Here is a 461,373-nt window from a genome sequence, read left to right as displayed (position 1 = left end):
CGGGCGTCCACTTCCCGCACCGTGAGCGAGGGGTCCGACGCCGGAGGGACCGGCCGGCTGAGGATCTTCCAGCCGATGCCGAGCCGCCCCTGCGGCAGGCGGCCCGCCAGATACGGGATGACGATCGGCACGTCGTCCGACTCCGCGCCCCGGAACAGCTCGGCGAGCAGCGCGATCTTCCGGGACCGCGCCGAGGTGGCGGCGACCTCCTGGGACACATGAGCGAGCCGGCTCAGCAGCATGCAGCCATGGTGCAACGCGGAGGCCGGGTCCACACCCGTACGGGTACGGAACGGGACCTCATGCGTGCGGGTACGCAGCGAGGCCTCATCCGTCCGGGCATGAATCGGGTCCCCGGTCGTGGGGCATGGACCGGGCCAACGGTCGTTTGGTCGCGGATCGGGTCAACGGGTCGTGCGGTCCCGGACCGGATCCAGATCCGTAGGGACACGGCTGCGGACCGGGTCAACGGTCGTGCGGTCGCGGACCGGATCCAGGTCCGTAGGGGCACGGCTCGGGTCCCCGCCCGTACGGGTACGGAGATGGCTAGTGTCCTGCGCCATCAATTCGTCGTTAGTTCTTGGTGCCCCACTGCCGCCGACTTGGCCGAATACTCGCAGGCCGGGGCTGGATGGGCGGACAACCAACCCGGCCGGGCAAGGCGCGAATCCACCGACGAACTTCTGGCGCAGCGCACTAGTGCCGCGTCGGCCGAGGTTCGCCCCGTCGCGACGCGCGGCACGCTCGCCCACTGCCTCAAGGGCGTGGGAGGTGCCCCATTCGCCGCACCGGCCGAAAGCCCAAGTACCTCCAGTACGAGGACTTCCGGCCGGCACTCCCCCAGCCTTCGGCCGGGGGGACCCCCCAGAGCACGCACCGGACGCCGCTCCTCAACGGGCAAACCCTGGCTGACGCGGCACTAGCCGCGCCCTCGTGCGACGGCCGCGTCGAGGTCCGCGAAGAGCAGCTCCCCGTTGAGCGTGGCCGCCGCCCGGTATCCGCCGGCCGCCGCGTTCACGACCTGCTCCGCGAAGCCGATCGCGTTTCCCGCCGCCCAGACGCCGGGCACCGTCGTCAGCCCCGTCTCGTCGACCACCGGATATGTGCCGAACGGCGTCTCCCGCAGCTCGGCGCCCAGCCGTTCGAACAGACCGCTGCGCGGGACGGCGCGGGGCGCGACGAACAGCACCGAGCGGTCGTGTGCCGTGCCGTCCGCGAGGCGCACCCCGGTCAGCCGGTCGTCGTCGATCACCAGTCCCGCGACCTCGCCGGGCACCACGGCGACCCCGGCCGCGGCGAGCCTGCTCAGATCCTCGTCCGACAGCTCGTCCTTGCCGACGATGTGCAGGAACAGCGTCACGTCCTTCGACCACTGGCTGACCATCAGCGCCTGGTGCACGCTCATCGGCGTGGTGCCCAGCACGCCGAAGGCCTCGTCGCGGACCTCCCAGCCGTGGCAGTACGGGCAGTGCAGCACGTCCCGCCCGAAGCGCTCGGCGACCCCCGGCACCGGCGGCAGTTCATCGGCCAGGCCGGTGGTGATGATCAGCCGGCGCGCGTGCACCGTGGGGCCGGTCGCCAAGGTGACGTCGAACTCCCCGGCGCCGTCCCGGACCACGTCCACCGCCCGGTCCCGGACGAGCTCGACCCCGTACCCCTCGATCTCCCGCCGCCCCTCGGCGAGGAACTCGGCCGGCGGCATGCCGTCCCGGGTCAGATAGCCCTGCATGTGCGCGGCGGGCGCGTTGCGCGGTTCGCCCGCGTCGACGACGAGCGTGCGGCGCCGGGCGCGCCCCAGGACGAGCGCGGCCGACAGCCCCGCCGCGCCGCCGCCGATGACTACCGCTTCGTATGTCTCGGTCAAGGTGACCACCTCCACGGAAAAGGTCGCCCGCCCCTGGCCGGATTGACAAATGGCTTTGCCGATTCTGCAATATGGGCATGAGTGACGACGCGGAGACCGATCAGATGGATGAGGTGCTGGCCGAGGTCGGCCCGCGGCTGCGGCGGATCCGCAAGGAGCGCGGCGCCACGCTCGCGGGGTTGTCCGAGGCGACCGGCATCTCCGTGAGCACGCTGTCGCGCCTGGAGTCCGGGCTGCGCAAGCCCAGCCTGGAGCTGCTGCTGCCGATCGCCCGTGCCCACCAGGTGCCCCTCGACGAGCTGGTGGGGGCGCCTGAGGTGGGTGATCCGCGGGTGCGGTCCAAACCGATCGTGCGGTACGGCCGTACGCACTGGCCGCTCACCCGGCAGCCCGGCGGACTCCAGGCGTTCAAGGTGCTGGAACCACAGAGGTCGATGGCACCGGAACCGCGCACGCACGAGGGGTACGAGTGGCTGTACGTGCTCTCGGGGAGGCTGCGGCTCGTGCTCGGGGACCACGATGTGGTGCTCGGTCCCGGGGAGGCTGCCGAGTTCGACACCCGCGTACCGCACTGGTTCGGGTCGACGGGGGAGGGGCCCGTGGAGTTCCTGAGCCTGTTCGGGCCGCAGGGTGAGCGGATGCATGTGCGGGCCCGCCCCGCCCGGTCGTAGCGGGCCGGGTCGTCGCGTGACGGACGCGACTGTTCCCTGATGGGCAAGCGACCGCTTAGTATGCTGCCGAGCCCGGTCAGACAGAGCAGTCCCGTGGAGGCCCCGCATGCAGGCATGGCAAGTGCACGAGCTCGGCGAGCCGAGTGAGGTGATGCAGCTCCAGGAAGTGGAGCGTCCGCAGCCCGGCGAGGGCCAGGTCCTGGTCAAGGTACGCGCGGCGAACGTCAACTTCCCGGACGCGCTGATGTGCCGGGGGCACTACCAGGTCAGGCCCCCGCTGCCGTTCACGCCCGGCGTGGAGATCTGCGGCGAGACCGAGGACGGGCGCCGTGTGCTCGCCAATCCCGCACTGCCGTACGGCGGATTCGCCGAGTACGCCGTCGCGGACGCCGCCGCGCTGCTTCCCGCGCCCGACGCCCTCGACGACGCCGAGGCGGCCGCGCTGCACATCGGCTACCAGACGGGGTGGTTCGGTCTGCACCGGCGCGCCGCGCTGGAAGCCGGCGAGACGCTGCTCGTCCACGCTGCCGCCGGAGGGGTCGGCAGCGCGGCCGTGCAGCTGGGCAAGGCGGCAGGCGCCACGGTCATCGGCGTCGTGGGCGGCGCCGAGAAGGCCGCGGTCGCCCGCGAGCTGGGCTGCGACGTGGTGATCGACCGGCGCAGCGACGACGTCGTCGCCGCGGTGAAGGAGGCCACCGGCGGCCGCGGTGCCGACGTGATCTACGACCCGGTCGGCGGCGAGGCCTACACGCAGTCCGCCAAGGTCGTCGCCTTCGAGGGCCGGATCGTGGTCGTGGGCTTCGCCAGCGGCACCATCCCCAGCCCGGGACTCAACCACGCCCTGGTGAAGAACTACTCGATCCTCGGCCTGCACTGGGGCCTGTACAACACCAAGAACCCGAAGCTGGTCCAGCACTGCCATGAGCAGCTCACCGAGCTGGCCGCCCGGGGCGCGATCAAGCCGCTGGTGAGCGAGCGCGTGCCGCTGGACGGGGCCGCGGCCGCCGTGCAGCGGGTCGCCGACGGCGTCACCACCGGCCGGGTCGCGGTCGTACCGTCGCTGGAGAATGGAGCCGCCGCATGACCGACGAAGCCGAACTCAAGCGCCGTACGGCCGAGTTGCTGGCGGCTCACCCGCCGGCGACCACCGGCCGCGCGGACTTCCTGAAGGCCCGTTTCGACGCGGGCCTCGCCTGGGTGCACTACCCGGAGGGACTCGGCGGCCTCGGTGCCCCGCGCTCCCTCCAGGCCGTCGTGGACACCGAACTGGAGGCCGCAGGCGCCCCCGACAACGACCCGCGGCGCATTGGCATCGGCCTCGGCATGGCGGCGCCGACGATCCTGCGCTACGGCACCGAGGAGCAGAAGCAGCAGTACCTCAGGCCCCTGTGGACGGGCGAGGAGGTCTGGTGCCAGCTGTTCAGCGAGCCGGGCGCCGGGTCCGACCTGGCCGCGCTCGGCACCCGCGCGGTCCGCGAAGGCGACGGCTGGGTGGTCAACGGGCAGAAGGTGTGGACCTCCAGCGCCCACGTCGCCCGCTGGGCCATCCTCATCGCCCGCACCGACCCGGACGTGCCCAAGCACGCCGGCATCACGTACTTCATCTGCGACATGACCGACCCTGGCGTCGAGGTCCGTCCGCTGCGGCAGATCACCGGCGAGGCCGAGTTCAACGAGGTCTTCCTCACGGACGTCCGCATCCCCGACTCCCGCCGCCTCGGCGAGGTCGGCGACGGCTGGCGGGTCGCGCAGACCACGCTGAACAACGAACGCGTCGCCATCGGCGGCATGCGGCTGCCCCGCGAGGGCGGCATGATCGGCCCGGTCTCCAAGACCTGGCGCGAGCGCCCGGAGCTGCGTACCCACGACCTGCACCAGCGCCTGCTCAAGCTGTGGGTCGAGGCCGAGGTCGCCCGGCTCACCGGCGAACGCCTGCGCCAGCAGCTCACCGTCGGCCAGCCCGGCCCCGAGGGATCCGGCATGAAGCTCGCGTTCGCCCGTCTCAACCAGGAGATCAGCGGCCTGGAGGTCGAACTCCTCGGGGAGGAGGGCCTGCTGTACGAGGACTGGACGATGCGCCGTCCGGAACTGGTCGACTTCACCGGCCGCGACGCCGGCTACCGCTACCTCCGCTCCAAGGGCAACAGCATCGAGGGCGGGACCAGCGAGGTCCTGCTCAACATCGTCGCCGAACGCGTTCTGGGACTGCCGTCCGAGCCGCGCACCGACAAGGACGTCGCCTGGAAGGACCTGGCTCGATGACCGATCTGCTCTACACCGAGGAGGAAGAGGCGCTGCGCGCCGCCGTACGCGACCTTCTCACCGACCACTGCGACGCGCCGGGCGTCATCGCCCGCACCGAATCCGGCACACCGCATGACCCCGCGCTGTGGAAGTCGCTCTCGGCCGCGATGGGCCTGGCGGGTCTGCTGGTGCCCGAGGCGCAGGGCGGCCAGGGCGCCACGCACCGCGAAGTCGCCGTGGTGCTGGAGGAGTTGGGGCGCGCGGTCGCGCCCGTGCCGTATCTGACGAGCGCCGTCGTCGCGACGGAGGCACTGCTTGCCTGCGAGGGCGAGGAGTCCGCCCGGCTGCTGACGGCGCTTGCCTCCGGCCGCACGGTCGGGGCGCTCGCCGTCTCCTTCGCGACCGCCCCCGGTGCCCCGTTCAAGGCCGTACGCCATGAAGGCGGCGCCCTGCACGGGGAGTTGACCGGCATCGCGGATGCGGCGGCAGCCGATGTGCTGCTGGTTCCGGCGGAGGACGGCGCACTGTACGCGGTGGACGTCGGCGCGGTGACGGTCACTCCGCAGGTGTCCCTGGACCTGACCCGGCCGGTCGCGACGGTCACCTTCGACGGGGCGCCTGCGCGGCGAGTGACCTCCGACGCCCCGGCGGCTGTACGACGTGCCCTGCGCGCGGGTGCCGGTCTCCTGGCCTCCGAGCAACTCGGCCTGGCTGACTGGACGTTGACCGAGACGGTCCGCTATCTGAAGGAGCGCAAGCAGTTCAACCGACCCGTCGGCGGCTTCCAGGCGCTCAAGCACCGGCTGGCCCAGCTGTGGCTGGAGGTCGTCAACACGCGTGCCGCGGCCCGCAACGCCGCCGACGCACTCGCCACCGGCAGCGAGGAAGCCGATGTGGCGGTCGCCGTCGCCCAGGCGTACGCGGCACCGGTCGCCGTCCATGCAGCGGAGGAGGCGCTCCAGTTGCACGCCGGGATCGGCATGACATGGGAGCACCCCGTGCACCTGTACCTGAAGCGGGCGAAGGCCGACTCGATCGCCTACGGCACGGCGGGCGCCCACCGCGAGGCGCTGGCCGCACTGGTCGACCTCCAGGCGCCCACCCGCTGACGCACACCCGTGAGAAGCCCGCCCCGACCGGGGCGGGCTTTTCCGTGTGAACTGATCCGCCGAAGTGAACGCACAGCGGCAGTCCGGCCAACTCCCCGCACGCCAGGGCTCCCTGGGCCCGTTCGGAACGCATACTCTCCCCCAGTCTCGACTTCGCTCGACCGGGGGCACCCCCACGGCTTCCGTACGGCACTTCCAGGGAGGCAGAGCATGGCCCTTACCAACCGCCGCAGAGCCCTCACCACCCTCGGCGCCGCCCTCGCGGGCTCCGTCGCGCTGCCCGCCGCGTACGCGCGGGCGAGCGAGCAAAAGCACGGCCCGCGCCCGCTGTGGCGCGCCCACGCGCACAACGACTACGAGCACCCGCGCCCCCTGTTCGACGCCCTCGACCACCGCTTCGGCAGCGTCGAGGCCGACATCTACCTGGTCGGCGACCAACTCCTCGTCGCCCACGACCCCGTCGAACTCGACCCGACCCGCACGCTCGAATTCCTCTACCTCGAACCCCTTGCCGCCCGCGTGAAGGCCAACCACGGTGCGGTGTACCGGGGTCACCGCACGCCGCTGCAACTCCTCATCGACATCAAGACCGAGGGGTCGTCGACCTACCTCGAACTCGACCGCCATCTGCGCCGCTACCGGCATCTGTTCACGACGTACGCGCACGGTCGCGTGTACCCCGGGCCGATCACGGCCGTGATCTCGGGCGACCGGGCCGCCCGTACGCCCATGGAGGCGCAGCGTGTGCGTCGCGCCTTCTACGACGGTCGGCTCGCCGACCTCGGCAGCGCGGCGCCCGCTTCCTTCGTCCCGCTGATCTCCGACAACTGGACGCTCAACTTCACCTGGCTGGGCGACGGCCCGTTCCCCGACGCCGAGCGCGAGAAGCTGCGCGGCATCATCGCGGCGGCCCACGCGCGCCGCCAGAAGGTCCGGTTCTGGGCGACGCCCGATGTGGCGGGCCCGACCCGTGACGCGCTGTGGGGCGAACTGCTCGCCGCCGACGTCGACTACCTCAACACCGACGACCTCGCAGGCCTCGAAGCGTTCCTCGACGCCCACGAACGCACGTACTAGCCGGCGCAGACATCACACGTTCGGAGGACACGTCAGCCGCCCGGACGGACCCTCCGCTACGCGACACTTGCGGCCGAAAGCCGCGATGTGGGCGTGGCGGAGGAGGTTGACGATGGCCATTTCCATCTCTGTGGTGCTGTTGCTCCTGATCCTGGCAGTGGTCTTCCTGCGCAACGGCGCATTGAAGATCTCGCACGCCTTGGTCTGCGTACTGCTCGGCTTCTATCTGGCGAGCACGAGCATGGCGCCGACCATCCACGAAGGGCTCACCGCGACGGCGAACATCGTGAGCAGCCTGCGACCGTGACGTGCGAGGCCGTCATGCGCCATGCCGGGCCGTCACGGTCGTGAGAACACGCCGATGCCGTTCGGAACGGGGCGTTCGGCGCCCCCGCTGGGGTGGTTGAGAACGCTGACGGCGGCCGCCCCCGGCTGCCGGGCGACCATCGTGGTGGAGCCTCCGCCGTCGAGGCTGAAGGCATCGTCCGCGCCCAACTCCCGCATGGCCCACGTCACTTCGGCGATGGTGAGTCCGTTGCGGAACTCGGGCGCGCCGTCGAGGGCGAGGAGCAGCAGGCGTCGCCCGTGGTGCGAGATGCCCACGGCAGTCCGCACGGCCGAGGCCGTGTTGTCCAGGCCGGGAAGCGGCGAGCCGTGGACGAGCATCGGGTAGCCGCCGAGCGCGAAGCGGTACGGGATCCTGGTGGCCTTCGCCACCAGACGGTGCCGCACCGTGACCGGTTCGCCCACCGGCAGCTTTCGCAACTGCTGGGCGCCTGCCTCGCGGCCCACCAGCACCGTGGTGCCGGGAGCGATGGGGCCGCCGCCGGGAGTGTCGGCCGCCGACACGATCCGACCGTGTTCGACCGTCACCTCATAGGTGTCGGTACTGCACGGCGCGGCCCGGTCGATGTCCGTGCCGCAGGTGGCGCGCACCCGGGAGACGGGGCCCCAGTCCGAGGTGAACGCGCCGATCGAACCCTCGGGCAGCGCGTACTGGTTGAGACCGTCGAGCGGCCACCGCCCCTCGTCACTGCGTACGGAGCCTTCGAGGGCCATGCTGTCGAGCCGGGCCCTGCGGTCGACGCCCACGCCGAGAACGTCCTCGGTGGTCGTGCCGGGCGGCAGAGCGGGTCCGAAGCGCTGACCGTTCGGCACCGCCGCCTTGAGCTCGTGTCCGCTCGCGATCGCCGGGCCCACCGTCGCGCCCGTCGCCTCGACCCCGGGATGCTGGGTCTCCGTGATGTTGAAGAAGTCGCCATTGACACCCGCGACGGCACCTCGGGAGTCGGCCAGCTGGGAGACGGGCGCCCGGGACGCCACGGCTCCGGGATGCAGAAGGTCGACCCGCACCCGTGGATTGCGCAGATCGACCGTCAGCACATGTGCGTGCGCCACACCCTTGGCGGCCGGGATGTCCAACTGCGTGTATTCGACGCCGGGGGCGAGGGCAGTGCCCTTGGCCTCCTCCGCGCCGCTGGCCGGTGCCGCCCCCACCAGGGCGGTACCGGCCAGCGCACTCCATGCCGCGACAGCTGTCAGTGCCGTTCTGAAACGTCCGTTGCGACGCGTCACCGTGCCCCCTGATGTCTCGTCAACTCTCCCAGGAATCAAGGAGAGTGCACCAGATGGCGGTGACCGTGTCGGTGGCTAGACACCGACAACGCGCGAACGGATGAGAAAACGCACTCCTTCGGGTGCCTCGAGAGAGAAGCCACTGCCGCGGCCCGGCACGACATCGACGATCAGTCGGGTGTGGCTCCACACCTCGTACTGACTCTTCGACATCCAGAACGTCACCGGCTCCTCGACCCCCTCGACCGTCAACTCGGCGAGCAGCACGTCGGAGCCGCCGGTACGGAACTCGCCCTCGGGGTAGCACATGGGCGCGCTGCCGTCACAGCAGCCGCCGGACTGGTGGAACATCAACGGTCCGTGGACCGCCCGCAGCCGCCGCAGCAGGTCGGCGGCGGCGGGGGTCAATTCCACGCGCGGGACTTCCTCGTTCACGCCAACCACCCCAAGCAAGCCGGTTCTTGGTCACCGGACCGTCGTCGGTCCGGTGACTCAGCGAACATCGTGCGAGGTTGCGAGAGGGTTGCGCGACGCCGCCGATCGGAATGAAGCAGATGATCTGCCAACAGCTCGCCGGATGACGAAGCCGGCGCACGCTGCACGGCTTGACGTGCATGCAGTCGGCCCTCAGCCGCCTTGAACGAGCCGGAGCGAAGGGCGCACGGTCGGAGCCGGCTGAGCTGGTTGCCGGCATAGGGGGTCAGCGCCGTCTTGGCGTCGCGTCGTCGTTGAGGTGGGCATGGGCGGCTTCGGTGAACGCATGCACCGCGTTCAGCACGTCCAGATGGTGGTTGCGGTACTCATCGGGAGCAGGGTCGCCATCAGGCTTGCCGAAGAAGGTGTGGGGGACCTCGCCCCAGAGAGCGCGGACATGCACGCTGTGGCCAGCGTTCTCGATGCGCCCCGCGATCTCTGTGATGTGCTCAGGACCCTCGAGTTCGACAACGGCTGCAGCCAGTCGTAACGGCTCGGTTGGCACCTCGGCTCGGATGAGGCAGGCTGACGGTCGGCCTCTTCTCGTCTCTCCCTCGGTGGGCAGGAGATGCCCAATCGGTCACAGGCTGGTAGCGAGCACTCTCCTCGACTCATTCCGAGCACGCCGTGGACGACGTGTGGACGGCGAGAGCAACGAACCGTGGCCCTATGGCCGTCCATGCAGGTCAGGCGGGATGTTCCAAGACGATGTTCGGGGGACTGCAAAGCTGCCGGTCGGTGTCACAGGGCGGGGCGAGCCGAATCAGGGCGGGCCTGCGGGGGGTGTCGTAGTCGTCTGGTCGACTTGGCCCATGATCCCCTCTCCTCGCTCGGCCGAACTGGACATTCGCCGGATGGGCACTCGTTGAAGGGGCCCCGATTGCGCCGGCTGAGTTTCCGGCCGGCTCAGGAGGCGAGATTCTGGTAGTACGCCGACCGAGGAGCTTCGAACAAAAGCGGGCTGAAGCACATCTCATGCTTCGTAGAGCTCTCCGCAGGCTCTTTCGGCCCTCAGCGCGACGGGCACCGTCGCGACTTCCCGAAGGAGGCAGACGATGGAACTCCCGTCGTACCGTGCCCGCAGAAATGCGACAGCACCGCCGCGGCTCCCCGGCCGGGCCAGGAACGCAAGAAGACTGAGCGCTGCCGCCGTGGCCGCGTTGCTTCTGGCGGGCTGTGGTGCGTCCGCCCCCAAGGCGCCCGCGCACTCCAATGGCCCCACCGCGCCCCTCGCCCGGCCTGCCCGCTTCCCTGCGTCCTTCGCTCCGGACCGCGCCGCAGCCGCCACCGCGTGCACCAACAGCACGAAGTTGGCCGGGTGGTCGAACCGCCGGCTGGCCATGCTGACCATCGCCGTCCCGGTGTCGGAGACCTCGATGTCCGACGTCACTTCCGAGGTGAGCGCCGGTGCCGGCGGTGTGCTGCTGTTCGGCAGCAAGGCGCCGTCCGACCTCGGCTCCCGGCTGACCGCCCTGAAGACCCACGTACCGGGCCACCTGGGCCTGCTGGTGATGACCGACGAGGAGGGCGGCGGCATCCAGCGCATGGCGAACCTCGTCGGATCCCTGCCCTGGCCCGCCTACATGGGCACGCACTGGACCCCCGCCCAGATCCAGCAGAACGTCACCAAGGTCGCGACCAAGATGTCGGCCGCCCAGGTGAACATGGACCTCGCGCCGGTGGTCGACGTCGACGGCAGGAACGAGGCCCCCAGCCGGACCAACCCCGACGGATGGCGGTCCTTCAGCGGCAGCACGTCGGTGGTTTCCCAGGACGGTGTCGCGTACATGAACGGTTTGCGCGCCGGCCACGTGATACCTGTCGTCAAGCACTTCCCGGGCCTCGGCGGCTCCAGCTACAACTCCGACTTCGGCCCCGCCCGCACCCTGCCCTGGTCCACCCTGCAAAAGGTGGCCATTCCGCCGTTCACGGCGGCCATCAAGGCCGGTGCCCCGGCCATCATGGTCTCCAACAACATCGTGCCGGGTCTGGGCACCAATCCGGCGAGCCTGTCACCCACCGACATCACCTCCGAGCTGCGCGGCAAGCTGGGCTTCAAGGGACTGGTGATCACCGACTCACTCAGCGCCAAGGCGATCTCCGCCGCCGGCTTCAGTGTCCCCGCCGGCGCCGTCCAGGCCCTGCGCTCCGGCGCCGACATGGTCCTGTTCGACCTGGGGAGCAACGCCAGCTCCCAGACGTCCTCGATCGCCACGGCGATCACCAATGCGGTGGCCGGCGGACACCTCGCCCGCAGCCGCCTCATCGACGCGGCGGGGCACGTCCTGGCCGTCCGGCACGTGAATCTCTGCTCCTGAGCCCGAGTGGACGGAGCCTTCAGCCGGCCAGGCCGACCACACCCCTCAACGCCCGCAGGCACAGCCGTACTGCAAGCCGCTCACTGGTATGCCCCTGATGTTGAGGCGGCTCATGGGGTATTTATGGGGCAGTAGCGTGCCTGGAAGCGTAAAAGGCCAGGTCAATGCGTGATCACCGCGCGGCCTGTAAATCTGCTGGGGTGGAGAGCCGGGGCCGTCCTGGGGCCGTCCGAGGGCGACCAGCAACAGCCGCCAATGACCACCAACGACCAAGGGGGGCGCGGCACTGCCGCGCCCCCTCGGCGGCGGGGACGCCCGGTGGGCGCTGCGCCGCGACTGGCGCGCGGGCGCCGGGGCGCTGCGCCGCGACTGGTCCAGGCACAGGTACGGCACGTGGGCGGCGTCCTATTCGGCACAGCATCAGCACCGACAGCGTGCCCAGGACCGCCATCATGAAGCGCCGGCCGAACGGGTTGGGCCCGAACATCCACTCGCCGAGGGCGATCACCCACTTACCCGTCGGTGGGTGCGCGACAAAGGCCCCGGTGTCGGAGAGCGGGATCACCTGAGGGTGCGCCAGGATCTGCGGGTCGGAGATCTTGCGGTCCGGCCAGGTGCCCTCGTAGCCGAGCCGCAGCAGGGCCCAGGCGTCCTTGGCAGTAGGTCTCATCGAAGATGATGTTCTGCGGTCGATCGAGGTGCCAGAAGCGGATCGCTCCGGCTGTGACGGCGACGAGCACCGGCCCGAGCCGGCCCATCGCCTTCGCGACGCGGTACGCCAGTACCGGGCGGTGGCCGTTCATCACCATGGTGAACCTGCGCGTCGACCCCGCATCCGAAGCGGCCGACCGCATCGAGAAGACCCTGAGGGCGCCGCTCCCGCGCCAGTTCGGCCACACCACCGTATCCGGCCCCCACACGATCGCCTGGCTCGGCCCCGACGAGTGGCTCGTGCTGTCCCAGGCCGACGAGACCGCTGTGGCCGCCGAGTTGCGGGAGGCACTCGGAGGTGACCCGGGCTTGGTGGCGGACGTCTCGGCGAACCGCACCACGCTGGAGCTGAGTGGCCCGGCCGCCCGGCAGGTACTGGAGAAGGGCTGCCCGCTGGACCTGCATCCCCGGTCCTTCGGTCCCGGCCAGGCAGTGTCGACCACGGTCGGCCCTGTCGCGGTGCTGCTCCGGCAGGTCGACGACGTACCGACGTACCGCCTCTTCCCCCGGTCCTCGTTCGCTGTGTAGGGGGCGTCTTCGGCCTGTTTGGAAGGCGAGCGGGCGGCAACGGCCGCCGGCCACCAGGCGGATCTTCGTGGTCAGTCCGCCGCGGGAGCGTCCGAGGGCGTGATCATGCGACTCGCCGGCCGGGGCCCGTTTGGTCGGGCTCCGGCGGCGTGCTGGTGAGCGCGCACGATCGTGGAGTCGACGGCGACGACCCGGTCGAGGTCGCCCTCGGCGTCTGCCTGCGTGAGCAGAGCGGTGAAGATCCGTTCCCACGTGCCGTCGATCGCCCACACCCGCAACCACCGCCCCGTGCTCACCGACGAGAATCCGCCGAACATGCCCTGAGTGCGGCCCGGTCGGCGGTGCCAAAACGCCCCGGAATTGCCGGTGCCTGCCGCCCGGAGAACTCCCGTTACCGCAGGTCACACGGCACGTCTTCGTCGTCAAGGCACCTGTGGGCGGTTACCGGGCCGTGGATCCAGCTTCAAATGTTGAGCACAATTTCCACACATCACTCTCTTCAGGAGGGTTCCGATGGTCTAGATTGACCTTGCTTCGCATGCTGGGACACGAGGCGACAAATGATGATCTATAGGTCCGGCGTTACGGACAGCCATTAACGGCGTCTCCGGCGCCAGACGTGGGGGTGATCAATTCTTGGAGCCCGAGAGGAGCTTTGGGTGCGGGGAGCACCCGAGGTTTCGACGGGTTTCCGCGCACCTCGAGAGTCCGGCAGGACATGCGAGCTTGCTGCCGCAGGGCGGGTGTTCAAGTAGCCCTGAAGTAGCCGGGGATGTGACGTGCCGGGGGCGGGGGCCTCCCGAGGGGAGGAACAGCGCGGCACGGGGGGCGGGGGCCTCCCGAGGGGAGGAAGCGTGCGGGGGGCGGGGGCCTCCCGGGGGGAGGGACAGTGTTGGGCGAACACGTCGTACCACTGGGGACCGGGGGGGTTCTGTGCGGCAGGGGGGAGTAGTCGACCCTTTTTCGTCGGCGCGCGGGCGTCTGACGAATGAGGCGATCAGCCGGTCCGGGAGCGACTGGGAGCAGCGGTACCGCCGTACCGTGATCACCAGCGACACCGTGGTCACCGCCATTGTGGTGGCGGCGATCGGCGAATTCTTCGGGGCCCGGGACGCGGCCAACTGGCATGAGAAGTGGGGAATTCTCGCATTCGGCACCGAGCTGCTGGTGCTGGGAGCGCTTGCGGTGAGCCGGTCGTGGGCTCCGGCCGTGCTCGGCCAGGGTGCCGAGGAATTCCGCCGGCTCGGACGCTCTCTGTTCACGGCGACCGTCGTACTCGCGCTCGGCGGGATCGCCCTCACCTCGCGCAACATCAAGCTCTGGATCTTTGTCGCGATCCCCGCGATCGCGCTCGTCACCATGACCGCGCGGTATCTGCTCCGCCTCTCGCTGCACAGACAGCGGCAGGAAGGGCGGTGCCTGAGACCGGTGCTCGCTGCCGGGAGCCCGGACACGGTGCGCGACCTGATCACCCGAACCCGCAAGTTTCCGCACCTCGGATGGCGCGTGGACGGAGTGTGCACGACGGACGGTCGCGGGCTCGACGGTGACCAACTGGACGGAGTGCCGGTCGTCGGCCGGCTGACGGACGTCGCCAAGCACGTCGAGCACGACGGCTACCGTGTCGTCGCGGTCACACCGGACCCGCACTGGACACCGGACCGGCTGCAGCGGCTGGCCTGGAACCTCGAGGGCAGCGACGCCGAGATGGTCGTGGCCCCCGTGCTGATGGAGGTGGCCGGCCCGCGGCTGCACGTCGACGCCGTGCTCGGGATCCCGCTGCTGCGGGTCAGCATGCCGACCTTCACCGGGGGGCGCCGGGCGATCAAAGGGGTCGTCGATCGGGTGGGCGCAGGGATCCTGCTGATGCTGTTCGCGCCGCTGATGGTGCTCGTCGGGCTGCTCGTGCTGGTGGACAGCCGGGGCGGGGCGCTCTACAGCCAGCGCAGGGTCGGCAAGGACGGCCGCGAGTTCACCATCCTCAAGTTCCGCACCATGGTCGCCGGGGCTGACCGGGCACGTGCCGAGCTGGCCGACCGGAACGAGGGCGCAGGGCTGCTGTTCAAGCTCCGCCGGGATCCGCGGGTGACCCGGGTGGGAGCAGTGCTGCGCCGGTACTCGCTCGACGAACTCCCGCAGCTTTTCAACGTGCTCACCGGATCGATGTCGCTCGTCGGTCCGCGGCCTCCGTTGCCGGAGGAGTCCGCTGCGTACGGCCCGGACATCCGGCGGCGGCTGCTGGTCAAGCCCGGCCTCACCGGCCTGTGGCAGATAAGCGGACGCAGCGACCTGCCGTGGGAGGAGGCGGTCCGGCTGGACCTGCGGTACGTGGAGGACTGGTCGCTCGCCCTGGACACAGTGATTTTGTGGAAGACGCTGCGTGCGGTGCTCCACGGGCAGGGGGCCTACTGATGCGCGGGGGTCGTCCGACCGAAGCGCGGACCGCAGGCCACAAGGGCCTGCAGTGGGGGACCGCAGGCCACAAGGGTCTGCCTGGGGGGAGAGACGGGGCATGAGAGTCAGCGTTTTCGGGCTCGGCTACGTGGGCTGTGTGTCGGCCGCGTGCCTGGCCAGCATGGGTCACGAGGTCATCGGGGTGGACGTGAACCAGGTGAAGGTCGACCTGGTCAACGACGGCAAGGCCCCGGTGGTCGAGGAACGGATCGGCGAGCTCATCGCCGAGGTCGTGCGGACCGGAGCGTTGCGCGCCACCGGCGACGTCCGCGAGGCGATCACGGACAGCGACGTGTCGCTGGTCTGCGTGGGCACGCCGTCGGAGCCCAACGGCAGTCTGTGCACCACGTACTTGGAGCGGGTCACCGAGCAGATCGGCGCCGCGCTGGCCGAGCGGGGTGGGCGGCACACCGTCGTGTTCCGCAGCACCATGCTCCCGGGCACCTGCCTGAACCTGCTGGTACCGATCCTGGAGAAGTACGTCGGCGGCACGGCCGGGGTGGACATCGGGGTCGCGGTCAACCCGGAGTTCTTGCGCGAGGGCACGAGCGTGCGGGACTTCTTCGACCCGCCCAAGACCGTCATCGGCGAGCTCGACCCGGCAAGCGGCGACGCGGTGATGGCGCTGTACGACGGCTTGCCCGGCGAGGTGTTCCGGGTGCCGGTCCCGACGGCCGAGGCGATCAAGTACGCGGACAACGCGTTCCACGGCCTCAAGATCGGCTTCGCGAACGAGCTGGGCGCGGTGTACCAGGCGCTCGGTGTGGACTCGCACCAGGTGATGGACGTGTTCCTGGCCGACCGCAAGTTGAACATCAGCCCCGCCTATCTGCGGCCCGGCTTCGCCTTCGGCGGCTCCTGTCTGCCCAAGGACCTGCGCAGCCTGGTCCATGCGGCGCAGCGGGCCGACGTCTCGGTGCCCATCCTCTCCCACGTGCTGCCCTCCAACTCCGACCATCTGCAGCGCGCGGTGGAGCTGGTCGAGCGCACCGGCAAGCGCCGGGTGGGCCTGTTCGGGCTGTCCTTCAAACCCGGCACCGACGACCTCCGCGAGAGCCCGCTCGTCGAACTGGCGGAGAGGCTCCACGGCAAGGGGTACGACCTGCGGATCCACGACGCCAACGTGAGCCTCTCCCGGCTGATCGGCGCGAACCGCGAGTACATCGAGACCCGGCTGCCGCACCTCGCGCAGCTGCTCGCGGACTCCGTCGAGGAGGTGCTCGACCATGCCGAGGTGTGCCTGGTCGGGACCAAAGACCCGGCTGTCCTCGCGGCTCTGCCTCATGGCGGTGCCTCGGTGATCGTCGACCTCATCCGCCTTCCCGACGCCGAGGCGCGCCGGGCCGAACCGGGGTACATAGGCCTTGCTTGGTAACGCAATCAGCGGTGACGGGTTGGGGCGGCGCGCGCTGATCCTGGTGGAGAACCTGTCGGTGCCGTTCGACCGGCGGGTGTGGCAGGAGTGCACGACGCTGCGCGACGCGGGCTGGGAGGTGCACGTCATCTGTCCCCGGGGGGAGAAGCGGGACACGGAGCCGGGGGCGGTGATCGACGGTGTGCGGATCCACCGCTACCCGTTGCGCGCCGCCACCGGAGGACCGGCCGGCTACCTGCGGGAGTACGGATCGGCGTTGTGGCACACGGCGCGGCTGGCCCGCAAGGTCGGCCCGGTCCACGTGGTCCACGCCTGCAACCCGCCCGACCTGCTGTTCCTGTCGGCCCGGTGGCTGAAGCGGCGCGGCGCACGGTTCGTCTTCGACCAGCACGACCTGGTGCCCGAGCTGTACCTCTCCCGGTTCGACCGCGGCAAGGACCTGCTCTACCGCGCCGTGTGCGCGCTGGAACGGCGGACCTACCGGGCCGCGGACGTCGTGCTCGCCACGAACGAGAGCTACCGGGACGTCGCGGTGCGCCGTGGCGGCCGGCGCCCGGAGGATGTCTTCGTGGTGCGCAGCGCGCCCCAGATCGACCGGTTCCAACCGGTGCCACCCGAGCCGGAGTTGAAGCGCGGCAAGCCTCATCTGCTGTGCTATCTGGGCGTCATGGGCCCGCAGGACGGCGTCGACTACGCCTTGCGGGCCCTGGCGAAGCTGCGCGACGAGCTCGGGCGGACGGACTGGCATGCGGTGTTCGTCGGAGCGGGCGACGCCTTCGACGCGATGGTGGAACTGTCCCGGCAGCTCGGGCTCACGGAGCAGGTGCAGTTCACCGGGCGCATTCCGGACGCCGACCTGGTGCGCTATCTGTCCACCGCGGACGTGTGTCTCTCTCCCGACCCGCGCAATCCGCTCAACGACGTGTCGACCATGAACAAGGTCCTGGAGTACATGGCGATGGGCCGGCCGATCGTCTCGTTCGACCTGAAGGAGGCGCGCGTCTCCGCCGGTGACGCCGCCGTCTACGCGCCGGCGAACGACGAGGCCCAGTTCGCGAAGCTCATCACGGTGTTGCTGGACGATCCGGAGAAGCGGGCCCGGATGGGCAAGATCGGCCAGGAGCGAATCGGCGGGCAGCTCTCCTGGAGTAACTCCCAGGCATCGCTGCTCGCCGCCTACGCCGCCGCCTGCCGGGACCGCACTGCGGTGTCGGCGGGCGACCCGGCGCGCACAAGGAAGAAGAGGCAGCGCAGTTGAACGAAGACACCATCCGCCTCGTCACGATCGGGCGGATACTCCGTCGGCGGTGGCGGCTTCTCGCCGTCCTCGCCGTGGTGGGCGCACTCGTCGGCTACGGCACCTCGGTGCTGGTGTTCCCGCCGCGATACACCGCGTCGGCACCGGTACTGCTGCCAGGGATCTGGGAGGAGCGCGAGCTGCTCACCCAGGTCGACATCGCGACCAGTTCGGCAGTGGTCGACCGTGCGGCCGCCGCTCTCCACTGGTCCGGCGTCAGCGACACCGAGCTGCAGAAGAACGTGAGCGCCAAGGCCGCTGACGGGAACATCATCACGATCTCGGGTACGGCCGACACTCCGGAGCGCGCGCAGCGGCTCGCCGACCGGGTGGCCCAGCAATTCGTGCAGTTCACCGCGCAGATCGCGGGCGGCGGCACCGACGCCGGAGCGACCACGGAGACCGAGGCGCTGCGGAAGCAGGTGGCGGAGACCAACCGCCGCATCACCGACCTGGCCAAGGCGGCCGATCCGGGGCAGACCGTGGAGAGCGTGCAGGCCCGCACCGCGCTCGAGAATCTGCGCACCTCGCTGGAGGACGCCATGAAGAAGCTGGCCGAGGCCAATCCGGCGACCAACAAGGCAGGCATGGTCGTCATGGGTCCGGCCGCCCGGCCGACCGGTGAGGCTTCGCCGACGAGGATTCAGCTCATCGTCGGCGGGGCGCTGCTGTTCTTCCTGCTCGCGGTCATCGGCCATCTCGTCACCGCACGGATGAACCGCCGACTGCGCACCGAACCGGAGATCGCCGCGGCACTGGGCTCGACGCTCCTCGGCACCGTCGACGTGCCCGGTGAACGGCACGCGCAGCGCCCGGAAGGCGCGGGCCCACGAGCCCGGATCAGCCGACTCCTCGGCATCGACACCCGGTGGGACATACCGGCCCCGCAGAAGTCCGGCGACGAGGCCGGCCGACGGCTCCGCTACCGGCGGGTGTGCGCTCGCCTCCGGGAGCAGCTGCCGGCTCCCCGGCGGCTGCTGGTCGTCGTACCGGACGGCGACGAGATCGCCCGCCGGGCCGCCGGACAGCTCGCTACCGAGGCCAAGGGCGATCCGGTGCTGCGGGTGGTGGAGGTGTCGGTCGACCGGCCGATGGTGCCGGACCACGACACCGAGTCCGGCGCCCTGGTGGTCCTCAGCGCGAGCAGCTGGACCGCGGAGGAGCTCACCGGCATCGCCGAGGCCTGCGCGGACGGTGGGCACGAGGTCGTCGGCGTCGTCCTCGCCGGCACGGTCGAGGCCCGCCCTGTGCGGTCTGCCGACCAGCTTCCGGACGACGCCACTCTGACGTTCGCGGTGCCCGGCCACGTGAGGGGAGGATCAGCGTGACGACGAGCACGACTTCGGAGGCGCCGGCCTCCGCCCCGCTCCTCGACCTGCAGGCGCTGGTGGTGGCGGTGCGCAGGCGCCGTCGCCTGTGGAGCGCCATGGCACTCCTCGGCCTGCTGGCCGGCGCGGCGGTGGCGGTCCTGATACCGCCGCCGCCGAGCGCGATGACCAAGGTGCTGGTCGCGCACGCGGAGGACCAGCCGAACGACACCGGAACGCTGATCCGTACCGACGTCGCGGTGCTGCAGACCACACGGGTCGCCGACATGGCCCTGAAGTCCCTCAAGTCCCCGGAAAAACCCGAGGACTTCATGCGGGACTACCGGGGAACCGGCCTGACCAACAACCTGCTGCAGATCGATGTGACCGCCGACAGCGACGCGGAGGCGGTGGCCCGGGCCAAGGCGCTGGCCGACGCGTTCGTCACGGACCACGTGACGCGGATGCAGGAAACCGCGAAGGCCGAGGCCAAGGCCCTGCTCGACCAGCGTGACCGCACGCGTGACGAGCTCGCCCAGGTCAACAAGGAGATCGGCGACCGGTCGCCGGACAGCGACCCGACAGCGTCGGCGAGCATCGAGTCGCTCTTCGCCCGCCGGGCCGAACTCAACTCGCGGATCGCCGATTTCGACCAGCGCGCCGCGGATGCGCGTACCGGCACGCCCAGCGTCATCGCCGGCACGCAGGTCGTGGACGCGGCGCGCGCGGTACGGCACTCGCTGCCCAAGGCAGCGGTCACCGACGCCGCGATCGGGCTCGTCCTCGGCCTCTTCCTCGGGCTCGCGCTGGCCGCGGTCGGCGTGGTGGTGGCGGACCGCCCCGTGCTGCGCCGGGACATCGCGGCGAACCTGGGCACCTCCGTCATCGCGGAGCTGCCCCGCCGGTCGGGCAGGCCGTGGCAGCGCCGACGGACCCGGGTGGCACGCGAACGGCTCACCGCGTCCCTGGCCCGCACCGTGCGCGGCTCCGCGGAACCGGTGTCGCTGCTGGAACTTGGCTGTGCGCGCAGCACGAGCGTGATCGCGCTGAACGTCGCCAGGGCACTGGCGGCCGAGGGACCCGTAGCCGTCATCGACGGTCTGCCCGGCCCGCAGCTCTCCGGCCGCCGCCCGAAGCCAGGAGATCCCACTGTGCTCAGCGGCGAGCAAGCCACGGCCGTGCCGGATCAGGGGCACCTGCTCGGCGTCGGCTCGGTCGCACCCGGCACCGCGTGGACCGACCTCCAGTACCTCGGTACCCAGACCGTGCTCGTCGTGCGTGCCGGGCACGGCAGCGCGGCGTGGCTGCACACCGTGGCCCGGCAGCTCGCGGACCAGAGCATTCCGGTGATCGGTGTGGTGCTGATCGACCCCGATCCGCGGGACCGGACCGACGGCACGCTGTGGGACGGGCTGCACATCGCGCTGCGCGGCCAGAACGAGCGGCTGGCCCGGCGGAACGGGACGGGCCGGCGGCGGACGGAGCGGCTGCCGATGTGGGCGGCACGGGTCCCGGACAGCAACGAGGAGGTGCGGTAGCACATGTGTGGCATCGCAGGCACTTATCGATGGCCGGACGGGAAGATCGTTACCGACCGGCTCACCGACACCCTCGCCCACCGTGGTCCGGACGGAGCGGGCCGGTACAGCCACCCCGTCGGTGACGGCGAAGTGCACCTCGGGCACCGCCGGCTGGCCATCATCGACCTGTCCGAGACCGGCGCCCAGCCGATGGTCAAGGACGGCCTCGTCCTTACGTACAACGGCGAGCTGTACAACGCGCCCGAGCTGCGTGCCGAGCTGGCAGCCGCCGGGGTGCGCTTCCGCGGTACCTCCGACACCGAGGTGCTCCTCGAGGCCTGGCGGCGCTGGGGCACGGACTGCCTGCCCCGGCTGCGCGGCATGTTCACGTTCGGGATCTTCGACGAGCGAACCGGTGAACTGGTGCTCGCCCGCGACCAGCTCGGCATCAAGCCGCTGTTCCTGCTCCGGCGCGGCGAGGGCCTGGTGTTCGCCTCCGAGCTCAAAGCGCTCGCCACCGCGACCGGCGGATCGCTGGAGGTGGACCATGCGGCGCTGGTGGCCTCGCTGCTGTACTACTGGGTGCCGGACTCGCGGTGCGCCTTCCGCGAAGCGGAGAAGCTGCCGCCGGGGAGCTGGCTGAGGTGCCGGCCCGACGGCCGGGTGCAGCGCGGCCGGTACTGGCACCTGAAGGACGTCGCCGCCGAGGGCCGGGAGCGGGCCCGGGCCGGCGAGCAGCCGGACATAGCCGCCATCGTCGAGGAGTCGACTCGGCGCCACCTGCTCTCCGACGTACCTGTGGCGACCTTCCTCTCCGGCGGTCTTGACTCCAGCTACCTGACCGCGCTGGCGGCCCGCGACCAACCCGGGATCTCCGCTTACACGATCGGGTTCCGCGCCGAGGACGCCAAGTTCGAGGCGATGCCGGACGACCTGCGCTATGCCCGGCAGGTGGCCGAGCGGTTCGGCGTCGACCTGCACGAGATCGAGATCGCCCCGAACGTACTCGACCTGTTGCCGCAGATGACGTACCACCTGGACGAGCCGATCGGCGACCCCGCCGCGATCAACACGTTCCTGATCTGCTCGGCCGCCCGGGAGGCCGGGGTCAAGGTGATGCTCTCGGGGATGGGCGCCGACGAGCTGTTCGCCGGGTACCGCAAGCACATGGCCAACCTGCTCGCGCTGCGCTACCAGCGCGTCCCGCGGGCCCTGCGGCGCGGGGTGTCCAGGGCCGTGGACCGGCTGCCGGTCGCCACGTCCCGCCGGGGGTACCGGTCGGTGCGCTTCGCGAAGCGGTTCCTCTCCTTTGCCGATCTGCCGGAGGAGACCGCGTTCCGTCGCAGCTACACCATGTACGACCAGGACGAGCTGCTCGCCCTGGTCGATCCGGACCTGGCCGGGACGGTCGAGGACGTGCTGACCGAACATGCGGACATCTACCAGGACAACGACCTCGACGACTTCGTCAACCGCATGTGCCTGGGCGACGCCCGGATGTTCCTGCCGGGCCTGAACCTCGCCTACACGGACCGGTCGAGCATGGCCGCGTCGACCGAGGTGCGGGTTCCGTATGTGGACGTCGAGGTGGTCAAGGCGGCGTTCGCCGTGCCCGGCGATCGCAAGATCGTCGGACGGCAGGGCAAGGCAGTCCTCAAAGAGGCGGCCACCTCGATCCTGCCCCGGGAGATCGTGTACCGGCCCAAGGGCCTGTTCAGCGCCCCGCTGCGCGCCTGGATGAGCCGGGATCTGGCACCGCTGGTGCGCGAGGTGGTCAACGACGGCGAGCTCGTCCGCTCCGGGTTCCTGCGCCGCGACGCGCTGGCGCGGATGGTCGCCGAGGACGCCGCCGGGCAGCAGGACTTCTCCAAGCATCTGTGGCATGTGCTGACCCTCGAGTACTGGTATCGCGACGCGACCTCCGGGTCGGGACAGAACTCCCCCGTGACGGCGTAGAAACAAGAGGACTTCGGTGAAACAGGTCGTACAGAACTACAAGAGCGGCGAGCTGGCGGTGCTCGACGTGCCGGTGCCGGGGTGCAAGCCGGGCGGTGTGCTGGTCCGCACCGCCTACTCGCTGATCTCCACCGGGACCGAGCTCATGAAGGTGTCCGAGGCCGGCATGTCGATGCTGGGCAAGGCCCGCTCTCGGCCCGACCAGGTGGCCAAGGTCATGCAGAGCGTGGCCACCAACGGGGTGCCCGCCACCTACCGCAAGGTGATGGGCAAGCTGGACTCCTACACACCGCTGGGCTACTCGCTGTGCGGGGTCGTCGAGCAGGTCGGCGCCGGGATCGACGATGTGAAGGTCGGCGACTTCGTGGCCTGCGCCGGCAACGAGCACGCGTTGCACGCCGAGCTGAACTGGGTGCCGAAGAACCTCTACACCCCGGTGCCGGACGGCCTCGCGCCGCGGCACGCGGCCTTCGGCACCGTCGGGTCGATCGCGATGCAGGGCGTCCGTCAAGGCGAGTCACAACTCGGCGAAGTGGCACTCGTCATCGGCCTCGGACTGATCGGGCAGCTGGTGGTCCAGCTCCTTGTCGCCTCGGGAGTCCGCGTCGTCGGGGTCGACCCCGACCCGGTGCGCTGCGAGCTCGCCGAGCGCCTCGGAGCCGCGGCCTGCGGCGATCCCGCGTCCGCGGCCGTGGAGGCTTCCGTCGCCGAACTCACCGGCGGTCACGGCGTGGACCAGGTGTACCTGGCAGCCGGCGGCGGCAGCAACCAGCCCGTCGAGCTGGCCGCCCGGCTCTGCCGGGACCGCGGCCGGGTCGTCGACATCGGCAAGTGCCGCCTGGACCTGCCGTGGAACGCGTACTACGAGAAGGAACTCGACGTCCGGTTCTCCCGCAGTTACGGCCCCGGGCGCTACGACCCGGAGTACGAGCTCGAGGGGCGCGACTACCCGATCGGCTACGTGCGCTGGACCGAGCGCCGCAACCTGGCGTGCTTCCTCGATCTCCTCGCCCGCGGCAGCGTCGACGTGGAGCCCCTGGTCTCCCACGTCGCCGACTTCGACGACGCCGTCGAGACGTACCAGCGCCTGAAGGACGGCGACCTGAAGGCCGTGGCCGTGCTGTTCCGGTACCCCGAACAGGAGGCCGAGAAGGCCGAGTCGGTGGCCCCGGCGGTGGCCGTGCCCGCGGTGAACGTGAAGCCGAGTCCGGCCCGGGCCGCCAATTCGCCGGTGCGTCTTGCGTTCGTCGGTGCGGGAAACTACGCGACGTCGATGCTGCTGCCGCACCTGGCACAGCGCGACGGCGTGAAGTTGTCGACAGTCGTCACCACGACGGCGCTGTCCGCGGCCAACGCGCAGCGGAAGTTCGGCTTCGACGAGGCGACCACCGATCTCGACGCCGTGCTCGGCGACAAGTCCATCGACGCGGTGTTCGTCGTCACCCGGCACAGCTCGCACGCCGAACTGACCCGCAGAGCGCTGCTGGCCGGCAAGACCGTGTTCGTCGAGAAGCCCTTGGCCCTCACCGAGGACGAGCTGGCCGGCGTGCTCGCGGCGGTGGAGGAGTCCGGCAACGACCGGCTGCAGGTGGGCTTCAACCGCCGGTTCGCGCCGCTGCTGCAGGAGGCCAGGAAGCGGTTGGGCGCCCGGACCGGTCCGGCGAACCTCCGCTACCTGGTCAACGCGGGCCGACTGCAGCACGGCAGCTGGTACCTCCAACAGGGCACCGAGGGCTCACGGTTCGCCGGCGAGGGCGGACACTTCATCGACACGGCGAGCTGGCTGCTCGAGGCCGACCCGGTCTCGGTGTACGCGGTCGCCACGTCCGGCAACGAGGACCTGCAGGTCGTGCTGCGCTACCCGGACGGGTCCACCGCCACCATCAGCTACGTCACCACCGGCCCGGCCGGCTTCCCCAAGGAGACACTGGACCTGGTCGCGGACGGCCGCGCGCTGCGGCTCGACGACTTCGTCCGTGCCGCTGTTTACGATGGCCGCCGCAAGGGGTGGGTCAGTTCGCGGCTGCCCAAGGCCCGGGACAAGGGCCAGTCCGCCGAGCTGGCCGCGTTCATCAAGGCCGTGCGGACCGGCGGGCCGATGCCGGTGCCGCTGGAGTCGCTGGTCGCCACCACTGCGGCCACCCTCGCCGTGCAGGCCGGTCTGGCCGGCGGTGCGCCGGTGACGTTGGCGAGGGCCCGATGACCATGAGCGCGGGCTGGTACCTGCGGCGGCTGTCCCGGATGGGACCGCGGGAGGTCGGCGGCCGGGTGGGCGACGCGGTGCGCAGGCGGCGGTGGCGGTCGGCGCGGCCCGACTGCCCGAGCGTGACCGGCGCCCGGTTCACCGCGGTCCTGCCCGCCGGGACGATCGCCGCCGTACCTCCGGACGCCGCGAAACGTCTCATCGCCGAGGCGGACCGGCTCATGTACGGGCACGCCGAGTATTTCGGGGTGGTCCGCGACGACCTGGCCGACCCGGACTGGTGGTGCGACCCGAAGACCGGGCGCCGGGCTCCGTGGGGCTACGCCTTCGACGTGCCGTACCGGAACGAGGACGCGGTCGGGGACATCAAGCAGATCTGGGAGCTGTCCCGGCACCAGTACCTCACCGTGCTTGCCGCCGCCTACGCGATCACCGGGAACGAGCGGTACGCCGAGCGCGTGGCCGAGCACTTGCGGTCGTGGTGGGCGGCCAACCCACCGCTGCGCGGCGTGCACTGGATCAGCGGCATCGAGCTGGGCATCCGGCTGCTGTCCTGGGTGTGGATCCGTCGGCTGCTCGACGGCTGGCCGGGCGCGGCCGGGCTGTTCGAGGACAACCCGGTGGCACTGAACCAGATCTGGCACCACCAGCGCTGGCTGGCCGCCTTCCCCAGCCGGGGGTCTTCGGCGAACAACCATGTCATCGCCGAGGCAGCCGGGCAGTTCGCAGCGGCCTGCGCGTTCGGGTGGTTCCCCTCCTCGGAGCGTTGGCGAGCCGGTGCGCTGCGGTCCCTGGAGCGGCACCTGCGAAGCAACACCTACGCCTCCGGCCTCAACCGCGAGCTGGCCACCGAGTATCACGGACTGGTGCTGGAGCTCGGCCTTTCGGCGGTGGCCGAGGCGGATGCCGCCGGCGTTGCGGTCCCCGCGTCCGTCCGGCTTGTGCTGCTGCGGATGACCGACGCGCTCGCAGCCATCGTGGACAGCCGGCTCCGGCCGCCGCGCCAGGGGGACGCGGACGACGGTCACGGACTGGTCGTGGACGGTGCGGGCACCGACCGCTGGGCCTCGCTGCTGGCCACCGGGGACGCCGTGTTCGGCCGGCTCGCCTGGTGGCCGGCGGTGACCGGCACCGATGTGCGCACCCCGCTGCTGGCCGCGCTCATCAAACCCACTGAACTGTCCGTGACCCGCCCGGCGAGCCGACCGGCCCACTTCGCCGACGCGGGCATGACGATCCTGCGCGGCCCGGAAGAGATCTGGTGCCGCTGCGACGGTGGTCCGCACGGCTTCCTGTCCATCGCCGCACACGCCCACGCGGACGCGCTGTCCGTGGAGGTCCGGCACGACGGGGTCGACGTGCTCGCCGACCCGGGGACGTACTGCTATCACGGGCAGCCCGAGTGGCGGCAGTACTTCCGGTCGACCCTCGGCCACAACACCCTGCAGGTGGACGGCGGTGACCAGTCCGTCTCCGGCGGCCCGTTCCTGTGGACCCGGCATGCCCAGACCCGTGTCCTGGCCGCGGACACATCCGGCGAGGATGTGGCCCGCTGGTCTGCCGAGCACGACGGCTACCAGGGCTCCGTGCACCGCCGCCGGGTGGAGCTGACGGCCGCGAGCCAGGAGCTGAGGGTGGCCGACGAGGTGAGCGGCCCGCGCCGGACCGTGAACCTGGCATTCCACCTCGGCCCGGCGATCACCGCGGACCTGGTGGGGAACCGGGCACAGCTCACCTGGACCCGGGACGGCGAGGACCGCTCCGCCGTACTCGACCTGCCCGCGCAACTGTCCTGGCAGGCGCATCGCGGCGAGACCGACCCGCCGCTGGGCTGGTACTCCGCCGGATTCGGGCGCAAGGAACCCGCCACCACCCTGATCGGCACCGGTTCCACCGACGGCACGGAGGGCTTCACCACCGTGCTCAGGTTCCGCGGCTAGGGGGGCGAGTGGGGATCAAGAGGCGGCCCTGGGCGTTGGCGGCGGCACCGCTGGTGCTGGCCCTGCTGGCGGCGACCGGCTGTGACAGCACGCCGGCCGCCCGCGCGAACCCGACCGCCGTGCCGACCACGTCCGGGGCGCGGTCCACGTCCCTGGCCCGGGTGTGCGCCAACCCTGCGGCCGGGCCGGCCAAGGCACCGGCGGGTGCGGTGACGGTCGACCCCGCGGTGGTCGGTGACCTGGCGGCGAAGACCAAGAGCAGTCCCCCGAACACCACGTTCTGGCTTCGACCGGGCAAGCACAGGCTCGATCCGGACCGCTACGCCCAGGTCGTTCCCAAGAAGGGGGACCACTACCTCGGTGCGCCGGGCGCGGTGCTCGACGGCGGGAAGAAGAACCAGTACGCGTTCAGCGGCAGCGCCCGCGACGTCACCATCCGCTACCTGACCGTGCAACGTTTCGTGGCGCCGTCGGACGAAGGCGCGGTCAACCATGACTCGGCCGACGGGTGGGTGATCGAGGACGCGACGATCCAGGACAACTCCGGTGCCGGGCTGATGGCCGGTGCCCGCCAGCAGGTCCGCGCCAGCTGCCTGCGCGACAACGGCCAGTACGGCATGAACGCGTACAAGGGCAAAGGCCGTATCAGCGGCCTGGTGGTCGTGGGCAACGAGATCGTGGGCAACAACACCGGCGACTGGGAGCGACGCAAGCCGGGCTGCGGCTGCACCGGAGGCATCAAGTTCTGGGCCGTCAATGGCGCCGATGTACGCGGGAATTGGGTGCACGACAACCGCGGAACCGGGTTGTGGGCGGACACCAACAACAACGACTTCCGCATCGAGAACAACGTGCTCGAGGCCAACGACGGTGCCGCGCTGATCTACGAGATCAGCTACAACGCGGTCATCCGGAACAACACGATCCGGCGGAACAACTGGGTCGAGGGCCGCAAGGCGGCCGACAGCGGCGACAGCTTCCCGTTCGCGACCGTCTACCTGTCCGAGTCGGGCGGCGAACCACGGATCGAAGCCGGCACCGACAAGATCGAGATCTACCGGAACGTGCTGGAGAACAACTGGTCCGGGATCACCTTGTGGGAAAACGCCGACCGGTTCTGCAACAGCCCGGCCAACACCTCGTCCGGTGACTGCACGTTGCTGGTGAAGAAGACCGACCGCTGCGCGAAACCGGCGATCGCCAAGGCACCGCTCTACGCCGACTGCCGGTGGAAGACCCAGCGGGTGGACATCCACGACAACCGCTTCGTGCTGGACAAGTCCGTCGTCAAGTGCACGGTGAAGTGCGATCGCATGGCGGTCCTCGCCAACTACGGCACCTATCCGGACTGGTCGCCGTACCAGGGCGAGGGCGTGGCCGACGCGATCACCACCAAGCAGCACAACCGCTGGCACGACAACGTCTACGTCGGACCATGGAAGTTCGTCGCCCACGACCCGAGCCGGGTACTCGACTTCGAGAGCTGGCAGGGCATGCCCTATCAGCAGGACGCGGGCAGCACCCTCGACCCACGGGCGGGTGGTTGAGATGAGCCAAGACCTGCGGCGCGGTGGGCTGCCGGGCGGACCCGACACGGCGGGCACGCAGCCCGGCGCGGAACCGCGCCCTTCCGGCACACCGAGGATCGTCGGGATCGTCTGGGGGCTGCTGGTCCTCAACACGCTCGGCTCCGCCGGGGCGAAGACCATCGTCCCGCTGCCCCGCTCCCTCATCCAGATGGTCACCATGGGCGCGCTGGTCACCGCGTTCGCGCTGGCGCTCGCGATCAATCTCCGGCTGCGCATCCGAGCCAGTGCGTACGTGTTCCTGCTCACCCTCCTACTGGTGACGAGCGTGATCTCCAGCGCGCACCTGGAGTCCGGGTTCGGCGCGCTGTTCCGCTGCTTCCGGCTGGCTCTCTTCGTCGGCACGCTGTGGCTGCTCAGCCGCTGGTGGGACGGCGGCCTGACGTTCGTCCGGCACCACATCCGGATGTACTTCGCGGTGCTCGGGTCGGTGGCCGCCGGCCTGGTCGTCTCACCTGGCGCGGCCCTGCCCGACCTCTACGGCGGGCGGCTTGTCGGCGCATTGTGGCCGCTCACCCCGCCGCAGATCGGCCAGTACGCCGCGGTGATCATCGGGCTCACCGTGCTGCTCGTACTGGGCCGCCGGACCGACAGGACCAGCGCGGTGGTGGTCATCGTGCCGTCACTCGTCCTGCTCGCGCTGACCCATACCCGGACGGCCACGCTCGGCCTGCTCCTCGGGCTGGTGTTGGCGATCGGCTCGCTCATCCTGACCAGCGCCGCGGCCCGCCGCTTCTTCACCTGGGCGGTGCTGTGCGCCACGGTGGCCGCGGTGGGGTTCGCCTCCGTGCTCCAGGCGTGGTTCCTGCGCGGACAGAGCAAGGAGAACTTCTCCAGCCTCACCGGTCGGGCCAAGGTCTGGGACGCCCTGCTGGCCGCGCCCCGGTCGACCGGGGAGAAGTTGTTCGGCGTGGGCCTGGGCGACAAGTCGTTCGGCGGGCTGCCGATCGACAACAGCTGGTTGGCCGTTTACAACGAGCAGGGTCTGATCGGCGTCACCTTCGTCGCGGCGATCATCATCGTGCTGGGCGGCGTCGCGTTGCTGCGGCCTCCGTCGCTGCAGAGGGCCTGCGCGATCTTCCTGATCAGCTACTGCGCGATCGCGTCGTACACCGAGGCCGGTCTCGGCGACGCTTCGCCGTATCTGCTGCATCTGGCCCTGGCCGCCTCGCTGTTGGCGGCACCTGCCGAGGCCACACCCCTCGCGCTGCCCGACGTCCCTCGACGACACGTCCCGCGCTGGACCCCGAGATCGGAGGTGACCTGAGCATGCACGTCCTCGTGGTGCACAACCGCTACGCCTCGGCGCAGCCGAGCGGGGAGAACAAGGTCGTCGACCAGGAGGTGGAGCTGCTGCGGGCGGCCGGCCACCGGGTCGAGGTGTTCGAGCGGCGCAGCGACGACATCGCCGGCCGGTCCCTGCTCGGCAAGGTCGCGGTGCCGCTGCTCGTGCCGTGGAACCCGGCGGTCCGCACGGAACTCGCCGCCCGGCTCCGCGCCGAGCGGCCGGACATCGTCCACGTCCACAACGTCTTCCCGCTCTTGTCGCCCGCGGTGCTCGCCGCCTGCGCCGACGCAGGTGTGCCCGCCGTCGCCACGCTGCACAACTACACCCAGGTCTGCCCTCCCGGCACACTGCAGCGGGACGGCCGGCCGTGCACCGAGTGCGTCGGGTCGACGCCGCTGCCCGCCGTCCGGCACGGCTGCTACCGGAACTCCCGTCTCGCGACGGTGCCGCTCGCGGTCAGTCTGTCGGCCAACCGGCGGCGGTGGTGGTCCGGCGTGGAGCGGTTCTTCTGCATCTCCGCGGCGCAGCGCGACGTCCTGGTGCGGGCCGGCATGCCGGCCGAGCGGCTGGCGGTGAAGCACAACTTCGTGCCGGAGCCGGGCACTTGCCGAGTGGGCGGGGGCGAGCAGCTGCTCTATCTCGGCCGGCTCGCGGAGGCCAAGGGCGTACGGCTGCTGATGGCCGCGTGGGACGAGATCGCGGCTAGCGGTGGTGTGGGCGTACCGCTCGCGATCGCCGGCACGGGGCCACTGGAGCCAGAGGTGACCGCCTGGGCGGCGGGCCGGGACGACGTGCGCTACGTCGGCCTGCTGGACCCGGCGGAGTGCCGGAAGGCCATCGCGCAATCGGTCGCCGTGGTGGCTCCCTCGACGTGGCTGGAGGCGTTCGGCCTGGTGGTCGTGGAGGCGATGGCGGCCGGGGTCCCGACCGTCGCCGCCGGTCACGGCGCCTTCGTCGAACTCGTCGAGGACGGCGTGACCGGGCTGCTGCACCAGCCGGGCGAGCCCGCCTCGCTCGCGTCCTGCATACGCCGGATCGCGGCCGAGCCGGCCCGCAACCGGGAGATGGGCCAGGCGGCCCGGCTCCGTTACGAACAGGGTTTCAGCCCGGCCGTCGGGCTGGAGCGCCTGGTGGAGGAGTACCGCACCGCGATCGCGGGTCGGTCAGCACAGACTCGCGGCGGGGACACCCGCGCGAGCAGGGGGGATGGGGACAGTAGATGACACGATGCCGACTCTGCGGCTCTGCGACGCTGGCGAGCGTCGTCGATCTGGGGGCGACCCCGCCGTGTGAGAGCTTTCTCGCCGCGGACCAACTGGACGAGCCGGAGCCGGCGTACCCGCTGCACCTGCGGGTCTGCACCGACTGCTGGCTGGTGCAGATCCCTCCGCTGATCACGCCGGAGGAGACGTTCAGCGAGTACGCGTACTTCTCCTCCTTCTCGACCTCCTGGGTGGAGCACGCGCGCACGTTCGTCGCCGACGCCGTACAACGGGTGGGTCTGGGCCCCGACGCCTTCGTGGTCGAGGTCGCGAGCAACGACGGATACCTGCTGCGGCACGTGGTGGACCGGGGGATCCGCTGCCTCGGCATCGAGCCGTCGGTGAACGTCGGCGCCGCGGCGCGGGACGCAGGTGTGCCCACGCTCACGGAGTTCCTGTCCCCGGACACCGGCTCGGCCGTCCGCGCCGAGCACGGCCCGGCGGATCTGGTCGTGGCCAACAACGTGTACGCGCACATCCCCGACGTGGTCGGGTTCACCCAGGGGCTGCGCGCCCTGGTCGCCGACGACGGCTGGGTCTCCATCGAGGTGCAGCACCTGCTGACCCTGATCGAGGAGAACCAGTACGACACGATCTACCACGAGCACTTCCAGTACTACACGGTCGCGTCCGCGATCCGAGCCCTCGCCAGCGGCGGACTCGCGCTCGTGGACGTCGAGTTGCTGCCCACGCACGGCGGCTCGATCCGGCTGTGGGCCCGGCCCACCGAGGTGGCCGGCGAGCCGACCTCGCGGGTGGCCGACGTACTGGCCCGGGAGAAGGCCGCCGGGCTGCAGGAGCTGTCCGGGTACACCGAGTTCTCCGACCGCGTGGCCAAGGTGCGCCGGGACCTCCTCAAGTTCCTCATCGAGGCGACCGAGCGCGGCGAGACGGTCGTCGGCTACGGCGCCCCGGGCAAGGGCAACACCCTGCTCAACCACTGCGGCATCCGGCCCGACCTGCTCCCGTACACGGTCGACCGCAACCCCTACAAGCACGGCAGGTTCACTCCGGGCACCCGCATCCCGATCCTGCCGCCCGAGCAGATAGCCGCCGACAAGCCGGACTACGTGCTCGTCCTCCCGTGGAACCTGCGGGCCGAGCTTGTCGAGCAGCTGTCCTTCGTGCACGACTGGGGCGGCCGGCTGGTCTTTCCCATCCCGGAACTGAGCATTGTCGAGGTCAAGGCATGAAGGTCGTACTGTTCTGCGGCGGTTACGGGATGCGGATGCGCAGCGGAGCCGCCGACGACGTGCCCAAGCCGATGGCGATGGTCGGCCCCAGGCCGCTGATCTGGCACGTCATGCGCTACTACGCGCACTTCGGGCACACGGAGTTCATCCTGTGCCTCGGGTACGGGGCGCACCACATCAAGGACTTCTTCCTCAACTACGAGGAGACGACGTCCAACGACTTCGTGCTGCGCGGCGGGCGGACCGAGCTGCTGTCCACGGACATCTCGGACTGGACGATCACGTTCGTGCAGACCGGCATCGAGTCACCGATCGGGGAGCGGCTGCGTCGCGTACGCCACCACCTGGACGGCGACGAGATGTTCCTCGCGAACTACGCCGACGTCCTCACCGACGCCCCGCTGCCGGAGATGATCGAGAAGTTCGCGCAGCGCGACGCCGGTGCGTCGATGATGGTGGTGCCGCCGCAGTCCTCGTTCCACTGCGTGGAGTTGGGCGAGGACGGCCTGGTGGGCGGCATCACCGCGGTGAGCGAACTGCCGCTGTGGGAGAACGGCGGTTACTTCGTGCTCCGCCAGGAGGTCTTCGACCACATACCGGAGAACGGGGACCTGGTCGCCGACGGATGCGCCCAACTGGCCAAGCAGGGCCGACTGGTGGCGCACCAGCACCGCGGCTTCTGGAAGCCGACCGACACCGTGAAGGAGCGGGCCGCGCTCGACGCCGCCTACGCCCAGGGCGACCGTCCGTGGGCCGTGTGGGAGCAGGGGGTGCGTGCGTGATCCGGCTCGGGGCCGGGCGTCCGGACCGGATCGTCGCCGTGGGCGCGCACTGCGACGACATCGCCATCGGCGCCGGTGGCACGCTGCTCGCCATGTGCCTCGCGCGGCCCGGCCTCCGGGTCGACGCGCTGGTGCTCTCCGGCGGCGGCAGCGACCGCGAGCAGGAGGAGCGGGCCGCGCTCGCCGCCTTCTGCCCCGGCGCCGACCTGCGGCTGACCGTGCTCAAGCTGCCGGACGGCCGCATGCCCGAGCACTGGGGCGAGGCCAAGGCCGCCGTGGAGGAACTGCGCGGACAGACCGACCCGGATCTGATCCTGGCCCCGCGCACCGATGACGCCCACCAGGACCACCGCGGCCTGGCGAAGCTGATACCCACCGCCTTCCGCGACCACCTCGTGCTCGGCTACGAGATCGTCAAGTGGGACGGCGACCTCGGCCGTCCGGCGGCGTACCAGCCACTGTCGCCGGAGATCGCCGAACAGAAGGTGCGGCTGCTGCAGGAGCACTACCCCTCGCAGCGGCACCGGCCCTGGTACGACCGGGAGGCCTTCCTCGGCCTCGCGCGGATCCGCGGCATCGAATGCCACGAGCGATACGCCGAAGCGTTCGCCGTCACCAAACTCACGCTCAACCTGGGGGGTTGAACCATGCGCGTACTGCTGACCGGACACCAGGGATATCTGGGAACCGTCATGGCCCCGGTCCTTGCCGCGGCCGGGCACGAGGTCGTCGGCCTCGACGCCGGCCTGTTCGCCGACTGTGTCCTTGGCCCGACGCCCGCGGACCCGCAGGGGCATCGGGTGGACCTGCGCGACGTCACGGCCGAACACGTGGCCGGGGTGGACGCCGTGATCCACCTGGCCGCGCTCTCCAACGACCCACTGGGATCGCTGGCGCCGGAGCTCACCTACGACATCAACCATCACGCGTCAGTGCGGCTGGCCCGGCTGGCCCGCGACGCCGGAGTGCGGCGCTTCCTGTACGCGTCGACCTGCTCGGTCTACGGCGCCGCCGGCGGCGACGACCTGGTGGCCGAGGACGCCCCGCTGCGCCCGGTGACGCCGTACGCGGAGTCCAAGGTGCGGGTGGAGGACGACCTGCACGCGCTGGCCGACGGCGACTTCAGCCCGATGTTCATGCGCAACGCCACCGCCTTCGGCTACTCGCCCCGGCTGCGTGCCGACATCGTGCTGAACAACCTGGTGGGCCACGCGCTGCTGTCCGGCGAGGTGCTGGTGCTCTCCGACGGCACCCCCTGGCGCCCGTTGGTGCACGCCGTCGACATCGCACGGGCCTTCACGGCCGCGCTGACCGCGCCGCGGGAAGCGGTGCACGACCGGGCGTTCAACATCGGCAGCGAGATCAACAACGTCACGGTCGCCGAGATCGCCGAGCAGGTCGCCGAGGCGGTGTCCGGCTCCAAGGTGGTGATCACCGGGGAGACCGGTGCCGATCCGCGGTCGTACCGGGTGGACTTCTCCCGGTTCCGCGCCGCGGTGCCCGGCTTCGACTGCGAGTGGACGGTGAAGCAGGGCGCGCTCGACCTCGCCGACGCCTACCGGCAACACGGGCTGACCCGGGAGGACTTCGAGCAGCGCTTCACCCGCCTCGCCGTGCTGCGCGCGGCGTCCGACGCCGGCACCGTCGACGACACCCTGCGGTGGCGCCGATGACCACGGCCGGCGAACAGCCGAGGACCACGCTCGGCGAAGAGATGTACGCACTGGTGGAGCGGATGTACCCGCTCTGCCGGAGCATCACCGGCGACGGTGTCCGCGCCACCCTGGACATCGTCGGCGAGTACATCCCGCTGCAAGTGCACGAGGTGCCGACCGGGACGCAAGTGCTCGACTGGACGGTGCCGCAGGAGTGGAACATCCGGGACGCGTACATCGCCGACACGGCCGGCAACCGGGTCGTCGACTTCGCCGAGTCCAGCCTGCACGTGCTCGGCTACAGCGTGCCGGTGTCGGCGACCATGCCGCTGTCCGAGCTGCGCGGACACCTGCACACCCTGCCGGACCAGCCGTCCTGGGTGCCGTACCGCACCAGCTACTACAAGCCGGAGTGGGGATTCTGCCTGGCCCAGGAGACCTTGGACGCCATGCCGGACGGCGAGTACGAGGTGCGCATCGACTCCACGCTCGCCGACGGCCACCTCACCTACGCCGAGCACGTGGTCCCCGGGCAGGTCGCCGACGAGGTGATCGTCTCCTGCCACGTCTGCCACCCGTCGCTGGCCAACGACAACCTGGCGGGCATCGCGGTGGCGACGTTCCTGGCCCGGGCGCTGGCACAGCAGACGCCGTACTACACCCACCGATTCATCTTCGCGCCCGGCACCATCGGGGCGATCACCTGGCTGGCCCGCAACGCGGAGCGGGTGGAGCGGGTCAAGCACGGGGTGGTGCTGGCCTGTGCCGGCGACCCGGGCTCGTTGACGTACAAGCAGAGCAGGCGCGGCGACGCGGAGATCGACCGGGTGATGCGGCACGTGCTGGCCGCCTCCGAACGCCCGCACCGCGTCACCGAGTTCACCCCGTACGGCTACGACGAGCGGCAGTACTGCTCGCCCGGGTTCAATCTGGGCGTCGGCTCGCTCACCCGGACCCCGTACGCCGGCTACCCCGAGTACCACACCTCGGCGGACAACCTGAACTTCGTCTCCCCGGAGGCGATGGCGGACACCCTTGCAGTCTGCCGCGAGGCATTCGCCGTCCTGGACCGCAACCGGCAATACCTCAACCTCAGCCCCTACGGCGAACCACAGCTGGGCCGACGCGGGTTGTACGACGCGCTCGGCGGCCGCAGCGACACCAAGCAGGCCCAGATGGCCATGCTCTGGGTCCTCAACCTCTCCGACGGCGAGCACAGTCTGCTGGACGTCGCCGAGCGGTCCGGGCTGCCGTTCGACACCGTCGCCGACGCGGCCGACGCCCTGCACGGCGCCGGGTTGATCAAGCCATGACGCCGATGCCCATCGAGGGGGAGAAAACGACCGCACCGGCCGGATCCGCCAAGCGGGCGCTCGTCGGCCGGCTGTCCTGGGGACTGGCCGACCAGGCGGCCTCCAGCATGTCCAACTTCGCGGTGGGCATTTACGTGGCCCGCTCGCTGGGAGTGACCGCGTTCGGCGTGTTCAGCCTGGCCTGGGTGACCTACGGCGTTGTGCTCAACGTCTCCCGCGGGCTGGCCACCGATCCGCTCGTGGTGCGCTTCAGCGGTGTGTCGGACGCGTCCTGGCGCGGGGCGGTGGCCCGGTCGTCGGGTACCGCACTCGGCGTGGGTGCAGCCATCGGCGCGGCGTGTCTGGTGGCCGGGCCGGCCCTCGGCGGCCGCGTGGGGCCCGCGTTCGTCTGCCTCGGCGTCATGCTGCCGGGGCTGCTGCTGCAGGACGCCTGGCGGTTCTCGTTCTTCGCCGCCGGCGCCGGGCGGAAGGCGTTCGTCAACGACGTCGTGTGGGGCGTCGCGCTTGTCCCGGCCATGGTCGTGGCGGCCCGCGTGGGCAGCGTGGCCGCTTTCGTGCTCGCCTGGGGCGCGTCCGCCACGGTGGCGGCGGGGTACGGCTACATCCAGTCCGGCATCCGGCCCCGGGTGACCGAGGCCCGCGGCTGGCTTCGCGAGCAGCGCGATCTCGGCTACCGGTACCTGGTTGAGAACACCTGCCTCAGCGGCGCGAGCCAGCTGCGGGCGTACGGGCTCGGCGCGATCGTCGGGCTCGGCGCGGTGGGTGCGGTGCGGGGCGCCGAGCTCCTGCTCGGCCCGTTCCTCGCCGTACTGATGGGCCTTTCGCTGGTCACCGTCCCGGAGGCGGCACGGGTGCTGCGACGAGCCCCGCAGCAGCTGGGGAAGTTCTGCCTCCTCCTTGGCGGCGGGCAGGCCGTCGGCGCGCTGCTCTGGGGCGGGGCGCTGCTGCTGATGCCGGACCGGCTCGGCGAGTTCGCGCTCGGCGATGTCTGGCACTCCGCCGCACAGCTCATCGCGCCGGTCACCCTCGGCGTCGCGGGCGCCGGCCTCGGCACCGGCGCGGCGGCCGGGCTGCGCGCGCTCGGCGCCGCCCGGCGCAGCCTGCGCTCCCAGCTGTTCGCCTCCGCCTGCTACGTCAGCGGCGGGCTCGGCGGCGCGGCCGTCGCCGGCACGGTCGGCTCGGCCTGGGGCGTCGCCACCGCGACCGTCAGCGGCTCGGCCGTGTGGTGGCTGCAACTGCGATCCGCCCTGCGCGAGCACCGCCACAACCCCATCCCCGAAGTGAGGACCTCATGACCGCCCAACCCAGGCTGACCATCGGCCTGCCCGTGTACAACGGCGAGGAATACCTGGCGGAATCGCTCGACGCCCTGCTCGGCCAGACCTACGAGGACTTCGAGCTGGTCATCTCCGACAACGCCTCGACCGACGGGACCGAGGACATCTGCCGCAAGTACGCTGCGCAGGACGCGCGCATCCGATACCTCCGCCTGCCCCGGAACATCGGCGCCACGCCGAACCACAACCGTGTGTTCGCCGAGTGCCGCAGCGAGCTGTTCAAGTGGGCCTCGCACGACGACCTTTACGCCCGCGATCTGCTGCGGAGCTGCGTCCAGGCGCTGGACGAGCGGCCGGACGTGATCCTCGCGCACGCCGACCAGGCGGTCATCGACGGCGACGGCCAGGTGAAGGTCCCGTACGAGTACACGCTCGCCACCGACTCACCGCACCCGCCGGAGCGCTTCCGCAGCATGCTGTTCGAGCCCGGCGGTGACGACTTCTACGGGGTGATCCGGGCCGACGCGCTGCGCCGGGTGAAGCCGATGGACAGCTACCACCACGCGGACCGCACGTTCGTCGCCGAGATCGCCCTGCACGGGCGCTTCCACCAGGTGCCGGAACTCCTGTACTTCCGCCGCGACCACCCCACCCGCGCCGAGCGGGCGAACCCGAGCAAGCGCTCCCGCTGCGTCAACCTGGACCCGCGCCGGGCGGGCCTGCTGCACCCGACGCCCCGGCTGCTCACCGAGTACATCTGGGGCTTCGCCTCGGCGGTCCGGCGGGCCCCGTTGCCCGCGGCCGACCGGCGCGCGTGCTACCGCCACCTGGCCGCATGGATGACCAGCCGGGTCCGGCCGGGCGCCGGCGAGCGGGTCGAGGACCGCGCGCCGGTCGACCCGGCCAAGCTGACCGTCTCCGTCGACGCCCTCGTCGCCGGCCGTGAAGGGAGGCGGGCATGACGTCCGCGGATGAAACTCCGGTGCGCGTCGGGGTGTTCGGCCTGCTCGGCTCCGGCAACCTCGGCAACGACGGATCGCTGGAAGCCGTGCTCGGATACCTCCGCGCCGATCACCCGGACGCGGTCGTGGACGCGCTGTGCGGCGGACCCGAGGCGGTGACGGCGAAGTTCGGGATCCCCGCGACGCGGCTGCACTGGAACCGCGCGGAGTACCGGACCGCGTCCCGTGCGGGCGCGATCGCGTCCAAGGGACTCGGTAAACTCGTCGACGTCTTCCGCACCGCCGCCTGGGTGCGCCGGCACGACGTGGTGATCGTGCCCGGCATGGGCGTCCTGGAGGCCACGCTGCCGCTGCGGCCGTGGGGTTTCCCGTACTCGCTGTTCCTGCTCTGCGCGAGTGGCCGGCTGCTGGGCACCCGGGTCGCGCTGGTCAGCGTCGGCGCCGCCGAGATCCGCAACCGCCCGACCCGGGCCCTGGTGGGCTGGTCGGCACGGCTGGCCGCGTACCGGTCGTACCGGGACGCCCAGTCCCGCGACGCGATGCGGGCCATGGGCGTGGACACCGCGCGCGACGGGGTCTACCCCGACCTCGCGTTCTCCTTGCCGACACCGCGGGTGAGCACGCCCACGGGCTCGCCGGGGCCCGTCTGCCTCGGTGTCATGGACTTCCATGGCGGCAACGACGACCGCGCCCGGGCCGAGGAGATATACCGGCGCTACCTCGACGGGACGATCCGGTTCGTCCGCACGCTCGTCGAGGAGGGCAGGCCGGTCCGGCTGCTCACCGGCGACCAGTGCGACTTGTCGGTGGTCGCCGCGATCCTCGACGCGGTCGGCTCACCGCTGGTCACCGCGGCCGAACCGGCCTCACTGGCCGACCTGATGAACGAGATGGCGTCCGCCGACACCGTGGTGGCCGTCCGCTACCACAACCTGATCTGCGCGCTGAAGACCGGAACGCCCGTGCTCGCCCTCTGCTATGCGGCGAAGAGCGACGCGCTCATGGACCGGATGGGTCTCGGCGCGTACTGTCACCCGGCACGCGAGGTCGACGCCGACCGGTTGCTCGAACAGTTCCGGGACCTGGAGAAGCACGCGGTGGAGCTACGGCAGACCCTCACCGAGCGGAACCGGGTCGCCGCACAGCAACTCGCCCAGCAGTTCACCGCTTTGACCACGACCCTGTTCCCGGCGAACGACCACGCCCACGCCCCGCGGAAGGCTCCATGAAAGCGACCGAAGTCCCGGAGATCGCCGGCGCATACCTGTTCGAGCCGACGCCGTACGCCGACGAACGCGGCTTCTTCTGCCGCACCTTCGACACCGATGTGATCCGCTCGGTGGGCCTCGACCCGCACGCATTCGTTCAGGACAGCGTGTCCCGCTCGGTCCGGGGCGTGCTGCGCGGCCTGCACCTGCGCTCCGGCGCCGGCGAGGCCAAGCTGGTGCGGTGCTCGTACGGGAGGATCTTCGACGTCGTCGTGGACCTGCGGCCGGACTCGCCGACCTACCGCAACCGGGCCTTCTTCGAACTGTCCGGCGAGACGCAGACGACCCTGTACATCCCGGCGGGGTGCGCGCACGGCTTCCAGGCGCTGACCGAAACCGCCGACACCTCGTACCGGATCGACCGCCCGCACGATCCGGCCGAGGACGTGACGATCGCCTTCGACGACCCGGAGCTCGCCATTCCCTGGCCGCTGCCGGCCACATCGATGTCCCAGCGGGACCGGGAGGCGCCGAGCCTCGCCGAGGTCCTGAAGCACAAAGAAAGTTGAGGTCGGCGTGGACGCCGAAGACACCGCAGAGCTCGTTCTGCCCCGGTCGCGGATGGCGAACGAGCGGCTGCACGCCCTGATCCCCGGGGGCGCGCACACCTACGCCAAGGGCGACGACCAGTACCCCGAGAACCTGGCCCCGGTCATCAGCCACGGTCGCGGCGCCCACGTGTGGGACGTCGACGGCAACCGCTACATCGAGTACGGGTCCGGCCTGCGATCGGTCAGCCTCGGCCACGCCCACCCACGCGTGCTCGAGGCGGTGCGGCGGGAACTCGACCGCGGCAGCAACTTCGTCCGGCCGTCCATCGTGGAGGTCGAAGCCGCGGAACGCTTCCTGGCCACGGTGCCCACCGCCGAGATGGTGAAGTTCGCGAAGAACGGCTCCGACGCCACCACCGCCGCGGTGCGCCTCGCCCGCGCCGCCACCGGGCGCCCGCGGGTGGCCCTCTGCGCCGACCATCCGTTCTTCTCCGTCGACGACTGGTTCATCGGCACCACGCCCATGTCCGCCGGGATTCCGGCGGCGACCAACGAGCTCACCGTGGCGTTCCCTTACGGGGACCTGGCCGCCACGGAGGAGCTGCTCACCCGGTACCAGGACGAGGTCGCCTGCCTGATCCTCGAACCCGCCACTCACGCCGAGCCGCCGCCCGGGTACCTCGCCGGCCTGCGCGAGCTGGCCGACCGACACGGCTGCGTACTGATCTTCGATGAGATGATCACCGGCTTCCGCTGGTCCGAGGCGGGTGCTCAGGGCCTGTACGGCGTCGTCCCCGACCTCTCCACGTTCGGCAAGGCGCTGGGCAACGGATTCGCCGTCTCCGCGCTGGCCGGGCGCCGCGATCTGATGGAGCGGGGCGGGCTGCGTCACTCCGACGACCGGGTGTTCCTGCTGTCCACCACACACGGTGCGGAAACGCACTCGCTGGCCGCCGCGATGGCCGTGCAGACCATCTACGCCGAAGAGGGCGTCACCGCGCGGCTGCACGCCCTCGGCGAGCGGTTGGCCGCCGGTGTCCGCGACGCCGCGGCCGGCATGGGCGTCGGAGAGCACATCGTCGTCCGGGGCCGGGCCAGTAACCTGGTCTTCGCCACCCTCGACGAGAACGGGCAGCCGTCGCAGGAGTACCGCACCCTGTTCCTGCGACGGCTCCTCGCGGGCGGGGTGCTGGCCCCGTCGTTCGTGGTGAGCAGCGCGCTCAGCGACGCCGACATCGATCACACCGTCGACGTGGTGGCCCAGGCATGTGCGGTGTACCGGAAGGCACTGGACGCCGCTGACCCCACCCCCTGGCTGGCCGGACGACCGGTGAAGCCCGTGTTCCGCCGCTTGGCGTGACGTGACGTCAGCGACGCTCCCGCCGACCGGCGTCGGCCATCCGATCGAGCAGCCGGTCAGCCATCCGATCGACCAGCCACGCGGTCGCCGGTATCACGGCCAGCGCGGTGCACCAGCCGCCGAGGACGTCGGTCGGATAGTGCGCGCCCAGGGCGACCTGCGCCCAGCCCATGGCGGCGCCGGCAACCAGCGCCGCGGCGAGCACGAGTAACGTGCCGGCCGTCCTGCCGAGGCCGAGCCGGCCGGTCGCGAGCAGCGCCACCACGAGGGCGAGCGCGGTGGCGAAGGCGGTGTGCCCGCTCGGATAGGACAGGTTGCCGTCGCCGTGGATGGTGCGTCCTACCAGGTGCTTGAGCAGCGTCGCCGTCCCCACGGCCATGGCGGCGCCGGCAACGAAGAGCACCGCCGCGCGAGGACGCCGAAGCAGCAGGCAGCCCGTCACGATGGCCACGATCAGCATCGCCGATCCGGCGGGCTCCCCCAAGAAGTCCAAGGCCAGAGCGACGCGCCGCCACGGCGGCCGCACACTGTCCGCCGTCGGCTGGATGATCCACCTGTCCACCCTGCCGGGCTCGCCGTGGCCGGCGTACAGGACCCCGATCACGCCGACCACCAGCGCGGCGAGGACCGCGATCGGCCCGAGCCACGCGCGCAGCGACCGGGGCAGCACCGCGGGCGCCGACCGGCCGGTCACCCGCCCACCGCGTCCGGTCGACCTGCGGTGGTGACCTTCTGACACTGACCGAGGCGGAGCTGGCGACCGCGTCCCACGACGGCGGGCTGTTGTTTCAGGACGACCCCGGTGCCCGGAAGGGTCCGGGAACGCCTGGGCCCGTGCCAAGGGTGCCGCCCGCCGACACGGCCGGGATCGTCAGCCTGTACGGGCTGCGCGGCTGGACCGAGCAAGATGATGAACCCGTCAAGCGCGAACTGGGCTGAGCCGACTTCCAGGTCCGCTCCTGCCAGGCGATCCAACCACAGCCCCCCGTCGTGTCCGACTCCCCCTCCAGCGATCATAACGGCCCCGCGGACACGCGTCCTTGGCCTGTACTACTCCGCGGGAGCGGGCTACGACCTGTCAGGTCCCGCCGAGGGCCAGGAGGGCGCCGGCGGCCTGGACACGGCCGCCACCGGCACCCACAGCCTGCTCGGCGGTCCCCCGCTGGACCGGTCGCCGGCCGAAGTGGCCGGCGAGCCGGACCAGATGGGGAACTTCGGTGACTTCGGAGGGTTCGGCGAGTATGGAAGCGAGGGCCCGGGTTCGGACCTCGGCGGGTTCGGGGAGCACGTCGGCGGTGGCGCCGAGGGGGGCTTCGGCGACTTCGGCACCGGGGGCGACGGCGGGTTCGGTGGCGCCGAGGGGGACTTCGGCGGGTTCGGTGGCGGTTCCGAGGGCGGGTTCGGCGGTACCGGCGGCGGGTTCGGCGATGGCGGTCTTGGCACCGGCGGCTTCGGTGACAGTGGTTTCGGTGACGGCGGTGTCGGCTCCGGTGGGTTCGGCGACCTCGGGGGTCATGGCGGCTTCGGCGGTGCAGGCGGGGAGGGCGGCGGGGACGCCGGTCACTTCGGCCACGGCGGTATCTATGACCGTGACGGCGGCGAAGGCGGCGAAGGCGGCGGCGGTGGTGAGGGCGGCCCGCTCACCGCGTGCCCCCGCCGCCGTTCCGGCTGGGCCCTCAAGCAGATCCCCACCGAACGTGGCGCACCCCCCTGGGTGCTCAGCAGCACCCGAACCGGCCGCTATCTGGAACTGGACGAGCGCCAGGTCTTCCTGTGGCACGCCGTCGACGGCGAGAACACCGTACGGGACCTGCTGTTCGCCTACGCCGACCGCTACGGCGAACTCGGCCTGCCCCGCATCGAGTCCGCGCTGGCCGCGTTCGCCGTCCCACCGCCCTGGACACTCAGGCGACCGTCCTCGGCAAGCGCAACCGTGTCACCTCGCCTCCGGTGACGGTCGGGGAGGACTCCGGCGGGATCCTGCTCCGGTTCGGGCCCGGGATCCCGGTGGAGGAGCAGGACGTCCTGCGTGCCCGATGGCGGACCGAGGCAGCGATTCCCGCCTCCCCCCGCTCGCGACGCGGACGACGAGGCTGGATCGTCACCACCGCCGTCGTCGCGATCGCCGCCGTCCTGCTCTGGCTGCTGCTGCGCCCGGCCCCCGCTCCCGAGGTCGTATCCGTCCGGGTCCAGGCCCCCGCCGGGCCGTTGCACTGCGGTCAGACGGCCGACCTGATCGGTGTCGTCACCACCGCCGGGCACGGCGGTCCCGTCACCTACCGGTGGCTGCGCGCGGACGGTCAGGACTCGGGCGAGCTGGTCCGCACCGCCCACCGCGGTGAGCGCCGGGTCAGGGTGCACCTGCGCTGGACGGCCCGCGGTCCGGGCCGCTTCCGGGGGACCGCCCGCCTGAGGATCGCGCACCAGCCGGCCCCGATGGAGGCGAAGGCGAGCTTCGCCTACGTCTGTCCTTGAGGCGTCTGCCCTTGGGAATGGTCTCGGGGTGAGCCGCGTCGCATCGGAGCGGGCGAGGCTTGCTATGCAACGAGTTGCATAGAAGGATCGGAGGCATGGCACTCGAACACGCGATCCTGGTGTCGCTTCTGGAGAAGCCAGGATCCGGCTATGAGCTGGCCCGGCGCTTCGAGCGGTCGATCGGCTACTTCTGGACCGCGACCCACCAGCAGATCTATCGCGTGCTCAAGCGCATGGAGAACGACGGTTGGGTCGACGTCCGGGACGTCCCGCAGCAGGGCCGGCCGGACAAGAAGGAGTACTCCGTCGCCGACCTCGGCCGGGCCGCGCTGTCCTCCTGGTTGCAGGATCCGATCGAACCGGAGAGCGTCCGCCACGACCTGGCCGTGAAGATCCGCGGCGCCGCGTTCGACGACCCGGCCGCCCTGATCCGCGAGGTGGAGCGGCACCACCAGGCGCACCGGGACCGGTTGGCGCACTATCTCGCAGGAGAGGCGCGCGACTTCACGCCCGAAGCAAGCACGGCCGGTCCTGGTGCGCCGCTCGACGCGGAGCGAGAGCTCCAGCACGTCGTCCTGCGCGGCGGCATCGCGTACGAGCGGATGATGATCGACTGGCTGGACGACGTGCTCGCCACGCTGGCCCGGTTCGGTCCGGGCTGCTGATCGCCGCCGATCCTCCCGATCCCCCCGATCCGGCCAGTCCAGTCGTCCGACGCCCCTTTCCCGCCCGTCCACCAGCCGAAAGGCGTCATCCCATGGCCAACCAGCTGCTGTTCAACCCGCGCACCTACGACCCCGCGCATTTCGACCCCGAGACGCGCCGCTTGCTGCGTGCCACCGTCGACTGGTTCGAGGAACGTGGGAAGGCGCGGCTGATCGAGGACTACCGGACCCGCGCCTGGCTCGGCGACTTCCTCGCCTTCGCAGCGAAAGAGAACCTGTTCGCCACCTTCCTGACGCCGTCGTCCGCCGCGGGGGAGGGGGAACCGGACAAGCGGTGGGACACCGGCCGGATCGCCGCGCTCAATGAGATCCTGGGCTTTTACGGCCTCGACTACTGGTACGCCTGGCAGGTCACGATCCTCGGCCTCGGCCCGGTCTGGCAGAGCGACAACGCCGCCGCCCGCGCCCGCGCCGCTGAACTCCTCACCCAGGGAGAGGTGTTCGCATTCGGTTTGTCCGAGAAGGTCCACGGTGCCGACATCTACTCCACCGACATGCTGCTCGAGCCCGACGGCCACGGTGGCTTCCGTGCCACCGGCTCCAAGTACTACATCGGCAACGGCAACGTCGCCGGACTCGTCTCCGTCTTCGGCCGCCGTACCGACGTAGCGGGCCCCGACGGCTACGTGTTCTTCGCCGCCGACAGCCGTCACCCGGCCTATCACCTGGTCAAGAACGTCGTCGATTCCTCGAAGTTCGTCAGCGAGTTCCGGCTGGAGGACTACCCCGTAGCGGCCGGGGACGTCCTGCACACCGGCCGCGCCGCCTTCGACGCCGCCCTCAACACCGTCAACGTCGGCAAGTTCAACCTGTGCACCGCCTCCATCGGCATCTGTGAGCACGCGATGTACGAGGCCGTCACCCATGCCCACAACCGCATCCTCTACGGCCGTCCCGTCACCGGCTTCCCGCACGTGCGGCGCGAGTTGACCGACGCGTACGTCAGGCTCGTCGGCATGAAGTTCTTCAGCGACCGTGCTGTCGACTACTTCCGCTCCGCCGGCCCGGACGACCGCCGTTACCTGCTCTTCAACCCGATGACGAAGATGAAGGTGACCACGGAGGGTGAGAAGGTCATCGACCTGATGTGGGACGTCATCGCGGCCAAGGGCTTCGAGAAGGACAACTACTTCAGCCAGGCGGCCGTGGAGATCCGCGGCCTGCCGAAGCTCGAGGGCACGGTCCACGTCAACCTGGCGCTGATCCTGAAGTTCCTGCGCAGCCATCTCCTCGACCCGGCCGAGTATCCCGGTGTGCCGACCCGCCTCGACGCGGCAGACGACGACTTCCTCTTCCGGCAGGGGCCGGCTCGTGGCCTCGGCGCGGTGCGCTTCCACGACTGGCGGCCCGCCTTCGACGCGTACGCGCACCTGCCCAACGTGACCCGCCTGCGCGAACAGGCCGACGCACTCTGCGAGTTCGTCGCCACGGCCGCTCCCGACACGGAGCAGAGCCGTGACCTCGACCTCGTCCTCGCGGTCGGTCAGCTCTTCGCCCTCGTCGTGCACGGACAGCTCGTCCTGGAGCAGGCCGCCCTGACCGGCCTCGACGAGGACGTGCTCGACGAACTCTTCGCCGTCCTCGTGCGGGACTTCTCCGCGCACGCCGTCGAACTGCACGGCAAGGACTCGGCGACCGAACAGCAGCAGGAGTGGGCGCTGGGTTCGATCCGGCGGCCGGTCGTCGACGAGACACGCACGGAGCGGGTCTGGCAGCGGGTCGAGGCGCTGTCCGGCGCGTACGAGATGGCCCCGTAGGCGCGCCCTGCGCATCAACACCGGTGGCCGGGCCGCGTGGGCCCGGCCACCGGTGTTGATGGCTCAGCCCCGTGCGCCGCACGTGCCGCGACGGGTGTCGCCGGGTGTGCGACAGCCGCTCGAGACCCATGGCGCAGGAAGTTCGCGACTGATCGCACCGGGCGAGGGCGAGCCGGTGAGGGTGGAGACGATCATCGTGCCCGATCCGGCCCGGAGAAGCGATGGTCCTCGTCCAGGCCTGCGGCCGGCGTCGTCACGGCCGGCAAGGGATGGCCCGATGACGGTGCCGTCCATGAGGTCTACTCCCGGAAGCGGCGTGCGGCCCAGGCCACACGGCCGGTTCCTATCCCACCTGTCCTGGTCCGCATGCTGCGCGAACACATAGAGCACTTCGGCGTCGCACCGGATGGGCTCATGTTTCGTAACGCTGCCGGCAACTACATCGATGCTGCTGCGTATGGCATGACGTGGAGTCGGGCACGTGAGGCATCGCTCACCCTCGACGAGCTTGCCCTTGAACTGGCACAGCGCCCCTACGATTCTCCGCCACGTGGGCATCTCCTTCCGGCTCGCCTCCGGAGTCGACCCGGCCGAATGCGCGCGCAGGGCAGCGCACAGCATCCAGGTGCTCTTCCGCTACTACGTCAAAGTCCTCGCTGAGGCACGTCATCTCGCGAACCGTCTGATTGAGGACTCCATGAGTCGGTGGGACGACTACGAGGACGCGGCGGAGGGCGCGTTAGCCCGGACTTGGCCCGGACTTGGCCCGGAAATGCCCCGGAACAGCTGGTCAGAGGTGGGATACGGGTGGGATGAATCGGGAGTAAGGGCGAATTTCATCTCGTCCCCCAGATGTTGTGGGGGGAAGGGCGCCTGCTGGGCATCTGTCCTGGTCAGGCGCCCTTTCTTGTGCCTGTCTGCGGCGGTGCTGTCGATTGATCATGACGGCCGAGCCGGTCCGCCGTTCTCCTCCTCGTCGCCCCGGTCGCCGGGAAGCGTTGATGGGCCGCCGGTATCCGGTGCGATCCGTGCCGCCATCTCGGCGAGCCGTCTGCAGGTTTCTTCGATTTTCTGCTGGGTCTCGTTTCGTTCGGTGATGACTGCGGCGAGGAGCAGCGCGGTCATCGCGGCGGCGCCGTTGAACGCCTGCAGCGCGATCATGTTGGTGATCAGGGTGTGACCGGCGAACGGGCCTGTCCCGCGGGTGGCGGCGAGGATCGCACTGGTGGATACGGCCAGCGCGCAGGGTGCGGCTGCGGCGAGTTGGAAGCGGAAGGCGGCCCAAGCCAGAAGTGGGAAGGCAAGGAAGGTCAGCGGGGCGGGGGCATTTTCGAGGAAGCCGACGCCGATGGTGGCCACGACGAGCAGCGCTCCCTCTTCCCACCGCGAGGGTGGCGCGTGCCTCGGCCAGTGTGCCGAGCGGAGGACGAGCAGCACCGGCGTGACCACCAGAACGCCCATCGCGTCGCCGGTCCACCACACCCACCACGTCGGCCAGAACCCGCCGGCGGGCAGCACACGAGCGAGGCTCAGGGTGCCGCTGCCCACCGTCGCGCTGATGAGCATGCCGGTGAGCCCGCCGAGGAAGACCAGTGCGAGCGCGTCCCGGAAGCGGTTGATCCGGGTGCGGAACCCGGCGCGGCGAAGGAGCGCGTAGGAGCACAGGGGCGCGAGTGTGTTGCCCGTCGCGATCGCGAGTACGGCGGGGATCGATGGCCCGAGTGAGATGTTGATCAGGAAGGCGCCGAGTGCGATGCCGGGCCAGATCCGCAGGCCGAGGAGGAGCAGGCCGGCCAGGGCGATGCCGGTCGGTGGCCACAGCGGGGTGACCTGGCCGCGCACGAGCTGCTGGAGCAGTCCCAGCTTGCCCGAGGCGTAATACAGCGCGGCGACGGCCCCGATCTGCAGTGCCGTCATGCCACCGCGCCGGAGCCTGTCACAGTGAACGGGAGTCATCGGGAAGTCTTCCGGTCGGCCTCGGCCGGTCGTTCCCCGTCCGCTGACCTCGCCGGATCCACCACACCGCTGCTCATCTGTGTGACCTTTCGAAATGTGCTCTGCCGGGATTGCTTCGGGCGACCGCTCGGGGGGTGGCGCGCTCTGACGGTTCCTCTTCAGCCGTGTCGCCGTGGGCTGTCCGATGCTTCAGTGCGGGGTGCGCAGGGCGAGGATGGCCATGTCGTCGTGCCCGTCGCTGGGATGGTGGTCGGCGAGGGCCTGCACGAAGTCCTGCAGGGGCAGGGCGGCGTGCGTGGTGGCGAGTTCGGCGAGTTCGTTCAGGCTCTCGTCGATGGGGTGGTCCGGGTGTTCGATGAGGCCGTCGGTGAAGAAGACCACGGTGGCTTCCCGGGGCAGGGGGTGAGTGTGGTCGGGGCGCTCTTGCTCGCTGTTGACGTTCAGTGGTAGTCCGGGCTCGGCGAACAGGTATTCCGCCCGGCCGCCGGGGGTGATCAGCAGAGGCGGGACGTGGCCCGCGGTGCTCCAGTGCAGCCTCCAGGCGGACCCGGCGGGTTCGATGCGCGCCAAGCTGGTGGTGGTGACGGGGTTGTCGGTGATGGCCTCAAGGGTCAGATCGAGCTGGGCGAGGACCGCGCTGGGCGGAGTACACATGGCGAACAGCAATGCGCGCAGCATGTTGCGGGTGGAGGCCATGGCAGCGGCGGCGTGAAGGTCGTGGCCGACCACGTCGCCGATGACAACCGCCACCGCGCCGTCGGGCAGCAGGATGGCGTCATACCAGTCGCCGCCGACATGGTGGGGTTCGGCGGCGGGCCGGTAGATGGCGGCGGCGTCGAAGGGCCGCATGTCGGGCAGCGTCGGCAGCAAAAGCCGCTGGAACTGTTCGGACCCGGCACGCACCTGTTCGAGCAGACGGACGTTTTCAATCGCGATACCGGCGGCGCTGGCGAGGGCAACGACAATGTTCTCGTCGTGCACGTCGAAGGGCTGTCCGTCGCGTCGCCCGGAGAGGTAGAGGTCCCCGTAGATCGCGCCGCGGACACTGACGGCGACGCCGAGCAGGGTGCGCATGCGCGGGTGTCCGGGCGGGAACCCGACAGAGGCCCGGTGGGAGGGGATGTCGTCCAACCGCAGAGGTTCGGGGTGATAGATCATGTGTCCGAGCACGCCCAGGCCGCGCGGAAACCCCACCTCGGCCAGGGCCGCGCGTTCCTGCTCGGACAGACCGGCGGCGATGAACTGCTTCAGATACTCGCCGGACTCGTCCAGAACTCCTAGTGCCCCGTAGCGGGCGCCGACCAGGTCCATGGCGGTGGTCACGATGCGATGCAGCACCCCGGGCAACTCCACCTCCCGGGTGATGGCCACCACCGCATCCAACAGACTCTGAACCCGGTCCTTGGCGGTGGCCAGGGCGCGCAGCTGCTCGTCGATCCGGCCCAGCTCGGCGTCCAGCCGCGCCATCAGGTCAGGACGGCGCGGCTGCTTCGCCCCCTCGCTCTCCTCGCCGCCGGCCATCACGACCGCCTGGCAGACCGGTACTCGCTCTCAGTCGCCTTCAGCCGGTAGGAGGCCGTGCCGGGCTGGATCAGGGGCCCTTTGAAGGTGAGCCGGTCGGCGATCGCCGCGCACAGACGGGGGTCGGTGAAGGTCTTGTCCCACTCGCTGAGCGGGGTGTTCGGGGCCACCGCGGTGGCCTTGCGTTCCTCCCGCTCGGTGAAGATCTGGAACAGCAACTTGGCGCCTGGCTTGGCCAGGTTCAGATAGCCGAACTCGTCCAGACACAACAGGTCGACCTTGCTGTAGCCGGCGATCACACCCGACAGGCGCTTGGCAGCGTTCCCCTCGGCGAGCTCGTTCACTGGGGCCGAGGTCGTGGTGTAACGGGCAGTCAGGCCCGCTTCGGCGACGGCTGTATCGGTACCGATCAGCAGGTGGCTCTTGCCCGCGCCGCTGTCAGCGATCACAACCAGAGGGCGGCCTTCGGGCATCCGGGCAGGGTTCCTCGGCTCGCCGATGGGCGCGGGCGCAACGTCGGGGTTCTTCTCGAACTCGAAGTCCTCCAGCCTGAGCGCCTTGGCCACCGTGTTCCGCGACACCCGGTACTTCTGGGCCAAAGCCCGCACCGGCATCTCCGGGTTCTGCCGCTTGTCCTGGCTGAACCGCTCATACAGCCACTCACGCGATCTGTGCACCCACAGTCTCCTGACGCGACCGTGATCAACTCGCACAGGGTGACCCGGCCAAGCAGTCCAACCAGCCCATTACGCCAAAAGCGGCATGTCGCACACCGTCATACAAGCTGGCTCCAGATCTCGTTGCCGGAACAGGGGCTCCCATTCCTCACGCCCCACGGACGTGCGTGGCCGGGGCGTGGTGGTTCTCCACGCTCTGGCCACACACGTCAGTGGAGTCCGGTCACAGGCGCACGAGGACCTTGAGGGCCTCGCGGTCGGCCATGGCGCGGTAGCCGTCGGGGACCTCGTCGAGGCCGATGGTTCGGTCGAAGAGGCGGCCCGGGTCGAGGCGGCCGTCGAGGATGTCCGGCATGAGCTCTTCGATGTAGGCGCGGGCCGGGGAGATGGTGAGGGGGACGAGCGGCTGACGCACGTCGTGGGCGCCGAACGCCTTGACGGTGGTGGACACGGTGAATCCTTCGAGCGGAGTTGTGCTGAGGGGAGCGGGTCAGGCTTCGGGGATGGCGCGGCCGTAGGTGGCGAGGGTGACGTTCTCGGGTTCGGGGCCGCCGCGCCGGCCGGTCTCCAACGCGTCGAGGGCGGTGAGTTCGTCTGCTGTGAGCTCGAAGTCGAAGACGTCGATGTTCTCGGCGATGCGGGTGCGCTTGGTGGACTTGGGGATGACCGAGCGGCCCTGCTGGAGCCCCCAGCGCAGCAGCACCTGGGCGGGGCTCTTGCCGTGCGCCTTGGCAATGCGGGTGACGGCCGGGTCCGCAAGGACGCTCCTGCGGTCCTCGCCGTAGCCCGGGTAGAAGGTGATCCCTCCGATGGGGGACCACGCCTGGCTGAGGATGTTGTGCTGGTCGTCGAAGTCGAGCACGGCGCGCTGCTGGAAGTAAGGGTGGATCTCCAGCTGGTTGACCGCCGGGACGATGGAGGTGGCGTCAAGCAGCGTGGTCAGGTGGTCGACCATGAAGTTGCTGACACCGATCGCCCGGACCTTACCGTCGGCCAGGAGCTTCTCCTGGGCGCGGTAGGCGGCGAGGGTCTTGTCGAACTCGGACGGCAGGGCCTGGTGCAGGAGCAACAGGTCGATCCGGTCGACGCCGAGCTTTGCGGCGCTCTTCTCGAAGCCGTGCAGGGTCTCGTCGTAGCCGTAGTCGCTGATCCAGATCTTCGTCTCGATGAAGATCTCGTCGCGCGGCACACCGGAGTCGCGCAGTGCCTGGCCGACCTCACGTTCGTTGCCATAGGCGGCGGCAGTGTCGACGTGCCGGTAGCCGAGGTCGAGCGCGGCCTTGACAGCGGCCTGGGTCTCGTCGGGCGGGGTCTGGAAGACACCGAGGCCGAGGGCGGGCATCTCGACGCCGTTGTTGAGGGTGAGGGTCTGCATCACAGGGACCTTTCGTAGTGAGTAACCCGTGCGGGCACGATGAGGGCGAGGACGGTCACGACCGCCACCGCGAGCAGGACGGAGGAGCCGGTCAGGGCCGTTCCCGAGCGGGCCGCGATATCGGCGGCCGCGTGCCCGGTGGAGACGGAGGCGGCGACGGCGGTCAGGATGCTCAGGCTCAGGGCGCTGCCGGTCTGGTGCACGGTGTTGACCAGGCCCGATCCGGCCCCCGCGTCCTCGGGGGCGACGCCGTCGACGCCGCTGGAGGTCAGCGGGGCCAGCGTCAGGCCCAGGCCGGCGTCGATGAGCACCATGGGCAGGGCCACGCCCGTCAGGTAGGGGGTGTGCAGGCCGAGGCGGCTGAGCCACGCCATGCCCAGCGTGGTCAGGACAACCCCGGTCAGGAGCACGAGCGGCCTGGCGGCCCGTTCCAGCAGCCGCGGGACCTGGACAGCGAAGACGAAGTTGACCAGCGTCATCGGCAGGAACGCGAGGCCGGCCTGCAGCGGTGTCCAGTGGTAGACGCTCTGCACGAACTGCGCGGTGAAGAAGAACCCCATCATCGCGCCCATGTAGAGCATCCGGGTGAGGTAGGCGCCGGAGCGCTCGCGGCTGGCGAACAGCCGCAGGGGCACGATCGGCTGCGCGGCCCGCCGCTCCACCCGGACGAACAGCCCGAGCAGCACCACGCCGGTCACCAGCGGTGCCAGGGTCAAGACAGCGGTCCAGCCGAAGTCGGCGGCGTCCACGATGCCGAGGACCAGTGCGGTCGAACCCGGTGTCGCCAGCACTGCCCCGACGATGTCGAAGCGGCCTTGCCGGAGTTCGGTCTCTGGCAGGAACCGCAGGAACCGCAGGGCCAGCACCAGCGTCGCGTGGACCGGAGTCCCGGCTCGCGCCGCCGCAGGTGCCGCCGTGCGCTGTGTGGTGATGGTCATCGCGTCACCAGCCCCGTCGTCAGCGTCCTGCCGTCGGTTCCGGTGATCGCCCACGCGGCGCCGAGGCGCGCGGAGGCGTCCACCGTGCTGATCACGGACTGCCTGTTCACAGCCGCACCAGCACCTTGAGTGCCTTGCGCTGTTCCTTCAGGTCGGTTTCATCGGGCCCATCAAGGACTCGCACTCCTTGGCCTTCTCCAGGGAACCGCGGGTGGAAGCGCGGGTGGGAGTCACTCCTTTTCCAGGTAATGGCAGTACCTCGCAGGCGCTCGCCGACGCACCTACCGTGAGGGTGCAGGCCAGATCCACACCGCCCGAGCAAGAGGAGGCCCCCGTGCCCTTCGCCGACCGCGCCGAAGCCTTCACCCACCCCACGTTCGACGCCGACCGGTCCGAGGACACGCCCCGCCGCCGCGTCGCCCATCAAGCTCCCGAGGTCTGACCATGACTGAGAGTGACAAGAAGAAGAATCTGGCCGCCGAGGTCCGTGAGTTCCTGAGCACCCGACGCGCTCGGATCACTCCGGAGCAGGCCGGGCTGCCGGCCTTCGGCGGGAAGCGCCGTGTCGCGGGCCTGCGCCGTGAAGAGGTCGCTCTGCTGGCGGGCATGAGCGTGGACTACTACGTCCGGCTGGAGCGCGGAAACCTCAGCGGAGCCTCCGACTCGGTCCTCGAAGCTCTCGCGCATGCTCTGCAACTCGACGAGGCCGAGCGCACCCACCTCTACGACCTGGCCCGCGCGGCCACTCCCTCGGGCAGACGGCCCGCGGCGACCGCTTCCCGGGTGCGTCCGACGATCCTGCGGCTGCTCGACTCCATGACCGACGTACCGGCGTACGTCCGCAACGCACGGTTCGACATCCTGGCCACCAACGGACTGGGCCGCGCGCTGTACGTACCCGTCTTCGACTCGCCGCTGTTCGCTCAGCGCGGGCCGGTCAACAGTGCTCGTTTCATGTTCCTGGACCCCGCGAGCAGGGAATTCTGGGTCGACTGGGACAAGGGCGCCGACGACGCAGTGGCCTTCCTGCGGACCGAGACGGGCCGGGCACCGCACGACAAGGCGCTGACCGATCTGATCGGCGAACTCACGACGAAGAGCGGTGACTTCGCCCGCCGGTGGGCACGCCATGACGTGAAGTTCCACCGCTCCGGCGTCAAGAACCTTCATCATCCGCTGGTCGGCGATCTCGCGCTGCCCTACGAGGCGATGGACCTGCCATCCGACCCCGGTCTCCGCCTCAACTTCTACACGCCCGAACCGGACTCCCGGGAGCGGGAGGCTCTCGGCCTGCTCGCCAGCTGGGCGGGCACCGGCACCGTCGTGGCCTCCCGGAACGACTGACCACCATCGATCGAGGAGAACCACCCCATGCAGTACCGACCGCTCGGCCGCACCGGCGTCCAGGTCAGCCCGCTGTGCCTGGGCGCGATGATGTTCGGCCCCTGGGGCAACGAGGACGAAGCAGACTCGGTGCGGATCATCCACCGCGCCCTCGACTCAGGCATCAACTTCGTCGACACCGCGGACGTGTACTCCGCCGGCGTCTCGGAGGAGATCGTCGGCAAGGCCCTGAAGGACCGCCGCGAGGACGTGTTCCTGGCGACCAAGTTCTTCATGCCGATGGACCAGGACGACCCCAACCAGCGAGGCGGCTCGCGGCGCTGGATCATCCGCGAGGTCGAGAACTCGCTGCGGCGGCTCGGCACCGACCACATCGACCTGTACCAGGTCCACCGCCCCAGCCCCGACACGGACGTGGCCGAGACCCTCGGCGCCCTCACCGACCTCGTCCGCCAGGGCAAGGTCCGCTACATCGGCTCGTCGTCGTACTCCGGCTCCCAGATCGTCGAGGCCCAGTGGGTCTCGCGGGAGCGCCACCTGGAGCGGTTCGTGACCGAGCAGCCGCCGTACTCGATCCTGGTCCGCGGCATCGAGGAGGACGTCCTGCCCACCGTGCGCCGGCACGGTATGGGAACCCTCACCTACAGCCCGCTCTCCGGCGGCTGGCTCTCCGGCCGCTACCGCAGGAAGGCCACTGAGGGCCCCGCCTCCGCGGCGCGCCCCCAGGCCCGTTTCGACATGAGCACCCTCGCCAACCAGCGCAAGCTCGACGCCGTCGAACAGCTGGCCGTCCTGGCGGAGAAGGCCGGCCTCACGCTCATCGAGCTCGCCGTCGCCTTCGTCATCAAGCACCCCGGCGTCACCTCGGCGATCATCGGACCGCGCACCATGGAGCAGTTGGAGGCGTTCCTGCCCGCCGCCGACGTCACGCTGTCTTCCGACGTGCTCGACGCCATCGACGAGATCGTCGCCCCCGGGGTCACGGTCAACCCGGTCGACAACAGCTACGGCGACTTCGAGCTGCGGGCCGACCAGCGGCGACGCTGACAAGATCCGGCCCGGAGGCCCGGGGCCGGATCGCCTTCGGAACGGCCTCTGCCTCCTTGCCACCTCTGGCTCCCTGGAGAGGCGTCGCCACCTTCCGGGACTGCGGGTGCGCCGCGGGGAGGGAGGTCAGTTCTCTCGCGGCCGCCCGGCGAGGGCTTCCTGTGTCGCGGCCCAGGAGGCGAGCAGGCGCAGGCCCTCTTCGGAGGGTGAGCCGGGTTCGGCCGTGTAGATGGTGACGGTGAGGCCGGGTTCGGCCGCCATCTCCAGGCCCTCGTAGGCGAGGGTGATGTCTCCGACGGCCTCGTGGTGGAAGTTCTTGGTGCCGGTGCCGTGGTGGCGGACGTTGTGGGCACCCCAGCGGGTGCGGAAGTCGTCGCTGAGGGTGGAGAGTTCACCGACGAGGTCGTGCAGCTCCTTGTCGTGGGGGTTGCGGCCGGCCTCGGTGCGCAGGATCGCGACGGTGACGTCGGCGGCCAGCCCCAGTCGGGGTAGAAGCGGCGGGACGCGGGGTCCAGGAAGGTGAAGCGGGCGAGGTTCGCCTGGTTGTGGGGGTTCGCGTAGACGTCGCTGTAGAAGGCGCGGGCGAGGGCGTTGGCGCCGAGGATGTCCATGCGGCCGTTGCGGACGAAGGCGGGGCCTGCGGTGATCGCGTCGAGCGTCCACTGCAGGCTGCTGTGCGGGGTCCACTGCCGGGCGGGGCGTCGGCGTCGTGGGCGGGTGAGGGTGTCGGAGCCGTCGGCGGCCTGGGCCAGATGGAGGAGGTGGGCACGTTCGGCGTCATCGAGCTGGAGGGCGCGGGCGACGGACTCGAGGACGGCGGGGGAGGCACCGGCGAGGTTGCCGCGTTCGAGCTTGGCGTAGTACTCCACGCTCATGTCGGCGAGGGCCGCGACCTCGCTGCGGCGCAACCCGGGGACGCGGCGCCGGGTCCCGGAGGGCAGTCCGGCCAGCTCGGGGGTGATCTTGCCCACAGGGCGCTTGCCCTCACCTGCGACGTGACCGACGAGTCCCAGGTCGCCGCCGCCGTCGACCGCACGGTGGAGACCTTCGGACGGCTGGACATGGCCTACAACAACGCCGACATCCAGATCCCGCCCGCCGACGCCGCCGAGGAAGCGGCCGAGGTCTTCGACCGCGTCCACGCCGTCAACCTGCGCGGCATCTGGGCGAGCATGAAGCACGAGCTGCGTCACATGCGCGCCCAGGGCAGCGGAGCGATCGTCAACTGCTCCTCCCTGGGCGGCCTGGTCGGCATACCCGGCCGCGCCTCGTACCACGCCAGCAAGCACGGCGTCATCGGTCTCTGACCGGCAGCGCCGCCCTGGAATACGCCCCGCGCGGCATCCGCATCAACGCGATCTGCCCCGGCACCATCGACACCCCCATGGTGAGCGACATGATCGCCAAGGGAGAACTCGACCGCGCCGAGGCCGAAGCGAACCAGCCCATCAACCGTCTCGGCACCGCCGACGAGATCGCGCAAGCCGTCCTGTGGCTGTGCAGCCCCGGCGCCGGCTTCGTCGTCGGCGTCGCGCTGCCCGTCGACGGCGGCTACGTCGCCCAGTGACCATCGGGCCGGCGAGCGGCTCCCCCGGCGGGGTCGACCCGCTACGCAAGAAGGAGTGACAACATGCCCAAGCAGTCCGCGCCCAAGGAGCTGGAGGCGATCGCACCCAAGCTCGTCGAGGTCACCAACGAGGTGCTCTTCGGTGACGTATGGGAACATCCCGGGCTCTCACCGCGCGACCGCAGCCTGGTGACCGTCAGTGTCCTCGCCGCGCTCTACCGCAGCGAGCAGTTGCCCTATCACCTGGGCGTGGCGCTGGAGAACGGCCTGAGCGTCGAAGAGCTCTCCGAGGCCATCACCCACCTGGCCTTCTACGCCGGCTGGCCCAACGCCATGACCGCGATCAACCATCTCAAGAAGCTCACCGAAGAGCGCGACGCCTGACACCCGCACACCACTGCCCCGCAGCAAGGAACAGCTTCCGTGGAAATCGTCACGCAGACCCCGACCGCCAAGGCCCCCGCCGAGCGCTTCACCGGCGATGTGTACCTCAACATGATCGAGACCCCCGCCGAGCCGGCCCGGCTGGCGACCGCCCTGGTCCGCTTCACCCCCGGTGCGCGCACCAACTGGCACTCCCACGCCAACGGCCAGACCCTCTACATCACCGACGGTGTCGGCCTCGTCGGCACCCGTGACGGCGACGTCGTACGCGTGAGCGCCGGCCAGACGGTCAAGTGCCCGCCCGGTGAGGAGCACTGGCACGGCGGCACCGACACCACCCTCATGGCGCACATCGCCATGGTCGTGGGCGGTGCCGACGGCGACGGCACCACCTGGCTGGAACCGGTGACCGACGAGCAGTACGCCGAAGTGCTCGCCACCGTCACCCGCTGAGAGCCAATGCGACGGTCGGTGCGCGAGGGATGGGACGCACGCCCTGCATTCGATCTGATGCGGTGCCAGGAGGCGTTCTCATGGACTCGCGGCGCTCATGAGCGGGCGGCTCGTGGGGTGATGCCCTTCGGCGCCGTTTGGTCCACGACTGGTCCGGGAGAGACTCCCTTGGATGTCAGACAGTAGCGCGAAGACTCCGATCGACCACAGAGTGTAGCCGTTATTTCAGGTTGCCTGGAGCGCAGCGATGCCTCCAGGCAACCGACTTCAGGCTCTAGAAGAAGCCAAGCTTCTGAGGGCTGTAAGAACAAAGAATGTTCTTCGTCTGCTGGTAGTGCTCCAGCATCATCTTGTGGGTTTCGCGGCCGATGCCGGACTGCTTGTATCCGCCGAACGCGGCGTGCGCCGGGTACGCGTGGTAGCAGTTCGTCCAGACGCGGCCGGCCTGGATCGCGCGGCCCGCCCGGTAGGCGGTGTTGATGTCCCGCGTCCACACGCCCGCCCCGAGCCCGTACAGCGTGTCGTTCGCGACCTTGATGGCGTCGTCGAAGTCGTCGAACGACGTCACCGAGACGACCGGGCCGAAGATCTCCTCCTGGAAGATCCGCATGCGGTTGTCGCCCTCGAAGATCGTCGGCTGGACGTAGTAACCGCCCTTCAACTCCCCATCGTGCTCGATGCGTTCACCGCCGGTGAGGACCTTGGCACCTTCCTGCCGACCGATGTCCAGGTAGGAGAGAATCTTCTCCAGCTGGTCGTTGGAGGCCTGGGCGCCGATCATCGTGTCGGTGTCGAGGGGATGACCGGGCTTGATGAGTTCGGTGCGGGCGACCGCCGCTTCGAGGAATTCGCGGTAGTGGCCGCGCTGGATCAGCGCGCGGGACGGGCAGGTGCACACCTCGCCCTGGTTCAGCGCGAACATCGTGAAGCCTTCCAGCGCCTTGTCGCGGAAGTCGTCGTCGGCCGCCCACACATCGTCGAAGAAGATGTTCGGAGACTTGCCGCCGAGCTCCAGCGTGACCGGCTTGATGTTCTCCGAGGCGTACTGCATGATCAGCCGCCCCGTCGTGGTCTCGCCCGTGAACGCGACCTTCGCCACCCGGGGGCTCGACGCGAGGGGCTTTCCCGCCTCCACGCCGAAGCCGTTGACGATGTTCACCACGCCCGGGGGCAGCAGATCCGCGATCAGGCTCATCCAGTAGTGGATCGAGGCCGGGGTCTGCTCGGCGGGCTTGATGACGACCGCGTTGCCCGCGGCCAGCGCCGGGGCGAGCTTCCAGACCGCCATCAGGATGGGGAAGTTCCACGGAATGATCTGCGCGACCACACCGAGCGGCTCGTGGAAGTGGTACGCGACCGTGTCCTCGTCGACCTCGCCGAGCGAGCCCTCCTGGGCACGGATCGCGCCCGCGAAGTAGCGGAAGTGGTCGATCGCGAGCGGGATGTCGGCCGCCAGGGTCTCGCGCACCGGCTTGCCGTTCTCCCAGCTTTCGGCGACGGCCAGCTTCTCCAGGTTCGCCTCCATCCGATCGGCGATCTTGAGCAGGATGTCGGCGCGAGCGGTCACGGACGTCCGCCCCCAGCCGGGCGCCGCCGCGTGCGCCGCGTCCAGCGCGCGCTCCACGTCCTCGGCGGTGCCCCGCGCGACCTCCGTGAACGGCTGCCCGTTCACCGGACTCGGGTTCTCGAAGTACTGTCCGCGAGCCGGCGGTACGTACTCTCCGCCGATGAAGTGGTCATAGCGCGCCTGGTAGGAGACGATCGCGCCCTCGGTGCCGGGCGCCGCGTAACGGGTCATGCTGGTCTGCCTCCCGGAGAAGCGCTGCCCGCCGTTGGGCAGCTCTCGCCGCGAGGCTAGGAACCCGGACGTTGCATGGACGTTGCGCGGCGCCCTTTCGCCCGCGTGGACGGGGGCTTCGGGCGTCCGTCAGGGTCGCGCCGGTCGCTCCCTCCCGCGCGGTGCGCGATGCAGCAGACCGGGAGGCGCCGACAGCTCGGACTCCAACGCCTCCAGACGCGCCCGCACGGCCGCCGTCGGCCGCACCGCCGCCAACGCCCGCCATACGTCGAGGTCGTCCTCGCCCCACGGTGCGCGGGCCCAGTCGGCCAGCAGGTCGGGATCGCGGCGGGCGATGAGCGCCGAACGCAGTCCGTCGGCGAGCCTGTGCCGCAGCCGCACCACCGCCGGGGCACCCGAACCCGGCAGCACCGGCCCGGCGTACGCCCCCGCGGCCGCGGTGACCGCCCCGGTACCGAGCCGCCGCTCCACCACCGCGACATCGGACTCGACCGGCGCCGTCAGCCGATAGGGGCGCGAACCCAGCAGGCCCGGACCAAGGACCCGGCGCAGCCGTGCCAGTTCCGCGCGCAGCGTCACCGGCGTCACCGACTCGTCCTCGTACAGCGCGCACAACAACTCGTCGCCCGTCAGGCCTTCCGGGTGCTGGGCCAGCAGCACCAGGATCTCGCTGTGCCTGCGGCTCAGCCGGATCTTTTGGCCTCCCGCGAGCAGTTGCGCCTCGTCGCGGCCCAGCGCGGTCAGTTCCACGGTGTCGGCCATGGCCGTCGGTGGTGTGAGCAACGCCAGTTGGGACTCCGCCGCGCGCGCCACCGCCTGGACGAAACCGAGACTGTGCGGATGCGCGAGCCCGTCCCCACCGGTGATGTCCACCGCGCCGAGCACCCGCCCGGTGCGCGGATCGTGCACGGGTGCCGCCGCGCACGTCCAGGGCTGGACGCGCCGGATGAAGTGCTCCGCCGCGAACACCTGCACCGGCCGGTCGACGGCAACGGCCGTACCCGGCGCGTTCGTACCGACCGCCGTCTCCGACCACCGCGCACCCGGCACGAAGTTCATCCGCCCCGCCTGCCGCCGTGTCGCCGGATGGCCCTCGACCCACAGCAGTCGACCCTGCGCGTCGCACACTGCCAGGAGGTGCTCTCCGTCCGCCGCGAACGTCCCCATGAGTTCCCGGAACAGTGGCATCACCCGGGCCAGCGGATGCTCCGCCCGGTACGAGCCGAGATCTCCGTCCGTGAGCTCCACGCTCGCCGTGCCGTCCGGAACGACACCGGCTCGCGCCGAACGCCGCCACGAGTCGGCCACCACGGAGCGGACCGGCCGCGGCACCGTGCCCGCCTCGGTGAACGCCTCGTGGGCGCGACGCAGGATCCGCACCCGCTCGACGGGATCGGACCCTGGTTCCAGGGCCACCCATGGATCGGTCAATTCGGCCTCCCGGAAGGCGATGCGGCTGGGACCATCGTCACTTCCGGTGCGGGCGCGGACAAGCTGTGTGACCGTGCTCCGCACCCGCCGCCCACATCACCGTCGCCTTCCGGACACCCTCGAGGGCTCATCGACCCCTTGGGTCAGGCGAAGTTGACGAGTCTTATGTAGCGGGTCCAGTCCCAGTTCGGCCCCGGATCGGTGTGGTCGGTGCCCGGTACCTCGTAGTGCCCGATGATATGGGCGCGGTCCTTGGGGATGCCGTACGTGGTGCAGATCGCGGCGGTGAGCTTGGCCGACTCCTCGTACAGGGCGTTGGTGAAGTAGGCGGGCCGGTCCACCCAGCCCTCGTGCTCGATGCCGACGCTGCGCGTGTTGTAGTCCCAGTTCCCCGCGTGCCAGGCGATGTCGTGCTCCCTGACGCACTGCGCGACATGTCCGTCGGCCGATCGCACGAGGTAGTGGGCGGACACCTTCTTCTGCGGGTTCTGGAAGATGGACACGGTGTCGGAGTAGGTCGCCTGCGTGACATGAATGATCACGTAGTCGAGCGGATAGGCCGTCGGCCGGTCGGACGCCGTGTAGTTGGACGCGCTCGCCTGTGCCCATTCGGCGCCCGGATAGTCCACCGCCGCAGACTGTGCACTGGCCCGGGTGTCGGGAAGTAAGGCGTAGGGGAGGGCGGCGAGGGCTGCGCCTTTCAGCAACCGCCGCCGGCTCGGGGACGATCTGGCCCGTTCCATGGAGTGTCTGCCTTTCGATGGTGGGGGGGGTGGCGACGCTCGGCTCAGCGTCGGAGTACCGCTGCTGTGTCGCGCAGCTGTGCGTGCAGTCCGCGATGCGTCTCCCGCGCGGGCAGCCATTCCTTGCGGAGTTTGGCGACGCATGTGTAGTTGGTGTCGCAGACGTTGGCGAGCGGCGACTCGACCGCCTGGGTCGCGAACTGGTACGCGTCCAATTCGCTGAACCCGTAGTCACGCACCAGCCACTGCACCAGGTCGAGCTGGGATATCCGGAACGCGTCCTCCAAGGGGCGTGCCGAGCCGGTCGAGATGATGTGCGTGTCGGACTCGATGCGCGGCCAGGGGGTGGCCACTCCCTTGAGCAGTTCGACGATCACCACTGTGTTCATCGCGCACTCGACGGCGACTCCACAGGTCTCGCCCTCGCCCTGTCGTGCGTGCCCGTCACCGAGGCTCAACAGGGCGCCCTCGACGTTCACTCCGAGGTAACAGGTCACGCCGGCCCGCATCTCCGGAGTGTCCATGTTCCCGCCGTGCGCGTCGGGCACCAGCGCGGAGCGAACCTCGAGGTTCGCGGGTGCCACTCCGACGGTTCCGTGCATCGGATCCATCGGCAGCTCGATCCGGATGTCACTGTCACGCGCGCTGAACAGGGCGGTACGCCGCTCCCGGTCGAGCTGCCAGATCCACACGGTCTCCGGCAGCGGCGGCTGCAGCGTGGCCGTGGTGTGCGTGGAGGTGAGGGCGCCGAAGAGGGGAACCGTCGTCGATGCCGCCCAGTCGCGGGCCGGTTCGATCGAGACGAAGTGGATCGCCACCGTGTCGCCCGGCTCCGCCCCCTCCACATGGAAGGGTCCCGTCTGCGGGTTGAGGAACGGAAACTCGCACACCTCGGACACCAGGTCCTTCTCGGAGCGCACCCGTCCGGCGAAGCAGTCCTCGGTGTAGAGGTCAAGGACCGTGCCGGGCGCGATAAGGGCCACGGGCGGCGCGCCGCCGAACGTCCACGCGTACTCGCCCGGTGCGGGGCGCACGGTCAGGATCCGGGGGTCGCTCATGACTGCACAGCTCCGCTCTGCCGGGGCTCGGGGGTGGGGGAATCGTCGAAATGGACACGGGCGGTCTCGGCTATGCGCCCGGGGTGACGGCGCAGCAGGAAGATCAATACCATGACCCCCGCGATCATCCAGGCACCGACGACCGGACCCGCGTATGACACGGGCGCGGTCAGCTCGGACACGAAGTCGAAGACCGGCAGGCCCGCCGCAGTCAGCAGCGCGGGGACGAAGGCGACGATGCCGAGCAGCGGGAACAGCAGATGCCGCACCGGTTTGAACAACTCTCGCCTGCGGCGCAGGAAGTAGCCCGCGCAGGCGAGGTTCACCACGATGTACACGCCGATCACGACCGTGACGATCACTGTGGCGAGCAGCAGGAAGGCGGTCACGGGGTCGTAGGAGAAGCCGAGCCCCAGCATGGCCGCGAGCGCCACGGCCCACTGCACGGCGATTCCGGCCACGGGGGAGCGATGCCTGGGGTGCACGCGTGCGAAGAGCTGCGGGAACACCCGGATCCGCCCCAGGGCGAAGGCAGTACGCGTGGAGACATTGGCGCAGGCGTTGGCGTTGGCGATGGTCGAGTTGACCACCGCGAGGAACACGAGCACCCAGAACAGGCCGAACGAAGCGCGGGCCACGCCCTCCCAGGACGCGGCGCCGGAGGCTCCGAACCCGGCGAAGCGGTCGGGTCCGAAGTACACGGCCATGGCGTAGGTCGTCAGGACGTAGAAGAGGCCGATCGCGAGTGCCGCGCCGAGGACGGCGCGGTGCATCGTGCGGCGCGGGTCCTTGGTCTCCTCCGCGAGCGGTGCCGCCGCCTCGAACCCGGCGAAGGCGAGCACGGTGTACACCGATCCCGCGAACACGCCGCTGATGCCTTGGTATCCCTCGGCCGTGTGCGAGGTGCCGAACACCGACGATGTGTTGTCACCGCCCGCCTTGACGATCAGCCATACGGCGAAGACCACGAAGACCAGCACTTCGAACACTCCCAGGACGGTTCCGAAGCGGGCCGAGGCGCGCACTCCGAAGTACCCGGCCGCCGCGATCACCGCCGCGCCCGCGAGCGACCAGGGCCACCACAGGTCGCCCGGATACGAGGACCACTCCTGGTGCAGCGTGCCCGCCGTGGTGAACCCGAGCTGCAGGAGCAGCAGCGGAGGCACGAGCGCCTCGACGAACACATAGCCCCAGCCCACGAGGAATCCGACGGCCGGGTGGAGCCCCTGTGCCGCGTACGTGGCCACCGATCCCGCGGCGGGCAACTGCCGTGCCAGCTCGGCCACGCACGACGCGGTGAACAGGCACGCCACCAGAGCGATGAGCAGGGACAGCGGCAGACTGCCGCCCGCGAAGGCCGCGCCCGACGGAATGGACGCGGCGACCGCCGCCGCCGGCGCCATGGCCGTGATGCTCTGGAAGAGCACCTCTCGCAGCCCGATCGCCTCACGCCGCAGTCCTGGAACCCTCTCCCCCGACATGTGAACCCCCCGATTCGCCCGGACACGCGGCCAGCCGTCCGACGGCTGCGCCTCGCGTGAATTACGGTACGGCGCTTGCCGGTTGGGCAGGAAGAGTGAGGCGTGAGTCGGTGGACAGGCCCGGGACTGTGGACAACTCGGCCACCCGAAAGAGGGAATTGGTGCCGGACGGGGCGTCTCGCGACTCTCGACGCACGCCGCCCTTTTCGCCTGTCGGCTGCGCTCGCCCACCTGCTCGCTACGCCCGGCCGGCCACCACGGCCGGATCGTCGAGTACTGCCCGCACCACCGAGTGTGCCGCGCCCAGCAGTGGTCCCTCGGGACCCAGCCGTGAGACGAACACGGCACAGGCGGGACCTGCTGTGCGCCGCGCCAACTCGTCTTCCAGCGACGGCAGCAGCCATGGCGCGAGACCGGACAGCGCTCCCCCCAGCACGACGGTCTCCGGGTCCAGCAGATTGACCGCCCCGGTCAGCGCGATGCCGAGCGCTGTTCCGGCCTCGCGCAGGGCATGCCTTACCTCCGTGTCGCCGTGGGCGGCGCGTTCGGCCAGCAGCCCGACCCGGTCCTCGCCCGGCTCCAGACCTGCCGCACGCAGGACGGCTTCCTCACCCGCGTACTGTTCGAGGCACCCGCGTCCACCGCACGGGCACTCCGGCCCTTCGGGGTGGATCGGCACATGCCCCAACTCGCCCGCGAAGCCGCGCGTTCCGCGCAGCAGCCGACCGTCCACGAGCACCGCCGCGCCGATGCCGATCTCCGCCGACACATGCAGAAAGTCTCGTGGAGTCGCCTCGCCGAGCCAGAGTTCCGCGAGACCACCGAAGTTGGCCTCGTTGTCCACGGTCAGCGGCAGCTCGTTGGGCAGCAGCGTGCCCAGGTCCGTGTCGTGCCAGTCGAGATTGGGGGCGCGGACCACGGTTCGGGCGTCGCGGGCCACCAGACCGGGCACGGCCACCGCGAGGCCCGCGGGCCACAGCCCCTCCCGCTCCGCCTCGGCGATCACCTGACGTATCAGCGTCGTCAGTTCCTGGATCACCGGCTCGGGCGGCCGCCCGCGGTTCGTGCCGTGCCGCACGGCCCGGGCCCGTACCTCGCCCCGTAGATCGACCGCACACACCGCGAGATGGTCGACGCCCACCTCCGCCCCGATCCCCGCGGGACCTTGCCCGCTGACGGCGAGGGCCGAGCCCGGCCGCCCCACCCGGCCGGGCCGCTCGGGGCCCAGCTCTTCGAGGAGTCCCGAACGGATCAGCTCGTCCACCAGCGTCGACACGGCCGCTCGCGTCAGGCCGATGCGCGAGGCGACGGCGGCGCGCGACAGCGGCCCCTCGGCCTTGACGGTGTGCATCACCCGGGAGAGGTTGCGGCGACGCATGCCCTGCTGGGTGTCGGGCAGCCGACGGCCGGAACCGGTCGGGTGAACCTCGTGCAGCGGTGCGGTCATGCCTCCGTCAGTCCTCGTCCGGACGGTCCCCTCGGGCGGTCCTTGTCAGTGTCCGGTCAGTTCCGGTTCGGCTCCCGCTCCAGCAGCGGGGCCGCGTCGGAGAGTACCCCGGTGATCCTCGCGAGCGTCTCCTCGTCCCGTTCCACGGCGTCGAGCACGGGCCCGCGGGCGGTGTTCCAGCGCCGGGCGACGGCGGCCGGGTCCTCGCCCGTCAGCAGGCCCGCGGCCTGAGCGGCGGCTCCCAGCGCGACCAGTTCCTTGGCCTCGGGCACCTGAACGGGCCGCCCCGACAGCCGGCGAACCGTCTCCTGCCAGGCCGTTCCCCGGGCGCCGCCGCCGATCAGCAGCAGCGGAGCGGAGCGGTCGGCGTCCTCGTCGAGCACCAGGTCGAGCGCGCCCAGCAGCGAGTGGACCGCGCCGTCGTACGCCGCCTGGAGCAGCTGCCCACCCGTCGTGTCGTGCCGGAGTCCGTGCAGCAGTCCGGAGGCGTGCGGCAGGTTCGGCGTGCGCTCACCGTCCAGGTAGGGGAGCAGCGTCACGCCCGCGCCCGGCTCGACGGCCTCGCGGTCCAGGCCCAGCAGCGCGGCGACTCGGTCGACGGCCAGGGTGCAGTTCAGGGTGCAGGCCAGCGGGAGCCAGTCGCCGCGCGGGTCGGCGAAGCCCGCCACGGTGCCGCTCGGATCGGCGGGGCGTCGCGTCGAGACGGCGTACACCGTGCCGGAGGTGCCGAGACTCAATACCGGGGTGCCGGGGCGCAGCCCGAGGCCGAGCGCGGCGGCCGCGTTGTCGCCGGTGCCCGCGGCGACCAGTGTGCCCCTGGAGAACGGCAGCTCGTGGCCTGCATGCACGGTTCCGGCCACCTCACCGGGCCGGACGATGCGCGGGAGCAGCGCAGGGTCGAGGCCGACGTGGGCGAGAACCTCTTCGTCGTACGTCTCGGTCGCGGACGCCCACCAGCCCGTACCGGAGACATCGCCCCGGTCGGTCGTGCCTTGTCCGGTGAGACGTTCGGTGAGGTAGTCGTGGGGGAGTCGTACGGCCGCGGTCGCACGGACGGCGTCCGGCTCGTGCTCGGCCAGCCATGCCCACTTCGTGACCGTGAACGACGGACCGGGCACACTGCCGGTCCGTTCGGCCCAGGCCTTCGGGCCGCCCAGCTCCTCGACGAGCCGACGCGCCTGCGGCGCCGAGCGTACGTCGTTCCACAGCAGGGCGGGGCGTACGGGATCGCCCTGGGCGTCGAGCGTGACGAGCCCGTGCTGCTGGCCGCCGATCGACACCGCAGCGGCCTCGTGTGCCGCCTCCCCGCATTGGTGCAGGGCCTCGCAGAGCGCGTCCCACCACTGCCGCGGGTCGCTCTCGCGGCCCGCCCCCGTGGAGACGGTGTGCGGCGCCTGTCCGCTCGCCACCACCTGGCCGGTCGACGCGTCGACGACCAGGGCCTTGGTGGACTGGGTGGATGTGTCCACCCCGACGACGAGCGGACCCTCGGCTGCTGACATCGGGCTCTCCCTCTTCCGCGGCTCCGCGGGATCGGCCTGTTCTTGAGGTACCCAGGACCAGCGTGACCCGGGTTTCGCACTTCGTCTCTTCCCAGAGATGCCTTCGCATACTAATTTGTTAACTGCCATGACGAAATAGTCGGAGCTAGCAAGGAGCCGCGGCATGAACTACCAGCCCACCCCCGAGGACAGGTTCACCTTCGGCCTGTGGACCGTCGGCTGGCAGGGAAGGGACCCGTTCGGCGACGCCACCCGGCGCGCCCTGGACCCGGTCGAATCGGTGCAGCGCCTGGCCGAGCTCGGTGCCTACGGAGTGACCTTCCACGACGACGACCTGATCCCCTTCGGATCTTCGGACAGCGAGCGCGAGTCGCACGTCAAGCGGTTCAGGCAGTCCCTGGACGCGACGGGTCTGAAGGTGCCGATGGCCACCACCAACCTGTTCACGCACCCCGTCTTCAAGGACGGCGCGTTCACCGCCAACGACCGCGACGTCCGCCGCTACGCGCTGCGCAAGACGATCCGCAACATCGACCTGGCGGTCGAGCTGGGCGCCCAGACGTACGTCGCCTGGGGTGGCCGGGAGGGCGCCGAGTCGGGCGCCGCCAAGGACGTGCGCGTGGCCCTCGACCGTATGAAGGAGGCCTTCGACCTCCTCGGCGAGTACGTGACCTCCCAGGGCTACGACCTGAAGTTCGCGATCGAGCCGAAGCCGAACGAGCCGCGCGGCGACATCCTGCTGCCCACCGTCGGCCACGCTCTCGCGTTCATCGAGCGCCTGGAGCGCCCGGAGCTGTACGGCGTCAACCCCGAGGTCGGCCACGAGCAGATGGCCGGGCTGAACTTCCCGCACGGCATCGCGCAGGCGCTGTGGGCGGGCAAGCTCTTCCACATCGACCTCAACGGCCAGTCCGGCATCAAGTACGACCAGGACCTGCGCTTCGGTGCGGGCGATCTGCGCTCCGCGTTCTGGCTGGTCGACCTCCTGGAGAGCGCCGGCTACGAGGGGCCGAAGCACTTCGACTTCAAACCGCCGCGCACCGAGGACTTCGACGGAGTCTGGGCGTCGGCCGCCGGCTGCATGCGCAACTACCTGATCCTGCGCGAACGTTCCGCGGCCTTCCGCGCCGACCCCGAGGTCCAGGAGGCGCTGCGCGCCTCGCGCCTGGACGAGCTGGCGCAGCCCACCGCGGCGGACGGTCTGGAGGGGCTGCTCGCCGACCGCGCGGCCTTCGAGGGCTTCGATGTGGAGGCGGCCGCGGCGCGCGGGATGGCCTTCGAGTGTCTGGACCAGCTGGCGATGGACCACCTGCTGGGTGCACGGGGCTGATCGGGTTCCCTGGGGTGTGTGGACCTGCCGTGGGTGTGGAGGCGCGGTCCTGCCGCCCGGCGCATCCGTGAGGTCCGGACCTGCCCTCCGGCGGGTCCGGACCTGGCGTTCTCCTTCTGTGGATCTCTGCGCGGAATTCGCCGGAATCATGCGATCCATGGCATGAGTCCGTATCAACTTCCGCGCGGGGGTCGCGTCATGACCGGTTCGAGGCGACTCTTGACGGTATGGCCATGCCGCCCGTACCGCCCCAGCCCCCTCGGCCGCCGGGAGACACGTCGCCTCCTGGAGGTGGTGGTTTTGGCCCTCCGTCCGGAGGCTACGGACCTCCCCCCGGCGGCTATGGTCCGTCGCCCGGCGGCTACGGTCCCCCTCCTGATGGCTACGGACCGCCGTCGCAGGGCGGTGGCCTTCCTCCCGGACAGGGCGGCGGGGGCTGGCAGTCGCCGCCTCCTGGATCGCCCGGTGGGCCCGGTGGCCATCGAGGCGGAGGGCGGCGCCGCAACCCCCTGTTCCTCGTGCTCGCCGTGATCGTGGCCGTAGGAGCCGTCGTCGCCGTGGCCGTGGTGGTCTTCGGTGGCGACGGCAAACAGGACAAGAAGTCGCCCACCGAAAGCACACGCCGCTCACCCAGCCCCTCGCTGAGCATCCCGTCCGAACTGCCCTCCCTGCCGTCAGAGGTGCCCAGCGTCGTGCCGACACTGCCCTCGGAGGTACCCGGTGGAGTCGTACCGAGCGACCTCCAATCGCTTTTCCCGACCCTCGCGAACGACGAAGTGCCGTACTACATGCTGAAGAAGGGCGACTGTTTCGACACGTTCGACAGCCTGCCCGGCCAGGCCGCCGAGCGCTCGTGCACCAAGCCGCACGACGCCGAAGTCGTGAAGGTGGCCGAACTCAACGGCAGTTACTCGACCGACGCCGCCCTCAAGAAGGCCGCGTCGGCGCTGTGCGAATCGATACTGGAACGCACGGCGGCCAGGCAGCCCGCGGGCACCGTACGCGGCACCCTGGTGCAGTATCCGGACTCCAGCGGCTACAAGATCGGCATCGACAATGTCGCCTGCAGCCTGGCGGCGGACATCGGCAAGGGCACCAACAAGCTGACGAAGCCCCTGAAGTGAGCGCCACGCGCGCGTGGCCGCCGTTCATCGCCCACGCGCGCGTGCTCTACGAAGAGCGTCCGAGGTCAGATCCCGTGCGGCAGCCGTACGTACGTGACCGTCGTCTCGATCCCGCTGTCCACCAGTCGGCCCTCGCGTCGAACGCACCCGCCCCGTCGGTCATCCCGAAGTCGTTGTCGTTGATGAGGGCGAGCGTGTCGTGGTCCACCCGCGCGACGCCCTCGATCTTGCCGGGCACCCCTTCGACCGTGCCCAGGTCCACGACCAGGCGCTTGCTGAGCACCGGGACGCCGGCCGCCGCCGGATCGTCGTGCTGTTCCAGGGAAGGCGACGTCGTGTCGGTGTCCCACGCGTCGCCGAGAATGTCCGCGTCACGCGTGAGCTTCACCAGCTGCAGGCGGGCGGCCTTGTCGGTGCGCTCCTCGACGAGCAACCGGTCACTGCCGACGGCCACCACGGAGGAGATCTTCAGCTCGGAGGTGTCGTCCTCGCTCGGATCGACCACATTCACCGGGTCGAAGCGGTACGCGTACTCGGCCGTCACTGCCCGCTTCTTGGGCGAGAAGCGCAGCAGCCGCGTCGTGCGCGAGGTGCCTCCCGCGTCGCCGTCGGGGAGCCAGAGCGGGCTCTGCAGGGCCATCACCAGCTCGCCGTCCGGGAGTTGGGCGAGCCCTTCGAAACCACGGTTGATCTTCCGGTGCAGCAGGATGGCCGGTAGCGCCTCGACCACCGGGTAGTCCGTACCCGTCAGGTTCAGCCCCTTGGGCACGTAGCGCGTAAGCACTTCCCCTTGCGCGGAGACATGGATCAGCGAAGGGCCGTACTCGTCGACGAGCCAGAAGGTGCCGTCCTGGGCCCGCACGATGCCCTCGGTGTCCACACCGTTCGCGTCGTACGTGAGCGGAGTCCGGGCGTCATAGGAGTACGGCGCTTCGTCGCGCCCCGCCTGATTGGGCAGCCCGCCGACGGGCTTCCCGGAGGCCGTGGTGATCGGGATCGCGTCGAGCACCTTCACCGTGTCACCGCACACCCTGATCTTCACGATCGCCGGATCGAAGCCCGGCACCGGGAACGTCCGCCGCTTCTTGCCGTCCACCTTGATCTGGCCATTGGGCCCGCGGTCGGTGACCGTCCAGAACTCGCCCTTGCGCCCGGCCGGATAGATGTCACTGCCGATTCCCCCGAGGTCCACGCCCCGGTCGTCGGCCACCGTCCAGGGCAGCAGCGTGTTGCTGAACACGCCCAGAGGGATGTCGCCGAGCGTCGCGGTGCGGCTCACTCGCGACTGCGACGGGGTGCCCGCGGCGCTCGCGGTGCCGGACACCACGAAGGCGGCCAGCGCGGCGAGCGGCACACTCGCCGCGACGGATCGGTGGACGCGGCGCCGGCCGACAGCATGCGGGGACATCGAGCCTCCTGGGGCACAAGTTCGCTGACAGCGGCCAGAGTTGGCCCCCGCACCGAACGTCGCGCGACCTGGAGGTGAACTCAGGGCGTCAACCATTCATCGGGTTTCCTTCCGCCGTGGCGAGCGCCGTTGCCGGATCCTTCGCTGCCGGTCCGGCCGGGGCCCAGCGGCCCCGCTCTTTGCGATACGGCCACCACCGACCGTCGCGCCCCAGACGCAGCTGAGCGGAGGCGCCGTCCGTCGTCCAGCGGTTGCCTGCGGCGCGCAGCCGCGGCCGCTCGTCCTCGTCCCAGGCCGACTCCAGAGCCGCACGCGCGCGTGTCGGCGATACCGCCTCCACGGCCCACTCGTCCTCGAGAACGGACAGCGCGGCCACACCCCCGTACCGCCAGGCACATATGGCGAGTTGCAGCTCCTCGCGATCGCGTCCCGACCCCTCGGCGAGGCGCTGGGTGATCGCCTTCTCCGGGCCGTCCGCTGCCAGCCGGACCGCGTCCTGGCCAAGTGTCAACTCGGCCTCGACCGCACGCTGTCCGTGTCCGGAAGCCAGTGCCTCCGCGAGCAGCCGGTACGCCTGGCCCGCGGCGGCGGCCGCGAGGAACTCCACGCCGGTGGGGTCGACTCCTGGGGCGGGCATGGTCTCCATGTCCAGGGAGGGCGGCCGCCCGGGCTCGTCGGGCAGTTCCGGAAGAGCCGGCAGCGGCGGCAGGATGTTCTGGGCGGCGTACGCCTCGGCGGCGTCCACGCCTTCCCGGCCGGTGACCGGCGACTCCCGCGCGGGCGCGCTGGTGAGCTCCTGGAGCTCGTCCAGCAGGCGGCGTTCGCCGCGCCCCCGCATCAACAGCAGAACGAACGGATCCTCGTCCAGCAACCGCGCCATCTGGTAGCAGAGGGCGGCCGTGTGCCCACAGTGGTCCCAGGCGCCACAGTCGCACTCCGCCTCCAGATCGCCGAGTGCCGGCAGGAGGTCGACTCCGGCGGCCGCCGCGTCCTCGACCAGATGCGGCGGCATGTCGCGGTCGAGCAGCGCCGCGATGTGCCCCGCGCGCTCGGCGGCCATGTCCAGGAAACGGTCCCAGTGCTCCTCGGGCAGCTCCTGCAGCAGGACATCCGCACGGTGTGCGGTGCGGTCGCGGTCCTGGACGACGGCCGTGATGCGCCCCGGACGCACCGACACGGCGCCCACCGCCCCGGCGCGCGCGAGCCTGCGGCCCGTCTTCACCTGCCCCGAGTCCAACGCCGCGTCCTCCAGGGCCTTCAGCCACGCTCGGCCCCACCAGGTCTGCGCGAAACCCCGCCCGGGCTCGGGCGGCAGCGCGGCGAACGTACGCTCCTCGGTGCGATCCGTCATCGTGCGCCCCCTCGCAGCTCCACCAGGTCGGCCAGCTCCGCGTCGGTCAGCTCCGTGAGCGCTGCCTCACCGGCGCCCAGGACGGAGTCGGCCAACTGCTGCTTGCGTCGCAGCATGTCGGCGATACGGTCCTCGATGGTTCCCTCGGCGATGAGCCGGTGCACCTGGACGGGCCGGCTCTGGCCGATGCGGTAGGCGCGGTCCGTGGCCTGTGCCTCGACGGCTGGGTTCCACCAGCGGTCGTAGTGCACGACGTGTTCGGCCCGTGTCAGGTTCAGTCCCGTGCCCGCAGCCTTCAACGACAACAGGAAGACGGGGATCTCGCCCTCCTGGAAGCGCTGCACCATCGCCTCGCGCTCGTTGATGGGCGTCCCTCCGTGCAGGAACTGCGTCGACACACCACGCGCGTTCAGGTGACGCTCGATGAGGCGCGCCATCCGGACGTACTGCGTGAAGACCAGAACACTCGCGCCCTCGGCGAGGATGGTGTCGAGCAGTTCGTCCAGCAGCTCCAGCTTCCCGGACCTGTCCGGGATCTTCGGCCGGTCCTCCTTGAGGAACTGGGCCGGGTGATTGCAGATCTGCTTCAGCCCGGTCAGCAGCTTCACGATCAGACCGCGCCGCGCCATGTTGTCCGCGCCCGAGATCTCCGCAAGAGTCTCGCGCACCATGGCCTCGTACAGACCCGCCTGCTCGTTGGTGAGGGCCACGGCACGGTCGGTCTCCGTCTTCGGCGGCAGCTCGGGCGCGATGCCCGGGTCCGACTTGCGGCGGCGCAGCAGGAAGGGGCGTACGAGCTGGGCGAGCCGGTCGGCCGCCGCGGGATCGAGGCCGTCCTCGACGGCTTGCGCGTAGCGCGAGCGGAACGTGCCGAGGCTGCCGAGCAGACCTGGTGTCGTCCAGTCGAGGATCGCCCACAGTTCGGAGAGGTTGTTCTCCACCGGGGTGCCGGTGAGCGCCACACGCGCGCGTGCGCCGATGGTGCGCAGCGCCCGCGCCGTCGCCGAGTAGGGGTTCTTCACATGCTGGGCCTCGTCCGCGACCACCATGCCCCACGCCACCTCGTCGAGCCGCGACGCGTCGAGCCGCATCGTGCCGTACGTCGTGAGCACGAACTCGCCGTCGGCCAGACCCTCCAGTCCGCGCCGAGAGCCGTGGAAGCGGCGTACGGGGGTGCCGGGAGCGAATTTCTCGATCTCGCGCTGCCAGTTGCCCATCAGGGAGGCCGGGCAGACCACGAGGGTGGGGCCCGCAGCGGACTCGTCGGTCTGCCGGTGCAGATGCAGGGCGATCAGCGTGATCGTCTTGCCCAGGCCCATGTCGTCGGCCAAACAGCCGCCCAGTCCCAAAGAGGTCATCCGGGCCAGCCAGTTGAGGCCCCGCGCCTGGTAGTCCCGCAGCGTCGCGCGGAGCGCGGCGGGCTGCCCGACCGGCTCCTGTCCCTCCGGGTCCGCCAGCCGCTCCCGCAGGGTCGCCAGCCATCCCGTGGGACGGACGTCGACCCGGCGGCCGTCGACCTCCGTGGAGCCCGTCAGAGCGGCGCTCAGCGCGTCGATGGGCGTGACCTTGCGGCCCTGCTGCGCCTGGGCACGGCGCACCTCGCGCGGATCGACGAGGACCCATTGGTCGCGCAGCCGCACCATGGGCCGGTTGGCCTCGGCCAGCTGGTCCAGCTCCTGGCGGGTGAGTTGCTGGTCGCCCAGCGCGAACCACCAGTCGAAGGCGAGGAGCGCGTCCGCGGACAGGAACGAGGGCGCGTCCGAGGTGGCCTTGCCCCGGCCCTCTCCCTCGTCCAGTGGGCCGATGACCGCCCGGGTCGTCAACTTCCGTGCCAGCTCCGTCGGCCAGTACACGTCGACACCGGCGAACGCCAGCGTGCGCGAGGCTTCGCCGAGGAGCTCGGCCACTTCCTCGTCGGCGAGCTCGACGGTGTCCGGCACGGCTGCCGAGAGCAGGGGAGCGAGCGGGGCCCAGGCCCGGGCCGCGCGGCGCAGCGCGAGCAAGGCGTCCCTCCGCGCGCGTGGGCCGAAGCCGGCGGATCCGGCCCAGACTGCGGAGGCATCCGCGACGAGGGCCGGATCGCTCGCGCTGTGCAGTTGCAGCACCGCGCGGAACGGCAGCCGCGTCTCGTCCGACACCGCCGACGCCAGCCCCGGCACCTCGACGCGCAGGGAGATCCGTACGTCCGCGTCGTGCATGGCGGCGACATCTTCGGCCCAGGCGCGCTGCTCGGGCATGTGCTGGGGCTCCGGCGCCGCGAAGGGCGGACCGCCCGCCGCGAACGCCGCCGCGGGTGAGCGGGGCAGCGCGTCGGCGACCGCGTCCAGGAAGGCGCGCAGCAACCGCTCGGGCTCCGGCAGCCGCAGCGGTTCGGCTTCGTCCACCGGCGCCGCGTGCGCCTCGGGCGGCATGGCTGCCGCCAGCTCACGGATCCGCTCCAGATCCTCCGCGCGCAGCGGACCCGCACGCCACACGTCGTGGTCACCGGACGACAGCCCCGGCAGCAGCAGTCCGCGCGCGGCGAACTGGAGGGCGAGCACGGCGGCCGTGCCCCAGAACGCGGTCGCCCGCTGAACCTGTGCGACGGCACGCGCGCGCGTGAGGACCGGCAGAGCGGCCCGTACAGGAAGCAGCACAGCGGGCACGGTCACGAGCTCGACGCCCTCGTCCGCGGGCAGCACGACGGTCAGCTCCTCGGCGGAGCCGGACGCCACCGGGGGAGGGGAGTCGCCTTCAGGGCGCCAGAACGCGACGTTGCCGGTACGGGAGGGATCGGAGGGCACGAACACGGTACAGCAGTGGGCCAGTTCGGAGATCTCGGCGGGGGTTGCCGCGGGAATCCTCTGCACAGCGATGGCGTATTCCTCAAACTTGACTACTGGGGGCCGGGTCGCCGAGGGTACAGCACCCGGGAGGGCAGGCGGGCACGGCCGGCCATTTGACGTGGGTCACCTCGTGCGGGGTGTAGCCAGCACCCCTGCCGTGCGCCAGGAGACCCCCGTATCGACACGGGTGGTGGTGCCATGGTCGCCGAAGGTCACTGATTCGTACGTTTCATCAGGTCAGCCCGTTGTCTGAGAGACCGGAGACCCGCCATGCCCCAGACCGCCGCAGTCCTCGCGGAAGACCCTCCAGGGGCGAGCGTCGGGCAGACCCCTGGAAGCGAGTTCGCGCCCCTCTTGCGTACGGTCAAGGACCGGGGTCTCCTGAGGCGGCGTCACGGCTGGTACGCGCGCGAGATCGCCGCGAACGCGCTGGCCCTGGCGGCAGTCGTGACCGGCATCGCCCTGATCGGCAACTCCTGGTGGACGCTGCTCCTCGCCCCGGTGCTCGCCGTCCTCGCCGCCCGAACGGCGTTCATAGGCCACGACGCGGGCCACTCCCAGATCACCGGCGACAAGTCCGTCGGCCGCCTGATCGGCCTGATCCACGGCAACCTGCTCCTGGGGATGAGCTACTCCTGGTGGAACGACAAGCACAATCGCCACCACGCCAACCCCAACCACATCGACAAGGACCCCGACGTCGTCGCCGATGTCCTGGTGTTCACCAGTGAGCAGGCCAAGGACCGGTCCGGCTTCCGGCGCTGGCTCACCCGCAACCAGGCCTGGCTCTTCTTCCCGCTCACCCTCCTCGAAGGCGTCGCCCTGAAGGTCCATGGCTTCCAAGACCTGCGCAGGCAGCCGCCGCGTGAGCGGGTCGTGGAGGCCCTGCTGCTGATGGCCCACGTGGCCGCGTACGCGACGCTGCTGCTCACCTCCATGTCGCTCGGGAAGGCCCTGGCCTTCGCCGCCCTCCACCAGGCGCTGTTCGGCCTGCACCTGGGCATGGCCTTCGCACCCAACCACAAAGGCATGGAAATGCCCGACCCGGACGGCGAGTGCTGGGGACATCTGCGTCGCCAAGTGCTCACCTCGCGCAATGTCCGCGGAGCAGTTCTCACGGATTGGTTCCTCGGCGGCCTGAACTACCAGATCGAGCACCATTTGTTCCCTAGCATGCCCCGCCCCCATCTGCGCCTTGCCCAGCCCCTGGTGCGCGCGCACTGCCAGGAGTTGGGTATCTCCTACACGGAGACCGGGCTCGTCGACTCCTACCGGCAGGCCCTCCGCCACATGCACGAGGTCGGGGAACCTCTCAGGGTTGAGTAGGGGGCGCGCCTCAGGGACGTATCAGGGTCGCGGTCCGGAACCGTGGGAGACAGAGACCCGTTCTCAGGACAGAGAGCGGCAGCAGCCGCGAAGGAGGCGACGCACATGTCGAAGAACGCGAAGATCGCTGCGGGAGGTGTGGCGGTCGGGCTCATCCTGCTGATCTGGTTGCCCTGGTGGGCCGCCTTCCTGATCGTGCTGGGAGTCCCGGCGGCCGCATACCTTGCGCTGGACCCCTCGCAGCGGCGCAGGCTGCGCCGCGTCACGCGCAAGGAGCTCGGCCGCTGAGGAGCCACCGCCCTGGTGCTGCTCCGTCCAGCGCGCCCGAGTTCGTCGCATCGCCGCTCGCGGACGTGCCGTCGGTACGGTCCGCGATCGGCGATGCGACGCGAGGCGGATCCACCGACCTCGGCCCGTTCGAGGGGCCACTTCGACTCCCCACCCGTCCCACACACGCAGGAGCGCCCTGACGCTACGCCCGCCCGCTCACCCCGCACGCGTACGAATCCCTCCAGCGCCCTCGACGCCGGTGACCTACGAACGGCACACGACGCCGTTGCTGGCACGCCTCGCCCCGAGCGACACCAGGGCGGGCCGCCACGACACGTACCGGGCGGGCCGTCGGGCGCCGCCTCGCGGTGGCCCGGGCTGCGCTCGCGACCACGGCTCGTCGAAAACGCTGGCGAAGACGCGACCGTTGACGCGTGCCGCGTTCTGCCCGTCCGGCTGACCCTGGACGCGAGCGATGCCATAAGGGTGCTCGGCGATGCGTTCACCGACCCGGAGGACCCCGCAAGGTGCGGGACGCAGCGGCCTGCCGAGTCGCCGTGCCACGCGGTTGCGCGTGGCACCGCACCTCAGCTCGGGCGTACCGCCATCTTGTCGAGCGCCTCCAGGAGACCGGGCAGTTCCGGTCCACGACCGACGGGTAGGACCTCTCCGGGCTCCTCGTCGAGGAGGACGAACGCTATGTCGTCGGTCCTGGCGACCAAGGACCAGCCGGGGCCGTCGGCCCGCAGGGTCCGGGCGTCGCCCGTGGCGAAGGACGAGCGGACACGACCGAGCGGAGGCGGCGTTTCCACGTATGAGCGGGCCTCCGCGAGCACCCGGCGGACACCGCTGCGTGCCTCGCCGTCGACACTCGCCTCCTGAGCCGCTTCCTCGGCCCGGGCCACGTCGGGCTCGGCCTCGCCCTCCGACGTGACGAACTCGCTGTCGTCGATCTGCTCCCGCCAGGTCGCCCACTGCAGCGCGATCTCGTCGGCGCCGAGCCGCCGTTGGGCAGGACCCCAAGTGGCGGTGTCCGGCGGACTGAGCGGGGGCTGCTCCGTGAGCTCGGGCGCCGGGTCGTGCGGGGCCGGCACCCCGGGGGCCGAGACGGCGACCTCGAGCGGCCAGCCGGGCAGCGCGGAGACGACCGTGCGCTCGTCCGGCGACAGGTCGTGCTCCATTCCGCAGTCCCAGGACGCGATGGCGACGGCGACCAGCGAGACGTCGTCGACGACCACCGTCCACCGCGCGCCCTCGCCGTCCTGGCCGAGCACGAGACCGTACCCGTCGGCGAGAGGCGCGAGACCGAGCGCCGCACATGCCTCCGGGTAGTCGTCCCCCAGTACGCTGGGGAACTTCGCGGGTGTCAGCAACACCGCCGTCAGCACATAGAGCGCGTCGTCGTCCAGTGCGTCGTCGTCCCCGGTGGCGACGGCGCCATCGTCCGTCCCGGCCATCCCTGCCTCCCCATCGCTACGTTCGTCGGCGCACCATAATGCGACCGGAAGGCGCTTGTCACGGGCCCGAAGCACACGCGGAGCTGCAGTTATCCGGCTGGACAGGGGCGAAACGACCGTTCCGGCCCCGAGGTCAGGCCACGGGCAGTCCGAGCAGCGTACGGGCCACCGTCTGCGGCGACTCGTCGCGTTCTCGTGCCAGGGCTATCACGGCCCGGCAGGCGAGCTCGTTCACCCCGAACGACAGCGCCTCCGGCGACACCCATGCCGCCGCCTCGTCGATCTGGTCCTGGTCGTCCTCGGCGCACGCCGACACATAAGCCGCGGCCGCCTCGAACAGGTTGTGCGCACGCTTCTCGGACCGCGGCGCCGCGGTCCGGGACTCCTCGGACCGCTCGGTCCCCTTGTTGCGCCACTGCTTGCGGAGTCTGCCGAACATGCCGGACATCAGGCCACCTTCCCCCTGTGCGATGGTCATCTCCGATCGTTCATCTGCTGCTACTCAACGTAGAGTTGGAGCCGCGGCGACAGAAGGGGGACAGCCCGGTGAAGCGTTACGAGCGGCTCGAACAGATTCGGCGGATGGATCCGGAGAAGGAGGCGTCGGAGATCTACCGGCTCACCTCCGCGTACTAATTCCCCTGGGACTTCACCCGCGCCCTGGAAGTGGCCCTCTACCGCACCTACGCCGTCCCCGGCATCGGCCGGCTCCTCGCCGAGACGGCGGAACTCACGGACCGCGCACAGAAGCGCTACGACGACACGGCGCTGCTCCTCGATGCCATCGTCGAGCACGGCTTCGACGGTGAGCAGGGCCGCACGGCGATCCGCCGCATCAACCAGATGCACCGCAGCTACGACATCAGCAATGAAGACATGCGTTATGTACTCTGCACCTTCGTGGTCATGCCCAAAAGGTGGATCGAGGCCTACGGGTGGCGCAAGCTGTCGCGCCACGAGATCGTCGCGTCAACCGTGCACTACCGCACCCTGGGGCGGCACATGGGTATCCAGGACCTTCCTGAGACCTACGAGGAGTTCGAGGCCTGTCTCGACGCCTACGAAGAGGCGCACTTCGGGTGGGACGAGCGTGCACGCCGGGTCTCCGACGCGACGCTGGACCTGATGGCTTCCTGGTACCCGCGTCCGCTCGCGCCGCTGCTGCGTGCCTCGACCCTGGCCCTGCTCGATGAATCGCTGCTGCAGGCCTTCCGGTACAAAGCCCCGGGTGCCACGACGCGCGCGTTGGTCCGCCGCGCGGTGCGCGCGCGTGGTCGACTGGTTCGGCTGATGCCGCCGCGCCGTGCGCCGCACTTCGCGAGGCAGAACTGGGAGATCAAGGGCCACCCGGACGGCTACCGCGTCGCAGAGCTGGGCACCTGTCCGGTGCCCGGTGTGCGGGGTTGCCCCGTCTCACCGGCCACCCGCGCCGAGTGAGTCGATCGTGGCCCGCAGCCAGGTCAGTTCGGCCCGGCTCGTGGCTCGCGCGATGGTGAGGATGCCGCGCCGGAAGGGGTCGTCCAGCTCCTCGGCGGACAGCGGCCGGTCACCTTCGTAGAAGAAACTCGCGGGCTCCTCCAGGAAGGCGAGTCTGCGCCGCAGCACGGCGGCCTGGGCCCCCGGGTCCTCCAGGTGCCTGAGGAAGGCGAGCACCGTGAACCAGCGGTTCTCGTCGGTGATGTCGCGCTGTACCGGGTCCGCCAGCCGGCGGCGCAGCTCGCTTCTGCCTTCCTCCGTGAGCGTCAGAACATGACGAGGAGCGGCCACGGCGCCGGGCTGGGGCGCCCGCACCAGCAGGTCCGCCTTCTCCAACCGTTTGATCGCGGGATACAGCGTGCTCTCCGCCACGGGTTTCACATGCCCGGTCAGCGCGCTGATGCGCTTGCGCAGCTCGTAGCCGTGCAGGGGGGCGTCGTGCAGAAAACCGAGGATGGCCAGCTCCAGCATGCCCGCATTCTGCCGCACTTTCCTTGTACCTCGCTTCCGCTATACATCGGTACCGATGTATCCTCCTGGAGACGTGGAAAACCACGAAGCGGCGACACAGGGGAGTGCGCGATGCGGCAGGCCGAGTTCGACGGCAACGGAAGCCAGATCCGCTGGACGGAGGCGGCGGGCGCGGAACCGGCGCGGGTGTACGTGCACGGGTTGGGGGCGGCCTCGACGGTCTACCACGCCCATTTGGCGGCCCGGCCCGAACTGGCGGGCCGTCGTACTCTGTTCGTCGACCTGCCCGGTCACGGCATCAGCGACCGGCCCGCGGACTTCGGCTACACCCTGGAAGACCACGCGGACGCGTTGGCGGTGGCCCTGGACGCGGCCCACCTCGCCGGCACGGAGCTGGTCGCGCACAGCATGGGCGGCGCCGTCGCCATCGTGCTCGCCCACCGGCGGCCCGAACTCGTCTCACGGCTGGTCCTGGCGGAGGCCAACCTCGACCCGTACCCTCCGCTCACCGCGGGCAGCAGCGGCATCGCTTCCTACGAGGAGGACGACTACGTCGAAAACGGCGGTCACGCGCGCGTGCTGGCGAAGGTCGGTCCCTCCTGGGCTGCCACCATGCGACTCGCCGATCCGCGCGCCCTGCACCGCACGGCGACGGGGCTCAGTCGCGGCACGAACCCCACGATGCGCCGGATGCTCGAAGAGCTGACGGCGGACCGCGTCTACCTTCAGGGTGAGCTGAGCGGTGAACTCCCGGGCAGCGAAGGCCTGGAGGCCGCCGGAGTGCGCGTCGTGACCGTGCCCAGGGCCGGACACAACGTCATGTTCGACAACCCCGATGCCGTCGCGGTGGAGATCGCCGGAAGGGGCTGACACTCCAGCCACAGGGCGGGGCTGACGCTCCGGCCCAGGGAGAGGCTGACGCCACAGGCGGGCCGTAATGGGCTGACGCCTCACCCGCGGGTGACGCGGCCGCCGCGTCACCCGCGACGTACGGCCAGTGCGAGGAAACGGGCGTCCTCGTCGACGTACGACGTCATGGCCCAGCCGGAACCGGCGAGGAGGGGACCGAGGTTGCCCTCCGCACGCAGGTCGTCCGGGGTGATCTGCCGGCCCTGACGGGCCGCGAGCGCCGCCCGGCCGATCGGGTGGAAGAGGGCGAGGGTGCCGCCCGGCCGCACCACGCGTGCCAACTCCTTCAGGTTCTCCGCCGGGTTCGGCAGGTGCGCGACAAGCCCCGCCGCGAACACCGCGTCCAGCGAATCCGTGCGGAACGGAAGCCCGGCGACGTCGGCGAGCAGCAACTGCCCGTCGCGGTTCCGCCCGGCCCGTACGGCGGCCTCCAGCATGGCGGGCGTCAGATCGGCCCCGATGACCACTCCGGAGGCCCCTACGGCCGCTCGTAGCGGTGGCAGGGCGCGGCCGGTGCCGCAGCCCGCGTCGAGCACGCGGTCGCCCTCGCGCAGACCGAGTTCGGCGACCGCGGCCGCGTACGCCGGCCCGTCGTCGGGGAACCGCTCGTCCCAGTCCGCCGCGCGGGCCGTGAAGAACTCCTGGACGTGTGTGTGGTCGTCGCTCATGTTCCGCATGATCCCTCACCGACACGAAAGACGTCGCGGTGCACACGTTCGCGCGTGACGCGATCGTTCAGGTACATCTCTTCGTCATATTCCAACAGCTTTCGAAATGCGCCCCCGTTGTGCGCCCCTGCTCGGACTAGCGTCCCTGGGCCATGGGACACCTGGACCACGCCGCCTTCGGCTGGCTGACACCCGTGCTGTCGTACGTGATGGCCTGCATAGGCGCTGCCCTGGGGCTGCGCTGCACGGTCCGCGCGCTCGGCGCCACCGGGCGGTCACGCCGCAATTGGCTCCTCACCGCGGCCTCCGCGGTCGGCACCGGCATCTGGACCATGCACTTCGTGGCGATGCTCGGCTTCAGAGTCACCGGTACGGAGATGCGCTACAACGTGCCTTTGACCATCCTCAGTCTGCTCGTCGCCATGGTCGTCGTCGGCGCGGGCGTCTTCGCCGTCGGGTACGGCCGCGACCGGGGCCGCGCACTCGTCCTGGGCGGGCTCACCACTGGGCTCGGCGTCGCGAGCATGCACTACCTGGGCATGGCCGCGCTGCGGCTGCACGGCCAAGTGCGCTACGACCCGGCCCTGGTCGGGCTCTCCGTCGTGATCGCCGTGGTCGCGGCGACCGCGGCCCTGTGGGCGGCGCTCAACATCAAGTCGCCCGTGGCGGTCGCCGTCGCCTCCCTCGTCATGGGCGGCGCGGTGAGCAGCATGCACTACACCGGAATGCTGGCGGTGAGCGTGCACGTCAGCCCCTCCGCGCAGGCCCTGCCCGGGGCCACGGCGATGCAGTTCATCTTCCCCCTCGCCGTCGGCCTCGGGTCCTTCCTCTTCCTGACGTCGGCGTTCGTCGCGCTGTCGCCGACGTCCGACGAACGCGAAGCATCCGCATCGGCCCAGCGGCCGGTCGAGAGCGTCGCCCGCTAGCGGCGGGCCCGGAGCCACGACGGCCCGGAAGGCACGCCCCGAACCTTTCCGATCGAGGAGGCCATGCGCACATCCCGTAGGACCCCCACAGCCGGCGCCGAGCCGCCGCCCCAGCCCTTGGCGCGCGGTCGCCGTGCGCACGCCGGCCCGCCGGCCGACGAGCGCACGGAAACCGACGAAACCCTCGCCGGGCCGCCGCCAGAGGCACCCACGCGCGCGGGACGGTGGCGCATCAGGCCCCGCACCGTACGAGCCAAGATCGTCTGCCTGCTGATGGTGCCGGTCATCTCCTTGCTCGCCCTGTGGGCGTACGCCACGGTGAGCACTGCTCAGGACGTCGCGCGGCTACGGCAATTGCAGCGCGTGGACTCGACGGTCCGAGCTCCGGTCGACGCAGCCGTCGCCGCCCTCCAGGCCGAGCGTGTGGCCGCCGTCCGCTACGCGACCGACCCGGCCACTGAACAGCCGAACGACCTCAAGGTACTGGCGCGGCGCACCGACCGGGCGGTGGCGAAGCTGCGACTTGGCGACCACAACACGGTCGCCGACGGTGCCGACCTGCCGGCGGGAGTGGCGGGGCGCCTCGAAGCCTTCGTCACCGCAGCCGAACAAGTGCGGTCCCTGCGCACTGCCGTGCTGGACCGCCGTACCGGATGGGACGAGGCATACGGGCAATACACCAAGACCGTCGCGACGGCCTTCGGCGTGGGCGGCGCGCTCACCGGCATCCAGGACGCCGACCTCGGTTCCGACGCGCGCGTGCTACTCGAATTCTCCCGGGCCGGGGAAGCGCTGGCCCAGGAGGACGCGGTGCTGTCCGGCGCCCGGGCCGCCGGGACCCTCGATGGGGAACGGCTGCGTCTGTTCACCGGTGCCGTCGTCACCCGCCGTACCCTGACCGATTCGGCCGTCGCGGATCTGCGCGGGCCCGAACGAGCCGCCTGGCACGACCTCGTGGAGGGGAGCGCGTACGCCGACGTACGCGCCGCCGAGGACAAGGTGCTTGTCTCCCGCCCCGGTGGCAAAGCGATCGACGCCGCGCCGGAGGCCGACTGGAACACGGCCCACACGCGCGTGCAGGACGGAATGCGCACGATCGCGGCGAACGCGGGCCGCGGTGTCGCGGACCGGGCAGACCCGTTCACACGCGGTCTGCTCACCCCCGCCGGTGCCGCGGTCCTGTTCGGGCTCGCTGCCGTCGTCGCGTCGCTCGTCATCTCCGTACGCATCGGACGCGGTCTCGTCGTCGAATTGGTGAGCCTGCGCAACAGCGCCCTCGAGATCGCGCGCCGCAAACTGCCGCAGGCCATGCGCAGGCTGCGAGCGGGCGAGGAGATCGACGTCCGCGCCGAGGCCCCGCCCGGGCCGCCCGCGGAGGACGAGACCGGACAGGTCGCGGAAGCTCTCGGCACCGTGCACCGAGCCGCCCTGCGCGCCGCCGTCGAACGCGCGGAACTCGCCAGCGGAATTTCCGGGGTCTTCGTCAATCTCGCCCGCCGCAGCCAGGTTCTCGTGCACCGCCAACTGAGCCTGCTGGACAGCATGGAGCGCAGGTCGGAGGATCCGAACGAACTGAGCGACCTGTTCCGGCTCGACCACCTCACCACACGGATGCGGCGCCACGCGGAGAGCCTGATCATCCTCTCCGGAGCCGCACCCGGCCGGGCCTGGCGCATGCCGGTGTCACTGACGAACGTGGTCCGCGCAGCCGTCTCCGAAGTCGAGGACTACGCGCGCGTGGAGGTACGACAACTCCCCGAGGCATCCGTGGCCGGAGCCGCGGTGGCCGACCTCACGCACCTCCTGGCGGAGATCGTCGAGAACGCCGCGCAATTCTCGCCGCCGCACACCCGCGTGCGGATAACCGGCGAGCCCGTCGGCAACGGCTACGCGGTCGAGGTCGAGGACCGGGGGCTCGGCATGGGCAAGGAGACCCTCGCCGAGGCCAACCGGCGCATCGAGCAGTCCGAGGCGCTCGACCTGTTCGACAGCGACCGGCTAGGCCTCTTCGTGGTCAGCAGGCTGGCGGCCCGGCACGGCATCAAGGTGCACCTGCGGACCTCGCCCTACGGCGGAACCACCGCGGTCGTTCTGCTGCCCACGGCCCTGCTGCACGGCGGCGCGGCGGAACGTTCCACCCGCAGGGCGGACATCGACAGGCCCGCGGAACGGGAGTACGCGCGCGTGTCGGCCGCCCAGGAACAGGACTCCGTCCAGGCCATCACCGAGCGGCCCGCATTGGTGCCCCCGGTGCAGGCAGCCCCCGAAGCTCCCGTGAACGGCTCGTCGGACAACCCACCACCTGGCGTCACCACGCTGCGGCTGCACCGTCCCCCGGACGACGCCGAAGGCTCCGACGACCTTCCACGCCGTGTACGGCAGGCGAGCCTCGCCCCCCAACTGCGCGAACACCGCTCCGAGGAGCCGGCGCAAACGCAGGGTCCCCAGAGCGACGACCGGCGCACCCCCGAACTCGTACGGGACCGCATGGCGGCCTACCGCGACGGCTGGGCACGCGGCGGCGGCAGGTCAGCAGGCCTCGGCGCCACCCCCGACCCGCAAGCGGGCAGCGACAGCAGCGAAGGAGACCCCGCATGATCCAGGATCCGAGCATGAGGGCCGCCCAGCGGTCCGGCGAACTCGACTGGCTGCTGGACGACTTGGTGCTGCGTGTGGCCGAAGTGCGACACGCCGTGGTGCTGTCGAACGACGGGCTTGCGGTGGGCGCGTCCACCGGCCTCAGGCGCGAGGACGCCGAACACCTCGCCGCCGTCGCCTCCGGCTTCCACAGCCTGGCCAAGGGTGCGGGGCGCCACTTCGGCGCCGGCGGAGTACGTCAGACGATGGTGGAGATGGACGACGGCTTCCTGTTCGTCGCCGCGGCGGGGGACGGTTCCTGCCTCGCCCTCCTCACCGCCGTCACCGCCGACATCGGCCTGGTGGCGTACGAGATGGCGCTGCTGGTCAAGCGCGTCGGCGAGCACCTCTACACGCCGCCGCGCGCCGCCGCACAGCCGCCCGCAGCCGGATGACCGAGGACGGTCGGTGCAGATGACCGAGGACACGCCGGGCAGTCAGTGGTACGACAACGAGGCCGGACCACTCGTTCGTCCCTATGCGATGACGGGTGGGCGTACCAAACCCGGCCCCACCGGGGTGCGCTTCGACCTGATCGCCCTGGTGACACTCGACGCGGGCGCACCCGACGTCGACGAAGACACCTCGCTCGGTCCGGAACATCGGGCGCTGATCGAACTGTGCCGGATCGAGACGCAGTCGGTGGCCGAACTGGCCGCGGACGCCGACCTGCCGGTGGGCGTGGTCAGGGTGCTCCTCGGTGACCTGCTGGAACTGGGCTGCCTCACCGTCAGCCGCCCCGTGCCGCCGGCGCAACTGCCCGACGAGCGGATTCTCCGCGAGGTGATCGAGGGACTGAGAGCGCTCTAGATGAATCATCTCGGCTTGGCCTTGGACCTCTATGTGCCCACATCCGGGCACCGATGGGGTGCGAGCCGGTCAGAACGGTCAAATTGCGGTCCAATCCCTCGAAGGGGAGCCGCAGTTGCCATGATGCTGACTTCGCACACCCGCACAGATGTACCGACGCACACCCGCTCAGATGTGGCGCGCGCCCTGCACAGATGTACCGACGTCGACCGTTGCCGGCACTCCCGAGAGAAGTGATCGATGGTCTCCGAGAACTCCGACGCCTCGGGTGGCGAGATGACCGCCCTGGCATTGAAGATACTGGTCGCCGGCGGATTCGGCGTGGGCAAGACCACCCTGGTGGGCGCGGTCAGTGAGATCAGGCCGCTGCGTACCGAGGAACTGCTCAGCGAGGCGGGTCAGTCGGTGGACGACACCGACGGCGTGGACCAGAAGGTCACGACGACGGTCGCCATGGACTTCGGACGCATCACCATCAGGTCCGGCCTCTCGCTCTACCTCTTCGGAACCCCGGGGCAGGACCGGTTCTGGTTCCTGTGGGACGAGCTGTCGCAGGGCGCCCTCGGCGCCGTCGTCCTCGCGGACACCCGGCGGCTCGAGGACTGCTTCCCCGCGGTGGACTATTTCGAGCACCGGCACATCCCGTTCGTGGTGGCCGTCAACTGCTTCGCGGGCGCCCGCGCCTACGGCGCCCAGGACGTGTCTCGCGCCCTTGACCTCGACCGGGGCACGCCCGTGGTCCTCTGCGACGCACGTGACCGCGACTCCGGGAAGGAGGTGCTGATTCGTCTCGTCGAGTACGCCGGGCGGGTGCACACTGCCCGGCTGCTCGACTCCGTCGGCTGATGTGAAGAGCGACCGCACCGGAGGCTTCCGTGGCCGCTCCGGTGCGGACCGATGTTCTCAGTCGGCCACGGAGGCGTAGGCCAGGACCTTCTCGATCCGTACGCGTACGAGGAGTTCACCGGGAACCCCGTTGCGTTTCCCGAACTCCTCGGCGCGATCGTCTCCCATGTACCGCGCGCCGATCCGCGCCGCCCAGTGCCGCAACTCGTCGAGGTCCTCCGAAAGCTCGGCCCGCCCCTCCAGCACGACGAAGTCGAAGGGCGGCCGGTCGTCGTCCACGCACAGCGCGACCCGGCCGTCCCGGGCGAGGTTCCGTCCCTTCACACTCTCCTTTGCGGTGTTGAAGACCACGTCGTCGCCGTCCAGCAGAAACCAGATCGGCGTCACGTGCGGACTTCCGTCGGCTCGGACAGTGGACAGCTTTCCGGTGCGGGTGCCGTGCGAGACGAACGCCCGCCATTGCTCCTCGGTCATCTTCTCTGCCATGCCGCCCATCCTCCTTGCTCGGACGGCGGCTGTGGGGAAGGCTGGCTGGTCAGATCCTCCGTACAGGGGGAAGGACACCACGGGGAGACCGGATCATGGCGCAGAACACGGGACTTGGCTGGCTGCTGGACGACCTGACCGAGCGCGTCGAACACATACGGCACGCGCTGGTGCTGTCCAACGACGGACTGGTGACGGGCGCGAGCACAGGGCTGCGGCGCGAGGACGCCGAACACCTCGCCGCGGTCTCGTCGGGCCTGCACAGCCTGGCCAAGGGCTCCGGCCGTCACTTCGGCGCGGGTCAAGTGCGCCAGACAATGGTTGAGTTCGACGATGCGGTGCTCTTCGTCACCGCTGCGGGCTCCGGAAGCTGTCTGTGCGTCCTCAGTGCCGCGGAGGCCGACATCGGTCAGGTCGCCTATGAGATGACGCTGCTCGTCAACCGCGTCGGCGAACATCTCCGCGTGGACGAGCGGCAGCCCGAAAGTACACCCACTGTAGACCTCTGACCTGCGCATACGCTGCCGCGGTCTCAGTTATCCACAGGCTCGCCGCGATGTCCGCCGAGCCGGATACGGTTTTTCTCGAAGCTAGCGCACGCCAGCGCGAGCAACTCGCTCCACGGGGGAGAACCGTCATGTCCGGCACCACGACTACACAGTCCGCCACGTCGTCACTCAGCCGCGCCGCACGAGAACTGGAACTCAGGCGCGGCGAGTTCGACCTCGCCCTGCACCTCGGATGCGTCCGTTCCGTTCCCGACGAGGGCGGAGGAGGACGTCGCGTCACACGTGCGGAGGTCGACCGGGTGCGCTCCGAGGACGGCTTTCCCGAAGCGTTGCGGGAGCGCGTCAGGACTGTCGGCACCACGGAGGCCGCTGCCCTCATGGGTGTGACGACCGCCAGGTTCACGCGCTTCGCGCGACTGGGACTGGTGGTACCGGTGACGTTCTACTTGAACCGGTACAGGGCTGTGGTGTGGCTGTATCTGGCCGAGGAGCTTCGGCAGTTCGCGGCCGACAAGCAGAACGCACCACTGCTGAGCGGCCGTACGCCCGAAGGACTCCGCGACCAGTTGGAGGGCGGCCTGGACCTGCGCCCGCGCAACTGGCGGGGACGGCACATGGGATTCCTGCTGCGGCAGACTGAGGACCCCTGGGCGCGGACCGCGGTCGTGGCATCCCTGCTCGATCCCGTTCAGGTGGCGGAGATCGTCAGGGATCCGTACGAGCGCGCCTACCTGAAGCGCTTCCGGCCCGAGCGGCCCTCCCACGGGGCGCCGGACTCTCCCGCCGCGCACTTGGCATCGAGGATCATGACGGCCCAGGATCCCGACGAGATCAGCTGGCTCCGGGCCGACCTGGGCCAGGCTCTTGCCGAAGCCCGAGAGCTGCGCCCCGCACCTCGCCCGACCCCGAAGGTCTCACCTTCCGTGGCCACACCACTGGTGACCTCACCACCGGTGACTTCGCGGCCTGGGCAGTCCGCTCGGGAGGATCGGCCCACGACGGAGGAAACCGAGCGGCCACGAAGGCTGCTCGGGTGGCTACGGCGCAGAGACGCCTGACTGCCCGACGTCTTCCGGCAGCGCCGCGAAGCCCCTTCCCGGGACGGTCGAACGCTTCCTTACAGCGCCCGGAACAGCCCCTCCTGGACGACCGAGACGAGCAGCCGTCCCTTCAGGTCGTAGATCCGTCCGCGGGCGAGCCCGCGTCCGCCCGTCGCGATCGGGGACTCCTGGTCGTACAGGAACCACTCGTCCGCGCGGAACGGCCGGTGGAACCACATGGCGTGGTCCAGCGAGGCCATGTCGAAGCCCCGCGGACCCCACAGCGGTTCCACCGGGATGCGGACGGCGTCCAGGAGGGTCATGTCGCTCGCGTACGTGAGGGCGCAGGTGTGCACGAGCGGATCGTCGCCCAGCGGCCCGACGGCACGCATCCACACCGCGCTGCGCGGCTCGGCGTCCTTGGTCTCCTCGGGTGTCCAGCGCAGCCGGTCCACATAGCGGATGTCGAACGGTTGGCGCCGTGCCATGCGCTCCAACGCCTCGGGGAGCGCGCCCAGATGCTCCTGGATCTCCTGCGTCACCGTCGGCAGCGACTCGGGGTCCGGAATCTCGCGGGCCGGCGGCAGCTGGTGCTCGAAGCTCCCGATCTCAGGCTTGTGAAAGGAGGCGGTCAGATTGAAGATCGTGCGGCCCTGCTGCACGGCGGTGACGCGGCGAGTGGTGAAGGACCGCCCGTCCCGGACCCGTTCGACCTGGTACACGATCGGCACACCCGGTCGGCCCGGGCGCAGGAAGTACGCGTGCAGTGAGTGCACCGGCCGGTCGCCCTCGGTGGTGCGCCCGGCGGCGACCAGCGCCTGCCCCGCCACCTGGCCGCCGAAGACGCGTTGCAGTGACTCCTGCGGGCTGCGGCCACGGAAGATGTTGACCTCTATCTGCTCCAGGTCGAGCAGGTCGACGAGCCTCTCGGCCGGGTTCGTCATGTGTGGGATTCTCCTGTGCTCACAGCTGACCGACGTCGGTGACCTTGACGATGGCGCGACCCTCCGCGTCGGAGGCCGCGAGGTCGACCTCCGCGCTGATGCCCCAGTCATGGTCGCCGTTCGGGTCGGCGAAGGTCTGACGGACGCGCCACAGACCGTTCTGCGGCTCCTCCACGATCGACAGCAGCTTCGGGCCGCGCGCGTCGGGGCCGGTGCCGAGGTCCTCGTACTCGTCCCAGTACTTGTCCATTGCCTCGCCCCAGGCGTCGGCGTCCCAGCCGGAGTCGCCATCCATCTCACCGAGCTCGTCGACATGATCGAGAGCGGCGAGCTCGACGCGGCGGAACATGGCATTGCGGACGAGGACGCGGAAGGCGCGGGCGTTCGAGGTGACCGGCTTGACCTGATCGGCCTTCTCCTGGGCCTCCTCGGACGTCATCTCCTCGGGGTTGGCGAGCTGCTCCCACTCGTCCAGGAGGCTGGAGTCGACCTGGCGCACCATCTCGCCCAGCCAGGCGATCAGATCCTCCAGGTCCTCGGACTTGAGGTCGTCCGGGACGGTGTGCTCAAGGGCCTTGTAGGCGCTGGCGAGGTAGCGCAGGACAATGCCCTCGGTACGGGCGAGCTCGTAGAAGGAGACGAACTCCGTGAAGGACATGGCTCGTTCGTACATGTCACGGATCACGGACTTCGGGGACAGCGGATGGTCACCGACCCACGGATGGCTCTTGCGGTAGGTGTTGTACGCGTGGAAGAGCAGTTCCTCCAGCGGCTTGGGGTACGACACGTCCTGGAGCCGCTCCATGCGCTCCTCGTACTCGACGCCGTCCGCCTTCATCGCGGCCACGGCTTCGCCGCGTGCCTTGTTCTGCTGGGCCGCGAGGATCTGTCGCGGATCGTCCAGCGTGGACTCGACGACGGACACCATGTCGAGGGCGTAGGAGGGGGATTCGGGGTCCAGGAGCTCGAACGCGGCGAGCGCGAAGGTCGACAGCGGTTGGTTGAGCGCGAAGTCCTGCTGGAGGTCGACGGTGAGGCGCACAATGCGGCCCGTGGCGTCCGGCTCGTCGAGCTTCTCGACGATGCCGCCGTCGAGGAGCGAGCGGTAGATGGCGATCGCCCGCCGGATGTGCCGCAGTTGCTGCCTGCGCGGCTCGTGGTTGTCCTCCAGCAGATGCCGCATCGCCTCGAAGGCGTTGCCGGGCCGGGCGATCACCGACAGCAGCATGGTGTGCGTCACCCGGAAGCGCGAGGTCAGCGGTTCGGGCTCGGAGGCGATGAGCTTCTCGAAGGTGTTGTCCGTCCAGCCGACGAAGCCCTCGGGAGCCTTCTTGCGCACGACCTTGCGGCGCTTCTTCGGGTCGTCGCCCGCCTTGGCGAGAGCCTTCTCGTTCTCGATGACGTGCTCGGGCGCCTGGGCCACGACGAAGCCGGCCGTGTCGAAGCCGGCTCGCCCGGCGCGGCCGGCGATCTGGTGGAACTCGCGGGCGCGCAGCGTCCGGACCCGGTTGCCGTCGTACTTCGTCAGTGCCGTGAACAGTACGGTACGGATGGGGACGTTGACACCGACGCCGAGTGTGTCCGTGCCGCAGATGACCTTCAGGAGACCGGCCTGGGCGAGTTTCTCCACCAGCCGACGGTACTTGGGCAGCATGCCCGCGTGGTGCACGCCGATTCCGTGGCGCACGTAGCGGGAGAGGTTGCGGCCGAATTTGGTGGTGAAGCGGAAGTTGCCGATCAGCTCGGCGATCTGGTCCTTCTCCTCCCGCGTGCACATGTTGATGCTCATCAGCGCCTGCGCCCGCTCCACGGCCTGGGCCTGGGTGAAGTGCACGATGTAGACGGGAGCCTGCTTGGTCGCGAGCAGTTCGGTGAGTGTTTCGGTGAGCGGAGTCAGCACGTACTCGTAGGAGAGAGGCACGGGTCGGGTCGCCGAGCGGACCACCGAGGTGGGGCGGCCGGTGCGCCGGGTCAGGTCCTTCTCGAACATCGAGACGTCGCCGAGCGTCGCCGACATCAGGATGAACTGCGCCTGCGGCAGTTCCAGGATCGGAATCTGCCAGGCCCAGCCGCGATCGGCCTCCGCGTAGAAGTGGAACTCGTCCATCACGACCTGCCCGACGTCAGCGTGCTTGCCGTCCCGCAGGGCGATCGACGCGAGTACCTCGGCGGTGCAGCAGATCACGGGGGCGTCGGCGTTCACGGAGGCGTCGCCGGTGAGCATGCCGACGTTCTCGGTGCCGAAGATCTTGCAGAGCTCGAAGAACTTCTCCGAGACGAGCGCCTTGATCGGTGCCGTATAGAAGGTGACCTCGTCACGGGCGAGTGCCGCGAAATGCGCACCCGCGGCGATCATGCTCTTGCCCGAGCCGGTGGGGGTCGAGACGATCACGTTCGCGCCCGAGACCACCTCGATCAGCGCCTCCTCCTGATGGGGGTAGAGGGTGAGACCGCGTTCCCCGGCCCACGACTCGAAGGCTTCGTAGAGGGCGTCGGGATCTGCGGTCTGCGGCAGCTGATCGATAAGGGTCACGCCCCCATCTTGCCTGTCAACCCGCTCGATGGGGGAATCGGATGCTGGTCGGAAGATCACGGAGGCTACGCTGTGGCGCCGACGAAGCGTCAGTGCGCACGGGCAACTGGACAGCGGTACAAGAGGAATGGGGCGGGGAACGGCCATGATGGGACCAGCACACTCACTGTCGGGAGCCGCGGCCTGGCTCGGTGTCGGAGCGGCGGCCGCCGCGTCCGGCCACACCATGCCCTGGCCGGTCCTCCTGGTCGGCGCCCTGATCTGCGCCGGCGCCGCGCTCGCCCCCGACCTGGACCACAAGGCGGCCACCATCTCGCGCGCCTTCGGGCCGCTCTCGCGGGGTCTGTGCGAGATCGTCGACAAGCTCTCGTATGCCGTCTACAAGGGGACGAGGAAGCAGGGCGACCCCCGGCGCTCCGGCGGCCACCGCACGCTGACGCACACCTGGCTGTGGGCGGTGCTGATCGGCGCGGGCACCTCGGTCCTGGCGATCACCGGCGGGCGCTGGGCGGTCCTGGCCATCCTCTTCGTGCACATGGTGCTCGCCATCGAAGGGCTGCTGTGGCGGGCCGCCCGCGGTTCCAGCAGCGACATCCTGGTCTGGCTGCTGGCCGCGACGAGCGCCTGGATCCTCGCCGGGGTCCTGGACAAACCGGGCAACGGCGCGGACTGGCTGTTCACGGCACCCGGTCAGGAATACCTGTGGCTCGGGCTCCCGATCGTCCTGGGTGCCCTCGTGCACGACATCGGGGACGCGCTGACGGTGTCCGGCTGCCCGATCCTGTGGCCCATCCCCGTCGGTCGCAAGCGCTGGTACCCGATAGGCCCGCCCAAGGCGATGCGCTTCCGCGCCGGCAGCTGGGTCGAGCTCAAGGTGCTGATGCCGGTGTTCATGCTGCTGGGCGGGGTGGGGTGCGCGGCTGCGCTCAATTTCATCTGAGGGGGAGGCCCGGGGGCGGGAGCGTGCTCGGGGGCGTGCCACGAGGACCGTGGCGGGAGGGACGTGCAGTGGTCCGCTAGTAGTGGCCACGTTGCGCGGCAGGTCGATCGGACAGCGATGCGGGATCTTGAGCCCCGTCCGGGCGGCGAGGAGCGGGCCGCCGTGGGGGGCGTCGTGGGGCGGGCGTCGGTGTGGGGACAGGAGTGGGCGGCCTTGTGGACGAGGGCGGGGAGCCGTACGAGGCGCGGTTGGCCACCGGCGTCGTACAACCGCAAGGTTTCGGGGCCGCCGGTGATGTCACGGCTGGTGATGAGGTCGTCGAGGGTGACGCACAGGATTTCCGCAGACCGCAGACCGCAGACCGCAGACCGCAGACCGCAGGCCCGGGCCGGCCGACCTGTAGGTGGCCGCGGACTCGGCCAGCTGGGGGCTGCGGCGAGTCGGGCCGGCGGCGCTCGTCGGGGGCGGCGAGCAGGACCGCGGCCTGCCAGGGGTCGAGGCGGGAGGCGATGAGCTGCGCGTTGCGCGGCTGCACGCGATCACTTGATGTTCGGCCGCTCCCTAGGCGGTATCGCCCCCGCCGGTTTCCTGCCCTCCACCCCCGTACCGCCGCTCGAACTGAGCGATCCGTCCCTCCGTGTCCACGGTGCGGGCCTTCCCGGTGTAGAAGGGGTGGCTCTCCGAGGAGATCTCGACGTCCACGACCGGGTAGCTCTCACCGTCGTCCCATTCGATGGTCTGGTCGCTCGTCGCGGTGGAGCGGGTGAGGAACGCGTATCCGGCGGCGCGGTCGCGGAAGACGACGGGGTGGTAGTCGGGCTGCTTGTCCTGCTGCATGGGTGCTCCTTGGTGGGGAGTGGCGGGACCGGTCAGCCGGACAGCGAGTCCTCGTCGACGATGTGCATCGCGGCCTCCTCGGCCGAGGCCGCGGCGCCGTCGATGCCCACGTCCGAGGCGATGAGTCCGCTCTCCTCGTCCTCGTGCGCTCCTTCGCCGGGGGCCACCAGGCGGCCGGAGCGAAGGTCGCCCACCTCGTTGTCGAGGGGCTCGCCGTCGGTGCCCTGGCAGTCGCCGATGCCGTCTCCGTCGGGTTCTGTGATGTCGGGAAGTTCCTCCGCGAGGCGCTGGTCCAGGGTCTCGCCCTCGTGGCGCTCCGCAGCGGTCACCCCGGTGTGCTCCACCGCCCACGGCCGCTCAGGCGGCGACCAACCCCGGTCGAGGGGATCGCCGACGCCGTCGGCGAGCAGCGTGTCCTCGGCGTCGAGCAACCCGGCGTCGTCCTGTACCTCGGATCCGTCGGGCTGGTAGACGTCGTCTCCCCATCCGTCGGCGCTGTCCACGGCTACCTCCAGGGGGTGCGGGCGGGGTCCGCTGCCGCCGCGTTCGTCGGCGGGCGCGCGGGCCACGGGACACGGGTGTCGCCCCGCGCGAACCGGGTGGTTCGCCAGAGTCCCCCGAGCCGTTGTCCACTTCCAGCCTTCCACCCCCCTTCGGCACTGCGCAACGCCACACGGTCCGACCATGGGAACGGCCCGCCCACGAACGGACGGGCCGGAGGCCGAAGCGGCCTCGCCCCTTACAGAAGGGACGGGCGCCGACGCGGCCGCACCCGGGACGGAGCCGCACCAAGCCCGGCTCGCTCACCCGTGCCAGGACCGCCACAGCGCTGCGTACGCACCCTCCGCCGCGACCAGCTGGTCGTGGCTGCCCAGCTCGCTGATCCGGCCGTTCTCCACGACGGCGATGACATCCGCGTCGTGCGCGGTGTGCAGCCGGTGCGCGATGGCGACCACGGTGCGGCCGTCGAGCACGCGGGCCAGCGAGCGCTCCAGATGGCGGGCCGCGCGCGGGTCGAGGAGCGAGGTCGCCTCGTCCAGGACCAGCGTGTGCGGATCGGCCAGCACCAGCCGGGCCAGCGCGATCTGCTGGGCCTGGGCCGGAGTGAGCGCGAGCCCGCCCGAGCCGACCTCGGTGTCCAGGCCGTCGTCCAGCGTCCGGGCCCAGCCGTCCGCGTCGACCGCGCCGAGCGCGGCCCACAGCTCGGCGTCGTCGGCACCTGTCCGGGCGAGCAGCAGGTTGTCACGCAGGGAGCCCACGAAGACGTGGTGCTCCTGGTTGACCAGGGCCACGTGGGAGCGCACCTCCTCGGCGGGCATCTTGGCCAGTTCGGCGCCGCCGAGAGTGATCCGGCCGTCCCGGGGCGCGTAGATCCCGGCGAGCAGCCTGCCGAGCGTGGACTTGCCCGCGCCGGACGGGCCGACCAGGGCGAGCCGGGTGCCCGGCGCGACCTCCAGGGAGACCTTGCGCAGGACGTCCACTCCGGCTCGGTAGCCGAAGTGCACCCGGTCCGCGTGCACGTTGCGCCCGTCCGGAGCCACCCCCGGGTCGCCCGCGGCCGGCTCGATGTCCCGGACACCGACCAGTCGGGCCAGCGAGACCTGGGCGACCTGCAGCTCGTCGTACCAGCGCAGGATCAGGCCCACCGGGTCGACGAGCATCTGCGCGATGAGCGCGCCCGTCGTCAGCTGGCCCACGCCGATCCAGCCCTGGAGGACGAAGACCCCGCCGATCATCAGGACCGAGCACAGCACCGTCACATGCGTGAGGTTGATGACCGGGAAGAGGACCGACCGCAGCCAGAGCGTGTACCGCTCCCACGCCGTCCACTCCTTGACCCGGCGGTCCGACAGGTCGATGCGGCGCTCACCCAGGCGGTGCGCCTCGACGGTGCGCCCGGCGTCGACCGTCTCGGCGAGGACGGCGGCGACGGCGGCGTAACCGGCGGCCTCCGAGCGGTAGGCCGATGGCGCCCGTGTGAAGTACCAGCGGCAGCCGACGACCAGCAGCGGCACAGCGACCAGTACGGCGGGGGCGAGCGGTGGCGCGGTCACGGTGAGTCCGCCGAGCAGCAGCGCCGCCCACACCACACCGATGGCCAGCTGCGGCACGGCCTCGCGCATCGCGTTGGCGAGCCGGTCGATGTCCGTCGTGATGCGGGACAGCAGGTCGCCCGTCCCGGCCCGCTCCAGTACGCCCGGCGGCAACCCCACCGATCGTACGAGGAAGTCCTCGCGCAGATCGGCCAGCATCCGCTCGCCGAGCATGGCGCCGCGCAGCCGTACCTCTCTGACGAACACGGCCTGTACGACGAGCGCGGCGACGAACAGTGCGGCGATGAGCTCCAGATGGAGCTCGCGCGTGTGGTCCGAGACCCGCTCGACGACCGCGCCCAGCAGATAGGGCCCGGCCATCGAGGCTACGACGGCCACGGTGTTGACGGCGATCAGGAGCAGGAAGGCCCTGCGGTGCCGTTGGAACAGCTCGGCCACGTAGGCGCGTACGGTCGCGGGCGCGCCGACGGGCAGGGTGTTCGCCGTCGTCGGGGCGGCCGGGTCGTACGCCGGTGGCGCCACGCCGATCATGCGGTCTCCTCGATTTCTTCCAGTACGCCCTCAAGAGCGGCTTCTTCGTCGGTCTCCCGGGTCACCACGGCGCGGTATCGCGGCTCGCTGTGCACCAGTTCGCGGTGCACGCCGACCGCCGCGACCTCGCCGTCGTGGACCAGGACGACGCGGTCCGCGTGGTCCAGGAGCAGCGGCGAGGAGGTGAAGACCACCGTCGTGCGCCCGGCGCGCAGGGCGCGCACGCCGTCGGCGATCCGGGCCTCGGTGTGCGAGTCGACGGCGGACGTCGGCTCGTCCAGGATGAGCACCTCGGGGTCGGTGATCAGCGACCGGGCCAGCGCCAGACGCTGGCGCTGGCCGCCCGACAGGGAGCGTCCGCGTTCGGTGATCCGGGCGTCCATCCAGTCCTCGGCGTCCATCGACCCCTGGGCGAGCGCGTCCAGGACGTCGCCGCACTGCGCGGCGGCCAGTGCGGCCTCGGCGGTGACGGAACCAGATGCGGGCACGTCGAGCAGCTCGCTCAGCGAGCCGGACAGCAGTACCGGGTCCTTGTCCTGGACGAGGACGGCACTACGGGCCGAGTCCAGCGGCAGTTCGTCCAGCGGTACGCCTCCGAGCAGCACCGAGATGCCCTCGTCGGACGGGTGCCCACCCAGCCGCTCGGCCAGCAGCCCCGCCGCGTCCGGGTCGCCGCACACCACGGCGGTGAGCCGTCCGGCGGGTGCGAGCAGCCCGGTCGCGGGGTCGTACAGATCGCCTTCCGGCACCTCCGCCGAGCGGGATCCGTCGCTGTCCATGGCTCGTTCGAGGGACAGCACCCGGGCGGCCCGCTTGGCGGACGGGCGGGAGAAGGAGTAGGCCATCGCGATCTCTTCGAAGTGTCGCAGTGGATAGGTGAGCAGCATGACCGCGCTGTACACGGTGACCAGTTCGCCGACCGTGATCCTGCCGTCGCGGGCCAGATGCACGCCGTGCCAGATGACGGCGATCAGCAGCAGACCGGGAAGCAGCACCTGGATGGCGGAGATGAGCGACCACATCCGGGCGCTGCGCACGGCCGCCCGTCGAACCTCCTGGGAGGCAAGCCGGTAGCGGTCGAGGAACAGCTCCTCGCCGCCGATGCCACGCAGTACGCGCAGGCCCGCGACGGTGTCCGAGGCCAGTTCGGTGGCGCGTCCGGCCTTCTCGCGTTGGAAGTCGGCGCGCCGGGTGGCGCGGGGCAGCAGCGGCAGCACGGCGAGCGCCAGGACGGGCACGCCCACGGCGACGATCACGCCGAGCGCCGGCTGGTAGACGACCAGACCCACGCAGACCAGCACCACGGTGAGCCCCGCCGCCATGAACCGCGACACGGCCTCGACGAACCAGCCGATCTTCTCGACGTCGCCGGTGGAGACCGCGACGACCTCACCGGCCGCGACACGCCGCGTCAGCGCGGGGCCCAACTGGGCGGTCCTGCGGGCCAGCAGCTGCTGGACACGCGCGGCTGCCGTGATCCAGTTCGTGACCGCCGCGCGGTGCAGCATGGTGTCGCCCAGCGCGATACAGACACCGCAGAGCACCATCAGCCCGCCCGTCAGAGCGAGGTGGCTGCCGGAGCGGTCGACGACGGCCTGGATGGCCAGGCCGACACAGAACGGCAGCCCGGAGACGGCCACGAAGTGCAGCAGACCCCAGGCGAGGGCCTTGAACTGCCCGCCGAGCTGGTTCCGGAAGAGCCACCGCAGGAATCGGGGACCCGAGCGCGCGTCCGGCACACCTGGGTCGGGATACGGAAGGTCTTGAATCTGCATGACGTCCCAGTGGCTCGTGTCAGGGAGTGGAGGGGGCCGCGATGTCGGCAACCGGCCAGCCATGAAGGCCGGCAACAAACCGTGAAAGGTTCGCGTCACAGCGTGGTCGAAAGCAAACGATTTTCCGCCGCGGGGCAAGCAATCGGCCTCGACCGCCCGTGAAGGGATGAGAAGCGGAGGCGGGTGGTCGGTCCTATAAGTGGGTAGTGCGACGATGGACCGCATGCGAAGGAACGGTGCGATACGTGCGGGGCTCGCCGCGACGGCATGTGGTGTCCTTGCGGCCGTCCTTTCGGCCTGCGGTGGCTCGGGCGGCGGGAGCGGGGCGAAGAGCCAGGGAGGGTCTGGCGGGAAGGCCGTCCAACCCCCGGCGCGTAGTGTCGATCTGCAACGCATCCCCGAGGTCGGCGACCGGTTGCAGCAGCGGATCCCCTCCGACTCCCGCCAGGTCGTGGCGGTCTACGGGGAGGGTGAGGACTCCGCGGACTCCACGGTCGTGCTGTACACGAAGACCGGCTCGACGTGGGACAAGACCCGCAGATGGGCCGCGCACAACGGGAAGAAGGGCTGGACCCGCGATCACCACGAGGGCGACAAGCGCAGTCCCGTCGGCGTGTTCACGCTCAGCGACGCGGGCGGTGTGCTCGCCGACCCGGGCGCCCATCTCCCGTACACCCGGTCGGCGTCGTTCCAGGCCCCGCGCGACTGGGCCAAGTCCCACTGGCACGACTTCGACTACGTCATCGCCATCGACTACAACCGCGTCAAGGGCACCGCACCCAACGATCCGACCCGACCCGACGGCCAGTCGAAGGGCGGCGGAATCTGGCTGCACATGGACCACGGCAGCGGTACGTCGGCATGCGTGAGCCTGTCCAAGTCGGCCATGGAGTATCTGCTGCGCACGCTCGACCCGAATCAGCATCCTGTCGTGGTGATGGGGGACGAGGCGGACCTGAACTCGTAGCCCCGGAGCGCCCTTGCGGGACGGGCCAACTGCCCCGTAGAACACGGCACATGAGAAGACGGCTCATCATGTCCATGCTCGCCGGGGTGACCCTCGTGGCGAGCGCCTTCCTTGGGTCCGACCCGGTCTCGGCGACCCAACTCGCGGACCCGCCCGCCGAGTTCGGCACCGACTGGCACGACCCCCTGACCGCCGCCCCGCCGATCAGCAAGCCCGCCACCAAGTCCTGCGAAGTGACGGTCGCCGAGACGCAGTTCCGCGACTTCACGCCGTACAGGGGCGCCTACACGCCGCCGAGCGGCTGCGGTGACCGCTGGAGCAAGGTCGTGCTGCGGCTCGACGGCAAGGTCAAGGGACGGCAGTTCGACCGGCTCGGCTATCTGCACATCGGCGGCGTCGAGATCTTCCGTACATCCACTCCGGAACCCTCGCCCGACGGCATCCAGTGGTCCGTCGAGAAGGACGTGACGCGCTACAGCGACACGTTCCGGCAGAGCCGCGACGTCGAGATGCTCATAGGGAACGTCGTCGACGACACCTATACCGGCGTCCTCGACGTCAAGGCCACGCTCACCTTCTACGCCGCCGAGAAGCCCTCCACGAAGCCCACCGAGAACCCCGGGGCGAAGCCGGCGCAGCAGCCCGCCGAGCCGTCGTCGGCGACGACCCCCGACCGCGTCCTCACCCTCCGGAACGGCGCCCTCACCACACCGCGCAACAGCGAACGTATCGTCGCCGAGGTGTACGCGACCGGATCCGGCGGTGGCTGCGAGGAGTACTGGTACCTGACGGTGCCGGCCTCCGCGCCGTACTCCTGCCAGGCGGACAAAGGCCCCTACCGCGAGGTGCAGATCAAGGTCGACAATCAACTCGCGGGTATCGCCGAGCCGTTCCCGACCGTATGGACCGGCGGATGGTCCAACCCCTTCCTCTGGTACGTGATTCCGGGCCCACGCGTCTCAAGCCCATCGAGTACGACCTGACACCCTTCGCCGGGCTCCTCAACGACGGCCGTCCGCACCAGGTCGACGTCTCGGTCGTGGGGGTGCCCGAGGGGCAGACCGGCTGGAGCACCCCGGTCAACGTCCTGGTCTGGCAGGAAGCGAAGCGTGCGCACGTGAGCGGTGCGCTGACCGAGGCAAGGGCAGGCGACCTCGCCAACTCGTCGGCGTACACACCGGGTTCGGAGAATCGACTCGACACCGAGGGCGGGCACCGGCTGACGGTCGCCGGGTATGTCGACACCTCGCACGGCCGGGTGGAGACCACCGTCAGCCGCACGCTGGCGAACACCTCCGTGCACCGCTGGACGGACGGCGAGAACACGGACGGACTCGAGGCCACCTGGACCGACGACGAGACGGTCACCGTCGACGGACGCGGACCGGTCAGGACAACGCGCACGCACCGCACGTACGCGATGGACGGAACGACGACGCTCGGCGCGGACGACCGGCTGCGGACCGTCCTGACACTCGGCGACCGGGCGACCGTCGTGGAGACGCGCGCCGGGCGACGCACCATGTGGTCACGGTTCGACGACTCCTACACGGGCGACGCGACGTATACGGCGAACGTCCCGCGCGACCAGCGTCACGCGGTCGGTACGACGAGCGAGCGCTATCGGCTGTACGGCTCGGCCGGGTGCCACGACCGGAGTCTGACCACCGTTCAGGGAGTTCTGACAGAGGACCGCGGCGGCTGCGGAGACTCCTGAGGGGGCCGGTGAGGCTCCCGAGAGGGGACTGCGTCTCTGTTCCATGATTGATGCTGACCAGCAAGGGCATGGCGGGCGTGCCGGGTTCGGGGTTCCTCGCGCTGTCGGCGACCGCGTCCTGCCTCGGCGTCATCCCCGCCGGAGCCGTCGCGCTCCTCCGCGGTGTCGACCGGATCATGGGCTGGATGCGCGTCGCCACGAACCTCCTCGGCGACTGTGTCGTGGTCTTCGCGATGTCCCGCTGGAAGGGCGCGCTCGACACGGAGCAGGCCAAGAAGGTGCTCGACGGGGAGATCGCGTTCGTGCAGGACGAGGGCGAGGGCGAGGGCGAGGACGGGCCGGTGGCAGGGGCGGAGGTGCCTGCTCGGCCCGAGCCGGCTGCGGCCGACGCCGCTCGGGACACCCGGCTCGACGCACCCGTCCAGACGGCCAAGGAGCCCGCGCCCGAAGTCGGTTGAGGCTCCCGGGACGGGCCGCGCGCTCCACCTCCAGCAATACGGAGTGGGAGCCACGGCCCGTCGCGTGGTCCATTCCCGCCTCGCACGTGCGAGGCGCCGATAGGCACATCGAACGGGCGCGAGCCCACGAAACGCGGACTCCTCGCGGCTGGCCGACTCGGCGAGTTCGTCTCGGAGCATGCGGCAATCGCCCGCGAAGGCGCAGAACCCGGCGTCGTCGGGGAGACCAGCTCCTCGGCACAGACCTCCCCCGGCGCGCGCGGCTGTGCCTCACCGCCCGAGTGACGCATGGGCTACCGCTTCAGCAGCGGTGCTCCACGCTGGGCACGCCATCCACCAAGGTGTCCAGCAGTCCGCCGAGCACCTCGCGCTGCTCGTCCGTCAAGGGAGCCAGGATCTCCTCCGCGGCGGACCGGCGCGCGCCGCGCAGCTCCCGCAGCGCCATGCGCCCCTCGTCCGTGACTTCGATGCGGATCACCCGCCGGTTGGTGGGATCGGGGACCCGGCGCACCTTGCCGCTCGCCTCCAGGCCGTCGACCAGGGTGGTCACGGCACGGGGCACCACTTCGAGGCGCTCGGCAAGATCGGCCATGCGGGGCGGCGCGCTGTAGTGCGCGAGGGTGCGCAGCAGCCGGGACTGCGCCGGAGTGATGCCCAGCTCGCGCTGCTCCAGATGGCGCTTCTGGATGCGGTGCACACGGCGGGTCAGCCGCAGCAGCTGCTCGGCGAGCAGGCCGTCGGCATCGGGGGTGCTCATGTGGGAACAATATCAGGACCTGGTTCATTGTGAGTATAGGTAACAATGAGCTATGCTCCGTCAGTCGTCGTCGCCCCTCGACCCGAGAGGCGCTCTCACCACCCCGTAGGAGCCCATGCGTCCCGACCAACCCACCTGGACCCCGCCACCTGCCGACGCGGAACAGCCGCGGCAGGTGCGTCGCATCCTGAAGCTCTTCCGGCCGTACCGCGGCCGCCTCACGATTGTCGGCCTGCTGGTCGGCGCCGCGTCCCTCGTCTCCGTCGCCACGCCCTTCCTGCTGAAGGAGATCCTGGACGTCGCGATCCCCCAGGGCCGTACCGGCCTGCTGAGCCTGCTCGCGCTCGGCATGATTCTCAGCGCCGTCCTCACCAGCGTCTTCGGGGTGCTGCAGACCCTCATCTCCACCACCGTCGGCCAGCGCGTCATGCACGACCTGCGCACCGCCGTCTACGGCCGGCTCCAGCGCATGTCGCTAGCCTTCTTCACCAGAACGCGTACGGGCGAGGTCCAGTCGCGCATCGCCAACGACATCGGCGGAATGCAGGCGACCGTCACCTCCACCGCCACCTCGCTGGTCTCCAACCTCACCAGCGTCGTCGCCACCATCGTTGCGATGGTCGCCCTGGACTGGCGGCTCACCGCCGTCTCGCTGCTCCTGCTGCCGGTCTTCGTATGGATCAGCCGCCGGGTGGGCAATGAACGCAAGAAGATCACCACCCAGCGCCAGAAGCAGATGGCCGCGATGGCTGCCACGGTCACCGAGTCGCTCTCCGTCAGCGGCATCCTGCTCGGCCGCACCATGGGCCGTGCCGACTCACTCACGAAGTCCTTCGCGGAGGAGTCCGAGAGCCTGGTCGACCTCGAGGTGAGGTCGAACATGGCGGGGCGCTGGCGCATGTCCGTCATCGGCATCGTCATGGCCGCCATGCCCGCCGTCATCTACTGGGCCGCGGGCATCGCGTTCCAGGTGGGCGGTTCCGCCATCTCGATCGGCACCCTCGTCGCCTTCGTCTCGCTCCAGCAGGGCCTGTTCCGGCCGACGGTCAGCCTGCTCTCCACCGGCGTCCAGATCCAGACCTCGCTCGCGCTCTTCCAGCGCATCTTCGAGTACCTCGACCTGCCCATCGACATCACCGAGCCCGAGCGCCCGGTCCACCTCGATCAGGTCAAGGGTGAGATCCGCTTCGAGGGCGTCGAGTTCCGCTATGACGACAAGAGCGGCCCGATCCTCGACGGCATCGACATCACCGTCCCCTCGGGCGGCAGCCTCGCAGTCGTCGGCCCGACCGGCTCCGGCAAGTCCACGCTCAGCTATCTGGTGCCCCGGCTGTACGACGTCACGGGTGGCCGCGTCACGCTGGACGGCGTCGACGTACGCGACCTGGACTTCGACACGCTCGCGCGCGCGGTCGGCGTCGTCTCCCAAGAGACGTACCTCTTCCACGCCTCGGTCGCCGAGAACCTGCGCTTCGCCAAGCCGGACGCCACCGACGAGGAGCTGTACGCGGCGGCGCGCGCGGCCCAGATCCACGACCACATCGCGTCCCTGCCCGACGGGTACGACACGGTCGTCGGCGAGCGCGGCCACCGGTTCTCCGGCGGTGAGAAGCAGCGTCTCGCCATCGCCCGCACGATCCTGCGCGACCCGCCGGTGCTCATCCTCGACGAGGCGACCAGCGCCCTGGACACCCGCACGGAGCACGCCGTTCAGCAGGCCATCGACGCCCTGTCGGCCAACCGCACCACGGTCACCATCGCACACCGGCTGTCCACCATTCGGGGCGCCGACCAGATCGTGGTCCTCGACTCCGGCCGCACGGTCGAACGCGGCACGCACGAGGAGCTGTTGGAGCAGGAGGGGCGCTATGCCGCGCTTGTCCACCGGGACGCCCAACTGGCGCCGACAAGATGACGATATGCCGGGTTTGATGGCATTCGCGCGTTAACGTGCCCGCATGCAGATGAACACTCCGCCACGGAGCACGATTCGACTGACGCGCCGGGGCCGGATCGCCCTCATCGCGACCGGAGCCGTCGTGGCGGCCACCGCCGTGGCGGTGCCGCTGCTGACTGTGGGAGGCGGCGCGGACGCGCCCCCTGCGTCCCTCGTCATTCCGGAGGGCTGGCGGGCCAGTCAGGTCTACGCGGCCGTCGACAAGGCCCTCCGGGTGCCCCCGGGCACCACCAAGAAGTCCCTCGGAAAGGCCAATCTGAAGCTGCCGAACGACGCCGAGGGCAACCCCGAGGGCTACCTCTTCCCGGCGACGTATCCGATCGACAAGAAGGCGACTCCGCAGTCGCTGCTGTCGTTCATGGTCGACACCGCGAATCAGAGGTTCAACAAAGCCCCTGTCGCCGCCGGGGCACAGCGCAACGCGATGAACGTCTATCAGGCGATCATCATCGCGAGCATCGTCCAGGCCGAGGCGGCGACCAAGGCGGACATGGGCAAGGTGGCCCGGGTCATCTTCAACCGCCTGGAGCGGGGCATGCCGCTGCAGATGGACTCCACCATCAACTACGCGCTGAACCGTTCCACCCTGAACACCAGCCAGAACGACACGACGCTCAACAACCCCTACAACTCGTACCAGCGCATGGGCCTGCCGCCCACGCCGATCGCCAACCCCGGCGAGGACGCGATGCGTGCCGCGACCAACCCGCCCCTGGGGGACTGGCTGTACTTCGTGACCGTCAAGCGGGGCGACACCCGCTTCACGGCCAGCTACGAGGAGCACGAGAGGAACGTCGCCGAGTTCAACCGGGTCCGTAGCAGCGCGTCCCACAGCGCTGCCCCCACCGGTTCCCCCACCGGTTCCCCCACCGGTTCCCCCACCGGTTCCCCCACCGGTTCTCCCAGTGGTTCTCCCGCCGTCACCCCCACGGGGACCCCCAGGGGCACCCCCACCGGCTGAGCGGCCGTACGGGGCGTCAGACGATGACCGGCACTCCCGCCAGCAGTCGCCTGATATCCCGTACCGCCGCGCGTCCGGCCCGGTTGGCGGCGATGGTGCTGGCCGAGGGCCCGTACCCGACCAGGTGGATCCGCGGATCGGCGACCGCGCGCGTCCCCTCGACGCGGATACCGCCGCCCGGCTCGCGCAGTCGCAGCGGCACCAGATGGTCGATGGCGGCCCGGAAGCCGGTCGCCCACAGGATGACGTCGGCGTCCACGTGACGACCGTCGTCCCACTCGACGCCGTCAGGCGTGATCCGGTCGAACATCGGTCGGCGGTCCAGTACGCCGTCGTCCAGGGCCTGCCGGATCGCCTCGTTCAACGGCAGTCCGGTCACCGAGACGACACTCTTGGGCGGAAGCCCCTGGCGGACGCGTTCCTCGACGAGCGAGACGGCGGCCCGGCCGAACTCCTCGGTGAAGGGACCCTCGCGGAAGACGGGCGGGCGCCGTGTCACCCAGGTCGTCTCCGCCGCGTAGGGGGCGATCTCCATCAGATGCTGGGTGCCGGACGCGCCGCCGCCCACCACGACCACCCGCTGACCCGCGAACTCCTTGGGACCGGGGTACTGCGCCGTGTGCAACTGCCGCCCCCGGAAGGTTTCCTGGCCCGGGTAGCGCGGCCAGAACGGCCGGTCCCAGGTGCCCGTCGCATTGATCAGCGCCCGCGCCGACCACGCACCGTCGTCGGTCTCGACCAGCAGCCGTCCACCGGAACCCTCCCGTACGGCCTTGACTTCGACCGGCCGCCGTACGCGCAGGTCGAAGGTGTGCTCGTACCGGTCGAAGTACTCGGCGATGACCTCGGAGGAGGGACGCTCGGGGTCCGCGTCCGTCAGTTCCATGCCGGGCAGGGAGTGCATCCCGTGCACCTTGCCGTACGTCAACGACGGCCAGCGGAACTGCCAGGCGCCGCCGGGGTGCGGTGCGTGATCGAGTACCGCGAAGTCCCGTTCGGGCTCGAAACCGGTGCGCCGCAGGTGATAGGCGCTGGACAGGCCGGCCTGTCCAGCGCCTATGACGATGACATCGACTTCGCGCGTGCGTACCCCGGTGTTGTTCACGCATCTACTAACCGGACCGGGGTCCGGTATCTTCCCGGAGGGGGCTGCCTGTGAGGCACCCGACGAGCCCGTGTCAGCGGCCACCCGCGACAAGCAGAGGCGCGCCACCTCCCGCGGCCGTACCGGGCGACAGCCCCCGCGCCGTCAGATCCGGGATCACACCCTCCCCGAACCAGTACGCCTCCGCCAGGTGCCCCGGGCGGCACCACATGGCGTACGAGCCCCCACCGCGTGAGCCCGAGCGACTTCCCGGCCTCGATCAGGGATACGCCAGGGCGCCGCCGCGTCACGAACTCAGCGTGAACACATGTGAGGCGGGACGCGCGGGTGGGGCGGAGCTCAGGCGGGAGAGAAGACGGGTGAAAGGGCGTCAGCGGCCGCGGCGGCACGCGGCGGAGGCCACTCGTAGCAGGTCGCTGTGACCGCGCGTGGTGAGCAGGGCTGAACGCAACATGCGGCAGAAAGTGGTCAGCTGGTGCGCGTAGGGTCAATGGCCTCGCGCGGACCCTCGTATCACCGTACGGGCAGGGTGTGTGGAGGCGGAACGCGACGTATGCGCGGTCGGGTCGGCCCCGGAACCCGGCGTATGGGCGAGGATTGGGGCATGTCCGATGCCTTCAGTACCCGTGTCCTGAACGTCGCCACTGGTTCGGCGGAGACGGTCGTCGACCTCACCCGCGACTGCGAGGCCTTCTTGCGGGAGGCGGCGGCCGGCCGCGACGGCCTCCTGAACGTCTTCGTGCCCCACGCGACCGCCGGAATCGCCATCATCGAAACCGGCGCCGGCAGCGACGACGACCTCCTCGCCGCCCTCCACTCGCTGCTCCCCGCGGACGACCGCTGGCAGCACCGCCACGGCAGCCCCGGCCACGGCCGCGACCATGTCCTCCCCGCACTCGTGCCACCACACGCGACGCTGCCGGTGCTGGGCGGGCGGCTGGAGTTGGGGACGTGGCAGTCGGTATGTCTGGTCGATACGAATCGGGACAATCCCGGCCGTCAGGTGCGGCTCAGCTTCCTCGGGTGATGTGCCGGGTCTTGCGCCGCAGCGGTTGGTGCCATGGGGGCTGGGTGGTTGTCAGGCAGGTGTCGAGCCGGTCATTGAGGTGAGGGCGCGGGGGAGGGCGAAGTCGCGGTCGTACAGGGTGTCGCGGAAGCGGATGCGGCCCTACTCCGGCGCGAACGCGCCGCCCGTGATCTTGGCGGCAAGCCCGAGTCGGCAATAGATCTCCATCGAGCGCGCGTTGACCAGCCGGGACCGGGGAAAGGGTGAGAGCTCGCCGTGTTTCTCGACCAGCAACGCCCGTACGCCCCAGCGTTCCAGCAGCGCTCGGGCGGTGAGCCCGACCGGCCCGCCACCGACGATCAACACCGCCACCTCGGCGTCTGCTACGGGCATGAGATCAATTTTCGGCACCCGGCAGCCGCCCGCAAAGTCGGCGCGGGAGGCGCATGTCCTGGGCGCCGAGAGCCGCCAAAGGCGAGCGGAGGCCTCTGACCTGTGGAGCGGCGCGCATTCCAGCCTCCCGGCGGGGCTCGGCGGACGCTCTCGCCGGGGAAGGCCGGCTGCCGGTCGCCGCACGTTTACCGGCGCCGGAGCCTTGGAGAGGAGACACCGCGAACCGAAGCCCCGCCGTACCGCCTTCGGTGAGCCGTTTCTGTCCTGGGCGCCGGGGACCTTTCCCTCGTGTCACCGGAGCCCGGTGCGCCGCAGGTCTGTGCCGAAGAGTTCGGAGAGCCGATCGCCCACAACGGGAGCGATGGCCTCGGCGTAGGCCTCAGCCATGTGGCTGTCATCGCGGTAGACGAACGTGTTTTCCACGGCCACGGGGCAGTTGCCCGTACGGGTGCACAGCCAGGGCTCCGGGTCGATGACCGCGGTGCGGGTCGACCTCGCCGCCTCCATGATCGCGTCTCTGCGGGTCTGGTCCCTGATCGCCTGCGGGATGCGGTTCGTGCAGCGCTCCAGTCGCAGCGGGTACAGGGCCGCGCAGTCGACCGCGTCACCCTTCGGCCAAGGAGTGTCGAGGATGGCGGCCACCTGGGCGCCGGTGCCCGCGAGAGTCTGGAACGTGTCCCGGAACCCCGTGGTCCAGCCCCGCAGGGGATCGCTCATCGCCTCTGCCGGGTTGCCCGCGTCCGAGGACGAAACGATCACCAGTGAGGGACGGAGATCTTGGATCTTTGCGAGCGCCTTGCTTCGCCATGCGTCGCACGACGTGTACGGCTTGCCGTCCTGGACGACAGTCACCGCGGCCACCTTGCAGGATGCCTTGGTCAGCGAAACCAGTTTCCACCCGTGCGCCGACGCGAGCCGGTTCAGCGCCGGGAACCATTGGGCCGCGTGGGAATCGCCGAACAGTACGACGGTCTTGTCCGAGGAGCGGCTCCCGTAGGCGCAGGGCGGCGTACGCGTGCTGGCGTAGCTCACGTGGCACCCGTCCCGATAGATCGCGGACTTCGTGTCCTTGATCTCGGTGAGTGCCGGCGCGAGGTTGCTCGGCAGGCGTGTGGCCGAGGCATCCAGGAGTTCTGCCAGACGCGACTGCGGGTCCAGTGCGGTCGCGAGAGTGTCCTTCAGCGTGGGCGCGGGCGCACCGGAGTCGATTGCGGGCGGGAAGGCCGCCGCGACCAGGGACATCACGGCGGCGCCCACCGACAGGCCGAGGCCAAGCCCCAGTGCCCGGCCGTGCCGGCCGCGAAACGCTGTGTGGAACCGCACCGGATTCTCGACCAGATGCACGGTGGCCCACGCCATGAGCAGGGCGATCGCACTGAGCACCAGCGCCAGCCACACGGTGGCGGGTCTGCCCAGCGCAATCGGTCCGATGAGCAGCAGCGGCCAGTGCCACAGATACCAGCTGTACGACAACCCGCCGAGCCAGGCCACCGGCCGTCGCGAGAGTAGCCGTCCGGCGCCGAATCGGGTCGGCGAACAGCCGCCGGCCAGGAGGAGTGCGGCTCCCACAACCGGCAGGAGCGCGTGATATCCGGGGAACGGCGTGTCCTGGTCGAACCGGAGCGCCGACAGCATCACGCAGGCCAGGCCGGTCCATGTCATCGGCGCCGAGAACCTGGGGGGCAGTTGTTCCAGCCGGACGACGAACAGCGCGAGGAGGGACCCGACGCCCAGTTCCCAGATACGGGTGTGCGGACCGAAGTAGGCCCAAGGCGGCGAGCTCTCCGTCACGGACACGCTCAGTCCGAAGGAAATCAGGCAGAGCGCGACGAGCGGCGCCACCACGAGTGCGCGTCGCCGGGCCAGTTTCCAGCTGAGCAGGAGCAGCAGCGGCCACAGCAGATAGAACTGCTCCTCGACGGCCAGCGACCAGAAGTGCTGGAACGGCGACGGCGGGCTGCCCTGGGCGAGGTAGTCCGTGCCGGTGATCGCCAGCCGAAAGTTCACCGCGTAGAGAGCGCTGCTGAGCGCATCACCCACGTAGTCCGCGAAACGAATCTTCGACAGGAACAGCCAGGCACCGCCAAGCGCGGCGACGACGACGAGTGTCGATGCCGGAAGCAGGCGCAGCGCCCGGCGGGCGTAGAACTTCCGGATCGAGATACCGCCCGTGGCGCGAAGCTCGCGCGACAACAACGAGGTGATCAGAAATCCGGAGATCACAAAGAAGACATCGACGCCGACATAACCCCCGCTGACCACGCGCACCCCGGCGTGGGAGAGAACGACCAACGAGACCGCCAGGGCGCGGAGCCCCTGGATGTCCGGCCGCAACGCATGCTGCGTCACGGTGCCGTCGTGCGGTGGGGTCCGGAGCCCGTCCGGCGCCGGGTTCGGCATCAGCCGGCCCGAGTGCCACGGGGTGGCGGTCGTCAACGGATCTCCTCATTTCGATTCCTGAGCGGATCGCGGGAATTCTGGGCCACACCGACAAAGGGAGACCATCGACCGTGTGGAAAGGTTGCACCCCGACCGCTCCGTAGCCCGTGGAACTCTCGCACGTCATGTGCTGTCCGGCCGCGTCGAGGAGTTGTTGTGATCCCCGTCACAAGGGGCTCCGGTTATCGCGAAACGCGGCCGTCAGATGCCGGGCCCGGTCTTGATGAAGCGGTGATCGATCTCATTCTGTCGCTTCAGGAAATTGCGTACTGCCTGGTCAGCGCATCGCGGGCGGAAATTAGTGCCGTCGCGTCCGGATGTGTGCGCCGTGCTAAAATTGCCCGAGTTGCGGTTGCGATCCCCGTAAATTCCGAAAGTGAAATGTTGCTTATGTGGAGTTTGCCTTTTTAGTGCGGGGGAGTGTGGCCTGCTTCTTTTGGTCCCAGTCGTCCCAGTCTTAAGTTCGGCTCGTTCTTGCAATTCATTCGGCTCATGTACGCCGAGAATTCCTCGATGCGCGCCATATCGAGGAAGGTCTCCATGGACCGCTCAGCTCGCAAGAACGACCGTTTCGGGTCTGACCGGGGAGCACGCTTCCGGCCGCAGGGCCGGGCGGCGCGCCCCGCTGTCGGTTCGGGCGGCAGCGGGCGGCGCCCCGTCGCACCGCAAGGGGAGTTCGCGCTGCCGGTCACCGTCACACCGGCCCTCCCCGGGGTTGCGACCTTCGGTGAACTGGACATGCCCGTCGAGTTGTTGAACCTGCTCACCAGCCTCGGCATGAACGAGCCGTTCCCGATCCAGGCGGCCACACTGCCGAACTCCCTCGCGGGCCGCGACGTGCTGGGGCGCGGGCGCACCGGATCGGGCAAGACCCTCGCCTTCGGACTGGCGCTCCTTGTGCGCACGGCCGGACAGCGTGCCGACGCCCGCAAGCCACTGGCCCTGATCCTCGTACCCACTCGCGAGTTGGCCCAGCAGGTCACCGATGCGCTCACCCCCTACGCACGGTTGCTGAAGCTGCGGCTGGCCACCGTGGTCGGCGGCATGTCGATCGGCAGGCAGGCGGGCGCACTGCGCGCCGGGGCCGAGGTCGTCGTCGCGACTCCCGGCCGCCTCATGGATCTCATCGAGCGCCGGGACTGCCGTTTGGACCGGGTGAACATCACCGTCCTGGACGAGGCCGACCAGATGGCCGACATGGGTTTCATGCCCCAGGTCACCGAACTGCTCGACCAGGTGCGCCCGGACGGCCAGCGGATGCTGTTCTCGGCCACGCTGGATCGCAACATCGACCTCCTGGTCCGCCGCTATCTCCACGACCCGGTGGTCCACTCGGTCGACCCCTCGGCGGGCGCGGTCACCACGATGGAGCATCACGTGCTGCAGGTGCACGGCGCGGACAAGTACGCCACTGCCACCGAGATCGCCGCCCGTGACGGGCGAGTGATCATGTTCCTGGACACCAAGCACGCGGTCGACCAGTTCACCAAGCACCTGCTGAGCAGTGGCGTACGGGCCGCGGCGCTGCACGGCGGCAAGTCGCAGCCCCAGCGCACGCGCACCCTGGCACAGTTCAAGACCGGCGACGTCACGGCGCTGGTGGCGACCAACGTCGCGGCCCGTGGCATTCATGTCGACGACCTCGACCTCGTGGTCAACGTCGACCCGCCCAGCGATCACAAGGACTACCTGCACCGCGGCGGCCGTACCGCCCGCGCCGGTGAGTCCGGCAGTGTCGTCACGCTGGTCCTGCCCAACCAGCGCCGCGACATGGCCCGTCTCATGTCCGACGCGGGCATCAGGCCGCAGGTCACACAGGTCCGCTCGGGCGAGGCCGAGCTGAGCCGCATCACCGGTGCCCAGGCTCCCTCCGGTGTCCCGGTCGGCGGCAGCGGGCCGGTCGCGGAGCGCCCGAAGCGCGGCGGTGCCCCCTTCCGTGGTCTGGGCACGCGCACCGGTCGCGCCGGTGGCGACTCACGCCGGTCTGCCGAGGCCCGCCTCACTGCCGAGGCCCGCAAGGCCGCCCGGGTCCGTCGCGGCGCCTAGAGCGAGGGCACTGTGTGCCTCCGGGGCCGGCGGCCGACCGAGCCTCAACCAGCCTTCGTCACCGTCACGGACAGGTCGTTGTCGACGGTGTAGTAGGGGCGCACGCCGGCGCCGTCGAGCGTGACCGTCGGGTAGACGAACACCTCCTTGCGGTCCGCCACGTCGTCGAGGAGACGGGCGACCCGGACGAGAGGTGCTCCCTCCGCAGGCTGCATGAAGACGTCCCAGACGCCGCTTTCGGCGCTCGTCCCGGCGGCCAACTCCTCGTGGTCGACGGTGAAGGAGAAGCTTCGGCCGTCCCTTCCGGCCCGCGGCTCCGCGACGCGCAGAGTGCCGTTGCCGCCCCGCAGGCGCAGGCAGACGACGGCTCCCTCCAGGAGCGTGGCGCCGTGCAGGCGCGCGCCGACCGTCATCGACCGGTCCGTGACGTCGATGCAGTCGACCTCCGCGTGGGCGGGGCGCAACCAGGCCCGTACTGCGAGATGACCATCCCTGGTGACGTACGGAATGCGGACGGCCAGCGGTGACGGCCAGTCGTGGAGGTGTCCGTCGACGAGGGCCCGTAGGTCGCGCAGCCCCGGGCGCAGACGCTGCCGTCGGGACCCCGGTTCCCGGAGCAGGTACACGTCCCACCGACCCTCCGCGAGAACGGGGTGCGGGCCCAGCACAGCGCGTCGGCGACCGTCGTCGGCGGGCTCCAGGTCGAGGACGTGAACGGTCTTCTCGGGCAGTCCCTTCTTAGGCCGCAGCCGCAGCAGCAACTGCCGGCCTTCGGCCGACCGCAGCGGCAGGTCGAAGGTAATGCGGCCGTCCGTATCCACCCTGCAGCCAAGGCGTGGTTGCCCAGCGTCTTCCCTGCTCAACGCCGCCCCCTCCGTACCAGGCGCAGCGCGCTGCCGGCCGCGGCGAACGCGGCGTCGCGGGCGGCGAAACCTTGGCTGACGAGGACGCGGCGCGCACCACCGTGTCCGTGTGTGAGCCGTCGCCCCGTTCTTCTCGCCGAGACCGCCTCGGTGATCAGGCGCTCGGCCTGCTCGACCACAGGGCCGGGAGCGAACCGCCGCGCGTTCTCCAGGGCCGCTCGGCCCGTATCGCGGCGCCGCTCGTCCTCACGGACCAGTTCCAGCAGGGCCGCGCCCAGCGCGTCACGGTCCCCGACCGGCACCAGCCGGCCGTCGACCCCGTCCTCGATGATTTCACCGGGCCCATAGGGGCAGTCGGTGCTCACCACCGGCAGGCCGCAGCGCATCGCCTCGACAATCGTCATGCCGAACGGCTCGAAGTCGGAGGCGGCCGCGCCGATCGAGCCCTTGACCCACTCCGCTTCCATGGGAGCCGCCGCACCCATCAGGAAGACGTTGTTCCACAGTCCGAGGTCCGCGATGAGCCGTCGCAGCCGATCGTGTTGCTCCCCTTTGCCGTAGATGCGCAACTGCCAGTCCGGGCGTTCGGCGGCGACCAATGCGAAGGCCTCGATCAGCAGGTCGTACCGTTTCACCGGGACCAGCCGGCCGGCCGCGACGACCACCTTCGCCGTGCCGTCCGCGGCGGGGAGCGCGGGATCGGGCACGCTGTTCGGGAGGGTCTCCACCCGTAGACCGGGCAGCCTCATCTTGCGCCGGTAGGCGGCGGCGTCCGCCTCGGTCACCGTGGTGAGCGCGTCGAGCCGGCGGTAGGCCCGGCGCAACGTGTTGCGCAGCCGTGGCGGATGGTTGTCCAGAGTAAGGTGCTCCTGCCCGATGCGTACGACGTGTCGGGGAGCCTGGAGCGCGAGATGCACGTTGAGCCCCGGCCGCGTTCCGATCACCACGTCGGCGTCGATCACGGCGAGACAGTCGCCGATCCGCTGGTCGGTCAACTCGCTGTACTGCCGGTACCGGTACTCGGCGCGTGGGAACACCCTCGCCGGACTCAGATGCAACGGATGCCGCTCCTCCTGCCTGAGGTCCACCAGCGGCCGCAGCGACACGCTCGGGTCCAGGGCGAAGGTCGGGTGCTCCCGGTGCCGCAACACGGAGACGATCTCCACCTCGTGCCGCTCGGCCAGTGCGTGGGCCAGATTGAACGTGGTGGTGATCGTGCCCCCGATCCCGTAGGCGTTGTGGAGCAGGAAAGAGATCTTCATGGTGGGCTAGACCACGGCAAGTTCCTTACGGTTGTCACCCGTTATCACTTCGTAGGCTCATCGGTGCAGCCTCGACAGGCTGCCCGGGGCGCGGGGGAGTGAGAGGCGGTCGGACACACCGGCCGGTACGGTCCTCCTTGACCGGTACGGTTCGAGGGATGAACGTGGCCATATGTGATGAATCTTGTCATCGTGTGGTGAATACCCTCAAGGGAGGCCCTCGTGACCACGGCATCAGAGCCACGGGTATCGGGTCTGGAGATCCGCTCCATCGACTACGTCCCCCTGGACGAGCGGCACGGAAAGCTGTGGCACCTGGGGCCCCTGTGGTTCATGTCCAACGCTCAGATCGCCACACTGGCGGTGGGACTGATCAGCATCACCGAGGGCGGCAACCTCGTCTGGTCGCTGATCGCGATCGCCGCGGGCACCATCCTGGGCACGTTCTTCATGGCCTTCCACTCCGCGCAGGGCCCGCAACTCGGGCTGCCGCAGATGATCCAGTCACGGCCGCAGTTCGGCTACGTCGGGGCCCTGCTGGTGTGGCTGTTCGCCTATGTGCAGTACGCCGGTTTCAACGTCTTCAACACGATCCTGGCCGGCGAGGCCCTGCACACCACGGTGCATGGCGGGGTCAAGCTGTGGGTCGTCGTGGTCACCCTCATCGCGTTGGTCATCGCGCTGGTGGGCTACGACGTCATCCACCGCGCCGAGCGGGTCCTCACCTACACGTTCCTGGTCATCTTCGGGATCTTCACCGTGGGCGTGCTGGTCACCCTGCACTATCCCCCCGGCTCCTTCGACCTCGGCGGCTTCAAGTGGACCCCGTTCCTGGCGCAGTTCGGTGTGGTCGCCGGTTACCAGATCAGCTGGGCCATCTACGTCTCGGACTACTCCCGCTACCTCCCTCCGGACGTGACCGTCCGCAAGACCTTCTACTGGACGTACTTCGGGTCCGCGCTGGGCGGCATCTGGCTGATGATGCTCGGGGCGCTGCTCGCCGCGTGGGCGGGAAAGGATTTCGAGACGATCCGCTCGATCAACGCCGCGGGCGACAAGGCCTTCGGCGGGTTCGGCGCGATCGTGCTGCTCTTCGCCGCCCTGGGTCTGGTCTCGGTGACCGCGCTGAACATGTACGGCGGGTCCCTCACGCTCATCAGCGCGATCGACTCCTTCAAGAGAGTGCGGCCGACCCTCGCCGTACGGCTCGTGACGATCGGCCTCACCGCGGCGCTCTCCGTGGTGGGTGCGCTGGCCGCCACCGCCCACTTCCTGGAGAACTTCAACAACTTCCTGCTGCTGGTGCTCTACCTGTTCATTCCGTGGACAGCGGTCAACCTCATGGACTACTACGTGGTGCGCCGCGGCCACTACGCGGTCGCCGAGATCTTCAATCCGCACGGCATCTACGGCCGCTGGGGCTGGCACGGCATCATCGCGTACCTGGTCGGGTTCGTCGTCATGGTGCCGTTCTTCTCCGTGGGCACGCTCTACGTCGGACCTGCCGCGGATGCGCTCGGCGGTGCGGACATCGCCTTGTTCATCGGGCTGCCCGTCTCCGCGGTGCTCTACTGGCTGCTCACCCGGTCGATCGACGTCGATGCCGAGGCACGCCTGGCCGAAGCGGAGGCCGAGGCGCTGGAATCGGCGTCGCACGAGCACAGGGAGCCGTGATCCTCCCGCAGGGCCGCCTCACCGAGTGGCGGGAGCCGACCCGATGACCACCACTCGTGCCCAGTCGGGCGGCGGGTCCGGCACGTAATCGGGATCGTCCTCGTCCCACGACCGGGCTGCGCGCCGGGGGAACAGACCCACCACCGTCCGGCACGGTGGCCGCGTGCCCGGCCAGGGCGTCCGACCGTCGGTCAGGACCACGATGACATCGGGGCGGGGATTCGCCCGGAGCGCCTTGGCGAAGCCTGTGCGAAGACCCGTACCCCCACCGCCCATCAGCGGTATTCCCTCACCACGGCACAGCGGATGCACGAGGCGGGCCGCCGCGTCGCACGGCAGCACGGTGATCAGGTCGCGACGACCGCCCACGGCTCGGGAGATCGCGGCAACCTCCAGGAGCGCGCTGCCCAGTTCGACGTCACTGACCGAGCCGGATGTGTCGATGACCACGGAGACCCGGGGCGGCCTGCGCCGAAGGCTCGGCAGTACGGTGCCGGGCACCCCGGCCGAGCGCCGTGACGGCCGCCCGTAGGTGTAGTCCTCGCCGGCGCCCTGGCCGGAGGCCGCCGAGCGGACCGCCGCCCTCAGCAACTCGCGCCACGGCTGCGGGGGATGGAACGCCTCATCCGCCCACCGCTGCCACCCCTTCGAGGCGCTCCCCGGACGGCCGGTGATGCCCTGCGCCACCCGGAACCGGACGGCGTCCCGCTCCTGCTCACCGAGGCCGTCGGCGGCCGGCCGATCGGCCCCGGACCGGATCCGCAGCTCCTCGGTCCTGCGCGCGTCCCACAGGTGGCGGTGCAGGTCGAGGCGGAACCGACGGGTGGGGCGGGGATGGGGATGCGGACGACGGCAGGTGTCGGCCCCGGAGTGGGATCCGCCCCACAGCGCGAGGCTGATGCGCTGACCGCCGTCCGCCCGGGCGGGCGGAGTCCGGGCCACCAGGTGCACTGGGCCTTCGTCCTGACGCCCCGCAGGGTCGTACCGAGCCAGAGCGATGGTCAGGCCTGGGCGCAGCAGCCCATCGGGAGCGATCCTCGGCATGTTCCAGCGCAACAGGTCAGGAGCCAGATGGCGGGGATCGGCCCGGACTTGGGCTGCGAGTCCCTGGCCATGGGTGCGAGCCAAGGAACGCAGATGGAGATCGACATCGATGCCTGCGGCGGCGCACGCTCCGGCCCAGTCCCCGATACGACGGCGGGCAGTCGCAGTCTCGATCATGGACGGCGGCACGGCGAACTCGCGCACGCGCAGCCAGAAGGAAAGGCGGGAATCCCTGTTCGCGGTCGGAGTGAGCATCAGCACTCACCTTGCGCGGACGGGTCCCCCAATCTGTCAACAGAGTGAGTCGTCATCGCGGCGACCATAGCGCTCCGTACTTCCATCTGCCAGGTGTCCCGGTTGCAGCGCCGCGTGGGGCCCGAAGGAGGACCCCACGCGCGCGAGTGGCAACAGCGCGGCCGGGCAGGGGAGTTGGGCCTCTGCCGGAGCGCGGAAGACGCCAAGTGGCGGTGTCAGAGCAGGTCTTCGATGGTGATGGGCGTCTTGCGTACGCGCCGGCCGGTGGCGTGGTGGATCGCATTGGCGATGGCCGCGGCCGCGCCGACCTGGCCGACCTCCCCAACACCCTTGACGCCGAGCGGATTGACGATCTTGTCTTCGACCTCGATGAGTTCCACGTCGACCTCGGGGGCGTCGGCGTTCACCGGGATCAGGTAGTCGCCCAGGCTGGAGGCGACCCAGCGACCGCGCACCGGGTCCATGTAGTTCGCCTCCAGGAGTGCCTGGCCGAAGCCCCAGATCATGCCGCCCATGAGTTGGCTGCGAGCCGTCTTGGGGTTGAGAACCCGTCCGGGAGCGAAGGCGCCGACCATGCGACGAACCCGGACCACGCCGAGTTCGGCGTCGACGGCGACCTCGGCGAACTGGGCGCCGAAGGTCATCATCCCGTAGTTGGCGGTCTGCGGGGCGGGAGACCAGGCGCCCATCGCCTCGGTGTCGGGAAGGAAGTTGCGGTGCAGCAACTCGCTGTAGCTCTCCCCGGTGTCGGGCCGGTCGCGCAGCATCATGCGGCCGCCCCGTACGGTGACCGAGGCGGGATCGGCGCCGTGCAGCGGCGATTGGGCGTCGGCGACCGCCTGGGCGATGAGCTGGTCGCGCAGATTGCCGGCCGCGATGTGGACGGCGGCGCTGATCATGCCGGCACCCGAGGAGCCGACGGCGGCGGCGATGGTGGGCAGCATGGTGTCGCCGCCCTCGAACCGGCAGCGGTCGATCGTCCCGCTCCGTCACGTCGTCCCCCGGCTTCTTGACGGCCCGGTGACGACTTGTTAGCGGCGACCGGCATGCAGACCTCAATGAACACTGCCGGGAACCGGCAATGCGCGGGTCGGTCCCGGCCATGCACGATGTGCCGAGGGGAGCACGACGGATGGTTCCGGTGCCGGACACCGGCAGGTGTCCGGCACCGGAACCCGGAGGGAGCCGTGCGCCACCGGGGCAGGCCGTCCAACAGGAAGAAACGGGGGTGGGACATCATGTGGACGTTTCTCGTGGTCGTCAGTGGATTTCCCACCATCCTGTTCACGGCCGCGCTCGTCGTGGTCGTCGCCTTCTGGCTGCTGGTCGCCGTGGGCGCGGCCGAATCGCACGGCTTCGACGCCCACGCCGACTTCGACGCCTGGGGGATGGGCGGCGTCCCGGTGACGGTCGCCTTCTCGCTGCTCACCGCGATCGGCTGGTTCCTCAGTCTCTCCGCGACCGTCCTGCTCGATCCGGTCCTGCCCTCCGGAATGGTCCGCGGTCCGCTGGGCCTGGCGGTTCTGGCAGGAGCACTGCTGGTCGCATGGCGCGTGACCTGCCTGCTCGTACACCCGGTGCGGCGGCTCTTCCCCGATGAACCAGGGCCGTCCCGGCTGGACTTCGTGGGGCTGACCTGCACCATCCGCACGGGGTGGGTGGATGCAGGCTTCGGTCAGGCCGAGGTCGCCGCCAAGGACGGCTCCACCGCGGTGGTTCAGGTTCGCCAGCACGGCGCCGAGTCCCTCGGCATCGGCAGCACCGGACTGCTGTACGCCTACGACGAGGCCGGTGAGTTCTTCTGGGTCGCGCCCTACGACGCGGCCCTCGATCCGCGCGGCCGCGCCGGCTAGCTCCGCACCGCCCCCGCCGCACCTCTTCTTCCGTACGCCTCAAGGACGTATCCCATGGATGCCATTTCGCTGGGCATCGGCGTGCTCGTCGCCGTTGTCCTGCTCATCGCACTCACACTGCTGTTGGTCGTCGGCCGGCTGTTCCGCAAGGTGGAGCAGGGACGGGCGCTGATCATCTCCAAGACGAAGAAGGTGGACGTCACCTTCACCGGGGCCGTGGTGCTGCCGGTGCTGCACAAGGCCGAGTACATGGACATCTCGGTGAAGACCATCGAGATCCGCCGTACCGGGCGCGAGGGTCTGATCTGCCGGGACAACATCCGCGCCGACATCCACATCAGCTTCTTCGTCCGGGTCAACAAGACGGTCGAGGACGTCATCAAGGTCGCCCAGGCGATCGGCACGCAGACCGCGAGCGACGCGGCGGCGATCCAGGACTTCTTCGCGGCGAAGTTCTCCGAGGCCCTCAAGACGGTCGGTAAGCAGCTGGACTTCGTCGACCTCTACACCAAGCGCGAGGAGTTCCGGGACCGGATCATCCAGGTCATCGGCACCGACCTGAACGGCTATCACCTGGACGACGCGGCGATCGACTTCCTGGAGCAGACGCCGATGTCCCAGCTGGACGCGGCGAACATCCTCGACGCGCAGGGTATTCGGAAGATCACCGAGCTGACGACGGTCGAACACGTCCGCACCAACGAGTTCCAGCGCACCGAGGAGAAGGAGATCACCCGGCAGAACGTCGACGCCCGGGAGACCATCCTGGAGCTGGAGCGGCGACAGGCCGAGGCGGAGATCAAACAGCGGCGCGAGGTCGAGACGCTGCGGGCGCGCGAGGAGGCGGTCACCGCCAAGGTGCAGGAGGAGGAACGCCTTGGCGCCCAGGGTGCGTTCATCCGGACCGAGGAGCAGCTCGGCGTCCAGCGCGAGAACCAGGCCCGTGAGATCACCGTCGCGCAGAAGAATCGCGAGCGGGTCATCGCCGTGGAGAACGAGCGCATCGAGAAGGACCGTCTCCTGGAGGTCATCGCCCGGGAGCGGGAGACCTCGCTGTCCCAGATCGCCAAGGACAAGGAGGTCGAGGCGGAGCGCCGCGAGGTCGCGGACGTCGTCCGGGAGCGCATCGCGGTGGACCGAACGGTCGCGGAGCAGGAAGAGGCCATCAAGAAGCTGCGCGTGGTCGAGGAGGCGGAGCGCGGCCGCCAGTCGGTGATCATCGCCGCCGAGGCGGAGGCCCAGGAGAAGCTGGTCAAGGACATCAAGGCGGCCGAGGCAGCGGAGGCCGCCGCCAAGCATCGGGCGGCCGAGCAACTCACCCTCGCCGACGCCCGGTTGAAGTCGGCCGACCTCGACGCGCGCGCCAAGCTGCGGCTCGCGGAGGGTATCCAGGCGGAGACGGCTGCGGCGGGCCTCGCCGAAGTGCAGGTCCGCGACAAGGCGGCCGAGGTGACCGAGAAGGCGGGGCGTGCGGAGGCCGCGGCCACCGAGGCACGCATGCGCGCCGAGGCCGAGGGCGCGCGGGCCAAGGTCCTCGCGGAGGCCACGGGGATCGGCGAGAAGCTCAAGGCCGAGGCGGAGGGCCTCAACCAGAAGGCGGTCGCGATGGCCGCCCTCGACGACGCCTCCCGCGGCCACGAGGAGTACCGGCTGCGCATTCAGGCGGAGAAGGAGATCCGTCTGGCCGGACTCGACGTCCAGCGGCAGGTCGCCGAGGCACAAGCCACGGTCCTCGCCACCGGGCTGGAGAACGCGGACATCAACATCGTCGGCGGCGAGTCCGTCTTCCTCGACCGGCTGGTGAACTCGATCGCGCTGGGCAAGAGCGTCGACGGGTTCGTGAGCAACTCCGAGACCGCCCGGGCGCTGGCAGGCCCCTGGCTGGACGGCAGCTCCAGCTTCACCGACGACCTCGGCCGGCTCCTCGGCTCCATCTCCACCGCCGACGTGCAGAACCTGACCGTCTCGGCCCTTCTGATGCAGCTCATGAAGTCGGGTGGGGCCAATGGTGGTCGACTCCAGCAACTGCTGGACAAGGCAGGGGAGTTGGGTCTGGCGGACACACCGCTCGCCGCCCTCAACGGCAGCGCCAGGGCCTGACCCCCATCGGTCCGGAGCCGCCGCACAGGGGACGGCGGCTCCGGACCACGCTCCTCGAAGGGAATCCCGCATCCATGGCAACCCGCCTGGACACCGGCACACACCATGCGTTCGCCTCCGGCGCCCGCGAGGCGGTCGACACCAGCGCCCGCGAGGCGGTCGACACCAGCGCCCGCGAGGCGGTCGACACCGGCACCTACGAGGTGCTCCGCGACCGGCTCGTCGCACAGGCCGCCGAACTCGCGCGGCGCGCCGAGTCGCTCAACTCCCGCCGCACCGAGGAGTTCGGCTCGACCCGCCTGGAGATCACCGGCACCGAACGGCTGCGCACCGAGCACCACTGCGTACCGCGTGACATCGTCTCCGTCGGGGACGCGCTGCTGTTCGGCCACAATGTCTTCCTCGGCCTGAAGCCCGAGACGGCCGTCGCCGACGTCTTCGCGCCGTACGGCCGCGAGCTGAACAGGCTGCCGCACGACGCGGTCCCCGGTCTGCTCGACGACCCCGGCTTCATACGGGAATTCGAGGCGCTGTACCGCTACTACCGGCAGACGCACCTCCTTCAACTGCGGTGCGTCGAGGGCAAGTTGCTGGCCGTCTTCCAGACGGGGGAGAAGACGGAGGACATCCGCGTGCTGCGCTGGGCTCTGTCCGAGGACGGCGCGGCGCGCTTCCTCGACGCACGCGGCGAACGCGATCACGTCTTCCCGCCGTCGTACGACTTCGAGTGGCGTGAGGCCACGCGCGAGGACCATGTGCTCGGCCGTCATCCGCATGTCTCCATCGAGGGCGAGGTCTTCGTCGAGACGGTCGGCGGCACCCTCACGGTCAAGGTGGAGGACAACACCGAGACGGGCGAGGGCATTTACTCCGAGCCCGTCGACGAGCCGCTGCAGTCCCTCGCCGACGCCGACATCGCGTACGCGCGCGTGGGCGCCCTCGTCCTGCTGCGCGTCCGCCCCTACAAGGAGGACGCCCACCGGTACCTGGTGTTCAACACGCTCACCAGGTTCGTCGTCCGCCTCGACGGGATCGGACAGGCGTGCCGCCGGCTGCCGGAGGACCAGGGGATCGTCTTCCCCGGCGGCTACTGCCTGGCCGCGGGCGCGCACAAGACGTTCGACGGCATCGACACCGACGAGCTGGAGTTCGAGCGGGAGGTACGGTCCCCGAACGGCGAGGACGTGCTGTACGCCTTCCACGCGCGCGTGGAGGGTCGCAGCCTGCTGCTCCCGTACAACCTGATCCGCAAGGAGGTCGTCACCCCGCTCTCCTGCCACGGCTGGGCCCTGTTCGACGACGGCACGCTGATGGTGCTGCGCGCCGAGAGCGACGAACCGGCGCGTGTTCACCCGCTCCAGCTGTGGACCTCCCCTTATGTCTCCGACACCCACGCCGCCGCCCGGCCCAGCGGCACCGGAGCGCTGGCCCGCGTCGGCAACGCCGACCTCGTCAGGGGCATCTCCGACTGCCTCTCGATCACCGGATCCGTCGCCGAATCGACCCCGACGACCGAGGTGTACGAGGCCCTGCTGGCGGCATGCGTCCGCGTGGCCGACACATACCACTGGCTGGCAGAGGACGAGTTGGGCGATCTGCGAACCCCGCTGCGTGCGGTGCGGGAGACCGCCGAGCAGGTGCTCGCCGAGTTCGAGACCGTGCAGGCCCTGACCCGGCAGGCCGCCGACGCGCTCGGCGAGGCGGCGGCCCGCATCGCCGCCGTGGTCCGCCGGCTGCGCGGGGAAGCTCCGCGTGACGCCGCGTCCTGGGTGGCAGGACTCACCGAACTCCGTCGGGCCCAAGGGCATCTGCTCACGCTCAAGGACATGCGGTACGCGGACACCGCCCGCATCGAGGCGCTGGCCTCGGACACCGAGGCCGACCTCGCCGGGTTCGGCCAGCGAGCCGTCGCCTTCCTCGCCCGCGACGACGCGTTCCTCGGCCACCAGCAGGACGTCGAGCGGCTCGTCGCGGACGCCGGGTCCCTGGCCACCGTCGCGGACGCCGCACCCGTCGCCTCCCGCCTCGACGAACTCGCGGACGGGCTGCACACCGTGACCGATGTCGTCGCCGGGCTCGACATCGGCGACGCCACCGTACGTACGGCCATCCTGGAGCGCGTCGCCGAGGTCCTCGGCGGCGTCAACCGAGCCCGGGCCACCCTCGACGCCCGCCGCCGCGCACTGAGCGAGAGGGAAGGGCGAGCGGAGTTCGCGGCCGAGTTCGCCCTGCTCGGCCAGGCCGTGACCGGGGCGCTCGCAGTCGCCGACAGCCCCGAGGCCTGCGACGAGCAACTCGCCCGGGCGCTGGTGCGATTGGAGAACCTGGAGTCCCGCTTCGCGGAGTTCGACGACTACCTCGGCGAGCTGGCCGACAAGCGCACCGAGGTCCACGAGGCGTTCGCCGCCCGCAAGCAGACCCTCGCCGACGCCCGCGCCCGCCGCGCCGAACGGCTCGCTCAGTCGGCGACCCGGGTCCTCGAGCCCCTTGCCCGCCGTGCCGCCGCACTGCCCGACGCGGACGCCGTCACCACCTACTTCACCTCCGACCCGATGACCGGCAAGGTCCGCCGAGTCATCGACGAACTGCGCGAACTGGGCGACCAGGTGAGGGCGGAGGAACTGGCCGGACGCCTGAAGGCGGCACGCCAGGAGGCGACCCGCGCCCTGCGTGACCGCACCGACCTGTACGCCGACGGCGGCCGTACCCTCCGGCTGGGCCGTCACCGCTTCGCCGTCAACACCCAGCCCCTCGACCTCACCCTGGTCCCGCACGGCGACGGTCTCGCCTTCGCGCTCACCGGCACCGACTACCGCGCCCCGGTCACCGACCCGGACTTCGACGCCACCCGTCCCTATTGGAACCGGCCCCTGCCCTCCGAGTCACCCGAGGTCTACCGCGCCGAACACCTGGCCGCCCGCCTCCTCGACGAACACGGGCCTGTCGCACTGGCCGGAGCGGACCTGCCCGTGCTCGTACGAAAGGCCGCGGAGACGGCGTACGACGAAGGCCACGAACGCGGCGTGCACGACCACGACGCCACCTTGATCCTCGCCGCCCTGCTGCGGCTGCACGAGGAAGCCGGAGCGCTGCGGCACACGCCTTCGGCGCGGGCTGCCGCCCAGCTGTTCTGGGCGCACGGCACGACCGCGGACGTCCGTGAGAGCTGGACCCGGCGTGCGAGGTCGCTGGCACGGGCCCGCGCCACGTTCGGGCCCGCCCCCGCCGCCCTCGCCGACTTCCGGGCGGAACTGGCGGCGGAGATCGGCGAGGCATCCGCCGCCTACCTCTTCGACGAGTTGACGTCGGGGCCCGAAGGGTTCGTCATCAGCGCGGAGTCCCGGACGCTCCTCGACAAGTTCCGCCGGGCGGTGGGCACTTCGGCGTACGACGACGACCTCGCGGCGCTCGACGACCTCGGTGCCGGGCGGCAGCTGGTCGAGGCCTGGCTGTCCGCGTACATCGCCGCCACCGGTACCGAGACAACCCCCGGTGATCTGGCCGAAGCCGTGGCCGCCGAACTCTGTCCGGACCTCGTGCGCTACGAGTCCGACGCCCCGCTGACCGAGACGGTCGAGGGGCTGCTCGGCACCCACCCCCGTCTCGACGGCCGGACACTCACGATCCGCGTCGATGAACTCCTGTCGCGTACACACCACTTCCGTGCACACGCCGTCCCCGGCCACCGCGCCTACCAGCGCCGGCGCACCGCCCTGGTGACCGCCGAGCGCGCCCGCCTCCACCTGGACGCGTACCGCCCGCGCGTGATGTCCGCGTTCGTGCGAAGCCGCCTGATCGACGAGGTCTACCTCCCGCTCATCGGCGACAACCTGGCCAAGCAGCTCGGCGCCAGCGGCGACACCGGGCGCACGGACACCGGCGGTCTGCTGCTGCTCGTCTCCCCACCGGGCTACGGCAAGACGACCCTCATGGAGTACGTCGCCGATCGCCTCGGCCTCGTCCTGGTCAAGGTCAACGGGCCCTCGCTGGGCAACGCCGTCACCTCGCTCGACCCTGCCGAGGCACCTGACGCCACCGCGCGCCAGGAGATCGAGAAGATCAACTTCGCGCTGGCGGCGGGCAACAACACGCTCCTCCACCTCGACGACATCCAGCACACCTCGCCGGAACTGCTGCAGAAGTTCATCCCGCTGTGCGACGCCACCCGCCGCATGGAAGGCGTGTGGAACGGCGAGCCGCGCACCTACGACCTGCGCGGCAAGCGCTTCGCGGTCTGCATGGCGGGCAACCCCTACACCGAGTCCGGCAGTCGCTTCCGCGTCCCCGACATGCTCGCCAACCGCGCCGACGTCTGGAACCTCGGCGATGTGCTGACGGGCAAGGAGGACGTCTTCGCGCTCAGCTTCATCGAGAACGCGCTCACCGCGAACCCGGTCCTCGCGCCGCTCGCGGGGCGTGACCACACCGACCTGGCCCTGTTGGTCCGGCTCGCCGGGGACGACGCCACCGCCCGTGCCGACCGCCTCACCCACCCGTACACCCCCGCCGAACTCGAGCGGATCGTCGCTGTTCTGCGCCACCTGCTCACGGCACGCGAGACGGTGCTGGCCGTGAACGCCGCGTACATCGCCTCAGCGGCCCGGACCGACGCGACGCGCACGGAGCCGCCCTTCCAACTCCAGGGCTCCTACCGCAACATGATCAAGATCGCCCAGCGCATCCAGCCGGTCATGAACGCGGCCGAGCTCGCCGCCGTCATCGACGACCACTACACCGCGGAGGCGCAGACCCTCACGACCGGCGCGGAGGCGAACCTGCTGAAGCTGGCCGAGCTGCGCGGCACCCTCACCACTGAACAGGCGGCCAGGTGGGGGGAGTTGAAGAACGCCCAGGTTCGTGACCAGAGCCTCGGCGGACCGGACGACGACCCACTGACCCGTACGGTCGGCGCACTCGGGCTGCTGGCCGACCGGGTGGCCGCCGTGGAGTCCGCGATCAACCGTGCTGCCGATCCCCGCCGGCCGACGCCCGGTCCCGCGGCCAGGCACGCCGCCGGGCCGCCGGGAACGCGAGAGCCGTACGGGCCCTGACCGACGCGGTCGTGGAACCGCCGGGCGATCGCCATCCGTTGGGCACCGAACAGGACCGGCGCCTGCCCGCCCTTGCCTGGGGGAGAGCCACCCGGGTCGGGTCGCCATTGCCTCGTGGCACGGTGCACGGCGGTCGACCCCTGCCCCGCCGTTCCGGTGCCCACGAGTGCCGCGCCCGGCCGTGTCCCCTGTCGTACATCTGCTCCGTGTATCAAGGCGCCGGACGGGCCGGTCGTATCGTTCGCGAAGCAGGCCCGGTCGCGCGTCTCGTGGCCGTGACCTCCGGTGCACCGAGAGCTGTCCACCCGCGGAGCCACCGAGCTCGTCACACTCGCCGACCCGCTTCAGGTCGCGCCGCCGACCGCCATGCGCATGATAGACCGGCTGATCGCCGCCGGGCTCGCCGACCGGCAGACCACCCCGACAACCGCCGCGAGACCCTGCTGCAGCTCACGGAGGAGGGGCGGCGCGCGGTCGAGGACGTGACCGCCCGACGCAGCGCCGAGATCGCCGCCATCGTCGAACGGCTCGTCCCGAAGCAGCGCGCCGCGCTCGGCGAGGCGCTCACCGCCTTCAACGAGGCGGGCGGCGAACCCCTGGGTCCGGCGATGGACGATCCTGAGCCGCATCCACTGGGCTGGGTGGACGCTGTCGCGGGGCGCAAGGCCTGAAACCCCTGTTCCTGGCGCCCAGTCGGCAGGCCGGAGCGCAAGCCCAGGCCGGAGTTCCGCCGATGGTCATCCCGTTGTCGGGGCCGGTGTCGGGGACGTCGTGTTCACATCCAGCCCCGGGGGCAGGTTGAGGGAGAGGACCGGGGATCCCGGCTGGGGAGGCGGCGGGGTCAGCTGGTCCTTGGGGAGTTTCGGCGGTGTGGTCTGCTGGAAGTTGGCCTGGTCGAAATTGACCAGCCCGGTCCGCTCCAGCACCGTGATGTGGTCCAGGACGGTGTCGTTGGCCTGATCGGCGAGTTGACGCACCAGGGAGTTCTGCGTGCTGGCGCGGATCTTGGCGATGACGGGAAAGATCTGACCGTGGGTGACCCGCATGATGTTGACCGCGGTGGTGTCGAACTGCTTGCCGGTGCTCCCGTCGGCGGTGGCCACGAACTGCTGCTGTTGCGGGCTCGCCTGGTTGGGCAGGGTGATGCCCAGTTCGGGGGCGATCTTCCGGCAGGCTTCGTCGAGGCGTGAGTGCCCGACGACCAGGTGCTTGCCGGCCTCTTTCATCTCCGCAGTGGTGCCCCGCTTCATGGCCATCATGCCGAGGGGATGCTCCCACAGCCCCGCCGCGCGGACCTTGACGACAAAGTCCCGGTCGGCCTCGGTCAGCGGTCCGTAGCGGGTGTTGGCTATCACGCGGGTCGGGGAGGTCGTCGCGCTCTGCACGCCGAGCATCGCGGGGTAGGCGAGGGCGGCGAGGGTCATGCACAGTGCGCCGCCCACGAAGACGGTTCCTGCCATGTTGCGTGATAGGCGCATCGTGCCTCCTGAGGTCAGCGGCTGGTACGCCAGGGGGTACGGACATGCTGAACCGATCCATCATTGCGCTGAGCGAATTTTGCACGCCACTGTGTGTTGTGCATCACATACCGATGGGAGCGTGGCGGCGCGGCAGAAGATGGACGGCGGTCCAGGTGAGGGCCGGTCGTCCGGCTCCGGACCCCTTGAACCCGGCGCAGGCCCCGGCTGTCGGGGCCGGGTGGCGGCTCGGCGCGCGCTTTCGGGTGACTCGACAGCCTGTCGCCGGAGCGGGACGGTTCGGCATGTCCGACCATCGCAGTCGACCGCACCGTCGCCGCCAGGAGGTCGCCGTGCACATCCTGCTCGTGGCCAGCGCGTTCAACAGCCTCACGCAGCGCGTCCATGCCGAATTGCGTGACCGAGGGCACACGGTCGCGGTGGAACTCGCCCTGTGCGACCGCCCGTTGCCGGATGCCGTCCGGCGGCACGCGCCGCAACTCGTCGTCGCCCCGATGCTGAAGACGGCGATCCCCCGGGAGGTGTGGGCCGCGTACCCGTGTTTCATCATCCACCCGGGGCCGTTCGGGGACCGGGGACCGTCCTCCTTGGACTGGGCGATCCAGGAGGGCGCCGACCAGTGGGGCGTGACGGTCCTTCAGGCCGACGAGGAGATGGACGCCGGGGATGTCTGGGCGTCCGTGGCCTGCCCGGTCCCGCCGGTGGGCAAGAGCGACCTCTACCGCAACGAGATCGCCGACGCGGCGCTGTCGGCCGTCCTGCTCGCCGTGGAGCGCTTCGCCTCGGGGGCCTATACCCCGCGCAAACAGGGCGGGGTGCACGCGTCGGACACACCCGTGCGCATCCGCCCGTACCTCGATCAGAGCGTCCGCCGAATCGACTGGGCCGCGGACTGCACCCGGACCGTCCTGGCCAAGCTGCGTGCGGCGGACTCCCAGCCCGGCGTGCTCGACGTGCTGCTCGGCGCCGAGTGGTACCTCCACGGCGGCCACCCCGAGGCCGGTTTGCGCGGCGTCCCGGGTGAGCTGCTGGCCACCAGGACCGGTGCGGTCTGCCGGGCGACGAAGGACGGTGCCGTCTGGATCCCCGAGGTGCGGCGCCGGCGGGGTCCGGGGCAGCCGCCCACGTTCAAACTGCCCGCCGTGCAGGCCCTCGGCGACCGGCTGCCTCCCCTCCCGGAACTCGCCGCGCCGCGCTTCGCGGACCCGTCCGGGCGGACGTGGGCCGGCATCACGTACCGGGAGGAGGGGAGCGTCGGCTTCCTCTCGTTCTCGTTCCCCGGCGGAGCGATGACAACCGCTCAGTGCCGACGCCTGCTCGACGCCTATCGGGAGGCGTGCACGTGTCCCACCTCGGTGCTCGTGCTGGGCGGGCAACGGGACTTCTTCAGCAACGGAATCCACCTCAACGTCATCGAGGCCGCCGAGGATCCCGCCGCCGAGTCCTGGGCCAACATCAACGCCATGGACGATCTCGTCGAGGCGATCCTGACCACCACGGACAGGCTGGTGATCTCCGCCGTCGCGGGCAACGCCGCGGCGGGCGGCGTGATGCTGGCCCTGGCCGCCGACGAGGTGTGGTGCCGCACCGGCTCTGTGCTGAACCCGCACTACCGGCTCATGGGCCTGTACGGCTCGGAGTACTGGACGTACACGCTTCCGCGCCGCGTGGGCGCGGTGACCGCCGAAAGGCTCCTGAGCGAGGCCCTGCCGTTGAGCGCAGGGAGCGCCCGTGACCTCGGCCTCGTCGACCGGGTGGTCGAGTGCGGCCCGCAGGACTTCGCCGCGGAGGTCGGACGGCTGGCGGCCCGGCTGGCGTCACTGCCGGGATCGCGGTCGCGGATCGCCGGGAAGAAGGCGGAACTGGACCGCCAGGAGAGCAGTGAGCCCCTGGCCGCCTTCCGGGAGCGCGAGCTGGCCCGGATGCGCCGGACGTTCGACGACCCGGACGCCCCCTACCACGCACTGCGGCGCGCGTTCGTCCGCAAGGAGCGACCTTCGTGCACGCCGCCACACCTCGACCTCGCCGCCGCGGCGAGGACGGGGCGGAGCCGGACCGGCCCGTGAGGGGCCGTGTCACCGGACCGGCCCACCGCCGCGTCACTGGAACGGCCCGCGATGACGTCTCACCACGGCCGGATGGCTGGTACGAAGAGGACTGACGGTCGAAATACAGGCTTTCATCCCGATATGGGTTTTCCTTAAAACCCGCGGGTTCTCATCCCTCACCTCTCCGAGGAGGCGGTCCCATGACAGCGGCGACGCCGAGCACGGCCGGCGCAACGGATGCCGGTGGTGCGCCTGCCGACGAGACGCCCACGATCCACATTCTCTGGATCAACGCCGGGCTGAGCTGCGACGGAGACTCGGTCGCGCTCACGGCGGCGATGCAGCCGAGCATCGAACAGATCGCGCTCGGTGCGCTGCCGGGCCTGCCGAAGATCGCTGTCCACTGGCCCCTCATCGACTTCGAGTGCGGCCCGGTGGGTGGCGCGGACACGTTCATCGAATGGTTCTTCAAGGGAGAGCGGGGCGAGATCGACCCGTTCGTCCTGGTCGTCGAGGGGTCCGTCCCCAATGAGGCGATCAAGCCCGAGGGCTACTGGTGCGGTTTCGGTGACAACCCGGAGACCGGCCAGCCGATCACCACCAGCGAGTGGATCGACCGGCTCGCGCCCAAAGCGCTGGCGGTCGTCGCCATCGGCACCTGCGCCACGTACGGCGGTATCCACGCCATGGCGGGCAACCCCACCGGCGCGATGGGCGTGCCCGACTACCTCGGCTGGGAGTGGAAGTCCCAGGCCGGTATCCCGATCGTGTGCGTCCCCGGCTGCCCGATCCAGCCCGACAACTTCGCCGAGACGCTCACCTACCTGCTCTACCAGGCGGCCGGCTCCGCCCCGATGATCCCCCTCGACGACAAGCTGCGCCCGGCCTGGCTTTTCGGCGCCACCGTGCACGAGGGCTGCGATCGCGCCGGTTACTACGAACAGGGCGACTTCGCCGAGTCGTACGACTCGCCCAAGTGCCTGGTCAAGCTCGGCTGCTGGGGCCCGGTCGTCAAGTGCAACGTACCCAAGCGGGGCTGGATGAACGGCATCGGCGGCTGCCCGAACGTCGGCGGCATCTGTATCGCCTGCACCATGCCCGGATTCCCGGACAAGTTCATGCCGTTCATGGACGAACCCCCGGGCGCGAAGCTGTCCACCAAGGCCAGCGGCGCCTACGGCTCGGTGGTCCGCAGACTGCGCTCCCTGACCCAGCAGACCGTCGACAAGGAACCCAAGTGGCGCCACACGGGACGCAAGCTCACCACCGGATACCGGCCGCCGTGGTGACTCCCCGCCGCACCTGAGCCGCATCCCCCGATCCGTCCACACCCTCCCGGAACACCCACGCGAAGAAGGGCACGACCCAGACGATGGCACCGACGACGAAGGCGGCCGGTGACGGTAGCGGCCTGATGGAGATGGCCTGGGACCCGATCACCCGGATCGTGGGCAGCCTGGGCATCCACACGAAGATCGACTTCAAGCAGAAGCGGGTCGCGGAGTGCTACAGCACCTCGTCCGTCTTCCGTGGCTACAGCGTCTTCATGCGCGGCAAGGACCCCCGCGACGCCCACTTCATCACCAGCCGCATCTGCGGGATCTGCGGTGACAACCACGCCACCTGTTCGGTGTACACGCAGAACATGGCGTACGGCGTGAAGCCCCCGAACCTCGGTGAGTGGATCATCAACCTCGGCGAGTCCGCGGAGTACATGTTCGACCACAACATCTTCCAGGAGAACCTGGTCGGGGTCGACTACTGCGAGAAGATGGTCAAGGAGACCAACCCCGGCGTCCTCGAGCTCGCCGAGCGCACCGAGGCGCCGCACGCCGGGGAGCACGGCTACCGCACGATCGCCGACATCATGCGGTCCCTGAACCCCCTCGAGGGCGAGTTCTACCGCGAGGCACTCCAGGTGAGCCGCTACACCCGGGAGATGTTCTGCCTCATGGAGGGACGCCATGTGCACCCCTCCACGCTCTACCCCGGTGGCGTGGGCACCGTCGCCTCCGTACAGCTCTTCACGGACTACCTCAGCCGCCTGATGCGCTATGTGGAGTTCATGAAGCGCGTCGTCCCTCTGCACGACGACCTCTTCGACTTCTTCTACGAAGCGCTGCCCGGATACGAGGAAGTGGGGCGCCGACGGGTCCTGCTCGGCTGCTGGGGAGCGCTCAACGACCCCGAGTACTGCGACTTCACCTACGCCAACATGACGGACTGGGGCCGACGGATGTTCGTTACCCCCGGCATCATCGTGGACGGCAAGCTCGTCACCAACGACCTCACCGAGATCAACCTCGGCATCCGCATCCTGCTGGGCAGTTCCTACTACGAGGACTGGCAGGGCCAGGAGCAGTTCGTCACCCACGACCCGCTCGGCAACCCGGTCGACCCGCGCCACCCCTGGAACCAGCACACCATCCCCGCCCCGCAGAAGCGGAACTTCGACGACAAGTACAGCTGGGTCATGTCGCCCCGCTGGTTCGACGGCAAGGACCACCTCGCCCTGGACACCGGCGGCGGGCCCATCGCCCGCCTGTGGTCCACCGCGTTGTCCGGGCTCGTCGACACCGGCTATGTGAAGGCCACCGGCAACAGCGTGGTCATCAACCTGCCCCGCACCATGACCAAGCCCGAGGCCACCTTCGAGTGGAAGATCCCGAAGTGGAGCAACGCGCTCGAGCGGAACCGGGCGCGGACCTACTTCCAGGCCTACACCGCCGCCGTCGCTCTGCACTTCGCGGAGAAGGGGCTGGAGGAGGTCAGGGCCGGACGCACCCAGACCTGGGAGAAGTTCGAGGTGCCCGACGAGAGCATCGGCGTCGGCTTCACCGAGGCCGTCCGCGGTGTCCTCTCCCACCACATGGTGATCCGCGACGGCAAGATCGCCAACTACCACCCGTACCCGCCCACTCCGTGGAACGCCAGCACCAGGGACACCTTCGGCACGCCCGGCCCGTACGAGGATGCGGTACAGAACACGCCGATCTTCGAGGAGAACACCCCGGAGAACTTCAAGGGCATCGACATCATGCGCGCCGTCCGCAGCTTCGACCCCTGTCTGCCCTGCGGCGTGCACATGTACGTCGGTGGCGGCAAGACCGTACAGAAGATGCATGTGCCCACCGGCCTGAGCGGGCTGGGCGGATGAGCGCGGGCACCACGATCGACCCGGCGAAGGCGGCACAGGCAGTGGACGCGGTGCAGACCGGGCGGCGGATCGAGGACGTGCTCGACCGGCTCGCCGCCACCGGCGACCCGGCCGCCCGCGCGGCGGCCGAGGAACTGGTGCAGGCTCTCATGGACTTCTACGGGGCGGGCCTGGCCCGGATGCTCCAGTTGCTGTCCGCACCTGAGAACCGCGGTGCCGCCCCCGTGCCGGCCCTGCTCGGCGACGAACTGGTCGCCGGCCTCCTCGTCCTGCACGACCTCCATCCAGAGGACCGGACGACCCGTATCGGCAGGGCGCTCGACAGCGTCCGCGAACACGACCTGGAGGTCGTGGACTTCGACGAGTCGACCGGGACACTCCGGCTGCGGGCGGCCGCCGCCGCGGGATGCGGCTGCGCCGCAGGCGGTACGACGGCCCAGCAGGCGGCCGAGGACGCGCTCGCCTGTTTCGCGCCGGAGGTCACGGGCGTCGAAGTGCAGTCCGCGGTGACGCCCAGGGAGCCCGCACTGCTGCAGATCGGCGTCGGCCCCGGCACTCGCGCCGGCGCATGTCCCGCTCCGGCGAAGACCCCGTGAGCGCGTCCTTCGCCCCCGGCCGGGCCACCCGCGGCTCTGGACTGCGCCGATTCCTGACCGGGCGTCAGCCGCAACCGGAGCGGTGCGGGCTGTGCGCGGTGGCGGTGGACGACGCGCACCACCGGCACCTGGTGGACACCGAGAAACGGGCCATCGTCTGCGCCTGCCCGTCCTGCGCCCTGCTGATGGAGCAACCGGGTGCCGCCATGGGCCGCTTCCGTCTGGTGCCGGACCGCTGTCTCGTCGACCCGGACCACCACCTCGACGACGGTGCCTGGGAGGCACTGCAGATCCCCGTCGGTGTCGCGTTCTTCTTCCGCAACGCCGCGCTCGACCGGCTGGTGGCCCTCTATCCGAGTCCGGCCGGGGCCACCGAGAGCGAGCTCGAACCGGCGACCTGGGCGACCGTCCTCGGAGACAGTCGCCTCGCCGAGCTGCTCGAACCCGATGTGGAAGCGCTGCTGCTGCGCCGCACCGAGGGCCGCTGCGCGTGCTATCTCGTACCGATCGACATCTGCTACGAACTGGTCGGCCGGATGCGCCTGTTGTGGCAGGGCTTCGACGGCGGGGCCGAGGCCCGCGCCGCGCTCGACGCGTTCTTCGAGCAGGTCGGGCAGCGCGCCCGCACCGTGGAGAAGGAGAGCCGGGCGTGACCGAGTTCTCCTTCGCCTGCACCGGTGTACGCGCCGACCGGTACGCCGCCGGACCCACCCTGGTGTTCCGGCTGCGCATCACCGCGACCGGCGACGAACCGGTGCACGCCCTGGCGCTGCGCTGCCAGATCCGCATCGAGCCCGCCCGGCGCGGCTACGAGGCAGCCGAGGCCGGCGCTCTCGCCGACCTCTTCGGCGAGCGCTCGCGCTGGGGCAGCACTCTCCATCCGGTGCAGTTCGCCCAGGTCTCCGTCATGGTCCCCGCCTTCACCGGGGAGACCGAGACGGACCTCGTCGTGCCCTGTACCTACGACATGGACATCGCCGCGACCCGCTACTTCGCCGCGCTCACCGGCGGCGAGGTGCCCCTGCTGATGCTCTTCTCGGGCACGGCGTTCACCGGAGCGGGCGGCTTTCGCGTCGAACCCGTCCCCTGGGACCGGGAGGCGGCCTTCCGGATGCCGGTCGCGATCTGGCGGGAGATGGTCGAGCAGCACTTCCCCGGCTGCGGCTGGATCCGGCTGCCCCGCGACACCATGGACGCCCTGCTCGCCTTCCGCTCACGACGGGCGCTGCCCTCCTGGGAGGCGACCGTGCGGGCCCTGCTCGACGAGGCGGGCACGGCAGCCCCGCCACGGCAGGGTTCGGCCCTGACCAGAATCACCGGAAGGACCGCTCCGTGAGCGTGACCGCGTTCGCCCCGGAGACCGAGGAACGCCTCGCCGTCGCCCGGCAGGTGGCCGACGCCGTCCTCTTCGAGGGCTATGTGCTCTACCCCTACCGTGCCTCGGCGGCCAAGAACCGGTTGCGCTGGCAGTTCGGCGTACTCGTACCGCCCGCCTGGGGCGCCGCGTGCGAGGAGCACGACTTCCAGCACACCGAATGCCTGATGGAACCGCGGGCGGCCGCCACCCTGGCGGTCGAGCTGCGCTTCCTGCGCGCCCGGCGTCGTACGGTGCAACAGGCGCGCCCGGACGGCGGCTTCGACACAGTCGCCGAACTCCGGCTCGGAGACCGGATCCTGGCCCCCTGGGACGAGGGAACGGAGGAGCGCATCGAGGCGGTCGTGCCGGTGGACGAACTCATGGGCGACGGGGTCACGATCCCCTTCGAACGCCCCGCCGGGGAGGACAGCGAGCCAATCCTCGACGATGCCGGGCGCCTCGTCGGCCGCACGGTCCGCCGTTACGAGGAGATCAGCGGCGCACTCCGGTTGTCGGCGTGCGAACTCGACGGGCCCTACCGGGCGTTGCGGCTGACTGCCGTGGTCGAGAACACCAGCACCTGGACACCCCCGGACGGCCGCGCCGCCGACCGGGATGCCGCCCTCCCGCGCTCCCTGGTGGCCTCCCACCTCCTCATGGGACTGAGCGCCGGGTCGTTCCTGTCGATGACCGATCCCCCCGAGTGGGCCAAGGGCGCGATCGCGTCCTGCCGCAATCTGCACACCTGGCCCGTACTGGCCGGCGAACCCGGCCGCGCCGATGTACTGCTCTCCTCACCGATCATCCTGGAGGACCACCCGGCCATCGCTCCGGAAAGCCCCGGTGCCCTGTACGACGCCACCGAGATCGACGAGATCCTCGCGCTGCGTACGGCCGCCCTCACCGACGAGGAGAAGCGCGAGGCACGCGGCACCGACGAACGTGCGGCCGCAGTGATCGACCTTGCGGACTCGATGCCCCCCGAGGTCCTGGAGCGCCTGCACGGAGCGGTGCGCAGCCTGCGGGAGGTGACCGGATCGGCCCCCGCTCCGGCCGCGACCGGGTTCCCCGACGAGTACGGCGTGCGGCGTCCGGACACCCCGTGGTGGGACCCGGCGAGCGAGGCCGGCTTCGACCCGGGACACGACCGGGTCGTCGTCGAGGGCCGGTCGCTGGGGGCGGGAAGCCGGGTGCTGCTGCGACCGGGACTGCGGCGCACCGACGCGCAGGACCTGTTCCTGATGGGGCGTACAGCGAAGGTGGAGGCCGTCCTGCACGACGTGGACGGTGCGGTGCACCTGGCGGTGACGGTGGAGGACGACCCGGGCGCCGACATCCGCCGAGAGCAGGGACGCTTCCTGTACTTCCAGCCCGACGAGGTCACACCGCTGGAGGACGGCGCATGAGCCTTCACGCGGACCCGTCCTGCCAGGAGCGTGTTGCCCCGGACCCGCCCCGCCAGGAGAGCGGCAGGGTACTCGTCGCCGGTATCGGAAACATCTTCCTCGGGGACGACGGCTTCGGCGTCGACGTCGTACGCGTACTCGCCGGGAGGCAACTGCCCCCGCACGTCGAGGCCGTGGACATCGGCGTACGGGGCGTGCACCTCGCCTACCAGGTGCTCGACGGCTACGACACCCTCATCCTGGTGGACGCCACCGCGCGGGGCGAGGATCCCGGCACGCTCTACGTGATCAAGCACGAGACCACCGGCGGAGGCGAGCCGCACGGCGCGCTCGACGGCCACCGGATGACTCCCGACACCGTGCTCGCGCTGCTCGGCACGCTCTGTGCCGGAACCGGCGGGCAGCCGCCGCGGCGCACGCTGGTGGTGGGATGCGAACCCGCGTCGGTGGCGGAGGGCATCGGGCTCAGCCCGCCGGTCTCCGCCGCCGTACCCGAAGCCGTCCGGCTGATCGAAGAGTTGCTGCGGGCCGACCAGCCGGGAGAGCCCGCGCCGCGGGCCACGGCCGGCGGCGCCGGCAAGTGAGGAGACACGGAATGATCAAGACCCTCGTCGTCGGCACGCTGGCCGCCGCTGTCGCCGTCGTCGTCGTGCAGTCCCTGCCCGACATCAGGCGCTATCTGCGCATGCGCTGTATGTGATCCGATGCCCGCCCCGAGGGCGTCGGCCATTGCGGCGAACGGCGTAGGCGGCCGGGCGGCGACGGCGTGCCGGTCCGCCGCCCGGTACCGCCTCCTCTCTAATGAGGGGCGGCGGACGCCTGCCCGACAGGCCGATCGGCTCGATGGCGGTCGGTGGAGAGCGGTCTCGCCGGGACGGAGACCGATGCACGAGATGTCCATCGCGCTGGCGGTGATCGGCCAGGTGGAAGAGGCGGCGGAGCGGGCCGGCGACATCACGGCCGTGCGCTCGGTGCGGCTTCAGGTGGGCGAACTGGCCGGTGTCGTACCCGATGCCCTGTCCTTCTGCTTCGAACTGGCCTGCGCCGGGACGGTGCTGGACGGTGCCGAACTGGTCACCGACGCTGTGCCGGGCCAGGCCCGTTGCGCTCCGTGCGGACACGAATGGGCCGTCGGCATGCCGCCCCTGCTGACCTGCCCGCGGTGCGGCGGAGCCACCACCGACCTGCTGTCCGGCCGTGAACTGCAGATCGTCAGCGTGCACTGGGAGGACGGCCCGACGCACGCACTCACCCGCGAACCGATCCCCGAGGAGCGCTGAACCATGTGCCGTGTGGTCGACCTGCAGCAGGCCGTCCTGGCCAAGAACGACGCGACCGCGCACACCCTGCGCGCCGGCCTTGCGGCCCGCGGCACCACGGTCGTCAATCTGCTGTCCAGCCCCGGCAGCGGCAAGACCGCCCTGCTGGAACGGGAGTTGGTGCTGGCCCGGGAGCGGTCCGTGCCGGTGGCGGCACTGACCGCCGACCTCGCCACCGAGAACGACGCGGAGCGCCTGGCGCGCTCGGGCGTCCCGGTCAAGCAGGTCCTCACGGACGGGCTGTGCCACCTGGAGGCCGGAATGCTCGGCCGCCACCTGGAGGGCTGGCTGCCCGACGGCACCCGGTTGCTGTTCGTGGAGAACGTCGGCAACCTCGTCTGCCCGGCCTCCTACGACCTCGGGGAGACCCTGAGAGTCGTGCTCGCCTCGGTCACGGAGGGCGAGGACAAGCCGCTGAAGTACCCCACCGCCTTCGGCCTCGCCCACCTGGTGGTGGTCACCAAGACCGACATCGCCGAGGCCGTCGAGTTCGACGAGGGGGCGTTCCGCGCGAACGTCGAGCGGGTCAACCCGGGAGTGGAGGTGCTGCTCACCTCGGCCCGCCGGGACCGGGGCGTCGGCGCCCTGCTCGACCGGGCGACGGCGGCCGCGAACGGATCCCCCCTCCACGCTCCCGTCATGGCGCGTAGGCCCGACGTCTCCGCGCACGCCCACCATCACACCCATGAACAGCCGCACGGCACCGGCGCCATGGCGCAGTCCTGCTCGTGAGCGCTCCTCAGTTCTCGACCGCGGTCGCCGCGGAGGCGCCGCTGCGCCGTCGGGTCACCGTGCGCGGCGTGGTGCAGGGTGTCGGCTTCCGGCCGTATGTCTACACCCTCGCCACCGGCTTGAACCTGTCCGGGCATGTGACCAACACTCCCGAGGGCGTCATCGCGGAAGTCGAGGGAACCCCCGCGGCGGTGGCCCTGTTCTGCGACCGGATCGCCCCGCAGGCGCCGCCGCTGGCCCGGGTGGACTCCGTCGACCACCAGGAGGTGCCCGTCACCGGGGACGCCGCGTTCACCATCCTCGCCTCCCGCACGGACGGACCGGCCGGGACGCTGATCCCCCCGGACACCGCGACCTGCGCCGAGTGCCTGCGCGAACTCGCCGATCCCGCCGACCGGCGCCATCGCCACCCCTTCATCAACTGCACGCACTGCGGCCCCCGGTTCACGATCGTCACCGGCCTGCCCTACGACCGGGCCGACACCACCATGGTCGGCTTCCCGATGTGCCCCGACTGCGCCCGCGAGTACGCTGATCCGGCCGACCGGCGGTTTCACGCGCAACCCCTCGCCTGCCCGGCCTGCGGCCCGCGGCTGCGCCTGCTCGTCCCCCGGGCGGGCCTGGGCGGGCCAGCGACAGAGGTGCCCTCGCAAGCGGATCCCGTCGCCGAGGCACGCAGACTCCTGGCGAGCGGCGCGATCCTCGCCGTCAAGGGACTGGGCGGCTACCACCTGGCCTGCGATGCGACGGATCCCGCGGCCGTCGCCCTGCTGCGCCGCCGAAAGGCCAGGGGGGACAAGCCGTTCGCCGTCATGGCCCGGAGTCTCGACGACATCGAACACCTCGTCCGGCTCGGCCCCGAGGAGCGGAGCCTGCTCGCCGGTGCGACCAGACCCATCGTGCTGCTGCGCCGCCGCATGGAGGAACTGGTCGCGCCGGGGGCACCACGTCCGGCCGAGTCGGTCGCACCCGGCAGCCCCGACCTCGGTGTCATGCTGCCGTACACCCCCCTGCACCACCTGCTGTTCGGCCTGTCCGGCGACCCCGAGGGCCCCCGGCTGCTCGTCATGACCAGTGGCAACGTGGCCGGCGAGCCGATCGTCACCGACGACGAGGAGGCGATGGAGCGGCTGGCGCCCCTGGCCGACGGATGGCTCACCCACGACCGGCCGATCCATGTGCCGTGCGACGACTCCGTGGTGCGCGTGTGCGACGGAGAGCCGCTGCTGGTGCGCCGTGCCCGCGGCTACGCGCCCCTGCCGCTGACCCTTCCGGTGCCCGTGCGCCCGGCCCTGGCCGTCGGCGGGGACCTCAAGAACGTGTTCTGCCTCGGCGAAGGCCGCCGGGCCTGGCTCTCCGCCCACATCGGGGACATGGACGACCTCGCCACCCAGCGGGCCTTCGAGCGCGCCACGGCGCAACTGGAGTCGATCACTCCAGTACGTCCCGAACTGCTGGCGGCCGACCGGCATCCCGGGTACCGCTCGGCGCGCTGGGCCGACCGGAACGCGGCGGGCCGACCCGTCGTACGCGTCCAGCACCATCACGCCCATGTCGCCGCCGCGCTGGCCGAACGCGGAATGGACGGCGGTCGGCCGGTGATCGGTGTCGCCTTCGACGGCACCGGCTACGGGGACGACGGAGCGGTGTGGGGCGGCGAGATCCTGCTCGCGGACTACGACGGCTTCACCCGGTTCGGGCATCTCGCCTACGTGCCGCTGCCCGGCGGCGACGCCGCGGTGCAGCGGCCGTACCGCATGGCGCTCGCGCACCTGCGGGCTGCCGGGATCGGCTGGTCGGACGAGCTCGCCTGTGTCGCTGCCTGCCCGCCCGATGAACGCCTCGTGCTGGAACGGCAGTTGGAGCGTGATCTGAACTGCGTTCCCACCTCCAGCATGGGTCGGCTCTTCGACGCCGTGTCCTCCCTCGCGGGCGTCTGCCACCGGGCCGGATACGAAGCCCAGGCGGCGGTCGAACTGGAGGCCGCCGCGCTGAGGGCGCCCGCCGAGGACAGCGTCGCGTACGCGTTCGCGGTACGGGAGGCCGGGCCGGACGACAGTGCGGTGCGCGCGTCCACCGGCTCCGGGTTCGGGGGAGAAACGCGACGCGCTGATTCCGGGCGCGGCAGGACGGGCGGCGTGCCGTGGAGGGCAGTCGCAGCCGAGCCGGGCGGCGGCGCGCTCCGGGCGGTCACCGGCCCGCAGCCGACGGGCGGCGTCGCGACACGGACGGATACCGCGCCGGTTCCGGCGCATCAGGCACCCTTCGTGGCGGATCCGGGACCCGTGCTGGCGGCCGTCGTCGAGGATCTGCGCGCGGGCGCGGGGCCGGCCCTGGTCGCGGCCCGCTTCCACCGGGCCGTCACCGGTCTCGTCCACCGCATCTGCGTGCTGGCGCGCGAGCGGCACGAACTGGAGACGGTCGCCCTGACCGGCGGGGTCTTCGCCAACGCCCTGCTCTCATCGGCCTGCGCGGCGGCGCTGGCCGCGGACGGTTTCACGGTCCTGCGCCACCACTTGGTCCCGCCGGGCGACGGCGGTCTGGCTCTCGGCCAGCTCGTGGTCGCCGCGCGTGCCGCGGACCGCCCCCGAGCCACCGACTGAACGAACCGGCCCGGCGGCGCCGGGCGATGACGCACGACCCACAGCGAGGAGAGGCCCATGTGCCTGGCGGTACCCGGCAGAGTGCTCGACATCGAGGAGCGTGACGGCACCCGGATGGCCAACGTCGACTTCGGCGGTGTGGTCAAGGAGGTGTGCCTGGAGTACCTGCCCGACCTCCAGGTCGGCGAGTACGCCATCGTCCACGTCGGCTTCGCCCTGCAGCGCCTGGACGAGGAGTCGGCCAAGCAGACGCTCGAACTCTTCGCCACCCTCGGCATGCTGCAGGAAGAGTTCGGCGACCCCTGGGAGATGGCCGCGGAAGCGGGCGCAGCCCTGCCGACCGCGGGAGAGGAGGCGCGGAAGTGAAGTACATCGACGAGTTCCAGGACCCGGACCTGGCGCGCCGGCTGCTCGACGACATCCACTCGACGGTCACCAGGCCGTGGGCGCTGATGGAGGTCTGCGGCGGCCAGACGCACACCATCATCCGGCACGGCATCGACCAACTCCTGCCGGACCAGGTCGAGTTGATTCACGGCCCCGGCTGCCCTGTGTGCGTGACTCCGCTGGAGGTCATCGACAAGGCGCTGGAGATCGCCTCCCGGCCGGGGGTGATCTTCTGTTCCTTCGGTGACATGCTCCGCGTGCCCGGCACGGGACGGGACCTCTTCCAGGTGCGCGGCGCGGGCGGAGACGTACGGGTTGTCTACTCGCCGCTCGACGCCCTGAGAATCGCCCAGCAGAACCCGGACCGGGACGTGGTGTTCTTCGGCATCGGCTTCGAGACGACCGCGCCCCCCAACGCGATGACGGTGTATCAGGCCCGCAGGCTCAGCATCCCGAACTTCAGTCTGCTGGTGTCCCATGTGCGCGTACCACCCGCCATCGAGGCGATCATGCGGTCCCCGAGCTGCCGGGTCCAGGGCTTCCTGGCGGCCGGGCACGTGTGCAGCGTGATGGGTGTGGGGGAGTACCCGGAACTGGCGGAGCGCTTCCGCGTCCCGATCGTCGTCACAGGCTTCGAACCCCTGGACATCCTCGAAGGGGTACGCCGGACCGTGGCGCAGCTGGAGCGCGGCGAACACACCGTCGACAACGCCTACCCCCGTGCCGTCCGCCCGGAAGGGAACCCGGCCGCGAGGGCCATGCTGGAGGACGTCTTCGAAGTCACCGACCGGTCCTGGCGGGGCATCGGCGTGATCCCCGACAGCGGCTGGCGGCTGTCCCCGAAGTACCGTGACTACGATGCCGAGTACCGCTTCTCGGTCGACGGCATCCAGACCCGGGAACCGGCCGAGTGCCGCAGCGGCGAAGTCCTGCAGGGGCTGCTCAAGCCGCACGAGTGCGAGGCGTTCGGCACCCTGTGCACACCTCGCACCCCGCTCGGAGCCACCATGGTCTCCAGCGAGGGCGCCTGCGCCGCGTATTACCTCTACCGGCGCCTGGACCTCACGCCCGCGACCCGGGAGGCGAGCCCCGTTGTCTGAGATGACAGAAACCACCGGCCTGCGCACGCCGGTACTCGACCCCGCGGCCTGGACCTGCCCGGCTCCACTGCGCGACCAGTCCCGTGTCGTCATGGGCCACGGCGGGGGCGGGGCGCTCTCCGCCGAACTGGTCCAGCACGTCTTCGCGCCCGCCTTCGGCGGAGAGGTGCTCGGCCAGCTGGGAGACGCCGCGGCGCTGTCGCTGGGCGGTGTCCGCATGGCCTTCTCCACCGACTCGTTCGTGGTGCGGCCGTTGTTCTTCCCCGGCGGCAGCATCGGCGACCTCGCCGTCAACGGCACCGTCAACGATCTCGCCATGAGCGGTGCCCGGGCCGCCTACCTCTCCTGCGGCTTCATCCTGGAGGAGGGCGTCGAGATGGAGACCGTCGCCCGCGTGGCCGAGGCGCTCGGCGCGGCGGCCCGGTCCGCGGGTGTCGAGGTGGCGACCGGCGACACGAAGGTGGTGGAGGCCGGTCACGGCGACGGGATCTTCATCAACACGGCCGGCATCGGGCTCATCCCGGCGGGTGTCGATCTGCGTCCGCAGCGGGTCGTTCCCGGCGATGTCGTGATCGTCAGCGGCGCGATCGGCGTGCACGGCGTGGCGATCATGAGCGTCCGCGAAGGCCTGGAATTCGGAGTGGAGATCGAGAGCGACTGCGCGGCGCTCGGCACTCTGGTCGAAGCCATGCTCGCTGTCACCCCGGACCTGCACGTACTGCGCGATCCCACGCGGGGTGGGCTGGCGGCCGCGCTGAACGAGATCGCGGCGGCGTCCGGCACGGGGGTCGTCATCCGGGAGCGCGACGTCCCCGTCCCACCCGCTGTCGCCAACGCCTGCGCCGTGCTCGGCCTGGACCCCATGTACGTCGCCAATGAGGGCAAGCTGGTGGCCTTCGTCCCACGCGAGCATGCCGACGCCGTACTGGACGCGATGCGGGCGCATCCGCTGGGCAGGGAATCCCGGATCATCGGCGAGGCGGTCGAGGCCCATCCAGGCATGGTGGTGGCCCGCACCGGGCTGGGCGGAACTCGGGTGGTCGACATGCCGATCGGGGAGCAACTGCCCAGGATCTGCTGACACGCGGCCGGCCGAGGACGGCGGGGAGACGACGCGGAGACCGCGTCTCCCCGCCGCCGGGCCACGACCGGGCCGGCCCCGCCTCGTCCTGGGGATCCGCTGCCCGCAGCGGACGGAGAGGGCGCCACCCCCGACCGGCAAGATCGCCGATTTCGGCCGGGGTACTAGGCTGGCCGTCATGAGCGCACACTTTGACGTAGTGGTCCTGGGCGCCGGCCCGGGAGGATATGTCGCGGCGATCAGGGCCGCCCAGCTCGGCCTCAGCGCAGCCGTCGTCGAGGAGAAGTACTGGGGCGGAGTGTGCCTCAACGTGGGGTGCATCCCCTCGAAGGCGCTGCTGCGCAACGCGGAGTTGGCCCACATCTTCACGCAGGAGGCCAAGACCTTCGGCATCCGGGTGACCGGCGAGGTGAGCTTCGACTACGGCGAGGCCTTCACCCGAAGCCGCAAGGTGGCGGACGGACGCGTCAAGGGCGTCCACTACCTGATGAAGAAGAACAAGATCACCCAGTACACCGGCCACGGCACCTTCAGCGACGACCACACCCTCCAGGTCGCCCTCGCCGACGGCGGCACGGAAACCGTCACCTTCGGCCACTGCATCATCGCTGCCGGCGCCACCACGAAGCTGCTGCCCGGCACCTCGCTCAGCGAGCGCGTGGTGACGTACGAGGAGCAGATCCTGTCCGACACGCTCCCGGAGAGCGTCATCATCGCGGGCGCGGGCGCCATCGGCGTCGAATTCGCCTACGTACTGCACAACTACGGCGTCGAGGTCACCCTCGTCGAGTTCCTCGACCGCATCGTCCCGCTGGAGGACGAGGAGGTCTCGGCGGAGCTGACCCGCCGTTACAAGCGGCTCGGCATCAATGTGCTGACCTCCACCCGGGTCGAGGCGATCAACGACTCGGGCGATTCCGTCAAGGTCATGGTGACCACGGGCGGCCAGCGGCAGACACTACAGGCCGACAAGGTGCTGCAGGCGATCGGCTTCCAGCCGCGCGTGCAGGGCTACGGCCTGGAGAACACCGGTGTGAAGCTCACCGACCGCGGGGCGATCGACATCGATGGACGCTGCCGCACGAGCGTCCCGCACATCTTCGCCATCGGTGACGTGACGGCGAAGCTGATGCTCGCTCACGCGGCCGAGTCGATGGGCATCGTGGCGGCCGAGACGATCGCCGACGCGGAGACCATGGAGCTCGACTACATCATGATCCCGCGGGCGACCTACTGCCAGCCGCAGATCGCCAGCTTCGGCTGGACCGAGGCGCAGGCCCGCGAAAGGGGCTTCGACGTCCAGGTCGCGAAGTTCCCGTTCACCGCCAACGGCAAGTCGCACGGTCTGGGCGACACCGCGGGCTTCGTCAAGATCCTCAGCGACGACCGGTACGGCGAGCTCCTCGGCGCCCACCTGATCGGCCCGGAAGTCACCGAGCTCCTGCCGGAGCTGACCCTCGCTCAGCAGTGGGACCTGACCGTTCACGAAGTCGCGCGCAATGTGCACGGCCACCCGACGCTCGGCGAGGCGGTGAAGGAGGCCATCCACGGGCTGGCCGGTCACATGATCAACATGTGACCCGGGACAATCGTCGCCATGACCGAGGGTATGGACGACGCCGAGAGCCGCCTGGCCAGGATCGAGCGGCTGCTGGAGAGCCACGAGCGCGAAGTGGCCCCCGCGTGGCGCCGGGCGACGCAGGGTGAGCCGCGTTGGGCGGTGACCGCCGTGATCCTGGTGGCGGTCACCCTCCAGCTGATGCTGCCGCACCGGCTCACCCTCCAGCCGTACTGGGTGCTGCCGGTCCTGGAGTTGGTGCTGCTGGCCGGCCTGATCGCGGCCAACCCCCGGCGGGTGGAGCCGCGGACCCGGTGGCTTCGGTGGCTGGGCCTGGCCCTGATCTTCGTGATCAGCCTGGCCAACGGCTGGGCGGCGGTCCAGCTGGTGGCCGGCCTGGTGAACGGCGCCGAGGGGGAGGACGCCGGGCCGCTGCTGCTGACCGGCGGCGGCATCTGGCTGACGAACGTCATCGTGTTCGCCCTGTGGTACTGGGAGTGGGACCGCGGCGGCCCGATGGCGCGGGCCCGCGGGCACCACCAGTTCGCCGACTTCCTCTTCGTGCAGATGCAGAGCCCGGAGGCCGCGCCGCCGGACTGGGAGCCGGCCTTCCTGGACTACCTGTACCTGTCGTTCACCAACTCCACCGCCTTCAGCCCGACCGACGTGATGCCGCTGTCGCGCTGGGCCAAGATGCTGATGATGCTGCAGTCCTCGGTCTCCCTGGTGACCGTGGTCCTGGTGGTCGCCCGGGCAGTCAACATCCTGCACTGACAGCGCAACGGGGGACGGTCATCCTGTGGACGCCTGCGCTTCGGCCTGCGCCCGGTAGAGAAGGCGCAGACGGACCACTCCTGCTGGTCGGCGTCCGCGGGCATGGACTCGAGCATCACCCGGTCCTGCTCGAGGACGTGCCCATGGCGTTTCTCGATGAGCGTCCTGCAGAGGAAGCGCCAGGTGTCACGCTGCCGGCCCCGCCGCGCTCGGCCTCGGCTGCTTCCTGGACACCTGGACGGGGCCGGCGCTCGTGCGACGGCTGCCCGAGACGCCGCTACGGGTCGCGATCGCCCTCGCGGGACTGGGGCTCGCCTGGAGCCTGTGGCGCAATGCCACAGGGTGAGTGGCCCGGCTCACATGGCGCGGCGGAGGCGTCACCGACACCATGGTCCTCGTCACCGGCAGGCTGAAGGGATTGTGCATGTTCCGCAAGGTGCTGGTCGCCAACCGTGGTGAGATCGCGATTCGCGCGTTCCGCGCCGGCTATGAGCTGGGCGCGCGAACCGTCGCCGTCTTCCCGCACGAGGACCGCAATTCGCTGCACCGGCTGAAGGCCGACGAGGCTTATGAGATCGGTCAGCCAGGTCACCCCGTGCGGGCTTACCTCTCCGTCGAGGAGATCGTCCGTGCGGCGCGTCGGGCCGGTGCGGACGCCGTGTACCCGGGCTACGGGTTCCTGTCCGAGAACCCCGATCTGGCGCGTGCGTGCGAGGAGGCGGGCATCACGTTCGTCGGGCCGAGCGCAGAAACCCTTGAGCTGACCGGGAACAAGGCGCGCGCGGTGGCCGCCGCGCGCGCGGCCGGCGTACCGGTGCTCGGCTCCTCGGCGCCCTCCACCGACCTGGACGAACTCGTCCGTGCCGCCGAGGACATCGGCTTTCCCGTGTTCGTCAAGGCGGTCGCCGGCGGCGGAGGGCGCGGCATGCGCCGCGTCGAGGATCCCGCCCTGCTGCGGGAGTCCATCGAGGCGGCGGCGCGTGAGGCCGCGTCCGCGTTCGGCGACCCGACCGTCTTCCTGGAGAAGGCCGTCATCGAACCCCGCCACATCGAGGTGCAGATCCTCGCCGACGGGAGCGGCAACGTCATTCACCTTTTCGAGCGCGACTGCTCGGTGCAGCGCCGCCACCAGAAGGTGATCGAGCTGGCGCCCGCGCCCAACCTGGACCCGGCGCTGCGCGAGCGGATGTGCGCGGACGCGGTGAGGTTCGCCCGGCAGATCGGCTACCGCAACGCGGGCACCGTGGAGTTCCTGGTCGACCGCGACGGGAACCACGTCTTCATCGAGATGAACCCGCGCATCCAGGTCGAGCACACGGTGACCGAGGAGGTCACCGACGTCGACCTCGTGCAGGCACAGCTGCGGATCGCCGCCGGCGAGACGCTGGCCGACCTGGGCCTCGCGCAGGAGACCGTCACCGTGCGGGGCGCCGCGCTGCAATGCCGGATCACCACCGAGGACCCGGCCAACGGCTTCCGTCCGGACACCGGCAGGATCAGCGCCTACCGCTCGCCGGGCGGGTCGGGCATCCGGCTGGACGGCGGCACCACCCACGCCGGTACGGAGATCAGCGCGCACTTCGACTCCATGCTGGTCAAGCTCACCTGCCGGGGCCGCGACTTCAAGACCGCGATCGGCCGCGCCCGGCGTGCCGTGGCCGAGTTCCGCATCCGCGGCGTGGCCACCAACATCCCGTTCCTGCAAGCCGTGCTGGACGACCCGGACTTCCAGGCCGGACAGGTCACGACGTCGTTCATCGAGGAGCGGCCGCACCTGCTCACCGCACGGCACTCCGCCGACCGCGGCACGAAGCTGCTCACGTACCTCGCCGACGTGACCGTGAACAGGCCCCACGGCGAGCGGCCCGACCTGATCGACCCGACCACCAAATTGCCGCCCGTGCCCACCGCCGAACCGCCCGCCGGTTCCCGGCAGCGGCTCGCCGAGCTCGGCCCGGAGGGCTTCGCCCGATGGCTGCGCGAGGCCCCGACCATCGGCGTCACCGACACCACGTTCCGGGACGCCCACCAGTCGCTGCTCGCCACCCGGGTCCGCACCAAGGACATGCTCGCCGTCGCCCCCGTGGTGGCGCGGACCCTGCCGCAACTGCTGTCTCTCGAGTGCTGGGGCGGCGCCACGTACGACGTCGCACTGCGCTTCCTCGCGGAGGACCCCTGGGAGCGGCTGGCCGCACTCCGCGAAGCCGTACCCAACCTCTGCCTGCAGATGCTGCTGCGCGGCCGCAACACCGTGGGCTACACCCCCTACCCGACCGAGGTGACCGACGCCTTCGTGCAGGAGGCGGCGGCCACCGGCATCGACATCTTCCGCATCTTCGACGCCCTCAACGACGTCGAGCAGATGAGGCCCGCCATCGACGCCGTGCGAGGGACCGGAACGGCGGTCGCCGAGGTCGCGCTCTGCTACACCGCGGACCTCTCCGACCCGTCCGAGCGGCTGTACACCCTGGACTACTACCTCCGGCTGGCCGAACAGATCGTGGCCGCCGGCGCCCACGTCCTGGCCGTCAAGGACATGGCGGGGCTGCTGCGCGCCCCGGCCGCCGCGACTCTCGTGTCGGCCCTGCGCCGCGAGTTCGACCTGCCGGTGCACGTCCACACCCATGACACCGCCGGAGGCCAGCTCGCCACCTACCTCGCGGCGATCCAGGCCGGAGCGGACGCGGTGGACGGCGCGGTTGCGTCCATGGCGGGCACCACGTCGCAGCCGTCGCTGTCGGCGATCGTGGCGGCGACCGACTACTCCGACCGGCCGACCGGCCTTGACCTGAAGGCGGTCGGGGACCTGGAGCCGTACTGGGAGAGTGTCCGCAGGATCTACGCACCGTTCGAGGCCGGCTTGGCCTCGCCGACCGGGCGCGTCTACCACCACGAAATCCCCGGCGGGCAGCTCTCCAACCTGCGCACCCAGGCCATCGCACTCGGCCTGGGGGACCGCTTCGAGGAGATCGAGGCGATGTACGCCGCTGCCGACCGGATCCTCGGGCGTCTGGTGAAGGTCACCCCGTCGTCCAAGGTGGTCGGCGATCTGGCCCTGCATCTGGTCGGCGCCGGAGTGACGCCGCAGGACTTCGAGGCGATGCCGGACAAGTTCGACATCCCCGACTCTGTGATCGGCTTCCTGCGCGGTGAGTTGGGCAATCCGCCCGGCGGGTGGCCGGAGCCGTTCCGCACCAAGGCGCTGGCGGGCCGCGCCGACCCCAAGCCCGTGCAGGAGCTGACACCGGAGGACCGTACGGGACTGGTGAAGGAGCGGCGCGCGACGCTCAACCGCCTGCTGTTCCCCGGGCCGTCGCGCGACTTCGACACACACCGTCAGACCTTCGGCGACACCAGCGTGCTGGACAGCAAGGACTTCTTCTACGGGCTGCGCCCCGCGAAGGAGTACGCCGTCGATCTGGAGCCCGGCGTACGGCTGCTCATCGAACTGCAGGCCGTCGGCGAGGCGGACGAACGTGGCATGCGCACCGTGATGTCCACCCTGAACGGCCAACTGCGGCCGATCCAGGTACGCGACACCGCGGCGGCCTCCGAGGTTCCGCCGACCGAGAAGGCCGACCGGGCCAACCCCGGCCAGGTGGCAGCGCCGTTCGCCGGAGTGGTGACGCTCGCGGTGGCCGAGGGCGACGAAGTGGCGGAAGGCGCCGTGGTGGCCACCATCGAGGCGATGAAGATGGAGGCCGCGATCACCGCCCCGAAGGCCGGAAAGGTGTCCCGGCTCGCCATCAACAAGATCCAGCAGGTGGAGGGCGGCGATCTCCTGGTCGAGATCGCCTGAGCCGTGGTTCGCGCCGGTCGTCGAACAGCCGAGGCTGTACCCCGACCTGACCGGCGCACAGCCATTGCCGTCGCGTCCGAGACGCCCGAGTCTGGGGGAATGTGCCGGATCGTGAGGAGGGCGGGCGATGGGGACGAGCGGTGGCACACCGGACGCCGAGCGTCGGCGGCTGGCCGAGGCCGACGATTCCGGGGTGCCCTGGCGTCGCTGGGGCCCGTATCTGAGCGAGCGCCAGTGGGGGACCGTCCGGGAGGACTACAGCCCGGACGGCGAGGCCTGGTCGTACTTCACCCATGACCAGGCCCGCTCCCGCGCCTACCGCTGGGGCGAGGACGGCATCGCGGGCGTCAGCGACGACAAGCAGCGGCTGTGCTTCGCACTGGCCCTGTGGAACGGTCGCGACGTTGTCGCCGTGCCAGTGGGTCCGTAGCCGCGTCAGCGGCCGTGGGGGATGAACCGGCCGACTGCCTTCCACGCGGCCGGAACCCGACGGTGGCGGAGGGCCGCGGAGGCTCCCGCACGTGGCGGGGGAACCGCCTGAGGCTGCCAGTCGCAGAACGTCGAGGGTCCCTCGGGAAGCGGGTCGCCTCCGGCCCTGTCGTGCTCCTTGAGAGCGACGCTGATCAGCGTGAGCAGGAGCGCCACATCGGCGTCGCAGTCCAGCAGCACGGTGATCCACGACGAGCCGGGGTGCACCCGCACAGCGGTGCTGTGCTGCAGGTGCGGGAGCAGCCGATGGACGGCCGCATGCGTGAGATGCAGGTCCGCGGCGTCGTCGGAGTGGAAGTGGACGATGTCGTGCCCCGACGTCCCGAAGGCGCGCCCTGCGGCGCATCGGGGTGAGCCACTTATCAGGTTCGGCCATGACTCCAGTTGGGTCATGGCGCGATCGGCCACGGTCATGCGCACCATGGTCGCGCACTATTCACCCTGCCAACTACCCCTCTTCACTCTCTGCTTGGTCAGCCGGCCGGCTGTTCCGTGCCTCTCACGATCACTGAGCAGCCCCGCGCACCGAGGCCGCAGGGCTCACGCGGGCCGCGCCGCGCTGTGGATCGCCGAGGCTGCGGCGTAGAAGATCGACTCCTCGCGCACGTATGCCCCCGGGCTCGGCGCGTGGATCATCATGCCGTCGCCGATGTAGAGCCCGACGTGGCTGATGTCGCCGTAGAAGAAGATCAGGTCGCCGGGCCGGATGTCGGCGAGGGGGATGGCCGTACCGACGGTCGCCTGATCGCGCGCGGTGCGCGGGAGTGCGGCCCCTGCGGTTCTCCAGGCGGCCTGGGTGAGGCCCGAGCAGTCGTACGAGCCCGGTCCGGACGCGCCCCAGACACATGGCCTGCCGATCTGTCCACGGGCGAAGGCGAGTACCTTCGCGGCTTTGCTGTCGTACCCGGTGTCCGAGGCGCTGTCCACGCCGATGGGCACGACCGCGGCGATGGACGTGGTGGTGCCGAGAGCGGCCGATTGCTGCGGCTGCCACTCCTCTTCGGGCCGGAGAGGAGTCGTTTGCTCGTAGGCACGCCAGGAATCTTTCGCCGGCCGGGATTCGATCGCCGGGACGGGTGCCGTCAGCTGCGGGGTGTGCCGGGAGAGCAACTCGCGGGCCACCGCGAGCTTCTGCTGGATCTGCTCCTTGGAAGTCTTCAACGAGGCCGAGGGCCGACGCGGTTCCGCGGCGGGTGCCGGCAGGGCCCTGGCGACTTCCTGCCGTGTCCGTGGCGCGGCCGGCAGCGCCGCGACGGCCCCGGAGGTCAACTCCGCCACCGGATCGGCAGTCACCCCGGCGACAGGCCCGGCGGTCAACTCCGGGACGGGCCGGGCGGCCCACTCCAGCCCACGGCGCGCGAGCCCGTCCGCCGGACGTTCCGCCGGACGTGTGGGCCGTGCCTCACCCGGGCGCTTCGGCATCCTGTCGGCCGGCAGCCTCGCCGGGACGGTCGGCCCCAACTGCGCGCGCGACACGTCGAACCATTGCCTGGTGACGTCGTCGAGGGCGGGATCCCTGGGCCTGCGCCCGCTGTCGAGCGCAGGGTTGACGCTCCTGCGCGTTCCCGTGGACATCGCGCGGGTGGCGTTGTAGTTCCCGGTGGCGGTCTCGGCCTGGTCGTAGAGGCTGCTGATCCGCTGTCGGACCTCTTCGCGGCTCGGTCCGTCCGCTGCGGGCGGCGTGGCGTCGGGAGCCATGGGGGACGCACTCCTTCCGTATTCCGCCTACCGAGTCGACTGTCGGGTTCGGGTGACGGTTCGCGGAAGGCATGCCCTACGGCCCTTGCCCTGCTGGGCAGTTGGGCCGATTCACCCCAAAGTCGGTCGGGTCCCCGGCCCCGGCTGCCACGGGGGCGCACCGGACTCGGCGGAGGCCGCGCGATCCGGCGAGGTTCGCCGGAGGCAGTCGTGCGGTCCGCCGGTCAACCTAGCCAATTTGTGCGCCTCGCGTGAAGGTTGAAGTGCGAAGTGTCCGATATGTATTTGTGACCTTCGCTGTACTGGCCGCCCCGGCCCGAGCGGTTGGCGTGACCGGGGGTGAACAGCTCGACTGCGATCCCGGTCGTACGCGCTGACCTGGTCCGCTGTCTGCGGGTCGCGCAGTTGATCTCGCAGCCGGAACTGTGGGCTCCATCACAGCGCACGCCGGCATGGGCCTGATGAAGTGACCGAATGCTCGGAGTGCTCATCAACCTCCTGCCGTTCTGGGTCCGCGAACCCCTCTTCGTCGCGCTCGGCATCCCCTTCACCGGCTTTCTTTTCTACGCGGTCGCCAGGGACGGGGAACCACTCATGGCCGCGCTCGGCATCGCCGTGCTCGCATTCACCGCCTTGCGTGTGTACACGATGGTCCGCCTGCTCCGAGCCCGTCGCCCGGCTCAGGACGCCAACGGCGCATGACAGTTCGGCTCGGCATGCGACCGCGACTCACGGCATGAGATGCGCGGTCACGCCATCGGCTGCCTCGACGGCCCGGAGGGTTGCAGTCCTGGCAGCAGCCAGCTCTGGAACGGAGCCCGTGCGGCCAGGACCAGGAACGCCACGCCCACCGCGGTGCTGAATGCCGGTCCGAGTCGCCACAGCTTCTCCATGAAGATGACGACCGTGAGTGCGGCCATCGCCGCGATGTTCATCGTGCCCAGCGGGATGAGGACGATCATGAGCCCCCAGCAGCAGCCTACGCAGTAGAGCCCATGGTGGACCCCGACGCGCAGGTCACGGGCGCCCGGCCGGTAGCCGCCATGGCACACGAGCTGACCCGCGGGGCTTCGGCAGTGGCGCAGGCAGATGTTCTTCAGCGGACTGAACTGGTGGAGTCCGGCCAGCAGGAAGGCCCCGGCGCCGATCCAGCGCCCGGCTTCGGGGGTGGCTGTCGACAAGATCGCCGGTCGCGACGAGGATCCCGTACACGACGAGGCCGAATGCCGCCCACGCGATCAGGTATCCGCCCACGAACTGGGTGATCCGGGCCGCGCGGGCCGCCCCGGAGGACTGACAGCCGATGGCCGGGCCCAGGTGATGGCCATCGGCGCCACGGACTGGACCATCATGGCGATCATCATGATCACCCAGAGCAGGAGGAACGGCGCAAGATCGAGGCCCATCGTTCCCGGCCCCGGCTCCATGCCGTGGGCCTGCTCCACTACGAGGAACCACGCGAGGAGGGTCGGCAGCAGCAAGGGGGACCAGGCGACGCTCATCGTGCGGGCGGGGGTTGGGTTGGCCGGCCGCACGTGTCCGGAGAGGGATGCCCAGTTACGGAACATATTTCCAGGTCATCACGGAAGGCAGCCGATCGCGCGGCAGCCGTTCTGTCCCGCAGAACCTGGCCACCTGCGAGGACGGGGGTGAACCGAGGTGATGACCCGCGTCAGCGAGCGGATGAACCACCGCTACGATCCCGGCCCGTCGTGCGGCTGCGCGGTGACCGCACCCACAGGCGCCGCCGCCCCGAAGGCGTCCGCCGGCGAGGCGCCTGCCCGGCGCGACCACACGTCGGCCCCTTCGAAGCCGACTCATAAGACGACCTTATGGGGTCATAGGTCCAGCCCGACTACTGACTTAGGTTTGCCTTAGCTTAGGCTTCCCGGCGAGTACGTCTGTCACCGCTCGAAGGGAACTGATCATGCCTCGCCCCCTGCGGGTAGCCATTGTCGGAGCCGGCCCCGCCGGGATCTACGCCGCCGACGCGTTGCTGAAATCCGCGGCGGCTGCCGAGCCGGGCGTGTCGATCGACCTCTTCGAGCGGATGCCGGCCCCGTTCGGACTGATCCGCTACGGCGTCGCTCCTGACCACCCCCGCATCAAGGGCATCGTCACGGCCCTGCACCAGGTGCTCGACAAGCCGCAGATCCGCCTCTTCGGCAATGTCGACTACCCGGGGGACATCAACCTGGACGACCTGCGCGCCTTCTACGACGCGGTGATCTTCTCCACGGGCGCGACGGCCGACCGGGCGCTCGACATACCCGGCATCGACCTCGACGGCTCGTACGGCGCGGCGGACTTCGTCTCCTGGTACGACGGGCACCCGGACGTGCCCCGGACCTGGCCGCTCGAGGCGGAGAAGGTCGCGGTCCTCGGTGTCGGCAACGTCGCGCTCGACGTGGCGCGCATCCTGGCCAAGACCGCGGACGAACTGCTGTCGACCGAGATCCCGCCGAACGTCCACGACGGCCTGAAGGCGAACAAGGCCTTGGAGGTCCATGTCTTCGGCCGCCGTGGCCCGGCGCAGGCGAAGTTCAGCCCGATGGAGCTGCGGGAGCTGGACCACTCCCCGAACATCGAGGTCATCGTCGACCCCGAGGACATCGACTACGACGACGGCTCGATCGCGACCCGGCGGGGCAACAAGCAGGCCGACATGGTCGCCAAGACCCTGGAGAACTGGGCCATCCGCGATGCCGGCGACCGCCCGCACAAGCTGTTCCTGCACTTCTTCGAGTCGCCGTCCGAGATCCTCGGGGAGGACGGCAAGGTCGTCGGCCTGCGCACCGAGCGCACCGCCCTCGACGGCACGGGCAACGTCAAGGGCACCGGTGAGTTCAAGGACTGGGACGTCACCGCGGTCTACCGTGCCGTGGGCTACCTGTCCGACGAACTGCCCAAGCTGCCCTGGGACGTCGAGTCCGGCACCGTCCCCGACCAGGGCGGCCGGGTGATCGAGGAGAACGGCGAGCACGTGCAGTCGACGTACGTCACCGGCTGGATCCGGCGCGGCCCCGTGGGGCTGATCGGCCATACCAAGGGCGACGCCAACGAGACGGTCGCCAGTCTGCTGGACGATCACGCGAACGGCCGTCTGCACACACCCGCTTCGCCCGTTCCCGAGGCCGTGGACGCGTTCCTCGGCGAGCGCGGCGTCCGCTTCACCACGTGGGAGGGCTGGCACCGGCTGGACGCCGCGGAGAAGGCCCTTGGTGAGCCGCAGGGCCGCGAGCGCGTGAAGATCGTCGAGCGCGAGGACATGCTCGACGCGAGCGGCGCGTAGGACCGACTCTTTCTGCCGAGAAGCAGGGGTGGATCGATGACTGACGGGCAGTCAGTCGTCGATCCGCCCGCGGGTCACCCCGGCGGACACCGAAAACCCACCTGACCCCACCGCCCGACGCCTATCGTCAACGTGATTTCCGGGGGACGCCTCGGCTCTCCCGCAGGGACGACGGCGGTGACGAAGTGGAGGGTGAGGGTGCGCTACCGAGAGCTGGGACGCGGTGGGGTGTCGGTGTCCGAGATCGGTTACGGGGCATGGGGGATCGGTGAGTCCGCCTGGATCGGCGCCGCGGAGGACGAATCCGTACGTGCCCTGCACCGCGCCATCGATCTCGGCGTGAACTTCATCGACACCGCGCGCGGCTACGGCGAGAGCGAGCGGATCGTCGGCCGGGTCGTGCGTGAGCGGGCCGGTGACGAGGTGCTCGTCGCGACCAAGGTGCCGCCGAGGAACCGTAGGTGGCCGGCACCGGACGGGCTGGACCCCGCCGAGACATTTCCGGGCGAGCACATCCGCGACAGCCTGGAGACCAGTCTGCGCGCCAGTGGCCTCGACCACTTCGACGTACTGCAGTTCCACGTCTGGAGCGACGACTGGGTCGGCCGGGGCGACTGGCTGGAGACGATCACGCAGCTGAAGCAGGAGGGGAAGGTCCGCCTCTTCGGTGTGTCCATCAACGATCACCAGCCGGACAACGCCCTCGCCCTCGTCCGCGGCGGCGCCGTCGACTGTGTGCAGGTCATCTACAACATCTTCGATCAGGCTCCGGCCGACGCGCTGCTGCCGGCCTGCGAGGAGCACGGCGTCGGTGTCATCGTGCGGGTGGCGCTGGACGAGGGCGGCCTCACCGGTCGGATCACCGCCGGTACCACGTTCCCCGAGGGTGACTGGCGCAACCGTTACTTCCGCGGTGACCGGGCGGCACAGGTCGAGCGGCGGGTGGCCGCGATCGTCGCCGACCTCGGCATCGCCCCCGACGAGATGGCCGAGACCGCGCTGCGATTCGTGCTGAGTTCGCCGGCGGTCTCCACCGCCATCCCCGGCATGCGCAGCGTACGCAACGTCGAGCGCAACACGGCCCTGAGCGACGGACGGCCGCTCACCGCCGAGCAGCTCACCGTGCTGGCCAAGCACCGGTGGCAGCGCAACTTCTACTCCTGATCCGCCGGAGCCGTCGATCCGCCGGAGCCGCCGATCCGCCCATGCGTGGGAGTCGTGGCCTGGCCCGGGCGCGTCGGATTTCGAGAATTCCGGGAGAAGCTGTCGATCCAGCTGCGTCCTGTTCGACGCACGGGTGAGAGCGGGAAGTACGAACCCAAGGAGCACGGCCATGCCCAAGTTGCGCGTACACAACCTGACCATCTCGCTGGACGGCTTCGCCGCCGGTCCTCATCAGCGTCTGGAGCACCCGCTCGGCGAGGGATTCGAAGCCATGCACGAGTGGATGTTCGCCGCGATGCGGGACCGCGCCGACGGCAAGAGCGGGATCGACGTCGAGCACGTCGAGCGGAGCGAGGAGAACATCGGCGCCACGATCATGGGCCGCAACATGTTCGGGCCGCAGCGCGGGCCGTGGCAGGACGAGTCGTGGAGGGGTTGGTGGGGCGACAATCCGCCGTACCACAACGACGTGTTCGTGCACACGCACCACCTGCGGCCGTCGCTGCCGATGGAGGGCGGGACCACGTTCCACTTCACCGACGAGCCCATCGAGACGGTGCTGGAGCGGGCCTTCGAGGCCGCGGCGGGCGAGGACGTGCGCATCGGCGGAGGGCCGGCCACGGTTCAGCAGTATCTGCGCGCGGGGCTGATCGACGAGCTGCACCTGGCCATCGTCCCGAAACTCATCGGCAGCGGTGAGCGCCTCTTCGACAACCTGGGGGACGGGATCGACGGCTATCGGGTCGCCGAGCCGGTCGGCTCGCCCGCCGTCGTGCACGCCCGGCTGGTGCGCCGCTGAGGCCCCCTCGCGAGGGGGCCGGCTCAGCCTTCTCCGGCCGGACTCTACTGCGACCGTCCCGACGCGGGCGCGCCTCGCTCGCCCGGCCCGTAGGCCTCCGTTTCGCCCGACGCGGGCGCGCCCGCCCGCAGTCCGTCCATCACGAGATCCAGAAGCCGTGTGGCGCGCGGCTGCCAGTCGGCATGCGGGTCGAGCTGCCAGAGCCCCGCGATGGCGAGCATGAAGTCGTCCTGGGTGACCCCCGGGCGGATCGTGCCGGCCTCCTCGTTCGCCTCGAGGAGCAGCGTGACGGCCGAGCGCACCGATCCGTGTCCCAGTCTGGCCAGGGTGCCGCGCGTCACGGTGGACGAGCGCAACGCGTCGGCCAGTCCGGCCTTGGCCATGCCGTACTGGGCGAGCCGGTCCATCCACTCTCGCAGCGCCCGGTCCGGTGTGCGGGTCTTGAGGAGCTGGGCCGCGGTGTCGGCGACCTGCTGCACCTCGTGGCGGTAGACCTCCAGGACGAGAGCCTCACGGTTGGGGAAGTTGCGGTAGAACGTGCCCTGTCCGACGCCCGCCTTCTTCGCGATCGCGCTGAGCGGGGCGTCCGCCGAGTTCGTCAGCTCCACCAGGGCCACTTCGAGGATGCGCTCGCGATTCCGCTGCGCGTCGGAGCGCAGCGGCGCGTCCTTCTCGGAGTCCACCCGTCCTCCTTCCGGAATCACGGCCAGGCCGCCCTTGCTAAGCGGACAGCTGTCCGTTAGGTTTCATTGGTAACGGACAGCTGTCCGGTTAAAGCTCACTCTAGTGGCTGGCCCGCTCCGTGCGTATGGCCGGAACCGATCGTCGCCGACCGGCATTCTCGCGCACCAAGCGGGCTTTCGAGCCGCGACTGTCTCCCCATCGACTTCGACTTCGACGCGCAACGCATACGCGAAAGAAGGCTGATCATGGCCCCATCGACGTCCAGCGCCATCACTTTGAACATCAACGGCGAGAAGTACACGCTGCCCGTCGACCACCGCACCACCCTGCTCGACGCACTACGCGAGCAGCTCGATCTGACCGGTACCAAGAAGGGCTGTGACCAGGGGCAATGCGGAGCCTGCACGGTGCTGCTCGACGGCCGCCGAACGGTGTCCTGTCTGCAACTCGCGGTCGCCGCCGAGGGGCGCGCGATCACCACCATCGAGGGTGTGGCGGACGGTGAGCGGCTGCATCCGGTGCAGCAGGCGTTCCTCGATTTCGACGGCTACCAGTGCGGTTACTGCACGCCTGGCCAGATCTGTTCGGCCCTCGGGGTGATCGAGGAGCATGCGGCGGGCTGGCCGAGCGCCGTGACCGCCGATGTCCGGCCCGAAGCGGGAGTTCCTGCGCTCACCGCCGAGGAGATCCGCGAGCGGATGAGCGGCAACCTGTGCCGCTGTGGTGCGTATGTGTCGATCGTCCAGGCGGTGGCGCGGGCGGCAGAGGCCCAGGTCGCCGGGGCCGGGGACGACACCAAGGAGGCGGCGGCATGAGGGAATTCGGCTACGAACGCGTCCTCGATGTGTCCGGCGCGGTAGCGCTGCTCGGAGAGGACCCCGACGCGCGCTTCCTCGGCGGCGGCACCAACCTCGTCGACCTGATGAAAGCCGGTGTGGAACGGCCGACCCGGCTCGTCGACGTACGTGAACTGCCGCTCGACCGGATCGAGTTCACCCCGGACGGCGCGCTGCGCATCGGTGCGACCGTCACCAACAGTGATCTTGCCGCCCACCCCGAAGTGCGGAGCCACTTCCCGGCGTTGGCGCAGGCCGTCCTGGCCGGAGCCTCGGGGCAGCTGCGCAACATGGCCACGGTGGGCGGGAATCTGCTCCAGCGCACCCGCTGCGGCTACTTCACCGACCTGGCGAAACCGTGCAACAAACGTGCCCCCGGGAGCGGTTGCCCCGCCATCGAGGGCGAGCACCACAATCACGCGGTCCTCGGTGCCTCCGAGCACTGTGTGGCCACCCACCCCTCGGACATGGCGGTCGCCCTCACCGCCTTCGACGCCCTCGTCTCGTACGAAACGGCGGACGGCCCCGGCGAGTTGCCGCTCGCCGACTTCTATCTGCCCGTGGGCGACACCCCGCACCGCGAGACCGCGCTGCCGCCCGGGGCGCTGATCACCGGTGTCACGCTGCCGCCGGCACCGGTCGCCGCACACGCCCGGTACCGGAAGGCGCGCGAGCGCGCCTCGTACGCCTTCGCGATCGGCTCCATCGCCGCCGCTCTCGATGTCCAGGACGGCGTCGTGCGCGAAGTGCGGCTCGCCTTCGGGGCGGTGGCGTCCCGGCCGTGGCGGGCCGGTGCAGCCGAGCGGGTGCTGACCGGTGGTCCGGCGAGCGCCGAGGCGTTCGCCGCCGCCGCGGACGCCGAGCTCGCGGCCGCCCGACCCCTGCCCCACAACGGATACAAGGTGCCGCTGATGCGCAACCTCGTCGTGGCCGTGCTGACCGAACTCGCCGAGGAGGCCGCCCGATGACCACGACCACCGGAACCGCCGCGACGACGAGGGCCGTCGGCACCGCACACACCCGTGTGGAGGGCCTCGCCAAGGTGACCGGCGCGGCCCGCTACGCCGGAGAATTTCCCCACCCCGAACTCGCCCACGGCTGGCTGGTGTTGTCGACCGTGGCCCGCGGCCGCATCCGCTCGGTGCAGGACGCCCCGGTGCTGGGCATGCCCGGCGTGCTCACCGTCCTGCACCACGGGAACGCCCCGAGGCTGGAGCGGGACTACACCGTCCCGCTCGGGCAGCCCGACCCCGCCCTTCAGCTCTTCCAGCACGACCGGATCCCGTACGTCGGCTGGCCGGTGGCGCTGGTCGTCGCCGAAACGCCCGAGCAGGCAAGGGAGGCGGCCGAGGCGCTCGTGGTCGCGTACCACGAGGAGCCGCACGACGTGGCGTTCTTCGCCGGGCGCCCCGGGATGTACACCCCGGAGGGCTCCGCGGCGCAGAAGGGTGACCTGGCGGCCGAACTCGCCGCGTCCACCGTCGTCGTGGACGCCGAGTACACCACACCGGAAGAGCACCACAGCCCGATGGAGCCGCACGCGGCGACGGCGCGCTGGGACGGCGGCCGGCTCGAAGTCCTCGACTCCAACCAGGGCAGCAGGTTCGTGGCGGACGAGCTCGCGAAGCTGTTCTCGCTCGACCCGGGCTCGGTGCGGGTGCGGTCCGAACACGTGGGCGGCGGCTTCGGATCCAAGGGGACGCGCCCGCACTCGGTGCTCGCGGTGATGGCGGCCACCGTCCTGCACCGCCCGGTCAGGGTGGTCATGACCCGCCGTCAGATGTTCTCGCTCGTCGGTTATCGCAGCCCCACCGCGCAGCGCGTCAGGCTCGGCGCCGACGCCGACGGGCGGCTGCGCGCGCTGGACCACCAGGCGGAGTGCCTGACCTCGACCGTCTTCGAATTCATCGAGCGCAGCGCAGATTTCGGGCGTCCGGTGTACGACGCGGACGCGCACCACACCACCACCCGTGCCGTACGGCTCGACCTACCGACCCCCACCTGGATGCGCGCCCCGGGCGAGGCGCCGGGCTCGTTCGCGCTGGAGTCGGCGTTCGACGAACTCGCCGAGAAGTGCGGCATCGATCCGATCGAGCTGCGCCTGCGCAACGAACCGACCGTGGGCCCCCTGTCCGGGCTGCCGTTCAGCAGCCGCAATCTCCGCGCCTGCTTCGAGGAGGGCGCCCGCAGGTTCGGCTGGGCGGGCCGCGACCCGCGTCCCGGCGTCCGCCGGGACGGCCGCCTGCTGCTCGGCACCGGCGTGGCCGCGTCCGCGTTCCCCACGCTGTCCGCTCCCTCCACGGCCGCCGTCACCGCGGAGGCGGACGGCACCTTCACCGTACGGGTCACCGCGATGGACATCGGGACCGGTGCGCGGACGGCGCTGACCCAGGTCGCCGCCGACGCGCTGGAGGTGCCACCCGGGCGCATCCGGATGCGGATCGCGGACAGCGACTTCGGGCCGGCGATCATCGCGGGCGGCTCGATGGGCACCCGTTCGTGGGCCTGGGCGATCATCGCCGCGGCGCGCGAACTGCGTGAGCGACTGGTCCCGGGCGGGGCCATCCCGTCCGAGGGAATCACCGCCCGGTCGGACACCTCCGCGGCCATCGGCGCGCTGGCGAAGAAGGAACGGCACACCTTCGGGGCGCAGTTCGCCGAGGTCGCCGTCGACGTCACCACCGGGGAGGTGCGCGTACGGCGCATGCTCGGCATCTTCGCCGCGGGCCGGATCGTCAACCCGCTCACCGCGCGCGGCCAGTTCATCGGTGCCATGACATGGGGCCTGTCCATGGCCCTGCACGAGGAGGCGGTCAGGGACCAGGCCTCCGGCGGCCTCGTCGGCGCCGACCTCGCGGGCTACCACTTCGCCGCGCACGCCGACGTACCGGAAATCGAGGCCGACTGGGTGGACGACCCGGACCCGGACGACCCGGTCGGGATCAAGGGCATCGGCGAGATCGGGATCGTGGGCGCTGCGGCGGCCATCGCCAACGCGGTCTGGCACGCGACCGGTGTACGCCACCGGAACCTGCCGATCCGGCCCGATCGCGTCCTGCGGGCGGCCGAGGGAGCCCTGGGTGCTTGACATCGCCGGCGAGCTGAACCGGTGGGTCGAACAGGGCCGGGACTTCGCCGTCGCCACCGTCGTGACCGTCGGCGGCAGCGCACCGCGCGGTCCTGGCGCCGCCCTCGCCGTCGACAGCCACGGAACGGCCATCGGCTCGGTCTCCGGCGGCTGTGTCGAAGGGGCGGTGTACGACCTGTGCGTCCAGGCGCTCCAGGACGGCGCGACGGTCCTCCAACAGTTCGGCTACAGCGACGAGGACGCCTTCGCGGTGGGCCTGACCTGCGGTGGGGTCATCGAGGTGCTGGTCGCACCAGTACGGGCGGCCACCTTTGAACGTCCGGACGCGTCCGTGTTCGCGGCATGGCTGGCCGCCGCTGCCCGGGGCGAGACGGTGGCTCTCGCCCGGGTGGCCCGGGGGCCTGCCGAACTGCTGGGCAGGGCGCTGCTGGTGCGTGCCGACGGCTCGTACACGTCGTACGAAGGGGGCCTCCGCATCTCGTACGACGGCGGTCTCGTCGATCCTTCGGAGCCGGACCGGACCGCCGCCGCGCAGGCCCGCGCGCTGCTGGACGCGGGGCGCACCGGCACCGTCGAGATCTCCGAGGACGGATCGGGCTGCCCGGGCGGTATGACGCTGTTCGTCGAGTCGAGCGTGCCGCCGCCCCGGATGATCGTCTTCGGTGCCGTGGACTTCGCGGCGGCGCTGGTGCGGGCGGGCAAGTTCCTCGGCTACCGAGTGACCGTGTGCGACGCCCGGCCCGTCTTCGCCACCCGAGCCCGCTTCCCCGAGGCCGACGACATCGTGGTCGACTGGCCGGACCGCTACCTCCGGCGCACCGGGACCGACCACCGCACGGTCCTGTGCGTACTCACCCACGACGCCAAGTTCGACGTTCCCCTCCTGGAGACAGCGCTGCGCCTGCCGGTCGCGTTCGTCGGCGCGATGGGCTCCCGCCGCACCCACGAGGACCGTAACCGCCGACTGCGCGAAGTCGGTGTCACGGAGCGGGAGCTGGCCCGCCTGCGGTCACCCATCGGCCTCGACCTCGGCGCCCGTACCCCTGAGGAGACGGCCCTGTCGATCGCGGCGGAGATCGTCGCGGCCCGGCGGGGCGGGAGCGGCGTTCCGCTCACCGGTTCGCGGACGCCGATCCACCACGACCGGGTGACGGTGTCGGCGACCACAGTCGGATGACTCATGCGGAACGACGCCTCACACCGCAGTCTGGAGGTAGGGATGCGGAGCCGGAGGTCTGGAGGTCGACATGAGCACGATGCATGCAGTGCGCGGTCACCGTCGCGGCGGGCCGGAGCAGCTGACGTACGAGATAGCACCGCGTCCAGAGGCGGGCGCGGGGGAAGTGCTGGTCGCCGTGCGGTCGGCCTCGATCACGTTGGGTGAGCTCACCTGGGACGCGACCTGGACCGACAGCTTCGACGGCAGTGGCAGCTTGCGCACGCCGATCGTCCCCTCCAAGGAGGTCTCCGGGATCGTCGCCCGGGTGGGTCAAGGGGTGACCGACTGGGACGTGGGCGACGAGGTGTACGGGCTGATCCCGTTCACCAGGGACGGAGCCGCCGCCGAGTACGTCGCCGTCCCCGCGGCCGTGCTGGCCGCCAAGCCGTCGCGGCTCGACCACGACCGTACGGCGGCCCTGCCGCTCGCCGGGCTGACGGCCTGGCAGGCGTTGGTCGGGCACGGCGGGCTGAGCCCCGGCTCCCGCGTGCTGGTGCACGGCGGCGCGGGCGGTGTCGGTTCCGTCGCCGTGCAGCTGGCGGCCGCGCTGGGTGCCTCCGTCACCGCGACGGCCTCGGCCGGATCCGCGGACTTCGTACGCGAGCTGGGTGCCGGGCACGTCGTCGACTACCGCACCGAGCGCTTCGAGGAGCACGTCAAGGACATGGACCTGGTCCTCGACACCGTCGGCGGCGACACCCAGGACCGCTCCTGGCAGGTGCTGCGCCCGGGTGGTGCGCTGGTGAGCATCGTCGCTCCGCCGGACCCCTCGCGGGAGGGCGGGGTGTTCTTCATCGTCGAGCCCGACCGGGCCGGTCTGGACGAGCTGACCCGACTGGTCGACGACGGCAAGCTGGAACCGCGGGTCGAGCGTGTGATGCCGCTGGCCGAGACCGCCCAGGCGTACAGGGCGCTGGAGGAGGGACACCGGCTCGGGAAGATCGTGCTCCGAGTGGCGTGAGCGAGGGCGGCTGAGCCGCCGGCGTGCACGGTCGGGGCGTGTTCGCAGGCGCCTCACCACGTGTCGATGAAGGAGCGCCCGCGCTCCTCGGGGAGGTCCGGGCCGCCGTCCAGCGCCGCCAGAATCCACGCGCGCGACTCCGCCGGATCGATCACCGCGTCGATCTCCAGCGCCGCCGCCGCGTTGACCGCCTTCCCGTGCTCGTACAGCTCGGCCACCCGCGCCTCGAAGGCCCGCTCGCGCTCCTCGGGGTCGGTGATCGCCGCCAGCTCCTTGCGGTAGCCGAGGCGGACCGCGCCCTCCAGGCCCATGCCGCCGAACTCGCCGCTCGGCCAGGCGGCGGTGGCCAAGGGGGCGCGGGTGGAACCGCCCAGCATGGCCATGGCGCCGAGACCGTATGCCTTCCGCAGGACCAGGCCGACGAGCGGTACGCGAAGGTTCGCGCCGGTCACGAAGAGGCGGGCGAAGTGCCGTACCGTGGCGTTGCGTTCGGTGTCCGGGCCCACCATGAAACCCGGGGTGTCGCAGAGCGAGACGACCGGGAGCCCGAAGGCGTCGCAGAGCTGCAGGAAGCGGGCGGTCTTGTCGGCGGCGTCGCGGTCGACGGCGCCGCCCAGGTGGCCCGGGTTGCTCGCGATGAGCCCCAGCGGGCGCCCCTCGATACGGACGAGGCAGGTCAACACCCCGGTGCCGAAGGCCTGTCGGAGCTCCAGCAGCGATCCCGTGTCCGCCAGCGTCCCGACGGCCGTGCGCATGTCGTACGCACGGCGCCGGTTCTCCGGGACGACATGCCGCAGCAGACGCTGGTCCGGTGCCTCCCAACTGGCCCGTGTGCCTTGGAAGTACGACAGGTACCGACGAGCGACCCGGACCGCCTCCGCCTCGTCGGGCACCGCCACGTCCACGACACCGTTCGGGACTTGGACCGACAGCGGACCGACCTCCTCGGGACGGTACACGCCCAGGCCGCCTCCCTCGATCATGGCCGGGCCGCCCATGCCGATCGAGGCGTCCGGCGTCGCGATGACGACGTCGCAGCAGCCGAGCAACGCCGCGTTGCCCGCGAAGCAGCGGCCGGAGGCGATCCCGACCAGAGGTACGAGGCCGCTGAGTCGGCCCATCCGCTGGAAGGTGGTCACGTCCGACCCGGCGACCGAGGTGGTGTCCGTGTCACCGGGGCGCCCGCCGCCGCCCTCCGCGAACAGCACGACCGGCAGCCGCCGTTCCTCCGCCAGCGCCAGCATCCGGTCGGTCTTGCGGTGGTTCTGCAGCCCCTGCGTGCCCGCGAGCACTGTGTAGTCGTACGACATCGCCACGCACGGCGCGCCGCCCACGCGCCCGGTGCCGGTGACCATGCCGTCGGCCGGCGTCGAACGGATCAGGTCGTCCAGCGTGCGCCGCTGTCGCTGAGCGGCGATCGCCAGCGCGCCGAACTCGGTGAAGGTTCCCTCGTCGCACAGGTCCTGGATGTTCTCGCGGGCGGTGCGACGGCCGATGGCGTGGCGCTTCGCGACGGCCTCGGGGCGGTTCTCGTCCAGGCCGACGGCATGACGGCGCACGGCCTCGGCCAGATCGGGGCGCACGGCGTCCAGGTCCGGCGTCTCGTCGGGGCGCGCCCCGACGCTCACGCCGCTCCTCTCGTCCCATGCCAGGAGAGGCCGGCCTTCGCCCACCGTTTCGCCGACGCGTGCGTACAGGGCGCGTACGACACCGGCGACCGGAGCACGGATGACGTGCTCCATCTTCATGGCCTCCAGGACCAGCAACTGCTCCCCGGCGCCCACCGGTTCGCCCGGCGCGACCGCGATCGAGACGACGGTGCCGCTCATCGGCGCGGACACTGTCCCCTCGATCGACACCGGCTGGTCGTCCTCGGGCGGCAACTGCGCCAAGTGCTCCTCGACGAAGCCGGTGTGCCGCCAGAACCCCGGTCGGTCGAGGACCGTCCGCAGCAGGGGGATTCCGGTCCGTACGCCCGCGATCCCGAACTCGTCGAGCGCTCTTCGGGCGCGTTCGCAGGCGGCGGCGACGTCGTGCGGCACATGGGCGATCACCTTGGCGAGCAACGAGTCGTAGCGGACGTCCACTTGGGTCCCGGCACGCATCGCCGTGTCGACGCGCACGCCCGGCCCCGTCGGCACGTCGAACCGCGTGAGCCGTCCGGCCGATGGCCGCACCGTTCCGTCGGCGGACGTGACCTCGGCGTTGACCCGGGTCTGGACGGCGAACCCGCGGGGCGCCGGCGGGGGTCCCGCGAGCCCCAGCTCCTCCAGCGTCCCGCCCGCGGCCAGCCGCAGTTGGGCGGCGACCAGATCGACGCCCGTCACCTCTTCGGTGACGGTGTGCTCGACCTGGAGCCGCGGATTGGCCTCGATGAAATGGAAGAGCTCTTCTCCCTGGACGAGGAACTCGAAGGTGACGAGCCCGGTGCAGTGTGTGGCGCGGGCCATCCGCAGGGCGGCGGACAGGAGCATCTGCCTTGTGGAATCGGCCAGTTCGGGAGCGGGAGCGATCTCGATCAACTTCTGGTGACGGCGCTGGGCGCTGCAGTCCCGCTCCCAGAGGTGCGTGACGGCTCCGGTCGCGTCGCCGACGATCTGCACCTCGATGTGCCGGGCGCCCTCCAGCAGCCGCTCGACGTACAACTCTCCGCGCCCGAAGCTCTGTCGGGCCTCCGAACGGCACCGTTCCCATGCCTCGGCCAGCTCCCGGTCGGATCGCACCACCCGCATGCCGCGTCCGCCGCCCCCGCCGACCGCCTTGATCATCAGCGGGCCTCCGGCCAGGAACTCCCGTGCCTCGTCGAGCGTGGCGGCACCGTCGGTGCCCGGCAGGACGGGCACTTGGAGCCGCACGGCGAGCGCACGCGCGCGTGCCTTGTCGCCGAACAGGTCGAGGACCTCGGGGGAGGGGCCCACGAAGGTGATCCCGGCCGCGGCGCAGCGCCGTGCGAAGGCGGCGTCCTCGCTCAGGAACCCGTACCCGGGGTGCAGGAACGCACAGCCGGTGTTCCGTGCGGCGGTCACGATCGCGTCGGCGTCGAGGTAGTCCTTCAACGGCACGGCCTCGTCGGCCCGTCGGAGATGTGGGTCGTCACCGTCCGCGTACACGGCGACCGTGCGCAGCCCCAGCTCGGAGGCGGCGCGCAGCACGCGTACGGCGATCTCTCCGCGATTGGCGACGAGTACGGCGGCAGCACCCATGAGTCCACCTTCCCGGAAGTTGTGGAAGTTCAGGATGCCGGAGTCGTGCTCGCGAGCCAGTCGTGGGCCGGCTGCGCAGTGAACTCGGCCTGGCCGCCGCGCAGCAGCAACCCGACCGTCGCGAAGGCGGGGTCGTCGGCCTGCGCGGCGACGTACGGGATCGCGATGCAGCGCATCCCGGCCGCGTGCGCGGCGGCGGCACCCGGCGCGGCGTCCTCCACGACCACGCAGTCCGCCGGGGTGGCACCCAGGCGACGCGCCGCTTCGAGGAAGACATCGGGGGCGGGCTTGCCGTGCGCGACCTCGTCGGCCGAGACGACCGTCGTCAGAAGGGAGGCGAGACCCGTGCCCGCGAGGATCGCCTCGATGGCCGCCGGCGAGGAACCCGAGGCCACGGCCATCGGGACACCCTCGGAGGCCAGCAGTTCCACGAACTTCCGCATCTCCGGGTAGGCGTGCGTGGAGGCGCGGGCCAACTCCAGATAACGCCGGTTGTTCTCGGCGAGCAGGGTCTCGAGCGGGGCCGTCAGGCCGTAGCGCTCCTTCCAGAGCGCGAGTGTCTCCTGGGTGCTGATGCCGACGTACTGCTCGTGTTCGGCCCAGGTGAAATCGGTGATGCCCTGCCCGGCGAGTGTCTGCCGCCCCGCTTCGTAGTAGTTCGGCTCGCTGTCCACGAGCGTTCCGTCGAGATCGAAGATGACCGAGGTGCCGCCGGGAGTGCTCATGGTGTCAATGATGCCAAGGAGCGATGGCCGGCCCTGCGGCTCCGGTCAGCTCTTCGAGGCCCGCCCGATCGACTCCACCAGCGGCAGGACCCGGTGCGGAACGCGCTCGCGCAGGGCCACCTCGGTGCGCGTGCGGACGACGCCCGGCAGGCTGATCAGCGACTGAATGACATCCTCCAGGTGCGCGTTGTCGCGTGCCACGACCCGGGTGATCAGATCGCCGCCGCCGGTGATCGAGAACGCCTCGATGATCTCCGGGACGGCAGCGAGCGCGTCGCCCACGTCGTCGAGATGGCCCTGCGTGACCTCGATGTGCACAAAGGCGAGGACCGGGTGACCGAGGGCCGCGGGGGACAGGGACGGGCCGGTCCCGGTGATCACGCCGTCGCGCTCCAGCCGGTCGAGGCGGGCCTGGAGGGTGCCGCGGGCGACGCCGAGCATGCGGGCGTACTCGCGCACGCTGGTGCGCGGCTGCTCCAGCAGCAGCCGCAGGATGCGGGTGTCGAGCTCGTCCACGGCCATGGTCCGTTGGCCTCCTTGCGGCCTGAAGTGATAGTCATCGACTGTACCAATGGCTCAGCCCGGGCAGAGCCTGTTGAGCCACTTCCCGTCTGCCGCTTACCTTGTCTGTATTGATGGCGCTGCGCAGCGCCGGACGGCAAGGACGCCGTACCGGACCCGCGGCGCCATTCGCATGTGTCGAGGTCTGCGGACCACGAGGTCAAGAGCGAAGTGGGGGCGGGCCGCCGACGGTGAAGAAGATGTTCATGGCTCCGGATCCGGGACTGTTCCGGCTGCGGGTCTCGCTGCGAGCGGTCGTCGGCATCGGCCTCGCGGTGACCCTGTGCGAGCTGGCGGGGCTCTCGCTGTCGGCGTCCATCACGGGCGGACTCGCGGCGCTTCTGGCGCTGTTCACGGTCGGCGACCCGACCGTGCGCGGCCAGGGCCTCACCACCGCACTGCTCCCCGTGGTGGGCCTTCCGGTCCTCGCGCTCGCGACCGCCCTGCACGGGATGCCGCCGCTGCGCGACGGGACCTGGCTCGCGGTGATCTTCTGCGGGGTGTATGCCCGCCGCTGGGGCCCGCGCGGGCATGCGCTCGGCATCTTCGCGTTCATGATGTTCTTCACCACGCAGTTCCTGCACGCCGTTCCCGGCCGGCTCTCGCAGCTGTACACGGCTCTCGCGTTGTCGCTGGCGGCGTCCTCGGCGGTGCGCTTCGGCGCGTGGTGCATCGAGCGGCGCACTCCGCTGCCCGCCGCACCGGCCCCGCTCGACGGACGCGGGCTCGCGCGCCCCGCGACGCGCCAGGCCTTCCAGGCGACGGCCGCCTGCGCCTTCGCGCTGTTCGCGGGCCAGTTGCTCTCGCACGACCGCTGGTACTGGGCCGTCGGCACCGCCTGGTGGATCTTCGTGAACACCGCCTCGCGCGGAGAGACGCTCATCCGGGGCTTCCGGCGCGTTCTCGGCACCGTCACCGGCATCGTGGCCGGCCTGCTGGTCGCCGTACCGCTGCACGGTGCTCCGGCACCGACCGTCGCGCTCGTCGCGGTCTGCGTCTTCGGGATCTTCTACACGGCCGCACCCTCGTACAGCTGGATGATGTTCTTCGTCACCGTCATGGCGGGCCTGCTGTACGGGCTGCTGGGCGTGCTGCACCCCGGGCTGCTCGGCCTCCGGTTCGCCGAGACCGGCGTCGGCGCGCTCGGCGCCGCCCTCGCCGTCGCGCTGATCCTGCCCATCACGACGCACGCGGTGACCGACCGGTGGGTCGAGCGCGCGCTGCACGCGGTGCACGGCTGCACCGCGGCGGCGGCGAGACGGCTCGCGGGCGACGCTCAGGCCGACCCCGCGCCGTGTGCGGCGGAGCTCGAAGCACTTCTGGGGCGCGTACGCATGGCTCTCGCGCCCCTGGTGCATCCGCTCAACCCGATGCGGGCACGCAAGGCCCGGGCCCGCCAGATCCTCGCCCTCCTCGACGACTGCGCCCGTGAGGTACGCGGGCTCGCGGCCGTCGCCGCCGACCCTGAGGCCTCGCACGACGCCCGTCTCACGGCGGCGTGCCGACGCGTCGAGACCGCGATGGAGACCCTGGTCGGCGCCGTGCCGGAACGCGCCCCGACGGCTCATCCGGCCGCCCCGGGCCACCACCCCGGCGCCGAGCAGGCCCTCGCCCACCTCCACGGGCTGGAGCGCGCGCTCGTCGCGCTGGCCGCGCCCCTGCGCCGCTCGCGGCTCATGAGCGTCTGACGCTTCCCGCGCGCGTCCGACGCCGGCGCCTGGACACCAGGCGCCGGAATGAGGCACTTTTACCGGCCACCTACAGGGTGGATCACCGCACCTGCCGGGTAACCCCGCGGCTATCAGACGCACGGAGCCCGCGGACCGTGCGGGATCGGCCCGCGGGCCGATCCGCTTAGGGGTGGCACCATGCGGGACTTCCCTCGCAGAACCGGACACGCAGAGCGCTGGGCCGGCGACGGAGACGCGGGGTGCCCGGTCTTCGGGGGCGATGGTCCGGGCGGCTGGCTGGACCGGGTCCCGGCAGGCCACAGGCGGGACGGTACGGACCCGAGCGCACCGTACGCGCAGGCCGGCGCCGACACCGTGACCCGGACCCCGGGCCTCACGGGACGGCTGATCGGCGGCGGTTCCCCCACGGCTCACGGCATGTTCCCCGCCGGCTCCGTGCCCGCCCCCTACGAACTCCTCCACGCCGCCACCGAGTTCCTCGTCCTCCACCACACCGAGGAGCGCCTCGGCGACCCGGCCCGCCGGATCTCCGCCGTGTGCGCGGAGATCGCGGACACGGGGACATATCGGCACACCGCCGAGGAACTCGCCTTCGGTGCCCGCGTCGCGTGGCGCAACGCCAACCGGTGCATAGGACGGCTGTATTGGCACTCCCTGTGCGTGCGGGACCGCAGGGACGTGCGGGACGCGGAGGACGTCGCGCAGGCGTCGGCGGACCATCTGCGGGAGGCCACCCGTGACGGCCGGATCCGGGCGCTCATCACGATCTTCGCGCCAGATGCGCCGGGCCGCCCGGGCCCCAGGATCTGGAACGAACAGCTCGTCCGGTACGCGGGCTACGCACGCCCGGACGGCGGCGTGACCGGCGACCCGCGCAACGCGGGCCTCACCGCGCTCGCCCGACGGCTCGGCTGGCCCGGCGGCCCGGGCACGCCCTTCGACGTACTGCCGCTGGTGATCCAGGGCGCCGACGACAAGCCCCGCTGGTTCTCGCTGCCGGCCGACGCGGTGCTCGAAGTGGAGCTCGCGCACCCCGAGTACACCTGGTGGCGCACGCTCGGACTGCGCTGGCACGCGGTCCCCGCGCTCGCCAACATGTGCCTGGAGATCGGTGGCATCTGCTATGCGGCGGCCCCGTTCAACGGCTGGTACATGGGCACGGAGATCGGCGCCCGCAACCTCGCCGACACCGATCGCTACGACCTCCTGCCGTACATCGCCGACCAACTCGGCCTCGACACCCGCTCCGACCGCTCACTGTGGAAGGACCGCGCGCTCGTCGAACTCAACCGCTCCGTCCTGCACTCCTTCGACCGCGCCGGCGTCACGGTCACCGACCACCACACCGAGTCCCGGCGCTTCCTCGTCCACCTCGGCCGCGAGGAGCGCAAGGGACGCGGGGTCGGCGCGGACTGGTCGTGGATCGTGCCGCCCATCTCCGGCAGCGCCACGCCCGTCTTCCACCGCACGTACGAGGCCGTGGAGCGGTGCCCCGCGTATGTTCACCATCCGGAGGCACTCGAACGGGCGCGGGGCGCGGCCATGTTCTAGGCCCGGACTTCGCAGGTCACCCGATCGTGAAGATCAACAGGTCGGGTTCGATCGTCCGGCGGGCGGGATCGGCCGCGAGCCGCCGACGAAGGGCTGCCCCGGTCACTCGCGGACGCTGAGAGGCTGCTGCGTCGAACCTTTTCAGCGACCTGCGAAGTCCGGATCTAGGGCCTGTAGGGAGTTGTGATCTGGGCTCGCGGGGCGTGGCACGCACGCTCGCCGCGTTGCCGGAATGCCCTAGTAGCTCCGCTACGAGAGCATTCCGGCGCCTTGCGATCGCACGCACCACGCCCCGCTCCCTGATCCAGATCACAACTCCATACAGGCCCTAGTACGCCACTCCAGGACGCCGTCCCCGGATCGCCGCCTTGGTCTAGACCGTCGATCTTCGACTGCTACCGTCGCCCCGAACGGCGCGGGACCGAGAGGGGACAGCAGTGGCAGACGGAGGCAGGCGGCAACAACGGGCGTTCATCGGCTCGTTCACGGCGGCGGGAGGCCTGGGCGTTCTCACCGCGGCCGTGGACCCGGGAAGCGGCGCGCTGACCGTCCTGAGCGCGGTGGACGGCGTTCCCGACCCCTCGTACCTCGCCCTGTCGTCCGAGCGGGACATGCTCTACGTGGTCAGCGAGACGGCCGACGGTGCGGTGGCGGCGTACCGCGTGAAGGGCGACAAGCCGGAACTGACCGGGCCGCCCGTGCCGGTCGGCGGCAGCGGCCCGACGCACCTCAGCGTCTTCGCCGGACACGTCCTGACCGCCAACTACGGCTCCGGCAGCGTCACCGCCGTGCCCGTCCGCCCCGGCGGCGAGCTCGCGCGCGCCGCCTCCAGCGTGCTCCGGCACACCGGCTCGGGCCCGCACACCCCGCGCCAGCAGGGGCCGCACGCCCACCAGGTACAGCCCGATCCGAGTGGCCGCTGGGCGATGAGTGTCGACCTCGGCACGGACTCCGTACGCGTGTGCGCGCTGGACGGCGGAACGCTCACGCTGCACCGGGAAATCGCGCTGCGCCCCGGCTCCGGGCCCCGCCACCTCGCCTTCCATCCGCGCGGCGAACACGCGTACGTACTCAACGAACTAGCGCCCACCGTCACCGTCTGCCGCTGGGACGCCGCCGAGGGCGGGTTGCGTCCGGTCGGCGAGACACCGGTGCTGTCGGGCGTCCCGAAAGGCGACGCGTACCCCTCGGGCATCGTCGTGTCGCCCGACGGTCGCTTCGTATGGACCGCCACACGGGGCCAGGACGTCGTCTCCGTGCTCACGCCCGACGCGGTCGGCGAGGGGCTGCGGCTGATCGCCACGGTGCCCTGCGGCGGCACCTGGCCGCGCGCGCTGGCCATCGACCCCTCGGGCCGTTACCTGTACGCCGCGAACGAGCGCTCCGGCGATGTGACCTGGTTCGTGGTCGATCCGGACACCGGCATGCCGCGACGGGGCGGCTCGGTCGAGGCTCCCGCCGCGTCCTGCGTGGTCTTCGGCTGACCTCAAGGGCGTCGACGCCGACAGGGCCCGCTCCTGGAAGAGGAGCGGGCCCTGTCGGCGTTCTGGAACCGGTGTGCCGGACGGCTAGTGTCCTGCGCCATCAATTCGTCGTTAGTTCTTGGTGCCCCACTGCCGCCGACTTGGCCAAATACTCGCAGGCCGGGGCTGGATGGGCGGACAACCAACCCGGCCGGGCAAGGCGCGAATCCACCGACGAACTTCTGGCGCAGCGCACTAGCGGACCGGCGTGCCCTGCGACGGCTGCGGGGCGATGCCCAGCGCCGTCGTGTACTTGGCCAGCGCGAGCTTGCCGATCGCCGGATAGGGGCCGAGCGCCTCGGCGGCGGAGCAGCCCGCCTCCGCGGCGGCCGCGTCGAGCAGCCCGGCGTCGAGCTCCGGACCGATCAGGTACGGTGCGAGCGCGAGCTGCTGGGAGCCCGACCCGCGCAGCTGCTCGGCGGTGGCCGCGATCGCGCCCTCCTCGTCGAGCGCCGCCGCCATCACCGGCACGGCGAGCCGCGCGGCGAGCAGCATGCCGGTGATCCCGGCCGCCTGCACGGCCTCCTCGCCACCCACGGAGGCGAGGATGATGCCGTCCGCGGCGGTCGCCACGGTGAACAGCCGGGCGCGGTCGGCGCGGGCCAGGCCCGCCTCGGACAGGCGCACGTGCAGCGCCTCGGCGAGCAGCGGGTGCGGGCCGAGCGCATCGGTCAGATCGGCGGCGACACGGCTGTCCATGACGGCCTGGCGGACCCGGCGCAGCAGCGCGTTGTCCGGGCCGGCGAGCAGCGGCACCACGATGGCGACGGGGCCGTCGGGCTCCGTCGCGTCAGCACCGGCGGCGCGGGCCTGCTCGAAGCGCGCGACCCGCTCATCGGCGGCGTGCGTCAGCACGGACTGCAGCGTGCGGAACTCGGCGTCGTCCCCGTCGAGGTACCCGATCCGGGCGTCGAGGCCGGGGAGCTCGGAGCGCGCGATGCTCACGACCTCCTCAGCGAGGCTGCGCGTGGCCGCGCTGGGGGTGCCCGGCACCGCGAGGACGAGCGCGGGCGCGCCCTCGGGAGCCGCCAGGGGTTCCGGGCGGCGGTGCCGCCCAGGCTGGCGGGGTCGCGGCATTCGTACTGGCAGGCCGGACGCGGGCCCAGTGGGGGAGCTCATGGCGCCGCATGTTACTGGCTTCTTGGGCTCCCCTGTTCGGGGAGGGTGCAGGTGAGCGGTTTCCGTCCGCTTTTGTCTGATGAGTTACGTAAGGATCAGAAGTGATCAGTATGGAAGGACCGCCCGACCGTGGTGTGCGCCAACTGCACTTGTCCGACAGGGTGGATCAATCCGTCTTTTCGGTCACTACGTACAACATTCGCTGGTCACGGGGGAGTGCGAGCTCGCCGTTCGCGAGGTCGACGGCGATACGCAGGGCGCCGTCCACCGGGTCACCGGCGGCCGGTACCTGGTGGGCGTGCGGCAGTTGCTCTGCCAGCTCCTCACCCAGGGGTACAAGGAGGGCGTCGCCCATCTTGAACAGGCCCCCGGTGAAGGCGACTTGGGCCTGGTCGCCGGGCGGGCACACCGCGGCCGCCGACTCGGCCATGTGCCGGGCGGCCGCACGCAGGACGTCAGCCGCCACCGGGTCGCTCCCGGCGCAGGCGGCCACCTCGGGGGCGAAGGAGGCCAGGACGGCGGGCCGGTCGGTGCGCGGGTACAGCTTGCCCGGCAGGTCCGATACCGGGCCGAACATCTCCTCCGCGCATTCCAGCAGCGCCGCCGAACCGCCCCGGCGCCCGTCGAAGGCCCGCAGGGCCGCCTCCAGCCCCGCGCGGCCGATCCACGCCCCGCCGCCGCAGTCGCCGAGCAGATGGCCCCATCCGTCGGCCCTGCGCCAACTCGTCAGATCGGTTCCGATGGCGATCATGCCGGTGCCCGCGGCGATCACCGCGCCCGGCCGATGGCCGAGTGCACCTGTGTACGCGGTCACCGCGTCGGCGACCAAGGCGACTCGACGCACGCCGAGTTCACGCTCCAGCGCCGACGGCAGCTCGGCGCGCAGCTCGTCGCCGAGCGTGGCCAGTCCCGCGGCGCCGACGGCGACGGCTCCGAGCCCGTCGACTCCTGCCTCCGCCATCAACTGCCTGGCCATCGGCAGCAGTTGCTCCAGTAGATGCCCGGCGTCGATACCGCTCGGGCCGGTACGGACCGGCTCCTTCGAGGCCAGGGGCGCACCGAAGGGCTCCCCCCGCACGGCGAGCACCGCGCGCAGCCCCGACCCTCCCGAGTCCACGGCCAGCACACCTGGCAGCGCGCCGCCGGGGGTCACGGCAGGCGCCAGTCCACCGGCTCCGCTCCCTGCCTGGCCAGCAGGTCGTTGGCACGGCTGAAGGGGCGGGAGCCGAAGAAGCCGCGGTCCGCCGACATGGGTGAGGGGTGCGCGGACTCCACCGAGGGCAGGTCGCCGAGGAGAGGACGCAGATTGCGGGCGTCGCGGCCCCACAGGATCGACACCAGCGGACGCCCTCGCGCGGCCAGCGCCCGGATCGCCTGCTCGGTGACCTCCTCCCAGCCTTTGCCGCGATGCGCGGCCGGGCTGCGCGGAGCCGTGGTGAGCGCCCTGTTGAGCAGGAGCACGCCCTGCTCGGTCCACGGGGCCAGGTCGCCGGTGGACGGCTGGGACAGCCCGAGGTCGGTGTTGAGCTCGCGGTAGATGTTGATCAGGCTGCCGGGCAGCGGACGGACGTCCGGCGCGACCGAGAACGACAGTCCCACCGCGTGCCCCGGTGTCGGATACGGATCCTGCCCGACGATGAGGACGCGCACCTCGTCGAAGGGCTGTTGGAAGGCCCGCAGGACATTTGCCCCCGCCGGGAGGTAGGTGCGTCCCGCGGCGATCTCCGCGCGCAGGAAGTCGCCCATCTGAGCGATCCGTCCGGCCACGGGTTCCAGGGCTTTCGCCCAGCCGGATTCGACGATTTCATGCAACGGTCGTGGTGCCACGGGCGTCACCCTACTGCCGCACACGCGGCGGAGATCAACCCGGTGTCCGAGCGGCGACCGAGGATGACCGATCCGTCGACGAACCGGGTGCCCCTGGGACAAGGTGCGCTGCTTCATGCTCCGTTGGAGCCTCCCGAGGGGTCTGGTGGGGTCGGCACGGTCCGGTGGCGTCTTCCGGGCCTCAGTCCACGACCGCGGCGCGGACGCACAGCACGTCCGGCAGGTGCGAGGCCAGTTGCTGCCAGCTGTCGCCGTCGTCCGACGACGCGTACACTTCGCCGTTGCGGTTGCCGAAGTACACGCCTGCCGGGTCCGCGCCGTCCGTGCACAGCGCGTCGCGCAGCACCGTGCCGTAGTGGTCCTCGGCGGGCAGTCCCGCCGCCAGCGGCTCCCAGCTCTTGCCCGCGTCCGCCGTGCGGTAGACACGACATCGTCGGCCTGCCGGGACACGGTCCGCGTCGGCGTTGATCGGGAAGACGTACGCCGTGTCGCCGCGGTGCGGATGCGCGGCCGCCGCGAACCCGAACGTGGAGGGCAGGCCCTCGCCGATGTCGGTCCACTGCCCGCCTGCGTCGTCGCTGCGGTACACCCCCCAGTGGTTCTGCAGATACAGCCGGTCCGGAGTCACCGCGTCCTGCGCGATCTTGTGTACGCACTGGCCGAACTCAGGGTTCGGATCCGGTAGGAACACCGCGGAGACACCCGAGTTGGAGGGAGTCCAGCTCGCGCCGCCGTCGTCGGTGCGGAACACCCCGGCCGTGGAGACGGCGACCGTCACGGCGCGCGGATCGCGCTGGTCGGTGAGGATGGTGTGCAGGCCCTCTCCGCCGCCGCCCGGCACCCACTGCGAGCGGGTGGGGTGCTCCCACAGGGGACGGACGAGCTCGAAGGACTCGCCCCGGTCCTCCGAGCGGTACAGCGCGGCCGGCTCCGTGCCCGCGTACACCACGTCCGGTTCGGCGGCCGCCGGGTGCAACTGCCACACGCGCTCCAGCGAAGCCCCGGTGTCCTTGGGGAACTTGACGGCGGGACGGGCCGGTTCGGTCCATGTCCGGCCCAGGTCGTCGGAGTGGAAGACGGACGGGCCCCAGTGCGCGCTGTCCCCTCCGGCCAGCAGCCGCGGCCTCTCGCCCCGGGTGTCGATCGCGACCGAGTACACGGCCTGCGCGTTGAAGTACGGACTCTCGTCGAACTTCCAGGCGCCGCCGCGCCGTCGCCCGATGAAGAGGCCCTTGCGGGTGCCTACAGTGAGCAGTACGTCGGTCATGCCGACCACCTCCGCGACGTCGTTGTCTCAGATACGGGCCAGTCTGCACCCAGCCACTGACAGTCACCCCTGCTCGCGGCATTCCCTCAGGTCAGGGCGGTGGTTTCGGGCCTCGGCCGGGCTTCTCGCCCGTCGTCACCGGGCTCGGCCGCGGGGCGCCGGGGCGGCTGGGGCGCAGGAGTGGCGGAGCGCGGCGTGAGCATCGGGCGGGCCGAGCGCGTATGGGAGGGAGATGTGGCGGGTCGGCGCGGTTGTGAGGAGGATGCCAGTGATGGCGGCATTCCGTGGTCCGAAGGTGTGGCTGTGGCGGTGGCGGCGCAACCCGCTACGGCGGGGCAGTGATGCCCTGGAGGCCTGGATCGTGCTCGTCGCCTGGGCGCTCACCGTGCTCGGCGGCCTGTTCGCGGGGCTTGCGGCCACGCAGACCGTGGAGCACGGGCTCGCCCAGCAGCGCGCCGAGTATCGCTCCGTCCCGGCCCTGCTCACCGAGGATGCGCCCGATGCGAGCGCCACGGAGACCGGCGGCGACCTCGTGTGGGCGAAGGTGCGCTGGACCGCGGCGGACGGGTCGCCGCACGCGGGCCAGGCGAGAGTGTTCGCCGGCACCATCGCGGGCACCTCGGTCACCGTGTGGACCGACCCCCACGGTCGCCTCGTCACCAGGCCTGCCACCGCCTCTCAGGCCCAGCTGCGGGCCTCCCTGGTCGGCGTCCTGGTCGGCGTGAGCGCCGCGGGCGTTCCCTTCGTCGGCGGAAGACTCCTCCGCGGCCGGCTGGAGCGGCGGCGTATGGAGCGGTGGGACGAGGAATGGGAGCGGGTGGGGCCCCTGTGGGGACGTATGACTAGCTGAGGGGGCCCGCCGTCGCGCCCGGGCTGGAACCGGCGCGGGCCGACCGGCCCTCGGCAGGGCCGGTCGGCCCGTGCCGGACCAGGCCTCGCGGCGCAACGCTGAGGGGTGGATGAGGGGTGGACAACGCAGAGAGGCTTCTGCGGCGGCTTCGCCCACTCCGCCCCCCCCGCCCGCCGACCCGGCCCTCCGGCCTCGGAGGGCCGCCGCAGAGCGCAAGAGCAGGGGGGGAAGGGCGCCCGGGGAGCATGGAGGGACCGAGGGACCACCACCGAGGGACCGCTTCGGGGCAACGCCTGACCCCGGTCGCACGAGGAAGACATCGCCGAGGCCCAGGTACCCGGCACGAAGTCGGGTACCCGGCCTCTCCCGTGCGGCACATCAGAGCGCAGGCCCGCACCGCGTCTGCGCGTCCACGGCACCGGACGCGCAGACGTGTCTCCACCCCGCCGGCTGAAGGACTACCTGGAACTCAACCCCGCAGCCTCGTCGGTGACCTGCTTCCCCGCCTTCCTCGGTGGCACCGCGGACGAGTTCCGCATCCAGTCCGCCCCCTCGAAGCTCCTCACCTGTCTGCAGCACGTGGTCGAGGTCATCAACGGCCACACCGTGAAGACGACCCGCCGACCAGAAGAGATCATCCTCAACGAGAAGTGAGCCGGAACCGACGCGGGGCCAGCCGGAACCGACGCGGGGCCGACCCCCGGCGACTTCCCTCCTCCGGCAAGGTCGGCGTCGGCGCCGGTACGGCGCAGTGAACCCAGCTGCCGCTGGTGATGAAGGCGCGTGCCGCATGCGCGGGTGCTGACCGTGATCTATCGGAAGCGGTGAGTGACGCCCGGTGTGCGGGCGCCCCTCACTCGACGTGCTGATGGCCCGGTTGGGACGTCCCCGAGCCGTGGCTACCGCATGGCGTCCAGCGCCGCGCGGCAGGTGTGCAGGAGCGATTCGTCCTCAAGGATGTCGTGGCTGCCGTATCCGCCGGAACGGGCCCGGTGCCGTCGTGGCGCGGTGAGTTCGGCCTGGACCAGATCCCGGGCGGAGGTGGCCGCGCTGCCCATCCGGGCGAGGTGGGTGGCGATCGTGCCGCGGGTGTACGCGTTCTGCCGCCAGGCGGAGCGGAGCACCGGAAGAACCGGCTCCGGATCCCGGGCGATGTCCCACAGCGCGCACGCGGCGGCCGTCCGCTCCCACACCTCGGTGGAGGCGGCCAGGCGGTGCAGTCCCGGAAGCGCGGGGGTGGCCGACGGCCCCAGGCGGCCGAGGGCTTCGGCGGCGGCCCGGGGATGACCGTCCGACGCCCGATCTGCCGCCAATTCCCTCAACAGCACAGGAAGTACGGCATCTGCGTCCCCCGTCACCGACCAGAGCGCGTCGGCCGCCGTGACGGCGCATTCGCTGTCCAGCAGCTCGCGCAGCGCCGGTACCGCCTGATGCCCGCCCGCTCCGAATGTCCCAAGCGTCCGGGCCAGCGCCTGCACGAGCCAGTCGCGGCGCCGCAGTTCAGGCGGCATGCCGTGCAGGAGCCGCAACGCCTCCGGCAGGGCGGCGTCGTACCGTAACCTGCCGAGCGCGAGCAGCAGGGGCGCCGCCCGGTCGTACGTTTCCGGGGAGTCGAGGGGGACGTCGCGGAGCCGCTCCCGCAGCAGCGGGGCCAGCTGCTCGCCCGCCGGGCCCAGGTACTCGATCGCGTAGCCGACGTCGTTCGGCACGACGGGCTCTGCCAGCACCTGGGCCAGCGCGGGTACCGCCCGGGGATCTCCTGCCCTGGCCAAGGCCTTCAGGGGGCGCCCCAGTGTCGGCGTCCCGCGCCCCCAGGACTCCGGGGCCGCCTCCACGAGGGCGGCGAGGCGGTCGGCGGCCGGGGTCGCCAGAGTGAAGAGGGACTCCAGGACGGACACCGCGGCATCGCACAACCGCTCCTCGTCCGAGGTGAGTTGCTCACCGATGAGGGTGACCGGTTCCGCGTAGTCGGCGCGCCATTCGCGGAACAGCCCCGCGGACATCCACACGGCATTGCACCGGTCGGCCGGATCAGCGCTGGTCAACTGCCCCTTGAGCAGGGCGATCCGGTCGGCGGTGCGGCCGCCGAGCCCTGAGTGGAGGGTCCGCAACAACTGGGAGCCCTCCTCGTCCGCGGGGCGCAGCCGCCGCAGATGGCCGATAAGCGTGTCGGTGTCGGGCCGTTCGGGCTCGGCCGGCTCCCGGGGGCGCCGTGATCGGGCCCGGAGGAGGGCGATGACGGTGGGCACGAGGTCGGCCGGCAGGTGATCCGGTGCGCAGCCGGCGAGTTGACCGAGCGCGGCGAGCCGCAGTCCCGGATCGTCCGGAGCGGCGCAGAGGGTCACCAGACAGTCCACTGCCGGAGCGGCGGACTCGGTGTGCAGCCGCGCGAACAGGCCGAGGCCCTCGGCCAGTGCGAGCCGGACGACGCCCTCCTGCTCGGCGCCGAGTCGCTCCCTCAACAGGGCGAGCACGCGTGCCGGTTCGTCCAGAAAACGCACGAGCGCGCTCGGCGCCGCGCGGCGTACCTCCGGGTCCCGGTCCGCGATCAGTGCGACGAAGGCCGTGGCGCCGGCCCGTATCGCGGTCCGTGCCATCGCGTAGTTGTCGTCGGCACCGTCCTCCTCGTCGGCGTCGACCAGGGCATCGTCCTCGCCGTGGTGGAAGCCGTCCGCGGCGTCCCCTCCGCCGATGCTGACGAGCAGTTCCACGATGGCGCCCCGGTCGGGAAGTTCGGCGTGTGCGACGAGCGCGAACAGGAACGGGATGGACGCGAGCGTGGAGTCGTACACATCGCCCTGGTGGTGCACGGCCCCGTACATCCCGTCGAGGGCGGTTTCCCGCTCCTGCGGGCACGGCGAGGCCAGTCCTCGCAGCAACTCCGGCACGTCCTCGGCATTTCCGTACGCATGCTGCATCGAGGCCCAGTCGACCTCGTCGATCCCCGTGAACACGGCGTCCTCCCCAGACGTAAGGCAACTGATCGCGAGTGTGCACCACGGCACTGACAGTGACGCCCGGTACGCCGTCGAGGGCGCCCTAGACTGGTGCGATTCAGCCGGGACGGCCGGTCGTACGAGACGGTCGGGTCGGCGGGACGGGAGGAAAGAGCGGTGGCGGCAGAGGTCGGCGGCTTCGAGGACCCGTCCGCCGACGTGCTGGCGGAGGCGGCCGCGGCCTTCGGGCTGCTCGCGTCCTCGGCGCGGCTGCACATCGTGTGGGCGCTGGCGCAGGGCGAGAGCGATGTGACCGGGCTCGCGGAGCGCGTCGGCGGGGCGCTGCCCGCGGTGAGCCAGCATCTGACCAAGCTGAAACTCGCCGGTCTCGTACGGTCCCGGCGCGAGGGCCGACGGCAGGTGTACTTCGTCGACGACCCGGACGTGGTGACCGTCGTACGGCTCATGGTCGGCCAGCTGACCGACCGCGCGGATCGCGCCGGCCGTAACGACCGCGCGGCGCACGGGTCTGCGCGCCGCATCCGTGGCCTTGGCGTCTGAGACCGCCGCGACACCGGTCGGGCAGCAGCACCCGCGGGGGAGCGCCTCGCCCGCCGACGAGGCACCTCAGGACCTCACCGCGCCGACCTCTCTCCAGGTGCTGCGGCACCTGGACACCGGACCGCACGGGCTGACCGAGACCGAGGCGGCCGAGCGGCTGGACCGCTTCGGCGCGAACACGGTTGCGGACCGGCGGACGCAGTCGTGGCCGTGCCTGCTCGTCCGTGGACTGCGGGACCCCTTCACCGCGGTGCTGCTCTGCCTGGGGCTGGTGTCGACGGCCGTGACGGCCTGGGGGACGGCAGGCGTCATCCTGTGTCTGGTCGTGGTGAGCTGCGTGCTGCGCGCGTCCGGCGAGCACCGGGCCGACCGGTCCATGGCCGCGCTGCGCGAGCTGGTCGCCGGCACCGCGACCGTGCTGCGGCGCGCCGAGCCGGATGGGCTTCCGCGGGTTCGGGACGTCCCGGTCGGCGAGCTGGTGCCGGGCGATGTGATCCGGCTCGGTCCCGGGGATCTGGTCCCCGCCGACGTACGGCTGCTGCGCGCGAGGGGTCTGACCGTGCGGCAGGCCCCGCTGACGGGCGAGTCGACGGCGGCCGCCAAGGCAGCGGTCGACGCCCCTGACCCGTGGCACCCGTCGGATCCCTCGCGCGACGGGTTCTTCGCGCAGCGACAACTGTGCTTCCAGGGCAGCGGCGTGGCCACCGGCAGTGGGGCCGCGGTCGTCCTCGCGACCGGGCCACGGACGAGACTCGCCACGGCCTACGACAGCCCGGCGCACAACGGCTCGCCCGGGCACCACTCGCCCGGCGCCAACGTCGGTGCTGGTGCCTTCGACCGTTCCGTGCAGGGCATCTCCTGGGTGCTCATCCGGTTCATGCTGCTCACGCCGCCGTTGGTGCTGATGGCCAACGCGGCGCTGCGCGGGCGGGGCGTGGAGACCTTGCCGTTCGCCGTCGCGGTGGCGGTCGGGCTGACGCCCGAGATGCTGCCCGTCATCGTCACCACGTGTCTGGCGCGCGGTGCGGCACGGCTGGCCCGTACGCACAAGGTGATCGTCAAAAGGCTGCCCGCGCTGCACGACCTCGGTGCGGTCGACGTGCTGTGCCTGGACAAGACCGGCACCCTCACCCAGGACCGGCCGGTCGTCCACCGCGCGCTGGACGCAGCGGGGCGGGACGACCCCGATGTCCTGCGTTGGGCCGCCGTCAACTCCTGGTGGACCCTCCAGCTGGCTGAACTGCCCGCGCCGGACGCCCTCGACGAGGCGGTACTGGACGCGACCGCCCCGGAGCACGAACCGGACGACGGGGTGGCGGCACTGCCCTTCGACCCGGTACGCCGCCTCGCCACAGCCGTCGTACGCCACCCGCGCAGGCTCGGCGTCCACACCCTCGTGGTCAAGGGCGCCGTCGAGGACGTACTGGAGAGGTGCATGCTGGAGGAGACCGAACGGGCGCGCCTGCTCGGCCTCGCTGCACGCGAGGCCGACGACGGACTGCGGGTGCTCGCGGTCGCCCTCGCCGAACGCCCCGCCCGCGACTACACATCCGCCGACGAACGCGGCCTGACCTTCCGCGGATTCCTCACCTTCCGCGACGCGCTCACCCCGACGGCCGCCGGCGCGCTGAAGGTCCTCGTCGAACGGGGTATCACCGTCAAGATCCTCACCGGCGACCACCCCGGCACGGCGGCCCGCGCCTGCCGCGACCTGCGACTCGAAACCGGTGAGCCGATGGCCGCCGACCGCGTCGATGCCCTCACCGACGCCGAACTGGCCGAAACCGTCCGCCATACGACCGTCTTCGCCCGCTGCACCCCGGAGCACAAGGCCCGGATCGCCGCCGTCCTGCGGGCCGACGGGCACACCGTGGGCTTCCTCGGCGACGGCGTCAACGACCTGCCCGCGCTGCGTGCCGCCGACGTCGGGATCGCTCCGCGCGACGCCGTGGACGTGGCCCGGGAGAGTGCCGACGTGGTCCTCTCCGAGAAGGACCTCACCGCGATCGAGCACGCGGTCATCGCCGGACGGCGCAGCAGCGTCACCATCGCCACGTATCTGCGCAGCACGCTCTCCTCGAACCTCGGCAATGTCATCGCGATGCTCGCCGCGGGCCTGCTGCTGCCCTACCCGCCGATGCTTCCGGCGCAGGTCCTGGCGCAGAACCTGTGCTTCGACGCGGCACAGCTCGCCTTCGCGTACGACCGTCCGCACCCGGACGCGCTGCGCCGCCCCAGCGTGCTGCGGCCCCGCGCCTTCTTGCGCTTCATCACGGGCTTCGGCGCCCTCAACGCCGTCGCCGACTGGCCACCTTCGGGATCCTCGCGCTCGCCCTGAACGGGCCGGAGACCATGGACGACGCCACGGTGTTCCACTCCGGCTGGTTCACCGAGAACCTGATGACCCAGGCCCTGGTCATGCTGCTCCTGCGCATCGGGCGCGGTACGGCCCAGGACGGCCGGCTTCCCGGACCGGTCGGCTGCGCCGCGGCCGCCCTCGCCGCCGCCGGTCTGCTGCTGCCCCTCTCCCCGCTCGGCCCCCTCCTCGGTATGACCGCCCTGCCGGTCCTCTACTACGTGCTCCTCGCCGCGGTCCTCACCCTGTACGGCGCCGCGCTCACGCTCGCCAGGAAGGCGCCGGGGATGGGCGGGCCATCTATCTGATGGTTGTACAGTTGCGCAAACTAGCAACCATCATGGGTGGCGGCCGATCGAGCGCGCCCCCGATCGATGCGAGGAAGGTGGGGGCGCGATGCTCCGCAACGGACTGGAACCCTGGCACCTGCTGATCGTGGCGATCGTGCTCGTCGTGCTGTTCGGCTCGAAGAAGCTGCCGGACACCGCCCGCGCGCTCGGCAGGTCGATGCGCATCCTCAAGAGCGAGGCGAAGGCGATGAAGAGCGAGAACGCCGAGCCGGAGGCACCGCAGGCGACACCGGTGGCTGCTCGCACGGCTGCCGAGCCGGCCGCGCCGCACCCGACGACACAGGCCCCGGGCGCCGCACACTGAATCCGGCACGCGGCAGGGCGGGCGGGGCGAGGAAGCCTTCCGCGCGGGCTGCCGCGATGCCGATGCGGGGGAGGTCGCTGCTCTTCTCGAAGAGGATGTAGCGCGGTTCCCAGACGGGCCGGTACTTGGCATTGGCCCGGTACAGGGACTCGAGCTGCCACCAGCGCGAGAGGAACGTCAGCACCGAGCACCACAGGCGCAGTACGGGTCCTGCGCCCAGCCGCGCGCCCCGTTCGAAGACGGACCGGAACATGGCGAAGTTCAGGGACACGCGCTCGACGCCGATCTCCTGGGCGCGCAGCAGCAGTTCGATGACCATGAACTCCATGAGGCCGTTCTCGGAGTCGCGGTCACGGCGCATCAGATCCAGCGACAGCCCCCGCTCGCCCCACGGCACGAAGCTCAGCACGGCCCGCGGCTCGCCCTCGCTGTCGTGGCACTCCAGCATGACGCAGCGGCCGTCGGCAGGGTCGCCGAGCCGTCCGAGCGCCATGGAGAAGCCGCGCTCGGTCGCGCCGTCGCGCCAGTGTTCCGCCTTGTCGGTCAACGAGGCCATCTCCGCCTCGGTGAGGTCCGCGTGCCGCCGGACGCGCACGGTGTAACCGGCCCGGCGCACCCGGTTGTGCGCCTGCCTCACACCCCGCATCGCGCGCCCCTCCAGGGTGAAGTCGGCCCGGTCCACGATGGCTTCGTCACCGAGTTCCAGGGCGTCCAGGCCGTGCCGGGCGTAGATGGTGCCGGCCTCCTCGCTCGCGCCCATCACCGCGGGCGTCCAGGCATGCCGGCGTGCCTCCTCGAGCCATTCCTCGATCGCGCCGGGCCAGGCCTCGGGGTCGCCGATCGGGTCGCCGGAGGCCAGGGTCACGCCGCCGACGACCCGGTAGGCGATGGCCGCCTTGCCGCTCGGGGACCACTTGACCGCCTTGTCGCGGCGCAGCGCGAAGTACCCCAGTGAGTCCCGTTCACCGTGCCGGGCGAGCAGCTCCCGCAGGCGCGACTCGTCCTCCTCGCCCAGGAGTTCGCGACCGCGCGGCGCGCGGAAGCACGCGTACAGCACCAGGAGGAAGGTCGCGGCCATCAGAACGTTGATCAGGACGTCCACCCAGCGGGGCGCGACCACGCTGTCGAAGCGGTCGGCGAGCGGGCCGACGCTGACCCCGCGCAACAGGGTGTACGCGATCCGGTCGCTCAGCGGTGTCCCGGTCACGTGGTTGGTGGCGCTCACCAGCAGGGTGCCGAGGGTGGCGCTGACCAGCAGCCCGCCGGCCCCGACGGCCAGGGCCAGTCGGGGGTTGGAGCGGTCCCCGACGGCGTGGAACTCCTTGCGCCCGAGCAGGAGGGCGGCGACGAAGAGGCCGGTGAGCAGGGCCGAGATCCAGTTGAAGGCGTGCCGCTGATATCGCTCCTGGGTCAGCGCCGCAGCGTACAGCGCGAAGAGGGGCCCGGCCATCAGCAGGTTGAAGATCCACGCTGCCCGTTTGCGGCGCCGCATCACCAGGGCGAGGAACAGGGCCAGCGCCGCCGAGATCAGCCCGGCGGTGGCCAGATACGGGGTGAAGAACCCGCCTCCGTTGTGCTCGTGCACCTCTTGGCGGAACGGCAGCGAGACCACCGCGACGATGTTGAGCAGCGCGAGCAGCCGCAGGTACCGGACGGTGAACGCCGCGGCGCGCAACCGCGTGCCGATGGCCGCTCGTCCGGCCGGGTCGGCCCGGCACGACTTCGAGTTCCGCTGTTCCGGGAGGAGCGCTGACTGTTGTTCGGGCACCGTGGAGCATCACCTTGGGGGGAGGCCGGGCGAACCGGTGGGGGCAGAGGCGGGGAACCCTACATGCTGTAGGGAAGAGAAGGGTTATCGCGAGGTCAGGGGGTAAGGGGGCGGTAAGAATTGCCGCGCCGATAGGCCGACCGAAGGGCCGGGCCAGTTGCTCCGCCGTGCGGCGAAGTCGCACCCGCTGTCGACTTCCGCGCCCGCCGCATTGCCGCTTCACTGCGATATTTCCGCAGGTCAGAGTGGTTTGGGTGGGGCCTGTCGACGTGCTCTGCCGCGTGGTCGAGCCGAGTGCTCGCGGTGCGCGGTGGCCGCTACGGCGGATCACCCGTCCGGTGCAGGGGTGTTTGTCCGCCGCGTTGACGGCTAGTTAGGCATGCCTACACTAAGCCGCGTTTGTGGCCGCCCGGCCGCGAACGCGCTGCTTCGGAGAGGCCTGTGGTGTGGGACGACGCGTTTCCCAGCTTTCTGATCGGTCTTCGTGAGGGACTGGAAGCGGGGCCGATCGTCTACCTGATCGACCCGGTCAGCAATGCCGTCTACGGTGAGGTCGAGGGCATCGCCCCCGGCACCCCCCGCGCGCTGATCGCCACTGTCGGCACCGGCTCGTATGCCTGGCGCTGCGTCCCCAACGGCGGGAAGGCGGTCACCTCGGCCGCCGTCCGGGTCGGTTCGGGCGGCACCACCCGGGCCGTACTCCCGGTCTCGGAGAAGGGCCTCTCGGCGCCGCTGGCCGCGTACCGGAAGTACGTCGACCAGGACGCGCGCCCTGCAGAGCGACATCGACGCCAAGAAGCTCGACGATGCCCGTGAGGACTGGCTGCCCGCGCACCAGCGGTACGCCTCGCTCGGCGCCGCCTACGGCACGTTCGCCGACTTCGACGCGAAGATCAACGGCCGTACAGCCGGACTCGCGGGAGGCGTCACGGACCCGGCCTTCACCGGCTTCCATCGCATCGAATACGGTCTGTGGCACGGCGCATCCGCCACTGCCCTCGCGCCGTACGCCAAGCGACTCACCTCCGATGTCGCCGCGCTGCGCGAGGACTTCCCCAAGCAGGACTTCGACCTCGGCGACCTGCCGCTGCGCACCCACGAGATCCTCGAGAACACCCTGCACCGCGAACTGAGCGGCAACGCCGACTACGGCAGCGGCACCGAGCTGGCCACCACCGAGGCCAACCTCGACGGGCACCCGCGAACTGGTCGACCTGCTGCGCCCGTTGATCGACAAGCGCAACGCCCAGGCCACCCCGGCCGTGGACACCTGGATGAAGCGCACCGAGCGGCTGGTGATCGCCCAGCGGGCCAAGGACGGCACCTGGACGCCGCTGGACAAGCTCTCCGTGACCGACCGGCTGCGCCTCGACGGCTCACTCGGCCGGCTGTTGGAGGAACTCGCCCCGATCCCGGAACTCCTGGAGATCCGGAAGGCCGCGTGAGCAGCCCGACAGTGCCGACCCGTCACCCGCACCGCAGCACCGGGACGCGCGCCCGCAGGAGAGGACCCGCCCGATGACCACCCCGAGCCAGGACCGAGCCCCGCAGGGCGGCTGCCCCTTCGGCCGTCGTACGTTCGCCAAGACGGCGCTCGGCGTGGGCGCCGCGGGCGCCGCGCTGGCGGGCGCCGGACTCGCCGGGGCCGGCATCGCGGGCGGCGCCACCCCGGCGGCGGCCGCGACCGGCAGTGGCACAGTGGGCTTCCATGGCGCCCACCAGGCCGGCATCACCACGCCCGCCCCCAAGGCGGCCGCCATCGTCTCCTTCGATGTCATCGCCGACAACCGGGCCGAACTCGCCGACCTGCTGCGCACGATCACCGAACGGGCCCGCTTCCTCGCCGTCGGCGGCACCCCCGCCGACCTCGGCGTCGGCGCCCCGCCCTCCGACAGCGGACTCCTCGGCCCCGACATACCCGCCGACGACCTCACCGTCACCGTGGGCGTCGGCGCCTCGCTCTTCGACGACCGCTACGGGCTCGCCGACCGCAGGCCGCGCCACCTCAGGCCGATGCGCACCTTCCCCAACGACGACCTCGACGCCGCCGAATGCCACGGCGACCTCTCCCTCCAGCTGTGCGCCGCGAACTCCGACACCGTGCTGCACGCCCTGCGCGACATCGCCCGCCACACGCGCGGCGCGATGCAGATCAAGTGGCGCGTCGACGGCTTCCAGAACCCGTCCCGGCCGGCTGGCGCGCAGCGCAACTTCCTCGGCTTCAAGGACGGCATCGCCAACCCCGACACGGCCTCCGATCGCGAGATGGACAAGCTGGTCTGGGCCACCGACACCGCGGGTGAACCGGACTGGGCGGTCGGCGGCAGCTACCAGGTCGTGCGGATCATCCGCATGCTGGTGGAGTTCTGGGACCGGGTCTCGCTCACCGAACAGGAGAAGATGATCGGCCGCCGCCGCGACACCGGAGCCCCGCTCGACGGCGCGCGCGAGACGGACATCCCGCGCTACAGCAAGGACCCCCAGGGCCAGGCGATCCCGCTCGACGCCCACATTCGTCTCGCCACCCCCCGTACGGCGAAGACCGACACCACCCGGATTCTGCGTCGCGGCTACAACTACGACCGGGGCATCGACAAGGCGGGCAACCTCGACATGGGACTGCTCTTCTGCTGCTACCAGCAGGACGTGGTCCGCCAATTCGAAGCGACCCAGGAGCGGTTGATCGACGAGCCGCTCGTCGACTACATCACCCCCACTGGTGGCGGCTACTTCTTCGCCCTGCCGGGTGTGCGTGGCCACTCGGACCGGCTGGGCCGCGGGCTCCTCAAGGGGTGAGGCGGGCAGGGCTCTCCGTTGTCCCCGACCGGACGGTCGCGCTTGGCCGCCCACCAGAGGAGATCGCCCAGGGCCGCGCCCGCCATCACCACGGCCATGATCACGCCCGCCACGGTCAGTCCGTCGTCGAGGTGCGGGCGCCCGTGCACGGCGTGCAGATCGAACCCGCACAGGTGGTACACGCCCACCGCGGCGATCCCGAGGCTCGGCACGAGCAGCGCCAGCACGGACAGCGGTCCGCGTCCCGTGCGTCCGGTGTCATGCTCCCCCATGGGCTCCCCCGATCCGTAAGAGGCTGATGGTGGAACCCTACGATATGTAGGGTCGCCCCGGCGGCCTCGGGTGACGCGCGCCATACGACGCCCTCGGAACCAGCTCCCCAACCGGCCCGACTCCTGGGGCGTGACGACTTGGACCATCGACCTGACCGTCGGTGGCATGACGTGCGCCGCGTGCGTCCGGCGGGTGGAGAAGCGGCTCGGCAAACTGGAGGGGGTCACGGCGACGGTCAACACGGCCGTCGGGACCGCCCAGGTGAGCCATCCGCCGCGCGTCCGCCTCGGCGAACTCGTCGCGACCGTCGAGCGGCCCGGTACACGGCCGCGCTGCCGCGGCAGTCGCACCATGTCGTCGCACGGTCTGGACGCGGCCCTACAGTCCGGTCCAGGATGGCGCGCGGGCGATCTTGTGCCGTTCACCCTGCGCTTCCGGCGCGGCGGGTGGATCAAGATTGTGGCCCCCGTGGGCCGTCCGGGTGAGCGCGCGCCCTGAGCGTCCCGCCGCCACCGTGACCGTACGGTCGGCCGCGTCACCGTGTGATCCGCGCTGTGACCGTACGGCTGCCGCCATGGCCGTACAGCCCTCGGCACGTCCCGGCAGGTGGCGCGACACGGGGAGCGTTGCCTCGTACCGCGTTTCGTCCAGGATGCTGTGCGGTCGATGGGCGACTAGCATCTATTGGTGAAAGCCGCAATGCGGGGTACGCCCACCGGTGGCGCAGTCCCTGATCACCAGGGAACCGACAGCCCCGCTTCTTCCGGCGGCAATACTTACGACCGCGCCCGGGCTTTGGCCCTGTGGCCGCGGCCATCCGTCCCGTGCCTCGAAAACAGCACGTGAGGGTGGAAGGAAGGTAAGTTCATGAACGCACAACGCGCGAGGCGTCTCGTCGCGGTGTCCGCCATCGGCGTTCTCATGGCCGGCGGTACCGCGATCGGGGCAGCGGGTACGGCCTCGGCAGCCGTCCCGACTCAGGTCTCCAGCGATTTCCACCGTAACTGCGGCTACGGCGGTTGGTGGAACGACTGCGACTACGGCTACGGATACGGACACCGGGGCGACCGTGGAGACTTCAACCGCGGATACTTCGACAACTACCGCGGCTACTACGACAACGGTTCCTTCATTGTGATCGTGCTGGGCTGAAGGGGAAGCGACGGAGCGGGATGAGGGCTGCCACCCGCACGTTTCGGGTGGCGGTCCTTACCGTCGCCCCCAACTGGAGTACTTCAGTGCACGTCTGTTCACCGATTGGTTGGCGCAGCTCGTCCTGTCCGGCTCGCCGCGCGAGCCCGGCCCGTCGAGTACGACCGGCATCCGCGAGGCGCTCCTGGAGCCGGCCTGTCGACTCGTCACCCACGGCTGGGGCCGGCTCGGAATCGACGTCGATACTCCGTCGGTGTCGTGTTGAGCTTCCGGCGAAACGCCCGGATCAGGGTGTCGGTCGTGCCGAACCCGCAAGTGGACGCGATGCGTTCGAGGGTGGCTTCGGTGGATTCCAGTTGGTTGCGCGCCGTTTCGACGCGGGCTGATTCGACATGGGCACTCGGGGTCATGCCGAGTTCGGTCTTGAAGATCCGGGTGAGTTGCCGCTCGCTGATGTGGACATGGGCGGCGAGGTCCGCGACGCTGAGCTTTGCGCCGATGTTGCGCATGATGTGGTGGCGGCGATCTTCGATGCGCTGTGTCGTGGAGACGGGTTCGAGGGGGAACGCTGAACTGACTCTGTCCACTCGGCCGTTTCAGGTACATCACGAGCTGCCGGGCGACGCGCAGCGCCATGGCCTCGCCGAAGTCGTCGGCGACGAGGGCGAGCGACAGGTCGAGGCAGGCGCTGATTCCCGCTCCGGTCCACACGTCGCCTTCGCGGATGAAGATCGGCTCGGCGTCGACTTCGATCATCGGGTGCTCGGCGGCGAGCTGCTGCGCGGTCGACCAATGGGTGGTGGCACGCTTGCCGTCGAGCAGTCCGGCGGCGGCGAGGATGTGTGCCCCGACGCAGACGGATGCGCCCCTTCGTGTCCTGCCGGCGAGTGTCTTCACCCAGCCGACCACTGCGGGGTCGGTGAGGGCGTGTACACGCCGTTGGCTGTCGACTTCGACCGAGCCCGGCACCAACAGGGTGTCGATGCTTCTCATGGACACCTCGTGGAAGGTGACGTCGGGGGAGGATGCGTACGCCCGCGGAGGTGGTGACGGGGTCCATGGTCTCGGCGGCGAGGGCGACGCGGTACCCCGTCACGTCGGCTGTCTCGCGCTGGGCAAGGGAGAACACTTCCGGCGGTCCGGTGACATCGAGCAGGTCGACGCCCTCGAAGAGGACGATGACGACGAGTCGTTCGACGGTGCTCATGGGGTCTCCGCCTGGTCGGCAACGGCGATGTCCGGATCTGCATGTTGGATGACATTGCCGACACTCTCTGACGGGCCGTAGCTTTCAAGGCGCAGCTCACCACGCGGGTGGGGACTCACAGCAGTTTTCCGTACCCACTCATGGCGACCGAACCTCGGATGCAAGGATGAGGGCCGTCATGACTGCTGGGTGGTGTTCTCGCACGGTACGGGCCGCGATGTTCGCGGCCGTCTGTGTGCTGCTCGCCGCCCTGGGGCACGTCATGATGTCCGGCTCCCCGGTGGCCTGGTGGGCGATGGCAGGCGGAGCCCTGGCCGCGGGCGGGGCGGGCTGGTGCCTGGCCGGCCGGGAGCGCGGGCTCTTGCTGATCGTGTCCGTGGTGGTGATCGCCCAGGGGGCGCTCCACTCGGCGTTCTCGCTGGCCCAGTCGGCGAGTTCGGGTTCGGGGTCGGGCTCGATGGGCATGGGTGGTCTGTGGATCGGCTCCATGGGACGCGACACGGGTTCCATGCACATGGACTCCATGGATATGGCGCACATGGGCCACATGGGCTCGGACGACATGGCACACCTGGGGTCCGACGCGAACGGTATGTCCTCGGTCGGCATGTTCGCCGCCCACCTGCTGGCCGCGCTGCTGTGCGGTCTCTGGCTCGCGTACGGCGAGCGCGCCGTGTTCCGCATCCTGCGGGCCGTGACCGGCCGACTCGCCGCGCCGCTGCGGCTGCTGCTCGCGCTGCCCACGCCGCCGCACCGTCCGTGTATCCGCAGGCACCGTGGCTCCTCGGACCGCGCGCCGCGGCGCCTTCTCCTCGTTCACGCGATCACTTCTCGGGGTCCGCCCGTGGGGACCGCTGTCGCCTGAGACAGCCGGTTCCCCGAAGCGCCTGTGCGCTTCGGGCATCAGCCGTACCTCCCTGTACGGCCGTACCTCACACCGGACCGCCGTGCTCTCGTGCCGGTCCGGATCACGGATGACCCGAGAAGGACACCTGGTGATCACTTCTGCCCTGCCCGTTTCGCGCGCCACAAGCGACAAGAGCGAGCACACGGCATCGATCGACGAATCGATTACCGCCTGGGCGCTGGCCGCCCGTGGCGGCGACCCGGATGCCGTCGAACGCTTCGTGCGCGCCCTGCACCGCGACGTCGTGCGCTACGTCGCCCATCTGTCCGCAGATCCACAGGCCGCCGACGACCTGGCCCAGGACACGTTCCTGCGGGCGCTCGGCAACCTGCACCGGTTCGAGGGGCGTTCCTCGGCCCGCGCGTGGCTGTTGTCCATCGCACGCCGTGCGGTGATCGACAGCTTCCGGCACGCGGCCGCCCGGCCGCGGCTGAGCGACACCCGCGACTGGCAGGTGGCCGTCGAGCTCGCTCAGCCGTGCGGCCTGCCCGGCTTCGACGAGGGCATCGCGCTCCTCGACCTGCTGGCCGCCCTGCCCGACGACCGTCGCGAGGCGTTCGTCCTCACCCAGTTGAGGGGGCTGCCCTACGCGGAGGCCGCCGAGGTCAGCGGCTGTCCCATCGGGACGGTCCGCTCCCGCGTGGCGCGCGCCCGGGCGACGCTGGTCGGCCTGCTCGCCGACACCGAGGCGCCGACCGCGCTGGCCGCCTGACCGGGGCCCCTGCCGGGAAGGGTGCCGGTGAGCGCCGTACGCGCGGAACGTCGGCACCCTTTATCCGTACTCATTCCGCGTCCAACTCCCAGGACACCCTTCAGCGGCCGGACATGTCCGGCGTACTCAACTTGACCCGGCCCTAAAAGGACCGGGCTTGGAGGTAGAGCCCAACTGGCTGCTGGGTGGTCTCCTCCGTCCAGACACCCCTATGGGGTGGCAGGGACGCGTGACTCACGCCCCGCAGTCCACGCGGTCCGGCAGATCTGCCGGGGCACGGCCCAGATGAACGCCCTGCGCTCGGACGACCTGGACGACCTCTTCCCCCGCCTTCTCGGCCGCGTCCTCGGCACCGCCGCCCGCCCGCCTGAGCTCAGGCTGAAGCGGCACCGGCCTTCGGCTCGACGCCGACCTCGGCCGAACTCGCCTTCCCCGGCGGGTGGTTGAAGAGCAGATTCAGGACGATAGCGGTCAGGCAGCCCGCACTGATCCCGCTGTTCATCACCGTCTGGAACCAGTCGGGGAACTTCGCGTAGATCGTCGGCACCCCGACCGGCAGCATGCCCACCGCGACCGAGACGGCCACCACCGTCAGGTTGTTGTTGCCCTTGAAGTCCACCTCGGAGAGGGTGCGCAGACCGCTCGCGGCGACCGTTCCGAACATCACCAGACCCGCGCCGCCCAGCACCGGCGCCGGTATCGCCGCGACCACCGCGCCCAGCTTGGGCAGCAGGCCGAGCAGCACGAGGATGCAGCCCGCCGCGGCGACCACCCAGCGGCTGCGCACCCGGGTCATGCCCACAAGGCCCACGTTCTGCGCGAACGCCGTGTACGGGAAGGTGTTGAACACCCCGCCGAGGACTGTCGACAGACCGTCGGCGCGCAGTCCGTCCGCGAGCGTCCGCGGCTGGATCGGCCGGTCGGTCATCTCACCCACCGCGATGAAGTCACCGGTCGTCTCGGTCATCGTCACCAGCGCCACGACCAGCATCGAGATGATCGCGGAGGCGTGGAACGACGGCGCCCCGAAGTGGAACGGCGTGCTGATCCCGACCCAGTCGGCATCCCCGACCCCGTCGAAGTCCGTGAACCCGAAGGGGACGGCGACCGCGAAGCCCACGGCGATGCCGATGAGCACCGCGATCCGGCTCAGGAAGGCCGGCGCGAACCGCTGCACACCCAGCACCACGGCCAGTACGAAGACCGCGAGGGCCAGGTTTTTCGGCTCGCCGAAGTCCTTCGCGGCCACGCCGCCGGCAGCCCAGTTGCCGGCCACCGGCAACAGCGAGACACCGATGATCAGAATGACCGTGCCGGTGACGAGCGGGGGGAAGAAGCGGAGCAGCTTCCCGAAGACCGGGGCGAGCAGGACGATCGCGAGGCCCGCGACGATCACCGACCCGTAGATCGCGGGCAGTCCGCCGCCCGTCGTCCCGATGAGCACCATCGGCGACACGGCCGCGAAGGTGCAGCCCTGCATGATCGGCAGCCGCACCCCGAAACGCCAGAAACCCACGCACTGGATCAGTGTCGCGATCCCGCACACCAGCAGATCCGCGGTGATCAGATAGGCCAGATCGGCGGGCGACAGCTTCATGGCGCCGCCCACGATCAGCGGCACGGCCACCGCGCCCGCGTACATCGCGAGTACGTGCTGCAGCCCGAAGGCGGCCAGTTGGCGTACAGGTGGGACCTCGTCGACGGGATGCATGGGTGCTGTGGTCGCCATGGGCACTCCTGGAGCGGCGGGTGGGGGCGGACGGTTCAACAGCACGAGACCGTAAGGGTCTTGAACAGTTTGTTGATTTCCGGTGTGTTGCCGTCAGATGTCATGCCCACAGGAGGCCGTGCGACTCTGCTACGAAGCCGCCGTCCGCGCCGCCGCCAGCAGCGACTCCCAGTCCGGAAGCTTGACCGCACCACGGCCGAACGAGGCCCCGAGCTCCGCCTCGGCCCGCTCGATCGCCTGCCAGCCGGCCCACTCGACCGGTTGGGCCCCCTCCGCCCGCAGCGCCGCGAGCGGATCCTCGGGCACGTCCCGTAGTACGAGGCCGGGAGCGTCCTCGAGCAGTGAGGTCACCGTCTCCTTCGCGCACGGCCGGTTGGTGCCGATGACACCCGTCGGACCCCGCTTGATCCAGCCCGCCACATACTCGCCCGGGGAGATCGAGCCGTCCCGCAGGATCCGCCCCGCGAGATTCGGCACCGTGCCGCGGTCGGCATCGAACGGCAGCCCTTCGAGTGGCACCCCGCGATAGCCCACCGAGCGCAGCACCAACTGCGCCTCGATGTCCTCGTACCGCCCCGTGCCCGTCACCCCGCCCCGCCCGTCCGGCACCGTCCGCTCGAAGCGGACCGCACCCACACGGCCTCCCTCAAGCTCTCGGTTTCGGTCGAGCGACGACATACCTCCCTCGCGGAGCAGTTCGACGGGACGCAGGAAGAAGCGCAGCCGGATCCGTCGCGGACGGCCCTGCGGCGGCGCGGCGGCCCAGCCCCGGAGCACCTCCACATTGCGGCGCTGGGCGGCGGGCAGGCCAGACGGGTCCAGATAGGCCGGATCGAGGGCCAACTCCTCGGGGTCGACCACGACGTCGGTGTCCGGCAGCGCGCCCAGTTCGCGCAGCTCCTTGGTGGTGAAACGGGCCTGTGAGGGGCCGCGTCGCCCGACCATGCTGATCTCCGTCACCTTGCTCGAGGCCAGCGCGGTGAGCGCCGCCTGCGGCATGTCGGTGGGGTTCAGCTCCGCCGCGCCGCGGGCCAGCATCCGGGTGACGTCGACGGCCACGTTCCCGACACCGATCACCACGGCCGACCGTGCGCCGAGGACGAATCCATTGGCCACGGAGTCGGGGTGCGCGCTGTACCAGGACACGAACTCGGTCGCCGACCAGCTGCCGGCCAGCTCCTCGCCGGGCACCGAGAGGTGGCGGTCGGTGGCGGCGCCCACGCAGTACACCACCGCGTGGTACAGCTCCCGCAGTCGGGCCACCGGTACCCCGCCCGGGCCGACCTGGACACCGCCCAGGAACCGCACCCGATCGTCCTCCAGGACCGCCCGCAGATTGTTCTGCAGTGACTTGATCTTCTCGTGGTCGGGCGCCACTCCATAACGCACCAGGCCGTACGGGCACGGCAGTCGGTCCAGGACGTCCACCTGGACTCCGGGATCCTGGCTCTGCTGGACGAGACTCTGTGCGCTGTAGACCCCGCTGGGCCCCGAGCCTACGACGGCGACATGCAGCACGGCCGAACTCCTTACCCGAGGGATCACGGAGAACGCTGACAGGAGATCGCTGTTGGTTCCAGCATCGCACCGCCGGTGCTCCGCTGACAGGGTGCGGCGCGCGACGCGCGTGTGCGTGTCCGTTCTCATGGAATGTGATCATGCGGTTACGTTCCGTATGTGCTAGAAGCATCCTTCCTCAATCTGTCCGACCGATGCCGACCGGACGGTGCGGTGTCCGTGTGGCCGGCGTGGGAAGTGCGGGAGCACGAAAGCGTCACGTCGTGGTTCCACGTCCGGCTGGCCTTCGAGGACGGCGCCCAGGTCGACGTGCTCGCCGTGGCGTGCGAGGCGGACGTGTCCATCGAGGACGTACGGGCCCAGCCGCCGCTCTCCCTCGACGACCTCGCGGTGCTCGCCGACTGGATCGAGGAACCGCTCTTCGCGGCGATTGGCGCGCCGACGGCCCCGTCGTGCGCACCGGAGGAAGCATCGGCGCGCCGTGCCCGGCTCCCGTGGCCGAGCGGTATCGAGGGACGGTGGCTGGTCGCCGAGGAGTATCGCGCGGCGCAGGGAGACGGCGTCGACCCGGTGCTCGCGGTCATGTGCGCCACCGGTCATAGTCGGCGCAAGTCACTCAGGCTGATCGCGGGAGCGCGCGACGCGGGATTCCTGGCACCCCGTCACGCTCGGCGGTGAGCACGGTGATTACGCCATTGTGCGCATGCGTGTGATCTCACTCGTCTGCTGCGCGATCACGTCGTCGGTCATCTCCTCGATCTGGATGTTGTTGCCCTGCGCCTTCACGCCCGTGGCCATGGTGATCGCTCCGTCGTGATGCGTGATCATCAGCTTCAGGAAGAGCTCGTCGAACGCCTTGCCCTTGGTCGCGCGCAACTTCCTGAGCTGGGTCGCAGCCGCCATGCCGGGCATCGTCCCGTGTTCGTGCTCCGCGCCGGCCTGCTCGCCGTCGTGTGCCTTCGGCCAGCTCTTCATGGTGGTGATCTCCGGGCCCTGCGCGGCCGCGATCCGCGCGGCGAGCCGCTTCACCTGGCCCGACTCGGCCTGTTTCGGGGCCGGTTCGGCCATTTCCAGGGCCTGTGAGCGGTGCTCGATCATCATCCGCGCGTACCCGAAGTCCGCCGAGTTGGGGGAGTCGTCGTCGGCGGCCGCGCCCCCCGACGCCGGGGACAGTCCCGCCGCGCGGGAGCAGGTCTCCAAGAGTGACGCCGCCGAGGCGAAGGCCGCGATGGCCGGCGGTGAGATACCGGGGCAGGACGAGATCGTCCACTCCGACAACATCGAACACCTCGCCAATGTCCCCAAGGAGGCCTTCACCGGGCTCAATTCGGACCTGGCGTTCCAGGGCAAGTACGCGTTCGCCGGCAACTGCGACGGCTTCCGCATCTTCGACATCACCAACCCGAAGGCGCCCAGGACGGTCGCGCAGGTGCTCTGCCCGGGCTCTCAGAACGACGTCTCCGTCTCCGGCAACCTGCTCTTCCTGTCCACCGACTCCTCGCGCAGCGACAACTCCTGCAACAGCACCTCGCAGCCCGCGACCGAGAAGTCGTCGTGGGAGGACATGAAGATCTTCGACATCAGCGACAAGGTGAACCCGAAGTACGTCGCCGCCGTCGAGACCGCCTGCGGCTCGCACACCCACTCGCTGGTGCCTGAGCGCAAGAACGTCTACATCTACGTCTCCTCGTACTCGCCGAGCGCCACCTTCCCCGGCTGCCGGCCGCCGCACGACGGCATCTCGGTCATCAAGGTGCCGCGCAACGCCCCTGAAGAGGCGGCCGTCGTGAACTTCCCGGTGCTGTTCCCGGGCGAGGGACCGGACGGTGGCGGCAACCCCGGCGCGCCCACCAACCCGGGTGTCCCCAAGACCACCGGCTGCCACGACATCACGGTCCTGCCGTCCGAGGACCTGGCCGCGGGCGCCTGCATGGGCGACGGCATCCTGTTCTCCATCAAGGATCCGGAGAACCCGAAGGTCATCGATCAGGTCGAGGACAATGTGAACTTCGCGTTCAGGCACTCGGCGATCTTCAATCAAAAGGCCGACAAGGCCGTGTTCACCGATGAGTTGGGCGGCGGCGCGGCCACTTGCAACGCGGCGATCGGCCCGAACCGCGGTGCCGACGGCATCTACGACATCGTTGGCAAGGGCGACCACCGCAAGCTCGCCTTCAAGAGCTACTACAAGATCCCGCGCCACCAGGCGGACACCGAGAACTGCGTGGCTCACAACGGCTCGTTGATCCCGGTGAAGGGCAAGGACCTCATGGTCCAGGCCTGGTACCAGGGCGGCGTCTCCGTCTGGGACTTCACCGACGCGGCCAACCCGAAGGAGATCGCCTACTTCGAGCGCGGCCCGCTGACCACCGACACCCTCCAGATCGGCGGCTCGTGGTCGGCGTACTACTACAACGGCTACATCTACTCGAACGACATCGCCAAGGGCTTCGACGTGCTCAAGCTCAGCGGCCGGCGCACGGATCCGGCGAAGCGGGTTCATCTGCGTGAGCTCAACGTCCAGACGCAGCCGGACTACTTCGACTGACGGACGGGCCGATCGGACTGATCAATCGGGCCGATCGGAGCGACCGTCGGACTGTTTGGGCAGACCGCCGGGCGGATCGGGCTGATCGGCCGTCCGATCGGGCTGATCGTCGCTCGGACGGCCGGTCGCGAAGAACCGGGACAGATCCCTCTCGCACGTCCCGCCGGGCACCTCGGTGTCCGGCGGGACACCCATCTCCCAGTCGAGGCGGTAGCGCTTGAACAGCTCCGCCCGCAGGGTCGGGATCGGCATCGGTACGCCGGGCACCAGGGCCGCGTACACCGCGCCCATGAGCAGCGCGCGCAGCATCGGGTAGTCGGTGGCGGCATCCGGCGAGCCCTGCCCGGCGACGGCGTCCCGCAGCAACTGCGCGAGCCGCTGCTGCTCCGGGCACTGCACGAACCCTTCGGCCTGCAGCAGCCCGGCCATGTGCTGGCGCATCAGCACGGGCTGGCTCCGGGCGAGCCCCAGGATCGCGTCGATGGCCCGCGCCATCCGTTCCCGGCCGTCCTCGGTACGCGGCTCGCGCTCCAGCGCCTCCTCCAGCGTGCGGTGCATCAGCCGGTGCACGGCGGACTGCAGGAGCTGGCGTTTGCCGGGGAAGTAGTACGACACCAGTCCACGCGCCGATCCGGCGCGATCCGCGATGTCGCCGAGAGTCGTCGCCTCGTAGCCGCGTTCGCTCACCAGCTCCACCGCGGCCTGCAACAGCCGCTCCCGGGAACGCCGCCGCAACTCTTCATTGACCGAGGCGCTGCGCGGGGACATGCTGTAACTCCTGCGTTGACTGGCTGCCAGCCAACTATACTCAACGCGTTCGGGCCGAGAGCCTTCCAGGGTCGGCTGCGAGCTGCCGTCTGCCCTGGGCGACGCGGGGGATCGTCCAGGGTGGGCGCGCAAAAGCGCTGATGGTGTGCTGAGGCTACTTTCGGCGGCCGATACGTCTCGCAGAGCCACCGCGTCCTCCTTACAGTGGGCTGGAGTCCCCGAGGAGGCGTACGGACATGGATCAAGAGCAGATCCTGGCCAGGATCACGGCGATGGTGGACGACGAGCGGCGACTGCGCGATGCCCTCGCGTCCGGGCAGATCGACAGCGAGACCGAACACGAACGGCTGGGACAGTTGGAGCGCGACCTCGACCAGTGCTGGGACCTGCTGCGCCAGCGGCGCGCGAAGTCCGAGTTCGGTGAGAACCCGGACGAGGCGCGCGTCCGTCCGTCGTCGCAGGTCGAGGACTATCAGGGCTGAGGGCGCGCAGGAGGCGTCAGCCGATCAGGTCGAGGACCGGTCGCAGTCCGTCCGGGCGGTCCGTCACCGGCAGGTGATCCACGAAGTGCACCCCGCACCCCAGGGCTGCCGCACCGCCGTCCGCCCGGCGGTCGTCACCGACCATCAGCGCGTCCTCGGGGGCGACCCCGAGCGCGTCGCAGGCGGCCTTGAACAACCGCGGGTCCGGCTTCTGGATGCCGTGCTCGTACGACAGGACGTACGCGCCGACGTACGGGTCGAGGCCGTGCTCGCGGAAGACGGGCCGCAGATCCCAGCCGATGTTGCTGACCACACCGACCGCGACTCCCCGCTCGCGCAGCGTGTCCAGCACTTCGGCCGCATCGGGGTAGGGGCTCCAGGCGGCCGGTGTCATATGGCGGTCGTACAGCGCGTCGTGGAGCCGGGGGTCGGGCAGCGGAACCTGGCGGGAGGCGCCGGTGTACGCGGCGCGGTGCAGCTCGGCGGACTTGTCGCGGACCTTCCAGATCTCGGCGAGGTCGTCCGGGAGCGGCCGTGACGCAAGCGCACCGCCCGGCAGCGCGCCTGCGGCTTCCAGGGCCTGCGCCGTCCGGGTCAACTCCGGTTCAGGAAGGGTGAGTTCGGCTTCGGCGAGCACCGCGCGCAACCATGAATGGCTGGACTCGATACGGAAGAGGGTTCCGGAGAAGTCGAAGAGGACGCCTTTGATCGTCATGAGGGTGATCCTTCGGGGCATGGCTCCCGCGGGTCAAGGGCGTGGTGATCGTCGCGGGTCGAGGCGGCGTCGGCCGGGCCGCCGTTCGTACGAGGTCACCGCCAGCGCGACGATCAGCGCGCCGATGAGCCAGCCGCCCACGACGTCCGACGGCCAGTGCACGCCGAGCCAGACCCGTGTCAGACCGACGCCCACGACGGAGACCACGGCCAGGGCGAGCCCCGTACGCCGCAGGGCGGGTCCGGCGCCGTACAGGTGGAGCAGCCAGAGGAGCAGCCCGCACACCACGGTGGCCGTCAGGGCGTGCCCGGAGGGGAAGGCCGCGTAGTGGGCGGAATCCACGGGGTCGGGCCAGACCGGGCGCTCGCGGCCGACCGCCGACTTCAGGACCTGCTGCACTCCCGTGCCCAGCGCACATGTGGCCGCCACCCATAGCGCCAGCCACCATGCCGAGTGGCTCCACACCAGCCACAGCACGGCGGCGGCACACACCGCGCGCATCGTCCAGGGGTCCCACACCCAGTCGGTCAGGATCCGGAAGGCATGGGTGATGCCGGGTTGGTCGACCGCCCAGGTGTGCGTGGTGCGGGCGATGCTGCCGTCGAGGGTGAGCAACGGGTGCCAGGAGAACGCGACCAGCAGCAGGAGCAGCACGGAGGACACGGCGAGAGCGACCGCGATGCGGGCCGAGATGTGCGGACGACCCGGAGGGTAGGGCGGGGAGGGCATAGGGGTGATCCTCGCCGACTCGATGCGCGGGAGGCCAACCTCGGCACACCGGGCCTGGCGGCGAACGCGGCCGTGCCGCAAGCCCCCACTCACCCGCAACCACGCACGCACGGATGGGGCCACCCGCAGCCTCGGACGCACGGACGGGTGGGGGCCGCGGGCCCACTCGCCGACAGCCGCGGACGTACGGAAGGGGCCGTGCCACGTGCGCACTCATCGGCAGCCGTGGACGTACGGACGGGTGGGGCCGCGTGCCCCGCTTACCGGCAGCCGCGGATGTACGGGTGGGTCTGAGCCGAGGGTCCCACTCGCCCGCAGTGGCGAGCGCACGGAAGGGGTCGTGCCGCGTGCCGCACTTACCGGCAGCCGCAGCCGCGGATGTACGGGTGGGTCTGAGCCGAGGGTCCCACTCGCCCGCAGTGGCGAGCGCACGGAAGGGGTCGTGCCGCGTGCCGCACTTACCGGCAGCCGCAGCCGCGGATGTACGGGTGGGTCTGAGCCGAGGGTCCCACTCGCCCGCAGTGGCGAGCGCACGGAAGGGGTCGTGCCGCGTGCCGCACTTACCGGCAGCCGCAGCCGCGGATGTACGGGTGGGTCTGAGCCGAGGGTCCCACTCGCCCGCAGTGGCGAGCGCACGGAAGGGGTCGTGCCGCGTGCCGCACTTACCGGCAGCCGCAGCCGGGGACGTACGGTCGGGTCCGGGCCGAGGGCCCCACTCGCCCGCAGTCGTGAGCGCACGGAAGGGGCCGTGCCGGTACATCGAATGCCCGTCGCTTACGTTCGGATCTGGAAACGGCTCCCCACGACCCAACGTCTGATCCACCGGCGACGGGCGGATGTACCGGCACGGCCCCGACCCACCCACCGGCCGAAGGCGCGCAGGCGCGCAGGCGCGCAGGCGTGCGGCGGGGCGGAGCAGAGGAGGCGGCTAGCCCAGCGCCCGCAACCCCGGCACGAACGCCACCAGCACCGGAATCACCGGCACCAGTGCGGCCGCCGCCGTCAGGCGCAGCCGCCGTGCTGCCGTGAGCCGGTCCGGGGGAGTGAGGAGCCGGTGCACGCGCTGCGGTACGTGGGCACCCGGAGTGGGGCAGGGGCCGAACACGCCCCGGTCTTCGTTGAGTTCCACCAGGGCGAGTGCGATGGTGAGGCGGCCGAAGCGGCGCGACGCCATGTCGTCGGCGGCGAGTTCGACCAGGCGGTGCATCTCACCGCGGAACGCGGCGAACACCGGCACCTGCGGAAAGCCGGTGGCCAGCGCGGCCGAACAGTGCAGCAGCCAGTCGTGCCGGGCCCGCGCATGACCCTGCTCATGGGCGAGTACGGCATCCAGCTGACGCCCCTTGAGGCGGCGCAACGCCGCCGTGGTGATGACGAGTTGAGGTGCCGCACCCGGCAGCCACCAGGCATCGGGGCGCTCGCCCTCCAGGACCACCAGTCGATCCGGTCCGGGCTCCTCGCCGGGCAACAGCGGGGCGCGTACGAGGAGTTCGGCCCGCCGCTGCCGACGGCGCGCCCGGGCCCGTACGACTTCGCGGGCCAGCATCGCGGCGGTCCACGCACCCCCGCAGGCGAGTGCCACGGCGGTTGTCGCCGCCCAAGCGCCGCCCGTGCTCAGCGCGTAGGCGTCCACGACCGAGCGCGGCGCCGAGCCGAACACATGGCCGCGCACCGCCACCCACGCGGCGGCCGCGCTCAGCGTCATCGACAGCGCGCAGCACAGCAGAACGGCCGCCACCACGCACTGCCACACCCACAGCGCCACCACCGGTTCACGGTCCGGCCAGTCCGCCCGGGCGAGCAGTCGCGGAGCCACCACGGCGGCCAGGGCGCCGAGCAGCAACAGTGCCGCGGGGACCATCATGGGGCGAAGCCTATGAGCGGTGCGTCGCCGCTGGATACGGGCGGCGACACCAAGTGACGTACGCCACGGTTTCGTACTGGCATGGCTGATCAGCTCGCACGGGCGGAAGGCCGCTCACCGCGCTGCGACTGACGACGTGCCTTCACCCACCCCAAGGGCACATCCGCAGGCCCGGGATTCGTGGCGTTCGCGGCGGTTGCTCAGAGCGTGACCAGCATCGCCAGCATCGCTATCCCCATGGACAGGCGGCAGGCCTGTGAGAGTTCGGGGCGATCGCCCCAGCCGAGGGCGCGGGGGGCTCCGGATGCGGTCGTGGCCAAGGGGAGCAGGCGGACGCCGGAGCGGAGGACGTAGCCGGCGAAGTAGAGGAGGAGCGCGCCGGTCAGCAGGGGGACACCCGAGTCGCCGTGGTGGTGTCCCGGGGAGGCGGCCATCACACCCGCCATGTAGACCATCGCGACGGCGCCCATCAGGTGATGCAGGTGGTGCGGGCTCGTGCGGGACGTCCACAGGGCGCGTACGGCGGTGGCGCCGAAGACGGCGGCATAGGCGAACCAGGCCCAGCGCGGCGGAGTGGCCACCGCCGCGGGTACGGCCATCGCGGCCATGCCGAAGCCCATGAGCGCCTCGCCGCCCGCGGTGCGGCGCTGTTCCTCCACGGGGCTGCGCATCCGCAGCAGGCAGTAGGCCCCGGTCGCCGCGCACAGCACCACGAGCAGCCAGCCGGGCGAAGCAGGTCCATGCACCGCGTACCTCCCCGCTCGACGATGTCGGACATCGGACATCGGACAGTCGGTCGACAGTTGGTCAGGGCATGCCCGTGGCGGGCGGTGCGCAAGCGAGCGCAAGGGTGTACGCGGGGGAGCGTGCGGGGGTGCACCGCAGGTGGGGAATGTGATCCGCGAGATAATTTATGAGTAAAACACCTGCTAAGGTTATGGGTATGAGTAGTGCGACCAGCCCCCTGCCCCCCCGTGTGCAGCGCCTCCCGCTGACCGGTGTCCTGCGCCTCGGCCGGCCCTCCGACATCTGGTTCAAGCCCGCGCTGAGCGCCGTCGTCGCGGTCGCTCTGCCGAATCTGACGCTCCTGGCGCTCGGCCGGCTGGACCTGGCGATGTACACGATGGCCGGGTCGCTCTGCGCGCTGTACGCCCACAACCGTCCGTACGCGGGCCGAGCCCGCGCCCTCGCCTGGGTGGTTCTCGGCATGCTCGGCGGTCTCGCCGTCGCCCTCGTCACGGCCTCGCTCACCACGGACGCCGTCGTACTGGTCACGGTCGGTGCACTCCTGGCCGCCGTCCAGAAGGTGCTGTGCGACGCCACGCGCATCGGTCCGCCCGGCCATGTGGTCCTCGCCTTCATCTCCTCCGCGTCCCTGTTCGCGCCGCAGACCCTCGGCCAGGTGCCGGGCCATCTCGCGCTCGGAGCCGCGGCCGGCGTCTGGGCCTGGATCGTCGGCATGGCCCCCGGGCTCGTCCGCCCGCACGGGCCGGAGCGGCGTGCCACCGCGCACGCCCTGAACGCCGCCGCGGTGTACGTCGAGACACCGGGGAACGCCCGTGCCCGAGCCGCGGCGGCCGCCGCCGTGCACGGTGCCTGGCAGTCGCTGCTGTCCACCGGAGCCCGTTCCGCACCCCGGCGCGCCCTCGAACGGCTCGTCGTGCGGGCCGAGGTCGCGCTCGCCGCGCCCGCCGACACGGAGCCCGGGCGGCTGCGCGGATGGGCCCGCGAGCTGCGCGGCACCGGACCCGTGCCGCGACCGGACGACCTCGCGGACACCGCCGACGAACTCCTGGGCGTGGAGGCCGCGCTCGCCTTCGGTGAACGGCCGCTGCTGCGCCGGCTGGGCCCCCTCGCCCCCATCGCCCTGCGCACCGCGCTCGGCTGCGCCCTCGCCGGTTATGTCTCGCTCGCGTTGGGCGTCGGCCGCCCCTACTGGGCGCTGGTCACCGCCGCCTCGCTCTACCAGGCCAACGTCACCCTGACCTGGAGCCGTGGCGTGCAGCGCGTCGTCGGTAACCTCGTCGGCGTACTGGTCTTCGCGGCGGTCGCCCCGCTCGCCCACCTCAGTCAGACAGTCCTTGTGCTGTGCTGCCTCGCCTTCAACTTTGGTGCCGAGGCACTGATCGGCCGCAACTACTGGCTCGGCAGCATCTGCGTGACCCCGATGGCCCTGCTGATCACCGAGTTCGCGCGGGTCCAGCAGCCCGGCGAACTGATCACCGACCGGGTCGTGGACACCTTCGTGGGCGCCCTCGTCGGCTTCGTCGCCGCGATCGCCGTCACCAACCGGCGGGCCGGCGACCGCATCGAGCGCGCTCTGTCCGCGGTGGAGCGTGCCCGCGACCACGCCGACGCGACGCTGGCCGAAGAGCGTCCGGGGCTCGGCGCCCTGGAGTCCGCCCGACGCGGCCTGGCCGCCGCCGTCGTCGACCTGCGTGCCACGGCAGACGCCGCGGTCGGCGAATGGTGGCAGCGCGCCCTGCCGGAAGAGCGGGTCATGCGGGCGGAGCAGGCCGGACATCGTACGCTCGCGGCGACGGTACGACGGCAGGGACTGCACTCCGTGGAGGGCGCACAGGCATGACGACAGCGGATGGGCGGGCGGAGACGGACGGCACCTCCGCCGGGCGGGGCGGGACGGAGGGCGCCCCTGCCGGGCGTGCGGAGACGGACACCACCCCGCCCGGACGGGCCGAGGCGGAGAGCGCCCCCGCCGGGCCGCCGGAGGCGGACGGCAGCCCGGCCGGCCGGGCCGAGACCGGGGGCGCCCCCGCCGGACGGACCGCGCCCGGAGACACCGTCGCCGCCGTGGTGCGGCAGTGGCATACGGTGCGTCCCGACCTCGACACCGGGCCCATGGAGGTCATCGGCCGTGTCAACCGCTGCGCCGCGCTCCTGCAGCAGGCCGAGGACGCTCCGCTGCGCCGGGCCGGGCTCACCCGGCCGGAGTTCGACGTCCTTGGCACCCTGCGGCGCACCGGACACGAGCTGACGCCCAGTGAGATCGCTCGCGAGACCTTCTCCTCCGGTGCCGCCGTCACCAAGCGGCTCAAGCAGCTGACCGAGCGCGGCCTGGTCGAGCGGCGCGGTGACACTCGCGACCGTCGGGTCGCGCATGTCCGCCTCACCGACGAGGGGCGCGAACTCGTGGACGGCATCCTCCCCGAGCAGCTCGCCTACGAGACGACGGTCCTGTCCGGGATCGACCACGGCCGTCGGCGTGAACTGGCCGAGCTGCTGGGCGAGTTGCTCGGCCGACTGGAAGGCCGGCTGGGGCTGCCGCGGTGATGCACCGCTGACATGAGGTGAGCGGCACTCCTACGTTCGGGCAGGCGAGGAGCGGCTCGCCGGCTTCATGACGCTGATCGAGAAGCAGGTACGTCAGGTGCCGACGACGGGTGCCCTCAAGTCCCACGTCGTGTATGTGCCGTTCAACGAGCCCGAAGGCAACATGTTCGGCACGCAGGAGTGGAGCTACTGCAGCGGCGAGCAGGCCCCCGCCCCCGCGACCCACTACAACCCGGACCCGGTCTGCCGCCACGCGGACATCGCGGTCAATGGGGAGCAGGCGCGCCGCGTTCTCTCCCCCACCACCTTCCACTTCAACGACTTCCGCGACCTCACCGTCCCGGTGACACTGGAGGAAGGGGCCAACACCGTCACCTTCACGAACGGGAGCCAGAGCGAGGATCAGGACCATCAAGGGCAGCGCTCCGCACACGCCCCCGTCATCGATCGGGTGGCCGTGACACCACTGGCCCCAGACCCTTCCTGAAGATCTGCTGCGAGCCGCGGGTGCGGTGATCGCGGAAGTCCGGTCACGCCACGGCATCCATCAGCTCGCGCCGATGCGCCCCGGAAGGCTACCGACCTGGAAGAAACTAGCCCTCCTCGCCCGCCACATGCACGCCGAAGGCGGCACCCTGCGGGTCCCGCAGGACGGCGATGCGCGGGCCGTCGGGTACGGACGTGGGCTCCATGAGCATGTGTCCGCCGGCCTGGACGACGGCGTCCGCCGTGGCGTCCACGTCCTCAACGGCGAAGTACGGCAGCCAGTGCGACGGCACCTCGTGCGGAAACTTGTCGCCCATCGTCACCATGCCGCCGAAGTCGGCACCGTCGATGCCCCACTGCGGGTAGTTCTCCGAGGCGGTCACGGTCCAGCCGAACACCGTCGTGTAGAACTCCTTGACCCGGTCCGGGGCACGGGTCATCAGCTCCACCCAGCCGAGCGCGCCAGGAGCGTTGAACAGCCCCGCGCCGGGGAAGGCCCGCGCCTGCCACAGCTGGAAGGCCGCGCCGCCCGGGTCGACGGCCACCGCGAACCGGCCCACGTCGAACACGTCCATCGGGCCGAGGACCACCGTGCCGCCGGCGGCGGTCACGGCTTCCGCGGCGGCGTCCGCGTCGGCCACGGCGAACGACACATTCCAGGCGACCGGTTGTGAGTCCTGGTACAGCGGTGTGATCGCCGCGACCGCGGCCTCACCGAGGTGCGCGACCGTGTAGCCACCCGCCTCCTGGCGCGGATCCGTCTCCGGGCGCCAGCCGAACAGGTGGGCGTAGAAGCGCTTGGCCGCCTCCAGATCGCTGGTCCCGAGCTCGGTCCAGCAGGGTCCGCCGGTCACCGGCCTGTCGAGCTTCATGGCGTTCCTTCCGCAGCGAGCCCCCTCGGAACGCTAAGCCCAGGCCGCCGCACCGGCCATCCGGGCGTCGGCCCCGGCGCCGGCACCCGTCACCGCGAGGCCGTGCTGGACACCGTATAGGCCCCATATAGCGACCGAACCCACGCTCGACTCATTCGAACGAATGAGGGGGCTCGGACATGGGACGGGACGGTAGCGCGGCACGGGTGGCGGTGGTGACCGGTGGGTCGCGGGGCATCGGACGTTCCGTCGCCGTACGACTGGCGCAGGACGGTTTCGATGTCGCGATCTGCTACCGGTCGGACGAGGCGGCGGCGCAGCTGGTGCAGAAGGAGATCGAGGACGCGGGGCGCCGTGCGCTGATCAGCCGCGTGGACGTCGCCGTCCGTGCGGAGGTGCAGGAGTTCGTCACCGCGGTGGAGGCGGAGCTCGGCACCCCCGACGCCGTGGTGACGTCCGCGGGCATCACCCGGGACCGGCCGCTCGCCCTCATGGGGGACGAGGACTGGCACTCCGTCGTAGGGACCAATCTGAGCGGCACCTACCACCTGCTGCGCTCCGTCATCCGGCCGATGATCCGCGAGCGCGCGGGAGCCGTGGTCACCCTCTCCTCGGTCGCCGGGGTCGCGGGCAACGCGGGCCAGGCCAACTACTCGGCGTCCAAGGCGGGCATCATCGGCCTCACCCAGTCGCTGGCCAAAGAGGCCGGGCGCTATGGGATACGGGCCAATGCCATCGCCCCCGGGTTCATCGAGACCGAGATGGTCGCGGGGCTGCCCGAGGACGTCGTGAAGGGCGCGCTCACCCGTATTCCACTGGGGCGGTTCGGGCAGGCCGACGAGGTCGCCGCCCTCGCCTCGTTCCTGGTCTCCCCACAGGCCGCGTACATCACCGGCCAGGTGCTGCGCGTCGACGGAGGCATGGCCCTGTGACCTCCGACGACCTGTGGTTCCGCCGCTATCCCGCGGCGCGGACCCCCCGGGTGCGACTGGTGTGCTTCCCGCACGCCGGCGGCAACGCCCAGCTCTTCCACGGCTGGTCGATCCGGCTGCCGGGCGATGTCGAACTGCTCGCCGCGCGCTACCCCGGACGCCAGGAGCGGATGGCCGAGCCGTGCGTCGAGTCCATGGACGAGCTCGCCGACGCCATCGCCGGGGCACTGGCCGGATACCGGGACGTGCCGCTCGCGCTGTTCGGGCACAGCATGGGCGCCGCCGTGGCCTACGAGGTCGCCGCCCGCCTGGAAGAGACCGGCCCGGGACCCGTGCACACGTTCCTGTCCGCGCGCAACGCCCCGCACCGCGCGCCCCGTACCGCCCTGCACCGGGCCGCCGACGACGTGCTGCTCGCCTCGGTCCGACGGCTCGGCACCCTGGGCGGCGATCCCTACGGCGTACCCGAACTGCGCGAACTGTTGCTGCCCGTGCTGCGCAGCGACTACCGCCTCATCGAGACCTACGCCCCCGAGAACCCGCCACTGCTGCGGGCCCCGATCACCGCGTACATCGGTGTCGCCGACCCCGGCTGCCACGTCGAACGCGTCACGGCCTGGGCCGAGTTGACCACGGGTGGCTTCGATCTGCGCTCGTTCCCCGGCGACCACTTCTACCTGGCCCCCCGGGAGGCCGAGCTGACCGCGGACATCGCCGCGCGGCTCGACCTGTCCCGCAGCGGGGCCTCCGCATTCGCCCACCCGACCGTCACGACCGCGAGGACAGCTTCATGACCAACACCGAGACCTGGGCGCCGCTGGAGATCGAGGCCGCGGACGGTGGCGGCGCCGACGAACTGCTCGCCCGGATCGACGCCCTCGACCCCGGCCTGGACGACCTCCTCGTCCGCGAGAAGGGCCTGGTCTTCCGCGGGTTCGGCGTCACGCCCGAGACGCTCGACAAGGCGCTCGACCGGCTGCTGCCGCACCGACTGGCCTACGTCCACGGCAACTCGCCGCGCACCAAGGTCGGCGGCAACGTGTACACGTCGACGGAGTACCCGCAGGAGTACACCATCTCGATGCACAACGAGATGAGCTACGCGCACGCCTGGCCGACCCGGCTCGCCTTCTACTGCGAGGTGACGCCCGGCGGTGGCGGCGCGACCCCGGTCACCGACGCCGCCCGCTGGCTGGCCGCGCTCGACGACGAGGTGCGTGATGCCTTCGCGGGCGGGGTGCGTTATGTGCAGAACCTCCACGACGGGTACGGCCTCGGCAAGAGCTGGCAGGACACCTTCGAGACCAAGGATCGGGCCGACGTCGAGGAGTTCCTGACCGGCACCGGCGCCGAGTGGACGTGGCGCCGCGACGGCAGCCTGCGCGTGGAGTCGGTGCGCCCGTCCACCACCCGGCACCCGGTCACCGGCGTCGAGGTCTGGTTCAACCAGGCCGACCAGTGGCACCCCGCCGGGCTCGGCGACGACACCGCCGCCGAACTCGCCGCGATCCTCTCCGAGGACGAGCTGCCGCAGATGGTGAAGTTCGCCGACGGAGGCCCCATCCCCGCCGAGTACGTCGCCCAGATCCGGGACCGGGGCCTGGCCGTCGCCGTCGACGTCGACTGGCGCCGCGGCGATCTACTGCTCATCGACAACGTGCTGCTGGCCCACGGGCGACGGCCGTTCACCGGTGACCGCAGGGTCCTCGTCGCGATGTCCGACTGAGCCGGGGGTTCCATGATGACGACCACTGAAGAAGAGGTGCTGCCCGGCTGGGCCGGCACCGGCACCGCACCCGCGCTGCACCGCGCCGCCGCCGAGGGTGCGTCCGTCCTCGACGACATCGCCGAACACCGGGAAGCGCTACGCCAGTTGCTCATCCAGCGGGGCGCCGTCCTGCTGCGCGGCTACCCCATCGGCGGAGTCGACGGCTTCGACGCCGTCGTGCGCGCCTTCTCCGGCACGCCGCCGCTTGCGTACGCGGAACGCTCCTCGCCCCGCAGCACCATCAAGGGGCAGGTCTACACCTCGACCGACTATCCGCAGGGCGAGGAGATCTTCCTGCACAACGAGAACTCCTACCAGGCCGTGTGGCCCGGCACCCTGTACTTCTACTGCGCGGAGCCGCCCACCACGCAGGGCGCCACCCCGCTCGCCGACACCCGTCGCGTGCTCGCCGCCCTGGACCCGGACGTGCGCGAGGAGTTCGAGCGCCGCGGCTGGCAGGTCGTGCGCAATTTCCACACCGGGTTCGGCGTGCCCTGGCAGGAGGCCTTCAACACCACGGACCAGGATGCCGTGATCGCGTACTGCGAGGAGCGGGACATCGTCGCCGAGTGGCGGCCCGACGGCGGACTGCGCACCACCGCGAAGCGCGCGGCCGTGCACCGCCACCCCGTGACCGGCGAGCGCGTCTGGTTCAACCACGCCACCTTCTTCCACGTCACCACCGTGGCCGAGGAGGTGGGCGCGGGACTGCGGGCGATCTTCCCCGACGAGGACCTGCCCACCCACACGTACTACGGCGACGGCGGAGCCATCCCGGACGAGGTGACGGACCACCTGCGCGCCGTCTACCGGGCCAATTCCGTCCGCTTCGACTGGCAGCGCGACGACGTGCTGATAGTCGACAACATGCTCACCGCGCACGCGCGCGAGCCGTTCACCGGGCCGCGGCGGATCGCCGTGGCCATGGCCGAGCCGTCCGACGTCCCGTCGGACGGGGGGAGTTGAGGACGTCATGTCACAGCCCGAGGTTGAGAAGGCCCCGTTGGAGACCTATCTGACCCCGCCGACCCACGGGTCCCGCATCACCGGCATAGCCGCCTACCGGCCCACCCGGCTGCTGTCCAACGAGGAGCTGTCACCGCGCACGACCGTCTCCCCTCAGTGGATCGAGCAGCGGACCGGGATCAAGACCCGGCACCATGCGAGCGAGGCCGAGGACCTGGTCACCATGTCGGTCGCGGCGGGCGAGAAGGCCCTGGTGATGGCCGACATCGACCCCGCGGAAGTCGACCTGACCATTGTCGCCACCGCGACCCGCAAGCGCCGTATGCCGGGCATCGCCCCGGAAGTGGCCAGCCGCATCGGACTGCCCAACTCGGGTGCGTACGACCTGAACGCCGTGTGCGCCGGCTTCACCTACTCGATGGCGATGGCGTCCAATGCCGTACGGCTCGGCGAGGCGCGCCACGTCCTCGTGGTCGGCGCGGAACGCACCAGTGACTGGATCGACCCGAACGACCCCGACACCTTCGTGATCTTCGGCGACGGGGCCGGCGCCGCCGTGGTCTCACGCTCCGAGCACACCGGGATCGGCCCCGCCGTGTGGGGCAGCGACGGCGCTCGGCACAGCGTCCTCGGCCTGACCGAGCGGCCCGACGGTCGTGAGTACGTCGCCATGAACGGTCCGCTCGTCTACAAGTGGTCGACCGCGACCATGCCGGACGTCGCCCACCGCGCCTGCGCCGTCGCCGGGATCACCATGGCGGACATCGACTGGTTCGTGCCGCACCAGGCCAACAACCGCATCATCAAGACCCTCACCCGGGAGCTGGAGCTGCCGCCCGAGCGCGTCGTCAACGACGTCGTCGACACCGGCAACACCTCCGCCGCCTCCGTGCCGCTCGCGCTCAGCCGGCTCTACGACAGCGGCCGCTCCACCCCGGGCGACCACGTGCTGCTGCTCGGCTTCGGCGCCGGGCTCACCTACGCGGGTCAAGTCGTCCGCATGCCCTGACCGGGCCTGTCCCACTCCCATCCACACGCCCTTCACGCGAGAGACGGAACCTCACATGACCACGCACGAGTTGACCCTTGACGCCCTGACCGCCGAGGTCATCGCACTCGTCCAGCGCACCGCCCCCGACCTGGAGGGCGACATCGACGCCGACTCCAGCTTCGAGGAGCTCGGCATGGACTCGCTCACGCGGGTCGACCTGTTGGCCGCTGTCGAGAAGAACTACAGCCTCTCGGTGCCCGACGAGACGGTCGCCGAACTGCTGCGCGTGCGGGACGTCGTCGCCTTCCTCGCCACGGCGAAAGCAGAGGTCTGACGGTGGAACTTCACCACGGGGGGCGGACGGCGGAAGCCGTCCTCGACACACCGCTCCCGCTGTCGGTGGGCCAGGAAGGGCTGTGGCTGCTGCAGCGCCTGGCCCCCGGCAGCGCGACGTACAACCTCGCCGGCGGGGCCCGCATGACGCCCGCGCCTGACCCGGAGATCCTCGGCCGTGCCGTAGATGCCCTGACGGACCGTCATCCAATGCTCCGCTCGCGCTACACGGAGACCGACGGACAGCCCTGCCGCATCGTCCAAAAGGTCGGCACACTGGGCGAGTTGACCGTGCGCGACCTACCGGACGCCACGGACGAAGAGCTCGACAAGCTCGTGAAGGCCGAGGTGCGACGGCCCTTCCGGCTGGACACCGAGGGTCCCTTCCGCGCCGTACTGCTGCGTCGCCGCGACGACGCCGTGGCACTCGTCGTCACCCACCACATCGCTACCGACGCCTTCTCGCAGTGGCTGCTGTGGCGCGACCTGCTCCAGGCGTACGAAGCGTTCGCGACCGGCGAGGAGCAGCCCGGCTGGGAACCGCTCCCCGTCGCCTACGACGACTTCGTGGAGCGGGAGCAGGTGCTCCTGGATTCCTCGCGCGGCAAGCGGCAGGCGGAGTTCTGGCAGGAGGAGGCCTCCGGTTCACAGGCCGCCGAACTGCCCACCGACCGGCCCCGCCCCGCCGTCTCCTCGCAGGCCGGCGCGAGCCTGCTGCGCCGGCTGCCCGACCGGCTCTCCGACAAAGTACTGCGCACCGCCGCACGGCGCGGAGTCTCCCCGTTCGCCCTCACGCTCGGTGCCTTCCAGGCGCTGCTGCATCGCTGGGGCGGCCAGAGCGACTTCCTGCTCGCCTGCCCGGCGTCCACGCGCCGTTCGTCCGCCGCCGAGGTCGTGGGCTACTTCGTGAACCCGGTGCTCATCCGCGGCCGGTTCGACCGGGAGACCACGCTCGCGGAGGCGATGGACCGGGCGGCCGACCGGGTCCGGCAGGCGACAGCGCGCGTCTCCTACCCGTACCCGCTGGTCGCCCGAGACGCGGCCACGGCGGGCCCGCTCTACCGGATCTCGGTGACGATGGTCGCCACCGACCGGTTCGGGCCCGGCATGGGCGGGGCCGCCTCGGGCGAGCCGATGATCGTGGCGGGCATCGAGACGACGTACCTGGAGATCCCGCACCTGGAAGGCCAGTGCGACCTCTCGCTGGAGATCACCCGTGATGTGTACGGGCTGACGGTGGCCCTGCGCTACGACACGGACCTGTTCGAACGGGCCACCGCGGAGCGGCTGTTCGACCTCTTCGTGCGGTTCGTCGAGGCGGCCGCGGACGATCCCGACCAGCGCGTCTCCCGGATCCCGCTGACCGACGACGCGGAACGCCGGGCGCTCCTCGCCCTCGGCAGCGGCGGCCCCGGCGGCACTCCGTGACCGACCGCACAGGGCATCCCGTGACCGACCACGAACCCGGCAGGAGTCCGCGGCCATGACGCCACGACCGGTGCTCGACGGCATCCTCGACGCCGTCGGCGACACACATCTGGTGGAGCTGGGCGGCCTGCTGCCCCGCTTCCCCTCCCGGGTCCTCGCCAAGCTCGAAGGGTTCAACCCGGGCGGCAGCGTCAAGGACCGGTCCGCGCTGTCCATGCTCCTGGGCCGGATCCGGGGCGGCGAGCTGATCCCCGGCCGGTCCACGGTCGTGGAGTCCAGCTCAGGCAACCTGGCCATCGGGATCGCGCAGATCTGCCGCTACTACGGGATCGACTTCATCTGTGTGGTCGATCCCAAGACCACCCGGCAGAACCTGGCGATCCTGCGGGCCTACCAGGTCACGGTCGACATGGTCACCGAACCCGACCCGGACACCGGCGCCTATCTGCCGGCCCGGCTCGCCCGGGTGCGGGAACTGGTGGCCGCTCTGCCCGGCGCGTACTGGCCCAACCAGTACGCGAATCCGCTCAATCCGCGGGCCCACACCCGGACCATGCGGGAGATCGCGGAAGCGCTGGACGACCGGGTGGACTACCTGTTCTGCGCCACCGGCACCGGTGGAACCATGACCGGCTGCGCCGAGTACATCCGCGAACGCGGCCTGTCCACGACGCTCGTCGGCGTGGACGCGCTCGGCAGCGTGCTGTTCGGCGGTCCGCCGGGGCCACGGCTGCTGCCCGGGCACGGCGCCGCCGTCCGCCCGGCACTCTTCGACCCCACGCTCGCCGACGAAGTGGTGCTGGTCTCGGACCTCGACTGCGTGGTCGGCTGCCGGACCCTGACGCAGCGCGAGGCGATCCTCGCGGGCGGCTCGTCCGGCGCCGTCACCGCCGCGCTGCGCAAGTTCGCGGACCGCATCCCGGCGGGCAGCACCTGCGTGCTGATCTTCCCGGACCGCGGCGACCGCTATCTCGACACGATCTACGACGACGAATGGGTGCGCCGCCAGTTCGGCGAGGTGAGCCACCTGTGGAAGGAACCGGAGCACACCATGGCGGTGGGAACATGCTGATCATCGGCCACCAGACGGTCGCGGGGCTCCTCGAAGGGCGCGAGAAGGAGGTCGTCGATCTCGTCGCCGACGCCTACCGGCGCCACGACGAGGGCCGCACCAGCCTGCCGCACTCCGTCTTCCTGCGCTTCCCCGACCGGCCAAGGGACCGCATCATCGGCCTGCCCGGATACCTCGGCGGCAGCGCGGACGGCGGCGAGGACGACATCGCCGGGATGAAGTGGATCGCCTCCTTCCCCGGCAACATCGCCTCCGGAGTGCAGCGCGCCAGCGCCGCGATCCTGCTCAACAACCTGCGCAACGGGCAGCCCGAGGCGCTCATCGAGGGCTCGCTGATCTCCGCCCAGCGCACCGCCGCCTCGGCCGCCGTCGGCGCCCGTACGCTGCTCGGCGGCCGCAGGCCCTCCGGTGTCACGCTCATCGGCTGCGGCGTCATCAACCGCGAGGTGCTGCGCTTCCTCGCTGTCGAACACCCGGGGCTCGACCAGCTCACGGTGTACGACACGGACCCCGAGCGCGCCAGGCGGTTCACCCAGGACAACGCACGGCTGCTGCCGTCGGCCACCGTCCGCCACTGCGCCACGCTCGACGAGGCGCTGGCCGCCCACGACCTGGTGTCCATCGCCACCACAGCCGCGACCCCGCACACCACGCTCGACGCCTGCCCGCCCGGCACGGTCGTGCTGCACGTCTCGCTGCGCGACGTGACGGTCCGGGCCGTGCTCGGCGCCCACAACGTCGTCGACGACCCCGATCACGTGTGCCGCGAGAACACCTCGGTGCACCTCGCCGAACTCGCCACCGGCGGCCGGGAGTTCATCGACGCGAGCATCGGCGCACTGCTGCGCGGCACCGCGAAGCTCGACCCGCACCCCGGCAAGCCGCTCGTGTACTCGCCCTTCGGGCTCGGCGTCCTCGACCTCGCGCTCGCCCGCTTCGTACGGGACCGGGCCCGCGCCGGCGGCCTCGGCAGCGAGGTCACGGACTTCCTGCCCGCGCCCGCCGCCTAAGGCCTGCCTTTCGGATCACGCCTGGGCCGCGGGGCTCGGCACGCACATCTGCGGCGTTGTCGTCACTCGCCGGCTCCCCCACGCTCGGCTTCGCTCGCGCGGGGGGACCCCCATCGCGTCGACTCCCTCCTCCGCCCTGCAGCTGCACGCACCAAGCCCCGCTCACCGGCAGTGGTGAGGCGCCGCAACCCGAAAGTCGGCACGATCCGAAAGACAGGCCCCAGCAGCCCGCCGCCGCGCACACCCGCCATACGCCGCGCGGGGCCGCCGCACCGCCGTACGTGATGACCTTCCCTGGAGAAGAGATGACAGTCCCGCTGCACGAACTCATCGCCCACCAGGCCGTGTCGACTCCGCTCGCCGTCGCGGTCGACGGCGCTCAGGGGCCGCTGAGCTACGAAGCGCTCGACCGGCGCGCCAACCGGATCGCGCACCTCCTCGCGGCCCGCGGCGTCGGCGCGGAGGACCGGGTCGTCGTCTGCCTGCCGCGCGGTCACGACCTGGTCGCGGCGCTGCTCGGCGTCTGGAAGGCGGGCGCGGCCTATGTGCCGCTGGACGCCGGGCATCCGCAGGAGCGTACGGCCTGGGTGGTCGCCGACAGCGGCGCGGGCACGGTGGTGACCACCGCGGCCGACGCCGACGCGTTCGAGGAACTGCTGCCCGGCGGCGTCGTGATCCTCGACCAGGAGGCCGACACATTCGCCGAACTCCCGGACACGGCACTGCGGGTGGAGGTCTCCGCGGACCATGCCGCCTACCTCACCTACACCTCGGGCTCGACCGGGCGTCCCAAGGGCGTGCTCGTGCAGCACGGCGGCATCGCCGGCCGCGTCGCCTGGTCACTCGGCAACCAGGGGCTGACGGCCGCCGACCGGGTGCTCCAGAAGACGGTGCTCACCTTCGACGCCGCCGCCTGGGAGCTCTTCACGCCGCTCGCTGCGGGCGCCACGGTCGTCATGGCACCGAGGGGCGCCGAGGCCGACCCCGCCCTGCTGGTCGCCACCGTCGCCGACTCGGGCGTCACCGTCCTCCAGGGCGTGCCGTCCGTGCTGCGTCTTCTGGTCGCCGAGCCCCGCTGGGCGGACTGCGCGGCGCTGCGTCTGGTGTGCTCGGCGGGCGAGGCGCTGGACGCGGACCTGTGCCGCCGCCTCGCGGAACCGGGCGGCGCCCGGGTCTGGAACACCTACGGCCCCACCGAGTGCTCCATCGACGTCACCGCCCAGCTCTTCGACCCCGAGCGGCACACGGAGGCGGTCCCCATCGGACGGCCCATGGACCACATGCGCGTCTACGTCCTCGACGCCGAGTTCGACCCGGTGCCGATCGGCGTCGTGGGGGAGCTGTACGCGGCAGGCGAGGGGACGGCGCGGGGCTATGCGGGCCGTCCCGGACAGACCGCCGAGCGCTTCCTGCCCGACCCGCACGGTAGCGCGGGCAGCCGCATGTACCGCACCGGCGACCTGGTGCGCTGGCGTTCCGACGGCTCCCTGGACTTCCTCGGCCGCGCCGACCACCAGGTCAAGGTGAACGGCGTCCGCATCGAACCGGCCGAGGTGGAAACCGCGTTGAACGCCCACCCCGATGTCCGGGGTGCCGTCGTGGACGCCCGCGTCCTCGGCGAGGGCAAGCGGCTCGTCGCGTATCTGACGACGGGTCGCCGCATTCCCCGGGACGAGCTGCGCACCTTCCTGCGCGGCCGGCTGCCCGAGCCGATGATCCCCTCGCTCTTCGTGACGCTGGACGCCTTCCCCCTGACCAGCAGCGGCAAGGTGGACCGCGGTGCGCTGCCCGACCCGGTTCTCGAGCAGGCGCAGAGCGCCGAGTACATCGCACCGCGCACCTCCGCGGAACGACTCGTCGCGCAGGTGTGGGAGCAGCTCCTGCAGGTCGAGCAGGTCGGCGCGCACGACGACTTCTTCGCGCTCGGCGGCTCCTCACTCGTCCTCACCCGGCTCGCCGACGCCCTGCGCAAGGCATCCGGCGACGACATCCAACTGCGCGGCCTCTTCGGCGCGTTCACGGTCGAGGCACAGGCCAAGCTCCTGGAGGACGTGCGTCCCGCCCTGCCCGGTGTGACGCCGGTCGGCCGCGACGAGCCGTTGCCGCTCTCCTTCGGCCAGCACCGGCTGTGGTTCCTGGACCGCATGCACCCGGGCAGCCCCGAGTGGGTGGCCCCGTTCTTCCTGCGGCTGCCCGCCGGCACCACCCGTGACGTCGTGCAGTCCGCCCTCGACGCGCTGGAGGCCCGGCACGAGTCGCTGCGCACCCGGTACGTCGTCGAGGGCGAGGAACCCCGCCAGGTGGTCGTCGCGCCGGGCACCGTCGAACTCCGTGTCGAGGACGCCTCCGAGGCGCACCTGGAGCGGCTGTTCGGTGAGCAGTTCGCCCGGGGTTTCGACCTCACGGACGGCCCGCTGTGGCGGGCGCTGCTGGTCCGCGTCCCGAAGGGCGGCCCCGTCCTGCTGGTGACGGCCCATCACATCGCCACCGACGGTTGGTCGACCGTCGTCCTCGACCGCGAGCTGCGCGAACTGTGCGCCGCGGCGACTGCGGGCCGTACCCCCGATCTCGGCCAACTCCCTGTGCAGTACGCCGACTTCGCGGCCTGGCAGGCGGACTACGCCTCCGACATCTCGTCGTCGCGCGAACTGGACCACTGGAAGCAGAGCCTCGCGGGCCTGCCGGAACTCAGGCTCCCCACCGACCGCCCCCGCCCCGCGCAGCGCGACGCGCGTGGCTCCGGCGTCAGGTTCTCCGTGCCCGCCTCACTCGCCGACGCCCTCACCGGCATCGGACGCCGGCACGGCGCGACCCCGTATGTCACGCTGCTCGCCGCCTTCGGCGCGCTGCTCGGGTGCTACAGCGGCCAGGACGACTTCGGCATCGGCAGCCCGGTGACCGGCCGGACCCGCCCGGAGACCCAGAGCACCGTCGGGTTCTTCCTCAACTCCCTCGTCATGCGCTGCGATCTGAGCGGCGATCCCACCTTCGCCGAGCTGCTCCAGCGAGTCCGGGCCACCGTGATGGCCGGATTCGCCCACCAGGAGCTGCCCTTCGAGCGCCTGGTGGACGAGCTCCAGCCCACCCGTGACCTCTCGCGCACCCCGCTCTACCAGGTCGCCTTCGACCTCCAGGACGAGGGCGCGACCTCGGTGGCCGCCGACGACGTCCTCATGGACGCCTTCCAGGGCGCCTGGCGCGTCGCCAAGACCGACCTCACCCTCTTCGTCTGGCGGCAGTCCGACGGCTCCCTGATCGGCGCCTTCGAATACGCCACCTCCCTCTTCGACCACGACACGGTCGAGCGGCTGGCCCACCACTTCGTCCAACTCCTCGAAGCGGTCGCCGCCGACGCGGACGCCTCCCTCTCCGCCGTCGACATCACCTCCGTCAAGGAGCGCCGCCTTCTCAAGGCGTGGAACGACACGGCGATTCCGGTGCGCGAGGTGTCGGTCTCCGAGCTGATCGGGGAGCGGGCGGTCGAGTCGCCGGGTGCGGTGGCCGTCGAAGCGGATGGTGTCCGGCTGACGTTCGGTGAGCTGGACGCGCGGGCGAATCGTCTGGCGGGGGTGCTGCGTTCCCGTGGGGTGGGTGCTGAGTCGTCGGTGGCGGTGTTGCTGGATCGTTCGGTGGATCTGGTGGTGGCGTTGCTGGCGGTGTGGCGGGCGGGTGCGGGGTTTGTGCCGCTTGACCCGGTGCTGCCGCGTGAGCGGGTGGAGGGCATGCTGGCGGATGCCGGGGTGTCGGTGGCGGTGACGTCCGGGGTCTATGCCGACCGGTTCGCGGTGGATGTTGTGCGGGTGGATGAGGATCACCCCGAGGCGGGGTGGTTGCCGTCGGTGGATCTGGATTCGCTGGCGTACACGATCTTCACGTCGGGGTCGACGGGCCGGCCGAAGGGTGTGCAGGTCACGCATCGCAGTCTTGTGAATCATGTGGACTGGGCGGTGCGGGAGTTGGCTTCGTGCGGCTCGGGTGGTGCGCCGGTGTTCTCGTCGGTGGCGTTCGACCTGGTGGTGCCGAATGTGTGGGCGCCGTTGGTGGCCGGGCAGCGGGTGTGGCTGTTCGACGGTGAGTTGACGGAGCTCGGCCGGGAGCTGGCGGAGGCGGGCCCGTTCTCCTTCCTGAAGTTGACGCCTGGTCATCTTGAGATGATCGGCGGTCAGTTGAGTGACGATCAGGTCCGTGGGCTCACGACACGGATCGTGGTGGCGGGTGAGGCTCTGCCCGGTGCGCTCGTGGAGCGCTGGCGTCAACTCCTCGGCGACGCACGAATATTCAACGAGTACGGCCCGACCGAGGCCACCGTCGGCACCTGTGTCTTCCCGATCGAGGCGCCGTTCGACGGTGTGGTGCCCATCGGCCGACCCCTGCCCAACGTCCACATGCGTGTCCTGGACGCCGAGCTGCGTCCCGTGCCGGTGGGCGTCGTGGGGGAGTTGTATGTCGGCGGCCTCGGCGTCGCGCGCGGCTACACCGGTGACTCGCCGCGTTCGGCGGAGCGGTTCCTGCCCGACCTGCATGGCGAGCCCGGCACCCGGATCTATCGGACCGGTGACCTGGTGCGCTGGCGCGCCGACGGCGCCGTGGAGTTCCTGGGCCGTATCGACGACCAGGTGAAGGTGCGCGGCTACCGCATCGAACTCGGCGAGATCCGGGCCGCGTTGATCGCCCACCCGAAGGTCTCCGACGCCGCCGTGATCGTGACCGACGACCAGCGACTGGTCGCTTACGTCGTCGGTGCAGCCGACGACCTCCGCGACGCCCTGGGGTCCGTGCTGCCCGAGTACATGATCCCGTCGACGTACATCGAGCTGGACAGCATCCCGCTGACGGCGAACGGCAAGCTCGACCGGCGTGCCCTGCCGGATCCCGAGGCCGGGGCCGCGGACACGTACATCGCCCCGCGCAGCGAGGTCGAGGAGAGCATCGCGGCCATCTGGGGTCAGGTCCTCGGCCTGGACAAGGTCGGCGTCGAGGACAACTTCTTCGACCTCGGCGGACACTCCATCCTCGCCGTACGGCTGATCTCGCGGCTGCAGACCGAGTACGACCTCGATCTGCCGGTTCGGGTCGCCTTCGAACGCCCCACCGTGGCGCAGCTCGCCGTGGAGATCGAGGACCGGGTGCGGGCCGAGATCGACGCGCTCCTCACCGACGCCCGCTGAACCTCACCCCACCTCCCGTTCCAAGAGAGCCCCACCAGAAGGGACCCCCATCGCCATGGGATCCGCGCGACACCTCATCTCCATCACCGACCTGACCGACGACGAGCTGCGCGGCATCGTGGCGAGAGGCGTCGAATTCGCCTCGGGAGCGCGGGCGAAGACACTGGACGGCGCCGTCGTCGGTGTCTACTTCCGCCGTACGTCGACCCGGACCCGTACCGCGTTCACGGCCGGGGCATTGCGCCTGGGCGCGCAGACCGTGACGTTCGGGCCCGGTGATCTGCAGACCAACACCGGTGAGACCAGCGAGGACACCGGGCGGGTGCTCGCCGCAATGCTGGACCTGCTGGTGGCCCGGACCGCCGACGCCACCGCGGAGCTGCGGACCTGGGCGGCCGCCGGGGACATGTCGGTGGTCAACGCGATGAGCGCCGAGGAGCATCCGACCCAGGCGCTCACCGATCTGACCACGCTGCAACGGCACTTCGGGCGGGTGGACGGCCTGCGGCTGCTGTACGTCGGCGAAGGCAACAACAGTGCCGCCGCTCTCGCGCTGGCCCTCACCCGGTTCCCCGGCACCGAGCTGGAGCTGCGCACGCCGCCCGGCTACGGGGTCGCGCCCGAGGTGCTCGCTCAGGCGGCGGAGCAGGCGGTCCGCAGCGGCGCGAAGGTGATCGAGCGGCACGACATGAGCGCGCTGCCGGCCGACCTCGACGCCGTCTACACCACGCGCTGGCAGACCACCGGCACCAGCAAGCCGACCGAGGACTGGCGCGAGGTCTTCGCGCCCTTCCAGGTCACCCGGGCGCTGTGGGAGTCCAGCCCGAAGGCCGTCTTCCTGCACGACCTGCCCGCCCACCGTGGCGAGGAGGTCACCGCCGAGGTCCTCGACGGGCCGGCGAGCATCGCTTTCACGCAGGCCACGCACAAGCTGCACAGCGCAATGGCGGTCCTGGAGTGGTGCTGGGCGGACGGACGATGACCGGTACGGAACTGGAGGCGCGGGACGGCGGCGAGGAGAAGCTGCCGCCGCTGCGCAGCAACGGGCGGTTCCGGCTGCTGTGGGGCGGTTCCGCGCTGTCGGTCATGGCGGAACGCTCCTCCACCATGGCCTTCACCCTGCTGGTGCTCTGGCACACCGGGTCGAAGAGCGCCGCGGGCCTGGTCGGCTTCAGCGCCCTGCTGCCGATGCTGGTCATGCAGTTGCCCGCCGGTGTGCTGGTGGACCGCTGGGACAGACGGCGGGTGATGCTCGTGTGCGTGGCGGGCCGGGCACTGGCGATCGGGTCGGTCGCCGTCTCGCTCGCCGGGGACGAGGTACGCGTCTGGCACATCGCGATCGTCGCCTTCGTGCAGGGCAGCCTCACCGTGTTCTACCAGCTCTCCGAACGGGCCGCCGTGCGCGGGGTCGTACCGCCCCAGCAGGTGTCCACCGCGATGGCGCAGAACGAGGCGCGCTCCCGGGCCGTGAACTTCGTCGGGCATCCGGCGAGCGGTGTGATGTTCGGCCTGTCGGCCTGGGTGCCCTTCCTGTCCAGCACCGGGCTGTACTTGATGTCCCTGCTGACGCTCGCCCGGTTGCGGATCCCCCACAACAAGCGCTCGGGCAAGGCCAAGAGCGCCCGCGGAATGCGCGAGGAAATCTCCAGCGGACTGCGCTGGGTGTGGCAACGCGCCTACTTCCGCTCGGCGTTGCTCATCATCGCGGGCAGTAACCTCGTCTTCCAGGGGCTCATCCTCACCGTCGCCGTCATGGTCAGGGAGCAGGGCAGACCCGCGAGTACAGTCGGCCTGATCATGGCGGCCGGCAGCATCGGCGGACTTCTGGGAGCCTTCAGCGGCGGGTGGCTGAGCAGGCGGCTGCCGATGCGACGCGTGATGATGTACGCGCATATCGCCTGGGCGCTGATCATGCCGGGAACGGTATTTCTCTTGCATCCCGTGACACTTGGGATTCTCTTCTTCATAACGTCGCATATAGGAGCCGCTGTTACGGTCTCCGGTATGTCCCATCAGGTGCGCATCACGCCGGACGCCATGCAGGGGAGGGTCGGCAGCGTCGTCATGCTCCTTGTCTCCGGGGCGAGTTCGCTCGGCGCGCTCGGCACTGGCTACCTCCTCGAAGGTGTCGGTACGCGTGGGACACTGGCCATCGCATCCGGAGTGATGGCCCTGCTCGCCGTGGTGGCGACCGTCGTGTTCACCCGCCCCGGGGCGGAGCGCGAAGACCGGAGCGCCCAGGACGAGGCGTCCGGACCTCAGCAGGAGCTGACGGCCGGTCCCCCCACCACCATGACGCTACGGAGAATCGATGGATGACGCAGTGCGGCTGGTGTCGCTCACCAAAACCTATGGCTCGGGCAGTGGCGCGGTCAGCGCGTTGCGCGAGGTCGACCTGTCCTTCCCGCGCGGCAGCTTCACGGCCGTGATGGGGCCCTCGGGATCCGGCAAGTCCACGCTGCTGCAGTGTGCCGCCGGACTCGACCGGCCCACGTCCGGGCGGGTGTTCATCGACGGCACCGACATAGGCGGTCTGAACGAGACCCAACTGACGGAGTTCCGCAGGGAGTCCACCGGATTCGTCTTCCAGGCGTTCAACCTGCTGCCTTCCCTGACCGCCGCACAGAACGTCGGGCTGCCGCTGCGGCTGGCCGGCCGCAAGCCCGGTCGGCAGACCGTACTGCGGGCGCTCGCCCAGGTCGGCCTCGAGGACCAGGCCGGCAAGCGGCCCAGCCAGCTGTCCGGTGGTCAGCAGCAGCGGGTGGCGGTGGCCCGCGCGCTGGTCACGCGTCCCGCCGTGCTCTTCGCCGACGAGCCCACCGGCGCACTCGACATCACCACCGGCCGCGAACTGCTGGAGGTGCTCCGCAAGTTGGTCGGCAGCCCGGTCACGGGCGGCCAGGGCGCCGACGACCCCGAGCTCGACGAGCCCACCACCATCGTGATGGTCACACACGACCCGAACGTCGCCGCGTACGCGGACCGTGTGGTGTTCCTCGCCGACGGCGCGCTGGTCGGCGAGCTGATCACGCCGACGGCCGAGGCGGTCGCCGCCCGCATGACCGATCTGGCGGTGTCGTAGTGCTCGGTATCGCCCTCCAGACACTTCGGGCGCGCTGGGTGTCGTTCCTCGGCACCATTGTGGCGCTCGTGCTCGGCGTCGCGCAGGTAGCCGCCATGGGCGTCCTGCTGATGACGATGCTCGACCTGCCCGACCGCCCGCCCGAGCGGTTCGCCCAGGCCTCGGCCGTGGTGCTGCCCACCGACCCCGACTGGGACCCCGCCCATCACGACCTCGGCGTCCGCTCGCTGCCGGAGGCCGAAGGCGTCACGCAGGACCTGCTGAACCGGGTCTCGGCCACCGGGGAGACCGTCGTCGACCGGGCCTTCTACGCCCAGCTCCACGACGGCCCGAAGAACCAGGTCGGCCATCCCTGGGCGGTCGCTCGCTTCGGCGGCTACAAGCTGACGAGTGGACAGCAGCCCACCGGGGACCGGGAGATCGTCGTCCCCTCCGATCAGGCGCACACCGGCGAGAAGGTCACGGTGATGACCGCCGCCGGAGTCTCCACGTACACGGTGTCCGGCACGGTCGCCCCGGTCGACTGGGAGAACGCGGTGTTCTTCGGCGACGCCGAGGCCGCCCGGATCTCCCCGCGCATCCAGGCCCTGGTGGCGCTCGGCCCGATCGACCAGGTGCGCGGCGCCGTCGGCAAGGACGCCGAAGTCCTCACCGGCAAGGACCGGCACAAGGCCGATGCCAGCGAGGCCGAGGACCGGGAGACCCTCGACAACACCATCACGCTCGTCCCGGTGATGGCCTCCGTCGCGGGCACCACCTCCGTCTTCGTCGTGGCGTCCACCTTCGCCTTCGCCGTCATCCAGCGCCGCCGCGAGGTCGCCCTGCTGCGCACCGTCGGCGCCACGCCCAAGCAGGTCCGCCGCATGGTCCGCGGCGAGGCCCTGCTCGTGGGCACGCTGGCCTCCGCGCTCGGTACGGCCCTTGGCCTGTACGGGGCGCAGTTGCTCACCGACATGCTCATCGACCTCGACATCTCACCGCCCTGGTTCCGTGTACGGCCCTCGCTGCACTGGACGGTGACCGCCCCGCTGGCCGGCGCGTTCCTCGTCGGAGTGCTGGTGGCGCTGTGCGGGGCGGCAGCCGCCGCGCACCGCGCCGGGCGGGTACGACCCGTCGAGGCGCTGCGCGAGGCCGCGGTCGACGACTCCGGGATGACGCCGGGCCGACTGCTGATCGGCGCCCTCGGCGTGGGCGGCGGCGTGGGACTGGCGGCGTGGATCGCCGTGGGCAAACCGGCCACGATCCTCTCGCCCAACACCTACGTCACCGAACTGCTGGTCCCCGTGCTGGCCGCCGCCGTCATCGCGCCTCTCGCCATCGGCCCGCTGGCCCGCCTGCTGATGTGGCCCTTCCGCAACTCCGCCGGGCCCACCGCGATGCTGGTCCGTGAGAGCGTGCTCACCTCACGCAGGCGTACCGCCGCCACCGCGGCACCCATCCTGCTGACCGTCGGACTCGCCCTGTCGCTGCTCGCCGCCACCGACTCGCTCGGCGCGGCCCGCGACCACGGACTGCGCAACCAGGTCGCCTCCGAGTACGCCCTCGCCCCCGACGGCACCCCGGGCATCAGCCCCGAAGTCGTCGACCGGGTCGAGAAGATCGACGGCGTACAGATCGCGGCGCCCCTCCTCACCACCGTCTACACCCGTGACGAGGATCGCTACGACGAGAACGACGGCATGATCGTGGACACTTCCGCGCTCAAGCGGACCATGGACCTCACCATCGCCCAGGGCTCCCTCGACAAACTCGACGACAACAGCATCGCCGCCCCCGACCTGTGGGGCTGGGACGCCGGCACGTCGCAGAAGATCCTCCTCGGCAACGGCGAGGAGGCCACGCTGAAGGTCGCGGCGGTCTACAAGGCCATGCGCGGCGAGGACGTCGCGTACCTCCCGGAACGGTTCGCCCCGTCCGCCGCCTACGCCCGCGACGGACTGGCCCGCCGCGCGTACATCACCCTCGATTCCGGTACGGACAAGGCAGCCGCCACCGCGGCCATCACGAAGGCGGTCCAGGGCACGGGGGCACGCTTCCTGACCCGCGACGAGCTGGTCGCCTCGGAGAGCGCGTACGCCCGCCACCTGATCGAGGTGCGGCAGCGCTCGACAGCCGTGATCGTCGTGCTGTTCTGCTTCATCGCGATCCTCAACACCCTGCTCATGGCGACCTCCGACCGGCGTCGCGACCTGGCGGTGCTCCGCCTCGCGGGGGCCACCCCAAAGCAGGTCGTACGGTTCTTCGTCGCCGAATCGCTGCTGGTGGCCGGCATCGGCGTCGTCCTCGCGCTGCTCGCCTCCGCCGTCAACATCGCGGCCCTGTGGGCAGCGCTGCTCCAACTCTTCGGGACGACACCGATCGTGGCGCCGTGGCTCGTGGTCGTCGGCATCGCCGCCGTCTCCACGGTGCTCGCCGTCATCGGCACGGTGCTGCCGGTCTCGGCGGCGCTGCGCTCCCGGATCGTCCAACTGGTGGGCGCCCGCGAATGACATCGTCCAACTGGTCGGGCGCCCGCGCATAACGCGGACGCTCCCCCGAAAGACCGCGCGCGGCCTGGTCCCTCCCCCCGTGGGGACCGGGTCGCGCGCTTTTGCATGCCCGCGGGCCACCCCTGCGTGCCTGCATGCGTACGACAGTTCGCGTAGAGGCCCGGTATAGGCCCCCGCCGGAAGCTGACGGCGGATCCGGGTTCGTATCCCGGTCCGCTGTCCGAACAGACCTCCGAGAGGGAGAGCAGACATGGCTGACGAGCAGACCGACGACCGCGTGTACCGGGTGGTGCTCAACGACGAGGAGCAGTACTCCATCTGGGCCGCGGACCGGGACCTGCCCGCGGGCTGGCACGCGGAAGGCACCGAGGGGACCCGGCAGGAGTGCCTGGACCGCATCGAGGAGGTCTGGACGGACCTGCGCCCGGCAAGCCTGCGCCGCCGCATGGAGCAGGCCACCGCCTGAGAGGCGTCCGCCTGAGGCAGCGCCCGAGAGACGTCCGCCCGAGCGGCCGGCGTCCGGGACACGTCCGCCTCGAGGCGCACGCACACGCACAGCACCACGGCCGAGAACCGAAAGAAGCACACGGTGGGGGAGGAGCGCTCAGCATGAGCACGGGCGGAGTTCGTACGGGCCAGGAAGCCGGGGACCAGCGCGAGGAACTGGTGCGCGCCCGGCTCGCCGGTGCTCGCCGGGGGCGGCGCGCCGCACTGCGGCGGGCGGACCGGGACGGCCCCCTGGCCCTCTCCCACGGCCAGCAGCAGATGTGGTTCCTCAGCCGCCTCGACCCGGACAGCTGGGAGTACAGCGTTCCGGTCGTCCTGCGGCTGCGGGGACCGCTCGACGCGGAAGTGCTGCGCCGCGGCTTCGAGTCGCTGCACTCCCGGCACGAGATCCTGCGCACCCGCTACCGTCTCGACGGCGCGGAACCGGTCCAGCTCATCGACCCGCCCGGCCCGTTCGACCTCCCGGTCGACGATCTGACGGGACTGGCCGACGCGGCGGAGCGGGAGCGCGAGGCGCTGAGTCTGGCCGAGGCCGAACCGGGCCGCCCCTTCGACCTGGAACGGGGCCGGCCACTGCGCGCCCGGCTGATCCGTCTCGCGGAAGACGACCACGTCCTGGCCGTGGTATTGCACCACGTGGCCTGCGACGAATGGTCCGTCGGCCTGCTGCTCGGCGAACTCACCGCCCTGTACGAGGAGTTCGCGGCAGGCAGGCCCGATCCGCTCCCCCCGATCGACTTCCAGTACGCGGACTACGCGGCCTGGCAGCGCTCCCGCCTCGCCGACGGCACCCTCGACCCCCATCTCGCCTACTGGCGCGAACAGTTGGAGGGTGTCACCCCCCTGGAGGTACCGACCGACCGGCCCCGCCCGGCCAGCCGCAGCTGGGCCGGCGACGCGGTGCCCGTCACCCTCCCCGCCGAGCTCACCGAACGGCTGCGCGGCCTCGGCTCGGCGCACGGCGCCACCCTCTTCACGACCCTGCTCACCGGCTACCAGGCCCTGCTGGCCCGCTACACCGGACGCACCGACATCCCCGTCGGCACCGTCGTGTCCGGGCGTGGCCGCCCCGAGCTGGAGCAGCTCGTCGGCTACGCCATCAACACCCTGGTGCTGCGCGGCCGCTGGCAGGGCGACCCCTCGTTCCGCGCCCTTCTCGACGGCGCCCGCGCCACGGTCCTGGACGCCTTCGACCACCAGGAGTACCCCTTCGCCCGGCTGGTCGACGAGCTCCAGCCCGAACGCGACATGTCCCGCACCCCGCTGTGCCAGGTCGCCTTCACCCTGCACCAGGAGCGCACCGAGGCCTTCCGTCTCCCCGGAGTGTCCGCCGAACCGCTGCGCGCCACCTCCCGCGTCTCCCGTTTCGACCTCACCCTCCAACTGGGCGAGCGGACGGACGGCTCCGTGCACGGCACGCTGGAGTACAGCACCGCGCTCTACGACCGCGCCACGGCCGAGCGGCTGGCCCGCCACTACGTGCGCCTGCTGGAGTCCGCCGCCACCGACCCGGACCGCGCTCTGTCGCTGCTCGACCTGCTGGACGACACCGACCTGGCCGTCCTCGCGCCCGCGCCGCGCCTCTTCCCGGCACCCGAGCGGTGCCTGCACGAGCTCTTCGAGGAGCGGGCCGCCGCCACCCCGGACGCCACGGCGGTCGTCCTCGGCGGACAGCGGCTGAGCTACTCCGAGCTCGACACCCGCGCCAACCGGCTCGCCCACCACCTGCGCGAACTCGGCGCGGAGCCGGGAGAGTTGGTCGCCGTCAGCCTGGACCGCGGCATCGACCTCGTCCCCACCCTGATCGGCGTCCTGAAGTCCGGCGCGGCCTACCTTCCGCTGGACCCCGAACACCCGGCGGAGCGCCTCGCCTACACCCTCAAGGATGCCGGCGCCCGGATCGTCGTCACCTCGGACGCCCACGCCGAGCACCTCGCCGCCGCCCACGACGGCCGCCTGGTGAATCTGGACGGCGAGCGCGACACCGCGGCCCTGGCCGCCGCGCCCACCACCGCACCCGCCTCCGGTGTCCGCCCCGACGACCTGATCTACACCATTTACACCTCGGGCTCCACCGGCCGCCCCAAGGGCGTCGGACTCACCCACGCGAACGTACTGCGCCTGTTCACCGTCACCGAGGAGCACTACGGCTTCGACGAGCACGACGTCTGGCCGCTCTTCCACTCGTACGCGTTCGACATGTCGGTCTGGGAGCTGTGGGGCGCCCTGCTGTACGGAGGCCGCCTGGTCGTCGTACCCGCGGACATCGCCCGCTCCCCGGAGGACTTCCTGCGCCTGCTCGCCGACGAGCGGGTGACCGTCCTCAACCAGACCCCGTCCGGCTTCCGCGGCCTGGTCGCCCTCGCCGCCGACGCTCACGCGCTGGTCGACGAACTCGCTCTGCGCGTCGTCACGTTCGGCGGCGAACGCCTGGACATGCCGGCCCTGCGCCCGTGGGTCGCACGCCGTGGCCTCGACCGTACGGCGCTGGTCAACATGTACGGCATCACCGAGACCACCGTGCACACCACCTACCACCCGGTCACCGAGGCCGACCTCGCCGCCGACCACGGCAATGACGTCGGCGTACCGCTGCACGACCTCCAGGTGCAGTTGCTCGGCGACCACGGCGAATTGGTGCCCATCGGCGTCCCCGGAGAGATCCATGTCGGCGGCCCCGGTGTCGCCCGCATGTACCTGGGCCGCCCACGGCTCACCGCCGAGCGCTTCCTACCCGACCCGTACGGCCCGCCCGGCTCCCGTCTCTACCGAAGCGGTGACCTCGCACGCCGGCGCCCCGACGGCGGTCTGGACTACCTCGGCCGCATCGACCACCAGGTCAAGATCCGCGGACATCGCATCGAACTCGGGGAGATCAAGGCCGCGTTGACGGCCCACCCCCTGGTGCGCGACGCGGTCGTCGTCGCCCGTGAGGACACCCCCGGGGACAAGCGGCTCGTCGCCTATGTCGTGCTCGCGGGCGAGGCCGTGGTGGCCCCCAGCGAACTGCGCGCCCTGCTGGGCCGCACGCTGCCCGCCTACATGATCCCCACCGCGTTCCTGGCCCTCGGCAGGATCCCGCTCACCGTCAACGGCAAGCTCGACCAGGCCGCGCTGCCCGCGCCCGACCGGGGTGCGCTCGCCGTCGGACGGGCCCATGTCGCCCCGCGCACCGCCGCCGAGGAACGGATGACCGAGGTCTGGCGCGAGGTCCTCGGCGTCGACCGGGTCGGCGTCACGGACAGCTTCTTCGACCTGGGCGGCGACTCGCTCCGCGCCGTCTCCCTGGCCGCCGCGCTGCGCGACGCCGAGTACGACGTGACCGTCCGCGACGTGTTCGCGCACCGCACCCCGGCCGAGCTCGTCGAGTTCCTCACCGGACGCCCAGCGCCCGCCCGCCCGGAACCGGGCGTCGCCCCCTTCGCCCTCCTCGTGGACGAGGACCGCGCGCGCCTGCCGAAGGGCGTCGTCGACGCCTATCCGCTCGCCCAGGTGCAGCTCGGCATGGTCGTGGAGATGCTCGCCGACGACGGCCGCAACCATTACCACAACTCGACCTGCTTCCGGATCCTCGACGAGAACCCCTTCGACGCCGAGGCGCTCCAGCAGGCCGTACAGGTCGTCATCGGCCGCCACGAGATCCTGCGCACCTCGTTCGCGCTGGACGGGTTCTCGGTGCCGCTGCAGTTGGTCCACGACCCGTCTCGGGTCGACTCACCCGTCCGCACACGAGACCTGACCGCACTCGACGCCGAAGCGGCCGAGCAGTCCCTGCGCGCCTTCATGACCGAGGAACGCGCCGAACTCTTCGACCTCACCCGGCCCCCGCTGATCCGCTTCACCGCGCACACCCGCGACGACGGCAGCTGGTGGCTCACCCTCACCGAGTGCCACGCGGTCCTGGAGGGCTGGAGCCATCACTCCCTCCTGATGGAACTCGTCACCACCTACCGGGCCTTGCGTGACCGGCAGCCACTCCTGGAGCCCGAGCCCGCCGCCGTGCGCTACGCGGACTTCGTGGCAGCCGAGCTGAACTCCCTCGACTCGGACGAGGACCGCGACTACTGGCGCGGGATCGTCGAGAACCACCCCAAGTTCGTGCCGCCCGCCGGATGGGGCGACGACCCGCTCACCACACCTCGCGGCCTGCACCGCGCCTGGGTCCCCTACCACGACCTCGAATCCGGGCTGCGTGCCCTGGCGAGCGAGGCCCAGGTCCCCATCAAGAGCGTGCTGCACGCCGCCCACCTGAAGGTGATGAGCCGGCTCACCCCCGAGGAGACGTTCCGCACCGGCCTGGTCACCAACGCCCGCCCGGAGGCCGTCGGCGCCGAACGCGTCCACGGCGTCTACCTCAACCCCCTGCCCTTCGCCTTCCGGCGCGGGGCCCGCACCTGGCGCGAACTCGTCCGCCAGGTCTTCGACCAGGAGATCGAGGTCTGGCCGCACCGCCGCTACCCGCTCGGCGCCATGCAACGCGAATTCGGCGCCGGCGAACGCCTCGTGGACGTCCGCTTCAGCTACCAGAACTTCCGCCAGGTCGACCAGGACCTGATCGACTACGCCGCGACCATCGACGACAGCCCCACCGAGTTCCCGCTCGGCGTCTCGACCCGCGCCGGCTTCATGGTGATCACCGCCAACCGGCACATCATCGGCCGCGCGGGCGTCGACCGGCTGGCGTCGATGTACCGCTCGGTCCTCGAATCCATGGCCGCGGACGTGGACGGCGACGCCGAGCAGGTCGTCCTGCCGGGTGGCGAACGGGAGTTGGTGCTGTCGTCCTGGAACGACACGGCCGCTTCCGTGCGTGGGGTGTCGGTCTCCGAGCTGATCGCTGAGCGGGCGGCCGAGTCGCCGGGTGCGGTGGCGGTGGAGGCGAAGGGGCTGCGTCTGACGTTCGGTGAGCTGGACGCGCGGGCGAATCGTCTGGCGGGGGTGCTGCGTTCCCGTGGGGTGGGTGCTGAGTCGTCGGTGGCGGTGTTGCTGGATCGTTCGGTGGATCTGGTGGTGGCGTTGCTGGCGGTGTGGCGGGCGGGTGCGGGGTTTGTGCCGCTTGACCCGGTGCTGCCGGTCGATCGTGTGGCTGGAATGCTGGCGGATGCCGGGGTGTCGGTGGCGGTGACGTCCGGGGTCTATGCCGACCGGTTCGCGGTGGATGTTGTGCGGGTGGATGAGGATCACCCCGAGGCGGGGTGGTTGCCGTCGGTGGATCTGGATTCGCTGGCGTACACGATCTTCACGTCGGGGTCGACGGGCCGGCCGAAGGGTGTGCAGGTCACGCATCGCAGTCTTGTGAATCATGTGGACTGGGCGGTACGGGAGTTGGCTTCGTGCGGCTCGGGTGGTGCGCCGGTGTTCTCGTCGGTGGCGTTCGACCTGGTGGTGCCGAATGTGTGGGCGCCGTTGGTGGCCGGGCAGCGGGTGTGGCTGTTCGACGGTGAGTTGACGGAGCTCGGCCGGGAGCTGGCGGAGGCGGGCCCGTTCTCCTTCCTGAAGTTGACGCCTGGTCATCTTGAGGTGATCGGCGGTCAGTTGAGTGACGATCAGGTCCGTGGGCTCACGACACGGATCGTGGTGGCGGGTGAGGCTCTGCCCGGTGCGCTCGTGGAGCGCTGGCGTCGACTCCTTGGCGATGGGCGGCTCCTGAACGAGTACGGGCCGACCGAGGCGACCGTCGGTACCTGTGTCTTCCCGGTCGCGGAGGCGCACGAGGGTGTGGTTCCCATCGGGCGTCCGCTGCCGAACATGACGATGCGTGTTCTGGATGCCCGCCGGCAGCCTGTTCCGGTGGGTGTGGTGGGGGAGTTGTATGTCGGTGGCGCTGGTGTTGCGCGCGGCTATGTCGGGGATGCGGTGCGTACGGCGCAGCGGTTCCTGCCGGATCCGTACGGTGAGCCGGGGTCGCGGATGTATCGGACCGGTGACCTGGTGCGCTGGCGCGCCGACGGCGCCGTGGAGTTCCTGGGCCGTATCGACGACCAGGTGAAGGTGCGCGGCTACCGCATCGAACTCGGGGAGATCCGGGCCGCGTTGATCGCCCACCCGAAGGTCGCCGACGCGGCTGTGACCGTCACCGACGACCAGCGCCTGGTCGCCTACGTCGTCGGCGGCGACCCGGACGCCCTGGGGGAGTGGCTGAGCGGCACGCTTCCCGAGTACATGGTCCCTTCCCTCTTCATCGAGCTGGACAGGATCCCGCTGACGGCGAACGGCAAGCTGGACCGGCGTGCCCTGCCGGACGCGGAGGCCACGACTGCGGACACATACATCGCACCCCGCTCCGAGGTGGAGGAGAGCATCGCCGGGATCTGGGGCCGGGTGCTGGGCCTGGACAAGGTCGGCGTCGAGGACAACTTCTTCGATCTCGGCGGGCACTCCATCAAGGCGATCGCCCTGGTCGGTGCCCTGCGCGCCGAAGGCTTCGAGGCAGCGGTCAGTGATGTGTTCCGTCACCGGACCGTGGCAGGACTCGCGACAGCGCTGAGCGCCAGTGCCGGTACGCCCGCGGCGGAGCCCGCTGTCGTGGCACCCTTCGGCCTGATCCCGGAGGAGGACAGGGCCAAGCTGCCCGAGGGGCTGGCCGACGCCTTCCCGCTGGCCCAGGTGCAGCTCGGCATGCTGGTGGAGATGCTGGCCGACGACGGCCTGAACAAGTACCACAACACCACCACGTTCCGGATCAGGGACGGCCGGGCCTTCGATGCCGGTGCGCTGGAACAGGCGGCGAGGGCGCTGGTGGAACGGCACGAGATGCTGCGCGCGTCGTTCGCGCTGGAGGGCTACTCCGTACCGCTGCAGCTCATCCACCCGAGCGCGGAGATTCCGGTCACCGTGCACGATCTGCGCGGGCAGGACGAGGAGAGCCAGGCGGCAGCTCGTCGCGAGCACGTGGTCGGGGAGCGCGCCGCCACCTTCGACCTGGAGCGCCCGCCTCTGCTGAGGGTTTCGGCACTCGTGGAGTCGGACGAGGCCTGGTGGCTGTCGGTCAGCGTCTGCCACCCCATCACCGAAGGGTGGAGCCACCGTTCGCTGCTCAGCGAGATCGTGGAGGGCTACCTGCGGGTGCGCGGCGGCGAGTCGCTGCCCGCGCCGGAGGCGCCCGCCGTGCGGTACGCGGACTTCGTGGCGGCCGAGCGGGCCTCCTTGGAGTCGGACGAGGACCGCGGCTACTGGCGTGGTGTCATCGAGCGCCACGCCAAGTTCGAACTGCCCTCGGGCTGGGGCGGTGACGAGACGCCCCGTCCTGCGCACACCGTCCGCGTCCCGCTCGCCGACCTCGCGCCGGCGTTGCGCGCCGCCGCGAGTGACACCGGCACCTCGCTGAAGGCCGTGCTGCACGCCGCCCACCTGAAGGTGATGAGCCTGCTCACCCCGGAGGAGGCCTTCCACACCGGACTCGTCTGCAGCGGTCGCCCGGAAATCCTGGGCGCGGAGCGCGTCTACGGCATGTACCTCAACACCGTGCCGTTCGCCTTCCGGAGCGGCGCGCGCACCTGGCGCGAACTCGTCCGTCAGGTCTACGACCAGGAGGCGGCCCTCTGGCCCCACCGTCGCTTCCCGATGCCCGTGATGCAGCGCGAACTGGCCGACGGATCCCGCCTGCTGGACGTCCGCTTCAGCTATCTCGATCTCAAGGACGCCCAGGCCGAGTCCGACATCGTCGACGCGGACTCCGGCATGGGCGAGGGCGCGACGGAATTCGGCCTTGCCATAGCGGCCCGTGCGAGTGGTCTGCTCCTCACGGCCGATCCCCGCCGCCTCACCCCGGCCGCCGTCGACCGGCTGGCGTCGATGTACCGCTCGGTCCTCGAATCCATGGCCGCGGACGTGGACGGCGACGCCGAGCAGGTCGTCCTGCCGGGTGGCGAACGGGAGTTGGTGCTGTCGTCCTGGAACGACACGGCCGCTTCCGTGCGTGGGGTGTCGGTCTCCGAGCTGATCGCTGAGCGGGCGGCCGAGTCGTCGGGTGCGGTGGCGGTGGAGGCGAAGGGGCTGCGTCTGACGTTCGGTGAGCTGGACGCGCGGGCGAATCGTCTGGCGGGGGTGCTGCGTTCCCGTGGGGTGGGTGCTGAGTCGTCGGTGGCGGTGTTGCTGGATCGTTCGGTGGATCTGGTGGTGGCGTTGCTGGCGGTGTGGCGGGCGGGTGCGGGGTTTGTGCCGCTTGACCCGGTGCTGCCGGTCGATCGTGTGGCTGGAATGCTGGCGGATGCCGGGGTGTCGGTGGCGGTGACGTCCGGGGTCTATGCCGACCGGTTCGCGGTGGATGTTGTGCGGGTGGATGAGGATCACCCCGAGGCGGGGTGGTTGCCGTCGGTGGATCTGGATTCGCTGGCGTACACGATCTTCACGTCGGGGTCGACGGGCCGGCCGAAGGGTGTGCAGGTCACGCATCGCAGTCTTGTGAATCATGTGGACTGGGCGGTGCGGGAGTTGGCTTCGTGCGGCTCGGGTGGTGCGCCGGTGTTCTCGTCGGTGGCGTTCGACCTGGTGGTGCCGAATGTGTGGGCGCCGTTGGTGGCCGGGCAGCGGGTGTGGCTGTTCGACGGTGAGTTGACGGAGCTCGGCCGGGAGCTGGCGGAGGCGGGCCCGTTCTCCTTCCTGAAGTTGACGCCTGGTCATCTTGAGGTGATCGGCGGTCAGTTGAGTGACGATCAGGTCCGTGGGCTCACGACACGGATCGTGGTGGCGGGTGAGGCTCTGCCCGGTGCGCTCGTGGAGCGCTGGCGTCGACTCCTTGGCGATGGGCGGCTCCTGAACGAGTACGGGCCGACCGAGGCGACCGTCGGTACCTGTGTCTTCCCGGTCGCGGAGGCGCACGAGGGTGTGGTTCCCATCGGGCGTCCGCTGCCGAACATGACGATGCGTGTTCTGGATGCCCGCCGGCAGCCTGTTCCGGTGGGTGTGGTGGGGGAGTTGTATGTCGGTGGCGCTGGTGTTGCGCGCGGCTATGTCGGGGATGCGGTGCGTACGGCGCAGCGGTTCCTGCCGGATCCGTACGGTGAGCCGGGGTCGCGGATGTATCGGACCGGTGACCTGGTGCGCTGGCGCGCCGACGGCGCCGTGGAGTTCCTGGGCCGTATCGACGACCAGGTGAAGGTGCGCGGCTACCGCATCGAACTCGGGGAGATCCGGGCCGCGTTGATCGCCCACCCGAAGGTCGCCGACGCGGCTGTGACCGTCACCGACGACCAGCGCCTGGTCGCCTACGTCGTCGGCGGCGACCCGGACGCCCTGGGGGAGTGGCTGAGCGGCACGCTTCCCGAGTACATGGTCCCTTCCCTCTTCATCGAGCTGGACAGGATCCCGCTGACGGCGAACGGCAAGCTGGACCGGCGTGCCCTGCCGGACGCGGAGGCCACGACTGCGGACACATACATCGCACCCCGCTCCGAGGTGGAGGAGAGCATCGCCGGGATCTGGGGCCGGGTGCTGGGCCTGGACAAGGTCGGCGTCGAGGACAACTTCTTCGATCTCGGCGGGCACTCCATCAAGGCGATCGCCCTGGTCGGTGCCCTGCGCGCCGAAGGCTTCGAGGCAGCGGTCAGTGATGTGTTCCGTCACCGGACCGTGGCAGGACTCGCGACAGCGCTCGGCACCGACGGCGGCACGGACGAGGTGGACCGGTCGGTACCTACGGCCGTGGCACCCTTCGCGCTGGTCTCGGCACATGTCAGGGACTCGCTGCCCGAGGACGTCGTCGACGCGTACCCCCTCTCGCAGGTCCAGCTCGGCATGGTGCTCGAAATGCTGGCCGATGACGGCCTGAACAAGTACCACAACACGTCGACGTTCCGGATCAAGGACGGCCGGCCCTTCGACCAGGACGCGTTGGCGCGTGCCGCGCGCACGGTCGTGGAGCGACACGAGATGCTGCGTACCTCCATCGAGCTGGAGGACTTCGAGGTGCCGCTGCAGCTCGTGCATGCGACGGCCGACGCCCCTGTCGTCGTACGGGATCTGCGGGGCAGCTCCGCCGAGGAGTTCGAGGAGGCGCGACGGGCCCACATCGCACGCGAGCGCGGCGACCTGTTCGATCTCCAGCAGGCACCGCTGCTGCGGATCTCCGCGCTCGTCGAGTCGGACGAGGCCTGGCACCTCGGATTCACGCACTGCCACGCCATCACCGAGGGCTGGAGCCAGCAGTCCCTGCTGATGGAGGTGCTGGGGCTCTACCACGCCTGGGCGGCGGGGGAGGAGCCCGAGACGCCGGAGTCCGCGCCCGTGCGATACGCGGACTTCATCGCGGCCGAACTCGTCTCGCTCGACTCCGAGAAGGACCGCGCGTACTGGCGGCGGATCGTCGAGCAACATGCTCCCTGGGGCCTGCCGTCGGACTGGGGCACCGGGCCGGGATCACCCCGTGAGGACTTCAAGCTGTCGGTGGAGTTCCGCGACATCGAACCCGCGCTGCGGGCACTGGCCGCCGAGACCGGAACCTCCTTCAAGGCGGTGCTGCTGGCCGCGCATCTGAAGGTGCTGAGCACCCTCACCCATGAAGAGGCCTTCCACACGGGCGTGTTGTACAGCGCGCGGCCCGAGGTGCCGGGCGTCGAGCGGGTGTACGGCATGTACCTCAACACGCTGCCGTTCGCCCATCGGCGGGGCGCCCGCACCTGGGGCGAGCTCGTCCGACAGGTCTTCGACCGCGAGGCAGAGGTGTACGGGCACCGGCGCCATCCGCTGCCCGCCGTGCAGCGGCTCGCGGGCGGCCGCCGGCTGTTCGACGTCATGTTCCGCTACCAGGACTTCCACCAGGTCGACACCGGCACGGTCGACGTACAGGCCGGGGCGGGCGACAGCTCGAACGAGTTCACGCTGTCCCTCGCGAATGTGCCGGGACGGCTCGTCCTGCGCGCGATCAGCACCGGACTGAGCCGGGCCAACGCCGAGCGGCTCGCCGGACTGTACCGGGCCGTGCTGGAAGCCATGGCCGCGGGCCCGGACGGCGACGCGCAGGCGACGGTCGTCCCGGAGGCGGAGCGCACGCAGATCCTCCAGGACTGGAACGACACCGAGGTGGAGTGGGAATGAGCAATCCCCGACCGGGAACGAGCCGACCCCGACAAGGACCGCGCCGCGTCCACGAGGTGTTCGCGGACACCGCTGCCGCCCGCCCGGACGCCGTGGCCGTCGAGGCGGTGGACGGGTCACTGACGTACGGCGAACTCGACCGGCAGGCCAACCGCGTCGCGCACCGGCTGCGCGCCGCGGGCGTCGGACCCGAGTCGGTGGTCGGCGTGCTGCTGCGCCGCCGCCGCGGCCTGCTGCCTGTGCTGCTCGGCATCTGGAAGGCCGGCGGCTCCCACCTTCCCCTGGACCCGGCGCTGCCACGCGAACGGCTCGGCTACATGCTGAGCACGGCGGGCGCCCGGCTGGTGGTGACGGAGACGGAGCTGGCGCACCGGACAGGGGGTGGTGCCGACTGCGAGCGTCCGCGTGGGCAAGGCCAGGGCGACTACGACGGCGTACTCCTCGACGTGGAACGCGAGCGGGACGCGATCGCTCGGCAGCCCGACTCCGTGCCGGACCTCGGTGCGCCGGACGGGCTGCAGCACAGTCTCGCGTACACCCTCTTCACCTCCGGCTCCACCGGCCGCCCCAAGGGTGTGCAGATCGCGCACCGCTCGCTGCTGAACCTGCTGTTCTCGATGCGGGAGCGGTTCGGGGCCGGGCCCGAACACATCTGGCTGGCGGCCACCTCGCTGTCGTTCGACATCTCCGCCGCAGAGCTGTACCTGCCGCTGGTCACCGGTGGCAGGATCGTGCTCGCCGGTGACGAGGAGACGGGTGATTCCGGGGCCCTGCTGGGGCTGATCGACGGCCGTGGCGTCACCCATGTCCAGGCCACCCCGGCCGGGTGGAAGCTGCTGCGGGCGGCGGGGTTCGAGCATCGCCCGGTCACCGCGATCACGACCGGCGAGGCCTGTCCGCCGCCCCTCGCCCGGGAGTTGCACGGACACGTGGACCGGCTCGTCGACCTGTACGGGCCGACGGAGACGACCATCTGGGCCACCGGCTGGGAGGTCGAGGCCGACGTGGAGACCGTGCCGATCGGTCGGCCGATCCACAACCTGCGGGCCTATGTGCTCGATCCTGCGCTGCAGCCCGTCCCCGTGGGTGTGGTCGGCGAACTGTATCTGGGCGGCGCCGGTGTGGCCCGCGGCTATGTGGGGCGCCCCGCGCTCACGGCGGATCGGTTCCTGCCCGAGCCGTTCGGCGGGGCGCCCGGCTCTCGCATGTACCGGACCGGCGACCTCGCCCGATACCGCGCGGACGGTGAACTGGAGTACCTGGGCCGCGAGGACCACCAGGTCAAGATCCGCGGTTATCGCATCGAACTCGGCGAGATCGAGGAGCGGTTGCTGAGCCGGGAGGGGGTGCGGGACGCCGTCGTCGTGGTCCTCGAGGACGCCGGAGGGGAGAAGTGGCTCGCCGCGTACGTCGCGGCGGACCGCGCTTCGGGCCCGGACCAGGAGGCGTTGCGCGCCGGCCTCGCGGCGGAACTGCCCGCGTACATGGTGCCCGCCGCCTTCGTCCTGCTCGACGAACTGCCGCTCAGCGCGGCCGGAAAGATCGACCGCAAGGCCCTCCCCGCCCCCGGCCGGTCCGCGTTGATCGCCGACCGGGCGTATGTGGCGCCCCGCACACCGACCGAACAGCTCCTTGCGGACGTCTGTACCGAGGTGCTGGGCGTCCCGGACGTGGGCGTCCGGGACCGGCTGGCCGATCTCGGGGCCGACTCCATGCGGATCGTCCACGTCCTCGCGGCGGCTCGCCGCGCGGGCCTTGGCATCACCCTGCGCATGCTCCTGGACAACGGCACGATCGAAGACCTCGCGAGGGCCCTCGACGCAACGGGAACGACCACACCCACGGGAAAGACGACGACGATGACAACAGTCGCCACCGACCCCCTCTCCCCGGCCGAAATCGACCGGGTCATGGCGGAGCACCGGATTCCGGGCGCGGCCATCGCCCTCCTGCGGGACGGCGAACCCGTCGGCGTGCACGCCCACGGCGTCCGCGCCGCCGAGACGGGCGCGCCGGTGACCCTGCGCACCCGGTTCCAGGCAGGCTCGATCAGCAAGCACCTCACGGCGTACGCCGCGCTGCGGCTCGTCGACCGCGGCGTCCTCGACCTCGACGCGGACCTGGACGGCCTCCTCATCGGCCGTACGCTGCCCAGGGCGGCCGGCGGACGGCCCGTCACGCTGCGCCAGTGCCTGACCAACACCTCGGGTCTCGCGGGCGCTCAGGCCACCTGGTGGCATCCCCACGAGGCCATGCCGGACCTCTCCGGCATCCTGGACGAGATCCGGGCGGAACACGAGCCGGGTTCCCTCTTCCGCAAGGACGGCGCCCAGTGGGCGGTCGTGGAACAGCTCCTGACCGACCTCACGGGGCAGGACTTCGATAAGGCCGTCCAGGAGCTGGTGTTCGAGCCGCTGGGCATGCGGGACAGCGGCTTCGGGGCACCCGGCGCACCCGACGCCGCCGCCGGACACGACCAGCACGGACGCGAACTGTCCGGCGGCCACCGGGTACGTCCGGTGCGGGCGGGCAGCGGTCTGTGGTCCACGCCCGCCGACCTGGCCGTCTTCGCCGGGGCGCTGCGCCGCGCCCACCAGGGCCTGTCCGAACTGTTGTCCGCGCGGCTTGCGGGCGTCATGCTCACGGAAGCGTTTCCCGGCAGTTTCTACGGTCTGGGCACGGTGGTGGACGGCACGCCGGGGGAGCCCGAGTTCGGCCACGGCGGACAGACCGCCGGCTTCCGCGCCCTCACCTCGGTGCGGCTCCGGTCGGGCACTGGTTGTGTGGTGATGACGAATTCGGACAACGGCAAGGAGCTCCACCGGGCCGTCGCCGCAGCGCTCGGAAGGATCATTTCCGCCTAGCGCAAGGCACCGACCGGCCAAAGAAGGCAACGGATAACGCAGGAATAACGGTCCTTCATAGTTTCTCCACCGAGCCAAGTTCCGCAGATGTCAGAACGGGGGGTGCCGAATGGACTTCCAAGTCCTCGGCCCGGTGGAAGCCCGCAAGGGTGGCGAAAGAATCGCACTGTCCGGATCCAAGGTGCACACGGTCCTCGCGAGCCTGTTGCTCGCTCGCGGGCGCGTCGTGTCCGACGAACGATTGAGCTCCATGCTGTGGGGGTGGGAGCCGCCCGCCACGGCCGGAGCGCAGATCTACACCTACATGTCACGCCTGCGCAAACTGCTGGGCGACGAAGTCGAGATCGACCGGCGCCCGCCGGGTTACGTCCTGCGGGCGCCGCACAGCACGGTCGACCTCCTGGAGTTCGAGCAGCTGGACCGCGAGGGGCGCACGGCGCTGGGCCGCGGGCGCCACCTGGAGGCCAGCAGCCTGCTCAGCCGGGCGCTCGGCCTGTGGCGGGGCGCCGCGCTCGGCAATGTGACGGAGTATCTGGCGGGCGCCGAGCTGGCCCGCCTCGAAGAGCTGCGGCTGCACGCCCTGGAAAGCCGGGTGGAGGCAGATCTCGAGCTGGGCCGGCACGAGCAGCTGACCGCCGAACTGACCGGTCTGGTAGCCGAGTTCCCGCTGCGCGAGAAGCTGCGCGCCCAGCTCATGACGGCCTTCTACCGCTGCGGCCAGCAGGCCGACGCGCTGCACACGTATCACGAGGGACGCAAAGTGCTCGACGAGCAGCTGGGCATCGAGCCCGGCGAAGCCCTCGGCGCCACCTACCAGGCCGTCCTCGTGGGTAGCCTCGGCGCCAAGAAGGGAGCCCCGGTCCGTACGGTGGTCTCCGCGTCGTACGGCGACGGCGATCCGCGCGACCCCTACGAGCCGCGTCCGGCGACGCTGCCTCCGGACATCGAGGACTTCATCGGGCGCGAGGAGGAACTGGCCGCGCTGTGCGGGCAGTTGGCCGAATCACGCAAGGGCGGTGGGCCGCGCGCCCTGCTGGTGACCGGTATGGCGGGAGTCGGCAAGACCGCCCTCGCGGTACGGGCCGCGCACCGCAGTGCCGCGCACTTCCCCGACGGCCAGCTCTTCGCCGAACTGGCCCACCCGGACGGCCGCCCCAAGAAGCTGGGCGAGGTCCTGACGGTACTGCTGCGCGCCCTGGGCGCACCGGTGGACGGCACGGGGCGCACCGCCGACCTCGACGAACTGATCCGCCGCTACCGCACCCGCACGGCGGGCAGGCGGCTGCTCGTGGTCCTCGACGGTGCCGTCGACAGCCGCGAGCTGGACCTGCTGCTGCCGGGATCCGCCGCTGCCGCCGTCCTCATCACCGGACGGGCGAGGCTGACCCGGGTGGCCCAGGCGCGGACCACCGTCCTCACCCCGTTCGAGCGGGAGAACTCGTACGAGTTGCTGGCGGCCGGAGTCGGGCGCCGGCGGCTGCTCGCCGAGCCCGACGCCACGAACGAGGTACTCGCCCACTGCGGAGGGCTGCCGCTCGCGGTGCGCATCGCGGGCAGCCGACTGGCCGCGCGCTCGCACTGGCCGGTCTCCTGGCTGGCGTCCCGGCTCGCCGACCCCGAGCACCGGTTGCGTGAGCTCTCCTACGGAGGGCTGGAGTTGCGTCGGGCGTTGCTCCCGTCGCTGCGGCAGCTGCCCAGACAGGCCGGGCGTACGCTCGTCCGCCTGGCGGGGATCGGCACGGAGCCGTTCCCCGCTCAGCGGGCTGCCCGGCATCTCGCCGAGCCCGAGTCCGCGGCGGAGGAGAGCCTGGAGCACCTGGTGGACGCGGCACTGCTCGACATCTGTGGCGTCGACCGCCTCGGCCGTCCGCTGTACCGCTTCCACGAACTGGTGCTTCTCTTCGCGGAATCCCTCGCGAGTGCACATCGCGAACGGGAGCGGTCCACCGCCGCGCACTGATGACAGCGTTGCCAACGGTTCGATATTCGACCTGAATCGGGCCGACGCAGGTCCGGCTCCGCAGCAGCGGAGCCGGACCGGTCAGCCGACGGCGGGTACCTCAGTGCCAGTCCTCTTCGTCGGGGCCGACGACCGTCGTGCCGGCCGGACCGGCTCCGGTGGAGGCGGTGGCCAGGGAACCTGCCGCGCCGAGCGCGCAGAGCGCGATGATCCAGACCATGACTATCTGCCTGGCCGTCGTGCTCCAGATGTTCTGCATTGCGACTCCCGAGTCTCTTGCCGTAGCGGGTGCGGGTGAGGGGGAAGCGCCCGGCGCCGTCCCCTTCGTTCGCAATCGAAACTAGAGACATGCGGCTTCGGGCCACTATCGATCCGCCTTCGTCCCGCACTCCGCCGTCGGCCGGACCTACCGCCGGTCCCCTCAGCGGCGTCGTCCCGAGGTCGCGGCCGCGGCCCGAGCCGTGCTCGCACGATCCGGTGACCCGCCCGCGGTGGACGTCTGCGCCGCCGGAAGCGCCGGAGCCCTGTCGGAGCCCAGCGCGTCGAGGGCACGGTCGACCCGCTCCAGCCAGTGCTTCACATCGATACGGGCGAAGCAGTCCCGGGCCTCGGTCAGATACCCCAGCGCGTGGGCACGGTGACCGCATTTCCCACAGGCCTCGCCCAGCACCAGCCTGATCTTCCCCTCCACCAGCGGATTGCTGACCTGGTTCGCCGCGTCGAGGGCCTGCGTCAACGTCACCCGGGCCTGCTCCGGGCGGCCCGCCCCGAGCCGTACCTCCCCGAGTGCCAGCAGCCCGTGCGCGAGACCCAGCATGTCGGCGTTGTCCTGCACGATCCGCACCATGCGCAGCAGGGCCTCCTCGGCCTGCGCGAAACGGCCCTGGGCCAACAGCACCCGGCCCAGCCGATGGGTGGCGAGCGCCACACTGCGCGAGCCGCCGTCACCGATGGCTTCGGCGACCCGGACGGACTCCCGGCCCAGCTCGGCCGCGCGGTCGACATCGCCGCGGTCGAGCTCGATCTGCGCCATGTTGTTCAGCACATGGGCCTCCGAGGAGAGGTCACCCACCTCGCGGAAGACCTCGAGTGCCTCGGTGCTGCGGCGCATCGCTCTCGTCAGCTCGCCGAGCATCTCGTCGATCATCGCCATACTGCGCAGCACCAACGCCCGCCCGTGCCGTTCCCCGGCCCGCGTGTGCAGCGCCAGCGCGGCGGCGAAGCACTCCTCGGCCTCCGGGAAGCGGCGCAGCCGCATCTCCAGCGCGCCCAGGATGTGCAGCATCGCGCCTTGCCCCCGGACGTTCCCGGCGGTCCGCGTCGCGGTGAGGGCGCGCTCCGCGCAGGCACGCCAGTCGTCGGTGTGGTCACGGGTCTCGAAGAGCACCACCGTGGACATGGTGAGATCCCAGGCCAGTTCGTCCAGGCCGAGCTCCGCCGCCTGCTCCACCACCGCGGACAGGGTGAGCCGCTCCGCCTCCAGCCACTTGAGCGGCCGGGCCGTGAGATCGGCGGCCACGTCGTCGGGCAGCGGGCGGCGCGCGGTGGTGCCGTGCAGGACGCTGAAGTCGCCTCCGTAGAAACGCCGGTGGGCCAGTTCCGCCAGGGACAGCGCGCTGCGGAAGACCCGCTCGCGGGCGGTCCGCCGCTCCTGTTCGGGCTCCTCGTCGTGAGCGCGCTCGTGGGCGTACAGCCGCAACAGGTTCTGGAAGCGGTAGCGCGGCCGGCCCATCGCGTCGGCGCCGGTCACGTCCAGGAACTGGGCGTCGACCAGCTGTTCCAGGAGCCGCTCCGCCGTCGCGGGATCCGCGTCGACGAGCGCGGCGCCCAGCCACGGCGCGAAGTCCGGTACCTCCAGGAGTCCGAGGAGCCGGTAGAGCCGGGCCGCCTCGGCGCTCAGGCACCGATAGCTCAGCGCGAAGCCCGCCCTGACCTGTGACTCGCCCTCGCTCAGCTCGTCCAGCCGACGGCGCTCGTCGCTGAGCAGGGAGACGAGCCGCGCCACCGTCCAGTGCGGCTTGGCGGCGAGCCGCGCTCCGGCGATCCTGAGGGCCAGCGGCAGCCGGTCGCACAGCTCCGCGACCCGTGCGACGGACGAGGGATCGTCGGCGACGCGCTGCTCACCGACGATGCGGCCGAGCAGCTCCACCGCCTCGGGCCCGGTCAGCCGGCCCAGCTGCACCCGGCACTGCGGCGGCCAGGCGACCAGCTCGGTGAGCTGCTCCCGGCTGGTGATCAGCACACCGCAGCCCGGGCTGCTCGGCAGCAGCGGCACGATGTGCGGGTACGAATGCACGTTGTCGAGCACCACGAGCACCCGTCGCTCGGCGAGGATGCTGCGATACAGCGAGGCCCGCTCCTCGAGACCGACCGGGATCCGGTCACCCGGTACGCCGAGCGAGCGCAGGAACCGGCCGAGGACTTCACCGACCGGGGCCGGTTCGTGATTCTCGTCGTAACCACGAAGGTCGGCGAAGAGGTGTCCGTCGGGGAAGTGCTCGGCGACTCGGTGCGCCCAGTGCACGGCCAGGCAGGTCTTGCCGAGTCCGCCGACTCCGGTGATGAGCCCGGCCGTCGGCCCGCGCACCTCGTCGGAGCGCTCCAACAGGGCGTCCAGCAGTGCCATTTCCCGTACGCGTCCGGTGAACCCCGGTACATCCGGCGGCAGTTCGAACGGCTTGCCCATCGGATCCCGCGGCTGTTCGTGCTCCGCGGCGGACGGCCCCCGCTCGCCCGCTGCCAAAGACACGTCGTCGTGCAGGATCGCGTCGTGCAATTCGCGTAGAGCGGGGCCCGGTTCGAGGCCGAGCTCATTGATGAACAGGCGGCGCCCGAGGCGGAACGTTTCCATGGCCTCGGCACGGCGGCCGGAACGGTACTGCGCGGTGATCAGATGGTACCGGGTGCGCTCACGCATGGGGTGCGCGCGCACCGTGGCGTCGAGTTCCGGAATGATTCTCTGGTGATGGCCGAGTTCCAGCTCGACGGCGATCGCGTCGTCATACGTGTTGAGACGTAACTCCTCCAGACGCCGCGCCTCGTCCTCGACCGCCGCCCCGGTCACCCCCGCCAGCGCGGGGCCGTGCCACAGCCGCAGCGCTTCGGAGTAGTGCCGGGCGGCATCGGGCAGCCGCTTCTCCTGCACGGCGCGCTCGGCGTTGGAGACGAGCGCCGAGAATTCGAGGCTGTCCAGCAGATGTCCGCCGGCGCGCAGCAGATATCCCGGATGGGCGGTGACGATGACTTCCTCGGCGATTCCAGCTTTCCTGAATGATTTGCGCAAGGCGGCTATGCAAATCGATACCTGCGTACGTGCCGTGGCGGGCGGTTGGTCTCCCCAGACCGCGTCGACCAGCTTGTCGACCGATACGGTCCTCTCCGGATTCAGCAACAAGAGTGCCAAAATGGTCCGGTGGCGCGGCCCGCCCACCTTCACCTGTCCATCGTCCGCGAGCACGCTCAGCGGACCAAGAATCTTGAAGCGCAACGGCTTCTCCACTTGCCCTCCCCTGCTCCGAAGTCCCTGCCGGAGCTCGCGGGTGCCCCGTGACGGGCCATGGTTGATCCATTCTATGCACCACTGGATGTGGAATTGTTAATTCCAGCGGAAGGGCTGGATCTGGTTGTTTCAGAATACGCGTCAGTAAGGTTGATGTTGAGTTAAGGATTTTGTTTGCGGATCAATAATCCCGGCGAATGCCGATTCCTGAACAAGGCTCAGCTTTTCCTGAACAGAGTTCAATACTTTTGGCGGCGTCCTCAGGGGCGGTAGCGCAGGGGATGTTCCCGGGGGATCTCCACGATCACGATCTCGGTCCCGTCCGGGTCCGCGATCCACATCTCGATCAGCCCCCACGGCTCCTGCACCGGCGGCCGCAGTACCTCGACGCCGGCGGCCGTCAGCTCCTCGTGCGCCGCCGTCACGTCCGCGACCTGGAGCCACAGCTTGAGCGCGGGGGAGGGCTGCGCCTCGGAGCGGCCCGCGACCTCCAGGAAGCCGCCGCCGAGGAAGTAGACGGTCCCGCGCTCCGGGCCCGTGCCGAACTCGCGGTAGACGGCGAGGCCCAGCTGCTCGCCGTAGAAGGTCCGGGACCGCTCCGGGTCGGTGGGGCGCAGGAGGGTCCGGCTGCTCAGTACATGCACCATGCAGCCGGAGCCTAGGGGAGGGTTACGCTCTTCGGTGCCCGAGCCGCGCCACCGAACGGAGAAACGCTCCATGGACACCGCCGCTTCCACCGGACTGGCCTTCCGTGACGCCACCGACGCCGATGTGGACGCTCTGGTCGCGTTGATCGAGTCGGCGTACCGCGGAGACCCCAGCCGGACCGGCTGGACCACGGAGGCGGACATCCTCCAAGGGCAGCGGACCGACCCCGAAGGCGTACTGGCCGTCATCAAGTCGCCGGACAGCCGGCTGCTGACGGTGGAACGGGACGGCGCGGTCGTCGCGTGCTGCCAGCTCGAGCACCGCGGCGACCACGCCTACTTCGGCATGTTCGCGGTCAGCCCGGCGCTGCAGGGTGAGGGTCTCGGCAAGGCGATCATCGCGGAGGCGGAGCGGCACGCGCGGGAGATCTGGGGTGTCGTGGAGATGCACATGACCGTGATCTCCGTACGCGAGGACCTCATCGCCTGGTACGAGCGGCGCGGCTACCGCCGTACGGGAAAGATGACGCCCTTCCCGTACGGCGACGAGCGCTTCGGCATTCCGCAGCGCGACGACCTGCAGTTCGAGCTGCTGGTCAAGCCGCTGGCGTGACGTTCACGCGGTGAAGCGGCCGGTGCGCTTGATCTCGGGATAGTCGGTGGTCGCGCCGTCCAGCTCCAGGGCGCGCACCAGCCGCAGCTGGTCCTGGGTGTTCACCACCCAGCCGATGATCCGCAGGTCGGCCTTGCGGGCGGCCTCGACGACCTCCAGGGTCAGCCGGCGGATGTTGAGGCAGACGGTCTCGGCGCCGGCCTCCGTGGCGCGCTCCACGACATCGATGCCATAGCGGCTCGCGATGAGCGCGGTGCGGACGCCCGGCACGAGGCGGGCGATCTCCGCGATCGCCTCGTCGTGGAACGACGACACCTCGACCCGCCCGACCAGGTCCCGCCGGTGCATGACCTCGGCCAGCGCCCTGGCCGCCGCAAGGTCCTTGATCTCGGCCTGCAGCGGCGTCCTGACGGCGTCCAGGACCTCCTCGAAGACGGGCACGAGCTCACCGTGTCCCGCGTCCAGCGCACGCAGCTCGGCGAGCGTCTTCTCGGCGATCGGCCCCGAGCCGTCGGTCGTACGGTCCACTTCGGCGTCGTGCATGACGACGAGAGCGCCGTCCTTGCTCAGATGCAGATCGAGTTCGATCAGGTCGAGGCCCGCATGCTGGGCGGCGATGAAGGAACGGAGGGTGTTTTCGGGTTCGACACCCATCACTCCGCGATGACCGATGGTGAGGAAGTTCAAGATTCGACTCGCTTCCGTCGACGGCGGCTCGGCTCGCGCGTGGGACCGACGGCGGCGCCCACGCGGCAAGGCCGCAGCCTAATGGCCCCGCTGTGCGATGTACCCGTTCGTACGCGGGGCAATGGCGGTGCCTGGCAGGGAAGATCCACGTCGGGCTGCCGGGACGGGTCACTCCGGGGTGGGCGAGTCCCGTGGCGGTTGACCGGCGGTCGCCGCCCTTGCCACTTGCGGGACTGACGGTTAGTCATGTCTCTGCCCCGTCAAGTGAGTTCGTCCGACCACTGTGGAGAGGTGCCGCGATGCCCAGCGAACCCGCGCCCGACGTCCTCGCCCTCATCGACGCCATCCGGGTCCACTTCCCGGATCTAGGGGGCACCGTCACCGACGCGGCCGAGGCCCGCCGCATCCTCGCCGCAGCGCCCGCGTGGCCCTTCGAACCGCCGACCGTGGGCTCGGTCGAGAACCGGGAGATACCGGGGCCGAAGGGGGCGCCTGAGATCCCCGTGCGGATCTATCGGCCGCAGCCGCAGCCGCAGGCGATGCACGAGGCGAATCCGCAGTTGACGTCGGAGCCGCAGCCGACGCCGGAGCGGGATTTGGATCCGGACCGGCTACCCGCGCTGCGCCCCACGGTCGTCTTCTTTCACGGCGGCGGATGGGTCATCGGCGGCCTGGACACCCACGACCCCATCGCGCGCGCCCTGTGTCGGGACGCCGGTGCGGTCGTCGTCTCGGTCGACTACCGGCTCGCGCCACAGGCGCGCTTCCCCGCGGCCGTCGACGACGCGTATGCCGCGCTGTGCTGGGCCGCAGAGCACATCGGGGAACTGGGCGGGGCTCCGGGCGCGTTGGCGGTCGCGGGCGACAGTGCGGGCGGGAACCTGGCGGCCGTCGCCGCACTGATCGCCCGCGACCGGGGCGGACCGGAACTCGCCCTCCAGGTGCTCATCTATCCCGCGACCGATGTACGGCCACGGGACGACACCTCCCGGTGGGACGGTGCGGGGTACTTCCTCACCCCGGCCCACGGCCGCTGGTTCGTCGAGCAGTACTTCGGGCCCGACGGCGACCGGTCGCACCCGCACGCCTCCCCTCTGCTGGCCGATCCGCACGGCCTGCCGCCGGCCCATATCGTCACCGCGGGCTTCGATCTCCTCTGCGCCGAAGGCCATGCGTACGCGGCGAAACTGTGCAAGTCAGGTATATCGGTCACCGAAGATCATTATCCGGGTATGTTCCACGGATTCTTCGGCTTCCCTGAACTTCTCGCGGATGCCCGCGCCGCCCAGCGACGCGTAGCGGAAGTAATCGCCTTCACGGTGTCCGACAGGAAAAAGAGCGGTGAAGGCGGGGGTTGCGCAGGATAATCTGCAGAGTCTCCTCTTGCGAGAAGGAACCTCAGTTACATACGGTGTCCATACGCGAGGTTCTCCTGTGGAGGATGGGACATGACGGAAATTCTTGTGCAGGTTGGCACGGAGGAGCGGGTTCCTCCCGTGGCCGGGGTGGTGGAGCACCCGGCATGGCCCGTGCTCAAGGATGCCGTGGAGGAGATCCGGCCCTGGCAGTCCAAGGACGGCTCCATCGACTTCGAGGCCGAGGGTGCGCCTGACGCGTCCGACGTCGAGCTGGCCGTACGCCGTGCCATAGACGCCATCGAGCAGCTGGCCGCGCTGCTGCCGCACGACGCGGCCTACCACGAGGCGCTCGTGAAGGATCTGCGGCGCTGGGCCGACGGCGGCTTCCAGGTACCCGACTTCCTCGACTCGCTGCTGGCCTTCCAGCCCGCCGCGCATCGCGAGGACGGTCTCCAGCACCTGGTCGTCTTCCCGATGTACACACAGAACGGCAACCCGAACCGCAACTTCGAAGCGGTCGTCCTGCGCATGGTGTGGCCGGACTGGCTGGCCGAACTGGAGCGCACGCGCTACGACAATCCGCTCTTCTGCGGCATCAGTTTCGAGGACTTCACCGCCGGCTACGACACGAATTCGGCCGTTCTCTTCCCCGAGACCATCGCCGTGCGCGAGGCGCCCGAGCGCTTCTCCTGGGGCGGCATCTTCTGCGACCGCGAGGCCGCCCGGTTCCGCGCCGTCACCGACGCGGCCGTGGGCATCCTGGGTCTGGAGCTGCCCGAGGACATCGCCGCCATGATCCACGACCAGGAGCGCTGCGAGCAGGCCTTCGTGCTGTGGGACATGGTCCACGACCGCACCCACAGCCACGGCGACCTGCCGTTCGACCCGTTCATGATCAAGCAGCGCCAGCCCTTCTGGATGTACGGCCTGGAGGAGCTGCGCTGCGACCTCACCGCCTTCAAGGAGGCCGTGAAGCTGGAGGCCGACGGCTTCCAGCAGGGCCGTGACGTGCAGTACGCGGTGCTCTTCGACCGGATGTTCCGCTTTCCCGTCACCGGCGAGCGCGTCCGCAACTACGACGGCCTCGGCGGTCAGCTGCTCTTCGCATACCTGCACAAGCACGATGTCGTCCGTTGGACCGACAACAAACTGCACATCGACTGGCAGCGCGCCCCGCAGGTCACCAACCAGCTCTGCGCCGAGATCGAGGACCTCTACCGGGCCGGCATCGACCGCCCCAAGCTCGTCCACTGGTTCAAGGCGTACGAGCTGGTCTCCACCTACCTCGCCCCGCACCCCGGCTCCCGCTGGGCCAAGGGTTCGGACGCCCTCGATCTGACCCAACCGCCGCGAAAGCTCGTGGACGACGTGCTTCCGGACGAGTTTCCGCTGAGCATGTTCTATGAGGCGCTCTCCAAGAGGCTGAAGAACGTGATCGCCTCCACCAAGGGCATCACCGCGGCGAGCGCCGAGCGGGCCGCCGCGTGAGCGCCCGCGTCCAGGACGCTCAGGAGGCGAAGAAGATGGCGAACGGAGCTCTCAGCGGTGCGGTGATCGCGGTGGCCGGCGCGGGTGGACCCGCCGGGCGTGCGACGCTGGCCCGGCTTGCCGACGCGGGTGCGATCGTCGTCGGCTCGGACAACGACCCCGAGCGGCTCGCGGAGGCCGTGGACGCGGCCCGCTACGGGCACGGCGGCGCCACCGTCGTCGGGGACACGGTCGACCTGCTCGACCTGGACTCGACCCGCGACTGGGCCACCCGCATCGAGAAGGACTTCGGCCGGGTCGACGGCCTGGTCCACCTCGTCGGTGGCTGGCGCGGCAGCGAGACGTTCACCAAGACCAGCCTCGACGACTGGGACTTCCTGGAGCTGCTGCTCATTCGCACGGTGCAGCACACCTCCCTCGCGTTCCACGAGGCGCTGCAGCGCAGCGACCGCGGCCGGTACCTCCTGATCAGCGCGGCGGGCGCGAGCAAGCCCACCGCAGGCAACGCCGCCTATGCCGCCGCCAAGGCCGCCGCCGAAGCGTGGACGCTGGCCATGGCCGACTTCTTCCACAAGGCCGGGGGTGCCGGGGGGCCGACATCGGCGGCTGCGATCCTGGTGGTCAAGGCACTGGTGCACGACGCGATGCGCGCCGAGCGCCCGAACGCGAAGTTCGCGGGCTTCACGGACGTCAAGGATCTGGCCGAGGCCATCGCCGGCGTCTGGGAGAAGTCCGCCGCAGAAGTGAACGGAAACCGTCTGTGGCTCACCGAGACGCCGTGAACCCTCCCAAGACCGACGCCCGACGTCACCACGACCCGGCCGTCCGCGGTTTCGCCAGCGACAATTACGCGGGGGCCCACCCGGAGGTGCTGGCGGCCCTCGCGCTGGCCAACGGCGGCCATCAGGTCGCGTACGGCGAGGACGACTACACGGAGAACCTGCAGGGGATCATCCGCAGTCACTTCGGTGCCACCGCGGAGGCCTTCCCGGTCTTCAACGGCACCGGCGCGAACGTGGTCGCGCTCCAGGCGGTCACCGACCGCTGGGGCGCGGTGATCTGTGCCGAGAGCGCGCACATCAACGTCGACGAGGGCGGCGCCCCCGAGCGCATGGGCGGCCTCAAGCTGCTCACGGTGCCCACGCCAGACGGAAAGCTCACCCCCGAGCTGATCGACCGGCAGGCGTACGGCTGGGACGACGAGCACCGGGCGATGCCGCAGGTCGTCTCGATCACCCAGAGCACCGAGCTGGGCACCCTCTACACGCCCGACGAGATCCGCGCGATCTGCGACCATGCCCACGCGCACGGCATGAAGGTGCACCTGGACGGGTCCCGGATATCCAACGCGGCCGCCTCTTTTGACGTCCCGATGCGGACGTTCACCAACGCGCTCGGCGTCGACATCCTGTCGCTGGGCGGGACGAAGAACGGCGCGCTGTTCGGCGAGGCCGTCGTCGTGCTCAACCAGGACGCCGTCAGCCATATGAAGCATCTGCGCAAGCTGTCGATGCAGCTCGCCTCCAAGATGCGCTTCGTCTCCGTACAGCTGGAGGCGCTGCTCTCCAAGGACCTGTGGCTGCGCAACGCCCGGCACTCGAACGAGATGGCCCAGCGGCTGGCCGAGGGCGTGCGCGCGGTGCACGGGGTGGAGATCCTCTACCCGGTCCAGGCCAACGCGGTCTTCGCGCGGCTGCCGCACGACGTGAGTGAGCGCCTGCAGAAGCGCTACCGCTTCTACTTCTGGGACGAGTCCGCGGGCGACGTCCGCTGGATGTGCTCCTTCGACACGACCGAGGACGATGTCGACGGGTTCGTGGCGGCTCTCAAGGAGGAGATGGCCCACCACTAGCCTGGGCAGTGATGCATAGATATACGGTCGGCCGAAAAGTCATTGACTCTCGATCGGCCGTATTTCTATGCTCTGCGGGCATGGAGCTCATCCAGGAAACCTCTGACCTTTCCGCCTACTTGGTCGCCGACGAGGTCATTGACCATGACCATCCGGTCGTCCGTGAGGTGGCCGCACTCCTCGCCAAGGGTGCCGCCGACTCGTATGTCTATGCGCAGGCCGCGTACGAGTTCGTGCGCGACACCATTCCGCACTCACAGGACGCCGGTGACCTGCGCGTCACCTGGCGCGCCTCCGATGTCCTGGAGCGGCGCACCGGCATCTGTCACGCCAAGGCGCACGCGCTGGCCGCGCTGCTGCGTGCGGAGGACATCCCGACCGCCCTGTGCTACCAGTCGCTGCTGCACGACGACGGCAGCGGGCACGCCGTGCACGGCCTGGTGGCTGTCCGGTTCAACGGCGCCTGGCATCGGCAGGACTGCCGGGGGAACAAGCCCGGCGTCGACGCGCAGTTCTCGCTCGACGGTGAGCGGCTGGCCTGGATTCCCGACCGGGAGTCCAGTGAGGTGGACTACCCGGTACTGTACGCTGAACCTCATCCGGCCGTTCTGCGCGCCCTCAAGGAGGCCCCGGACCGGCCTTCCCTAGGGCGGACGCTTCCCACCGCACTCTGAGCCAAGGCAGACAAGGCAGACGATGAATCTCACGCTCACCGTGTCCGACGAGGTGCGCGCCCTCGCGCCCGGCTTCACCCACGTCGCCATCGAGGCGTACGGACTGGTCAACGGGCCCAGCACCGAGGGGACTTCGGCGCTGCTCGACGACGCGGCGCGACGACTGGCCTCACGCCTGGAGGGTCGAGCTCCGCACGAGGACCCGCACATGGCGGCCTGGCGGGAGGTGTACACGGCGTTCGGCTCCAAGCCGTCGCGTACCCGCAACTCGGCGGAGGCGCTGGCCAAGCGCGCCCTCTCGGACGCCGGACTGCCTCGGATCAATGTCCTCGTGGACCTCTACAACGCGATCAGCGTCGCCCACCTGATCCCGGTCGGCGGTGAGGACACCGGCCACATCCAGGGCACGATGCGGCTCGTGCGTGCCACCGGCGACGAGGACTTCGTGACTGTCGCGGGCGGCGAGGAGGTCGTCGAGCACCCCGACGCGGGCGAGGTGGTGTGGCGCGACGACGCGGGCGTGACCTGCCGACGCTGGAACTGGCGCCAGGGGCCGCGCACCCGGCTCACGGAAGAGTCCGTCTCGGCGATCTTCCTCCTGGAGAGCCTGGCGCCGATGCCGGTGGCCGACGTCGAGGCCGCCGGCGCCGAACTCGCCGAGCTGCTGGAGAAGTTCAGCCCCGGGACGCAGATCACCGTGCACGCTCCCGCGTGGGCAGCCCGGGGATGACTCGAGGACCCACACACAGGAAGCTTCGTCGAACGCTGTCGAGAACGACCTAGGGCTGTCGCAGGAAGTTCACCTCGCGCCGGGCCCAGGCGCGCAGGAGGTCGCCGCAACCGTCCGGTACGGGGAGATCCCGCAGGCCCCCGTCGCCGCTGCCGGTGCGCCGGACTTCCACGTACGGGACACGGGCCCAGCACACCGCGGGCGCAGGACACATACGCCTCGCACAGCCCCACGATCGCTGATGCCGGCGCGACCGTGAGCCGGGCGGCGAGCAACTCGTGCATCACGCCCTGGCTGTCGTCGCAGCGCAGGAACTCCTCGACCGGCTGCGCGGGCAGCCCCGCCGGCAGCGCGGGGCCGCGGCCCCGCGTCGGCAAAAGCTGATAAGTGTCGAACCAGCGGACCAGGGACTGCCCCCGGTCGCCCGCACTCGCCGACGCGCGCCGCAGCCACCGGGCCGTTGCGGGGACGGCTTCCACGATCACGCCGGCCGCGACTTCTGCCGGCACGGAACTCGGGCCCCCTTCCCCGGACTTCCGCTCAATACGGGGAAGGTATCCATCGCCTGACGGAGCGTCCAGACGGCGTGGCACGCGCCCACAGGGCGCGCGAACGAGTCCACGCCCCGGAGCCGGCTCAGTGGCCTCCTGCCGCCCGGGAGCGACGATTCAGTGCGCGTCGCGCGCCATAGTCACCATGCCGCGCACTCGGCTGCCCAGGAGTGACGATTCAGCGCGCCCCGGCCACGCCGGAGGTGACGATTCAGCGGGCCTCGGCCGCCTTCACCTCTTCGGGAGTCGGCGCCGTGCCGCCGAGGTGGGCGGGCATCCACCAGGTGTCGTCCGGACCCTTGGGCCGTACCGGATAGGCGCGCTGAGCGGCCTCCAGGAGCTCCTGGACGCGCGCGCGCAGACGCCGCGTAATGGCGCCCGCGTACTGGTCCTGCGGCGCTTCCACCGGCTCGCCGACCCGGATGGTGATCGGGGTGTGGCTGCGCTTGAAGTTGCGCGGGTGACCCTTGGTCCACAGTCGCTGGGTGCCCCACAAGGCCATCGGGATCAGCGGGACGCCGGCCTCCTGGGCCATGCGCGCGGCACCCGACTTGAAGCTCTTCAAGGTGAAGGACTGCGAGATGGTCGCCTCGGGGAAGACGCCGACGATCTCGCCGGAGCGCAGCGAATCCAGCGCGTGCTGGTACGCCGTCTCACCCTGCTTGCGGTCCACCGGGATGTGCTTCATGCCTCGCATCAGCGGACCGGAGATCTTGTGCCGGAACACCGACTCCTTCGCCATGAAGCGCACCAGACGCTTCTGCGGCAGCGCGGCCAGACCGTCGAAGATGAAGTCCAGATAGCTGATGTGATTGCTCACCAGCACGGCGCCGCCCGAGCGCGGAATGTTCTCCGATCCCTGGCAGTCGATCTTGAGGTCCCAGGCCTTGAACAACGTTTGGGCGAGACCGACGACGGGACGGTAGACAAGCTCTGCCATGGACGGGGTGGACCCTTCTCTCTGCCTGGGAAGGGGTCTCCCGGCGGGAAAGTTACGCAGCCGTAGGTTTACGGCATTGCGCAGATCGTGCCCGAAGAACGGACGAGGGGCCAGTCCTGGTGCCGCACAACGGCGAGATCCTCGTCACGTCCTTCACTTGATCCACCTCGGACTTTTAACCCACCTTTACTCCGTACGTACCGTCAGGCGGCGTACGACCAGGTACAACTCGCATCCCAAGCAATACCCGAACGCCGCATTGAGGAAGGCCGCGGCGAGCGTGCAACCGGTCGCCGCGAGCGCCAGCCACTGCGGTCCCGCCGTGTAGCCGATGAGTCCCACCACCGCGAAGACGAGTCCGACCGCCTGCGCGAACTGCGGCGGTTCGGGCGCCTCGAACTCGGTCGGCGCCCCAAGGCGAGGGCGTACGACCTTGCGGAACAGCCAGCCGTACGGAGAGCGCGCCACCCCGCCCGCCGCGCCCAGCGCGAACGCCAGCACCTGCCAGGCCAGCAGCCAGGCGCTGCCGGTGCTCAGCACGACCGCCAGTACGACGGCCGTCACGGCCGCGCCGAATCGCGGGCCCCTCACATCGATGTCCATGAATCAAGCATTCCGCACGGGGTGGGATCCGTGGAGTCGGGAATCTTTGCGGTCTCGTGAATGCTTGTGCAGACGATGACCGGACTTGTGGTGTGTGTGGTGGTACTCGCCTTGGCGAGCGCGTACGGAGTGCTGCATCAGCGGCGGAGCGGGAGGGTGAGAGTGCGCGGGCGCGACGGCGGAAAGCGGCTCGGCGCGGCGGAGTTGGGGGAGGGGCTCGGCGAACGGGCCACGCTCGTCCAGTTCTCCAGTGCCTTCTGTGCCCCGTGCCGGGCGACCCGCAGGGTCCTCGGCGAGGTGGCCGAGATGGTCCCGGGCGTGACTCACATCGAGATCGACGCCGAGGACCGCCTGGAACTCGTCCGCGCGCTCGACATCTTGAAGACCCCGACCGTGCTGGTGCTCGACGCGGAGGGCCGGGTCGTACGGCGCGCCACCGGTCAGCCGCGCAAGGCGGATGTGATCGCCGCGTTGGGGGAGGCCGTATGAGTCCGTGGCGATCTTGGTGACGGATCTCCCAGATCCCGGGACGCACTTGACTGCGCGCACCACCTATCGTCAGCCTGACCGTATGCCCCCGGAACTCCTTCTCTTCGAGCGTGTCCACGTGGACCTGGCCCGCACCGCGAGTGCGCGGTGTCCGGGCTGTTGAGCAGCCGCGGATCCGCTCGTCATTCCACCCAGAAGGACAACTCCATGACGGCCTCGCCCGACCTCGGCACTTCCCGGCTCGCCTCTCCGGACCTGCTGCGCTCCGTCTTCCGGCGGCACGCAGCCGGTGTCGCCGTGATCACGGCTCCCGGCGGCGGGGGCCCCGTCGGCTTCACCGCCACCTCGCTCACCTCGGTCTCCGCCGAGCCCCCCGTCATCTCCTTCGGCATCGGTGTCGGGGCCTCCAGCTGGCCGGCGATCTCCGAGTCCGACCATGTCGGCGTCCACGTACTCGGCGAACACCAGCAGGAGCTGGCTGCCACTTTCGCCAGGAGCGGGGCCGACCGCTTCGGCGCGCCCACCCGATGGCGTAAGGGGCCCGAGGGAGTTCCCGTCCTCGACGACGTGCTCGCCTGGCTCGTCTGCAGGGTCGTCGCGCGCGTGCCCGCGGGCGATCACCGCATCGTGCTGGCCGAGGTCGTCCTGGGCGACCCCTCGGGCGCGGGCCGACCGCTTCTGTACCACCAGGGGCGCTTCAACGGCCTGCGTGACTGAAGCTACTGGGCAGTGCTACCCACCGGTTCTACTCGTCAGTTACGCAGCGTTGCCAAGGTCACAGTTCAAAGCGCTTGCTTAGTGGGCGTCCAGTGGGTGTACTGACGAGTAATATTTCGGTCGGAGCGCGGGTCGCCCCGACCGGGATCGGCCGCTTCAGGCGCCTATGCTGCCTGAAAGAAGGCAGCCCAGAAATGACGATGCAGTAGGAGAGCCGGCGTGAGCTTGAGGATCGTTGTCACTGTGAAGTACGTGCCCGACGCCACTGGCGACCGGCACTTCGCCGATGACCTGACCGTCGACCGTGACGACGTGGACGGTCTGCTCTCGGAGCTCGACGAGTACGCGGTGGAGCAGGCGCTGCAGATCGCCGAGGACGCCGACGACGCCGAGATCACCGTGCTGACCGTCGGCCCCGAGGACGCCAAGGACGCGCTGCGCAAGGCGCTTTCGATGGGTGCGGACAAGGCCATCCACGTCGAGGACGACGACCTGCACGGCACGGACGTCATCGGTACGTCGCTGGTGCTGGCGAAGGCGATCGAGAAGGCCGGTTACGACCTGGTCATCTCCGGCATGGCCTCGACCGACGGCACCGCCGGTGTGGTCCCCGCGCTGCTGGCCGAGCGCCTGGGTGTCCCGCAGGTCACGCTGCTCTCCGAGGTCTCCGTCGAGGACGGCGTCGTCAAGGGCCGCCGTGACGGCGACTCCGCCTCGGAGCAGCTGGAGGCTTCCCTCCCGGCCGTCGTGTCGGTCACCGACCAGTCGGGTGAGGCGCGTTACCCCTCCTTCAAGGGCATCATGGCCGCCAAGAAGAAGCCGGTGGAGTCCTGGGACCTGGAGGACCTGGAGATCGAGGCGGGCGAGGTCGGTCTCGAGGGCGCCTGGACCAAGGTGGACTCCGCGGCCCAGCGCCCGGCGCGCACCGCCGGCACGATCGTCAAGGACGAGGGCGAGGGCGGCAAGCAGCTCGCTGGGTTCCTCGCGGGCCAGAAGTTCATCTAAGCGGTGTCGGGGGAGTGCAGGCACGCCCCCGACACCGCCAGGCCCACCCCGCTTACCGCCCCTCAGACCTCGAAAGCACGCAGGAGAGCATTCCCATGGCTGAAGTTCTCGTCTACGTCGACCACGTGGACGGTGCCGTCCGCAAGCCCACCCTGGAGCTGCTGACGCTGGCCCGTCGCATCGGCGAGCCCGTCGCCGTCGCCCTCGGCTCCGGTGCCGAGAACACCGCCGCCGCGCTCGCCGAGCACGGCGCGGTGAAGGTGCTCACGCACGACGCCGCCGAGTACGCCGACTACCTGGTCGTCCCGAAGGTGGACGCCCTGCAGGCCGCGTACGAGGCCGTCTCCCCGGCCGCCGTGCTGGTCCCGTCCTCCGCCGAGGGCAAGGAGATCGCGGCCCGCCTCGCGGTCCGTATCGGCTCCGGCATCATCACCGACGCCGTCGACCTGGAGGCCGGTGACGAGGGTCCGGTGGCCACGCAGTCCGCGTTCGCCGCCTCCTTCACCACCAAGTCCCGTGTCGCCAAGGGCACCCCGGTCATCACGGTCAAGCCGAACTCGGCTCCCGTGGAGGCCGCCCCGGCCGCCGGCGCCGTCGAGGCCCTCGCGGTCTCCTTCTCCGAGAAGGCCACCGGCACCAAGGTGACCGCGCGCACCCCGCGCGAGTCGACCGGTCGCCCCGAGCTGACCGAGGCCGCGATCGTGGTCTCCGGCGGCCGTGGTGTCAACGGCGCCGAGAACTTCTCGATCATCGAGGCGCTGGCCGACTCCCTCGGTGCCGCCGTGGGCGCCTCGCGCGCCGCGGTCGACGCCGGCTGGTACCCGCACTCCAACCAGGTCGGCCAGACCGGTAAGTCCGTCTCGCCGCAGCTGTACATCGCCTCCGGCATCTCCGGGGCGATCCAGCACCGCGCCGGTATGCAGACCTCGAAGACGATCGTGGCGATCAACAAGGACGCCGAGGCCCCGATCTTCGACCTGGTCGACTACGGCGTGGTCGGCGACCTCTTCGAGGTCGTCCCGCAGCTGACCGATGAGATCAAGTCCCGCAAGGGCTGAGCATCCCGGAGGTACGAGGCCCCTGTGACCGTCGCGGTCACGGGGGCCTCGGCTCATCCCAGGGCCAGCGAGGCCTGCACGGGCAGATGGTCGCTCGGGAACTGGCCGTTCAGGGAGTACGTGTTGATCGCCGCCCGGTGTGCGGTCACGCCCGGCGTGGCGAGGATCCGGTCGCCGTCCGGCACCAGCGGTTTGTAGCCGTGGAAGGTGGCGTAGAGCGGGCCGCGCTCGGCCGCCGTGTCCCAGGTGTCGACGAGCCCGGCGCCCAGCATGGTGTCGTAGACCGCATTCCTGTGGGCCGCCACATTGAAGTCGCCGGTCATGAGCAGCGGCAGGGAACGGTCGAGCCCGGCGATCCGCGCGCCGATCAGAGCGGAGCCCCGCGCACGTGCGTTCTGACTCGCGCTGTCCAGGTGGGTGTTGAGGAAGTAGAACTCCCGCTCCCCGTCGCGCAGATCACGGAAGCGGACCCAGGTGACCATACGGATGCAGACGCCGCCCCAGGTGTTCGAACCGATCACCTCGGGGGTGTCGGAGAGCCAGAAGTGGTCGTACTCCACGGGTGCGAGGCGGCGGGTGTCGTAAGGGACGGCCGCGGACTCGTCGCGGCTGCCGCCCCCGCGGCCGGTGCCGATCCAGTCGTAGTGCGGTCCGAGATCGGACCGGACGTCGCGGACCTGCTGGTAGAACCCTCCTGGGTGCCTAAGACATGCGGACGCTCCCGGCGCAGCAGCTCGCGCATGACGGGGCGGCGCACCTTCCGGCTGCCGGGTTCCGCGCTGCTCGCGAAGCGGAGGTTGAAGGTCATGACGTCCAGGCGGCGGCCGCCGCGCCGGGTGGCGGAGGCCTGCGCCGTACTGAGCAGAGGCATGGCAATCGCGGCGGCCGCCGCGGTCCTGAGCCCCATGCGGCGGGTCACTCTGGTGGAGTTCGACACGCGTGCTCCTTCGGTCGCGAGTCAGGATGAAGGGTGTGCACCGCAGTGTGGAAGAAGGAGCAGAGACAAGCGTGAACGGTCGGGGCATCGGAGTGTCCCGCGATCCAAGAGGGTGTTGACCGGCAGGAAGATCCCCAGATAACTTCATTCTACGGATTGTTGATTCCGTAGTGCGGAAAAGTGGAGGGTGTGGGATGGGTCAGGGTCAGCAGGAGAAGGTGGCGACGAGTCTCGCGGGAGCCGTCAGCGAGGAGATCAGCGCCTCCCTCGCCCCGGTCGACGCCGAACTGGAGCGCCGCTACCCAGGAGACCCCGGTACCCGGCAGCCCGTCCACACCGTGTACGTCCCCGGTGACCTGTTCGCCGCCGACACCATTCGCTCCTGGGGCGACCAGGCCCTGGCCGCCCTCGACGAGCACGCCCCGGACGCCGCTTCCTTCGCCGCCGTCCTCGGCCTCACCGACGAGCTCGCCGAGCCCGTCTACGACCGCGTGCGGGCCAAGCTGGAGCGCGAACCCATCGAGGATCTGCGCGTCGACTTCGAGGACGGCTACGGACCGCGTCCGGACGCCGAGGAGGACGAGACGGCGGCGCGCGCGGCCCGGTTGATCGCCGAGGCGTACCAGAACGGCACGGTGGCCCCGTACATGGGCATCCGCATGAAATGCATGGAGGCGCCGGTACGCGACCGGGGCATCCGCACGCTCGACATCTTCCTCACCGGCCTGATGGAGGCCGGCGGCCTGCCCGACGGGCTCGTGCTGACACTGCCGAAGGTGACGTACGCGGAGCAGGTCACCGCGATGGTCCGGCTCCTTGAGGAGTTCGAGAAGGCGCGGGGCCTGGAGCCCGGCCGGATCGGCTTCGAGATCCAGATCGAGACCAGCCAGTCCATCCTCGCCACCGACGGCACCGCGACCGTCGCCCGGATGATCCAGGCCGCCGAGGGTCGGGCAACCGGTCTGCACTACGGCACCTTCGACTACAGCGCCTGCCTCGGCGTCTCCGCCGCCTACCAGGCCAGCGACCACCCCGCCGCCGACCACGCCAAGGCGATCATGCAGGTCGCGGCCGCCGGCACCGGCGTACGTGTCTCCGACGGCTCCACGAACGTCCTGCCGGTCGGCCCGACCGAGAAGGTGCACGACGCCTGGCGGCTGCACTACGGCCTCACCCGCCGTGCCCTGGCCCGCGCCTACTACCAGGGCTGGGACATGCACCCCGGCCACATCCCCACCCGCTACGCCGCCGTCTTCGCCTTCTACCGCGAGGGCTTCGAACAGGCCGCCGCCCGCCTCGCCCGCTACGCCGCCCACGCCGGCGGCGACGTCATGGACGAGCCCGCCACCGCCAAAGCCCTCAGCGGCTACCTCCTGCGCGGCCTGGACTGCGGCGCCCTGGACATCGCGGAGGTCGCGAGGGTCACGGGTCTGACGCGGGCGGACCTGGAGGGCTTCGCGGCACCGAGGCGCGGGGACCTGACAATCTCCGGGAAGTAGAGCGCGCCCTTGGGGGCGCGGGGAACTGCGCGACCAAGCCTCTGTAGCCCGCACTTCGAGAGTGACCCACCTGGACCTGTCTTTCGGATCCCGCCTGGGCCGCGGGGCTCGGCACGCACATCTGCCGCGTTGTCGTCACTCGCCGATTCCCCCACGCTCGGCTTGGCTCGCGCGGTGGACCCCCATTGCGTCGGCTTGGCTCGCGCGGTGGACCCCCATTGCGTCGGCTTGGCTCGCGCGGTGGACCCCATTGCGTCGGCTTGGCTCGCGCGGTGGACCCCATTGCGTCGGCTTGGCTCGCGCGGGGGACCCCATCGCGTCGGCTCCCTGCTCCGCCTTGCAGCTGCACGCGCCAAGCCCCGCTCACCGGCAGTGGTGAGGCGCCGCCACCCGAAGCCGGCGTGATCCGAAAGCCGGGCCTTAGACGTATCTCTCCAGGCCGGAGGTCATGGTGAGCCGCTCCTCGGCGAACATCCGGGTTCCGAGCGAGCAGCGCGCCCTGTCGAAGCGCGCCCGGGCGCAGAACTCCTCGGGCGTGTCCCCGAACAGCTCCCGCAGCCGCGGGGACGCCGCGAGGAGCGAGACGAGCAGCGCCCGCTCGCCGGGGTGCGCCCGGGGCACCCCGGCACCGTCCTGAAGCACCCCACGCCGGTTGACGTAGACGTAAGCACCGGGCAGCAGCTCACCGGACTCCAGCTCGATCCGGACGTCGGACGACGGAAGCCAGGCCCGTTCGTACGCCCCGGTCGCCGAGAAAACCCCCTCGCTCCTGTCGACTACGGCGAGCTGGTCCGAGTCGAGCCAGGTGACGAACAACTCGCTGACCACACCCGGTGCATGGAACGGCGACGCGGACACGTACCCCATGAGGCTCACGTGGGCGGACACGCCGACGCCGATGCCGGCCACCCGGGCCTTCACCATCGGGATCGTGCCGGACACCTCGGACTCCGCCATCTTGTGCCGGAGTTGGCCGGGGCAGGCGTTGGAGCCGACGGCCACGACCGGAACGCGGTCCTCGTACACCAGGCGGGTCAGGGGCAACAGCCGGTCCCCGTCGAGGAGTCCGGACTCCTCGGGCCACGCGCCCGGATAGCTGAGCGGATGGTCGCGCGGCGCCTCGGCGAGGCCGAGGGCGTCGAGCGAACGGGTTTCCGGGGCGCCCATGGCTCAGTGCGCGGGCGGCAGTTCCCCCGAGCCGCGTGTGATCAGGCGCGTCGGGAGTTCGATGCGCTCCGGGGTGACGAGGTTGCCGTCGAGCTGGCGGAAGAGCCGCTCGGCGGCCGTGCGGCCGAGGGCGGCGGCGTCCTGGGCGACGACGGTCACGCCGGGCTGGAGCAGGTCGGCGAGCTCGATGTCGTCGAAGCCGACCAGGGCAACGGGGCGGCCGCGCTCGGCGATGACACGGACGACCGTGACGGTGACGCGGTTGTTGCCCGCGAAGACGGCGGTGACGGGAGAGGGGCCGGACAACATGTCCTCGGCCGCCTTTCGCACCCGCTGGGGGTCGGTGACGCCGAGGGACATCCAGGCGTCCTCCACCTGTATGCCCGCGTCCTCCATGGCTGCGCGGTAGCCGCGCAGCCGCTCGGCGGCGGTGTGGATGCGGGGCATGTCGCCGATGAAGCCGATCCGGCGGTGGCCGTGGGCGATGAGGTGAGCGACACCGTCCCGGGCGCCGCCGAAGCTGTCCGAGAGCACGACGTCGGCGTCGATCTTGCCGGCCGGCCGGTCCACGAAGACCGTGGCGACGCCCGCCTTTATCTCGGGTTCGAGATAGCGGTGGTCGTCACCGGCCGGAATGACGACGAGCCCGTCCACGCGGCGCGCGCACAGGGCGAGGACGAGTTCCTGCTCGCGGTCCGGGTCCTCGGCGCTGGAGCCGTTGATCAGCAGGGCTCCGTGGGCACGGGCCACCTCCTCGACCGCGCGGCTCAGCGGTCCGTAGAACGGGTCCGCGAGGTCCTCCAGGACGAGGCCGATGCTGGCGGTGCGGCCCTTGCGCAGGACTCGCGCGCTGTCGTTGCGCCGAAAGCCCAGCGCGTCGATGGCCTCCTGGACGCGGCGTTCGGTGTCCGGGGTGACCCCCGGCTCGCCGTTGACTACGCGCGAGACCGTCTTCAGGCCGACTCCCGCACGCGCCGCGACGTCCTTCATGGTCGGACGGTTTCCGTAGCGGTTCTCGGATCGGCGGGCGGTCTCGGCCACGATGTACTGTCCTGTCCTGTCGTCCACGGGGATGCGTCGGTCCATGGGGTTGTATGAGGATGTGGCGTCGAGCATAGAGCCTGGACAACGTTGTCAGATGCGGGAGAGACTGTCCACCGCAATCTCCGGCCTCCGCCCCCACTGCGAGACCGGCCTGCCCTTTTCTCAAGGTTCACCGGGAGACCTGACTCTGATGCACACCGACCTCGTGGCCGCGCTCGACATCGGCGGCACCAAGATCGCCGGAGCGCTGGTGGACGGCCACGGCCGGATCCTCCTGCGCGCGCAGCGCGCGACGCCCGCGCAGGAGGACGGCGACACCGTGATGCGGGCCGTCGAGGACGTGATCGGCGAGCTGACGGTCTCCCCGCTGTGGAGCAGGGCGCGGGCCGTCGGCATCGGCAGCGCGGGCCCGGTGGACGCCTCCGCCGGCACAGTGAGCCCCGTGAATGTCCCGGGCTGGCGGGACTACCCGCTCGTCGAGCGGGTCCGCAAGGCCGCGACGGGGCTGCCCGTCGAGCTGATCGGCGACGGCGTGGCCATCACGGCGGCCGAGCACTGGCAGGGCGCCGCCCGCGGCCACGACAACGCGCTGTGCATGGTGGTGTCCACGGGCGTGGGCGGCGGGCTCGTCCTGAACGGGCGGCTGCACCCCGGTCCCACCGGCAACGCCGGCCACATCGGGCACATCAGCGTCGACCTCGACGGCGACGCCTGCCCGTGCGGCTCCCGCGGCTGCGTCGAGCGCATCGCGAGCGGTCCGAACATCGCCCGCCGCGCCCTGGAGGGCGGCTGGCGGCCCGGCCCCGACGGCGACACCTCGGCTGCCGCGGTGGCCGAGGCCGCCCGTGCGGGCGACCCGGTCGCGGTGGCCTCCTTCGAACGGGCCGCGCAGGCGCTCGCGGCGGGCATCGCGGCCACGGCAACCCTTGTCGAGATCGACATAGCCGTCATCGGCGGCGGAGTGGGCAAGGCGGGCGATGTCCTGTTCGCGCCGCTGCGCGAGGCCCTGGCCACCTACGCGACGCTGTCCTTCGTACGGCGGCTGACCGTGACGCCCGCGCTGATGGGCACGGACGCCGGGCTGGTCGGCGCGGCCGCGGCCGCGCTCAGCAGGAATCCGAGCGCGACTGCGGCCGGCGTCTGAGCGGTCGAGGGCCCAGCGGGTCGGGGCCCGGCCCGCTGGGCGGACCGGACCAGGTGCAACCCGCAGGGGCCTGACCGACCCGTGGCCGACCGTCCGGGGCTGAAGGGTTCAGCCCCGGACGGCTGAAATCCGGCCCCTCCGGCGTTCGAGGAGCAAGGTCCGGGGCCGCAGCCCCGGATAGAGGACGGGCAGGGGCGGAGGGGCGAACACGCACCCACCCTCACGGCAGTGGACCCGCCTGTCCCCGACCGATCCGATGGCGTCGGCGGATCCTCGCTCCCGACGGCCAGGGGCTGAACCGTCGGAGTCTGGCCGACGAGAGTTCCGCCTCCGCCGCTTCAGCAACTCAGTTTCGCGTCCGCCCAGTCCGCGTGGTCCGAGTCGATCCCGTCGCCGCCGTCGGTGACAACGAGTCGGACCGCCTGGGCACCGGTCACGTCCGCCGTGATCGGCTGGGCCGGCATCGCGTTGGTGAGGACGCCGGTCGAGGCGACCTTGGTCCCGTCGGCCCAGATCTCGAAGGCTACGGTGCCCTTGGCGGCCTTCTCGTCGTCGACGCCGACGTCCGCGGTGACCGTCGTGCACGCCTTGCCCGTGTAGTACTCGACGGCGCTCTCCGCGTGCACGCCGAGCCCCTTGGCGTATACGGTCCCGCCCAGAGTGATCGGATGACCGTCGCCCGCGGCGCTCTCACCATTGCTGGTGTTGCGCTCGACCGGTCCCCAGCCGTTGGTCGTCGACAGCCACGGAAGGTCACCGAGGTAGGAGACCCCGGAGGGTGGGGCCACGACCACGGATGCCTTCAGCGGCAGCACGCGCTCGGCGCGTACGCCGTTCGGTGAGCGGTAACTGGCCTTCAGCGTCAGGTCGTACGACCCCGTGGCCGCGCCGGCGGGCGCGGTGACCTGCCACTGCGTACGCAGTGCGCGGCCCGTCGGCACCGTGCCCGCGCTCGTCGGCGAGGTCGCCGCGACCGTCCAGCCCTCGGGGCCGCTCAACGTCACGGAGACGCGCTTCGCGGGCGTCCGGCCGAGGTCGGTGACCGTCGACGTCAGCGAGGCCGGCCTGCCCGCCTCGACCAACGGGCTTCCGTCCAGCCCGAGTTCGACGGCGGGCGGGTTCTTGGCCCACCGGGGGTCGACCGAGACGCGTACCAGTACGGTCCCGTGGGCGGGAACGGTCGCCGAGATGGTGCCCGCGGTGTTGTAGCTCTTGCGCTGCCACAGATCGCGCAACGTGTAGGCGTCGGCCTCGGGCAGGCCCACGGCCTGCGCTGTCGTGGCGATCCGCTGTGCGCTGCCGGTCTCGTTGAACAGTGCCACCGCCCGGCTGCCGTCCTTCATCTCCTTGGCGACGACCCAGCGTCCGCCCTCGGAGGAGAGCACTGTGCCCTGCTTGCCCAGCGGGTCCTGGTCGACCGCGATGACCTCCTTGTTGTCGAGGATGTCGAAGGTCGCGGCGGACGCCTTGCGCAGATCGGAGCCGATCAGCAGCGGCGCCGCCATGATCGACCACATGGAGAAGTGCGAGCGGTACTCGGTGTCGGTCATGCCGCCGTTGCCGACCTCCAGCATGTCCGGGTCGTTCCAGTGCCCGGGGCCGGCGTACGGGGCGAGGGGCAGGTTCTGCTTGAGGATCGACAGCATCGAGCCCCAACTGTCGCTGATGTCCCCGGTCGTACGCCACAGATGTCCGACGTCGGACGCCCATTCCCAGGGTTTGTTCTGGCCCCACTCGCAGATGCTGTAGACGATCGGGCGCCCGGTCGCCTTCAGGGCGTCACGCATGGTCGTGTACCGCAACTTGGCATCCACGCCCTGGTTGTTGCAGTTGTCGTACTTGACGTAGTCGACACCCCAGTCGGCGAACTGCTGGGCGTCGCTGTACTCGTGGCCGAGAGCGCCGGGGAATCCCGCGCTGTTGCACGTCTTCGTGCCCGCGCTGGTGTAGATGCCGAGCTTGAGCCCCTTGGCGTGCACGTAGTCGGCGACCGCCTTGATTCCGCCCGGGAATCGCACCGGGTCGGGGACCAGCTTGCCGTTCGCGTCCCGGGTCGGCAGGGCCCAGCAGTCGTCGAGATTGACGTACTGGTACCCGGCGTCCTTGAGGCCCTTGTCGACGAAGATGTCCGCGATGCCCTTGACCATGTCCTCGTTGAACTCGGCGCGGCAGTGTGTGGAGTTCCAGTTGTTGAAGCCCATCGGCGGGGTGAGGGCGAGACCGTCCGCCAACGTGGGGGAGGCGGGTTCCTGGGCGGGGGCGGCGAAGGCGGGCGTCATGAGCCCGGTCGTACACAACAGTCCTGTGGCCAGCGCTCCGACCACTCTTCGGCGGGTTGTGCGGGTGGGAAGGTGACGCATCGTTACGTTCCTCCGAACTCGCGAAAGGTTGGATGTCTACATGTCTGTGACAATGGTGCGCGTTTACGGTAGGACCTGTCCGACTCTGTTGGAAGAGAAGTGGTAACGGTTGTTCGATATCTCGTCAGAACCCTTGACTGCACCTCCACTTGGGAGTGAGATCCAAGCCTCGCGTTCGGTTGTGTTGGGTGGCACCCCGAGGAGGGGACATGGCACAGTCATCGTTGAAGGGGCTCGTCGCGCCCGGAGGCGCGACAGGACATCGGATGTCCCGGCGAAATCTCTTGCGTGGTGCGGCCGTCGGAGCAGGCGCGCTCACACTCCCCGCCCTGCTGTCCGCGTGCGGTGACGGACCCGGTGGAAACAAGAACGAAGTAACGGTGGGATCCAACGCGTCGGACCCGGTCCCGAAGAAGGCGTACGCGGCGGCCTTCGCGGCGTACGAGAAGAAGTCCGGCAAGAAGGTCAAGGTCAACACCAAGGACCACAACGACTTCCAGGAGAACATCAACCGTTATCTCCAGGGCACGCCCGACGACGTCTTCATGTGGTTCGCCGGATATCGCATGCAGTACTTCGCGGAGAAGGGGCTCCTGCACGAGATCAGCGATGTGTGGAGCGGCTTCAGCGGATTCTCCGACGCGCTCAAGGAACAGTCCACGCACGCGGGCAAGCAGTACTTCGTGCCCTATTACTACTACCCGTGGGCCGTCTTCCACCGGAAGAGCCTCTTCCAGAGCAAGGGTTATCAACAGCCGAAGACCTGGGACGAGTTCATCGCGCTCGCCAAGGGGATGTCCAAGGACGGCACTCCGGTCGCCTTCTGCGACAAGGACGGCTGGCCCGCGATGGGTACCTTCGACTACATCAACATGCGTCTGAACGGATACGACTTCCACAAGTCGCTGATGGCGGGCGACGAGTCGTGGACCGACACCAAGGTCAAGAAGGTTTTCGACACCTGGCGCGAACTCATGCCGTACTACCAGAAGGGCGCCCTCGGCCGTACCTGGGAGGAGGCCGGGCAGAGCCTCCAGCAGCGCAAGACCGGCATGGCGGTCTTCGGCATGCCGCACCCCGGCACCCAGTTCCCGGAGAACGAGCGCGACGACATCGACTTCTTCGCCTTCCCCGAGATCGACCCGCAGTACGCGCAGGACGCCGTGGAAGCCCCCATCGACGGGTTCCTCGTCGCCAAGAAGTCGAAGAACCTCGACGGCGCCAAGGCCCTGCTGAAATGGCTCGGCACGCCCAAGGCGGAGGACACCTACCTCGCCCTCGACCCCAACAACGTGGCGGTGAACGACGGCGCCGACACCTCCAAGTACAGCGCCCTGCAGAAGAAATCGGCCCAACTCGTCTCGGGCGCCAAGCAGATCTCACAGTTCATGGACCGCGACACCCGGCCCGACTTCGCCTCGACCGTGATGATCAAGGCGATCCAGGACTTCATCGGAAATCCGAAGGACGTCGACGGTCTCTGCAACAGCATCGAACGACAGAAGAAGACCATCTTCTCGTCGCCCGTCGGCTGAACCTGGGGGAAGACGTTCCGTGGCGCTCAACATCCCACGGCGCGCCGGACGGCGGCGGCTGCGGCGGTTCACCCGCCGCGACGTCGTCGTCCTCGGCGTGCTCCTCGGCATACCGATCCTGCTCGACATCGTCATCATCTGGGGCCCGACGCTGGCCTCCATCGGACTGTCCTTCACCTCCTGGGACGGCGTCGGCGACATCCACTGGGTCGGCGGCGACAACTACAAGAACATGGTCGAGAACTACCCGGTCTTCTGGCCGGCCGTCCGCCACAACATCCTGTGGCTGCTCTTCCTCGGCCTGATCGCGACGCCGTTCGGCCTGTTCCTGGCCGTCCTCATCGACCGGGGCGTCCGCTTCAGCCGCTTCTACCAGTCCACGATCTACATGCCGGTCGTGCTCTCGCTCGCCATCGTCGGCTTCATCGCGCAGTTGATCCTGGGCACCGACCAGGGCGTGGTCAACACGATTCTGAACAACCACGACGACCCCATCGACTGGCTCGGCGACTCGCACCTCAACCTCTGGATGATGATGATCGCGGCGAGCTGGCGGCACACCGGCTACGTCATGATCCTCTACCTGGCCGGACTCAAGTCCGTGGACCCGCAGTTGAAGGAAGCGGCCGCGATCGACGGCGCGAACGAGCGCCAGACGTTCTTCCGCGTGGTCTTCCCGACGCTCCGCCCCGTCAACGTCATCGTCGGCGTGATCACCGTCATCGAGGCGCTGCGCGCGTTCGACATCGTCTACGCGGTCAACAAGGGCCGAAACGGCCTGGAACTTCTCTCGGTCCTCATCACGGACAACATCATCGGCGAGGCCAGCCGCATCGGATTCGGCTCGGCGATCGCGGTCGTCCTGCTCACCGTCTCCCTGGGGTTCATCGTGACGTTCCTGGTCCAAGAGCTGCGAGGTGCGCGCGACCGATGACAGCCGACATCCGCGCCGGCGCGCCCACCCACCGTCCGGCCCCCGCGGCCGCGGAGCAGCCCACGCCCCGCCGCAGGCCGCGCCCCGGTCGCTTCGGGGTGCACGTCTTCCTGATGGGCGTCTCGCTGGCCTTTCTCGCGCCCCTGCTGCTCGCCGTCTACGCCTCACTGCGCCCGTACGAGGAGACGGCGCAGCACGGCTACTTCTCCTTCCCCAGGCACCTGTCCTTCGAGTACTACCGCCGGGCCTACACCGAGTCGGGCATGGGGAAGTACTTCACCAACACGCTGCTCATCGCCGTGCCCGGCGTTCTGATCACCCTGTTCCTCGCCTCGTTCGTCGCCTTCGCGGTCTCCCGCCTGAAACTGCGCGGCGGCCTGGTGCTGCTGATGTTCTTCACAGCGGGCAACCTGCTGCCCCAGCAGGTGATCGTGACCCCCCTGTACGTCCTCTTCAACAAGGTCCCGCTGCCCTGGTGGATGTCCGACTCACTCACGATGTACGACTCCTACTGGGCCGTCATCATCGTCAACATCGGCTTCCAACTGGGCTTCTGCGTCTTCGTGCTGGCCAACTTCATGCGGACGCTGCCGCAGGAGATCCTGGAGGCCGCCATCGTCGACGGCGCGGGCGTCTGGACCCAGTTCTGGCGCATCACGCTGCCCCTGTGCCGCCCCGCCCTCGCAGCCCTCGGCACCCTCGAATTCACCTGGATCTACAACGACTTCCTCTGGGCCCTGATCTTCATCTCCAACCCCGACAAGCTCCCCGTCACGTCATCCCTGAACAACCTCCGGGGCCAATTCTTCACGGACTACAACTTGTTGGCGGCGGGCTCGGTCCTCGTCGCCCTCCCGACGATCCTGGTGTTCCTGGTGCTGCAACGGCACTTCATCGCGGGTCTGACGCTGGGGTCGACCAAGGGATAGCGGATGACCTGCGGATTCCTGGTCTGTCACGTCTTGGCCGACGACCCGTTCAGAGGGCGCGCTGAGGCTGCTCGACGACGGCCGGTGACGGGAACTTGAGAGCCTTCACCGCCGCTTCCCCCAGACACGAGTCCTGCCCCCAGGGAGAAGCCAAGGCTCCGGCAGCCTGCCGCCCCGCTGCCACGACTGCGGGCGCTACGCGCCTCTACGGGTCCAGCGACGCGTCGACCCTGGGCGGGCCGCCACGAACCTGGTGCCTCGAGTGCGGCGGGGTCGAACGACAGGAGACGACGTGATCGCCCGCTGGTGGGGCGGCGAGAAAGGGGGAGTGATCAGCCCGACCCGGGCCGCGCCGCCTCACGGTTGTCATCAGGCTCCTCACCCACCGGGCGCAGCACCTGCTCGACCGCCTGCCGCCGCGGGGACTTACCGCCCTTCACCGCGACGGCGGCACGAGCCAGCTCGGCAGTCAACTGGTCGAACGCCGGCGCCCCTGACAGATCCCGCAACCTGCGACTTCTGCTCATACACCGCCAACGAGCCCGGGCGCCGACCGTAACCGCAACACCGCCGAACGGAGCAACGGCAAAACCTGCGAACCGTCCTCGCGCCGTACTCGAAGCCCGTCCGGCCGCAGGGCGCTCGGACACGGTCAAGGCGCCCACGGGCAGCATCCACGCCTCCGTGTCCCGCTCACCCATACCGGCTAGCTCTCCGGCACTCCAGGTTCCTGCAACTCTGCCCACGTTCGGGCCGCGATCTGGTCGGCCTCATCCTGCGGCAGGCCGGCCCGCACCAGGATCACACCGTGGCTACCGTCCGGGAACTTCACCCGCCGCGCCTCCGTGCCCAAGCGTCCCGGCGTCGGCTCCTCCGGCATTGCGGCCTCCTCTGGTCGGGAAAACCACGCTAAAACGCCCCCGCCGCATTCGACGGAAATGTTCGGCCGGACGGACTACGCGCCGGAACCCGTCAGGGCGGCAGAACCTCCTCGAGGTAGGCGTGCACCGGATCGAACAGGCCGCCAGGCATCAACCGACGAAGGTCCGTGCGCGTAGCCCAGATGACCCCCGCCACCTCCCGCGGCGACGCCACATGAGCAGTGCCGGCGACGAGCCGGCACGCCCAGTACGCCATCGACCGGCGCGTACCCGGATGCACCCGCTCACCCAGCAGCCGCACCGCCTCCACGGTGACGCCCGCCTCCTCCAGCACCTCACGCGCGGCAGCAGCGGCCGGGGGCTCGCCCGGGGCCGCCTTGCCCGCGGGGAGCTGCCAGAGCAGGGTGCCCTCGGCGACCCGGCGACGGATGAGGAGCACGCGGCCGTCGTGGGGGATGACCGCGGCGGCGATGCGTGGGTGGTCGTCAGGCATACGGCCAGGCTGGCGAGCAGGGCACCCGCAGCGGGCCCATGTCGAGGGGGCGGACTCCGGTCATGGACGCAGGACTCGCAGGGCTCTCAGGCGGCGTCATCGGAGCGGCCGTAGGGGCGGTGGTGCGATCGGCTCGGCCGTCTCCTGTCGGCCTGGGCCCCACTGCCGGCGTGCACGTCATCACCGCCCAGCACCGGCGCCGACGCGTAGGGGGTGAGATGAAGTCGCGTGACCTACCCGTGACTCGTCGGTGGCTCCGTAGTTGAACCGGGCATGAAGAAGCGCAGCATGCTCGCCATCGCCTCCCTCGCCACCGGGTTCGTCGTCGCGGCGATCACCCCGTCCCACGCCGCCGACAGCGACGCCCTCGGCGATCTGAACGTCAAGGACACGCTGAGCACCGTCGATCACACGATCAGCAGCGACAGTCTGGCCGTGGACGACAAGGCACTGGGACAGAACGGCTGACGGGTTCGGACCACGGCGCCGGTGCCCGGGGACGGGGCACCGGCGCCGCGCTGTCGGCGCCCTCATCAGGGCCTGGTTTCCGTGGCAGGGTGGAGCGGGCAAGCCACAGGGGGCCAACAGAAGAGGGGGAACCGTGATCGTCTGGATCAACGGTGCGTTCGGTGCGGGGAAGACCACCACCGCACGGGAACTGATCGAGCTGATCCCGAACAGCACGCTCTTCGACCCCGAGGCCATCGGCGGCACGCTCGCGCACCTGCTGCCGGCCAAGCGCCTCGCCGAGGTCGGTGACTTCCAGGACCTGCCGATCTGGCGACGCCTCGTGGTCGACACCGCGGCCGCCATGCTCGCCGAACTCGGTGGCGTGCTCGTGGTCCCGATGACCCTGCTCCGCCAGGAGTACCGTGACGAGATCTTCGGCGGCCTCGCCGCGCGCCGTATCCCCGTACGGCATGTGCTCCTTGCCCCGGCGGAAACGATCCTGCGCGAGCGAATAGCCGGGCGCGAGGTGCCCCCGGACCTGCCCGACGGTGAGATGCGCGTGCGCCAGTGGTCCTACGACCACATCGAGCCGTATCGCACCGCGCTCGCCTCCTGGCTCACCGCCGACGCCCACCCCGTGGACACCAGCGCGCTCACCCCGTACGACACCGCCCTGCGCATCGCTGATGCCGTGCGCACCGGGGACGTACCCGTGTGCGACATCGTGCAGACTCCCGAACCCACCGCGGAGACCGTCGCCGCGGGTGTGCTCCTCTTCGACGAGGAGGACCGGGTGCTGCTCGTCGATCCGACCTACAAGGCCGGCTGGGAATTCCCCGGAGGTGTCGTGGAACCCGGTGAGGCCCCTGCGCGCGCGGGTATGCGCGAGGTCACCGAGGAGACCGGCATCACCCTCGACGAGGTGCCCCGCCTGCTCGTTGTCGACTGGGAGTCACCGGCGCCCCCGGGCTTCGGCGGCCTGCGTCTGCTGTTCGACGGCGGCCGACTCGACACGGCAGCGGCGAGCCGTCTGCTGCTGCCCGGACCCGAACTGCGCGACTGGCGCTTCGCCACCGAGCAGGAGGCGGCCGACCTGCTGCCGCCCGTGCGCTACGAACGGCTGCGCTGGGCCCTGCGGGCGCGCGAGCGCGGAGCGGCGCTCTATCTGGAAGCCGGGGTGCCGGTCGGCTGACGTCGCGACTTTGCGCGGCGTGGGGACTTCCGAGGGGGAAGCGAGAGGGATCCGAGAGGCAAGCGAGGGGGAATCGAAGCCATCCCGATATGGCGCGGGAACTTACGACGCTATTTGACAGTCCTACCGTGAATGTGCAGCTCACCTCTGTGCGGCCCTGGGCCGCACCAACAGGACCGGATTCACCGCCGGTTGAAGGAGGGGCATGCGCGCGCATTCATCTGCCCTCACAAGGGGCTTCACGCTCGCCGCGGGGCTCACGCTGGTCACGGCCGCCTGCAGCAGCGGCGGCGGGAGCGGCACCCACAAGAGCAGCTCCGCGGGGTTGTCGTCCTGCAGCACACAGGGCAGGGCGAACACCTGCAACTCGGCCGCCACCAAGTCCGGAGGCACCTTCACGTACACGCTGGAGAAGAACATCCAGCAGTGGAACGTGCGGGACACCAAGGGCAACACCTTCGAGAACGGCGAGGCCCTCGGCGTCGTCCTGCCCCAAGTCTTCGTCCCCAGCCCGACTTCAGTATCGCGCTCAACACCGATCTGGTGACCTCGGCCACCCAGACGAGCACCAGCCCGCAGACGCTCGTCTACAAGATCAACCCGAAGGCGTCGTGGAACGACGGAACGGCCATCACCGCCGACGACTTCGTCTACCACTGGCGCACCGACAACGGCTAGGACTGCCCGCCGCCGCCCGCCAGTGACTCCACCCAGACCAAGGAGACGCCGGACGGCAAGGCGGTCGGGCCGTTCAACTGCCGCTACACTACCGGCAACCAGATCGGGCAGAGCGAGTGCCAGATCCTGCAGAGCGACCTGGCGAACCTCGGCATCAAGATCACCATCAAGCCGATCGGCGCGGCCGACCTCGGTACGGTGCTCGCCGGACACCAGTACGACATCATCGTCTTCGCCTGGGTCGCCTCACCGTTCCCGAGCAGCAACGCCCAGCAGAACTGGGTGACCGGGGGTGGCGGCAACTACGGCGGCTACAGCAACAAGAAGGTCGACGCCCTGGTGTCCCAGGCCGTCGGCGAGACGGACGCGGCGAAGGCGGCCACGCTCCTCAACCAGGTGGACTCGCTGATGGTGCAGGACGCCTACGAACTGCTGCTCTACCAGAAGCCGACGTTCCTGGCGCTGCAGACACGGTTCGTGAACATGCGGGACAACGCCACGAACGTGGGCCCGCCGTACAACACCGCCGAGTGGGGTCTGAAGAAGTAGTCCCCGCACGCGTAGGGGGTTCCGGCCCTGGCAACCCCGGGGCCGGATCCCCGTCAACGGACGTCCATCCCACACCGGTCGGCCTCCGAGAGAAGACCGCATGCTCGCCTACACCGTGCGCCGCATCCTCGTCTCCATCCCCGTACCGATCGCCTCGACGTTCATCGTGTTCCTGGTCGTCGTCAACTCCGGCGACCCGGTGGCCAACTTCGCCACCTCCCGGCAGCCCGCCCCGAGCAAGGCCGCCGTCGCCGCGTTCGCCCGGCACATCCACGTTATCGCCGGGCTGACCTGGGCGTACGTATCCCGGATCGTCCGGTCCACGGTGCTGTCGCTGCGCGAGAAGGAGTTCGTGGAGGCGGCCCGAGCGCTGGGCGCGTCCGACGCCCGGATCATCTGTGCGCAGGGCCTCGATCCGGTGGCGCACCTGCGGGGAACCGCCCCAGTAGGCGACCGCCCGCTCGGCGTCGGCCAGTTCCTCGGGCAGGGGCTGCACGGTGTCGGGCAGCACCCGCCAGTGATACATCAGCGGGAAGCCCCCGAACTGCCCGGCCACCACCCAGTTCGTCGTCATGATGTGTACGGCGAGGTCGCGCCAGGCTCCGAACCCCGGCCCGCCGATGCCGTACTGGCAGAAGGGCGGCAGCTGGAACAGATTGGCCGTGGACCGCACATTCTCCCGCAGTCTCTCCGCGTCCGTGAGCGGGACGCGCTTGACGAAGACCGGGGTGTCGGCGACGTCCAACAGCACGGATCTGCCCCCGATGCCGGAGCCGAGGGGCCGGCCCGCAGCGACCAGTTCTGCCAGTTCGTGGTCGCTGCACAGGGCCAGGGACGTGGAGACGTCGCTGTGCGCGGCAGGCGCACAGCGCGCGACATGTCCAGGGGCTTCACGTCCCTCGAGAACGTCTCAGCTTCCCGCGTAGTTCCGCAGGAACAGCGCCTCCGCGACCGACAGGCGCTCCAGCTCGTCCGGCGAGACGCTCTCGTTCACCGCGTGGATCTGCGCCTCCGGCTCGCTCAGGCCGATGAGCAGGATCTCCGTCTGCGGGTACAGCGAGGCGAGCGTGTTGCACAGCGGGATGGAGCCGCCCATGCCCGCGTACTGCATCTCCTGGCCCGGGTAGGCGACGGCCATTGCCTCGGCCATCGACGCGTACGCGGGGCTGGAGGTGTCGGCGCGGAACGCCTGACCCTGGCCTATCTGCTCGGTGCTGACGCGCGCGCCCCACGGTGTGTGCGCCTCCACGTGGGCGTGGAGAAGCTTGGTCGCCTCCGCCGCGTCCATGCCCGGCGGCACGCGCAGGCTGATCAGCGCACGGGCGGCCGCCTGCACGGACGGGGTCGCGCCGACGACCGGCGGGCAGTCGATGCCGAGCACGGTGACGGCCGGACGTGCCCAGACCCGGTCGGCGACGGTGCCGGAGCCGATCAGCTCCACGCCGTCGAGCACCTTGGCGTCCTCACGGAACGCGTCCTCCTCGTACTGCAGGCCGTCCCACCGCGCGCCGCCGATCAGCCCGTCGACCGTCGTCGAACCGTCCTCGGCCCGCAGCGAGTCCAGTACGCGGATCAGCGCGGCCAGCGCGTCGGGGGCGGCGCCGCCGAACTGCCCCGAGTGCAGGTTGCCTTCCAGGGTGTCCACCTGGACACGAACGAGGGTCATGCCGCGCAGGGTCGTGGTGACCGTCGGCAGGCCGCACCGGAAGTTGCCGGCGTCCCCGATGACGATGGTGTCGGCGGTCAGCAGCTCCGGGTGTTCCTCGGCGTACCGCTCCAGGCCGCCCGTGCCCTGCTCCTCCGAACCCTCGGCGATCACCTTGATGTGCACCGGCACGCCGCCGTTCGCCTTCAGCGCACGCAGGGCGAGCAGATGCATGATGAGGCCGCCCTTGCAGTCGGCGCTGCCGCGTCCGTACCAGCGGCCGTCGCGCTCGGTCAGCTCGAACGGCGGCGTCACCCAGGCCGCCTCGTCCAGCGGCGGCTGCACGTCGTAGTGCGCGTACAGCAGGACCGTCTTCGCGCCCTCGGGCCCGGGCAGGAAGCCGTACACCGACTGCGTGCCGTCCGGGGTGTCGAGCAGCGCCACGTCCTGGAAGCCCTCGGCACGCAGCGCGTCGGCCACCCAGTTCGCGGCGCCCTCGCTCTCGCTCCGGGGATATTGGTCGAAGTCCGCCACCGACTTGAAGGCCACCAGCTCGGTGAGCTCCGCCTTCGCCCGGGGCATGAGCGAGGCGACGGTCTCGGCGACCGGATTCGACGACATGGGCACGCTCCTTGTAGGTGCGACGTTGTACTTCTGTGTACAGGTGATCGTGTGGCGCGTACGCGCGTACTGGTGTGCAGGGCGCATACGCTGCCGATCCTCCCACAGTGGCCTGCGGCGATGCCCGCCGTAGGATGCGGGAGACACGTGCGGAAGACGGCTGGACTGGGAGCAGTAGACCATCGTGAGCAGCGAGAACTCTTCGGCGGACGACGGGCAGCGGGTGTGGGACGTCGTCGTGGTGGGCGCGGGGCCCGCGGGGGCCTCGGCCGCCTATGCGGCAGCGGTCGCGGGACGCAGCGTCCTGCTGCTGGAGAAGGCGGAGCTGCCCCGCTACAAGACATGCGGCGGCGGCATCATCGGCCCCTCGCGCGACGCGCTGCCGCCCGGCTTCGAGCTGCCGCTCCAGGACCGGGTGCACGCGGTCACGTTCTCGCTCGACGGCCGGTTCGTGCGCACCCGCCGCTCCAAGCAGATGCTGTTCGGACTGATCAACCGGCCCGAGTTCGACCAGCAGCTGGTCGAGCACGCCCAGAAGGCGGGCGCCGAGCTGCGCACGGGCGTCACGGTCTCGCGCGTCGAGCAGCACGGGTCGGCCGTACCGGACCGGCGCACCGTCGCGGTGGTGTTGCAGGGCGGTGAGACCGTGTTGGCGCGGGCGGTCGTCGGCGCCGACGGCAGCGCCGGCCGGATAGCGGCGCACGTCGGCGTGAAGCTCGACCAGGTCGATCTCGGCCTGGAGGTGGAGATCCCGGTGCCGGAGACGGTCGCCGAGGACTGGCAGGGACGGGTGCTCATCGACTGGGGTCCCATGCCCGGCAGTTACGCATGGGTGTTCCCGAAGGGGGACACGCTCACCGTCGGTGTGATCTCCGCGCGCGGCGAAGGCGCGGCCACCAAGCGGTACTTGGAGGACTTCATCGCCCGCCTCGGGCTCGCCGGCTTCGAACCGGCCATCTCCTCAGGCCACTTGACGCGCTGCCGCGCCGACGACTCGCCGCTGTCGCGCGGTCGGGTACTGGTGTGCGGCGACGCCGCGGGACTGCTCGAACCCTGGACCCGCGAGGGCATCTCCTTCGCACTGCGCTCCGGGCGGCTCGCGGGGGAGTGGGCGGTTCGGATCGCCGAGGCGCACGACGCCGTGGACAGTCGACGCCAGGCCCTGAACTACGCCTTCGCGATCAAGGCGGGGCTCGGCGTCGAGATGAGCGTCGGCAAGCGCCTGCTGACCGCCTTCGAGCGTCGGCCGGGCATGTTCCACGCGGCGATCACCAGCTTCCGGCCCGCCTGGAAGGCCTTCGCGGGGATCACGCGCGGTTCGACCTCGCTCGGCGAGCTCGTCCGCACCCACCCGATGGCCGGGCGAGCTCTGACCGCGCTCGACCGGTAGGGCGGGACGGGTCCGCCCTCCGGGGTCACCGCTCGACCGTGATCCGGAACACCGGGTGGTCGGGGGCGATGCGGCGCAGCTCGTCGTTCGACGAGTCGGGGCCGACGCCGTTGAAGAAGACGCCGACCTCGGCCTTCCAGCGCTTGAGGTAGGCGCGCAGCAGCGGGACCTTGTCGTCGTCGGCGATCTCGGTCGCGGTGAACGTGTCCACGTTCTTGCCGAGGCGCAGCTCGCCGCCCCCCGCCGCCCGCATGTTGTGCGTCCACTGGACATGGCCGCGGGGGGCGACCAGGTACTGCTGCCCGTCCACGGTGAGCAGATTGACCGGGGTCGTGCGCCACTCGCCACTCTTGCGACCGCGCACGGCGAGGACCCTGGAACCCCAGACACTGATGCCGCGGCGGGTTATCCAGGCGACGGCACGGTTGAAGACGTTCACGGTGAACCAGCCCGGCTTCTGGACGTGCGTGGACATGGTGACCCCCATCGGTTGTGAGAGCGCTGCTCCCTTTTGTGAGCACCGCTCTCGCTTGAGAACAGTCTGCAGCAGATCGGTGATCCGAAGCAAGAGCAGCGCTCTCTAATTTGTTCGGTGCTCTCTTTTGTGTGCACTGCTCTGATAACGTGGCACACTGCCCGGCATGAGTACCGCACGAGGGGCACGGGCCCGAGCCAGGATCGAGGTCACCGCGGCCATCAAGGACGAGGCGCGCAGACAGCTAGCGGCGGAGGGCGCCGCCAAGCTCTCGCTGCGGGCCGTGGCCCGTGAGCTCGGCATGGTCTCCTCCGCCCTGTACCGCTACTTCCCCAGCCGTGACGACCTGCTGACCGCGCTCATCATCGACGCGTACGACTCCCTCGGCGAGACCGCGGAGTCGGCGCACGCCGAAGTCGCCGACGCCGGTCCCCGGGACCGCTGGATCGCCGTGTGCGTGGCGGTGCGCCGGTGGGCGCTGGAGCATCCGCACGAGTACGCGCTGATCTACGGTTCGCCCGTGCCCGGGTACACCGCGCCGGAGACGACCATCCCGGCCGCCGCCCGTGTGGGCCTGCTCCTGATCGGCATCGTCCGCGACGCGCATCAGGGTCAGGGGGTGGCCCGTCCGCCGTTGCCCGCAGACCTGAAGGCCGAGGCGCAGCGGATGACCGCCGAGCTCGCGCCCGACCTTCCGCCCGAGGTGGTCACGGCGCTCGTGGCCGCCTGGGCGCAGCTCTACGGGCTGATCGGCTTCGAGCTGTTCGGGCAGTTCAACCGGGTCGTGGAGGACCGCGAGACCTTCTTCCGGCACGCGGCGGATCAACTCGCCCACGGTGTGGGACTGGTCTTCCCCCGGCCGACCGGCACGACCGCGACCAACAGCGTCAGCGGCAGGGGGACGGGTTCCGGCGGGGCGAACGGCGTCTGAGGGCCGGGACGGACCTCGCCGCCGACCAGCGTGCGGCGGCAAGCCCGGCGGTACTCCGCGGGGAGTACGCCTGATCACCTCGCCCGGCGGACGCCCAGGACGCCCTGTCCCGTCTAGCGTGGCGGTCATGGAAGAGCAGCGCACTCCCCGGTCCCCGGCGTGGGGCGGTCCACCCCCGTGGTGGCGGCACGGGCCGTCCGGGTGGAGCCGCTGGGACGGCGAGGAGCGCGGTGCCCACTGGCCGTGGCGCTCCACGCTGCTGCTGACCGTCTTCGTGCTCGTCGGGTCCCATTTCGCGGCCCACTCGCAGGCGGGCGACCGAGCTCACCTGGACTCCTTCGCGCGGGCGCTGCTGCTGGTGGGGTCGGGCACGCTGCTGTGGCGGCAGCGACAGCCGGTGCTCGTGGCTTTCGGCACGGCCGCCGTCGCCATGGTCTATCTGGGCGCCGGATATCCGTACGGGCCCGTCTTCCTCATGGTCGCCCTGGGCTGCTTCAGCGCGGTCGTCGCCGGACACCGCAGAGCCGCCTGGACGGCGGTCGGGATGTTCTGGGTCGGGCATGTGCTGGTGGGGCACTGGCTCTACCGATGGCTGCCGCCTCCGGGGGACCAGCCTGCCTCCTGGGGGCAGGAGGGCATCATCGCCACCTGGATCGTGGCGATCGTGGCGCTGTCGGAACTGGTCCGCGTACGCCGTGAACAGTGGGCCCGCGAGCGTGCCGAGCGTGCGCGGGCCGCCGAGCGGCGCGCCGACGAGGAGCGGCTGCGGATCGCCCGTGAGCTGCACGACGTGCTGGCGCACAGCATCTCGGTCATCAACGTGCAGGCGAGTGTCGGCCTCGCGCTTCTCGACTCGGACCCCGAGCAGGCGCGCACGGCGCTCACCACCATCAAGGCGGCCAGCAAGGAGGCACTGGGCGAGGTCCGCCAGGTGCTCGACACACTGCGTGCGCCGGGGGAGGCGCCGCGGGCGCCCGCGCCCGGACTCGACCGGCTCCCCGAACTCGTCGAACAGGCCGCGGGGGCGGGCCTGACGGTCGAGATCGAGGGCGAGGTCCCGACGCTTCCGCCCGGCACCGATCTGGCCGCCTTCCGCATCGTCCAGGAGGCGCTCACCAATGTCGTACGGCACTCGGGATCGCGGCACGCGCGCGTGCGCCTCGAATCCGCGGAGGGAGCACTGCGGCTGCGGATCGACGACGACGGCCCCGCGACCGGCGCGGACGCGGGTGGCAGCGGCAACGGGCTCGCCGGAATGCGGGAGCGGGCCGCGGCCCTGGGTGGCACGATCGAGGCGGGCCCGCGCGACGACGGAGGCTTCCGTGTGCTGGCCGTACTGCCGCTGAGGGCGAAGGAGGACCGGTGATCCGCGTACTGCTCGCCGACGACCAGTCATTGGTCAGGGCAGGCTTCAAGGCGCTGCTCGACGCGCAGCCGGACATCGAGGTGGCCGGCGAGGCGGCCGACGGCGAGGAGGCCTTGCGCGAGGTGCGCGAACTGCGCCCCGACGTCGTCCTGATGGACATCCGGATGCCCCTGCTCGACGGCCTCGCCGCGACCCGCCGCGTCACCGACGACGCCGACCTGAAGGACGTCAAGGTGGTCATGCTCACCACCTTCGAACTGGACGAGTACGTCTTCGAGGCGATCCGCTCCGGAGCCTCCGGGTTCCTGGTCAAGGACACCGAGCCGGAGGAACTCCTGCGCGCGGTACGGGCGGTGGTCGAGGGCGACGCCCTGCTCTCCCCGGGGGTGACGCGCCGGCTGATCGCCGAGTTCGCGGCCCGCTCCAAGGAGCCCGCGGCCGCCTCCTCCCTCGCCGAACTCACCGAGCGGGAACGGGAGGTGATGGCCCTGGTCGGCATCGGCCTCTCGAACGACGAGATCGCCCGCCGCCTGGTCGTCAGCCCGCTCACGGCGAAGACCCATGTCAGCCGCACGATGGTCAAGCTGGGCGCCCGCGACCGGGCTCAACTGGTCGTTCTCGCCTACGAGTCGGGGTTGGTGCGGCCGGGCTGGCTGGGCTGAGCCGCACCCGCACGCCCGAAGCGAATCAGCACGGTGGCGACCCGCAGGACGAAGAGGACGGCGGCGAGAGTGGCGCCAAAAGCGACCAGTGTCCGCACCGCGGCGCCCGAAAGATCGAGGAACAGCGCCGGTCCGGCCACCGCCCCGAACCCGATCGCCGCCACGAACACGGCGCTGAACAGGGCGTATCCGATCTCGACGGTAACCGCGTCCCGTTGGGCCTGAGTGCGCCGTCCCCTGGTGTCGTTCATCCGTACACGTCCCCCGTCGTTCTCCGTCCGTCGAGTCAAACAGGCGTGCGCCCGGCGGGGCAAGGTCCCCCGCCGGGCACACTCTGGAGGCGTTCCCCCTAGTCGCGGACCGCGAAGCGTTCCGCTTCCGCCTCCTCCTGGAGGGACTTGGCGACGACGATGGACTGCTGCGGACGCCGTGTCCGCAGGCCCGGCAGGGTGATCAGCAGACCCGCGAGGGCGATGCCGGTCACCACGATCAGGCCGGGCCGGTAGCTGTCGAGGACGGCCTGAGGCGAGGAGTCCTCGGAGGAGTTCGCGGTCACGACCGCGGTCACCACGGCCAGGAAGATGGCGCCGCCCACCTGGACCGAGGTGTTGAGCAGACCCGACACCATGCCCTGCTCGTGGTCGTCCACGCCATTGGTGGCCTGGATGTTGAGCGAGGGGAAGACCAGCGCGCAGGCCGCGCCGATCAGCAGCATGGTCGGCAGGATGACCGCCGCGTACACGGGGTCGAGGTCGACGCGCAGGAAGAGCGCGTACCCCACGACCATCAGGGCGAAGCCCACCGCGATGAGCCGTGGGGTCCCGAACCGGTCGACCACGGCCCCCACCTTCGTGGAGGACAGCGCCACGAGCGCCCCGGCCGGCAGGAAGGCGAGCGCGGTGTGCAGGGCCGACCAGCCCAGCAGCGACTGCATGTACAGGGTCACCAGGAACTGGAATCCGACGTACGAGCCGAAGAACGCCATCGCGCCGAGCTGGGCCCGGATCTGGCTGCCGGAGCGCAGCACTCCGAGCCGGATCAGCGGGCTCGGGCTGCGCCGCTCGACGGTCACGAAGACGGTGAGCAGCACGGCTACGGCGAGGAAGGAGAGCAGAGTGCGGGCCGAGCCCCAGCCGACCTCGGGTGCCTGGACGACGGTGAAGACGAGCAGCAGCATCGAGGCGGTACCGATGATGGCACCGGGGATGTCGTAACCGCGGTGATCCTTCTCCCGCCCGCTGCGCGGGATGAGCTTCAGACCCGCGAGCAGCGCGATGACCGCGATGGGCGCGGGCAGCAGCATGGTCAGCCGCCAGCTCGCCTCGGTGAGCAGGCCGGACAGGACGAGGCCCATCGAGAAGCCGGTGGCCGCGCAGGTGGTGTAGATCGAGAGCGCGCGGTTGCGCAGCGGGCCCTCGGCAAAGGTGGTGGTGATGATCGACAGGCCCGCGGGGGCGGTGAACGCCGCGCTCAGACCCTTGATGAAGCGGCTGGCGATCAGCAGTGGACCGGAGTCGACGAGTCCGCCGAGCAGCGAGGCGAGCGCGAAGAGGCCCAGGGCCACCAGGAAGACCTGGCGGCGGCCCAGCAGGTCGGCAGTGCGTCCGCCGAGGAGGAGCAGTCCGCCGTATCCCAGGATGTAGCCGCTGACGATCCATTGGAGCGTCGAGGTGGAGAGATCGAGTTCGGAGCCGATGGACGGCAGGGCGACGCCGACCATCGACACGTCCAGCGCGTCCAGGAACATCGCGGCGCAGAGCACCAGCAGGGTGCCCCACAGCCGAGGGGTCCAGCGTCCCTGGGACGCGGGGTGGGTGAGCGGAGAGGTCATGCCTCGACACTACATGCGTATGCATTCAATGCAAACGCATTTAATTCCGATGCAACAAAGCCGATTCTTTGCTACGGTGCGCCCATGGCGGCGAAGAAGGCCGAGCAAGGGCTCGTGAACCAGTGGCGCGACATCCTCGCGGTGCATGCCCGCACCCTCTGCGAGCTCGACCGCGCGCTGCATCGACACGGCCTCGGCGCCAGCGACTTCGAGGTGCTCGACGTACTGGCCGAGGGCACCGCGTCGGACGGCGGTGCTTCGTACCGCGTCCAGGAGATCTCCGAGCGTGTCCATCTGAGCCAGAGCGCCCTGTCGCGGCTGATCGGCCGGCTGGAGAAGGACGGTCTGGTGACGCGCGGCATGTGCGCGGAGGACCGCCGGGGGGTGCGGGTGTGCCTCACCCCGAAGGGGCGTGAACTGCACAGCGAGGTGCTGCCGCTGCAGCGTGCGGTCCTGACGCGGATGCTGGCGGGCGGCCCGGCCACCGCCTGTGAATGACCGGACCAGGCTCTCACTCACCTCCGGGTCGGCGGACCTGCTTCGCCCCGCTTCGAGTGACCTCGGGCTTCGCCCTCGTCAGCTTCAGGTGATCCCCGATTTCTCCCGCCACAGCTCGGCGAGCGAGGCGTCACCCGTCACGCCGGGGAACGGCGTTCGGTTCCAGAGCGCCAGGTAGATCCGCGCGGCCGGTCCGGCCAGCTCGCAGTCCGCGTCCCCTTGCTCGTCCCGGCCACTGACCGGCGGCTGCGCCGACAGCCGCACGGTCCACACCGCCTCCGCGTCCGTGGCCCGTACCCGCAGGACGCGCGGCTCCTGCGTCCGTACCCTGCTCCTCGAGCGCGCGTGGAACCCGCGCAGCAACTCCTCGATCCCGTCCACCGCGAAATCCGTCGCCACGGCGGTCGGCTCCCCGCCGAGCGCCGACTCGGCGTCGACCCGATGCACGGTCGTCTCGTGGGCCTGCCGCCGTGCCCAGAAGGCGAGCGGCGAGGGGGCCGGCAGAAAACTCCAGCACCGTACGTCGGGCGAGGCGCCGGCCAGCGTGTCGACGAGCCGCCGGTGGCCCTCCCGGAACCAGGCGAGGAGTTCGTGGCCGTCAAGGTCCGGCAGGCCGCCGTCGGGGTGGTACGAGGTGTGCTCCTCGGCGACGAACGCGGCGGCCCACCGGTGCACCATGCCCGTGTGCCGCACGAGATCCCGCACCTGCCAGCCGGGGCAGGTCGTGACCTTGGCGTCGGTTCCCGCCACCTCGGCTGCCGCGGCCAGCAACCGGCCCTCTCTGCCCAGGGTTTCCAGGAAGTACTCAATCTCCATACGCGGAGTCTGCCGGACGGAGCGGGGGCGGGGGAATGCCTCGCCGTCAGCCGATCGTCACGTAATGCCGATCAGCGGCCTTGAGCCGTGCCCTCCCCCTCAGGCGCAGGTCAGCCGCGGCCCACCCCAGTCCGCGTGGTCGTAGTTGATGCCGTCCCCGGAGTCGGTGACGACGAGCCGGAGTTCGAGGCCGCCGGTGAGGTCCGCGGTGAGCGGCTTCGCCGCGTCGGCGCCCGTCACACGGCCGCTGTCCGCGACGAGTGTGTCGTCCCGGTAGAGGCGGAAGACAACGGATCCGTTGCTGCCCCCGGCCTCGTCGTCGACGCCGACGCTCACGGTGAGCCCCGAACAGTTGCCGCCCAGGTAGTAGGCGATGGTGCTTGCGGCATGCGTGCCGAGGCCCTTCGGGTACGCCGTGCCGTTGATCGTGAGGGTGCGGCCGTCCCCGGCGGCCTGCTCGCCGTTGCTTGTGTCGCGCTCCACCGGGCCCCAGCCGCCGGTGGCCGAGGCCCAGGTCAGGTCGCTGAGCGCGTGCGTACCCGCGGCGGGGCCGCTGCCGCACGCGAGCCGGGCGTCGGCCCAGTCGGCGTGGTCGTAGGCGATTCCGTCGCCGCCGTCCGTGACGACGAGTCGGAGCTTCGTGCCGCCGGTGAGATCCGCTGTCAGTCGCAGCGGTGGATCACTGGCCGTCCGCTCACCGCTGTCGGCGACCCTGGTCGCGTCCCGGTAGAGCTGGAAGCCGACGGACCCGCCCGCCGTCGACTCGTCGTCGACCCCGACGTCCACGCGCAGGGACGTGCAGGCGCCGCCCAGGTAGTACGTGATGTCGCTGGCGGCGTGGGTGCCGAGGCCCTTGGCGTACGTCGTGCCGTTGATGGTGAGGGTGCGGCCGTCCCCGGCGGCCTGCTCGCCGTTGCTCAGGTTGCGCTCGACCGGGCCCCAGCCGTTGGCCGCCGAGGTCCACGGCAGGTCGCCGAGCTGGTTGACTCCGGTCGGCGGCGGGACCGGCGTGCCGGGGGTGACGCGGTACATCACCGTGCCGTGCGCCGGCACCGACGCACTGATCGCGCCGATCGTGGTGCTGGTCCGCTTCGACCAGAGGTCCTTGAGCGAGTACGAGGTCGCCCCGCCCAGACCGACGGCCTCCGCGGTGGTCGACACCGTCCTCGTCGTCGTGTTCTCGTTCGTCAGTGTCACCGAACGGCCGCCGTCGGCCAACGGCTTGGACATCACGACGAGACCGCCGGAAGAGGACACCACCGTGCCCTGCCGCCCCAGTATGTCCTGGTCGATGGCGATGACGTCGGTGTTCTTGAGGATGTCCAGCGTCGCCGACGACACATTGCGCAGATCGCTCCCGATCAGCAGCGGTGCGGCCATCTGCGCCCAGAGGCTGAAGTGGGTGCGGTACTCGGTGTCGGTCATGCCGCCGTTGCCGACTTCCAGCATGTCGGGGTCGTTCCAGGCACCGGGTCCGGCGTACGGGGCCAACGGCTGGTCCCGATGGGCGATGCCGATCATGCTGGACCAGGAGTCGGAGATGTCCCCCGTGGTGCGCCACGAATTGCCGTACTGGGCCGCCCAGTTCCAGGGCTGGTTCTCACCCCACTCGCAGATGCTGTAGAGGATCGGCCGGCCGGTGGCCTTGAGCGCGTCGCCCATCGCCTTGTACCGCTGCTTGGCGTCGACGCCGTTGTTGTTGCAGTTGTCGTACTTGAGGTAGTCCACGCCCCAGGACGCCCACAGGTTGGCGTCCTGCTGCTCGTGTCCGAGGCCACCGGGGAATCCCTGGGTGTCACAGGTCTTGGTGCCGGCGCTGGAGTAGAGCCCGAACTTGAGGCCCTTGGAGTGGACGTAGTCCGCAACTGCCTTGATCCCGTCGGGGAAGCGGGCCGGATCGGGCACGAGGTTGCCGCTCGCGTCACGGTTCGGCAGCGCCCAGCAGTCGTCGATGTTGACGTACGTGTAGCCCGCGTCCCTGAGGCCCTGGGAGACGAAGGCGTCGGCGATGCCCTTGACCATGGCCTCGTTGAACTCGGCGCGGCAGTGCGTCGAGTTCCAGTTGTTGAAGCCCATGGGCGGGGTGCGGGCGAGGCCGTTGTCCACGGTGGGCGCGGCGGCAGGCGCGGCCGACGCGGGCTGCGCCGCCATGGCTGTCGAGGCGGCAAGGCAGAGCGCGGCCACGGCCACGGCCAACTGCTTTCTGCGGGGGCGTCGTTCGGCAGACACGTGCGGCTCCGAGGGGGGTGACTGTTGCACACGACCAAACGCGGGCGAACGAAAGCCACCACATTTCAGCTGCATGCCCGGAGCATGTCAATACTTGCGCGGATCCTTGGTCCAGTCCATCCCCGCCCCTTGACGTCCGGTCATGAAATCGGTACGTACTGACAGGGCTTTGGTATGGACCAATCCATCGCGCCCCTCGCACCGACCCGACGCCCCAACCCCCCACTGGAGGCAGCAATGCGAAGACCATTGGCCCTGCTCGCCATGTTCGTCGGAGCGTTCCTTCTGCTCCTGGCGCCCCCCGCCGCCGCGGCTTCCCCGACCGCGGCCTTCTCGAAGACCTCGACCTGGGACGGCGGCTACCAGGGCGCGTACACCATCACCAATGCCGGCAGCACCACGCTGTCCGGCTGGACCGTCGAGTTCGACCTGCCCTCCGGCACCACCGTGGGCTCGTACTGGGACGCGCTGCTCACGCAGAGCGGTGGCCACTACACCTTCAAGAACCGTGAGTACAACGGCTCGTTGGCGCCCGGCGCGACCGCCAGCTTCGGGTGGGTCTCCAGCGGCACCGGTACGCCGACGAACTGCAAACTCAACGGCACGTCGTGCGCGGGCGGTTCCAACGGCGGCGACACCACGCCTCCCGGCGTGCCGTCCGGGGTGACCGTCGGCTCCGCGACCGGTGCGTCGCTGACCGTACGCTGGAGCGCCTCCACCGACGACTCCGGCGCGGTCGCGGGCTATGAGGTCTCCCGCGACGGAGGGGCCCCCGCCGCCGTCACCGGCACTTCGTACACCGCCACCGGGCTTCAGGCGAGCACGAGTTACTCGTTCCGCGTCCGGGCGAAGGATGCCGCGGGCAACACCTCCGCCTACAGCACGGCGGTCAGCGGTACGACCTCCTCCGGCGGCGGCTCCCAGCCGGGCGGCGGTGTGCACACCGCGCCCTACGTCGACATGGGTGCGTGGCCCACGCCGAGCATGCCGGAGATGGCCTCGGCGAGCGGGCTCAAGAGTTACACGATGGCGTTCATCACCGCCTCCGGCTGCAAGGCGATGTGGTTCAACGCCTATGACCCGCGGGACGGTTGGGCCAAGGACCAGATCGACGCGATCCGGGCCGGCGGGGGAGACGTCAAGGTCTCCTTCGGGGGCGCCACCGGCATCGAACTGGCCCAGGCCTGCGGATCGGTGGACGCGCTCTATACGGAGTACAACGCGGTCGTCACCGCCTACGACCTGAAGTACGTCGACTTCGACATCGAGGGCGCCGCCACCGCCGACCCGGCCTCGGTCACCCGCCGATCCCAGGCACTGGCGCGCCTGCAACAGTCTCATCCGGGGTTGCGGGTCTCGCTCACGCTCCCCGTGCTTCCGGAAGGCCTGACCACCGACGGACTGAACGTGGTCAAGTCGGCGCGCGATGCCGGTGTGGACCTCGACGTCGTGAACGTCATGGCGATGGACTACTACCGCGGCGTCGACTACGGCGACGCCGCGATCCAGGCGGCGCAGAGCACCTTCACCCAACTGAAGTCGCTCTACCCGGGCAGGACGGACGCCCAGGTATGGGCCATGGTCGGAGTGACGCCGATGCTCGGCCAGAACGACGACGGCCACATCTACGACCAGGCGGACGCCCGCCAGCTGGTGGCCTTCGCGCAGAGCAAGCACCTCGGGGAACTCGCCTTCTGGGAGTCGACCCGCGACCGCAACGCCTGCTCGGGCGCCCTGTACATGTGCACCAACATCCCACAGGCGCCCTACGAATTCGCCAAGATCTTCGCGGCGTACACCGGCTGACGCGCCGACGCACAGTCGGGCGGTGCCTCCGGGCGGCTTGCGCGCCGGCCGGAGGCACCCTGGAGTCGGCAGGTCGGTCCCGCCCGTCACCGTCACGGCTCAGAACGAAGTCCAGCGCTGGTTGGCACCCCCGTTGCAGTCCCACAGCGCCACCTGCGTGCCGTTGGCCGAGTTGAAGCCGGGCACATCCAGACAGCGCCCCGAGGCCGGGTTCACGAGTGCGCCGCCGGACGCGCGCCACTGCTGGTTGGCACCGCCGTGACAGAGGTCAGTTGCCGGGTGGATGGAGTGACGGTGGCCGCCTTGGCGCGGATCTGGGCGGGAGTGTCGGTGGGGGAGATGGCCACAACCGGATTGCCCGCCGCGGCAATGCCGGGGCGCGCGGTCGCGGTGGCGTCCGCGGTCGCGGTCCGGGTCGCGCACAGCCACGCCGCGAGCGCCAGCACCATGCCGCCGATCAGCGTCCGTTTCCTCGCCGTGGTCCTCATGATGCCTCCAACTGCCACTGCTGGTTGGCTCCGCCGTTCGACGGCCACTGGACGACCGGCGCGTCCTGTGCGCCGGAGGCGCCGCTCACGTCCGCCAGGTAGCCGCTGTGCCGGTTGACCAGCGTCTGGTAGCCGTCGTTCGCCGTGCCGAGGGTCCACTGCTGGTTCTCGCCGCCGTTGACGGTCCACTGGACGAGCTGTGCCCCCTGCGTCGTGGAGAAACCCGGCACGTCCAGGGCCCTGTCGCTGCGCGTGTTGACGAGCTGCACGTAGTCGCCGTCCTGCACCACACGCCAGCGCTGGCTCGCCACGCCGGTGTCGGCCTGCTGCACGATCGCCGCGCCGTCGTCGGAGGAACTGCCCGCGACCGCCAGCACCTTGCCGCTGCTGCGATTGACGATCTTGTACGTGGTGGTCGTGCCCGGAGTGATGGAGAAGTTGTCGAACTGCACGTTCCGCCAACGGGAGGTGACGCTGTTCTCGCCGACCCCCACCGCGAGTCCCGCCGGGCCGAGCCCGTACGCGGTGTCCTCGGTGCCGCCCAGCATCACGCCGTCCACGATCGCGGTCAGGGTGGAGCCCTGCAGTCGGAAGGCGAGCTTGTGCCAGGTGTTCGCGTCCAGCGCCGCCCGCGTGCCGGAAGCGAGGACGGTCAGTGCGCCGGCCGCGTCGCCCCGCAGGATCTGCCAGGCGCCCGCCTGCCCGACCTTCAGGTAGTAGGCGTTGATCTGGCCCACCTGCCAGTAGTCCCGGGCGCCGAACCGGCCGAGCAGCGCCACCGAGCCGCCCGTCCGCTCGAACATGACGTCCGACTGCACGGTGTAGTCGGTCAGCGAGTTGTCACCGATCAGCGCGTACGCCGGGCTCTGGTGCGGGTGCCAGGGGATGGGCGCTACGGGCGCCATCTGGCGCAGGCACTGCCCGCCACGGCCGCCGCCGCAGCCGACGGTCTCGAAGGAGCCGTGCTGGTCGGCGAGATAGCGGGCCTCGCGCCCGGTGGCGTACGCGTCGAAGCCGTCGGTGTGCGGCAGTGGGAACGACGCGGACGCCGGACCGGACGCCGATCCCTTGCCCTGTCCGCCGGCTGTGCTGATCGAGTAGATGTGACCGGGTTGCAGGGTGAGCGACCAGGTGCCGCCGGACGGGGTGATGTCCGGCCGGCGTACGAACCAGTCCGCCGGGTTGGCGGAGTTGAGGTTGGTGGCCCACACGTGCAGCGTTCCGGTGGGCAGTCCGTCGGTGACACGGGCGGTGAACTGCTCGGTGGCGGTGGCGCGAGTGGTCTCGATGATCGTGGTGTAGTCGGTGTTGCCCGGCGCCTTGAGGGTGACGTAACTGCCGATGTTCCGGTCGCCGGAGAGGTAGCCGCTCGCGGAGTCGGCGAACTGCCAGCCCGGCTCGGCGAATTGGTTCCAGTGCGCCTGGACCCACAGGCCCTCGCCGACGCTGTACTGCCCCGACCAGGGCTGCGGTGCCACCATCAGGCCGGTCGTCTGGAAGGGCAGTCCGGGCGGAAGGGCGGCGATCAGCGGCCAGTTGATGTATGCCGTCATCTTGGCGTCGATGTAGCCGCGGCTGAGCTGGCGGGCCATCACCGGCCCGTTGGCGTTGTAGTCCTGCGAGCCGTTCTCGCTCGCCCACAGCGGCTTGCCGAGGTTCTGCGCCGCGGCCGGTGACTCGCAGCGGTCGCCGGTGGACTCCGAGACGCCCTCGCACGGGTAGTGGGCGCCGACGACGGCGATCGCGTCGTTGAACGCCTGGTTGTTCTGCATGTCGCTGACGACGTCCCAGCCGCCGTCGGCGCCGACCAATTGGACGTGCCCGAAGCCGCCCGTGTCCAGGGCCTTGCGCAGGTCGACGAACCAGCCGGAGTCCCAGCCGTTCTCGTTCCAGCCGCCCAGATAGTCGATCGTCAGGCCGTGGACGTCCCGCGCACCGCGCAGGTAGTTGACCAGATACGTGATCATGTTCTTGGTCCACACGTCGGACGTGCCGATCCAGCCCGGCGCGGCCCAGGCGAGCGCGGCCAGCTTGATGCCCGGGTTGCGGGCCTTGGCCTGCTCCATCAGCCACCACTCGTACCCGCGCTGGTAGTTCTGGTCGCCTGCGGTGTGCATATGGCTGGGTTCGGCGCCGTCCGTGGAGTTGGCGTCGCCGCCGATCTCCACCTTGAGCAGCGAGATGCTCGCTCCGTAGCCCGGCTTGAACAGATAGTCGAGGATCTGGCCGCGCTGCGGCTCCGGATAGTCGTACAGCAGCTTGGCGTTGCCCCCGCCGCCGCTGACCGCACCGACCCCGTCGAAGACGCGGCCGGCCGCGGTGCCGCTGAGGGTGACGGAGGTCGCGGCCTGCGCCTGCCCGGCCGGCAGGCCGAGGACGGAGGCGAGGAAGGCGAGGACGAGAAGGGCACGTATGAGCAGGAGTCTCACCGGAGCTCGCATGGCCGTCACACCTTCTCCAGCCGCCACTGCTGGGTGCCGGCGGCGCCGACGGGCTGCTGCACCACCGCCGCGCTGTTGCCGGTTCCGTCGAGGTCGGCCGCCTTGCCGCTGTTGCGGTTGACGAGCCGGTAGTAGCCGTCGCCGGTGGGCTGGAGCGTCCACTGCTGCGTGTTGGTGCCGTTGTGCGCCCACTGGTTCAGTGCGGTGCCGTCCGCCGTGGAGGAGCGCGGGACCTCGAGCACCTTGCCGCTGCCCAGGCCGGTCAGCTTGGTGTAGCTGCCGGTGGTGGTGGCGATCCAGCGCTGGTTGGCGCCGCTGTGCGGCGTCCATGCGATCACCGCGCCTCCGTCCGCCGCCGACGCGCCGCTCACGTCCATCGCCAGGCCGGTCGCCCGGTTGAGCAGCCGGTAGGTGCCGCTCACGCCCGGCGCCGCGATCCGGTTGATGCCGCGCAGCACATTTCCCTCGGTGGTGAGGTAGTTGGTGGCGTAGTCGAAGCGCGGCGCGCCCGCCCACAGCAGGTAGAAGTACTTCATGTTCTCCGAGTACCAGTAGCCCGGAGTGAGATCGCCCTTGGTGGTGGGCGTGGTCGTCATGTCCGACACGACCGTGTAGCCGTTCGCGACCTTGCAGTGCGCCTTCTGCGCGTTCCACAGCCACTTGGCGCGGTCCCGGTAGACCTCCTTGCCGGTCAGCAGCCACAGGAACAGCGCGGAGTCCGCATATTCGGGGCGCAGTTGATACTCGTTGCTTGTCGCCCCGAGCGTCGTGTAGTCGATGCCTTCGGGCGGCAGCTTGTGCGGCGCCAGGGCGTCCGCCCAGGAGGAGTGGTACGACTCGCCCTCGCTCAGGTTGCCTCCCTGGGCGAGCAACCCGGCGTAGAACGCGGTGAGTTCCGACTGCCCGCGGCCTACCAGCGCGCCGGTGTTCATGTTGACGGACTTGAACCAGAGCCGGCCATTGTACGTCTCCCCGAGACGCTGCAGGATGGCCGCGGTCAGTGTCCGGTACCAGCCACGGATCTCCGTGTCGCCGAGGAACTGGTAGGCGTCCCAGAGGTATTCGAAGTACGAGTCGACGGGCGGGTCGACGCGGGCGGTGGTGTCGGTCCAGGCGCCGGTGTCCACGTTGAGTGTCGAGCCGACGAGGTCGATCGATGACCGTCGGTCGTACACGGCCTTCAGCGCCTTCTTCGCCGCGTTGAGGTACTTCTGGTCGCCGGTGAGCTGGGAGAGCAGGCCCAGCTCGGTGATGTTGCTGCCGATCTCGGCGAGCGGCACCTCGTTGCCGCTGACCGCGCCGGTGCGCAGATTGACGTAACGGTACGGAGCGCCCGTCTGTGACGACGTGAACGCGGGGAGCAGCCGGTCGGCGAGGTCACGGGCTCTGGCCAGCAGGACGGCGCTGCCGGTGGCTTGGTAGCCGGAGAGCAGTCCGCCGACCAGCCGGATGATGGTCTCGAAAACGTGGATGCTCGCATTGCGGTCGAAGTCGAGGTTGCCGTCGATCCAGGCGAGCGCCGCGTCCAACTCGCCGTCGAGTTCCATCAGGTAGAGCGTGTCGAGCGACTCTACGAGGGTCAGGCCCAGCGACACCCCGCTGATGAAGAAGTCCGAACCGGTGCCGCCGGCCGGCCGCAACTCGTCGCGGCCCCAGGACAGGCGGCGATAGGCCGTCCAGGCCGTGAGAAACTCCTGCCGGACGTCGTCGGCGAGCGCGGGGTCGGGCGGGCCGGCCGCGGCGAACGCCGGCACCGTACCCGGTCCGCCGAGTGCGGCGAAGGCGGATGCGGCGCCTACTGCGGTCCGCAGCAGAGCCCGGCGCGAGAGCCGGGCGGGCAGAGGTGCGGCCGTGGACGGTCCTGCCGTGAACTGCGGGATGGAAGGTGTCGCCATGTGGGGCCTCCTTGGGGGAGGAGCGGGGGTGACAACGTTGTCTCCGGACCTTTGCGGATCGCCGTCGGTTGCGGGGGGAGGTGCGCGTGCGTCGAAGGTCGCGAGTGCGTTCGAGGCTTGGTGGGTGAGTGTGCAGCTGTGTCATGCGCGCGTCAAGCATGCCGGACAAGTGCTGACGTCAGAGATGCGGAGCTCGGCGCGTGAACCACTACGTGCGCGTCGCCGGCGCATGTCCACGCCCCCGCGTGTTCATGGCCGAAACGCGACCACGGGTGACCCGTATCCCGATCGGCGGCGGATCCGTATCCCGACCGGCAGTGAACCCGCCGCCTCGACGCGCCGCCGACCGTGCCAGCAGTGAGGCCCTCGCCCTGCCGCCGGAGGCAGGCCTGCGCCCTTCACTGGGCGGACGGCCTCACCTCGCGGGGCGCCGAGGCGCCCGCTGACGGAGCGGGCGAAGGGCGACGATCGCCGGGCGGTGATCCTGGCGGCGCTGGAGAAGGCCAGGCCGGGAAGCCGCTCGGTATTGACGCCGTGGCTGAGGCCGTCGGCGGCCGCAAGGCTGCCGTGATCGAGGCGCTGAAGACGCCTCGCGTGTGACGCCCTGGTGGTGGCGGCGCCCGGCCCGCGTGACTCGAAGCTCTACGGCCTGCCGGACACCTTGCGTCGACTGGTTCCCGGCACCTTCTCCGGGACTGGCTCCCGGAACCGGTCGGGACTGGTTCCCGCTGGTTGGCGAACTGGTTCCCACCGGTCCTCACTGGTTCCCGAGAGGACTGGTTCCCGCCATCCCCCCGGCCACTCGGAGAAGGAAGAACTGACAGCGGCCTCGGGTGCAGGAGGGCCCGCCGAAGGGTGCGCGTCGTCAGCTCGCTGCCGCGCGTCGGGTGCCGAACCCGATGACCGCGGCCACCGCAGCCAGGGCTGCCACGCTGGTGAGGGCGGCGGGCAGGGAGAACCAGTCCGCCATGAATCCGATGGCGGGCGGTCCCAGGAGCATGCCGCCGTAGCCGAGGGTGGACGCGGTCGCGACCCCGCTGGGGCCGGCGAGTGCGCCCGCACGTTCGACGGCGACCGGGAAGATGTTGGCCAGGCCGAGGCCCGTGATCGCGAAGCCGAGCAAAGCCGCCCACACCGTGGGGGCGAGAGCGCCGAGCAGCATGCCGACGGCGGCCGTGGTGCCGCCCGCGACCACGGTCCGAGTCCGCCCGAGGCGTTCCAGGAGAGTCGTGCCGCTGAGCCGGCCGATGGTCATGGCGAGGGCGAAGCATGAATAGCCGACGGCCGCGATGCCCGGGTGGGCTTTCAGATCCTGCTCCAGGTGCAGCGCGCCCCAGTCGGCCAGGGCTCCTTCGCCGTACGCCGTGCAGAGCGCGATCAGACCGAACACGGTGACCAGTCCGCGGGTGCGGGCGTCCAGGCGACGCGGGACACGCTCCTCCTGCGGCAGGCGATTCGGCGGGACCGGGGGTTCGTGCCGCAGCAGGGAACATCCCGCGACGGCGGTCACCAGCAGGCCGATCAGGCTGAGGCCGAGCAGATGGCGGGTCGGGGACAAGGACCCCGCGGCCAGCCCGCCGAGCCCCGCGCCGATCATGCCGCCCAGGCTGAAGGCGCCGTGGAAGCTGGGCATGACCGGCCGCCGCAGCGCGGCCACCAGATCGACGGCGGCGCTGTTGAACGCAACATTTATCCCGCCGTATGCAGCTCCGAAGATCAGCAGGACGAGTCCCAGAGCGAGTGCCGAGTGGGTCAGCGGGGGCAGGGCGACGCTCAGCGACAGCAGCACGCCGCAGACCACGGTCACCGGATGGCTGCCGAAGCGGCGGCACAGGCGTCCGGTGAGCGTCATCGTGATCACCGCACCGGCGGAGACGCCGAGGAGGGCGAGCCCCAGCGCGCTGGCGGAGGCGCCGGTCTGTTCCTTGATGGCCGGGATCCGGACGACCCAGCCGGCGAAGATGAAGCCGTCGAGGGCGAAGAAGATGGTGAGGGCGATGCGGAGTCGGGTGAGGTCGTTGCCCGGCACGACGCTGTGCGATCGGGTTTTGTTTATTTGCGGCACAAAGTAAGGCTAGGTCCGTGAGGGAGGTCGGGGCAAGAGAGAAGACCGGCGGGAGCGGTGAAGAGTGGCGGCAAGATCTTCGTCCGCGGGGGGTACGAGAATCGGCGTCATGAGAAGCGTCGAGACCTCGCCACGGTACGTGGCGAGGTCTCGATGGATTCGCCGCCCCTGGCCAGGCGCAGCTCGCCGACCCGCCCGCACGGTCCACCGGCATGGGTGTGCCGCGGCCACGCCCGGTCGCCGATGCGGACGACGTGCGCGGGTCGCCTCGCCCGACAGACCACGCCACAGCAAGGCCGGCGGCGGCTGAAAGGGCGGATCAGGGGCGGCGAGCCCTCTCAAAGGTCAGTGGGCCGCCGAGTGGCGGCCGGGTCGACCTCGCCGTACCGCCCGACGAGCCGTCGCGCTCCGCTGCGTACATGGTCAGGTCCAGGAGCCGACGAGCGCGGGTGACGGCAGGCCGGTCTTCATGACCGGTCCTCGAGGATGTCGTGGGCTTTACGGGCCGCTTCGCGGTTCCAGCGGCGCTGTTCGGTGGCTGCCTCGACATGCACACCAAGGACGCCGCCGCCGGTGAGACCTCGGTGCGCCTCAACCTCGTGGCGGCGTGGTGGGAGGCCGCGGTCTTCACCGAGGCCGAGCGCGCGGCGCTGGAGCTGACGGAGCAGGGCACCCGCAATCGCCGACGCAGCCGGTGGGGTCACGGACGAGGCCTGGGCGAACGCCGCCAAGCACTACGACGAGGAGCAACTCGCCGCCCTGGTGTCCCAGATCGCCCTCATCAACGCCTTCAACCGCGGGAACGTCATCATCCAGCAGCCCGGCGGCGACTACCAGCCCGGCCAGTTCGGATAACGCGGAGTACCTGGTCCGGGAGCCGGAGGCCGTCCCGCGCCCGCAGCAGCCCCGGGCTCCGGACACCGCCGGCCGGGCCTGAGGGTGTTCTCCGGCCCACGGGCGGTCCGGCGACCGCAGGAAGATGCCTGCGATGCGGAGTCCGGTCAGGTAGCTGGTCGCGGTCCTGTCGTATCGGTGGCGATGCCGCGCCACCGCTTCAAGCGGCTGATGCACCGCTCGACCCACGGGCCCTGCGCACGGTGGCCGTCCTGTCCGCCCGCCGCTTCGGCGTCGACCGCGACCTCGGCGCCGTCGAGGCAGGCCGGCCCGCCGCCCCGACCGTCGTCGATGGTGATCCGCTGATGCGAAGGGACGACTGCTGTGACGGCCCAGGGCACCAGGTTTCCCGACGCGGGGAGGCGCTCCGGCCGAGGGGAAGGCGTCACGGGGTCATCAGGTCAAGCGTCCCGGACTCTTGACTCGGAATGTGTCAGCCGTGATCCTCGTCGCATAACTTGCACCGGTCATGACAATCCGGAGCGGGCTGTCTTCGGGCCCCCGCCGACCTGCTCGTTGACCGTGTCATCCCCGCCGACCGAGGGATGTGGGTAGTGACCGTGGATCGATGTTCGTACCGCAGGCGCAAAGACGTCACTCTTGTGTCGCTGCTCCTTCTCGTGCTGGCCATGGCCCTGGGGCCCACGCCGAGTTCGGCGGCCGGTAACGACTGGTGGACTCCGACCACACGCCCCACCCCGGACTCCCAGATCAATGTCACCGGCGAGCCGTTCACGGGCACCAACGCCGAAGGAGAGGTGCGCGGCTTCGTCGACGCCCACGACCACCTCTTTGCCAACGAGGCCTTCGGCGGGCGACTCATCTGCGGCAAGACGTTCTCCGAGGCCGGTATCGCCGACGCGCTCAAGGACTGTCCCGAGCACTACCCCGACGGTTCGCTCGCGGTCTTCGACTTCATCACCAAGGGCGGTGACGGTCGACACGACCCGGTCGGCTGGCCCACGTTCAAGGACTGGCCCGCGCACGACTCGTTGACCCATCAGCAGAACTACTACGCCTGGGTGGAACGGGCCTGGCGCGGCGGCCAGCGGGTGCTCGTCAACGACCTCGTCACCAACGGTGTGATCTGCTCGGTGTACTTCTTCAAGGACCGTAGCTGCGACGAGATGACGTCGATCCGACTGCAGGCGAAGCTGACGTACGACCTGCAGGCGTACGTCGACAAGATGTACGGCGGTACAGGCAAGGGATGGTTCCGGATCGTCACCGACAGCGCGCAGGCCCGCGAGGTCATCAAGCAGGGCAAGCTGGCGGTCGTCCTGGGCGTCGAGACCTCCGAGCCGTTCGGCTGCAAGCAGGTCCTGGACATTGCGCAGTGCAGCAAGGCCGACATCGACGCAGGGCTGGACGAGTTGTACGGGCTCGGCGTGCGCAGCATGTTCCTGTGCCACAAGTTCGACAACGCCCTGTGCGGGGTCCGCTTCGACGAGGGTGCGCTCGGAACGGCCATCAACGTCGGGCAGTTCCTGTCGACCGGCACGTTCTGGAAGACAGAGAAGTGCACGGGCCCGCAGCACGACAACCCCATCAACGGAGCCTCGGCGTCCGAGGCCGAGGGAGAACTCCCGGCGGACGTGAAGGTCCCCTCGTACGACAGCGGCGCCCAGTGCAACACCCGCGGTCTCACCGACCTCGGTGAGTACGCCGTGCGCGGCATGATGAAACGCAAGATGATGCTGGAGATCGACCATATGAGCGTCAAGGCCGTCGGCCGCGCGCTCGACATCTTCGAGGCCGAGTCGTATCCCGGCGTGATCTCCTCCCACAGCTGGATGGACCTGAACTGGACCGAGCGGGTCTACGGCCTCGGCGGCTTCGTCGCCCAGTACATGCACGGCTCCGAGGGATTCGTGGCCGAGGCGAACCGCACGAAGGCGCTGCGGGACAAGTACGACGTGGGCTACGGCTACGGCACGGACATGAACGGTGTGGGCGGCTGGCCGGGACCCCGGGGCGCGGACGCCGCCAACAAGGTCACGTACCCCTTCCGCAGCGTCGACGGCGGCTCTGTCATCGACAGGCAGACCACCGGCGAGCGCACCTGGGACCTGAACACCGACGGAGCCGCACACTACGGACTCGTGCCGGACTGGATCGAGGACATCCGGCTCGTCGGCGGACAGGATGTGGTGAACGACCTCTTCCGGGGCGCCGAGTCCTACCTCGACACGTGGGGCGCGGCCGAGAAGCACCAGGCCGGAGTCAACCTCGCCAAGGGCGCGGCGGCCACGGCCAGTTCGGCGGAGTGGAACCCGTTCACCAGCTACGCACCCAACCGGGCCGTGGACGGCACACGGGACACCCGCTGGGCCAGCGACTGGAGCAACGACCAGTGGCTGCGCATCGACCTCGGCTCCACACACCTGGTCGGGCGCGTCACGCTCGACTGGGAGCGTGCGTACGGGAAGTCGTACCGCATCGAACTCTCCACCGACGGAGCGAACTGGCAGACCGCCTGGTCCACGACATCCGGCGACGGCGGCCTGGACACGGCCCGGTTCACCGGCACACCGGCCCGCTACGTCCGTATCCACGGACTGGAACGCGGCACCGACTGGGGATACTCGCTCTACGAAGTGGGCGTCCACAGCAGCTGAGCGGTGGCACGAGCACGAAGGACACGCGGATGGCACGGATGCCGTTGGCCGAGAGGCGCCGGCAGCTGACGGAAGCGGCGATCAGGGCGATGGCCCGGGACGGCGTCGCCAAGACGACGACCCGGTCCATCGCCGCCGAGGCGAGCGTGTCCCTGAGCGTCTTCCACTACTGCTTCGACTCCAAGCAGGCCCTGATCGAGTCCGTCATCACGACCCTCACCGACCACTCCGTGACAGTGGTGAAGGACGCACTACGACCCAGGGCCACGTTCGAGGAGACGGTCCGGGCCGGCTTCCAGGCGTACTGGGACCACGTCCGCGCCCACCCCGACGAGCACATGCTCACCTACGAACTGACGCAATACGCCCTGCGCCAGCCGGGGTTCGAGCATCTGGCCCGACGGCAGTACGAGCTGTACAGCGACGCGTACGCCGCGCTGATCGACCAGTTGTCCCGGAGCATGACACTCCAACTCCGCGTGCCCGTCTCGGTGCTGGCCCGTTATCTGGCGGCCATGACCGACGGCTTGACCCTCAACTACCTCGTGCTCGGTGACGAGTCCGCCTGGACCGAAATCCTCGACACGCTCTTCGCCCACATCGCCGGACTCGTGCACCCGGCTCGACCTGCTTCCGTGGGGAGGACCGGCCTCAGTTCACAGCCTTCTTGATGAGTGCGCCGATCCGTGCCTCGTCGCCGGCGGTCAACTCCGTCAGAGCGAAGGAGGTCGCCCACATGGCGCCCTCATCGAGGTTCGCCTGGTCGCTGAAGCCGAGCGTGGCGTACCTCGCCTTGAACTTCTGCGCGCTCTGGAAGAAGCAGACGACCTTGCCGTTCCTGGCATACGCGGGCATCCCGTACCAGAGCTTCGGCGAGAGGTCCGGTGCGCCGGACTTGACGATGTCGTGGATCCGCTCGGCGAGGACACGGTCCGCTTCCGGCATCTCGGCGATCTTCGCGAGCACTTCGCTCTCCGCGTCCGCCTTGGCCGCGCGTGGGCCGCGACGCGCGGCGGCCTTCAGCTCCTGGGTCCGCTCCTTCATCGCGCCGCGTTCCTCGTCGGTGAACCCGTCGTACTTCTCGGCGGTCGCGCTGGTGCTCTTGGCGGATGTCTGCGTGCCCTTCATGGCAGGTTTCCTCTCTGGCGAGCTCGATGGGTCCATCCCATGCTAGGGATCCGCCACGGCGGCGGCTTCTTTGAAACTGACCGGATACGGCCCAGGTGAGACCCGCAGCGGTGATCGCGTTGCAGGCAGGCTCAGCCCGCCCAGAAAAGATCAAGTCAGGCCGCGTCGAGTTCGGCGAACTCCGCTTCGGTGAGTTTCAGATCGGCCGCTGCGGCCGAGTCACGGACGGTCGTCGGCCGGGACGACCCCGGGATCGGAACGACGACCGGGGACTTGGCCAACTCCCATGCCAGGCACACCTGTTGCGGGCTCATCCCGCGCTCTTCGGCGATCCGGGCGAACGCGGCGTGCGACGAACCCAGGCCGCCCGCACGGGAGATACCGCCCAGCGGGCTGTACGGCAGGAAGGCGATCCCCAGCTCGGTGCACAGCCGCAACTGCGGTTCACTGTCGCGGACGGCCGGCGAGAAGTTGTTCTGTACGGACACCAGCCGCTCGCCGAGGATCCCATGGGCCTCGCGCAGCTGGTCGGAGTTCACATTCGAGATGCCCACGGCACGGATCTTGCCCGCGTCGTACAGATCGCGCAGCGCGCCCACCGAGTCGGCGTACGGCACGTTCGGGTCCGGCACGTGCAGCTGGTAGAGCCCGAGGGAGTCCACGCCCAACCGCTTGAGCGATCCCTCGCAGGCCTCTTGCAGGGTCGCGGGATCCCCGTTGAAGGACCATGCTCCGTCGGCTCCGCGTGCCGCCCCGCCCTTCGTGCCGACCAGCACGTCGGAGGTGTCGCCGCCGTATGCCGCGAGCGCGCGGGCGATCAGCGACTCGTTGTGGCCGGTCTCGGAGGAGTTCAGGCAGTACGACATGGCCGTGTCGATGAAAGAGATCCCGGCGTCGATCGCGGCATGGATGGTCGCGACCGCGCGCTCCTCATCAGGCCGCCCCTCGATGGACAGCGGCATCCCGCCGAGTCCGATGGCGCTGATCGTGGCGCGGCCGATGCGGCGATTGTGCATTTCCCTACCCCCTGAAGTGACACAATGCGACGCCCGCGACTTTACGCTTCCAGGCTTATGTCCACTGCGGTTCCTCGGATACGCCCGGCAGCGCAGCCGGCACATCGGCGCGCAGCTGCGCACCGGTCACGGGCAGCGGGCCCGTGCCGAGCACGGGACGCGGCGAAGGGGACGGCGTCCGTCGCGTGTGCTTCAGCGACCGATCCGCAGTAGGGGCACGCGAGTCGCCTCCGCTTGGGCTCGATCCCGGCGTCGCGGTCCTCGCCAGTGATGCCTCGCGACCTCGCGGTTTTTATCGGGTTGCTGTGAATGTGTGAGGCGTTTGAACGCTACCGGGCCGGTTTCCGTATGGAGGCGGGGGATTTCCATGCCAGTTGACCACGAGGCGCAGGAGTACTTCCTTGAGACGCAGCACGCGCAGACGCCCGACGGGCGCACGGCGCGCGACCTTTGCAGCGGTCGCGCTGATGTTGGGCGGCGGAGGATTGGTGGCGGTCAATGTCTACGCTTCCGCGACCGAGAGCGGCTCGGGCAGTGATTCGGTCCAGCAGCCGAACCAGAGCGGAAGCGGGCAGCTTCCGGCGTCGGGAACGGTCACGATCGACTGCCCGGACGTCGGCCAGAAACTGACCGATGTGCCCGCCGCGGCGAAGTCGCAGGTGGACACGGAGCTGGCGACGCTCGACAAGCAGATCACCGAGGCGTACGCCCGGCTGGCCGCGACGCGGCAGGCGCAGGCGAATGACGGGGACTACGTCCAGAACGACATCCTCGGGCCGCTCAAGGACAAGCGAACCGAGGTCATCGGCCGGATCAAGGCCGACTACCAGCAGGTGGGCGACAGCGCCCCGGACACGATCGACGGCCTCGCGACCTGTACGGCGATGCCGGCCGACCCGGCGCCGACCCCCTCCGGCGGCCAGAGCGACAACGGCCAGAAGAGCGGCGGCCGGCAGAACAACGGTCAGCAGAACAACGGCAATCAGGTCACGGGTGGTCCCGCCGCCGCGGATTTCGTCGACATCACGAAGGTCGCGCCGAACGTCCCGGCCAAACCGCGCCCGATCGGTGACGCCTCGACCGGTACGTTCACCACGCAGTGCGGTGCCAACGAGAACGGGAACCACAACACCGACAACGTGATCGTGGCTCCCGGCGTGGCCAACGGCGCGCACCACCTGCACGACTACGTCGGCAACCAGAAGGTCAACGCGTTCTCCAGCAACGACACGTTCCTCCAGGGCGGGACCAGCTGCCAGAACAAGAACGACCTCTCGTCCTACTACTGGCCGGTGGTGCGCGTCCAGGACGGTACGCAGGACTTCGACCAGAACTCCGACGGTGGCGGCAAGGAAGGGAACGTCGGCAAGATCCTCGTGGCGAAGCAGGCGCAGATCGAGTACGTCGGCAGCCCGACCGGCAAGGTCGTCGCGATGCCGCAGTTCCTGCGCATCATCACCGGTGACGCGAAGGCCTTCACCAACGGCCCGGGCAACGCCAACGCGCACTGGAGCTGCACCGGATTCGAGAACAAGGTGCAGCTGACGGACAAGTACCCGATATGCCCGCAGGGCAGCGATGTGGTGCGGACCTTCGCCTTCCAGAGCTGCTGGGACGGCCAGAACATCGACAGCGCCAACCACCGCACGCACGTCGCGTTCGCCGACGCTGCGGGCAACTGCGCGGGCGGCTTCAAGGCGATTCCTCAGCTGACGATGCGCCTCGTGTACAGCGTGCCGCGGCCGACGATCCAGAACGACCAGGTGAAGAACGCCTACGCGGTGGACGGCTTCCCGGAGCAGCTGCACAAGCCGATCACCGACCACGACGACTTCATCAGCGTCATGACCGGGAACCTGATGAACCAGGTCGTCGACTGCATCAACTCCGGTCGTGACTGCGGGGACGGTGCCGGTGAGCAGCCGCAGGAGACGCCGTCACCGTCTCCTGACGCCTCGTCGGGCGGCAGCGCCGGTGATGATCCCGGTGACTCCGGCGGCGAACAGTCGGCTCAGCCTCCCGCCACGTCGCCGGGCACGGCACCTTCGGCAGGGGGTGACGGCGTAGGCGGCGGCGACCACGCGGATGCGAGTCCCAAGGCCTCTGTCAGCCCCAAGGCCTCCGTCTCTCCCAAGGCCTCTGCCACACCCAAGACCTACGCGACCTCCTCGGCCGCCGGGTCCGATGCGGCCGTTCAGCCGCAGACCGGCGCGGACGATGAACCCAGCAGCGAGGCGGACGACGGCACTCAGACGCCGGCCGCGGGCGGGGACGCTCCTTCAGCCGGGTCGCAGACGGAGCCTCAGGCGGTCACGGGCGGGCTGGCCGAGACCGGCACGAACCTTTGGCCGGCCGCGGCGGGAACGGTTCTCATGATCCTGGGCCTGCTGTTCCTGCTCCGTACCAGGCGACGCTTCTGACGTGGCTCCTCTCGGCGCCCCGGAAGCAGGCTTTCCCCGGTGACCGGAGCCCGCCCCGTCAACGGGGCGGGCTCCGGTCACCGGGGTGGCGCATCGGATCGGCGCTCGTCAGGTCAGCCCGCGGTGACGTCGACGTAGTCACCCGTGGCGTTGGCCGCTCCCGTCGTGCTGGTCCCGGCGAAGCTCCACCGCCAGTAGCCGTCCACGGAAGCGGTCGCGGTGGCCGTGACAGCGCCGCCAGCACCGCTGGTCACCGTCTTCACGGTGGTGTAGGCAGTGGTGCCGGCCTTGCGGAACTGCAGCTTGACCGACTGGCCCGCGTAGCCGCCGTAGGTGCCGTTGTTCCAGTTGGCGCGGCTCAGGGCACCCTTGATGGTGATGACCTTGCCCGCGGCCACCGGCTCGGGGGAGGCGTTGGCGGTGAGCTTGGCGGCACGCTTCATCAGGAAGGTGCCCGCGCTGTCCTTCTGGACGAAGTCGAAGTCGTTGGCGTCGACGGAGGTCCAGACGTGCCAGGTACCGGCGTTGGAGTTGATCAGCGTCGCATTGGGGTCGATCCTGATGTTGGTGGTGCAGGTCGAGGCGGTGACGCTTCCGGGAACAGGGGTGCAGGTCAGCGGAGTGTCGGAACCGGGTCCCGCGAAGCCGTCGGGGTTGTCGAACGGGCCGTGGTAGAGCCATCCGTAGGCGTCTTTGATCCCCGAGTTGTCACTGGCGGTGATGCTGAGCGTGACCGTCTTCGTCGCGGTGGCGCCGACCACGACCGACTTGCCGTTGTTGACGAGGACCTGGGTGACCTCGGTGTCCCCCTGGCCGGCGTCGGCGTCGGCGGTCGTGACGGCGAGGGCGGACAGGGCCAACGCGCCCGACAGGACGACGGCTGCAGAACGTATGAACATATGTCCTCGTAGAGAAGGGTTGTCCGCCCGAAAACAGGGCAGGAGTCGAAACTGATCGAATAGTAGTGATCCGACCGTTGTCTCAACTGCCGGTTCCGTCACTTGGGCAGGCACTCGTCCCACTCATGAGTGCGTCTTTCGGACGACGGGCGTGTCACCCACCGGGTGACGTATGGCGCTGCGAGCGCAGCGACTCCAGGAGGCGGAGCCAGATCTCGCCGGCCGTGGGATAGCTGGGCACGACGTGCCACAGGGTCGACAGGGGGACGCGACCCACGATCGCCGTGGTCGCCGAGTGCACGAGTTCGGCGATGCCGGCACCGACGAACGTCGCCCCCACCACCACATCGTTGGCGCGGTCGATCACGAGTTTGGCCCGGCCGCGGTAGTCGGCGCGCATGACGTACGTTCCGGCGAGCGCGCCGAGGTCGTACTCGACGACCTCGACTTCGATCCCCGCCTCCCGCGCCTGCTGTTCGGTCGCGCCCGCTCTGCCGACCTCGGGGGTGGTGAAGACGACTTGGGGCAACCCGACGTGTCCCGCCGCGGAGGACGGCAGGTCGGCCGAGCCGTCGGCTCGTGCCGCGATGACGTCTCCGGCGATACGCGCCTGGTATTTGCCCATGTGGGTGAGGAGCGCGCGGCCGCACACGTCGCCGATGGCGTACAGCCAGGTGCCTGCCGCCTCCCGCACACACTGGTGGTCATCGACGTCGAGATATCCGCCGGGGGACAGGCCGACGGTTTCCAAGCCGATGTCGTCGGTGTTCGGGGTACGCCCGGTGGCCACGACGACCTCGTCGGCCTCGATGACCGTGCCGTCGTCGAGGGTCACACGCACCTCACCGCCGTGTACGCGGCCCTGGCCCGTGTCACGGGCGTCGGACCGCTGCACGTGGGACATGCTGCGCCCGGTCTGCAGCCGGACACCTGCGTCTTTCAGCTCCGCACCGACGAGCGCCCCCGCGAACGATTCGAACCGGGCCAGCAGTCGCTCGCCACGATGGACGATCGTCACCTCGGCTCCGAGGCCACGCAGCCAGGTGGCGGCCTCACAGGCGACTGCACCGCCGCCGAGGACGACGACCCGGCGTGGCACTTCACTCATCGTGGTCACATCGCGTGAGGTCCATGCCAGCGCGTCACGCAATCCCGGAACATCGGGTACGGCCGGACAGGAACCGGTGTCGATGACCACGGCATGCCTGGCCGTCAGCGTCCTGGTCGCACCGTTCGGCCGGCTCACCGCGACCGTGCGTTCACCGGTCAGTCGCCCGTAGCCGCGCACCACGTCGATCGCGTTGTTCAGAGCCCATGTCACCTGGGAGGTGTCGTCCAGCCCGTTGATCACACGGTCGCGCCGGGCGAGTACCTCGGCGGGGTCCAACCGTGTCGACACTCCTGACAGATGGGCGGCCGCGTCCACCACCTCCACCGGCCGGAGCAATGCCTTGCTGGGCATGCATGCCCAGTACGAGCACTCGCCGCCGAGCAGACGGTCCTCCACGAGCACCGAGGACAGGTCGGAGAACTGGCTCGCGTACTGGGCGGCGTTCTCACCCGCGGCAGCGCCGCCGAGCACGATGACATCCCATTCCGAGCGGTCCGGGTCCACGGCTGCGGTCATGAGATCCTCCCCGCTCGCCTGTCCGCCGAGACAGCGGTATACGGAATGTGGTGAAAGCGCGTGCCGCGGGGGACGGCGACGTGCAGTGAGGGGAGCGTCGGCGGATCGCGCGGCGCTGCGATCTGGGACCAGCCTATGGGCCGCGGAGCCTTGTCGCTCGGCGGTGCGTGTCGGTGGCCTCGGTGGTGAGGTCACCGACAGTGATCGGGCGGGGCCGCCCGTTCCGTCGTAGCGCAGCCGGCGGGGCGTCCACGGGCCGGAAGCCGTGCGGCGCTGTGCGCTCGGGTCCCGATCCGGGCGGACTTCGGGTGTCCCGTCGTGGGGATGGGCGTCCGCCCGGCGTGGTGTGCGAGCAGACGCTGCCGCCCCGGAGGGGGCGGCGGTGTGGTGAAGGAGTACGGACCTCCACTCGAGCCCAGACCATGGAGGTTGGTGCCGACGGCATTGCCGCGGACCAGGTGCAGCGGTGTGGGCGTCGCGGCCACGCCCCGCGAAAGGGCCCGGTAGTAGTAGGTCTGTCCCGGCTCCAGGTCTGTGAGTTCCACGTGGTGATGCGCGGTGGGCCGGTCCTGCGCCGCGCTTTGGATGAGCCGGGCGGGATGAGTGCCGTAGAGGACCTCGCCCTCCGTGAGCGTGGGGAGCATGTGGCCCAGGCCGTCCCCGGTGCCGGGTACTCCGGTGTACCAGGTGATGACGGCGTGGTCCTCCGCGAGGGTGACCAGTTCCAGATGGACGGCAGCGAGGGTGTCTGGGTGACGGGGGCGGTTCCGGCGTACCGGGTCGTGCACGGCATCGGCGGCGGCCCGCAGCAGGGCGGGAGCGAGCAGGGCACCGGAACGGGGGATTTCGCAAGGAGCGGGCAGGGACGACAGGGCGGCGAGGGGAGCGGAGAAGCAGCAGCGCATGCCTGCCGTATGCCCGCGCGCCGTGAACGGCGGCGGTGGTGTCGACGGCGACCCCAGGTATGGAACACGACATCTGCCTGTGGCCGCCGACGTGCGGGATGCGTCCCTGATTCCCGGCGCTCCCGTTCGCGGGGCGAGCGGACCGGGCCGGGCACGTGCGCGCCGGGCCGCCGGGCGAAGCGCAGCCGCTGTGCGGAACCGGCGCGGACCGCGTCGGCACTGACACGGACGGCACCTCGGCTCATGGTGTGAACGGTGCCTCGTGGGGTACTCGAGCCGGACGAGGAGAACGGTGCCGACCGGCATCCCCGTGATACGAGGGAGCGGAGGCAATGCAGTTCCATGACCGTGAGCAGGCAGGGCGGGAGCTGGGGGAGCACCTGCGCATCCTGCAGGAGAAGGGCACCCTTCCCGATCCAGTGGTCCTCGCCCTGCCGCGTGGCGGGGTCGCGGTCGCCCGGGAGGTCGCGCGGGCGCTGGAAGCCCCGCTGGACGTGCTCGTCGTACGCAAGATCGGGGCCCCGTTCCAGGAGGAGTACGGCATCGGAGCGGTCGCGGGCGACGATCCTCCCCTCTACGACAAGCGGGCCCTGGACCGGCTGGGGCTGAGCGAGGAATCCCTCGCCGAGGTGGTCGAACGGGAACGCGCGGAACTGCGCCGCCGCGAGGAGCGCTACCGGCAGGGCCGGCCGGCCCCGCAGCTGCGCGGTCGGACCGTGATCCTCGTCGACGACGGACTGGCGACCGGTTCGACGGCACGCGCCGCGCTGCGTGCCGTACGTCGCGAGGCACCCGAGCGCGTGATCCTGGCCGTACCCGTCGCCTCGCCGCGGGGGGCCGACTCGATGCGGGAGGAAGCCGACGAGGTGGTCTGCCTGTACCGGCCGGGTTCGTTCATGGCCGTCGGCGAGTGGTACGAGGACTTCGCGCAGTTGACGGACGACGATGTGCTCGACGCGCTGCACGGCGGTCGGTGAGCGGGGGCGATACGCACGAGGTGGCGGCGGGCCGGGACACACCGGCCAATGAGCCGCAGTCACTGGTTCACGGGCTGGTTCCCGTCTCCTGTGCCGTGCCGGCGGGCGCCGCCGAGAGCGTGCCGTCGGGCTCCAAGGTGATGCGCACACTGTCGCTGATGCGGTCGAGAGTGGCGCGCAGCCAGGTGCGGTCCTCCTCGGGCGCCGGCTCCAGCCGCATGCGCCGGGCCTGCAGAGGCATCATGCGCAGGCCGGTCAGGCGGCCCGTGTCCGCCGCCACCGTGACGAGGTAGGCGATCCGGAGGTCGTCGCGGAACTCCTCGTAGCCGGAGATGCCCTCGTAGTCGTCGACGAAGTCGCCGCAGCCATGGAGGATCAGCCGGTCGCGGTACACCTCCAGGGGGCGGGGGTGATGCGAGGAGTGCCCGTGGACGATGTCGACGCCGCCGTCCACCAGGGCATGTGCGAAGCGGATCTGTTCCCGCGGAACACGGTGGCCCCAGTTGGACCCCCAGTGCACGGACACGACCGCGATGTCGCCCGCCCGCTTCACCTGCCGCACGCGCCGGACCACCGCTGCGGCCGAGCCGGCCGACAGGTCGGGAACATAGGCGACGCCGGGCAGGTCGGCGCTCGCCGCCCAGCCGGGCGGGATGCCGCTGGACGGCATTCCGAGGGCGAGGACCAGCACGCGGCCGCCGCTGGGGACGGGGACCGCCACGGGTGCCCACGCCTCGTCGGCGTTGCGCCCCGCGCCCGCCGCCCGCAGGCCCGCGCGGGCCAGCGAGTCCAGCGTCTCCTCCAGGCCGGCTCGGCCGAAGTCAAGGACGTGGTTGTTGGCCAGGACGCAGATGTCGGGCCGGATCGCCGCGAGAGCGGGCAGGTTGGCCGGGTGCATGCGGTAGTGCACTGCCTTGCCGGGCGCGAACGCGTCACCGCGGGTCACGGCCGTCTCCAGATTCACCATCCGGACGTCCGGGGCGGCCGCCTCCAGCAGCCGCATTGCGTCACCCCACGGCCAGGACGGATCGACCGGGACCGGAATCGGGCCGTTGACCGACTCCGCCAGGCGCACGTACGACTGGGCGTCCCGGACGTAGTCCTCCCGCAGGGCGGGATCACCGGGCCGCGCCAGGATCTGATCGACACCGCGTCCGAGCATCACATCACCGCAGACGAACAGCGTCACCGCGCCGCCGGTCATGCCTCCACTCTAGGAGCCGTCCCCGCACCGAGATCTCGGGTACCGGTCGACGCGTCGCCCGTCGCATCGAGGAAGCGGGTGCCGGGACGATAGGGAAGTGTCCTGTGGGGTACCCGTACCTGGGCATGCGGGCACGGGAGGCTGCCGTGGAACTGGTCGAGGAACGTCCCCACCGCTTCCGCATCGACCCGCGGGGACAGATGCGGGTACCCGGGGTGGTGTTCGCGTCCCGTGCGCTGCTCAGGGACGCCGAGAAGTCGTTGGAGCAGGTCGCCCATGTGGCGACGCTGCGGGGCATCGTCGCCGCGTCGTACGCCATGCCGGACATCCACTGGGGCTACGGCTTCCCGATCGGCGGAGTGGCCGCGACCGACGTGGACGACGGCGGTGTCGTCTCACCCGGCGGGGTCGGCTTCGACATCTCCTGCGGGGTACGACTGCTGGCCGCCGACCTGGACGGGCGGGCGCTGGCGCCGGCGTTGTGCGCGGTCATGGACGGTCTGGACCGGTCGATTCCGCGTGGCGCGGGACCCGGCGGGGTGTGGCGGTCGATCGGTCCAAGACAGTTGGAGCGGGTCCTCCGGGGCGGCTCCCGGTACGCGGTGGCGGAGGGGTACGGCGAGGAGCGCGACCTGGGGCGGTGCGAGGACGGCGGAGCGGTCGCCGACGCGGATGTGAGCCAGGTGAGCGAGCGGGCGCGGGAGCGGGGGCTGGGGCAGGTGGGCAGCCTCGGCTCGGCCAATCACTTTCTCGAGGTACAGCGGGTCGACGAGGTGTACGACGAGACGGCCGCCGCCCTGTTCGGGCTCGCCGTCGGCCAGGTGTGCGTGATGATCCACTGTGGTTCGCGCGGCCTCGGTCATCAGATCTGCACCGATCACGTCCGGTCGATGGACCGCGCCATGTCCCGCTATGGCATCACCGTCCCCGACCGGCAGCTGGCCTGCACCCCGGTCGAATCGCCGGAGGGGCAGGCCTATCTGGGAGCGATGGCCGCCGCGGCCAACTACGGTCGCGCCAACCGCCAGTTGCTGTCGGACGCGGCCCGCCGGGTCTTCCGCCGCGCCGCGGGCGCCCGCCTCTCGCTGGTGTACGACGTGTCCCACAACCTCGCCAAGCTCGAGACCCATCCGGTGGCCGGAGCGCCGCGCCTGCTGTGCGTCCACCGCAAGGGCGCCACCCGCGCCTTCCCGCCCGGGCATCCCGACCTCCCGGAGGACCTGCGCGAGGTGGGCCAGCCGGTGCTGATCCCCGGAACCATGGGCACGGCCTCGTACGTCCTGGCCGGCGTCCCCGGCGGTGATGCGTTCTTCTCCACCTGCCACGGCGCGGGCAGGGTCATGAGCCGGCACCAGGCCGCGCGGGCGACCAGCGGGAAGGAGCTGCGGGCCCGTTTGGAGGGGCAGGGCATCGCGGTGCGCCCGCGGTCGTTGCGGGGCCTGTCGGAGGAGAGCCCGGAGGCGTACAAGGACGTCGGCGCGGTGGTGGCGGTGAGCGAGGGCGCCGGGCTGTGCCGCACGGTCGCCCGGCTGGTGCCGCTGGGCGTGGTCAAGGGCTGAGGCCTCGGCGCGGGCCTGGCCGCGCGCCCCGCGCGGGACACCCGCCCGCCACCGGGCGGCATACCCCCCCAGCCCGGTCGGACGGGCCCAGCCCGGTCGCACGCGTCCGCTCGAACGCATGCATCCCATGCCTCACACGTCGCCCGAAGGACGCCTCACACGTCGACGGTCACCGCGCAGGACCAGCCGTACGGGTCGGGGGCGATGCGCAGTTCGTGCCAGGAGACGCCCTTGGGCACGGCACCGATGATCTCCACGTCCGCCAGGTCGGCCAACGCCAGTCGTACGTCGAGACAGCCGTCCACCGTCTCCGCCTCCACGTCGACGGCCACCATGCCGGGCACCTCGAGGCGGAAGATGACCTCGTCGAGCAGGGCGGTGAGCAGGTCGTCGTCGCTGACCTTCGCCAGCCGGAAGTGCTCCACGGTTGTGGGCCGCGCCGTCGTCACGTCGGCGAAGCACTCCACCATCCCGCGCGTCGCTTCGACCAGGCAGCGTTCCCGGCTCGCTCCCCACGCTTCGATCCGCATATCGGCCGTGTGCGGCAGCGCCCGGTGGCCGCTGCCGCCCTGGCGCCGTAGCCGGATGTCGTCGTCCGTGTCACCGACCATGCCCACCACCTCCGGCGGCCCTGAGCCGTGGTGCCTCGTACGAAGACGGGTACCCGCGACGTGCCGGGCCATACGACGACGGGCGGCGCAGTGTCCGCTCCGCTTATGAGCGATCGATATCCAGCCTAGGGGGTCCACGGTGGGAAGGAACCCCGAACATCGGCCACAGGACCGTACGACCCGAGGAAGAAGACGACGGTCATGATCTCCCAGTCGGTCGTGGTGCCCGCCGGCGGCGAGTCGCTCGCGGGCGATGTCATGGTGCCGGCCTCGGCCCGGGCGGTGGTGCTGTTCGCGCACGGCAGCGGCAGCTCCCGACACAGCCCCCGCAACCGGATGGTCGCCGAACACCTGCGCTCTGCCGGACTCGGCACCGTGCTGATGGACCTGCTCACCGAACGCGAGGACCGCGAGGACGCCTGGACGCGGGAGCACCGCTTCGACATCCCGCTCCTGGGAAGCCGCGTGGCTGCCGTGATCGACTGGCTGGCGGGGCAGACCGACACCAGAGGACTGCCCGTGGTCCTGTTCGGCGCCAGCACCGGAGCGGCAGCGGCTCTGGTGGCCGCGGCGGAGCGGCCGGAGCGGGTTCTGACCGTGGTGTCGCGGGGCGGCCGGCCGGACCTGGCGGGCGATGCCCTGCCCTGTGTACGGGCCCCGGTCCTGCTCATCGTCGGTGGCCGGGACCAGGAGGTACTACGGCTGAACGAGGAGGCGGCCCGGCGGTTGCGGGTCCCGCACTCGCTGCGCGTGGTGCCCGGTGCCACCCACCTGTTCGAGGAGCCCGGCGCACTGGAGGAGGTCGCCGACGCGGCCAGGGACTGGTGCGAGGACCACCTCGGGTGAACCGTGCCTACTCTGGAGGTGTGGCTCGGTCCAACGACGAGGTCGCCGCGCTGCTGCACGAATACGCGGACCTGATCTCGATCACCGGAGGAGACGCGTTCAAGGCACGTGTCTACGAGAAGGCTGCCCGGGCGATCGGCGGCCACCACGCCGATGTGTCCACGCTCGACGTCAAGGGCCTCCAACAGATCCCCGGTGTCGGAAAATCGATCGCGGAGAAGGTCGTCGAGTACTTGCGCAGCGGCAGCGTGGCCGCGGTCGAGGAACTACGGGCGAAAATCCCCGCCGGTGTCCGGCGGCTGACGGCCATCCCCACGCTCGGTCCGAAGAAGGCGCTGACGCTGTACGAGGAGCTGGGCATCTCCTCGATCGACGAACTGGTCGATGCCATCCACGAAGGGAAGCTGCGCGATCTGAAGGGTTTCGGACCCAAGACGGAGGAGAACATCCTCCACGGCATCGCGCTGCTGCAAGCTTCCGGAGACCGGGCCCTGCTCGACGTCGCCATGGACCTGGCCGAGGACATCGTCTTCGAACTGTCCCGGGTGACCGGTTGCCGGCGGTGCACGTACGCCGGGTCGCTGCGCCGCGTTCGCGAGACGATCGGCGACATCGACATCCTGGCCGCGGCGCACGAATCGGCGCCCATCATGCGGGCGTTCACCGAGCTGCCGTACGTCACGGAGGTCATCGCGCGGGGCGAGACCAAGACGTCCATTCGTACGACCAAGGGCCTGGCCGTCGATCTGCGTGTCGTACCGCCGAATTCCTGGGGGGCCGCCCTGCAGTACTTCACCGGATCGAAGGCGCACAACATCCGCACCCGGGAACTGGCCGTGCACCAGGGGCTCAAGCTCTCCGAGTACGGACTGTTCGACGTCGAGAGCGGGGAGAAGATCGTTTCCGAGACGGAGGAGGCGGTGTACGCACGGCTCGGCCTGCCGTGGATTCCGCCACCGCTGCGCGAGGACCGCGGAGAGATCGAGGCCGGACTGCGCGGCGAGTTGCCCGACCTGGTGACGGAGGCGGACCTCCGGGGCGACCTGCACACGCACACCGACCTCACCGACGGCCTCGCGCCGCTCGAGGAGATGATCGCCGCGGCTGCCGAGCGCGGCTACGCGTACTACGCGATCACCGACCACGGACCGAACCTGTCCATGCAGCGGATGACCGACGAACGGATGCTGGCTCAGCGCGAACGCGTACAGGAGCTCGACGGCACATACGACACGCACGGCAGGCGCGGTGGCATGAGTCTGCTGCACGGCGTGGAGCTGAACATCGACCCCGACGGTCAAGTGGACTGGCCGGGGGAGTTCCTGGCCGGATTCGACCTGTGCGTGGCCTCGGTGCACTCGCACTTCAACCAGGGGCGCGCGGCGCTGACCCGGCGCATCGTACGTGCCTGCGAGAACCCTTACGTCAACATCATCGGCCACCCCACCACCCGCATCCTCGGCAAGCGGCCGGCCATCGACGTCGACCTCGACGCGGTCTTCGCCGCCTGCGCGCGTACCGGCACGGCCCTGGAGATCAACGCCCATCCGCACCGGCTCGACCTGCGCGACGAGGACATTCTGCGGGCCAGGCGGCACGGCGTGAAGTTCGCCATCGACAGCGATGCCCACTCCGTCCTCGACCTGGCCGCCATGCGGTACGGCGTGGGGACGGCGCAGCGTGGCTGGCTGACCAAGGACGACGTGATCAACACTTGGCCCCGGACACGGCTGTTGCGCTTCCTGCACAAGGGGCGGGCGAAGCGGCGCGCCGCGGCGTGACCGGGTTCGGGCCGGACGCCGCCCTGTGCCGCGGTGGTCGACGTCGACCTTCTCGTCCTTGGTGATCCGGGTGTCCCGCTCCAGGGTGGACACCCGGATGGTGACTGTCGGAAGAAGCCTTCCGTCCGACGGGCAGCCCGGCGCCAGTGCCTCCTTGTCCGATGTGGTGGCGCCCGGCGAACCGCGGCTTGTCAGCGCGCGCCGGTCCAGTTGTGAGCGACGTCCACCACGACACGGTCGTTCAACTGCAGGACCCGGAAGGGCAGTCGGGCGCGAACTCCGAGCCCGATCTGCGTCTCGCCCTCGAAGCTGCCCGCGAACCGAGTGTCCCTGAAGGTGCGGTACCCGGTGAGGTCCGTGCCCGGCAGGGGGCGACCGGCCCGCCCGGGGTAGGTGGGTGCGCCGGTCTCGGGGTCGTAGCCGGGCGCGGCCACGCGCACCTCGATGACGGCTCCGCCGCCGACAGGTATGAGGCGACCCGATCCGTCCTGGTAGAGGTGGTCGACATACCCGACCCAGTAGCCGAGGCCGTCGCCGCCGCCGGGGATGTCGAAGACCATCCGGTCGTAGCAGGCGTGGCGGCCGGTCCTGATGTCCGTCAGCGGCGCCGTCGTGGTCGAGGCGACCGTCTTGCCGAGGCTGCCCCAACCGGTGGGGCATGCCGTGGCCTGTGCGGTGGTGAGCGCGGCTCCGTCGGCCGGTACCGCCGCCATTCCCAGGGCAGCGCTCATGAGCACCAGCGTCACCCATGTTTTTCTGATTCGTCTCACTGTGTCCCCCAAGACAGCTATGTGACTGGTATCGACTGAGACAAGCGAGTTGGCCCAAAGGTTGCATTATTTCCGACAAGCCTGAACCTGATGTATGTGAGCGGCGCGGCATGATCGGGCCGAAGCGAGGAAGGGGTCACGTCCGGCAATCCCGGCCGCCCGCTGAATTCACCTCCGGTGGTGCGCACCCCTCATCCGCCGATCCCGCTCGGCGGCAGCGCAGAGAACTCGGCGGCAGCGCAGGGAAGTGGACACCGCAACCGCATCAGTGAGTTGTACCACTACGGCATGGGTGGCCATACGGCGAAGTCACGGCCTTTCCGGTAGGCGCCGGGAGCACTTCCGCAGGCTGCATGGGGGGCAGGGCGTCGGCCGGCCGGGCTCGCATTTCCATAACGAGGCGTCAGGTTTCCCAATTCCTGGTTGAATACCCAGGGTTACCGCTGTGTAGCGGAGAAGACTTGCTATCGTGCTACTCGTTGGTAGCAAGCTGAACGGGGGTCGCGAGGAGCCGGCGTACGCATCGCTGCTGCTCCTCGGACGGGTTGGCCGAGATGGACGGTCTGGCAAGGGGGCCAGGTGTCCGCGGCTTCAGCGCGTACGCATTACCCGGCCTTCGAACTCCAGTTCCCCTCGCTCATTGATCTGAACAGGTGAGACTCCTCATATGGCTCGTTCCCTGGTCGATTTGCTGACCGCGCATGCCTCGCAACAGCCCGACCGGACCGCCTACCGCTATCTCGTCACGGGTGACTGTGACGGAGAGATCCAGGACATCTCGTACGCCCGTCTGGCGAGCCGGTCCCGAGCCGTCGCCGCCTGGCTGCAGGAGCGCGGTCTGGCCGGCTCTCGCGCCCTGCTGCTGTACCCGCCCGGCCTTGAGTTCATCTGCGGCTACTTGGGCTGCCTTTCGGCCGGAGTCGTCGCCGTGCCGGGCGTGCCCCCACAAGGGCGCTCGCAGAACCATCGCGCCCTGATCCGTATGAAGCGCCTGATAGCCGACGCGGACGCCAAGGTGATCCTGGGCGGCCGTGAAGTGATAGCCGCCCTGGGCGCCATGGCGGAACACCTGCCCGAACTGGACGGCATCACCTGCGTCGCCACCGAGGACATCCCCGACGCGGCGGCCGACTCCTGGCGCGAACCCGACCTCACCGCCGACTCGGTCGCCTTCCTCCAGTACACCTCCGGCTCCACCTCCGCCCCGCGCGGCGTGATGGTGACCCACGGGAACCTGCTGGACAACGAGCGGTTCATCACCGAGCGGATGGGCCACACCACGGACACGATCGCGGAGTACGACCACGAACTGTTCGTCAGCTGGCTGCCCGTGTACCACGACATGGGTCTCATCGGCCCCGTCCTGAACACGGTCTACCTCGGCGTGACCGCCACGCTCTTCTCGCCGCTGCACTTCCTGCAGCAGCCCCAGCGCTGGCTGACCGCCCTCAGCCGCTACCGACCGCACACCAGCGGCGGCCCCAACTTCGCGTACGAGCTGTGCCTGAAGCACGCCACGCCCGACCTCCTCGACGAGCTCGACCTGAGCCGGTGGAAGGTCGCCTTCAACGGCGCCGAACCGGTGCGGGCCGCCACCCTGCGGCGGTTCACGGAGACCTTCGGTGAGGCCGGCTTCCGCCGCGAGGCCCTCTACCCCTGCTACGGCCTCGCCGAGGCCACCCTGATGGTCACCGGCAGCTCGGTGCAGGCCCCGCCCACCCTGATCGAGGCCGCCGAGACCGGACCGCACGCCGGCGCGGCGGACGCGGCGGCGGTCGGTTGCGGGCGGCCCGGCCCCGGCACGACCGTGGTGATCGCCGACCCCGAGCGGCAGGAGGAGCTGCCCGAGGGCGAGGTCGGGGAGATCTGGGTCGGCGGCGCGAGCGTCGCCAAGGGCTACTGGCGCAACGCCCTCGCCACCCGCGAGACCTTTCGGGCCACCCTCGAGGACCGCGAGGGCCGCTTCCTGCGGACCGGCGATCTCGGATTCCTGCGGGACGGCGAGCTGTTCGTCACCGGCCGCCTCAAGGACCTGATGGTCATCGACGGGCGCAACCACTACCCGCAGGACCTGGAGTTGTCCGCCGAGTTGACCCACTGGGCGCTGCGGCCCGGCTGCACCGCGGCTTTCTCCGTGGACGGCGGAGTCTGCGGCGAGCAGCCCGTCGTCGTCGCCGAGACGGCCCCCGAGGCGGCGGGCGAGAGCGAGAAGATCATCGACCTGATCCGCAGCGCGATCGGCGAGGCCCACGGCCTGGCGCTGCGCGACGTGGTGCTGGTCCACCCCGGCACCATCCCCAAGACGTCCAGCGGGAAGATCCAGCGCCGTGCCTCCCGGGCGGCGTACCTCGACGGCACCCTTTCGGTCGTCGGCGCCCCCGCCACGGGATGACGTCACCCGCTGCCGTCGGCGCGCGTCCGCGCCGACGGCGGTGCGACGGTCGTACGGGCCGTACCAGCCGTACGCCGCTTCCTCGGTCTGCGTCGCCCGAGTGCGCTGTGCGCCGCCCGAATCCACCGTACGTCGGCCCCAACAGCCGTACACCCACCAGGCGTACCCGCCGCATCGGCCGTACGGTATCCGCCTGAGCCCGAGTTCACGAGGACACCTGTCTAGATGCCTGCGAACGAGATGCCCGCGAACGAGACCCCGAAGCAGTTTCCCGAGATGTCCGTCACGACTCCCGAGGGGGCGCGGGACTGGCTGGCGTCGGCCGTCGCCGAGGCGGCCGGGCTCGACCCGTTGGCCGTCGACCCGGAGCGGCCGATCGCCGAATTCGGCCTCGGATCACGGCAGTTGGTGACGCTGGCGGCAGATCTCTCCGAACGGACCGGACGGCCGCTGGAGCCGTCTCTCGTCTTCGATCACCCCACGATCGCAGCGATCAGCGAGGCGGTCTTCGGCGAGCGGACCGCCGGTGCGGCGGCGGCGGACCCGGCGCCGGCCGACACGCCCGTACGGGCCGACGACGACATCGCGATCATCTCCCTGGCCTGCCGCTTTCCCGGCGGCGCCGACGACCCCGAGGCGCTGTGGCGGCTGCTGGCCGCGGGCGAGGACGCCATCACCGAGGTGCCCGCGGGCCGTTGGGACACCCAGGGGCTCTACGACCCCGACCCGGAGGCCAGCGGCAAGGCGTACACCTTGCGCGGCGGGTTCCTCTCCGACATCGACCGCTTCGACGCGCCCTTCTTCGGGATCTCGCCACGCGAGGCCGCGGCCATGGACCCGCAGCAGCGGCTCCTGCTGCAGACCAGCTGGGAGACGATCGAGCGCGCCGGGATCGTCCCTCGGGCGCTGAACGGCAGCTCCACGGGCGTCTACATCGGCCTGTACGACAGCGGGTACCTGGCCTCGGCCGGGCTGGGGCAGCTCGACGGGCACGTCGGTACGGGCTCGGCGTCCAGCGTGGCCTCCGGGCGCATCGCCTACACCCTCGGTCTCCAGGGCCCGGCGGTGACGGTCGACACCGCCTGCTCCTCCTCCCTCGTCGCCCTGCACCTGGCGGCGCGGGCGCTGGCGAGCGGCGAGTGCGACCTCGCGCTGGCCGGCGGCGCGACGCTGCTTGTGACGCCGCGCGGGCACGTCGAGTTCAGCCGGCTGCGCGGGCTGTCGCCGTCCGGGAGGTGCAGCCCGTTCTCGACCGACGCGGACGGTGTGGTGTGGGCCGAGGGGTGCGGTCTGGTGCTGCTCAAGCGGCTCGCCGACGCGCGCCGGGACGGCGACCGGGTCCTCGCGGTCGTCAAGGGGTCCGCGATCAACCAGGACGGGCGCAGCCAGGGCCTGAGCGCCCCCAACGGCCCCGCGCAGGAGCGGGTGTTGCGCGCCGCCCTCGACGCCGCCGGGCTCCGGCCGCAGGACCTGGACTACGTCGAGGCGCACGGCACGGGCACGCGGCTCGGCGACCCCATCGAGGGGCGGGCGTTGGCCGCCGTCTTCGGACCGGGACGCCCGGCCGACCGGCCGCTCGGCGTCGGCTCCCTGAAGTCGAACATCGGTCACACCCAGGCCGCGGCGGGCATCGGCGGCGTCATCAAGACGGTGCTGGCATTCAGCCACGAACTGCTCCCGGCCTCGCTGCACGCCCAGACCCCGACCGAGCACGTCGACTGGGCGGACAGCGGCCTCCGCGTGCACAGCAGCGCCCGGGGGTGGCCGCGGGGCGACCACAGGGTGCGGCGGGCCGGGGTGAGCGCGTTCGGGATCAGCGGCACGAACGCTCACGTGGTGCTGGAGGAGGCGCCGGAGGACCTGGCACGGACGGTCGCCGAGCGGCGGCCCGCCCCACAGTCGACCGCTGGGGAGACCGGGCAGGGGCGGGCCGGAGAGCGGGCTGCCGGGCCGGGTCGGGTCGACGGGCGGAGTGTTGTGCCTGAGCCGGCCGAACCGTTGCTTGTCGAGTTGGGTCAGGCCGGAGAGCGGGCTGCCGGGCCGGGTCGGGTCGACGGGCGGAGTGTTGTGCTTGAGCCGGCCGAACCGTTGCTTGTCGAGTTGGGTCAGGCCGAGGCGCGGGCTGCCGGGCCGGGGCACGCGGAACAGCAGACGGATGAGGCGCAGCACTGCAAGCAGCTGGCCGCCGAGCCGGCGCGAGCCGAAGAGCGGAGCAGCGAGCCGAAGCACTCGCAACAGCCGCGGCCCGAGGAGCTGCGGCCCGAGGAGCCGCGGTCCGAAGAGCCGCGGACGCAAGAGCCGCAGGCCGTACGGCTGCGGTCCGAAGAGCCGCAGCCCGAACGGCCGCAGCCCGAAGGGCCCACCGCCGAGCGGTCCACGAAGACCCTCTTCCCGCTCTCCGCCCGCACCCTCCCCGCCCTCCAGGGGCAGGCGGGCCGACTCGCCGAAGCGCTCGCGGCACAGCCGCAGTTGCCGCTGTCCGGCGTGGCAGCGACGCTGGCCCACCACCGTACGCACTTCGAGCAGCGAGCCGTCGTCCAGGCCGGGGGCCGCGACGAATTGCTCACCGCGCTCCACGGTCTCGCCGAGGGACAGCCCGACGCCGACCTCATCGTCGGCCCCCAACAGACGCTCCTCGCCGGCAAGTTGGCCTTCGTCTTCCCCGGCCAGGGCTCCCAGTGGACCGGCATGGCGCGCGATCTCCTCGACAGCTCCCCGGTGTTCGCGGACGAACTGGACCGCTGCGACGCCGCGCTGCGCCCGTACACCATCTGGTCGGTGACGGCCGTCCTGCGCGACGACGCGAGCGCCCCGTCCCTGGACCGCGTGGAAGTCGTCCAGCCGGTCCTCTTCGCCGTGATGGTGTCCCTGGCCGCGGTGTGGCGGGCCCGGGGCGTACGCCCGGACGCCGTGATCGGGCACAGCCAGGGAGAGGTCGCCGCGGCCTGTGTCGCCGGGGCGCTCAGCCTCAACGACGCGGCGGCCGTGGTCGCCCTGCGCAGCCGGGCCCTGACCGAGCTGTCCGGCTCCGGCACCATGGCGGTCGTCGCTCTGCCGCACACCGCGCTCGAGGCGCGCCTTGCCGCATACGACGGCCGGGTCTCGGTCGCCGCCGTGAACAGCGGCCGCTCGACGGTGCTCGCCGGTGATGTGGAACCGCTGGAAGCCCTGCTCGCCGATCTCGACCGGCAGCAGGTGTTCGCCCGCCGCCTCGACGTCGACTACGCCTCCCACAGTGCCCAGGTCGAGCCGGTCCGCGCGACGATCCTCGACGAACTCGACGGCGTCATCACGTACCCGACCTCCGTCGCCTGGTACTCGACCGTCACCGGCGAGCCGGTCACCGAGGAGCTGGAGGCCGACTACTGGTACGCCAACCTCCGCGAACCCGTCCGCTTCGCGTCCGCCGTGGAGCGCATGACGGCCGACGGATACCGCCACTTCGTCGAACTCGGCCCCCACCCGTCACTGCTCACCGCACTCCGCACCGTCGCCGAGGACGCCGGCCACGACGACCTGGTAGCCGTCGGATCGCTCCGTCGCGACGAGGACGGCCCCGCCTGCCTGGACCGCGCCGCCGCCGAACTCCACATCCATGGACGGCAGATCGACTGGCGCCGCCTGGTCGCCGACGCCGAACCGGCGGATCTGCCGACGTACGCCTGGGACCCGCAGCGCTACTGGACCGAGCCCGATTCAGCCGCCGGCGCTTCCGTTCTCTTCGACCGTTCCGCACACCCGCTGCTCGGTGTCCAGTTGCAGTCCGCGGACGACACTCGCTGGACCTTCCGCAACGAGTGGTCCGCGGCCACCGCCGACTGGCTGCCCGACCACACCGTCTTCGGACGGACCGTGGTGTCGGGCACCACTTTGATGGAGCTGTGCCGCGCCGCGCTGGCCGTGGCCCGCCCGGACGGTCAGGGTGATGTCACCGACCTGCTGCTCCTCGCGCCACTCACCCTGCCCGAGTCCGGCACGGCCGAGGTGTCCGTCGAGGTGGTGACCGCCGGTCCCGTACCGGAGATCACCGTGCACAGCCGTCCGCGCGGAGCCGAGGCCGCGGGCTGGACCCTGCACGCCACCGCGTCGGCGGCCGAGCCCGCCCCGGTGACGGCCGGGCAGCCGCCGCTGTGGCCGGAGGCCGCCGAACCGGCCTGGAGCGAGGAGACGTACGAGCGGCTCACCGGGCTCGGCCTCGGCTACGGCCCGGCCTTCCAGGGCGTACGGTCGGCGGTCGCGGCCGGCGACGGCGAGCTGGTGGCCCGGCTCTCGTTGCCGGCCGTGGCCCGCGACGCGGCGGACCCGTACCCGGTCCACCCGGCGCTGCTGGACGCCGCGCTGCACGTGAGCGCCGCGTTCGACGCATCCGACGGCCGGGTGCTGCTGCCGGTCTCGGTGGGTCGCTGCGTCCTGCCGCCCGGCGGCGCGACCGAACTCACCGCGCTCGTACGGCGATCGGGCGGCTCCGGGACGGACCTCACCCTGGACGTGACGCTGTGGGACGCGGACGGTCTCCTGGCGGGTCGACTGGAGGGCGTACGGCTGCGGGCCGCGGATCCGGCGGACCTGAACGGCGTCTCGGAGAACGGCAGGCACCTGTACGAGGTCGTCTGGACGGCCGCGCCCGAGACGCCCACCGGGGCGCCGGGTACCGAGTGGGCCGTCGTCGGCGACCGCTCGGACGCCGAGGTCATTGCAGCCCTGCGAGGCCTTGAGGCGGCGGGGGTCCAGGTGCACGAGACGGGCACCGACGTCCTCGTCCGGTTCTGGCCGCGTCCGGCGTTGGATGCCGAACCAGCCACCGCGGCAAAGGAGTTGGCGGCAACGGCACTGGCCGAGCTGCAAACCCTGATCGCGCTCCCGGAGGGCGGGGCACCGGGCCGGACCGTTTGGGTGACCCGCGGAGCGGTCGCGGCCGGCGACCGGGACACGGTGCCCGGTCTGGCCCAGTCGGTGCTGTGGGGCCTGGCCCGCAGCATGCGCACCGAACACCCGGACCTCGGCCTGACCCTGCTCGACCTCGACGGTACCGAGCCCGCGGGCGCTCTGCCGACCGCCCTCGCCTACACCGACGAGCCCGAACTCGCCTGCAGGGCAGGTGCGTTGCTCGTCCCGCGGCTGGTGCGCGCCCGCGCCGCGGATGCTCTGCGGATCCCGGCAGGGGACCACTACGAGCTGGCCGGCCTCCCGGCGGAGCCGACACTTCGCGCGGTGGCGGCCCAGGCCGCCGTGGCACCTGGCCAGGTGAGGATCCAGGTGCACGCGTTCGCTGTGCACCCCGCCTCGGCCGGTGTCCCTGGTGGCAGGACACTGTGCGCCGGTGTGCTCACCGAGGTGGGGGCCGACGTCGAGGGATTCGCCCCCGGTCTGCGGGTTGTCGCCCTCACCGACAGCGCGCCCGGCTCCGAGGCGGTCGCCGACGCGCTGCTGGTCGCGGTGCTCCGGGACGACGTACCGTTCACCGCCGCGGCTGCCCTGCCCCTCGCCCTCACTGCCACGGCGGAGCGTGGACAGCTCGGGGCGGCCCTGCGCGAGGCCGTCGGCGCCGGGCAGCCGCGTCCCGCGCACACCCCATGCCTTCCCGTCACGGCTGCCCGCGAGGCGATGCGCCGGGCCCTCGCGTCCGGCAGCCCCGTCGTCCTCGATCTGGTGAGCCGCCCCGCCCCGGTGCCCACCGACGGCACGGTGCTGATCACCGGAGGTCTGGGCGCGGTGGGCCGGCACATCGCCCGGCTCCTCGCCGAACACGGCGTCCCGCGCCTGCTGCTGACGTCCCGTCGGGGGCTGGGTGACCCGCGTGCCGCGGACGTCACCGCGGAACTGACCGCGCTCGGCGCCGAGGTCGAGGTGGTGGCGTGCGACATCGCGGACGCGGCGGCCGTGGCCGGCGTACTGGGTGGTATCGGCGACGAGTTGCCGCTGCGCGGCGTCGTGCACTGTGCCGGCATCCTGGCCGACGGGGTGGTCGCCGAGCTGACGCCCGAACGCCTCGCAGAGGTGCTGCGGCCCAAGGTCGACGGCGCCGCCCACCTGCACCGGCTCACCGCCGACACACCGCTCGACCTCTTCCTGCTGATCTCCTCGGCCGCAGGCGTCGTCGGCAACGCGGGTCAGAGCAACTACGCCGCGGCCAACGTCTTCCTCGACCAACTGGCCCACCATCGGCGCTCCATGGGCCTGCCCGGAGTCTCGGTCTCCTTCGGTGCCTGGGCGGGCGAGGGCCTCGCCGCCGAACACGCCGACCTGGAGCGGATGGCCCGCCTCGGCCACCGCGCGCTCACCCCCGACCAGGGTCGCGACCTCGTCGAACGCTCCTTGCGGCGGGGCGCACCGCACCTGGTCGCCTGGGCGCTGGACCTGCCCCGCCTGCGAGACAACCCGGCCACCACCGGAGGTACTTCCGCGGCCCTGTGGCGCTCGCTGCTGCCCGCGCCCCGCACCGGCCGGGACGGCGGCGACGGCCTGGCCGACCGCCTGGCCCGGCTGCCGGAGGCCGAACGCGCCGAACGCGTCCTGGCCCTCGTCCGAGACGAGGCCTCCCGCGCCCTCGGCCTGCCCTCGGCGGAATCCGTCCGCCCCGACCAGCCGCTGCGCGAACTCGGCATGGACTCGGTGACGGCGGTCGAACTCCGCAACCGCATCGGCACCCGCATCGGCGCCAGGCTCCCCGCCACCCTGCTGTTCGACCACCCCACCCCGACCAGGCTCGCCGCGTACCTGCTGACCACCGCGCTCTCGACGGGCGGCCGTACGACCGGTCGAACCACCCCCGACACACAGCCGACCCGTACGACGGTGTCGGCGTCCGACGAGCCGGTGGCCCTGGTGGCCATGGCATGCCGGCTGCCCGGCGGCGTGAGCGATCCCGACGGCCTGTGGCGCCTGGTGGCGCAGGGCCGTGACGCGGTGGGTCCGTTCCCGGCGGGACGCTGGGACGTGGAGTCGCTGTACGACCCCGACCCGGAAGCCCTGGGCAAGTCGTACGCCCGGGAAGGTGGCTTCCTGGAGGACCTGGAGTCCTTCGACGCGGGCTTCTTCGGGATCACTCCGAAGGAAGCGGCAGCCATGGACCCGCAGCAGCGCCTGCTGCTGGAGACGGCGTGGGAGGCGCTGGAGCGCGCCGGGATCGTGCCCGCCGAGCTGGCGGGGAGCACCACCGGTGTGTACGTCGGTATGTTCGGCAGCGACTACCTGTCGGGCTCCCGGCTCGACCAGTTGGACGGATACGTCGGTACGGGGTCGGCGCTGAGCGTGGCCTCCGGCCGGCTGGCCTACGTGCTGGGGCTGGGCGGCCCGGCGTTGACGGTGGACACGGCGTGCTCGTCGTCGCTGGTGGCGCTGCACCTGGCGGCGCAGGCGCTGCGGTCGGGCGAGTGCGACCTGGCGCTCGCCGGTGGCGTGACGCTGATGGTCACACCGCAGACCTTCGTGGAGTTCAGCCGTCTGCGCGGGTTGTCCCCGACCGGCCGCTGCCGCTCCTTCTCCGACGGCGCCGACGGTGCCATCTGGGCCGAGGGCGCGGGCATGGTCGTACTGAAGCGGCTGAGCGACGCGCGGCGTGACGGTGACGAGGTGCTGGCCGTGCTGCGCGGCACGGCCGTCAACCAGGACGGCCGCAGCCAGGGGCTGTCCGCGCCGAACGGACCGGCTCAGGAGCAGGTGATCCGGCGGGCGCTGGAGCTGTCCGGGCTCGGCCCGGCCGACATCGACTACGTCGAGGCGCACGGGACGGGCACGACGCTGGGCGACCCGATCGAGGCGAACGCCCTCTCGGAGGTCTTCGGTGACTCTCGACCGCCCGGTCTCCCGCTGTATCTGGGATCGCTGAAGTCCAACATCGGGCACGCGCAGGCCGCTTCGGGTGTGCTCGGGCTGATGAAGGTGGTGCAGTCGCTGCGCCGGGAGGCCCTGCCGCGCACCCTGCATGCCGAGACACCCAGTCGCCACGTCGACTGGGCGGGCAGCGGGCTCCAGCTGCTGCAGGAGCCGGTCGCCTGGCCGTCGTCGCGGGAGCGCATACGGCGGGCCGGCGTGAGCGCCTTCGGGATCAGCGGAACCAACGCGCATCTGATCGTGGAGGAGGCGCCGCCGCCGGTCGAGGCAGAGCCCGAGGGTGAACTCCCGCCCGGGAAGCGGCTCTTCGTCCTGTCCGGACGGAGCGAGACCGCGGTCCGGGGGCAGGCCGCCCGGCTGGCCGAGCACCTGAGCGACGACGTCGCCGCCCTGCCGGACATCGCCCACTCCCTCGCACGGCACCGCAGCCACTTCGAGCGGCGCGCCGCGGTCGTGGCGGGCGACCCCGACGAACTGCACGCCGTGCTGGACGCGTTGGCGACCGGACGGAAGCAGGTGGCGCCGCCGCGCGAGGAGCAGACCGGCAAGGTGGCCTTCGTCTTCGCGGGGCACGGCGGGCAATGGCCGGGCATGGGCCTGGAGTTGCTGGCCGACTCCGAGCCCTTCCGGGAAGAGCTGGCCCGCGTCGACGAGGCGGTACGGCGGCACGTCGGCTGGTCGGTGCTCAATGTGCTGCGGGCGCCGGAGGAGTTCTCCCCGCTCGACCGGACCGAGTACCTGCAGCCGGTGCTGTTCGCGGTCAACGCGGCGCTCGCCGCCGCCTGGCGTGCGCTCGGCATCGCCCCGGACGCCGTGGTGGGGCACAGCCTGGGCGAGATCGCCGCCGCGTACTGCGTGGGCGCCCTCACCCTGGACGAGGCCGTGACGGTGGTGACCGGGCGCGCCCAGGCGGTCGTACCGCTGGTCGGGCACGGCGGAATGCTGGCCGTGGAGCTGCCGCGCACGACGGTCGAGGAGTTGCTCGCTCCTTACCCGGACCGGCTGTTCGTCGCCGCGGTCAACAGCGCGAATTCCACGGCCGTTTCCGGCGAGACCGATGCGCTGGCCGAGCTGCGGCAGCACCTGGAGGAGCGGGAAGTTCCCGTCCGACGGCTCTCGACGGCGTTCGCTTCGCACACTCCGTTGATGGACCCGCTCCGCGACGAACTCCTCGAACGTTTCTCCGGCGTCCGGGGCAGGCGGACGCCGACCCCGCTGTACTCGGCGGTGCTGGCCGAACCGGTGTCCGGCGACCGCCTGGATGGCGCGTACTGGTTCGCCAACCTCGGGCGACCCGTTCGTTTCGCGGACGCGATCCGACGGATGCTGGACGACGGTTACCGCTACTTCGTGGAGTTGAGCCCGCACCCCTCGCTCATCCCGTCGATCGAGGCGGTCGCCGCCGAGGCCGGGATCGACGCGGTCGGCGTCGGCTCGCTGCGCCGGCAGCAGGACGGGCGCGACGTTCTCCTGCACAGGCTGGGGGAGTTGTACGAGGCCGGACACACGCCCGACTGGTCGGCGGTGTTCCCCGAGGGGCGCCGGGTCGACCTGCCCACCTACGCCTTCGCCCGCGAACGCCACTGGCTCGCGCCCGCCCCGGCCACCGCGTCGGGCACGTCGCCGCTCCTCGGCACGCACATCGAGGCCAGCGACGAGCCCGAACGGCACACCTTCCAGAGCGACATCGACCTGCACGACAGCCGTTTCGCCTATCTCATGGACCACCGGGTCACCGGCGAGGTCTGGCTGCCCGGCGCCGCCTTCCTCGGTATGGCGCTGGAGGGCGCGTCCACGCTTCACGACGGCGGCGAAGTGCGGCTGGCCGACGTCAGGTTCCTCCAGCCGCTGCGGCTGGACGCGGACCGGCCCGTACGGCTGCAACTCGTCCTGCGGCCCGCCGAGGACGGCTTCAGGGACTTCACGATCGCTTCGGCTGCCGTGGGGGAGCGGGGTACGCGGTGGCAGCGGCACGCCGTCGGACGGGTCGCCGTCGGCCCCGTGGAATCCGTGGTCGATGCACGGTTCGCAGCGCTGCGCGAACAGTGCACGGAAGAGGTCGACCTCTCGGGCGTCTACGGCCGACTCGCCGCCCTCGGCATCGACTACGGCCCCGCCTTCCGCGGCCTCGAAGCGGGCCACCGCGCGGCCTCCGCGGCGCTCGGCCGGCTGGCCGACAAGCCGGCCGCCGGCCACCTGCTGCACCCCGCGGTCCTCGACGCCGCCTTCCACGCGGCGGCCCTGCCGGGCTACGCGCCCGAGGGCCGTGCGTTCGTGCCGGCCGGGGTCGGCCGGCTCCGCTTCACCGGACTGCGCACCACCCCCGCGTGGGTGACCTGCGCACTGCGGTCCGTGGACGGTGACACGGCGACTTTGGACCTGCGGCTCTGGGACGAGAACGAACAACTGGTCCTGGAGGCCGAGGAGTTCGAACTGGCCGCGCTCTCCCCGCTGGACGGCGCGCTCTTCGAGACCGGCTGGCAGCCGCGCCCGGACGCGCACGCGCGGCCCGCGGAGGGCCGTTGGCTGATCCTGGCCGACGAGACGGGAGTGGCCGCCGAACTCGCCGAGCGGTTGGGCTCGTCGATGCCGCACGTGATCGCCCGCAGGGGCGAGGAATTCGGCCTGGAGGGCCCCGGCCGGTACGTCCTCGACCCGACCGATCCCCGGCACCTGGCCCGGCTCTTCGACGAGGCGTTCACGGACGGGCTGCCCGAGCGAGTGGTCCAGCTGTCCGCCCTCGACGCCCCGGCGATCGCGGATGCCCGTACGGCCGAGGAGGCGGCAGGACTGTGCTGCCTCACCACCCTGCACCTGGTGCGGACGCTCGCCGACCGCCCCCAAGGCCGAGCTCCCCGCCTGTTCGTGGTCGCCCGCGGCAGCCAGGCCGCCGGTGACAGCACGCAGGTGACGCACCCGCAGCAAGCGCTCGCCTGGGGCTTCGGTCTCGCGGTGGCCCAGGAGTACCCGGAGCTGTCGACGACACTGATCGACCTGCCGGCCACCGACGGCGTCGACGCGCTGTGGACCCAGCTGCGGCACGCCGACGACGAACGGCTGGTCGCGCTGCGGGAGTCGGGCCGCCTGGTGCCGCGTCTGGTCCGCACCCGCCCGGAGGACGGCGGTCACGACCGGATCACCCCGGACGGCGTTCACCTGATCACCGGCGGTCTGGGCGGCCTCGGCCGCGTCGTCGCCGAACGGCTGGTGCGTCGCGGCGCCCGCCGACTGGCCCTGATGAGCCGGGGTACGCCCGACGCGGACACCGCCGACTGGATCAGGAGCCTCCAAGAGCGCGGCGTGAGCGTGCACTTGGCGCGCGCCGACGTCGCCGACCGGGACGGTCTGACGGCTGCCCTGGACGCCGTACGCCGTGAAGCCGGCCCCATCGCCGGAATCGTCCACGCGGCCGGCGTCCTCGACGACGCCACCGTGGCGAACCTGACGGACGAACGCGTCCTGCGTGTCCTCGCCCCCAAGGTCCTCGGCACCGCGCTGCTCACGGAGCTGATCCCGGAAGCCGGAAGCCTGGTCCTCTTCGCCTCGGCGGCCGGCCTTCTCGGCTCGGCCGGGCAGAGCCCGTACTCGGCGGCGAACGCCTTCCTCGACGCCTGGGCACACCACCTCGCCCGCGCCGACCGCCGGGCGCTGAGCCTGGACTGGGGCGCCTGGGAGGGCGTCGGCATGGTCGCCGAGTCCGGCACCCGGGCCGCCGAGACCAGCCGGTCGGGACTGGTCGCGTTCTCCCCGCAGGACGGTGGCGAACTGTTCGATCGGGTGCTGACCACCTCCCGCCGCCAGCTCGCGCCCATCTCCCTGGACTGGGAGATGCTGGCCCTCGACCCGGACGCGGTGCGCACCCGCCCGATCCTGGGCGACCTCGTCGCTGTCCCGGTGGGCGCTGCGGACTCCGACGGCCTCGTCAAGAAGGTGTTCGCCGCGACGACGGACCAGGACCGCGCCGAGTGGCTCGAAGCGTACGTAAGGGCCAGGGTCGGCGAGGTCTCCGGAGGAGTCGTGGACGTCTTCGCGACCTCGGCCCTGAAGGAACTGGGCCTGGACTCCCTGATGCTCGTGCGCCTGCGCAACGCCTTCGCCCGCGAGCTGGGTGTCGAGCTCCCCGCCGCCACCGTGTTCTCGGCGTCCGACATCCGCGGCCTCGCGCGGTCCCTGGGCGAGGCGCTCCCCGAGCGGAACACCGAGACGCCGGGGGAGGAGCGGCCCCGGGCCGTCGTCGAGGTGCCGGAGAGCGAACTGCGGCCCGCCACCCGCGATGTCGTACGGCTGCTGCGCAGCGCCCAGCCCGGCATGCCGGACGCGGCGCACGGCGTCGGCCTGGCCGTACGGCTCGTCACGCCGACCACCCGAGAGGCGTTCACCGACATCCTCACCCGGCTCGCAGGACGGCACGCGGCCCTGCGCACGGCGATCGTCGACGGTGCTGAAAGCGGGCGGCAGTTGCGGGTGGAGCGGGACCCGGCGCGGCCGGTCCTCGGCTGGACGACCGCAGAGGGCGAACTCGACGCCGCCGAGGCGCTGTGCCGGCTGCTGGAGCCGCCGTTCGATCTGGCGAAACCGTCGCTGTGGCGGTTCGAGCTGCTCGACGGCGGTGCGCAGGGCCAGATCCTGGTGTTCGGCGCGCACCACGCGGTGAGCGATCTGCAGTCGCTGCTGCTGGTGGCGGGGGAGATCGACGCCGAGCTGTCCGGCACCTCGCTCGGCGACGACGTGACGAACCGCGACATCCATCTGTTGATCGAGGCCCAGCAGACGGGCGAGGCCCACGGCCCGGGAGCCGGCGCGGCCGAGTGGCGCGAGGCTTTCCACGGCAGCGCGCGTCTCGACCTGACGCTCGCCCGGCCGCGCCCGGCGGCGCGTTCCTACCGGGCCGGCAGTGTGACCGTGGCGATTCCCGACGGGCTCATGGAGCGGGTCTCGGCGGCCGCGAGCGGGCTCGCCATCACGCCCGCCGCCTTCTGTCTCGGCACCCTGACCGTGCTGCTGGCGCGGAAGCGCGAGCGGGAGCGGTTCGTGCTCGCCGTGCCCGTGGACACCCGCATCCACGCCGAGGCGTACGACGCGGTGGGCTTCTTCGGAGTGCCGGTGCCGTTCCCGGCGGAGGCCCGGCCCGGCGAGCGGATCGAGGAGGTGCTGCGCCGCACCGACGGCCGACTCGACCGGGTCCTCGCCAAGGGCGCCATGTTCTCGGACGTGCTGTCGACGCTGGCCCAGCAGGGGCTGTACCGCGTCAACGCACCGCTGGTGGAGGTGTACTTCAACTACGTACGCTCCTCGGCGGGCCGCCTCACCCACCTCGAGGTGCTGCCGGCCGGGACGGGCTACACCGACCTGGACCTGATGATCACCATGACCCCGGACGCGGGCCGGATCCGCCTCGACCACAATCTCGACATCCTGGACGAGGAGACCTCCACCGAACTGGGGGAGGAGTTCCTGCGGCTGCTCGCGGAGGCGGTCGAGGATCCGAGGGCGGCGGTCCGTACCACGGTCGAGGCCGCCCCGGTCGTGGCTGAAGCCCGGACCGAGGTCGAAGCTCGGGCCAAGGCCGAAGCCGCCCCGGTCGAAGCCGCCCCGGTCGAGGCCACCCCGGTCGAGGCCGCCCCGGTCGTAGCTGAAGCCCGGACCGAGGTCGAAGCTCGGGCCAAGGCCGAAGCCCCGACCGCCGACGAGCCCGCTGCCGCCGCGCACCCCTCGCTCGCCCTCGCCGCCACCTTCGCCCTCGGCAACCTCCCACCGCTCTGCGAGGCGGCGGCCAACGAGGGGGCGCAGGAGGGTGGTCTGACGGTCGCGGAAGCCCCGTATCACCAAGTGCTCGCCGGCCTGCGCGACCCCTCCGGCGTCTTCGCCGACCCCACCACGGCGGCGGGCGTGGTGCTGTTGCGGGCGGTGGACCTGCAACGGTTCGGCCCGGTGGACGACGCGCTGCTCGCCGAGTTGCGCACCGAGTACCCGGCAGCGCTGAGGGCCCTGTCCGAACGGACCCGCAAGCCGCTGATCGTCGGCTTCCTGCCGTCCGGACGGCAGGAGGAGCGGCTCGTGCGCTGGGAGCGCGAGATCGCCGCCGAACTGGCCGAGTCGCCCGGCATCGCGGTGCTCCGCCCCGACGACTGGACGCGCCATCACGCCGTCGAGAATCCCTTCGACGAGCGGACCGAGCGGCTGGCCCACCTCCCCTTCACCTCGCGCTTCCAGGCGGCGGTGGCGCTGCGACTGGCCGAGGTCGTACGAGCGGTCCGACGGCCCGCGCCGAAGGTGATCGCGGTGGACGGCGACGAGACCCTGTGGGGCGGGGTCGCCGGGGAGATCGGCCCGCAGGCGGTGGACCTGACCGGTCCGCGGGCCCTGCTGGCGCGGAGGCTGCTGCAGTGGCGTGCTGCGGGCGCGCTGCTGGCGCTGGTCAGCAACAACGACGAGGACACGGTCCGAGCCGTTCTGGAGCGCCCCGACAGCCTCCTGAAGGCGGAGCATTTCAGCGTGCTCTCCGCCACCTGGGGCCCCAAATCCGGCCGCCTGGCCGAGGCGGCGCACACGCTCAACCTCGGGCTGGACAGCTTCCTGTTCCTGGACGACAACCCGGTCGAGATCGGTGCAGTGCGGTCGGCGTTGCCGCAGGTGCTGTCGGTTACCTGCCCGCCGACGGCCGAACTGGCGGAGTTCCTGGGCCGGTTGTGGCCGCTGGTCCCGGCGGCGGCGACGGCCGAGGACGCGCTGCGGGCGGGGTTCTACGCGCAGGAGCGGGAACGGGACGCCGTACGCGAACAGGCCGGTTTCGAGGAGTTCCTCGCCGAGTTGGAGCTGGAGGTCGACATCCGGGCGCTGTCCGGGGCCGATGTCCAGCGGGCGGATCAACTCGTCCGCCGTACGAACCAGTTCACCCTCTGCGCCAGGTCGGCCGACGGCGGCGACCTCGCCCGGTGGCGGGAGCGCGGTGAGGTGTGGACGGCCGCGGCCCGGGACCGCTTCGGCGACTACGGCCAGATCGGTCTGCTCGCCGTCCGCCCGGACGGCGACCAACTCGACGTACTGGCCTGGCTGATGAGCTGCCGGGCGCTCGGGCGAGGCGTCGAGGAACGCCTGTTGCAGTGGCTGGCGGACCGCGCGGACGAGCTGGGCTGCGCCAAGGTCCGGCTGACGGCGGAGCGCACCCCGCGAAACGTACCGGCTCGTCGTCTGCTCGCCGCCCTCGGCGGCGGAGACCAGGACGACGAGCGCCTGGAGAGCGTGGTCACACCCGAACACCTGCGGACATTCCGTTCCTGGCAGCGCCAGTGACCGGCCGGCTTCGGCCGACGGCAGCAATGAGCGAGAGGACGAGGCACAACGTGAAGGGCTCTCATGCGTGATGTGAACGAGGATGCGTCGGCGTACGCCGACGGACAGCGGGCGACCGGCGAGTCCATCGAGCGGGGCGGCGGTGGACTCAGCGTGGACGCCCTGCTGGCAAGGGTCAGGTTGGCGGCCTCGCCCGGGCTGACGGGCAGCGGGGCGGGCGCCGCCGCGTCGCGGTCGGCTGATGTTGTCGCGGGCGGTGCTTCGCCCGTGTCGGCCGGCGGCGCCACGGATGTTGCCGTGCCCGGGCCGACGGGCAGCGGGGCGGACTCCGCCATGCTCGGGCGGGCCCCGGCCGGTACGCACTCCGCCCTGTTCGGGTCGGCCGGTGACGTCGGGGACTCCGCCGTGGCGGAGCCGACGGGCGTCGTCACGGACAATGCCTCGCTCGGGGCGACCGGCATCGCCACGGATTCGGCCTTGCCTGTGTCGACCGCCATCACCACTGACCCCTCCCCCTCCCCCTCTCCCTCCCAACCGACCGGCAGCCGCGCGGACTTCACCCCGCCCCGGTCGACCGGCAGCGCGCCGGATTCGGTTGTCGGCTCCGCCGTGCCCCAGGACGTGGACGGCCTCGCCGCAGCCATCGCCGCCGCGGCGGGCCTCTTTCTGCCCGAGGGACACTTGTCGCCCGACACCGACTTCTTCGACGCCGGGGGCTCCTCCGTCGGCGCCGTGGAACTGGTCGCGGAGCTGGAACGCGCGCTGGGCATGGAGATCGGCCTGGACGACGTGTTCGCCGATGCCCGGCCACGCAGCCTCGCCCAGCGTTGGCTGTCGACCGGTGGACGCACGGCCACCTCGTCGGACCCGGGTACATCAACAACCCTCGCGCCCGCAGCGACCTGGGCCACGGCCGAGGCCGGAGCACCGGCGCCGTACGGCGTCTCGGAATCCCCGACGGTCAGGCCCACGTCGGTCCGCGCGGCCACCGACACCGGCACCTCGCCGGCCCCGGGCACCCTCCCCCTGTCCGCCCCGAGCACTCTCCCGATCCCGTCCCCCCGAACGCCATCCGCGGTGGGGACCACTCTCCAGCCCGGCAGCGGCGACACCCCGCACGGCACAGCCCGCCGCGAGGACCTCGACCAGATCCTGGCCGACCTCGCCCTCGCCGACCGACTGCCCTGGGCCGCCTCGCCCGAGCCGCTGCCGCCCCGCCGGATCCTGTTGACCGGCGCCACCGGCTTCCTCGGCAGCCACATGCTCCTCGATCTGCTGCGGCACAGCGACGCCCATGTCCACTGCCTGGTCCGCGCGGCCGACGAGGAGGCGGCCCTCGCCCGGCTCGGTGAGGCGCTGAAGAGCTACCAGCTGCCGTGGTCGTCGGAGATCCGGCGCCGGGTGACCGTGCTCCCCGGCGACATCAGGCGCCCGCGCCTGGGCCTGCCCGACGACCTGTGGAACACGCTCGCCCGCGAACTGGACAGCGTCGTCGGCGTGGCGGCGGCCGTGGACTTCCTGCGCGGCTACCAGTCGCTGCGGCAGAGCAACGTCATCGGCTCGCTGACCCTCGCCGAACTCGCCGCGACCGGCCGGCCGAAGCCGCTGCACCACATCTCCTCCATCGCGGTCTTCAACGAGGTCGGCATCGGTTCGATGGGAGAGGACGACCCGCTCGCCCACGTCGATCGCCTCATAGCCGGGTACGACCAGACGAAGTGGGCCGCCGAAGTCGCACTCCGCCGGGTCCGCGACCACGGTCTGATCGTCACGGCGATGCGCCCGGGTGGCATCGGCGGTCACACCAAGAGCGGCGCCTACAACCCGCAGGATCTCAGCAGCGGCCTCATCTCGGCCTTCGGCCGCTTCCGCACCGTGCCCGCCTTCCGCTACCTGAACTCGGCCCCGGTGGACTGGGTGAGCCGCGTCGCGGTCGGCGTCATCTGCGAACCCGACGCCTGGGGCTACGACTACAACCTGACCGGTGTGCCCAACACCCTCGACGACGTCGTACGCGACATGGCGTTCGGCGGCATGCACGTACGCGTACAGGACTGGGACGAGTGGCGCACCGACACCCTGGCCCGCCTCGAGGCCGAGCCGGTGCCCGAACTCGCCTTCCTGGCCCGGGTGTTGCAGAGCCCCACCGCCCTCAAGCTGTGCGAGGCGACACTCAAGGGCCCGGCGGCCGACGACGACCGCACGGCCGCGCTCGTCGAAGCCCTCGGGCTCCGGCCGGCGGCCCGCTATGACGCCCAGGCTCAGTTGAAGACGTTCGAGCGGCTCGCCCAGGACGGCCTGGCCCGGCTGCCGCACAAGGACGACCAGCCCTACCTGTGGTTCTCGGAGACGACCGAGGGAGGCGTCGGCCCGGTCGGCGCCCCCGCCGACACACCCTGCTCGATGGCGCTCACCCTCTCCATCGCAAGCATGTACCAGTTGGTGAAGGAGCGCCGGGTGGACGTCAGCGGCGAGCTGATGTGCGCGGCGGTGCACCCCGAACCCCTGGTCGTGGAGTGCGGCGACGTCTGGATCCGCCCCGAGGAGGGCATCCCGCAGCAGCACGGTCTGCGGCATCAACTCCTGTGCTACCGGCTGCGGTTGCGCGATGCCGACGGCGGGTTCTGGTGGCTGGAGGGCCGCAAGTACGCCCGGGCCCGCCGCGATGTGTGGCGGCAGACCCGCACGCTGACCGTCGAGATCGGCCGCGAGGGCGAACCGGCAACCCTGGCGGGCGAGGCCGTCGTGCCCGCCGACAGCTACGTACGCGACCAGATCGACGGCATCAAGGTCGACCCGCGCCTGACCGGCCAGGAGAAGCGGGCCGCCAAGCTCGCCTGGCTCGCCTGGTTCGGCCTGGAGATGGGCCGCGGCCTGCTCGGCCCGTTCACCCGGGCCGCCGCGGACCTCCTCGACCTGCGCCGCACCCCCACCCTCACGGAGCACAACCGATGATCTTCAGGACGACCACCACCTCCCGGACCAGGCCGGCGCTCCGCAGGGTCAGGACCACTACCGCCCTGCGCCCGCTCCACCACCGCCTCGACCCGGCGGCCGTCGAGGAGATCCCCTTCCGAGCGGGCGACGGCGTCCGGCTCGGCCTCACCCGGGTCGACAGCGGCGAGACGGACCGGCCCGCCGTGCTGCTCCTGCACGGGCACACCGCGTCCGCCGACATGTTCCTGCTGCCGGAGACACGCAACCTGGTCGACGTCCTGCTCGACGACGGCTACGAGCCGTGGCTGCTCGACTGGCGCGGCAGCTGCCGCCTCCCGTACAACGAAACCGGCCAGAAGTACACGTATGACGACGTCGCGCTGTACGACATTCCCGAGGCCGTCGCCCACATCCGCGGGCGTATCGGAGACCGGCCGCTGTTCGTCGTCGCCCACTGCATCGGATCCCTCGCCCTCTCGCTGAGCATGACGGCGGGGCTGGTGCCGGGCCTCGCGGGGGTGGTGTCCCAGGGCGTGTTCCTGACGCCGAAGCTCGCCGGCCGCACGTCGCTGCGGATGTCGGTGGCCGGGGAGCTGCTGAAGACCCGGATCGACCACATCCCGGTCGACTTCCGCAAGGTGGGCCTCTGGTCCAAGTACACGCCGCTGTTCGCGCTGGCCTCCCGGAAGGCGGGCTGCCCCGATCCGACCTGCCAGATCCTGCACAACTCGGCGTGGGGCACGGGCGCCTCCCTGTTCGTGCACGAGCACCTGTCCGGGACGACCCACAACCGCCTCGCGGAGCTGCTGGGCCCCGCGCCGCTGTGGATCCTGCCGCATCTGCGCCGGATCGAGCTGGCCCGCAGCGTGGTCCGCTGGCACGACACCGACCACCGTTACCGGGCACTGCCGCCCAACGCACTGGACGCGGCCGCCCGCATCGACGCTCCCGTCCTGCTGCTCGCGGGCAGCGAGAACGGCCTGTGGCTGGACTCCCAGAAGCTCTGCAGTGAGGTCCTCGCCCACCGGCAGCCCCAATTGGACGTCGCGTACACAGAGATTCCCGGGTACGGCCACCTCGACACGTTCCTCGGCCGGGGCGCGGCCCTCGACGTATTCGGGCACATCCTCGAATTCCTCGGCAAACGACGGTGACGGCAGCCCGGGCGGGCGGCTACCGTACCCGTCAGTAACTGGACCGCACCGCAGGAGGCGACCCATGCCGCAGCTCGAAGTCGACGGCGCAGCACTGACGTACGACGACGAGGGCCCCCGCGACGGCGACGGTGTGCCCTTGGTGTTCATCCACGGCTGGACGGCCAACCGGCACCGCTGGGACCACCAGCTGGCGCACTTCTCCCCGAAGCGCCGGGTGATACGCCTCGACCTGCGCGGACACGGCGAGAGCAGCGGGGCGGGGGTGCGCACGATCGAGGAGCTGGCGAGGGACGTCCTTGCCCTCCTCGACCACCTGAAGGTCGAGCGCTTCGTCCTGGTCGGCCACTCGATGGGCGGGATGATCTCGCAGACCATCGCCCTCTCCCACCCCGAGCGGGTGGAGCGCATGGCGCTGGTGAACTCGATCAGCCGCATGACCTACAGCCGGGGGCGGGGTCTGCTGATGGGGGTCTCCACGCTGGTGCCGTTCAAGCTGTTCGTCGCCACCAACATCCAGCGGGCCTTCGCCCCCGGCTACCCGCGCGAGGAGATCCGGGAGTACGTGCGCGCCTCCGCGGACACACCGCGGGAGGTGGTCATGACGCTCTACGGCGCCATGCGGGCCTTCGACGTCCTCGACCGAATCGGCGAGATCCGCACGCCCACCCTGCTGGTGCACGGCTACCACGACATCCAGCTGCCCGTCTCGCAGATGCTGCGCATGGCGAAGGCCTACCCGGACGCGGTGGTGCGGATCGTGGACGCCGGCCACGAACTGCCGGTGGAGAAGCCGGCGGAACTGACCTCGGCACTCGACCGGTTCGTGACCGCCCGGGCCTGAGGCGCCCGGCCGCTGTCGAAGCGCGACCCCGCTCGGTCACAACCGCACGACGATCAGCGCGGTGTCGTCGGTGGCGCCCCCCGGCGGAAGCAGCTAGTGGAGGACGGCGTCCGCGAGGGTCTCGGGGTCGGCATCCTTGTGGCGGACCAGGGACGTGGCGAGGCGGTCGAGTCCGGTGCCGATGTCCTCGCCGCGCCGTTCGATCAGGCCGTCGGTGTACAGCACGACGGTGGCGCCGTCGGTGAACGCGGTGGCGGCCTGCGGCCTCGGGATCGGATCGGGGCGGGCGTCGAGCGGCGGTTCGGTGGCCTGGTCGAGGAACTCCACTCGACCCTCGGCGTGGACCAGCGCGGGCGGGGGGTGGCCGGCGCTGCTGTAGGTGATCGTGTGATGGTCGAAGTCGATGAAGGTCGTGACCGCGGTGGCCGATTCGGCGCCGTCGACCACGTGGGCATAGCGTCCCAGGACGTCCAGGGCCTGAGCGGGGCCCTTTGCGACTCGGGAGGCGGCGGTGAGCGCGCTGCGCAGCTGGCCCATCACGCCGGCTGCCTCCAGACCGTGGCCGACCACGTCGCCCACGGCCACGCCGATGCGGTTGCCGCCCACCAGGTCGACCAGGTCGTACCAGTCCCCGCAGACGTTCAGTGAGCCGACCGCGGGTCGGTAGCGCACGGCAGCCCGGCGGTGTCCCAGCTGACCGGGCGCCGGCAGCATCGACTCCTGCAGGGCCAGCGCCACCTCGCGCTCGCGGGCATGGGACTGGCGCAGACGTTCGTTGAGCTCCTGCAGTTCACGGGCGCGTGTGTACAGCTCTGCCTCCAGCACACGGGACCGGCTTCCGCTGGGGGCGCCACGGGCCCGGACCAGTTCGGTGACCTCCTCGACCCGGTGCACCAACAGCACCACTCTCCCGCCGGGGCCGTGCACGGGTGCGTTGATGGGGCTCCAGAAACGTTGCTCCCACTGCCCGGGCTGCTCGGTGGATTCGACGTCGTACCGCTGCAGGGCCATGGCGTCGCGTTCGCCGGTGGCCGCCACCCGGCGCAGCGAGGCCGCCAAGTCGCGCATACCCGTCGCGGTGGGGTCGTTCGGGTTGTCCGGGAAGACGTCGAACAGATAGCGGCCGATCAGCTGCTCCCGTGTGCGCCCGGACAAGCGCAGGAATTCCTCGTTGGCGTCGGCGTAGATGAGCTGGGGCGTCAGCAGCGCCACCATGCCGGGCAGGGCCCGGAACACCGCCGCGTAGTCGATCCCCGCGTCCGCCATGGTGCCGCCACTTCGTAGCCGATTTCGCACATTTTCTCATGATTCCCACACGGTGAGAGGTGGTGTTCGCGGGGGGCGTCGCTAGCTCGCAGCCGTCCGCTGGGCGCGGTCGGGCAGCAGGTCGGCGGCGCCCCGAGCGGGCCGCAGGCCCACGGTCCTGGCGGGCGCTCGGGCAGGCGCAGGCCGACGATCTGGGCGGGCGCCCAGCCGCGTAAGTGCCGCTGTCGGCCCAGGGGGCAGGCCACTCCCGGCTGTGAACCGAGTTGACGCTCTTCAAGCCGTGATCGCGGTATCCGACAGGTCTGCTGTGAACCGGGTTGTCGGCCGTCACACGGCGACAACGCTCACCCCCGCCTCCTCGAACCGCCGCGTCGTCTCCGGCCCCACCCCCGCGTCCGTGACCAGCGTGTCCACCGACTCCGCCGCGCAGATCCGGGCGAAGGCGCGCTGTCCGAGCTTGCTGGAGTCGGCGGCGACGATCACGCGCTCGGCGCGCTCGCACAGGAGGCGGTTGATCGCGGCCTCGGCCTCGTCGTGGGCGGCCGCGCCATGCGTGGGGTCGAAGGCGACCACGCCGAGCACGGCGACGTCGAGGGTGATCTGGCCGAGCACTCCGTCCGCGAGCGGGCCGATGAGCTCGTACGACTGCGGGCGTGCGACGCCGCCCGTCACCACGATCTTGAACTGGGGGCGCACGGCGAGCTCATTGGCGATGTTCAGCGCGTTCGTGACGACGGTCAGCGCGGGCGAGCCGGATGCCAGATCGGGGCGTACGGCCAGGGCGCGGGCCACCTCGGTGGTCGTGGTGCCGCCCGTCAGGCCCACTGCCTCGCCCGGGGCGATGAGGTCGGCCACCGCCTTCGCGATGCGCTGTTTCTCGGAGGCGTGGCGGGCGGTCTTGTAACGAAGGGGCAGTTCGTACGAGACGCCGTGGACGACCGCGCCACCCCGGGTGCGCACGAGCATCTGCTGCTCGGCGAGCTGGTCGAAGTCACGCCGGATCGTCGCGGCCGACACCTCGAGCCGGGCCGCGGCCTCCTCGACATCCAACCGGCCCTGTTCCACCAGCAGTTCCAGCAGCGCCTTCCAGCGGGCGTCGCGCGACATCCGCACACTCCATTCCTCGATCTTCCGCGACCTTAGCGCACCCCACTCCCACCAGAATGCTTGATTGTGTTTGAAAGCTCGCTATATCTTGCATGAACAAGCATCAGTGGGAGGGGTACGGCATGACCCATGTCGAGAACGAGCTGCACAGTCAGCCCGAGTGCTGGAGCCGCGCCGCCGAGCAGGCCGTCGCGCACGGAGCCGCGCTGCCCGCGGCGGGGGAGCGGGTCGCGATCGTGGGGTGCGGCACCTCGTTCTTCATGGCGCAGTCCTCGGCCGCGCTGCGCGAGCAGGCCGGGCAGGGCGAGACGGACGCCTTCGCCGCCTCGGAGTTCCCGCGCGGCCGCTCGTACGACCGCGTCGTCGCCCTCACCCGCTCCGGCACCACCACCGAGGTACTCGAACTCCTCGGGCACCTTCGCGGACGAACGCGTACGACCGCCATCACCGCCGACCCCGAGACTCCCGTGATGCAGTGCGCGGACGACAGCGTCGTGCTCGACTTCGCCGACGAGCGGTCCGTGGTGCAGACCCGGTTCGCGACCACCGCACTCACGCTGCTCCGGGCGCACCTCGGTCTGCACACCGACGCCGTCGTGGCCGACGCGCGCACCGCGCTGGAGACTCCGCTGCCCGATGGGCTGGTCGACTGCACACAATTCACCTTCCTCGGCCGCGGCTGGACCGTCGGGCTCGCCCATGAGGCCGGGCTCAAGATGCGTGAGGCCTCGCTCGCCTGGACCGAGGCCTACCCGGCGATGGAGTACCGGCACGGCCCCATCAGCATCACCACCCGGGGCACCGCCACCTGGATGTTCGGCCAGGCGCCGGAAGGGCTGGCCGAACAGGTGCGGGGGACCGGCGGGTTGTGGGTGGCGGGCGCCCTCGACCCGCTCGCCGAACTCGTCCGCACCCAGCGACTGGCGGTCGCGGTCGCCGCGGCCCGCGGGCTCAACCCCGACCAGCCGCGCCACCTCACCCGCTCGGTGATTCTCCGCCCGGCGGCCCGCTGAACCGGCTCGACCACCCGCCGAGAAGGAGGAGTTGTGCCCCTCGCAGCAACCGGTGACCTGGTCGTCGCGGCCGCCGAGGCGCGGACCGCCGTCGTCGCCTTCAACATCATCACCCTCGAACACGTCGAGGCCGTCATCGCGGGAGCCGAGTCCGTCGACGCTCCCGTCGTGCTCCAAGTCAGCGAGAACGCGGTGAAGTTCCGCTACGGACGGCTGCTTCCGCTGGCTCGCGCCGCGACCGCTGCGGCCGCACGCGCCTCGGTGCCCGTCGCGTTGCACCTCGACCACGTCCAGAGCGACGACCTGCTCAGGCAGGCGCCCGGCGCCGGATTCAGCTCCGTGATGTACGACGCGGCACGACTGCCGTACGAGCAGAACCTCGCCGCCACCCGCGCCGCCGCCGACTGGGCACACGCCCAAGGTCTCTGGATCGAGGCCGAGTTGGGTGAGGTCGGTGGCAAGCACGGCGAGCCGCCACTCGACGCGCACGCCCCCGGCGCCCGCACCGACCCCGCCGAGGCCCGCGCCTTCGTGGCCGACTCCGGCGTGGACGGCCTGGCGGTCGCGATCGGCAGCTCGCACGCGATGACCACACGCACCGCCACCCTCGACCACGACCTCCTCAAGCGACTGACGGCGACGCTCGGCGTGCCGCTCGTGCTGCACGGCTCGTCCGGAGTTCCGGACGACGAGCTGGCGGCGGCCGTCAGGGGCGGCATCTCCAAGGTCAACGTCGGCACCGCGCTGAACATCGCGATGACCGGCGCCATCCGGGAGTTCCTCGCCGCCCACCCCGAGGCGGTGGACTCCCGGAAGTACCTCAGCGTGGGTCGGGAGGCGATGGCACGGGCGGTGGCACGGCTCATCGGGGTACTGCAGGGCTGACCTCACGCAGCGTCGAGTTCGACCCGCTTCTCGAAGAAGAACTCGTGCTTGAGGAACGAGACGTCGTACTCGCGCCCTGGATACGGCGGGATCAGCTGCGCCGCCTGGAACAGCCGCCAGCCGTCCTCCAGGGCGTGCACGCCGGACCTGTACGGAGGTTCGTCACTGTCCCCGGTCGTGGGGGACATACGACCGGTGCCGTCGTAGACCGACCAGCCCACCACGTCCGAGTCCAGGGCGGAGGTGGCGAGGTAGAGGACCAGGACCTGCTGACGGGTACTCATACGGCGTCCTTCCGGGGACGGTTGGAGACCCGGGTCACCCAGTGGTCCAGGTCGAAGGTGTCGTCCCCGGTGAGCGCGCGCCACATCAGGACGCGGTTGTAGATCTCCAGGCGGCCGGTGGCGGGCTCGTACCAGGGGAAGGTGGTGGCCAGTTCCTCGGCGACGCGGGGGTCCCCGAGGTCCGAGGTGTCCCACAGCCGCCGCTGCCGCACCGTCGGATTGAACCGGATCTTGAACATGTAGCGGACCGTGTCGCTGTCGTTGCGCCGACCGCCGTGCCACAGCCCATGGTGCAGAAACACCACCGTGCCGGCCGGGCAGACCAGTCGGCTCTGTCCGCGCAGGTTCTGGTAGCGCCCGGTGTCCGACTCGTTGGTCCGTCGCAGATGGCTGCCCGGCACGCTCAGGGTGCCGCCCATGTCGAGGGTGACGTCCTGCGGGTAGTACATCAACTGGACGTCGAAGGCGTCGGTGCGCACATCGATGATCGCGTCACCGTGCAGCGGCTGCGCCTGTCCCTCGCGGGGCTCGCGGATGTGCACGGCGTGATGGTCGACGGTCGGGCCGGGCCCGATGAGACTGCGCAACGCCCCTGCCAGAACCGGGAGTTCGAGGAGTCGGCGGGCGAAGGATCCCATCGGGTAGGCGTCCGGCACAGGGCTCCCGTACGGCACATCGGGCAGGCCCCGGCGCAGCACCTCCATCCCCTCGGTGTTCATCTCCGGCGGCACCACGGCGTCCAGCCGCAGCGAGCCGTAGGCCACGAAGTGCGCCATCCGCACCGAACTCAACAGTGGGTGCTCGAACGTGTTGGTCATGCGCCCCAACGTAGGGCGGCGCCCCAGGCCGACGCGTTGGTCCCACTCACCACTGCTGGTAGTTTTCCACCATGCGGGAGATCGAGCTGCATCTGGGCGAGCCACCCGCCGTCGTCAACATCGGCGTCGGCGTGCACGGTGTCGCGAGCCCCACGGACGTCTTCCGGCTGCCGGAGCTGTGGCAGCTGCACCTCTACCAGTACGATGCCGAGCTGACCGTCGACGGTACGTCGCACCTGATCCGCCCCGGCCGGGTGAGTCTCGTGCCGCCCGGCACCACGGTCCGCTACCGCTACCAGGGCCGTTCCGAGCACCTCTACGCCCACCTGCGCATCGCCCCCGTCGGCCCGCCCCGTACGGTCCCCGTCATGCAGTACGCGGGACCCGAACTCCGCACTCTCTCCGATCTGTTGCTCCACGCGATCGCGGCGGCTCCGGGCGCGCCCGAGCGTACCCGGGCGGAGATCTGGACCGCGCTGTGGCGCATCGCCGGTCTCACCTCACCCGCCGTCAAGAGTCCGGGCCCCCACCCTGCGGTCGGCACGGCGATCGCCCACATCGAGGCACACCTCGCCGCCCCGCTCGCCATCCCCGAGATCGCCCGCGCCGCAGCGGTCTCCCACAACCACCTCACCCGGCTCTTCCGCACCGAGACAGGTACCACGGTCGTGGCCTACATTCGCCGCCGCAGACTGGAGCGCGCCCACCATCTGCTGCGCGCCTCGACGCTCTCCATCCCGGCGGTGGCCGCCTCCGTCGGCATCCCCGACCTGCAGGCCTTCAACAAGGCGTGCCGCCGCGAGCTCGGAGCCTCACCACGCGTACTGCGCGGCGCTACTTCTTGACGGCCCTGAGGATCACGAACTTCGCGTCACCGGCGACGAGTTCACTGTTGCCGAAGAGGCGGCGCAGTTTCAGGTGGTAGCCCAGGTGACGATTGCCGATCACCCACAGCTCGCCGCCCGGCCGCAGCGCGCGCCGTGCCCCCGAGAACATCCGCCAGGCCGTCGTGTCCGTCGTGGCCTGGTGCGAGTGGAACGGCGGGTTGTTGAGGACGAGGTCGACGCTTGTGGCGGGGACGCCCGCCACCCCGTCACCGACGCGGAACTCCGCGCTCCCTTCGGCATTGGCCCGATAGGTCGCCTCGGCCGAGGCCACGGCCTGGTACGACTCGTCGACGAACAGCACCTCGGCCTCGGGGTTGGCCAGCGCGATCGCCGTACCGAGGACCCCGTTTCCGCAGCCCAGGTCCACCACCCGCTCGGCACCGCGGCTGCGCGGCAGGTGCTGGAGGAAGAATCGGGTGCCGATGTCGAGGCGGTCGGCGCAGAAGACGCCCGCGTGATTGACGACGGTGCGGCCGGAGACCGGACCGATGCCGTCGGGGAGCCGGTAGCTGAACGGCCACGGGTTGGTGTCCCGCGCGATGCCCGGGTACGGGGTGCAGAAGATGAGCCGGGCCTTCTTCTCGGCCAGCGAGGTGCGGGTCGGACCGAGGATCCGCTCGAAGAGCTGCAGCGTCGAGGTGTGGATCTCCTTGACCATTCCGGTGCCGACGACGACGGTCCCCTCGTGCACACCGGGCGCCACCCGGTGCAGCTGGTCCTCCAGCAGGGCGAGGCTCTTCGGCACCCGGACGAGCAGCACGTCGATGCGGTCCGGCGGGGTGTCCTGCGTGGTGAGGAGCCGTACCGCGGTCTCCTCGGCACCGGCCCGCGCGAGGTTCGCCCGAGTCGCCTCGCGCGCGAGGAAGGAGTCGGTGATCTGCGTCGGCCGGTGCGCCGACAGCGCCGTGGCGAGCGCGCCCCAGCGGTCGCCGACGATCACGACCGATCCGGTCAGGGGGGTCCCGCTCTCCGCGAGGTGCCGCAGCAGATAGGTATCGGCGGCGTCCCAGGCACGCAGCTGCTCGCGCGGGTCCTCGGGGAAGCGGGCGAGCGCGTACTCGCCCCAGGGTGTGCTCATCCGGTCGTTCATCGTGGGTCAAGGCTAAGCGACCCAAGGGAAGCCCGGGCACGCCCCACTCGCCGGTGCCGCTCGACCGGGCCGCAGCTCAGCCCCGGTCGGGCCGGTGCGCGAGGATGGAACCATGTCGACGGACGCGGAGCTGTTCCCCCGGAGCCGGACGGAGATCGCGCCCGACGCGGTGCACGTCCCGGACTGGCTGGACGCCGACCGCCGGCGGGAGCTCCTGGAGGCCTGCCGCACCTGGGCCCGCCCGCCGGCCGGCCTGCGCACGGTGCGCACCCCCGGCGGCGGCACGATGACCGCGCGGCAGGTCTGCCTGGGCTGGCACTGGTACCCGTACCGGTACGCACGCACGGTCGCCGACGGCGACGGCGCCCCCGTGAAACCCTTCCCGCGGTGGCTGGACGATCTCGGCCGACGCGCGGTCACGGACGCCCTCGGAGCCCGGGCGGCGACGGCGGCCTACGACATCGCACTGATCAACTTCTACGAGGCCGACGCCCGCATGGGCATGCACCGCGACAGCGACGAGAAGTCGGACGCGCCGGTGGTGTCGCTGAGCCTCGGCGACAGCTGCGTCTTCCGGTTCGGGAACACGGAGACCCGCGCGCGGCCGTACACGGATGTCGAGCTGCGCAGCGGAGACCTCTTCGTGTTCGGCGGGGCGTCGCGGCTCGCGTATCACGGGGTGCCGCGGGTGTTCCCGGGAACGGCACCGCCGGAGTTGGGGCTCACCGGCCGGCTCAACATCACTCTGCGGGTGAGCGGACTTTAGAGCCTGTGTGGTGAATCAGGCGCCCGGCCACCGGACGGGCCATCGGACGAGCGGATCATGGGAGACTCGCCCTCATGAACGGCAAGGCGGGCCCCCGGACGGCGGGGGAAGGGAACACGCGGACGCGGCTGGACCGGGGGCGCGGGGCGCTCGGACCGGCGCTGGAACTCGTGCACACCGGGCGAGCGCCGACGCGTGCCGTCCTCACCGCCGAGCTGGGGGTGACCCGGGCGACGGCGGGCGCGGTGGCCGCCGAGCTGGAGGCGCTGGGTCTGATCCGGGTCGACGCGCGGCCCGGTGCGGCGGCCGGATCGCAGGGCAGACCCTCGCACCGCCTCGAGGTCGCGGAGGACGGGCCCGTCGCGCTCGCCGCGCAGGTGCACGCCGACGGGTTTCGCGCCGCACTGGTCGGCCTCGGCGGCCGGATCGTCGCCACCGCGCCCGGCTGCGAGACCGTCGACGCCGATCCGGCGAAGGTGCTCGGCTCGGTCGTCGAGGCCGGCGCCGAGCTGCTGCGCGAGACGGGGCGGCGTTGCGTGGGCGCCGGACTCGCCGTGCCGTCCGCGGTCGCCGAACCCGACGGGCTCGCCCTCAACCCGCTGCACCTGGCGTGGCCCGCGGGTGCCCCCGTGCGCCAGATCTTCGCCGAGCGGGTGCGCGCGGCCGGCATCCAGGGACCCGCTTTCGCGGCCAACGACGTGAACCTCGCCGCTCTCGCCGAGCACCGCCACGGCGCCGGCCGCGGCTCCCGTGACCTGCTGTGCGTGGCCACAGGGCATCGGGGCGTCGGTGGCGCGCTCGTGCTCGACGGGCGGCTGCACATCGGCAGTTCGGGGCTCGCGCTCGAAGTCGGCCACCTCACCGTCAACCCCGAGGGCCGTCCCTGCTACTGCGGCAGCCGTGGCTGTCTCGACGTCGAGGCGGACCCGCTTGCCTTCCTCGTCGCGGCGGGGCGCGACCCCGGCCCCGAGGTGTCGCTGCTCCAGCAGGCCAACGACCTGATCCGCGGCCAGTACGCCGACCCGGGCGTGCGCACGGCCACCGAGGCGCTGATCGACCGTCTGGGTCTCGGACTCGCCGGCCTCGTCAACATCCTCAACCCGGACCGGATCATCCTCGGGGGGCTGCACCGCACCCTGCTCGACGCCGACCCGGACCGGCTGCGCGCCGTCGTCGCCGACCGCAGCCTGTGGGGGCAGAGCGGCGGCGTACCGATCCTCGCCTGCACGCTGGACCACAACAGCCTCGTAGGGGCGGCCGAATTGGCATGGCAGCCGGTGCTCGACGACCCGCCGGCGGCGCTGGCCGAGGTCTGAGGGGCTCAGGAACCGGTCAGACCCCACAGCACCGCGAGGAGCGGTCGTCGCAGGTCGCCCGACGCACGCCGGCTTTGTCAGGGCCGCTTGCCACCCTTCCTGGCACCTCCCGGGTCGGGCTGCCCTCAGCTTCAACCGCCCTGCTGCGACAGGGCGGCGGTGGCGTCCTTTCACCGCCACTCGAACAACTCGCGCTTCACGGCGCACCCTCGGGCTTCGTCAGGCTTGCGCAGGCGGAACACGTGTCGACGTGAGCAGCGAGAGCAGTCCGCGAACTCCTGTGTCGAAGGCGGCGGGTGATCCCGACGCGCGGGCCAGCACATAGCCGCCCTGGACGGTCGCGAGGATCGTCGCGGCGATCTCCTCCGCGTCGAGCGTGGGCGCGAACTCGCCCCGCTCCTTGCCCTCTTCGACGATTCCGGCGAGCCGCTCGCGCAGCCGGTCGAGTGTCTCGTCGACGGGCGCGCGCAGCTCGTCGCTCGCGATGACCTCCGGATCCATCGTCAGCCGCCCCACGGGGCAGCCGCGCAGCACGTCGCGCTCACGGCGCAGGTACGCCTCGATGCGCTCGTACGGCGATCCGGGCGCGCTCAGTACGCCCTCGGCAGTAGCGCGCATCTCCTCGGCGGTGCGGCGGATCGCGGCGAGGGCCAGATCGGGCTTGCCCTTGAAGTGGTGGTACATGCTGCCCTGCCCCGCGCCGGCGTGCTGCTGGATCGCCTTGGGGCTGGTGCCCACGTAACCGCGCTCCCACAACAGCTCGCGGGTGGACTCGATCAGTCGGTCCGGAGTGTTCATGGATTCACTGTACATACCAGTAGGTACAGGAGTCGAGGCATACCAGTAGGTACAGAAGTTGAGGCCTTCAAGGGAGCAGCCCGGGACGCCTCGCGTACTCCCCCGGAGGTATGCGTACAGCCGCTGGCCGTACGACGACTGAGCCCCCCTCCCGGAGCCAATCTCGAAGCATCGCAACAGATTCCACCGAGGAGATGACTCACCATGCAGACCCTGGCGAACCGGGACGGCGGCCCCGGCCCGTGGATCCTGTTCTTCCCACTGATCTGGGCCGCCGTCGTGATCGGCGTCGTGACGGTCCTGCGTCGTACCGGCCGGATCGGCCGCCGCGGTCCGTGGCGCGCGATGGGCGGTTTCGGCCCCGCCGGCGGCTTCGGCCCGACGGGTGACTCGCCGATCGCCGTGCTCGGCCGCCGCTTCGCCTCCGGAGAGATCGACGAGGACGAGTACTGGCGCCGACTCTCTGTCCTGGACGAGCAGTTCGGGCGTACGGGCAAGGGGGGCGCGGCATGACCACCGCGACCACGACGCGTCATGCCGCGGGTGTCACCGACGCCGTCAAGGTGTACGGCAGCGCAGACACCGCCGTGAGGGCCCTGGACGGGGTGAGCGTCGGCTTTCCGGCCGGTCGCTTCACCGCGATCATGGGGCCCTCGGGCTCCGGCAAATCCACCCTGATGCACTGCGCGGCGGGCCTGGACACACTCACCTCCGGTGCCGCGTACATCGGCGACACCGAACTGGGCACGCTCGACGACCGCCGACTGACGCTGCTGCGCCGCGACCGCATCGGCTTCGTCTTCCAGGCGTTCAACCTGGTCCCGACGCTGACCGTCGCGGAGAACATCACGCTGCCGATGGACCTCGCCGGATCCAAGGGCTCACGCGACTGGATCGACGCCCTGGTCGACGTCGTGGGCCTGCGCGACCGGCTCCACCACCGCCCCAGCGAGCTCTCCGGCGGACAGCAGCAACGCGTCGCCGTGGCGCGGGCGTTCGCCGGACAGCCCGATGTCGTCTTCGCCGACGAACCCACCGGCAACCTCGACTCCCGCTCCGGCGAGGAGGTCCTGAACCTCCTCGGCCGGGCGGTGCGTCAGATGGACCGTACGGTCGTCATGGTCACCCACGACCCGGTGGCCGCAGCGCACGCCGACGAGGTCGTTTTCCTCGCGGACGGGCGCCTCGTGGACCGGATGGAATCCCCGACGGCCGACAGGGTCCTGGACCGGATGAAGGCCTTCGACGGCAAGGGGGTGCCGTCATGAATGCCTCGGTGCGCATCAGCGTCGCCTCCCTGCGCGCCCACAAACGACGCTTCGCCGGTACGTTCCTGGCAGTGCTCCTCGGCGTCTCCTTCCTGGCCGGAACGCTGGTCATGGGGGACACGCTGCGAGCCGGCTTCGACACGATGTTCGGCAATGCCACGAAGGGCACCGACGCCGTCGTCCGCAGCGCCGACGCCATCACCACGCCCGGCGAGAGCCAGGGCGTGCGCCGGCCCGTCTCCACCGGCCTGCTGAGGACGATAGAGCAGACGCCCGGCGTCGCGGCCGCCGCGCCCGACATCCAGGGCGCGGGCCAGCTCGTCGGCTCCAACGGCAAGCCCATCGGCGGCCAGGGCCCGCCCACCCTCGCGGGCAACTGGATCGAGGATCCCCAGCTCAACGCCTACCGACTCGCCGAAGGCCGCGCCCCGTCGAAGTCCGGCGAGGTCGTCGTGAACAGGGGCGCCGCCAAGAAGGGCGACCTGAAGATCGGCGACGCGACGACTCTGCGCACACCCGATCCCGTCAAGGTGACGATCGTGGGCCTCGCGACCTTCGGCGGCGAGGACGGCATGGCACAGGTGACGTTCACCGGAATGACGCAGGCCGACGCCGAGAAGTACCTCACCGCGAAGCCCGGCGAGGCCGCCGGCATCCGCGTGCGGGCCGGTCCCGGCGTCGGTCAGCAGCAGCTCGTCTCCGATCTGACTCCCGTCCTGCCCAAGGGAGTCGAGGCCATCACCGGTCAGGAGTCGGCGCAGGAGAACACCGACATGATCTCCAGCCAGTTCCTGACCGTCTTCACGACGTTCCTGCTCGTCTTCTCCGGCATCGCGCTGCTCGTCGCGACCTTCTCCATCCACAACACCTTCGCGATCGTCGTCGCCCAACGCACCCGCGAGAACGCCCTGTTGCGTGCCCTCGGCGCTTCCCGCCGCCAGGTGACCGTCTCGGCCCTCGTCGAGGCGAGCGTCGTCGCCGTGACCGCCTCGGCCGCGGGCCTCGCGGGCGGCATCGGTGTCGCGGCAGGACTGCAGGCGCTCTTCCCGGCCATCGGATTCCCGTTCCCCGAGGGCAACCTGGTGATCAGTGGCCTGTCCATGCTGCTGCCGCTCGCGGTCGGCGTCGTGGTCTGTCTCGGCTCCGCGCTGCTGCCCGCTGTGCGCGCCGGACGCACGGCACCGCTGGCCGCGCTCCGCGAGACGGCCGTCGACCGGTCCGGGGCCTCGCGCGGGCGTGCGATCGTCGGCGGCGGCCTGGCCGCACTGGCGGTCGGCAGCACCCTGACCGGCGTACTGGCGAATCCGTCGCTGTGGCTCGCCGGGCTCGGCGCCGTACTCGCCCTCGCCGCCTTCGTGGTTCTCGGTCCCGTCGCGTCCTCGACAGCCGTACGCGTCCTCGGCGGCCCTCTCGACAGGCTGCGCGGTGTCACGGGCGGGCTCGCCCGGCGCAACGCGCTGCGCAGCCCGAAGCGGACCGCCGCCACCGCGAGCGCCCTGATGATCGGCGTGGCCGTCGTCTCGCTGTTCACGGTCTTCGGCGCCTCGCTCAAGGCCACCATGGACCAGACGGTCTCCCGGTCCTTCGCGGGCGACGTCGCCGTCAGCACCCCGTCGTTCGGCGCGGGCGGCAGCGGGCTCAGCCCGAAACTGGCCCCCGCGATCGCGCGGCAGCCGTCCGTCGAGAACGCCGTCGGCCTGGGCCGCGGCGTCGCCGAAGTCGACGGCGAGGGACGCGCGTTGACCGTCACCGACCCGTTGGCCCTCGGCAAGGTCTTCGATCTCGGCGACGTACAGGGCTCGCTGAACAACCTCGGTACCAACGGCATCGCCATCACCGAGAAGGAGGCCGACAAGCAGCGCCTCAGGACCGGCGACACGGCCCAACTCGCCTTCACCGACGGCGAGAAGCAGAACTTCATCGTCCGCGCGGTCTACGGCCAGTCGGAACTCGCCGGCGACTACGTCATCACCCGGGCCGCCTGGGCGCCGCACCGCACCCAGGACTCCGACACGCTCGTCGCCGTCTCCTTCAAGGACGGTGTCAGCACGGCCGACGGCAAGGCCGCGGTACAGAAGGTCGCGGAACAGTACGGCAACCCGCAGGTGCAGACCCGCGACGCATACGCGCAGTCCTCGGCCGGCGGCATCGACATGATGCTGACCCTGGTCTACGCGCTGCTCGCCCTCGCCGTGCTCATCGCCCTGCTGGGCATCGCCAACACGCTCACGCTCGCGATCCACGAACGCACCCGTGAACTCGGTCTGTTGCGGGCCGTCGGACAGACTCGGGCGCAGCTGCGCGCCATGGTCCGCTGGGAGTCGGTCCTCGTGGCCGCCTTCGGCACGGCGGGCGGGCTCGCCCTGGGCGCCTTCCTCGGCTGGGTGCTCGTCAAGGCCTCCGACGGCGCGTCGGACAGCGCCTTCGCCTTCGCGGTGCCGCCCGCGCAGCTGGTCGTGGTGGCGCTGGTGAGCCTCGCGGCCGGGGCCCTCGCGGGACTGCGCCCGGCCCGGCGGGCGGCACGCCTGGATGTGCTGCGCGCCATCGCCACCGAGTGAGCCTCCGCGGGACGTACGCCCTTCGCCCTTGAGTGGCGTACGAGGTGGGGGTCACCGCCCGGTCAGCCGGCAACGGCGGACCGGGCGGGAGCGTGTTCGGGCCTCAGGCCATCGACGGCGTGTGTGCGCGGGGTCTCGAGGGCCGTGTCGTACGGCGGGAGGGCGGGCGTCGTCACCACGGGGGTCGTGGCCGGGAGCGTGAACCACACGACCTTGCCCGACTCGCCGTCGGGACGCACGCCCCAGCTCTCGCTCACCGCGGCGACCATCGCGAGGCCGCGTCCGCCGGTGGAGCCGGGGTCCGCTTCCCGGACCTCGGGAAGGCGGGGGTCGTGGTCGTGCACCGAAACCGTGAGCCGGTCGAGCAGCAGCTCGATCTCCACGGTGCACGTCTTGTCGGGCTGGGCGTGCCGGTGGACGTTGCTCAAAAGCTCGGTCACGCCGAGCGCGGCCCGGTCTATCAAGGGGTCCAGATGCCAGTAGCGCAACTGCGCAGAGACGATTCTGCGGACCTGGCCGATCCGCGACGGCAGGGCTTGGAGCTCCACCGTGCAATGCCTGCTTGGCTGGCTGATCACGGCTGCGACTCCCCGAATTGAGGTCCGGAAGAAGACGGAGATCGGATCCAGCAGAGTGGCTGAGTGGCACGGCCGCCTGCTGTCATGGCCGGCGGGCTGGTTCGCAGCGTTATCGCCGGTAAACCCAGAGTGACGTGAGACCAGCGTGACGCAGGGGGTGCGGTCCTGCAACTCGCGGCGCTTTCGCCGCTGCGGCCGCGGTTTTGCCGTTCCGCCCCGCCGGCGTGGCGTGCGGCTTCGGCCGCTTGCGCCCCGCCGCCCGGCGGGTGGGCGTCAGCTGCTGTGTCCCGTTGCCTGGCGTATGGCTTCAGACGTGGCGCCTCGCTGCCTCGCGTACGGCTTCAGGTGCTGTGTCCCGCCGCCTTGCGTACCGCCTCGATGAACCGGCGCGCCGAGGGCGGCCCCGGTTTGCCGGGCGCGGGGTCGTGTTCGCCGAGGGTGAGGGAGTAGCGGGTGCCGTTGACATCCGCCAACGCCCGGTCCTCGTGGGCGAACCAGGGCTTCGACGCGCGCACGGCCTGCACCGGCGCGCTGTCGATCTCGCTGCCGTAACTGGTGAGCAACTGCAGCCTGCCGTCGCTGATCCGGACCTGGCCGGCCCGGGTGAGCGAGCGCAGCCTCTTTCCGATCCGCACGCCCGTGGCCGTGAACTCCGGCTCCGCCATGATGCCCCGCCCCCTTGTGCGCTTCGGCTGTGCTCCGTCGTGATCCCGCGGCGGGCCGTGATCCCGTGTGCACCGGTTGCGACCACCTTCCCGTGTGATCGCGATGCGGTCGGCCCGCGGGACATGTCCCGTGCGGTGCAGTCTGCCCGCAGGCAGCGAGGAGCACCAGTGCGCATGACGAGGTGGCGGTCCCGGTGGGAGCACACTCCCGGATGCGCCCCCGGCGCCTCGCCGAGCCGTTCCCCAGGGCTGCCTTTGGGCCGCTCAAAGATGTGTTTATGCAGGTGAGAAGCGTGTGGGAGGTGTTTATGATCGAAGCGTCCGACCAAGTGAACCGGCGTCGGCGTGATGCGTAAGGAGCCCCGCCGTGAGCACTCCCCAACAGACCCGGACCGGCGAAACCCTCGACGTCGACCACAGCGACGCGGACTACCGGAGCTGGCTCAAAGAAGCCGTCCGCAAGGTCCAGGCCGACGCCAACCGCTCGGCCGACACGCATCTGCTGCGCTTCCCGCTGCCCGAGAAGTGGGGCATCGACCTGTACCTGAAGGACGAGTCGACCCACCCCACCGGCAGCCTCAAGCACCGCCTTGCCCGATCCCTCTTCCTGTACGGGCTGTGCAATGGCTGGATCCGGCCGGGCCGCCCCGTCATCGAGGCGTCCAGCGGCTCGACGGCCGTCTCCGAGGCCTACTTCGCGGGGCTCATCGGGGTGCCCTTCATCGCGGTCATGCCGCGCACGACGAGCGCCGAGAAGTGCCGCCTGATCGAGTTCCACGGTGGGCAGTGCCACTTCGTGGACGACTCGCGCAAGATGTACGAGGAGTCCGCCGCCCTCGCGGTGGAGACCGGCGGCCACTACATGGACCAGTTCACCTACGCGGAACGGGCCACGGACTGGCGCGGAAACAACAACATCGCCGAATCCATCTTCCGCCAGCTGGAGTTGGAGCGATTCCCGGAACCCACGTGGATCGTCGCCACGGCCGGCACCGGCGGCACCTCGGCGACCCTCGCGCGCTATGTCCACTACATGCAGTACGACACCCGGATCTGCGTCGCCGACCCGGACAACTCGTGTTTCTTCGAGGGCTGGACCACCGGCGATCCGGACGTCACGTGCGACTGCGGCTCGCGCATCGAGGGCATCGGCCGGCCGCGCATGGAGCCGAGCTTCGTGCCCGGTGCCATCGACCGGATGATGAAGGTGCCGGACGCGGCGAGTGTCGCCGCCGTACGCGCCCTGGAACAGGCCATCGGCCGCAAGGCGGGCGGCTCCACCGGCACCGGCCTGTGGAGCGCGCTGAAGATCGTCGCCGAGATGGTGGCCCAGGGGCGCACGGGAAGCGTGGTGACGCTGCTCTGCGACCCCGGGGACCGCTATCTCGACAAGTACTACTCGGACACGTGGCTGGCCGAACAGGGCCTGGACATCGCGCCGTACACGAGGGCGATCACCTCGCTGCTGGAGACCGGGGTGTGGCCGGACTAGGGCCCTGACTGTGCCCGGTGCCGGGCGAGCTCATGGCGCCGAAGTCCCGGCCGGGCTTCAGGCCGGGGTCGACGCCAGTCGTCGGTCCAGCGCCGTCACCGCGTCGCGGAAGGCGCGGCCCAGACCTGCACGACCGAGTGTGAGGGCCGCCCGGAAGAGGGCGGTCCCGTCGGCGGCGAAGGTCCACTGCACCCGCGTGCCCGTCCCGTCGGGTGTGAGCCGCCATTCCTCGACCAGGGCCCGGGCTCCGGGCGCGTTCGTGACGTCCACCCGGTACGCGTACAACTCAAAAGCCCTGGCGACCAGGACCGTCTCCTCGAAACGCGTGCCGCCCCTGAGCCGGACCTCGCGCCCGGCGCCGTCCTGGGTCGGCCGGGCGAGTGTCACGGCTGAGAACCACTCGCTCCAGCCGGACACGTCCTCGGCGAGCGAGCGGAAGACCGCCTCGGGAGGGGCGGTCACCACCCGCGCGAAGACCAGACGCAGCGGAGCGTTCTCGACGAAGTCGGCTCCCACCGGACGCAGACGGCGTGCCATGAACGAAACCCCCTTGCGGGAACGGAGTCCCGGGCGGCAGCGGGCGATGACCAGGGCGTGCCCGCGCCACGGGCGGCGCGAGGGGCGTCACCGGAGGCGCGGAGCAGCGTCACCATAGCTGGCGGGCCGTCAGATGTCTGTACCGTCTCCGGGCTCGCCGGCCACCACCAGGCGCCTGAGGTGTTCCGAGATCTCCACGCGTGCCTCGGCCGGCAGTCCGGCATCGGTGACCAGCGTGTCGACCTGTTCGAGGGCGGCGAACGAACTCAGGCCCACCGTGCCCCACTTGGTGTGGTCGGCGACCACGACGACACGGCGCGCGGACTGCACGAGCCGCCGGTTGGTCTCGGCCTCCGCCAGGTTCGGCGTCGACAGGCCCGCCTCCACCGATATCCCGTGCACGCCGAGGAAGAGCACATCGAAGTGGAGCGCCGCGATGGCCTGATCGGCGACGGGCCCGACGAGGGAGTCGGACGGCGTGCGCACCCCACCGGTCAGGACGACCGTGGCGGCGCCCTGGCGCTGGCCCGAGGTGCGCTGCGCGGAGTGGAACACATCCGCCACGCGCACCGAGTTGGTGACCACGGTCAGGTCCGGGACGTCCAGCAGCTGATGGGCCAGTGCGTACGTCGTCGTACCGCCGGAGAGCGCGATCGCCGAGCCCGGAGCGACCAACTCGGCGGCGGCGCGCGCGATGTCCTCCTTGGCGGTCAGCTCCAGACCCGACTTGGCCTCGAAGCCCGGCTCGTGCGTACTCGCCTCGACCACCGGCACCGCGCCGCCGTGCACCTTCTCCACGGCACCCTGACGTGCGAGGGCGTCGAGGTCGCGGCGGACCGTCATGTCGGAGACGCCGAGCTTCCGGGTCAGTTCGTTCACGCGGACGCCACCGCGGCGGCGCACCTCGTCCAGGATCAGTGCGCGGCGCTGCTCCGCGAGGAGGTTCTGATTCTCACTCACGTCCGCTCCGGTCCCTTCGCCACTGGCTGCCCGACACTCCGTCCGAACCCACTCCCACGTGGACATTCTCCTTGTCCGAGGTCCTGAGGACCCCCCATCCTTGCACGGGTCACCGAGAGTCGTGCCACCGCACCGCACAGACACCGGGCCGCTCCCGCGCCGTCACTGTCACACGTATCGGGGAGATTCCGTGACTACGGGTGTGCACACCCCTCGGAATGGAGATCCTTGTGCCTGCACATGACACACGCCACACACGGCACGGGGGAAGTGCAGAAACAGTGGAACGTGCACGGGAACATGCCTCGACGGGGGAGCTCGGCAACCCCGCACAGCGGCCCGAAGGGGCCGAGACCGCCCTTGAACTCCTGGTCCACGGGGTCGGCGGGACCACACCGGAGGAGATGCTCAACGATCCACGGACGGTCCGGATCACCGGCGACGCGACGGCGGCCGTCTTCCGGCGCGCCGACGACGCAGACGCGGAGCAGCGTCCCGACGACTACCGGGGCAAACCGGTGCGTGAGGCCTACGTGTGGTGCAACCTCACCTCCGGCAACGGCGCCCGCGCCCTGTGGCTGTTACTCCTGCCCTTCATGGTGGTCAACCTCGCGCACTGGATGCGCCCCACCACCCGCGGCCGGAAACGGACGGTCCGCCTGTACGGCCTGCTCGTCCGCCTCGCCGGACTCACCCTGACCGTGCTGCTCGTCGCTGCCGCCTGTGAGGTCGCCCTCGACCTGACCGCCTGGCAGTGCGCGGGCACGCGCGCGTGCGCCCGGGAGCACTCCTGGCTGGGGTTCCTCTCACCGGAGGTGTCCGGCGGCGGCTGGTGGAGTCAGCCGGGCCGGCGCCTCGCCCTGGCCTGCCTGGTGCCCGCCGCGCTGACCGGCCTCCTGTGGTACCTGTCCCACCGCACCTGGAGCGCGTACGAGTCGCAGCAGCCGATGTCCCGCAGAGCCGAGCCCGACGAGGAGACCGGCCGCACCGGGCTCGGCCGGCCCGGGTTCTGGTACGGGCGCCGCCTGGTGGCCCGGCTGCGCGCGGCGCACACTGCCGCGGGCCTCCTGACGGTCGCCGCGGCGGTCGGCACCTCCGCGGCCCGCTACGACCGTGTCTCCGGCGGCCCCGCCGTACTCGGCATGCTGGGACAGCTCCTGGACGCAACCCTTGTCGTGGGCACAGCCGTTGTGCTGTGGGTGGTGTGCCGCCGTGGCCGAAGCGAGCACCGGCTGGACCAGGAACTGGACCAGACCCTCGTGCGCTGGCTGCCCGTGGGCTCGATCGCCGTGCTCGCCCTGACCCTGGTGTACGCCGGGTGGTCGCGCCCGGACTGGCACTCGACGGGGCGGCTGCCCGGCGACATGACGTTCGGCGGCATCGCCCTCGTCCAGGGCATGCTTGTCATCGTGCTCGGCGTGGTGGCCCGCATCCTGTACCGCACCCGTCCCGACACGCGCACCGCGATGCGCGGCCTCGCCGGTCCCGCCGTCGCAATGCTCGCCTGTGCGCTGGGCGGCGTGATGTCCGGCGGGGTGTCCCAGCGCGTCGCCGACTGGCTGGACGGCACCCGGGACTCGCTCCCGGGCCCGCCCGTCCTGCTGACCTGGCAGGCCTCCGTGATCCCCCCGCTGCTCGTCGTGCTGGCGGCCCTCGTCGGCTGGCTGGCCCGGCGCTCCTGGCAGCTGCGCAACCGGGAGATGCACCCCGTGGAGCTCGACTACAAGGGAGAGCCCAAGGACACCGCCCGTACGCGCCGGATCGCGAGCACGCGAGCGATGGCGGCCCTCACCGACCGGGCACCTCGCATGGTCGGCGTCATCTCCTCCGTCACGCTGCTCCTGGGCGCCGGAGCCCTGGCGGGCTCGCTGGCGACCGAGGACCCCCCTGGCGAGGCCGCGCAGGGGGCGTACGCCGTCGTCCAGGGCGCCGCCGAGACCGCGCAGGCGCTCGGGTCCTGGCTGATCGGCTTCGGCTTCATACTGTTCGTCACCTGGGGCCGCCGCGCATACAAGGATCCCGCCGCCCGCCGCACCATCGGCATCCTCTGGGACGTCGGCACGTTCTGGCCGCGCGCCGCCCACCCCTTCGCGCCTCCCTGTTACGCCGAGCGCGCCGTGCCCGACCTGACCTGGCGCATGGCCACCTGGATCCGCGCCACCGGCGGACGGCTCGTGCTGTCCGGGCACTCCCAGGGCAGTGTCCTCGCGGCCGCCGCGGCCTGGCAGTTGAAGCCGTCGGTACGCAAACGGATCGCACTGCTCACCTATGGCTCACCCCTGGAGCGCCTTTACGGGCGCTGGTTCCCTGCCCACTTCGGCCCGGCCGCTCTCACCTCGCTGCACCGCGAGGTCGCCTGCTGGCGCAATCTGTACCGCCCGACCGACCCCATCGGCGGACCCGTACGGCTGCCCGGCGACTGCGGCCCCCAGGTGGACCGCGAGCCCCTCAAGGATCCGCTCGCCTACGGCCGCACCGAGCGGCAGCCGCTGCCCGCGCCGATCCTCGGCCACTCCGACTACCAGGCGGACCCGGCCTTCGCGGACGAACGGGAACGGCTGCTGGCACGACTGAGGCCGGACGTCCCGCCCCCGCGCGCACAGGACGACGCCGGCGGTGTGCTCGAGAGCAGCTGACCCTGGTGCGTGCGCCAGGTGGGCTGTCCCGGGGCGCGCCTCGGGACAGCTGCCCGGCGGCGCGTCTCAGGGCAGCTCCGGCAGGTCCTCCGCATAGAGCAGCGTGAGGTCGTCCGTGCTCGGCTCGGCCAGCTGGGCGACCCGCCCCGCGTGCCGCTCGACCATCGCCTCGAAGGTCTGCCGCGCGGTGCGGCCGTTGCCGAACGCGGGCCCCTTCGGGATCGCCGTGAAGTACTTCACCAGCGCCTCGGCCGCGCCCGGGGCCAGCCGGTACTCGTGCTCCTCGGCCTGCTGCTCCACGATCCGCAGCAGCTCCTCGGGGCTGTAGTCGCTGAAGGTGATGGTCCGCGAGAAGCGGGACGCCACACCGGGGTTCACCGAAAGGAACCGCTCCATCTCGGTCGTGTAGCCCGCGACGATGACGACCACCGCCTCCCGGTGGTCCTCCATCAGCTTCACCAGCGTGTCGATGGCCTCGCGCCCGAAATCGCGTCCCGAGTCCTCCGGCGACAACGCGTACGCCTCGTCGATGAACAGCACACCGCCACGCGCCCGGTCGAAGGCCTCCTGGGTGCGGATCGCGGTCGAACCGATGTGCTCGCCGACCAGGTCCACCCGGGACACCTCGACGAGATGGCCCTTCTCGAGGACGCCGAGCGAGGCGAGGATCTCGCCGTAAAGCCGGGCGACCGTCGTCTTACCGGTGCCGGGGGAGCCCGTGAAGACCAGATGGCGCCGGGCGGAGGCTGCCTTGAGGCCCGCCTGCTGGCGGCGGCGGCCCACCTCGATCATGTCGGTGAGGGCCCGCACCTCGCGCTTGACGCTCTCCAGGCCCACCAGCGCGTCGAGTTCCCCGAGGACGGCCTTCGACGTGCGCGTCGGCTGCACCGGCTCCGTGGCGGCGACGAGGGGCTCCTGCTCGGTGGTGCGCTGCCCCGGGATCGCACCCAGCAGGCTGGGCGACGGGATCGACGTCTGCACGGTGGTCTCGTGCGCAGGGGAACGCAGTCCGGCGCTCTCGTCGCTCGTGCAGTCCTCGACGACCGGACCGCCGCTCGAGCCCTGCGCGCCGCCGTCGGCGAACTCGTAACCCCCGCGCGCACACCGCTCCGTACGGCACTTCTTCAGCGTCGCTCGACAGCCGTCGATCACATGGAAGCCATAGCCCCCGCTGTCGTTCACCCGGCAGTTGAGAAAGCTGCCGCGGCCACCGGCCGACACATAGAAGCCCGCCTCGGCCGGTGAAGTGACCGTGCAGCGCTCGATGGTGGGATCGGCGCCCTTGGTGACGATCACGCCGGTCTGCGTGCCGTCCACGGTGCAGCCGGACAGGGTGCCACCGCTGCCGTGGTCACGGAACCAGGCGCCGGTCGCGGCGTCCCGGATGCGGCAGTCGTCCAGCTGCGCGGTCGCGCCGTCGCTCACCGAGACGGCCGTGTTGCGCACTTGGGAGAGATCACTGTCGACGACGTCCGCGCGTGAACCGCGGTCGAGGACGAACAGGGCGTCCGGGACGTCGTGCACGCGGCACGAGTCGAGTACCGCGGTCGCGCCGTCGCTGACCCACACCGCGGGGTAGTCGCCGGTGCTGTCGAAGATCTCGCACTGGTTGGCGTCCACGCGCGTGCCGGGGTCCCAGACCGACAGACCGTTGCGCCCGAACTGCCTTACGCTCGTGCGCGTCAGCGTGAGCACCGAGCGCGAGCGCAGATCGACCGCGTTCTCCGGGATGTCGTGGATACGGCAGTCGGCGAGAGTGAGCACCGCGTCGGTGTCGAGCGTGACGCCGTCGGCCGTCGTACGGTGCACATCGCAGTCGGTGAGATGAGCGGTGGCCCGACCGGTGATCTGCACCCCGGAGCCCTTGACCTCGTACACCTCGCAGCCGACCGCCTCCAGGGACGAACCCTCACCGGTCGCCGAAAGCCCCGCGCCGGAGGTGTGGTGCACCCGGCAGCGCTCCAGGCGCGGATGGGCGCCCCCGCGGACCGCGACGCCGGACTGACCGGCCGCGACGACCTCGCAGTCCTCGAACACCCCACCGCCGCCGTCGAGTACGGCGATGCCGATGCCGGCCGGGTTGTCGACGGTGCAACGGCGCACGGTCGGCCGGGCGCCGCCGCGCACCTCGATCCCGGCCGCGGACCGCGTGACGATCCGCACGTCCAGCAGCTCCGCAGTACCCTCCTCGATGAGCAGCGCGGGCGCCGCCGAGTCCTGGCCCTCCACGTGCAGGTCCTGGACCACGGCCGAGGCGCGCACGGTCAGCGGCACCCCGTCCACCGGCGCGATACGCACGGAGCCGGGCGAGCCCTCGGGGCCGCGCAGCGTCACCGCGCGCTGCACCACCAGGTTCTCCCGGTAGGTGCCGGGGGCGACGGTGAGCACATCGCCGTCTGCCGCGGCCTCCAGGGCGGCGGCCAGCGATGCGTACTCTCCCGTGCGGCGCCGCCACCGCGAGGTGCCGGTGTGCGTCACCTGGACCGTGCCCTGTGCCATGGCGCTGTTGTGCCCCCACCTCGTCGTACGCGGGTCCTGCGAGGCCGTACTGAAAGCCCGTCGGGATCAAGGACAGCCTCTCACGGCGGTGCCGAACACTTCGGCCGGTCCACCGTAGCGTGCGTGGGGACGCCGGGTTGACCGGAGCGGGAAGGCCGTCAACTGCCGGTGCCGGTCCGGCCCCAGTCGGGACCCGCCCTGTTCCAGGCCTGGTCCCAACGGGCGTACCGACGACGGATCATGCGCCAGACGATCAGCCGCCTGCCGCCCTCGACGAGTCCCGCGGACATCAGGGCTGCGCCGAATCCGGCCAGCACGGCGTGGGTCGTCGCGGTGGCGCTGTCCAGCGGGCGGCCGACTATTCGGCCGTGCAGGTCGGTCCAGATCGTGAAGTGGTCCCCGTGGCGCGGTGACTTGAGAGCGGCTATCACCGTGCCGTGCCGCGCGGTGCCGTCCGGTGCCCTCCAGTCGGCGAGGACGCGGCTCTGGGCGTCCCGTGCGGAGGAGGTCTCGGGGTCGGGATCCAGCGGGCCGCGGGACAGCTTCCTGACGACGGTGGCCGCCACCTCGTGGCGGCTTTGCCGCTGGTCCCGCACGGACTGCTGCAACGTGTCCTGGGCCGCGGACCCGACGAGGGAGCCGATGACGGGAGCGGCGACGAGGACGAGCAGCACGGCCGCCAGGGCCAGCCAGGCCTCGACCAGATCGGTCGTGCGGCGCAGCGGATTGTGCCGCCAGCGCCAGAGTCCGCTGATAGCTCGCACCGTCCCGCACCCCCTTCCGCGTCCGTGATAACCCCCAGCGGAGCCGTTCACGCGAGAGGCCGGGGAAGAGAGAGCGAAATCACCCTTCCCCTGGACCTCTCATGAACTTCTCACGAAGCGTCAACGCTCGTGCCCGGGGCCCGGGTTCCCTCTCGGCGCGCAGATTCACACATCTCGATCGCGCGGGCTATTCGAGGACGGTGACCGGGTCGCCGACGCGCACCGTGCGGGAGGACTCGGGCACCAGATTCTGCCCGAAGGCCAACTGGCTGCCGAAGCGGCGGTGGCGCCCGAGGGTGCGTAGGGGCTCCTTGCCGCGCTCGGCGGTTGTCTGGTCGATGGTGGTCACGACGCAGCGGCCGCACATCTTGGTGACGCGGAAGACGACCTCGCCGATGGCGATCCGGGACCAGTCGTCCTCGGCCCACGGGGCCGTGCCGGACACGACCGCGTTCGGCCGGAAACGGTTCATCGGGAGCGGACCCTCATGGGGATGGTCGCCCTGCGCGATCAAGGAGTTGAGGGCCTGCAGCGAGGCGAGTGTGGTGACGAGCAGCGGATAGCCGTCGGCGAAGCTGACGGTCTCGCCCGGACGCGCGAAGTCCGGGTCGACGGGCCGACGCGTGGCGGGATCGTCCATGTGGACGAGGCGTACCTCGGCGCCCAGATAGTCGCTGCACCAGTTGTGCGCGACGGCGTCGGCGAGGACGGCTTCCACCTTTTCCCCGAAGATGTCGAGCGTCGTCGTGCCGATCGGCTCGGGCACGGGCACGCTCAGCGGCTCACGGCCCGGTGCGGACAGCCGTATGCCGCCGCCGGGCAGCAGCTCGGCGGCGGCCACGGCCAGGCGTGGCTGCTGGCGTTGCGTGACGACCTTTCCCCCGTCGTCGATCAGTACCCAGCGTCGGTCTCCGGCCAGCCCCCAGGGCTCCACGACGGCCTCCCGGGGCGACTGGCCCCGGAACGCCTTGACCGGATAAACATGGATCGAGTGCAGCTCCGCGTTCCCCATGACCGCCATGGTGCCAGCAGGCACCGACAATCCGGGCGAATTGCTCAGTAGCCGCGGTACTGCTGGCTGTTGTACGGGTCTTGGTAGGGAGCCGGAGCGGGACGGGGCGCCGCGGGGCGCATCGCCTCGTAGCCCGTGCCGGTCCCCATCGGACGCTGCTGCTGCGGCTGGGCGCCCGGATATCCGCGCGGTCCCGCAGCCTGCTGAGGGATGTACGGCGCGGGGGCCTGCTGCAGCGGCGCGGGCTGCTGGGCCTGCGGGTAGCCGTACGAGGGAACCTGGTGGGAGGGCCCGGCCGGGAGGGCCGGGAGTGCCGACGGGAGCGCGGGCAGATGGCTGCCCGTGTCGTAGGCGGCGGGAACCCGGATCGGAGCGATCTGGGGAGTGCCCCGTTCGGCGACGAGAGAGTCGTAGATCGGGGTGTCAGGAAAGAAGGACGGCGCGGAGTAGTAACCGCCGCCATAGGTGGAGCGGGGGGAGGTCATGGCACATAAGTTAAGCCCACGATGTGCTGGTTGGGGAGACCGATAAGAGGGTTGTTTTCCGTGTCGGCAGTGACGCGGGATCCCCAATGCGAGCGAACTCGGCAAAAAAGGACGCCAAACAGCGCTCGGATCGTGTAAAGGCCGAGTTCATGGTGGGTTACCGGCGGTTGACCACGGGTCTTCCTGTCCGGGTCATGGGAGTTCGGCGGGCTGAAGGATTAGGTTTGGCGGCAACGGAGCCGGCGGTCCGCCCGAGGCGCGGCCAGACGTGATGGGGGCGTACATGTCAATGCCTAAGGGATCGAATGTTCCCGTGCCGACGACCGCACTGCGCGTCGAATTGGGCTGGCGTTCGGGACCGGGGGTGCCCGACGCGGATGCCTCGGCGTTGCTGCTGGTGTCCGGAAAGGTCCGCTCGGACGGCGACTTCGTCTTCTACAACCAGCCGACGCACTCCTCCACTGCCGTGCGGCACGAGGGCAAGCGGGACGCGGGCGGTCAGGTGACCGACGCGCTGCTCGTCGACCTCGCGCGCGTGGAGCCCGCCATCGAGACCGTGGTGCTGGCCGCCTCCGCGGACGGCGGCACCTTCGGGCGGGTTCCCGGGCTGTACATCCGGGTGCTCGACGCGCAGAAGGGCACGGAGGTCGCTCGCTTCGAAAGCGCCGACGCGACCGTAGAGACCGCCTTCGTGCTCGGCGAGTTCTACCGGCGCCAGGGCGCCTGGAAGTTCCGCGCCGTCGGGCAGGGCTACAGCAGCGGACTCGAAGGGCTGGCCACGGACTACGGGATAACGGTGGACGAACCGCAGCACGCGGCGCCGCCCGCCGCCGTACCACCCGCGCCCGGCAGCCGTGTGCAGGGTCCGCCCCCGCCCGTCGCGCCGCCCGTGACCATGCCACCCCCGGTCGCGCCGCCCGTCACCATGCCGCCGCCCCCGATGGCTCCGCCGCCCGCGGCTCCTACCGCTCCGGTCCGCCTCTCCAAGGTGACGCTCACCAAGGAGGCTCCCTCGGTCTCGCTCACCAAACAGGGCGGCACCTCCGGCACGATGCGCGTGAATCTCAACTGGCAGGTGCGCAAGCAGTTCTCCGGTTGGGGCAGCAAGCGGGGCCGGGCCGTCGCGATGCACGCGGACCTCGACCTCGACCTGTGCGCCCTGTACGAGCTGTCCGACGGCCGCAAGGGGGTCGTCCAGGCACTCGGCAACGCTTTCGGGGCGCTGCACCAGCCGCCGTACATCCATCTCGACGGCGACGACCGCACCGGCGCCGTGGCCAGTGGCGAGAACCTGTCCATCAACCTCGACCACAAACAGAGCTTCCGGCGCATCCTCATCTTCGTGACCATCTACGAAGGAGCGCGTTCCTTCGCCGACCTGCACGCCACGGTCACCCTCCAGCCGCTGGGCGGAGCGCCGGTCGACTTCTCTCTCGACGAGTGCACGGTGCCCTCGACCGTCTGTGCCCTCGCCCTGATCACCAACAACGGCGGCGACCTGGTCGTCCAGCGCGAGGCCCGCTACCTGGTCCCCGAGCGCGGCGTGAGCCCGCAGCGCACCGTCGACTACGCCTACGGGTGGGGCATGAACTGGACCCCCGGCAGGAAGTGAGCGATCAGCTCTCGTCGAGGGCGGTGTCGGGGCGCGCGTAGGTGCGGCCCTTCCAGGCCGCGCCGCGCCCCCTGTAGTGCTGCACCGCCGAATCGACTGTCATAAGGAGGTACAAGAACGCGGTGACCGGCAGCAGCGGGGCCGGCCACAGTGGCTGCCGGTAGTAGCGGAGCATCGGCAGATACGTGGCCGTCATCAGCAGCCACGCGAGCCCTCCGGTGGTCGCCACCCAGACGTTCCCCGCGGCAAGGCCCACCGCGAGAGCGACCGGCGGAGCCAGGTACACCACGGTCAGGCCGGCGACCGTGCCGGCGAGCAGCAGCGGGTTGTGCCGCAGCTGGGCGTACGCGCTGCGCGAGACCATCCGCCACAGATCGTGGAGCCGTGGATACGGCCGCACGCTGTCCACCCGTTCGGCGAGCCCCAGCCAGATGTGGCCGCCGCCGCGCTTGACCGCCCGGGCGAGCGCCACGTCGTCGATCACGGCATGCCGGATCGCGTCCGGGATCCGCGCCCGCTCGGCGGCGTCGGTACGGAGCAGGAGGCAGCCGCCCGCCGCGGCCGCCGTCCGCGAGCCCTTCACCGCGATCCACCGGAAGGGATAGAGCTGTGCGAAGAAGTAGACGAAGGCCGGCACGACGAGCCGCTCCCACACGCTCTCCACGCGCAGCCGGGCCATCTGGGAGACGAGGTCGAAGCCACCGGTTCGCGCGGCCGCCACCAACTCCCGCAGGCTGTCGGCGTCATGGGCGATGTCCGCGTCCGTCAGCAGCAGATATTCGGGTCCACGCGCGCGTGCCAGCCCGATTCCGTGCCGTACGGCCCAGAGCTTGCCCGTCCAGCCCGCGGGCGGCTCCCCGGGCGAGTCGACGGTGAGCGGCAGGCCGCCGTGGGTGCGAGCAAGCTCACGGGCCAGTTCCCCGGTGCCGTCCGAACTTCCGTCGTCGACGAGGAAGACCTCGGCCCGCCCCGGATAGTCCTGTGCGAGGAGTGACGGCAGGCTCGCGGGCAGAACAGCGGCCTCGTCCCGTGCCGGTACGACGACGCAGACGGACGGCCAGTCGTCCGGATCCCGACGCGGTGGCAGCCGCACATCCGTACGCCAGAAAAAGCCCTGGCCGAGCAGCAGCCACAGCCAAGCGGCCAGTGATCCCACAGCGGTCCACGCAACGGCGCTCACCCGCCGCAGTCTGCCCCACCCCGGCCGACCGTTGGGGCGGATCGTCTATGGTGACCGGGTGAAGATCGCGCTCATGGACTCCGGAATCGGACTGCTCGCTGCTGCTGCCGCGGTACGTCGACTGCGGCCCGACGCCGATCTCGTGCTCTCCTCGGACCCCGGCAGCATGCCCTGGGGGCCGCGTACGCCGGAGGACGTCACCGCACGCGCCCTCGCCGTCGCCGAGGCCGCCGCACAGCATCGGCCGGACGCGCTGATCGTCGCCTGCAACACCGCCTCCGTGCGCGCCCTGCCCGCGCTGCGCGCCCGTCTGGAGCCGGAGGTGCCCGTCATCGGCACCGTCCCGGCGATCAAGCCGGCCGCGGCGGGCGGCGGACCCGTGGCGATCTGGGCCACACCCGCCACCACCGGCAGCCCCTATCAGCGAGGACTCATCCGCGAGTTCGCGGACGGAGTGACCGTCACCGAGGTGGCGTGCCCCGGGCTCGCCGACGCCGTGGAACACGCGGATCAGGGAGCCGTCGACGCCGCGATCGCCGCGGCCGCCGAGCACACCCCGAAGGACGTAAGGGCCGTCGTCCTGGGCTGCACCCACTACGAACTGGTCGCCGAGCGTATCCGCGCGGCCGTGCAGCAGCCCGGCCTTCCGCCGCTCGTCCTGCACGGGTCCGCCGGCGCCGTCGCCGCCCAGGCGCTGCGCAGGATCGGCGAGCTCCCGGACGCCGAGGCTCCCGCCGACTCCGCCGTCATGGTGCTCCTCAGCGGCCGCGAGGGCGTGCTGCCCGCGACCGCGCTGGAGTACGAGGAAGGCCGCCTCCTGTCGGCGGTCAGCCCCGCCCGCTGACCGACGGTCACCGCTGGTCACCACGCAGACGCCCTCCGTACAGCCGTCGCCCACCCGGAAGAGTAACGCTCCGCGACCCGGTGCCCGCGGTGCGGAACCTGAGTAGTCTCATTGATATGAGGGACCACCCCCACGGCGAAAGCACGCCCCCGGAGATCTGGACCGGGCGTGCGACCAATCGCGTCCAATGGCTGCCCGCACTCGGCGGTGCCGCCTGCCTGGCGCTCGGTATCGAGCTGGCCGTCGACTCCGTGTGGACATCGGGCACGGCTCCGCTCGTCATGTCCGTGGTCGGATGCATCGCGGCCGGACTGCTGATCCTGTTCGGCACGCTCGCGTTCGTGCACGTCGCCGTGAAGGTCGACAAGGACTGCGTCGAGGTGCGCTGCGGCCACATCGGTCTGCCGCGCCGTCGTATTCCGCTCTCCAGCGTCGTGGGTGCCGACTTCGAGCCGCGGGTCACTCCCCGCCAGTGGGGCGGCTGGGGCTACCGCTGGCGGCCCGAGAAGGGGACCGCCGTCATCGTCCGGCGCGGCGAGGGCGTGGTGCTGCGTCTTGGCGACGGCCATACGTTCACGATCACGGTGGACAACGCCGAGGCGGCGGTACGCATCATCCGCGACCGTCTGCGCCCGGCCACTCCCGGCACCGTGATCTGACCCGGGTCGGCCCGTCTGGAGTGCCGCGCTTCACGGCTCCATGCGGTTGTCGCGGCGATGCTCCGCGGTGTCCATGACGTTCTCCGGCCCGTCGTCGGCCAGCGGCCGTGCCGTGGCGAGCCCGGCGAGCAGGCCCGCCCCGGCCGTCACCGTGGTGAAACTCAGCGCGTTGCCGATCGACGCGATGGCGGCCAGCGCCGCCAGGGCCGCGCCCGCCGTCAGCGCGATCGGCGTGGGGCGCGGAGTGCGCCACAGCGCGTACAGGACCCAGCAGAACGCCGCCGCGAGCAGTGCCACGCCGATCAAGCCCTGCTCGGCCGCCTGCTGCAGTGGCGCGGAGTGGGGCTTGCCGTCGGGCAGCAGTGATTGCGCGACCGTCGGGCTGAGTTCTCCGTAGCGTCCGGGACCGACACCCAGCGCCGGATCCTGGCGGGCCAGATGGAGTGCGTCGTGCCAGAGCTGGACCCGGTGCCGGGTCAGCTGTCCCTCCAAGGAGGCGGTCAGGCCGTCGGGCAGCGAGTCCTCGGCGATCGCCCAGGTCGTTCCTGCGACCAGCGCCGCGGTGAGCGCCAGTCCCGCGAGCCCCAGGGCGCGGTGGCGCATACGGGCGGCGGCCGTCGAACACAGCAGGACCCCGGCGCAGGTGACGAACCCCGTGGTCGACCCCAGCACCGCCGCGGTCACCGTGACCCCGATGGCCAGCAGCCGTAGCGTGAGGCGCAGCGCGGGTGGGTCGGCTGCCCAGGCGGCGCAACACGCGGCGCCGGTGGAGAGTGTCAGCAGTGCTGCCGTGGCGCCCGTGTGACCGAGCTGCAAGGTGATCTGCGGTCCGGGAGTGGCGATCGCGAGGCCGAGTCCGGCAAGGGCCCCGGCGCAGGGTGCGGCGACCGGCAGGAGCGCCCCGAAGATCCGCCCCGAGGCGTAGCCGGCCGCCACCGCGAGCACCGCCAGCAGTACGCCCTCGGGTCTGCCGTCGTGCGCGGCCGCCGTGATCAAGGACCAGGTTGCGCAGGCCGCGAGCACGATCACGCCCGCGGCGTCCGAAGCGTTGCGTCTCTCGCCCGCGGCTGCCGCATCGGCCGTGGACGTCATCCCCGTGGACCCCACCCCGTCGCCCCCCGTGTATGACGGGCCCCGGTCGTCGTGGCCGCATCCGGCCGCACGTCAGAGGCTCGGGCACACCGTAACGGGTGATGCGCCGGTTTGTGGACAAGTTGCGCAGAAACGTTGCGGCAGACGTGCACGGAACGTCCTGCCCGCAGCCGTTCGCCCACCCGAGCCGACAAGACCGTGCTGTCGGCGCCGATGTCACGCGCCGTACACTCCCCGAGTGACCGCCACCGCAACCACCGTAGACGAGCCGGACCAGCTCGAATCCCAGGCCGCACCCGCCTCGCGCGCTGCCGGACTGGCTCGGCGTCTCGTTCCGGCCGCCGCCGCGACGCTCTCCGGAGTGCTGCTGTACGTCAGCTTTCCGCCACGGACCGTGTCGTGGCTCGCCCTGCCGGCCTTCGCGGTCTTCGCCTGGGTCCTGCGCGGCCGCACCTGGAAGGCGAGTCTCGGTCTCGGTTATCTGTTCGGCCTCGGATTCCTGCTGCCGCTGCTCGTGTGGACCGGTGTCGAGGTCGGCTCCGGGCCGTGGCTGGCTCTCGTCGCGGTGGAGGCGGTGTACATAGCGCTGGTCGGTGCGGGCATCACGCTCGTCTCCCGGCTGCCCGGGTGGCCGCTGTGGGCGGCCGCGGTGTGGATCGCCGGTGAGGCGGCACGCGCGCGTGCGCCGTTCGGCGGCTTCCCCTGGGGAAAGATCGCCTTTGGACAGGCCGACGGCGTCTTCCTTCCGCTCGCCGCCGTGGGCGGCACCCCGGCGCTCGGCTTCGGGGTCGTGCTCTGCGGCTTCGGACTGTACGAGATCGTGCGCCTGGTCGTCGAAGGCCGCCGTACGCGTGTCGTCCGGCGAGGCGCCGCCGTGGCAGCGCTGCTCAGCATCGTCGTGCCCGTGGCGGGGGCGCTCGCCGCGCGGACGCTGGTGAGTGACAAGGCCGAGGACGGGACGGCGACCGTCGCGGTCATCCAGGGCAACGTGCCGCGTGCGGGGCTCGAGTTCAACGCCCAGCGGCGCGCGGTTCTCGACTACCACGCGCGGGAGACCGAGCGGCTGGCCGCCGAGGTCAAGGCGGGCAAGGTTGCTCAGCCGGACTTCGTGCTGTGGCCGGAGAACTCCTCCGACATCGACCCGTTCGCCAACGCCGACGCGCGCATGGTGATCGACACCGCGGCCAAGGCGATCGGCGCCCCCGTCTCGGTGGGCGGTGTCGTCGAGCGGGACGGCAAGCTCTACAACGAGCAGATCCTGTGGGACCCGGTCGAGGGCGCGGTCGACACCTACGACAAGCGGCAGGTCCAGCCCTTCGGCGAATACCTTCCGATGCGTTCCCTCCTCGGGGCCATCAACAAGAACTGGACGACCATGGTGCGCCAGGACTTCAGCCGTGGCACCAAGGCGGGCGTGTTCACCATGGACGGCGCCAAGGTGGGTCTCGCCACCTGCTACGAGGCCGCCTTCGACTGGGCCGTGCGCAGCACCGTCACCGACGGTGCGCAGATGATCTCGGTGCCCAGCAACAACGCGACCTTCGACCGCAGCGAGATGACCTACCAGCAGCTCGCGATGTCCCGCGTCCGCGCCGTGGAGCACAGCCGCACCGTCACGGTGCCGGTGACGAGTGGCGTCAGCGCCGTGATCATGCCGGACGGGAAGATCACCCATAAGACCGGGATGTTCGTGGCCGACTCTCTGGTCCAGAAGGTGCCGCTGCGCTCCTCGCAGACCCCTGCCACGAAGCTCGGGATCCTTCCCGAGATGGCACTGGTGCTGGTCGCGGTGGGCGGGCTCGGCTGGGCGGTGGCGACGACGGTGCGTGGACGTCGGGACACCGGCAGGTAGGCGCGCAGGACGAGGCTGCGCGGACCGCCAGGGCGTTACGGGGCTGGGCCGTTAGGGTCGGGTCATGGCTATTCCTGACTTCATTCGCACGATCCGGGCCTCCGCGGGCCATCAGCTTCTCTGGCTCCCCGGCGTGAGCACGGTCGTCTTCGACGACGAAGGCAGAGTGCTGCTGGGCCAGCGCTCGGACAACGGTCGGTGGGCGCTGATCTCGGGTATCCCGGATCCCGGCGAGCAGCCCGCGGCCTGTGCCGTGCGCGAGGTGTACGAGGAGACCGCCGTACGCTGCGAAGTCGAGCGGGTCGTTCTGGTCGAAGCCGGCGAACAGGTCACCTTCGACAACGGTGACATCTGCCAGTTCATGGACACCACGTTCCGGTGCCGGGCCATCGGCGGCGAAGCCAGCGTCAACGACGACGAGTCGCTGCAGGTCGGCTGGTTCGACGTGGACGCCCTTCCGGAGCTGAGCGGGCACGCACTCTTCCGGATCAAGCAGGCGCTATCTGATGCACCCACATGGTTCGCACCCATGACCAGTGGGTGAAGTATGTGCGGTGACCACATCGGTTGGGACGTGGGCGCTGCTTAGGGTCGAGGCATGACCGCGCCCAGCGCCCTCCCGGGCCCCCACGCCCCCGCACTAGACCTCGGCGGCCGCACCGCCCTTGTCACCGGCGCCGCAGGCGGCATCGGCCGCGCCTGCGCGCTCCGGCTCGCCGCCGCCGGCGCCAAGGTGAGAGCGGTCGACCGGGACGCCACGGGCCTGCACGCGCTGGCCGAAGGGGCCCAGGGCCTGGCAGGCACGGTCGAGCCGCACGTCCTCGACCTCACCGACCTCGACGCGGCAGAGCAGGCAGCCGCGGGCACCGACGTCCTCGTGAACAATGCCGGGCTCCAAATGGTGCGCCCCATCGAGGAGTTTCCGCCCGATGTCTTCCACACCGTACTGACCGTGATGCTGGAGGCACCGTTCCGGCTCATCCGCGGAGCGCTGCCCCACATGTACGGGCAGGAGTGGGGCCGCATCGTCAATGTCTCATCGGTCCACGGGCTGCGAGCCTCGGCGTTCAAATCGGCGTATGTGGCCGCGAAACACGGCCTTGAAGGGCTCTCGAAAACCGCCGCCCTGGAAGGCGCGCCCCATGGAGTCACCTCGAACTGTGTGAACCCCGCCTATGTGCGCACCCCACTGGTCGAGAGGCAGCTCGCGGACCAGGCGCAGGCGCACGGGATTCCCGAGGAGCGCGTCCTGGCCGAAGTGTTGCTGCAGGACAGCGCGGTCAAGCGGCTCATCGAGCCCACGGAGGTCGCGGAGGCGGTGGCCTATCTGTGCGGTCCGCAGGCGGCCTTCATCACCGGTACGGCCCTGGTGCTGGACGGGGGCTGGACCGCGCACTGAGCCGGAGCCGAACGGGAGCCCGGGCACGAGTTGTCCACAGGCATTCCGGTGCCGGCCCGTCGATGCGTAATCCTGTGAGCATGTCCCGCGATCACGTGCAATCCGCCGAGCGCCCGGCCGACAGCGCCGAGGCGCCGTTTCTGGAACTCCTGGCCAGAGGCGCGTCGGCCGACGCGTACGAGCAGCCCGTGCTGCTCGCCCGCGCCGAGGGCCGGCCGCCCGAGCGCATCGCAGCGCTCGAACAGGCCAAGCTGCTCGCCCTGCGCGTGCGCTCGGAGATAGAGGGGCGGCGCCGTCGTGAGGCCGAGCTCTCCGCGCTGTTCGAGACCGCGCACGACCTGGCAGGCCTGCGGGACCTCGACGCCGTACTCCAGGCGATCGTGCAGCGGGCCCGGTCACTGCTCGGCACGGACGTCGCGTATCTGAGCCTGCACGACGAGGCCAGGGGCGACACCTATATGCGGGTCACTGAGGGCTCGGTCGCCGCGCGCTTCCAGCAGCTGCGGCTCGGCATGGGGGAGGGGCTGGGCGGGCTCGTCGCACAGACCGCCCGCCCCTATGTCACCGACGACTACTTCAAGGACGAGCGCTTCCAGCACACCCGGACCATCGACTCGGGCGTCCGGGACGAAGGCCTCGTGGCGATTCTTGGGGTGCCGCTGATGATCGGGTCCCAGGTCATCGGGGTGCTGTTCGCGGCGGACCGCCGCGCGCGGATCTTCGAGCGGGAGCAGATCGCCCTCCTCGGCTCGTTCGCAGCCCTGGCCGCGGCGGCCATCGACACGGCGAACTGGCTCACGGAGACCCGCTCGGCCCTCGATCGGCTGGGCCGTGCCAACGAGATCATCCGGGACCGTAGCGGGGTGATCGAGCGTGCGTCGGACGTCCACGACCGGCTCGCCGAGCTCGTGCTGCGCGGCGGCGGGGTGCACGACGTGGCCGCCGCCGTCTCCGAAGTCCTCGACGGCACCGTCGTGTTCGCCGAATCGGGCGACGCGCCGACCGCCGCTGTGGAGACATCCCGCACCGAGGGCCACGCCGTGCGGCACCGGGACGACTGGGTCGCCGCGGTGGCCGCCGGAGGCGAACTGCTCGGCGCGCTGGTGCTGCGCGGGCATCCGGGCCTCGACCCCGTCGACCAGCGCACCCTGGAGCGGGCCGCGATGGTCACCTCACTGCTCCTGCTCGCCAGACGCTCGGCCGCCGAGGCCGAACAGCGCGTCCGCGGCGAGCTGCTGGACGACCTACTGGACGCCCGCGACCGCGATCCACGCCTGCTGGGTGAGCGGGCCGCCCGTCTGCACGCCGACCTCGACGGCCCGCACGTGGTACTGGCCGCCCGGCTCGACGCCCCAGCCGCGGACGCCGACCAGGAGGCAGCTGCCCGCAGACGCCTGTGGTCCGCCGCCTCCCATCTCGCCACCACCCGGCACGGACTGGCCGCCGCCCGAGACGGCGGCACGGTCCTGCTGCTTCCCCTCGCGCCCGGCGACACCGCGACGAACCTGGCCCGTCGTACGGCCAGGCACCTCGGCACCGCGGTCCACGCGGGGGTCACCGTCGGTGCCTCCGCGCCCGTCGAGCAGCTCGCCGCCCGCCCGGACGCGGTGGCCGCCGCCTACGCGGAGGGACAGCGCTGCCTGGACGCCCTGCGTCTGCTCGGCCGCGCCGGAGACGGTGCCGCCGCCGAGGACTTCGGCTTCCTGGGGCTGTTGCTCGCAGGGGACCGGGACATCTCCGGCTTCGTCGAGCGCACCATCGGCCGCGTCGTGGCGTACGACGAACGGCGCGGGACGGATCTGCTGCGCACCCTCGACGCGTACTTCGCCTGCGGCATGAGCCCGGCGCGCACGAAGGACGACCTGCATGTGCATGTGAACACGGTGGCGCAGCGGCTGGAGCGGGTGGGACGGCTGCTCGGGGACGACTGGCAGAGTCCGGCTCGCGCGCTGGAGATCCAACTTGCCCTGCGGCTGCACCACTTGTCGTCGGCCGCACCGCACTGACCCCCGTACGCGTCATCCGCGTACGGGGGCCATGAAGAGGGGACCAGAGCCTCAGACGGTGCGCGCATCCGCGGCCGGGACCGCCGCCGGCAGGTCGTCGCTCGGGGGCTCGACCTCCGCCAGGTCGCGGTGGCGTGTCTCCTTGGCGGCTCCCACCGCGATCAGCGTCAGGACGGCCGCCGCGATCACGTACAGGGCGATCGGTGTGGAGCTGCCGTAGTCGGACAGCAGGGCGGTCGCGATGAGCGGTGCGGGCGCGCCCGCCGCGACCGAGGCGAACTGGGCGCCGATGGAGGCACCCGAGTAACGCATGCGCGTCGCGAACATCTCGGAGAAGAAGGCGGCTTGGGGCGCGTACATCGCGCCGTGCAGGATCAGGCCGACGGTGATGGCGAGCACCAGGTTTCCGAAGCCGCCGGTGTCGATGAGGGAGAAGAACGGGAACATCCACAGGCCGACTCCGGCGGCGCCCAGCAGATAGACGGGCCGGCGGCCGATCCGGTCCGAGAGCGCGCCCCAGGCCGGAATGACGGCGAAGTGCACGGCGGACGCGATGAGTACCGCGTTGAGCGCCGTCTGCTTCGAGACGCCGGCCGACGTGGTGGCGTACACCAGGATGAAGGCGGTGATCACGTAGTAGCTGATGTTCTCCGCCATGCGGGCGCCCATCGCGACGAGTACGTCACGCCAGTGGTGGCGCAGCACGGAGACCAGCGGCAGCTTCTCGGGCTCCGTGTCCTGTGTCGTCCTACGGGCCTCCGCCTGCTCCAACGCCTGCTTGAACACAGGCGATTCATCGACAGACAGACGTATCCACAAACCGACCATCACCAGGACGCCCGAGAGCAGGAACGGGATGCGCCAGCCCCAGGAGCCGAACGCGTCGTCCGACACAGTGGCCGTCAGCAGCGAGAGCACACCGGTCGCCAGGAGCTGCCCCGCGGGCGCCCCGGTCTGCGGCCACGAGGCCCAGAACCCGCGCCGCTTGGCGTCGCCGTGCTCGGACACCAGCAGGACGGCGCCGCCCCACTCGCCGCCCAGGGCGAAACCCTGCACCAGCCGCAGCGTGGTCAGCAGCACGGGGGCAGCCGCCCCGACGGTCGTGTACGTGGGGAGCAGACCGATCGCGAACGTCGCCCCGCCCATCAGCAGCAGGCTCAGCACCAGCAACTTCTTGCGGCCCAGCCGGTCGCCGTAGTGCCCGAAGACGAGCGCGCCCAGAGGTCGGGCCGCGAATCCCACCGCGTACGTCAGGAACGACAGCAACGTGCCGACGAGCGGGTCGGATTCCGGGAAGAACAGCTTGTTGAACACGAGGGCGGCGGCCGAGCCGTAGAGGAAGAAGTCGTACCACTCGATGGTGGTGCCGATGAGGCTGGCGGCGACGATGCGCTTGAGGCTGGCGGGTGGTGGGGGAGCGGTTGCTGCGGAGGCCATGTGCGCCACTTCCTCGTGGTTGGTGGGGACGGGTACGTGTCGGCACACCGTAGAAACACGCAGGTCGGACGCACATGTGGCGGGGCAACATAGTTTGGGGGTTGGGTATGCGTGCTGCCAACATGCCCGCTGGGGGAAGGGTGGCTCAGGGGCTCGAATCGGGTTGAGACGAGTGCCGTCCGGGAGGTGCCGTCCGGGAGGTGGAGTCCGGGGTGAATTGACGGTGCCGTGCTGACTCCCCAACCCCACGTCGCCCAGGCGCGTGCGACAGGTCAGGATGCCGCTATGAGAATGCCTGTCGGTCATGCGAGCCTGCGTCCCTATCTGCCGTACCAACAACCCCTCATGACGAGCGATGACGGGCTGGTCGCACATTTTCTGGGCACCAGTTCCGTTCTCCTGTCGGACGGCGAGACCTCCGTGCTCAGCGACGGTTTCGTCACCCGGCCGGGGTTGCTGCGCGTCGCCTTGGGCAGGATCGCGCCCGACCGGTCTGTCGTGCGCGCGGCCATCGATCGACTCCGGGTGAAGAATCTGGCCGCTGTGGTCTGCGCCCACTCCCATTACGATCACGCCCTCGATGCGCCGGTGTGGGCACTGGGGACCGGCGCGGAGTTGGTCGGATCGCCCTCCACCGCGAACATCGGCCGCGGCCTGGGAGTGCCGGAGCCGTCCTTGCGGGTGGTCGCGGACGGGGAGACCGTCTCTTACGGCCGTTTCGACCTCACCTTCCTGGACTCCGTGCACAGCCCCGGCGACCACTATCCCGGCACTGTCGACGAGCCCCTCGTACCACCGGCCCGGGCCGCAGCATGGAAGACCGGCACCGCCTACAGTGTCCTCGTCACCCATCCCGCAGGCCGCATCCTGCTGCACGCCAGTGCCAACTTCCGCCCTGGCGCCCTGCGAGGCCGGCCCGCCGACGTCATCTATCTGGGCATCGGCAACCTGGGCAAGCAGTCGACCGAGTTCCTGCGCACCTACTGGGACGAGGTCGTTGTCTCGACCGGGGCCCGCCGGGTCGTCCTGGTGCACTGGGACGACTTCTTCCTTGGTCTGCACCGGCCCCTGAGGCCGATGCCCTACTTCCTGGACGACATCGACGCCACGATGAGTCGGCTGTTGCCCTTGGCGCGCCGCGACGGTGTCGACGTCGTCCTACCCGTCGCCTGGCAACCGAGCGCTCCTCTCGCCGACCTCTCGTGAACCGTTCCCGCATGTGCCGCGTGACGTCGGCACGTACGACGGGCCCTCACCGAGGCGCCACTGCGTCGGCCCGGCCGGGGCGGCGCGGCTCGACAGGGTCCGCGAGCCGGCTGCCGGAGGTCGGCGTCCTCCCGCCCGACCGGCGCATGCCTACCGAAACGGCCTGGAAACGGCATACGGTCGGCAGGCAGCCGATGTCGCCGGCTACGAAGCCACTGTGATGTTTGTCGGTGTTCCCTGCCAGGCCATCTTCGCGTAGGGGCACAGCGGATAGGCCTTCTCCAGGAGTAGGGCGGCGACGGCAGGATCGATGCCCGGCCACTTGGCCACAAGGCCGACGCGCAACAAGTAGCCGCCGTCCTCCGGATCCCGCCCAAACGACACGGTTGCCTCCACGGAGATCGCGGCGGGGTCGAGCGCGGCCTGTCGTGCCACCAGGCTCAGCGCCCCGTGGAAACGTGCGGCGAAGCCGGCGGCGAAAACAACTGATCGGGGTTCGTCCCCTGACCGTCTCCTCCCAGTTCCGCGGGCATGGCAGGTTGAGATCCAGGACTCCGTCGGCCGAGCGTGCTCTCCCTGAGGCCCGCTCGTGACTGGTGCCGCGTCAGCCAGGGTTTGCCCGTCAAGGAGCGGCGTCCGGTGCGTGCTCTGGGGGTCCCCCCGGCCGAAGACTGGGGGGAGTGCCGGCCGGAAGTCCTCGTACTGGTTGTACTTGGGCTTTCGGCCGGTGCGGCGAGTGGGGGCACCTCCCACGCCCTTGAGGCAGTGGGGGAGCGTGCCGGGCGTCGCGACGGGGCGAACCTCGGCTGACGCGGCACTAGTGTCCTGCGCCAGGAATTCGATGTAGATGTGTAGCCTTGGGCTGTGGCGCGTATGGGACGGCCGATGGCCGAGCTGACATTGACGGATGAGGAACGCGAGACGCTGGTCCGCTGGTCACGGCGGGCCAAATCCTCGCAGGCGCTGGCGCAACGCTGCCGGATCGTCCTCGGCTGCGCGGACGGGAAGTCGAACCAGGAGGTCGCTGCCGAGATCGGGGTGTGGCCCCAGACCGTGGGCAAGTGGCGGCGGCGGTTCCTCGCCGGCCGGCTGGAGGGCCTGGCCGACGAGCAACGCCCCGGCGCCCCGCGGAAGGTCAGTGACGAGCAGATCGAGGACCTGGTCGTCGCCACCTTGGAACGGACCCCCAAGGACGCCACCCACTGGTCGCGGGCGTCCATGGCCGCCGAGAGCGGGCTGTCGAAGTCCACGGTCGGCCGGGTCTGGAAGGCGTTCGGTCTTAAACCGCACCTGGTGGACACCTTCAAGCTCAGCAAGGACCCGCAGTTCATCGAGAAGGTCCGCGACGTGGTCGGGCTCTACCTGGACCCGCCGGAGCGGGCCCTGGTGCTCTGCGTGGACGAGAAGAGCCAGATCCAGGCGCTGGACCGGTCCGCGCCGGTGCTCCCGATGATGCCGGGCATGCCCGAGCGTCGCACGCACGACTACCTCCGCAACGGCGTGACCACGCTGTTCGCGGCACTGGACGTGGCGACCGGTGAAGTCATCGGCTCGCTGCACCGCCGGCACCGGGCCGCGGAGTTCAAGAAGTTCCTCGCCAAACTCGACAAGGAAGTACCCGTAGACCTCGACGTACATCTCATCTGTGACAACTACGCCACCCACAAGACCCCAGCGATCCAGAAGTGGCTTGCCGCACACCCCCGGTTCCACCTGCACTTCACTCCCACCAGCTCGTCCTGGCTCAACCAAGTGGAGCGGTGGTTCGGCCTGCTGACGGACAAGCAGCTCCGACGCGGAGTCCACAAATCCGTCCGCGCGCTGGAGAAGGACATCCGGGACTGGATCAAGACCTGGAACGAGAACCCCCGCCCCTTCACCTGGACGAGGACCGCGGACGAGATCCTGGAACGACTTGCCTCATATCTTGAACGAATTCCTGGCGCAGGACACTAGTGCGCTGCGCCAGAAGTTCGTCGGTGGATTCGCGCCTTGCCCGGCCGGGTTGGTTGTCCGCCCATCCAGCCCCGGCCTGCGAGTATTCGGCCAAGTCGGCGGCAGTGGGGCACCAAGAACTAACGACGAATTGATGGCGCAGGACACTAGCTGTCCCCCCCCCCCGCTCACCGTCACCGTCGTGGTGTATATGGGGGCGAAGGACTCTCCGTCGAAGTCGTTGTCGGCGGAGAGACTGGGCAACCGGACACGTCATCGAGGGCGTGGTCCGTTTCGAGTTCGAGGGCGAGCCGGAGCGTGTGACTGGTAGAGACCGGCGGGACGTTCTGGGAGCCCGGCGGTGATGTGATCCGCTACCAGGACGGCAAGGCGCCGGCGGATGCGTGGACCCGGTTCGTCGTGACCCTGCTGTGTGCGCCGGGCCGGCGCTGTGGTCGGGTTAGATCACTCGTTTATGCGATGCGCCTCAGTCCGGTCCCGATCCAAACTGGCCAGGTAGGAGTGCATCGATCGGAAGCGATGGGAGCAGCCGTGACTTTCAGTGACCAGAGATTGTGTGGCATCTGAACAAGCCGTGTGCTTCCTGCCCGGCGGCACGTCGGTCTGCAGGAGGGTGTCCTGGACTGGGGGGGCGGAGCCGTCCATGAACGAGGTAGCCGGTGGTCCCGCCAGTGGGCGGCCGTGACCGGGGGGAGGGAGACCGCAGGATTATGGATCTCAGATCGTCCTCCCCGGCGGAGGACCTTGAAGAGGCCGTCTCTGTGTTTGTTCGGTACCGGGGTCGTCTGTTCGGCATCGCCTACCGTGTGCTCGGCAGCGTGGTCGAGGCTGAGGACGTGGTCCAGGAGGTGTGGCTGCGCTGGCAGAACACCGATCGCTCCGCGGTGGTGAGTCCGGTGGCCTTCCTCTCGAGCGCGACGACCCGTATGGCCATCAACGTTGCGCAATCGGCGCGTGTGCGTCGGGAGACGTATATCGGGCCGTGGCTGCCCGAGCCGGTCGACACCAGTTCGGATCCGGAAGTGGGCGCGCAGCGCGCGGAGGCACTGGAGCTGGCTCTGCTGCTGGTGCTGGAAAAGCTCAGCCCGGTCGAACGCGCCGCATACGTGTTGCGTGAGGCGTTCGACTATGGCTACCCCGAGATCGCTGAAATACTTCAGCTCAGCCTTGTCAACGCGCGGAAGATCGTCAGCCGCGCCCGCAGGCATTTGTCGGATGAGCAGCGGGAGAGCGTGGACACGGCGGAGCATCGACGACTCCTGAACGCCTTCGTCTCAGCAGCTCGAACGGGGGATGTGGCTTCGCTGGAGGCCCTTCTCACCCCGGATGCCGTCAGTCTGTCCGACGGCAACGGTCTCCGGTCCTGCGCTCGTATACCCGTGCTGGGCCGTGCACGGGTGGCCAAGTTGTCGACCTATCCGCGGTTCTGGCGGGAGGCGGAGCCCCGGTTTGTCGACGCCAACGGCTGTCCGGGCGTGATGGTCTACCGAAATGACCAACCCATCGCGTTCATGACGGTAGCCGCCTCGCAGGAAGGCATCTACAACGTGATGTGGGTGTTTACCCCGAGCAAGATCACCGCGTTCCTCGATTCTTGGCTCCGCTGCGCAGGCCCCGTTGCTGCGTAGGGTGATGTGTGCCTGCCCCAGGTGTGACGTGGGAGTCATCATGCGATGAACGCAGGCACCGGACGGACCCTCCGTTCCCGTCCATCTTGTGTGGAACGACGTCGTGTCCGGCCGCGTCCAGCTTCTTCGCGACCTGCGTCCGGACCAGTCCCGTACCACCGATCACGGCGAACTACATGGGCCACCTCCCCGACCGCACCGAGCAGTCATGCGGGCTGCGCGCTGGCGGCCACAGGAATAAGCCCCTGATCTCTGCCGGACCGTGCGTCGGCCACATCCTGCGGTCCGGGGGCTGTCGGCTGTCAGCGGCGCCTCCGGCAGTATGCGCCCCCAGTTCCAAGGCATCACCGCCATGGCAAGCGCCATGGCGGTGTGCAGGAAATGGTCGACTCGACTGCGCCACCCGGCACTCCGTGACAGGACGTCATACCGCAGCGCTCGGATGGCCGCCGCCAGGAACAGCGCGGTCAGCATGCCGTACACGACATCAGTGGCGCTCACGCCTCATCGCGCCCTCCCCCGGAGGAGACGAGCTCCGTTCGAACCCGGGCTGTGCGAGCAGGCGGCAGGTCAGTCGGTGGGCCGCGGGGCGCGCAGGTGAGCCCGCTTCTCGAGCTCCTCCTCGTCGACCAGCGTGAGCATCGGCTGGCCCGGCGCACAGAGCATGAACACGACGTACTTGGCCGGCGCGTCCGACAGGGCGTTGCCGTTCTGGTAGTGGATCACGTCACCGCCCGGCTCCCAGAACGTCTCACCGGCCTTGATCACGCGCTCCGGCTCACCCTCGAGCTCCCACCGGACCGCGCCCTCGGTGACGTAGCCGAAACACGGCCCCGAGTGGCGGTGAGGAGGAGTTCCGGGGTGACCGGGAGGCCACTCGACAAGGACGGTCATCCCCGAAGCGCCCTCGGGAATGAAGGGCGGTTTGACGTCCGCCAGCATCTCGGGTCCGACCCCGTCCACTGAACCCATCTCGTGCACTGTGCTACACCTCCGTAGGCCTGCCCGGAATGGACGTTCTCGCGTCGGCGATTCCGGGCTCACAAACAACTTGCTTCATAGTGAAGGCAAAGCACGGCACGCATCTGTGACACGCCGTCTGCCTTCTGCCTCGGCAGAGAGTTCCGAGACCACCCAGCCTCTTGTCGTGCGGCCTCCTACCCGCCTGATCGGCGCAGAGATCCTCCTCCAGCCGCGCGCCGCCGTCACGCTCGCCGTGGACCCCGGTTTTGAGCACGGCCTCCTGGTCGACCGGGGCGATGTACATCTGGGCGACACCCTGGGCGGCCCCGCGGAGTTGGGCTACGTCCACCCGGGCAGCGACGCCCTGACGCTGACGAACGCGTCGGACGACATCGCACGGACGGTCCTGCTCGGCGGAACCCCGTTCGAAGAGGAAATCGTCATGTGGTGGAACTTCGTCGGGCGCAGTGACGAAGACATTGCGCAGGCCCGGGAGGATTGGCAGAACTCTTCCGATCGCTTCGGCGCTGTCGAAGGGTATCCGGGTGACCGCTTTGCCGCCCCAGCACTGCCGGACGCCGTCATCACGCCACGCAGGAATCCACCGCGCCACTGACCCGTCCGACGCGTCACCGACCTCCTTCTGAAGGCGCCGATGAGCCGGCCTTACACCGCTCCGAGACCGTAGAGCGGGTGGACGCCAAGAAACGGCTACGAATCCATGTCGACGGGAAGCGCGAAGGACTGACCGCCTACCGCGACCGCGGGGAGCAGAGCGTCTTCTGTCATACCGAGGTCGACGACGCCTTCGCCGGGCAGGGCCTGGCCTCCCCGGCTGGTCCAGGAGACGCTCACCGACGTGCGTGACTCCGGGAAGCGGACCGTGCCCGTCTGCCCGTACGCGGCCAAGTTCCTGAAGACACGAGGAGTTTGCCGACATCACCGACCCCGTGACGCCCGACGTGAGCAAGCGCTTAGTATCTTTGTATGGGACAGTCCGAGCGACAGGGAAGGCCAGCTATGCCGACGTCGCAAGCCGAGGCCTTCTATGAGCGGGAGGCCCTCGACCGGTTCCTCCCCACCGCCTGTACCCGCGGGCCCTGGGACGCCGACTCCCAACACGCCGGTCCGCCGGCGGCGTTGCTGGGGCTGGCCGTGGAGCAACGGCCGGGCGGACGCCCGGAGATGCGGGTCGCCCGGCTCACCTACGAGATCATGCGGCCTGTCCCGATACGGCCGCTGACCGTGACCACGCGCGTGCTGCGCGCCGGGCGCAGTGTCGAGCTCGTGGAGGTCGGGCTGACACCCGACGGTGGCGATGAAGTGATGCGGGCGACGGCGTTGCTGATGAAGACGGCGCCGGACTCGGTACCGGAGGTGTCGCCCGGGCGGCAGGTTCCCGGGCCCGGGGACGCACCGTCGAAAGCGTTCTTCCCGGTTCCGTGGGACCAGGGCTACCACACCGCCATGGACGTGCGCTTCGCCGCCGGTTCGTTCCTCGAGTCCGGTCCGGCCACGGCGTGGATGCGCATGAGGGTCCCCTTGGTCGCGGGCGAGGAGATCACGCCGCTGAGCCGGGTGCTGACGGCTGCCGACTCGGGCAACGGTGTCAGTGCCGAGCTGGATTTCCACCATTACGTCTTCATCAACGCCGACCTCACCGTCGGCCTGCACCGCCACCCCGAGGGCGAGTGGGTCTGCCTGGACGCCCGGTCGATGGTGGACGGTGCGGGCATCGGGCTCGCCGAGTCCACCCTGCACGACGAGAAGGGCCCGCTCGGCCACAGTACCCAGACCCTGTACGTCGCCGCGCGCGGCTGAGGCAGCCTTTACGGGGCGCCCTCGATGATCGCGACAGGTGGGAAGGTGGCGCCCGCCGGGCGACTGCAAGAGGGAAAGTGCCGCCATCGTCGGCTTGGCGGCCGATTCGGGCCGACTGCTCGTGTGCCCTCGCCACAAACTCCCAACGCTGGAGTGGATCCGAGTCGCGGATCTCCGGCGCGGCTGACGACTCCCACTCAAGTCCGGGCCCCGGCGCCACGCCTTGTAGGTGAAATGGCCCCAGCCTCCTGGGTCATTCACATGGAGTGAGCTGACGAGCGGACAGTCCGGAGCCTCCATCGGACCCGGCACGATTCACAGCTGGTTTCGTCCCATGGCTGTGAGCATCGAGATGGCTGTCTGTCAGTGATCTGAACGTGGTTCAGGTAGTGCTGTCCGAGGTCGTTTCGGGTTTCGCGTGGAGGACTTCGCGGGCCTGGTCCGCGGCGCGGGTGATGCTCTCGGAGACGAAGTCGAGGAAGCGGGCGATGTTCTCGAGGCGGGTGGCGGCCGGGGTGTCGCGGCCGAGGATGTTGACGCCCTGTCGTGCGGTCTCGGCGACCTGGATGGTGCCGCGGGCGCTGGCGATCATGGACTGGTACCAGACGTCGTCGTCGGCGACGTAGCGCTCGCGGCGGCGTTCGTCGCGTTCCCGGCGCACCAGGCCCTGGCTTTCGAGGAACGCGATCGCTTTGGAGATGGACGCCGGGCTGACCTGGAGGCGTTGGACGAGTTCAGCCGCGGTGAGGCTGCCGGCGTCGCTGGTGTAGAGGCAGGTCAGCACCCGGGCCATCATCTTGGGTGTGCCCGCTTGCATGAGGACGGTGGTGAACGTCTCCTCGTACTCGCGTACGGCCTCGGCGTCGCGACCGTGGGCCTGCGGGGGCGCCTGCTCCCCTCGGGGCGGGGCCTGTCGGCGGCGGTGGGCGCGGCGCTCGGTGGCGCGGTGGGCCAGGTCGGCGCGGTAGGCAGTGGGGCCGCCGTTGCGCATCACCTCGCGCGTGATCGTCGAGGTCGGGCGGTCGAGGCGCCTGGCGATCTCCGCGTAGGCGAGGCCGTCGGCCAGTCCCAGCGCGATCTGCTGACGTTCCTGCTGGGTGAGTCTGCCTCCCGGCATCGCGGCCTCCTTCGTGCTCCTTGGTGTCTCCACCATAGCGTTCACTTCCAATTGATTGCAACGAACAGACGGCTGCCGTTGCGTTAAATTCGGAGTCGTTGCAACGAATTCTTTCCTCTACCTGCACTGATGGCAATTATGTGCAACGAGTCTGTTGCCAGATCTATGAATGCAACGTAGCTTTTCCGTCATCGGAAACAGCGACGAGCACAGGAGCGCATGATGCAGAAGTTCGACACCCCGGCCCCGATGACCACCGTCCTGGACATCCCCGCGGGGCGCGTCCGGTTCATCGCCGCCGACCGGGCCGACACCACGGTCGAGGTCCTGCCCGCAGACGCCTCCAAGAGCCGTGACGTGAAGGCGGCGGAGCAGACCACGGTCGTCTACGGCGACGGCGTCCTGCGGATCGAGGCCCCGGCGGCGAAGAACCAGTACCTCGGCCCCTCCGGATCCGTCGAGGTGACGGTCCAGCTGCCCGCCGGCTCCCGCATCGAGGCGAAGGCGGCCGGCGCCGAGTTCCGGGGTGTCGGACGCCTCGGCGATGTCGCCTTCGAGGGCGCGCAGGGCTCGGTCAAGCTCGACGAGGCCGCGAGCGCCCGCCTCACCCTCCTCGCCGGCGACGTCTCGGTCGGCCGACTGGGCGGCCCCGCGGAGATCAGCACTCAAAAGGGCGACATTCGGATCGCCGAGGCGGTGCGCGGCACGGTCGTGCTGACCACCCAGATGGGCGAGGTGTCGGTCGGTGCCGCCCACGGAGTGTCCGCCTCCCTGGATGCCGGCACCGGATACGGCCGGATTCACAACGCGCTCAAGAACACCGACGGCGCCGCCGACCTGAACATCTGCGCGACCACCGCCCACGGCGACATCGCCGCCCGCAGCCTCTGAAGGAGCACCCTCATGACCGACTTGGCCATCGCGGCGAACGGGCTGCGCAAGTCCTACGGGGACAAGACCGTCCTCGACGGCGTCGACCTGGCCGTCCCGGAAGGAACGATCTTCTCCCTGCTCGGCCCGAACGGCGCCGGCAAGACCACCGCCGTGCAGATCCTCTCCACCCTGATCAGCGCCGACCCCGCCAGTGGCCGGATCCGCGTCGGCGGCCACGACCTCGCCACCGACCCGCAGGCCGTGCGTGCCGCGATCGGCGTCACCGGGCAGTTCTCCGCCGTCGACGGGCTGATCACCGGCGAGGAGAACATGCTCCTCATGGCGGACCTGCACCACCTCTCCAAGCGCGAGGGACGGCAGGTCACCGCCGAGCTGCTGGAGCGGTTCGACCTCACCGAGGCCGCGAAGAAGCCCGCCTCCACCTACTCCGGCGGCATGAAGCGCCGCCTCGACATCGCCATGACCCTGGTCGGCGACCCGCGCATCATCTTCCTCGACGAACCGACCACCGGCCTCGACCCGCGCGCCCGCCACAACACGTGGCAGATCATCCGCGAACTCGTCACGGCCGGCGTCACCGTCTTCCTCACCACCCAGTACCTGGACGAGGCCGACGAACTCGCCGACCGCATCGCCGTGCTCCACGACGGCAAGATCGCCGCCGAGGGCACCGCCGACGAGCTCAAGCGGCTCATCCCCGGCGGACACGTCCGGCTCCGCTTCACCGACCCGGCCGCCTACCAGAGCGCCGCCTCCGCACTGCGCGAGGTCACCCTCCCCCACTCTCGACTTCGCTCGAGCGGCGGGACCCCCATCGACGAATCCCTCGCCCTGCAGATCCCCAGCGACGGCAGCCAGCGCGAGCTGCGCTCCATCCTCGACCGGCTGGACTCGGTCGGCATCGAGGCGGACGAGCTGACCGTGCACACCCCCGACCTCGACGACGTCTTCTTCGCCCTGACCGACAGCACCAACCGGCCGAACCAGCCCAAGGAGGCTGTCCGATGAGCTCCCCCCTGGCTCCCGCCCGCCCGACCCGGATCTCCCTCGCCGTGCGCGACTCGTCCACGATGCTGCGCCGCAACCTGCTGCACGCCCGGCGCTACCCCTCCCTCACCCTGAACCTGCTGCTCACCCCGATCATGCTGCTGCTGCTCTTCGTCTACATCTTCGGCAACACCATGAGCGCGGGCATCGGCGGAGCTCCGGACCGCTCCCAGTACATCGCCTATATCGTCCCGGGCCTCCTGCTGATGACCATCGGCAGCACCACGATCGGCACCGCGGTCTCCGTCTCCAACGACATGACCGAGGGCATCATCGCCCGCTTCCGCACGATGGCCATCCACCGAGGGTCGGTGCTCGTCGGACACGTCATCGGCAGCGTGCTGCAGTCGATCGTCAGCGTGGTCCTCGTCGGCGCCGTCGCCGTGGCCATCGGCTTCCGCTCCACCGATGCCACCGTCCTGGAGTGGCTCGCGGCGTTCGGGCTGCTCGTGCTCTTCGCCATGGCGCTCACCTGGATCGCGGTCGGCATGGGCCTGGTCAGCCCGAACGCCGAGGCCGCCAGCAACAACGCAATGCCCTTGATCCTGCTGCCGCTTCTCTCCAGCGCGTTCGTCCCCCTCCGCTCGATGCCGGGCTGGTTCCAGCCGATCGCCGAGTACCAGCCCTTCACGCCCGCCATCGAGACCCTGCGCGGCCTGCTGCTCGGCACCGAGATCGGCAACAACGGATGGCTCGCCGTCGTCTGGTGCCTGGGCCTCGCGGTGCTCGGCTACCTCTGGTCGACCTCGAAGTTCAACCACGACCCGAAATAACCGCCATGACGGCGCGGGCCGCCTCCCGCAACTCGTCCCACTCGAGGGCGGCGCACACCGACAACCCGTCGGCGTACGCCGCCCGTTCGTGTGCAAGGAGGACATCATCCGGGCCGCTGATCCGCTCGGTGATCGGTAGCCGGCTGGTGGCTGAGGCTCGTCCGCCTCACCACGTAGGACACCGTCTTGGTCACTCAGCCCGACAGGTGCCTGCTCCGTTCTGTGGATCAGGCACCTGACCTGGTTGCCCGCCGGGCGTCGGGAGTTTCATGGTCATCCCCGAGGCGCTGGACCATCGAGCGCAGGATCCACGGGCCTTCGCACCACCCGTGACCAGCGAGACCCGAGACCCACCCGCACCGCTCCGATAGCATGATCGCACTCATCGCCCATCCTTCACCAGAAATTCATGCCATCTAACACTATGAGTAACCTATTTGACCAACATGTAGCAAATCGGCCAAACAATTGATATCCATAGCATCGCGGGTGTTTTCGCGAATAAACGGCAGAATTGCATTCGCCGCGTGGCGCCAACCACGGGCGATACTGTGGGCCACGGCGGGTGTGGTGGCCCTCGGATTCCTCATCGCGCTGGAGATCGCCGCTCGTCGCTACGGCCTACCGGGGCCGATCACCAACCAGGCGCGAGAGGTGATATTCGCCCCCAAATCGGGGCCGCTGTTGTACGCCAGTATGGCGTTGATGATGGTGGTGCTCCCGTGGCGGCAACGGTTCATCGCGGCCGGCGCCGCGATCGGCATCGACGTCGCCTTCTGGCTCGTGCGGTGGGCGGTCGACGCCAAGATGATGTTCGGCAACGGCGCCTTGTGGGTGGTTTTGGGGTGTGCGGTCATCGCTGTCACGCGCCGCACCGGCCGGGAACGCATCCTGCTGCTGAAAGGCGTCGGACTGGCCCTGCTGCTGGTGACCGGCCGCAAAACTGGCGATACCTGGCTACTCATCACGTCGAAGACCCGCCCGGCGGTGCTCGACCAGTACGTGGCAACCGCCGATCACGCGCTGGGCAACCCGTCGTGGCTGGTAGGCCGTTTTGTCAGGGCGACCGGTCCGATCGGCGCCCATGTTCTCGACTACGTCTACATTCAGCTTGCGGTGGCCGCGGTCATCGTCACGCTGTACCAGTTGCGTAACGTGGCGGTCGAGCGCCGCTTCCCGCGCCATCATCTGGTGCGCACCTTTCTGGTGATCGGCCTCCTCGGGCCGGCCATCTACATGATCTTCCCGGTGGTCGGGCCGGTCTTCGCCTACGGCACCGGCGCCTTCGACACCGGTGGCGGGCACTGGGCGGTGGCCAACCTGTGGCCGGACACACCGCCGCCGATCAATACCCCGCACCACATGCCATTCGACGAGATCACCCCACGCAACTGCATGCCCAGCCTGCACACAGCGTGGGCTACCGCGATCTTCATTCATTCCCGCAGAGGCCCACGGATTCTGCAATTCGCAGGCGCGTTCTGGCTGATTGCCACGCTCGGCGCAACGCTGGGCTTCGGCTACCACTACGGCGCGGATATCGTTGCCGGTGTGGTGTTCACGCTCACGATCGAGGCAGCTTTGCGCTCGCTCGAACGTGGCTGGGATCGGTCAGGAATTCAGCTGGTCGCTTACGGTGCAACGGTCTTCGCTGCGCTCTTGGCGTCATATCGCTATCTGCCGATGGAAATGGCAAAACATTCATGGTTGTTTGGGCCACTCATCATTCTGGCGATGGCCTCAGTGATCCACGGCTACATACGGACCACCAAACTGTGGGAACCGAAGGCCGCACCAGTGTGGCAGCCGGAACCGCAGCCCGAACCGGTTTGAACCATGTTGCATCGGGTTGTGGGCTGAGCGGTTACCGAATGGGGCCGGGATGATGAACGCGTGCGGGCGAAGACACACCGGACACTGTCTCCGCCCGCCGGCGACAGCGCGACCCGCCGTACACGGATCAGGGGCGAGAGCTGTCAAGGATCAGGGGAGAGAGCGGGCGGGAGCCGTGGCCGCAGGGGTGCCAGTGACCTTCGAGTACAGGATCAGGCCCGCCGTCACCAAGGAGGTCCGGCACCAAGGAGGTCACTGACCAGTTGACCGGGACACCCGCCCTCACCAGCGCCATAAGCAGCCGTCTGGAACGTAGCGTCTCGGTGATTCTTGTTCGGAGGCCTGTTGTGGTCGCGCCGAGGCGGCCTGCCACTGGGTGTTCCTTCTCCCGTACAGTCCGTGCTGCCGATGCTCCGCCACGGCCGAGCCCAGCGGTTGACCAGGAGAAGCACATGGACATCGAAGCCAGTCCCGGCTCCCTTCTGTACGTTCCCGGAACGGGGCGGCCGGTCCCCGAAGCCGAGCCTGGACTCGTGGAGAGCTGGCGTTCGGGGGGAGGCGAACTGGTCGAGCTGCTGTCCCAGGTGCACGAACGGCTCGGCGGCATCGCCGCGTTCCGCCTCGGGCCGGCGCCCACCGTTCTTGTCACCGACCCACAGGCCGTCCAGCACGTACTCGCCCGGCACCCGGAGCGGTACGTCAAGCGCTCCCATCGCGCCCGTGTGCTGATCGGCGACGGCGTCCTCGCCGCCACCGGTGCGGCCTGGAAGCGGCAACGCCGCTTGTTGCAGTCCCAGTTCACCGGTACGGGAATGCGCCGCTACGAACAGCGGATCACCGAGGCTGCCCGGACCACCGCAGGGCGCTGGCGCGAGTACGTCCGTACCGGGCAGAGCATCGATGTCGGGCAGGAGACGCGCCGCTTCGCCCTGGACGCCATCTGGCGCTCTCTCACCGGGCGCCCCCTCGATGACGAAACCGAGCGCGAACTGGCAGCCGTGGCCGCCGTGGCGACTGCCCTTCCGACTCTGCCCGCTGATGTCACCGACGCGCAGGACGCCGTCGCCGCCGATCTCGCCCGGATCGATGCGGTCGCCCGGCGCGCCATCGACGCCGCCCGCAGCGGGGCGGCCGGCCCCGACGGCCCGGGCCTGCTGCACGTCCTGATCGACGCCGCCACCGAGCGCCCCGAGTACACCGACCGGCTGATCCGCGACGAGCTGGTCACTCTGCTCGTGGCCGGGCACGAGACCACCGCCACCACCCTGACCTGGCTCTACCTGCTCCTCGACCAGTACCCCGCCGCCCGCGAACAAGCTCTCGTCGCCGGCTGCGAGGGCTCACCGCAACGCCGCCAGGCCATCCAGGCCCTGGTCCACGAGACGCTCCGGCTCTACCCGTCCGCCTGGATCCTGCCCCGCCACGCCGCCGGGGACGACAACCTCGCCGGCTATGCCGTCGAGGCGGGCACCGACATCCTGGTCTGCCCGTACCTCACCCACCGCGATCCCGAACTGTGGCCGGACCCGGAGCACTTCGACCCCCGGCGCTTCATCGCCCCGGACGGCCGACCTGCCCACCCGGGCGCCTACTTCCCCTTCGGCATCGGTCCCCGTGCCTGCCTCGGTCTGCAATTCGCGCTCCGCGAATCGACCGTCCTGCTCGAACACCTGCTGCCGGTCCACACCCTGGCCTTCCACTCCACCCCCGCGAAGGCGGTGTACGGCATCACCGTCCGCCCCGACGGCCCCACCCGCGCAACCTTGGACCCGCCACTCGCCTGAAGGTGCCACCCTGGGGCCTAGCCGCCCGGTCGGCCTCGCGTGTACGCCCGGCGGGCTTCCCGTGCACGACCCGTCAGGGCCGCGGACGCACGGCCGAAAAGACCGAGCACCGCTTCCTTCGGCACCACCGGCGGACGAGCCGTCACCCGCCGCCGGGACCGCCGGCGCCTCAGGCCGGATTGCGGCCGATGAAGAACTCGCGGATCGGATCCATGCTCGGTTCGAGTCCGGCGTCGATCAGACCCTTGCGCAGGGAGTTCATCTGGGCGTCGTGGATCCGCTGCGCGGGCTGACGGAGTGGGCCGCCGTTGTAGCCCTGGAGGCAGCCCTGGAACTTCCACGCCTGCCGGTTGATGAGCGCACCGCCGTGCAGGGCGGCGGCGAGCCCCGACTTGACCTTACGGGCGGGATGAAGCTGCCAGTAGATGTCGGCGGCGTCGTCGCCCATCGAGGGCGAACTGATCCCCCTGTCGCAGATCATGCCCCCCGCGCGAGTTCAGGCCTCCGGGATCGTGTCGGGCAGGCCCAGCGCGGCGGAGCAGTGGCGCCAGATGGCCGTGAGGGCCGTCTCCAGGGTGACGGTGGGGTCGCGGAGCATCAGCCGGATGCCGTAGCCGTCGCTCAGGGAGAGGAGGAGCGTACTGAGTTCGTCCACGTCGGTCGGGGTGAACTCGCCGGACGCGATACCGCGCCGCACCGCGTCGGCCACCCACGCGTGGAGTTGGGCGTACAGGTCCACCGCGAACCGTCGTGTCCTCTCGTCGCGCAGCGCTCGTACCCACAGCTCCTGCCACAGCCGCCAGTCCTGGTGCAGCTGGGGGTCCGTCGGCAGCAGACTGCGGAGAATGCGGGCGAGGGTGACGGCGGCCGGAACGGACTCGGCGTCGCGCTCCACGTCGACGGCCGTGTTGGCGAAGGAGTGGGTCATCGCCTCGGTGAAGAGCTTCTCGCGTGTGTCGAAGTGGTAGTGCAGCAGCGCCGTCGACACCCCGGCCCGCTCGGCGACCATCCGCATCCGGATTTTCTCGAAACCGGTCTCCGCGATGACCTCGCACGCGGCGGTCAGGATGCGCTCGCGCGTGTCTGCCGTGCGCACCTTGGTTGACACCCTGCGACTCCCCTCGTCCGGCGGCCGTACGACCACCATTTTCTCTCATGGCCGGGTCACCCGTGCCGCCGCCTCACCCGGTGCCCGTTCCGGGTACGGGTGGAAACCCCGGCCGGACTTCCGGCCGAGCAGGCCGGCCTCCACCATGCGGGACAGCAGGGGCGGCGGGGAGTACAGCGGTTCCTTGAACTCGGCATACAGCGACTCTGCGATGGCCCGCGTGGTGTCCAGGCCGATCAGATCGGTCAGGGCGAGCGGGCCGAGCGGGTGGGCGCAGCCCAGGACCATGCCGCGGTCGATGTCCTCCACGCTCGCGACGCCCGACTCCACCATGCGGACGGCGGCCAGCAGATAGGGCACGAGCAGCGCGTTCACGACGAAGCCGGCCCGGTCCTGGGCATGCACGACCTCCTTGCCGAGCACACCGACGACGAAGTCGGCGGCGCGTGCGGTGGTGTCGGCCGATGTCAGCAATGACGGGACGACCTCGACCAGCCGCAGCACCGGAACGGGGTTGAAGAAGTGCACGCCGACGACCTGGCCGGGCCGCGCGGTCGCGGCGGCCAGCCGGATGACCGGGATCGAGGAGGTGTTCGTGGCGAGGATGGCGTCCGGCGCGGTGACCACGCGGTCCAGCCGGCCGAACAGGTCGAGTTTGACCCGCACGTCCTCCGCGACGGCCTCGACGACCAGGTCACGGTCGTGCAGCGCCTCGATCTCGTCGACCACCGTGATCAGGCCCAGGGCCGCCGCACGTCGTTCGGCGGTGAGCCTGCCGTGCGCGACGGCCCGGTCCAGCGAGCGGACGATGCGCCCGCGCCCCGCCTCCACCGCCGCCACGTCGCGCTCCACGACCGTCACCGGCACTCCGGCCCGCGCGCCGACCTCGGCGATGCCCGCGCCCATGAGACCGCAGCCCACGACTCCGAGTCGCTCGATGGCGCCCATCGGTTCTCCCTTCCGTCTTCGATCCGTCCGCGCCGCCCGCAGTGGCCTGCTGCGAGACGGGCTGGGCCGGGGCCGCGCGGGCCCCGGCAGCGTCACTGGGCGACAGGCAGGTCCAGGACTCCCGACCCCCGCTTGACGAGCTCGTTGGCGATGATCAGCCGCTGGATCTCGGAGGTGCCCTCCCAGATGCGGTCCACCCGCAGCTCGCGGTAGAGCCGCTCCACGGCGTACGAACGGTCGTAGCCCCGGCCGCCGTGGATCTGGAGACAGCGGTCGATCACCCGGCCCGAGGCCTCGCTGGCGGCGAGCTTGGCGATGGAGGCCTTGGCGTGCAGGGTCTTGCGGTCGTCGGGCGAGGACTGGTCGACCTCCCAGGCCACCTGGTGGGTGTAGGCGCGGTTGACCGCGATGTCCACGGCGCAGTCGGCGAGCATGCCCTGGATCAGCTGGTAGGCGGCGATGGGGGCGCCGAACTGTTCGCGTTCCACGGCCCAGTCCCGGGACAGTTCCAGGGCCCGCTCCGCCGCCCCGGTGGTGCGCGCCGCGATCATCAGACGCTCCTCGGTGAACCATGAGCGCGTGATGTCGTGGCCCTCGCCGATGCCGCCGAGTACGGCGTCCTCGCCGACCTGCACATCGTTGAAGGTGAACTCGGGGTGCTCGTAGACGAAGGTGTGCATGAAGCGCGGTATGCGGGTCATCTCGATGCCGGGGGTGTCCTTGTCGACGAGGAACAGCGTCGGCGCACGGTCCGGTCCCGCCGCGGCGAGGACGATCATGAAGTCGGCGTGGTCGCCGACGGTCACGAACCACTTCTCGCCGTTGAGGACCCAGCCTCGGTCGTTCTTCGTCGCCGTGGTGGCCAGGTTCCGCGGGTCGGAGCCGGCGCCCGGCTCGGTCACCGCGTAGCAGTCCCGGCGCTCGCCCCTGATCACCGGGATCAGGAAGCGCTCGCGCTGCTCGGGCGTGCAGCGGCGCAGCGCGTTGGCAGGCCGCCAGACCATGTCCCACAGGGCGCCGGTGAGCCGTCCCAACTCCTCCTGCACGGTGACCTGTTCGGCGATGGTGAGGCCGGCGCCGCCCCACTCGGCGGGCATGTTGACGGCCTGCAACCCGGCGTCGAGCACCGCGTCGCGGATCTTGGCGTGCGCGCTCTCGGGCAGGCCGTTGCCCTCCTCGCACGGGAGCTCGTAGGCGGTGATGAAGTCGGTGAGGGCACGCGCGTCGGCCTTGAGCCGGACCTGGCGCGGGGTGAGGCGGAAGTCCATGGAAGTCCTCGCTGCTCGGCGTTGTGTGGATGGAGCGGGGGTTACGGGGTCGGCAGCGCCAGGGCGCGGGTGCCGCGCTTGACGAGCTCGTTGGCGATGATCAGCCGCTGGATCTCGGAGGTGCCCTCCCATATCCGGTCGACGCGCAGTTCGCGATACATGCGCTCGACGGGGTAGGTGCGGTCGTAGCCGCGACCGCCGAAGATCTGCAGACAGCGGTCGGCGACCCGGCCGGCCGCCTCGCTGGCGGCGAGCTTGGCGGTGGAGGCCTTGGCATGCAGGGTCTTGCGATCGGTGTGCGGCTGGTCGGCCTCCCACGCGACCTGGTGGGTGTAGGCGCGGTTGACCGCGATGTCCACGGCGCAGTCGGTGAGCATGCCCTGGATCAGCTGGTAGGAGGCGATGGGGGCGCCGAACTGTTCGCGTTCCACGGCCCAGTCGCGGGCGAGCTGCAGGGCGCGCTCGGCAGCGCCGACCGTGCGGGCCGCGATCATGAGGCGCTCGTCGGTGAACCATTCCTTGGTCAGCTCGTAGCCGTTGCCCACGCCGCCGAGCACGTCCTCGTCGGCGACGAAGACATCGGTGAAGGTGAACTCGGGGTGCCCGTTGACCGCGGAGTGCATGAAACGGGGCACCCGTGTCATCACCACGCCCGGGGCGGATTTGTCGACGAAGAACAGCGTGGGCAGCCGCTCGGGCCCGGCGTCCGCCTGGACGAGCAGGAAGTCGGCGATGTCGCCGCAGGTGACGAACCACTTCTCGCCGTGGAGCAGCCAGCCGCCGTCGGTCCGAGTGGCGGTCGACGTACCGGAGGCGGGGTCGGACCCGGCGCCGGGCTCGGTGACGGCGAACGCGTCGAACCTCTCGCCGCGGATGATGGGCAGCAGGTACTTCTCACGCTGGCGCTCGTCGCCCTGGGCCAGGACGTTGGCGGGCCGCCAGGGGATGTCCCACAGGCAGTTGGTGACCTTGCCGAACTCCTCCTCGACGATGACCTGGTCGAGCAGACTGAGCCCGGCGCCGCCCCACTCGGCGGGCATGTTGATGGCGTAGACGCCCGCGTCCATCGCGGCACGTGTCAGTTCGGCGACGGTCTGCTGCGGGAGGGGGCCGCCGGCCTCCTCGGCTTGATCCTCGTAACGCATCAGCAGCCGGGCGTAGTCGGCCGCGCGCCGCTTCAGGTCGGCCTGTTCGGGGGTGTAGCGCATGTCCATGGGTGACCTCTTCGGTACGGGGACGGCGGGTGGGGCGCGGTGTCAGGCCAGTACGGCGCGGGAGTCCAGCGCCAGGACTCCGGTGGGCCGTACGAGCAGCGGGTTGACCTCGAGCTCGGCGATCTCGGGGTGGGCGGCCGCGAACGCGGTGACGGTCTCGATCGCTCTGGCGGCCGCGGTCACGTCGACGGCCGGCCGGCCGCGTACGCCGTCCAGCAGGGCGGCGGTGCGCAGATCCCGCAGCAGCCGCAGGGCGCGGTCGGCCGGCACGGGTGCCAGGGTGAACGTGACGTCGCGCAGCGGCTCGGCCAGTACGCCGCCCAGGCCCACCATGGCGACCGGCCCGAACCGCGGGTCGCGGTCGACGCCGACGATCAGCTCGACTCCGTCGGACAGATCCGCCATGGCCTCCACCGAGTAGGACGGCGCGCCCAGCCGTGCGTTCATCGCGCGGAAGGCGGCGAGCAGTTCGTCGGGGTCGGCCAGGCCCAGCGCCACACCCCCGGCGTCCGACTTGTGCAGCAGGTGCAGGGCCTTGAGCACATAGGGGCCGGCGAACTCACGTGTGACCGCCAGCAGTTCGGCTTCGTCGCGGACTTCCCGCGCGGCGGGGAAGGGGAGCCCGGCGGCTTCGAGCGCCCGGCGGGTCTCGAGGTAGCCGGTCTCCCGCAGCGGTCCGGCGGTGCGGGGGAGGGGCGTGAGACCGATGCCGTAGGCGGCCGGCGCCGTCGCCGCGAGTGCGCGGGCCGCGTCCTCGGTCGCGCCGAAGACGGGGATGCCGGCCGAGACGAGGGTGCGACAGCTGGGGGAGTGCGGGTACATCGACTGGACCACCAGGGGCTTGGCGGTGGCCCGGTGGTGGGCGGCGATGAGACGGGCGGCCTCCTGCTCCCCGTCCGCCAGCGTGGCACCGCCCCCGCCGAGCCCGTCCTCCGCTGCCGCGTAGCCACCGAAGTAGCCGGTCATCAGTACGGCGTCGGTCTCCTCGGCGGCCAGCAGCGCGGCGACGGTCGCGGCGTACGAGCCGGGATCCTGCTCGCCCATGCCGGCCAGGTCCACCGGGTTGCCGACGGCCGACTGCTCCCACAGCGCCTCCCGGACGCGCCGCCGGGTCGGCGGCTCGAGTTCGGGCACGGCCAGCCCGGCCGCCTCGACGGCGTCCGCGGCGATGACTCCGTGGCCGCCACCGTCGGTGAGCACGGCGACCCGGCGGCCGGCGGCCCGGCGTCCGCCCGCCAAGGAGGCCAGGACGACGGTGAGTTCGCGGGGTGTGGCGACGAGTTCGACCCCGGCGTCCCGGCACGCGGCGGCGACGATGTCGGCCGACGTGGTCAGTGCGCCGGTGTGCGACTGGGCGCTGCGTGCCGAGGCGTCGCCGCGTCCGGCGGTGAGCAGGACCACGGGCTTCCCGGCGACCGAGGCCGCTTCGGCGAAGGCGCGTCCGTCGGCGAAGTCCTCGGCGTACACCGCGATGGCCCGACTGCCCTCGTGCCGAGCGCAGTCGGCGAGCAGGTCGACGAGGGTGACGTCGGCCTGGTTGCCGAGTGAGACGAAGCGGGAGAAGCCGAGGCCGTGCGGGCGGAACCGGAGCTGGAGTTCGAGGGCGAGGTTTCCGCTCTGGCTGAGCAGGGCCACGCCGCCGGGCGTGAAGGTGTCCGAGGCCAGGAAGAGGTCGGTCGTGTTGTCCGCGAGGCCCAGGCAGTTGGGGCCGACCATGACGGCGCCGGCGGCGCGGACGCGCTCCGCGACGGCGCGTTGGCGCGCCCGTCCGGCGGCTCCGGTCTCCGCGAACCCGGCGGTGATGGCGACGATCGCCCGGGCCCCGCAGTCCAGGGCTTCTTCGACCGCTGCCTCGAAGCCGGCGGCGGGCACCGAGACGACCGCCAGGTCGACGGGCTCGCCGATCGCCCGCAGGCTGGGGGCGGCGGTGCGCCCGAGCACCGTGCCGCCGCGGCGGTTGACCAGGTGGACGGGGCGGCGGCCGTTCGCGCGGACGGCCTGGGCGGCGATGGCGTGGCCGTACTTGGCGGGATCGTCGCTCGCGCCCACGACCGCCACGGAGATGGGGTCGAAGAGCGCCGACAGGTCGCGTCCCATGTCACTTCACCAGCCGCAGAGCGGAGTTGGGGCAGGCGGCGACGGCCGCTGTGGCCGCCTCGGCGTCGCCTTCGGGGACTGTGGTCCCCTGCAGCCGGGCGTAGCCCCACTCGTCGAGGTCGACGAGCTCGGGCGCGGGTTCCTGGCACAGGCCGTAGCCCTGGCAGCGGGTGGAATCCAGCAGGAGTTTCATGACGTGGTCCTTTCGGCGACCCGGTGACGGGTGTGGGTGCGGATTTCACAGGGGGGTCAGGGGACGGCCACCGCGAAGCGGCGTCCGTCGTGCGGCACCGCGTCGCAGCAGGCGGGGCAGGCGGTGTCCCGGTGGCCCTCGACCCGGTCCGGGAAATGCGCGAGGAGGGTGGCGGCGATGCGCGCCGTGGCGTCGAGGAGTCCGCAGGCACCGCGGCCGGGCAGCTGCCTCGACCAGCGCAGCAGCTTGGCGGTGTCGTCGTCGCCGGCCTCACCGCGCGCCACCGCCGCGAGCGTCCCGGCCAGCGCCCCGGTGCCGGCGACGCACACCCCGCACTGCCGGGCGCTCTGCGCCGCGAGGTACCCGGCCGCTTCGGCGGCCACGGCCACCGGGCAGTCCTCAGGGTGCAGGAAGTGCAGGGCACCGCAGCCGAGCGCTCCGCCCGCCGCGGCCAGCCCGTCGTGGTCGAGCCGGAGGTCCGTCCAGCCCGCCCCGTGCAGCCCGCCGAACAGCCCGCCCAGCAGGACCGCCTCGGCCCTGCCGTGACCGCACAGGTCGGCGAGGGTCTTCAGATACGTGCCCGCGGGCGCCTCGACCAGCGCGGGCTCGCCCGCCGTCCCCGAGAGGGTGACCAGGTACGTACGGGCGATCGCGGCCGCGGTGTCGGGCCGGGAGTGCACTACGGCGATGCGGGCCAGGGTCTCCACGTTGGCGACCAGGGTGGGAGCGCCTCCCACCCCGCTCTCGAAGGGGCGCGGCGGTTTGGCCGCGGGCAGCGCCGGCCCGCCGTCGATTCGGCGTACGACCGCGGTCTCTTCCCCTGCCACGTAGGTGTGCTCGGTGCGCACGACGTCGACGCGGAGGTCGGGTGGCCGTTCGGTGAGGGCCCGGCGGACGGCCTGCTCGGCGCGGACGTCGGAGACATAGACGCAGCCGCGTCCCGCGTCGGTCATCGCCGCCGCCAGCCGTACGCCGTCCAGCACCAGGTGGGGGCGGTGCCGCAGCAGCCAGCGGTCCTTGACGGAGCCCGGTTCGCCCTCCTCGCCGTTGGCGACGACGACGGGCCGGCCGGGGGCGTCGCGGACGGCGCGGAGCTTGACGGCGGCGGGGAAGCCGGCGCCACCCCGGCCGCGCAGTTCCGTCGCCGCCAACCGCGCGAGCAACGCGCCGGGCGCGGGCACGGGCGCATAGCCGCCGGCCGCGAGGTAGGGGGCGAGTTCTTCCCCGCCGGGTGGGGCGATGAGCAGGCCGGGCTGTCCGTCGGGGACGAGCGAAACGATGCCGGTCATGCGGTGCTCCCGGGTTCGCCGTGGCAGGAACGGTTCTTCAGGTGCGCCACCGCGCGCTCCAGGGCCCGGCGCTGCGGAGCGGCGCGTTCGTACCCGGGGCCGGGCAGGCCGATGAGCATGCGGTGGTGGTCCAGGACGACCTCGCCGGCCACGAGCGCCGCGGTCGGGTCGGTGGTCCCGGGTCCTTCGGCGGCGTCGACGACCAGCGCGGTGACCTCGCCGAGGTAGTGCAGCCAGCCGCGCTGGGTGCCCCGCAGGACGAGCCGTTCCACGCGGTGGCGCTCGGCGGTGACGAGAGCCGGCGGTGTGCGGCCCGGCGTGGGGGCGCGCAGGGCGGCCACCGCGGCGGGCAGCTCGCGTTCGGGCTCGGGGGTGAGGCCGAGCCAGACCAGACTGCGGTAAGCGCTCATGCGTGCCTCCGGGGTCTGACCGTTCCGGTCGCATGGAACGGGGGCGCAGCGATGGCGTGGACGGGGGATGCTCCGGCGCCCTGGAGGAGCGGGCGGGGAGCCGTGCGAGGCACCGGCCGAGGGGGCTGCGCATCGCGTCTACGTGGGTGGGCGGGATCCGGTCGCGCGGAAGCGTGCGGAGTCCGGGGCGCCCGTGGAGTGCGGATCGCGGGTGCCCAGGCCCGTACGGTCCGCGTTGCCCAGGCCCGTACGGTCCGCGTTGCACGGGCCCGTACGGGCGGCGTTGCCCGAGCCGTACCGGTCCTTGGTCCGCGAGCCTGCGGTGCGGACGGCGGTCCGGTCGGTGCGGTGCGAGCCCGTGGCGGTCCGCCTGCAGCGAGACTAACTAACTAATTAGTCAGCCCACAAGTCTTGACATTGACCTGCACCGGTTCCAATCTGACTAACCAATTAGTCAGTCGGGATCGCGCAGCGCCGGAGCCGCATCGGCCCCCGATCCCCGCGTAGCCTCACCGCCCATCGCCGCCGCCGCGGCGCGGAGGAGGAACCCATGCAGTCCTCGACCACTCGGGCACCCGCCGCCTCCCCGGCTCCGCCGGGACGGCCGGCCCTGCCCTCGGATCACCCCGGGGAAGCGCTGCTCGCGCGCTATTACACGGATCCGGCCGTCGCCGCGGCCGAGACCGAGCGGATCTTCGCCAAGTCCTGGCAGCTCGTCTGCCACGAGTCCGACCTCCCCGGACCCGGAGCCCGCCTCGCCGCCACCGCGGCCGGCCGGGAGGTCCTGGTCGTCCGCACCGAGGACGGGACGCTCGCCGCCCACCTCAACGTCTGCCGCCACCGCGGCACCCGCCTGGTCACCGCCCCGGAACCTTCGGGCAAAGCGATCCGCTGCCCCTACCACGGCTGGACCTACAAACTGGACGGACGCCTGGTCGGTGCCCCCGAGGCCCGTCGGATCCCATGTCTGGACAAGCCCCGCCTCGGGCTCCACCCGGTGAAGGTCGAGTCCTTCCTCGGCTTCGTCTTCGTCAACCTCGACCTCGACGCGGTGCCGCTCGCCGAGAGCTGCTCCGGCCTCGCCGAGTCCGTCGGCCACTACGCCGGAGCCGACCTCGTACCCATCGGCAGGCACCGCATCCACGACACCGCGGGCGGCGAGGAGCAGCACGCCAACTGGAAGGTGATCGTCGACAACTACCTCGAGGGCTACCACGTCCCCGTGGCCCACCCCGCGCTCATGCGCCTGCTCGACTACCAGGCGTACACGGTCGACATCCAGGACGACTACGTACTCTTCGAGTCGCCCCTGCGCGACAAGCCCTCCTCGAACTGGACCGAGCGGCTTTACCAGCGGCTGGCCACTCCGATGCCGGGACTGACCGAGGCCGACCGGCGGGTGTGGCGCTACGCCGTGATCTACCCCAACACACTCATCGACTTCTACCCTGACCACGTGCTCGCGTGGACCGCCCTTCCCACCGCCCAGGACCGGGCGGCGATCCCCGGTGCCTTCTACACCCGACACGGGGAGAGCGTGCGCACCAGGCTGGCCCGGCGATTGAACATCCACATCGGCTGGGTCACCAACGACGAGGACGCGGAACTGGTCGAGCGCGTACAGGCCGGCCTGTCCACGCCCGGGTTCGAGCCGGGCCCGCTCTCGCGCCGCGAGGCCGCCGTCGGCTGGTTCGCGCGTCGGGTCCGGGGCGACCTGGAGGGGGAGAGCCGGTGACGCCCCGCCGGCCGGCGGCCGGGCCGCACCTGCGCGTCGCGCTCCTCCCGTCGGGCTTACCCGGCCCCCGCTGACGCACGTTCGCACCCTCCCCAGACCGGTCTTCACTACGGAGTCAGGGCCTCCGTGAGCCGACCAGCCGGTCCCGCCCTGGAGTTGTGCCGTTCCTCGATGGAGAGGACGTTCCATGTCCCCCGAGGTACCTCCACCGTCCCGGCGTGCCGTACTGCGGGCAGGCGCCTGCGGACTGCTCGGCGCCGCGGTCGGCGGCTGCGGGTTCATGCCCGCCAAAACCCCCGACGAGAAGGACCTGGCCCCGGTCGGGGCCCGCGTCGACGGCGACCTCGTCTACTTCAACTGGGCCGACTTCGTGGACCCTTCGGTCTTCAAGGGCTTCGAGAAGGAGTACGGCGTCAGGGTCATCCAGTCGAACTTCGACTCGATGGAAGGCATGGTCGCCAAGCTCAACGCCGGCAACCGCTACGACGTCATCTTCCCCACCGCCAAGTGGGCCCAGCGCCTGGCCCGCGGGGGCCGGCTGCGCCGGATCGACCACTCTCAACTCACCAACTCCCAGGCCGTGTTCGGCAAGCACACCTACTTCGCCGACCCCTGGTACGACCCCGGCTCCGCGCACACCGTCCCCTTCACCGCCTACAAGACCGGCATCGGCTGGCGCCGCGACCGGATCGGCGACCTGACCGGGTCCTGGAAGGACCTGTGGAACGACAGGGCCAGGGGCAGGGTCTTCCTGCTGGACGACCGGGACGAGGTGCTCGGCATGGGCGCCCTCGAACTCGGTCTGGACGTCAGCACCGGCGACACCGGCGACCTGAACCGCGTCACCGAGCTGCTGGGGAGCCTGCGGCCGCGGCTGCGCGGCTTCTCCAGCGACAGCTACAACAACCTCCTCAACGGCAACGCGGTGATGACCCAGGCCTGGAGCGGCGACATGGCCGCCATGCTCAATCAGGCCAAGGACCCCTCCGTCTTCGGCTTCCAGGCTCCGAAGGAGGGCACGCCCATCAACTCCGACTGCTACGCCGTCCCGTGGAACGCACCCCACCCCGGCACCGCGATGCTCTTCATCGACTACATGCTCCGCCCGGAGAACGTGAAGAAGAACATCGAGTACATCGGCTACCCGATGCCGGTGGCCGGCTCCGAGAAGGTGTACGCCGCCCTGGTGGAACCCTTCCCCGAGTGCATCGTGACCGAGGACGACCTGAAGGCGGACCTGTTCTTCCGCAACGGCAGCCGCGCCGCGGAGGACGCCCGCGACACCGCCTGGACCCATGTGAAGGCGGGCTGAGATGACACTGCTCCGTCGCCCCCTGCGTACCCGCCGCCGTGGCCCCGGCGCCGCCGGGACCCGTATGTGGACCTGGTTCATGCTCCCCGGCACCCTGTGGATGACCGGTTTCCTGATCGCCTCCCTGCTGCTGGTCGCCGTCCTCGCCGTCGGCACCACCGACGAACTCGGCAACCCCCGCTTCGGCTTCGACCTGGGCAGCATCCGCGCCCTCGCCGACCCCGCCTACACGGAGGTCCTGGCGCGCTCCCTCGGTTACGCCCTGCTGACCTGCGTCATCTGCCTGCTGATCGCCTACCCGGTGGCGTACACCATCGCCCTGTACGGCGGCCGCTACAAACACGCGATGATCGCCGCGATCGTGGTGCCGTTCTTCGCCAACTACCTGGTGCGCATGTACGGCTGGTCGGTGGTCCTGTCCGACGACGGACCCCTCCTGCGCGCGCTGCGCACCCTCGGGTTGGCCGACGGCGGCACGAAGATCCTCAACACCGGCTTCGGCGTGGTCGCCGGACTCGTCTACGGATTCGTGGTCTTCATGATCATCCCGCTGTACGCCGCCCTGGAACGGCTGGACGTCTCCCTCATCGAGGCCGGGCGCGACCTGTACGGCGGTCCCGTGCGCACCTTCTTCTTCGTCACGCTGCCGGCCACCCGGCAGGGCGCGACGGCCGGGCTCGTCCTGGTCTTCCTGCCCGCCATGGGGGACTTCGTCAGCGCACAGCTCATGGGAGGGCCGGACCAGATCATGATCGGCAACCTCATCCAGGACAAGTTCTTCCAGGGGCAGAACTGGCCGCTCGGCTCCGCGCTCACCATGCTGCTGATGCTCGTCCTGCTGCTCGGCATGCTCGGCTACCTGCGGCGCACCCGCAAGGACGAGGCGGAGGCACGCCGATGACCCTGCTCCGCCTCCCCTCCGCGCCTGCCCCCGCCCCCACCCGGACCCGCACCCGGCGCCGTCGCGCCCACCGCAGACCACGGATCCTCATCGCCGTCACGGCGCTGTTCTTCGCCCTGCTGTACCTGCCCATCGCCGTCGTGACGCTGTTCTCCTTCAACGCCCGGAAATCCCTGACCGTCTTCGACGGCTTCAGCCTGCGCTGGTACCGCGCGTTCTTCCACGACGACGTACTGATCTCCTCGCTGGGCGCCAGCCTGCGGATCTCCCTGGTGGCGACGGCGGGTTCGGTCGTCCTGGGCGTGGCCCTCGCGCTCGGCCTGGTGCGCTGCCGCACCCGGCTCGGCTCACTGGCCGGACTGATCATGCTGGTGCCGCTGATCACCCCGGAGATCGTCACCGGCGTCGCGTCGATGCTGCTGTTCAAGGGCCTGGGCGTGACCCTGTCCACCGGCACGGTGATGCTCTCGGAGATCACCTTCTCCATCTCCTACGTCACCGTCATCCTGCGCTCCCGGGTCGCGGCTCTCAATCCCGAGGTGGAGGAGGCCGCGATGGATCTCGGCGCGACCCGCTGGCAGGCGGTGCGCCTGGTCACCCTGCCGGCCCTGTTGCCCGCCGTACTCGCCGGCGCCGTACTGATCTTCGCGCTCGTCTTCGACGACTTCGTGCTCGCGTACTTCACCACCGGCGTCGACCCTCAGCCGCTGTCCGTGCGCATCTACTCCGCGATCCGTTTCGGAGTGCAGCCCACCATCAACGCGGTGGGCACGCTGATGCTCGCCGGATCCATCGCCCTGATCGCCCTGGCCCTGTTCATACCGCGCCTGTTCGGCCGGCGCGGCGGCCTCGACATCCTCTCCGGGGAGTGACTCCATGGACGCGATCCCTGCCGTCCGGCTCGACGGTGTCTCCAAGCAGTTCGCCGACTCCTACGCCGTCCACGACGTGAGCCTCGACATCGACGCCGGTCACTTCTTCTCGCTGCTCGGACCGTCGGGCTGCGGCAAGACCACCTCGCTGCGCATGATCGGCGGGTTCACGGATCCGACCGAGGGGGCCGTCGTGCTCGCGGGCGAGGACGTGACCGCGCTGCCGCCCAACAAGCGCAACGTCAACACCGTCTTCCAGAGTTACGCCCTGTTCGACCACCTCAGCATCGAGGACAACGTCGCCTTCGGCCTCAAGCGCAAGGGCGTGGCCAAGACCGAGATCCGGCAACGGGTGGGCGAGATGCTGGAGTTGGTCCAGCTCGGAGGACTCGCCCGGCGGGCGCCCCGCACCCTCTCCGGCGGCCAGCGCCAGCGCGTCGCCCTCGCCCGCGCCCTGGTCAACCGCCCCGCCGTGCTGCTGCTCGACGAGCCGCTGGCCGCCCTGGACCTCAAGCTGCGCCGGCAGATGCAGGTGGAGCTCAAGCAGATCCAGCGTGAGGTCGGGATCACCTTCGTCTTCGTCACCCACGACCAGGACGAGGCGCTCACCATGTCCGACCGGATCGCCGTGATGAACGAGGGGCGCGTCGAGCAGTGCGGCACGCCTGAGGACGTCTACGAGCACCCCACCAGCCGGTTCGTCGCCTCCTTCATGGGCACCTCCAACCTGATGACCGGAACCTACCGCGACGGCGAGGTCGCTCTCGCCGACGGTCCCGGGCTCCCGGTCGGTCGGCGGGCCGGCATCGCCGACGGCGCCGCGGTCAGCGTGTCCGTGCGCCCCGAGAAGATCTGGCTGTCCGACTTCGAAGCGGGCATGTCGGTGCTCAGCGGCGTGATCCGCGAGACCGTCTACAGCGGCCCCACCACGACGTACCTCATCGAACTGGCCCCCGGCGTCACGCTGTCGGTACTGGAGCAGAACACGGCCCGGTCCCGCATGGAGGACCGCTGGAGCGGCGGCGAGACGGTGGAGTTCGGCTGGCGGCCCGAGCACTGTCTCGTCCTGAGCTGACCACGCGTCGGCGCCCCTCGACCGTCCTGGAACGAAGGAACCGAAGTTGATGCATCATGACGTGATCGTGCTCGGCGCCGGACTGGCCGGGCTCGCCGCGGCCCGGGACCTCGCGGGCGGGGGCGCCGACGTCCTGGTCCTGGAGGCCAGGGAACGCGTCGGCGGCCGGGTCGAGCAGGCCCGACTGCCGGACGGCCGCACCGTCCAGCTGGGCGGCGAAGTGGTGGGCCGCGCGCACACCGCCTACCTCCAACTTGCTGAAGAACTGGGCCTGAAGACCGTGCCCAGCTACGTCGCCGAACCCGGCCGGATGACCCGTGCCACCCCCGAGGGCCGCTCGGCCGGCGAGCCGCCGCACTGGTTCGGGCCCGGCGACACGGCCTTGCACGAGAGGCTCACCGCACAGTTCGTGGCGCTGGCCGGCACGGTGGATCCCGACGACCCCTGGTCGCATCCGCAGGCCACCGCCCTCGACCGGCTGTCGGTCGCCGACTGGCTCCGCGTCCAGCACGCCACCCCAGCAGTCGTACGGCTGTGGGACATCGGCCAACTGGCCCTGGCCGGCGGCTCGTACGAGCGGATCTCTCTGCTCGCGGCACTGCGCAAGCACGCGGCCGTGCCCAGCGGCGACCACTACGACTACGAGGACTGGGAAGGGCTGCGCCTGGCCGAGGGCTCGGCGACCCTCGCGGAGGTCCTGGGCCGCGAACTGCGCCCACGCATCCGCCTCGGCTCACCCGTCACGGCTCTGGACGTGGGGTCCGGCCGCTGCGCCGTCCGCCTGGCGCACGGCGAGACCCTGACCGCGGCCGCCGTGGTCAGCGCCCTGCCCGTGGGCCCGCTGCGGTCGGTTGCGGTCAGTGGGGTCAGCCAAGCGCGCCTGGCCTCGCTGCACCGCCAGCGCCAGGCGACCGCCGCCAAGTTCGCGGCCGTCTATCCCACCCCGTTCTGGCGCGATGCCGGCCTGAACGGCCTGTCCGAGTGCGAGGGGGTCCTGGGCTCCACCTGGCCACAGAGCGAGGGCGTCCTCTCGGCGCTGATTCCACCCGAGCGCTACGGCATCCTGCTCGGCACGCCACCCCACCTGCGTACCTCCGAGCTGCTCGCCGAGATCGCCGGCATGTTCGGCGACGAGGCGCACCGGCCGCTCGCCTCCTACTTGAGGCTGTGGGGCACCGACCCGTGGACCCAGGGATACGTCACCCAGTGGCCGCCGGGTGAGGTGATGGCCGTCGGTCCGCTGCACGGCACGCACGAGCCGCCGTTCTACGTCTGCGGCTCCGACCAGTGGGTCGCCGGATACATGGAAGGCGCCGTCCGGACCGGGCGCGCCGCAGCCGAGGAGGCACTGCGCCGTGGCTGACACCGGCCGCCCGAGAACCGTCCTCAACCACATCGGTGGGAAGGACCTGCCCGCCGCCTCCGGAGCCACCCTGCGCCTGGTCGACCCAGCCACCGGGCAGAGTGGCGGCACGGCTCCGCGGTCCGGCGCCGAGGACGTCGACGTGGCATGCCTGGCGGCCCGGGACGCCTTCGACACCTGGTCGACCACCACCCCGGCCCAGCGGCAAGCGGCCTTGCTGCACCTCGCCGACGCCATGGAACGGCACGCGGACGCCCTGGTGGCCGCCGAGGTCGGCGACACCGGCAAACCGCGGGCCCTGTTCAAGGCCGACGAACTGCCCGCGATCCTCGACACCGTGCGCTACTTCGCGGGGGCCGCCCGGAACCTGCCGGGTGCCGCGGCCGCCGAGTACACGCCGGGCCGCACCTCGGTGCTGCGCCGCGAACCCGTCGGCGTGTGCGCGCAGATCACCCCCTGGAACTACCCGCTGATGATGGCCGTGTGGAAGATCGCCCCCGCGCTGGCCGCCGGCAACACGGTCGTCCTCAAACCGTCCGACACCACCCCGTCCTCCACCACGCTGCTCGCCCGGATCGCCGCCGAGCACCTGCCGCCGGGCGTGCTCAACGTGGTGTGCGGCGACCGCGACACCGGGCGTGCCCTGGTCGCCCACCCGGGCGTGCGGCTGGTCGCCGTCACCGGCAGCGTCCGCGCCGGGCAGGAGATCGCCGCCGCGGCGGCGGCCGACCTCAAACGGCTCCACCTGGAGCTCGGCGGCAACGCACCCGTGGTGGTGCACGACGACGCCGATCTCGACGACGCCGTGCAGCAGTTGTCGTCGCTGGCGTTCTACAACGCGGGCCAGGACTGCACGGCCGCCACGAGGATCCTGGTCCACCACCGTGTCCACGACGCCTTTCTGGAGGCGTTCGCCCACCGGGCAGCGCTCCAGGTACCCGGCGGCCCCGAGGAAGGCGGCGCCGACTTCGGCCCCCTCAACAGTTCTGCCCAACTCCATAACGTACGAGGCCTGTTGGCCCGAATGCCGGTGAACGCCGAGGTCGTCACGGGGGGAGCCGCCCTGACCCGCTCCGGGTTCTTTCATCAGCCCACGGTCGTCGCCGGGGTGCGACAGGAGGACGAGATCGTGCAGAGCGAGGTGTTCGGGCCGGTGGTGACCGTCCAGCCGTTCGCCGACGAGGCCGACGCCCTCCGCATGGCCAACGGGGTGCCGCAAGGGCTCGCCGCCAGTGTCTGGACCCGTGACCACGACCGGGCGATGCGCGCGGGCCGCGCCCTGAACACGGGGATCGTGTGGGTCAACACCCACGGCACCACGGTGTCGGAGATGCCGCACGGCGGTGTACGTCACTCCGGCTACGGCAGCGACCTCTCCCTCACCGGCCTGCTCGACTACACCCAGGTCAAGCACGTCATGCTCTGACCGGAAACCGTTCCCGGACCGGCCGCGCGGACGCACCTGAACTGCGCCCGCGTGGCCGGTGGTTCGCCTTGCGCAGCGCACGGTCGGCACGACGTCCCACAACGGGCGGTCGAGAGAACGCCGAAAACCGAGAACCTGCCCCGTCGCCCGAGGCGTTCCGCCGGATGCGGACGCGTTCTCTATGAACTCGCGGCCCGGAAGCTCGCGGCTGGTGGGGGCCCTCACCCGGACTGCGGGGCTGAGAGGCGTGCCGCCCGACCGTGGTGGGCCCGTTGAAGTCCGGTCGGCGGTCAGGCCCTCGGCGACGCGAAGAACAACGCCGGCATCGCGAAGCTCGCCACCCCATCGTGTCCGAATACCGCGCCTCGAAGGGGGCCAACCGGCACAAACTCTGTATTTCTGTCGCCCCGGAGGGTGGCGGCGCCATCACGGTCGGTGAATTCGGCCCCCACGACCCCCTACGCAGGTGACGGTCACCGCCCATCCCGCTGCCGGCTTCCAGTGCGCGGGCTGGGAGGCCGACGGCGTGGAGCACACCGACACCGGTGCGGAGCACCAGATCACCATGGACGAAGCCAGGAGCATCATCGCGCGCTTCAACGAGGTGTGACCGCACATCCATCCCGTCCCTGACCGGCTGCCGCTGAACCGGCCGTCGGCCGTACCCAGCAGGGCCGACGGCTCCCGGACGGCTCCGCTTCCGCCGGTGCCCACCCGAGACCCGCATCCCTGGAAGGTAATCCGTCTTTTTGCCGCGAGACGCCATCCCATTCCGTCCTTGACGCGTATCTCCTACGAGGGAAATTTCAGCGGGAGGAATGCAATGGCGATCTTCAGTGATCTCTTTCCTGCCAAACACCGTGACCACGGAAGGGATTCGACCTCGAGGCACGACGACAACTCGATGAGGGGGCACGGCCGCCATCGTCGTGACTCCTTCGACGATCACAATTCCGGTCGCCACGGTCGCCACGGTGACCACGGTCACCACGACTGAGGACTGAGTGGACCGGGGCCCGTAGGCCCCGGTCCACTCCGTCGTCGAGCCACGACGGACCCATGCCATGGTGCGTATCCCACGGCACGTTCTGCGGCGTCTGCTGTCGGTGGGCGAGGACGCCGATGCCGTGGTGGCGGCCGCGCCACCAGTGCCCCCGCGCGAGGTGTTCCGGCGCTTCTGGCCCTACACACGCGGTCGCCGGAGCTGGCTCATCCCTCTTGTCCTCTTCAGCCTGATCGGGCCTCTCGTCGACGCGGCCGAACTGTGGCTCTTCAAGATCGTGGTGGACGAGGTGCTCGTCCCGCGAGATCTGAAACCCTTTCTCTGGATCGCGCCGACCTACCTGGGGCTCATCGTCGGCTCCGGCCTTCTGGGGTTCGCCGACGACATGACGTCCACGTGGGTCAGCGAGCGGTTCCTGCTGGCCTTGCGCTCCGATGTGTTCCGGCACGTCCAGGGACTGTCGCTCGGATTCTTCGAACGGCGGCGGCTGGGAGACGTGCTGTCGCGTGTCACGGGTGACGTGGACGCCGTCGAGACGTTTCTGCTCTCCGGTGTCGCGGACGCGCTCTACCAGGTGATCCGGCTGGGCGTCTTCCTCGGTCTCCTTCTCTACCTCCAATGGGATCTGACGCTCCTCGCGCTCGTCATCGTGCCGCTGTTCTGGGGCGCCGCCCGCCACTTCTCCCGGCTGATCAAGCAGGCGTCGCGGGAACGCAGACGTCGCAGCGGTTCGCTCAGCGCGGTCGCCGAGGAGTCGTTGGGCAACGTGGCCCTGGTCCAGGCGTACAACCGGCAGAGCTGGGAGCAGCGCCGCTTCGAGCGCGAGAACGTCGGCAAGTTCCGCGCCGCGATGGCGTCGGCGCGGATCCGTGCCGTCTACCGACCGCTTGTCGAGATCATCGAGGTGTCCGGCGCCCTCGCCGTCATGGGGCTCGGCACCTGGAAACTGGCGCAGGGCCGGCTCACGCTGGGCGGGCTGCTGGTCTTCCTGGCGCTGATCGGCAAGCTCTACAGCCCGATCCGCGACCTCTCCCGCCTCGGCAGCAGTTTCTACGCCGCGTCGGCCTCCGCGGAACGGATCATCGAGCTGCTGGACCAGCGCCCCCAGGTCGTCGAGGCCGCGGACGCCCGGCGGATCGGCCGAGCGAGGGGCGAGGTCGAGTTCGACGGCGTGTCCTTCCGCTATCCCGGTACGGCGCGCTGGGCGCTCTCCGGTGTGTCGTTCCACGTCGCTCCCGGCGAGACCCTGGCGTTGGTCGGGGCCAGCGGGGCCGGTAAGTCCACGGTCGCGAAGCTGCAGCTCCGTTTCTACGACCCAGAGCAGGGCACGGTCCGTCTCGACGGGCGCGATCTGCGGGAGATGTTCTTGTCCGACGTGCGGGAAAGTGTCGCGGTGGTGCTGCAGGAGACGCTCGTCTTCCACGGCACGGTGCGCGAGAACATCGCCTACGGCCGACCCGAGGCGACGGAGGCGGAGATCGTCGCGGCGTCGCACGCCGCGGACGCCCACGAGTTCATCCGGCTGCTCCCCGAGGGGTACGACACCCTGGTCGGTCAGCGCGGCCGGACGCTGTCCGGCGGACAACGCCAGCGTCTGGCGATAGCGCGCGCGATGATCAGGGACGCGCCCGTACTGCTGCTGGACGAACCGACCACCGGCCTCGACGCGCAGTCCGGCCGCAGGATCATGGACCCGCTGCGCCGCCTCATGGCCGGGCGGACGACCATCGTCATCTCGCACAACCTGCTCACCGTCCGTGACGCCACCCGGATCGTGGTGCTCGACCGCGGCCGGGTCGTCGAGTCCGGTCCGCACGACGACCTGCTCGTACACGGCGGGACGTACGCCCGGCTCCACCGGCTGCACGTTGTGACCAGCCCCACGGGGGCGGGTTCCTCGTCATCGGGAACGGTGCCGTCATGACCGATGCCCAGGCAGGATCGGCCCCGCCCCTGGCACCGGGCACCCGTCCGGTTCCGGGCTACGAGATCCTGGGGCACCTGGCGCGCACGGGATGGCTGGACCTGTACGACTCCTGGAGCGAGGACCGGGCCTGCCGCTGCGTCGTCAAGATGCTGCGTCCGGAACTCCGCGACGAGGCGGGGCTGCGTGATCGACTGCTGCGGGAGGGCCGCTGGCTGCGGACCTTCGCCCATCCTCACCTGGTCCGCGCGTACGAGGCCTTCGAGTCGCCCGAGCCGCTCGTCGTCCTGGAGATGCTGACCGGGGAGACGCTGTCCCACCTCATCGAACGGTTGCGGCGCCGGCCGGGCGCCGCCGACGTGGCGCTGCTCGGTGTGCAGCTGTGTTCCGCGATCCACTACCTGCACGGTCAGGGCGTGCTGCATCTGGACCTCAAGCCCTCCAACATCGTGGTGGACTGCGGCCACGCGAAGGTGCTCGACCTCAGCGTGGCGCGGCCGCCCGGGATCGCTCCTGCCGGGGTGGGCACATTCCGCTACCTCTCGCCGGAGCAGGCGCGCGGCGGCCAGTTGTCGGCCGCGGCCGACGTGTGGGGCATCGGCATCACCTTGTACGAGGTGGCCGGCGGCGACGTGCCGTTCGACTGCGGCGAGATCACGGATGAGCCCTACGACGCGAGGAGCGCGGAAACGGAGGACGAGGACGCCCCAGGGGACCGGGACGACTGGTATCCGCAGCTGGAGGAGAGCGCCCCGCCGATCGCGTCGCGGCGCCGCCTGCCACGGGCTCTCGCCGCAGCCATCGACGGCTGCCTGCGCGACGACCCCTCGGCCCGGCCCACGGTCCCCGAGCTGGCCGCGACACTCCGCGCGATACTGCCGGGCCAGGGGCTCCGCGCCGCGCAATGAGGTCAGGTACGGCGCTCTCGCTCGCCGGTCGGCGGCTTCGGAGCCTGCCGGGTCACGTCAGGTCGCCCGTTTCGAATCGGGCCGTGGCAAGCACGGTGCCGTCGGGCGACGTCAGCCGGGCGCCGGAGAGCGCCGAGGGGTCGACGGAGGCCGGGCCACCCCAGAAGCCATAGCCCTCACGCAGGGTGAAGTTGCCGACGCGGAACACGGTGCCGTCACTGTGCTCCAGCAGGCAGGTGACCTGACCGTTGTACGGAGTACCGGCCGCGGCGAGGTTGACCTTCATGTAGATCCAGCCCGGGGGCCCGGGGTGGGCGTAGATCTCACCGGTCGGCCTGCCGGGGGCCTGGGCCGAGGTCAGTCCGCCCTCCAACAGGCCCGCCTCGTTTTGGGCGGACTGGGAAGAGCCGGCCGTGACCTCCTGGACCGCCGTGCCGATCGCCCAACCGCCGAACCCGACGGCGAGTACGAGCGCGGCCACGGCCGAGGCGAGACGCAGGCGTGCCCGACCACCCAGGCCCATGCGGTGGATGCCGGACCCGCGGGCCTGCTGACGCCCCTCGCGCTCCGACGTCGCCTGCGTGAGCGCCTGCGTCACACGGGTCTCGAGGCCGACCGGCGGCTCGCTGCCCGGCAGCAACCCGATCAACCCATCGCCCACGAGGGTCAGCTGCTCGATGTACTCCCGGCAGTCCGCACAGTGGTCCAGGTGGGCGACCGCGCCGGCCCGCTCGCGGCCGGGCAGCACACCGAGAGCCAGCTCGGCGCCGAGCTGGCGCAGCTTCTCGCAGGTCACGTCACTGGACATCATTGCCTCGCTTCGGAGACGTGAGCGTGGTCCGCAGCTTTCCCATCGCCGTCCTGATACGCGTCTTGGCGGTGCCCAGCGGGATCTCCTCCCGGTCGGCGATCTGCTGGGCCGTCATACCGTAGATACCCGCCATCACCAGGGCACGGCCCTGTTCGCGCGGTAGCTCCGCCACGGCGGCCCGCAGCCGGGACGACGCCTCGTCGGCCAGCGCGTGCTGCTCAGGAGTCTCGCTGACGACGCCCAGGATGGCGTCGAGGTCTTCGGGTGCCATCGGTTCCGGCCGCCGCGAGCGGACGGTGTCGATGGCGAGGTTGTGGGCGATGGTGGTCAGCCAGGTCGTCACCGAACCGCGGCGCGAGTCGTACATCTGCGCATGACGCCACGCACGCTCGAACGTCTGCTGGGTGATGTCCTCGGCGAGCTGGGGATCCCCGATGACGGCGATGGCGACACCGAAGACCGTGTGCTGGAACCTTCGCACGAAGGTGACGGCGAGTTCCGGGTCACCGGTGGCCAGTCCGGACAGCAGCGCCTCGTCCGGAAGGCGGCCCACCGAAAGCCGGAACCCTTGCATACCCGTATATACGGTGCGCCCGCGCCAGGAGATTGCCCGCCCCTTGCGGAAGCTCATGGTCCGATTCTTCTCGCTTCGGAGTGCCGGGCGCGATCGGACGCAGGTGCTGAGGGCAACGTCGTTCTCGGGGCTGAAGCGTGATCGCCGCCCTCGGCCCGGGCGAACACCGCGGGTGACTCGTCAGCCGGCGGTCCAGCCCGGGATCGTCGGCAGCACCTGCTCGGCGACGCGGAGCAATGCCGCGTCGTCGGGCGGCACGTCGTCCTGGCGCCAGATGACGACCTCGACGGTGACGGGCCGGAGGCAGCCTCCCGTGCGCGTCGCTGAGAGGACCGACGTCCTAGGCTGCCACCCGGCACCGGCACCGACCCCAGGAGCGCACACCGTGTTCGACCCCGCACCGGAGTACCCGTACCCCGAGAGCCACCGACCGGACGAGGCCCCCGCGCCGCACGCACTGCTCCAGCCCGTGCTCGGCCTCCTGGGCTCCTGGTACGGCCGGGGCCAGGGCGGGTACCCGACGCTCTCCGGCGACTTCAACTACGCCCAGGAGGTGGCCTTCAGCCACGACGGCCGTCCCTTCCTGCGCTACGAGGCCAGGGCCTGGCTGCTCGACGACGATGACGCACCGTTGCGCCCGTCGGCCCGGGAGACCGGCTGGTGGCGGCTTCAGCCCGACGGCCGGGTGGAGGCGCTGATCACCCAACCCACCGGCATCGCGGAGATCATGGTGGGCCTTGCGACCGACGGCACGGTCGATCTGTCCAGTCATGAGGTGGCCCTCGCCCCCACGGCCAAGAAGGTCGACGCCACCCGCCGCCGCTACGAGCTGACCGGCGACACGCTCACGTTCAGCCACGACCTCGAGGCGGTGGGTCAGCCGATGCAGCACCATCTCTCGGCACGGCTGCGACGCAGGGGCTGGAGCTCTTCGGACGTGTCGTAGCCGGTCGGGCACCGAGCCGACGGTGTCCCTTGGACGGGACCGGGGTACTGCCGCGCGCGACGGTCACAAGCCGCGCCTTCACGCCACGACGAGATCGGCCCACCGGGTGACCCCGCCGGAGTGGACATGTATGCCGTGCCCAGCCGCCAGTGCGTGGACGATCTCCTCGCCCCGGCCGTGCTCGTCCGGGTCGATTCCCGCGGGCGTCTGCCCGGCCGGAAGTGCACGTCCGGCGTCGGTGACTTCGACGCGCAGGGTGCCGAGCCCGCCGCTGCGGACCCAGGTCAGCCGGAGCTCCGCCGGGGGCAAGGCGTGCACGATCGCGTTGGTGGTCAGTTCCGTGACTACGAGGAGTGAGTCCTCGACGATCTCCGGGCACACGTTCCAGTCGGCGAGGAGCGCCCTCACCAGTCGGCGTACGGCCGACACGGCCCCGGCGAAATGCGGCAGAGGAATGACGTGTGCGACTGCCTGTCGAGGCATCGTATTGAGCTGTAGCGCCATGTGCTCTCCTCCGGTGACCGCTGTCGGCCGGATCCCGGGCCTCAGCGGGCGTTGCCGGGCCTGAGAGCACGTTATGAAGCGAAGAGTGGCCGGTCAATGAATGGCGGTCGGCATTACCGAACGTCTCCGGTCATTCGGTGGTGAAGTACCCGCCTGCACGTAAAGCGGACCCTCCACAGCGGTAATAGGCTCGTATCATGGCCGGCCCAGTCCAGTCGATCGAACGGGCAGCGGCGATCCTGCGTCTGCTCGCCGGCGGGCCACGTCGGCTTGGGCTCGGCGAGGTGGCGGCCTCGCTCGGGTTGGCGAAGGGCACCGCCCACGGCATTCTGCGCACCCTCCAGCACGTGGATTTCGTGGAGCAGGATGCGGCGACCGGAAAGTACCAGCTCGGGGCAGCCCTGCTGCACCTCGGCACCAGCTACCTCGACGTCAATGAGCTGCGGTCACGCTCCATCAACTGGGCCGACGCACTCGCCGCCCGTAGCGGGGAAGCGGTCCGCCTGGGCACCCCCCTGGAGGGCAACGTCCTCGTCATCCACCATGTGTTCCGGCCGGACGACACGCTCCAGACCTTGGACGTGGGTTCGCTGCTGCCTCTCCACGCCTCCTCGCTCGGCAAGGTTCTGCTGGCCTTCGGGACCGCGCCCCTGGAGCCGGCCCTGGAAGCCGGGCTGGAGGCCTACACCAGGCACACCCTGGTCGTCCCGGAGCAACTCACCCGGGCGCTCGCCGAGATCCGGGAACTCGGATGGGCCGCGGAGGTCCAGGAAATGAGCATGGGCGAGGCCGGCGTCGCCTCGCCGATCCGCGGACACGGCGGCCTCGTGGTGGGCGCCATCAGCCTGTCCGGCCCGGTGGAGAGGATCTGCGACAACCAGGGCCGTCCCCGGCCGAGCCTGATCACCCTGCTCCGCGAGGCCGCACGGGCGATCTCCAGAGACCTGGGAGCAGCTCGCTGGTGAACCCCCGCCTCCTCGACACATCGGAAGGCAGATCCGATCATGGTTGAACGGTATGTGATGTCCATCGATCAGGGCACCAACTCCACCCGATGCATTCTGTTCGACCACCATGGGCGGCTGGTGTCGGTCGCCCAACGAGAGCATCAGCAGCACTTTCCCCGGCCCGGCTGGGTCGAGCACGACGCCGTCGAGATCTGGCGCAATCTGCAGCGCGTCGTGCCCGAGGCCCTGTCCGAAGCCGGTGTCGGCGCGGGAGAGATCGCCGCCATCGGTATCGCCAACCAGCGGGAGACGACGGTGCTCTGGGACCGGCGGACGGGTGCGCCGGTGGGCAGGGCGATCGTCTGGCAGGACACCCGCACAGGACCGCTCGTCGAAGACCTGAGACAGCAACCGGGAGACGAATTCTTCCTCGAACGTTGCAGCCTGCCCCCCTCGACCTACTTCTCGGCGCCGCGGATCCGCTGGCTGTTCGACCATGTCGAGGGACTGGATCAGCGCGCCGAGGACGGCGAGGTGCTGTTCGGCACCATCGAGAGCTGGCTGATCTGGAACCTCACCGGAGGCACGGACGGCGGCCTGCACATCACCGACGCCACCAACGCCAGCCGCACCATGCTGATGAACATCCGCACGCTCACCTGGGACGAGGAGCTTCTCGCGTTCTTCGGGGTTCCGCGCCCCATGCTGCCCGAGATCCGGTCCTCGGCCGAGGGGTACGGCGATGCCCGCTCGGTCCTCCCGGGCGTTCGTATCGCGGCCGCCCTCGGTGACCAGCAGGCCGCTCTGTTCGGCCAGACCTGTTTCTCCCCGGGCGAGGCGAAGTGCACGTACGGGACGGGCAGCTTCCTGCTGCTCAACACCGGTACCGATGTCGTGCGGTCCCGGCACGGACTCCTCACGACCGTCGCCTACAAGATCGGGGGTCAGCCCACGGTCTACGCCCTGGAGGGTTCGATAGCCGTCACCGGCTCGCTGGTCCAGTGGTTCCGTGACCGTCTGGGACTGATCAGCAGCGCGCCGGAGATCGAGACGCTCGCGCGGACGGTCGAGGACAATGGCGGGTGCTACATCGTCCCCGCGTTCTCGGGTCTGTTCGCACCCCACTGGCGCAGCGACGCACGCGGTGTCATCGTCGGCCTCACCTCGTACATCACCAAGGGACACCTGGCCCGAGCCGTCCTGGAGGCCACCGGCTGGCAGACGCGAGAGGTCGTCGACGCCATGAACGCCGACGTCTCGGTCGCCCTGAAGCAGCTCAAGGTGGACGGCGGCATGACAGCGGACAACCTGCTCATGCAATTCGTGGCCGACGTGCTCGACGTGCCCGTGGTGCGGCCCATGGTCTCCGAGACGGTTTCCCTCGGCGCCGCCTACGCCGCGGGCCTCGCCGCCGGCTACTGGCCGGACCTGGAAGTCCTGCGCCGCAACTGGCACCGGGCCGGCCAGTGGCTGCCGGACATGGACCCCGAGCGGCGTGAGTCGGAGTACGCCAACTGGCAGCGAGCCGTCGAGCGTTCGCTGGGGTGGATCAAACCGCCGAGGTCCACCTGATTGTGGGCGGCACCCGCAGTGCCGGGCGGCTGTCGGCGCGTCCCGGGTTCGAGCTGCGTCGCATGCCCGCGTGCGCGTCGTGGATCACCCAGGACGAGCCGTGGCACGGCGGGTTGCCACGGCTCGCGGCGTCCTCGGCTCACCCGGCCGGCTCACCGGGTCCTACGTTCCTGGAACTGAGGGTGCTGTGTGCCGTTGCGGTCGCCGTTCTTCAGGTCCAGCCGCCTCCCCCACCCTGCGCGGGGGGTGGGGGAGGCCACCCAGGGACCGGCGGGCACATCATCCGACTTGAGCACGTCTTCGCCGTAGAGATCGTGCAGCCAGTTGGTCTGGTAGATGGTGTCGAGGTAGCGCTCGCCGAGATCCGGGGCGACGGCCACGGCGGTGAGTTCGCGGTCGTCCTGCCGGGCCAGCCAGTCCATGGCGCCGCTCACCACCGTGCCGGTGGAGCCGCCGAACAGGAACCCACGCCTGGCCAGACGGTGGCAGGCACGGATGGTGTCCGCCTCCTCGACCCGGATGACCTCATCCACGTAGGACTCGTCGAGCAGTGGCGGGCGCATGCTCATCCCCAGGCCGGGGATCATCCGGCGTCCCGGGGTGCCGCCGAAGGCCACCGAGCCGACGCTGTCCATTGCGATGATCCGTACGGGCCGGTGCCAGTCCCGGAAGTAGCGCGCACAGCCCATCAGGGTCCCGGCGGTGCCGGTTCCGAGGAACAGTACGTCCAGTTTCGGGAACTGGCGGGCGATCTCCGGCGCCGTCTTGCGGTAGTGCGCCTTCCAGTTGCTCGGATTGGTGTACTGGCTGAGCCACACATACCGGTCGTCGGAGGCGCACAGCGCACGGACGTACTCGATCCGCGCGCCGAGGAAGCCGCCGTTGGCCTCCTGGCCCGCAATGATGTGCACCTGACTACCTAGGGCCTCCATCATCATCCTGGTCGACAGGTTGCAGCGGGAGTCCGTCACGCACAGGAACCGGTAGCCCTTGCTCGCGGCGATCATGCTCAGGGCCACACCGAGGTTTCCGGACGAGGACTCCACCAGGATGGAATCCGGCTTCAGGAGTCCATCCCGCTCCGCGGTCTCCACCATCTCGGTCGCGGCCTTCAACTTGATCGAGCCGGCGAAGTTGAAGCCCTCACACTTCAGGAAGAGTGCATGCCCGAAGATCGACCGAAGGTCGACATAGAGCCCCTCTTCATTGAAATCGTGGGGAACGGATATGACGGGCACGATGGTCTCCTCTATCTGGAGCAGAGCGCTTTCGGAACGTCCGTCCGACCGTGAGCGGGGTTCTCGCTTCGGGGGCGGGAGCCCGTGTCCAACCGGACCGGAGGGGGGCCCTGCATCGCATCAGTGGCCGCTGTCTCGTCTGCCCTGACCTGCGGCGACTTGACCGGTGATCTCTCCTGGGGGCAGCCCTGGACAAGCCTCCTGGGCTCTTGGCCGGCTCATCCGTACCGGCTCAGTTCGTGGAAGAAGTCGTCGACGACGTGCAACTGCCCGCCGCGGACCACTTCGTCGTAGACGTGCTTGCCGACCGCCAGGTCGAGCACCCCGAGGCCGAAGGGCGAGAACACCACCGGCCGGTCCGGCGGCACCGTCACCCGCCCGCCCATCACGTCGTCCAACGTGCCGTGCAGGAAGTCCCGGTTGCCCGTGAGCTGCTCGGCCAGATGCGGCGAGGTGTTGGCGTTCAGGCAGTGCTCGACGTCATCGACGATGTTGGTCGAGGCGAGCAGGATCTCCGGCGCGAGGTCGCGCAGCGACACGTGCAGCACCAGCGGGTTGTGTGCGAACCAGGACAGGTCGCCGACATGCGGCTTACCGGCGACGGTGGCGAAGACCACCAGGTCGCTGTTTCGGATCAGCTGCTCGGCGCTGTCGTGCACGGTGATCCGGGCGGTGGCGCCCGACTGCTCCAGGTAGCACCGGAAGCCTGCCGCACTGTCGGTGGACAGGTCGTGGACGCCGATGTCGTCGAAGGACCAGCCGGTGCCGGCCAGGAAGGTGTGAATGTAGCGCGCGATCAAGCCCACTCCGAAGAACCCGACGCGTGTCGGGCGGGGGCGGCCGCGGCTGAGCCAGTCGGCCGCCGCTGCCGCCGACGCGGCCGTCCTGGTGGCGCTGATGATCGAGCTTTCCAGACAGGCGAACGGGTAGCCGGTGTCATGGTCGTTGAGGAGCAGCACGGCCGACGCCCGCGGAATCCCGGCCTGCACGTTCTCCGGGAAGCTGGAGATCCACTTCAGTCCGTCCACCCGTACGTCCCCGCCGATCGAGGCGGGCAGCGCGATGATGCGAGAGGACGGGCGGTCGGGGAAACGCAGGAAGTACGACGGTGGGTTGACCGAATCGCCGGCGCCGTGCACCCGGTAGGTGGCCTCGACCAACTCCACGATCTGTTTCTCGCGTCCGCGCAGTGCGCGCTGGACCTGGGCACCGGAGATCACCGCGAACGGCGGCACGGTCATCGGCGCGGCCGTCGCGGACTTCGTCGCGGTGGAATCGATGGTGGTCATCCCGCGGTCACCTCCACGGTCGGCGAGCAGTCGGCCAGACGCATCGGGTCGGCCAGGGCGACGAGCACTTCGCGCGGACCCTCGAAGGGCTCTCTGCTGTGCGCGGTGCGGACGTTGTCGACGAGCATCAGGTCGCCGGCCTGCCACGGCTCGCGTGCGGTGTTGGCCTCGTAGACGCTGTTGAGCAGCTGTACGACGTCCTCGCCGACCGGGTCGCCGTTGCCGAAGCGGGTATTGAACGGCAGCCCGTCGGCGCCGTAGACGTCCACCAGGTACTCGCGCACCTCGGGGGCCATCGTCCACTCGTTGAGGAACGCGATCTGGTTGAACCAGCAGCGTCGGCCGCTGCCCGGGTGACGCACCACGGCGCTGCGACGCTGTGTGGTGCGCAGTCCGCCGTCGGGCTGCCACTCGAACGTGATCGCGTTGGCGCGGCAGTAGCTCTCGACCGCGTCACGGTCCTCGGTGCCGAACGCCTCGGCGACGGACGCCCCGATCTCGTCGTTGTAGCTGCGAGTGAGCAGCCAGCCCTCCCGCTCGAACCGCTCGGTCAACTCGGCGGGCAGTGCGTCGATTACGGCCGTCGAGTCGGCCACCGCGGTCGCCCCGCCGGTCGTGGGCGCGCTCAGACAGGCAAACATCATCAGGCCGGGGAACTCGAGTGTGTAACTCAGTTCGTGGTGCATGCACATCGGCTGGTTCGGCGGCCACTTCGACGAGGAGTACACGCCGTCGGAGTAGGTCTGCCGGGGCGTGAAGGCCTCCTTCTCGGCCATCAGGCCGGTGGCCAGCTTCGAGAAGACGGCGCCGGTTCCGGCCGCGTCGCGCAGCCCGAGGCCGCGGACCAGGATCGATCCGTGCTCGGCGACGACAGCGCGCAGCGCGTCCCGGTGCTCGGCCGCCCAACTCGGCGCGCCACCGGCGGCCTCGACCCGCAGGAGCGGAGGTTTGCCGGGTGTGAGTTCCACGTCGACCAGCGACTCCGTGGACAGGGACGACATCTCGATTTCCTTTCTGTTGCCACTCAGGAAGAAGCGAACAACGGGGCGGCGTGCAGTACGGCCTGTGCCGTCTCGGTCGGACGGGTGCGCGGGAAGTAGTGGCCGCCGTCGGCGAGTTCGTGCAGGTCGACCTGTTCGGCCAGGAGCTGCCAGTCGCGGTAATGGCGCCGGTGGTCCGTCGTGCTCGGGTCGTCGGCGGCGACGACCACGGTGACCGGCGCGGACAGTTTCAGCGCCGGTGGACTGTCCAGGGCGTCGGCGAAGTAGCCGTGTGCGGACGCGCAGTCGTGCCGGTAGGCGGCGCCGACGTGCTCGGCGTGCTGCGCATCGAGCTCACCGAGCTCGGTGTACCCGCCGTCCGCCATCAGCTTCGCGGCGATCTCGGCGTTGCTTCGCCCGGTCAGTTCCGTGATGGTGGCGCGCCGGTCGGCGGTGTTGCCGAGCAACTGAGCGCCGAGGAACACCCGTTGGACGTCCACTCCGCGCTTCTGCAGCTTTCCGGCCGTCTCCAGGGCCAACGCGGTGCCCGACGAGTGGCCCCACAGCAGGACCCTGGTCAGGCCACGCCGGACGATCTCGTCGACGACCTGCTCGACCACCTCTGTCATCGGCGCGAACGGCTGGCTCTCGGCGGCCACGTCGTGACCTGGCAGCTCGACGGCGTAGACCGCGGGCCCGCCGCCCTGCAGTGCTCCGGCCATCGGCTGGAAGTTCACCGCGTTGCCGCCGGCGTAGGGGAAGCACACCAGGGCGGCCTGCGCCCCGTCCGGTGCCGACAGTTGCTGGAGCAGCCCGGAGCGCCGCTGGGACCCGGCGCCGACCGGACCGGGGCGCGGCTTGGACCTACCGTCGACCAGCACGGCCAAGTCGGCAAGCACCGGGTGGCCGGTGACGTCCTTGAGGGACACCGCACGGTCCAGAGTGATCGCCAGCTTTACTGCCGACAGCGACGTGCCGCCGCGGTCGAAGAAGTGGTCCCGCCGTCCGATCTGGTTCTGCGGGATGCCGAGCACCTTTGCCCATGCGGCCGCCAGCTGCTGTTCGGTCGGTGTATGCGGCGCGTGGAAGTCGTTCTGGACGACGTCGAGTTCTCCGGCGAGCGCCCGCAACGCCTTCCTGTCGATCTTGCTGTTGGCCGTCAGCGGCAGACCTTCCCGCCAGTGGAAGGCCGACGGGACCATGTACTCCGGCAGCGACTCACCGAGCCGGTCCGTCAGGACGTCGGCCTCGAGTGGCCGCGGTCCGGAGTAGAACGCCACCAAGTGCTTGCTCTGGTCGGCCCGTTCGGCGACCACCACCGCGCCGTCGCGCACACCGGGGGCCCGCAGCAGGGTGTTCTCGATCTCGCCGATCTCGATCCGGAAGCCACGAATCTTCACCTGCGTGTCCCGGCGGCCGAGGAACTCCAACTTGCCCTCGGGCTGCCAGCGCCCGTAGTCGCCGCCCCGGTAGAGCCTGGCGCCCGCACGGTGCGGATCGGCGAGGTAGGCCTGCCGGGTGCGCTCGGGATCGTTGATGTATCCGCGACCGACGCAGACGCCGGAGAAGACGATCAGGCCGGGGGCGCCGAGCGGCACCGGGTTCAGGTGCTCGTCGACGACGTAGACGTGCACGTTGTTGACCGCGGGACCCAGCAGAACCCGGTCCCCGGTGGGCACGCGGTCCATGACCTCGTGGTTGGTGTCGTCCGAGGTCTCGGTCAGCCCGTAGGCGTTGACCAGTTTGATCCCGGGCTGGGCGGCGAACCAGCGCTGCGTGAGCTCCTTCTTGAGCGCCTCGCCGGTGACCGACACGTACCGCAGGTCCGGCAGCTCGCGGGGGTGCTGCCGCAGACAGGACACGACGACGTCCAGATAGGAGGGGACGACCTGGAGGACGGCGACACGGCCGTCAGCGATCTTGTCGACGAACCGCTGGACGTCGAGGATCACCTCCTGCTCCACCAGCAGGGTCCGCCCCCCGACCAGGAGCGCGGACACCAGTTGCCACAGCGAGATGTCGAAGCACTGGGGTGCGGTCTGGGCGACCACCTGTCCCTCGCCGATCTCCAGGTCGTCGATCTTGGCGTAGAGGTGGTTGAGCATGCCCGCGTGCTCGCACATCGCGCCCTTGGGCTCTCCGGTGGAGCCCGAGGTGAAGTAGATGTAGGCGAGCTGATCCGGCGTGACATCGGTGCCGAGATCACCGTCGGGGTGATCCTCCTGGTAGGCCGCGTCGACGAAGAGCGTCCGGATCCCGGGCAGCGAGTCGAGCGCGTGGTCGAGGGTGGCGGTACTGCCGTGTTCCGTCAGCACCAGGGCGCACTCGGCGCGAGAGAGCGTGGTGGCGATGCGACCGGCCGGGAAATGCGGCTCGATGGGCAGGTACACGCCCCCGGCCTTGAAGACCGCCAGGACCGCGGCCAGCCAGTCCAGGTTGCGCTCGGTCACCACCGCGACCACGCCTTCGCGGCGCAGCCCGCGCGCCAGCAGCGCGCGTGCCAGCCGATTGGCCCGGGAGTTGAGCTCGCGGTAAGTCCACTGCCGCTCGCCGTGTACGGCCGCGACGGCGTCCGGGTGTTTCCTCACCCGTTCTTCGAAGAGCTCGTGCACCCGGCGATCGGGCAGCTCCCGGCGCGGTCCCGCGAGCCCTTCCAGCTGGAAGCGGAGTTCGTCGGCGGAGAGCAGGCTCTGCTGCTCATGCGCGGCATCCGGATCGGCGGCGATCAGCGCGAGCGCGGTGACGTGATAAGCGGCGATCCTGGCAGCGCAGTCGGCGTCGAGCACGTCTGTCCGGTACCGCAGCCGCAGCACGAGCCGGCCGCCGTGGTGCGAGAACCCCACCGACAGCACGGTGTCCTCGGTCAAGTCCCGCTCGACGCCGCTCGGATCGAACTCGGCCTCGAACGGCGGTTCGGTGAGACCCAGTTCGCGCCTGAGATCGTCGACCGGAAAGTCCTTGTGCGACAGCAGTTCCGACGCGGCGCGATGGGTGCTCAGCAGGAGCGCCCGCCACGAATCGGATCCGGTCGTCAGCCGGCAGGGCAACGGCCGGTCGCCCTTGGCGGGGACGCAGCCGGACACGACCTCGCGTTCACCGGACAGCGCGGCCAACACCTTGGCGTGCGCGGCCAGCAGCACCGAGTCGAACGTGACCGCCAGGTCCTCCGCGAGCCGGCGCAACGGCCCTACGACGTCTTCCGGGACCGTCGTCTCGTGGTCGACGACGCCCGTCACCGGATGGAGCGTCCACCGCGGTATGGCGGTGAACCCTCCGGCGACGAGCTCACCGCGCCAGAACTCCCGGTCGGCTTCCACGTGCACTCCCATCGAATCCTTGCCCCACCACTCACGTTCGCCGCGGCGCTGTGGGCCGCCCTTCGGGGCGGCGCCGTAGTCATCGCCGCTGTCTCGGATGATCTGCGGGTCGGCCATGTTCTTCAGCCGGTCAGGGGTGTTGGCCGAGACGGTTCCGCCGCCTCTTTCTGGACGAGTGCGGCAGGACGACGGGGCGTATCTCGCATCTCTGCGGCGGGGTTTCCGCCCCATCGAGCGTTCCGCGGGACTTCCTCGCCCTTCATCAGGAAGGAGTCGGGGGCGAGCACTGAGCCGTCGTCCATCGTCACGCCGTAATGGACGTGGGCGCCGACACCGAGGGTGCAGCCGACGCCGATCGTGCTGCGGTCGGACTTGAAAGTGCCGTCCTCCTGCGAGTGGCACTGGATCTTGCTTCCCGCATTGAGCGTGCAATCGCTCCCGATGGTGGTGAGCGTTCGCTCCGTCAGATAGCAGCCGTCATCGAAGACCCTGCTGCCGAGCCGAACACCCAGCATCCGCCAGATCACGTTCTTGAAAGGGGTGCCGTTGAAGACGTTGAGGTACTCGTCGGGCACCTTCCAGAGGCGCTCGTGCCACCAGAAGTACGGTTCGTAGATGGAACACAACTGCGGTCGCAGCGCGCGGAATGCCGCGATGCCGCGCTCCACGAGTACGAAGTACACGGGGGTGAACACAGCACTGAACACCAGGAAAGCGGCGATCAGTACATGCCCGAAAGAGTCGTACACATCGACGTCCGCGAGGGCGACCACCGTGATCACGAAGAGGTAGAGCCACCGCACGAGCAGGAAGAAGGCCATCGAGCGGATGTTGTAGCGGTTCTTTGCGGCGAGGCTGCGGCGAAACTCTTCGCCGTTCCGGAGATGGTCGAACTGGGAGTCGCGCTCGACCGACCGGGGGATCTCGAAGCACGGTGAGCCGAGCAGGCCCACCCCCTCACGTACCTCGCCGTCGAGAGGAATCATCACCTTCGTCGCGAGGAGACAGTTTTCGCCGGTCCTGGCCCCGGAGGGATAGGCGATGTTGTTCCCGATGAAGTTGCGTGGCCCGATCGAGGCCCGGGATACCCGGAAGGAAGTACTCGAGAATTCGGCATTGACGATGGAGAGCCCGTCGGCGACCATCGTTCCGCTGCCGACGGAAACCAGATACGGCGTCTCGTGCTGTACTTCCGTGCCGAAGTTCGACCCGGTCTGCTCGACCCGGGACAAGTCGTATCCGAGGCCGCGCAGATAGTGAACGATGTAGGAGCTGTCACCGAACAGCCATTTGAAGAACTTTATGTTCGTCATGCGCCCGATCGCCCGGTGTATCGAGTAGTGAAGCCCGTACAGCGGATAGACCTTGTCCGGCTTGACGACCACGTTCAGCAGGCGCGGAACGGTGAACAGTACAGCGAGGCCCACGACGACGAAGCCGAAGAACAGCACGAAGGACAGGACCAGCGCGTCGGCGTAGAGAGTCGGCGACGTGAACCCCACCGCGCCCGGGCCCAGGCGATTGTGCAGCGCGGGAATCAGGTTGAACAGCATGTACGCGCCCCCGACAACCAGCGGCACGTACAGGAGGAACAGTTGAAGCACGGTCACGAGGCCGAATCCGGCCCGGCGCAGCGCGCCGCACTTGGCGGGCTCGATTCTCAGGTAGTCGTGCTCCGTGGGCTGTGCCGGGGATCCGTGCCAGTGCTGTCCGTCCGGGATCGCCTGGCCGCTGTACAGCGTGGACGTGTGGCCGAGTTGGGCCCCGTCGCCCATGGATGTGTCGATGTCGAGCACGGTCTTCTCGCCGATGAACGCGTCCCGGCCAAGGGCGACCCTGCCGGTCTGGATACGTCCGGCGTGTGCCCGGTAGCAGGGGAAGAACGAGTCCTTGCGGATCACCGCGCCGGCGCCGACCGTCAACAGGTCGGGGCAGGCCGGGACATGGCGGGAGAGGATCGTCACCCCCTTGCCGATCCGCGCGCCCAGGGCTCGCAGATACAGCACGTACAGGGGATTGCCGACGAAGAGAATCATCGGGTTGGCGTGGATCAGCACCTTGACGGTCCAGAAGCGCAGATACTTGAGCCCCCAGACCGGGAACTCACTCGATTTCCACCGGCCGACGAGGAGCCATTTGGCCACGATCGGGAAGGTGCACAGACCGATGAACCCGAGGCCGCCGAAGACGATCGATCGCAGGTAGATGCCGATCAAATCCGAGCCGGCGGAGACCCATCTGTAGCCTCGGTCGGCAACAAATCCGGCGAGGAAGGAATAGCCCAGGAAAAGCAGGAACTGCAGCGTTCCGCAGAGGACATACCGTGGAGTGCTGCCCGGTGTCACCACCTCGGTCGGCGCCGGGGCCGACGACTCGTCAGGGGCGGGCGCCGCGTCCGCGAGCCCCGTCGCCAGGCTGCGGATCGTCGGGTGCCGGTAGATGTCCTTCATCGATGCCGAGGGGAGGTCTGCCCGTTTCCTGACGCGTGCGCAGAATTGGGCCATGACCAACGAGTTGGCGCCGAGGTCGTCGAAGAAGTGGCTGTCGACCGACACCCGCTCGACGGATATGACGTCGGCCAGCACCTCTGCGAGGTCTTTCTCGATGCCGGTCTTCGACCCGGTGTGCCTGCGCTTGTCGATCGCAGACACCTTCGGCCCGGGCGTCAGGACTTCGACGGACTTCTCCTCCATGCGAGCTCCTTGAGGAACTTTCGAGCGCACTCGACCACTTCGGTCGGCGCTCTGTACTCGCTCTTTTCGATGTCCGGAGCGAGCTATCCGGAAGTCATGAGTTCGGGAGCTGTTTTCGGGTTCCAAAACCGTGTTAAGTCTCCAATGCCCATCGTCGGGCTGCCACTCGAACTCGATCGCATTGGCCCAGCAGTGGCTCTCGACGGCGCCAGGGGCTTCTCGCCACCGGACCCCAGGCGCAGGCAGCGCCGAGCACTCACCGCCCGATTCACTCCTCATCCGCGATCCCGCCCGGCGGGACGGCGATGAGCTGCGCGCGAGTCGCGCCCTACTGCATACGAGTGGCGTGTGCCTGATCCGGAGACAAGCGTGTGGCGGCCGCGGAGCCCCTCGGCTCGGTTCGGCCGGCACCGCCGGTCCGTGCCCCGTCACCGCGTGGAAGGGCGCGCCGCGTGTTCTGGCGGCGGGCCTGCCGTAGCCGATGAGTGCACCACGTCCACATCGCTCGCCCGGACGTAGCCCAGCCGGTGGCCCAGCTGGATCTCGTAGTACTGCTCCTGGCCCCTCACGACCGGGTTTGGTGTGTCGCCGAAGGACGACCTGTCGATGTAGGAACCGGCGAGGCGGGCCTGGGTCACGTACCGCTGCCCCGCGAGGAGGCTGTACGGAAGCGGCGACTCGGTCTGCTCCGGCACGTCGTCCGGGTAGGCGTCCTCCTCAGGGAGGGCACGTCCGAACACGGGGATCTCTCTCAGGCCGGCCTTCGGAGTCACCATCTGGCCGCTCGCACCGACGGCGGTCGGGTGCTTCTTCGGGTTTTTGAACCACGCTTTGTTGCCCTGGTACCAGATCGCCGTCCAGTCGCCGCTGCGATCGGCGACCGCGAAGGTCTGGCCGGCGGAGGCCCGCGATCCCAGGTCGTTGACGTCCTCCGTGGAGTCCTCACCTTCCGGATGCCGGCCCGGGTCCTGGATCAGCGCGGCCCTCTCGTCCGGCTCGGTGTACAGGCGGACGGCGCTGGAGCCGTGCGGCGCACACAGCACCCCACTCTTGGTGCACCCCGTGAACGGCGGTTTGTGGGTGGCGAAGTCCGGCAGCACGGTCACCATGTCGTTGTTCGCTCCGCCCGTGGCACGCAGGGGCGCGCCGAGGAGGTCGAAGTAGTGCCGCCAGTCCCAGAAGGGGCCGGGGTCGTCGTGCATGTCGGGGATGGAGCCGGCGGTCGGGGACGGGACGTTGTCGTGGCCGAAGATGTGCTGCCGGTCGAGCGGGATGTCGTACTTCTTCGCCAGGTAACGCACCAGACGGGCCGAAGCCCGGTACATCTGTTCCGAGTACCAGGTGTGCGGCTGCCTGAGGAATCCCTCGTGCTCGATGCCGATCGAGCGCGCGTTCACGAACTGGTTCCCGGAATGCCAGGCCATGTCCTTGGTCCTGACGTGTTGGGTGATGTGACCGTCCTTGGAGCGGATCGAGTAGTGCCAGGACGCCTCCGTCGGATCCTGCACGGTCAGGAGCATGGACGCGAGCGACGCCTCGGTGTCGTGGATGACGATGTACTCGATCTTCTGGTCCCTGGGCCTGTCGGCGAGGTCGTGATTGCCGTAGTCGCCACCGTCGTCGATCGCTTCGTAGGGTGCGCTGAGCCAGGAGCAGGACAGCTCCGCCGGGCACTCGACGTCCTTCGACCGCGCCGCGTCCTTCGGAGAAGGGCGGGGGCGCACGCCGGGGCTGGCGGGGAGGGTGAGGTGCTGCCCCGCGTCGGTGGTGCGGTGCGCGCCCCGCCGGATCAGCGCGAAAACGTCGTTCGCGTACGTCGCCGCCGACGCGGCGTCGTCCGTACCGGGGAACTGTGCCACCGCCTCCCACCAGTCCGCCGGGTCGGCGCTGAGCGGCTTGCCGAGTCGTCGTTGCGTCGCCGCCAGGAGCGCGGCGCCGCCGCGCACGTTGGCGGCGGCGTCCGTGCGCAGCTGGCCCACCGGGGCCCCGATCAGGCGGGCGGCCCGTCGCAGGTCCGCCGTGTCCGCGAAGCCGCTGTCCGAGGGGTTCGTCTCGCGTGAGGACGACGGGCCCGCCGCGACCGCGTCCGGCTGGGCATCGCCGCGGGGCGGCGTCGCCGGGGCCTGGTGGGTGTCCACCAGGTGCATCGGTCCATAGCCGCCGACGACGCTCGGAGCGCCGGAATGGGAGTCCCAGCGTGACTGCAGGTAGGACACCCCCATGAGCACGCTTTGCGGCACGTGGTATTCGTCCGCGGCGGCGGTGAAAGCTTTCTGCAGGCGTTGGTCGGCCGCCACGTCGACGAAGGCCGGCGGGCCGAGCAGCAGCGGGAGCAGGAGTGCTGCAGATGCGGTCGCGCACACGATCCGGCGGCACCCGCACACGGAGGGGCGGGGGGTACGGGGGACGACAGGTTTTCTCATTGCAAGGGTCTCCAACCATGCTCGTCGCAACCAGGACAAAGGAGTTGCCCTTCACGCCACCCCTCGTACGCTTCCGTGCCCGTCACGCCACGTCGCGCCAAGCGTCACCGAGGTGGACCAGCCGCACGGCACAGGCCACCCGGTCGGCGGCAGCACGTCGGCTCCGGCCGGACCCGGGCGCACGGCCCCGTGCCGTACGCTGCCCGCCGCCACCGGCGGTGCGACGACTCAGTCCTGGACCGGGTCCACCTGCCAGTCGGGGTGCCCCGGCATGGGCGGGGTGTGCGACCCGTAGAGCCACGGGGTCAGGAACGGCTTCAGGTCCTCGCCGGCGACCGCGGAGGCGAGGACGACGAAGTCCCGGGTGCCGGCGGCCCGGCCCCGGTACTTCGTCACCCAGGACCGCTCGATCCGGTCGAAGGTCTCCTCGCCGACCTTCTCCCTCAGGGCGTAGAGCACCAGCGCCGAGCCGTCGTACCGCATCTGCTTGAAGAGGGTCGGCTCGGTGGGTTCGGCGGGCGCTCCGGCGTCGTGACGCCACTGGTCGTGCTGCTCGTACGCCGCTCGCATCGCCTCCTCGATGCCGGGGCCGCCGTGTGTGTCGGCGTAGAGGCGTTCGTAGAAGCGGGCGTGCCCCTCGCTCAGCCACAGGTCGGACCAGCGCCTGATGGCCACGCTGTCGCCGGTCCAGTGGTGGGTCAGCTCGTGTACGAGGTTGCGCTCGGCGTCGACCCGGTCGCCCAGCAGGTCGGCCCTCGGCACGACGGACAGTGACTGCGTCTCCAGCGCCACGGGCAGGTCGGTGTCCCCGACCAGCACCCCGTAGCGGCGGAAGGGGTATGGGCCCAGGCGCCGTTCAAGCCAGGCCAGGTGCTCGGGAGTGAGTGAGCGGTACTCCTGGGTGTCGGTGACCAGGCCGTCGGGGACCACGTCCCGGACGGGCAGCCCGCGCGGGCCGGTGCTGTCGACGAACGCGAACTTCCCGATCGCCAGCTGGACCAGCTGCGCCGCGACCGGCTGCTCGGAGTCGTACGTCCACTGGACCCTTCCGTCGGGTTGCCGGACGCGTTCGACGAGCCGGCCGTTGGCGACCGCGGTCAGGCCGGGTGGGGTGGTGATGCGGAAGGTGACCGGCGCACGGAGGCTCGGGTGGTCGTCGGCCGGGAAGATCAGCTTGGCGCCGTCGGGCTGTGCGTACAGCACGGTGCCGTCGGACGTGGGCACCCAGCCGTAGTCCTGGATCGCGTCGCCGCGGTGCCGTTGCTGCGTCGGGTCGGCGGTGTAGGAGACCCGCACGGTGAAGCTGCCGCTGTGGGGGATGGGCTTCGCGGGAGTGACGACGAGCTCGTCGCCGTCGCGTGCGGCGGTCGCCGGTGCGCCGTCGACGGTGACCGTGTGCAGCGTGTTGCCCGCGAAGTCGAGGTCGAAGCGGGACAGGGCCTGCGTGGCGGTCGCGCTGATGGTGGCAGTCGCCTCGAACGGCGTCCTGGGTGCCCGCCAGTCGAAGGCGAGCGTGTAGCGGCGGACCGTGTAGCCGCCGTTGCCGTCGAGCGGCATGAGTGGATCGCCGATGCCCGCGGCGCCGGGGGACGGGGCCTCGCCGGACGAGGCTGCGGAGGGGCCGGGGGCGGGGGAGCGGTGGTCCCCTCGGGGGAGGACGCCGACGATGATGGCGGCGCCGGTGATCCCGACGGCAGTGGTGAGGGCGAGGGCCGTGCGTCGGGCGGGAAGGTCACGGCGGCGACGGCCCCTCAGAGGCCTCGTGAACGACGCCTTCACCGAAGGAACCGCGGGGCGTCGCGGGATGCGATCGGTCGCCGCAGGTGGCGGCCGGTCGTTCGACGGGCGGGGCTCCCTGTTGTTCGGCTGACTCGGCTGCCGGCGGTCGTGATCTTCATGGCCGCACTATGCCAGCCAGAGATCATTATCATGAAATATATCTATGTATCGCCCGCTCGTATGGGTGAGAGGGCGGAGTGCGTGGCGTCGGCCGGGCGGCCTCAGCGCACCGGATCAGAGCGTTCCGGTCCGAGCGGGTCAGAGCGCGCCGTCGGGCACGGCGACGCCGGGCAGTGCCTGCTGGGTCCAGATCGTCTTGCCCGAAGTCGTGTAACGGGTGCCCCAGGCCTGTGCCAGCTGCGCGGTGATGAACAGGCCGCGTCCGCCCTCGTCGACCGTGCCGGCGTGGCGCAGGCGCGGTGCGGCCGAGCCGCCGTCCCGCACTTCGCACGTCAGGGTGCGGTCATGGATCAGGCGGAGCTCGATCGGGGGGCTTCCGTATCGCACGGCGTTGGTGACGAGTTCGCTGACGATGAGCTCGGTGTTGAAGGCGGTCTCGTCGTCCACGCCCCACGCGGCGAGCTGTCGGCCGGTACGACTCCGGGCGACGGCCACGGCCGCGGGATCGGAGTCCAGCGGCCACGAACCGGTCCGGGGGGAAGGACCGGGTGCGCGCGACGATCACCGCGGCATTGCCGGCGCCCAGCTCTGCGGGGAGTCCGTAGACGAGGGCGTCGCAGAGCTCCTGGAGCGGACGGTCGTGGTAGTCCGGCGCCGACGACAATGACTTTGCGGGACCGGCGAGATATGAGGTGAGTCTCAGGTCACTGGTGAACACCAGGACGCTGCCGTCCGGCACCGCGACGTCGACGGCTGCGAAGAGCGCGCCCTCCGTCGTGCCCAGCCGCGGCCCGGCCGGTGTGCCGCAGCCGGTGACCGTGCGGTCGGGGCGCACGACGAGTGGGGCCAGGCGGCCCGCTGCAGCCATCGTGCACGTCCCGGTCAGAGGGTCGTGCACCGCGTACACGCAGTCGGCGGTGAGCGTTTCGCGCCGCAGCGGATCGCCGAGCGGGAGATGGGCGCGTTCGGCGGCGAGCTGGCCCGCTATGTCGTGCAGGCGGGCGAGGAGCTCGTCGGGGGTGAGGTCGAAGGCCGAAGGGAGCGTACGACGGTGCGCAGTTGCCCCATCGTGGCTGCCGCGTGCAGACCACGTCCCGCCACCTGGCCGACGACCAGGGCGGTGCGGGCGCTGGACAGGGCGATGGTGTCGTACCAGGCGCCTGGATCGGCGCCGGTGACGGAGAGGTAGGCGGTCTCCAACGACGCGTGGGCGGCGGGGCAGCAGCTGGCGCTGGACCGTGGCGGCGACCGTGTGCTCGCGTATGTAGCGCCGGGCGTTGTCGATGCACAAGGCCGTGTGCGTGGCCACCTCGACCGCCAGTTCCCGGTCGCCTTCGTCGAAGGAGCGCGAGTTTCCGGTGCGGTACAGACTGACGACGCCGAGGGCCCCGCCACGCAACGCCAAAGGAACCACGAGCAGGGAATGGGCTCCCGACGAGTGGATCGCCTCCGCGCGCGGGGGATCGACGGCCGGCCACCGGGCGGTCGGATGGAGCATGACCACACGCGGACGCAGGTCGGCCAGGGCCTGGGTGAAGGGGGTCGGAGCCGGCAGGCGGCGCACATCCACCGGATGAGCGCCGCGCCGCTCATCGCGCCGACGGCGAGCCGGGCCTGCCGGAGGAGGTGCTCGACCACTTCGAGGGCCACTGCGGAGAGGCGGTGCTCGCCGCGCCGGCTGTCCCGCAGGGCCACGGGAGTCGCACGGCGGGCACCGGTCAGCCCTTCGGTCGGGGCCACCGGGGCCCATGTGGCGCGCGTATACGAAGGAACACTGGGATGCTGAGTGCAGGAGCGCTGCCCATGACCTGACGAACAGTGGTGGTGAGCGCCATGACTGGGTTGCAGGACAACGGTCCGGGATCGACGCCGCGCGCCGATCCCCAGGGCGACCCGTTTCTGAGCACGCGGTTCGCCGTCCCGAAGTGCCCCGCGACATTCCTGCGGCGGGAGCGGTTGGTCAAGCACCTCGACCAGGCGCTGCTGACCCCGTTGACCATGGTCAACGGAGCCGCAGGCGCGGGCAAGACCCTGCTGGTCGCCGACTGGGCCGCGGGGCGGGACCGGCCCGTCGCCTGGCTCACCACCGAGGCCTCGGACCAGGGGTGCGGAATTTTCTGGGCGTACCTGCTCCAGGCGCTGCGCGCCTCTGGTGTGCCGCTGCCCGCCGAGGTCGGCTTCCCCGCGGACGCGAACCGCGTGGACCACACCCTGCTGGCACGGCTCGCCGCCGACCTGAGCGCCCGGGACCGGCCCCAGATCGTGGTGCTCGACGAGTACGACAGGGTGACGGACCCGGAGATCGCGGAGCAGTTGGAGTTCGTCCTGCACCACGCCGGGCGGGGCATGCGCCTGATCCTCGTCACGCGCACGGAACCCCTGCTGCCCCTGCACCGTTACCGGGCGGCCGGCGACATGACGGAGATCAGGAACGCGGAGCTGGCGTTCACTCCCGAGGAAGCGGCCGCGCTGCTGGAACGGCACGGGCTGTGCCTTCCGGTGCCCGCTGCGGGTGCGCTCGTGGAGCGCACCCGGGGATGGGCCGCCGGGCTACGGCTGTGTGCCCTCGCCGCGCAGGAGAGGCCGGATCCGGAGACGTATCTGAAGGAGTTCGAGGCAGACCGCACCACGGTCGCCGACTTCCTGCTGGCGGAGGTGCTCAAGCGGCAGTCCCCCGAGACGCAGGACCTGCTGCTGCGGGTCAGCGTCCTCGAGCGCTTCTGTCCAGAGCTCGCGAACGCGCTGACGGAGCGCACCGACGCCGGGGCCATCCTGGCCGGGCTGCACCGCGAGAACGCGTTCGTCGAGCACCTGGGGCACGCCTGGTACCGCCTCCACCCGCTGTTCGGGGAGATCCTCCACGCCCATCTGCAGATGCGGTCTCCCGGTCTGGAGCCCGAACTCCACCGGCGGGCCGCGACATGGCTGCAGCGCTCCGGATCCCTCGCGGAGACGCTCGGTCACGGTGCCGCGGCGGGCGACTGGGAGTTCACCGCCGGTGCCCTCGTCGACGACCTCGCCATCGGTCAACTCTTCACCGGCCTGCAGTGCGACGACCTGGCCGGGCTGTTCTCGCGGATGGGGCCCGAGGCCACGAGCACCGCCACGGACCTCGTCCGCGCGGCCCGCGAGCTGTCCCGGTGCGACCTCGACCGGGGCCTGGCCCATCTGCGGCACGCCGAGCAGAGCCTGGCCGAGGAACGGACGTCGACGGGGGACGATTCACCCGGCCTGGCGGCGGCCGGGCTGAGCTGGGCCCTGCTGGAAGCCCTGGCGGCCCGCCTGACGGGTTCACCCGGAAGGGCGGAGAGTGCCGCGGAGGCGGCGGAGAAACTTCAGGAGGAGGTGCCCACTCACCTGCTGGACGAACATCCCGAACTCACCGCCCTGCTGCTGACCCACCTGGGCTCGACGCGGCTGTGGGCCGGGCGCTTCGAGGACGCGCGGGCCGCCCTGACCACGGCGGCCTGCTGCTCCGGGGGCGCTTCGACCGCGCTTGCCCGCGAGGAGTCCCTGGGCCATCTCGCCCTGATCGACTACCTGAACGGCTGGCTCGGCAGAGCGGAGCGCAAGGCCCAGGCGGCGATGACGGAGACGGAGCGGTTCAGCCTGCCTCAGGCATCCGGCTCCGGCATCGAGCTGCTGGTCCTGGCCGCCGTGGCCGTCGACCGCAACGAACTGGGGCAGGCCCGGGCGCTCCTCGACAGGGCGGCGGACTCGCAGCACGCGGTGCGGGACCCGGTGATGGAGGCGGGACGGGCCATCGCCACCGCGCGTCTGCTGCTGGCCCGCGGTGACACGCACGCCGCGCTCGAAGCGGTGGAACCGGCCGTCGCCGCCGACGTGGTCTCCCCCTGGGCGCAGGGGCAGACAGCGCTGGTGGCCTCCGCCGCGCACCTGGCGGCGGGTCGGCCGGAGACGGCGGCCGAGCTGCTGCAGGCGGTGCCCGACGACCAGCCGGCGTGTCTCGTGGGGGCAGCACGGGCCCAGCTCGTCGTGGGCAGACCGATCGAGGCGATGGAGCTGCTCGACAGAGTGCGTCCCGAGGGCCGCAGCGGCCCCGCGGTGACCGTCCGGGCCTCGCTGGTGAGGGCCCAGGCATTCGAGGGGGCGGGGGACTCCGCAACCTCGCGCAGGCTCGTCGCCCAGGCTCTCCACGAGGCACGCCGTGAGCGACTGCGGCGCCCGTTCCTCGAAGCCGGACCGTGGATCCGGCCTCTGCTGGGCATGGTGCCCCTGCGAGAGCTGGCCGCGGGCTGGCTCACCCCCGGTCCGCCCGCACACGGTGGGCTGCCCCGGTCCGAGGACCGGTCACCGGCGCCGGTCGTGGAGGACCTGAGCGGACGCGAGCGCGATGTGCTGGAACGGCTGGCCCAGATGATGTCGACGGAGGAGATCGCCGCCGATCTGTATGTGTCGGTGAACACGGTCAAGACCCACCTCAAGAGCGTCTACCGAAAGCTGGCGGTGAACCGGCGCCACGACGCGGTGCGCCGCGCGCGCGAACTGCGGCTGCTGCCACCACGACCGTGAAGGGGCCACTGAGGGCCGGTGAGGGGCGGGTCCATGACGGGTCCTGCCGCGGCCCGTCCGGCTCGCCCGTGGTGGGTGAAGCGCCGGCTGGCTTCTTCGGATGCAATGGGGGTGGCGGCAGGGCAGGTGCCTGTCGCTGCCCGGCCGACTCCGCCGGCGTCCCGGGCCGACTCGGCGAGGTGGACACCGTGACGCACTGGCGGGCGCTGGTCGTCCTGGGCACCGCCCAGTTCCTGATGGTCCTCGACACGTCCGTCATGAACGTGTCCATCAGCCAACTGGTCGAGGACTTCGACACCGAGGTCACCGCCATCCAGGCCGTCATCACGCTGTACGCGCTGGTCATGGCGGCGTTCATGATCATCGGCGGCAGGCTCGGGGACATGTTCGGACGACGTCGTCTCTTCCTCCTCGGTCTCGTCGTCTACGGCACCGGGTCGGCCCTCACCGCCGCGGCGCCCACTCTGTGGGTCCTCACGCTGGGCTGGTCGATCATCGAGGGACTGGGTGCTGCGATGGTGCTGCCGGCCATGGCGGCCCTCGTGGCCGAGTCCTACCGCGGACGGGACCGGGCCGTCGCCTATGGGGTCATCGGCGGACTCGCCGGGGCCGGAATCGCGGTCGGCCCGCTGCTGGGCGGCTGGGTGACGACGTACCTCACCTGGCGCTTGGTGTTCGCCGGTGAGGTCGTGGTCGTCATCGCCGTGCTGTGCTTCCACCGGGTGATCACGGAATCCCCCCGGACCGGTCCGCGCCCTCGGCTGGACGGGGTCGGCGCCGCACTCTCGGCGGCCGGGCTCGCGTTGGGCGTGCTCGGGGTGCTGCAGAGCAGCACCTGGGGATGGGTGCAGCCCCGCAACTCGCCCTTCACCGTCCTGGGCTTCGCGCCGACCCTGTTCGTCATCGGCGCCGGGCTGGCCGTGCTGGCCGCCTTCGTGCACTGGGAGCGGCTGCGGGAGGCCCGTGGCGCCGAGCCGCTGGTGCATCTGCCCCTGCTGCACAAACCGACGCTGCGGTCCGGCCTGATGTCCCTGCTGAGCCAGAACCTCATTCTGCTCGGACTGTTCTTCACCATCCCCCTGTACTTGCAGGTGGTTCAGGGTTTCGACGCCTTTCAGACGGGGCTGCGGCTGCTCCCGGTGTCCGTCACCATGCTCGCGGCCTCCATGATCGCCGCCCGGCTGGGGCGGGTGGCCGGACCGCGCCGAGTGGTCCGATGGGCCCTGGCGACCCTGGCCGCCGCCATCGTGTGGCTGCTGGCCACCATTGACCCGGTCATCGACGACGCGCAGTTCGCCGGAGCCATGGCCCTGCTCGGCGTGGGCATGGGCCTGCTCGCCTCGCAGCTGGGCAACGTCGTCCAGTCCAGCGTGGGCGAGGAGGAACGCAGCGAGGTCGGCGGGCTGCAGTTCACCGCCCAGAACCTCGGCTCCGCGCTGGGCACCGCGCTCATCGGATCGATACTCATCGGCTCCCTGGCCAACGTCTTCACCGCGCAGGTGGAGGACCACCCGAGGGTGTCGGAGGAAACCCGCCGGCAGACCGGTGTCGCCCTCGAAGCCGGGATCACCTTCGTGCCCACCGAGCAGGTGCGCTCGGCGGCCGAACAAGCCGGGCTGCCGCCGTCCGAGGTAGACGCCCTCGCGGAGTCGTACGCGTCGGCGCAGCTCGACGGTCTGAAGGCGGCGATCCTCGCCACCGGGGGGATCACGCTCGCCAGTTTCCTGGTCACGCGGCATCTGCCGACCCGGGCCGGCGGCGCGAGCCGACCCGGTGGCGGCGCCCCGGCCGACGCGATCGGTTCGCCCCGCTGACTTCGAGGGAGGTCGCGATGTCCGAGACCGAGCGTGCCGCGCCGCGAGCGCGCATCGTCGAGCGACGGAGCCATGCCGACTACACCGGTGGCGTCTACGGATCCATGCTCGCAGCCTCGGTGATCGTCGGCGTCGGCACCCTGGGTGCGTACCCGCTCCTGGAGCTGGTGCTGTTGCTGTTGCTCACCGGTGTGGCGTTCTGGATCGCGCATGTGCACGCCCAGCTGTTCGGGGCACGCCTGGCACAGCAGAGCCTGGATCGCCGGACTGTGCTGCACGTGTGCCGCGACGAGTGGCCGATCGTCAAGGCCGCCGTCCCGCCGGCCGTCGCCGTGGCCGTCAGCCCTCTCCTGGGCCTCGACATATCGGGCGCTCTCTGGCTGGCGCTCACGGTCGCGGTGGCGGGCCAGGTGGGCTGGTCGGCGGCCGCGGCACGACGGGCCGGTGCCTCGTGGCTCCTGGTGACGGTCGCCGCCTCGGTGAATTTGCTGCTCGGTCTGCTGATCATCTTGTTCAAGCTCCTCCTGAAGCATTGACGCAGGTGGAGCGGGTGTGCCGGGCGACGTATCACCTCTACGGGGTGAGGCCGCGCGGTGCGCCGGGGCGGAGGATCGCAGGGAAGGGGTGCAGCCCGCCTGTCCCAGGACACTTGGGGGAGAGCAGCTGATGCGCTACGAGATCCGCGTCGAAGGACACATGTCGGAGACGCTGACCAGTGTCTTCCCGGAGCTGGACCACGTGGTGATGTCCGGACAGACCATCCTGTTCGGTTCCGTCGTCGACGAGGCGCACCTGTACGGGCTGCTGGCCCGCTGCCAGTCGCTGGGTCTGCGGGTCCTGGAGATGCGCCAGCTGCCGGAGTGACGCGACCGTCACCGCCCAGGCTCCCTCAGGGCGTGGATCCTGCCGGAGCGGGTGGCGGCGCCCAACGCCTCGAAGTCCCGCTCGTTCCGGTCGGCGTAGGCCTGGGCGAACTCGGTGAGCGCACGGTCGAAGCGGTCGCTCCCGCCCAGGTAGGCGGCGATGGCGACGGGGTCGCCGGAGCGGGCGTGGGCTCGCGCCAGACAGGCCCCGCACACGTGCGCGAACAGGCGCAACAGGCTGGGGTCCATGGTGTCCGGCCGTGCGATGCCCTTCCAGTCCCGCAGCTGGCGCACGTAGAAGTCCCGGCTCTGCCCATCGAAGCCCGTGACGTGGGTCCAGCCCAGGAAGATGTCACTGGTCGTCTGGATCAGCCGCTGTCCTGCCACCACACGGCGGCCCTGGTTGTCGTAGCGTTCGCTGTCCAGGTGGGCGGCGAGGACCGACTCCTGTGCCTCCTTGGCCTGCAGCAGCAGGGGGTCGGTGCCGTCCCTGCCGAGCAGGAGCAGGATCCAGCAGCGTGTTCCGACGCTGCCGACGCCGACCACCTTCCGGGCCAGGTCGACCAGGCGGTAGCGGCGCAGCAGGTGCCGGCGCTCGGACGACAGGGTCCGCGCATACTCGTCCAGGATGGTCTCGAGTTCCCGCTGCTCCTCGGAGGGGTCGGCCAGCAGATCCTGTAGGCGGGTGATGAGCGGTGGGTCCGCTGCGATCCGCAGGCCCTCGGCCGTGACCCGGGAGAGCCGCTCGAAGGCCTGGAGATGGGTGCGGGTACGGGCTCGCGCCGTCGCCTCGGCGGTTCGGCGTCTGGCTTCCTTGCTCATCGACGAGGCCAGCAGTTCGCGCAATTGGTCGGCGTCGTCCTGCGCGTACCAGATGTCCAGGGTGCGCATGGCGGCGAACTCCCGCATCCGCTCCCGGTAGGCCTGCACGCAGGTCCGCACCGCGCCGTTCTGCACCTCGACCGAGAAGCCGTTGGCCCGGCCCGCGATCGCGAAGCTGGCCGCCAGACGCTTGACGTCCCATTCGAACGGCCCGGGCAGGGTCTCGTCGAAGTCGTTGATGTCGAAGACCAGATGACGCTCGGGCGAGGCCAGCAGGCGGAAGTTGAGCAGATGGGCGTCCCCGCAGAGCTGTACGGTCAGGCCGGTGTTCGGGAGGGGCCCGAGGTCCGAAGCCATGATCGCTGCCGCGCCGCGGTAGAAGCGGAACGGGGACTCGAGCATGCGGCCGTAGCGGATCGGTACCAAATCGGGCAGCCGCGTGACCGATTGGCGCTCGATCACCTCAATGGGATCGGGCCGTTCCCGCTCCGCGTCGAACCGGCCGTGGCTCGAACGCGGGGCGCGCGTACGCGCGGCCCTGCCGTACGCCGCCCTCTCGGCCGGTGACAGCGCGGCCGTGATGGCGTTCGGTGTAGCCATGGCGAACCTCCTGGACCGTTTGTTCGTTCCGGGGAGCCCTACTCCGCCGGCGGCTCCCGGCCCTGGCGCAGCAACCCCGCCCGGATCGCATTCGAGAGCACCCGTGCGGCGACGCCCACGAGCAGCAGCCCGCCGGTCATTTGAAGCATCGTCACCACCCGCCCCGTCTCGGAACGGGCGGTGATGTCGCCGAACCCGACGGTGGTGAACGTGGTCAGCGTGAAGTACAGGGCATCCGTCTTGGTCAGCGGTTCGCTGAAGGAGCCCGGGACCGCATGCTCCAGCAGGTAATAGGCGCTCGCGAAGAGCACCAGATACAACGCCAGCGTGGCGCCCAGGGCCTCGACGGCCTTCAGACGGGGATGGGGCGAGCGCACGATGGCCCGTATCTCCCAGGAGAAGACCACGACGACCGCCAGCAGACCGCACGCGAACAGGGCCGAGGCACCACTCGTGCTGCCCCCGTTCAAGGGGAGCAGGTAGTACGCGGTGACGAGGCTCGCCGCGACGAACAGGGCACGCGCGAGGGACGCGGCCGAGGCCCAGAGTCCCGGGCCCGTTCGTCCGCGATCCGTTGCCCGCCCCGACTGGGCGGGCTCCGTGCGGGCAGCCGCTGGATCGTTCATCTCGCGTCTCTTCGTCCGGACCCCGGTACGCCGAGGCATGTCTTTCGGCACCCACCTCATCGCCCCGGCGGTGCGTACGGATCACCCGCCTGGGGTGACCCGGTGACCCGGCGGTCGGCGGGATGCTGGTGCGGTGAGATCTCCACACACCGCCCCGTCGGCGGTCCGGGAGCGATCTGCTCGATCGCGCGAGGAGGAGCCATGACCGTGTCGCGTGGTCCGGCACCGCGTACCGGACCGGAACACATGCCCGACGGGGCGGCCTCCGGGCAGGGGGGCGACCCCGAGGAAGTGCTGGCGGAACTGGGGCGCTCGTGGACGTGGATCCTGGGTTCCGCGGTCGCCACGCTCGTGCCCGGCATCCTGGTACTGGTCTGGCCGGACGAGACCCTGCACATCCTGGCGGTCCTGATCGGCCTGTATCTCCTCGTGATCGGGGCATTCCGGTTCGTCGCGGCCTTCGGCCGGGACGAACTCGGCCAACGGCTGCCCGGGCTGCTGATCGCGGTGCTGTACGTCCTGGCCGGGGTGCTCTGCCTGAGGAACCCGTTGCAGACCATCGCCGCGCTTTCGTTGATCGTCGGGATCGTCTGGCTGGTGTCCGGCATCCTCACCCTCTACGGAGCGATCGCCGCCAAGGACCTGCCGCACCGCGGCTTCGTCATCTGCGCCGCGGTGATCGCCATCCTCGCGGGGGTCGTGGTACTGGCCCTGCCCACCGAGTCGGCCCGGGCGCTGACCCGGCTGCTCGGTCTGTGGCTCGTCCTGCTCGGCCTGGTCGAGGTGGTGGTCGCGTTCGCGTGGCGGGCCGCGCTGCGCAGGTCCGGCGTGGCGGAGCCGCACGCCGGCGGCGAGGCAGCCTGAGGGGCGGGCACCACCCGTGAGCCATGGTCGGGAAAACCGCTCACCCGCCTCGGGTGAGGCCACTCGGTCCTTGCCGTGGGCACGCTGAAGACGGCACAGAACGGCTGCCGGGCCGAGGCCCGGGACGGAGGAGAGACATGAGCGCGCAGATGTACCTCGCGTACGACTATCCGCTGCTGAGCGTCTTCTGGTCCATGCTGTGGTTCTTCCTGTGGATCATGTGGTTCATCTTGCTCTTCCGGGTCATCGTCGACATCTTCCGGGACGACAAGCTGAACGGTTGGGCCAAGGCCGGCTGGCTCGTGTTCGTCATCATCCTGCCCTTCCTGGGTGTCCTGATCTACGTGATCGCCCGTGGCAAGCACATGGGGCAGCGTGAGGTGGCGCAGGCGCGCGAGCAGCAGGCGGCTTTCGACAGCTACATCCGGGAGACCGCCAAGGGCGGCGAGGGCCGGCCCAGCAGCGCCGACGAACTCGCCAAGCTGTCCGAAATCCGTGCCCGCGGCGACATCACGGACGAGGAGTTCCGCAGGGCGAAGGAACTGGTCCTGAAGGACTCGAGCCCGTCGCAACGCGCGGGCGCAGGTACCTCCCCCTCCGGTGGCTGAGAACACCGCACCAGACTGAAACGAGGCAGCACGATGACCACAACTCACACCGCGCACGCGCACCCGGCCAAGCGGCACTGGGCCGAAGGCCTGACGGCTTTCGCGGCCGTCATGCTCATGATCGCCGGGGTACTCGACCTACTTCGGGGCATCATGGCGATCGCCCAGGACGACGTCTTCGTCACGACAGGCAACTATGTCTTCGCGTTCGACCTCACCGGCTGGGGCTGGGTCCACCTCGTTCTGGGCGCCGTCGCCGTGATCGTCAGTCTCGGACTCTTCCAGACGGCGATGTGGGCGCGCGTGGCCGGGGTGGTCATCGCCGGATTCATCATCATCGCCAACTTCCTCTCCCTGCCGTACTCTCCGGTCTGGTCGATCGTGATGATCGCTTTCTCGGGGTTCGTCATCTGGGCCCTGTGCGTGGCCCGGGAGGACGGGTTCGCCAGGCCCGTCCAGTGAGAACGGCAGTAGCCGAAACCGCGCTGAGGGCGCCACGTGGGACGACACAGCACGGAGGCGAGCGGGCCGGGAGGCCGCCCGACGGCAGCCGCCGATCAGGGGCGTGCCGGGTGGGCGCGGCTGGCACTGCTCGCCGTGCTGGCGAGCGTCCTGGTGGCGCTCGTCGCAGCCGGTCTGCGGAGCGTGCTCTGGGCACTGGTCGGCATCGCCGGACTGGCCCTCGTCGCCGTCGGGCTGTGGTGGACTGTGGCCCATACCGGTGTGGTGCGGGTGGCGGGAGTGGTCCTGTCCCTGACCGCGCCGGTCACGGTCCTGGCGCTGTACGGCGCATCCGGCATGTTGGGGCCGGCCCTTGTCTCGCTGGCCCTGTGGGTGCTGGCCATGGCGGCTGCCCGGATCGCCGTGGCGCCGGGACAGATCCATTCCGCACGCGACAATGAACCCACCGAGGCGCCCCACCATCCCTGGATCCTCATGAATCCGCGCTCCGGCGGCGGCAAAGTGGGACGTTTCGATCTGGTCGACAAGGCGCGGGCGGTGGGTGCGCGTGTCGTCCTGCTCGGCGCCGGCGGGCAGGACGTGGCCGAACTGGCCCAGCAGGCCGTGGCCGACGGAGCCGACCTGCTGGCGGTGGCGGGCGGGGACGGCACCCAGGCCCTGGTGGCCGAGGTGGCGGCGCGGCACGACCTGCCCTTCCTGGTGATTCCCGCCGGTACCCGCAACCACTTCGCCCTCGGCCTGGGTCTGGACCGCGACGATCCGGCGACGGGGCTGGACGCGCTGGCCGACGGCGTCGAACTCCGCGTCGACCTCGGCTTCGCCGCCGACCGGGTGTTCGTCAACAACGCCTCCTTCGGAACATACGCGGCCGTGGTCGGCGACCCCGCCTACCGCGACGCGAAGGTGCAGACGACCCTGCAGGACCTGCCGGGACTCCTCACCGGTCCCGACGCGCCCAGGCTGCGGATGCGGGCCGACGCCGCCCGCGCCGAAGGGCTGCAGGCACTGCTGGTCAGCAACAACCCCTACCTGCGCGCTGTCGACTCGGCCCAGCCGGGTCGCCGGGAGCGGCTGGACTCCGGACTGCTCGGCGTGCTGTGCGTGCGGGTCGAGAACGCCGCCCAAGCGGTGCGAATGGTGCGCGGCGGGCGTTCCGCGGGCCTCCAGCGGCTCACCGCTCAGGAAGTGGTCGTCGAAGCGGACACGGACACGGACACCGTCCCGGCCGGCATCGACGGGGAACACGTCCTGCTGCAGTCACCCGTGGTGTGCCGGATCGCCCCGGGGGCGCTGCGGGTCCGCGTGCCCCGCAACCGCCCGGGTACCCCCCGGAGCAGACCCGCGGCCGACTGGCAGCGCGTCACACGAATCGCGCTGGGCCCGCTGGCTCGCGGCAGAAGACGGTCCCCGGCTCCCGCCTGACGCGCAGGCGCCGTCGCGGCATGACACGGCGGCGGGTATGCCGCGGAGGATCACTGGGCCGCGGCAGGGTCGGCCGACAGGACCGGTACGTCGGCGCGATCGAACGGGAACTGCCGGGCGAGCCTTGCTCGGCCCAGCGCCCGGGTGCCGCGCGGGGCTCACCCCGGTGCCGCGTTTCCCTCCTGAGCGACGCACCAGCGAGCTGCTTCCCCAGAGACCTCGAATCGACCCGGGATCGACGCGCCGTCAGCCGCTCACCAGGGAACCGGCGCAAGATGTGCACGCAGCCGGGGGCGGATGAGCCGTCCGGTGTGTGACGGTGGCGGGCCCGCCTCGGTCAGGAGAGGGCCGGTGTCAGCCGGGTTTGTCGCCGGTCTCGCAGATCTGGCGGGCGATCGCGCGCAGTTTGATGTTTTGGTCCTGCGAGGCCTTCTTGAGCAGTTTGAAGGCCGTGTCCTCGGTCAGTTTGTAGCGCTCCATGAGGATGCCCATGGCCTCGCCGATCTCGTGGCGGGTCTCCAGGGCGTGGCCGAGCTGCTGGTGTGTACGCGAAGCGGAGAAGGCCACGGCCGCGTGAGAGGCCAGGATCCAGCCGGCTCGGCGAGCGGCCTCGTCGAAGGCCCGCGGCTGCCGGGAGTACAGGTTGAGCGCGCCGAGCTCGTCGTCCTCGGTGAAGAGGAGAATGCCCATCATGCTCCCCATGCCCAGCTTCCTCAGCTCGGGGACGAAGCGGGACCAGCGCTCATTCGGCCGGCCCAAGTCATCGATCGCGTAGATCTGCTGACGGTTCGTCACGGCGTCGAAGCACGGGCCTTCGCTCAGGTCCTGCTGGATACGGTCCGCACGGCGCACCACGTCGCTCGTCGCCGCCAGGGCCTGCACCTCACCCCGTCGCACGGTGAGAATGCCGGCGTCGTCGCACCCGTTGATCAGAACCGTCGCATGATCCACGATGCGGTCCAACGTGTCCTGGACCGAGTCCTGGGCGAGCAGATCCCGCGCCATTTCTGCGAGGGCGACGGCGAATTGCTCCCAGACCTCGCCGTGCTCGTGCGCCATGTGCCACCTGCTTATTCGTTGAAGCGCCCGCGCCGCTCACGCTCGATTCCATCTTGCCACCCTCGCGTCCCCACCGCGCCGAACACGCGTCTTCGGGCACGGTGCCCGCGGAGGGGCGGCCGCCGAGTGTTGTTTCAAGTTAAAGCAGCGTGATCGCGCACAGACGCCGCCCTCCGTTCGGTGGGCACCGGGGAATGCTGCGGGATGGGCCCGACCGCGTTGTCAGTGGCTTCCGGAACAATGTCCTTGCAGCGAGAACGCCACCGCTCCCGGCGGTGCGCGATCGAACCCGTCCGTCGAAAGGCCCGCCCGCACATGACGCCCCCTCCCCACCGCCGCGCCGTGCCGCGAGCCCTGAACGGAGCCCGCTGACGATGCTCCGAGCCCTCCCGCGCACACCCGCTCCACTCGGCCCCGGCGGTTCCGAGATTCTGCGTCTCATCACCGTGCAACGCGTTCCCGTCTGTCTCACGGTGCACGCCAACGGCCGTCGCCGGTACGGCTACTGGCAACCCCTGAGTTCCGTTGCCGGGCAAGGAGGTTGCTACGTGGCCCTGCCCACCGACGAGTGCGACGCGCTGCACGCGGCGGGCCGGATCGTGCTGGGGGACCCGGTGGTCGATCCGGCGAAGACCACGTACCCGGTGCGCCCCGCCCTGCGGAGTGCACCGGCCCCGGCAGGCGCACTCCGGCAGGCGGCCCTCACGGCCTGAGCACGTCAGCACGAGCGCGGCCCGGGACTGTGGCCCGGGCCGCGCAGGGCCCGCCGCGAGAACGCGTGGCGGGCCCTGCATCCTGGGTTGTTCAGTGCCGGAAGATGTCCTTCATCTTTTCCTTGGCCTGTCGGGCGTCACCCTTCGCCTGCTCCGCCTTGCCTTCAGCAGTCAGACTCTCGTTGCCGACAGTGCGCCCGGTGGCTTCCTTGGTCTTGCCCTTGGCCTGCTCGGCCTTGGCCCGTGCCTTCTGGTGCTTGGCCACTGCGGATCACGTCCTCACGCTTCGACTGTGCGATCCATGACTACGACTGACCGGGAAAAACCGGTCCAAACCCGATCGCCGGTGACCGGTGCGCGGTGCGCAGGATCCGTCACGGTCCGTGACGATTGCGGGCGGGGCTCAGCGGTTCGGAACTGTTGTTGCTTGACCGTGCTGCCGGCCGAGGTCGACATCGAGCCGAGGAGTTCGCGGGCGAGCTGCGCGGTCTGCTCGGTCAGTAGCGGTTCGGGCGGGTCCAGCCGGGCGCCCCCGGCCCACAGCAGCAGCCGTACCCGCTGCCGTGCGGTCTCCGCCTCCGCGAGCAGTCGTCGCCAGTGCGCGGTGGCATGCGCGCGCTGCTCGGTGTCCGTGATCGGCGCCGGCTGTACCGCGTCCTCGGCGCCGGTCATGTACGCACGCGTCCGGGACCCGTGCAGCCTGCCCTCCAGCTTCTGGTGGAGGTCCGGCGCGCCGCCCGCGAGCGCGGCGGCGTTGAGCTTCGCCAACCGGACGTCGTCCAGGGCCTGGTGGGTCTCGTCGATGGAACGGGCCACCTTGGCCCGCAGTGGCCCCAGATGGTGTGCGTCGCCCAGCCAGTCGATCACCGCCTCGATGTCCAGGCCGTCGAGCGCGATGCCGCCCTCCGCCGCCGCGGTGGCCAACGGGGCGTGCCGGTCGCCCGGATCGTGTTCACGCCCATGGGTGTGGTCCCGTGTCCAGGTCCACACGGATCTGATGGAGCCGACGCCGACGCCGCCGACGCGTACCAGCAGGTGCACAGGGGGTGCGTGAGGACGATCGGGGGAATGCGCCTTCGGTGAAGCCGAAGACGGTGTACGAGTCTTCGTCGTCCGGGCCGGAGTCGGCCGGGGCCTCCGGGACCGTGCCGATCAGATGGAGTCGGCTGCGGGTCGGCCGGAACAGGTGGGTGGCAAACGACAGTTGACGTGCCGGCGGGGGTGGCAGCAGATACGACACCGCAGCGAACCAGTGCGCGATCCTGTCCGTCGAGCTGTCGACCACGACCACCGAGGGTCTGCCCTCCTCGGTCAGCGCGGTGAAGACGGCGGCCAGCAGCGGCGTCAGCCCCCGCCCCAAAGACCGCCCTGTCCACGACCGGTTTGCGCCACCCCGTCGCTTCGCTCGAGCCCCTCAGTTGTTCCAGCTCTCGTCATACGGGTCGTGCGGCGTCGCGACCGGCCTGGCCCGGCTGACGTCGAGGAACGGGATGATGCCTCCGTTGACGGGATCCTTGGCGCGTTTGCCGGTGTAGGTGCCGGTGACTTCGAGCCAGCTGTCGGGTTGGAGGACGGGCGGGATCCGTCCGGTCAGGCCGACCTTGACGGGTTGGGCGTCGGCGGCGCAGCAGTTGAGGGCCATGCGGACGAGATACGGCGTACCGGCGCGGTCGAGGGCGACGAAGCCGGTGATCCTGATCCGCCGGTCGCCGAGGGAGCGGCCGTGGCCGTAGGCCGCGCGGCCGGCGTAGTCGACGAGGCTGAGCGGGACCGGGTCGCCGGCGGGGAGGGCGGGGTAGCCGAAGGGCGCCTGCAGGGCCGTGCCGGTGCGCATGGCGCTGTAGGAGCCCAGGGCGGGCGGGGCGACCAGGATCAGGGCGAGCAGGGGGAGGATGAGGAGCCAGGAGATACGCGGTTCGCGGTGGGCGTGTCCGTGCTCGTGTTCGTCCTGCTCCGCTTTGTGCCCGCCCTGGTCGTCTCTGTGGTCGACCTCGGGTTGGCCCCGCTTGGTCGTGCGCGCCCCGCGCAACTCGTACCACACCGTGGCGAACGCGGCGGCGATCAGCACAACCCCGGCTCCGAGCAGCAAGGGCTGCAACCCGGCCTTGACGTACCGCAGGTAGAGATCCGTGGCACCGGCGTGCAGCACCGCCGCGCCGACCAGGAAGAGCACGGCCGCCTGCGCCTGCCGGTTCACAGCAGCACCGCCCCGACCAGGACCGACATGAGAATTGCCAACGTGAACGTGGCGGGAGCGAACCGCAGGGCGAACCCGCGGCCGAACGTGCCGACCTGCATGGCGAAGAGCTTCAGATCGATCATCGGTCCGACGACGAGGAACGCCAGCCGGGCGGTGAGCGAGAACTGGGACAGTGACGCGACCACGAACGCGTCGGCCTCGGAGCAGATCGACAACAGCACGGCGAGAACCGCCAGGGCGAGTACCGACACCACGGGGTTACCGGCCGCTGCGTGCAGCCAGCTCGCCGGGACGACGGCCTTGAGCGTGGCCGCGGCCATCGCGCCCACGACGAGGAAGCCGCCGGCGTGCATCACGTCGTGCCGTACGGACCCCCAGAACGCCGCCCCCTTGCCGAGGCCCTCGTGCGCCGGGCGGGCCGGTGGGCGCAACCAGTCGGTGCGGCCGAGGCGTTGCCACAACCACCCCATCGCGCAGGCCACCAGCAGACTCGCCGCGAACCGGGCGAGGACCATCTGTGGCTCGCGCGGAAACGCCACGACCGTGGCGGTCAGCACGATCGGGTTGATCGCCGGGGCGGACAACAGGAACGCCAGCGCCGCGGCGGGCGTGACGCCCCGGCGTACCAGTGCCCCGGCCACCGGCACGGAGGCGCACTCGCAGCCGGGCAGGATCGCCCCGGCCATTCCGGCCACCGGCACCGCCAGAGCGGGCCTGCTCGGCAGTGCGCGGGCGAAGAACGACGGCGGGACGAAGACCGCGATGACCGCCGAGAGCAGCACCCCGAGGACGAGGAAGGGCAGCGCCTGGATCACCACCGCCACGAACACGGTCATCCAGCTCTGCATCACCGGCGCGGCCAGCGCCCGGCGGACCGGCCCCTGTGCCGCGACCACCAGGAGCAGCAGCATGGTCAGGACGAGGGGGGAGTTGATCTGCCAACCCCGCCGGCCCTGCCGGTCGTCCGCGTCGCGATGGTCGATCGGGGGCGGGGCTGCCTTGGTGATGGTCACGGGTGAGGTACCTCCGGTAGGGAAGGGCTCGGTGGCTGGTGCCCCTCGACCTTGAGTACGCCGGTTCGGGCACAGCTTCTCACCGTGCGCCCCGACCGCTGTGGGCCGGATCCCGGTTCGCTCGCGTCCCTTGACCGTTCGGAGTGGTCTTCCTACGCTCCACTGAACAGATCACCGAGGTGCTCGCCAAGGAGATCCGCAGCGGACACCGTGCGGCGGGGGAGCAGTTGCCGGGCGAGCACGCCCTTGCCCAGCGCTTCGGCGTCAGCCGTACCACGGTGCGAGCCGCGCTCGCCGAGCTGAACGAGGCGGGGCAGATCGCCACCCGCACGGGCAAGGGCTCGTACGTCCTCTTCGACGGCCGCCCGCTGGACGACCGGTTCGGCTGGGCGCACGACCTGACCGTCCAGAGCATCGACACGCGGGTGCGGACGCTCGCCGTCGAGGCGGTCCATGACGAGGAGCTGGCCGCTCAACTCGACCTGAACACGACCATGTTCATACGGGTGGAGCAGCCCCGGTTGCTGGTCGCGGACGGTTCCGTGATCTCGTACGAGCGCAGCTTTCTGCCGCCCGTCCCCGGTGTGCGGGAACTGCCGGAGCACGGCCTCGGCGAACTCACACTCACCGAGGTGATGCGTCGGGCCGGGTTGCGCCCCGACCACGGTGAGCAGCGGCTGGCCGGGCGGCGGATCGGCGCGCGGGAGGCGGAGGTACTGCGGCGCGTGCCGGGCGACTGGTTCCTCGACACGCGACGCACCAGCCGCGCGGCCGACGGTTCCTTCGTCGAACATGTCGTGAGCCTGCTCGACCCCGACCACTTCCAGATGTCTCTGGAGTTCGGCTGACCCCGTCACCGAAGCCTGCCCCAGCGCCCGGAAGGGCCTCGGCACGGAAGCACCCATGAACCGCCCCCTCCACAGCCGCGTCATCGCGGCCGCTGAAGCGTGAAATCCCCTCAGCCATACCAAAGTTGCTCATGACGAGCGCCGACTGGTGGAGCTGCAACGCCGCGAGGCCGCGCTGCTCACCGGAATCGACGAACCGCCCGCCGCCGTCCACGCCGTACAGTCCCTACTGAAGCGCGGCTCGGGTGGGTGGCCGCCTGCCCGGTCGGCACCAGTAGTCCGGTAGGAGCAAGGCGTGGAGGGGCCCTCGGAGACTCCCTCCGAGGGCCCATCGTCACGTTCAGTCCCGCCCGGTGCCCCGATAGAGGTCCAGCTCCCCGTCCAGCTCGACCGCGAGCACGGTGGCGTACTCGTCGAGGTCCGCCGCGGTGGGGGCGTCGATCCAGGTCACGCCGGGTACCGTGTCCAGACCGCCGGTGGTGTGGTGGCCCAGTTCAGCGCCCGTGCCAAGGACGGTCACCCTGCGTACCGCGTTGCGCAGGCCGCGGACCGAGATCGACTCGCGCGGTGCGTCGAAGCACATCAGGTACAGCGTGCGCCGGTCGGCGGACAGGGTGCTGGGGCCGTAGTGGTGCCCGGCGGGCAGACCGGCGACCGTCCCGTACACGGCATCGGGGTGCTTGGCGATCCAAGTGCCGAGACCCTCGACGCGTTCGACCTGCTCCTCGGGGATCGTCCCGTCCTCCCGGGGGCCGACGCCCAGCAGCAGATTGCCGCCCATCCCGATCGTCTCCGTGAAGTAGCGCACCAGCTGGCGCACCGACTTGAAGTCGCGGTCCTTGGGGCGGTAGCTCCAGGAGTCGTTCACCGTCAGGCAGAGTTCCCACGGACCGTCCGGGGCCTGGAGCGGAACGCCCTGTTCGGGAGTGGCGTAGTCGCCGTAACCGAGCATGCGGGCGTTGAGGACGGTGTCCGGATTGCCCGCGAGGATCAGCTCGGCGAGTTCGCGCATCCGCCACTGCTCCTCGGTACGCTCCCACTCGCCGTCGAACCAGAGCAGGTCCGGGCGCAGGCGCGTGACGAGCTCGCCGACCTGGCCGTCGCGGTAGGCCAGGTAGCGCTCCCAGCCGGCCGGGTCCTCCGTGCCGGGCTCGGCGTGGGAGTACGGGCTCGGGTGCTCGTCGCCGGGCTCGACGTGCCGGATGCTCGGGTAGTCGGGGTGGTTCCAGTCGGAGTGCGAGTAGTACAGGCCGACCTTCAACCCCCGCTCGCGCAGGGCGTCCGCGAATCCGCTGACCAGGTCACGGCCGGCCGGTGTGTGCCGGACCACGTTCAGGTCGCCGTGGGCGGTGTCCCACAGGGCGACGCCGTCGTGGTGCTTGGTGGTCAGTACCGCGTACTGGGCGCCGACACGGGCGAAGAGCTCGGCCCAGGCCTCCGGGTCGTAGTGCGACGCGGTGAAGCCGTCGAGCTGTTTCATGTATTGCTCGTGCGAGACCTCGCCCGTGTAGAAGGACCAGGACTCGGCCCATCCGTCCACGGCATAGATGCCGTAGTGGATGAAGATGCCCAGCTTGGCATCGGTGAACCAGGGTTGCATCGGCATGGACCCAAGCTAGGCGCCGGCACTTGCTCCGCGCGTGGGCGCCGGTCACCACTACTGGTTCGTTTTCACCCCGGGCTCCGGCCGCTGTGAGATGCCTTTACGCGGCTGTCATGTCCCTGTAGCTTCCGCGCTGCAAGCCCTTTCAGGAATTTACCGGTTCTTCTTGCAATACAACTCCCCACTCCCCGGCCCGCATTGGAGACGCCCATGAGACGTAGACCCCCGCGCCTGCTGCGCCCACTGGTGGCGTTCGTGGCGGCGACCGGGCTGTGCGGACCGATCCCACCGGGCTCCGGTGCGGGCTCCACCCCCCCTGGAGAAGACCGCCACCGAGTCCAACACGGCTACCGTCTTCTACTGCACGAAGACCAAGAACTGGCCGACCACCTACCTGCATTACGCGCCGGACGGCGGCTCCTGGACCACCGTGCCCGGAGCGCAGATGGAGGCCGCCTGCACGGACTGGGTGAAGAAGGCCGGCTCGGCCACCGGACTCCAGGCCACGTTCAACAACGGCAGCGGCACCTGGGACAACAACGGCGGCAACAACTACGCGCTCGGCACCGGCACCATCACCGTCAAGGACGGCGTCATCGCCCACAGCGACCCGTGCGCCGACACGGGGACGGGCGGCGGAAACCAGGCCACCGTCTACTACTCGACCGCCACCTCGGCCTGGACCACGGCCAACATCCACTACGCGCCCTCCGGCGGCTCGTGGACGACGGCCCCGGCGTCGGCATGGAGGCGGCCTGCACGGGCTGGTGGAAGAAGACCCTCGACATCGGTACGGCGACGTCACTGAAGGCCGCCTTCAACAAGGGCAACGGCGTCTGGGACAACAACAACAGCGCCGACTACACCATCTCCACCGGCACCACGACCGTGAAGGACAGGACGGTCACCGCCGACGCCAAGAACCCGTGCGCCGCCGAGGCGCCCGACACCGAGGCGCCGACCACGCCCACCGACGTCACCGCGAGCGCCACCAACTCTTCGGTGGTGGTCGGTTGGAACGCGGCCACCGACAACACGGCGGTGACCAAGTACCAGGTCACCCGCACCGGAGGCACCAAGGGCACGGTCGTCATCGACGTTGAATCGGAGCACCCGATGGTGCGACCAGCGGTTGTCAGCGAGGGCGTTCAGGTGACCACAAGGTGGTCGGCACCTCCAGGGCCTCCGGCGATCAGGCACCGTAGCCTTGGGCCATGCCCGAGACTTCGGTGGCACATTTTTACGACGAACTGGCCGACGACTACCACCTGATCTACGCAGACTGGGACGCGAGCATGCGCCGGCAGGGCGACGCCCTGGACGCCCTGATCAGCCTGGACCGCGCGGCGGTGCTCGACTGCTCCTGCGGCATCGGCACGCAGGCCATCGGCCTGGCATTGCGCGGGCACCACGTCACCGGGACGGACCTCAGCCCCCGCGCCGCCGCCCGCGCCGCTCGTGAGGCCGCCCACCGCAAGGTGACGCTGCGCACGGCCGCCGCCGACATGCGAAGCCTCCCGTTTCCCGACGCCCGGTTCGATGCCGTCGTCTGCGCTGACAACGCCCTGCCCCACCTTCTGACGGAGCAGGACGTCCACGCCGCACTGGCGGAGATGCGCCGCGTGCTGCGCCCCGCCGGCCTGCTGCTGGTCAGTACGCGCCCCTATGACGAACTGCTGCGCAACCGCCCCGCTTCGGCACCTCCGCAGGTCCATCGGCCCGCGGACAGGGGAGAACGGACCGTCACCTTCCAGCTCTGGCACTGGCACGAGGACGGCGAGCACTACGACCTGGAGCACTTCCAACTCCTGCCGGCGAGCGGAGAATGGCGCGTCCAGGTCCGCAGGACCGTCTACTGGGCGCTCGGCAGCGACCGGCTGACCGGCCTTGTGGCCGACGCGGGGTTTGTGGACGTCAGGTGGCGGATGCCGCAGGAGACAGGCTTCTTCCAGCCGCTGCTCATGGCGCGCGCCGGCGAGTAAGTGATTACACCGCTTTGCGGAGCGCAGCGATGTCGATGGGAGCGGGGCGCCGAGCCGCTCCACCGGCGCGTCGGCTGCGACCGCCTCGGTCTGCCGTCGGACGACATCCCGCTGCTGCCCTGAACCGAACACGAGGAATGCCCCGGCTCAGGACGGGTACGCGACGGACGTTGCGCCCGGGAACGGATGGTGTCCCGGGTGGCCCGTCCGCCACTACCCGGGAATCTGCCATGGACACACCCTCGAACGACCACCACCGGCCCACGTGCGAGACACCGGCTCAGGAGGCCTTGAACGCGCTCATCGAGAACACCGACGACGCTGCGGCCCTGGACGCGCTGGCCGGCAGCGACGTGCTGGTCCCCGTGCCCGACGATGCCGACGAGGAGTCCGCCGCCGACCCCACGGCCGTGGCGCTGCCCGTCCTGGACCAGCCGGGCGGCGAGCAGGTGGTGCCGGTGTTCACATCGGAGCTGGAGATGGCCGAGCTGCTCCCGTCCGTCTCCCGCTACCGCCTGGTGCCGCTCGGCGCGCTCGCCTCCCAGTGGCCGTCCGGCGATCTGTCGCTCACGATCGACGCCAGCTCGCCGCACGGGCTGACGCTGAGCTCCGAGGGCGTACGCACGCTGTTGGCCCGGCCGCAGATCTGACGGCCGCCCGTTCTCACGCGTGACGGGGATGAACGGCGCCGACACCGCTCATCCCGCGGCGCCCCGAGGGGCGCTGTGATCACAAACTAGGTGCCCATTGCACCGAGGTTGCTCTTCCGTAATTCGAGGCCGCTGTCCGGACGCCGCAGCCGGTCAGCGGCGCCGGTGACGTGTGCCCGCTGGACGCCGGTCCGAGGCGCCGCCCGGGGCCGCTCAGAGGCCGGTGCCGCGATGGGGGCCCCAGTCCTCGATCAGCGGACGGCCGAGATGCTCCAGGGCGGGCGGCGCGAGGCGGCGGGCGGCGAGCAGCGCGTCGGCGTCACCCCGTACGACGGACGCCCTCGGCCACTCCGATCCCGATGACTGCCGCCGGACCGCCCGGGAGCGGACCCGGCGACGGTCACCGCCGCGTTCGAGGCCGTACCACAGCCGCTGTGTCCCGGCACGAGTCGCCCTGCCTGAAGAACGGCCCCGACCGGCGTGACAATGACCGCATGAAATGGATCTCCGGCGTGGCCGGCGGACTGCTCCTGACGCTGGTTCTCGTCAGCATCCTGCGCACCCTCGTCGTGCCCCGCGGGCTGTACTCCCCGCTGGTGATCCGCTGGTGGCGCTCGCTGCGCCTGCTGCTGCGTCTCGCCGCTCCCGGCGGCAGCTACCAGGCACACGACCGCGCGCAGACCTGGCTGGCCCCGCTCATGCTGATCGGCATGCTCGCCAGCTGGCTCGGCGGTGCGCTGCTCGGGTTCGGACTGCTGCTGCACGCCCTGTCCACGCTGTCCTGGACCCAGTCCGTCAGGGAGGCCGGTTCCAGCCTTTTCACCCTCGGGTTCGCCAGCGGCGACAGGCTGCACCTGTCCGTCGTGGACTTCCTGGCGGCGGCCATCGGACCGGTGGTGATCGCCTTGCAGATCGCGTACCTGCCCACCCTGTACGCCGCCTACAACCGCCGCGAACTGGAGGTGACCCTTCTCCAGGCGCGCGCGGGAGAGCCCGCCTGGGGCCCGGAGATCCTCGCCCGGCAATGGCTGGTCGACACCGAGACCGCGCTGCCCGAGCTGTACCGCTCCTGGGAGCGGCTCGCCTCGGACATCGGCGAGAGCCACTCCACGTACCCGATCCTGTTGGCGTTCCGTTCGCCGCGGCCCTACCGCAGCTGGATCGTCGGCCTGGTCGCCGTCATGGACGCGGCGGCCATGCAGCTTGCGCTCACCCCGAACAGCGCCCCGCCCGAGGCCCGCCTGGTGCTGCGCGCGGGCTTCACCGCGCTGCGCGACATCGCCCGTTCGCTGCGCTTGGAGTTCGACACGGACCCCAGCCCCACCGCACCGATCCGGCTGTCCTTTCTGGAGTTCGAGACGGCCGTGGCGATGGTGGAGCGGGCGGGCTTCCCCGCCGAGCAGACCGCGAAGGAGGCCTGGCCGCACTTCCACGGCTGGCGGGTCAACTATGAGACGGTCGCGTACGAGTTGTGCCGACGAGGCGACGCGGTCCCCGCGCTGTGGACGGGGCCGCGGGACTTCGCCGCCGGCCCGATCCCTCCCCGGCGACCGATGGACCGGCGCCCGGGCGAAGGTCGTCCGGGCAAAGGTCGACCGGAACTGCCCCCTTCCGCAGGGTAGTTCGGGCCGTCCTGGCGGGAAGATCCCCGGAAGGGTCCGATACGGAGGGGTGGGGTTCGGTTGAAAGTCGTCCTGCTGGGCACGGCCGCCGGTGGCGGCTTCCCTCAGTGGAACTGCGCCTGCGCGCTGTGCGCGGCCGCCCGCGACGGAAAGCTGCCTGCGCGGACACAGGAGTGCGCCGCCATCAGCGGCAACTCCCGCGACTGGTGGCTGCTCAACGCCTCACCCGACATCCGTACACAGCTGATCGGCACGCCCGCGCTCGCACCCGGACCAGGGTCCAGGGACACCCCGGTACGCGGCGTGCTTCTGACCGACGCCGAGGCGGATCATGCCATGGGGCTGACCATTCTGCGGGGCGGCACGGGACTCAAGGTCTATGCCGCGCCCCCCGTCCTCGCCACGCTTGCCCCGCTGCGCGCCCTTCTCGACCGCTACGCCCCTTGGCAGTGGACGGACAACCTGACCGAGGGCGGCTTCGTGCTGCCCGGCGGTCTGGTGGTGAGTGCGCACCCGGTCGGCTCCAAGGCTCCGAAGTACGTCTCCGGGCCCGGCGCGGACGCCCGCTGGGTGACGGCGTACCGGATCGAGGACCTGGCCACCGGGGGCGTGCTTGTCTACGCGCCCTGCCTGGGAGCTTGGACACCCGTCTTGGACGCACTCCTCGCCACGGCGACCTGCGTGCTGCTCGACGGCACGTTCTACACGGCCGACGAGATGGGCACGGCGGCGCCGGCCGCGGGCGGCCAGGGCGGGATACCGTCCGACGGGCAGGCCGCGATGGGGCATCTTCCCGTCTCGGGGGCGCACGGCAGCCTGGCCGCCCTCGCCCGGCATCCCGGCCCACGCCGGATCTATACCCACCTCAACAACACGAACCCGCTGCTCGATCGGGCCTCGGACGCCCATGCCCGGGTGACCGGGGCCGGGGCCGAAGTCCTGCCGGACGGCGCGGAGTTCGTGGTCTAGTCGGCCGCTCTAGCCGTTCAGCATGCGGGCCAGGACGGCGCGTTGCAGGGGGAGTGCCTCGGAGTGCAGGTCGCGACCCTTCTCGGTGAGCGCGACCCACACTCCGCGGCGGTCCTCCTGGCAGACGGTGCGCTCCACCAGGCCGTCCTTCTCCAGCCGGCCGATGAGGCGGGACAGGGCGCTCTGGCTGAGGTGGACCTGGCCCGCGATGTTCTGCACCCGACACTGCTCGCCCGACTCCGTGGCCGTGGCCGAGGCGAGGATGTCCAGGACCTCGAAGTCACTGGCTCCTAGGCCGTGCGGATGCAGCGCGCGGTCGATCTCGCACATCGTGCGCGCGTGCACCGAGAGGATCTCCCGCCACTGGTCTTCAAGGAGGGATCCGGGCGTCTTCACTGCCATAACTGAACGGTAACAGAGATCCGGCCAGTTATTGAGCGTGCAACTAGTGCAGGTGCATACGGCGGGCTGCCGCCCGGGCGCCCTAACCGGCGGAGGGATCCTGGAGGAGCCCGATCAGGTTGCCGTCCGCGTCCTTCACCGAGGCGATGAGCCTGCCGCCGCCCACGTCCTGGACGTCCTGCAGCAACTCGGCCCCGGCGTCGAGCAGGGCCGACAGAGTGTTCTTGATGGCGGAGACGTGCCAGTACGGGACGGGCCCGGTCATCCCCTTGGCATGGCCATTGGGGTCCAGCCCGACATCCTGGCCCGCGTCCTTGAAGCCGACGTAGTACGGCTCGTCCGCGTACGGCTCCACGCCCAACAGCGTGCTGAACAGCGCCTTTGTCTGCGCGAGGTCCTTGACGGGATAGATGATGGTCTTGACTCCGGCGGTCATGGCGACTCCTCAGTGATGCTGCCCAGTGCGTGCGATGTTCCTGTCGCGCCGACGGCTCTCTCGTCGACACCTTCACGCTAGGGCGCGGGAGCATCTGCCGGCTTCTCGAATCCTGACCGGTCGAGGAGCGCGCGCACCGTGTGATGTCCTCGTGCTCGCAGCCGAGGCCGCACTCGATCATGTCGAGGGACGCCTGAGTGGGGGAGATGCGGAGGGGAGGGCCTCGGCCTCCCCGCGGAGGAGGGTCCGGCGATTGGCCGGGGGCCGGGTGGGCGTTCGCGTCCGATGTGGGTCCGGCGGTGCGGCGGTGCCTCCGATCGATCCTGGTCGCTCTGGCCGGGGCGCGCGACACCGGTGCCGTGTCACCCGAGCGAAACGGGACACCTGGGTGGCCGAGCAGCGCGCCCGCACCGAGGCCGACCCTCTGTTCCGGGCACAGCCGATGTTGCTGGCTGTGGCCAACGCGCCCTGAGCGCGGCGGCCACGGGCCGGGCGCCCCGAAGTCCGATGGCCACGGGCCGGGAGCACGGGAGTCCTTCGGCCATGGGCCGGGAGCACAGGGTGAGGTGGCCACGGGCCGGGCGCGCCGGAGTCCCTTCGGCCACGGGCGCACCGGACTCTTTCGGTCGCGGCCGGGCGCGCCCTGGTTCAGCCCCGTGGCAGGGCGCGCTCTGGACCAGCCGGCCGTGGCAGGGCGCGCCCCGAGCCCGTCAGGTCGACTCGCGCCGCACCAGCTCCGTCGGCAGGATCACCGCCGCCGGGTCCTCGCCCCCCTATCTGGGCGAGCAGCACCCGCACCATCTCGGCGCTGATGCGGTCCCAGAGCTGGCGGATCGTGGTGAGGGCCGGCGTGGACGCGGTCGCGGCGGGGGAGTCGTCGAAGCCGTCGACGGCCACGTCCCCGGGAACCCGGCGGCCGGCCCTGTGCAGTGCTGCCAGCACACCCTGTGCCATCAGGTCCGACGCGACGAACACGGCGTCCATGTCCGGGACCCGCTCAAGGAGTTGCTCGCCGCCCGCCTCGCCGCTCGCCCGGCTGTAGTCGCCGGAGACGACGAGGCGATCGTCGGCCTCGATGCCTGCCTCGGCGAGCACCTCCCGGTAGCCCGCGAGCCGCTCGACTCCACCGGGGGTGTCGAGGGGGCCCGTGACCATGCCGATGCCCAAGAGCGAGGCCCTCGGCGGGGTCTACAGGACCAGCTCCGGCACCACCGGTGACGCGCTCGCCATCCTCAAGTCCTCCGGAATGAACTACGCCCGCCTCAAGGTGTGGGTGAACCCGGCCGACGGCTACAACAACAAGACGCGCGTCCTGGCGATGGCCAAGCGCATCAAGGCGCAGGGCATGAAGCTCCTGGTCGACTTCCACTACTCGGACACCTGGGCCGACCCGGGTGCCCAGACGAAACCGGCCGCCTGGGCGGGGCACTCGTACAGCCAGTTGAAGACGGACGTCTACAACCACACCTACGACGTGCTGAACGCGCTGAAGGCGCAGGGCACCACGGCCGACATGGTGCAGATCGGCAACGAGATCAACGGCGGCATGCTGTGGTCCGAGGGCTCCACGGACAACTGGTCGCAGCTCGCCGGACTGCTGAACTCCGGCTACAGCGCGGCCAAGGCGGTCTCCTCGTCCACCGTGGTGGCGCTGCACCTCGCCAAGGGCGGCGACCTGACGGGCACCCGCTGGTGGTTCGACAACGCGGTGGCCAACGGCGTGAACTTCGACGCCATCGGGCTCTCGTGCTACGGCTACTGGCACGGTTCGCTCTACGACTTCCAGACCACCCTGGACGACGCGGCGGCCCGCTACAGCAAGCGGTGTTCGTCGCCGAGACGGCCTACCCCTTCCGTCTGGACAGCGACGACTCTCTCGTCAACCAGATCGACACGACCGGTGAGCTGGTCTCCGGATACCCGGCCTCGACGGCCGGGCAGACGGCCTGGCTGCGGGACGTGATGAACATCGTGGAGGCCGTTCCGAACGGCCGGGGTCTCGGCGCCTTCTACTGGGAGGCCACCTGGACGGCGGTCACCGGCAACGGCTGGGATCCGACCGACGCCACGTCGGGCAACGGCTGGGAGAACCAGGCCCTGTTCGAGTTCGACGACAAGGCACTTCCAGCCATGTCGGTGTTCAGTCACCGCTGAGCCCCCTGAGGGCCCGGCTGCCCCGGCGGCCGGGCCCGAAGCGCCCCCGGGGCCGTTCGGCCCGCGGAGCTCTACCCGTTCGGCCCCGGCCAGGGTCGCGGAAGCCTGTGCGTGCCGCCCCGGGCTGCGGGACAGTAGCTGGAGACCACCGGTTCGGAGGGGGACGAGATGCTGAAGGTTCCCGTCAGTGGGCAACGCCTGGACATTCTGGAGTGGCTGCGGGACCCCGCCGCGCACTTCCCACCGCAGCGCCACGGTGACCTCGTCGAGGACGGTGTCAGCCCGGAAGCCCTCGCCGCCAAGCTCGGTGTGAGCCGCGCCGTGGCGCGCACGCATCTCGACCTGCTCACCGGGGTCGGTCTGCTGCGGGCCAAGAAGATCAGACGCCGGACCTTCTACCGGCGCGACGAATGGCGGATCGCCGAGGTCGCGCACTTCTTCGAGAAGGGCTGGTAACGGCGTGGCCCACCGACCGCAGGAGGCACCCATGGTTCACTCGCGCGCAACCGGCC

The 461,373-nt window shown here is 70.7% G+C and carries 368 protein-coding genes, 31 pseudogenes and 1 riboswitch (2 of these 400 only partly in view); of the genes and pseudogenes, 235 read left to right on the top strand and 164 right to left on the bottom strand.

All coding sequences use genetic code 11. From position 1 onward, the window contains the following. Together OG390_RS07735 and OG390_RS07730 are read right to left on the bottom strand one after the other, a co-directional pair. Nucleotides 1-242, bottom strand: the beginning of a protein-coding gene (locus tag OG390_RS07735) for an ATP-dependent DNA ligase (RefSeq protein WP_406166127.1). Its footprint begins 1,297 nt before the window's first position; only the first 242 of its 1,539 coding nucleotides appear in the window; its start codon is at nt 240-242; its stop codon lies beyond the left edge, outside the window. 677 nt (nt 243-919) lie between these two features. Further along, the gene (locus OG390_RS07730) at nt 920-1,879 is read right to left on the bottom strand and encodes an NAD(P)/FAD-dependent oxidoreductase (RefSeq protein ID WP_406166125.1); all 960 of its coding nucleotides are present in this window, start codon (nt 1,877-1,879) and stop codon (nt 920-922) included. Nucleotides 1,880-1,941: 62 nt separating this feature from the next. On the opposite strand from OG390_RS07730, the gene OG390_RS07725 reads away from it, so the two are divergent. The 6 genes from OG390_RS07725 to OG390_RS07700 all read left to right on the top strand — a co-directional run bounded on the left by OG390_RS07725 (nt 1,942) and on the right by OG390_RS07700 (nt 7,272). Beyond that, nucleotides 1,942-2,535 carry a helix-turn-helix domain-containing protein gene (locus OG390_RS07725; protein ID WP_406166123.1) on the top strand — a complete coding sequence of 198 codons (594 nt, stop codon included), beginning with the start codon at nt 1,942-1,944 and terminating at the stop codon, nt 2,533-2,535. 106 nt (nt 2,536-2,641) lie between these two features. Next, entirely contained in the window at nt 2,642-3,619 is a 978-nt protein-coding gene (locus OG390_RS07720) for an NADPH:quinone oxidoreductase family protein (protein WP_406166121.1), read from the top strand. Further along, the gene (locus tag OG390_RS07715; protein ID WP_406166119.1) at nt 3,616-4,797 is read left to right on the top strand and encodes an acyl-CoA dehydrogenase family protein; all 1,182 of its coding nucleotides are present in this window, start codon (nt 3,616-3,618) and stop codon (nt 4,795-4,797) included. The genes OG390_RS07720 and OG390_RS07715 overlap by 4 nt, the downstream gene beginning before the upstream one ends. Continuing rightward, nucleotides 4,794-5,888, top strand: coding sequence for an acyl-CoA dehydrogenase family protein (locus tag OG390_RS07710; protein WP_406166117.1), 1,095 nt, complete (start codon nt 4,794-4,796; stop codon nt 5,886-5,888). The genes OG390_RS07715 and OG390_RS07710 overlap by 4 nt, the downstream gene beginning before the upstream one ends. 210 nt (nt 5,889-6,098) lie before the next feature. Then, on the top strand, nt 6,099-6,965 hold the full coding sequence (locus OG390_RS07705) for a phosphatidylinositol-specific phospholipase C/glycerophosphodiester phosphodiesterase family protein (RefSeq protein WP_406166115.1): 867 nt from the start codon (nt 6,099-6,101) through the stop codon (nt 6,963-6,965). A 112-nt stretch (nt 6,966-7,077) separates the two neighbouring features. Continuing rightward, a complete protein-coding gene (locus OG390_RS07700; protein ID WP_369244896.1) occupies nt 7,078-7,272 on the top strand; it encodes a hypothetical protein in 195 nt (64 codons plus the stop codon). 32 nt (nt 7,273-7,304) lie between these two features. Here the strand turns inward: OG390_RS07700 and OG390_RS07695 are convergent, their stop codons facing one another. The 3 genes from OG390_RS07695 to OG390_RS07685 form a co-directional block, all read right to left on the bottom strand. After that, complete coding sequence (locus tag OG390_RS07695; RefSeq protein ID WP_406166113.1) at nt 7,305-8,540, bottom strand: phosphodiester glycosidase family protein; 1,236 nt, start codon at nt 8,538-8,540, stop codon at nt 7,305-7,307. Nucleotides 8,541-8,615: 75 nt separating this feature from the next. Next, nucleotides 8,616-8,975, bottom strand: coding sequence for a DUF779 domain-containing protein (locus OG390_RS07690; protein WP_406166111.1), 360 nt, complete (start codon nt 8,973-8,975; stop codon nt 8,616-8,618). Nucleotides 8,976-9,240: 265 nt separating this feature from the next. Continuing rightward, entirely contained in the window at nt 9,241-9,519 is a 279-nt protein-coding gene (locus tag OG390_RS07685; RefSeq protein ID WP_406166110.1) for a hypothetical protein, read from the bottom strand. A gap of 646 nt (nt 9,520-10,165) precedes the next feature. Between OG390_RS07685 and OG390_RS07680 the strand changes: the two genes are divergently transcribed. Next, a complete protein-coding gene (locus tag OG390_RS07680) occupies nt 10,166-11,332 on the top strand; it encodes a glycoside hydrolase family 3 N-terminal domain-containing protein (RefSeq protein WP_406166108.1) in 1,167 nt (388 codons plus the stop codon). A gap of 397 nt (nt 11,333-11,729) precedes the next feature. Here the strand turns inward: OG390_RS07680 and OG390_RS07675 are convergent. Continuing rightward, nucleotides 11,730-12,135: pseudogene (locus tag OG390_RS07675) on the bottom strand (phospholipid carrier-dependent glycosyltransferase); the annotation flags it as partial. Here OG390_RS07675 and OG390_RS07670 point away from each other — a divergent pair. Next, nucleotides 12,056-12,571 carry a sarcosine oxidase subunit gamma gene (locus OG390_RS07670; RefSeq protein ID WP_406166106.1) on the top strand — a complete coding sequence of 172 codons (516 nt, stop codon included), beginning with the start codon at nt 12,056-12,058 and terminating at the stop codon, nt 12,569-12,571. The pseudogene OG390_RS07675 and the gene OG390_RS07670 overlap by 80 nt on opposite strands. A gap of 24 nt (nt 12,572-12,595) precedes the next feature. On the opposite strand, the pseudogene OG390_RS07665 reads toward OG390_RS07670, so the two are convergent. Next, nucleotides 12,596-12,846 (bottom strand): annotated as a pseudogene (locus OG390_RS07665) (IS5/IS1182 family transposase); the annotation flags it as partial. Nucleotides 12,847-13,504: 658 nt separating this feature from the next. Here OG390_RS07665 and OG390_RS07660 point away from each other — a divergent pair. The 21 genes from OG390_RS07660 (at nt 13,505) to OG390_RS07560 (ending at nt 41,060) form a co-directional block, all read left to right on the top strand. Next, nucleotides 13,505-14,983 carry a sugar transferase gene (locus OG390_RS07660; protein WP_406166104.1) on the top strand — a complete coding sequence of 493 codons (1,479 nt, stop codon included), beginning with the start codon at nt 13,505-13,507 and terminating at the stop codon, nt 14,981-14,983. A 100-nt stretch (nt 14,984-15,083) separates the two neighbouring features. After that, nucleotides 15,084-16,400: a nucleotide sugar dehydrogenase gene (locus tag OG390_RS07655; protein WP_406166102.1), complete on the top strand. Its 1,317-nt coding sequence runs from the start codon at nt 15,084-15,086 to the stop codon at nt 16,398-16,400. After that, the gene (locus tag OG390_RS07650) at nt 16,390-17,658 is read left to right on the top strand and encodes a glycosyltransferase family 4 protein (RefSeq protein ID WP_406166101.1); all 1,269 of its coding nucleotides are present in this window, start codon (nt 16,390-16,392) and stop codon (nt 17,656-17,658) included. Before OG390_RS07655 ends, OG390_RS07650 begins: the two co-directional genes overlap by 11 nt. Beyond that, on the top strand, nt 17,655-19,025 hold the full coding sequence (locus tag OG390_RS07645) for a Wzz/FepE/Etk N-terminal domain-containing protein (protein ID WP_406166099.1): 1,371 nt from the start codon (nt 17,655-17,657) through the stop codon (nt 19,023-19,025). Before OG390_RS07650 ends, OG390_RS07645 begins: the two co-directional genes overlap by 4 nt. Next, nucleotides 19,022-20,542, top strand: coding sequence for a Wzz/FepE/Etk N-terminal domain-containing protein (locus OG390_RS07640; protein WP_406166097.1), 1,521 nt, complete (start codon nt 19,022-19,024; stop codon nt 20,540-20,542). Before OG390_RS07645 ends, OG390_RS07640 begins: the two co-directional genes overlap by 4 nt. Nucleotides 20,543-20,545: 3 nt before the next feature. Beyond that, complete coding sequence (gene asnB, locus OG390_RS07635) at nt 20,546-22,480, top strand: asparagine synthase (glutamine-hydrolyzing) (RefSeq protein WP_406166095.1); 1,935 nt, start codon at nt 20,546-20,548, stop codon at nt 22,478-22,480. 16 nt (nt 22,481-22,496) lie between these two features. After that, nucleotides 22,497-24,683 carry a bi-domain-containing oxidoreductase gene (locus tag OG390_RS07630; protein WP_406166093.1) on the top strand — a complete coding sequence of 729 codons (2,187 nt, stop codon included), beginning with the start codon at nt 22,497-22,499 and terminating at the stop codon, nt 24,681-24,683. Next, entirely contained in the window at nt 24,680-26,623 is a 1,944-nt protein-coding gene (locus OG390_RS07625) for an alginate lyase family protein (protein WP_406166091.1), read from the top strand. The genes OG390_RS07630 and OG390_RS07625 overlap by 4 nt, the downstream gene beginning before the upstream one ends. 8 nt (nt 26,624-26,631) lie before the next feature. After that, complete coding sequence (locus tag OG390_RS07620) at nt 26,632-28,170, top strand: right-handed parallel beta-helix repeat-containing protein (RefSeq protein ID WP_406166089.1); 1,539 nt, start codon at nt 26,632-26,634, stop codon at nt 28,168-28,170. Between the two features lies 1 nt (nt 28,171). After that, the gene (locus OG390_RS07615; protein ID WP_406166087.1) at nt 28,172-29,476 is read left to right on the top strand and encodes an O-antigen ligase domain-containing protein; all 1,305 of its coding nucleotides are present in this window, start codon (nt 28,172-28,174) and stop codon (nt 29,474-29,476) included. A gap of 2 nt (nt 29,477-29,478) precedes the next feature. Continuing rightward, nucleotides 29,479-30,720 (top strand): glycosyltransferase, encoded by a 1,242-nt coding sequence (locus OG390_RS07610; protein WP_406166086.1) that lies wholly within the window; start codon nt 29,479-29,481, stop codon nt 30,718-30,720. Beyond that, the gene (locus OG390_RS07605) at nt 30,717-31,952 is read left to right on the top strand and encodes a class I SAM-dependent methyltransferase (RefSeq protein ID WP_406166084.1); all 1,236 of its coding nucleotides are present in this window, start codon (nt 30,717-30,719) and stop codon (nt 31,950-31,952) included. The genes OG390_RS07610 and OG390_RS07605 overlap by 4 nt, the downstream gene beginning before the upstream one ends. Beyond that, nucleotides 31,949-32,734: a glucose-1-phosphate cytidylyltransferase gene (locus OG390_RS07600; protein ID WP_406166082.1), complete on the top strand. Its 786-nt coding sequence runs from the start codon at nt 31,949-31,951 to the stop codon at nt 32,732-32,734. The genes OG390_RS07605 and OG390_RS07600 overlap by 4 nt, the downstream gene beginning before the upstream one ends. After that, a complete protein-coding gene (locus OG390_RS07595; RefSeq protein WP_406166080.1) occupies nt 32,731-33,378 on the top strand; it encodes a PIG-L deacetylase family protein in 648 nt (215 codons plus the stop codon). Before OG390_RS07600 ends, OG390_RS07595 begins: the two co-directional genes overlap by 4 nt. A gap of 3 nt (nt 33,379-33,381) precedes the next feature. Then, nucleotides 33,382-34,407 carry an NAD-dependent epimerase/dehydratase family protein gene (locus OG390_RS07590; protein WP_406166078.1) on the top strand — a complete coding sequence of 342 codons (1,026 nt, stop codon included), beginning with the start codon at nt 33,382-33,384 and terminating at the stop codon, nt 34,405-34,407. Next, on the top strand, nt 34,404-35,702 hold the full coding sequence (locus OG390_RS07585) for a DUF4910 domain-containing protein (RefSeq protein ID WP_406166076.1): 1,299 nt from the start codon (nt 34,404-34,406) through the stop codon (nt 35,700-35,702). The genes OG390_RS07590 and OG390_RS07585 overlap by 4 nt, the downstream gene beginning before the upstream one ends. Before the next feature lie 5 nt (nt 35,703-35,707). After that, a complete protein-coding gene (locus OG390_RS07580; RefSeq protein ID WP_406177551.1) occupies nt 35,708-36,997 on the top strand; it encodes a hypothetical protein in 1,290 nt (429 codons plus the stop codon). Further along, the gene (locus OG390_RS07575) at nt 36,994-37,941 is read left to right on the top strand and encodes a glycosyltransferase family 2 protein (RefSeq protein ID WP_406166074.1); all 948 of its coding nucleotides are present in this window, start codon (nt 36,994-36,996) and stop codon (nt 37,939-37,941) included. The genes OG390_RS07580 and OG390_RS07575 overlap by 4 nt, the downstream gene beginning before the upstream one ends. Further along, the gene (locus tag OG390_RS07570; RefSeq protein WP_406166072.1) at nt 37,938-39,170 is read left to right on the top strand and encodes a polysaccharide pyruvyl transferase family protein; all 1,233 of its coding nucleotides are present in this window, start codon (nt 37,938-37,940) and stop codon (nt 39,168-39,170) included. Before OG390_RS07575 ends, OG390_RS07570 begins: the two co-directional genes overlap by 4 nt. After that, a complete protein-coding gene (rfbC, locus tag OG390_RS07565) occupies nt 39,167-39,718 on the top strand; it encodes a dTDP-4-dehydrorhamnose 3,5-epimerase (RefSeq protein ID WP_406166070.1) in 552 nt (183 codons plus the stop codon). The genes OG390_RS07570 and rfbC overlap by 4 nt, the downstream gene beginning before the upstream one ends. 7 nt (nt 39,719-39,725) lie before the next feature. Further along, complete coding sequence (locus OG390_RS07560) at nt 39,726-41,060, top strand: glutamate-1-semialdehyde 2,1-aminomutase (RefSeq protein WP_406166068.1); 1,335 nt, start codon at nt 39,726-39,728, stop codon at nt 41,058-41,060. A gap of 7 nt (nt 41,061-41,067) precedes the next feature. Here the strand turns inward: OG390_RS07560 and OG390_RS07555 are convergent, their stop codons facing one another. Further along, a complete protein-coding gene (locus OG390_RS07555; protein ID WP_406166066.1) occupies nt 41,068-41,754 on the bottom strand; it encodes a phosphatase PAP2 family protein in 687 nt (228 codons plus the stop codon). 384 nt (nt 41,755-42,138) lie between these two features. Next, nucleotides 42,139-42,633 carry a hypothetical protein gene (locus OG390_RS07550; RefSeq protein ID WP_406166064.1) on the bottom strand — a complete coding sequence of 165 codons (495 nt, stop codon included), beginning with the start codon at nt 42,631-42,633 and terminating at the stop codon, nt 42,139-42,141. 141 nt (nt 42,634-42,774) lie between these two features. Between OG390_RS07550 and OG390_RS07545 the strand changes: the two genes are divergently transcribed. The 4 genes from OG390_RS07545 (at nt 42,775) to OG390_RS07530 (ending at nt 46,017) form a co-directional block, all read left to right on the top strand. Then, nucleotides 42,775-43,014, top strand: coding sequence for a hypothetical protein (locus OG390_RS07545; RefSeq protein ID WP_406166062.1), 240 nt, complete (start codon nt 42,775-42,777; stop codon nt 43,012-43,014). Next, complete coding sequence (locus OG390_RS07540; protein ID WP_406166060.1) at nt 43,011-43,535, top strand: hypothetical protein; 525 nt, start codon at nt 43,011-43,013, stop codon at nt 43,533-43,535. Before OG390_RS07545 ends, OG390_RS07540 begins: the two co-directional genes overlap by 4 nt. 95 nt (nt 43,536-43,630) lie before the next feature. Further along, complete coding sequence (locus OG390_RS07535) at nt 43,631-44,200, top strand: PadR family transcriptional regulator (protein WP_406166058.1); 570 nt, start codon at nt 43,631-43,633, stop codon at nt 44,198-44,200. A 92-nt stretch (nt 44,201-44,292) separates the two neighbouring features. Beyond that, on the top strand, nt 44,293-46,017 hold the full coding sequence (locus OG390_RS07530) for an acyl-CoA dehydrogenase family protein (RefSeq protein ID WP_406166056.1): 1,725 nt from the start codon (nt 44,293-44,295) through the stop codon (nt 46,015-46,017). Nucleotides 46,018-46,956: 939 nt separating this feature from the next. On the opposite strand, the gene OG390_RS07525 is transcribed toward OG390_RS07530, so the two are convergent. From OG390_RS07525 to OG390_RS07500, 6 genes and pseudogenes are all read right to left on the bottom strand, one after another. Next, nucleotides 46,957-47,934, bottom strand: coding sequence for an MASE1 domain-containing protein (locus OG390_RS07525; RefSeq protein WP_406166054.1), 978 nt, complete (start codon nt 47,932-47,934; stop codon nt 46,957-46,959). Between the two features lie 228 nt (nt 47,935-48,162). Next, complete coding sequence (locus tag OG390_RS07520) at nt 48,163-49,494, bottom strand: PP2C family protein-serine/threonine phosphatase (RefSeq protein WP_406166052.1); 1,332 nt, start codon at nt 49,492-49,494, stop codon at nt 48,163-48,165. Then, nucleotides 49,494-50,171: an ATP-binding protein gene (locus OG390_RS07515; protein ID WP_406166050.1), complete on the bottom strand. Its 678-nt coding sequence runs from the start codon at nt 50,169-50,171 to the stop codon at nt 49,494-49,496. The genes OG390_RS07520 and OG390_RS07515 overlap by 1 nt, the downstream gene beginning before the upstream one ends. 223 nt (nt 50,172-50,394) lie before the next feature. After that, nucleotides 50,395-50,559: pseudogene (locus OG390_RS07510) on the bottom strand (IMP dehydrogenase); the annotation flags it as partial. 102 nt (nt 50,560-50,661) lie between these two features. Beyond that, a complete protein-coding gene (locus OG390_RS07505; RefSeq protein WP_406166048.1) occupies nt 50,662-51,546 on the bottom strand; it encodes an aldo/keto reductase in 885 nt (294 codons plus the stop codon). Continuing rightward, nucleotides 51,546-52,484: an MFS transporter gene (locus tag OG390_RS07500; protein WP_406166046.1), complete on the bottom strand. Its 939-nt coding sequence runs from the start codon at nt 52,482-52,484 to the stop codon at nt 51,546-51,548. The genes OG390_RS07505 and OG390_RS07500 overlap by 1 nt, the downstream gene beginning before the upstream one ends. 444 nt (nt 52,485-52,928) lie before the next feature. Here OG390_RS07500 and OG390_RS07495 point away from each other — a divergent pair, with 444 nt between their 5' ends. Beyond that, the gene (locus OG390_RS07495) at nt 52,929-53,828 is read left to right on the top strand and encodes a helix-turn-helix transcriptional regulator (RefSeq protein WP_406166044.1); all 900 of its coding nucleotides are present in this window, start codon (nt 52,929-52,931) and stop codon (nt 53,826-53,828) included. A 27-nt stretch (nt 53,829-53,855) separates the two neighbouring features. Next, nucleotides 53,856-54,875, top strand: coding sequence for an aldo/keto reductase (locus tag OG390_RS07490; protein WP_406166042.1), 1,020 nt, complete (start codon nt 53,856-53,858; stop codon nt 54,873-54,875). Between the two features lie 126 nt (nt 54,876-55,001). Here the strand turns inward: OG390_RS07490 and OG390_RS07485 are convergent. Then, nucleotides 55,002-55,750: pseudogene (locus OG390_RS07485) on the bottom strand (helix-turn-helix transcriptional regulator). Between OG390_RS07485 and OG390_RS07480 the strand changes: the two are divergent. From OG390_RS07480 to OG390_RS07470, 3 genes and pseudogenes are all read left to right on the top strand, one after another. After that, nucleotides 55,655-56,442: pseudogene (locus OG390_RS07480) on the top strand (SDR family oxidoreductase). The pseudogenes OG390_RS07485 and OG390_RS07480 sit on opposite strands and share 96 nt — an antisense overlap. Nucleotides 56,443-56,505: 63 nt before the next feature. Next, complete coding sequence (locus OG390_RS07475) at nt 56,506-56,826, top strand: carboxymuconolactone decarboxylase family protein (protein WP_406166040.1); 321 nt, start codon at nt 56,506-56,508, stop codon at nt 56,824-56,826. Nucleotides 56,827-56,865: 39 nt separating this feature from the next. Then, a complete protein-coding gene (locus tag OG390_RS07470; protein ID WP_406166038.1) occupies nt 56,866-57,279 on the top strand; it encodes a cupin domain-containing protein in 414 nt (137 codons plus the stop codon). A gap of 274 nt (nt 57,280-57,553) precedes the next feature. Here the strand turns inward: OG390_RS07470 and OG390_RS07465 are convergent, their stop codons facing one another. From OG390_RS07465 to xylB, 7 genes are all read right to left on the bottom strand, one after another. Further along, nucleotides 57,554-59,077, bottom strand: coding sequence for an aldehyde dehydrogenase family protein (locus tag OG390_RS07465; protein ID WP_406166036.1), 1,524 nt, complete (start codon nt 59,075-59,077; stop codon nt 57,554-57,556). Between the two features lie 129 nt (nt 59,078-59,206). After that, nucleotides 59,207-60,508 (bottom strand): GAF domain-containing protein, encoded by a 1,302-nt coding sequence (locus OG390_RS07460; protein WP_406166034.1) that lies wholly within the window; start codon nt 60,506-60,508, stop codon nt 59,207-59,209. 143 nt (nt 60,509-60,651) lie between these two features. Further along, the gene (locus OG390_RS07455) at nt 60,652-61,251 is read right to left on the bottom strand and encodes an N-acetylmuramoyl-L-alanine amidase (RefSeq protein ID WP_406166032.1); all 600 of its coding nucleotides are present in this window, start codon (nt 61,249-61,251) and stop codon (nt 60,652-60,654) included. A gap of 44 nt (nt 61,252-61,295) precedes the next feature. Beyond that, nucleotides 61,296-62,309, bottom strand: coding sequence for an acetamidase/formamidase family protein (locus OG390_RS07450; RefSeq protein WP_406166030.1), 1,014 nt, complete (start codon nt 62,307-62,309; stop codon nt 61,296-61,298). Beyond that, nucleotides 62,306-63,790, bottom strand: coding sequence for an APC family permease (locus OG390_RS07445; RefSeq protein ID WP_406166028.1), 1,485 nt, complete (start codon nt 63,788-63,790; stop codon nt 62,306-62,308). The genes OG390_RS07450 and OG390_RS07445 overlap by 4 nt, the downstream gene beginning before the upstream one ends. A gap of 238 nt (nt 63,791-64,028) precedes the next feature. Then, nucleotides 64,029-65,237, bottom strand: coding sequence for an ROK family protein (locus tag OG390_RS07440; RefSeq protein WP_406166026.1), 1,209 nt, complete (start codon nt 65,235-65,237; stop codon nt 64,029-64,031). Nucleotides 65,238-65,293: 56 nt separating this feature from the next. Then, nucleotides 65,294-66,739: a xylulokinase gene (gene xylB, locus OG390_RS07435; protein WP_406166024.1), complete on the bottom strand. Its 1,446-nt coding sequence runs from the start codon at nt 66,737-66,739 to the stop codon at nt 65,294-65,296. A 163-nt stretch (nt 66,740-66,902) separates the two neighbouring features. Between xylB and xylA the strand changes: the two genes are divergently transcribed. Then, nucleotides 66,903-68,069, top strand: coding sequence for a xylose isomerase (gene xylA, locus OG390_RS07430; RefSeq protein WP_406166022.1), 1,167 nt, complete (start codon nt 66,903-66,905; stop codon nt 68,067-68,069). A gap of 518 nt (nt 68,070-68,587) precedes the next feature. Further along, entirely contained in the window at nt 68,588-69,193 is a 606-nt protein-coding gene (locus tag OG390_RS07425) for a hypothetical protein (RefSeq protein ID WP_406166020.1), read from the top strand. A gap of 65 nt (nt 69,194-69,258) precedes the next feature. On the opposite strand, the pseudogene OG390_RS07420 reads toward OG390_RS07425, so the two are convergent. The 3 genes and pseudogenes from OG390_RS07420 to OG390_RS07410 all read right to left on the bottom strand — a co-directional run bounded on the left by OG390_RS07420 (nt 69,259) and on the right by OG390_RS07410 (nt 74,801). Beyond that, nucleotides 69,259-70,601 (bottom strand): annotated as a pseudogene (locus OG390_RS07420) (esterase-like activity of phytase family protein). 88 nt (nt 70,602-70,689) lie between these two features. Next, complete coding sequence (locus OG390_RS07415; RefSeq protein ID WP_406166018.1) at nt 70,690-71,952, bottom strand: SWF or SNF family helicase; 1,263 nt, start codon at nt 71,950-71,952, stop codon at nt 70,690-70,692. Then, nucleotides 71,949-74,801 (bottom strand): DEAD/DEAH box helicase, encoded by a 2,853-nt coding sequence (locus OG390_RS07410; RefSeq protein WP_406166016.1) that lies wholly within the window; start codon nt 74,799-74,801, stop codon nt 71,949-71,951. Before OG390_RS07410 ends, OG390_RS07415 begins: the two co-directional genes overlap by 4 nt. A gap of 246 nt (nt 74,802-75,047) precedes the next feature. Between OG390_RS07410 and OG390_RS07405 the strand changes: the two genes are divergently transcribed. Both OG390_RS07405 and OG390_RS07400 read left to right on the top strand, forming a co-directional pair. Beyond that, complete coding sequence (locus OG390_RS07405) at nt 75,048-76,103, top strand: acyl-CoA desaturase (protein ID WP_406166014.1); 1,056 nt, start codon at nt 75,048-75,050, stop codon at nt 76,101-76,103. A gap of 105 nt (nt 76,104-76,208) precedes the next feature. Beyond that, a complete protein-coding gene (locus OG390_RS07400; protein ID WP_151473737.1) occupies nt 76,209-76,391 on the top strand; it encodes a hypothetical protein in 183 nt (60 codons plus the stop codon). Nucleotides 76,392-76,960: 569 nt separating this feature from the next. Here the strand turns inward: OG390_RS07400 and OG390_RS07395 are convergent. Then, on the bottom strand, nt 76,961-77,830 hold the full coding sequence (locus OG390_RS07395) for a hypothetical protein (protein ID WP_406166012.1): 870 nt from the start codon (nt 77,828-77,830) through the stop codon (nt 76,961-76,963). A gap of 133 nt (nt 77,831-77,963) precedes the next feature. Beyond that, a complete protein-coding gene (locus OG390_RS07390; protein ID WP_399088642.1) occupies nt 77,964-78,269 on the bottom strand; it encodes a hypothetical protein in 306 nt (101 codons plus the stop codon). A gap of 107 nt (nt 78,270-78,376) precedes the next feature. Here OG390_RS07390 and OG390_RS07385 point away from each other — a divergent pair. Then, nucleotides 78,377-79,267 (top strand): annotated as a pseudogene (locus OG390_RS07385) (oxygenase MpaB family protein). Here OG390_RS07385 and OG390_RS07380 read toward each other — a convergent pair. Further along, nucleotides 79,244-79,777, bottom strand: coding sequence for a PadR family transcriptional regulator (locus OG390_RS07380; protein ID WP_406166010.1), 534 nt, complete (start codon nt 79,775-79,777; stop codon nt 79,244-79,246). The pseudogene OG390_RS07385 and the gene OG390_RS07380 overlap by 24 nt on opposite strands. Before the next feature lie 111 nt (nt 79,778-79,888). Between OG390_RS07380 and OG390_RS07375 the strand changes: the two genes are divergently transcribed. After that, nucleotides 79,889-80,647 carry an alpha/beta fold hydrolase gene (locus tag OG390_RS07375; protein WP_406166008.1) on the top strand — a complete coding sequence of 253 codons (759 nt, stop codon included), beginning with the start codon at nt 79,889-79,891 and terminating at the stop codon, nt 80,645-80,647. A gap of 107 nt (nt 80,648-80,754) precedes the next feature. On the opposite strand, the gene OG390_RS07370 is transcribed toward OG390_RS07375, so the two are convergent. Beyond that, nucleotides 80,755-81,354 (bottom strand): class I SAM-dependent methyltransferase, encoded by a 600-nt coding sequence (locus OG390_RS07370; protein ID WP_406166006.1) that lies wholly within the window; start codon nt 81,352-81,354, stop codon nt 80,755-80,757. Nucleotides 81,355-81,506: 152 nt separating this feature from the next. On the opposite strand from OG390_RS07370, the gene OG390_RS07365 reads away from it, so the two are divergent. The 5 genes from OG390_RS07365 (at nt 81,507) to OG390_RS07345 (ending at nt 86,573) form a co-directional block, all read left to right on the top strand. Continuing rightward, complete coding sequence (locus OG390_RS07365) at nt 81,507-82,280, top strand: MHYT domain-containing protein (protein WP_399088424.1); 774 nt, start codon at nt 81,507-81,509, stop codon at nt 82,278-82,280. A 63-nt stretch (nt 82,281-82,343) separates the two neighbouring features. After that, nucleotides 82,344-84,878, top strand: coding sequence for a nitrate- and nitrite sensing domain-containing protein (locus OG390_RS07360; RefSeq protein ID WP_406166003.1), 2,535 nt, complete (start codon nt 82,344-82,346; stop codon nt 84,876-84,878). Continuing rightward, nucleotides 84,875-85,312, top strand: a complete 438-nt coding sequence (locus OG390_RS07355) for a roadblock/LC7 domain-containing protein (RefSeq protein WP_406166001.1) — start codon at nt 84,875-84,877, stop codon at nt 85,310-85,312. The genes OG390_RS07360 and OG390_RS07355 overlap by 4 nt, the downstream gene beginning before the upstream one ends. A 19-nt stretch (nt 85,313-85,331) precedes the next feature. Further along, a complete protein-coding gene (locus tag OG390_RS07350; RefSeq protein ID WP_406165999.1) occupies nt 85,332-85,727 on the top strand; it encodes a DUF742 domain-containing protein in 396 nt (131 codons plus the stop codon). A gap of 240 nt (nt 85,728-85,967) precedes the next feature. Continuing rightward, nucleotides 85,968-86,573: a GTP-binding protein gene (locus tag OG390_RS07345; protein WP_399088432.1), complete on the top strand. Its 606-nt coding sequence runs from the start codon at nt 85,968-85,970 to the stop codon at nt 86,571-86,573. A 57-nt stretch (nt 86,574-86,630) separates the two neighbouring features. Here OG390_RS07345 and OG390_RS07340 read toward each other — a convergent pair whose 3' ends face one another. Then, nucleotides 86,631-87,059, bottom strand: coding sequence for a PPOX class F420-dependent oxidoreductase (locus tag OG390_RS07340; protein ID WP_399088434.1), 429 nt, complete (start codon nt 87,057-87,059; stop codon nt 86,631-86,633). A gap of 95 nt (nt 87,060-87,154) precedes the next feature. On the opposite strand from OG390_RS07340, the gene OG390_RS07335 reads away from it, so the two are divergent. Together OG390_RS07335 and OG390_RS07330 are read left to right on the top strand one after the other, a co-directional pair. Further along, a complete protein-coding gene (locus tag OG390_RS07335) occupies nt 87,155-87,568 on the top strand; it encodes a roadblock/LC7 domain-containing protein (protein ID WP_406165997.1) in 414 nt (137 codons plus the stop codon). Nucleotides 87,569-87,696: 128 nt separating this feature from the next. Next, the gene (locus OG390_RS07330; RefSeq protein ID WP_406165995.1) at nt 87,697-88,626 is read left to right on the top strand and encodes a DUF6397 family protein; all 930 of its coding nucleotides are present in this window, start codon (nt 87,697-87,699) and stop codon (nt 88,624-88,626) included. A 59-nt stretch (nt 88,627-88,685) separates the two neighbouring features. Here the strand turns inward: OG390_RS07330 and OG390_RS07325 are convergent, their stop codons facing one another. Further along, nucleotides 88,686-89,552, bottom strand: coding sequence for an acyl-CoA thioesterase (locus OG390_RS07325; RefSeq protein ID WP_406165993.1), 867 nt, complete (start codon nt 89,550-89,552; stop codon nt 88,686-88,688). 19 nt (nt 89,553-89,571) lie between these two features. Continuing rightward, entirely contained in the window at nt 89,572-92,085 is a 2,514-nt protein-coding gene (locus tag OG390_RS07320) for a DEAD/DEAH box helicase (protein WP_406165991.1), read from the bottom strand. Between the two features lie 145 nt (nt 92,086-92,230). On the opposite strand from OG390_RS07320, the gene OG390_RS07315 reads away from it, so the two are divergent. Beyond that, the gene (locus OG390_RS07315; protein ID WP_399088445.1) at nt 92,231-93,025 is read left to right on the top strand and encodes a metal-dependent hydrolase; all 795 of its coding nucleotides are present in this window, start codon (nt 92,231-92,233) and stop codon (nt 93,023-93,025) included. 561 nt (nt 93,026-93,586) lie between these two features. Here the strand turns inward: OG390_RS07315 and OG390_RS07310 are convergent. The 4 genes from OG390_RS07310 to OG390_RS07295 form a co-directional block, all read right to left on the bottom strand. Further along, a complete protein-coding gene (locus OG390_RS07310) occupies nt 93,587-93,862 on the bottom strand; it encodes a type B 50S ribosomal protein L31 (protein WP_406165989.1) in 276 nt (91 codons plus the stop codon). Between the two features lie 32 nt (nt 93,863-93,894). Next, on the bottom strand, nt 93,895-94,365 hold the full coding sequence (locus OG390_RS07305; protein WP_399088644.1) for a DUF5709 domain-containing protein: 471 nt from the start codon (nt 94,363-94,365) through the stop codon (nt 93,895-93,897). 300 nt (nt 94,366-94,665) lie between these two features. Continuing rightward, a complete protein-coding gene (locus OG390_RS07300) occupies nt 94,666-96,447 on the bottom strand; it encodes an ABC transporter ATP-binding protein (RefSeq protein WP_406165987.1) in 1,782 nt (593 codons plus the stop codon). Then, nucleotides 96,444-98,222 (bottom strand): ABC transporter transmembrane domain-containing protein, encoded by a 1,779-nt coding sequence (locus OG390_RS07295; RefSeq protein ID WP_406165985.1) that lies wholly within the window; start codon nt 98,220-98,222, stop codon nt 96,444-96,446. Before OG390_RS07295 ends, OG390_RS07300 begins: the two co-directional genes overlap by 4 nt. A 223-nt stretch (nt 98,223-98,445) precedes the next feature. Between OG390_RS07295 and OG390_RS07290 the strand changes: the two genes are divergently transcribed. The 4 genes and pseudogenes from OG390_RS07290 to OG390_RS07275 all read left to right on the top strand — a co-directional run. Beyond that, nucleotides 98,446-99,189 carry a L,D-transpeptidase family protein gene (locus OG390_RS07290; RefSeq protein ID WP_406165983.1) on the top strand — a complete coding sequence of 248 codons (744 nt, stop codon included), beginning with the start codon at nt 98,446-98,448 and terminating at the stop codon, nt 99,187-99,189. A gap of 50 nt (nt 99,190-99,239) precedes the next feature. Then, entirely contained in the window at nt 99,240-100,172 is a 933-nt protein-coding gene (locus OG390_RS07285; RefSeq protein WP_406165981.1) for a peptide-N4-asparagine amidase, read from the top strand. Continuing rightward, a complete protein-coding gene (locus OG390_RS07280) occupies nt 100,103-100,906 on the top strand; it encodes a hypothetical protein (protein WP_406165979.1) in 804 nt (267 codons plus the stop codon). Before OG390_RS07285 ends, OG390_RS07280 begins: the two co-directional genes overlap by 70 nt. Before the next feature lie 47 nt (nt 100,907-100,953). Next, nucleotides 100,954-101,364: pseudogene (locus OG390_RS07275) on the top strand (cation:dicarboxylate symporter family transporter); the annotation flags it as partial. A 301-nt stretch (nt 101,365-101,665) separates the two neighbouring features. Here the strand turns inward: OG390_RS07275 and OG390_RS07270 are convergent. Then, nucleotides 101,666-102,121: a MarR family winged helix-turn-helix transcriptional regulator gene (locus OG390_RS07270; RefSeq protein WP_399088459.1), complete on the bottom strand. Its 456-nt coding sequence runs from the start codon at nt 102,119-102,121 to the stop codon at nt 101,666-101,668. A gap of 115 nt (nt 102,122-102,236) precedes the next feature. On the opposite strand from OG390_RS07270, the gene OG390_RS07265 reads away from it, so the two are divergent. Continuing rightward, nucleotides 102,237-104,036, top strand: a complete 1,800-nt coding sequence (locus OG390_RS07265; protein WP_406165977.1) for an ABC transporter ATP-binding protein — start codon at nt 102,237-102,239, stop codon at nt 104,034-104,036. A gap of 43 nt (nt 104,037-104,079) precedes the next feature. Continuing rightward, nucleotides 104,080-105,039: an endolytic transglycosylase MltG gene (mltG, locus tag OG390_RS07260; RefSeq protein ID WP_406165975.1), complete on the top strand. Its 960-nt coding sequence runs from the start codon at nt 104,080-104,082 to the stop codon at nt 105,037-105,039. 16 nt (nt 105,040-105,055) lie between these two features. On the opposite strand, the gene OG390_RS07255 is transcribed toward mltG, so the two are convergent. The 3 genes and pseudogenes from OG390_RS07255 to OG390_RS07245 form a co-directional block, all read right to left on the bottom strand. Further along, entirely contained in the window at nt 105,056-106,144 is a 1,089-nt protein-coding gene (locus OG390_RS07255; protein ID WP_406165973.1) for an NAD(P)-binding domain-containing protein, read from the bottom strand. A gap of 73 nt (nt 106,145-106,217) precedes the next feature. Then, a pseudogene (locus tag OG390_RS07250) lies at nt 106,218-106,337 on the bottom strand (alkanesulfonate monooxygenase); the annotation flags it as partial. Continuing rightward, nucleotides 106,321-106,407, bottom strand: a pseudogene (locus OG390_RS07245) (ABC transporter permease); the annotation flags it as partial. The pseudogenes OG390_RS07245 and OG390_RS07250, both read right to left, overlap by 17 nt. A 341-nt stretch (nt 106,408-106,748) precedes the next feature. Between OG390_RS07245 and OG390_RS07240 the strand changes: the two are divergent. After that, complete coding sequence (locus tag OG390_RS07240) at nt 106,749-107,171, top strand: secondary thiamine-phosphate synthase enzyme YjbQ (RefSeq protein ID WP_406165971.1); 423 nt, start codon at nt 106,749-106,751, stop codon at nt 107,169-107,171. Nucleotides 107,172-107,312: 141 nt separating this feature from the next. Here OG390_RS07240 and OG390_RS07235 read toward each other — a convergent pair whose 3' ends face one another. Both OG390_RS07235 and OG390_RS07230 read right to left on the bottom strand, forming a co-directional pair. Next, on the bottom strand, nt 107,313-107,543 hold the full coding sequence (locus OG390_RS07235) for an FAD-dependent monooxygenase (protein WP_406165969.1): 231 nt from the start codon (nt 107,541-107,543) through the stop codon (nt 107,313-107,315). A 291-nt stretch (nt 107,544-107,834) separates the two neighbouring features. Continuing rightward, nucleotides 107,835-109,979 (bottom strand): acyltransferase family protein, encoded by a 2,145-nt coding sequence (locus OG390_RS07230; RefSeq protein WP_406165968.1) that lies wholly within the window; start codon nt 109,977-109,979, stop codon nt 107,835-107,837. A gap of 159 nt (nt 109,980-110,138) precedes the next feature. On the opposite strand from OG390_RS07230, the gene OG390_RS07225 reads away from it, so the two are divergent. Then, nucleotides 110,139-110,393, top strand: a complete 255-nt coding sequence (locus OG390_RS07225; protein WP_406165966.1) for a hypothetical protein — start codon at nt 110,139-110,141, stop codon at nt 110,391-110,393. Between the two features lie 129 nt (nt 110,394-110,522). Further along, nucleotides 110,523-112,028 carry a DEAD/DEAH box helicase gene (locus tag OG390_RS07220; RefSeq protein ID WP_406165964.1) on the top strand — a complete coding sequence of 502 codons (1,506 nt, stop codon included), beginning with the start codon at nt 110,523-110,525 and terminating at the stop codon, nt 112,026-112,028. Nucleotides 112,029-112,072: 44 nt separating this feature from the next. Here the strand turns inward: OG390_RS07220 and OG390_RS07215 are convergent, their stop codons facing one another. Both OG390_RS07215 and OG390_RS07210 read right to left on the bottom strand, forming a co-directional pair. Continuing rightward, entirely contained in the window at nt 112,073-112,849 is a 777-nt protein-coding gene (locus tag OG390_RS07215) for a hypothetical protein (protein ID WP_406165962.1), read from the bottom strand. Nucleotides 112,850-112,887: 38 nt separating this feature from the next. Beyond that, the gene (locus OG390_RS07210) at nt 112,888-114,153 is read right to left on the bottom strand and encodes a glycosyltransferase family 4 protein (RefSeq protein WP_406165960.1); all 1,266 of its coding nucleotides are present in this window, start codon (nt 114,151-114,153) and stop codon (nt 112,888-112,890) included. A gap of 222 nt (nt 114,154-114,375) precedes the next feature. Here OG390_RS07210 and OG390_RS07205 point away from each other — a divergent pair, with 222 nt between their 5' ends. Then, entirely contained in the window at nt 114,376-115,827 is a 1,452-nt protein-coding gene (locus OG390_RS07205) for a purine-cytosine permease family protein (protein WP_406165958.1), read from the top strand. An 18-nt stretch (nt 115,828-115,845) separates the two neighbouring features. Here OG390_RS07205 and OG390_RS07200 read toward each other — a convergent pair whose 3' ends face one another. Beyond that, nucleotides 115,846-117,126: a VWA-like domain-containing protein gene (locus OG390_RS07200; protein ID WP_406165957.1), complete on the bottom strand. Its 1,281-nt coding sequence runs from the start codon at nt 117,124-117,126 to the stop codon at nt 115,846-115,848. A gap of 215 nt (nt 117,127-117,341) precedes the next feature. Next, on the bottom strand, nt 117,342-118,103 hold the full coding sequence (locus tag OG390_RS07195; protein ID WP_406177548.1) for a xanthine dehydrogenase family protein molybdopterin-binding subunit: 762 nt from the start codon (nt 118,101-118,103) through the stop codon (nt 117,342-117,344). 261 nt (nt 118,104-118,364) lie between these two features. Between OG390_RS07195 and OG390_RS07190 the strand changes: the two genes are divergently transcribed. From OG390_RS07190 to OG390_RS07175, 4 genes and pseudogenes are all read left to right on the top strand, one after another. Further along, the gene (locus tag OG390_RS07190; RefSeq protein ID WP_406165955.1) at nt 118,365-118,979 is read left to right on the top strand and encodes a hypothetical protein; all 615 of its coding nucleotides are present in this window, start codon (nt 118,365-118,367) and stop codon (nt 118,977-118,979) included. Nucleotides 118,980-119,033: 54 nt separating this feature from the next. After that, nucleotides 119,034-121,079, top strand: coding sequence for a flotillin family protein (locus tag OG390_RS07185; protein WP_406165953.1), 2,046 nt, complete (start codon nt 119,034-119,036; stop codon nt 121,077-121,079). Between the two features lie 74 nt (nt 121,080-121,153). After that, nucleotides 121,154-126,130: a DNA repair ATPase gene (locus OG390_RS07180; protein ID WP_406165952.1), complete on the top strand. Its 4,977-nt coding sequence runs from the start codon at nt 121,154-121,156 to the stop codon at nt 126,128-126,130. Nucleotides 126,131-126,427: 297 nt separating this feature from the next. Continuing rightward, nucleotides 126,428-126,801: pseudogene (locus OG390_RS07175) on the top strand (MarR family winged helix-turn-helix transcriptional regulator); the annotation flags it as partial. Nucleotides 126,802-126,867: 66 nt separating this feature from the next. Here the strand turns inward: OG390_RS07175 and OG390_RS07170 are convergent. Continuing rightward, nucleotides 126,868-127,608, bottom strand: coding sequence for a DUF4142 domain-containing protein (locus tag OG390_RS07170; protein ID WP_406165950.1), 741 nt, complete (start codon nt 127,606-127,608; stop codon nt 126,868-126,870). 284 nt (nt 127,609-127,892) lie between these two features. Between OG390_RS07170 and OG390_RS07165 the strand changes: the two genes are divergently transcribed. From OG390_RS07165 to OG390_RS07085, 17 genes are all read left to right on the top strand, one after another. Beyond that, the gene (locus OG390_RS07165; protein WP_406165948.1) at nt 127,893-129,674 is read left to right on the top strand and encodes an enoyl-CoA hydratase-related protein; all 1,782 of its coding nucleotides are present in this window, start codon (nt 127,893-127,895) and stop codon (nt 129,672-129,674) included. Nucleotides 129,675-129,856: 182 nt separating this feature from the next. Beyond that, nucleotides 129,857-130,945: a hydrogenase expression protein HypE gene (locus OG390_RS07160; protein WP_406165946.1), complete on the top strand. Its 1,089-nt coding sequence runs from the start codon at nt 129,857-129,859 to the stop codon at nt 130,943-130,945. An 83-nt stretch (nt 130,946-131,028) separates the two neighbouring features. After that, nucleotides 131,029-132,813 (top strand): nickel-dependent hydrogenase large subunit, encoded by a 1,785-nt coding sequence (locus OG390_RS07155; RefSeq protein ID WP_406165944.1) that lies wholly within the window; start codon nt 131,029-131,031, stop codon nt 132,811-132,813. Continuing rightward, nucleotides 132,810-133,409 (top strand): hypothetical protein, encoded by a 600-nt coding sequence (locus tag OG390_RS07150; protein WP_406165942.1) that lies wholly within the window; start codon nt 132,810-132,812, stop codon nt 133,407-133,409. The genes OG390_RS07155 and OG390_RS07150 overlap by 4 nt, the downstream gene beginning before the upstream one ends. Continuing rightward, entirely contained in the window at nt 133,382-134,062 is a 681-nt protein-coding gene (locus tag OG390_RS07145; RefSeq protein WP_406165940.1) for a DUF5947 family protein, read from the top strand. The genes OG390_RS07150 and OG390_RS07145 overlap by 28 nt, the downstream gene beginning before the upstream one ends. Then, a complete protein-coding gene (locus OG390_RS07140; RefSeq protein ID WP_406165938.1) occupies nt 134,059-134,745 on the top strand; it encodes a DUF6084 family protein in 687 nt (228 codons plus the stop codon). The genes OG390_RS07145 and OG390_RS07140 overlap by 4 nt, the downstream gene beginning before the upstream one ends. Further along, nucleotides 134,742-136,172, top strand: a complete 1,431-nt coding sequence (locus OG390_RS07135; RefSeq protein WP_406165936.1) for a hypothetical protein — start codon at nt 134,742-134,744, stop codon at nt 136,170-136,172. Before OG390_RS07140 ends, OG390_RS07135 begins: the two co-directional genes overlap by 4 nt. Beyond that, on the top strand, nt 136,169-136,756 hold the full coding sequence (locus tag OG390_RS07130; protein WP_406165935.1) for a hydrogenase maturation protease: 588 nt from the start codon (nt 136,169-136,171) through the stop codon (nt 136,754-136,756). The genes OG390_RS07135 and OG390_RS07130 overlap by 4 nt, the downstream gene beginning before the upstream one ends. A gap of 11 nt (nt 136,757-136,767) precedes the next feature. After that, nucleotides 136,768-136,872 (top strand): DUF6893 family small protein, encoded by a 105-nt coding sequence (locus OG390_RS07125; protein WP_406165933.1) that lies wholly within the window; start codon nt 136,768-136,770, stop codon nt 136,870-136,872. A gap of 184 nt (nt 136,873-137,056) precedes the next feature. Beyond that, complete coding sequence (gene hypA / locus OG390_RS07120) at nt 137,057-137,452, top strand: hydrogenase maturation nickel metallochaperone HypA (protein ID WP_406165931.1); 396 nt, start codon at nt 137,057-137,059, stop codon at nt 137,450-137,452. Nucleotides 137,453-137,455: 3 nt separating this feature from the next. Beyond that, the gene (gene hypB / locus OG390_RS07115; protein ID WP_406165929.1) at nt 137,456-138,223 is read left to right on the top strand and encodes a hydrogenase nickel incorporation protein HypB; all 768 of its coding nucleotides are present in this window, start codon (nt 137,456-137,458) and stop codon (nt 138,221-138,223) included. Further along, entirely contained in the window at nt 138,220-140,826 is a 2,607-nt protein-coding gene (gene hypF / locus OG390_RS07110) for a carbamoyltransferase HypF (protein WP_406165927.1), read from the top strand. The genes hypB and hypF overlap by 4 nt, the downstream gene beginning before the upstream one ends. Before the next feature lie 57 nt (nt 140,827-140,883). Then, on the top strand, nt 140,884-141,192 hold the full coding sequence (gene hypC / locus OG390_RS07105) for a HypC/HybG/HupF family hydrogenase formation chaperone (protein ID WP_399088529.1): 309 nt from the start codon (nt 140,884-140,886) through the stop codon (nt 141,190-141,192). Next, entirely contained in the window at nt 141,189-142,313 is a 1,125-nt protein-coding gene (gene hypD, locus OG390_RS07100) for a hydrogenase formation protein HypD (RefSeq protein ID WP_406165924.1), read from the top strand. Before hypC ends, hypD begins: the two co-directional genes overlap by 4 nt. A gap of 1 nt (nt 142,314) precedes the next feature. After that, the gene (hypE, locus tag OG390_RS07095; RefSeq protein WP_406165922.1) at nt 142,315-143,394 is read left to right on the top strand and encodes a hydrogenase expression/formation protein HypE; all 1,080 of its coding nucleotides are present in this window, start codon (nt 142,315-142,317) and stop codon (nt 143,392-143,394) included. Between the two features lie 178 nt (nt 143,395-143,572). After that, the gene (lpdA, locus tag OG390_RS07090) at nt 143,573-144,973 is read left to right on the top strand and encodes a dihydrolipoyl dehydrogenase (RefSeq protein WP_406165921.1); all 1,401 of its coding nucleotides are present in this window, start codon (nt 143,573-143,575) and stop codon (nt 144,971-144,973) included. Between the two features lie 18 nt (nt 144,974-144,991). Beyond that, on the top strand, nt 144,992-145,726 hold the full coding sequence (locus OG390_RS07085; protein WP_406165919.1) for a hypothetical protein: 735 nt from the start codon (nt 144,992-144,994) through the stop codon (nt 145,724-145,726). 18 nt (nt 145,727-145,744) lie between these two features. On the opposite strand, the pseudogene OG390_RS07080 reads toward OG390_RS07085, so the two are convergent. Next, nucleotides 145,745-145,920: pseudogene (locus OG390_RS07080) on the bottom strand (3-phenylpropionate dioxygenase); the annotation flags it as partial. Between the two features lie 230 nt (nt 145,921-146,150). On the opposite strand from OG390_RS07080, the gene OG390_RS07075 reads away from it, so the two are divergent. Together OG390_RS07075 and OG390_RS07070 are read left to right on the top strand one after the other, a co-directional pair. Then, complete coding sequence (locus tag OG390_RS07075; protein ID WP_406177546.1) at nt 146,151-149,525, top strand: pyruvate carboxylase; 3,375 nt, start codon at nt 146,151-146,153, stop codon at nt 149,523-149,525. A 127-nt stretch (nt 149,526-149,652) separates the two neighbouring features. Further along, nucleotides 149,653-149,934: pseudogene (locus tag OG390_RS07070) on the top strand (glucosidase); the annotation flags it as partial. A gap of 26 nt (nt 149,935-149,960) precedes the next feature. On the opposite strand, the gene OG390_RS07065 reads toward OG390_RS07070, so the two are convergent. Both OG390_RS07065 and OG390_RS07060 read right to left on the bottom strand, forming a co-directional pair. Further along, complete coding sequence (locus OG390_RS07065) at nt 149,961-150,428, bottom strand: luciferase family protein (protein ID WP_406165917.1); 468 nt, start codon at nt 150,426-150,428, stop codon at nt 149,961-149,963. A gap of 126 nt (nt 150,429-150,554) precedes the next feature. Beyond that, nucleotides 150,555-151,712 carry an NlpC/P60 family protein gene (locus OG390_RS07060; RefSeq protein ID WP_406165915.1) on the bottom strand — a complete coding sequence of 386 codons (1,158 nt, stop codon included), beginning with the start codon at nt 151,710-151,712 and terminating at the stop codon, nt 150,555-150,557. A gap of 8 nt (nt 151,713-151,720) precedes the next feature. Beyond that, nucleotides 151,721-151,880: riboswitch (cyclic di-AMP (ydaO/yuaA leader) on the bottom strand. Nucleotides 151,881-152,186: 306 nt separating this feature from the next. On the opposite strand from OG390_RS07060, the gene OG390_RS07055 reads away from it, so the two are divergent. Beyond that, on the top strand, nt 152,187-152,414 hold the full coding sequence (locus tag OG390_RS07055; protein WP_406165913.1) for a hypothetical protein: 228 nt from the start codon (nt 152,187-152,189) through the stop codon (nt 152,412-152,414). A 47-nt stretch (nt 152,415-152,461) separates the two neighbouring features. On the opposite strand, the gene OG390_RS07050 is transcribed toward OG390_RS07055, so the two are convergent. Both OG390_RS07050 and OG390_RS07045 read right to left on the bottom strand, forming a co-directional pair. Next, nucleotides 152,462-152,893: a DUF2182 domain-containing protein gene (locus OG390_RS07050; protein ID WP_406165911.1), complete on the bottom strand. Its 432-nt coding sequence runs from the start codon at nt 152,891-152,893 to the stop codon at nt 152,462-152,464. A gap of 57 nt (nt 152,894-152,950) precedes the next feature. Continuing rightward, on the bottom strand, nt 152,951-153,280 hold the full coding sequence (locus tag OG390_RS07045) for a hypothetical protein (protein WP_406165910.1): 330 nt from the start codon (nt 153,278-153,280) through the stop codon (nt 152,951-152,953). Between the two features lie 359 nt (nt 153,281-153,639). On the opposite strand from OG390_RS07045, the gene OG390_RS07040 reads away from it, so the two are divergent. The 3 genes from OG390_RS07040 (at nt 153,640) to OG390_RS07030 (ending at nt 156,967) form a co-directional block, all read left to right on the top strand. After that, a complete protein-coding gene (locus OG390_RS07040) occupies nt 153,640-155,004 on the top strand; it encodes an FAD-dependent oxidoreductase (RefSeq protein WP_406165908.1) in 1,365 nt (454 codons plus the stop codon). A 198-nt stretch (nt 155,005-155,202) separates the two neighbouring features. Next, entirely contained in the window at nt 155,203-156,168 is a 966-nt protein-coding gene (locus OG390_RS07035; protein WP_406177545.1) for an aldo/keto reductase, read from the top strand. A 169-nt stretch (nt 156,169-156,337) separates the two neighbouring features. After that, nucleotides 156,338-156,967 (top strand): dihydrofolate reductase family protein, encoded by a 630-nt coding sequence (locus OG390_RS07030; RefSeq protein WP_406165906.1) that lies wholly within the window; start codon nt 156,338-156,340, stop codon nt 156,965-156,967. A gap of 44 nt (nt 156,968-157,011) precedes the next feature. Here OG390_RS07030 and OG390_RS07025 read toward each other — a convergent pair whose 3' ends face one another. Further along, nucleotides 157,012-157,650, bottom strand: coding sequence for a TetR/AcrR family transcriptional regulator (locus OG390_RS07025; RefSeq protein ID WP_406165904.1), 639 nt, complete (start codon nt 157,648-157,650; stop codon nt 157,012-157,014). Nucleotides 157,651-157,896: 246 nt separating this feature from the next. On the opposite strand from OG390_RS07025, the gene OG390_RS07020 reads away from it, so the two are divergent. The 5 genes from OG390_RS07020 (at nt 157,897) to OG390_RS07000 (ending at nt 163,755) form a co-directional block, all read left to right on the top strand. After that, the gene (locus OG390_RS07020; protein WP_406165902.1) at nt 157,897-158,466 is read left to right on the top strand and encodes a (2Fe-2S)-binding protein; all 570 of its coding nucleotides are present in this window, start codon (nt 157,897-157,899) and stop codon (nt 158,464-158,466) included. Next, nucleotides 158,463-159,455, top strand: a complete 993-nt coding sequence (locus OG390_RS07015) for an FAD binding domain-containing protein (RefSeq protein ID WP_406165900.1) — start codon at nt 158,463-158,465, stop codon at nt 159,453-159,455. The genes OG390_RS07020 and OG390_RS07015 overlap by 4 nt, the downstream gene beginning before the upstream one ends. Then, entirely contained in the window at nt 159,452-161,575 is a 2,124-nt protein-coding gene (locus tag OG390_RS07010) for a xanthine dehydrogenase family protein molybdopterin-binding subunit (protein ID WP_406165898.1), read from the top strand. The genes OG390_RS07015 and OG390_RS07010 overlap by 4 nt, the downstream gene beginning before the upstream one ends. Next, complete coding sequence (locus OG390_RS07005) at nt 161,568-162,752, top strand: XdhC family protein (protein WP_406165896.1); 1,185 nt, start codon at nt 161,568-161,570, stop codon at nt 162,750-162,752. The genes OG390_RS07010 and OG390_RS07005 overlap by 8 nt, the downstream gene beginning before the upstream one ends. Before the next feature lie 70 nt (nt 162,753-162,822). Continuing rightward, entirely contained in the window at nt 162,823-163,755 is a 933-nt protein-coding gene (locus OG390_RS07000) for an NADP-dependent oxidoreductase (RefSeq protein WP_406165894.1), read from the top strand. A 53-nt stretch (nt 163,756-163,808) separates the two neighbouring features. On the opposite strand, the gene OG390_RS06995 is transcribed toward OG390_RS07000, so the two are convergent. From OG390_RS06995 to OG390_RS06985, 3 genes are read right to left on the bottom strand one after another with little or no spacing between them, the layout of a single operon-like run. Next, nucleotides 163,809-166,958, bottom strand: a complete 3,150-nt coding sequence (locus tag OG390_RS06995) for a carboxyl transferase domain-containing protein (protein ID WP_406165892.1) — start codon at nt 166,956-166,958, stop codon at nt 163,809-163,811. 29 nt (nt 166,959-166,987) lie between these two features. Next, complete coding sequence (locus OG390_RS06990) at nt 166,988-167,683, bottom strand: HAD family hydrolase (RefSeq protein ID WP_406165890.1); 696 nt, start codon at nt 167,681-167,683, stop codon at nt 166,988-166,990. 45 nt (nt 167,684-167,728) lie between these two features. Next, nucleotides 167,729-168,205 carry an Lrp/AsnC family transcriptional regulator gene (locus OG390_RS06985; RefSeq protein ID WP_399088580.1) on the bottom strand — a complete coding sequence of 159 codons (477 nt, stop codon included), beginning with the start codon at nt 168,203-168,205 and terminating at the stop codon, nt 167,729-167,731. A 239-nt stretch (nt 168,206-168,444) separates the two neighbouring features. On the opposite strand from OG390_RS06985, the gene OG390_RS06980 reads away from it, so the two are divergent. From OG390_RS06980 to OG390_RS06970, 3 genes are all read left to right on the top strand, one after another. Further along, on the top strand, nt 168,445-169,932 hold the full coding sequence (locus OG390_RS06980) for an FUSC family protein (protein ID WP_406165888.1): 1,488 nt from the start codon (nt 168,445-168,447) through the stop codon (nt 169,930-169,932). 420 nt (nt 169,933-170,352) lie between these two features. After that, the gene (locus OG390_RS06975) at nt 170,353-171,486 is read left to right on the top strand and encodes a nitric oxide synthase oxygenase (RefSeq protein ID WP_406177543.1); all 1,134 of its coding nucleotides are present in this window, start codon (nt 170,353-170,355) and stop codon (nt 171,484-171,486) included. Between the two features lie 437 nt (nt 171,487-171,923). Then, nucleotides 171,924-172,970: a lactonase family protein gene (locus OG390_RS06970; RefSeq protein ID WP_406165886.1), complete on the top strand. Its 1,047-nt coding sequence runs from the start codon at nt 171,924-171,926 to the stop codon at nt 172,968-172,970. 234 nt (nt 172,971-173,204) lie between these two features. On the opposite strand, the gene OG390_RS06965 is transcribed toward OG390_RS06970, so the two are convergent. The 4 genes from OG390_RS06965 to OG390_RS06950 form a co-directional block, all read right to left on the bottom strand. Further along, on the bottom strand, nt 173,205-174,128 hold the full coding sequence (locus tag OG390_RS06965) for a sirohydrochlorin chelatase (RefSeq protein WP_406165884.1): 924 nt from the start codon (nt 174,126-174,128) through the stop codon (nt 173,205-173,207). Between the two features lie 166 nt (nt 174,129-174,294). Beyond that, nucleotides 174,295-175,281: an N-acetylglucosamine kinase gene (locus OG390_RS06960; protein WP_406165883.1), complete on the bottom strand. Its 987-nt coding sequence runs from the start codon at nt 175,279-175,281 to the stop codon at nt 174,295-174,297. Continuing rightward, nucleotides 175,278-175,955, bottom strand: coding sequence for a uracil-DNA glycosylase (locus OG390_RS06955; protein ID WP_406165881.1), 678 nt, complete (start codon nt 175,953-175,955; stop codon nt 175,278-175,280). The genes OG390_RS06960 and OG390_RS06955 overlap by 4 nt, the downstream gene beginning before the upstream one ends. A gap of 181 nt (nt 175,956-176,136) precedes the next feature. Next, complete coding sequence (locus OG390_RS06950; protein WP_406165879.1) at nt 176,137-177,222, bottom strand: WD40/YVTN/BNR-like repeat-containing protein; 1,086 nt, start codon at nt 177,220-177,222, stop codon at nt 176,137-176,139. A gap of 271 nt (nt 177,223-177,493) precedes the next feature. Here OG390_RS06950 and OG390_RS06945 point away from each other — a divergent pair, with 271 nt between their 5' ends. Continuing rightward, on the top strand, nt 177,494-178,072 hold the full coding sequence (locus tag OG390_RS06945) for a hypothetical protein (RefSeq protein ID WP_406165877.1): 579 nt from the start codon (nt 177,494-177,496) through the stop codon (nt 178,070-178,072). A 432-nt stretch (nt 178,073-178,504) separates the two neighbouring features. Beyond that, on the top strand, nt 178,505-178,726 hold the full coding sequence (locus OG390_RS06940; protein ID WP_406165875.1) for a hypothetical protein: 222 nt from the start codon (nt 178,505-178,507) through the stop codon (nt 178,724-178,726). Nucleotides 178,727-178,971: 245 nt separating this feature from the next. On the opposite strand, the gene OG390_RS06935 is transcribed toward OG390_RS06940, so the two are convergent. Next, complete coding sequence (locus OG390_RS06935; RefSeq protein WP_406165874.1) at nt 178,972-181,026, bottom strand: HEAT repeat domain-containing protein; 2,055 nt, start codon at nt 181,024-181,026, stop codon at nt 178,972-178,974. A gap of 159 nt (nt 181,027-181,185) precedes the next feature. Between OG390_RS06935 and OG390_RS06930 the strand changes: the two genes are divergently transcribed. From OG390_RS06930 to tatA, 3 genes and pseudogenes are all read left to right on the top strand, one after another. Then, nucleotides 181,186-181,569, top strand: a complete 384-nt coding sequence (locus OG390_RS06930) for an ArsR/SmtB family transcription factor (RefSeq protein ID WP_406165872.1) — start codon at nt 181,186-181,188, stop codon at nt 181,567-181,569. Continuing rightward, a pseudogene (gene mgtA / locus OG390_RS06925) lies at nt 181,553-184,233 on the top strand (magnesium-translocating P-type ATPase). Before OG390_RS06930 ends, mgtA begins: the two are co-directional and overlap by 17 nt. A gap of 88 nt (nt 184,234-184,321) precedes the next feature. Then, a pseudogene (gene tatA, locus OG390_RS06920) lies at nt 184,322-184,555 on the top strand (Sec-independent protein translocase subunit TatA); the annotation flags it as partial. Here the strand turns inward: tatA and OG390_RS06915 are convergent. Beyond that, nucleotides 184,443-186,347 (bottom strand): phosphatidylglycerol lysyltransferase domain-containing protein, encoded by a 1,905-nt coding sequence (locus OG390_RS06915; RefSeq protein ID WP_406165870.1) that lies wholly within the window; start codon nt 186,345-186,347, stop codon nt 184,443-184,445. The pseudogene tatA and the gene OG390_RS06915 overlap by 113 nt on opposite strands. Before the next feature lie 441 nt (nt 186,348-186,788). Here OG390_RS06915 and OG390_RS06910 point away from each other — a divergent pair, with 441 nt between their 5' ends. The 4 genes and pseudogenes from OG390_RS06910 (at nt 186,789) to efeB (ending at nt 189,143) form a co-directional block, all read left to right on the top strand. Next, nucleotides 186,789-187,163: a hypothetical protein gene (locus OG390_RS06910; RefSeq protein ID WP_406178358.1), complete on the top strand. Its 375-nt coding sequence runs from the start codon at nt 186,789-186,791 to the stop codon at nt 187,161-187,163. Next, a pseudogene (locus OG390_RS06905) lies at nt 187,120-187,344 on the top strand (imelysin family protein); the annotation flags it as partial. The gene OG390_RS06910 and the pseudogene OG390_RS06905, both read left to right, overlap by 44 nt. A 229-nt stretch (nt 187,345-187,573) precedes the next feature. Beyond that, a complete protein-coding gene (locus tag OG390_RS06900; RefSeq protein WP_406178356.1) occupies nt 187,574-187,792 on the top strand; it encodes a hypothetical protein in 219 nt (72 codons plus the stop codon). A gap of 73 nt (nt 187,793-187,865) precedes the next feature. Beyond that, entirely contained in the window at nt 187,866-189,143 is a 1,278-nt protein-coding gene (gene efeB, locus OG390_RS06895) for an iron uptake transporter deferrochelatase/peroxidase subunit (protein ID WP_406165868.1), read from the top strand. Here the strand turns inward: efeB and OG390_RS06890 are convergent. Beyond that, a complete protein-coding gene (locus tag OG390_RS06890) occupies nt 189,074-189,415 on the bottom strand; it encodes a hypothetical protein (protein ID WP_406165866.1) in 342 nt (113 codons plus the stop codon). The genes efeB and OG390_RS06890 overlap by 70 nt on opposite strands. 166 nt (nt 189,416-189,581) lie before the next feature. Between OG390_RS06890 and OG390_RS06885 the strand changes: the two are divergent. Together OG390_RS06885 and OG390_RS06880 are read left to right on the top strand one after the other, a co-directional pair. After that, a pseudogene (locus tag OG390_RS06885) lies at nt 189,582-189,754 on the top strand (cation transporter); the annotation flags it as partial. Nucleotides 189,755-190,283: 529 nt separating this feature from the next. Next, complete coding sequence (locus tag OG390_RS06880; RefSeq protein ID WP_406165865.1) at nt 190,284-190,568, top strand: hypothetical protein; 285 nt, start codon at nt 190,284-190,286, stop codon at nt 190,566-190,568. 206 nt (nt 190,569-190,774) lie between these two features. On the opposite strand, the pseudogene OG390_RS06875 reads toward OG390_RS06880, so the two are convergent. Further along, nucleotides 190,775-191,775: pseudogene (locus OG390_RS06875) on the bottom strand (GlxA family transcriptional regulator). 178 nt (nt 191,776-191,953) lie between these two features. Between OG390_RS06875 and OG390_RS06870 the strand changes: the two are divergent. After that, a complete protein-coding gene (locus tag OG390_RS06870) occupies nt 191,954-192,640 on the top strand; it encodes a hypothetical protein (RefSeq protein ID WP_406165863.1) in 687 nt (228 codons plus the stop codon). A gap of 130 nt (nt 192,641-192,770) precedes the next feature. Continuing rightward, nucleotides 192,771-193,394, top strand: coding sequence for a sigma-70 family RNA polymerase sigma factor (locus OG390_RS06865; protein ID WP_406165861.1), 624 nt, complete (start codon nt 192,771-192,773; stop codon nt 193,392-193,394). Between the two features lie 234 nt (nt 193,395-193,628). Here OG390_RS06865 and OG390_RS06860 read toward each other — a convergent pair whose 3' ends face one another. The 3 genes from OG390_RS06860 to OG390_RS06850 form a co-directional block, all read right to left on the bottom strand. Further along, nucleotides 193,629-193,784, bottom strand: coding sequence for a hypothetical protein (locus OG390_RS06860; RefSeq protein ID WP_406165859.1), 156 nt, complete (start codon nt 193,782-193,784; stop codon nt 193,629-193,631). Beyond that, nucleotides 193,768-195,123, bottom strand: a complete 1,356-nt coding sequence (locus OG390_RS06855; RefSeq protein WP_406165857.1) for a nucleobase:cation symporter-2 family protein — start codon at nt 195,121-195,123, stop codon at nt 193,768-193,770. The genes OG390_RS06860 and OG390_RS06855 overlap by 17 nt, the downstream gene beginning before the upstream one ends. Nucleotides 195,124-195,252: 129 nt before the next feature. Further along, nucleotides 195,253-196,641, bottom strand: a complete 1,389-nt coding sequence (locus OG390_RS06850; RefSeq protein ID WP_406165855.1) for an FAD-dependent oxidoreductase — start codon at nt 196,639-196,641, stop codon at nt 195,253-195,255. 213 nt (nt 196,642-196,854) lie between these two features. Here OG390_RS06850 and OG390_RS06845 point away from each other — a divergent pair, with 213 nt between their 5' ends. After that, nucleotides 196,855-197,319, top strand: coding sequence for a DUF6214 family protein (locus OG390_RS06845; RefSeq protein ID WP_406177541.1), 465 nt, complete (start codon nt 196,855-196,857; stop codon nt 197,317-197,319). A gap of 9 nt (nt 197,320-197,328) precedes the next feature. On the opposite strand, the gene OG390_RS06840 is transcribed toward OG390_RS06845, so the two are convergent. Further along, complete coding sequence (locus OG390_RS06840) at nt 197,329-197,871, bottom strand: DUF305 domain-containing protein (RefSeq protein ID WP_406177539.1); 543 nt, start codon at nt 197,869-197,871, stop codon at nt 197,329-197,331. On the opposite strand from OG390_RS06840, the gene OG390_RS06835 reads away from it, so the two are divergent. Next, nucleotides 197,768-199,189: an LVIVD repeat-containing protein gene (locus OG390_RS06835; protein WP_406165853.1), complete on the top strand. Its 1,422-nt coding sequence runs from the start codon at nt 197,768-197,770 to the stop codon at nt 199,187-199,189. The genes OG390_RS06840 and OG390_RS06835 overlap by 104 nt on opposite strands. Before the next feature lie 21 nt (nt 199,190-199,210). On the opposite strand, the gene OG390_RS06830 is transcribed toward OG390_RS06835, so the two are convergent. Further along, a complete protein-coding gene (locus OG390_RS06830) occupies nt 199,211-199,957 on the bottom strand; it encodes a TetR/AcrR family transcriptional regulator (protein WP_406165851.1) in 747 nt (248 codons plus the stop codon). Between the two features lie 236 nt (nt 199,958-200,193). On the opposite strand from OG390_RS06830, the gene OG390_RS06825 reads away from it, so the two are divergent. Continuing rightward, a complete protein-coding gene (locus OG390_RS06825) occupies nt 200,194-200,439 on the top strand; it encodes a DUF2630 family protein (RefSeq protein WP_406165849.1) in 246 nt (81 codons plus the stop codon). A 16-nt stretch (nt 200,440-200,455) separates the two neighbouring features. Here OG390_RS06825 and OG390_RS06820 read toward each other — a convergent pair whose 3' ends face one another. The 4 genes from OG390_RS06820 to OG390_RS06805 all read right to left on the bottom strand — a co-directional run bounded on the left by OG390_RS06820 (nt 200,456) and on the right by OG390_RS06805 (nt 204,493). Next, entirely contained in the window at nt 200,456-201,154 is a 699-nt protein-coding gene (locus OG390_RS06820) for an HAD family hydrolase (protein ID WP_406165847.1), read from the bottom strand. A gap of 33 nt (nt 201,155-201,187) precedes the next feature. Beyond that, nucleotides 201,188-201,883 carry a phosphatase PAP2 family protein gene (locus OG390_RS06815; protein ID WP_406165845.1) on the bottom strand — a complete coding sequence of 232 codons (696 nt, stop codon included), beginning with the start codon at nt 201,881-201,883 and terminating at the stop codon, nt 201,188-201,190. A 928-nt stretch (nt 201,884-202,811) separates the two neighbouring features. Beyond that, on the bottom strand, nt 202,812-203,747 hold the full coding sequence (locus tag OG390_RS06810; RefSeq protein WP_406165843.1) for a M56 family metallopeptidase: 936 nt from the start codon (nt 203,745-203,747) through the stop codon (nt 202,812-202,814). A 200-nt stretch (nt 203,748-203,947) separates the two neighbouring features. After that, nucleotides 203,948-204,493 (bottom strand): DUF5134 domain-containing protein, encoded by a 546-nt coding sequence (locus tag OG390_RS06805; protein ID WP_406165841.1) that lies wholly within the window; start codon nt 204,491-204,493, stop codon nt 203,948-203,950. 197 nt (nt 204,494-204,690) lie between these two features. Between OG390_RS06805 and OG390_RS06800 the strand changes: the two genes are divergently transcribed. From OG390_RS06800 to OG390_RS06790, 3 genes and pseudogenes are all read left to right on the top strand, one after another. Further along, nucleotides 204,691-206,334, top strand: a complete 1,644-nt coding sequence (locus tag OG390_RS06800; protein ID WP_406165839.1) for an FUSC family protein — start codon at nt 204,691-204,693, stop codon at nt 206,332-206,334. Nucleotides 206,335-206,558: 224 nt separating this feature from the next. Beyond that, nucleotides 206,559-207,038, top strand: a complete 480-nt coding sequence (locus OG390_RS06795; protein WP_406177537.1) for a MarR family winged helix-turn-helix transcriptional regulator — start codon at nt 206,559-206,561, stop codon at nt 207,036-207,038. 187 nt (nt 207,039-207,225) lie between these two features. Then, nucleotides 207,226-207,525 (top strand): annotated as a pseudogene (locus OG390_RS06790) (cellulosome protein); the annotation flags it as partial. A gap of 106 nt (nt 207,526-207,631) precedes the next feature. On the opposite strand, the gene OG390_RS06785 reads toward OG390_RS06790, so the two are convergent. Then, nucleotides 207,632-208,396: a VOC family protein gene (locus OG390_RS06785; RefSeq protein WP_406165838.1), complete on the bottom strand. Its 765-nt coding sequence runs from the start codon at nt 208,394-208,396 to the stop codon at nt 207,632-207,634. A gap of 179 nt (nt 208,397-208,575) precedes the next feature. On the opposite strand from OG390_RS06785, the gene fabG reads away from it, so the two are divergent. The 18 genes from fabG to OG390_RS06695 all read left to right on the top strand — a co-directional run bounded on the left by fabG (nt 208,576) and on the right by OG390_RS06695 (nt 244,000). Next, nucleotides 208,576-209,328: a 3-oxoacyl-[acyl-carrier-protein] reductase gene (gene fabG, locus OG390_RS06780; RefSeq protein WP_406165836.1), complete on the top strand. Its 753-nt coding sequence runs from the start codon at nt 208,576-208,578 to the stop codon at nt 209,326-209,328. Continuing rightward, nucleotides 209,325-210,122, top strand: a complete 798-nt coding sequence (locus OG390_RS06775) for a thioesterase II family protein (RefSeq protein WP_406165834.1) — start codon at nt 209,325-209,327, stop codon at nt 210,120-210,122. The genes fabG and OG390_RS06775 overlap by 4 nt, the downstream gene beginning before the upstream one ends. Continuing rightward, complete coding sequence (locus OG390_RS06770; RefSeq protein WP_406165832.1) at nt 210,119-211,054, top strand: TauD/TfdA family dioxygenase; 936 nt, start codon at nt 210,119-210,121, stop codon at nt 211,052-211,054. The genes OG390_RS06775 and OG390_RS06770 overlap by 4 nt, the downstream gene beginning before the upstream one ends. Nucleotides 211,055-211,066: 12 nt before the next feature. Continuing rightward, nucleotides 211,067-212,062 (top strand): TauD/TfdA family dioxygenase, encoded by a 996-nt coding sequence (locus OG390_RS06765; protein ID WP_406165830.1) that lies wholly within the window; start codon nt 211,067-211,069, stop codon nt 212,060-212,062. A gap of 7 nt (nt 212,063-212,069) precedes the next feature. Then, nucleotides 212,070-213,071: a beta-ketoacyl-ACP synthase III gene (locus OG390_RS06760; RefSeq protein WP_406165828.1), complete on the top strand. Its 1,002-nt coding sequence runs from the start codon at nt 212,070-212,072 to the stop codon at nt 213,069-213,071. A gap of 55 nt (nt 213,072-213,126) precedes the next feature. Further along, the gene (locus OG390_RS06755) at nt 213,127-213,387 is read left to right on the top strand and encodes an acyl carrier protein (protein ID WP_399097191.1); all 261 of its coding nucleotides are present in this window, start codon (nt 213,127-213,129) and stop codon (nt 213,385-213,387) included. Nucleotides 213,388-213,389: 2 nt separating this feature from the next. Next, nucleotides 213,390-214,814: a condensation domain-containing protein gene (locus tag OG390_RS06750; protein ID WP_406165825.1), complete on the top strand. Its 1,425-nt coding sequence runs from the start codon at nt 213,390-213,392 to the stop codon at nt 214,812-214,814. A gap of 55 nt (nt 214,815-214,869) precedes the next feature. Then, the gene (sbnA, locus tag OG390_RS06745; protein ID WP_406165823.1) at nt 214,870-215,886 is read left to right on the top strand and encodes a 2,3-diaminopropionate biosynthesis protein SbnA; all 1,017 of its coding nucleotides are present in this window, start codon (nt 214,870-214,872) and stop codon (nt 215,884-215,886) included. After that, nucleotides 215,880-216,896: a 2,3-diaminopropionate biosynthesis protein SbnB gene (gene sbnB, locus OG390_RS06740; RefSeq protein WP_406165822.1), complete on the top strand. Its 1,017-nt coding sequence runs from the start codon at nt 215,880-215,882 to the stop codon at nt 216,894-216,896. The genes sbnA (OG390_RS06745) and sbnB (OG390_RS06740) overlap by 7 nt, the downstream gene beginning before the upstream one ends. Nucleotides 216,897-217,201: 305 nt before the next feature. Next, nucleotides 217,202-222,064, top strand: a complete 4,863-nt coding sequence (locus OG390_RS06735; protein WP_406165820.1) for an amino acid adenylation domain-containing protein — start codon at nt 217,202-217,204, stop codon at nt 222,062-222,064. Nucleotides 222,065-222,119: 55 nt separating this feature from the next. Next, on the top strand, nt 222,120-223,046 hold the full coding sequence (locus OG390_RS06730) for an ornithine carbamoyltransferase (RefSeq protein ID WP_399097010.1): 927 nt from the start codon (nt 222,120-222,122) through the stop codon (nt 223,044-223,046). Further along, entirely contained in the window at nt 223,043-224,383 is a 1,341-nt protein-coding gene (locus tag OG390_RS06725) for an MFS transporter (RefSeq protein WP_406165818.1), read from the top strand. The genes OG390_RS06730 and OG390_RS06725 overlap by 4 nt, the downstream gene beginning before the upstream one ends. Beyond that, entirely contained in the window at nt 224,376-225,146 is a 771-nt protein-coding gene (locus tag OG390_RS06720; protein ID WP_406165816.1) for an ABC transporter ATP-binding protein, read from the top strand. Before OG390_RS06725 ends, OG390_RS06720 begins: the two co-directional genes overlap by 8 nt. Further along, nucleotides 225,146-227,635 (top strand): FtsX-like permease family protein, encoded by a 2,490-nt coding sequence (locus OG390_RS06715; RefSeq protein WP_406165814.1) that lies wholly within the window; start codon nt 225,146-225,148, stop codon nt 227,633-227,635. The genes OG390_RS06720 and OG390_RS06715 overlap by 1 nt, the downstream gene beginning before the upstream one ends. A 250-nt stretch (nt 227,636-227,885) precedes the next feature. Next, a complete protein-coding gene (locus OG390_RS06710; protein ID WP_028805844.1) occupies nt 227,886-228,101 on the top strand; it encodes an MbtH family NRPS accessory protein in 216 nt (71 codons plus the stop codon). Between the two features lie 143 nt (nt 228,102-228,244). After that, entirely contained in the window at nt 228,245-239,176 is a 10,932-nt protein-coding gene (locus OG390_RS06705; protein WP_406165812.1) for an amino acid adenylation domain-containing protein, read from the top strand. Then, on the top strand, nt 239,173-242,040 hold the full coding sequence (locus OG390_RS06700; RefSeq protein WP_406165811.1) for a non-ribosomal peptide synthetase: 2,868 nt from the start codon (nt 239,173-239,175) through the stop codon (nt 242,038-242,040). Before OG390_RS06705 ends, OG390_RS06700 begins: the two co-directional genes overlap by 4 nt. Nucleotides 242,041-242,149: 109 nt before the next feature. Further along, entirely contained in the window at nt 242,150-244,000 is a 1,851-nt protein-coding gene (locus OG390_RS06695) for a BTAD domain-containing putative transcriptional regulator (protein ID WP_406165809.1), read from the top strand. A 100-nt stretch (nt 244,001-244,100) separates the two neighbouring features. On the opposite strand, the gene OG390_RS06690 is transcribed toward OG390_RS06695, so the two are convergent. The 3 genes from OG390_RS06690 to OG390_RS06680 all read right to left on the bottom strand — a co-directional run bounded on the left by OG390_RS06690 (nt 244,101) and on the right by OG390_RS06680 (nt 248,146). Beyond that, nucleotides 244,101-244,259, bottom strand: a complete 159-nt coding sequence (locus tag OG390_RS06690) for a hypothetical protein (protein WP_406165807.1) — start codon at nt 244,257-244,259, stop codon at nt 244,101-244,103. A 162-nt stretch (nt 244,260-244,421) separates the two neighbouring features. Further along, entirely contained in the window at nt 244,422-247,430 is a 3,009-nt protein-coding gene (locus OG390_RS06685; RefSeq protein WP_406177535.1) for a BTAD domain-containing putative transcriptional regulator, read from the bottom strand. 329 nt (nt 247,431-247,759) lie between these two features. Further along, complete coding sequence (locus tag OG390_RS06680) at nt 247,760-248,146, bottom strand: VOC family protein (RefSeq protein ID WP_406165805.1); 387 nt, start codon at nt 248,144-248,146, stop codon at nt 247,760-247,762. Between the two features lie 70 nt (nt 248,147-248,216). Between OG390_RS06680 and OG390_RS06675 the strand changes: the two genes are divergently transcribed. Next, a complete protein-coding gene (locus tag OG390_RS06675; protein ID WP_406165803.1) occupies nt 248,217-248,759 on the top strand; it encodes a GNAT family N-acetyltransferase in 543 nt (180 codons plus the stop codon). A gap of 3 nt (nt 248,760-248,762) precedes the next feature. Here OG390_RS06675 and OG390_RS06670 read toward each other — a convergent pair whose 3' ends face one another. Beyond that, nucleotides 248,763-249,446: a glycerophosphodiester phosphodiesterase gene (locus tag OG390_RS06670; protein WP_406165801.1), complete on the bottom strand. Its 684-nt coding sequence runs from the start codon at nt 249,444-249,446 to the stop codon at nt 248,763-248,765. Nucleotides 249,447-249,745: 299 nt separating this feature from the next. Here OG390_RS06670 and OG390_RS06665 point away from each other — a divergent pair, with 299 nt between their 5' ends. The 6 genes from OG390_RS06665 (at nt 249,746) to OG390_RS06640 (ending at nt 255,548) form a co-directional block, all read left to right on the top strand. Continuing rightward, nucleotides 249,746-250,813: an alpha/beta hydrolase gene (locus OG390_RS06665; RefSeq protein WP_406165799.1), complete on the top strand. Its 1,068-nt coding sequence runs from the start codon at nt 249,746-249,748 to the stop codon at nt 250,811-250,813. A gap of 81 nt (nt 250,814-250,894) precedes the next feature. Beyond that, nucleotides 250,895-252,292 carry a DUF6421 family protein gene (locus tag OG390_RS06660; RefSeq protein ID WP_406165797.1) on the top strand — a complete coding sequence of 466 codons (1,398 nt, stop codon included), beginning with the start codon at nt 250,895-250,897 and terminating at the stop codon, nt 252,290-252,292. 35 nt (nt 252,293-252,327) lie between these two features. After that, nucleotides 252,328-253,074 carry an SDR family NAD(P)-dependent oxidoreductase gene (locus OG390_RS06655; RefSeq protein WP_406165795.1) on the top strand — a complete coding sequence of 249 codons (747 nt, stop codon included), beginning with the start codon at nt 252,328-252,330 and terminating at the stop codon, nt 253,072-253,074. Next, nucleotides 253,071-254,144, top strand: coding sequence for a threonine aldolase family protein (locus OG390_RS06650; RefSeq protein ID WP_406165793.1), 1,074 nt, complete (start codon nt 253,071-253,073; stop codon nt 254,142-254,144). The genes OG390_RS06655 and OG390_RS06650 overlap by 4 nt, the downstream gene beginning before the upstream one ends. Nucleotides 254,145-254,224: 80 nt before the next feature. Then, a complete protein-coding gene (locus OG390_RS06645) occupies nt 254,225-254,818 on the top strand; it encodes a transglutaminase domain-containing protein (RefSeq protein ID WP_406165791.1) in 594 nt (197 codons plus the stop codon). Nucleotides 254,819-254,840: 22 nt separating this feature from the next. Further along, a complete protein-coding gene (locus OG390_RS06640; protein ID WP_406165789.1) occupies nt 254,841-255,548 on the top strand; it encodes a B3/4 domain-containing protein in 708 nt (235 codons plus the stop codon). Nucleotides 255,549-256,310: 762 nt separating this feature from the next. Here the strand turns inward: OG390_RS06640 and OG390_RS06635 are convergent. Beyond that, nucleotides 256,311-257,039, bottom strand: a complete 729-nt coding sequence (locus OG390_RS06635) for a lysophospholipid acyltransferase family protein (RefSeq protein WP_406165788.1) — start codon at nt 257,037-257,039, stop codon at nt 256,311-256,313. Nucleotides 257,040-257,225: 186 nt separating this feature from the next. After that, nucleotides 257,226-257,642 carry a DUF4395 domain-containing protein gene (locus tag OG390_RS06630; RefSeq protein WP_406165787.1) on the bottom strand — a complete coding sequence of 139 codons (417 nt, stop codon included), beginning with the start codon at nt 257,640-257,642 and terminating at the stop codon, nt 257,226-257,228. A 75-nt stretch (nt 257,643-257,717) separates the two neighbouring features. Here OG390_RS06630 and OG390_RS06625 point away from each other — a divergent pair, with 75 nt between their 5' ends. The 4 genes from OG390_RS06625 (at nt 257,718) to OG390_RS06610 (ending at nt 260,911) form a co-directional block, all read left to right on the top strand. Continuing rightward, nucleotides 257,718-258,131 carry a TlpA family protein disulfide reductase gene (locus OG390_RS06625; RefSeq protein WP_399088382.1) on the top strand — a complete coding sequence of 138 codons (414 nt, stop codon included), beginning with the start codon at nt 257,718-257,720 and terminating at the stop codon, nt 258,129-258,131. Between the two features lie 207 nt (nt 258,132-258,338). Further along, nucleotides 258,339-258,848, top strand: a complete 510-nt coding sequence (locus OG390_RS06620; RefSeq protein WP_406165785.1) for a flavin reductase family protein — start codon at nt 258,339-258,341, stop codon at nt 258,846-258,848. A 219-nt stretch (nt 258,849-259,067) separates the two neighbouring features. Continuing rightward, a complete protein-coding gene (locus OG390_RS06615; protein WP_406165783.1) occupies nt 259,068-259,853 on the top strand; it encodes an electron transfer flavoprotein subunit beta/FixA family protein in 786 nt (261 codons plus the stop codon). Between the two features lie 95 nt (nt 259,854-259,948). Further along, on the top strand, nt 259,949-260,911 hold the full coding sequence (locus OG390_RS06610; protein ID WP_406165781.1) for an electron transfer flavoprotein subunit alpha/FixB family protein: 963 nt from the start codon (nt 259,949-259,951) through the stop codon (nt 260,909-260,911). A gap of 53 nt (nt 260,912-260,964) precedes the next feature. On the opposite strand, the pseudogene OG390_RS06605 reads toward OG390_RS06610, so the two are convergent. Further along, a pseudogene (locus OG390_RS06605) lies at nt 260,965-261,818 on the bottom strand (endonuclease/exonuclease/phosphatase family protein). A 224-nt stretch (nt 261,819-262,042) separates the two neighbouring features. Between OG390_RS06605 and OG390_RS06600 the strand changes: the two are divergent. Next, a complete protein-coding gene (locus OG390_RS06600; protein WP_406165779.1) occupies nt 262,043-263,347 on the top strand; it encodes a DUF6986 family protein in 1,305 nt (434 codons plus the stop codon). A gap of 420 nt (nt 263,348-263,767) precedes the next feature. Here the strand turns inward: OG390_RS06600 and OG390_RS06595 are convergent, their stop codons facing one another. Both OG390_RS06595 and OG390_RS06590 read right to left on the bottom strand, forming a co-directional pair. After that, nucleotides 263,768-264,514, bottom strand: coding sequence for a hypothetical protein (locus OG390_RS06595; RefSeq protein WP_406165777.1), 747 nt, complete (start codon nt 264,512-264,514; stop codon nt 263,768-263,770). A gap of 3 nt (nt 264,515-264,517) precedes the next feature. Beyond that, nucleotides 264,518-265,600: a LacI family DNA-binding transcriptional regulator gene (locus tag OG390_RS06590; protein ID WP_406165775.1), complete on the bottom strand. Its 1,083-nt coding sequence runs from the start codon at nt 265,598-265,600 to the stop codon at nt 264,518-264,520. A gap of 148 nt (nt 265,601-265,748) precedes the next feature. Here OG390_RS06590 and OG390_RS06585 point away from each other — a divergent pair, with 148 nt between their 5' ends. Next, nucleotides 265,749-266,702: an ROK family protein gene (locus OG390_RS06585; RefSeq protein WP_406165773.1), complete on the top strand. Its 954-nt coding sequence runs from the start codon at nt 265,749-265,751 to the stop codon at nt 266,700-266,702. Between the two features lie 338 nt (nt 266,703-267,040). On the opposite strand, the gene OG390_RS06580 is transcribed toward OG390_RS06585, so the two are convergent. Then, the gene (locus OG390_RS06580; protein ID WP_406165771.1) at nt 267,041-269,062 is read right to left on the bottom strand and encodes an NPCBM/NEW2 domain-containing protein; all 2,022 of its coding nucleotides are present in this window, start codon (nt 269,060-269,062) and stop codon (nt 267,041-267,043) included. 266 nt (nt 269,063-269,328) lie between these two features. Here OG390_RS06580 and OG390_RS06575 point away from each other — a divergent pair, with 266 nt between their 5' ends. From OG390_RS06575 to OG390_RS06565, 3 genes are read left to right on the top strand one after another with little or no spacing between them, the layout of a single operon-like run. After that, a complete protein-coding gene (locus OG390_RS06575; RefSeq protein ID WP_406177533.1) occupies nt 269,329-270,597 on the top strand; it encodes an ABC transporter substrate-binding protein in 1,269 nt (422 codons plus the stop codon). Between the two features lie 19 nt (nt 270,598-270,616). Further along, entirely contained in the window at nt 270,617-271,531 is a 915-nt protein-coding gene (locus OG390_RS06570) for a carbohydrate ABC transporter permease (RefSeq protein ID WP_399088322.1), read from the top strand. Next, nucleotides 271,528-272,460 carry a carbohydrate ABC transporter permease gene (locus tag OG390_RS06565; protein WP_406165769.1) on the top strand — a complete coding sequence of 311 codons (933 nt, stop codon included), beginning with the start codon at nt 271,528-271,530 and terminating at the stop codon, nt 272,458-272,460. Before OG390_RS06570 ends, OG390_RS06565 begins: the two co-directional genes overlap by 4 nt. Before the next feature lie 332 nt (nt 272,461-272,792). Here OG390_RS06565 and OG390_RS06560 read toward each other — a convergent pair whose 3' ends face one another. The 3 genes from OG390_RS06560 to OG390_RS06550 form a co-directional block, all read right to left on the bottom strand. Beyond that, on the bottom strand, nt 272,793-272,969 hold the full coding sequence (locus OG390_RS06560) for a hypothetical protein (protein WP_406165767.1): 177 nt from the start codon (nt 272,967-272,969) through the stop codon (nt 272,793-272,795). 197 nt (nt 272,970-273,166) lie between these two features. Beyond that, nucleotides 273,167-273,340: a hypothetical protein gene (locus OG390_RS06555; protein WP_406165765.1), complete on the bottom strand. Its 174-nt coding sequence runs from the start codon at nt 273,338-273,340 to the stop codon at nt 273,167-273,169. Nucleotides 273,341-273,432: 92 nt separating this feature from the next. Continuing rightward, nucleotides 273,433-273,834: an NUDIX hydrolase gene (locus OG390_RS06550; RefSeq protein ID WP_406165763.1), complete on the bottom strand. Its 402-nt coding sequence runs from the start codon at nt 273,832-273,834 to the stop codon at nt 273,433-273,435. 273 nt (nt 273,835-274,107) lie between these two features. On the opposite strand from OG390_RS06550, the gene OG390_RS06545 reads away from it, so the two are divergent. The 6 genes and pseudogenes from OG390_RS06545 to OG390_RS06520 form a co-directional block, all read left to right on the top strand. Then, nucleotides 274,108-274,302 (top strand): hypothetical protein, encoded by a 195-nt coding sequence (locus OG390_RS06545; protein ID WP_406165761.1) that lies wholly within the window; start codon nt 274,108-274,110, stop codon nt 274,300-274,302. Nucleotides 274,303-274,435: 133 nt separating this feature from the next. Continuing rightward, nucleotides 274,436-275,476: an NUDIX domain-containing protein gene (locus OG390_RS06540; RefSeq protein WP_406165760.1), complete on the top strand. Its 1,041-nt coding sequence runs from the start codon at nt 274,436-274,438 to the stop codon at nt 275,474-275,476. Nucleotides 275,477-275,681: 205 nt separating this feature from the next. Next, on the top strand, nt 275,682-276,023 hold the full coding sequence (locus OG390_RS06535) for a hypothetical protein (protein WP_406165758.1): 342 nt from the start codon (nt 275,682-275,684) through the stop codon (nt 276,021-276,023). Beyond that, entirely contained in the window at nt 276,020-276,154 is a 135-nt protein-coding gene (locus tag OG390_RS06530) for a hypothetical protein (RefSeq protein ID WP_406165756.1), read from the top strand. The genes OG390_RS06535 and OG390_RS06530 overlap by 4 nt, the downstream gene beginning before the upstream one ends. Before the next feature lie 102 nt (nt 276,155-276,256). After that, on the top strand, nt 276,257-276,703 hold the full coding sequence (locus tag OG390_RS06525) for a hypothetical protein (protein ID WP_406177531.1): 447 nt from the start codon (nt 276,257-276,259) through the stop codon (nt 276,701-276,703). A gap of 100 nt (nt 276,704-276,803) precedes the next feature. Beyond that, nucleotides 276,804-277,100, top strand: a pseudogene (locus OG390_RS06520) (ABC transporter permease subunit); the annotation flags it as partial. 3 nt (nt 277,101-277,103) lie between these two features. Here OG390_RS06520 and OG390_RS06515 read toward each other — a convergent pair. Further along, nucleotides 277,104-277,582: pseudogene (locus tag OG390_RS06515) on the bottom strand (protein kinase family protein); the annotation flags it as partial. Nucleotides 277,583-277,613: 31 nt separating this feature from the next. Beyond that, nucleotides 277,614-278,969, bottom strand: coding sequence for a dipeptidase (locus tag OG390_RS06510; RefSeq protein WP_406165754.1), 1,356 nt, complete (start codon nt 278,967-278,969; stop codon nt 277,614-277,616). Nucleotides 278,970-279,153: 184 nt separating this feature from the next. Between OG390_RS06510 and OG390_RS06505 the strand changes: the two genes are divergently transcribed. Beyond that, complete coding sequence (locus tag OG390_RS06505; RefSeq protein WP_406165752.1) at nt 279,154-280,359, top strand: geranylgeranyl reductase family protein; 1,206 nt, start codon at nt 279,154-279,156, stop codon at nt 280,357-280,359. 25 nt (nt 280,360-280,384) lie between these two features. Here the strand turns inward: OG390_RS06505 and OG390_RS06500 are convergent, their stop codons facing one another. Then, complete coding sequence (locus OG390_RS06500) at nt 280,385-280,834, bottom strand: nitroreductase family deazaflavin-dependent oxidoreductase (RefSeq protein WP_406165750.1); 450 nt, start codon at nt 280,832-280,834, stop codon at nt 280,385-280,387. A gap of 166 nt (nt 280,835-281,000) precedes the next feature. Here OG390_RS06500 and OG390_RS06495 point away from each other — a divergent pair, with 166 nt between their 5' ends. The 3 genes from OG390_RS06495 (at nt 281,001) to OG390_RS06485 (ending at nt 283,793) form a co-directional block, all read left to right on the top strand. Next, complete coding sequence (locus OG390_RS06495) at nt 281,001-281,765, top strand: TetR/AcrR family transcriptional regulator (protein ID WP_406165748.1); 765 nt, start codon at nt 281,001-281,003, stop codon at nt 281,763-281,765. A gap of 127 nt (nt 281,766-281,892) precedes the next feature. Continuing rightward, a complete protein-coding gene (locus tag OG390_RS06490) occupies nt 281,893-283,131 on the top strand; it encodes a sensor histidine kinase (protein WP_406165746.1) in 1,239 nt (412 codons plus the stop codon). Further along, complete coding sequence (locus OG390_RS06485) at nt 283,128-283,793, top strand: response regulator (RefSeq protein ID WP_406165744.1); 666 nt, start codon at nt 283,128-283,130, stop codon at nt 283,791-283,793. Before OG390_RS06490 ends, OG390_RS06485 begins: the two co-directional genes overlap by 4 nt. Here OG390_RS06485 and OG390_RS06480 read toward each other — a convergent pair. Next, nucleotides 283,754-284,044 carry a DUF6332 family protein gene (locus OG390_RS06480; RefSeq protein WP_406165742.1) on the bottom strand — a complete coding sequence of 97 codons (291 nt, stop codon included), beginning with the start codon at nt 284,042-284,044 and terminating at the stop codon, nt 283,754-283,756. The two genes, OG390_RS06485 and OG390_RS06480, sit on opposite strands and share 40 nt — an antisense overlap. Nucleotides 284,045-284,142: 98 nt before the next feature. Next, the gene (locus tag OG390_RS06475) at nt 284,143-285,624 is read right to left on the bottom strand and encodes an MFS transporter (RefSeq protein WP_406165740.1); all 1,482 of its coding nucleotides are present in this window, start codon (nt 285,622-285,624) and stop codon (nt 284,143-284,145) included. Nucleotides 285,625-285,708: 84 nt separating this feature from the next. Here OG390_RS06475 and OG390_RS06470 point away from each other — a divergent pair, with 84 nt between their 5' ends. Next, the gene (locus tag OG390_RS06470; protein WP_406165738.1) at nt 285,709-286,122 is read left to right on the top strand and encodes a MarR family winged helix-turn-helix transcriptional regulator; all 414 of its coding nucleotides are present in this window, start codon (nt 285,709-285,711) and stop codon (nt 286,120-286,122) included. Between the two features lie 84 nt (nt 286,123-286,206). On the opposite strand, the gene OG390_RS06465 is transcribed toward OG390_RS06470, so the two are convergent. Together OG390_RS06465 and OG390_RS06460 are read right to left on the bottom strand one after the other, a co-directional pair. After that, a complete protein-coding gene (locus tag OG390_RS06465) occupies nt 286,207-286,938 on the bottom strand; it encodes a maleylpyruvate isomerase family mycothiol-dependent enzyme (protein WP_406165736.1) in 732 nt (243 codons plus the stop codon). A 99-nt stretch (nt 286,939-287,037) separates the two neighbouring features. Beyond that, nucleotides 287,038-289,089 (bottom strand): NPCBM/NEW2 domain-containing protein, encoded by a 2,052-nt coding sequence (locus OG390_RS06460; protein WP_406177529.1) that lies wholly within the window; start codon nt 289,087-289,089, stop codon nt 287,038-287,040. A 315-nt stretch (nt 289,090-289,404) separates the two neighbouring features. On the opposite strand from OG390_RS06460, the gene OG390_RS06455 reads away from it, so the two are divergent. After that, nucleotides 289,405-290,973, top strand: coding sequence for a cellulose binding domain-containing protein (locus OG390_RS06455; RefSeq protein WP_406165735.1), 1,569 nt, complete (start codon nt 289,405-289,407; stop codon nt 290,971-290,973). A gap of 99 nt (nt 290,974-291,072) precedes the next feature. On the opposite strand, the gene OG390_RS06450 is transcribed toward OG390_RS06455, so the two are convergent. The 5 genes from OG390_RS06450 to OG390_RS06430 form a co-directional block, all read right to left on the bottom strand. After that, entirely contained in the window at nt 291,073-291,189 is a 117-nt protein-coding gene (locus OG390_RS06450; protein WP_406165733.1) for an RICIN domain-containing protein, read from the bottom strand. Beyond that, nucleotides 291,186-291,461 (bottom strand): hypothetical protein, encoded by a 276-nt coding sequence (locus OG390_RS06445; RefSeq protein ID WP_406165731.1) that lies wholly within the window; start codon nt 291,459-291,461, stop codon nt 291,186-291,188. Before OG390_RS06445 ends, OG390_RS06450 begins: the two co-directional genes overlap by 4 nt. After that, nucleotides 291,458-293,902 (bottom strand): RICIN domain-containing protein, encoded by a 2,445-nt coding sequence (locus tag OG390_RS06440; protein ID WP_406165729.1) that lies wholly within the window; start codon nt 293,900-293,902, stop codon nt 291,458-291,460. Before OG390_RS06440 ends, OG390_RS06445 begins: the two co-directional genes overlap by 4 nt. A gap of 5 nt (nt 293,903-293,907) precedes the next feature. Beyond that, the gene (locus OG390_RS06435; protein WP_406165727.1) at nt 293,908-295,797 is read right to left on the bottom strand and encodes a glycoside hydrolase family 47 protein; all 1,890 of its coding nucleotides are present in this window, start codon (nt 295,795-295,797) and stop codon (nt 293,908-293,910) included. An 865-nt stretch (nt 295,798-296,662) separates the two neighbouring features. After that, nucleotides 296,663-297,826: an MFS transporter gene (locus OG390_RS06430; protein ID WP_406165725.1), complete on the bottom strand. Its 1,164-nt coding sequence runs from the start codon at nt 297,824-297,826 to the stop codon at nt 296,663-296,665. Between the two features lie 569 nt (nt 297,827-298,395). On the opposite strand from OG390_RS06430, the pseudogene OG390_RS06425 reads away from it, so the two are divergent. After that, a pseudogene (locus OG390_RS06425) lies at nt 298,396-298,717 on the top strand (carboxymuconolactone decarboxylase family protein); the annotation flags it as partial. Between the two features lie 146 nt (nt 298,718-298,863). Here the strand turns inward: OG390_RS06425 and OG390_RS06420 are convergent. Further along, the gene (locus OG390_RS06420; RefSeq protein WP_406165723.1) at nt 298,864-299,145 is read right to left on the bottom strand and encodes a hypothetical protein; all 282 of its coding nucleotides are present in this window, start codon (nt 299,143-299,145) and stop codon (nt 298,864-298,866) included. Between the two features lie 240 nt (nt 299,146-299,385). Here OG390_RS06420 and OG390_RS06415 point away from each other — a divergent pair, with 240 nt between their 5' ends. Continuing rightward, entirely contained in the window at nt 299,386-301,374 is a 1,989-nt protein-coding gene (locus OG390_RS06415) for a discoidin domain-containing protein (protein ID WP_406177527.1), read from the top strand. Nucleotides 301,375-301,403: 29 nt separating this feature from the next. Continuing rightward, nucleotides 301,404-302,045, top strand: a complete 642-nt coding sequence (locus OG390_RS06410; protein WP_406165721.1) for a TetR/AcrR family transcriptional regulator — start codon at nt 301,404-301,406, stop codon at nt 302,043-302,045. Here OG390_RS06410 and OG390_RS06405 read toward each other — a convergent pair. Together OG390_RS06405 and OG390_RS06400 are read right to left on the bottom strand one after the other, a co-directional pair. Further along, nucleotides 302,026-302,502: an iron chaperone gene (locus OG390_RS06405; RefSeq protein ID WP_406165719.1), complete on the bottom strand. Its 477-nt coding sequence runs from the start codon at nt 302,500-302,502 to the stop codon at nt 302,026-302,028. The two genes, OG390_RS06410 and OG390_RS06405, sit on opposite strands and share 20 nt — an antisense overlap. Nucleotides 302,503-302,657: 155 nt before the next feature. Next, complete coding sequence (locus OG390_RS06400) at nt 302,658-303,518, bottom strand: aldo/keto reductase (protein WP_406165718.1); 861 nt, start codon at nt 303,516-303,518, stop codon at nt 302,658-302,660. A gap of 401 nt (nt 303,519-303,919) precedes the next feature. On the opposite strand from OG390_RS06400, the gene OG390_RS06395 reads away from it, so the two are divergent. Continuing rightward, nucleotides 303,920-305,938 carry a DUF1996 domain-containing protein gene (locus OG390_RS06395; protein ID WP_406165716.1) on the top strand — a complete coding sequence of 673 codons (2,019 nt, stop codon included), beginning with the start codon at nt 303,920-303,922 and terminating at the stop codon, nt 305,936-305,938. Nucleotides 305,939-306,051: 113 nt separating this feature from the next. Here the strand turns inward: OG390_RS06395 and OG390_RS06390 are convergent, their stop codons facing one another. From OG390_RS06390 to OG390_RS06380, 3 genes are all read right to left on the bottom strand, one after another. Beyond that, nucleotides 306,052-306,837, bottom strand: coding sequence for a calcium-binding protein (locus OG390_RS06390; protein ID WP_406165714.1), 786 nt, complete (start codon nt 306,835-306,837; stop codon nt 306,052-306,054). Nucleotides 306,838-306,991: 154 nt separating this feature from the next. After that, nucleotides 306,992-308,464 (bottom strand): dihydrolipoyl dehydrogenase family protein, encoded by a 1,473-nt coding sequence (locus tag OG390_RS06385; protein WP_406165712.1) that lies wholly within the window; start codon nt 308,462-308,464, stop codon nt 306,992-306,994. Nucleotides 308,465-308,655: 191 nt separating this feature from the next. Continuing rightward, nucleotides 308,656-309,369 carry a fibronectin type III domain-containing protein gene (locus tag OG390_RS06380; RefSeq protein WP_406165710.1) on the bottom strand — a complete coding sequence of 238 codons (714 nt, stop codon included), beginning with the start codon at nt 309,367-309,369 and terminating at the stop codon, nt 308,656-308,658. A gap of 332 nt (nt 309,370-309,701) precedes the next feature. Between OG390_RS06380 and OG390_RS06375 the strand changes: the two genes are divergently transcribed. Further along, on the top strand, nt 309,702-310,346 hold the full coding sequence (locus tag OG390_RS06375; RefSeq protein ID WP_406165709.1) for a phosphoribosyltransferase: 645 nt from the start codon (nt 309,702-309,704) through the stop codon (nt 310,344-310,346). A gap of 67 nt (nt 310,347-310,413) precedes the next feature. Here the strand turns inward: OG390_RS06375 and OG390_RS06370 are convergent, their stop codons facing one another. Next, nucleotides 310,414-311,550, bottom strand: coding sequence for a CapA family protein (locus OG390_RS06370; RefSeq protein WP_406165707.1), 1,137 nt, complete (start codon nt 311,548-311,550; stop codon nt 310,414-310,416). Nucleotides 311,551-311,675: 125 nt separating this feature from the next. Here OG390_RS06370 and OG390_RS06365 point away from each other — a divergent pair, with 125 nt between their 5' ends. Beyond that, the gene (locus OG390_RS06365) at nt 311,676-313,109 is read left to right on the top strand and encodes an RtcB family protein (RefSeq protein WP_406177525.1); all 1,434 of its coding nucleotides are present in this window, start codon (nt 311,676-311,678) and stop codon (nt 313,107-313,109) included. 155 nt (nt 313,110-313,264) lie between these two features. Here OG390_RS06365 and OG390_RS06360 read toward each other — a convergent pair whose 3' ends face one another. Next, nucleotides 313,265-313,720 (bottom strand): archease, encoded by a 456-nt coding sequence (locus OG390_RS06360; protein ID WP_406165705.1) that lies wholly within the window; start codon nt 313,718-313,720, stop codon nt 313,265-313,267. A 201-nt stretch (nt 313,721-313,921) separates the two neighbouring features. Here OG390_RS06360 and OG390_RS06355 point away from each other — a divergent pair, with 201 nt between their 5' ends. Then, nucleotides 313,922-314,566: a dienelactone hydrolase family protein gene (locus OG390_RS06355; RefSeq protein ID WP_406165703.1), complete on the top strand. Its 645-nt coding sequence runs from the start codon at nt 313,922-313,924 to the stop codon at nt 314,564-314,566. A gap of 20 nt (nt 314,567-314,586) precedes the next feature. After that, entirely contained in the window at nt 314,587-316,347 is a 1,761-nt protein-coding gene (gene polX, locus OG390_RS06350) for a DNA polymerase/3'-5' exonuclease PolX (RefSeq protein ID WP_406165701.1), read from the top strand. Nucleotides 316,348-316,538: 191 nt separating this feature from the next. Here polX and OG390_RS06345 read toward each other — a convergent pair whose 3' ends face one another. After that, complete coding sequence (locus tag OG390_RS06345; protein WP_406165699.1) at nt 316,539-317,078, bottom strand: hypothetical protein; 540 nt, start codon at nt 317,076-317,078, stop codon at nt 316,539-316,541. A gap of 706 nt (nt 317,079-317,784) precedes the next feature. On the opposite strand from OG390_RS06345, the gene OG390_RS06340 reads away from it, so the two are divergent. The 5 genes from OG390_RS06340 (at nt 317,785) to OG390_RS06320 (ending at nt 339,570) form a co-directional block, all read left to right on the top strand. Then, on the top strand, nt 317,785-319,509 hold the full coding sequence (locus tag OG390_RS06340; protein ID WP_406165697.1) for a fatty acyl-AMP ligase: 1,725 nt from the start codon (nt 317,785-317,787) through the stop codon (nt 319,507-319,509). Nucleotides 319,510-319,734: 225 nt separating this feature from the next. Continuing rightward, nucleotides 319,735-334,635: an SDR family NAD(P)-dependent oxidoreductase gene (locus OG390_RS06335; protein WP_406165695.1), complete on the top strand. Its 14,901-nt coding sequence runs from the start codon at nt 319,735-319,737 to the stop codon at nt 334,633-334,635. A gap of 63 nt (nt 334,636-334,698) precedes the next feature. Then, the gene (locus tag OG390_RS06330) at nt 334,699-337,590 is read left to right on the top strand and encodes a thioester reductase domain-containing protein (protein ID WP_406165693.1); all 2,892 of its coding nucleotides are present in this window, start codon (nt 334,699-334,701) and stop codon (nt 337,588-337,590) included. Next, nucleotides 337,587-338,726: an alpha/beta hydrolase gene (locus tag OG390_RS06325; protein ID WP_406165691.1), complete on the top strand. Its 1,140-nt coding sequence runs from the start codon at nt 337,587-337,589 to the stop codon at nt 338,724-338,726. Before OG390_RS06330 ends, OG390_RS06325 begins: the two co-directional genes overlap by 4 nt. A 64-nt stretch (nt 338,727-338,790) precedes the next feature. Continuing rightward, a complete protein-coding gene (locus tag OG390_RS06320) occupies nt 338,791-339,570 on the top strand; it encodes an alpha/beta fold hydrolase (RefSeq protein WP_406165689.1) in 780 nt (259 codons plus the stop codon). Between the two features lie 93 nt (nt 339,571-339,663). On the opposite strand, the gene OG390_RS06315 is transcribed toward OG390_RS06320, so the two are convergent. Both OG390_RS06315 and OG390_RS06310 read right to left on the bottom strand, forming a co-directional pair. Further along, nucleotides 339,664-340,836 (bottom strand): PP2C family protein-serine/threonine phosphatase, encoded by a 1,173-nt coding sequence (locus OG390_RS06315; protein WP_406165687.1) that lies wholly within the window; start codon nt 340,834-340,836, stop codon nt 339,664-339,666. Nucleotides 340,837-341,163: 327 nt separating this feature from the next. Continuing rightward, the gene (locus tag OG390_RS06310; protein ID WP_406165685.1) at nt 341,164-341,943 is read right to left on the bottom strand and encodes a DeoR/GlpR family DNA-binding transcription regulator; all 780 of its coding nucleotides are present in this window, start codon (nt 341,941-341,943) and stop codon (nt 341,164-341,166) included. Nucleotides 341,944-342,065: 122 nt separating this feature from the next. Here OG390_RS06310 and OG390_RS06305 point away from each other — a divergent pair, with 122 nt between their 5' ends. Both OG390_RS06305 and OG390_RS06300 read left to right on the top strand, forming a co-directional pair. After that, a complete protein-coding gene (locus OG390_RS06305; RefSeq protein ID WP_406177523.1) occupies nt 342,066-342,956 on the top strand; it encodes an SIS domain-containing protein in 891 nt (296 codons plus the stop codon). Nucleotides 342,957-342,989: 33 nt separating this feature from the next. Further along, nucleotides 342,990-343,841 carry a ketose-bisphosphate aldolase gene (locus tag OG390_RS06300; RefSeq protein ID WP_406165683.1) on the top strand — a complete coding sequence of 284 codons (852 nt, stop codon included), beginning with the start codon at nt 342,990-342,992 and terminating at the stop codon, nt 343,839-343,841. Nucleotides 343,842-343,843: 2 nt separating this feature from the next. Here the strand turns inward: OG390_RS06300 and OG390_RS06295 are convergent, their stop codons facing one another. Next, nucleotides 343,844-344,125 carry a hypothetical protein gene (locus OG390_RS06295; protein WP_406165682.1) on the bottom strand — a complete coding sequence of 94 codons (282 nt, stop codon included), beginning with the start codon at nt 344,123-344,125 and terminating at the stop codon, nt 343,844-343,846. Further along, on the bottom strand, nt 344,122-344,943 hold the full coding sequence (locus OG390_RS06290) for a phytanoyl-CoA dioxygenase family protein (RefSeq protein ID WP_406165680.1): 822 nt from the start codon (nt 344,941-344,943) through the stop codon (nt 344,122-344,124). The genes OG390_RS06295 and OG390_RS06290 overlap by 4 nt, the downstream gene beginning before the upstream one ends. A 71-nt stretch (nt 344,944-345,014) precedes the next feature. Between OG390_RS06290 and OG390_RS06285 the strand changes: the two genes are divergently transcribed. Then, on the top strand, nt 345,015-345,788 hold the full coding sequence (locus OG390_RS06285) for a helix-turn-helix domain-containing protein (RefSeq protein WP_406165678.1): 774 nt from the start codon (nt 345,015-345,017) through the stop codon (nt 345,786-345,788). Here the strand turns inward: OG390_RS06285 and OG390_RS06280 are convergent. Further along, nucleotides 345,778-346,920: a methyltransferase gene (locus OG390_RS06280; protein ID WP_406165676.1), complete on the bottom strand. Its 1,143-nt coding sequence runs from the start codon at nt 346,918-346,920 to the stop codon at nt 345,778-345,780. The genes OG390_RS06285 and OG390_RS06280 overlap by 11 nt on opposite strands. A gap of 112 nt (nt 346,921-347,032) precedes the next feature. Here OG390_RS06280 and OG390_RS06275 point away from each other — a divergent pair, with 112 nt between their 5' ends. Together OG390_RS06275 and OG390_RS06270 are read left to right on the top strand one after the other, a co-directional pair. Then, nucleotides 347,033-347,686 (top strand): alpha-ketoglutarate-dependent dioxygenase AlkB family protein, encoded by a 654-nt coding sequence (locus OG390_RS06275; RefSeq protein WP_406165675.1) that lies wholly within the window; start codon nt 347,033-347,035, stop codon nt 347,684-347,686. Nucleotides 347,687-347,760: 74 nt separating this feature from the next. Then, complete coding sequence (locus OG390_RS06270; RefSeq protein ID WP_406165673.1) at nt 347,761-349,002, top strand: ROK family protein; 1,242 nt, start codon at nt 347,761-347,763, stop codon at nt 349,000-349,002. A 219-nt stretch (nt 349,003-349,221) separates the two neighbouring features. Here OG390_RS06270 and OG390_RS06265 read toward each other — a convergent pair whose 3' ends face one another. After that, nucleotides 349,222-349,800: a TetR/AcrR family transcriptional regulator gene (locus OG390_RS06265; RefSeq protein ID WP_406165671.1), complete on the bottom strand. Its 579-nt coding sequence runs from the start codon at nt 349,798-349,800 to the stop codon at nt 349,222-349,224. A 204-nt stretch (nt 349,801-350,004) separates the two neighbouring features. Here OG390_RS06265 and OG390_RS06260 point away from each other — a divergent pair, with 204 nt between their 5' ends. Genes OG390_RS06260 through OG390_RS06250 form a run of 3 tightly spaced genes read left to right on the top strand, consistent with a single transcriptional unit; the run spans nt 350,005 to nt 353,626 of the window. Further along, a complete protein-coding gene (locus OG390_RS06260; protein WP_406165669.1) occupies nt 350,005-350,313 on the top strand; it encodes an SHOCT domain-containing protein in 309 nt (102 codons plus the stop codon). Next, nucleotides 350,310-351,068, top strand: coding sequence for an ABC transporter ATP-binding protein (locus OG390_RS06255; RefSeq protein WP_406165667.1), 759 nt, complete (start codon nt 350,310-350,312; stop codon nt 351,066-351,068). The genes OG390_RS06260 and OG390_RS06255 overlap by 4 nt, the downstream gene beginning before the upstream one ends. Next, a complete protein-coding gene (locus OG390_RS06250; RefSeq protein ID WP_406165665.1) occupies nt 351,065-353,626 on the top strand; it encodes an ABC transporter permease in 2,562 nt (853 codons plus the stop codon). Before OG390_RS06255 ends, OG390_RS06250 begins: the two co-directional genes overlap by 4 nt. A gap of 62 nt (nt 353,627-353,688) precedes the next feature. On the opposite strand, the gene OG390_RS06245 is transcribed toward OG390_RS06250, so the two are convergent. Next, a complete protein-coding gene (locus tag OG390_RS06245; protein ID WP_406165663.1) occupies nt 353,689-354,204 on the bottom strand; it encodes an ATP-binding protein in 516 nt (171 codons plus the stop codon). Between the two features lie 341 nt (nt 354,205-354,545). Continuing rightward, complete coding sequence (locus OG390_RS06240; RefSeq protein ID WP_406165661.1) at nt 354,546-354,869, bottom strand: hypothetical protein; 324 nt, start codon at nt 354,867-354,869, stop codon at nt 354,546-354,548. Between the two features lie 367 nt (nt 354,870-355,236). Between OG390_RS06240 and OG390_RS06235 the strand changes: the two genes are divergently transcribed. Further along, complete coding sequence (locus OG390_RS06235; RefSeq protein ID WP_406165659.1) at nt 355,237-356,361, top strand: PLP-dependent cysteine synthase family protein; 1,125 nt, start codon at nt 355,237-355,239, stop codon at nt 356,359-356,361. Nucleotides 356,362-356,418: 57 nt separating this feature from the next. On the opposite strand, the gene OG390_RS06230 is transcribed toward OG390_RS06235, so the two are convergent. Beyond that, entirely contained in the window at nt 356,419-356,898 is a 480-nt protein-coding gene (locus OG390_RS06230; RefSeq protein ID WP_406165657.1) for an SRPBCC family protein, read from the bottom strand. Nucleotides 356,899-357,027: 129 nt separating this feature from the next. Further along, nucleotides 357,028-357,858: a DeoR/GlpR family DNA-binding transcription regulator gene (locus OG390_RS06225; protein ID WP_406165655.1), complete on the bottom strand. Its 831-nt coding sequence runs from the start codon at nt 357,856-357,858 to the stop codon at nt 357,028-357,030. A gap of 281 nt (nt 357,859-358,139) precedes the next feature. Here OG390_RS06225 and OG390_RS06220 point away from each other — a divergent pair, with 281 nt between their 5' ends. Then, on the top strand, nt 358,140-360,494 hold the full coding sequence (locus OG390_RS06220) for a hypothetical protein (protein ID WP_406165653.1): 2,355 nt from the start codon (nt 358,140-358,142) through the stop codon (nt 360,492-360,494). Between the two features lie 66 nt (nt 360,495-360,560). On the opposite strand, the gene OG390_RS06215 is transcribed toward OG390_RS06220, so the two are convergent. The 4 genes from OG390_RS06215 to OG390_RS06200 all read right to left on the bottom strand — a co-directional run bounded on the left by OG390_RS06215 (nt 360,561) and on the right by OG390_RS06200 (nt 365,254). Further along, entirely contained in the window at nt 360,561-362,993 is a 2,433-nt protein-coding gene (locus OG390_RS06215; RefSeq protein WP_406165651.1) for a right-handed parallel beta-helix repeat-containing protein, read from the bottom strand. A 158-nt stretch (nt 362,994-363,151) separates the two neighbouring features. Beyond that, complete coding sequence (locus OG390_RS06210) at nt 363,152-363,757, bottom strand: hypothetical protein (protein WP_406165649.1); 606 nt, start codon at nt 363,755-363,757, stop codon at nt 363,152-363,154. A 187-nt stretch (nt 363,758-363,944) separates the two neighbouring features. Continuing rightward, on the bottom strand, nt 363,945-364,769 hold the full coding sequence (locus tag OG390_RS06205; protein ID WP_406165647.1) for an MOSC domain-containing protein: 825 nt from the start codon (nt 364,767-364,769) through the stop codon (nt 363,945-363,947). 44 nt (nt 364,770-364,813) lie between these two features. Continuing rightward, nucleotides 364,814-365,254: a DUF6643 family protein gene (locus OG390_RS06200; protein ID WP_406165645.1), complete on the bottom strand. Its 441-nt coding sequence runs from the start codon at nt 365,252-365,254 to the stop codon at nt 364,814-364,816. Between the two features lie 283 nt (nt 365,255-365,537). On the opposite strand from OG390_RS06200, the gene OG390_RS06195 reads away from it, so the two are divergent. Continuing rightward, nucleotides 365,538-366,866 carry a TerD family protein gene (locus tag OG390_RS06195; RefSeq protein WP_406165643.1) on the top strand — a complete coding sequence of 443 codons (1,329 nt, stop codon included), beginning with the start codon at nt 365,538-365,540 and terminating at the stop codon, nt 366,864-366,866. Between the two features lie 4 nt (nt 366,867-366,870). Here the strand turns inward: OG390_RS06195 and OG390_RS06190 are convergent, their stop codons facing one another. Beyond that, entirely contained in the window at nt 366,871-368,046 is a 1,176-nt protein-coding gene (locus OG390_RS06190; RefSeq protein ID WP_406165641.1) for a glycosyltransferase, read from the bottom strand. A gap of 58 nt (nt 368,047-368,104) precedes the next feature. Here OG390_RS06190 and OG390_RS06185 point away from each other — a divergent pair, with 58 nt between their 5' ends. After that, nucleotides 368,105-368,890 (top strand): glutamate racemase, encoded by a 786-nt coding sequence (locus OG390_RS06185; RefSeq protein ID WP_406165639.1) that lies wholly within the window; start codon nt 368,105-368,107, stop codon nt 368,888-368,890. A gap of 116 nt (nt 368,891-369,006) precedes the next feature. Next, complete coding sequence (locus tag OG390_RS06180) at nt 369,007-369,549, top strand: hypothetical protein (protein WP_399088160.1); 543 nt, start codon at nt 369,007-369,009, stop codon at nt 369,547-369,549. A gap of 30 nt (nt 369,550-369,579) precedes the next feature. Here OG390_RS06180 and OG390_RS06175 read toward each other — a convergent pair whose 3' ends face one another. Next, on the bottom strand, nt 369,580-370,641 hold the full coding sequence (locus OG390_RS06175) for an O-antigen ligase family protein (RefSeq protein WP_406165637.1): 1,062 nt from the start codon (nt 370,639-370,641) through the stop codon (nt 369,580-369,582). A 238-nt stretch (nt 370,642-370,879) separates the two neighbouring features. Here OG390_RS06175 and lnt point away from each other — a divergent pair, with 238 nt between their 5' ends. The 4 genes from lnt to OG390_RS06155 all read left to right on the top strand — a co-directional run bounded on the left by lnt (nt 370,880) and on the right by OG390_RS06155 (nt 375,898). Next, nucleotides 370,880-372,493 (top strand): apolipoprotein N-acyltransferase, encoded by a 1,614-nt coding sequence (gene lnt / locus OG390_RS06170; RefSeq protein ID WP_406165635.1) that lies wholly within the window; start codon nt 370,880-370,882, stop codon nt 372,491-372,493. Between the two features lie 64 nt (nt 372,494-372,557). Continuing rightward, on the top strand, nt 372,558-373,037 hold the full coding sequence (locus tag OG390_RS06165; protein ID WP_406165633.1) for an NUDIX hydrolase: 480 nt from the start codon (nt 372,558-372,560) through the stop codon (nt 373,035-373,037). 54 nt (nt 373,038-373,091) lie between these two features. Continuing rightward, the gene (locus tag OG390_RS06160) at nt 373,092-373,892 is read left to right on the top strand and encodes a 3-hydroxybutyrate dehydrogenase (RefSeq protein WP_406165631.1); all 801 of its coding nucleotides are present in this window, start codon (nt 373,092-373,094) and stop codon (nt 373,890-373,892) included. 80 nt (nt 373,893-373,972) lie between these two features. Next, on the top strand, nt 373,973-375,898 hold the full coding sequence (locus OG390_RS06155; RefSeq protein WP_406165629.1) for a helix-turn-helix domain-containing protein: 1,926 nt from the start codon (nt 373,973-373,975) through the stop codon (nt 375,896-375,898). A 51-nt stretch (nt 375,899-375,949) separates the two neighbouring features. On the opposite strand, the gene OG390_RS06150 is transcribed toward OG390_RS06155, so the two are convergent. Then, nucleotides 375,950-377,335: an MFS transporter gene (locus tag OG390_RS06150; protein WP_406165627.1), complete on the bottom strand. Its 1,386-nt coding sequence runs from the start codon at nt 377,333-377,335 to the stop codon at nt 375,950-375,952. A gap of 345 nt (nt 377,336-377,680) precedes the next feature. On the opposite strand from OG390_RS06150, the gene OG390_RS06145 reads away from it, so the two are divergent. Beyond that, nucleotides 377,681-378,541 carry an MBL fold metallo-hydrolase gene (locus OG390_RS06145; protein ID WP_406165625.1) on the top strand — a complete coding sequence of 287 codons (861 nt, stop codon included), beginning with the start codon at nt 377,681-377,683 and terminating at the stop codon, nt 378,539-378,541. Nucleotides 378,542-378,745: 204 nt separating this feature from the next. Here OG390_RS06145 and OG390_RS06140 read toward each other — a convergent pair whose 3' ends face one another. After that, a complete protein-coding gene (locus OG390_RS06140) occupies nt 378,746-378,976 on the bottom strand; it encodes an OsmC family protein (protein WP_406165623.1) in 231 nt (76 codons plus the stop codon). Nucleotides 378,977-379,414: 438 nt separating this feature from the next. Between OG390_RS06140 and OG390_RS06135 the strand changes: the two genes are divergently transcribed. From OG390_RS06135 to OG390_RS06125, 3 genes and pseudogenes are all read left to right on the top strand, one after another. Then, complete coding sequence (locus tag OG390_RS06135; RefSeq protein WP_406177445.1) at nt 379,415-380,497, top strand: IS630 family transposase; 1,083 nt, start codon at nt 379,415-379,417, stop codon at nt 380,495-380,497. A gap of 239 nt (nt 380,498-380,736) precedes the next feature. Further along, a pseudogene (locus OG390_RS06130) lies at nt 380,737-380,923 on the top strand (cupin domain-containing protein); the annotation flags it as partial. A gap of 284 nt (nt 380,924-381,207) precedes the next feature. Next, a complete protein-coding gene (locus OG390_RS06125) occupies nt 381,208-382,125 on the top strand; it encodes an RNA polymerase sigma-70 factor (RefSeq protein WP_406165621.1) in 918 nt (305 codons plus the stop codon). 162 nt (nt 382,126-382,287) lie between these two features. Here OG390_RS06125 and OG390_RS06120 read toward each other — a convergent pair whose 3' ends face one another. Both OG390_RS06120 and OG390_RS06115 read right to left on the bottom strand, forming a co-directional pair. Next, nucleotides 382,288-382,599, bottom strand: coding sequence for a DUF5134 domain-containing protein (locus tag OG390_RS06120; protein WP_406177521.1), 312 nt, complete (start codon nt 382,597-382,599; stop codon nt 382,288-382,290). A gap of 96 nt (nt 382,600-382,695) precedes the next feature. Continuing rightward, nucleotides 382,696-383,097 carry a cupin domain-containing protein gene (locus OG390_RS06115; RefSeq protein ID WP_406165619.1) on the bottom strand — a complete coding sequence of 134 codons (402 nt, stop codon included), beginning with the start codon at nt 383,095-383,097 and terminating at the stop codon, nt 382,696-382,698. A gap of 175 nt (nt 383,098-383,272) precedes the next feature. Here OG390_RS06115 and OG390_RS06110 point away from each other — a divergent pair. The 3 genes and pseudogenes from OG390_RS06110 to OG390_RS06100 form a co-directional block, all read left to right on the top strand. Continuing rightward, nucleotides 383,273-383,704: pseudogene (locus OG390_RS06110) on the top strand (pirin-like C-terminal cupin domain-containing protein); the annotation flags it as partial. 77 nt (nt 383,705-383,781) lie between these two features. Further along, nucleotides 383,782-384,140: pseudogene (locus OG390_RS06105) on the top strand (GNAT family N-acetyltransferase). Beyond that, a complete protein-coding gene (locus OG390_RS06100) occupies nt 384,109-384,909 on the top strand; it encodes a thioesterase family protein (RefSeq protein ID WP_406165617.1) in 801 nt (266 codons plus the stop codon). The pseudogene OG390_RS06105 and the gene OG390_RS06100 overlap by 32 nt, the downstream one beginning before the upstream one ends. Before the next feature lie 382 nt (nt 384,910-385,291). On the opposite strand, the gene OG390_RS06095 is transcribed toward OG390_RS06100, so the two are convergent. Beyond that, nucleotides 385,292-386,026, bottom strand: coding sequence for a helix-turn-helix domain-containing protein (locus OG390_RS06095; protein ID WP_406165615.1), 735 nt, complete (start codon nt 386,024-386,026; stop codon nt 385,292-385,294). A gap of 222 nt (nt 386,027-386,248) precedes the next feature. Here OG390_RS06095 and OG390_RS06090 point away from each other — a divergent pair, with 222 nt between their 5' ends. The 5 genes from OG390_RS06090 (at nt 386,249) to OG390_RS06070 (ending at nt 392,357) form a co-directional block, all read left to right on the top strand. After that, the gene (locus tag OG390_RS06090) at nt 386,249-386,917 is read left to right on the top strand and encodes a DUF4097 family beta strand repeat-containing protein (protein WP_406177519.1); all 669 of its coding nucleotides are present in this window, start codon (nt 386,249-386,251) and stop codon (nt 386,915-386,917) included. A gap of 12 nt (nt 386,918-386,929) precedes the next feature. Beyond that, nucleotides 386,930-387,928 carry an ATP-binding cassette domain-containing protein gene (locus OG390_RS06085; RefSeq protein WP_406165613.1) on the top strand — a complete coding sequence of 333 codons (999 nt, stop codon included), beginning with the start codon at nt 386,930-386,932 and terminating at the stop codon, nt 387,926-387,928. Further along, the gene (locus tag OG390_RS06080; protein ID WP_406165611.1) at nt 387,925-388,740 is read left to right on the top strand and encodes an ABC transporter permease; all 816 of its coding nucleotides are present in this window, start codon (nt 387,925-387,927) and stop codon (nt 388,738-388,740) included. The genes OG390_RS06085 and OG390_RS06080 overlap by 4 nt, the downstream gene beginning before the upstream one ends. Nucleotides 388,741-389,229: 489 nt before the next feature. Then, entirely contained in the window at nt 389,230-390,573 is a 1,344-nt protein-coding gene (locus OG390_RS06075) for a phosphatase PAP2 family protein (RefSeq protein WP_406165609.1), read from the top strand. Nucleotides 390,574-391,025: 452 nt separating this feature from the next. Beyond that, nucleotides 391,026-392,357 (top strand): cytochrome P450, encoded by a 1,332-nt coding sequence (locus tag OG390_RS06070; RefSeq protein ID WP_406165607.1) that lies wholly within the window; start codon nt 391,026-391,028, stop codon nt 392,355-392,357. Between the two features lie 169 nt (nt 392,358-392,526). Here OG390_RS06070 and OG390_RS06065 read toward each other — a convergent pair whose 3' ends face one another. From OG390_RS06065 to OG390_RS06025, 9 genes are all read right to left on the bottom strand, one after another. Continuing rightward, a complete protein-coding gene (locus OG390_RS06065; protein ID WP_406165605.1) occupies nt 392,527-392,838 on the bottom strand; it encodes a hypothetical protein in 312 nt (103 codons plus the stop codon). Nucleotides 392,839-392,853: 15 nt separating this feature from the next. After that, entirely contained in the window at nt 392,854-393,465 is a 612-nt protein-coding gene (locus tag OG390_RS06060) for a TetR/AcrR family transcriptional regulator (protein WP_406165604.1), read from the bottom strand. A 45-nt stretch (nt 393,466-393,510) separates the two neighbouring features. After that, entirely contained in the window at nt 393,511-394,413 is a 903-nt protein-coding gene (locus tag OG390_RS06055) for a 3-hydroxybutyryl-CoA dehydrogenase (RefSeq protein ID WP_406165602.1), read from the bottom strand. Nucleotides 394,414-394,505: 92 nt separating this feature from the next. Then, complete coding sequence (locus OG390_RS06050; RefSeq protein ID WP_406165600.1) at nt 394,506-395,681, bottom strand: acyl-CoA dehydrogenase family protein; 1,176 nt, start codon at nt 395,679-395,681, stop codon at nt 394,506-394,508. A 41-nt stretch (nt 395,682-395,722) separates the two neighbouring features. Continuing rightward, nucleotides 395,723-396,895, bottom strand: a complete 1,173-nt coding sequence (locus tag OG390_RS06045) for an acyl-CoA dehydrogenase family protein (RefSeq protein ID WP_406165599.1) — start codon at nt 396,893-396,895, stop codon at nt 395,723-395,725. 42 nt (nt 396,896-396,937) lie between these two features. Further along, nucleotides 396,938-398,992: an acetate--CoA ligase family protein gene (locus OG390_RS06040; protein WP_406165598.1), complete on the bottom strand. Its 2,055-nt coding sequence runs from the start codon at nt 398,990-398,992 to the stop codon at nt 396,938-396,940. Between the two features lies 1 nt (nt 398,993). Continuing rightward, the gene (locus OG390_RS06035) at nt 398,994-399,185 is read right to left on the bottom strand and encodes a ferredoxin (RefSeq protein ID WP_406165597.1); all 192 of its coding nucleotides are present in this window, start codon (nt 399,183-399,185) and stop codon (nt 398,994-398,996) included. Between the two features lie 56 nt (nt 399,186-399,241). Next, nucleotides 399,242-400,474: an NADH-ubiquinone oxidoreductase-F iron-sulfur binding region domain-containing protein gene (locus OG390_RS06030; protein WP_406165595.1), complete on the bottom strand. Its 1,233-nt coding sequence runs from the start codon at nt 400,472-400,474 to the stop codon at nt 399,242-399,244. Then, complete coding sequence (locus OG390_RS06025) at nt 400,471-400,884, bottom strand: hypothetical protein (RefSeq protein ID WP_406165593.1); 414 nt, start codon at nt 400,882-400,884, stop codon at nt 400,471-400,473. The genes OG390_RS06030 and OG390_RS06025 overlap by 4 nt, the downstream gene beginning before the upstream one ends. 550 nt (nt 400,885-401,434) lie before the next feature. Between OG390_RS06025 and OG390_RS06020 the strand changes: the two genes are divergently transcribed. The 10 genes from OG390_RS06020 (at nt 401,435) to OG390_RS05975 (ending at nt 413,403) form a co-directional block, all read left to right on the top strand. Then, nucleotides 401,435-402,619: an aromatic ring-hydroxylating dioxygenase subunit alpha gene (locus OG390_RS06020; protein WP_406165591.1), complete on the top strand. Its 1,185-nt coding sequence runs from the start codon at nt 401,435-401,437 to the stop codon at nt 402,617-402,619. 187 nt (nt 402,620-402,806) lie between these two features. Further along, nucleotides 402,807-403,931 (top strand): spermidine/putrescine ABC transporter substrate-binding protein, encoded by a 1,125-nt coding sequence (locus OG390_RS06015; protein WP_406165589.1) that lies wholly within the window; start codon nt 402,807-402,809, stop codon nt 403,929-403,931. A gap of 1 nt (nt 403,932) precedes the next feature. Then, entirely contained in the window at nt 403,933-404,832 is a 900-nt protein-coding gene (locus OG390_RS06010; protein WP_406165587.1) for an ABC transporter permease, read from the top strand. Next, nucleotides 404,829-405,704 (top strand): ABC transporter permease, encoded by an 876-nt coding sequence (locus tag OG390_RS06005; RefSeq protein ID WP_406165585.1) that lies wholly within the window; start codon nt 404,829-404,831, stop codon nt 405,702-405,704. Before OG390_RS06010 ends, OG390_RS06005 begins: the two co-directional genes overlap by 4 nt. 4 nt (nt 405,705-405,708) lie before the next feature. Then, nucleotides 405,709-406,779 (top strand): ABC transporter ATP-binding protein, encoded by a 1,071-nt coding sequence (locus tag OG390_RS06000; protein ID WP_406165583.1) that lies wholly within the window; start codon nt 405,709-405,711, stop codon nt 406,777-406,779. A gap of 49 nt (nt 406,780-406,828) precedes the next feature. After that, complete coding sequence (locus OG390_RS05995; protein ID WP_406165581.1) at nt 406,829-408,142, top strand: flavin monoamine oxidase family protein; 1,314 nt, start codon at nt 406,829-406,831, stop codon at nt 408,140-408,142. Continuing rightward, nucleotides 408,135-409,568 carry an aminobutyraldehyde dehydrogenase gene (locus tag OG390_RS05990; protein WP_406165579.1) on the top strand — a complete coding sequence of 478 codons (1,434 nt, stop codon included), beginning with the start codon at nt 408,135-408,137 and terminating at the stop codon, nt 409,566-409,568. The genes OG390_RS05995 and OG390_RS05990 overlap by 8 nt, the downstream gene beginning before the upstream one ends. A gap of 466 nt (nt 409,569-410,034) precedes the next feature. Continuing rightward, the gene (locus OG390_RS05985; RefSeq protein WP_406165577.1) at nt 410,035-410,178 is read left to right on the top strand and encodes a hypothetical protein; all 144 of its coding nucleotides are present in this window, start codon (nt 410,035-410,037) and stop codon (nt 410,176-410,178) included. Between the two features lie 454 nt (nt 410,179-410,632). Beyond that, the gene (locus OG390_RS05980) at nt 410,633-412,495 is read left to right on the top strand and encodes an ABC transporter ATP-binding protein (protein ID WP_406165575.1); all 1,863 of its coding nucleotides are present in this window, start codon (nt 410,633-410,635) and stop codon (nt 412,493-412,495) included. Beyond that, nucleotides 412,492-413,403 carry a serine/threonine-protein kinase gene (locus tag OG390_RS05975; protein WP_406165574.1) on the top strand — a complete coding sequence of 304 codons (912 nt, stop codon included), beginning with the start codon at nt 412,492-412,494 and terminating at the stop codon, nt 413,401-413,403. The genes OG390_RS05980 and OG390_RS05975 overlap by 4 nt, the downstream gene beginning before the upstream one ends. 52 nt (nt 413,404-413,455) lie before the next feature. Here OG390_RS05975 and OG390_RS05970 read toward each other — a convergent pair whose 3' ends face one another. After that, nucleotides 413,456-414,214 carry a hypothetical protein gene (locus tag OG390_RS05970; RefSeq protein WP_406165572.1) on the bottom strand — a complete coding sequence of 253 codons (759 nt, stop codon included), beginning with the start codon at nt 414,212-414,214 and terminating at the stop codon, nt 413,456-413,458. Next, the gene (locus OG390_RS05965) at nt 414,201-414,788 is read right to left on the bottom strand and encodes an RNA polymerase sigma factor (RefSeq protein WP_399089640.1); all 588 of its coding nucleotides are present in this window, start codon (nt 414,786-414,788) and stop codon (nt 414,201-414,203) included. The genes OG390_RS05970 and OG390_RS05965 overlap by 14 nt, the downstream gene beginning before the upstream one ends. Nucleotides 414,789-415,173: 385 nt before the next feature. Here OG390_RS05965 and OG390_RS05960 point away from each other — a divergent pair, with 385 nt between their 5' ends. Then, a complete protein-coding gene (locus OG390_RS05960) occupies nt 415,174-415,734 on the top strand; it encodes an FABP family protein (RefSeq protein ID WP_406165570.1) in 561 nt (186 codons plus the stop codon). A 78-nt stretch (nt 415,735-415,812) separates the two neighbouring features. On the opposite strand, the gene OG390_RS05955 is transcribed toward OG390_RS05960, so the two are convergent. Further along, nucleotides 415,813-416,238, bottom strand: a complete 426-nt coding sequence (locus OG390_RS05955; RefSeq protein WP_406165568.1) for an ATP-binding protein — start codon at nt 416,236-416,238, stop codon at nt 415,813-415,815. Nucleotides 416,239-416,435: 197 nt separating this feature from the next. On the opposite strand from OG390_RS05955, the gene OG390_RS05950 reads away from it, so the two are divergent. Both OG390_RS05950 and glpK read left to right on the top strand, forming a co-directional pair. Beyond that, a complete protein-coding gene (locus OG390_RS05950; protein ID WP_406165566.1) occupies nt 416,436-417,203 on the top strand; it encodes an IclR family transcriptional regulator in 768 nt (255 codons plus the stop codon). A 39-nt stretch (nt 417,204-417,242) separates the two neighbouring features. Further along, the gene (gene glpK / locus OG390_RS05945; protein WP_406165564.1) at nt 417,243-418,757 is read left to right on the top strand and encodes a glycerol kinase GlpK; all 1,515 of its coding nucleotides are present in this window, start codon (nt 417,243-417,245) and stop codon (nt 418,755-418,757) included. A gap of 152 nt (nt 418,758-418,909) precedes the next feature. Here glpK and sbnA (OG390_RS05940) read toward each other — a convergent pair whose 3' ends face one another. The 10 genes and pseudogenes from sbnA (OG390_RS05940) to OG390_RS05895 all read right to left on the bottom strand — a co-directional run. Beyond that, nucleotides 418,910-419,995, bottom strand: coding sequence for a 2,3-diaminopropionate biosynthesis protein SbnA (sbnA, locus tag OG390_RS05940; RefSeq protein ID WP_406165562.1), 1,086 nt, complete (start codon nt 419,993-419,995; stop codon nt 418,910-418,912). A gap of 218 nt (nt 419,996-420,213) precedes the next feature. Continuing rightward, nucleotides 420,214-421,284, bottom strand: coding sequence for a 2,3-diaminopropionate biosynthesis protein SbnB (sbnB, locus tag OG390_RS05935; RefSeq protein WP_406165560.1), 1,071 nt, complete (start codon nt 421,282-421,284; stop codon nt 420,214-420,216). Then, nucleotides 421,281-422,285: a TauD/TfdA family dioxygenase gene (locus tag OG390_RS05930; protein WP_406165558.1), complete on the bottom strand. Its 1,005-nt coding sequence runs from the start codon at nt 422,283-422,285 to the stop codon at nt 421,281-421,283. The genes sbnB (OG390_RS05935) and OG390_RS05930 overlap by 4 nt, the downstream gene beginning before the upstream one ends. 23 nt (nt 422,286-422,308) lie before the next feature. Then, entirely contained in the window at nt 422,309-425,593 is a 3,285-nt protein-coding gene (locus tag OG390_RS05925) for a non-ribosomal peptide synthetase (protein ID WP_406177517.1), read from the bottom strand. A gap of 110 nt (nt 425,594-425,703) precedes the next feature. Beyond that, a complete protein-coding gene (locus tag OG390_RS05920; RefSeq protein ID WP_406165556.1) occupies nt 425,704-428,274 on the bottom strand; it encodes a Pls/PosA family non-ribosomal peptide synthetase in 2,571 nt (856 codons plus the stop codon). A gap of 428 nt (nt 428,275-428,702) precedes the next feature. Beyond that, complete coding sequence (locus OG390_RS05915; RefSeq protein ID WP_406165554.1) at nt 428,703-430,697, bottom strand: N-acetylmuramoyl-L-alanine amidase; 1,995 nt, start codon at nt 430,695-430,697, stop codon at nt 428,703-428,705. Nucleotides 430,698-430,925: 228 nt separating this feature from the next. Then, nucleotides 430,926-432,476: a M1 family metallopeptidase gene (locus OG390_RS05910; protein WP_406165553.1), complete on the bottom strand. Its 1,551-nt coding sequence runs from the start codon at nt 432,474-432,476 to the stop codon at nt 430,926-430,928. Between the two features lie 258 nt (nt 432,477-432,734). Further along, the gene (locus tag OG390_RS05905; protein WP_406165551.1) at nt 432,735-433,091 is read right to left on the bottom strand and encodes an ATP-binding protein; all 357 of its coding nucleotides are present in this window, start codon (nt 433,089-433,091) and stop codon (nt 432,735-432,737) included. A gap of 139 nt (nt 433,092-433,230) precedes the next feature. Continuing rightward, nucleotides 433,231-433,697: pseudogene (locus tag OG390_RS05900) on the bottom strand (PP2C family protein-serine/threonine phosphatase); the annotation flags it as partial. A 238-nt stretch (nt 433,698-433,935) separates the two neighbouring features. Then, nucleotides 433,936-434,346: pseudogene (locus tag OG390_RS05895) on the bottom strand (hypothetical protein); the annotation flags it as partial. 83 nt (nt 434,347-434,429) lie between these two features. Here OG390_RS05895 and OG390_RS05890 point away from each other — a divergent pair. The 4 genes from OG390_RS05890 (at nt 434,430) to OG390_RS05875 (ending at nt 439,807) form a co-directional block, all read left to right on the top strand. Further along, nucleotides 434,430-437,129 carry a LuxR C-terminal-related transcriptional regulator gene (locus OG390_RS05890; protein WP_406165549.1) on the top strand — a complete coding sequence of 900 codons (2,700 nt, stop codon included), beginning with the start codon at nt 434,430-434,432 and terminating at the stop codon, nt 437,127-437,129. 188 nt (nt 437,130-437,317) lie between these two features. Beyond that, nucleotides 437,318-438,943, top strand: coding sequence for an MFS transporter (locus tag OG390_RS05885; RefSeq protein WP_406165547.1), 1,626 nt, complete (start codon nt 437,318-437,320; stop codon nt 438,941-438,943). Between the two features lie 17 nt (nt 438,944-438,960). Further along, nucleotides 438,961-439,479, top strand: a complete 519-nt coding sequence (locus OG390_RS05880; protein WP_406165545.1) for a hypothetical protein — start codon at nt 438,961-438,963, stop codon at nt 439,477-439,479. 130 nt (nt 439,480-439,609) lie between these two features. Next, complete coding sequence (locus OG390_RS05875; protein ID WP_399089324.1) at nt 439,610-439,807, top strand: hypothetical protein; 198 nt, start codon at nt 439,610-439,612, stop codon at nt 439,805-439,807. An 8-nt stretch (nt 439,808-439,815) separates the two neighbouring features. Here OG390_RS05875 and OG390_RS05870 read toward each other — a convergent pair whose 3' ends face one another. Continuing rightward, nucleotides 439,816-441,228, bottom strand: coding sequence for a DUF2252 domain-containing protein (locus OG390_RS05870; protein ID WP_406165543.1), 1,413 nt, complete (start codon nt 441,226-441,228; stop codon nt 439,816-439,818). 38 nt (nt 441,229-441,266) lie between these two features. Continuing rightward, nucleotides 441,267-441,854, bottom strand: a complete 588-nt coding sequence (locus OG390_RS05865) for a potassium channel family protein (protein WP_406165541.1) — start codon at nt 441,852-441,854, stop codon at nt 441,267-441,269. A 201-nt stretch (nt 441,855-442,055) separates the two neighbouring features. Between OG390_RS05865 and OG390_RS05860 the strand changes: the two genes are divergently transcribed. From OG390_RS05860 to OG390_RS05845, 4 genes are all read left to right on the top strand, one after another. Continuing rightward, on the top strand, nt 442,056-442,718 hold the full coding sequence (locus OG390_RS05860; RefSeq protein ID WP_406165539.1) for an HdeD family acid-resistance protein: 663 nt from the start codon (nt 442,056-442,058) through the stop codon (nt 442,716-442,718). Nucleotides 442,719-442,855: 137 nt separating this feature from the next. After that, on the top strand, nt 442,856-443,326 hold the full coding sequence (locus OG390_RS05855; RefSeq protein WP_399089336.1) for an SHOCT domain-containing protein: 471 nt from the start codon (nt 442,856-442,858) through the stop codon (nt 443,324-443,326). Nucleotides 443,327-443,359: 33 nt separating this feature from the next. Further along, complete coding sequence (locus OG390_RS05850; protein WP_406165537.1) at nt 443,360-443,788, top strand: hypothetical protein; 429 nt, start codon at nt 443,360-443,362, stop codon at nt 443,786-443,788. Nucleotides 443,789-443,824: 36 nt separating this feature from the next. Then, nucleotides 443,825-445,210: a diacylglycerol/lipid kinase family protein gene (locus tag OG390_RS05845; protein ID WP_406165535.1), complete on the top strand. Its 1,386-nt coding sequence runs from the start codon at nt 443,825-443,827 to the stop codon at nt 445,208-445,210. Nucleotides 445,211-445,564: 354 nt separating this feature from the next. Here OG390_RS05845 and OG390_RS05840 read toward each other — a convergent pair whose 3' ends face one another. Continuing rightward, complete coding sequence (locus tag OG390_RS05840) at nt 445,565-446,269, bottom strand: GAF and ANTAR domain-containing protein (protein WP_406165533.1); 705 nt, start codon at nt 446,267-446,269, stop codon at nt 445,565-445,567. 548 nt (nt 446,270-446,817) lie between these two features. Here OG390_RS05840 and OG390_RS05835 point away from each other — a divergent pair. Further along, nucleotides 446,818-446,982 (top strand): hypothetical protein, encoded by a 165-nt coding sequence (locus OG390_RS05835; RefSeq protein ID WP_406165531.1) that lies wholly within the window; start codon nt 446,818-446,820, stop codon nt 446,980-446,982. A gap of 91 nt (nt 446,983-447,073) precedes the next feature. On the opposite strand, the gene OG390_RS05830 is transcribed toward OG390_RS05835, so the two are convergent. From OG390_RS05830 to OG390_RS05810, 5 genes are read right to left on the bottom strand one after another with little or no spacing between them, the layout of a single operon-like run. Then, nucleotides 447,074-447,247: a CsbD family protein gene (locus tag OG390_RS05830; RefSeq protein WP_406165529.1), complete on the bottom strand. Its 174-nt coding sequence runs from the start codon at nt 447,245-447,247 to the stop codon at nt 447,074-447,076. A 14-nt stretch (nt 447,248-447,261) separates the two neighbouring features. After that, nucleotides 447,262-447,972 carry a GTPase-associated protein 1-related protein gene (locus tag OG390_RS05825; RefSeq protein WP_406165527.1) on the bottom strand — a complete coding sequence of 237 codons (711 nt, stop codon included), beginning with the start codon at nt 447,970-447,972 and terminating at the stop codon, nt 447,262-447,264. Next, nucleotides 447,935-448,342 (bottom strand): hypothetical protein, encoded by a 408-nt coding sequence (locus OG390_RS05820; RefSeq protein ID WP_406165526.1) that lies wholly within the window; start codon nt 448,340-448,342, stop codon nt 447,935-447,937. The genes OG390_RS05825 and OG390_RS05820 overlap by 38 nt, the downstream gene beginning before the upstream one ends. A 54-nt stretch (nt 448,343-448,396) precedes the next feature. Continuing rightward, a complete protein-coding gene (locus OG390_RS05815) occupies nt 448,397-449,179 on the bottom strand; it encodes a TIGR03943 family putative permease subunit (protein WP_406165524.1) in 783 nt (260 codons plus the stop codon). After that, a complete protein-coding gene (locus OG390_RS05810) occupies nt 449,176-450,195 on the bottom strand; it encodes a permease (RefSeq protein WP_406165522.1) in 1,020 nt (339 codons plus the stop codon). The genes OG390_RS05815 and OG390_RS05810 overlap by 4 nt, the downstream gene beginning before the upstream one ends. A gap of 143 nt (nt 450,196-450,338) precedes the next feature. On the opposite strand from OG390_RS05810, the gene OG390_RS05805 reads away from it, so the two are divergent. Beyond that, nucleotides 450,339-451,043 (top strand): GntR family transcriptional regulator, encoded by a 705-nt coding sequence (locus OG390_RS05805; protein ID WP_406165520.1) that lies wholly within the window; start codon nt 450,339-450,341, stop codon nt 451,041-451,043. 340 nt (nt 451,044-451,383) lie between these two features. Here OG390_RS05805 and OG390_RS05800 read toward each other — a convergent pair whose 3' ends face one another. Continuing rightward, a complete protein-coding gene (locus OG390_RS05800; protein WP_406165519.1) occupies nt 451,384-452,649 on the bottom strand; it encodes an alpha-L-fucosidase in 1,266 nt (421 codons plus the stop codon). Between the two features lie 207 nt (nt 452,650-452,856). Between OG390_RS05800 and OG390_RS05795 the strand changes: the two are divergent. From OG390_RS05795 to pqqB, 5 genes and pseudogenes are all read left to right on the top strand, one after another. Then, nucleotides 452,857-453,753 (top strand): annotated as a pseudogene (locus OG390_RS05795) (carbohydrate binding domain-containing protein); the annotation flags it as partial. A gap of 107 nt (nt 453,754-453,860) precedes the next feature. Beyond that, a complete protein-coding gene (locus OG390_RS05790) occupies nt 453,861-454,628 on the top strand; it encodes a class I SAM-dependent methyltransferase (protein ID WP_406165517.1) in 768 nt (255 codons plus the stop codon). Between the two features lie 230 nt (nt 454,629-454,858). Then, complete coding sequence (locus OG390_RS05785) at nt 454,859-455,278, top strand: SseB family protein (protein WP_406165515.1); 420 nt, start codon at nt 454,859-454,861, stop codon at nt 455,276-455,278. Between the two features lie 494 nt (nt 455,279-455,772). Continuing rightward, complete coding sequence (locus tag OG390_RS05780; RefSeq protein ID WP_406165513.1) at nt 455,773-456,900, top strand: hypothetical protein; 1,128 nt, start codon at nt 455,773-455,775, stop codon at nt 456,898-456,900. A gap of 60 nt (nt 456,901-456,960) precedes the next feature. Beyond that, nucleotides 456,961-457,869, top strand: a complete 909-nt coding sequence (pqqB, locus tag OG390_RS05775; RefSeq protein WP_406165511.1) for a pyrroloquinoline quinone biosynthesis protein PqqB — start codon at nt 456,961-456,963, stop codon at nt 457,867-457,869. Nucleotides 457,870-457,878: 9 nt separating this feature from the next. Here pqqB and OG390_RS05770 read toward each other — a convergent pair whose 3' ends face one another. The 3 genes and pseudogenes from OG390_RS05770 to OG390_RS05760 form a co-directional block, all read right to left on the bottom strand. Beyond that, nucleotides 457,879-458,271 (bottom strand): MarR family winged helix-turn-helix transcriptional regulator, encoded by a 393-nt coding sequence (locus OG390_RS05770; RefSeq protein WP_406165509.1) that lies wholly within the window; start codon nt 458,269-458,271, stop codon nt 457,879-457,881. Nucleotides 458,272-458,353: 82 nt separating this feature from the next. After that, complete coding sequence (locus tag OG390_RS05765) at nt 458,354-458,707, bottom strand: VOC family protein (RefSeq protein WP_406165508.1); 354 nt, start codon at nt 458,705-458,707, stop codon at nt 458,354-458,356. Between the two features lie 710 nt (nt 458,708-459,417). Beyond that, nucleotides 459,418-459,868, bottom strand: a pseudogene (locus OG390_RS05760) (LacI family DNA-binding transcriptional regulator); the annotation flags it as partial. 1 nt (nt 459,869) lies between these two features. Here OG390_RS05760 and OG390_RS05755 point away from each other — a divergent pair. The 3 genes and pseudogenes from OG390_RS05755 to OG390_RS05745 all read left to right on the top strand — a co-directional run. Further along, nucleotides 459,870-460,861, top strand: a pseudogene (locus OG390_RS05755) (arabinogalactan endo-beta-1,4-galactanase); the annotation flags it as partial. Nucleotides 460,862-461,029: 168 nt separating this feature from the next. Next, nucleotides 461,030-461,317: a winged helix-turn-helix domain-containing protein gene (locus OG390_RS05750; protein WP_406165507.1), complete on the top strand. Its 288-nt coding sequence runs from the start codon at nt 461,030-461,032 to the stop codon at nt 461,315-461,317. 31 nt (nt 461,318-461,348) lie between these two features. Further along, nucleotides 461,349-461,373, top strand: partial view of an SMP-30/gluconolactonase/LRE family protein gene (locus OG390_RS05745; protein ID WP_406165505.1) — the 5' end (the start) only. 956 nt of this gene lie beyond the right edge of the window; 25 of the gene's 981 nt are visible here — the first part of the coding sequence; it begins with the start codon at nt 461,349-461,351; its stop codon lies off the right edge, out of view.

It is taken from the genome of Streptomyces sp. NBC_00996, from assembly GCF_045162675.1.
Classification (GTDB): Bacteria; Actinomycetota; Actinomycetes; order Streptomycetales; family Streptomycetaceae; genus Streptomyces.
This window is presented reverse-complemented; position numbering and strand designations above follow the sequence as displayed.

Excerpts from the sequence above, each read along its gene's own strand:
- OG390_RS06255 (WP_406165667.1), top strand. The coding sequence starts at position 350,310 with ATGACCACCGCGACCACGACGCGTCATGCCGCGGGTGTCACCGACGCC.
- OG390_RS07455 (WP_406166032.1), bottom strand. The coding sequence starts at position 61,251 with ATGGAACGGGCCAGATCGTCCCCGAGCCGGCGGCGGTTGCTGAAAGGC.
- OG390_RS06265 (WP_406165671.1), bottom strand. The coding sequence starts at position 349,800 with ATGAACACTCCGGACCGACTGATCGAGTCCACCCGCGAGCTGTTGTGG.
- OG390_RS06205 (WP_406165647.1), bottom strand. The coding sequence starts at position 364,769 with ATGGGGAACGCGGAGCTGCACTCGATCCATGTTTATCCGGTCAAGGCG.
- OG390_RS05790 (WP_406165517.1), top strand. The coding sequence starts at position 453,861 with ATGCCCGAGACTTCGGTGGCACATTTTTACGACGAACTGGCCGACGAC.
- xylB (WP_406166024.1), bottom strand. The coding sequence starts at position 66,739 with ATGTCAGCAGCCGAGGGTCCGCTCGTCGTCGGGGTGGACACATCCACC.
- OG390_RS06295 (WP_406165682.1), bottom strand. The coding sequence starts at position 344,125 with ATGAGTACCCGTCAGCAGGTCCTGGTCCTCTACCTCGCCACCTCCGCC.
- OG390_RS07400 (WP_151473737.1), top strand. The coding sequence starts at position 76,209 with ATGTCGAAGAACGCGAAGATCGCTGCGGGAGGTGTGGCGGTCGGGCTC.
- OG390_RS06050 (WP_406165600.1), bottom strand. The coding sequence starts at position 395,681 with ATGGACTTCCGCCTCACCCCGCGCCAGGTCCGGCTCAAGGCCGACGCG.
- OG390_RS06495 (WP_406165748.1), top strand. The coding sequence starts at position 281,001 with ATGAGTACCGCACGAGGGGCACGGGCCCGAGCCAGGATCGAGGTCACC.
- OG390_RS06500 (WP_406165750.1), bottom strand. The coding sequence starts at position 280,834 with ATGTCCACGCACGTCCAGAAGCCGGGCTGGTTCACCGTGAACGTCTTC.
- OG390_RS07145 (WP_406165940.1), top strand. The coding sequence starts at position 133,382 with ATGTCCCGCTCCGGCGAAGACCCCGTGAGCGCGTCCTTCGCCCCCGGC.
- OG390_RS07655 (WP_406166102.1), top strand. The coding sequence starts at position 15,084 with ATGAGAGTCAGCGTTTTCGGGCTCGGCTACGTGGGCTGTGTGTCGGCC.
- OG390_RS07290 (WP_406165983.1), top strand. The coding sequence starts at position 98,446 with ATGCGAAGGAACGGTGCGATACGTGCGGGGCTCGCCGCGACGGCATGT.
- OG390_RS06635 (WP_406165788.1), bottom strand. The coding sequence starts at position 257,039 with ATGGCAGAGCTTGTCTACCGTCCCGTCGTCGGTCTCGCCCAAACGTTG.
- OG390_RS06400 (WP_406165718.1), bottom strand. The coding sequence starts at position 303,518 with ATGCACAATCGCCGCATCGGCCGCGCCACGATCAGCGCCATCGGACTC.
- OG390_RS06585 (WP_406165773.1), top strand. The coding sequence starts at position 265,749 with ATGCACACCGACCTCGTGGCCGCGCTCGACATCGGCGGCACCAAGATC.
- OG390_RS07060 (WP_406165915.1), bottom strand. The coding sequence starts at position 151,712 with ATGGCTCCCGACGCCACGCCGCCCGCAGCGGACGGACCGAGCCGCGAA.
- OG390_RS06390 (WP_406165714.1), bottom strand. The coding sequence starts at position 306,837 with ATGTTCATACGTTCTGCAGCCGTCGTCCTGTCGGGCGCGTTGGCCCTG.
- OG390_RS07165 (WP_406165948.1), top strand. The coding sequence starts at position 127,893 with ATGTCCGACCATCGCAGTCGACCGCACCGTCGCCGCCAGGAGGTCGCC.
- OG390_RS05850 (WP_406165537.1), top strand. The coding sequence starts at position 443,360 with ATGACCACAACTCACACCGCGCACGCGCACCCGGCCAAGCGGCACTGG.
- OG390_RS06355 (WP_406165703.1), top strand. The coding sequence starts at position 313,922 with ATGATCTCCCAGTCGGTCGTGGTGCCCGCCGGCGGCGAGTCGCTCGCG.
- OG390_RS07180 (WP_406165952.1), top strand. The coding sequence starts at position 121,154 with ATGGCAACCCGCCTGGACACCGGCACACACCATGCGTTCGCCTCCGGC.
- OG390_RS06880 (WP_406165865.1), top strand. The coding sequence starts at position 190,284 with ATGAACGCACAACGCGCGAGGCGTCTCGTCGCGGTGTCCGCCATCGGC.
- OG390_RS06680 (WP_406165805.1), bottom strand. The coding sequence starts at position 248,146 with ATGGTGCATGTACTGAGCAGCCGGACCCTCCTGCGCCCCACCGACCCG.
- OG390_RS07160 (WP_406165946.1), top strand. The coding sequence starts at position 129,857 with ATGACAGCGGCGACGCCGAGCACGGCCGGCGCAACGGATGCCGGTGGT.
- OG390_RS07360 (WP_406166003.1), top strand. The coding sequence starts at position 82,344 with ATGCGCACATCCCGTAGGACCCCCACAGCCGGCGCCGAGCCGCCGCCC.
- OG390_RS06510 (WP_406165754.1), bottom strand. The coding sequence starts at position 278,969 with ATGTCGTCGAATCCGGTCGCCGAGACCGTCGCCTCGCTCATGCCCCGG.
- OG390_RS06655 (WP_406165795.1), top strand. The coding sequence starts at position 252,328 with ATGGCGAACGGAGCTCTCAGCGGTGCGGTGATCGCGGTGGCCGGCGCG.
- OG390_RS06100 (WP_406165617.1), top strand. The coding sequence starts at position 384,109 with ATGCCGACGTCGCAAGCCGAGGCCTTCTATGAGCGGGAGGCCCTCGAC.
- OG390_RS05855 (WP_399089336.1), top strand. The coding sequence starts at position 442,856 with ATGAGCGCGCAGATGTACCTCGCGTACGACTATCCGCTGCTGAGCGTC.
- OG390_RS06645 (WP_406165791.1), top strand. The coding sequence starts at position 254,225 with ATGGAGCTCATCCAGGAAACCTCTGACCTTTCCGCCTACTTGGTCGCC.
- OG390_RS07300 (WP_406165987.1), bottom strand. The coding sequence starts at position 96,447 with ATGATCGGCGTGGCGCCACCGGCGTACGACCCGGCCGCCCCGACGACG.
- OG390_RS06240 (WP_406165661.1), bottom strand. The coding sequence starts at position 354,869 with ATGGCGGAGCCGGAGTTCACGGCCACGGGCGTGCGGATCGGAAAGAGG.
- OG390_RS06325 (WP_406165691.1), top strand. The coding sequence starts at position 337,587 with ATGATCTTCAGGACGACCACCACCTCCCGGACCAGGCCGGCGCTCCGC.
- OG390_RS06090 (WP_406177519.1), top strand. The coding sequence starts at position 386,249 with ATGCAGAAGTTCGACACCCCGGCCCCGATGACCACCGTCCTGGACATC.
- OG390_RS07020 (WP_406165902.1), top strand. The coding sequence starts at position 157,897 with ATGGCCCCATCGACGTCCAGCGCCATCACTTTGAACATCAACGGCGAG.
- OG390_RS07075 (WP_406177546.1), top strand. The coding sequence starts at position 146,151 with ATGTTCCGCAAGGTGCTGGTCGCCAACCGTGGTGAGATCGCGATTCGC.
- OG390_RS06695 (WP_406165809.1), top strand. The coding sequence starts at position 242,150 with ATGGACTTCCAAGTCCTCGGCCCGGTGGAAGCCCGCAAGGGTGGCGAA.
- OG390_RS07715 (WP_406166119.1), top strand. The coding sequence starts at position 3,616 with ATGACCGACGAAGCCGAACTCAAGCGCCGTACGGCCGAGTTGCTGGCG.
- OG390_RS07010 (WP_406165898.1), top strand. The coding sequence starts at position 159,452 with ATGACCACGACCACCGGAACCGCCGCGACGACGAGGGCCGTCGGCACC.
- OG390_RS06820 (WP_406165847.1), bottom strand. The coding sequence starts at position 201,154 with ATGACGATCAAAGGCGTCCTCTTCGACTTCTCCGGAACCCTCTTCCGT.
- OG390_RS07415 (WP_406166018.1), bottom strand. The coding sequence starts at position 71,952 with ATGACGGATCGCACCGAGGAGCGTACGTTCGCCGCGCTGCCGCCCGAG.
- OG390_RS07615 (WP_406166087.1), top strand. The coding sequence starts at position 28,172 with ATGAGCCAAGACCTGCGGCGCGGTGGGCTGCCGGGCGGACCCGACACG.
- OG390_RS07030 (WP_406165906.1), top strand. The coding sequence starts at position 156,338 with ATGCCCAAGTTGCGCGTACACAACCTGACCATCTCGCTGGACGGCTTC.
- OG390_RS06260 (WP_406165669.1), top strand. The coding sequence starts at position 350,005 with ATGCAGACCCTGGCGAACCGGGACGGCGGCCCCGGCCCGTGGATCCTG.
- hypC (WP_399088529.1), top strand. The coding sequence starts at position 140,884 with ATGTGCCTGGCGGTACCCGGCAGAGTGCTCGACATCGAGGAGCGTGAC.
- OG390_RS07600 (WP_406166082.1), top strand. The coding sequence starts at position 31,949 with ATGAAGGTCGTACTGTTCTGCGGCGGTTACGGGATGCGGATGCGCAGC.
- hypE (WP_406165922.1), top strand. The coding sequence starts at position 142,315 with ATGACAGAAACCACCGGCCTGCGCACGCCGGTACTCGACCCCGCGGCC.
- OG390_RS06045 (WP_406165599.1), bottom strand. The coding sequence starts at position 396,895 with ATGGACATGCGCTACACCCCCGAACAGGCCGACCTGAAGCGGCGCGCG.
- OG390_RS07370 (WP_406166006.1), bottom strand. The coding sequence starts at position 81,354 with ATGAGCGACGACCACACACACGTCCAGGAGTTCTTCACGGCCCGCGCG.
- OG390_RS06330 (WP_406165693.1), top strand. The coding sequence starts at position 334,699 with ATGCGTGATGTGAACGAGGATGCGTCGGCGTACGCCGACGGACAGCGG.
- OG390_RS06870 (WP_406165863.1), top strand. The coding sequence starts at position 191,954 with ATGACTGCTGGGTGGTGTTCTCGCACGGTACGGGCCGCGATGTTCGCG.
- fabG (WP_406165836.1), top strand. The coding sequence starts at position 208,576 with ATGGGACGGGACGGTAGCGCGGCACGGGTGGCGGTGGTGACCGGTGGG.
- OG390_RS06610 (WP_406165781.1), top strand. The coding sequence starts at position 259,949 with ATGGCTGAAGTTCTCGTCTACGTCGACCACGTGGACGGTGCCGTCCGC.
- OG390_RS06710 (WP_028805844.1), top strand. The coding sequence starts at position 227,886 with ATGGCTGACGAGCAGACCGACGACCGCGTGTACCGGGTGGTGCTCAAC.
- OG390_RS06340 (WP_406165697.1), top strand. The coding sequence starts at position 317,785 with ATGGCTCGTTCCCTGGTCGATTTGCTGACCGCGCATGCCTCGCAACAG.
- OG390_RS06755 (WP_399097191.1), top strand. The coding sequence starts at position 213,127 with ATGACCACGCACGAGTTGACCCTTGACGCCCTGACCGCCGAGGTCATC.
- OG390_RS06625 (WP_399088382.1), top strand. The coding sequence starts at position 257,718 with ATGACCGGACTTGTGGTGTGTGTGGTGGTACTCGCCTTGGCGAGCGCG.
- OG390_RS07445 (WP_406166028.1), bottom strand. The coding sequence starts at position 63,790 with ATGTCGGGGGAGAGGGTTCCAGGACTGCGGCGTGAGGCGATCGGGCTG.
- OG390_RS07170 (WP_406165950.1), bottom strand. The coding sequence starts at position 127,608 with ATGCGCCTATCACGCAACATGGCAGGAACCGTCTTCGTGGGCGGCGCA.
- OG390_RS06115 (WP_406165619.1), bottom strand. The coding sequence starts at position 383,097 with ATGGGTTCAGTGGACGGGGTCGGACCCGAGATGCTGGCGGACGTCAAA.
- OG390_RS06305 (WP_406177523.1), top strand. The coding sequence starts at position 342,066 with ATGACCCATGTCGAGAACGAGCTGCACAGTCAGCCCGAGTGCTGGAGC.
- OG390_RS07610 (WP_406166086.1), top strand. The coding sequence starts at position 29,479 with ATGCACGTCCTCGTGGTGCACAACCGCTACGCCTCGGCGCAGCCGAGC.
- OG390_RS05765 (WP_406165508.1), bottom strand. The coding sequence starts at position 458,707 with ATGACCGCCGGAGTCAAGACCATCATCTATCCCGTCAAGGACCTCGCG.
- OG390_RS07450 (WP_406166030.1), bottom strand. The coding sequence starts at position 62,309 with ATGAGCGACCCCCGGATCCTGACCGTGCGCCCCGCACCGGGCGAGTAC.
- sbnB (WP_406165822.1), top strand. The coding sequence starts at position 215,880 with ATGCTGATCATCGGCCACCAGACGGTCGCGGGGCTCCTCGAAGGGCGC.
- OG390_RS06640 (WP_406165789.1), top strand. The coding sequence starts at position 254,841 with ATGAATCTCACGCTCACCGTGTCCGACGAGGTGCGCGCCCTCGCGCCC.
- OG390_RS06535 (WP_406165758.1), top strand. The coding sequence starts at position 275,682 with ATGCGCGCGCATTCATCTGCCCTCACAAGGGGCTTCACGCTCGCCGCG.
- sbnB (WP_406165560.1), bottom strand. The coding sequence starts at position 421,284 with ATGACCACCATCGATTCCACCGCGACGAAGTCCGCGACGGCCGCGCCG.
- OG390_RS06370 (WP_406165707.1), bottom strand. The coding sequence starts at position 311,550 with ATGACCGGCGGCGCGGTGACGCTGTTCGTCTGCGGTGATGTGATGCTC.
- OG390_RS06230 (WP_406165657.1), bottom strand. The coding sequence starts at position 356,898 with ATGGCACGCCGTCTGCGTCCGGTGGGAGCCGACTTCGTCGAGAACGCT.
- lpdA (WP_406165921.1), top strand. The coding sequence starts at position 143,573 with ATGAGCGCACACTTTGACGTAGTGGTCCTGGGCGCCGGCCCGGGAGGA.
- mltG (WP_406165975.1), top strand. The coding sequence starts at position 104,080 with ATGCAGATGAACACTCCGCCACGGAGCACGATTCGACTGACGCGCCGG.
- OG390_RS06810 (WP_406165843.1), bottom strand. The coding sequence starts at position 203,747 with ATGATGGTCCCCGCGGCACTGTTGCTGCTCGGCGCCCTGGCCGCCGTG.
- OG390_RS07365 (WP_399088424.1), top strand. The coding sequence starts at position 81,507 with ATGGGACACCTGGACCACGCCGCCTTCGGCTGGCTGACACCCGTGCTG.
- OG390_RS06275 (WP_406165675.1), top strand. The coding sequence starts at position 347,033 with ATGTCGACGGACGCGGAGCTGTTCCCCCGGAGCCGGACGGAGATCGCG.
- OG390_RS07315 (WP_399088445.1), top strand. The coding sequence starts at position 92,231 with ATGATGGGACCAGCACACTCACTGTCGGGAGCCGCGGCCTGGCTCGGT.
- OG390_RS07125 (WP_406165933.1), top strand. The coding sequence starts at position 136,768 with ATGATCAAGACCCTCGTCGTCGGCACGCTGGCCGCCGCTGTCGCCGTC.
- OG390_RS07310 (WP_406165989.1), bottom strand. The coding sequence starts at position 93,862 with ATGCAGCAGGACAAGCAGCCCGACTACCACCCCGTCGTCTTCCGCGAC.
- OG390_RS06085 (WP_406165613.1), top strand. The coding sequence starts at position 386,930 with ATGACCGACTTGGCCATCGCGGCGAACGGGCTGCGCAAGTCCTACGGG.
- OG390_RS06345 (WP_406165699.1), bottom strand. The coding sequence starts at position 317,078 with ATGAGCGCTGCCCTGGGAATGGCGGCGGTACCGGCCGACGGAGCCGCG.
- OG390_RS06720 (WP_406165816.1), top strand. The coding sequence starts at position 224,376 with ATGGATGACGCAGTGCGGCTGGTGTCGCTCACCAAAACCTATGGCTCG.
- OG390_RS07295 (WP_406165985.1), bottom strand. The coding sequence starts at position 98,222 with ATGCAGATTCAAGACCTTCCGTATCCCGACCCAGGTGTGCCGGACGCG.
- OG390_RS06890 (WP_406165866.1), bottom strand. The coding sequence starts at position 189,415 with ATGGGGGAGCATGACACCGGACGCACGGGACGCGGACCGCTGTCCGTG.
- OG390_RS07340 (WP_399088434.1), bottom strand. The coding sequence starts at position 87,059 with ATGGCAGAGAAGATGACCGAGGAGCAATGGCGGGCGTTCGTCTCGCAC.
- OG390_RS06195 (WP_406165643.1), top strand. The coding sequence starts at position 365,538 with ATGTCAATGCCTAAGGGATCGAATGTTCCCGTGCCGACGACCGCACTG.
- hypB (WP_406165929.1), top strand. The coding sequence starts at position 137,456 with ATGTGCCGTGTGGTCGACCTGCAGCAGGCCGTCCTGGCCAAGAACGAC.
- OG390_RS06215 (WP_406165651.1), bottom strand. The coding sequence starts at position 362,993 with ATGGCACAGGGCACGGTCCAGGTGACGCACACCGGCACCTCGCGGTGG.
- OG390_RS07535 (WP_406166058.1), top strand. The coding sequence starts at position 43,631 with ATGGCACTCGAACACGCGATCCTGGTGTCGCTTCTGGAGAAGCCAGGA.
- OG390_RS06125 (WP_406165621.1), top strand. The coding sequence starts at position 381,208 with ATGGATCTCAGATCGTCCTCCCCGGCGGAGGACCTTGAAGAGGCCGTC.
- OG390_RS07280 (WP_406165979.1), top strand. The coding sequence starts at position 100,103 with ATGGTCCAACCCCTTCCTCTGGTACGTGATTCCGGGCCCACGCGTCTC.
- OG390_RS06665 (WP_406165799.1), top strand. The coding sequence starts at position 249,746 with ATGCCCAGCGAACCCGCGCCCGACGTCCTCGCCCTCATCGACGCCATC.
- OG390_RS07380 (WP_406166010.1), bottom strand. The coding sequence starts at position 79,777 with ATGCTGGAGCTGGCCATCCTCGGTTTTCTGCACGACGCCCCCCTGCAC.
- OG390_RS06000 (WP_406165583.1), top strand. The coding sequence starts at position 405,709 with ATGGACGCGATCCCTGCCGTCCGGCTCGACGGTGTCTCCAAGCAGTTC.
- OG390_RS06270 (WP_406165673.1), top strand. The coding sequence starts at position 347,761 with ATGAACGGCAAGGCGGGCCCCCGGACGGCGGGGGAAGGGAACACGCGG.
- OG390_RS06630 (WP_406165787.1), bottom strand. The coding sequence starts at position 257,642 with ATGGACATCGATGTGAGGGGCCCGCGATTCGGCGCGGCCGTGACGGCC.
- OG390_RS06365 (WP_406177525.1), top strand. The coding sequence starts at position 311,676 with ATGCGGGCACGGGAGGCTGCCGTGGAACTGGTCGAGGAACGTCCCCAC.
- rfbC (WP_406166070.1), top strand. The coding sequence starts at position 39,167 with ATGAAAGCGACCGAAGTCCCGGAGATCGCCGGCGCATACCTGTTCGAG.
- OG390_RS06990 (WP_406165890.1), bottom strand. The coding sequence starts at position 167,683 with ATGAGCACTCCCGGCGGCACCTCGGTCATCTTCGATCTCGACGGAACG.
- OG390_RS06030 (WP_406165595.1), bottom strand. The coding sequence starts at position 400,474 with ATGACCGGCATCGTTTCGCTCGTCCCCGACGGACAGCCCGGCCTGCTC.
- OG390_RS06200 (WP_406165645.1), bottom strand. The coding sequence starts at position 365,254 with ATGACCTCCCCCCGCTCCACCTATGGCGGCGGTTACTACTCCGCGCCG.
- OG390_RS06290 (WP_406165680.1), bottom strand. The coding sequence starts at position 344,943 with ATGACCAACACGTTCGAGCACCCACTGTTGAGTTCGGTGCGGATGGCG.
- OG390_RS05965 (WP_399089640.1), bottom strand. The coding sequence starts at position 414,788 with ATGCAAGGGTTCCGGCTTTCGGTGGGCCGCCTTCCGGACGAGGCGCTG.
- OG390_RS05750 (WP_406165507.1), top strand. The coding sequence starts at position 461,030 with ATGCTGAAGGTTCCCGTCAGTGGGCAACGCCTGGACATTCTGGAGTGG.
- OG390_RS06285 (WP_406165678.1), top strand. The coding sequence starts at position 345,015 with ATGCGGGAGATCGAGCTGCATCTGGGCGAGCCACCCGCCGTCGTCAAC.
- OG390_RS06770 (WP_406165832.1), top strand. The coding sequence starts at position 210,119 with ATGACCAACACCGAGACCTGGGCGCCGCTGGAGATCGAGGCCGCGGAC.
- OG390_RS06070 (WP_406165607.1), top strand. The coding sequence starts at position 391,026 with ATGGACATCGAAGCCAGTCCCGGCTCCCTTCTGTACGTTCCCGGAACG.
- OG390_RS06555 (WP_406165765.1), bottom strand. The coding sequence starts at position 273,340 with ATGCCGGAGGAGCCGACGCCGGGACGCTTGGGCACGGAGGCGCGGCGG.
- OG390_RS05955 (WP_406165568.1), bottom strand. The coding sequence starts at position 416,238 with ATGGCGCTACAGCTCAATACGATGCCTCGACAGGCAGTCGCACACGTC.
- OG390_RS07390 (WP_399088642.1), bottom strand. The coding sequence starts at position 78,269 with ATGTTCGGCAGACTCCGCAAGCAGTGGCGCAACAAGGGGACCGAGCGG.
- OG390_RS05995 (WP_406165581.1), top strand. The coding sequence starts at position 406,829 with ATGCATCATGACGTGATCGTGCTCGGCGCCGGACTGGCCGGGCTCGCC.
- OG390_RS06690 (WP_406165807.1), bottom strand. The coding sequence starts at position 244,259 with ATGCAGAACATCTGGAGCACGACGGCCAGGCAGATAGTCATGGTCTGG.
- OG390_RS06855 (WP_406165857.1), bottom strand. The coding sequence starts at position 195,123 with ATGGCGACCACAGCACCCATGCATCCCGTCGACGAGGTCCCACCTGTA.
- OG390_RS07220 (WP_406165964.1), top strand. The coding sequence starts at position 110,523 with ATGGACCGCTCAGCTCGCAAGAACGACCGTTTCGGGTCTGACCGGGGA.
- OG390_RS07500 (WP_406166046.1), bottom strand. The coding sequence starts at position 52,484 with ATGACCATCACCACACAGCGCACGGCGGCACCTGCGGCGGCGCGAGCC.
- OG390_RS06735 (WP_406165820.1), top strand. The coding sequence starts at position 217,202 with ATGACAGTCCCGCTGCACGAACTCATCGCCCACCAGGCCGTGTCGACT.
- OG390_RS05920 (WP_406165556.1), bottom strand. The coding sequence starts at position 428,274 with ATGGAGGAGAAGTCCGTCGAAGTCCTGACGCCCGGGCCGAAGGTGTCT.
- OG390_RS05780 (WP_406165513.1), top strand. The coding sequence starts at position 455,773 with ATGAAATGGATCTCCGGCGTGGCCGGCGGACTGCTCCTGACGCTGGTT.
- OG390_RS06280 (WP_406165676.1), bottom strand. The coding sequence starts at position 346,920 with ATGAACGACCGGATGAGCACACCCTGGGGCGAGTACGCGCTCGCCCGC.
- OG390_RS07055 (WP_406165913.1), top strand. The coding sequence starts at position 152,187 with ATGCTCGGAGTGCTCATCAACCTCCTGCCGTTCTGGGTCCGCGAACCC.
- OG390_RS07710 (WP_406166117.1), top strand. The coding sequence starts at position 4,794 with ATGACCGATCTGCTCTACACCGAGGAGGAAGAGGCGCTGCGCGCCGCC.
- OG390_RS06135 (WP_406177445.1), top strand. The coding sequence starts at position 379,415 with ATGGGACGGCCGATGGCCGAGCTGACATTGACGGATGAGGAACGCGAG.
- OG390_RS06120 (WP_406177521.1), bottom strand. The coding sequence starts at position 382,599 with ATGCTGACCGCGCTGTTCCTGGCGGCGGCCATCCGAGCGCTGCGGTAT.
- OG390_RS06310 (WP_406165685.1), bottom strand. The coding sequence starts at position 341,943 with ATGTCGCGCGACGCCCGCTGGAAGGCGCTGCTGGAACTGCTGGTGGAA.
- OG390_RS06785 (WP_406165838.1), bottom strand. The coding sequence starts at position 208,396 with ATGAAGCTCGACAGGCCGGTGACCGGCGGACCCTGCTGGACCGAGCTC.
- OG390_RS07000 (WP_406165894.1), top strand. The coding sequence starts at position 162,823 with ATGAGCACGATGCATGCAGTGCGCGGTCACCGTCGCGGCGGGCCGGAG.
- OG390_RS06765 (WP_406165830.1), top strand. The coding sequence starts at position 211,067 with ATGATGACGACCACTGAAGAAGAGGTGCTGCCCGGCTGGGCCGGCACC.
- OG390_RS06010 (WP_406165587.1), top strand. The coding sequence starts at position 403,933 with ATGACACTGCTCCGTCGCCCCCTGCGTACCCGCCGCCGTGGCCCCGGC.
- OG390_RS07150 (WP_406165942.1), top strand. The coding sequence starts at position 132,810 with ATGAGCGCGGGCACCACGATCGACCCGGCGAAGGCGGCACAGGCAGTG.
- OG390_RS07440 (WP_406166026.1), bottom strand. The coding sequence starts at position 65,237 with ATGACCGCACCGCTGCACGAGGTTCACCCGACCGGTTCCGGCCGTCGG.
- OG390_RS06550 (WP_406165763.1), bottom strand. The coding sequence starts at position 273,834 with ATGCCTGACGACCACCCACGCATCGCCGCCGCGGTCATCCCCCACGAC.
- OG390_RS06360 (WP_406165705.1), bottom strand. The coding sequence starts at position 313,720 with ATGGTCGGTGACACGGACGACGACATCCGGCTACGGCGCCAGGGCGGC.
- OG390_RS06575 (WP_406177533.1), top strand. The coding sequence starts at position 269,329 with ATGTCCCGGCGAAATCTCTTGCGTGGTGCGGCCGTCGGAGCAGGCGCG.
- OG390_RS06315 (WP_406165687.1), bottom strand. The coding sequence starts at position 340,836 with ATGGCGGACGCGGGGATCGACTACGCGGCGGTGTTCCGGGCCCTGCCC.
- OG390_RS07490 (WP_406166042.1), top strand. The coding sequence starts at position 53,856 with ATGCAGTACCGACCGCTCGGCCGCACCGGCGTCCAGGTCAGCCCGCTG.
- OG390_RS06175 (WP_406165637.1), bottom strand. The coding sequence starts at position 370,641 with ATGACGTCCACGGCCGATGCGGCAGCCGCGGGCGAGAGACGCAACGCT.
- OG390_RS06445 (WP_406165731.1), bottom strand. The coding sequence starts at position 291,461 with ATGAGGACCACGGCGAGGAAACGGACGCTGATCGGCGGCATGGTGCTG.
- OG390_RS07505 (WP_406166048.1), bottom strand. The coding sequence starts at position 51,546 with ATGCAGACCCTCACCCTCAACAACGGCGTCGAGATGCCCGCCCTCGGC.
- OG390_RS07185 (WP_406165953.1), top strand. The coding sequence starts at position 119,034 with ATGGATGCCATTTCGCTGGGCATCGGCGTGCTCGTCGCCGTTGTCCTG.
- OG390_RS05870 (WP_406165543.1), bottom strand. The coding sequence starts at position 441,228 with ATGGCTACACCGAACGCCATCACGGCCGCGCTGTCACCGGCCGAGAGG.
- OG390_RS07130 (WP_406165935.1), top strand. The coding sequence starts at position 136,169 with ATGAGCCTTCACGCGGACCCGTCCTGCCAGGAGCGTGTTGCCCCGGAC.
- OG390_RS07265 (WP_406165977.1), top strand. The coding sequence starts at position 102,237 with ATGCGTCCCGACCAACCCACCTGGACCCCGCCACCTGCCGACGCGGAA.
- OG390_RS05925 (WP_406177517.1), bottom strand. The coding sequence starts at position 425,593 with ATGGGAGTGCACGTGGAAGCCGACCGGGAGTTCTGGCGCGGTGAGCTC.
- OG390_RS06490 (WP_406165746.1), top strand. The coding sequence starts at position 281,893 with ATGGAAGAGCAGCGCACTCCCCGGTCCCCGGCGTGGGGCGGTCCACCC.
- efeB (WP_406165868.1), top strand. The coding sequence starts at position 187,866 with ATGACCACCCCGAGCCAGGACCGAGCCCCGCAGGGCGGCTGCCCCTTC.
- OG390_RS07375 (WP_406166008.1), top strand. The coding sequence starts at position 79,889 with ATGCGGCAGGCCGAGTTCGACGGCAACGGAAGCCAGATCCGCTGGACG.
- OG390_RS06055 (WP_406165602.1), bottom strand. The coding sequence starts at position 394,413 with ATGGGCGCCATCGAGCGACTCGGAGTCGTGGGCTGCGGTCTCATGGGC.
- OG390_RS06250 (WP_406165665.1), top strand. The coding sequence starts at position 351,065 with ATGAATGCCTCGGTGCGCATCAGCGTCGCCTCCCTGCGCGCCCACAAA.
- OG390_RS07045 (WP_406165910.1), bottom strand. The coding sequence starts at position 153,280 with ATGTTCCGTAACTGGGCATCCCTCTCCGGACACGTGCGGCCGGCCAAC.
- OG390_RS06405 (WP_406165719.1), bottom strand. The coding sequence starts at position 302,502 with ATGAAGGGCACGCAGACATCCGCCAAGAGCACCAGCGCGACCGCCGAG.
- OG390_RS06165 (WP_406165633.1), top strand. The coding sequence starts at position 372,558 with ATGGCTATTCCTGACTTCATTCGCACGATCCGGGCCTCCGCGGGCCAT.
- OG390_RS06460 (WP_406177529.1), bottom strand. The coding sequence starts at position 289,089 with ATGGCGGCGCAGCCCGCGTCGGCCGCGCCTGCCGCCGCGCCCACCGTG.
- glpK (WP_406165564.1), top strand. The coding sequence starts at position 417,243 with ATGGTTGAACGGTATGTGATGTCCATCGATCAGGGCACCAACTCCACC.
- OG390_RS05860 (WP_406165539.1), top strand. The coding sequence starts at position 442,056 with ATGACCGTGTCGCGTGGTCCGGCACCGCGTACCGGACCGGAACACATG.
- OG390_RS06145 (WP_406165625.1), top strand. The coding sequence starts at position 377,681 with ATGACGAGCGATGACGGGCTGGTCGCACATTTTCTGGGCACCAGTTCC.
- OG390_RS07720 (WP_406166121.1), top strand. The coding sequence starts at position 2,642 with ATGCAGGCATGGCAAGTGCACGAGCTCGGCGAGCCGAGTGAGGTGATG.
- OG390_RS06375 (WP_406165709.1), top strand. The coding sequence starts at position 309,702 with ATGCAGTTCCATGACCGTGAGCAGGCAGGGCGGGAGCTGGGGGAGCAC.
- OG390_RS06005 (WP_406165585.1), top strand. The coding sequence starts at position 404,829 with ATGACCCTGCTCCGCCTCCCCTCCGCGCCTGCCCCCGCCCCCACCCGG.
- OG390_RS06800 (WP_406165839.1), top strand. The coding sequence starts at position 204,691 with ATGAGTAGTGCGACCAGCCCCCTGCCCCCCCGTGTGCAGCGCCTCCCG.
- OG390_RS07200 (WP_406165957.1), bottom strand. The coding sequence starts at position 117,126 with ATGCTCACTCCGACCGCGAACAGGGATTCCCGCCTTTCCTTCTGGCTG.
- OG390_RS06705 (WP_406165812.1), top strand. The coding sequence starts at position 228,245 with ATGAGCACGGGCGGAGTTCGTACGGGCCAGGAAGCCGGGGACCAGCGC.
- OG390_RS07520 (WP_406166052.1), bottom strand. The coding sequence starts at position 49,494 with ATGGCCGGCGGCGAGGAGAGCGAGGGGGCGAAGCAGCCGCGCCGTCCT.
- OG390_RS06660 (WP_406165797.1), top strand. The coding sequence starts at position 250,895 with ATGACGGAAATTCTTGTGCAGGTTGGCACGGAGGAGCGGGTTCCTCCC.
- OG390_RS07235 (WP_406165969.1), bottom strand. The coding sequence starts at position 107,543 with ATGCCCGTAGCAGACGCCGAGGTGGCGGTGTTGATCGTCGGTGGCGGG.
- OG390_RS06150 (WP_406165627.1), bottom strand. The coding sequence starts at position 377,335 with ATGGCCTCCGCAGCAACCGCTCCCCCACCACCCGCCAGCCTCAAGCGC.
- OG390_RS05785 (WP_406165515.1), top strand. The coding sequence starts at position 454,859 with ATGGACACACCCTCGAACGACCACCACCGGCCCACGTGCGAGACACCG.
- OG390_RS07705 (WP_406166115.1), top strand. The coding sequence starts at position 6,099 with ATGGCCCTTACCAACCGCCGCAGAGCCCTCACCACCCTCGGCGCCGCC.
- OG390_RS07040 (WP_406165908.1), top strand. The coding sequence starts at position 153,640 with ATGCCTCGCCCCCTGCGGGTAGCCATTGTCGGAGCCGGCCCCGCCGGG.
- OG390_RS07530 (WP_406166056.1), top strand. The coding sequence starts at position 44,293 with ATGGCCAACCAGCTGCTGTTCAACCCGCGCACCTACGACCCCGCGCAT.
- xylA (WP_406166022.1), top strand. The coding sequence starts at position 66,903 with ATGAACTACCAGCCCACCCCCGAGGACAGGTTCACCTTCGGCCTGTGG.
- OG390_RS06580 (WP_406165771.1), bottom strand. The coding sequence starts at position 269,062 with ATGCGTCACCTTCCCACCCGCACAACCCGCCGAAGAGTGGTCGGAGCG.
- OG390_RS07585 (WP_406166076.1), top strand. The coding sequence starts at position 34,404 with ATGACCACGGCCGGCGAACAGCCGAGGACCACGCTCGGCGAAGAGATG.
- OG390_RS06095 (WP_406165615.1), bottom strand. The coding sequence starts at position 386,026 with ATGCCGGGAGGCAGACTCACCCAGCAGGAACGTCAGCAGATCGCGCTG.
- OG390_RS06455 (WP_406165735.1), top strand. The coding sequence starts at position 289,405 with ATGCGAAGACCATTGGCCCTGCTCGCCATGTTCGTCGGAGCGTTCCTT.
- OG390_RS06545 (WP_406165761.1), top strand. The coding sequence starts at position 274,108 with ATGAAGAAGCGCAGCATGCTCGCCATCGCCTCCCTCGCCACCGGGTTC.
- OG390_RS07085 (WP_406165919.1), top strand. The coding sequence starts at position 144,992 with ATGACCGAGGGTATGGACGACGCCGAGAGCCGCCTGGCCAGGATCGAG.
- OG390_RS07240 (WP_406165971.1), top strand. The coding sequence starts at position 106,749 with ATGTCCGATGCCTTCAGTACCCGTGTCCTGAACGTCGCCACTGGTTCG.
- OG390_RS05980 (WP_406165575.1), top strand. The coding sequence starts at position 410,633 with ATGGTGCGTATCCCACGGCACGTTCTGCGGCGTCTGCTGTCGGTGGGC.
- OG390_RS06160 (WP_406165631.1), top strand. The coding sequence starts at position 373,092 with ATGACCGCGCCCAGCGCCCTCCCGGGCCCCCACGCCCCCGCACTAGAC.
- OG390_RS06725 (WP_406165818.1), top strand. The coding sequence starts at position 223,043 with ATGACCGGTACGGAACTGGAGGCGCGGGACGGCGGCGAGGAGAAGCTG.
- OG390_RS07570 (WP_406166072.1), top strand. The coding sequence starts at position 37,938 with ATGACGTCCGCGGATGAAACTCCGGTGCGCGTCGGGGTGTTCGGCCTG.
- OG390_RS07725 (WP_406166123.1), top strand. The coding sequence starts at position 1,942 with ATGAGTGACGACGCGGAGACCGATCAGATGGATGAGGTGCTGGCCGAG.
- OG390_RS06480 (WP_406165742.1), bottom strand. The coding sequence starts at position 284,044 with ATGAACGACACCAGGGGACGGCGCACTCAGGCCCAACGGGACGCGGTT.
- OG390_RS06415 (WP_406177527.1), top strand. The coding sequence starts at position 299,386 with ATGGCCCTGGGGCCCACGCCGAGTTCGGCGGCCGGTAACGACTGGTGG.
- OG390_RS07605 (WP_406166084.1), top strand. The coding sequence starts at position 30,717 with ATGACACGATGCCGACTCTGCGGCTCTGCGACGCTGGCGAGCGTCGTC.
- OG390_RS06600 (WP_406165779.1), top strand. The coding sequence starts at position 262,043 with ATGGGTCAGGGTCAGCAGGAGAAGGTGGCGACGAGTCTCGCGGGAGCC.
- OG390_RS07625 (WP_406166091.1), top strand. The coding sequence starts at position 24,680 with ATGACCATGAGCGCGGGCTGGTACCTGCGGCGGCTGTCCCGGATGGGA.
- OG390_RS06595 (WP_406165777.1), bottom strand. The coding sequence starts at position 264,514 with ATGGGCGCCCCGGAAACCCGTTCGCTCGACGCCCTCGGCCTCGCCGAG.
- OG390_RS06465 (WP_406165736.1), bottom strand. The coding sequence starts at position 286,938 with ATGGAGATTGAGTACTTCCTGGAAACCCTGGGCAGAGAGGGCCGGTTG.
- OG390_RS06025 (WP_406165593.1), bottom strand. The coding sequence starts at position 400,884 with ATGAGCGCTTACCGCAGTCTGGTCTGGCTCGGCCTCACCCCCGAGCCC.
- OG390_RS07015 (WP_406165900.1), top strand. The coding sequence starts at position 158,463 with ATGAGGGAATTCGGCTACGAACGCGTCCTCGATGTGTCCGGCGCGGTA.
- OG390_RS06440 (WP_406165729.1), bottom strand. The coding sequence starts at position 293,902 with ATGCGAGCTCCGGTGAGACTCCTGCTCATACGTGCCCTTCTCGTCCTC.
- OG390_RS06945 (WP_406165877.1), top strand. The coding sequence starts at position 177,494 with ATGGCGGCATTCCGTGGTCCGAAGGTGTGGCTGTGGCGGTGGCGGCGC.
- OG390_RS06435 (WP_406165727.1), bottom strand. The coding sequence starts at position 295,797 with ATGGCGACACCTTCCATCCCGCAGTTCACGGCAGGACCGTCCACGGCC.
- OG390_RS07475 (WP_406166040.1), top strand. The coding sequence starts at position 56,506 with ATGCCCAAGCAGTCCGCGCCCAAGGAGCTGGAGGCGATCGCACCCAAG.
- OG390_RS06065 (WP_406165605.1), bottom strand. The coding sequence starts at position 392,838 with ATGATCTGCGACAGGGGGATCAGTTCGCCCTCGATGGGCGACGACGCC.
- OG390_RS05950 (WP_406165566.1), top strand. The coding sequence starts at position 416,436 with ATGGCCGGCCCAGTCCAGTCGATCGAACGGGCAGCGGCGATCCTGCGT.
- OG390_RS06380 (WP_406165710.1), bottom strand. The coding sequence starts at position 309,369 with ATGCGCTGCTGCTTCTCCGCTCCCCTCGCCGCCCTGTCGTCCCTGCCC.
- OG390_RS06035 (WP_406165597.1), bottom strand. The coding sequence starts at position 399,185 with ATGAAACTCCTGCTGGATTCCACCCGCTGCCAGGGCTACGGCCTGTGC.
- OG390_RS05975 (WP_406165574.1), top strand. The coding sequence starts at position 412,492 with ATGACCGATGCCCAGGCAGGATCGGCCCCGCCCCTGGCACCGGGCACC.
- OG390_RS05875 (WP_399089324.1), top strand. The coding sequence starts at position 439,610 with ATGCGCTACGAGATCCGCGTCGAAGGACACATGTCGGAGACGCTGACC.
- OG390_RS06180 (WP_399088160.1), top strand. The coding sequence starts at position 369,007 with ATGAGGGACCACCCCCACGGCGAAAGCACGCCCCCGGAGATCTGGACC.
- OG390_RS06950 (WP_406165879.1), bottom strand. The coding sequence starts at position 177,222 with ATGACCGACGTACTGCTCACTGTAGGCACCCGCAAGGGCCTCTTCATC.
- OG390_RS07065 (WP_406165917.1), bottom strand. The coding sequence starts at position 150,428 with ATGACCGTGGCCGATCGCGCCATGACCCAACTGGAGTCATGGCCGAAC.
- OG390_RS06040 (WP_406165598.1), bottom strand. The coding sequence starts at position 398,992 with ATGGGACGCGACCTGTCGGCGCTCTTCGACCCCATCTCCGTGGCGGTC.
- OG390_RS06475 (WP_406165740.1), bottom strand. The coding sequence starts at position 285,624 with ATGACCTCTCCGCTCACCCACCCCGCGTCCCAGGGACGCTGGACCCCT.
- OG390_RS05770 (WP_406165509.1), bottom strand. The coding sequence starts at position 458,271 with ATGGCAGTGAAGACGCCCGGATCCCTCCTTGAAGACCAGTGGCGGGAG.
- OG390_RS05800 (WP_406165519.1), bottom strand. The coding sequence starts at position 452,649 with ATGCCGATGCAACCCTGGTTCACCGATGCCAAGCTGGGCATCTTCATC.
- OG390_RS06995 (WP_406165892.1), bottom strand. The coding sequence starts at position 166,958 with ATGGGTGCTGCCGCCGTACTCGTCGCCAATCGCGGAGAGATCGCCGTA.
- OG390_RS07350 (WP_406165999.1), top strand. The coding sequence starts at position 85,332 with ATGACCGAGGACACGCCGGGCAGTCAGTGGTACGACAACGAGGCCGGA.
- OG390_RS07345 (WP_399088432.1), top strand. The coding sequence starts at position 85,968 with ATGGTCTCCGAGAACTCCGACGCCTCGGGTGGCGAGATGACCGCCCTG.
- OG390_RS07325 (WP_406165993.1), bottom strand. The coding sequence starts at position 89,552 with ATGACGAACCCGGCCGAGAGGCTCGTCGACCTGCTCGACCTGGAGCAG.
- OG390_RS07210 (WP_406165960.1), bottom strand. The coding sequence starts at position 114,153 with ATGAAGATCTCTTTCCTGCTCCACAACGCCTACGGGATCGGGGGCACG.
- OG390_RS06320 (WP_406165689.1), top strand. The coding sequence starts at position 338,791 with ATGCCGCAGCTCGAAGTCGACGGCGCAGCACTGACGTACGACGACGAG.
- OG390_RS06815 (WP_406165845.1), bottom strand. The coding sequence starts at position 201,883 with ATGCCCTCCCCGCCCTACCCTCCGGGTCGTCCGCACATCTCGGCCCGC.
- OG390_RS06385 (WP_406165712.1), bottom strand. The coding sequence starts at position 308,464 with ATGACCGCAGCCGTGGACCCGGACCGCTCGGAATGGGATGTCATCGTG.
- OG390_RS06155 (WP_406165629.1), top strand. The coding sequence starts at position 373,973 with ATGTCCCGCGATCACGTGCAATCCGCCGAGCGCCCGGCCGACAGCGCC.
- OG390_RS07395 (WP_406166012.1), bottom strand. The coding sequence starts at position 77,830 with ATGGCCGGGACGGACGATGGCGCCGTCGCCACCGGGGACGACGACGCA.
- OG390_RS06965 (WP_406165884.1), bottom strand. The coding sequence starts at position 174,128 with ATGAGCTCCCCCACTGGGCCCGCGTCCGGCCTGCCAGTACGAATGCCG.
- OG390_RS05840 (WP_406165533.1), bottom strand. The coding sequence starts at position 446,269 with ATGGCGCACGAGCACGGCGAGGTCTGGGAGCAATTCGCCGTCGCCCTC.
- OG390_RS06410 (WP_406165721.1), top strand. The coding sequence starts at position 301,404 with ATGGCACGGATGCCGTTGGCCGAGAGGCGCCGGCAGCTGACGGAAGCG.
- OG390_RS07190 (WP_406165955.1), top strand. The coding sequence starts at position 118,365 with ATGTGGACGTTTCTCGTGGTCGTCAGTGGATTTCCCACCATCCTGTTC.
- OG390_RS07465 (WP_406166036.1), bottom strand. The coding sequence starts at position 59,077 with ATGACCCGTTACGCGGCGCCCGGCACCGAGGGCGCGATCGTCTCCTAC.
- OG390_RS06015 (WP_406165589.1), top strand. The coding sequence starts at position 402,807 with ATGTCCCCCGAGGTACCTCCACCGTCCCGGCGTGCCGTACTGCGGGCA.
- OG390_RS07155 (WP_406165944.1), top strand. The coding sequence starts at position 131,029 with ATGGCACCGACGACGAAGGCGGCCGGTGACGGTAGCGGCCTGATGGAG.
- asnB (WP_406166095.1), top strand. The coding sequence starts at position 20,546 with ATGTGTGGCATCGCAGGCACTTATCGATGGCCGGACGGGAAGATCGTT.
- OG390_RS07330 (WP_406165995.1), top strand. The coding sequence starts at position 87,697 with ATGTCCGGCACCACGACTACACAGTCCGCCACGTCGTCACTCAGCCGC.
- OG390_RS06590 (WP_406165775.1), bottom strand. The coding sequence starts at position 265,600 with ATGGACCGACGCATCCCCGTGGACGACAGGACAGGACAGTACATCGTG.
- OG390_RS07700 (WP_369244896.1), top strand. The coding sequence starts at position 7,078 with ATGGCCATTTCCATCTCTGTGGTGCTGTTGCTCCTGATCCTGGCAGTG.
- OG390_RS07285 (WP_406165981.1), top strand. The coding sequence starts at position 99,240 with ATGAGAAGACGGCTCATCATGTCCATGCTCGCCGGGGTGACCCTCGTG.
- OG390_RS07355 (WP_406166001.1), top strand. The coding sequence starts at position 84,875 with ATGATCCAGGATCCGAGCATGAGGGCCGCCCAGCGGTCCGGCGAACTC.
- OG390_RS06830 (WP_406165851.1), bottom strand. The coding sequence starts at position 199,957 with ATGTCCCCGCGCAGCGCCTCGGTCAATGAAGAGTTGCGGCGGCGTTCC.
- OG390_RS07525 (WP_406166054.1), bottom strand. The coding sequence starts at position 47,934 with ATGACGGCACTGCAGATCGGGGCCGTCGCCGCGCTGTATTACGCCTCG.
- OG390_RS06565 (WP_406165769.1), top strand. The coding sequence starts at position 271,528 with ATGACAGCCGACATCCGCGCCGGCGCGCCCACCCACCGTCCGGCCCCC.
- OG390_RS06730 (WP_399097010.1), top strand. The coding sequence starts at position 222,120 with ATGGGATCCGCGCGACACCTCATCTCCATCACCGACCTGACCGACGAC.
- OG390_RS06975 (WP_406177543.1), top strand. The coding sequence starts at position 170,353 with ATGTTCCCCGCCGGCTCCGTGCCCGCCCCCTACGAACTCCTCCACGCC.
- OG390_RS06985 (WP_399088580.1), bottom strand. The coding sequence starts at position 168,205 with ATGGCCGTGGACGAGCTCGACACCCGCATCCTGCGGCTGCTGCTGGAG.
- OG390_RS05890 (WP_406165549.1), top strand. The coding sequence starts at position 434,430 with ATGACTGGGTTGCAGGACAACGGTCCGGGATCGACGCCGCGCGCCGAT.
- OG390_RS07495 (WP_406166044.1), top strand. The coding sequence starts at position 52,929 with ATGACTGAGAGTGACAAGAAGAAGAATCTGGCCGCCGAGGTCCGTGAG.
- OG390_RS05880 (WP_406165545.1), top strand. The coding sequence starts at position 438,961 with ATGTCCGAGACCGAGCGTGCCGCGCCGCGAGCGCGCATCGTCGAGCGA.
- OG390_RS06470 (WP_406165738.1), top strand. The coding sequence starts at position 285,709 with ATGGCGGCGAAGAAGGCCGAGCAAGGGCTCGTGAACCAGTGGCGCGAC.
- OG390_RS07270 (WP_399088459.1), bottom strand. The coding sequence starts at position 102,121 with ATGAGCACCCCCGATGCCGACGGCCTGCTCGCCGAGCAGCTGCTGCGG.
- OG390_RS07335 (WP_406165997.1), top strand. The coding sequence starts at position 87,155 with ATGGCGCAGAACACGGGACTTGGCTGGCTGCTGGACGACCTGACCGAG.
- sbnA (WP_406165823.1), top strand. The coding sequence starts at position 214,870 with ATGACGCCACGACCGGTGCTCGACGGCATCCTCGACGCCGTCGGCGAC.
- OG390_RS05915 (WP_406165554.1), bottom strand. The coding sequence starts at position 430,697 with ATGAGAAAACCTGTCGTCCCCCGTACCCCCCGCCCCTCCGTGTGCGGG.
- OG390_RS05970 (WP_406165572.1), bottom strand. The coding sequence starts at position 414,214 with ATGATGTCCAGTGACGTGACCTGCGAGAAGCTGCGCCAGCTCGGCGCC.
- OG390_RS06760 (WP_406165828.1), top strand. The coding sequence starts at position 212,070 with ATGTCACAGCCCGAGGTTGAGAAGGCCCCGTTGGAGACCTATCTGACC.
- OG390_RS06980 (WP_406165888.1), top strand. The coding sequence starts at position 168,445 with ATGTTCATGGCTCCGGATCCGGGACTGTTCCGGCTGCGGGTCTCGCTG.
- OG390_RS07590 (WP_406166078.1), top strand. The coding sequence starts at position 33,382 with ATGCGCGTACTGCTGACCGGACACCAGGGATATCTGGGAACCGTCATG.
- OG390_RS06620 (WP_406165785.1), top strand. The coding sequence starts at position 258,339 with ATGACGGCCTCGCCCGACCTCGGCACTTCCCGGCTCGCCTCTCCGGAC.
- OG390_RS06825 (WP_406165849.1), top strand. The coding sequence starts at position 200,194 with ATGGATCAAGAGCAGATCCTGGCCAGGATCACGGCGATGGTGGACGAC.
- OG390_RS07580 (WP_406177551.1), top strand. The coding sequence starts at position 35,708 with ATGCCCATCGAGGGGGAGAAAACGACCGCACCGGCCGGATCCGCCAAG.
- OG390_RS05865 (WP_406165541.1), bottom strand. The coding sequence starts at position 441,854 with ATGAACGATCCAGCGGCTGCCCGCACGGAGCCCGCCCAGTCGGGGCGG.
- OG390_RS07575 (WP_406166074.1), top strand. The coding sequence starts at position 36,994 with ATGACCGCCCAACCCAGGCTGACCATCGGCCTGCCCGTGTACAACGGC.
- OG390_RS05930 (WP_406165558.1), bottom strand. The coding sequence starts at position 422,285 with ATGTCGTCCCTGTCCACGGAGTCGCTGGTCGACGTGGAACTCACACCC.
- hypA (WP_406165931.1), top strand. The coding sequence starts at position 137,057 with ATGCACGAGATGTCCATCGCGCTGGCGGTGATCGGCCAGGTGGAAGAG.
- OG390_RS06020 (WP_406165591.1), top strand. The coding sequence starts at position 401,435 with ATGCAGTCCTCGACCACTCGGGCACCCGCCGCCTCCCCGGCTCCGCCG.
- OG390_RS06080 (WP_406165611.1), top strand. The coding sequence starts at position 387,925 with ATGAGCTCCCCCCTGGCTCCCGCCCGCCCGACCCGGATCTCCCTCGCC.
- OG390_RS07405 (WP_406166014.1), top strand. The coding sequence starts at position 75,048 with ATGCCCCAGACCGCCGCAGTCCTCGCGGAAGACCCTCCAGGGGCGAGC.
- OG390_RS06675 (WP_406165803.1), top strand. The coding sequence starts at position 248,217 with ATGGACACCGCCGCTTCCACCGGACTGGCCTTCCGTGACGCCACCGAC.
- OG390_RS06700 (WP_406165811.1), top strand. The coding sequence starts at position 239,173 with ATGAGCAATCCCCGACCGGGAACGAGCCGACCCCGACAAGGACCGCGC.
- OG390_RS06335 (WP_406165695.1), top strand. The coding sequence starts at position 319,735 with ATGCCTGCGAACGAGATGCCCGCGAACGAGACCCCGAAGCAGTTTCCC.